At 46.9% G+C, this 461,373-nt stretch carries 364 protein-coding genes, 1 tRNA gene and 2 pseudogenes (2 of these 367 cut by a window edge); 214 read left to right on the top strand and 153 right to left on the bottom strand.

From position 1 onward, the window contains the following. The 5 genes from TSUB_RS24010 to TSUB_RS23990 all read left to right on the top strand — a co-directional run. Positions 1-1,049 carry the 3' portion of an HD-GYP domain-containing protein gene (locus tag TSUB_RS24010; protein ID WP_087016294.1) on the top strand. The gene continues 37 nt to the left of window position 1, outside the view, so only the last 1,049 of its 1,086 coding nucleotides appear in the window; the start codon falls outside the window, past its left edge; it ends in the stop codon at positions 1,047-1,049. A gap of 322 nt (positions 1,050-1,371) precedes the next feature. Next, positions 1,372-2,739: an anaerobic C4-dicarboxylate transporter DcuC gene (gene dcuC / locus TSUB_RS24005; RefSeq protein WP_087022363.1), complete on the top strand. Its 1,368-nt coding sequence runs from the start codon at positions 1,372-1,374 to the stop codon at positions 2,737-2,739. Between the two features lie 202 nt (positions 2,740-2,941). Next, a complete protein-coding gene (locus TSUB_RS24000) occupies positions 2,942-3,280 on the top strand; it encodes a CidA/LrgA family protein (RefSeq protein WP_087022360.1) in 339 nt (112 codons plus the stop codon). Beyond that, entirely contained in the window at positions 3,277-3,945 is a 669-nt protein-coding gene (locus TSUB_RS23995) for a CidB/LrgB family autolysis modulator (RefSeq protein WP_087022357.1), read from the top strand. Before TSUB_RS24000 ends, TSUB_RS23995 begins: the two co-directional genes overlap by 4 nt. 143 nt (positions 3,946-4,088) lie before the next feature. After that, entirely contained in the window at positions 4,089-5,084 is a 996-nt protein-coding gene (locus tag TSUB_RS23990; RefSeq protein ID WP_087022354.1) for a Gfo/Idh/MocA family protein, read from the top strand. A 93-nt stretch (positions 5,085-5,177) separates the two neighbouring features. On the opposite strand, the gene TSUB_RS23985 is transcribed toward TSUB_RS23990, so the two are convergent. The 4 genes from TSUB_RS23985 to TSUB_RS23970 all read right to left on the bottom strand — a co-directional run bounded on the left by TSUB_RS23985 (position 5,178) and on the right by TSUB_RS23970 (position 8,934). Then, positions 5,178-6,143 carry a GGDEF domain-containing protein gene (locus TSUB_RS23985; protein WP_087022352.1) on the bottom strand — a complete coding sequence of 322 codons (966 nt, stop codon included), beginning with the start codon at positions 6,141-6,143 and terminating at the stop codon, positions 5,178-5,180. 192 nt (positions 6,144-6,335) lie between these two features. Further along, a complete protein-coding gene (gene yjjX / locus TSUB_RS23980) occupies positions 6,336-6,875 on the bottom strand; it encodes an inosine/xanthosine triphosphatase (RefSeq protein ID WP_087022349.1) in 540 nt (179 codons plus the stop codon). A gap of 66 nt (positions 6,876-6,941) precedes the next feature. Beyond that, positions 6,942-7,934 carry a 2-hydroxyacid dehydrogenase gene (locus TSUB_RS23975; protein WP_087022346.1) on the bottom strand — a complete coding sequence of 331 codons (993 nt, stop codon included), beginning with the start codon at positions 7,932-7,934 and terminating at the stop codon, positions 6,942-6,944. A 379-nt stretch (positions 7,935-8,313) separates the two neighbouring features. Continuing rightward, complete coding sequence (locus TSUB_RS23970) at positions 8,314-8,934, bottom strand: papain-like cysteine protease family protein (protein WP_087022343.1); 621 nt, start codon at positions 8,932-8,934, stop codon at positions 8,314-8,316. 242 nt (positions 8,935-9,176) lie between these two features. Here TSUB_RS23970 and TSUB_RS23965 point away from each other — a divergent pair, with 242 nt between their 5' ends. Continuing rightward, positions 9,177-9,665, top strand: a complete 489-nt coding sequence (locus TSUB_RS23965; protein WP_087022340.1) for a hypothetical protein — start codon at positions 9,177-9,179, stop codon at positions 9,663-9,665. Between the two features lie 73 nt (positions 9,666-9,738). Here the strand turns inward: TSUB_RS23965 and TSUB_RS23960 are convergent, their stop codons facing one another. Next, entirely contained in the window at positions 9,739-11,103 is a 1,365-nt protein-coding gene (locus TSUB_RS23960) for an MATE family efflux transporter (RefSeq protein ID WP_087022337.1), read from the bottom strand. Between the two features lie 124 nt (positions 11,104-11,227). Here TSUB_RS23960 and TSUB_RS23955 point away from each other — a divergent pair, with 124 nt between their 5' ends. From TSUB_RS23955 to TSUB_RS25230, 4 genes are all read left to right on the top strand, one after another. Then, positions 11,228-12,145, top strand: coding sequence for a LysR family transcriptional regulator (locus tag TSUB_RS23955; RefSeq protein WP_087022334.1), 918 nt, complete (start codon positions 11,228-11,230; stop codon positions 12,143-12,145). 243 nt (positions 12,146-12,388) lie between these two features. Beyond that, positions 12,389-14,527, top strand: coding sequence for an LruC domain-containing protein (locus TSUB_RS23950; protein ID WP_087022331.1), 2,139 nt, complete (start codon positions 12,389-12,391; stop codon positions 14,525-14,527). 10 nt (positions 14,528-14,537) lie between these two features. Next, on the top strand, positions 14,538-15,002 hold the full coding sequence (locus TSUB_RS23945) for a hypothetical protein (protein ID WP_087022328.1): 465 nt from the start codon (positions 14,538-14,540) through the stop codon (positions 15,000-15,002). A gap of 153 nt (positions 15,003-15,155) precedes the next feature. After that, positions 15,156-18,008, top strand: a complete 2,853-nt coding sequence (locus TSUB_RS25230) for an HD domain-containing phosphohydrolase (RefSeq protein WP_087022325.1) — start codon at positions 15,156-15,158, stop codon at positions 18,006-18,008. Between the two features lie 42 nt (positions 18,009-18,050). Here TSUB_RS25230 and TSUB_RS23935 read toward each other — a convergent pair whose 3' ends face one another. After that, positions 18,051-19,598 carry a methyl-accepting chemotaxis protein gene (locus TSUB_RS23935; RefSeq protein ID WP_087022322.1) on the bottom strand — a complete coding sequence of 516 codons (1,548 nt, stop codon included), beginning with the start codon at positions 19,596-19,598 and terminating at the stop codon, positions 18,051-18,053. A gap of 642 nt (positions 19,599-20,240) precedes the next feature. Between TSUB_RS23935 and trmY the strand changes: the two genes are divergently transcribed. Further along, the gene (trmY, locus tag TSUB_RS23930) at positions 20,241-20,840 is read left to right on the top strand and encodes a tRNA (pseudouridine(54)-N(1))-methyltransferase TrmY (protein ID WP_087025830.1); all 600 of its coding nucleotides are present in this window, start codon (positions 20,241-20,243) and stop codon (positions 20,838-20,840) included. Positions 20,841-20,984: 144 nt separating this feature from the next. Here the strand turns inward: trmY and TSUB_RS23925 are convergent, their stop codons facing one another. Then, positions 20,985-21,449, bottom strand: a complete 465-nt coding sequence (locus TSUB_RS23925) for a hypothetical protein (RefSeq protein WP_087025827.1) — start codon at positions 21,447-21,449, stop codon at positions 20,985-20,987. Between the two features lie 447 nt (positions 21,450-21,896). Here TSUB_RS23925 and TSUB_RS23920 point away from each other — a divergent pair, with 447 nt between their 5' ends. Continuing rightward, positions 21,897-23,009 (top strand): HD domain-containing phosphohydrolase, encoded by a 1,113-nt coding sequence (locus tag TSUB_RS23920; RefSeq protein ID WP_087025824.1) that lies wholly within the window; start codon positions 21,897-21,899, stop codon positions 23,007-23,009. Positions 23,010-23,202: 193 nt separating this feature from the next. On the opposite strand, the gene TSUB_RS23915 is transcribed toward TSUB_RS23920, so the two are convergent. Further along, a complete protein-coding gene (locus tag TSUB_RS23915; RefSeq protein ID WP_087025821.1) occupies positions 23,203-23,430 on the bottom strand; it encodes a DUF1127 domain-containing protein in 228 nt (75 codons plus the stop codon). A gap of 255 nt (positions 23,431-23,685) precedes the next feature. On the opposite strand from TSUB_RS23915, the gene TSUB_RS23910 reads away from it, so the two are divergent. After that, positions 23,686-24,207, top strand: coding sequence for a GNAT family N-acetyltransferase (locus tag TSUB_RS23910; protein WP_087025818.1), 522 nt, complete (start codon positions 23,686-23,688; stop codon positions 24,205-24,207). Here the strand turns inward: TSUB_RS23910 and TSUB_RS23905 are convergent. Continuing rightward, entirely contained in the window at positions 24,204-24,557 is a 354-nt protein-coding gene (locus TSUB_RS23905; RefSeq protein ID WP_159065039.1) for a hypothetical protein, read from the bottom strand. The two genes, TSUB_RS23910 and TSUB_RS23905, sit on opposite strands and share 4 nt — an antisense overlap. 478 nt (positions 24,558-25,035) lie before the next feature. Here TSUB_RS23905 and TSUB_RS23900 point away from each other — a divergent pair, with 478 nt between their 5' ends. Further along, entirely contained in the window at positions 25,036-25,989 is a 954-nt protein-coding gene (locus TSUB_RS23900) for an alpha/beta hydrolase family protein (protein WP_159065038.1), read from the top strand. Between the two features lie 204 nt (positions 25,990-26,193). Beyond that, positions 26,194-27,357 (top strand): PleD family two-component system response regulator, encoded by a 1,164-nt coding sequence (locus TSUB_RS23895; RefSeq protein ID WP_087025809.1) that lies wholly within the window; start codon positions 26,194-26,196, stop codon positions 27,355-27,357. 89 nt (positions 27,358-27,446) lie between these two features. On the opposite strand, the gene TSUB_RS23890 is transcribed toward TSUB_RS23895, so the two are convergent. Further along, positions 27,447-27,704: a putative hemolysin gene (locus tag TSUB_RS23890; protein ID WP_087025806.1), complete on the bottom strand. Its 258-nt coding sequence runs from the start codon at positions 27,702-27,704 to the stop codon at positions 27,447-27,449. Between the two features lie 411 nt (positions 27,705-28,115). Here TSUB_RS23890 and TSUB_RS23885 point away from each other — a divergent pair, with 411 nt between their 5' ends. Together TSUB_RS23885 and TSUB_RS23880 are read left to right on the top strand one after the other, a co-directional pair. Continuing rightward, positions 28,116-28,514, top strand: a complete 399-nt coding sequence (locus TSUB_RS23885; protein WP_087025803.1) for a hypothetical protein — start codon at positions 28,116-28,118, stop codon at positions 28,512-28,514. Positions 28,515-28,624: 110 nt separating this feature from the next. Further along, positions 28,625-30,059 (top strand): annotated as a pseudogene (locus TSUB_RS23880) (IS1182 family transposase). A 265-nt stretch (positions 30,060-30,324) separates the two neighbouring features. Here the strand turns inward: TSUB_RS23880 and gnpA are convergent. From gnpA to galE, 4 genes are all read right to left on the bottom strand, one after another. Next, positions 30,325-32,496 carry a 1,3-beta-galactosyl-N-acetylhexosamine phosphorylase gene (gene gnpA / locus TSUB_RS23875; protein WP_087024983.1) on the bottom strand — a complete coding sequence of 724 codons (2,172 nt, stop codon included), beginning with the start codon at positions 32,494-32,496 and terminating at the stop codon, positions 30,325-30,327. 58 nt (positions 32,497-32,554) lie between these two features. After that, complete coding sequence (locus TSUB_RS23870; RefSeq protein WP_087024981.1) at positions 32,555-33,718, bottom strand: glycoside hydrolase family 88 protein; 1,164 nt, start codon at positions 33,716-33,718, stop codon at positions 32,555-32,557. Between the two features lie 92 nt (positions 33,719-33,810). Further along, a complete protein-coding gene (gene galT, locus TSUB_RS23865) occupies positions 33,811-34,854 on the bottom strand; it encodes a galactose-1-phosphate uridylyltransferase (RefSeq protein WP_087024979.1) in 1,044 nt (347 codons plus the stop codon). A 79-nt stretch (positions 34,855-34,933) separates the two neighbouring features. After that, positions 34,934-35,953 carry a UDP-glucose 4-epimerase GalE gene (gene galE / locus TSUB_RS23860; RefSeq protein ID WP_087024985.1) on the bottom strand — a complete coding sequence of 340 codons (1,020 nt, stop codon included), beginning with the start codon at positions 35,951-35,953 and terminating at the stop codon, positions 34,934-34,936. Between the two features lie 589 nt (positions 35,954-36,542). On the opposite strand from galE, the gene TSUB_RS23855 reads away from it, so the two are divergent. The 7 genes from TSUB_RS23855 to TSUB_RS23825 all read left to right on the top strand — a co-directional run bounded on the left by TSUB_RS23855 (position 36,543) and on the right by TSUB_RS23825 (position 45,915). Beyond that, on the top strand, positions 36,543-37,376 hold the full coding sequence (locus TSUB_RS23855) for a MurR/RpiR family transcriptional regulator (protein WP_159065000.1): 834 nt from the start codon (positions 36,543-36,545) through the stop codon (positions 37,374-37,376). A 184-nt stretch (positions 37,377-37,560) separates the two neighbouring features. Continuing rightward, a complete protein-coding gene (locus TSUB_RS23850; RefSeq protein WP_087024800.1) occupies positions 37,561-39,459 on the top strand; it encodes an ABC transporter substrate-binding protein in 1,899 nt (632 codons plus the stop codon). Between the two features lie 47 nt (positions 39,460-39,506). Beyond that, complete coding sequence (locus TSUB_RS23845) at positions 39,507-40,514, top strand: ABC transporter permease (protein WP_087024798.1); 1,008 nt, start codon at positions 39,507-39,509, stop codon at positions 40,512-40,514. 3 nt (positions 40,515-40,517) lie between these two features. Then, the gene (locus TSUB_RS23840; RefSeq protein WP_087024796.1) at positions 40,518-41,675 is read left to right on the top strand and encodes an ABC transporter permease; all 1,158 of its coding nucleotides are present in this window, start codon (positions 40,518-40,520) and stop codon (positions 41,673-41,675) included. Next, on the top strand, positions 41,675-43,342 hold the full coding sequence (locus TSUB_RS23835; RefSeq protein WP_087024794.1) for an ABC transporter ATP-binding protein: 1,668 nt from the start codon (positions 41,675-41,677) through the stop codon (positions 43,340-43,342). Before TSUB_RS23840 ends, TSUB_RS23835 begins: the two co-directional genes overlap by 1 nt. A 147-nt stretch (positions 43,343-43,489) precedes the next feature. Further along, on the top strand, positions 43,490-45,238 hold the full coding sequence (locus TSUB_RS23830; RefSeq protein WP_087024792.1) for a DUF2264 domain-containing protein: 1,749 nt from the start codon (positions 43,490-43,492) through the stop codon (positions 45,236-45,238). A 254-nt stretch (positions 45,239-45,492) separates the two neighbouring features. After that, on the top strand, positions 45,493-45,915 hold the full coding sequence (locus tag TSUB_RS23825; RefSeq protein ID WP_087024790.1) for a hypothetical protein: 423 nt from the start codon (positions 45,493-45,495) through the stop codon (positions 45,913-45,915). 51 nt (positions 45,916-45,966) lie between these two features. Here TSUB_RS23825 and TSUB_RS23820 read toward each other — a convergent pair whose 3' ends face one another. From TSUB_RS23820 to TSUB_RS23810, 3 genes are all read right to left on the bottom strand, one after another. Then, positions 45,967-47,568, bottom strand: a complete 1,602-nt coding sequence (locus tag TSUB_RS23820; RefSeq protein WP_087024787.1) for an ABC transporter ATP-binding protein — start codon at positions 47,566-47,568, stop codon at positions 45,967-45,969. 10 nt (positions 47,569-47,578) lie between these two features. Further along, positions 47,579-48,073: a hypothetical protein gene (locus TSUB_RS23815; RefSeq protein WP_087024785.1), complete on the bottom strand. Its 495-nt coding sequence runs from the start codon at positions 48,071-48,073 to the stop codon at positions 47,579-47,581. A gap of 264 nt (positions 48,074-48,337) precedes the next feature. Continuing rightward, a complete protein-coding gene (locus TSUB_RS23810) occupies positions 48,338-49,807 on the bottom strand; it encodes a sulfatase family protein (RefSeq protein WP_087024783.1) in 1,470 nt (489 codons plus the stop codon). A 443-nt stretch (positions 49,808-50,250) separates the two neighbouring features. Between TSUB_RS23810 and kdgR the strand changes: the two genes are divergently transcribed. After that, positions 50,251-51,045, top strand: a complete 795-nt coding sequence (kdgR, locus tag TSUB_RS23805) for a DNA-binding transcriptional regulator KdgR (protein WP_087024781.1) — start codon at positions 50,251-50,253, stop codon at positions 51,043-51,045. A gap of 151 nt (positions 51,046-51,196) precedes the next feature. Further along, the gene (locus TSUB_RS23800) at positions 51,197-51,673 is read left to right on the top strand and encodes a MarR family winged helix-turn-helix transcriptional regulator (RefSeq protein ID WP_087024779.1); all 477 of its coding nucleotides are present in this window, start codon (positions 51,197-51,199) and stop codon (positions 51,671-51,673) included. A gap of 88 nt (positions 51,674-51,761) precedes the next feature. Here the strand turns inward: TSUB_RS23800 and TSUB_RS23795 are convergent, their stop codons facing one another. The 7 genes from TSUB_RS23795 to TSUB_RS23765 form a co-directional block, all read right to left on the bottom strand. After that, positions 51,762-52,466 (bottom strand): DUF1190 domain-containing protein, encoded by a 705-nt coding sequence (locus tag TSUB_RS23795; protein WP_087024777.1) that lies wholly within the window; start codon positions 52,464-52,466, stop codon positions 51,762-51,764. A gap of 9 nt (positions 52,467-52,475) precedes the next feature. Then, positions 52,476-52,886, bottom strand: coding sequence for a DUF350 domain-containing protein (locus TSUB_RS23790; RefSeq protein WP_414718389.1), 411 nt, complete (start codon positions 52,884-52,886; stop codon positions 52,476-52,478). A gap of 13 nt (positions 52,887-52,899) precedes the next feature. Beyond that, the gene (locus TSUB_RS23785; protein ID WP_087024774.1) at positions 52,900-53,529 is read right to left on the bottom strand and encodes a YjfK family protein; all 630 of its coding nucleotides are present in this window, start codon (positions 53,527-53,529) and stop codon (positions 52,900-52,902) included. 12 nt (positions 53,530-53,541) lie between these two features. Continuing rightward, positions 53,542-54,567 carry an ion channel gene (locus TSUB_RS23780; protein WP_087024772.1) on the bottom strand — a complete coding sequence of 342 codons (1,026 nt, stop codon included), beginning with the start codon at positions 54,565-54,567 and terminating at the stop codon, positions 53,542-53,544. A 2-nt stretch (positions 54,568-54,569) separates the two neighbouring features. After that, positions 54,570-55,256: a PspA/IM30 family protein gene (locus TSUB_RS23775; RefSeq protein WP_087024770.1), complete on the bottom strand. Its 687-nt coding sequence runs from the start codon at positions 55,254-55,256 to the stop codon at positions 54,570-54,572. Positions 55,257-55,266: 10 nt separating this feature from the next. Next, positions 55,267-55,656 carry a DUF2170 family protein gene (locus tag TSUB_RS23770; RefSeq protein ID WP_087024768.1) on the bottom strand — a complete coding sequence of 130 codons (390 nt, stop codon included), beginning with the start codon at positions 55,654-55,656 and terminating at the stop codon, positions 55,267-55,269. 565 nt (positions 55,657-56,221) lie between these two features. Then, entirely contained in the window at positions 56,222-57,163 is a 942-nt protein-coding gene (locus TSUB_RS23765) for an NADP-dependent oxidoreductase (protein WP_087024766.1), read from the bottom strand. Between the two features lie 136 nt (positions 57,164-57,299). Between TSUB_RS23765 and TSUB_RS23760 the strand changes: the two genes are divergently transcribed. The 6 genes from TSUB_RS23760 (at position 57,300) to TSUB_RS23735 (ending at position 64,082) form a co-directional block, all read left to right on the top strand. Then, complete coding sequence (locus TSUB_RS23760; RefSeq protein ID WP_087024764.1) at positions 57,300-58,217, top strand: LysR family transcriptional regulator; 918 nt, start codon at positions 57,300-57,302, stop codon at positions 58,215-58,217. A gap of 384 nt (positions 58,218-58,601) precedes the next feature. Continuing rightward, on the top strand, positions 58,602-59,606 hold the full coding sequence (locus tag TSUB_RS23755) for a helix-turn-helix transcriptional regulator (RefSeq protein ID WP_087024762.1): 1,005 nt from the start codon (positions 58,602-58,604) through the stop codon (positions 59,604-59,606). Positions 59,607-59,733: 127 nt separating this feature from the next. Then, complete coding sequence (locus TSUB_RS23750; protein WP_087024760.1) at positions 59,734-61,758, top strand: oxidoreductase; 2,025 nt, start codon at positions 59,734-59,736, stop codon at positions 61,756-61,758. Positions 61,759-62,087: 329 nt separating this feature from the next. Then, the gene (locus tag TSUB_RS23745) at positions 62,088-62,399 is read left to right on the top strand and encodes a hypothetical protein (RefSeq protein WP_087024758.1); all 312 of its coding nucleotides are present in this window, start codon (positions 62,088-62,090) and stop codon (positions 62,397-62,399) included. Between the two features lie 205 nt (positions 62,400-62,604). Next, the gene (locus TSUB_RS23740) at positions 62,605-62,982 is read left to right on the top strand and encodes a hypothetical protein (RefSeq protein WP_087024756.1); all 378 of its coding nucleotides are present in this window, start codon (positions 62,605-62,607) and stop codon (positions 62,980-62,982) included. 149 nt (positions 62,983-63,131) lie between these two features. Continuing rightward, entirely contained in the window at positions 63,132-64,082 is a 951-nt protein-coding gene (locus tag TSUB_RS23735; RefSeq protein WP_087024754.1) for an aldo/keto reductase, read from the top strand. 27 nt (positions 64,083-64,109) lie between these two features. Here TSUB_RS23735 and TSUB_RS23730 read toward each other — a convergent pair whose 3' ends face one another. Continuing rightward, on the bottom strand, positions 64,110-64,460 hold the full coding sequence (locus tag TSUB_RS23730; protein ID WP_087024752.1) for a MerR family transcriptional regulator: 351 nt from the start codon (positions 64,458-64,460) through the stop codon (positions 64,110-64,112). A gap of 622 nt (positions 64,461-65,082) precedes the next feature. Here TSUB_RS23730 and TSUB_RS23725 point away from each other — a divergent pair. The 3 genes from TSUB_RS23725 to TSUB_RS23715 all read left to right on the top strand — a co-directional run bounded on the left by TSUB_RS23725 (position 65,083) and on the right by TSUB_RS23715 (position 69,717). Next, complete coding sequence (locus tag TSUB_RS23725) at positions 65,083-66,129, top strand: porin (protein WP_159064903.1); 1,047 nt, start codon at positions 65,083-65,085, stop codon at positions 66,127-66,129. 412 nt (positions 66,130-66,541) lie between these two features. Beyond that, entirely contained in the window at positions 66,542-67,975 is a 1,434-nt protein-coding gene (locus tag TSUB_RS23720) for an ABC transporter substrate-binding protein (RefSeq protein ID WP_087020766.1), read from the top strand. Next, positions 67,972-69,717, top strand: coding sequence for a GGDEF domain-containing protein (locus TSUB_RS23715; protein WP_087020763.1), 1,746 nt, complete (start codon positions 67,972-67,974; stop codon positions 69,715-69,717). Before TSUB_RS23720 ends, TSUB_RS23715 begins: the two co-directional genes overlap by 4 nt. Positions 69,718-69,807: 90 nt before the next feature. Here TSUB_RS23715 and trhO read toward each other — a convergent pair whose 3' ends face one another. Then, the gene (trhO, locus tag TSUB_RS23710; RefSeq protein ID WP_087020760.1) at positions 69,808-70,791 is read right to left on the bottom strand and encodes an oxygen-dependent tRNA uridine(34) hydroxylase TrhO; all 984 of its coding nucleotides are present in this window, start codon (positions 70,789-70,791) and stop codon (positions 69,808-69,810) included. A 175-nt stretch (positions 70,792-70,966) separates the two neighbouring features. On the opposite strand from trhO, the gene TSUB_RS23705 reads away from it, so the two are divergent. Together TSUB_RS23705 and TSUB_RS23700 are read left to right on the top strand one after the other, a co-directional pair. Beyond that, the gene (locus tag TSUB_RS23705) at positions 70,967-71,947 is read left to right on the top strand and encodes a helix-turn-helix domain-containing protein (protein WP_087020757.1); all 981 of its coding nucleotides are present in this window, start codon (positions 70,967-70,969) and stop codon (positions 71,945-71,947) included. 188 nt (positions 71,948-72,135) lie between these two features. Further along, positions 72,136-73,203, top strand: a complete 1,068-nt coding sequence (locus tag TSUB_RS23700; protein WP_087020754.1) for a class I SAM-dependent methyltransferase — start codon at positions 72,136-72,138, stop codon at positions 73,201-73,203. A 23-nt stretch (positions 73,204-73,226) separates the two neighbouring features. On the opposite strand, the gene TSUB_RS23695 is transcribed toward TSUB_RS23700, so the two are convergent. From TSUB_RS23695 to TSUB_RS23660, 8 genes are all read right to left on the bottom strand, one after another. Beyond that, entirely contained in the window at positions 73,227-73,967 is a 741-nt protein-coding gene (locus TSUB_RS23695) for a ParA family protein (RefSeq protein ID WP_087020751.1), read from the bottom strand. Beyond that, positions 73,964-75,478, bottom strand: a complete 1,515-nt coding sequence (locus tag TSUB_RS23690; protein ID WP_087020748.1) for a CHAD domain-containing protein — start codon at positions 75,476-75,478, stop codon at positions 73,964-73,966. Before TSUB_RS23690 ends, TSUB_RS23695 begins: the two co-directional genes overlap by 4 nt. Next, positions 75,475-75,627, bottom strand: a complete 153-nt coding sequence (locus tag TSUB_RS23685; protein WP_202819751.1) for a hypothetical protein — start codon at positions 75,625-75,627, stop codon at positions 75,475-75,477. Before TSUB_RS23685 ends, TSUB_RS23690 begins: the two co-directional genes overlap by 4 nt. 265 nt (positions 75,628-75,892) lie before the next feature. Beyond that, positions 75,893-76,612 carry a LytR/AlgR family response regulator transcription factor gene (locus TSUB_RS23680; RefSeq protein ID WP_087020742.1) on the bottom strand — a complete coding sequence of 240 codons (720 nt, stop codon included), beginning with the start codon at positions 76,610-76,612 and terminating at the stop codon, positions 75,893-75,895. Then, positions 76,597-77,649 carry a sensor histidine kinase gene (locus TSUB_RS23675; RefSeq protein ID WP_087020739.1) on the bottom strand — a complete coding sequence of 351 codons (1,053 nt, stop codon included), beginning with the start codon at positions 77,647-77,649 and terminating at the stop codon, positions 76,597-76,599. The genes TSUB_RS23680 and TSUB_RS23675 overlap by 16 nt, the downstream gene beginning before the upstream one ends. A gap of 300 nt (positions 77,650-77,949) precedes the next feature. Beyond that, positions 77,950-79,158, bottom strand: a complete 1,209-nt coding sequence (locus TSUB_RS23670; protein WP_087020736.1) for a quaternary amine ABC transporter ATP-binding protein — start codon at positions 79,156-79,158, stop codon at positions 77,950-77,952. Next, positions 79,151-80,050, bottom strand: coding sequence for an ABC transporter permease (locus tag TSUB_RS23665; protein ID WP_087020733.1), 900 nt, complete (start codon positions 80,048-80,050; stop codon positions 79,151-79,153). The genes TSUB_RS23670 and TSUB_RS23665 overlap by 8 nt, the downstream gene beginning before the upstream one ends. A 100-nt stretch (positions 80,051-80,150) precedes the next feature. Continuing rightward, on the bottom strand, positions 80,151-81,131 hold the full coding sequence (locus tag TSUB_RS23660; RefSeq protein ID WP_087020730.1) for an ABC transporter substrate-binding protein: 981 nt from the start codon (positions 81,129-81,131) through the stop codon (positions 80,151-80,153). A gap of 569 nt (positions 81,132-81,700) precedes the next feature. On the opposite strand from TSUB_RS23660, the gene TSUB_RS23655 reads away from it, so the two are divergent. Continuing rightward, positions 81,701-82,999, top strand: a complete 1,299-nt coding sequence (locus TSUB_RS23655) for a DEAD/DEAH box helicase (protein WP_087020727.1) — start codon at positions 81,701-81,703, stop codon at positions 82,997-82,999. A 69-nt stretch (positions 83,000-83,068) separates the two neighbouring features. On the opposite strand, the gene TSUB_RS23650 is transcribed toward TSUB_RS23655, so the two are convergent. Next, positions 83,069-83,716 carry a glutathione S-transferase family protein gene (locus TSUB_RS23650; protein WP_087020724.1) on the bottom strand — a complete coding sequence of 216 codons (648 nt, stop codon included), beginning with the start codon at positions 83,714-83,716 and terminating at the stop codon, positions 83,069-83,071. A 119-nt stretch (positions 83,717-83,835) separates the two neighbouring features. Here TSUB_RS23650 and TSUB_RS23645 point away from each other — a divergent pair, with 119 nt between their 5' ends. Next, positions 83,836-84,690, top strand: coding sequence for a LysR family transcriptional regulator (locus TSUB_RS23645; protein WP_087020721.1), 855 nt, complete (start codon positions 83,836-83,838; stop codon positions 84,688-84,690). 44 nt (positions 84,691-84,734) lie between these two features. Here the strand turns inward: TSUB_RS23645 and TSUB_RS23640 are convergent, their stop codons facing one another. After that, positions 84,735-85,379, bottom strand: coding sequence for an HD domain-containing protein (locus TSUB_RS23640; protein WP_202819750.1), 645 nt, complete (start codon positions 85,377-85,379; stop codon positions 84,735-84,737). A 19-nt stretch (positions 85,380-85,398) separates the two neighbouring features. Beyond that, positions 85,399-85,938 (bottom strand): GNAT family N-acetyltransferase, encoded by a 540-nt coding sequence (locus tag TSUB_RS23635; RefSeq protein ID WP_159064902.1) that lies wholly within the window; start codon positions 85,936-85,938, stop codon positions 85,399-85,401. 143 nt (positions 85,939-86,081) lie between these two features. On the opposite strand from TSUB_RS23635, the gene TSUB_RS23630 reads away from it, so the two are divergent. Both TSUB_RS23630 and sigZ read left to right on the top strand, forming a co-directional pair. Next, on the top strand, positions 86,082-86,783 hold the full coding sequence (locus TSUB_RS23630) for a glutathione S-transferase family protein (protein WP_087020714.1): 702 nt from the start codon (positions 86,082-86,084) through the stop codon (positions 86,781-86,783). A 93-nt stretch (positions 86,784-86,876) separates the two neighbouring features. After that, the gene (sigZ, locus tag TSUB_RS23625) at positions 86,877-87,461 is read left to right on the top strand and encodes an RNA polymerase sigma factor SigZ (RefSeq protein WP_246616493.1); all 585 of its coding nucleotides are present in this window, start codon (positions 86,877-86,879) and stop codon (positions 87,459-87,461) included. Positions 87,462-87,585: 124 nt separating this feature from the next. Here sigZ and TSUB_RS23620 read toward each other — a convergent pair whose 3' ends face one another. Continuing rightward, positions 87,586-88,302, bottom strand: coding sequence for a UTRA domain-containing protein (locus TSUB_RS23620; protein WP_087020712.1), 717 nt, complete (start codon positions 88,300-88,302; stop codon positions 87,586-87,588). 309 nt (positions 88,303-88,611) lie between these two features. On the opposite strand from TSUB_RS23620, the gene TSUB_RS23615 reads away from it, so the two are divergent. From TSUB_RS23615 to TSUB_RS23590, 6 genes and pseudogenes are all read left to right on the top strand, one after another. Further along, complete coding sequence (locus tag TSUB_RS23615) at positions 88,612-89,661, top strand: ABC transporter substrate-binding protein (RefSeq protein WP_087020709.1); 1,050 nt, start codon at positions 88,612-88,614, stop codon at positions 89,659-89,661. A gap of 10 nt (positions 89,662-89,671) precedes the next feature. After that, positions 89,672-90,478, top strand: coding sequence for an alkaline phosphatase family protein (locus TSUB_RS23610; protein WP_087020706.1), 807 nt, complete (start codon positions 89,672-89,674; stop codon positions 90,476-90,478). A gap of 120 nt (positions 90,479-90,598) precedes the next feature. Further along, positions 90,599-91,408 (top strand): annotated as a pseudogene (locus TSUB_RS23605) (ABC transporter permease); the annotation flags it as partial. After that, the gene (locus TSUB_RS23600) at positions 91,395-92,201 is read left to right on the top strand and encodes an ABC transporter permease (protein WP_087020700.1); all 807 of its coding nucleotides are present in this window, start codon (positions 91,395-91,397) and stop codon (positions 92,199-92,201) included. The pseudogene TSUB_RS23605 and the gene TSUB_RS23600, both read left to right, overlap by 14 nt. Beyond that, positions 92,198-93,217, top strand: a complete 1,020-nt coding sequence (locus TSUB_RS23595) for an ABC transporter ATP-binding protein (RefSeq protein ID WP_087020697.1) — start codon at positions 92,198-92,200, stop codon at positions 93,215-93,217. The genes TSUB_RS23600 and TSUB_RS23595 overlap by 4 nt, the downstream gene beginning before the upstream one ends. 1 nt (position 93,218) lies before the next feature. Beyond that, positions 93,219-93,887, top strand: a complete 669-nt coding sequence (locus tag TSUB_RS23590) for an HAD family hydrolase (protein ID WP_087020694.1) — start codon at positions 93,219-93,221, stop codon at positions 93,885-93,887. 94 nt (positions 93,888-93,981) lie between these two features. Here the strand turns inward: TSUB_RS23590 and TSUB_RS23585 are convergent, their stop codons facing one another. Together TSUB_RS23585 and TSUB_RS23580 are read right to left on the bottom strand one after the other, a co-directional pair. Continuing rightward, on the bottom strand, positions 93,982-96,033 hold the full coding sequence (locus TSUB_RS23585) for a prolyl oligopeptidase family serine peptidase (RefSeq protein WP_087020691.1): 2,052 nt from the start codon (positions 96,031-96,033) through the stop codon (positions 93,982-93,984). A gap of 182 nt (positions 96,034-96,215) precedes the next feature. Continuing rightward, positions 96,216-96,404, bottom strand: coding sequence for a hypothetical protein (locus TSUB_RS23580; RefSeq protein WP_087020689.1), 189 nt, complete (start codon positions 96,402-96,404; stop codon positions 96,216-96,218). A gap of 1,024 nt (positions 96,405-97,428) precedes the next feature. Here TSUB_RS23580 and TSUB_RS23575 point away from each other — a divergent pair. Next, on the top strand, positions 97,429-99,780 hold the full coding sequence (locus TSUB_RS23575; protein ID WP_087024569.1) for a glycosyl hydrolase family 18 protein: 2,352 nt from the start codon (positions 97,429-97,431) through the stop codon (positions 99,778-99,780). A gap of 772 nt (positions 99,781-100,552) precedes the next feature. Here the strand turns inward: TSUB_RS23575 and TSUB_RS23570 are convergent. From TSUB_RS23570 to TSUB_RS23560, 3 genes are all read right to left on the bottom strand, one after another. Continuing rightward, positions 100,553-102,514: a methyl-accepting chemotaxis protein gene (locus TSUB_RS23570; protein ID WP_087024567.1), complete on the bottom strand. Its 1,962-nt coding sequence runs from the start codon at positions 102,512-102,514 to the stop codon at positions 100,553-100,555. A 745-nt stretch (positions 102,515-103,259) separates the two neighbouring features. Beyond that, a complete protein-coding gene (locus tag TSUB_RS23565) occupies positions 103,260-103,943 on the bottom strand; it encodes a response regulator (RefSeq protein ID WP_087024564.1) in 684 nt (227 codons plus the stop codon). Positions 103,944-104,013: 70 nt separating this feature from the next. After that, complete coding sequence (locus TSUB_RS23560) at positions 104,014-105,603, bottom strand: ATP-binding protein (RefSeq protein ID WP_087024571.1); 1,590 nt, start codon at positions 105,601-105,603, stop codon at positions 104,014-104,016. A gap of 221 nt (positions 105,604-105,824) precedes the next feature. Between TSUB_RS23560 and TSUB_RS23555 the strand changes: the two genes are divergently transcribed. The 3 genes from TSUB_RS23555 (at position 105,825) to TSUB_RS23545 (ending at position 108,906) form a co-directional block, all read left to right on the top strand. After that, positions 105,825-106,805 (top strand): tripartite tricarboxylate transporter substrate binding protein, encoded by a 981-nt coding sequence (locus tag TSUB_RS23555; protein ID WP_087024562.1) that lies wholly within the window; start codon positions 105,825-105,827, stop codon positions 106,803-106,805. 62 nt (positions 106,806-106,867) lie between these two features. Further along, positions 106,868-107,341 (top strand): tripartite tricarboxylate transporter TctB family protein, encoded by a 474-nt coding sequence (locus tag TSUB_RS23550; protein ID WP_087024559.1) that lies wholly within the window; start codon positions 106,868-106,870, stop codon positions 107,339-107,341. A gap of 2 nt (positions 107,342-107,343) precedes the next feature. Further along, the gene (locus tag TSUB_RS23545) at positions 107,344-108,906 is read left to right on the top strand and encodes a tripartite tricarboxylate transporter permease (RefSeq protein WP_087024558.1); all 1,563 of its coding nucleotides are present in this window, start codon (positions 107,344-107,346) and stop codon (positions 108,904-108,906) included. A 293-nt stretch (positions 108,907-109,199) separates the two neighbouring features. Here the strand turns inward: TSUB_RS23545 and TSUB_RS23540 are convergent, their stop codons facing one another. Beyond that, a complete protein-coding gene (locus TSUB_RS23540) occupies positions 109,200-110,087 on the bottom strand; it encodes a LysR family transcriptional regulator (protein WP_087024556.1) in 888 nt (295 codons plus the stop codon). 115 nt (positions 110,088-110,202) lie between these two features. Between TSUB_RS23540 and TSUB_RS23535 the strand changes: the two genes are divergently transcribed. Then, positions 110,203-111,114 carry a DMT family transporter gene (locus TSUB_RS23535; RefSeq protein ID WP_087024554.1) on the top strand — a complete coding sequence of 304 codons (912 nt, stop codon included), beginning with the start codon at positions 110,203-110,205 and terminating at the stop codon, positions 111,112-111,114. A 607-nt stretch (positions 111,115-111,721) separates the two neighbouring features. Further along, positions 111,722-112,027: a hypothetical protein gene (locus TSUB_RS23530; RefSeq protein WP_087024552.1), complete on the top strand. Its 306-nt coding sequence runs from the start codon at positions 111,722-111,724 to the stop codon at positions 112,025-112,027. Between the two features lie 772 nt (positions 112,028-112,799). On the opposite strand, the gene TSUB_RS23525 is transcribed toward TSUB_RS23530, so the two are convergent. Further along, positions 112,800-113,261 carry a hypothetical protein gene (locus TSUB_RS23525; protein ID WP_087024876.1) on the bottom strand — a complete coding sequence of 154 codons (462 nt, stop codon included), beginning with the start codon at positions 113,259-113,261 and terminating at the stop codon, positions 112,800-112,802. After that, complete coding sequence (locus TSUB_RS23520; RefSeq protein ID WP_087024878.1) at positions 113,261-113,689, bottom strand: hypothetical protein; 429 nt, start codon at positions 113,687-113,689, stop codon at positions 113,261-113,263. Before TSUB_RS23520 ends, TSUB_RS23525 begins: the two co-directional genes overlap by 1 nt. A gap of 278 nt (positions 113,690-113,967) precedes the next feature. Here TSUB_RS23520 and TSUB_RS23515 point away from each other — a divergent pair, with 278 nt between their 5' ends. The 4 genes from TSUB_RS23515 (at position 113,968) to TSUB_RS23500 (ending at position 118,623) form a co-directional block, all read left to right on the top strand. Continuing rightward, positions 113,968-114,219, top strand: coding sequence for a hypothetical protein (locus TSUB_RS23515; RefSeq protein ID WP_087024880.1), 252 nt, complete (start codon positions 113,968-113,970; stop codon positions 114,217-114,219). A gap of 783 nt (positions 114,220-115,002) precedes the next feature. After that, the gene (locus TSUB_RS23510; protein WP_087024882.1) at positions 115,003-117,735 is read left to right on the top strand and encodes a bifunctional diguanylate cyclase/phosphodiesterase; all 2,733 of its coding nucleotides are present in this window, start codon (positions 115,003-115,005) and stop codon (positions 117,733-117,735) included. A 176-nt stretch (positions 117,736-117,911) separates the two neighbouring features. After that, complete coding sequence (locus TSUB_RS23505) at positions 117,912-118,313, top strand: acyl-CoA thioesterase (protein ID WP_087024884.1); 402 nt, start codon at positions 117,912-117,914, stop codon at positions 118,311-118,313. Between the two features lie 103 nt (positions 118,314-118,416). After that, positions 118,417-118,623, top strand: coding sequence for a hypothetical protein (locus tag TSUB_RS23500; RefSeq protein ID WP_087024886.1), 207 nt, complete (start codon positions 118,417-118,419; stop codon positions 118,621-118,623). 41 nt (positions 118,624-118,664) lie between these two features. Here TSUB_RS23500 and TSUB_RS23495 read toward each other — a convergent pair whose 3' ends face one another. Further along, positions 118,665-119,489: a DUF5718 family protein gene (locus TSUB_RS23495; protein WP_087024888.1), complete on the bottom strand. Its 825-nt coding sequence runs from the start codon at positions 119,487-119,489 to the stop codon at positions 118,665-118,667. A gap of 189 nt (positions 119,490-119,678) precedes the next feature. Between TSUB_RS23495 and TSUB_RS23490 the strand changes: the two genes are divergently transcribed. Further along, positions 119,679-119,885 carry a DUF3283 family protein gene (locus TSUB_RS23490; protein WP_087024890.1) on the top strand — a complete coding sequence of 69 codons (207 nt, stop codon included), beginning with the start codon at positions 119,679-119,681 and terminating at the stop codon, positions 119,883-119,885. Positions 119,886-119,964: 79 nt separating this feature from the next. Here the strand turns inward: TSUB_RS23490 and TSUB_RS23485 are convergent, their stop codons facing one another. Then, a complete protein-coding gene (locus TSUB_RS23485) occupies positions 119,965-120,234 on the bottom strand; it encodes a hypothetical protein (protein ID WP_087024892.1) in 270 nt (89 codons plus the stop codon). A 673-nt stretch (positions 120,235-120,907) separates the two neighbouring features. Here TSUB_RS23485 and proX point away from each other — a divergent pair. After that, positions 120,908-121,915, top strand: a complete 1,008-nt coding sequence (gene proX / locus TSUB_RS23480) for a glycine betaine/L-proline ABC transporter substrate-binding protein ProX (RefSeq protein WP_087024894.1) — start codon at positions 120,908-120,910, stop codon at positions 121,913-121,915. A gap of 101 nt (positions 121,916-122,016) precedes the next feature. Here proX and yegD read toward each other — a convergent pair whose 3' ends face one another. Further along, complete coding sequence (gene yegD, locus TSUB_RS23475; RefSeq protein ID WP_087024897.1) at positions 122,017-123,369, bottom strand: molecular chaperone; 1,353 nt, start codon at positions 123,367-123,369, stop codon at positions 122,017-122,019. A gap of 234 nt (positions 123,370-123,603) precedes the next feature. On the opposite strand from yegD, the gene TSUB_RS23470 reads away from it, so the two are divergent. From TSUB_RS23470 to TSUB_RS23460, 3 genes are read left to right on the top strand one after another with little or no spacing between them, the layout of a single operon-like run. Next, a complete protein-coding gene (locus TSUB_RS23470; protein ID WP_087024899.1) occupies positions 123,604-124,191 on the top strand; it encodes a hypothetical protein in 588 nt (195 codons plus the stop codon). After that, positions 124,175-125,416 (top strand): ABC transporter substrate-binding protein, encoded by a 1,242-nt coding sequence (locus TSUB_RS23465; RefSeq protein WP_246616491.1) that lies wholly within the window; start codon positions 124,175-124,177, stop codon positions 125,414-125,416. Before TSUB_RS23470 ends, TSUB_RS23465 begins: the two co-directional genes overlap by 17 nt. Before the next feature lie 2 nt (positions 125,417-125,418). After that, complete coding sequence (locus tag TSUB_RS23460) at positions 125,419-127,857, top strand: PAS domain-containing hybrid sensor histidine kinase/response regulator (protein WP_087024901.1); 2,439 nt, start codon at positions 125,419-125,421, stop codon at positions 127,855-127,857. A 38-nt stretch (positions 127,858-127,895) separates the two neighbouring features. Here TSUB_RS23460 and TSUB_RS23455 read toward each other — a convergent pair whose 3' ends face one another. Then, positions 127,896-128,435 (bottom strand): hypothetical protein, encoded by a 540-nt coding sequence (locus TSUB_RS23455; protein ID WP_087024903.1) that lies wholly within the window; start codon positions 128,433-128,435, stop codon positions 127,896-127,898. 307 nt (positions 128,436-128,742) lie between these two features. Here TSUB_RS23455 and TSUB_RS23450 point away from each other — a divergent pair, with 307 nt between their 5' ends. Both TSUB_RS23450 and TSUB_RS23445 read left to right on the top strand, forming a co-directional pair. Next, positions 128,743-128,991, top strand: a complete 249-nt coding sequence (locus TSUB_RS23450) for a hypothetical protein (protein WP_087024905.1) — start codon at positions 128,743-128,745, stop codon at positions 128,989-128,991. 174 nt (positions 128,992-129,165) lie between these two features. Then, positions 129,166-129,432 (top strand): hypothetical protein, encoded by a 267-nt coding sequence (locus TSUB_RS23445; protein ID WP_087024907.1) that lies wholly within the window; start codon positions 129,166-129,168, stop codon positions 129,430-129,432. A gap of 77 nt (positions 129,433-129,509) precedes the next feature. On the opposite strand, the gene TSUB_RS23440 is transcribed toward TSUB_RS23445, so the two are convergent. After that, a complete protein-coding gene (locus TSUB_RS23440; protein WP_087024908.1) occupies positions 129,510-130,553 on the bottom strand; it encodes a GMP reductase in 1,044 nt (347 codons plus the stop codon). A 274-nt stretch (positions 130,554-130,827) separates the two neighbouring features. Here TSUB_RS23440 and TSUB_RS23435 point away from each other — a divergent pair, with 274 nt between their 5' ends. From TSUB_RS23435 to TSUB_RS23410, 6 genes are all read left to right on the top strand, one after another. Next, the gene (locus tag TSUB_RS23435; protein ID WP_087024910.1) at positions 130,828-131,112 is read left to right on the top strand and encodes a hypothetical protein; all 285 of its coding nucleotides are present in this window, start codon (positions 130,828-130,830) and stop codon (positions 131,110-131,112) included. Between the two features lie 1,022 nt (positions 131,113-132,134). After that, positions 132,135-132,875, top strand: coding sequence for an SDR family oxidoreductase (locus tag TSUB_RS23430; RefSeq protein ID WP_087024964.1), 741 nt, complete (start codon positions 132,135-132,137; stop codon positions 132,873-132,875). A gap of 21 nt (positions 132,876-132,896) precedes the next feature. Continuing rightward, entirely contained in the window at positions 132,897-134,102 is a 1,206-nt protein-coding gene (locus TSUB_RS23425; protein ID WP_087024966.1) for an acetyl-CoA C-acetyltransferase, read from the top strand. A gap of 45 nt (positions 134,103-134,147) precedes the next feature. Continuing rightward, positions 134,148-134,495 (top strand): phasin family protein, encoded by a 348-nt coding sequence (locus TSUB_RS23420; protein WP_087024967.1) that lies wholly within the window; start codon positions 134,148-134,150, stop codon positions 134,493-134,495. 77 nt (positions 134,496-134,572) lie between these two features. Beyond that, entirely contained in the window at positions 134,573-136,387 is a 1,815-nt protein-coding gene (gene phaC / locus TSUB_RS23415) for a class I poly(R)-hydroxyalkanoic acid synthase (protein ID WP_087024969.1), read from the top strand. 74 nt (positions 136,388-136,461) lie between these two features. Then, positions 136,462-139,254 (top strand): response regulator, encoded by a 2,793-nt coding sequence (locus tag TSUB_RS23410; RefSeq protein WP_087024971.1) that lies wholly within the window; start codon positions 136,462-136,464, stop codon positions 139,252-139,254. 146 nt (positions 139,255-139,400) lie between these two features. On the opposite strand, the gene TSUB_RS23405 is transcribed toward TSUB_RS23410, so the two are convergent. Beyond that, positions 139,401-140,621 carry an L-lactate MFS transporter gene (locus tag TSUB_RS23405; RefSeq protein WP_246616490.1) on the bottom strand — a complete coding sequence of 407 codons (1,221 nt, stop codon included), beginning with the start codon at positions 140,619-140,621 and terminating at the stop codon, positions 139,401-139,403. A gap of 331 nt (positions 140,622-140,952) precedes the next feature. On the opposite strand from TSUB_RS23405, the gene TSUB_RS23400 reads away from it, so the two are divergent. Together TSUB_RS23400 and TSUB_RS23395 are read left to right on the top strand one after the other, a co-directional pair. After that, the gene (locus TSUB_RS23400; protein WP_087024973.1) at positions 140,953-141,258 is read left to right on the top strand and encodes a DUF1496 domain-containing protein; all 306 of its coding nucleotides are present in this window, start codon (positions 140,953-140,955) and stop codon (positions 141,256-141,258) included. 85 nt (positions 141,259-141,343) lie between these two features. Next, positions 141,344-142,576, top strand: coding sequence for a DEAD/DEAH box helicase (locus TSUB_RS23395; RefSeq protein ID WP_221274614.1), 1,233 nt, complete (start codon positions 141,344-141,346; stop codon positions 142,574-142,576). A 73-nt stretch (positions 142,577-142,649) separates the two neighbouring features. Here the strand turns inward: TSUB_RS23395 and TSUB_RS23390 are convergent, their stop codons facing one another. The 4 genes from TSUB_RS23390 to TSUB_RS23375 all read right to left on the bottom strand — a co-directional run bounded on the left by TSUB_RS23390 (position 142,650) and on the right by TSUB_RS23375 (position 145,932). Next, positions 142,650-142,997, bottom strand: coding sequence for a metalloregulator ArsR/SmtB family transcription factor (locus TSUB_RS23390; protein WP_087019533.1), 348 nt, complete (start codon positions 142,995-142,997; stop codon positions 142,650-142,652). 357 nt (positions 142,998-143,354) lie between these two features. Continuing rightward, positions 143,355-144,038, bottom strand: a complete 684-nt coding sequence (locus TSUB_RS23385) for a 3-oxoacid CoA-transferase subunit B (RefSeq protein WP_087019536.1) — start codon at positions 144,036-144,038, stop codon at positions 143,355-143,357. Then, complete coding sequence (locus TSUB_RS23380) at positions 144,035-144,691, bottom strand: CoA transferase subunit A (protein ID WP_087019539.1); 657 nt, start codon at positions 144,689-144,691, stop codon at positions 144,035-144,037. The genes TSUB_RS23385 and TSUB_RS23380 overlap by 4 nt, the downstream gene beginning before the upstream one ends. Then, entirely contained in the window at positions 144,688-145,932 is a 1,245-nt protein-coding gene (locus tag TSUB_RS23375) for an acetyl-CoA C-acetyltransferase (RefSeq protein WP_087019542.1), read from the bottom strand. Before TSUB_RS23375 ends, TSUB_RS23380 begins: the two co-directional genes overlap by 4 nt. A gap of 427 nt (positions 145,933-146,359) precedes the next feature. On the opposite strand from TSUB_RS23375, the gene TSUB_RS23370 reads away from it, so the two are divergent. Next, positions 146,360-146,845: a VOC family protein gene (locus TSUB_RS23370; protein ID WP_087019545.1), complete on the top strand. Its 486-nt coding sequence runs from the start codon at positions 146,360-146,362 to the stop codon at positions 146,843-146,845. A 38-nt stretch (positions 146,846-146,883) separates the two neighbouring features. On the opposite strand, the gene TSUB_RS23365 is transcribed toward TSUB_RS23370, so the two are convergent. Further along, on the bottom strand, positions 146,884-147,441 hold the full coding sequence (locus tag TSUB_RS23365) for a nucleotidyltransferase family protein (protein WP_087019547.1): 558 nt from the start codon (positions 147,439-147,441) through the stop codon (positions 146,884-146,886). 69 nt (positions 147,442-147,510) lie between these two features. Here TSUB_RS23365 and TSUB_RS23360 point away from each other — a divergent pair, with 69 nt between their 5' ends. Next, positions 147,511-147,924 (top strand): GtrA family protein, encoded by a 414-nt coding sequence (locus tag TSUB_RS23360; RefSeq protein WP_246616489.1) that lies wholly within the window; start codon positions 147,511-147,513, stop codon positions 147,922-147,924. A gap of 70 nt (positions 147,925-147,994) precedes the next feature. Here TSUB_RS23360 and TSUB_RS23355 read toward each other — a convergent pair whose 3' ends face one another. The 8 genes from TSUB_RS23355 to TSUB_RS23320 form a co-directional block, all read right to left on the bottom strand. Beyond that, complete coding sequence (locus TSUB_RS23355; protein WP_087019553.1) at positions 147,995-149,266, bottom strand: NRAMP family divalent metal transporter; 1,272 nt, start codon at positions 149,264-149,266, stop codon at positions 147,995-147,997. A 657-nt stretch (positions 149,267-149,923) separates the two neighbouring features. Continuing rightward, positions 149,924-150,190 carry a hypothetical protein gene (locus tag TSUB_RS23350; protein ID WP_087019557.1) on the bottom strand — a complete coding sequence of 89 codons (267 nt, stop codon included), beginning with the start codon at positions 150,188-150,190 and terminating at the stop codon, positions 149,924-149,926. Positions 150,191-150,403: 213 nt separating this feature from the next. Continuing rightward, a complete protein-coding gene (locus tag TSUB_RS23345; RefSeq protein ID WP_087019560.1) occupies positions 150,404-151,606 on the bottom strand; it encodes a BatD family protein in 1,203 nt (400 codons plus the stop codon). Continuing rightward, positions 151,606-153,408 carry a VWA domain-containing protein gene (locus tag TSUB_RS23340; protein WP_087019563.1) on the bottom strand — a complete coding sequence of 601 codons (1,803 nt, stop codon included), beginning with the start codon at positions 153,406-153,408 and terminating at the stop codon, positions 151,606-151,608. Before TSUB_RS23340 ends, TSUB_RS23345 begins: the two co-directional genes overlap by 1 nt. After that, positions 153,401-154,369: a VWA domain-containing protein gene (locus TSUB_RS23335; protein ID WP_087019566.1), complete on the bottom strand. Its 969-nt coding sequence runs from the start codon at positions 154,367-154,369 to the stop codon at positions 153,401-153,403. Before TSUB_RS23335 ends, TSUB_RS23340 begins: the two co-directional genes overlap by 8 nt. Continuing rightward, the gene (locus TSUB_RS23330; protein ID WP_087019568.1) at positions 154,366-154,821 is read right to left on the bottom strand and encodes a DUF4381 domain-containing protein; all 456 of its coding nucleotides are present in this window, start codon (positions 154,819-154,821) and stop codon (positions 154,366-154,368) included. The genes TSUB_RS23335 and TSUB_RS23330 overlap by 4 nt, the downstream gene beginning before the upstream one ends. Beyond that, positions 154,814-155,800: a DUF58 domain-containing protein gene (locus tag TSUB_RS23325; RefSeq protein ID WP_087019571.1), complete on the bottom strand. Its 987-nt coding sequence runs from the start codon at positions 155,798-155,800 to the stop codon at positions 154,814-154,816. The genes TSUB_RS23330 and TSUB_RS23325 overlap by 8 nt, the downstream gene beginning before the upstream one ends. Positions 155,801-155,837: 37 nt before the next feature. After that, positions 155,838-156,806, bottom strand: a complete 969-nt coding sequence (locus TSUB_RS23320) for an AAA family ATPase (RefSeq protein WP_087019573.1) — start codon at positions 156,804-156,806, stop codon at positions 155,838-155,840. A gap of 589 nt (positions 156,807-157,395) precedes the next feature. Between TSUB_RS23320 and TSUB_RS23315 the strand changes: the two genes are divergently transcribed. From TSUB_RS23315 to TSUB_RS23290, 6 genes are all read left to right on the top strand, one after another. Continuing rightward, positions 157,396-159,267, top strand: a complete 1,872-nt coding sequence (locus tag TSUB_RS23315; protein ID WP_087019576.1) for a hypothetical protein — start codon at positions 157,396-157,398, stop codon at positions 159,265-159,267. Beyond that, positions 159,268-159,747, top strand: a complete 480-nt coding sequence (locus TSUB_RS23310; protein ID WP_087019578.1) for a hypothetical protein — start codon at positions 159,268-159,270, stop codon at positions 159,745-159,747. It begins immediately after the preceding gene. Between the two features lie 133 nt (positions 159,748-159,880). After that, entirely contained in the window at positions 159,881-160,258 is a 378-nt protein-coding gene (locus TSUB_RS23305) for a hypothetical protein (protein ID WP_087019581.1), read from the top strand. A 148-nt stretch (positions 160,259-160,406) separates the two neighbouring features. Beyond that, positions 160,407-160,802, top strand: a complete 396-nt coding sequence (locus TSUB_RS23300) for a VOC family protein (RefSeq protein ID WP_087019584.1) — start codon at positions 160,407-160,409, stop codon at positions 160,800-160,802. Positions 160,803-161,139: 337 nt separating this feature from the next. Continuing rightward, complete coding sequence (locus tag TSUB_RS23295) at positions 161,140-161,478, top strand: cytosolic protein (RefSeq protein ID WP_087019588.1); 339 nt, start codon at positions 161,140-161,142, stop codon at positions 161,476-161,478. Positions 161,479-161,545: 67 nt separating this feature from the next. Further along, complete coding sequence (locus TSUB_RS23290; RefSeq protein ID WP_087019591.1) at positions 161,546-162,292, top strand: RluA family pseudouridine synthase; 747 nt, start codon at positions 161,546-161,548, stop codon at positions 162,290-162,292. A 500-nt stretch (positions 162,293-162,792) separates the two neighbouring features. On the opposite strand, the gene TSUB_RS23285 is transcribed toward TSUB_RS23290, so the two are convergent. Continuing rightward, the gene (locus tag TSUB_RS23285) at positions 162,793-163,338 is read right to left on the bottom strand and encodes an NYN domain-containing protein (RefSeq protein ID WP_281422947.1); all 546 of its coding nucleotides are present in this window, start codon (positions 163,336-163,338) and stop codon (positions 162,793-162,795) included. A 35-nt stretch (positions 163,339-163,373) separates the two neighbouring features. Next, a complete protein-coding gene (locus tag TSUB_RS23280; protein WP_087019595.1) occupies positions 163,374-164,906 on the bottom strand; it encodes a helix-turn-helix domain-containing protein in 1,533 nt (510 codons plus the stop codon). 564 nt (positions 164,907-165,470) lie between these two features. Between TSUB_RS23280 and TSUB_RS23275 the strand changes: the two genes are divergently transcribed. The 17 genes from TSUB_RS23275 to TSUB_RS23195 all read left to right on the top strand — a co-directional run bounded on the left by TSUB_RS23275 (position 165,471) and on the right by TSUB_RS23195 (position 192,802). Next, complete coding sequence (locus TSUB_RS23275; RefSeq protein WP_087019598.1) at positions 165,471-166,097, top strand: 3'-5' exonuclease; 627 nt, start codon at positions 165,471-165,473, stop codon at positions 166,095-166,097. Between the two features lie 330 nt (positions 166,098-166,427). After that, on the top strand, positions 166,428-168,812 hold the full coding sequence (gene bglX / locus TSUB_RS23270; RefSeq protein ID WP_087019601.1) for a beta-glucosidase BglX: 2,385 nt from the start codon (positions 166,428-166,430) through the stop codon (positions 168,810-168,812). 51 nt (positions 168,813-168,863) lie between these two features. Beyond that, complete coding sequence (locus tag TSUB_RS23265; RefSeq protein ID WP_087019604.1) at positions 168,864-170,525, top strand: sulfatase family protein; 1,662 nt, start codon at positions 168,864-168,866, stop codon at positions 170,523-170,525. A gap of 110 nt (positions 170,526-170,635) precedes the next feature. Next, positions 170,636-174,046: a carbohydrate binding domain-containing protein gene (locus TSUB_RS23260; protein WP_087019607.1), complete on the top strand. Its 3,411-nt coding sequence runs from the start codon at positions 170,636-170,638 to the stop codon at positions 174,044-174,046. Between the two features lie 421 nt (positions 174,047-174,467). Next, positions 174,468-175,586 (top strand): ABC transporter ATP-binding protein, encoded by a 1,119-nt coding sequence (locus TSUB_RS23255; protein ID WP_087019610.1) that lies wholly within the window; start codon positions 174,468-174,470, stop codon positions 175,584-175,586. Between the two features lie 41 nt (positions 175,587-175,627). Then, on the top strand, positions 175,628-179,008 hold the full coding sequence (locus TSUB_RS23250) for a GH36-type glycosyl hydrolase domain-containing protein (RefSeq protein WP_087019613.1): 3,381 nt from the start codon (positions 175,628-175,630) through the stop codon (positions 179,006-179,008). Positions 179,009-179,211: 203 nt separating this feature from the next. Further along, positions 179,212-180,204, top strand: a complete 993-nt coding sequence (locus TSUB_RS23245; protein WP_087019616.1) for a LacI family DNA-binding transcriptional regulator — start codon at positions 179,212-179,214, stop codon at positions 180,202-180,204. Positions 180,205-180,333: 129 nt separating this feature from the next. Continuing rightward, positions 180,334-181,578 (top strand): extracellular solute-binding protein, encoded by a 1,245-nt coding sequence (locus TSUB_RS23240; protein ID WP_246616487.1) that lies wholly within the window; start codon positions 180,334-180,336, stop codon positions 181,576-181,578. 85 nt (positions 181,579-181,663) lie between these two features. After that, positions 181,664-182,542: a carbohydrate ABC transporter permease gene (locus tag TSUB_RS23235; RefSeq protein WP_087019619.1), complete on the top strand. Its 879-nt coding sequence runs from the start codon at positions 181,664-181,666 to the stop codon at positions 182,540-182,542. After that, entirely contained in the window at positions 182,542-183,363 is an 822-nt protein-coding gene (locus tag TSUB_RS23230) for a carbohydrate ABC transporter permease (RefSeq protein ID WP_087019620.1), read from the top strand. Before TSUB_RS23235 ends, TSUB_RS23230 begins: the two co-directional genes overlap by 1 nt. Further along, positions 183,363-183,842: a hypothetical protein gene (locus TSUB_RS23225; protein ID WP_087019623.1), complete on the top strand. Its 480-nt coding sequence runs from the start codon at positions 183,363-183,365 to the stop codon at positions 183,840-183,842. The genes TSUB_RS23230 and TSUB_RS23225 overlap by 1 nt, the downstream gene beginning before the upstream one ends. 107 nt (positions 183,843-183,949) lie before the next feature. Continuing rightward, positions 183,950-186,127 carry a glycoside hydrolase family 3 N-terminal domain-containing protein gene (locus TSUB_RS23220; protein ID WP_087019626.1) on the top strand — a complete coding sequence of 726 codons (2,178 nt, stop codon included), beginning with the start codon at positions 183,950-183,952 and terminating at the stop codon, positions 186,125-186,127. A gap of 70 nt (positions 186,128-186,197) precedes the next feature. Beyond that, complete coding sequence (locus TSUB_RS23215; protein WP_087019629.1) at positions 186,198-187,853, top strand: sulfatase family protein; 1,656 nt, start codon at positions 186,198-186,200, stop codon at positions 187,851-187,853. A 120-nt stretch (positions 187,854-187,973) separates the two neighbouring features. Further along, complete coding sequence (locus TSUB_RS23210) at positions 187,974-190,592, top strand: glycoside hydrolase family 3 C-terminal domain-containing protein (protein ID WP_159064881.1); 2,619 nt, start codon at positions 187,974-187,976, stop codon at positions 190,590-190,592. Positions 190,593-190,930: 338 nt separating this feature from the next. After that, entirely contained in the window at positions 190,931-191,380 is a 450-nt protein-coding gene (locus TSUB_RS23205; RefSeq protein WP_087019634.1) for an excisionase family DNA-binding protein, read from the top strand. Positions 191,381-191,382: 2 nt separating this feature from the next. After that, positions 191,383-191,949 (top strand): PIN domain-containing protein, encoded by a 567-nt coding sequence (locus TSUB_RS23200; protein ID WP_246616486.1) that lies wholly within the window; start codon positions 191,383-191,385, stop codon positions 191,947-191,949. Between the two features lie 313 nt (positions 191,950-192,262). Next, entirely contained in the window at positions 192,263-192,802 is a 540-nt protein-coding gene (locus TSUB_RS23195; protein ID WP_087019640.1) for a ClbS/DfsB family four-helix bundle protein, read from the top strand. 204 nt (positions 192,803-193,006) lie between these two features. On the opposite strand, the gene TSUB_RS23190 is transcribed toward TSUB_RS23195, so the two are convergent. Beyond that, the gene (locus TSUB_RS23190; RefSeq protein ID WP_087019643.1) at positions 193,007-193,603 is read right to left on the bottom strand and encodes a Fic/DOC family protein; all 597 of its coding nucleotides are present in this window, start codon (positions 193,601-193,603) and stop codon (positions 193,007-193,009) included. Then, positions 193,593-193,751 (bottom strand): hypothetical protein, encoded by a 159-nt coding sequence (locus TSUB_RS23185; protein WP_192867837.1) that lies wholly within the window; start codon positions 193,749-193,751, stop codon positions 193,593-193,595. The genes TSUB_RS23190 and TSUB_RS23185 overlap by 11 nt, the downstream gene beginning before the upstream one ends. Before the next feature lie 402 nt (positions 193,752-194,153). Here TSUB_RS23185 and TSUB_RS23180 point away from each other — a divergent pair, with 402 nt between their 5' ends. The 3 genes from TSUB_RS23180 to TSUB_RS23170 all read left to right on the top strand — a co-directional run bounded on the left by TSUB_RS23180 (position 194,154) and on the right by TSUB_RS23170 (position 196,137). Continuing rightward, positions 194,154-194,378, top strand: coding sequence for a DUF6500 family protein (locus TSUB_RS23180; protein ID WP_087019646.1), 225 nt, complete (start codon positions 194,154-194,156; stop codon positions 194,376-194,378). Between the two features lie 3 nt (positions 194,379-194,381). Beyond that, a complete protein-coding gene (locus tag TSUB_RS23175; protein WP_087019648.1) occupies positions 194,382-195,071 on the top strand; it encodes a hypothetical protein in 690 nt (229 codons plus the stop codon). 184 nt (positions 195,072-195,255) lie between these two features. Beyond that, positions 195,256-196,137 (top strand): NAD(P)-dependent oxidoreductase, encoded by an 882-nt coding sequence (locus TSUB_RS23170; protein WP_087019651.1) that lies wholly within the window; start codon positions 195,256-195,258, stop codon positions 196,135-196,137. Between the two features lie 387 nt (positions 196,138-196,524). On the opposite strand, the gene TSUB_RS23165 is transcribed toward TSUB_RS23170, so the two are convergent. Further along, positions 196,525-197,550, bottom strand: coding sequence for an IS110 family RNA-guided transposase (locus tag TSUB_RS23165; RefSeq protein WP_221274520.1), 1,026 nt, complete (start codon positions 197,548-197,550; stop codon positions 196,525-196,527). A 535-nt stretch (positions 197,551-198,085) separates the two neighbouring features. On the opposite strand from TSUB_RS23165, the gene TSUB_RS23160 reads away from it, so the two are divergent. Further along, complete coding sequence (locus TSUB_RS23160) at positions 198,086-198,877, top strand: metal ABC transporter permease (protein WP_087018330.1); 792 nt, start codon at positions 198,086-198,088, stop codon at positions 198,875-198,877. Between the two features lie 250 nt (positions 198,878-199,127). Beyond that, complete coding sequence (locus TSUB_RS23155; protein WP_087018328.1) at positions 199,128-200,774, top strand: amidohydrolase; 1,647 nt, start codon at positions 199,128-199,130, stop codon at positions 200,772-200,774. Positions 200,775-200,858: 84 nt separating this feature from the next. Here the strand turns inward: TSUB_RS23155 and TSUB_RS25225 are convergent, their stop codons facing one another. After that, entirely contained in the window at positions 200,859-200,984 is a 126-nt protein-coding gene (locus tag TSUB_RS25225; protein ID WP_281422938.1) for a hypothetical protein, read from the bottom strand. A gap of 32 nt (positions 200,985-201,016) precedes the next feature. Here TSUB_RS25225 and TSUB_RS23150 point away from each other — a divergent pair, with 32 nt between their 5' ends. Genes TSUB_RS23150 through TSUB_RS23140 form a run of 3 tightly spaced genes read left to right on the top strand, consistent with a single transcriptional unit; the run spans position 201,017 to position 204,068 of the window. Then, on the top strand, positions 201,017-201,451 hold the full coding sequence (locus TSUB_RS23150; RefSeq protein ID WP_159064839.1) for a hypothetical protein: 435 nt from the start codon (positions 201,017-201,019) through the stop codon (positions 201,449-201,451). A 16-nt stretch (positions 201,452-201,467) separates the two neighbouring features. Continuing rightward, entirely contained in the window at positions 201,468-202,199 is a 732-nt protein-coding gene (locus TSUB_RS23145) for a hypothetical protein (protein WP_087018324.1), read from the top strand. A 9-nt stretch (positions 202,200-202,208) separates the two neighbouring features. Further along, the gene (locus TSUB_RS23140; RefSeq protein ID WP_087018322.1) at positions 202,209-204,068 is read left to right on the top strand and encodes a radical SAM/SPASM domain-containing protein; all 1,860 of its coding nucleotides are present in this window, start codon (positions 202,209-202,211) and stop codon (positions 204,066-204,068) included. 14 nt (positions 204,069-204,082) lie between these two features. On the opposite strand, the gene TSUB_RS23135 is transcribed toward TSUB_RS23140, so the two are convergent. The 11 genes from TSUB_RS23135 to TSUB_RS23085 all read right to left on the bottom strand — a co-directional run bounded on the left by TSUB_RS23135 (position 204,083) and on the right by TSUB_RS23085 (position 220,402). Next, on the bottom strand, positions 204,083-204,697 hold the full coding sequence (locus TSUB_RS23135; protein ID WP_087018320.1) for a DsbA family protein: 615 nt from the start codon (positions 204,695-204,697) through the stop codon (positions 204,083-204,085). A 157-nt stretch (positions 204,698-204,854) separates the two neighbouring features. After that, positions 204,855-206,504 carry a methyl-accepting chemotaxis protein gene (locus TSUB_RS23130; RefSeq protein WP_159064838.1) on the bottom strand — a complete coding sequence of 550 codons (1,650 nt, stop codon included), beginning with the start codon at positions 206,502-206,504 and terminating at the stop codon, positions 204,855-204,857. 28 nt (positions 206,505-206,532) lie between these two features. Continuing rightward, complete coding sequence (locus TSUB_RS23125; protein WP_087018316.1) at positions 206,533-209,661, bottom strand: efflux RND transporter permease subunit; 3,129 nt, start codon at positions 209,659-209,661, stop codon at positions 206,533-206,535. After that, entirely contained in the window at positions 209,661-210,959 is a 1,299-nt protein-coding gene (locus tag TSUB_RS23120; protein ID WP_087018314.1) for an efflux RND transporter periplasmic adaptor subunit, read from the bottom strand. The genes TSUB_RS23125 and TSUB_RS23120 overlap by 1 nt, the downstream gene beginning before the upstream one ends. Positions 210,960-210,989: 30 nt before the next feature. Next, positions 210,990-212,432, bottom strand: coding sequence for an efflux transporter outer membrane subunit (locus tag TSUB_RS23115; RefSeq protein ID WP_159064837.1), 1,443 nt, complete (start codon positions 212,430-212,432; stop codon positions 210,990-210,992). Positions 212,433-212,552: 120 nt separating this feature from the next. Further along, a complete protein-coding gene (locus TSUB_RS23110; protein ID WP_087018310.1) occupies positions 212,553-213,857 on the bottom strand; it encodes an anaerobic sulfatase maturase in 1,305 nt (434 codons plus the stop codon). A gap of 296 nt (positions 213,858-214,153) precedes the next feature. Then, a complete protein-coding gene (locus TSUB_RS23105) occupies positions 214,154-215,626 on the bottom strand; it encodes a sulfatase family protein (RefSeq protein WP_087018308.1) in 1,473 nt (490 codons plus the stop codon). A 69-nt stretch (positions 215,627-215,695) separates the two neighbouring features. Then, a complete protein-coding gene (locus TSUB_RS23100) occupies positions 215,696-217,108 on the bottom strand; it encodes a sulfatase-like hydrolase/transferase (RefSeq protein WP_159064836.1) in 1,413 nt (470 codons plus the stop codon). Between the two features lie 23 nt (positions 217,109-217,131). Then, positions 217,132-218,553 (bottom strand): sulfatase-like hydrolase/transferase, encoded by a 1,422-nt coding sequence (locus tag TSUB_RS23095; protein WP_087018304.1) that lies wholly within the window; start codon positions 218,551-218,553, stop codon positions 217,132-217,134. 58 nt (positions 218,554-218,611) lie between these two features. Next, on the bottom strand, positions 218,612-220,039 hold the full coding sequence (locus TSUB_RS23090) for a putative glycoside hydrolase (protein ID WP_087018302.1): 1,428 nt from the start codon (positions 220,037-220,039) through the stop codon (positions 218,612-218,614). Between the two features lie 21 nt (positions 220,040-220,060). Continuing rightward, positions 220,061-220,402, bottom strand: coding sequence for a hypothetical protein (locus tag TSUB_RS23085; RefSeq protein ID WP_159064835.1), 342 nt, complete (start codon positions 220,400-220,402; stop codon positions 220,061-220,063). A 595-nt stretch (positions 220,403-220,997) separates the two neighbouring features. Between TSUB_RS23085 and TSUB_RS23080 the strand changes: the two genes are divergently transcribed. The 6 genes from TSUB_RS23080 (at position 220,998) to TSUB_RS23055 (ending at position 229,913) form a co-directional block, all read left to right on the top strand. Beyond that, positions 220,998-221,972: a hypothetical protein gene (locus TSUB_RS23080; protein ID WP_087016852.1), complete on the top strand. Its 975-nt coding sequence runs from the start codon at positions 220,998-221,000 to the stop codon at positions 221,970-221,972. Between the two features lie 147 nt (positions 221,973-222,119). Beyond that, the gene (locus TSUB_RS23075; RefSeq protein ID WP_087016850.1) at positions 222,120-223,409 is read left to right on the top strand and encodes a hypothetical protein; all 1,290 of its coding nucleotides are present in this window, start codon (positions 222,120-222,122) and stop codon (positions 223,407-223,409) included. A 330-nt stretch (positions 223,410-223,739) separates the two neighbouring features. After that, complete coding sequence (locus tag TSUB_RS23070; RefSeq protein ID WP_087016848.1) at positions 223,740-225,458, top strand: sulfatase family protein; 1,719 nt, start codon at positions 223,740-223,742, stop codon at positions 225,456-225,458. Between the two features lie 108 nt (positions 225,459-225,566). Then, on the top strand, positions 225,567-226,595 hold the full coding sequence (locus TSUB_RS23065) for a phosphotransferase (protein ID WP_087016846.1): 1,029 nt from the start codon (positions 225,567-225,569) through the stop codon (positions 226,593-226,595). Next, positions 226,582-227,535 (top strand): 3'(2'),5'-bisphosphate nucleotidase CysQ family protein, encoded by a 954-nt coding sequence (locus tag TSUB_RS23060; RefSeq protein ID WP_087016844.1) that lies wholly within the window; start codon positions 226,582-226,584, stop codon positions 227,533-227,535. The genes TSUB_RS23065 and TSUB_RS23060 overlap by 14 nt, the downstream gene beginning before the upstream one ends. 299 nt (positions 227,536-227,834) lie before the next feature. Continuing rightward, a complete protein-coding gene (locus TSUB_RS23055) occupies positions 227,835-229,913 on the top strand; it encodes a DUF4962 domain-containing protein (RefSeq protein WP_087016842.1) in 2,079 nt (692 codons plus the stop codon). A gap of 53 nt (positions 229,914-229,966) precedes the next feature. Here the strand turns inward: TSUB_RS23055 and TSUB_RS23050 are convergent, their stop codons facing one another. Next, a complete protein-coding gene (locus TSUB_RS23050) occupies positions 229,967-230,428 on the bottom strand; it encodes a DUF4279 domain-containing protein (RefSeq protein WP_087016840.1) in 462 nt (153 codons plus the stop codon). Between the two features lie 165 nt (positions 230,429-230,593). Continuing rightward, positions 230,594-230,836 carry a hypothetical protein gene (locus TSUB_RS23045; protein ID WP_087016838.1) on the bottom strand — a complete coding sequence of 81 codons (243 nt, stop codon included), beginning with the start codon at positions 230,834-230,836 and terminating at the stop codon, positions 230,594-230,596. Between the two features lie 217 nt (positions 230,837-231,053). Here TSUB_RS23045 and TSUB_RS23040 point away from each other — a divergent pair, with 217 nt between their 5' ends. The 3 genes from TSUB_RS23040 to TSUB_RS23030 all read left to right on the top strand — a co-directional run bounded on the left by TSUB_RS23040 (position 231,054) and on the right by TSUB_RS23030 (position 235,424). Next, positions 231,054-231,641, top strand: a complete 588-nt coding sequence (locus TSUB_RS23040) for a TetR/AcrR family transcriptional regulator (protein ID WP_087016836.1) — start codon at positions 231,054-231,056, stop codon at positions 231,639-231,641. A 29-nt stretch (positions 231,642-231,670) separates the two neighbouring features. After that, positions 231,671-232,225: a hypothetical protein gene (locus tag TSUB_RS25150; RefSeq protein WP_246616485.1), complete on the top strand. Its 555-nt coding sequence runs from the start codon at positions 231,671-231,673 to the stop codon at positions 232,223-232,225. Between the two features lie 619 nt (positions 232,226-232,844). Next, positions 232,845-235,424 (top strand): family 20 glycosylhydrolase, encoded by a 2,580-nt coding sequence (locus TSUB_RS23030; RefSeq protein WP_087016834.1) that lies wholly within the window; start codon positions 232,845-232,847, stop codon positions 235,422-235,424. 134 nt (positions 235,425-235,558) lie between these two features. Here TSUB_RS23030 and TSUB_RS23025 read toward each other — a convergent pair whose 3' ends face one another. The 3 genes from TSUB_RS23025 to TSUB_RS23015 form a co-directional block, all read right to left on the bottom strand. After that, positions 235,559-237,079 carry a sensor histidine kinase gene (locus TSUB_RS23025; RefSeq protein ID WP_087016832.1) on the bottom strand — a complete coding sequence of 507 codons (1,521 nt, stop codon included), beginning with the start codon at positions 237,077-237,079 and terminating at the stop codon, positions 235,559-235,561. A gap of 2 nt (positions 237,080-237,081) precedes the next feature. Then, on the bottom strand, positions 237,082-238,848 hold the full coding sequence (locus TSUB_RS23020) for an ABC transporter substrate-binding protein (RefSeq protein WP_246616484.1): 1,767 nt from the start codon (positions 238,846-238,848) through the stop codon (positions 237,082-237,084). Positions 238,849-238,989: 141 nt separating this feature from the next. Further along, entirely contained in the window at positions 238,990-240,753 is a 1,764-nt protein-coding gene (locus tag TSUB_RS23015) for an ABC transporter substrate-binding protein (RefSeq protein ID WP_087016830.1), read from the bottom strand. Positions 240,754-241,063: 310 nt separating this feature from the next. Here TSUB_RS23015 and TSUB_RS23010 point away from each other — a divergent pair, with 310 nt between their 5' ends. Next, positions 241,064-243,781, top strand: a complete 2,718-nt coding sequence (locus tag TSUB_RS23010; protein ID WP_087016828.1) for a DUF2339 domain-containing protein — start codon at positions 241,064-241,066, stop codon at positions 243,779-243,781. Between the two features lie 51 nt (positions 243,782-243,832). On the opposite strand, the gene TSUB_RS23005 is transcribed toward TSUB_RS23010, so the two are convergent. Together TSUB_RS23005 and TSUB_RS23000 are read right to left on the bottom strand one after the other, a co-directional pair. Then, entirely contained in the window at positions 243,833-247,069 is a 3,237-nt protein-coding gene (locus TSUB_RS23005; RefSeq protein WP_087016826.1) for a response regulator, read from the bottom strand. A gap of 68 nt (positions 247,070-247,137) precedes the next feature. Next, positions 247,138-247,617: a CreA family protein gene (locus TSUB_RS23000; protein ID WP_087016824.1), complete on the bottom strand. Its 480-nt coding sequence runs from the start codon at positions 247,615-247,617 to the stop codon at positions 247,138-247,140. A 290-nt stretch (positions 247,618-247,907) separates the two neighbouring features. Here TSUB_RS23000 and TSUB_RS22995 point away from each other — a divergent pair, with 290 nt between their 5' ends. Next, entirely contained in the window at positions 247,908-248,087 is a 180-nt protein-coding gene (locus TSUB_RS22995; protein WP_087016822.1) for an ATPase, read from the top strand. Between the two features lie 63 nt (positions 248,088-248,150). On the opposite strand, the gene TSUB_RS22990 is transcribed toward TSUB_RS22995, so the two are convergent. Then, entirely contained in the window at positions 248,151-248,411 is a 261-nt protein-coding gene (locus TSUB_RS22990) for a DUF5062 family protein (RefSeq protein WP_087016820.1), read from the bottom strand. A gap of 342 nt (positions 248,412-248,753) precedes the next feature. Between TSUB_RS22990 and TSUB_RS22985 the strand changes: the two genes are divergently transcribed. Continuing rightward, positions 248,754-250,181 (top strand): transporter substrate-binding domain-containing diguanylate cyclase, encoded by a 1,428-nt coding sequence (locus TSUB_RS22985; protein WP_087016818.1) that lies wholly within the window; start codon positions 248,754-248,756, stop codon positions 250,179-250,181. A 59-nt stretch (positions 250,182-250,240) separates the two neighbouring features. Here TSUB_RS22985 and TSUB_RS22980 read toward each other — a convergent pair whose 3' ends face one another. The 3 genes from TSUB_RS22980 to TSUB_RS22970 all read right to left on the bottom strand — a co-directional run bounded on the left by TSUB_RS22980 (position 250,241) and on the right by TSUB_RS22970 (position 256,717). Then, complete coding sequence (locus TSUB_RS22980) at positions 250,241-253,429, bottom strand: efflux RND transporter permease subunit (protein WP_087016816.1); 3,189 nt, start codon at positions 253,427-253,429, stop codon at positions 250,241-250,243. Beyond that, the gene (locus tag TSUB_RS22975; RefSeq protein ID WP_087016814.1) at positions 253,429-254,523 is read right to left on the bottom strand and encodes an efflux RND transporter periplasmic adaptor subunit; all 1,095 of its coding nucleotides are present in this window, start codon (positions 254,521-254,523) and stop codon (positions 253,429-253,431) included. The genes TSUB_RS22980 and TSUB_RS22975 overlap by 1 nt, the downstream gene beginning before the upstream one ends. A gap of 571 nt (positions 254,524-255,094) precedes the next feature. Further along, positions 255,095-256,717 carry a methyl-accepting chemotaxis protein gene (locus TSUB_RS22970; protein ID WP_159064773.1) on the bottom strand — a complete coding sequence of 541 codons (1,623 nt, stop codon included), beginning with the start codon at positions 256,715-256,717 and terminating at the stop codon, positions 255,095-255,097. Positions 256,718-256,935: 218 nt separating this feature from the next. Here TSUB_RS22970 and TSUB_RS22965 point away from each other — a divergent pair, with 218 nt between their 5' ends. Then, a complete protein-coding gene (locus tag TSUB_RS22965; protein WP_087016810.1) occupies positions 256,936-257,322 on the top strand; it encodes a hypothetical protein in 387 nt (128 codons plus the stop codon). 96 nt (positions 257,323-257,418) lie between these two features. Here TSUB_RS22965 and TSUB_RS22960 read toward each other — a convergent pair whose 3' ends face one another. Further along, entirely contained in the window at positions 257,419-258,414 is a 996-nt protein-coding gene (locus TSUB_RS22960) for a GGDEF domain-containing protein (RefSeq protein ID WP_221274613.1), read from the bottom strand. A gap of 148 nt (positions 258,415-258,562) precedes the next feature. Here TSUB_RS22960 and TSUB_RS22955 point away from each other — a divergent pair, with 148 nt between their 5' ends. After that, the gene (locus TSUB_RS22955; protein ID WP_159064772.1) at positions 258,563-258,838 is read left to right on the top strand and encodes a hypothetical protein; all 276 of its coding nucleotides are present in this window, start codon (positions 258,563-258,565) and stop codon (positions 258,836-258,838) included. Positions 258,839-258,869: 31 nt separating this feature from the next. On the opposite strand, the gene mgtE is transcribed toward TSUB_RS22955, so the two are convergent. After that, a complete protein-coding gene (gene mgtE, locus TSUB_RS22950) occupies positions 258,870-260,195 on the bottom strand; it encodes a magnesium transporter (RefSeq protein ID WP_087016804.1) in 1,326 nt (441 codons plus the stop codon). Positions 260,196-260,709: 514 nt separating this feature from the next. Here mgtE and TSUB_RS22945 point away from each other — a divergent pair. From TSUB_RS22945 to TSUB_RS22915, 7 genes are all read left to right on the top strand, one after another. Then, positions 260,710-261,432: a TetR/AcrR family transcriptional regulator gene (locus tag TSUB_RS22945; RefSeq protein WP_159064771.1), complete on the top strand. Its 723-nt coding sequence runs from the start codon at positions 260,710-260,712 to the stop codon at positions 261,430-261,432. A 156-nt stretch (positions 261,433-261,588) separates the two neighbouring features. Beyond that, positions 261,589-262,641 (top strand): efflux RND transporter periplasmic adaptor subunit, encoded by a 1,053-nt coding sequence (locus tag TSUB_RS22940; protein WP_159064770.1) that lies wholly within the window; start codon positions 261,589-261,591, stop codon positions 262,639-262,641. Positions 262,642-262,643: 2 nt separating this feature from the next. Beyond that, positions 262,644-265,694, top strand: coding sequence for an efflux RND transporter permease subunit (locus tag TSUB_RS22935; protein ID WP_087016798.1), 3,051 nt, complete (start codon positions 262,644-262,646; stop codon positions 265,692-265,694). Positions 265,695-265,974: 280 nt separating this feature from the next. After that, positions 265,975-266,640, top strand: coding sequence for a Bax inhibitor-1 family protein (locus TSUB_RS22930; protein WP_087016796.1), 666 nt, complete (start codon positions 265,975-265,977; stop codon positions 266,638-266,640). Positions 266,641-266,650: 10 nt separating this feature from the next. Beyond that, a complete protein-coding gene (locus TSUB_RS22925) occupies positions 266,651-266,968 on the top strand; it encodes a cupin domain-containing protein (protein ID WP_087016794.1) in 318 nt (105 codons plus the stop codon). A gap of 21 nt (positions 266,969-266,989) precedes the next feature. Continuing rightward, positions 266,990-267,490: an endonuclease V gene (locus TSUB_RS22920; protein WP_087016792.1), complete on the top strand. Its 501-nt coding sequence runs from the start codon at positions 266,990-266,992 to the stop codon at positions 267,488-267,490. Then, positions 267,490-268,176 carry an SDR family oxidoreductase gene (locus TSUB_RS22915; RefSeq protein ID WP_087016790.1) on the top strand — a complete coding sequence of 229 codons (687 nt, stop codon included), beginning with the start codon at positions 267,490-267,492 and terminating at the stop codon, positions 268,174-268,176. Before TSUB_RS22920 ends, TSUB_RS22915 begins: the two co-directional genes overlap by 1 nt. Positions 268,177-268,297: 121 nt before the next feature. Here TSUB_RS22915 and TSUB_RS22910 read toward each other — a convergent pair whose 3' ends face one another. After that, positions 268,298-268,894 (bottom strand): hypothetical protein, encoded by a 597-nt coding sequence (locus TSUB_RS22910; protein WP_087016788.1) that lies wholly within the window; start codon positions 268,892-268,894, stop codon positions 268,298-268,300. A gap of 444 nt (positions 268,895-269,338) precedes the next feature. Further along, positions 269,339-270,235, bottom strand: a complete 897-nt coding sequence (locus tag TSUB_RS22905; RefSeq protein WP_087016786.1) for a LysR family transcriptional regulator — start codon at positions 270,233-270,235, stop codon at positions 269,339-269,341. 109 nt (positions 270,236-270,344) lie between these two features. Here TSUB_RS22905 and TSUB_RS22900 point away from each other — a divergent pair, with 109 nt between their 5' ends. Continuing rightward, a complete protein-coding gene (locus TSUB_RS22900) occupies positions 270,345-270,989 on the top strand; it encodes a LysE family translocator (RefSeq protein WP_087016784.1) in 645 nt (214 codons plus the stop codon). Between the two features lie 67 nt (positions 270,990-271,056). Here TSUB_RS22900 and creD read toward each other — a convergent pair whose 3' ends face one another. From creD to creB, 3 genes are all read right to left on the bottom strand, one after another. Continuing rightward, entirely contained in the window at positions 271,057-272,523 is a 1,467-nt protein-coding gene (gene creD / locus TSUB_RS22895) for a cell envelope integrity protein CreD (protein WP_159064769.1), read from the bottom strand. 63 nt (positions 272,524-272,586) lie between these two features. Next, positions 272,587-274,044 (bottom strand): two-component system sensor histidine kinase CreC, encoded by a 1,458-nt coding sequence (gene creC / locus TSUB_RS22890; protein ID WP_087016780.1) that lies wholly within the window; start codon positions 274,042-274,044, stop codon positions 272,587-272,589. After that, the gene (gene creB, locus TSUB_RS22885; protein ID WP_087016778.1) at positions 274,037-274,762 is read right to left on the bottom strand and encodes a two-component system response regulator CreB; all 726 of its coding nucleotides are present in this window, start codon (positions 274,760-274,762) and stop codon (positions 274,037-274,039) included. The genes creC and creB overlap by 8 nt, the downstream gene beginning before the upstream one ends. A 377-nt stretch (positions 274,763-275,139) precedes the next feature. Between creB and TSUB_RS22880 the strand changes: the two genes are divergently transcribed. From TSUB_RS22880 to TSUB_RS25145, 3 genes are read left to right on the top strand one after another with little or no spacing between them, the layout of a single operon-like run. Further along, on the top strand, positions 275,140-276,687 hold the full coding sequence (locus TSUB_RS22880; RefSeq protein ID WP_087016776.1) for an ethylbenzene dehydrogenase-related protein: 1,548 nt from the start codon (positions 275,140-275,142) through the stop codon (positions 276,685-276,687). After that, positions 276,677-277,387 carry an Lcl domain-containing protein gene (locus TSUB_RS22875; protein WP_159064768.1) on the top strand — a complete coding sequence of 237 codons (711 nt, stop codon included), beginning with the start codon at positions 276,677-276,679 and terminating at the stop codon, positions 277,385-277,387. The genes TSUB_RS22880 and TSUB_RS22875 overlap by 11 nt, the downstream gene beginning before the upstream one ends. A gap of 49 nt (positions 277,388-277,436) precedes the next feature. Then, positions 277,437-279,314: a cellulose-binding domain-containing protein gene (locus TSUB_RS25145; protein ID WP_087016772.1), complete on the top strand. Its 1,878-nt coding sequence runs from the start codon at positions 277,437-277,439 to the stop codon at positions 279,312-279,314. Positions 279,315-279,402: 88 nt separating this feature from the next. Here TSUB_RS25145 and TSUB_RS22865 read toward each other — a convergent pair whose 3' ends face one another. Beyond that, on the bottom strand, positions 279,403-281,403 hold the full coding sequence (locus tag TSUB_RS22865) for a TonB-dependent siderophore receptor (RefSeq protein WP_087016771.1): 2,001 nt from the start codon (positions 281,401-281,403) through the stop codon (positions 279,403-279,405). A gap of 140 nt (positions 281,404-281,543) precedes the next feature. On the opposite strand from TSUB_RS22865, the gene TSUB_RS22860 reads away from it, so the two are divergent. The 15 genes from TSUB_RS22860 to TSUB_RS22790 all read left to right on the top strand — a co-directional run bounded on the left by TSUB_RS22860 (position 281,544) and on the right by TSUB_RS22790 (position 304,292). Further along, positions 281,544-282,539: a helix-turn-helix domain-containing protein gene (locus TSUB_RS22860; protein ID WP_087016769.1), complete on the top strand. Its 996-nt coding sequence runs from the start codon at positions 281,544-281,546 to the stop codon at positions 282,537-282,539. 376 nt (positions 282,540-282,915) lie between these two features. Continuing rightward, positions 282,916-284,100 (top strand): isochorismate synthase, encoded by a 1,185-nt coding sequence (locus TSUB_RS22855; protein WP_087023185.1) that lies wholly within the window; start codon positions 282,916-282,918, stop codon positions 284,098-284,100. A 76-nt stretch (positions 284,101-284,176) separates the two neighbouring features. Further along, positions 284,177-285,841 (top strand): (2,3-dihydroxybenzoyl)adenylate synthase, encoded by a 1,665-nt coding sequence (locus tag TSUB_RS22850; RefSeq protein ID WP_087023186.1) that lies wholly within the window; start codon positions 284,177-284,179, stop codon positions 285,839-285,841. Between the two features lie 15 nt (positions 285,842-285,856). Continuing rightward, entirely contained in the window at positions 285,857-286,777 is a 921-nt protein-coding gene (locus TSUB_RS22845; RefSeq protein ID WP_087023188.1) for an isochorismatase, read from the top strand. Then, entirely contained in the window at positions 286,774-291,333 is a 4,560-nt protein-coding gene (locus TSUB_RS22840) for a non-ribosomal peptide synthetase (RefSeq protein ID WP_159064960.1), read from the top strand. The genes TSUB_RS22845 and TSUB_RS22840 overlap by 4 nt, the downstream gene beginning before the upstream one ends. Then, positions 291,326-292,147, top strand: a complete 822-nt coding sequence (locus TSUB_RS22835; RefSeq protein WP_087023192.1) for a siderophore-interacting protein — start codon at positions 291,326-291,328, stop codon at positions 292,145-292,147. Before TSUB_RS22840 ends, TSUB_RS22835 begins: the two co-directional genes overlap by 8 nt. A 14-nt stretch (positions 292,148-292,161) precedes the next feature. Continuing rightward, positions 292,162-292,932, top strand: coding sequence for a 2,3-dihydro-2,3-dihydroxybenzoate dehydrogenase (gene dhbA, locus TSUB_RS22830; protein ID WP_087023194.1), 771 nt, complete (start codon positions 292,162-292,164; stop codon positions 292,930-292,932). A gap of 103 nt (positions 292,933-293,035) precedes the next feature. Then, positions 293,036-294,307 (top strand): aminotransferase class III-fold pyridoxal phosphate-dependent enzyme, encoded by a 1,272-nt coding sequence (locus TSUB_RS22825; RefSeq protein WP_087023196.1) that lies wholly within the window; start codon positions 293,036-293,038, stop codon positions 294,305-294,307. Positions 294,308-294,310: 3 nt separating this feature from the next. Continuing rightward, positions 294,311-295,720 carry an amidohydrolase family protein gene (locus TSUB_RS22820; protein WP_087023198.1) on the top strand — a complete coding sequence of 470 codons (1,410 nt, stop codon included), beginning with the start codon at positions 294,311-294,313 and terminating at the stop codon, positions 295,718-295,720. Next, on the top strand, positions 295,717-296,922 hold the full coding sequence (locus TSUB_RS22815; RefSeq protein WP_087023200.1) for an MFS transporter: 1,206 nt from the start codon (positions 295,717-295,719) through the stop codon (positions 296,920-296,922). Before TSUB_RS22820 ends, TSUB_RS22815 begins: the two co-directional genes overlap by 4 nt. Positions 296,923-297,445: 523 nt before the next feature. Next, positions 297,446-298,207: a 2-dehydro-3-deoxy-D-gluconate 5-dehydrogenase KduD gene (gene kduD / locus TSUB_RS22810; RefSeq protein ID WP_087017200.1), complete on the top strand. Its 762-nt coding sequence runs from the start codon at positions 297,446-297,448 to the stop codon at positions 298,205-298,207. 19 nt (positions 298,208-298,226) lie between these two features. Beyond that, positions 298,227-298,559 (top strand): cupin domain-containing protein, encoded by a 333-nt coding sequence (locus tag TSUB_RS22805; protein WP_221274612.1) that lies wholly within the window; start codon positions 298,227-298,229, stop codon positions 298,557-298,559. A 267-nt stretch (positions 298,560-298,826) separates the two neighbouring features. Continuing rightward, a complete protein-coding gene (locus TSUB_RS22800; RefSeq protein WP_087017196.1) occupies positions 298,827-300,593 on the top strand; it encodes a sodium:solute symporter family protein in 1,767 nt (588 codons plus the stop codon). A 151-nt stretch (positions 300,594-300,744) separates the two neighbouring features. Next, a complete protein-coding gene (gene uxaC, locus TSUB_RS22795) occupies positions 300,745-302,148 on the top strand; it encodes a glucuronate isomerase (protein ID WP_087017193.1) in 1,404 nt (467 codons plus the stop codon). A 137-nt stretch (positions 302,149-302,285) separates the two neighbouring features. Continuing rightward, entirely contained in the window at positions 302,286-304,292 is a 2,007-nt protein-coding gene (locus tag TSUB_RS22790) for a heparinase II/III domain-containing protein (protein WP_087017190.1), read from the top strand. 209 nt (positions 304,293-304,501) lie between these two features. Here the strand turns inward: TSUB_RS22790 and TSUB_RS22785 are convergent, their stop codons facing one another. The 5 genes from TSUB_RS22785 to TSUB_RS22765 all read right to left on the bottom strand — a co-directional run bounded on the left by TSUB_RS22785 (position 304,502) and on the right by TSUB_RS22765 (position 310,016). Further along, positions 304,502-305,995: a serine hydrolase domain-containing protein gene (locus tag TSUB_RS22785; RefSeq protein WP_087017188.1), complete on the bottom strand. Its 1,494-nt coding sequence runs from the start codon at positions 305,993-305,995 to the stop codon at positions 304,502-304,504. A gap of 524 nt (positions 305,996-306,519) precedes the next feature. Next, positions 306,520-307,125, bottom strand: a complete 606-nt coding sequence (locus tag TSUB_RS22780; protein ID WP_087017186.1) for a DNA-3-methyladenine glycosylase I — start codon at positions 307,123-307,125, stop codon at positions 306,520-306,522. Positions 307,126-307,236: 111 nt separating this feature from the next. Beyond that, a complete protein-coding gene (locus tag TSUB_RS22775) occupies positions 307,237-307,524 on the bottom strand; it encodes a YciI family protein (RefSeq protein WP_087017184.1) in 288 nt (95 codons plus the stop codon). A 277-nt stretch (positions 307,525-307,801) separates the two neighbouring features. Continuing rightward, positions 307,802-308,665 (bottom strand): MurR/RpiR family transcriptional regulator, encoded by an 864-nt coding sequence (locus tag TSUB_RS22770; protein WP_087017182.1) that lies wholly within the window; start codon positions 308,663-308,665, stop codon positions 307,802-307,804. 76 nt (positions 308,666-308,741) lie between these two features. Further along, positions 308,742-310,016 (bottom strand): amino acid deaminase, encoded by a 1,275-nt coding sequence (locus TSUB_RS22765; protein ID WP_087017181.1) that lies wholly within the window; start codon positions 310,014-310,016, stop codon positions 308,742-308,744. A 194-nt stretch (positions 310,017-310,210) separates the two neighbouring features. On the opposite strand from TSUB_RS22765, the gene TSUB_RS22760 reads away from it, so the two are divergent. The 4 genes from TSUB_RS22760 to TSUB_RS22745 all read left to right on the top strand — a co-directional run bounded on the left by TSUB_RS22760 (position 310,211) and on the right by TSUB_RS22745 (position 316,495). Beyond that, a complete protein-coding gene (locus TSUB_RS22760; protein WP_087017178.1) occupies positions 310,211-311,641 on the top strand; it encodes an N-acyl-D-amino-acid deacylase family protein in 1,431 nt (476 codons plus the stop codon). Between the two features lie 46 nt (positions 311,642-311,687). Beyond that, entirely contained in the window at positions 311,688-312,080 is a 393-nt protein-coding gene (locus TSUB_RS22755) for a RidA family protein (protein ID WP_087017176.1), read from the top strand. Between the two features lie 310 nt (positions 312,081-312,390). Then, positions 312,391-313,911, top strand: coding sequence for a sodium:solute symporter family protein (locus tag TSUB_RS22750; RefSeq protein ID WP_087017950.1), 1,521 nt, complete (start codon positions 312,391-312,393; stop codon positions 313,909-313,911). A 133-nt stretch (positions 313,912-314,044) separates the two neighbouring features. Beyond that, positions 314,045-316,495, top strand: a complete 2,451-nt coding sequence (locus TSUB_RS22745) for a family 20 glycosylhydrolase (RefSeq protein WP_087017948.1) — start codon at positions 314,045-314,047, stop codon at positions 316,493-316,495. Positions 316,496-316,589: 94 nt separating this feature from the next. Here TSUB_RS22745 and TSUB_RS22740 read toward each other — a convergent pair whose 3' ends face one another. Together TSUB_RS22740 and TSUB_RS22735 are read right to left on the bottom strand one after the other, a co-directional pair. Further along, positions 316,590-316,940: a hypothetical protein gene (locus TSUB_RS22740; protein ID WP_087017946.1), complete on the bottom strand. Its 351-nt coding sequence runs from the start codon at positions 316,938-316,940 to the stop codon at positions 316,590-316,592. 12 nt (positions 316,941-316,952) lie between these two features. Further along, the gene (locus TSUB_RS22735; protein WP_246616483.1) at positions 316,953-317,270 is read right to left on the bottom strand and encodes a cysteine-rich CWC family protein; all 318 of its coding nucleotides are present in this window, start codon (positions 317,268-317,270) and stop codon (positions 316,953-316,955) included. A gap of 123 nt (positions 317,271-317,393) precedes the next feature. On the opposite strand from TSUB_RS22735, the gene TSUB_RS22730 reads away from it, so the two are divergent. Next, positions 317,394-317,885 (top strand): hypothetical protein, encoded by a 492-nt coding sequence (locus tag TSUB_RS22730; protein WP_087017944.1) that lies wholly within the window; start codon positions 317,394-317,396, stop codon positions 317,883-317,885. Positions 317,886-317,907: 22 nt separating this feature from the next. On the opposite strand, the gene TSUB_RS22725 is transcribed toward TSUB_RS22730, so the two are convergent. The 6 genes from TSUB_RS22725 to TSUB_RS22700 form a co-directional block, all read right to left on the bottom strand. After that, entirely contained in the window at positions 317,908-319,353 is a 1,446-nt protein-coding gene (locus tag TSUB_RS22725) for a family 20 glycosylhydrolase (protein ID WP_087017941.1), read from the bottom strand. A 584-nt stretch (positions 319,354-319,937) separates the two neighbouring features. Beyond that, positions 319,938-320,252 carry a hypothetical protein gene (locus TSUB_RS22720; RefSeq protein WP_087017939.1) on the bottom strand — a complete coding sequence of 105 codons (315 nt, stop codon included), beginning with the start codon at positions 320,250-320,252 and terminating at the stop codon, positions 319,938-319,940. Positions 320,253-320,619: 367 nt separating this feature from the next. Continuing rightward, on the bottom strand, positions 320,620-321,171 hold the full coding sequence (locus TSUB_RS22715) for a GNAT family N-acetyltransferase (protein WP_087017937.1): 552 nt from the start codon (positions 321,169-321,171) through the stop codon (positions 320,620-320,622). A gap of 239 nt (positions 321,172-321,410) precedes the next feature. Next, complete coding sequence (locus tag TSUB_RS22710; protein WP_087017935.1) at positions 321,411-321,833, bottom strand: DUF3859 domain-containing protein; 423 nt, start codon at positions 321,831-321,833, stop codon at positions 321,411-321,413. Positions 321,834-322,917: 1,084 nt separating this feature from the next. Beyond that, entirely contained in the window at positions 322,918-323,235 is a 318-nt protein-coding gene (locus tag TSUB_RS22705; protein WP_159064818.1) for a hypothetical protein, read from the bottom strand. Between the two features lie 128 nt (positions 323,236-323,363). Further along, positions 323,364-324,287: a DMT family transporter gene (locus TSUB_RS22700; RefSeq protein WP_087017931.1), complete on the bottom strand. Its 924-nt coding sequence runs from the start codon at positions 324,285-324,287 to the stop codon at positions 323,364-323,366. Between the two features lie 589 nt (positions 324,288-324,876). Between TSUB_RS22700 and arfB the strand changes: the two genes are divergently transcribed. Beyond that, on the top strand, positions 324,877-325,290 hold the full coding sequence (gene arfB, locus TSUB_RS22695; RefSeq protein WP_087017929.1) for an alternative ribosome rescue aminoacyl-tRNA hydrolase ArfB: 414 nt from the start codon (positions 324,877-324,879) through the stop codon (positions 325,288-325,290). A 116-nt stretch (positions 325,291-325,406) separates the two neighbouring features. Next, positions 325,407-326,504: an alkene reductase gene (locus TSUB_RS22690; RefSeq protein WP_087017954.1), complete on the top strand. Its 1,098-nt coding sequence runs from the start codon at positions 325,407-325,409 to the stop codon at positions 326,502-326,504. On the opposite strand, the gene TSUB_RS22685 is transcribed toward TSUB_RS22690, so the two are convergent. The 6 genes from TSUB_RS22685 to TSUB_RS22660 form a co-directional block, all read right to left on the bottom strand. Beyond that, positions 326,501-327,115, bottom strand: a complete 615-nt coding sequence (locus tag TSUB_RS22685) for a LysE family translocator (RefSeq protein WP_087017927.1) — start codon at positions 327,113-327,115, stop codon at positions 326,501-326,503. The two genes, TSUB_RS22690 and TSUB_RS22685, sit on opposite strands and share 4 nt — an antisense overlap. 97 nt (positions 327,116-327,212) lie before the next feature. Further along, positions 327,213-328,142, bottom strand: coding sequence for a LysR family transcriptional regulator (locus TSUB_RS22680; RefSeq protein WP_087017925.1), 930 nt, complete (start codon positions 328,140-328,142; stop codon positions 327,213-327,215). Positions 328,143-328,256: 114 nt separating this feature from the next. Next, on the bottom strand, positions 328,257-329,015 hold the full coding sequence (locus tag TSUB_RS22675) for an iron ABC transporter ATP-binding protein (RefSeq protein ID WP_087017923.1): 759 nt from the start codon (positions 329,013-329,015) through the stop codon (positions 328,257-328,259). A gap of 10 nt (positions 329,016-329,025) precedes the next feature. Beyond that, positions 329,026-329,976, bottom strand: coding sequence for an iron chelate uptake ABC transporter family permease subunit (locus TSUB_RS22670; RefSeq protein WP_087017921.1), 951 nt, complete (start codon positions 329,974-329,976; stop codon positions 329,026-329,028). Next, entirely contained in the window at positions 329,969-330,910 is a 942-nt protein-coding gene (locus tag TSUB_RS22665; RefSeq protein WP_087017919.1) for an ABC transporter permease, read from the bottom strand. Before TSUB_RS22665 ends, TSUB_RS22670 begins: the two co-directional genes overlap by 8 nt. Positions 330,911-330,970: 60 nt before the next feature. Then, positions 330,971-331,891, bottom strand: coding sequence for a siderophore ABC transporter substrate-binding protein (locus TSUB_RS22660; protein ID WP_087017917.1), 921 nt, complete (start codon positions 331,889-331,891; stop codon positions 330,971-330,973). Positions 331,892-332,457: 566 nt separating this feature from the next. On the opposite strand from TSUB_RS22660, the gene TSUB_RS22655 reads away from it, so the two are divergent. Continuing rightward, entirely contained in the window at positions 332,458-333,243 is a 786-nt protein-coding gene (locus TSUB_RS22655; protein ID WP_087017915.1) for a RelA/SpoT domain-containing protein, read from the top strand. A 172-nt stretch (positions 333,244-333,415) separates the two neighbouring features. Beyond that, positions 333,416-334,039 carry a homoserine/homoserine lactone efflux protein gene (rhtB, locus tag TSUB_RS22650; protein ID WP_087017913.1) on the top strand — a complete coding sequence of 208 codons (624 nt, stop codon included), beginning with the start codon at positions 333,416-333,418 and terminating at the stop codon, positions 334,037-334,039. 88 nt (positions 334,040-334,127) lie between these two features. Here rhtB and TSUB_RS22645 read toward each other — a convergent pair whose 3' ends face one another. Then, positions 334,128-334,751, bottom strand: coding sequence for a TetR/AcrR family transcriptional regulator (locus TSUB_RS22645; protein WP_087017911.1), 624 nt, complete (start codon positions 334,749-334,751; stop codon positions 334,128-334,130). Positions 334,752-334,857: 106 nt separating this feature from the next. Here TSUB_RS22645 and TSUB_RS22640 point away from each other — a divergent pair, with 106 nt between their 5' ends. Continuing rightward, positions 334,858-335,952 (top strand): MBL fold metallo-hydrolase, encoded by a 1,095-nt coding sequence (locus TSUB_RS22640; protein ID WP_202819733.1) that lies wholly within the window; start codon positions 334,858-334,860, stop codon positions 335,950-335,952. Between the two features lie 45 nt (positions 335,953-335,997). Here TSUB_RS22640 and TSUB_RS22635 read toward each other — a convergent pair whose 3' ends face one another. The 3 genes from TSUB_RS22635 to TSUB_RS22625 form a co-directional block, all read right to left on the bottom strand. Then, positions 335,998-336,579: a hypothetical protein gene (locus tag TSUB_RS22635; protein ID WP_087017909.1), complete on the bottom strand. Its 582-nt coding sequence runs from the start codon at positions 336,577-336,579 to the stop codon at positions 335,998-336,000. 288 nt (positions 336,580-336,867) lie between these two features. After that, on the bottom strand, positions 336,868-337,536 hold the full coding sequence (locus tag TSUB_RS22630; RefSeq protein ID WP_087017907.1) for a glutathione S-transferase family protein: 669 nt from the start codon (positions 337,534-337,536) through the stop codon (positions 336,868-336,870). Positions 337,537-337,555: 19 nt separating this feature from the next. Next, on the bottom strand, positions 337,556-338,161 hold the full coding sequence (locus tag TSUB_RS22625) for a glutathione S-transferase family protein (RefSeq protein ID WP_087017905.1): 606 nt from the start codon (positions 338,159-338,161) through the stop codon (positions 337,556-337,558). Between the two features lie 104 nt (positions 338,162-338,265). Between TSUB_RS22625 and TSUB_RS22620 the strand changes: the two genes are divergently transcribed. Further along, positions 338,266-338,853: a TetR/AcrR family transcriptional regulator gene (locus tag TSUB_RS22620; protein WP_087017903.1), complete on the top strand. Its 588-nt coding sequence runs from the start codon at positions 338,266-338,268 to the stop codon at positions 338,851-338,853. Positions 338,854-338,912: 59 nt separating this feature from the next. On the opposite strand, the gene TSUB_RS22615 is transcribed toward TSUB_RS22620, so the two are convergent. Further along, positions 338,913-339,422 (bottom strand): DUF4136 domain-containing protein, encoded by a 510-nt coding sequence (locus tag TSUB_RS22615; protein WP_087017901.1) that lies wholly within the window; start codon positions 339,420-339,422, stop codon positions 338,913-338,915. A 70-nt stretch (positions 339,423-339,492) separates the two neighbouring features. Next, the gene (locus TSUB_RS22610; protein ID WP_087017899.1) at positions 339,493-339,720 is read right to left on the bottom strand and encodes a glutaredoxin family protein; all 228 of its coding nucleotides are present in this window, start codon (positions 339,718-339,720) and stop codon (positions 339,493-339,495) included. A 514-nt stretch (positions 339,721-340,234) separates the two neighbouring features. Between TSUB_RS22610 and TSUB_RS22605 the strand changes: the two genes are divergently transcribed. From TSUB_RS22605 to TSUB_RS22595, 3 genes are all read left to right on the top strand, one after another. Continuing rightward, entirely contained in the window at positions 340,235-342,079 is a 1,845-nt protein-coding gene (locus tag TSUB_RS22605; RefSeq protein ID WP_159064817.1) for a beta-N-acetylhexosaminidase, read from the top strand. 777 nt (positions 342,080-342,856) lie between these two features. Beyond that, positions 342,857-346,318, top strand: a complete 3,462-nt coding sequence (locus TSUB_RS22600; protein ID WP_087017895.1) for an Ig-like domain-containing protein — start codon at positions 342,857-342,859, stop codon at positions 346,316-346,318. 208 nt (positions 346,319-346,526) lie between these two features. Beyond that, a complete protein-coding gene (locus TSUB_RS22595) occupies positions 346,527-346,898 on the top strand; it encodes a VOC family protein (protein WP_087017893.1) in 372 nt (123 codons plus the stop codon). A 28-nt stretch (positions 346,899-346,926) separates the two neighbouring features. Here TSUB_RS22595 and TSUB_RS22590 read toward each other — a convergent pair whose 3' ends face one another. Further along, positions 346,927-347,538 (bottom strand): flavin reductase family protein, encoded by a 612-nt coding sequence (locus tag TSUB_RS22590; RefSeq protein ID WP_087017891.1) that lies wholly within the window; start codon positions 347,536-347,538, stop codon positions 346,927-346,929. A gap of 257 nt (positions 347,539-347,795) precedes the next feature. Between TSUB_RS22590 and TSUB_RS22585 the strand changes: the two genes are divergently transcribed. The 3 genes from TSUB_RS22585 to TSUB_RS22575 all read left to right on the top strand — a co-directional run bounded on the left by TSUB_RS22585 (position 347,796) and on the right by TSUB_RS22575 (position 349,664). Then, positions 347,796-348,434, top strand: coding sequence for a glutathione S-transferase family protein (locus tag TSUB_RS22585; protein ID WP_087017889.1), 639 nt, complete (start codon positions 347,796-347,798; stop codon positions 348,432-348,434). A gap of 99 nt (positions 348,435-348,533) precedes the next feature. Then, positions 348,534-348,734, top strand: coding sequence for a hypothetical protein (locus tag TSUB_RS22580; protein WP_087017887.1), 201 nt, complete (start codon positions 348,534-348,536; stop codon positions 348,732-348,734). A 288-nt stretch (positions 348,735-349,022) separates the two neighbouring features. Next, complete coding sequence (locus TSUB_RS22575; RefSeq protein ID WP_087017886.1) at positions 349,023-349,664, top strand: GNAT family N-acetyltransferase; 642 nt, start codon at positions 349,023-349,025, stop codon at positions 349,662-349,664. 59 nt (positions 349,665-349,723) lie between these two features. On the opposite strand, the gene rtcA is transcribed toward TSUB_RS22575, so the two are convergent. From rtcA to TSUB_RS22555, 4 genes are all read right to left on the bottom strand, one after another. Further along, positions 349,724-350,815, bottom strand: coding sequence for an RNA 3'-terminal phosphate cyclase (gene rtcA / locus TSUB_RS22570; RefSeq protein ID WP_159064816.1), 1,092 nt, complete (start codon positions 350,813-350,815; stop codon positions 349,724-349,726). A 14-nt stretch (positions 350,816-350,829) separates the two neighbouring features. Next, positions 350,830-352,053, bottom strand: coding sequence for an RtcB family protein (locus TSUB_RS22565; protein WP_087017882.1), 1,224 nt, complete (start codon positions 352,051-352,053; stop codon positions 350,830-350,832). A 24-nt stretch (positions 352,054-352,077) separates the two neighbouring features. After that, entirely contained in the window at positions 352,078-353,244 is a 1,167-nt protein-coding gene (locus TSUB_RS22560) for a slipin family protein (RefSeq protein ID WP_087017880.1), read from the bottom strand. 208 nt (positions 353,245-353,452) lie between these two features. Then, positions 353,453-353,525: transfer RNA gene (locus tag TSUB_RS22555), tRNA-Asn, on the bottom strand. Between the two features lie 247 nt (positions 353,526-353,772). Between TSUB_RS22555 and rtcR the strand changes: the two genes are divergently transcribed. After that, positions 353,773-355,383, top strand: a complete 1,611-nt coding sequence (rtcR, locus tag TSUB_RS22550) for an RNA repair transcriptional activator RtcR (RefSeq protein ID WP_246616529.1) — start codon at positions 353,773-353,775, stop codon at positions 355,381-355,383. An 82-nt stretch (positions 355,384-355,465) separates the two neighbouring features. On the opposite strand, the gene TSUB_RS22545 is transcribed toward rtcR, so the two are convergent. Next, on the bottom strand, positions 355,466-355,927 hold the full coding sequence (locus TSUB_RS22545; protein ID WP_087023990.1) for a cupin domain-containing protein: 462 nt from the start codon (positions 355,925-355,927) through the stop codon (positions 355,466-355,468). 86 nt (positions 355,928-356,013) lie between these two features. Here TSUB_RS22545 and TSUB_RS22540 point away from each other — a divergent pair, with 86 nt between their 5' ends. After that, the gene (locus TSUB_RS22540; protein WP_087023989.1) at positions 356,014-356,565 is read left to right on the top strand and encodes a TetR/AcrR family transcriptional regulator; all 552 of its coding nucleotides are present in this window, start codon (positions 356,014-356,016) and stop codon (positions 356,563-356,565) included. 43 nt (positions 356,566-356,608) lie between these two features. Then, a complete protein-coding gene (locus TSUB_RS22535; protein WP_087023987.1) occupies positions 356,609-357,970 on the top strand; it encodes a DUF1176 domain-containing protein in 1,362 nt (453 codons plus the stop codon). Positions 357,971-358,058: 88 nt separating this feature from the next. Here TSUB_RS22535 and TSUB_RS22530 read toward each other — a convergent pair whose 3' ends face one another. The 4 genes from TSUB_RS22530 to TSUB_RS22515 all read right to left on the bottom strand — a co-directional run bounded on the left by TSUB_RS22530 (position 358,059) and on the right by TSUB_RS22515 (position 362,930). Next, entirely contained in the window at positions 358,059-359,129 is a 1,071-nt protein-coding gene (locus tag TSUB_RS22530) for a GGDEF domain-containing protein (RefSeq protein ID WP_087023985.1), read from the bottom strand. Between the two features lie 236 nt (positions 359,130-359,365). Beyond that, entirely contained in the window at positions 359,366-359,803 is a 438-nt protein-coding gene (gene trxC, locus TSUB_RS22525; RefSeq protein WP_087023983.1) for a thioredoxin TrxC, read from the bottom strand. A gap of 137 nt (positions 359,804-359,940) precedes the next feature. Continuing rightward, positions 359,941-361,464: a GGDEF domain-containing protein gene (locus tag TSUB_RS22520; RefSeq protein ID WP_159064977.1), complete on the bottom strand. Its 1,524-nt coding sequence runs from the start codon at positions 361,462-361,464 to the stop codon at positions 359,941-359,943. Then, positions 361,461-362,930, bottom strand: coding sequence for a hypothetical protein (locus TSUB_RS22515; RefSeq protein ID WP_087023979.1), 1,470 nt, complete (start codon positions 362,928-362,930; stop codon positions 361,461-361,463). Before TSUB_RS22515 ends, TSUB_RS22520 begins: the two co-directional genes overlap by 4 nt. Positions 362,931-363,739: 809 nt before the next feature. Here TSUB_RS22515 and fusA point away from each other — a divergent pair. The 5 genes from fusA to TSUB_RS22490 all read left to right on the top strand — a co-directional run bounded on the left by fusA (position 363,740) and on the right by TSUB_RS22490 (position 371,912). Continuing rightward, positions 363,740-365,824 carry an elongation factor G gene (fusA, locus tag TSUB_RS22510; protein ID WP_087023977.1) on the top strand — a complete coding sequence of 695 codons (2,085 nt, stop codon included), beginning with the start codon at positions 363,740-363,742 and terminating at the stop codon, positions 365,822-365,824. A 327-nt stretch (positions 365,825-366,151) separates the two neighbouring features. Continuing rightward, positions 366,152-366,943: a TetR/AcrR family transcriptional regulator gene (locus TSUB_RS22505; protein WP_087023975.1), complete on the top strand. Its 792-nt coding sequence runs from the start codon at positions 366,152-366,154 to the stop codon at positions 366,941-366,943. A gap of 664 nt (positions 366,944-367,607) precedes the next feature. Further along, entirely contained in the window at positions 367,608-369,896 is a 2,289-nt protein-coding gene (locus tag TSUB_RS22500) for an efflux RND transporter permease subunit (protein ID WP_087023994.1), read from the top strand. Between the two features lie 87 nt (positions 369,897-369,983). Beyond that, positions 369,984-370,742, top strand: coding sequence for an outer membrane lipoprotein-sorting protein (locus tag TSUB_RS22495; protein WP_246616528.1), 759 nt, complete (start codon positions 369,984-369,986; stop codon positions 370,740-370,742). A 9-nt stretch (positions 370,743-370,751) separates the two neighbouring features. Further along, positions 370,752-371,912 (top strand): hypothetical protein, encoded by a 1,161-nt coding sequence (locus tag TSUB_RS22490; RefSeq protein WP_087023971.1) that lies wholly within the window; start codon positions 370,752-370,754, stop codon positions 371,910-371,912. An 83-nt stretch (positions 371,913-371,995) separates the two neighbouring features. Here TSUB_RS22490 and TSUB_RS22485 read toward each other — a convergent pair whose 3' ends face one another. From TSUB_RS22485 to TSUB_RS22455, 7 genes are read right to left on the bottom strand one after another with little or no spacing between them, the layout of a single operon-like run. Next, positions 371,996-372,862, bottom strand: a complete 867-nt coding sequence (locus TSUB_RS22485) for a helix-turn-helix domain-containing protein (RefSeq protein WP_087023969.1) — start codon at positions 372,860-372,862, stop codon at positions 371,996-371,998. 3 nt (positions 372,863-372,865) lie between these two features. Next, positions 372,866-373,675, bottom strand: a complete 810-nt coding sequence (locus TSUB_RS22480) for an L-iditol 2-dehydrogenase (RefSeq protein ID WP_087023967.1) — start codon at positions 373,673-373,675, stop codon at positions 372,866-372,868. Then, positions 373,672-375,072: a mannitol dehydrogenase family protein gene (locus TSUB_RS22475; RefSeq protein WP_087023963.1), complete on the bottom strand. Its 1,401-nt coding sequence runs from the start codon at positions 375,070-375,072 to the stop codon at positions 373,672-373,674. The genes TSUB_RS22480 and TSUB_RS22475 overlap by 4 nt, the downstream gene beginning before the upstream one ends. Continuing rightward, positions 375,065-376,171: an ABC transporter ATP-binding protein gene (locus tag TSUB_RS22470; protein ID WP_087023961.1), complete on the bottom strand. Its 1,107-nt coding sequence runs from the start codon at positions 376,169-376,171 to the stop codon at positions 375,065-375,067. The genes TSUB_RS22475 and TSUB_RS22470 overlap by 8 nt, the downstream gene beginning before the upstream one ends. After that, complete coding sequence (locus TSUB_RS22465) at positions 376,168-377,001, bottom strand: carbohydrate ABC transporter permease (protein WP_087023959.1); 834 nt, start codon at positions 376,999-377,001, stop codon at positions 376,168-376,170. Before TSUB_RS22465 ends, TSUB_RS22470 begins: the two co-directional genes overlap by 4 nt. A 9-nt stretch (positions 377,002-377,010) precedes the next feature. Further along, positions 377,011-377,871 (bottom strand): carbohydrate ABC transporter permease, encoded by an 861-nt coding sequence (locus TSUB_RS22460; RefSeq protein ID WP_087023957.1) that lies wholly within the window; start codon positions 377,869-377,871, stop codon positions 377,011-377,013. Positions 377,872-377,927: 56 nt separating this feature from the next. After that, a complete protein-coding gene (locus TSUB_RS22455) occupies positions 377,928-379,244 on the bottom strand; it encodes an ABC transporter substrate-binding protein (RefSeq protein WP_087023955.1) in 1,317 nt (438 codons plus the stop codon). A 342-nt stretch (positions 379,245-379,586) separates the two neighbouring features. On the opposite strand from TSUB_RS22455, the gene TSUB_RS22450 reads away from it, so the two are divergent. The 5 genes from TSUB_RS22450 (at position 379,587) to TSUB_RS22430 (ending at position 384,841) form a co-directional block, all read left to right on the top strand. Further along, on the top strand, positions 379,587-379,928 hold the full coding sequence (locus TSUB_RS22450) for a metalloregulator ArsR/SmtB family transcription factor (protein ID WP_087020882.1): 342 nt from the start codon (positions 379,587-379,589) through the stop codon (positions 379,926-379,928). Positions 379,929-379,959: 31 nt separating this feature from the next. Beyond that, a complete protein-coding gene (locus TSUB_RS22445) occupies positions 379,960-380,958 on the top strand; it encodes an ArsJ-associated glyceraldehyde-3-phosphate dehydrogenase (protein WP_087020885.1) in 999 nt (332 codons plus the stop codon). 12 nt (positions 380,959-380,970) lie between these two features. After that, positions 380,971-381,474 carry a phosphatase domain-containing protein gene (locus tag TSUB_RS22440; RefSeq protein ID WP_087020888.1) on the top strand — a complete coding sequence of 168 codons (504 nt, stop codon included), beginning with the start codon at positions 380,971-380,973 and terminating at the stop codon, positions 381,472-381,474. A gap of 75 nt (positions 381,475-381,549) precedes the next feature. After that, positions 381,550-382,776, top strand: a complete 1,227-nt coding sequence (gene arsJ, locus TSUB_RS22435) for an organoarsenical effux MFS transporter ArsJ (protein ID WP_087020892.1) — start codon at positions 381,550-381,552, stop codon at positions 382,774-382,776. Between the two features lie 676 nt (positions 382,777-383,452). Further along, positions 383,453-384,841 carry an OmpA family protein gene (locus TSUB_RS22430; RefSeq protein ID WP_202819753.1) on the top strand — a complete coding sequence of 463 codons (1,389 nt, stop codon included), beginning with the start codon at positions 383,453-383,455 and terminating at the stop codon, positions 384,839-384,841. A 539-nt stretch (positions 384,842-385,380) separates the two neighbouring features. On the opposite strand, the gene TSUB_RS22425 is transcribed toward TSUB_RS22430, so the two are convergent. Beyond that, positions 385,381-387,420, bottom strand: coding sequence for a serine/threonine-protein kinase (locus TSUB_RS22425; protein WP_087020895.1), 2,040 nt, complete (start codon positions 387,418-387,420; stop codon positions 385,381-385,383). A gap of 263 nt (positions 387,421-387,683) precedes the next feature. Between TSUB_RS22425 and tagH the strand changes: the two genes are divergently transcribed. From tagH to TSUB_RS22255, 34 genes are all read left to right on the top strand, one after another. Next, on the top strand, positions 387,684-389,246 hold the full coding sequence (gene tagH, locus TSUB_RS25135; RefSeq protein WP_087020897.1) for a type VI secretion system-associated FHA domain protein TagH: 1,563 nt from the start codon (positions 387,684-387,686) through the stop codon (positions 389,244-389,246). A gap of 15 nt (positions 389,247-389,261) precedes the next feature. Further along, on the top strand, positions 389,262-389,711 hold the full coding sequence (gene tssJ, locus TSUB_RS22415; RefSeq protein WP_087020900.1) for a type VI secretion system lipoprotein TssJ: 450 nt from the start codon (positions 389,262-389,264) through the stop codon (positions 389,709-389,711). A 24-nt stretch (positions 389,712-389,735) separates the two neighbouring features. Continuing rightward, positions 389,736-391,061, top strand: a complete 1,326-nt coding sequence (tssK, locus tag TSUB_RS22410; protein ID WP_087020903.1) for a type VI secretion system baseplate subunit TssK — start codon at positions 389,736-389,738, stop codon at positions 391,059-391,061. 10 nt (positions 391,062-391,071) lie between these two features. Then, positions 391,072-392,394, top strand: a complete 1,323-nt coding sequence (gene tssL / locus TSUB_RS22405) for a type VI secretion system protein TssL, long form (protein WP_087020906.1) — start codon at positions 391,072-391,074, stop codon at positions 392,392-392,394. Further along, positions 392,394-395,948 (top strand): type VI secretion system membrane subunit TssM, encoded by a 3,555-nt coding sequence (gene tssM / locus TSUB_RS22400; protein WP_087020909.1) that lies wholly within the window; start codon positions 392,394-392,396, stop codon positions 395,946-395,948. The genes tssL and tssM overlap by 1 nt, the downstream gene beginning before the upstream one ends. Continuing rightward, a complete protein-coding gene (tagF, locus tag TSUB_RS22395) occupies positions 395,930-396,628 on the top strand; it encodes a type VI secretion system-associated protein TagF (protein WP_087020912.1) in 699 nt (232 codons plus the stop codon). The genes tssM and tagF overlap by 19 nt, the downstream gene beginning before the upstream one ends. Next, positions 396,625-397,434: a PP2C family protein-serine/threonine phosphatase gene (locus tag TSUB_RS22390; protein ID WP_246616481.1), complete on the top strand. Its 810-nt coding sequence runs from the start codon at positions 396,625-396,627 to the stop codon at positions 397,432-397,434. The genes tagF and TSUB_RS22390 overlap by 4 nt, the downstream gene beginning before the upstream one ends. After that, positions 397,427-398,602, top strand: a complete 1,176-nt coding sequence (gene tssA / locus TSUB_RS22385) for a type VI secretion system protein TssA (protein ID WP_087020917.1) — start codon at positions 397,427-397,429, stop codon at positions 398,600-398,602. The genes TSUB_RS22390 and tssA overlap by 8 nt, the downstream gene beginning before the upstream one ends. A 25-nt stretch (positions 398,603-398,627) precedes the next feature. Next, positions 398,628-399,200: a type VI secretion system contractile sheath small subunit gene (tssB, locus tag TSUB_RS22380; protein ID WP_087020920.1), complete on the top strand. Its 573-nt coding sequence runs from the start codon at positions 398,628-398,630 to the stop codon at positions 399,198-399,200. Further along, positions 399,197-400,687 (top strand): type VI secretion system contractile sheath large subunit, encoded by a 1,491-nt coding sequence (gene tssC / locus TSUB_RS22375; RefSeq protein ID WP_087020923.1) that lies wholly within the window; start codon positions 399,197-399,199, stop codon positions 400,685-400,687. Before tssB ends, tssC (TSUB_RS22375) begins: the two co-directional genes overlap by 4 nt. A gap of 39 nt (positions 400,688-400,726) precedes the next feature. Further along, the gene (gene tssC / locus TSUB_RS22370; RefSeq protein WP_087020926.1) at positions 400,727-402,235 is read left to right on the top strand and encodes a type VI secretion system contractile sheath large subunit; all 1,509 of its coding nucleotides are present in this window, start codon (positions 400,727-400,729) and stop codon (positions 402,233-402,235) included. 5 nt (positions 402,236-402,240) lie between these two features. Beyond that, the gene (locus TSUB_RS22365) at positions 402,241-403,041 is read left to right on the top strand and encodes a type VI secretion system accessory protein TagJ (RefSeq protein WP_087020929.1); all 801 of its coding nucleotides are present in this window, start codon (positions 402,241-402,243) and stop codon (positions 403,039-403,041) included. A gap of 91 nt (positions 403,042-403,132) precedes the next feature. Beyond that, positions 403,133-403,609, top strand: a complete 477-nt coding sequence (gene tssE, locus TSUB_RS22360) for a type VI secretion system baseplate subunit TssE (protein ID WP_159064905.1) — start codon at positions 403,133-403,135, stop codon at positions 403,607-403,609. Further along, positions 403,606-405,420: a type VI secretion system baseplate subunit TssF gene (gene tssF, locus TSUB_RS22355; protein ID WP_087020935.1), complete on the top strand. Its 1,815-nt coding sequence runs from the start codon at positions 403,606-403,608 to the stop codon at positions 405,418-405,420. The genes tssE and tssF overlap by 4 nt, the downstream gene beginning before the upstream one ends. Next, positions 405,417-406,376 carry a type VI secretion system baseplate subunit TssG gene (gene tssG / locus TSUB_RS22350; protein ID WP_087020939.1) on the top strand — a complete coding sequence of 320 codons (960 nt, stop codon included), beginning with the start codon at positions 405,417-405,419 and terminating at the stop codon, positions 406,374-406,376. The genes tssF and tssG overlap by 4 nt, the downstream gene beginning before the upstream one ends. An 18-nt stretch (positions 406,377-406,394) precedes the next feature. Continuing rightward, positions 406,395-408,974, top strand: a complete 2,580-nt coding sequence (tssH, locus tag TSUB_RS22345; protein WP_087020942.1) for a type VI secretion system ATPase TssH — start codon at positions 406,395-406,397, stop codon at positions 408,972-408,974. Positions 408,975-409,188: 214 nt separating this feature from the next. Then, complete coding sequence (locus TSUB_RS22340) at positions 409,189-409,668, top strand: Hcp family type VI secretion system effector (protein ID WP_087020945.1); 480 nt, start codon at positions 409,189-409,191, stop codon at positions 409,666-409,668. A gap of 60 nt (positions 409,669-409,728) precedes the next feature. After that, entirely contained in the window at positions 409,729-411,573 is a 1,845-nt protein-coding gene (gene tssI, locus TSUB_RS22335) for a type VI secretion system tip protein TssI/VgrG (protein ID WP_087020948.1), read from the top strand. A gap of 35 nt (positions 411,574-411,608) precedes the next feature. After that, entirely contained in the window at positions 411,609-412,511 is a 903-nt protein-coding gene (locus TSUB_RS22330) for a hypothetical protein (protein ID WP_159064906.1), read from the top strand. 162 nt (positions 412,512-412,673) lie between these two features. Further along, entirely contained in the window at positions 412,674-413,528 is an 855-nt protein-coding gene (locus TSUB_RS22325) for a PAAR domain-containing protein (protein WP_087020954.1), read from the top strand. Continuing rightward, entirely contained in the window at positions 413,529-414,542 is a 1,014-nt protein-coding gene (locus tag TSUB_RS22320) for a hypothetical protein (protein WP_221274611.1), read from the top strand. A 68-nt stretch (positions 414,543-414,610) separates the two neighbouring features. Next, the gene (locus TSUB_RS22315; protein WP_221274610.1) at positions 414,611-417,295 is read left to right on the top strand and encodes a hypothetical protein; all 2,685 of its coding nucleotides are present in this window, start codon (positions 414,611-414,613) and stop codon (positions 417,293-417,295) included. Between the two features lie 59 nt (positions 417,296-417,354). Then, positions 417,355-418,398, top strand: a complete 1,044-nt coding sequence (locus tag TSUB_RS22310) for a leucine-rich repeat domain-containing protein (protein WP_221274609.1) — start codon at positions 417,355-417,357, stop codon at positions 418,396-418,398. Positions 418,399-418,406: 8 nt separating this feature from the next. Beyond that, entirely contained in the window at positions 418,407-418,598 is a 192-nt protein-coding gene (locus TSUB_RS22305) for a hypothetical protein (protein ID WP_159064873.1), read from the top strand. 506 nt (positions 418,599-419,104) lie between these two features. After that, entirely contained in the window at positions 419,105-420,310 is a 1,206-nt protein-coding gene (locus tag TSUB_RS22300; protein WP_221274608.1) for a leucine-rich repeat domain-containing protein, read from the top strand. An 8-nt stretch (positions 420,311-420,318) separates the two neighbouring features. Next, a complete protein-coding gene (locus TSUB_RS22295; RefSeq protein ID WP_087020778.1) occupies positions 420,319-420,510 on the top strand; it encodes a hypothetical protein in 192 nt (63 codons plus the stop codon). A gap of 374 nt (positions 420,511-420,884) precedes the next feature. After that, positions 420,885-425,810 carry an RHS repeat-associated core domain-containing protein gene (locus tag TSUB_RS22290; protein ID WP_087020781.1) on the top strand — a complete coding sequence of 1,642 codons (4,926 nt, stop codon included), beginning with the start codon at positions 420,885-420,887 and terminating at the stop codon, positions 425,808-425,810. A 9-nt stretch (positions 425,811-425,819) separates the two neighbouring features. Further along, on the top strand, positions 425,820-427,109 hold the full coding sequence (locus TSUB_RS22285) for a hypothetical protein (RefSeq protein ID WP_221274607.1): 1,290 nt from the start codon (positions 425,820-425,822) through the stop codon (positions 427,107-427,109). Next, on the top strand, positions 427,106-429,658 hold the full coding sequence (locus TSUB_RS22280; RefSeq protein ID WP_221274606.1) for an OmpA family protein: 2,553 nt from the start codon (positions 427,106-427,108) through the stop codon (positions 429,656-429,658). The genes TSUB_RS22285 and TSUB_RS22280 overlap by 4 nt, the downstream gene beginning before the upstream one ends. Then, a complete protein-coding gene (locus TSUB_RS22275) occupies positions 429,655-431,844 on the top strand; it encodes a hypothetical protein (protein ID WP_221274605.1) in 2,190 nt (729 codons plus the stop codon). Before TSUB_RS22280 ends, TSUB_RS22275 begins: the two co-directional genes overlap by 4 nt. A 167-nt stretch (positions 431,845-432,011) precedes the next feature. Beyond that, the gene (locus tag TSUB_RS22270; protein WP_087018703.1) at positions 432,012-434,933 is read left to right on the top strand and encodes an alkaline phosphatase family protein; all 2,922 of its coding nucleotides are present in this window, start codon (positions 432,012-432,014) and stop codon (positions 434,931-434,933) included. Between the two features lie 634 nt (positions 434,934-435,567). Next, a complete protein-coding gene (locus TSUB_RS22265) occupies positions 435,568-436,482 on the top strand; it encodes a hypothetical protein (protein WP_221274604.1) in 915 nt (304 codons plus the stop codon). 825 nt (positions 436,483-437,307) lie between these two features. Continuing rightward, entirely contained in the window at positions 437,308-438,450 is a 1,143-nt protein-coding gene (locus TSUB_RS22260) for an iron-containing alcohol dehydrogenase (protein ID WP_087018296.1), read from the top strand. A gap of 100 nt (positions 438,451-438,550) precedes the next feature. Continuing rightward, the gene (locus TSUB_RS22255) at positions 438,551-440,575 is read left to right on the top strand and encodes a methyl-accepting chemotaxis protein (RefSeq protein ID WP_159064834.1); all 2,025 of its coding nucleotides are present in this window, start codon (positions 438,551-438,553) and stop codon (positions 440,573-440,575) included. Between the two features lie 89 nt (positions 440,576-440,664). Here TSUB_RS22255 and TSUB_RS22250 read toward each other — a convergent pair whose 3' ends face one another. Continuing rightward, positions 440,665-441,873: a tetratricopeptide repeat protein gene (locus TSUB_RS22250; RefSeq protein WP_087018292.1), complete on the bottom strand. Its 1,209-nt coding sequence runs from the start codon at positions 441,871-441,873 to the stop codon at positions 440,665-440,667. A gap of 267 nt (positions 441,874-442,140) precedes the next feature. Between TSUB_RS22250 and TSUB_RS22245 the strand changes: the two genes are divergently transcribed. After that, positions 442,141-442,878 carry a substrate-binding periplasmic protein gene (locus TSUB_RS22245; protein ID WP_159064833.1) on the top strand — a complete coding sequence of 246 codons (738 nt, stop codon included), beginning with the start codon at positions 442,141-442,143 and terminating at the stop codon, positions 442,876-442,878. A 59-nt stretch (positions 442,879-442,937) separates the two neighbouring features. Here the strand turns inward: TSUB_RS22245 and TSUB_RS22240 are convergent, their stop codons facing one another. From TSUB_RS22240 to TSUB_RS22220, 5 genes are all read right to left on the bottom strand, one after another. Further along, entirely contained in the window at positions 442,938-445,727 is a 2,790-nt protein-coding gene (locus TSUB_RS22240) for a polysaccharide lyase family 8 super-sandwich domain-containing protein (protein ID WP_087018288.1), read from the bottom strand. A gap of 630 nt (positions 445,728-446,357) precedes the next feature. Further along, a complete protein-coding gene (locus TSUB_RS22235) occupies positions 446,358-446,564 on the bottom strand; it encodes a hypothetical protein (protein WP_087018286.1) in 207 nt (68 codons plus the stop codon). Between the two features lie 218 nt (positions 446,565-446,782). Further along, the gene (locus tag TSUB_RS22230) at positions 446,783-448,852 is read right to left on the bottom strand and encodes a TonB-dependent receptor (RefSeq protein WP_087018284.1); all 2,070 of its coding nucleotides are present in this window, start codon (positions 448,850-448,852) and stop codon (positions 446,783-446,785) included. 510 nt (positions 448,853-449,362) lie between these two features. Continuing rightward, a complete protein-coding gene (locus TSUB_RS22225) occupies positions 449,363-451,309 on the bottom strand; it encodes a RecQ family ATP-dependent DNA helicase (protein ID WP_087018022.1) in 1,947 nt (648 codons plus the stop codon). A 63-nt stretch (positions 451,310-451,372) separates the two neighbouring features. Next, on the bottom strand, positions 451,373-451,927 hold the full coding sequence (locus TSUB_RS22220) for a class I SAM-dependent methyltransferase (protein WP_087017991.1): 555 nt from the start codon (positions 451,925-451,927) through the stop codon (positions 451,373-451,375). Positions 451,928-452,308: 381 nt separating this feature from the next. Here TSUB_RS22220 and TSUB_RS22215 point away from each other — a divergent pair, with 381 nt between their 5' ends. Continuing rightward, positions 452,309-453,373, top strand: coding sequence for a hypothetical protein (locus TSUB_RS22215; RefSeq protein ID WP_087017993.1), 1,065 nt, complete (start codon positions 452,309-452,311; stop codon positions 453,371-453,373). A gap of 90 nt (positions 453,374-453,463) precedes the next feature. Here the strand turns inward: TSUB_RS22215 and TSUB_RS22210 are convergent, their stop codons facing one another. Beyond that, positions 453,464-454,633, bottom strand: coding sequence for an acyltransferase family protein (locus tag TSUB_RS22210; RefSeq protein WP_087017995.1), 1,170 nt, complete (start codon positions 454,631-454,633; stop codon positions 453,464-453,466). A gap of 268 nt (positions 454,634-454,901) precedes the next feature. On the opposite strand from TSUB_RS22210, the gene TSUB_RS22205 reads away from it, so the two are divergent. The 3 genes from TSUB_RS22205 (at position 454,902) to TSUB_RS22195 (ending at position 459,229) form a co-directional block, all read left to right on the top strand. Further along, positions 454,902-457,622 (top strand): AAA domain-containing protein, encoded by a 2,721-nt coding sequence (locus TSUB_RS22205; RefSeq protein WP_087017997.1) that lies wholly within the window; start codon positions 454,902-454,904, stop codon positions 457,620-457,622. A gap of 55 nt (positions 457,623-457,677) precedes the next feature. Further along, a complete protein-coding gene (locus tag TSUB_RS22200) occupies positions 457,678-457,824 on the top strand; it encodes a macro domain-containing protein (protein ID WP_159064825.1) in 147 nt (48 codons plus the stop codon). A gap of 79 nt (positions 457,825-457,903) precedes the next feature. Further along, positions 457,904-459,229 (top strand): RNA polymerase sigma factor, encoded by a 1,326-nt coding sequence (locus TSUB_RS22195; RefSeq protein WP_246616480.1) that lies wholly within the window; start codon positions 457,904-457,906, stop codon positions 459,227-459,229. A gap of 58 nt (positions 459,230-459,287) precedes the next feature. On the opposite strand, the gene TSUB_RS22190 is transcribed toward TSUB_RS22195, so the two are convergent. Then, a complete protein-coding gene (locus tag TSUB_RS22190; RefSeq protein WP_087018001.1) occupies positions 459,288-461,012 on the bottom strand; it encodes a PKD domain-containing protein in 1,725 nt (574 codons plus the stop codon). Between the two features lie 341 nt (positions 461,013-461,353). Further along, a protein-coding gene (locus TSUB_RS22185; RefSeq protein WP_087018003.1) for a hypothetical protein crosses the window boundary here: on the bottom strand, positions 461,354-461,373 show its 3' end. 1,414 nt of this gene lie beyond the right edge of the window; 20 of the gene's 1,434 nt are visible here — the last part of the coding sequence; its start codon lies off the right edge, out of view; its stop codon occupies positions 461,354-461,356.

Below are 461,373 nucleotides of genomic sequence, written 5' to 3'. Positions count from 1 at the left end.
ATGACAGCAGTGAGAATTTGGCGTTTCTAACTCAAGGCTTGAGTGATAGCTATCAGTTAAAAGCGGCCAAATCCGGTGTTGCGGCGCTGAAAATCGTCGAAAAGTTTCCGATTGACCTCGTATTGCTCGATATTGTGATGCCGGAGATGGATGGCTATGAGGTGATTCAGCGCTTAAAAGACCATCCTGACCATGCCGATATTCCAGTCATTTTTTTAACGGGCAAAGACAGTTCTGATGATGAAGAGCGGGGCTTTGCCTTGGGAGCGGTGGACTATATCAACAAGCCTGTCAGCCCTACCTTATTGAAAGCAAGGGTGAAAACTCACCTACAGAACAAAATTTCTCGCGATATTCTTAAAGATCAAAAGCAGTATTTAGAAGAAGAAGTGAAACTGCGCACGCAAGAGCTGACGCGCCTCCAGAATGCCACCGTATTGGCGCTATGTAGTCTTGCTGAAACGCGCGATCAGGAGACGGGCAATCACATTATTCGCACGCAGAACTACGTCAAAATGATCGCAAAAGAGTTGGTAAAAGAAGGTAAGTATGTCGATAGATTGACGAGCAGTTACATTGAGCTGCTTTATATTGCCGCGCCGCTACATGACATTGGAAAAGTCGGCATTCCAGACAACATTTTGTTGAAGCCGGGTAAGCTGTCGCATGATGAATTTGATGTGATGAAGGGCCACACAGGGATGGGACTGAAAGCGCTGGAAGCGGCAGAGGAACACTTGGGAGATGGCATTGGTTTTATCTCGGTAGCGAAAGAGATTGCGGCTTGTCATCATGAAAAGTGGGATGGTTCAGGTTATCCGGAAGGATTACAGGGGCAACAAATCCCATTAAGTGCTCGGTTGATGGCGGTTGCTGATGTTTACGATGCCTTGATCAGCAAGCGAATCTATAAAGATGCGTTCCCCCATCAAAAAGCGATCAACATCATACGTGACGGGCGTGGGAGTCATTTTGACCCTGATATCGTGGATGCATTCTTAGCGATTGAAACAGATTGTCGTCATTTGGCGGAAACGTACAAAGATTAGTTTTTCAGTATGGCTAGCTTATCCGTCATTCGTGCCTTTTTTTACTTTAAGTTCCCGTAAATACCACTCGAAATGCCCTGCCGTATTAAGTAATCAGTATGTTAATAGCGTCGAATACTCACGATCTCTATGTGTTAAATACATAGATCAGTCATTAAACATTCCATTAATGAATTCATGTTTTTGTGTTGTCATATCAATATTTCTTCGAATAGTTGTTTGTTATTAAATCTCTCTTTGGTATTTATCTCTGTGTAAGCAAGGGTTGCGTAACGTGACATTTTGTTTCTGATTGCGTGTTTTTACGTTAAGAGAGGAAGTAATGTTAGAGCTGTTGATTGGATTGGCGGTGACGGTAGCGGTTGGATATTTCATCGTAAAGGGGTATCGACCAGCAGGTGTGCTGTTGACTGCCGGTATCGGATTATTGATTATCACGGGTGTGCTGGGACACACAGTACTCCCCAGTAAGGTTGACCCAACGGGCAATGTACTGACAGATTCATTAGAGTATGTGAAGTATATGCTGCAATACCGAGGCGGTGGCCTTGGGTTACAAATTATGTTGCTGTGTGGCTTCGCGTCTTACATGACACATATTGGTGCAAATAACGTAGTCGTTAAACAGTTCTCTAAACCTCTCTCCTTTATCAAATCGCCCTATGTACTGTTAGTTGCTGCTTACATTGTTGCTTGTTTGATGTCATTGGCCGTGAGTTCAGCGACCGGACTTGGCGTGTTGTTGATGGCGACACTATTCCCAATGATGACGGCGATGGGGATTTCTCGTCCTGCCGCCGTTGCAGTCTGTGCCTCTCCGGCGGCGATAATTTTGTCACCGACGTCAGGTGATGTGGTTATTGCGGCGGAGAAATCAGGGTTAGCACTGGATGTGTTTGCGATTCAAACCGTACTCCCTGTGTCATTCTGTGCTATCGCAGTGATGGCCGCTGCGGCCTTTTTCTGGAATAAATATTTAGACAAGAAAGAGAACACGCCTATGGAGCGTGTCGATGTGTCTGAAATGGAAGTGAATGCGCCTGCTTATTATGCCGTGTTGCCGTTTTTACCGATTATTGGTGTCTTCGTCTTCAATGGGCGTACGATTGATGGTTTGTACTTAGACATCTACACCATTGTAGTGCTTTCTGTGTTCGTCGCGGCCATTGTGGATTTTGTTCGCAAGCGTTTCGATGGCCAGAAGACGTTGGAAGACCTCGAGTCGTGCTATGAAGGGATGGCTGATGCCTTCAAAGGCGTCGTTATGCTGTTAGTTGCGGCAGGTGTGTTTGCCCAAGGGCTGATGTCTATTGGTGCAATTGATAACCTGATTGGATTGGCTGAAGCAGCCGGCGCTGGCGGCGTGGCCTTGATGCTCATTCTGACGGGATTGACTGTCGCGGCTGCGATAGCAACGGGGTCGGGGAACGCGCCTTTCTATGCGTTCGTGGAACTCGCGCCATCCTTGGCAGCAAAAATGGGCTTAAATCCGGCGTTCTTGATTATCCCGATGCTGCAAGCGTCGAACTTGGGCCGCACCATTTCGCCTGTCTCTGGGGTCGTGGTAGCGACATCAGGAATGGGTAAAATTAGCCCATTTGAGGTCGTGAAGCGAACGTCTGTCCCTGTGCTTGCTGGGTTAGTGACGGTGATACTGGGTACACTGGTCTTAGTTCCAATGGCTGCTTAATACGGGATGGCGTGAGGATACTGTGCCTCAATCTATGCCTCGGATAGGCGAGCATCGTGGCGTGTTGGCGATAATGGTCGCCAATATGATCAACTTGCTTTCGTAATTAATTGTTATTTGGGGAGGAAACGGCGCTATACCTATAGCGCCGTTTCTGTTGATTTAGTACACTGCAAAGTGTGATTCATTTCTCATTTTGCCTATGAAGTTATTACGCGCATTCTTAATTATCTTTGCTTTTACCTATCTGGGTAACTTTCTCGCCGATTGGCTCGCCTTGCCTTTTCCGGGCTCGATTGTCGGCATGCTCAGCCTCTTTGCCGCCATGGTTGTAAAAATGATTCCCTCAGAATGGGTGAGGCCGGGTAGTGACCTGATCATGAAACACATGGCGCTATTATTTGTGCCGATCAGTGTCGGTTTGATGGTACAAGGGGATATTATTCGCGAACATGGTCTGACATTGATTGTGAGTAACCTATTGAGTTCATTGGTGGTATTGATACTGATTGGCTGGCTTTGTGAGCGAGGTGTCAGATGATCTGGTTAGTTTTGACACTGGTTGTATTCTATTCATGCCGTTTTCTAGCGCAGCGCGTCAAGCACCCTCTCAGTAACCCATTACTGTTTAGTTTATTGGTGTTGATCCCGACATTGTTGCTGCTAGAAGTGCCTTATGAGACCTATTTTGAGGGTAATCAGGCGATCCACTTAATGCTACAACCTGCCGTCGTTGCACTTGCTTACCCCTTGTATGCCCAATTGCCAGCTATCAAAGCGCAATGGCGCTTGTTACTGAGTGCCTGTCTTGTCGGTAGTTTATTGGCGATGCTCAGTGGCGCGGGGGCTGCCTTACTGTTGGGGGCTGAGTTGGAATTGGTTGCGGCGGTGTTACCGAAATCGGTGACGACGCCGATAGCGATGTCAGTCACCGAAGGGTTAGGTGGAGAAACCACCATTTCAGCCTTGATGGTGCTGGTGGCCGGGCTATTCGGCGCCCTGTTTGGCTATCCCATTCTACGTATGATGGGCATTTCATCACCGATTGCGCGTGGATTGGCCATTGGTTCTGTGTCACATGCATTGGGTACTGCACGTGCCGTCGAAGAACATCACCAAGATGCCGCAATGAGTTCGATGGCCTTGGTACTATGTGGAGTGATCACGTCACTGCTCGCACCCTTGGTGTTTATGGTTTTTTCGTAACTATATGAATTAATGGTAGTTATGTGTCAGCCCTTTTTTTAAAGATGAAGACGGATTTTGACATTTTTTTGAAGCAGACTTTGGTTATTGCGTAAATTATTCGTTAGACTGATGTTTTTGGTACTCTGCAAGGAAGCGATGTGATGTTGAAGTTCGCTATCATCGGCACAAACTGGATAACGGAAAGGTATGTTCAGGCGGCATTGGCAACGGAACAGTGGCAATTGGCCGGGGTCTACTCGCGTTCAATGACCTCTGCTGAACGTTTTGCGAGTCAATTTGTGACGGAGCCTAATACCATCCAATGTTACGATCAGCTTGATGCATTGGCCAAAGCGACGACGATAGACGCTGTCTATATTGCGAGCCCTAACTCCCTTCACCATGATCAAGCCATGCAGATGATGGCCGCGGGTAAGCATGTCATTTGTGAAAAACCGCTTGGCTCAAATCGCCGCGAAGTCGAAGCCCTTTATGCGGCTGCGAAGCAATACAATGTGGTGTTGTTTGAGGCATTTAAGACTGATTACTTGCCAAACATGGCGATTCTCAAAGAGTGCTTGCCTAAGTTGGGGCCGATTCATAAAGCGGTCTTTAACTATTGTCAGTACTCTTCCCGCTATCAAAAATACCTCAATGGTGAGAACCCCAATACCTTTAATCCCGCTTTTTCCAATGGTTCATTGGTCGATATCGGCTTTTACTGTGTCGCAACGGCAGCCTCATTATTCTCAGCGCCGACGTCCGTCACCGCAACAGCGCGCTTATTGGACTCCGGTGTTGATGGTCATGGCACAGTGATGCTTCGCTATCTCGACTTTGATGTGGTTATTCAGCACTCTAAGGTCTCTGATTCCGGTCTTCACAGTGAGATTCAAGGCGAGGAAGGCACACTGATTATCGAGCAGATCTCCGAGTTGGATAAAATCTGGTGGAAACCGCGAGGCGAGCAAGCCCAACTGATTTCGGTTGATCAGTTTGAAAATTCCATGCAGTACGAAGCGGCATTTTTTGCTGAGCAAGTGTTGACGGGGATGGTCGATCGCGAAGCGGTGATGCGCTCGAAACTGACAAGTCGAATCCTCACAGAAGCACGCAGTCAGACGGGGGTCATTTTCCCTGCGGATGAAGTGGTGTAGATGCTGTAAAGCGACCTCTCTATGTATCTTGAGGTGGTTTGAGTCTAAGGCGTTAAGAAGGGGCAAAAAGCCCCTTTTTCTATGCGAGTGTCACTACGCTGTTTTGAATCGCTGTTTGTGCTTATACATGGCTTTGTCAGCTTCTTCTAGCATCGCTTCCAGTGACACATCTTCGTTGGGCTTGGCTGAAGCAATCCCCTCACTAAAGCAGAGATCGTAGCCACGATTAGCCTCTTTATTGAAACTTTTTACACTTTCTCTAAAGCGATTGAGTGCAACCTGAGCGACATTCCTAGACGCGCCCGACATGAAGATGACAAATTCATCGCCACCAATTCGGGCGAAAACATCCGATTCTCTGAAGCTGACGCGCATTAAGTTAGCGAAGGTTTGCAGGGCAAAATCGCCCTCTTGATGACCAAACTTGTCATTGATGGGTTTGAAGTCATTGATATCGAGAAAGGCCACTGAGAAAGGGTATTGAGCCACTTTGCAGTAAGTGATGCTTTTGCTCGCGAGTGCCATAAAGCCACGTCGGTTAGAAATCTGCGTTAACTCATCTAGTGCCGCATTTTTTGACGCTGCCAGCTCTCTCTCGGCCATTTTGGCGAGGTCAATGAGATCTTCAATCTCTTCACAGGAAAGGGTGTGAGGTTCGCTATCAATGATACACAGTGTACCCAGTTTTTCGCCATCTTCGTGAACAAGAGGAATACCCGCATAAAAGCGAATGTGAGGCGGACCTGTTACCAACGGGTTATCGGCGAAGCGTGAATCCTCTCGGGCATCTTCGATGATGAACGGTTTGTTATCTAAAATCGCATGGCCACAGAATGAGATGTCTCTAGGCGTCTCGGTGACGTCAAGCCCAAAGCAAGACTTGAACCATTGGCGGTTTTCATCGACCAAACTGACTAACGCGATCGGGACGTTAAACAAGCGCCTTGCTAATCGTGTAATGCGGTCATAGCGTTCTTCAGGCTCGGTATCTAGCACCTTGAGACCGCGTAGGCTTGCAAGTCGACTTTCTTCATTCTCTGGTTTATCAGGGATTTGCATGGAGGATACTCTGGTGCTTATTAAGAATAAGTATCAGTATAGCAGCGCTTTATTGGGTTGGATTGTTGCCGCTATCCTCAAACAATGCCCGCAAGCCTGATCAGCGTTCGTGTCTTATCATGGTGCTGGTAGGGGATGTTAATATGCAGGCTTGGGAGGAAAGCCTGCCGTCGAGACGATAACTTAGCGTTGTTATGCAGAAAAGCTAAGCGGGTGCATAAAGGGGGCGAGAGCCAAAATCAGCGCTTGGCGATAGGTGGATTCTCGTGTTGCTAGGCCATTGGTGAGTAGCCCCATTGCGCCTTCTTTGTGTTTGATGTTTTGCGTACCAAATTGGGCGTCGATTACATCACTGAGCTCATCTCCAGCGACGAGGCCATCATAGACGGCTTGAGGAAGGGGTAAGGCAGCACTGCGCCCTACTGACGTTCTTTGGTTATCCGCAATTGCCACATAAGCACAGGTGACAGGACCATCTTCCAGCACTTCTAACCCACCTTCAATCGCCGCATAAAAGTCAGCATGATGATGGTTGCGGCAAAAATGCATGCGGTTCAACGCGCCAGCGCGAGTTTCTGCGGCGGTCATGGGTTGATCGGGCACACCGGATGGCGCGTCGACGCCTTGGCACTCGATGTCCGCATCTGGGTAAACGGACTGCAGCGCATTCTTGACGGCGCTCACTTTGACGGGATTTTGCGAACCTACGATAACGGTGAGTATGTTGGACATGGTGTCGTATTCCTAAATAATTGCAGCGCATTCGAGTCCATGCGCTGCAAGTGAGAGTTGCGAATATCAGACGAGCACGGTGTCGCTGCTTTTCCCTTGCGCAAAATCGCTGACATTTTGTAGCGTTGTAGTCGCGATGTTGGCCAATGCATCTTCGGTTAAGAAGGCTTGGTGCCCAGTGAAGACAACATTATGGCAGGCGGAGAGGCGACGGAACGTATCATCGGTAATGACATCATTCGACTTGTCTTCGAAGAACAGCTCTTTCTCTTCCTCGTAAACATCAAGTCCTAGCGCACCAATGCGGCTCGCTTTCAGTGCTTCTATCGCGGCATCTGCATCGAGTAAACCGCCACGGCTAGTGTTGATGATCATGACGCCGTCGCGCATTTTACCAAAGGCATTTGCGTTGAGAAGATGGTAATTATCCGGTGTCATTGGGCAATGTAAAGTGATGACATCGGCTTTAGCGTAGATTTCGTCTAACGAGCTGTATCTTGCGCCCATTTCTAATGCCTGTGGGTTCTCAAATGGGTCAAAGCACAATACGTCCATACCGAGCCCTTTTAAGATCCGCATGGTGGCAATGCCTATCTTTCCTGTGCCGATAACACCGACGGTTTTGCCATAAAAGTTGAAGCCAACTAGACCGTCAAGGGAGAAGTTCGCATCACGAGTACGTTGATAAGCTTTATGAAAACGACGATTAAGCGTCATCATCAAGCCAACGGTATGCTCGGCGACAGCCTCTGGAGAATAGGCAGGTACGCGAGCGACGCGAATTCCCAGTTTTTGGGCAGCAACAAGGTCAACGCGATCATAGCCCGCGCAGCGCATCACAATTAACCGTGTTCCTTGAAGCGCGAGGCGGGTCAAGACGGGTTCGGAAAGATCATCGTTGACGAAGGCGCAGACCACCTCACAGCCATCGGCCATCTTTGCTGTTTTCGTCGATAGACGGAAATCATGGTAATGAAGCTGGTAGTTAAAATCTTGATTAACTTGGTTAAATGACGTTTCGTCGTAACCCTTTGCACTAAAAAAGGCAATGTTGAGCATGGGTTTCTCCTGTGGAGTTTTATTTTAAAATGACTTTGAGATGTATTTGTTGGATTGTTCTCTGTTTAACCGCTTTATACGTAGACTCATCAGGAGGAGGTGGCTTGAGTATAATTAATGCGACAAATCACATATCAAAGGCATTTTCTTTAGCCTATATTTACGCTGTTTAGCGTCACAAATAAACCACTTTATCAATAGGTGTTATTTAACTCGGTAGGTGTTGTTAATTATTTGTTCTATTTGTGGTTATTTTGAACGGGGTATTGTTGTTAATTTAGGATAATTACCGGGATAGATGAAAAATCATCCCAGTTAAAAAGTAAAAATGTTTATACTCAAGCCACCTCAAACTACTCAAAGAGACACGTTAATCGCGTCATAACCGACTGACTCTAATACGTGCAAGTAACTTCGCTTCTTGCCATTCTCTGGCGCTGAGCTGTTTTTTTGCGTTTTGTGGCCAAGGGTCACTGACATTGGCATCAATGATCTGCTGCCGTCCATTGTCAATTTGCCGATAGCGAATGGCGGTCAGTACCATAGCGTGACCAGAAGAGATGATCAGCACCGGCCGGTTCTTACTCAAATCTTCTGCCGCATTTAAGGGCGTATGCGCGAGGGGTTCACAATCTATCCTGAAGCGTTGTCCATTAGTATCGGTCCATTCACGATTGAAACTGCGCAATATTTCATTTTCGGCAAGCGGTTGTTGGTCTATTTTTCCCCACAGCTGTGCCGCTATTTCGGTTTGGGAAAGTTGTAAACCGTAATAGTGCAATATGGTTTCTAAGCTGGCAGCCCAACTCCATTGAATAAAAAAGGTGTGATGTTGAGGAGAAATATGTTTCGCAAATACCGGTGATAAAATGCCCGCTTCACAAAGCTGGACACCAAATTGGTCGTACTTCGAACATGCCATAAAAGCCTGAATTGGATTAGAAAAAATGAAACAGGTTGCGGCGTATGCAGATAACTTCAATAGCTGTCGTCTTTTCATTATTCGCCTCTCTGTACCACACCTACTGATCATCCTAGGTGAATGCGCCGATTCGGGGTGAAAAATAAGCGGTTTTGAAGGTGAATTTTTCAAGACGAAAGGGGTGGATTTTATAAGAGATTGTTATAATCTTGACGCGTGTCGCCCTATTCGAAAGAAATTTGATAAATAGCATGGTTTCTGCGAGGTAGAGGGCATAATGTATCGACGTTACAGTTTTAGAGTTAGAAAGGTTTCAAAATATGTCTGATGTACCAGAGTCCATAGCCAGCACCGCAGAGATCGTATCCCAACTTCCAGAAGAGACAACTTCAATCTGGGTGTGGGTGTTCGGCGTGATTGGTGTGCTGCTAGTTGGTGCTTTCATTGCTTACAAAGTGATGAACCGCCCTACCTTCGTGATTAACATGGTGCGCAAACGCACGATGAAATCGATTAAAGAGCAAGGTGGCGAAAATTCTGAGTTCGTTGCGGACATGGATCGCCTGCTAGATGCCGTGAAGTTTCATGCGGTAGAGAACAAGTTATCGGGTGGCGAAGCAATGAAACTGCTTCAACCTATGAGTGATAAAGATCGAGTGAAGAACTCAGGCGATGTCTATCGCACCATGATCTACATTGCGAAAGAAATTAAAGCGGATGATTTGGTCCGTGATTTGACCTCGAAGTCCAAACAGATGAAATCTGGCTCTGCGTTGATGGCAGGGTTGTTCAAACGTGCTGGTATCTAAGCGCCGCGCGATGTGAAAGAGAGAAAGCCCAGCCATTTGGCTGGGCTTTTTTTGCCGATTATTTGTCATTTGGCTAGGCAATGATGCTATCAGCAGGGACTTGCTGCTTAGAGAGGGACTTCATATCTTTCCAAAGCATAGGGGCAATGACGAGCGTCAGTGCGACATTTGAAAGCGGTACCGCGAGCCACACACCATCAATGCCGAACCATTGAGGTAGCGCGTACAAGAAAGGTATTTGAACAACCATATTGCCTGCCGCGATAACCAAGGCTTTGCCCCCTTTATCGACCGCCATGAAATAGATCGACGCAAGAAACAAGAAACCATCTAAAAAGATCGCGCTTAAGTGTAAGCGCATGCCGTGAGATGCGGCTTCGAGTAGTGCGCTGTCTCCTCGCGAGAATATGTTGATGATGGTGTCTGGGAACACATTTAGTACGGCTAAGGTGAGGAGACCTGCACCCAGAATGACTGAGAACGCGAGCTTGACCGTTTTCTCTATTTTCACGTACTCCTGTGCGCCCAAATAATAGCTGACAGGAGGTTGTAGGCCACCTGCAATGCCTTCTGCGGTCAAATAGTACATCGTCGCGATATAACCTATGATGGCAAAAGCACCCACATGGACCGCTGAACCATAGCTCATGAGTAAACTATTGTGAAAGGCGATGATAAAGCCAAAATAGATAAACATGAGTAGGCTAGAGGCACCAATCGTCACGATGCGCCACGCTTCTTTGATTGAGAAAGGTGCTTGGCGAAGTTTTAATGCTTGGCTTGCTACCAAAAAGTACCCCAATCCAAGGACGACCACGACAACTTGCGATATTAAGGTCGCGATGGCTGCCCCCTTCAGCCCCCACTGAAATACGCCTATAAACAGGTAATCTAAGACAATATTGAGTAAGGCGCTAATGACGGTTAAAGCGGTAGCGATTTTTGGGCTATCGTCATTTCTTACCAACGTGGGAAGCGCACAGGCTGCGATCGAAAACACGGCACCATAAGAAAACACACCAATATAGTCGAGCCCATAAGCTAATGGACGACCTTCACCATTCTGAAGGAGTAGAAAACGCTCACCCCCCATTTGCAAGATCGCCATACTTAACGCACCAAAGAGAATGATGAGCCAAATCGATGTCGATAAGGCGAGTTTTGCCTTATCGAGCGCTTTTTCGCCACGGGCAATCGAGATAAGGGTTCCCCCGCCCATGCCAATCATGATCCCGAAACCCATGATGGCACCGAGTGCAGGCCAAGCCATGTTGATGCCGGCAAGCCCTTCAAAACCAATGTAATGGCCGACGAAGATGCCATCGATGACTTGATAGAGACCGTTGACGATCATTGCTGCCAGTGAGGGGATCGCGAATCGCCAGAAGGTTTTTGCGATGGAGTCAGATTTGTTAACCGCGATGGTGTTGTCTTGCATGAATACACTCTTGACCAAGATTCGATGAATTGCGGGGGATTATATAACTCAAAGAGATGTATGAAAGTTGGTTACCATCCGGAAATCGGATACATTGGCGGGGTTGAGTGAGGAGATAAGTGCGATGAACTGGACATTAGATCAACTTCAATCATTTGTTACCGCGGCCAAGCTAGGTTCCTTTTCTGCCGCAGCACGGCACTTAGGTAAAGCACAATCACGGGTGAGTAGTGCGATTGCCAATCTTGAAGCCGATCTGGGCTTTGAGCTTTTTGACCGTCGCGCCAAGTTACCCGTGCTGACTGACTTAGGAAAAGAGATGCTGACGGATGCAACATCCGTGTTGGCGCAATGTGAGCGCTTGAATTCTCGAGCACTCACTGCTGCTCAGAGTGAGCAGATTTCTTTAGTACTGGCGGGTGATGAGGCCGTGCCGGTCGGCTCCTTTTATCAAGTCTTGGTTGCTCTTGAAGAGCAGTTTCCCGGTATTCGTATGACGTTTATTCACGGTTCACGTGACGATGTTCTTCAAGCGGTCATGGAAGGGCGAGCAGACTTTGGCTTAATGTTCCGACATGGTGATTTACCCGACAATCTGGATTTCCAGTCCGTAGGGCAGTTTGATCAACGATTAATCGTCTCGCCAACACACCCTTTAGCACAGTCTTCAGCGCCAACCGTTGCCGAACTGCAAGCCCATCGTCAGTTGGTCATTTGTGACCGAACAGGGGTGGGTCGCGATAAACCCCTCAGTGCGAACCATTGGCATATTGACAGTTATTTCTTCATTACTGAAATGGTGATTCGCAACTTGGGGTGGGCCTTGGTGCCATCACATGTCTCTGAGTCTGATTGGTTTAAAGACGAAGTGGTAGAGCTTTGTCCGCAGCATATTCAGCAAGCGCTCATCGTGGAAGTCGGGGTTGTGAAGCGGCGCGATGGTGCAACAAGCAAGGTGGCGCATTGGCTGACTGAAGAGTTCCGGCGCATGCTAGAAGCCAGTGATTTACGGTTTTCCTATATTACAAATGAGAGAAACTAGACGTTAACGCTTTGTTTTTATACAAACTGTCGCGCTGTGAGTGGACAAATACACTGCTGTGCCATCGCCAAACTGCTCAAAATTAGAGTAATAGCTCTTTCAAATTGCAAAATCAAAATCGCGATTATGTCCTCAATATTGAGACTGTTTCTTTAAGGGGCTGATTTTATTGGAAACGCAATAAAATTGCTCTTTTGGCATCCCGCTTGCTCTTTGATATGCAACTTTATCAAGGAGCCCGTTATGAAAAAGTCTACTTTCATCCTTGGCACGGTCGCATTAGCGGTAAGTCATACAGCAATAGCTGGTCCGTTCGATTCCTGCCCTAGCAAGGCCTTTCTTTTCCAAGGCGCGCCAGCTTCAGTGTATGGCGTCAATTTACTCTCAGGCAGCAGCAATGTTCTCGCCAGTGATCTCGGCACTAACAGTGGCGTGAATGCCGTAGGGTTTAACTTTACTGACCGCTATATGTATGCCTACGCAACCGATGATCTCCGTGTGGTGCGTCTAGGTGATGACTTTAAAGTGCAATACTTGAACGTGTCAGGATTGCCAGCCAACGATCATTTCTTCGTCGGGGATGTATATGAGCATCACTATTATCTCTACCGCAAGGGCATTGGCTTATACAAAATTCCGTTGGCACCGTTAGACAGTGATCCTGAAGCGCAACTCACTGCGCAACGCATTACCAGTAATGCTTCGGTACAGTTGACCGATTTTGCCATTAACCCGGTTGATAGCCAAATGTACGGTGTTGATAACAAAACAGGCATTTTGCACCAGTTTGATTTGACCACGGGTGAAGCAACCAGTGTGGGTGATACGGGTGTGACAGGCACTTTCGGTGCGGGCTATTTCGATGTGGACGGTAACTATTACATGTCGCGCAACAGTGATGGCTTTATTTTTCGTATCAACCTTGGTGCAGATCGTGACCCGAATGATGTGACTGCGGAGATGTTCGCAGCCGGCCCGTTTTCGACTAAAAATGATGGTGCACGCTGTGCTCAAGCACCAATCATTGACGAAGACTCTGGTTTTGACTTTGGTGATGCGCCGGACTCTTACTCGACAACGCTAAAATCCAATGGCCCTCGTCATGAAATTGATGACGCGATTTGGTTTGGTGTTGCAAAGCCTGATGGCGATTTAGGAACCACAGCGGCCGATAACACGGTGGATCCTGACAATCCCGACGCGCAATTAAAACTCGCGGATGACGATGTCGGTGAGAATGATGAAGGCGGTGCAGCGATTGTCAGTGCGATTGAACCGGGCCTCGATAGTATTATAAATATGTATGCCAATAGCACAGGCTACGTTGTTGCTTGGGTGGATTGGAACCAAGATGGTACTTTCAGCGAGTCTGAACAGGTGTTGTCAGATACGACGGTTTCAGCAGGCAATAATGTTCGCGTGATAGAGGTGCCGATTGATGCGGTAGCCGGGGACACTTGGGCACGTTTTCGTATCTCCAATCAAACAGGCCTCTCTTTTGACGGTGGTGCCAAATCCGGTGAAGTCGAAGATCAAGCGGTTGTGATTGATGATGTCGATACCACAAGACGCTATTTTCCGTCCGAGTCGAGTTTGGTGACACTCGCCTACGAAGATAACTGGCCGTTAGTGGATGACTTTGATCTCAATGATGTCGTGGTTCGTTATGGTGTGACTGAAACCCTTAAAGAAGGCATGGTCGCGAAGACCAAAGTCCATGGAGAGTTGGTGGCGGTGGGTGCCGATTATCACAATGGATTTGCGGTGCGGATTCCCGGCGTTGCGCCAGAGAATATTGATCTGACGCGTACACGCTTGATCATTGATGGCGTACAGCAGACGAGTGCGAACTTAGAGTCTGGTACCTCTGATGCGAGCTTCATTATTTTTGATAACACCAAGACGGCCGTGAATAGCGAGTGTCAGTTCTTCAAAACGCAAGCAAATTGCAATAAGGGCAGCAAGGTCCCATTTGAACTCCATGTCAGCTTTAACAATCCGGTCGATACAGGGACGATTGGTGATATGCCTTATGACCCCTTTATTTTTGCAACGGAAAATCGCTATCACGGCAGCATCTTTAGTGAGCTACCTGGACGCTCGATGGAAGTGCACCTGCCCAATAAAGCACCGACGGAAAAATTCAATACGAGTTACTTTCAGCAAGGGGACGACAGCAGTGACGCCAGTGCTGGTCGTTATTTCTTAACAGCCAACAATCTGCCATGGGCCATCATGGTGTATGACGAATGGCAGTGGCCGCAAGAGCGCGTCGATTTGCTGCAAGCGTATCCAGATTTCGAACAGTACTGTGAGTCGGGCAATAAAGAAAACCTCGATTGGTACATGAACTTCACCAACGGCAAAATTTTTGTAGAGTAAGGAGCCCGTCATGAATATTCAATTACTAGTAAGTACTGCGATGATGTTTACTCTCGTTGGATGTGGTGGTGGAGGCGGCGGTGGCGGTGATATTGGTACCTCTCCGGTTGCACCAGCCCCCGTGGCACCAACGCCATCGGCAGAGGTTATTCAAACACGCGATTTGATCGCACCGGAAGGCACTGACTATGACCCGATCGCCATGTCTACTTTAACGGTTGATATCTCTGCGACCACGACTGAGCGCGCTTACCTGACGGTGTATGAAGCCTACACGGAGGCAGAGAATGGAGACCTTGTCCCTCATTACAACTCAAAGATTGCATCGACGGCATTGAATGAGGGTAAAGCAGAGATCGCGTTAGCATTGTGCGAGGTAGAGATGCGCTACTTAGCTGAAATCTGGTTTTACGATGGCAGTTTGCCGCAACAGGTGGTGTTAAACAGTGCCGATGGCCAATGGGTTATCAATTAAACTTTGCCGAATAACGGGCGGCAAGGGGGAGGAGGCAGCCAAGTGCTGCCTTTTCTTTTGATTGGCGCGGCGTAAACGTAACAGTTTGCATAATGAAAGGGCGCAGAATGGCGGGAATGAACTAGGCTATAAAGTAAGTAGAATCAAGCAGGTATGGATAAAATGCTTAACAGTGCCTTCTCAACATTGAAACAGCAACGCTTCCCGCTTCAGATACATATCGCCACAATCATGATTCTGGTTTTGTGCCTGTCTGGCCTTTCAGTTGCGACTTTCAATTATGTTAAAACCAGCCGAATTGTCGAAAGTAATCAACATGTTTTGTTCGAAACGGTGACTGAAAAAATACAGGTTGAAACACAAGCGTTGTTGAATGGCGCGCTTTCTGCCACCGCTGCGCTGGGGGCATTTGCGCCTTCTATTGAAGAGATCATGCGTCAAGAGCATCGTTGGCTGACCTATTTTCAAGCGGTGCTTGAAAAGCACGATGCCTTGACCGCCATGTATATGGGTGATGGAGCGGGGAACTTCTACCTAGTGCGCGCCTTAAATGACGATGAAGAGCGAGCGCAAGTTGCTGCGCCACCAGAAGCCGCGTTGATGGTTAACACGGTGAATCAAGGGACGGGTGAAATACGCTTTTTTTCCAAGGTGCGCGAGCAGCTCGCGACACCACCTCGTCCGTACCCTTATGATCCCCGCGAACGCACATGGTATCGCATGGCTCGGAGCGAGCAAGGGGTGATTGTGACCCCGCCGTATCGTTTTTTTACCGGCAAAGATATCGGTTTTACCCTCGCCCAAACCAGTGTAGATAAACATCAGGTTGTCGGGGTTGATATCGCCTTATCGCGATTGTCTGCGCAACTCGAGGGGCAGGTGTTTTCGCCAAATACCGAAGTCTTACTCTTTGGCCCGAGACAGTATCTGTTAGCACACAGTGATCCACAGATGCTATTGAATGAAGCAGGCGATGGCCTGCAACGTCTTAGTGAAAGTTCTCACCCTGTCATTCGAGACCTTGCTGGCGTAACCGAAGAAGGGGTACGTCATGTGCAGCAAGAGGGAGTGAGTTGGCGTACCGATCTCAAAACGTTGCATTTGGGGATTGCGGATGTATCGCTAGCGATTGTGACGCCGACCGACGAACTATTAAGTGAGGCAAAAGCAAGCCGCGACGCGACAATTCTTATCTCATTTTTCATTATTGTGTTGTCGATTCCTGTCGCCCTATGGGTTTCTGGCTTTATCTCTCGGCCATTGAACGCGCTTAAACGTCAAAGTGAGGCCATCATGGGTTTTGATTTTGATCGCGCGTCTCGGGTGAATTCCAATGTGCTTGAAGTGTACCAGCTAAGTCATACCACCCATCAGTTGCAGCAAACCATTGAGCAGTTTGCCAACGTTTCCGCGATGGTTGGGAAAGAAGACAACTTCCAGCGATTGATTGGCTTGTATCTAGAAGAGCTTATTTTGATTTCCAAAAAGCCAGCCGCGGCAATCTATCTCAAAGAAGACGATAAAATGACTGTCGTTGCCTCGCGAGGGTCGTGGTTAAAGATGCCGGCTTGCATTGATGATGTCGAACACCCCTTGCAGGCTGCATTGGCATCACTGACGCGTGTTGCGCAAGGTCCATTTACGGTTGAGGGAGAATCGTACTCTTATCTTGCTTGCCCATTGATGAATAAAGAAGGGGAGAGAGTGGGATTGATGGTGTTCCACGATGCTTCCGGTGTCGAAGTTAATCCACAGCAATTATCCTTTTTGGAAGCGCTCAGCGGTGTCATTACCGTCGCGATCGAAAACCGCCAGTTAGTAGAACACCAAAAGGCATTGATGCATGCCTTTATTCGCTTGATAGCGAAGGCGATCGATGCCAAGTCACCCTACACGGGTAAGCATTGTGAACGTGTACCGGCATTAACAAAAATGTTGGCGCAATCAGCACAGCGTCAACGAGGCGGCAAGTTTGAAGACTTTAATCTCAATGAAACACAGTGGGAAGAGCTCTTTGTCGCATCTTGGCTTCACGATTGCGGAAAAGTGACTACCCCCGAGTACATAGTGGATAAAGCAACAAAGTTAGAAACGATTTATGACCGGATTCATGAGATCAGGATGCGGTTTGAAGTCTTAAAACGTGATGCGGAAGTCGCCTATTGGCAGGCATTAGCTAACGGTAAACCTGTGAGTTATCTTGATTTGAAGCAGCGATGGGCTGAGTATGATGAGCAGTTTGCCTTCGTGGCTAAATGCAATGTCGGTGGCGAGTTTATGTCTGACGCAGACATCGCGAGATTGGAGGATATCGGTAAACAAACATGGACAAGAACCCTGAATGACCGATTGGGTGTCGGGCACCTTGCATTGCAGCGTTACACTGCACCGGCACCAGAGCTCCCTACCCAAGAGCCTCTACTCGCGAACAAACCGGAGCACTGTATCACGCATAATAGCGAGGTTGACCAATCGCGCTACGCACGCTTCAATTTAACTCCCCTAGCGTTAATGCAAAATAGTGGCGAGCTCTATAACTTGAGTATTCGGCGTGGCACCTTGAATAACGAAGAGCGGCATAAAATAAATGACCACATTGTTCAAACGATTCTTATGCTTGAAGAACTCCCTTTCCCTCCCCATCTTGCGGCAGTACCAGACATTGCCGGAGGGCATCATGAAAAGATGGATGGCACTGGGTACCCAAGAGGGCTGAGGGGCGAGCAAATGTCATTAACGGCGCGCATGATGGCAATCGCCGATGTGTTTGAAGCGTTGACTGCGTCAGATCGCCCCTATAAGAAAGGGAAAACACTGACTGAGGCGTTACGCATTATGTACTTCATGGTCGAAGAAGAGCACCTTGATAAAGATCTGTTTAGGTTATTTTTGGAAGAAGGTATTTATCAGCAGTATGCAGAGCAATATATGAAGAAATCGCAAATCGATACGGTAGATATTACTGAGTTCTTGCCATCCACCACACAGCCTGCAGCGACGATATAGCAGAGGATTGAAAGGGCGAGAGGGACTCGCCCTTTTTGCACTTTACTGTTCGAACTGATGAATAAGCCGAGAGAGACTTTGCAGCCGTTGCACCAAATGTTCCGTGTTGTTGACAGAAATTTCTGAGAGTTCAACCGTGTTGTCTGTTGTGGCTTTAACGCCATGGAGGTTTTCGGCGATTTCTTGAGTGACAGCGGATTGCTGTAACATCGCAACGGAGATTTGTCCGCTTCGCTCGGTAATTTGCGCCATGTTGGTGACAATCTCTTCGAAAGATTGCGCACTCTGAGTGGCATTGGTGCGGCAGGTTTCAGAGAGTGTTTGTCCTTTCTGCATGATCTCAGTCGCTTGTGTTGTTGTGGCTTGCAAGTTGGAAATCATGGTTTGAATGTCTGTGACAGAGAGTCGCGTTTTTTCCGAGAGATTGCGAACTTCATCGGCGACAACGGCAAAACCACGCCCAGCGTTGCCAGCGCGGGCTGCTTCTATCGCGGCGTTGAGTGCCAACAAGTTTGTTTGTTCCGCTATCCCAGTGATGATCTCCAAAATACCATCGATAGTTTGTGTTTCCTGTAACAGCTGCTCGATGATGTGCTGTGACTGATCAAGGTTTTCGCTGAGATGACCAATCGCACTTTCTGTTGAATGCATGACCTCAAGTCCACGCGTCGCCGTATCATGTGTTTGCGAGGCTTTTTCCGCCGCGGATTCCGCATTGGTTGCCACATCGTTGATCGAGCTAGACAACTCTTCAGTTGCAGCGGCAATGGTCTGAGTATCATCGCTTTGCTTCGCGAGGTTGTGCTGCGTTGATTCGCAGTTGGCTTGTTCTTCTTCCGCTGAGCGAAGAATTTGATCAGTCGTTTCGGATGCACGAGCAGCCACAGCGCGGAGTTCCGCTTTCTTCATCATTAGCGCAAGTTCGATGGCTGAATGGTCGTCAAAATAGCCAGTGTAAGGCTGCTCCATCAGTGGGTTGTGATAAGCCTGTCTAGCTTGCTCAACTAGTGTTTGGTGGCGTTGATGATAAAAGACTAAACCGACACCAATGCCGATGGTCACCAATGCTTGTAAGCCGATAAACGTGCTGAGCAGACTGTCTGAGCCGATAGTCATGCCGAGTAACAATAAGCTTTGAATGAGTAGCAGTGCACCCGCCACTTTGAGCCAAGACATACGCCATTGACGTGGTGAGACATTTTTCTGCAGCCCTTTATAGAGAGTATCAGCGCGCGCTATCTGGTCGTCGTTAGGAAGGTGTCGCACTGACTGATATTCGTGTATCTCGCCTTGAGCGTTATGTATGGGCGTCACGAATGCCGAAACCCAGTAGTGCTGGCTATCCTTACATTGATTCTTAACCAGACCCATCCAACTGTTCCCATTTTGAATGTAAGACCACATCTGTTTGAATGCAGCCTTGGGCATATCCTGATGGCGAATCATGTTATGTGGCTGATCGAGCAACGACTGTTTTTCATATCCCGCCACTTGGCAAAAGTGATCGTTGCAATAAGTGATATGACTTTCTGGGGTTGTTGTGGAGATCAAGTTGATATTGGAGGCGTACGTCTTTCGATTACCGCTCATGTCTCATTTCCCTACCGATAGCTGACTGGTGGTGATGTGCACCCAATTAATATTGATATTTGCAGGGCGCATAAATAACTGACTGAAAATCCGGCACTAATCCGTATTTGTCGTGCATAACTAAATTCTTATGGATCTGGCTATGAGTCTTATTGATATAAGTCATGGCAGGTGATGATTTAATCAGTTGGTTGATGTGTTGCCTATGTGATCTTGGTTCAATAGTGTCTTGTTTGTGAGAATGGTTGCATATTTGGTACTGGAGACTGAATAGTCCTTGAAATTGTGTTGTTCAAATTTATTGAATTAAATAATAAAAATTATTGGATATGTGAAGTAAATGAAGTGCATAGGATTAATTTAACTGATTTAGATGTGTTCAATAAATTTGAACTAGTAAATGTTGTGCATCCATTACTGTGAGGATCGAATTATCAGTCTTATCACTGAAAAAACGCGCACGAGTAGTTACTGAAAGTCACCAAAACACGGCCGCGATCACCTTGGTGTTTGAGTTACATTAACCGTTTTGGCGGCGCAGTGAGCGCCGCCTTTTTTCTACTGTGCAGTAATAGTCGCCGTATGCTGCCGCTTACGGTAAAGTAGCGCCAGTTTAGAATAGGTAATGATAGGAACACAGTGATGCGATCTTTTGTTTTACGCGCGCGCGCGGCATCGACCGATAGTCAGCAGATGCTGGCTGGAGTGGGGGAGGATGCGCACAGTGAGATAATGGCGCACACGCTGATGAACGCGATGTTCGTCGCTCAATCTCATCGTGAAGATGTGATGGTGTATGTGGTGCTTGAGAGCACGAAAGATTTCTCGCGAACAGTGACGTTTGACGTAAACCGCCTTACGGAACTCGGTGGGTTTCATGAGCAAGCGTTACTTAAAAAAGTGGCCTCTGCCCTTGATAAGTCAGTGGGTATGAGTAAAGAGCAGTGTCGAGACGTTGAGCCTGGCTTAACGGTGCGAACGATCAGCTTTGAAAAGCTTGTCGCAGAGCTGTCAGAGGACCATCAACTCTACATGATGGATAAAAAAGGCGAGCCTATGCGTGACGCAGAGATTGCTGCAAATCCTTGCTTCCTATTAACTGACCATATTCCCATGCCGAAGAAATCGTTTAATAGCTTAAAGCGTTTAGGTACAGAAAAGATCAGTTTGGGTCCTAAGATGCTATTTGCCTCGCAATGTGTCACATTGATCCACAATGAGTTGGATATGCGCGGATGGTAAAACCATAGGCGGTGCGACTGCGGCGTGGGGGTGACCTTACGTCGCGATTATGATGCAGACACGGGTTTGAGTGAACTGGCTGTTAAAGAATAAAAAGCACCGCGATTTGCGGTGCTTCTTGCATGTGTGCTGTCTAACGTCGAGTTAGATCGCTTCGTTCTCGAAGAGCATCTTACGGTAGAGCTTGGTAAAGCCTTTCGCTGAGAACAGGGTACGGAAGCTGTCATCGTGTGACTTAATTTCGACGACATTTTTCTTAATGAACTGATCAATAAGATGCTTTCTACCTGCTTCAGATGATGGGAAGAAGTAACGACGGATATCATCGCAATACTGTGACATCTTGACGAGTTGGCCATTGATCAGTAATGGGTTGTGCTCGTAGACATCACCATCTTCGGTGAGGCAGTCTTCGTCGTCAAAGAAGAGATAAACAGAGACCTCATCGCCCTCCGAGATTGACAAAAGTGCATAAAGTGATTCATGCAGTGCTTCTTGTACTAAGTACTCATCACCATTTGAAAGGTACCAAGCCTCTGTTTCTTCTGCTGCGAAGGCAGGGAAAGCAAAGGCCAAGGCAACCAGAGCGGATTTCAAAAAGTTTTTCATAGCGTAGCCTTGTTGTATGTTTAGATTGATACGTTATGTGAATATGTACGCGAAATCAATGTTCTGCGAGTTACTTGCTGACTAGTTGTGAAATATGTATTGCTCATAAACAGTTTTAGCGCAAAAGATGGCCATTCAGTATGAATTATGTCTCATCCCGTTAGCTTGGTAGCATTTTGTAGCGCGTGGATTAAGGAAAATGAGCGTGGGTTCAAATTGATCATCGCGATTTGATGCAAGCGCGTGTGGAAGTCCTTGGCCTTTGTTCTTTGCAAATGTGCCCTTGAGCTCGCTAACAATGCTTCCTAAGCTTATTAATATGAAAGCAATTTAGTTTAAACAGAGTGAACGGCGTAATTAGCCCGCTGAGTAAAGGAAAATGATGCTGAATGAAACTTGGATGTTTGGTTTGAGCTGTGAACCCGTTTAACACTCGAGGGGACGATCATGGACATCGAGCTGTTACTAGACAAAAGGTACCTCTCCAAGCATGACTTTTGCTGTGACTTGATCGACTTCCTTGTGGACGCATCCCACTCCGAGCTGGGTTATATCTATTACTTCGATCAGGTAACCCAAGTATTGGAGCCTAATGTCTGGTCGAAACGCGTCATAGAGCATTGCCCGACAATTTATGAACACGCGAAAGTGCTAGGGGAAGTGGGACACTGGGGAGATTGTATCCGTGAGCAAAAACCTGTCATTCACAATGATTATCAACGGTTAAAATGTGAGAAAGGGCCTTTACCTCAGGGGGCTCCAAAGTTGTACCGACATTTTAATCTGCCTGTCAAAATGGGAAACGTTGTGCGCGCCGTGGTCGGTTTTGGTAATGCTGATTCCAATTACAGTGAACGCCAAGTTGAAGTGCTGTATGACATGGTCAGTACTCTCTGGCCAGCGGTACAAGCCAAAATCGATACGATTGAAAGTGCTTACAATGACCAGATATTCACGTTTAGTTCTAACTCGCCGCACGATATTCTTCTCAACATGCTCGGCGCGATTTCTCGTGCATTAGAAATGAGGGATGAGTACACCTCGTCTCACCAACGTAATGTGGCACATATTTGTGAGCAGATAGCGTTGCAATTAAAACTTACCGAGAACATGCGTGTGGGACTCGTCGTAGGAGCGCTTGTTCATGATATTGGTAAATTGGTCATACCATCTCAAATCTTGAATAAGATAGGGAAGTTACTACCCGCAGAATATGAGTTGCTTAAATGTCATGCTGAAATGGGGGCAAGTATATTTAAAGATGTGAATTTCCCTTGGCCAATTATTCAAATGGTAGAGCAGCACCACGAGCGCTTCGACGGTTCGGGGTATCCGCATGGTTTGAAAGGGGCGGATATTTTGCTGGAAGCGCGGATCATCGCGGTTGCAGACACTTTCGATGCAATGGCCAGCGATAGGCCATACCGAAAATCGTTAGGAAAAGTGGAAGCGCTTAATGTGATTAAAGCTGGGCGAAATCGTCTCTATGATCCGTATGTCGTTGACGCTTTTTTGCAGTGTGTCAGTAAAGATATGAGCTTTGAAGGACGTTATCGCTAGGCCAATATACAGGCTTGCGCGACTCTCACATTTCCCTAGACTCGATGGTCACTCGTGAAGGTGATGGCCTTTACGCGTCAGGAAGAAAGCGATGAGGGTATCTACCATCATCTGGTGTGTTTGCGACGATTAGCATTACAAAAATCACATGAGACCTTGCCTGTAGAAGGCGGTCTCATGTGATGTTAAAACCCTATTCTCGCCAGAAAGGTTTGCGTGTTTCATCTAGAATCGTTTTGTTATCGTAACCAATGTCGTCACGTAGGTGTTGAGGTAGATCGGCAAGGTGTCGACGAGAACGATAGTTATGACGCCATTGGCGCACTTGGGTTAACGCGCTCTTAACTATAAGGCGAAAAGCTTGGCGAAGTGTCTGTTTGCTACGTTGCGTATTTATCAGCGTTTCATGGGATAGATTCATCACTTTACTCCTCATCTCGGGTTTGTAGGGCTACTATCCCTGAAATAAGTGGGGAGTGACAAACGATTGATTTTTTCCTTTGGATAAGTTTTTCTTAACTGAGTGGCCAGCGTTTATATCTGGTTTTTATGCCGATTCTTCGTCCAGTAGAATGCTTCGCATTCTAGCTTAAATCCATTTTTTGTAACTAAATCAAGTTATTGCTTTATTAGTTAGTGTAGTTTTGCCGTACTGACTCAAATTGGATGATAAAAAATGGACGTAAAATATATCCTTGATAGCAACGTTGATAATGAGCTAGACCTTAAATTACGAACGTTGTTAAGCACGTGTTTTGTCGGTGCGCATAATGCGCGGTTTAAGACGCAGCGATATTATAATCAGCTTCCTCAGCATCGGTGGTATATCTTGGGCGACCAAGATGAAGTCGTGGCACATATTGCTTTGCATGAGCGTACCGTTAATGTGAATGACAAAGTCATCGCCATTGGTGGTGTATCAGAAGTCTGTGTGTTGCCCGCCTATCGAGGACAAGGCCTTGTTCATTTGCTATTGAAGCATCTACATGAAAAACAAAAAGCCTTAGGGATGGCGTTTTCAGTGCTCTTTGGGGAGACCGAAGTGTATGGCTCAACAGGCTATCAAAAAGTGGAAAACTTGCACTTGATGGCAGAGAGTGGAGAGTGGGGCATTGGTGACAAAGTGATGGTACTCGCCGTCAATGCGAAAGAAAAATGGCCATCTGGAGAGGTTTACCTAGACGGCGCTTATTTCTAGACTGAATCAGAGCTAATAGGGTTTCTGTAGTCAAAATCAACGGTTAGCTGATCAAAAAAGCGATACCATTTTTTGGTCAGCACCAGCTTGGCATCCAAATCATTGCATAAATGGCTAGCTGATGTTGTGGTTTCAAATTGCGCGTAGTGGTTATCGATCAACCATTCAATGTGTCCCTTGGGTAAGAACTCGCAGCTTTCACGACTAATACATGAGTAGTGAATGCGATTAATTGTTGTGAGTACGCCAAAGGGGGCTTGGTTCCATTGCGCTAGACGTTTGGTATGCAGAAAAATGGAGGCATACATCCAAACTGTAAACGCAAACATACAAACCATAGGTAATACCATAAACACTCACCTGTCTTCATTCCTTCGGCTATGCAAGTTACAGAATAAAAATCGTGGTGACAAGCGAAAAAATATACCCACTAATTTACTGATTTCTATAGATAATTAACCTCAGTCTAGCGGATTATATTGTTGACTTTCCCATCAACTGTGAGTTGGAAATCACTCAAATTTAGGTCATCAATAGTCTGTACCGTTTAGAAACGAAATTATAGATAGTTCGCAAGTCTAGGTTTTATATACAAAAAACCAGCCACATAAGTGTGACTATCATCACTAATTAGTGATGTGTGTTAAATGTGACTATGGTCACACTTGGTTGGGGGTTATGAATAGGATGTTGGCTATAAGTGCTATTTTTTAGCATTTTATGCTAATTATGAGTCGCCAATGATCTGAAGATTTCGCGTTCTGGTCGTACCACTAGCGTAATGATTGGCTATGATTGTATAGGATGAGCTTATTAGAGGTGGCTAGATTGCGCTTTATACAAGGTTTGCGATTGGTACTGATGGTGGCTTGCTTACTCCCCGTTCACGCAGAGCCTGCTGTTATTGATATTACTTCGTTTCCGTTGATGTTACCTGATGCGCCAAGAGCGACCGAAGTGACTGTGCATATGACACCGACGTCGCAACCAAAGCCGGTGATTGTTTTCAGCCATGGCTTAGGAGGCTCTCCTCACCACTTTCGATCGCTATCTCATGCTTGGGCAGCCGCGGGATTTGTGGTTGTGTTGGTTCGGCATAGTGGCAGTGATGACACGCTTTGGTTTGATAAACCCCGTTGGCGATGGCCTCGACATTTTCGTCTAGCCGCATCAGAAAATGAACTTCGTTGGCGTGTGAACGATATTGTGGCGACGTTACATCAGCTCTCTGTTTGGCAAGATGATGAACATAGTCGTTTGTATGGTCAGTTAGATTTAGCCAATATTGGGATAGCTGGACATTCATTTGGGGCGTTGACCGCACAAGTGATGACAGGACAAGGCACCGGGTACGACAAAGCAGCGTATAGCGATAGCCGTTTCAAAGCGGCACTGTTGCTAAGCCCCCACTATGTAAAGCGTGGGCATAGAGAGAACAGTTATACGCAAGTGGATCGCCCGTGGTTAATCATGACAGGATCAGAGGATGACGTGCCTCTGTTTGGTACTCAGGCACATGAACGTCTAAGGCTATTTCCTTTGCTTCAAGGAGAGCACTTCGAGCTGGTGCTAGATGGTGCCCACCATTTTAGTTTTTCAGATTTTACTCCCTCTCACCATACTCTCAAGCGACGTTTAGCCCATCATCAAAACGCCATTGAGAAGATTTCAGTGCAGTATTGGCACGCCTATTTGTCTCATTCCCCAGCTGCCAAACAGCGATTGCGAAGTGAGTCTGTGCGGGAATGGTTGAAAGGGAGTGATCGTTGGCAATGGAAATAGCGCTAAACGTAAACCATCTCAAGATGCTGGATTCAGAAGCGGCTCAGTGCGTCGAGTGCAGGGCAAGCTGTGCAGGAATGGCCTTTCCCTTTCGAGCTGCGCTGAACATTTTCCTCAGTCTTTAAGCGGGTTTTGGCGCCGATGCTACACTTATGCTTATAAGCAATTTGTTGATTAGCTGTTTGCTGAGGGAGGAATAACAAGATGAGTGTGGATCACCGGGTGTTGGCGATTGATTCAAATCGTGCGTTTTTATCAAATATTCAATCCGTACTCGGCGATAAGTATTTCGTTGAGGTTGTCGAAGACTTTGAAGCTTTTTCTGAACAGTTTTTCTCATTCAAACCCGATATTGTTTTGGTTGGCAATTATTTAGATGAAGATTCAACGGTTATTCTTTACCACGAGCTGAAAAAGTTCGAGCAAGATCACCACTTTGAAAAGCTGTTTTTTCTTGAGGTAGACAGTTTAGAGTCTCGTTTGCTGGCCTATGAAGCCGGGGCATCTGATGTGATGCCAAGGGTGTTTCAGCAGTTTGAGCTTGTTGCAAAGTTGCGTATCTTAAGTAACTTCCTTAATGAAAAGCATGGTTTAGTTTCCCAGTACGAAGATGCGCATTTAACCACGCGCGGGTTGATGATTGAAGCGACCCAATATGGCACGATTGTGCAATTTTACCGCGAGTTGTCATGCTGCACGTTTTTAGAGCAACTCAGTTTTACCTTGTTTCAATCCCTTAGTGCACTTGATTTACATGCATCACTGGTTATTCGTGACGATGAAAACCTCTACTTCGATAGTAGTGTCGGAGTGGTGAACCCCATCGAACGCAACGTGTTTGAGATTTTAAAATCCGAAGGGCGCATTTATCAATTTGGTAAGCGGATGCTTTTGCAAGATGGTCATACGGCTTTTCTTATTAAGAACCTGCCCGAGGATCCGCAACGCGTCGGCGTGTTAAGAGACACACTTGCTGTGATGAGCGAAGGGCTAGAAGCAAAATATCTTGATATCAAACGTCAGAACACCTTACTGCAAGTCGTAGAGAACATCGCTTCCTCCATTGAGGATATCGCGAGTAGAACGGATCAGTTTGAAGAATCGTTCAAGTCTTTGTATCGCGAAACGATGGAAGAGCTCAATAGCAGCTTTCATTTTCTCGATATGACGATGGACCAAGAAAACCACTTTACGGATATGTTTGAAAAAGTCTTCCGCTCTATGCTGATGGCGAAGAAAGATATGGCCCATGTTAAAGAGGACTTAGAGGACCTTTCTAAGCATTTGACGTCGTCAGATATTCTATTAGAACCAGAACGTGAGCCACCGAGTGCTTCGTTGAGTGGAGGCGATGTGGAGCTTTTTTAGCCCACTAGACCTTCAAAACAGAGCCTTACTGGCAAGCCTCGAAGTGCTCGCTGAACAAGCACCTTGAGGTGGCTTGAGTTTAAATTCGCTTATTCGGCGGGTTGGGAGCGGTTGTTATAGAGCGCCCATTGTTCTTGTTTATCGCCATCAGGTAGTAAGCAATAGGTCACGCGTTTGTTCGCTTCTGTCACCGTTTCGAGTTGCCCTTCTTTTTCAACACAGTACATCGATGCAGTATTGGTTAATGTGGTTTGTGACTCAACAGGCTCTCTATCTTTAAACATTAAGTTGCAACCCATTAAGGAGATTGTAGATAAAACAATGAGTACCGTACGTGAATGCTGCATAACTTTTCCATTTAATTAACTCGCCCTATTGTTCATTTAACCAAGAGAAGCGAAAAACTGATCTAAGTACAAAAGTATAGTGACTAAATTCACCGTTACGTCAGAGGAATTTCAATTTTTTCTGAGCATAAGGTTGTACGACTAAATTCGTTTTTGGATAGGCTGAGTATAAGAGTGGAATTATGTATGAGATCGACAATTATCATTAGTGAGTGGCACAATATTTGCCGCGAAAAATGTATGGCTAATTGGCGTTACGTAGATCTATCTCGATAAAATTTGTTACATTTTCAATTGATTGCTTAATGTTAACGATTACATGCTCATTATTGTTTTTTGGGGTTAAACAAGCGGTGCGTCTGCTATTACGAGTGTTAGAGTTTGAAGTCTGACCAGTAGATGAGTACCGATATGTATCCAACGGTTTTTTTTGTTTCTCTTATACTTATCGCATTTTTTGGTAGTCAGTTGGTGTTGATGTTAAAACGAAAAGCGACGTATAACGCGTTGATGGCGCCTGAAGTGGCGGGCCCCGAAGTCATGTCTTTTTTACATGCTTATCAACGGGTCGTAGAAAGCAACTGCACCCCTTATGTTGAGGTGAATACGAGCGTAAGTGGTGTTGTTTTGCCAGAGGCAAGTTACCAACGTCGCGCTCTATATATCAATTTATCCGTCGACAATATACACAAGCCTCAATGGCAAGGCAGTCAACTCACTTTCAAAACGCGTTTATCGCAAGGTGCATTCACTGTCACACTACCCATGCAGAGTATTGTAAAAATCTATCCGCTAGAAAAGCTAAGTTGAGTGAGTAAAAAGAAACCGGACGTAACGTCCGGTTCAGACTGCTGACAAAGGTCTAGCTTTCGAGCTAGACCTTTGATCTAATAGGGGTATCGAAATATGGACACTCCGTTATGCTTCAAGAGCCTACTCCGCAACAATACGAACTGGAAATGGTGACGATGGAACAGTTAGTTCCTAAAAACCATTTAGTGCGTAAAATCGATAATGCTATCGACTTCGAATTCATTCGAGATGAAGTCGCTCATCTTTACTGTAAAGATAATGGACGCCCACCTGTTGACCCTGTCCGCCTCTTCAAAATCATCTTACTTGGCTACATCTTTGGCATAAAAAGTGAGCGTCAGCTCGTCAAAGAGATTGAAGTGAATGTCGCTTACCGTTGGTTCTTGCGGATGTCATTAACAGAGAAAGTCATTCACGCTTCTACTCTCAGCCAGAACCGCATTCGTCGCTTTAATGGCACGGATGTATTCGAACGTATTTTTATCAATATCGTAGAGCAAGCCATGTCGAAAGGCTTGGTCGCGGGTCAAGAGCTCTTTACGGACAGTACTCATCTCAAAGCGAACGCCAACAAGAATAAACACACCAATAAAGTCACGGCGGTTCGTGCCAGTACCTATCTTGATATGCTGGATGAAGACGTCGCTTTAGACCGAGAAAAGCAGGTAAGAAGCCACTTAAGGCTCGGGAGTCAGAGCCAAAACAAAGAATACTAAAACCAGCACCACTGACCCAGAGAGTGGCTTCATGACTCGTGATAATAAGCCTCAAGGCTTCTTTTATCTCGACCATCGAACCGTTGATGGTCAACACGGAATTATTCTCGATACCTACACCACCGCGGGTAACATCAATGACTCACAGCCTTACGTTCAACGCTTAGATTACACGCTTGCCACATTCCAATTGAACCCGATAGCTGTTGGACTGGATGCGGGCTACTTTACTGCTCCAGTGGCGGAGTCACTTGAACGTCGAGCTATTCTTGGCGTGTTCGGTTATCGACGTCCATCTAGAACGAAAAATACGTTCAAAAAGAAGCACTTTACTTACGATGCGCAAAGAGACAGCTACCAATGTCCGAATGGTCAGGAGTTGCTTTATAAAACTACCTCACGCGATGCGTATCGAGAATACCACTCAGCCCCCAAAGAATGTGCGTTCTGTCCAATGAGGGATGACTGTACTCAAAGCAGAAATATGAAGAAAGTGATTACACGGCATATCTATAGTGACGCAGTAGAGAGGGCAAACCAAATGCGGCTCTCTTCCTACGGCAAGAAGACTTATAGACGTCGAAGTGAAACAGTAGAACGTAGCTTTGCAGACGCTAAGCAACATCACGGTCATCGTTATGCTCGCTTCCGCGGTCTAGCCAATGTGCAAATGCAATGTTGGTTGGCAGCGGCAGCCCAAAACATCAAGAAGATAGCGCTGGTGATGAACTATCTCCGAAAAATAGGCTTAAACATGGCAGAAATGAGGCAAATACTTGCTTCTGTATGCCTATGTAATGAACGGAAACTTCTGCGCACGACATAGCAAAAAATATCGCGATCGCGACCTACGGTCGCTTCCAAAAAAGAACCCCGCTTAAAAAGCGGGGTTCGTCATCAATCTGAACCGGACGTAACGTCCGGTTTTTTAATGCTTAACTCATCATCAACTGTATCGGGGGAGGATGCAGCGGCCAAGATGATGAGTGGAAACATAAGCGAGTAGTTCAAGTAATTATTTTTTGCCAACTATAATTACGAATGATGTAACTTTTATGAATTCCATCACATTTTGAACGCTCGCGGTCAAATTAGTTCAACCATGTCCATTCAAATGGACTCAATGTCACAGACACCGTCTCAAATTTATTGTTTAGCAGTGTCACTTCTTGCTTTTCGTCACTGCTGTTCACTATCGCGACGTTATCGGTTTTTGGATAATAAGCCACGTCAACATAGGGGTTATCAGATAACCAACAGTGTTGCTTGGTTTCTTCTTGGCTCAACCAAATCAAGATATGCTGGAGTATTCGCGCATTTTCTTGTGAATAAGGCAGGTTCGCAAGATAGCTTGCACGCCCATTGCCATATTCTCGAGCGGTAAGTGCAAGGTGCTGGCCAGCTGCGTGAATCACACTTAAGTCGTCGGCTTGAGGGTAGACATAGCTATTGTTGCCGAAGTCTTCGCGTCCTGAGAGAGCTTTCGATAGGTAGTGCTCTGTATCAAGACTTACAGGCATCGCAACGCGACCCATGGTGAGTGCGGTCTCTTTTTCTAGGCCTAGGATATCGCCAAGTTGGAAGAAACGCCCATTCTGCTGGTGTGCAGAAGGATCCGTCACCCCGAGTAACCCCCCGCCGTTGGCGACAAATTGTCTCAGTGCAACCAGTATATCGCCATCACCCCAGTGCTCACCTCCACTCCACGCCGAGTTCGCATCACCTGTGTTGATGATCACCTTGATATCGTCACTGATACCGTTTTCGCGTACATCATCAAAGCTGATAAACTCGACGTCAAATGGCAGACCAGCAAGGCATTCAAGCAGGTTGTTGCCAACAAATTCCATGACGTCCGGACGTGGCGGTACATAGAAGCGTTGGTCACGGGCTTGATTTTGTAGCCAACTACGTGATTTGCCCCAGGCATTCAATACGGCAATTTTGCCAGGCAGTTTCTGAGATTCTGTGCGCTGGGTTTGGGTGAGGTATTTACCAAACTCATTGGAAATCTCAGTGACATGATCAATGAAATGTGGGAACTGATTGGCAAGCGAAAGGTAGCCGCCATACCCAATTCGATCTAATGGCTTTTGCAACATAGCGCGACGAATTTTCACCCAGTTAGACATGGATTCAATCACAGGGTCGTTGCCTGCTTGGAAAACATCTGGGAAGAAGTAGGGGTAGAAACGTGCTTCGCGGATCTGGTCGCCACCCGAATCAGTCAAACGGCGCAGGGCGACACCATCTTCTACGGCACCAATGTTGATATCGAGGCCAATCTCTTGATAGCTCTTTAGGAAAGGTTCGGTGCCAATCCAGTGGTCACCTTGGAACATGGCGGTTTTCTTACCCGCGTCATGAGCCATTTTGACGAGCTCTGCGGCAAAATCCACGACAAAACGCTGCACGAAGGTCATCCAGTCTTGGTAGCGTTTTGATGGAACTTTATAGGTGCCGTTGTAATAACCCGAATCAACAAAATCTTCAGGAGTTAAGGCGTAACCATACTCGGCTTCAAAGTCTTGTAGCGCGCGTGGGCTAACGGTCTCGCCATACCCTGTCCAATCCCGATAGATGTCTTGGTTTTTGTCACCTGTGTCAATCACAAAAAGGAATGCGAATGTTGTGAAACGCACAACCGAGGTGTTCGGGTGTGTTTCTAGCCAGTGCGCAAAATGCTTGATGAGGTGCTCACGGCAGGCCGGGTGATACGGGTCAAGACTCTTGATGCGTGGTCCTTTCCAGTCATTGGTGAGGGCGTTATACATCGATACGCTATCCCAGACTTGACGAGCCATAAAGGTGACCGTGTATTCATGGTACGGCGTGGTATTGCACACTTCAACCGTGGAGGACTCTGGGTCGAAGTGCCACTCTGCTTTGTCAATCACCGTATTGGTGGTGCGATTGCGCACTTCCCACCATGTGTGTGGGTCACTGTCATCATCGAGTTCATATTTATCCGCGCTGTAGCCCTTCAGTGGCGATAGCGTGACACTCGTGCCCATTGCTGTGACAGGGAATGACATTAAGTATTTACGGTGGAGATATTCAGGGTGTGCATTGGCAAAATCTTGGTCAGCACGTACTAAACACATGACGGAGTAAATATCGCAATCTTGCTGGGCTAACGAGTCTGGCATACTGGTACCATCGCTATCGCGTAGCGCATCCGCTTGCCAGCGTTTGTATAAATCGAGCACGACCTCTTCTTGACCGACTTCTACCGGCAGGGTCATATGTCCTTTTTTTTGCATGTTGGCTCCTTCGCGCGCTCGAAGGGAGCGCGCAAATAAATAGTGATCGGAATAAGAATTACCAGAAGAACTCGGTGTAACCGTTAGCGCGCATTAGCGCTTCGAGGTAGTAGTAGTCGCCGTATGGCAGCATGTTGTCGCACAAGCCAACTTTCACAAATGACGCACCATTAGCAAGTAGGCCATGTGCGGTCGGATCTAAAGTAAGGTCGCACTGTTTCATTAGGCCCTGCAGTAAGAAGAGTCCCCAGTCACGGTATTGACGCGCTTCAGTGACATCATCAATACATTGCGAAATGAGCAAGAGACCTGCGGCGGTAATCGCACCAGCAGAACTGTCTTTATATTGTGTTTCATGCTCGGGTAGCGAGTAATCCCAAACCGGTACACCATCAGGGGTAATTTGCTCTACGGCGTATTTAGCAAGGCGTTTGGCTGTCTCTAAGAAGGTTTCATCCCCCGTGTAGAGGTAGGTTTGAGCAAACCCATGAATAGCCCAAGATTGGCCGCGAGCCCAGCAGGAATCGTCTGCATAGCCTTGGAATGTTTCCCCTTTGATTGGCTCTTGTGTTACAGGGTGGAAGTTGAACGAGTGATAGGTCGAATAATCGTCACGTACAATGTGTTTCGCCATGGTGCGACAGTGACGGGTAGCGGCTTCAGCATAGACTGGCGAGCCGGTCACTTTCGATGCCCAAAAGAGTAGAGCGGTATTTTGTAGCGAGTCAATGATTGACTTACCCTGAGTGATTTCAGGCCCTAATGGGTGGGTGTCATTCCAAGCAACAATGTAGCCACCAATCTTTCGAAAACGGTGAATCAGGTGATCTGCAGCGCGGATTGCCATCATTTTGTATTCTTCATCACCCGTTAGCTTGTGGCCAGCAACACAGCTTAAGCTGTATTGGAAACCCAAGTCGTGATCAAGCCAGAAGGGATCAAGTAGCATGTTGGCAAAGTAACGTTTGCGTAGGTTGGCGCTATTTTTAAAAATAGATTCGCCCGTGATCTGGTAACTTAGCCACAGTTCACCTGTCCAGAAAGAAGAGACCCAATCATATTGGTCGCAGTAGTCCCAGCTGTTATCCGCACGGCCGATACGTGGGTTGCGGTCACCGATATTTGCGATGTTTCGGCGAATGCTTTCAATCACCGTTGGCAGGTGGTCGACAACGCGGCGAGCGTTCAATGTGTCAGGTAAGGGTGGCAGTGTAATAGACATAATATTCCTAGCTTAGGGTGAAACCCAAAAAGTCGTTAGTAAATTGCAACATTCATCGACTGTATCGATGAGTGGTTTTCGCCGTCGTTGGCTTATCGTTGGCGGTAGTGTACATCGCCAGCATCACGTAAGCGTTGTGCAGCTTGCTCAGGTGTTAAGTCACGCTGGCTTTCGCCCAACATTTCATACCCCACCATGAACTTTCGTACCGTTGCCGAGCGTAACAGAGGAGGATAAAACAGCGCGTGGACTTGCCAGTGTGGTTGATCTTCTTCCGTAAAAGGCGCGCCATGCCAGCCCATGGAATAGGGGAAACTGCAGTTAAACAAGTTGTCGTATTTGGTCGTCAGCTGCTTGATGGCGGCAGGGAGGTCCGCTTTTTGCGCTGCACTTAGTTCTGTTAAGCGCTGACAAACGGCTTTGGGTAACAGCATGGTTTCAAATGGCCACGCAGCCCAGTAAGGCACAACCGCTAACCAATGTTCGGTTTCGACAACAATGCGGCTTTTTTCCGCCATTTCACGCTGGGCGTAGTCGACTAACAAGTTCGCGTTGTGTGTGTCCCAGTAATCAAATAACCGGTGGTCTTTCTTATCAACATGAGAAGGAATAAAGCTATTGGCCCAAACTTGGCCATGAGGGTGCGGCATTGAGCACCCCATGGTTTCGCCCTTGTTCTCAAACACTTGCACCCATGGGTAGTGAGCGCCGAGTTCTTGGGTTTGTTCTTGCCATGTCTCTACCACCGCGGCAAGTTCTTGCTCAGAAAGCTCGGGCAGAGTTTTGCTATGGTCGGGAGAAAAGCAGATAACACGTGCTTCCCCGCGAGCGGTTTGTTGCTGAAACAAGTGGTCAGAACTGTCTGGGCAATCTGGTGTATCTGACTGCAACGCGGCAAAGTCATTGGTAAAGACAAACGTACCAGTATATTTAGGATTGACATCACCAGTAATACGCTCGTTGCCAGGGCAAAGATAGCAGGTTTTATCGTAGCTTGGTTTTTCATCAAGCGCGGGGGTTTCTTGTTGACCTTGCCACGGTCTCTTAGCGCGGTGCGGAGAGACCAACACCCACTCTCCGGTAAGCGGATTGAAGCGACGGTGCGGGTGATCAGTTGGATTAAAGAGACTCGTCATGGTTGTACTTACTTATTGATAATTAATATTTTTATTAATGTTGCCGTTAGGGTCATTGCTTGCGTATTAGTGGTTGTTGTTACGCATTGTTGTAGCCGTTTGGATTCTGTGATTGCCAACGCCAGCTGTCGGTTGCCATATCGTTGACACTGCGGGTGGCGCGCCAATTTAATTCACTTTCTGCTTTACTCGGGTCGGCATAACACTGCGCGATGTCGCCGGGGCGGCGTGGCTGGATCTCCGCTGGAATGCATTTACCGACCGCTTCTTCCATCGCACGGTGCATCTCTTTGACGCTGATACCTTGGCCAGTGCCCAAATTGAACGTGTGTAGCCCTGGATATTCGAGGCCATGGCGCAATGCGGAGACGTGGCCGTCAGCGAGATCTTGCACATGGATATAGTCTCGAACCCCCGTACCGTCCGGTGTGGGGTAGTCATCGCCAAAAATCGCTAACTTTTCACGGCGACCTATTGCAACTTGCGTGATGAATGGCATCAGGTTGTTCGGAATGCCGCTGGGATCCTCGCCAATTTGGCCGGAAATATGTGCGCCGACAGGATTGAAATACCGCAGGCGCGTTGCACTGAGTGCAGGGTTGGCGCGACAGATATCTTCGAGCAAGCTTTCAACCACATATTTACTGTAACCATAAGGGTTAGTGGTATTTCCGGTCGGATCACTTTCCTTGATCGGGACAGAGGCGGGGTCACCGTAAACCGTAGCCGATGAACTGAAAATAAACTGCTGTACATTGGCAGCTTCCATCGCTTGCAGCACGTTTAGGCTGCCATGAATGTTGTTGTGATAGTAGCTGAGTGGAATCGCAACGGATTCCCCTACCGCCTTTAATCCAGCGAAGTGCATGACAGCTTGAATATCATGCTCTTGGAAGATGGTATCTAAGGCAGCACGATCACAGATATCCGCCTTGATGACGGGGATCGATGTGTTGCTGAGCTGTTCGACACGCTTTATGGCGAGTGGGGAACTGTTGGAAAAGTTATCCACTACAATCGGAGTAAAACCTTGTTCAATCAGTGCTAAACAAGTGTGTGTGCCTATATAACCTGCACCGCCTGTCACTAGAATTTTCATTTTGATCTCAGATTGTCTGCTCATATATGGCGAATCGAATTTGCCGTGAAAATCGTCGCCTAGATAATTAACTAAAAATGTATGAATCATTTTTATCGCTTGCTTTCTATCATCACTACGTCAACAGAAATAAAAGGCGAGTTGCATATGGTTCTTTTAAAAATCAGAGGTTTAGCTTTACGAACAACACCCATATAGCAATGCCAGTTGTTTCATATTTTAAGTATGAAATAGCGTTTCAATAATTAAGTTCCATTTTTTCATTCAATTTTTCAATGTTTTTAAATTCCTGAATACAACCTTTGTGATCGCAGTCAGATTTATAATGTTCGTGAATGTACAAGTCGTACATTTAATGAAACGATAATGTACATAACGTTTTGGAGAGAAGTTAGTAACACGTTCTGAAACAGCGTTTCTTGGTGTAAATCTCATTAAATCATGAGGTTGTATGTAGACAAGACACGTGAACGCCACGGGATGTGTTAGAAGAGGTAGCCATTTGCTCCCTGAATGTTTAGAGCACACTTGTGTTCAGCAGTGAGTGGAAGGTGCTGAAAAGGACGAAAGGACTGTGATGAGAGATTTGATGACCAAGATAGACGCATTGCGATATGCAGGCGTCGGCAAAGATCAACGCTTAGCGCAGACCTTGGGTGATCTTAACTATGATATCGCGCCCTATAGCGCTGTGAAGTTAGGCAGCATGTGTCAGATGAGTAATGCGACGGTGGTTCGATTTGCACAACGCTTAGGTTTCAACGGTTACGCTGATTTCAAAGTGGCGTTATTAGCCGAGCTTCGCCAACAACCTGCGATGCCCATCTTTCAAGGATTGGAAGCGGAAGATGATACGCAATCCATGATTGCGAAGTCCGCGCAGCTGTTTAGCCAGCATATCGAGAGTTCACTGAAGCTATTAGAGGCGGAAGTGGTCGAGCAAGCAGCGGAAGTTATCACTCGAGCCAACAAAATTGTTTTACTCGGTGTCGGCTCGTCTGCGGTGGTCGCCAATGACATTTTCAATAAACTGTTGCGCCTCAATCTTCCAGTTCAGTTTACTCCCGATGCCCATTTGCAACTGGCATGCAGCAACTTGGTTGCAGAAGGAGATGTGGTGATCGCCGTTTCGGCGCGCGGTGAGACAAAAGAAGTCATCTGTGCGTTGCAAAATAGTCGCCGTAAAGGTGCGGTTTCCATTGGCCTCACCCGTTTTGGGCGCGATACCGTCGGCCAGCTGGTCGATTTACACCTCCCCTTCAGATACAACGAAGATCATAGTCAAATGGGTGTGGTGACATCGCAAGTGATGCAAATGATTACGTTTGATGTGTTGTTTTACAAACTCAATGCACTTTTGAAAGATCATCAAGCCATTGCTAATGGTCAAGAGGCGGTCAATCAATATATTAAGGGTCAATAAACTCATTAGGGTGTAATTATTCGAGTGTAACAGTATCGAATAAATATTCTCAAGGGATTGGGAGGATGGAATCAAGAATAAAATAAACAGTATTAAATAAAATATGGATTGCTTTATAAGACTGTACCTAAAAGTAATTCATACTAATCCAATAACCGATTAATAATGATAATTAGGTAATACCATGAAAAAGAATGTAGTCGCGCTCAGTATCGCGATGTGCCTTGCTACACCTGCGTTAGCTGCTGAATATAGTGAAGCGCCTCAACTCACCAAGCTAGTAGAAGCCGGACAGCTTCCAGAAGTGAGTGACCGCTTACCACAAGAGCCTTTAGTTGTTACCCCATTTGATTCAGTAGGTAAATATGGTGGTACATTAAACCTGTTGGGTCGCGCACCTGATAACGTACACCGCATCCGTATTATTGCATACGACAACTTATTCAATTTCAATGAGAAATATAATGAGGTTGTGCCTAACTTAGCGACTGGCTTTACCGCAAACGAAGAGAATACTGTATTTACCCTTTCGCTACGTAAAGGTGTGAAATGGTCTGATGGTCATCCGTTCACCGCTGACGATATTGTATTCTATATCAATGAAGTCATTGGTGATCCTGACCACGCAGGTAACCGTCCGCTATTTATTAGCAGCCCAGACGCAGCGAAAGCGACAGCGGTTGATGCCCACACAGTCAAGATTGAACTTAAAGAACCAAACGGTTTGTTCATTCGCCAGCTCGCTACGATTGATGGCGCAAGCTTCGCGACCTATCCAAAACACTACTGTTCTCAGTTTTACCCGCAATACAACAAGAATCTAGATGCTGAAGCAGAGGCGGCGGGCTTCTCTACATGGCGTCAATATTCAATGACCAAGTGTCGTTCTGCTTACTTCATTGAGCACTACACCAATGTCGATCGTCCTGTATTGACGGCGTGGAAAGTGAAGACCCCACCAGGGCCAAATACGCCTATCGCAGAATTTGAGCGTAACCCGTTCTACTGGCAAGTGGATACAGAAGGGAATCAGCTTCCTTATCTTGACAGCGTGAGATGGCGTTTCAGCGAAGACAGTGAAGAGATGGTGTTGCGTGCTGCGGCAGGTGAGACGGATTTCCAAGCGCGTCATATTGGTGGCCCATCACACCGTCCAATGTTGATTGCCAATGAAGAAAAGGGTGGTTACACCTATCACTTCCGTCCTACCACACTGATGAACAGCATGGTATTGGGTCTGAACCAAACCACAAGTGACAAAGTGAAAGCGGAACTGTTTGCGCAGAAAGACTTCCGCGTTGCACTGTCACATGGTATCGACCGTGAAGACATCAGCGAGACGGTATATTCAGGTGTTGTTGAACCTTACCAAGCAGCGCCGATTGAATCTTCCGCTTTTTACGATGAAGAGATGGCGAGCCAATACACCGACTACGATGTCGAAACGGCGAACAAGCTACTTGATGGTCTAGGTCTAGAGAAGCGCGATAGCGCGGGTTATCGCTTGATGAAAGACGGCCGTCGTCTTCGTATAGAAGCGTTGACCACCACTGCTGATCTGGGTGGCGTGTCTGACTCGCTTGAACTGGTGAAAAACCAATGGAAAGAGATCGGCGTTTTCCTTGATATCCGTGTTGTCGAGACTAACTACCTCACTTCTCTGCGTATCACCAATGATTTTGAACTGATCCCAATGCCAGGTGATGGCGGTGTGGGCATCATTGATGAGGCGCGCAGCTACCTACCGTATAGCCCTGAGTCGACTTGGGGTCTGGGCTACTACAACTGGGCACAAGATCCGAACCACGAGTATGCGGTTGAGCCACCTGCGCACGTTAAGCGCCAAATTGAACTGTTTGAGAAAGTGCGTAACACCGCTGACCAAGCAGAGCAGCAGCGCTTAATGAAAGAAATCATGGCAATTGCTAAAGAGCAATTCTATGTGATTGGTACTGTGTCATCGTTGGAAGAGGGTGTTGTGATCAATAACAAGATCCGCAACGTGCCTCACGACATGCCTCAGTCCTACACCTTCCCAACTCCGGGACCAATGCGCCTTGGGCAGCTTTGGAAAGAACAGTAAGTAACAAACGCCCCTCACTCAGGTGAGGGGCATTACAAGGAAAAACCATGAACAGTTTTTTTCTCTTTGCGGGAAAACGCTTGTTATCGATGTTGATAACGTTGCTGGCAGTATCGGTTGTTGTCTTTGCCGTTATTGACCTTCCCCCAGGTGATTTCGCGACGTCTCGTATTGCTGAAATGCAATCCATGGGTCAAACCGTAGACCCAGAGCTGATCTTCTCACTCCGCGAAATGTATGGTCTTGATAAGCCTTTGTATGAGCGCTACCTGAGTTGGGTCGGCGGCTTGTTACAAGGTGACCTTGGGATGTCTCTGACAGACAACCAGCCTGTATGGGAGACCATTCAACCCCGAATCGGACCTACAATGGCACTGGCTGGCGCGGTCTTCATCTTTAGCCACCTGATTGCAATTCCAATCGGTATCTTTTCTGCATTGCGTCAATACTCGTGGGGAGATTACGTCGCAACTGTCTTTGGTTTTATTGGTATGGCGACACCTAACTTTGTGTTAGCAATTGTCGCGCTACTCATTGGTTATTTTCACTTCGACACTGTGGTATCCGGTCTCTTTTCGGATCAGTTCCTTAATGAACCCATGTCTTGGGATAAGTTTTGGGACGGTGTCTCTCGCGGTTGGATCTATGTGCTTGTGGTAGGTACTGGTGGCATGGCGGGCATCATTCGCATCATGCGCGCTAACTTACTTGATGAGCTGACTAAGCCTTACGTCAAGACGGCGAGAGCAAAAGGGATGAGTGAAGGTCGCTTGATTCTGAAGTACCCAGTGAGGGTCGCGCTATTACCTATGGTCAGTACCATTGGTTGGATGCTGCCTGCACTGCTAGGTGCTGATGTGATTGTCTCGCAAGTGATGAACGTACCGACACTCGGTCCTTTGCTACTTAACTCATTACGTACTCAAGATATGTATGTTGCCGGAGACATTCTATTGATTATGTCTGGCCTGACTATCATCGGTACCTTGATTTCAGATTTATTGTTGTACTGGGTCGACCCACGCGTGCGCGTTGGCGTTGCCAAGGAGTTTTAAGCTATGTTATCGAGAGCACTATCACTTATTCCTTTCGCGAAGCGAGAGAAGACCCCACTCGATATTTCCGAAGCGACGCAATGGCAGCTAATTGGGATTAAACTGCGTCGACACAAACTCGCTTGGTACAGTATCTGGTTCTTAGCTATCGTCTATTTTGTTGCTATCTTTGCTGAGTTTTTTGCTCCCTTTGATGCAACCCAAAACTGGCGTCGTCATACCTACTCGCCACCACAGTCGGTACATCTATTTGAGAAAACCGATGAGGGTTGGCAGTGGGCGCCGCACCTTGAAATGTATAAGGTGGTAACAGATCGCCGCACATTGCAGCGTCACTATGAAGAAGACGATTCAGAGCGCGCTTATTTCTCTTTCTTTGGCAAAACCGAACCTTATGAGTTGATGGGTTTCATCCCGATGGAGCGTAAGTTTCTTGCACCGCATGATCCGAAGAAGCCTTTTTTCATCTTAGGTTCAGATCGGATGGGGCGTGATGTCTTCTCGCGCTTAATTCATGGTGGGCGTATCTCATTGTCTGTGGGATTGATGGGGGTCTTCTTCACGCTGATCATCGGTATTGTGATTGGCGGTATCTCTGGCTACATGGGTGGCCGAGTGGACAACTTCATTCAGCGCACGATTGAGTTTGTAAAGTCGATTCCAACGTTACCATTGTGGATGGCATTGACGGCTTCACTGCCAGGCGAATGGAGTGCATTGACCCGCTACTTCCTTGTGACCATTATTCTTGGCCTTGTGTCGTGGCCTGATATGGCGCGTGTCGTTCGCAGCCGCTTTATTTCATTGCGTTCGGAAGAGTACATTGCTGCGGCTTGGCTAGATGGCAACAGCTCAGCAGAAATCGTCCGTCGCTATATGGTGCCTAACTTCCTTAGCCACATTATTGCGGTGGTGACGCTGGCTGTTCCAGGGATGATTCTGGGTGAAACCGCGTTGAGTTTCCTTGGGCTTGGTTTGCAAGCGCCGTTAGTTAGCTGGGGTGTCTTGCTCCAAGATGCGCAGAACATTCGCGCGCTAGCAGAAGCAATTTGGTTACTGATCCCTGCAGCGGCGGTTGTAGTGGTGATTCTGGCAATGAACTTTGCCGGCGATGGTCTACGCGATGCTTGTGACCCATACCACGAGCAAGGAGCAAAATAATGTCTGATGTGATTCTGGAAGTTAAAAATCTAAACGTGAGTTTTCCGACGACCATGGAAACATTCCATGCGGTGAAAGACGTGAGTTTTGATATTCGCCGTGGTGAAACATTGTCAGTCATTGGTGAATCGGGTTCGGGTAAATCCGTGACTTCGAATGCAATATTGCAAATCCTCAATAAGCCTGGTCGAATCGACTCGGGTGAGATCATGCTCCATCTCGACGGCAGCAAAGTGGACATCACGAATTATGCCCCGAACAGTATTGAGATGCGCAAAATCCGTTGTTTTAACTTCTCGTTGGTGTCGCAAGAGCCGATGAGTGCGTTAAGCCCAGTGCATACGGTGGGCGACCAGATTAAAGAAACCTTGTTGCTGGTCGACAGTGGCCTCAATAAGGAGACCGCACATCAGCGCGCCATTGAGCTCTTAGAGCAGGTGATGTTGCCGGATCCGAAAAACTTCATCAATAAATACTCGTTTGAACTGTCTGGCGGCCAACGCCAGCGGGTGGTGATTGCGATGGCGATGGCGAGCCGTCCTGACATTTTGATCGCGGATGAGCCGACCACCGCATTGGATGTGACCACACAGGCTGAGATCTTACGTCTGTTTGCCAAGTTACAAGAAGAAACCGGGATGGCAATTTTGTTCATCACCCATGACTTAGGGGTGGTGGCACAAATCTCGGATCGTGTTGTCGTTATGGAAAAAGGTATCGTCGTTGAAAAGGGCGATGTGCGGCAAATTTTCGAAGCGCCAGAACATCCGTACACCATCAAATTAATGGAAGCGACGCAGCGGCTAGAACGCAGTTCTCAGTACAAAAAACCGTTTGATTACGGCACTGCGGGCACTCCTATCTTAGATGTGCAAAACGTCAATAAACAGTTTGATGTGCGCAAAGACTTCTGGAAGAAAAAAGAGATCTTGAAAGCGGTCGATGATGTCAGCTTGACGCTGCATCCCGGCGAATCCTTGGGCATTGTCGGTGAATCGGGGTCAGGTAAGAGTACCCTTGGCCGCGCCGTACTGGGTATGTCACCAGCAACATCAGGCAACATTAAATATACGGATGGCGAAACCGCATTGGAGTTGAGTGATTATAAGCGCCCGCCACGTGACCCGCTGTTTGCCGATCTGCGTTTGATCTTCCAAGACCCATGGTCATCGCTCAACCCGCGCATGACGGTCTTTGAGATTATCGAAGAGCCGCTAACCAAACTACGCACTGAGCTTAGCAATGATGAGCGACGTCAACGCGTGCGTGACATGATGGAATGGGTGGGGCTCCCTGCGAGTTTCTCCAGTCGTTACCCGCATGCCTTCTCTGGTGGTCAGCGTCAACGTATTGTGATTGCGCGTGCTTTGATTACTCGCCCTAAGCTGGTGATTGCGGATGAAGCGACAGCGGCATTGGATGTGTCGTTGCGTGCACAGGTATTGGATCTGCTGATTGAGTTCCAAAATCGTTACGGCACGGCATTTGTGTTGATCACACACGATATTGCGACAGTGAAGTACTTCTGTGATCGCGTGGTTGTGCTTAAACGCGGCCAAATTGTCGAGCAAGGCAGCATTGAGGAAGTGATTGAGAATCCACAACAGCCTTACACGCAAACCTTGATTAACGCCGTACCTAAAGTCGAGCTACCACCCGTGGCTTAACGAATAAGGATTTGCTCGGTGTTATGCCTCTCATCAGGGCAAATCTTTTCTGTTCACTGTGCCATGGAAGGTGCGGTGAGCAGCCTCCAACACGACCCTAACTCAAAGACCGACAGCGCAGATTGTCGTCAACAATAAGAAGAAACTATGGCTTATCGAATTACGGATTTGATCGCACGATTACATCCAGAGATAGAGCAAACCTTGTTTGCTGATTTTGAAACGACCCTAACACCTTTGAAAGAAATCGCGGCACATTTCGTTAATGACCATTGTCAGCAAACGGCCAACCTGACCCCGGCGGCGCATTTTGATGCGAGTGCTCAGAACCTCGAAGGGGTGGCGCGATTAATGTGGGCGGTTGTCCCTGCGGCTGACTCTCTCCCTGACGCCTGTGCAGCGTTACGTGAACGCATTGAAAACGGCGTTAACCCTGTGCATCCAAACTATTGGGGTGTACCGATTGATTTTGATCAGCGCGTTGTCGAGATGACGTCGATTGCCGTGGCGATGATTGATGCGAGGGAGATTTTCTTTGACGCTCTATCACCGGAATCGCAGGCTAACCTACTTAACTGGCTTGGCAGTGTCGCCACGCTCAAACTCCCAGAAAATAATTGGCGCTTTTTCCGTATTCTGATTCTCACGGCGTTGGAGCTGGTGGGCGGCGCAATAGAGCCGATTGATCGCTCGGTGCTGGAGTATGATTTTGCGTTGGTGGAGCGTTCATATACCTCAGAGGGTTGGTATCATGACGGGCCTCGCGAAGTCTATGATTACTACAACCCATTTGCTTTCCATTTTTACGCGCTGACGTATGTGCGTTGGTGTCGTCGCCGCGATCCGCAACGGGCTCAGCTCTATCTACAACGTGCGTTTGAGTTTGCTGAACGCTATCGATTTTGGTTTGCAGATGATGGTGCGCAGCTTGTTTACGGTCGCTCATTAAACTATCGTTTCGCGGCCGCGGCACTATGGGGGCAGTTGGCAGAGATGACGGATCTGCCGCAGAAGATCCAGCACTATCGTGGCCATTGGCAACGCAACATGCAGTGGTGGTCTCAACAACCGATATGGGATGACCGTTTCGGTTTGCAATGTGGTTTTAGCTATCCGAACCTGAATGTTTCGGAGTTTTACACCAGCGCGATGTCGCCGCTTCTGGCATTGAAGGCATTTTCAGTCTTGCGTCTTGGTCCAGATCACCCTTTTTGGCGTTTAAACCCCACCGACGATAAAGAAAAATCGATCATGGTTTTCCAGCATCAGCATCAAGTGATCAAGCGCGATCGCGGGGTGTATATGCTGACGGGCGGCATGGGCAGTGCAGAGCTGCGCCATAGTGCGGATAAGTATCTGAAATTTGCCTACAGCAGTGATCACGGATTCTGTGTTGAAAGCACACAGTGGTTAGAGCAGGGGTTTGTCGGTGATAACTTGTTGGCGTTTCAGCACCCAGAAACTAAGCAATGGTTTAGCCGAAGCGATCTCATTGATCGTCGCTGGTCCGGCGGCTGGCTAGAAACGGTGTGGCAACCTTTTGCAGGCTGTCACGTGACGACGCGACAGCGCTTCTCTCTCGATGGCGAAGTCCGAGAGCACGAGATTAACAGTGATTTTGATCTTCATTTTGTCGCCACTGGATACGCTGTCGACAGTTGGGTTTCGTGCTTAACCGATCCTAACGCGATCAAAGATAACACCTGCCGTATTGGTGGCGCGACAGTGTGGAGTGAACTTGAGATTGAAGATGGTGGTCGTTGCGCGCCGCTGCCTTGTGCACCCAATAGTAATTTACGCTTTACTCAGTGTTCGGTCCCTTCCGCAAGCGGCCAAATACGGAAAGGAAAATCCGTGTTACGGACCATTATTCGAGCAGGTCGGGTACCGGCCTAGCGACATTTCCCTTAATGACAATCTATTTGTTTTTGTTGTTTTTCGCCCGCTATCCGCGGGCTTTTTTATCTATATGAGCCTAAAAACTGGGTGATAAATATTTAGAGTCATCAGACAGTTTTTGTCTCTCGTTTTCAACATTTTTCCTATCGGTGTTGAATGTGCCGAATCTGGGGGCACGAAGCCGTGTTCTTGATTGCAATTGTAAGTATCACGAATAGGCTCAGATGCCATATTTAAGGTAAGGAGTGATTATGCTCAGTTGTGATGTGTGTAAAACAGAGCTTTTAGAAGGCACAGAGGCGGCTTCCCAGATGCGTTGTATTCCATGCGGTGAGGGGCGCTCTATCTCTCGCGACGCAGAGCAGAATATTCGTCGGTTTAAGAAGGTGTTAGATCTCAAGAATACTCGACTAGATCGTTTAATGGATACTGCGACGTTTGCCGACTATGCGATCACCGCGGCGGTATGGGACTTGGATCCGCGCTTTCGCTCGCGACATCTTAATGTAGGCACGAGTACTGGTGTCGTAAGGGTGATAAAAGAGCGTGGCGCAATAGAGGTTGTATACCCTCTCGCATATGATGAGGATGACGTGGTGTTAAAGCGAGCGACACAGGTCATTTTGGCCGCGTTAGAAGGTGGTGCGTTAACAGAGCAGCTCGCCATTTCTTGATTGAATGAAAAGGCGACGATACTCCGTCGCCTTTCGTGCATCTAAATCGTGTTATGCCAGCATACTGTCGTTGATCAGTCGCTGTGTATAAGCAGTTTGTGGCGAGTTAAAGATCGCCTCCGCGCCACCCTCTTCAACGACCTCACCTTTCTGCATCACCATCACGCGGTCTGATAACGCTTTAACAACACTGAGGTCATGACTAATGAATAAAAAGCCAATGTTGTGTTTTTTCTGAATGTCTTTCAGTAAGTCGATGACGGTAAGTTGTACGGAGCGATCCAGTGCGGATGTCGGTTCATCAAGGAGGATGAAAGAGGGCTCTAAGATTAAAGCGCGCGCAATGGCGATACGCTGGCGTTGCCCACCAGAGAACTCATGTGGGTAGCGGTTGATGGCGCTGGCCTCTAACCGTACCTCTTGGAGCGCAACACGAGCGCGAGCAAGGCGTTCTTTTCGCGTCAGATGAGGCTGATGCACGGTCAATCCTTCGGTAATGATATCGCCAACCGTCATACGCGGTGAGAGTGAACCATAAGGATCCTGGAATACCATTTGGATATCTTTCTTGAGTGCAAAACGCGCTTTGGAAGAGAGACGGCTGATATCTTGACCCTTGAAGTGAATTTCGCCAGAAGCACGGAGCAGACCGATGAGGGCGCGGCCTAGGGTCGATTTTCCCGATCCAGACTCACCCACAATCCCTAAGGTTTCGCCTTGCTTTAGCTCCAGTGAAATGCCTTTTACGGCCTCAAAATACTCACTGCGGCTTTGAATGAAGTGTTGTTTAATGAGGAATTTTACGCGAATGTCATCCGCTTTGATGAGAGCTGGCGCATCGTCTTCCACCGGATCTTTACGTCCTTTCGGAATCGCATCGATCAACATCTTGGTGTAATCCTGTGTCGGGCGGTTAAAGATGGTGTCCGTATCGCCTTCTTCAACCACTTCTCCTTTGCACATGACCATGACGCGATCAGCAACGTGTTTTACCACGGTAAGATCGTGAGTGATAAACAGGATCGCCATGCCCATTTTGGCTTGGATCTCTTTGATGAGGTTGAGTACTTCGGCTTGTACGGTGACATCAAGTGCGGTTGTAGGCTCATCGGCGATGAGAATATCCGGTTCATTCATTAATGCCATGGCGATCATAATGCGTTGTAACTGACCACCAGAGAACTCGTGTGGGTATTTGTTGTAGGCTATTTTGGGCTGAGGAAGATGTACGAGGTCAAAGAGCTCAAGGACGCGTGCTTTTGCTTGATGTTTGTCGACGTTGCGATGGCACATTAAGGCTTCAGCCACTTGCTTACCGACACGCATGTAAGGATTGAGGGAAGTCATCGGCTCTTGGAATATCATCCCGATACGGTCACCGCGGATGCCTTGCATCTCTTTTTCTGACAAAGTGTGAAGCGGCTTGTTGTCGAAGCGTATCTCTGCTTCCGAGTTGATGATGGCATTTTGCGGTAGCAGACGCATCACGGCATTGGTCGAGACGGATTTTCCTGATCCAGACTCGCCAACAATGGCGAGGGTTTCGCCCTTCGTTAAAGTGAGGTTAACGTCTTTAACGGCGTGGACAATGCCATCGTTAGTGGTGAAGTCGACCGTCAGGTTGTTAACGGTCAAAAGTGGTGAAACTGACATAGTTAATCCATTAATTCAGTGTGTGTGGTGCGGCTTGATAGCTTGACGCTGACTTTAGGCTAGCGAAATGGTGGTGCGCTTTTTGAAGGGCATCTAATTCGAGCATCCATTTAGCGCTGCGCTGAGCCACACAAAACGCCGCGATGTGACGGAATAGGTTTTCACTGTGTTGCTCGATAAGGTGGTCAATCTTAGCGGTGTTTTCTGTTGGCTCTAAAGCGATAAACTGCAGTTGCGCATAAGTTTGATTCAGGATCTCGTAGGCGTGATCGCATAAATGAATTTTATTGAGTAAGGTGGATTGAGCGACCGCGGCATCTTTGAGGCCACCAATCAAGCAGGCCAGCTGGCAGGGCTTGGTTTGGTCACAGCTGATGGCGTGATCAATGTGTGCCGGTAGGTGCGCTAATACGCCATCAAAAAGCTCTCGTGCCTCGGTCCAGCATCCCTCTGCCATATAGTGCTCTGCTTGCAAGAACTGCGTCCAGCATTGATTCACATCCACGTCTACATTCCTTTTCTTACCCATTCAACGGCATTTCGTTTGACCGACATCGCATGGTGCTTTGCGTGTCTGTCACTTGTGCTTAATTAAAATGAAATTCAATAACAATTGCAAATGATAGTTGTTATCAATTGGTGGTTTGAACGGATTTTACCGTACTTAGGAGGAGATTGGGCGATAATTAGATCAAAAAAGCGCCAACGACGGCTGGCGCAAAGGTGTTGATAGAGTGAAGCAGTGACAGCGAGTGCTTGAGTAAAGATCTTATCGGGTTTTATCTAACCGCATATGGGCTGCAAAACGTGTAGCCAGTTCGTCGACAACATCGGGGTATTGCTCTGCTAAATTATGTTGCTGTCCGACATCTTTGCTTAAGTCATACAGCTGTGGCGCATTGAGGTTGCCTTTTTCGTTGCCGGTATAGCAGCAGATAGCTTCGCCGTCATGCGGTGGGATGTAACCCCAATGACGGTAGCGATATACGTTGCCGCCTTGCATTCCTTCGAGGGCAATCTCCTCTCGGCCTGTTTGCTGTGCATCCGTCAGAGTTGACAGCATGTTATGGCTATCTGGTGCTTCGTCTTCAGCCAACGTTGCCCCAGTGAGGGCGGCGAGTGAGGCATAGAGGTCGACATGACCAAAGATGGTGTTGCTTTCTCCTGGTTGTACATTTGCGGGCCAGCGCAGCAAGAAGGGGACTTTGGTGCCTCCATCAAACAAGCTGTATTTACCGCCTCGCAAAGGGCCTGCCATACGGTGATTGCCATTCTTCTCGATCGCTTGGTCTTTGTAGCCATCATTGAGTACAGGGCCATTGTCGCTAGAGAAGATCACTAAGGTATTTTCTTTAAGTCCCAAGGATTCGAGATGATCGAGTACTTGCCCAATGCACCAATCCATTTCCACTATCACATCGCCTCGTGGCCCATGTGGCGTGACACCTCTAAATTGCGGGGCCGGAATGCGCGGCACATGTGGTTGATGTAAGGCATAGTAAAGGAAAAAAGGCTGTTCAGCATTCTCACTGATAAAGCTCTTGGCTTTGTCAGCAAAGTGCTCCCCCATGGTTTCATCATCCCATACAGCACGCTTACCGCCGCGCATGTGGCCAATACGGCTTACGCCATTGATAATGGTACCGTCATGGCCGTGATCGTACATCATGTCGAGGAGTTCAGGGTTATGGCGACCGGTTGGTACGTCAGGGAAGGCGTTGTCCCATTCATAAGTGACTTCGATGGGATCGTTAGGATCGAGATTCTCAACATGCCGATTGTTGATGTACACACAAGGAACCCGATCATTGGTGGCAGCCATGATATAGGAAGTATCAAAGCCGACATCATTGGGCGTGCCTTGAATTTCAGTATTGAAATCGAGTTCGCCATTCCCTAAGCCCAGGTGCCATTTACCCACAATGCCGGTTCGATAACCTTGAGATTGCAACATTTTAGGTAGGGTTGGTGCATCGGGTGCAATGATCTGTGGCGCATCACCCGGCAGTACTGCGGCATTTGGGTTACGCCAAGGGTAGCTTCCCGTCAGTAAACTGTAGCGTGAGGGTGTGCAGGTCGCGGCAGGAGCATAACCTTGGTGAAACTTGATCCCTTCATCGGCAAGTTTATCTAAATTCGGAGTGGGGATGTCATTAGCGCCGTAGCAGCCAATGTCACCAAAACCGAGATCATCGGCATAGATGACAATGACATTAGGTTGAGAAGTTGATGATTTCAATGGTCGGCCTTTTTATTAAAAATGAATCATTGTTTCATTTAATAGTTTATGGTTTTTCATTCGTACCGTGAAGGTTTCATCTTGGCGAGGTTGTGGTCTTGTGATCCTGTTCTCGTTTTCACCGTTTCGTGCAAAAAAACATCGCTATAGCGCATCTCTTGCGCAGATTTCTTTGGCAGTTATGCCGTTTATTTCAGTGCTTTCAGGCATTTTTGCCAACTGAAATAGGACGAGTGTATGGATTCTGAGACGATTAGGTTTAAAAAAAGTATGGAGAGGCTTTTTTTTATAAGAACATTGTTTTACATTTAATGAACTAGTCAATGATGCCCACAATAGATTAGTTGGGTTTCATATGAGGAAGGTGGAATTAGCCTATACCCAAGCTACCTCATTGAGGTATTTTAGGTATAACAACATATCACGCAGTATTAGGATAAAGAATGACAGCCACAAAACAGCCGGAGTCAGTCTCTTCGGTATTAAAAACATTTGGCATCTTGCAGGCATTAAGTGAGCAAAAGGATATTGGTATTAGTGAACTTGCTCAACGGCTTATGATGTCTAAAAGTACGGTTTACCGCTTCCTACAAACAATGAAAACCTTGGGTTTTGTTTCGCAAGACGGTGACAGCGAAAACTACTCGTTGACATTGAAACTGTTTGAAGTTGGCGCTAATGCGCTTGAGTATGTTGATCTTGTTGAGTTAGCTGATTTCGAGATGCGTCGAATCGGTGATGCAACCTCTGAAGCCTTACACTTGGGCGCCTTAGATGAAGATGCCATTATCTACATCCACAAGATAGATTCGAAATACAACCTACGTATGCAATCTCGTATTGGCCGTCGGAATCCACTTTACAGTACGGCAATTGGTAAAGTGTTGTTGGCAGAGCGCCCAGAAGAAGAAGTACGCCAGATTCTGGCGCCAGTAGAGTTCGTAAAGTCAACAACGCGCACGCACGAAACGATTGACTCTTTGATTGAAGAGTTGAATACCGTCCGTGAAACTGGAGTTGGCGAAGACAATGAAGAGCAGGAAGAAGGGTTACGCTGTATTGCCGTTCCTGTGCTTGATCGTTTTAACAACGTTGTTGCTGGCATGAGTGTTTCGCTGCCAGTGATCCGTTTTAGTGAAGAAAAACGTGCCGACTATATCGATCAATTGCACCAAGCTGCTGCGCGTATTTCAGGCAAGTTAGGGTGTAAACAGTACCCTTACGGCAAGGTTGAATAAGCGCTAACGCGGTCGTACAAAACCCATTAAGGTTCACCTTAGTGGGTTTTTTGCTTTCTGGGTTGTTTTTTCGCACATAGAATGCGTTTTTTTCTTTGTGTTTTGCTGGTCTTGGGGTAATTTCCTTCCATTACGTCGATAAGGGCAAAAAATGGAAAAGCATGATGAAGTGTTGATCGCCTTGCGGCAGATTATTCGCGCCATCGATCTACATTCGAAAAAACTCTCAAAAGAGTCTGGCTTGACGGGACCTCAGCTATTGTTAATGCGTGAGATACGTCAATCGGGCGAGGTGACGATTCGTCAACTTGCTAACAATACCAATATGAGTCAAGCAACTGCGACGACAATTCTTGACCGATTGGAAAAGCGCGATTTGATAGAGAGGCGTCGAAGCTCTCTTGATAAACGACGAGTACATGCTTATCTCACCGAAGAGGGGGAAACATTGCTCAATGGTGCGCCTCAGCCGCTTCAGGAAGGCTTTATCAAGCAGTTCACGGAGTTGGAGGCTTGGGAGCAATCCTTGCTGTTATCGTCATTACAGCGCATTTCAAGCATGATGAATGCAGAGCACCTCGATGTTGCACCCGTCATGTGGACAGGAAGCGTCACAGAACAAGAGTAACCGCACGTTATTCTCTGCAGACAATAAAAAAGCGATGCTGTCTAAGCATCGCTTTTTTGTACTTGGAATCGCCAAGTGAATGAGGCGATTACCCACCCCATCCTGATGAGCGTGATGACGATCGCGACGAACTTGAAGAACGTGACGATGTGCTACTGCGACTCGATGTAGTACTTGTGCTGGTGCGAGAAGAAGTCGTTGAGGCCGTTGTGTTTGAATTTGGCCCATTCCAACTGGCTTTCGCTTTAGCGACAGAGCCGAAACCACCACGTTCGATAGTGCGTGTGACAGTCGGTTTTGGCTTCATATCTTCACGAGTAATGCGATAGTGAGAACGGCTGTTGACCGAACCATAGCGATAGCCATCTGCGGTCGTCCAGTGATCGTAATAGAAACTATCGCGATGACGTGAATAGTACATCGGTTGGGTGTAGTAGCGACGTTCGTCAAAGAGGCGCGCGAACATAAACCCAGCCATCATTGGCATAAACCAATTCTGCTGAGGAGGTTGCATGCACGCATTAACACCAAACTCATTCTCACAATCAGCGACGGTATTGAATTTTGGTGCGACACGTTGTGCATCTAACAAGGCTTCTTGGTATGCGGCTAAACATTCCTGCTTGAAGGATGGGTTGTCACGCGTACAGTCATCGACGGATTTGTAGATGCGTGCTTCTGTTTCAGGCTCGCCACTACAGCCAGTCATAACAGCGCCAGCAACAGGGGCAAGCGCAAACCAGCGCCAATCTTTACGGATACGGCTTTTATTGACTAATTGACTGCGTTTCATGTCACCTCCTTAGTAAGTCATGCAAGCGGAGTTCAGCATGCCCACTGAGATTGACATGGTTGCCATGATAATGGCTGCCGGCAACTCATCATTTTTAATGCGCTCGATGAGTTTTGGCATAAAACCAAAGCGGATGATGGCAAATGCTGCAATTTGTGCGAGTAGCGCAATGACGCCCCAAAGTGCAAAATCGACAAGGTTGACAGAGTTGCTCGCTGCGCCAGCAATTGCAATGGCGTAACCGAGAAATGCACCCGCCAAAGCAACCGCTGCTGAGGTGTTCTTCTCTTCTTTGACTAAATGCCACTCGTCGTGTGGCGTAATACGGGTGTAGATGAACTTAAACACCAACAGGAATACGAGCGATAAGCCAAAGTACATGCCAAATGCTGGCAGTCCTGCTAGATATTGTGAAACCATGATTATTCTATCCTTAGCCTAATAATTTAAAGTCGGTTGGCGTGAGATCAATGCCAGTGCTAAACACGACGCAACGATCGACATGCGTACCGGAAATTTTCTCTTCTGCCGCCACGAGCATAGATTCGTATAAATCTTCACTGCATTGGCGTTCATAGAGCATGATGAACTGGTCTGTGCGTGTCACTTTACCTTCTCGAGACCAAGTATTCTCAGTCATCGCTACAGGGACAACGTTGTCCCAGACTTTGGTAAAGGTTTCACCATCGAGTTCAAACTGGGGTTGAACAATGTTGTTGTTGATCCAATCATCCCACTGCGCACTGGTATCAATGGCGTTGGTATCAAAGAAATAGAAAAGCTTCACTTCGCTGATATCTTCGTCATTCACCCCGTGCTGGAGGACCTGTAAAAACGCATCATCATCGGTGTAATAGCGAACAATCCGCGTGTTTTCATCAAGCTTTACTTCACCGACGGCTTGAATCATATGAGTGCGACTTGCACCCTCGATGGTGAGTTCTGGTTCAATGAGTCTAAACTTCAAGTCATCGAGCTCGAAAGCACCACCAAGACGCAAACCAAGCACTTCAGGTGCCATTGGCACTTCGGGTGCTTTCTTTTTCTTCAGCCAATCAAACATAATGAAAGATCCTTACCATTGAATCGAAGGTATACGCTCATCTGCAATATAGAAAAGTGTCGACCCAGGTGTAATTTGCTGGTTCAAAGAGGGATTTAACTGCATATCACCTTGGGGTGGCATAAGGCCAATAAGGGTTGCGTCGTAATCTTTCTTTAAACGCGTAAAAACCGAATCAACACTACAGGCTGCAAGTGTTTCCGGGTACTCGACAGCGTATTGTGTCATGCCATGATCGGTCGCAAGTAGCTCATGGTGAAGTTGGCTAGAACCAGGATCGATCGCGGCTTTCGCCATCATCTCTACGGCGACGGAAGGAATGCACTCTACATTCGGGCAGTGATGGTGAAGAAGGTCGCTTAGCTTTTCATCATTAAAGTACGCCAACATATGCGCATTGGGGTTCAAGCTTGCACAATAGAGTGCGCTGCTTAAGGTGACATCATCTTCTGGGTTATCAATGAGAATGGTGTCTGCTTTGCTTAAACAGGCTTTTTCCATTGCAATGGCGTCGGTAAAGGTTTCGGTTCGAATGAACTCGACTTCACCCGGCAGCGGGTTTTCCATCTCTGGTCGCACGCAAAGTACGATGGTCTTTTGATGTTTAACTTCATGCTGCAGCATGCGCACGAGGTGAAGGGTACGTTGACCATTCCAACCCAAAATAACAATGTGATTTTCCACACTGAGTCCTCTTTTTCCGGTTACGCTGCGGCGCCAGTAATCCGCCATCGCTGTTGCTAGTCGACCAACAACAATCGCAAACAGACCAAGGCCTGCCGGAATGACAAACAGCAGGGCGAACCATTTCCCCATCGGGGTAACGGGTGACATATCGCCATAACCAACCGTTGACGCTGTCACCACGAGATAATAAATAAAGTCGGTCGCGGTACCATAGATCGCCGTTTCATCGGCGATCCAATACAGCAACCACGATACAGAAATGTAGCCTAAAAACAGCATTAACAAGTTGCGCCCTGTTAGGGATTGAAAATGCTGAAAGACCCATCGGCGTACCGTTAGCCAAATAGGCATGGTTACTTACCTAAGATGCGTGCCAGTTCGTCTTCGGCAGAAGACTGCCCAGGTCCAGAGATGCCTGCTTCAGCAAGTTTCTTATCTAATGCGTCACCTGACTGCATCTCTGCTAACTCAGCGGCTGCTTCTAGCTCTGCAGCACGCTCCGTTTGGCGATTTTTGATACGCTCTAGCGATTCGACTGCGGTATGCATTTTGGCATTAGCACCAACGTTGGTCGCTGAAACCGCGGCTTGTGCTTTTTGCACTTGCTCGTTGGCACGTACAACGTCAACTTGTTGTTCTAGCTGACGTAGCTTATCTTTCGCTTGGCTAATGTTTGCCATCATGGTGCTTTCTGAACTCTTGAACTGGTTTAGGTACGTTTGCTCACCTTCTAGTTCATTACGCAGGTCTGCCACTTTTTTAGCACACTCAAGCGCGAGATCTTGTTGACCCTTTTCCATTGCTGAACGCGCATGTCCTTCATATTCAGCAATACCGTTCTCGATGCCAGCGACTTTTTGCTCAGCGACTTTACGCTTGGCGACGATGCCTACCAGTGCTTTGTCTGAGCGGCGAAGTTCTTCTTTCGCTTCACGGATTTCTTGATCCAAAATACGTAGTGCCTGATTGTCGACAATCGCTTCTGCAGCTTCGTTTGCACCGCCTTTAATAGCAGTGACCAGTTTTTTCCATACGCCCATGCGACGATCCTTATGCTAAATGATCTTGATATAGTTCAATAAATGCTTCTACGTTGCGGAACAGAGTCGCAACTTCGATGACAACACTCTCTTCTTTTGACTGAGATGAAAGTGAACCAAACGCGACATAGTAGCTGTCACCTTGAATCTCATTGATGCCCAATGTTGATAGAGGGAACATCTTGTGCGTGCGCAGAATGTCGTCATTCAATGCTGCCACGTCTTTTACTTCGGATTGAGGGAAGAGTAGTACCTCAACCAAAATTTGCTCACCGGCAACGGCAAGGAAGGCTTCGATGCCGTTTTCATTCGCGAGGACTAATGCGTCTTCAGAGCGAGAGACTGTCCAGCCTTCGTGGCCTGTTAATACGGGTTCTAATTGTTCTAGAGTCCACATCATTGTTTTACCTATCAATGGTTTAATAAAAAGGCATAGCCTGCCAACGCCAAACGATTGTAGGGGATAATGTAAATAAAAGATAACCCCTGACACCGATTTTTGCGACAAAGCCCGATATTGTCTGGCATGTGTTTTGTATGATGTTACATTCACAGCACGCATGCTCATTCATTGAGCGCGACTTCTCGATGATTTTTACACAGTTTAACGAACTGCAAGCGCTGGGCGTGTCCTATTCGTTCAACAGTCGCGCTATTTAGCTTGGCCGCAGTGGCAGCACCTTACATAAAATATGGCGCTGACATCTTTCTAACGACCAAAAATTCCTATCGCTTAATGAAAATGAATAAAGAGGTGGGGATAAGCATAGGCCAGTAAGTCGCGAGCTTGAGAGAGGTTATCAGAGTGAAAAAGGCCCCATCGAAGTGCTGCTGCACTGTTGGCCGACAAATCGGGAAGACCAAATGATGGGGCTAAAGAATGACCGATATCGGTCGCGCTACACAATAATCAGATGAAGTGTTAGGAAGAATGACTCACTTGCCTGTTCTCGCACGACGGTGGGTTAAAGTGTTGCGACAAGTTTGCCTCTCATTGGGGCACGGTTGACGCTACTGTGAACTTGCTTATTGTTTTCATAAGCACTAACCACATCCTCAAAGGGATACGATTTTTCAATATGGACCCGTAACTGATTGCCATCGACCATTTCAGAGATATGGCGAAGTTGCCCTGCATTGGGTTGAACGAAAACGAACTTAGCGTTAACCCCTTTCTCTTTAGCGGCTTGCTCCGTTTCTGGCATTAAACCCGAAAGACTGATCAGTGTACCGCTAGGCTTTATTATCTGAATGGCATCGACTTGGAACTGTCCCCACATCGATTCAAACACCACATCGACGGGATTGTTTTCCAGTTCTTCAATGATGTCTTGCTGTTGATAGTCGATGACCTCGTCAGCACCGAGAGAAAGCACGTAGTCCCGGTTTTTAGCGGACGTTGTGGTAATGACATAAGCGCCAACCGCTTTTGCTAATTGGATTGCGGTTGAGCCGACTCCACCGGCGCCAGCTTGAATAAGCACTCGTTGCTTAACACGCACGTTGGCAGCATCAAATAGGGCTTGCCAGCTCGTCAACGCCACCATAGGTAATGCCGCGGCCTCTGACATTGAGACGCTGCTCGGAGCAAGTGCAATTGAGTCACGTTTTACGGTGCAGTATTCAGATAGCGTGCCGTCTTTACCGATGGATTTCATGCCATAGACTTTGTCGCCTTTGAGATATCCGCCACCCGTTTTGACAACTTCGCCAGCAAAATCCCATCCTAGGGTCATTGGGAGTGGTTGCGCTATTAATTGCGACAACATGCCAGTTGCGATTTTCCAATCAACGGGGTTAATACCCACTGCGGTAACCTTTACCAACACTTCATCAATGCTGGGTTCAGGTATGGCGATGTCTCTGATTTCAATGTTGTTTGTGTCTATGAGTTGAACCGCTTTCATGATTTATCTCCCGTTGTGAGTTCAGGAATGATCTTATTTGTTCTTTTTTTGTTAATAAACGCGTAATTTGAGTTAAGTCTTTTTCCAAAATGGAACAAGTGGTAGGGCTTAATAGATTGTTGATAGAGAGCAATAGATGGACCAATTAAACGCGATGCGTATCTTTGTGCGGGTAAGTGAGACCGGCAATTTTTCGAAAACTGCCGATGAGATGAACACCTCTCCCTCTTACACCAGCAAGCAAATTGCCGGTTTAGAGAAGGTGATAGGGGCACGGTTGTTCCAGCGGACAACGCGGGTATTAACGTTGACGCCGGCAGGAAAATCTTATTTGCACCACTGTCAAAAAATTCTTAATCAACTTGCCATCGCAGAAAGTGACATTGCAGAAATTCAAGGCACGCCTTCCGGCCTGCTTCGGTTAAGTATGCCTAGCATTCTTGGTGAGGCTGCCAGTGCTGCGCTTTGCGCTGCATTTCTTAAGCAATATCCAGATATCGAGTTGGATATCTTAGTAGAAGACCGATTTGTTGACCTCATCGAAGAAGGTTTTGATGTTTGCATTCGCGCCAGCGCTGAGTTTCCTGATTCAAGCCTGATCTACCGGAGAATTGGCGAAATGCCTATCCACTTGATGGCATCAGAAGCGTATATCGCGAAATGGGGAGCGCCTAAGCTGGCTAAAGAACTCGCCAACCACCCGATCATTACACACCGCTACGCTCGAGCAGGGGCGTTTCAGTTTGAGAAGGACGGCAAGGTAGAGAGTGTTAATTTCTCTCGCCGTGTTCGGGTGAATAGCACGGCTTTTGTTCGGCATTTAGTAGAAGAAGGTGAAGGTGTGGGATTTTTACCTGTCTGTATAAGCGGTGCTCAAAATCAGTCGAAGTTGGTTTCATTACTGCCTGACTATCAAGAAGGAAAAATAACGTTCAGCGTTGTTTACCCAGAGAGAACCTATACACCGTTAAAAGTACACAAGTTTATTGAGTTCTTTGAGGAATGGTTTCGGGATACTGTGATGAGAGCCGAAAACGGCGCACAAAAAGTATAGATGTCTATAATCGAAATGAGTTTTACTGTAATTAAACGTATTCCGACAACGGAAAATAAAGGAACGTTACGTTTAGATTACAGTCATCTATGGAGATACCGCCGTGCTGCGGATGGCTCTTTTTCTATTTCTCCCTCTCCTCCTTCCTTTTATACGTACAGTAATACTGGGATTTCCGGTCCATTAATGCTGTATGCAAGCCAAATGGTGGTGAGCCCAATGCCCCTTTCGAGAGGCAACTCAAACCTGCATTTTCAAGTAACCGGATCTATTTGTTTTGGGAGCCATTTAGCAGTGTGTTGCGGCGGGTTTGATCTAAGTCAGGCGCGCTAGAATGCTGCACGGTAAAATTTGTGTGCTCATCACTAAGACTAATGGGAATATATGAACCCAGCTATCCACGAGTTTGATCACGCAAGTCTCTACTATGCGCACCTAGGTTGGTCGAAACTCTATACTAAAGCACTTCCCAAAGACTTATTAAAGCAACGTATCGAAGGTGTGACTGATTTAAGGATACTTCGTGATGCACACTATCAATATATCAAAACCACACCGACCATAGAGTCAATATTTAGCCTCACTCAGCATATTGACCCACTCACCTTTGATAGCTTCTCTCTGGCTTTGTATACCGCTGGAACAGTGAGTGATTTGGTCGAGGCGATCTGTGAATTTGGCGTGGTGCTGGGTATGTCGGTGAAACCCAAGCTTCACTTTAATCTACACGGTGATCTCGAGCTGATTATCTTTCCTCGCGAACCTGATGTTGAAGACTCAGTTACCACCTCGCTCGGTATTCTGTTGTATGTGTTGTCGTTGACCAAGATGATCGCCGATACCCAAATGGGTCAGGTACATCTAGAGTTTAGGACGCCAGCACTGCCGCTTATAGGATCGGATATTGAGGAAGTCACTGCACGCAGTGGATGCGCGCTTTATACGGGGTATCCCGTCAGCAAATTGATCATACCAAGTCGATACGTAGCTGCCCCACTAAGCTCGGCCAATAAAGAAATTCATGCCATCCATCGAGCGCTACTGGTGGAGCAATCTGCACGCTTGAACAGTAATGATATTTGTTTGCAAGTGAGGAGCTATTTGGAGCAGTTGGATTCGTTGGAAGGTGCGTCGGTAGTGAGTATTGCAGATAGTCTATTAATGAGTGTGCGTACCCTCAATCGGCGACTACGTCTGGCAGGAACCTCATGTAAGGCAATGATCGAGCAATTTAAGCATCAAAAGGCGCTTTATTTGCTCGTTGAGAAGCATCAATCCGTAACCAGTGTCGCGTTGCAACTTGGTTTCACCGATGTCAGTAATTTTAATCGCGCGTTTAAGCGTTGGAGTGGGGAGTCTCCATCTAGTTTATTAGGCAGGTGTCGCTGATCACAGATTGTTAGACCTGACGTAAAATGACAGTAGGCTGGCGCGTTTAGCCATGCCTTCAATTTCCATGATTACTTAGAATTACAGACAGTTGAACATTCTTATTTCTATTAGTCTTGGAGAACAAATGAACGCTAACACTGAGCACAGCGTGCTGTTTGAGCCGATGCATATCGGAAAGCTCAAACTAAAAAACCGCTACTCAATGGCCCCTATGGGTGCATTGGGTAGTTGTGATGTTCATGGTGCCTTTACCGATCGTGGCATCGAATACTATGTTGAGCGCGCCCGTGGTGGGGTTGGCCTCATTTTCACTAGCATTCAAATGATTGAAAATGACGTTGAAACCTTGCCGATGCCTTCACTGCCATGCCCAACCATCAACCCAACGGCGTATATTCGCTCTAGTATGGAATTGACTGAGCGTGTTCATGCTTATGGTACTAAGATATTCGCTCAAATTGGCGCAGGCTGGGGACGTTCACTTATCCCTGAGTTTGCTTCTGCGGACAAAGCTGTGGCCGCCTCAGATTGCTCAAATCGTTTCGATCCCTCTTTAAAGCATCGCGCTTTGACGACTGAAGAAGTGCAATATTTCATTCAGAAGTTTGTTCAGTCCGCGGCGATTGCCAAGAAGGCTGGTTACGATGGTGTTGAAGTGCACGCGGTACATGAAGGGTATCTACTCGACCAGTTTGCACTAGAGTTCTTCAATCAACGTACTGATCAGTATGGTGGTAGCTTCGAGAACCGTTACCGCTTTGCCGTCGAGATTGTCAAGGGAATCAAAGCCGTCTGTGGGAAAGACTTCCCGGTCAGCCTACGTTATTCACTTAAGAGTCAGCTTAAAGGCTATGGTCAAGGCATCCTTCCTGAAGAAGATGCTGAAGAACGTGGCCGTGATATCGACGAGGGGGTTAGGGCGGCCAAGCTATTTGAAGAGGCAGGTTATGATGCCTTAAACGTGGATGCTGGTACTTACGATTCATGGTACTGGAACCATCCGCCTAATTATTTCGAGCCTGGCATGTACCGTCCGTTTGGTAAGATTGTCGCCGAGGCCGTAAACATCCCCGTGATTTTGGCAGGTCGTCTTGATGATCCTGACATGGCAGCACGCGCTGTAAAAGAAGGTGCGGCTCACGGTATTTCGCTAGGGCGTCCGCTGTTAGCCGATCCTCAGATCGTTAATAAGATCCGCTGTGGTCGCTTTGACGAGGTGCGTCCGTGTCTATCGTGTCACGTAGGTTGTCTTGGTCGTATGGCCAATGTTGGTAATCTGTCTTGTGCGGTGAATCCATCGTGTATGCGTGAAGCAGACTACCGACTTAAACCTACACATAAAGCGAAGAAGGTGGTTGTGATTGGTGGCGGTGTTGCGGGTATGGAAGTTGCCCGTACTGCGACAGAGCGTGGCCATAACGTGGTGTTGTTTGAAAAAACAGCCCAACTGGGTGGTAATGTGATCCCAGGAAGCCAGCCTCCATTTAAACACGACGATGCTACTCTGATTCGCTGGTATGAAGGCGAGATGGATCGTTACAACATCGACCTGCGCATGGAAACAGCTGCTAGTGTGGAGTTGATCGAAGCTGAACAACCAGACACGGTGGTATTTGCGACAGGTTCTCGACCTACCATCCCTGCGTGGCTACAAGGTGTAGACAAGCCATACGTATTGGTGGCTGAAGATGTGTTGATGAAACCTGAGCTTATCACCGGTGAGACCGCTGTCGTTGTTGGTGGTGGTTTGGTCGGCGCGGAGACTGCGTTGTGGTTAGCTCAAAGGGGCAAGCAAATCACTCTGGTTGAAGCAGCATCTGACATTATTGGGGGGCCACATGGCTCATGTTTTGCCAACTATCAAATGTTGAAAGAGCTACTCATCGCAGAGAAAGTTGAAGTCTTGACAGACAGTCCTTTACGTCAAGTCACCGACAAAGGTGTTCACATTGAGCACAATGGCGATGTAAGAAATGTCGATGCAGAGCATGTCATCATTGCTTTAGGATATAAAGCTGAAAACAGCTTCTATAATGAGGTGGCGAACAGCATTAACGCCGACGAGGTGTTTAATATTGGTGACAGTCAAGAAGCGAGAACTATTATGACTGCAATCTGGGAAGGTTTTGAGGTCGCTCGCCACCTGTAAGTACTAACTTTAGTTGCTGAGTGCCTATTAGAAATCAACTAAACCCTACGCTGAATGGCGTGGGGTTTTCAAAATTAACCCCCGCGTTTCAAGGCAAAGGTCAAAGAGCACTGATTAAGTTTGATCAAGGGTTGAGTGACTTGGGTTTAACTCATCATAATGAAGTAGCCGATAGCTTATGGATCTTTGTCTCTGATCTAGAGGTAATTTAGCCTCATCTAACCGGCACAATAACAAGATATCTAGGCTAACGGAGCATTCGCTTTCTAGGCTAATGGCTAGCTCGTGCATCAGGGTTGCACCTTACTATCAAAAAACAAGGAAAACAGATGAAACGTGTTGAACTCAGCAACATTGATTTCGATAAATGGAATGCCTATTTAGATCAATTTGGGGGCGTTTCATTGATGATATCTGAGAAAGAATGTTCGCAATTTCAAAAAATACAACATTATATTGATAGAGCGCATGAAGGACGGGAACTGGTTTTACGCATCGGTTATGGCTTCTATCTTGGACTGTTTCACCCGAAGGTGATGCTGCTTTCATCGTTTGTATTCTCAGAGACGTTAAAGTGTGAACTGAGTTTTACTACTGAAGCCGAACAAGTGGAGCTTGTCCTACGTCGAGGCGCAACTTAAGCGATGTAACGCAAAGTTGTTGTGTTAAGGTGGCTTGAGCATAACGACTTGATAGGCTGCTTTTATTAAGCTGACCTCCTCTGTCCCCATAAATCCCTTTGACACGACGAGTTGGAAACGGATATCTTTTAAACCTAGACATTCGAAAGCAGTTGCGGCGTTGGCACTGCTCGAAAACCAGTATTGTTCGAGTTAAGGAAAGACCATGAGTTCAAGCACTATTCTCAATGAAGCCCAGATCGTCAGTGGGCGCGATATTCCCCTTAAGGAATTGCTGTTTGCCAAGCGCGTGCTTGATAACTACACCGTGGTAGCGCAAAAGCGTTGTCCTGATGAACTGCTTTCTGAGATGAAAGAGGCGGTTGAGAGCATCGAGTATTTCAAAACTACTAATGACCCTTGTGAAGCGCGAAATGTGATCAGTGGGATGTTGAATGGTGTCGCGGAAGTGGCGTCGTTTGAGGCGTTTATCACTTTCACTCAAATCCCGACCCAAGCGCTACACGAGTTAATCGTTGATCGTGCGGAGCTGATTAAGCAAGAGCGAGAACTACTGGTTGGCTCGGGTTACGAGATTTTCTAAGGCTTTGTTTAATGAGCAAGTTACAGAAGCGGCGTTAACGCCGCTTTTTTTGTGATCAAAATCTGGTTTCTCGCGTTTTCTCATTCCCTTAGAGCGTACTCTAACCTTTAGCGTGTCGACATGTTTTACGGAATGAGAGCGGTAAATTTATGGAAAAGCGTCGTTTAGGTCAGTCGGATCTGGATATTTCGATACTGGGAATGGGCACGTGGGCAATCGGTGGCGATATTGGTGAATGGGGATGGGGAGCTCAGTCCAAGCGCAACTCATTGAAGGCGATACATGCCGCGTTTGATAATGGGATGAACTGGATAGATACCGCGCCAGCTTACGGTTTAGGGAATGCAGAAGAGGTCGTTGGCGAAGCGCTACGTCAAATGCCAGTCAAACCGCTGGTTTTTACCAAATGCGGATTTCGTTGGCAGCAAGGTCAAAGTGAACTTACGGGAAACCTCAGCCGCGCGTCGATTGAAGAAGAAGTCGATGCAAGTTTACAGCGCTTGGGCATTGATTGTATCGACCTATATCAAATCCATATGCCTAGCCCAGAGCATGAGATAGAAACCGCTTGGCAAGTCTTACAGGCGTTGAAAGTCAAAGGTAAGGTACGTCATATTGGTGTCTCTAACTTTAGTGTGGCGCAATTAGAGCGTATCAATAGAATGGGCGAGCTGGTCTCGACTCAGCCGGGGTATTCGCTGGTCAATCGCGAGGTGGAAGAGGCGGTGTTACCGTGGTGCTTGAGCCACAAGGTAGGGACTATTCACCATTCTACGATGTCAAATGGTTTGCTATCGGGGCGGTGGAGCCAAGAGCGATTAGCTGCGTTAGACCCAAGGGATTGGCGCCATAAAAGCCATCAATTTCAAGAGCCCACTTTCAGTCGAAACTTGGCATTTATTGAGTTTTTAAAGGAAATGGCGGCAAGTAAAGCGTGTTCGGTTGCCCAATTGAGTATTGCGTGGACATTGGCAAACCCCGCCAGTACGGCCGCGATTATTGGCGCTAGAACGCCCGTGCAGTTGAAGGGGTTGATCGGTGCAGCAGAGGTTAAATTAACCGCTGACGAGCTGCTAAAAATTGATCATTTTCAGCAGTAAAATGAGTTTTGATAATGTCGGCGTTTTTTAAATCAATTGGGTGTAGTTTTCAATTTTCCAATTAATGTGCTCTAAGCACTCTTCTATAGCGGCTTTTTCTGCATCGAGCTTCATTTTGTGCTCATTTAGAATCTGCAATAAATAAGCATGATCTTGATGATCTGTGGCAACTTTACGGGCATACGCTTGAATATGTTTAAGTGGCATGCCTGTTTTTTTTAAACATTGCACAAAGTTCAGCCAATGGATATCTTGCTGTCGATAAACGCGGTGTCCCGAATTGTCTCTCGCAATAGGATATATCAATCCTTGTTTCTCATAGTAGCGTAACGTATGGCAGGAGAGCCCACTCTTTTCTGCTGCTTCTTGAATTCTCATTGGTTTTTGTTGTCGATAGTATAGGTGAGTGTTTTATATAACTCAGTTACTTGAAATTCAACATTTATGCATCATGTGAATAGCTGTTTTTTGAGTTTACTCTCGAAATGATGAGATTTAGAGGGCGGTGTTATTACGCAATATCGTCAAACTTGTTTTCTTGCAGTGAAATGCTTGTTTAATTCACCAATATGTTGAGATGATATTTCAACATTATTGCTTATTGTGGTTAATGTTACTACTATGTTTATTGGTGTCATGAATAGCTTTTACTTTTATAAATTAAATTGTTATTCAAAAAGAAATAAGTTAGATCGTAGAGAGATTAATAAAAGAGGGTTTTATTGTGCTAGTTATTTGTTTGTTAATTAATCGATTTCTCTGATTTGGTGAATAAATGTGGCTAAAATTGCTGTTATTTAAATTAAGCGCCTAGTTTTCGTGTATCAAAATGTTTCGCCCTTATTGTTGTGATGAATGCTTTGGTTTCTCTTATTGTAGTATTTTTATTATAACACGCTCTTCCTTAACGCTTTCTGAATTGCCGAACAAAAAACTAATTGTTAGCTTTTTTCCCACACATGGAATTGATTCAAATAAGTTTCAAGAAAAGGGAAAACAAATGAATAAAACAGTATTGGCAGTGGCAATGTCTGCCGCATTGGTTTCTGGTGGTGTTTCTGCTGCAGAAGTTTATAGTGGCGAGCTTGGTTCTGTTGAAGTTGGTGGCCATCTTCGTACTCAGTTAATGAAAGAAGGCAAAGACGACGTAAAGCTAAATGCTGGTTCATCGCGCGTATCGATTGGCGCTAACTACAACATGACAGAAACGCTTGATGTATTAGCGTACGTCGAGTTTGGTTTGAGTGGTAATGGTGGAGAGTTGCAAAACCGTCTTCACTATACTGGCATCGCGGGTGATTTTGGTTCGTTAAAGTTCGGTCGTCAATGGACGGTTGCCGATGACTTCGGAAGCGCAGACGTATCATATTTCTATGGCGGTACAGGAAACACCTCGACCCTAACAACAGGTGCACGTCACGACTCATTGGTAAAATATGAAGGAGGAAACGATACGTTTACCTATGCTGCTTCATATGGTTTTTCTGCGAATAGCGGTGATGATGACCAACAAGAAATTGCAGAAGCGTACGTGAACGGTGACTTTGGCTCATTTACGCTTGGTGCCACTGTAGGTACTGCTAAAGATGCGAATGCAGTAGTCGAGAGAGATGCGGCAGACAAAATCGTAGCGACTTACTCAGGTAAGGCAACCTACGGTACATTGCTTGCTACTGTTGGATTCGGTGATTTTACGCTTTTGGGTGGCCTTTCTGCGCAAAGTGTAAATGTTGAACAGGTTGACGTTGATGTTACTGGTTATCAAGTGTCTACTCAATATAAATGGGCGGACAACGCTACTGCCTATCTGGGTTATGAAAAGGCGCGTTATGAAGGGTCTAACACTACTCAGAATGCAAAAGTGAGTGGTTCTACGCTTTACGTTGGAACAGACTATCACTTTAATAAATTTTCGCGTATATACGCTGAAGTCGCGCGTGTAGATGGTTCATCTATCACGGCAAATAAAGCGAGCCGCAATGATTACGTGAGAAGCGATGAAGATGCAGAGACCAAGTTTGGTGTTGGCTTCCGCGTTTATTGGTAAGCCTTAGTTACCTTAGATTATTCACTGCCATCGTATAATCTTTTGAGGTCAGCATTGCTGGCCTCTTTTTTTATGGGGACAAAATCTAATCATCCTCACACTTTCCTTGTATGTGATGTAACCACCTCTCTTTATTGATTAATTTAACACTAATGCTAAATTAGAATATGCATGTCAGCGCTGTATTAAACTTGATAATAGGGTGTCTTGATCGAGACGCTGTACTTAACTTGTTGATATTGAATTGATATTGATATTCGATGTCGCGTATTTTACGCAGCATTAAGTTGCGTACTCTCTTGCTAGTGCGAGATTAGTGGTTGGAAAATGCGCATTGCGAATGAATTTTGCATAGAATAGGGTTATCAATAGTGGTGAAATGTTGTGCATTTTGGCGCCAGGGGGAAGGGGTATGTACAGAGTAGTAGGAGTACTGATTGCGTCTTTGGTTGTCTCAGCACATGCTACCACTCTTGTGGAGCCGCCTGCACCTATTGAGTTGCCAACAATAGACAATAAGACGCCGATAACGCTCGTCGCCGAAGAAGGCTTCTGGACTGATTACCTCAATGAGCACATTGTGCGTGACTTTACCAAAGCGACCGGTGTTGAAGTCACGGTGCACACTGCGTCCTTATCCGACATGTACCAGCTTCAAACGGATTCCATGTTAAATGGGATGGGGAAGTATGATGTTGTGACAATCGAAGCAGGTTGGGCAAAAGAGTGGGCGGCAAACGGCTATACCATTCCAGTAAAAGCGCTTATTGACGAGTATGATCCTCAGTACAGTGCGTCCTTGAGTCAGCTCACCGAGAACTACTATCCTGCTTTATTGAAAATCCTTTCCTATCGGGGGGAGCTGCATAGCTTGCCCTACAACTCTTATGTGATGGGGAACCACTTCCGTCAAGATCTGTTTGAACATGAGGGCGAACAGGAAGACTTTCTCGCCAAGTTTGGATATCCATTGCAGCCGCCGATGTCTTTGATGCAACTGAAAGATGTGGCTGAGTTCTTTACACGCGATGCTGGTAAAGCCCTTGCAGGCAAACGACTAGAAAAGCCCTTTTATGGCGTGGCATTGATGTCAGGCAATCGCCCCCATGTCAATGATGAGCTGTCGTCCATTCTTTGGGGGATGGATGGAAAATGGTTTGTGCCAGAGTTCCGTGGCCAAGAGTTGATTGGATTTCACCTGAGGACAAACACTGCTGCGGCGCTGCACGCAGCCCAATACTACCGAGATTTGACTGCGTTTGCCGTCCCCGCCGACGAGAGTTTTGCTTTTTTGGAAGCCGCGGATGCATTGAGGAATGGTGATACGGCAATGGCGCCCTTTCTTTATAACAATCTTTGGGCGATCACCGGAGAGGTGAATAAAGCAGTAAAAGGCGGCAAACTTGGCATTACTACCGTTGCTGGTGGGCGACCTTACCATGGGGCTTATGCGTTCGCGGTGAGTTACGATAGTAAGAACCCGGAAGCGGCGTATTGGTTGCTAAAGTATGTAAGTAGCTTTGAAAGCCAACTGGCATACGCGAAGGCGGGCGGTAACCCTTGTCGACTTGATGTGGTGAGGTACTTGATTGACTCGCTGCCAAAAGGAGCAGCACAACGACAGGCATTGATTTCGAGTTATCAATCCGATACCAACTGGCAGCGTGATATTCATCTCTATGGGCACTTTACGAGCACGGCGATGGGGACGATTTACCCCATGCTCGTGCGTGCCGCCTATCGAATTGCATCAGGAGAAGATATAGAAGCAACCTTGCACTCACTGAGCGTGCAGATCACCACACTTCAGAACTTGTATGGCGAAGAGGCGATGTTAGCAGAGTGAGACAGGCAAGCTACCGTTCGATTAAAAAACAACTCTATTTTGCGTTATCTGCCATCGCAGTATTAACTCTGCTCACTGTACTCGTCGCCAACTATACCGCCAAGCAACTCAGTGATGCCTACCAGCGTGCTGCCGACCAGTTTGTGCCGTTAATGCAAGCCATCAGTAATTTGCAGTCATCGAGTGCGAACTTGAAGTCAGAGCTTTTTGCGTTGAAGTCAAAGCAAGATGATGGCGATACTATGATCTACATTGAACGGGTTAAAGCCCATTGGCAGCAGATAGAGCAGATTAATAGCCAGATATTGCAATCGGAACTTCTCGATATTCAACGCAATGAACTTGAACAGCGCAATTTGAGGATCCGCCAATACATTGTACATACTGATCATCTTGCCCAGCTTTTTGTGACACGTAATCAAGTTAACAATCATAAGCAGTTGATGACACCACAAGTGCTTGCATTACTGAGAAATACAGAAGAGCAATTGCTACCTAAAATGGGTGTCTTAAGTGAACAACTTGCTGCGTCACTGGGTGGTGAAAACCACAGTCATGCCGAGCATCATGGCCATCACCATGCTGATGCAACGCGCGCATTAAACGAGGTCCGCAACTTTTTCAACATCTACAAACGGGCGCTATTGATGGCCGAATTACTGGTTGAAGCGAACGCCCTCGAAGATAGTCGTGAACTCAATAAAATTAAGCGCAAGGTGCATCAATTAGCCAACAGTATTGAGCAATATGCTGCGTTGGCTGACGATAGTCAGTTAGGCAATGTCGCGTTTATGTGGCTCGATCAAGCACAGCATCTCTACAAAGGGACAATTTCTGTTTTCAATACGCAGCTCAACTACATTCGGACGGAAAAAGTGATTGATTCCTTAATCGCTCAGCAAGTGGATACCGCCGATGAGCTGCTATTGAGTTCAGAAAAAATTCGCGTTTATTTGCAGAGTTTGCTCAGCGAAGAAGCGGATTCAGCAGAACGCAATCTCAAGAACAAGCAAGCGATACTGTGGTTGATTGCCGTTGTTGGCGTGGTGTTTAGTGCCGCCATTGGTTGGTTGTTCATTCATAGGCAAGTCATTGATCGTGTGACTAAGATACGGACTAACATGATCGAGCTCTCCTATGGCAACACCTCGATGGACGTGGTGCGCGAGTACAAAGACGAACTCGGTGATATGGAAGAAGCTTTGGTGCTCTTGCAAGGCTATGTAGAGCAAGTGCAGACGATGGCAACGACAGACCCATTGACACAGCTGTTTAATCGTCGACTCTTTGAAAGTACCTTAAGTAGCGAGATAGCGCGGTGCCAGTCCAGTTTTCAGCCATTGGCATTACTGATTTTGGATATCGATTATTTCAAACAGTACAACGACATTTATGGCCACCCCGTTGGCGATGGGGCCATTGTCGATATTGCCAATATTTTGAAGGCACATTGCCAACACAGTAACAATTTTCTGGCACGTATTGGTGGGGAAGAGTTTGCGGTGATTTTACCGAACGTCGATGTCAAAGAAGCACGTATTATCGCGGACAATATTCAAACGTCTGTCCAATCCCTGTACCGCATTCACAAAGGGTCAGCGATATCTGACTATCTTACCTTGTCCATCGGCATTAAAGTCGTTGGAGGCGAGAACAATATGACCACCGAGCAAGTTTACTCGCTTGCCGATGCCGCCTTGTATCGTGCGAAAGAAGTGCGCAACTGTATAGTGGTCAATTGATCGTTGCGAGTGCGACGTGAGGTTGCCCAATCCATCATCACAAGACAATGGTTTGGGCAAAAGATTGGGCGGTGAGTTTGAGCCGAATTGTTATTTCTTCGCAGCGCGCTGTGCTGCTTTACGGGCAAGTTTATCGGCGCGTCGTTGAGCCATCACTTTTTGTGCGTCTCCGCCTACATGGTTTTCACCACGGTCATTGGCGAGCTGTACTTGCTGCTCACGCTCTCGAAAACGGGCTTTTTGCTCCTCAGTATGTTTGTCATAACATTTAGGGCAGCTTACCCCTTGTTCAAACTGTGACGATTGCTTATCTTCTTCGGTGATCGGCAAACGGCAGGCATTACATAAGCTATACCCGGACTCTTCGAGCTGGTGGTTGACGGCGACGCGGCCGTCAAAGACATAGCAATCACCTTCCCAAAGGCTCTCTTCTTGAGGGACTTCTTCAAGGTATTTCAAAATGCCGCCTTCAAGGTGATAAACCTCTTCAAAGCCTTGCTCTTTCATATACGCGGTCGATTTTTCACAACGAATTCCACCGGTACAGAACATGGCGACTTTCTTGTGCTTATCTTTGTCGAGGTTTTCCTTCACATACTCAGGGAACTCTCGGAAAGTCTCGGTATTAGGGTTAACCGCATGTTTGAATGTACCGATTTCAATTTCGTAATCGTTACGCGTATCGACGACAAGCACATCAGGATCAGCGATAAGATCATTCCAATCTTGTGGTTTAACGTAGGTGCCCACGACATGACGAGGGTCAATCCCTTCGACGCCGAGTGTGACGATCTCTTTTTTCAGTTTGACCTTGGTACGATTAAAAGGCTGTTCGTCGTTATAGGACTCTTTATAAACGGTGTCTGCCAATCTTGGGTCGGCTTTCAGCCAAGCCAGCAGGGTATCAATGCCTTCACGCGTGGCGGCAACAGTACCGTTAATCCCTTCACTGGCGAGTAAAAGGGTACCGCGAATACTGTGTGCTTCCATAAGCGCTTTTAACGGCTCGCGCATTGCTTGGTAATCGTCTAACGCGACGAACTTATAAAGGGCGCAAACTACTATTTTTGCCATTGTGACTTTCCTGCTGACTGTCTGTTGCTCATTTTGGCGCGCAGTATACCCAAGGATGAGGACAACAAATACACAGAACTAATAGGGCTAATTTACATTACACGTGATTAGTATTGAGAAATTTCACCGCCTCCAATAAGATGAGAATGGTTATCAATATCATGGAGTGCCCATTTTGCTTTCTTCTGCTTCACCGTATGTGATTGACGAGGTGTTGCACCGTCAATCTCAGCCTCAAAATGCGACGTGGTACGATGTAGATTTAGACGTGCTAGAGGGGCGTACGCAATTTCGGTGCTTCAAACTGGATGATAGCCTGCAGTTTACGATCAGTGAATGCGCGTTTACGCATCCTTATTACTCGACGATTGAATACCCAACCAAGACGACCTTGCTCGTGTTTGGGCTAAGTGGCAAGAACTACTTTGGCTTTAACCGAGACAATGTTGCCTATTTTGTCCGCCCTGGGGACATATGGCTCATTAACGTTGATCGTCCGTTACATCGTTTTTCGCCATCCTCTACAGATAACCGAATGGCAGTGCTAAAAGTGTCTACGACTCGGCTGCGGCAAGCGTTTCAGCAAGATCTAGAGGCATTCTCGGCCGTTTTTGCTCATCCCATTCATAAAGTGGCCAATCAGCAAGACAACATGAAATGGATTGAGCCCTTGATCAACAATCCACTTATCACGCCAATCGATCGAATTCAGGCGGAAAGTAAAGCCTTAGACTTAGTAGCACGTTGGCTGTTTCCTTTATTGGAAAGTCCGAATGTCGCAGAGTCCTTGTTTAAAAAAAGTGATCCCTTGGATCAAGTACGCGCCACATTAATCGAAAACTTGACCAACCCACCGACATTGGGCGAGCTAGCGAGGTCTGTTGGCATGAGTCATACCAAGTTAAACAGAGAGTTCAAGCAAGTGTTTGGAAAAACGGTGTTTGATTGGTTGCGTCAATACCGTATTGAACTGGCCTCTCGCATGTTGACGCAACCCGGTTCAACGGTGTCAGACATTGCTTATCAATGTGGCTTTAGCAGTGCAAGTCACTTGTCTCAAGGTTTTCGTCACCATTTTGGGGTCACACCGATCGAGTTTCGCCGCGGCAAGCGCAAGCCTCTTTGCCCGTGTTGTCAGGGCCGTATTCATCAATAGCTTCCCAGCCATCAAGATGTTGCGTATCGCTGTGAGCTAGCGCATGGAGTGCAGGGCGAAAGTATTGAAGGCATTGACGGTATAGCCGCGTGCCTTGTTCGCCAGATGCTACTCTTTTGTTCTGCGTCTGATAGTGAATCTCTGCTGGGTTATTTATTGTTGTCTTTCAAATAAGAGGGAGAGATAGCATGGATAGCCGCGCGAAATATCTTTGTGATTTGTTGATTGCCCCTACGCGGTGGCAATTGATTGAGTTTGGCTTAACAGTAAAGCTGTTTGACCATCTACAAGCGCCAGTCGCAGTCAAGGCACTGAGTGCGACCTTGAACATGGATGAGCAGCGCCTAACGATGGTGCTTAATGCGCTGGTCTCGATGGGAATACTGCAAAAACAGCAAGATGTGTATCGTTTGCCAACATTCTATCAAGCCTATTTGGTGAGTACAGATCGACAGTATCTTGGAAAGACGCTGTTGCATCTTGCCAAGACAAAGGCCATCGACAGTCAACGATTACAGTATTTGCTTGCCTCATCTGGTAAGGGGGCACCGCAACTGACTCAAATGAAGAACATGCGAGAAAGTGAATTCTGGCTACGTGCGCTTGATAGCTTAAGTGATTTCCACCGTAGCGTGCGTAACCCTACGATCATGCCATATCTGCGTGCGTTGCCTGTTCTCGAGTCTGCAGCGGGCATGAGTGATGACACCACAGAGTCCGATGAACACAAGATAGAGATGCTCGATCTTGGCGCAGGTGCATGCGACCTTGCTGCTGAACTGGTTGCCGCGTTCCCTTCCTTGTCAGTCACGCTGTTTGATCTACCTCCCTGCTCACAAGCGCAAGCGCATCAACGCGAGACTTACCCAGCTGCGTTGCAAGCACGTATTCACCTGCAGGCGGGGGATATGAATGATGCGGTTTGGCCTGCATTGCACTATGACTTGATATTCGCTTCGATGTCGCTCTATTTCGCCAGCGACTTGCCTCAGTTGCTACAGCGGTTACACCAAGCTATGAAGCCTGATAGCGTGCTTGTGAGTTTTCATGAAGGGTTAACCGGGGAAGGCACGCAGCCTGAGGCACACGTTGTCGGAAGGCTGGGTTTAGAGTTACAAAATGGTGCGATGTCATTTGCTAAGGGTGAGATTGAAGCTGCTCTAGCCGCTGCTGGTTTCGAGCAAGTCACCGTAGAGGAGATTGATTATCCGTTTGGGCCAATGCAGTGGATCTGTGCGAAAAAGCCCCGCGCCTAGCGACAGCGCGGGTGATAGGTCGCTTACAGTGAAGACTCTATCTCTTTCCAGAGTTGCTGGTAGTACATCGCTGATGAGGTAGAACGCCCAAAGTCGGTGACGGGCGCACGGTTGATGCCCATCTTTTCAATGTCTGATGAGAAGGGGATACGCGACTTTAGCATATTGGGGTAAACGTCACTGAGTCGCGTCATGGTTTCGTTATGCAGTTTTTTCGCTTTCTGCACCATGCTGTAGAACGGCAGTAGTGCACTAGCTTGAAAGCCGCGCTCATCAAAGAAAGCATTGAGCTGCTCCAGTGTGCGCTCCGACAGCGTACTAGGAATGACGGGAACAATAATCTTGTCGGCGCATTTGAAGACGGCTTCTGACAACACAGAGATAGTCGGAGGGCAATCGAGTAAGACGATATCGTAGTCACTTTTGGCTGCTTTCAGGGTACGTTTTAGCTGGGAATGGGCCTTTTTCATGTTGGCGAGGAAGATATCAAAATCTCGAAAGTCCATGTTCGCGGGTAAAACATCGAGGTTCTCATAGTCACTGCCTTTGATGGACTTTAACATCTTGTCTTGGTCAGTAAAAAAGCGGTTCTCAGTGAGTTTTTTTGATGGCTTGAGTCGGAAGTAAAAGGAAGAAGCACCTTGCGGATCAAGGTCGCACAGTAATACGCGATAGCCGGACTTTGCCATCAAATGAGCAATGTTCACCGAACTTGCGGTTTTTCCGACGCCACCTTTATTGCTATAGCAGGCGATGATTTTCATTTTTCTCTCCTTGTGGCAAATGTGTTTAACGTGCGATGCAAGGCATCGTCTGTCAGAGTCTCAATCAGTGATTCAATATGTTGCTCTGCGTCGCGACGCGCGCGAGCTTGGCCTTGTTCAGATAAAAAGATCAGGGCACCTATTGTTTGCGCCATAGGTACGGGGACATTGGGCGCAGAAGATAGTTGAGTAAGAAATGTGATTTGTACGCACTGATCGTTAAAGTCACCTAAAATCTGCGTCATTTTTTTCAACAATCGAGTGAAAGGTTGCAGTGAATCATCGGCCATTAAGGGCACAATCAGTTCGGCTAGGTACCGCAGTTTCTTACAGGCAATGCGTAACTCGTGCACGCGTTCATCGGGTGTGGTTGGGGTAATCTGTCGTGCAAAATCGGTGGTAAGTGCGATATGAGAAAGAAGGTGCGTGGCGCCTGTGCTTACCATGGCTTGTTTAGCCAGTGGGCCTTTTTTCATTTTGGCTTGCGTCAACGCCTTTGTAAGTTGCGAAAACTGACGTTGGGTCGACTTTTTTTGCAGCGCTTTACTGACAGTGAGGAAGGCCGCTTCGCGCTGCAAACGCAACTCGTTGAACAGGGTATCCGCGCCAGATTGAAGGGACGAAGGCAGCGCCTTGCGGTATGTTTGCTCTGCCAACAAGTAAACATCAAGGTCGCGAAGGTGACCCGATAAAGCCATCAACTCAGCCAATTCCCCCTTGAGCTGCTTGGTTGTAGGCTTGTCATAGACCCCTTTTAGGAGACTGACGATGGAACGCGATTTGCGCAGATTGACACGGTATTGGTGGAGGAATTCACTGTCGATATCTGCCACCACGCCTGCGATGTTGCTTTGCGCGCAAGCAACGAAATCGTTCAGCCACGCATTCACTTGCCCATAGCTGTCCAAATTATCGTAATGATTCGTTGGCACCTTGGCGATAAACGGGTCACGACTAAGGGTTTTTACCCAGTTGTTTTTCCGAAACTTAAACGCACTGAATAGATGCGAAAGTTGCCCAAACGCGCTATCAAATCCCCGCAGCTCTCTTAAAGCGAGCCCTTGCCATTCGCCTAACTGTTTACTGCTTAAGGTAAGCAACCAGGCGCTAGCATGGGTTTTATCAAGCTCATCGAGGAGAGAGATGTGATCGAGGCGAATATCGGCAGAGGATAGACAGAGAAATGTTCGCAGAGGATCGAATGATGTGAGGTATTTTGTCGCACTCAATGCGGCTGTCAGTGTCTCCAGATGCGCAGGGAAGTACAGTGTGGCAGCGTTGACATCGACGACATCAGAGCCAAACTGAATGGTGGTGCCGTCGTGCTCATAGAAGAGGCACTGTTGCTGTTGGCTTAAGTCGAGGTTTGGATTATCGATGAGGGAGACAGGGCCTTCATATCGGGTTTCAGATTCTAATCTGAGTCTGGCCGCCGGACACTGTGAATTGAATGTTTTCGACAAGCGTTTGATGGAGATGGGGTGGCCTTTGAGCCAGTTTTCAGTACTCATTTCACCTTCTTTTTACGTTGTTGGAGGTACTCTGCAATCAACTTCTCAACAATTGCTTGAACACTCGTGTCTTCTTCAATCGCACAGATTTTTAGCGCTTTGAGCGTCGGTTCATCCAGTCGCAATGAAGTGTTTTTTTTATTGCCCATGCCCATATTACCTATGCCTGTGAAAGTTCAAGCTGCGCTGTTTTTTCGCGACATCACGTATGCCAGAACAACAGTCTTGAACACTGAGTTGCCGACGAATGACACACTCTGCGAGACATCATGCTGTCATGACGTCACACAATAAATCTTAATGTATATACATTGATAATACATTTTCGGGTTTGAAAAATGCGAAGATGTTCGCCTTTTTAGGCAAGAAGGCACCTGATTAAAGTTGGCGTGCCTTTGTATGGGCGGGATGTCATCACAGGGCGAACAGTTGCCTGAACTGAGCTAGTCGACGTCGAGAGACTTCAATCTTTGCACCTGAGACCAACTCAAGTACCAAGTTGCCACTACTACAGTGGGTTGTCTGGGTTATCTGGTTAACTTGGACAATATCACTGCGACTCGCGCGGAAAAAGGCTTTGCTTGGAAGGCGTGATTCAATTTGGGCTAAGGTACGGTATATCAGGGGTTTGTTCCCTGAAAAGTGCACGCGGGTATAATTTCCCATTGCTTCAAATCGCTCAACATCGGCGAGCGCAACCAGCCAGCTTTGTTGTCCATCTTTAAGAAAAAACCGTTCGTCGAGTGCGAGTGGCGGCAACGACGCATCGGTATCTTGATGCTGGTGAATAGGACGCAATCGCTGGCAGGCTTTTTTCAGCCGTTTTGGGGCAATGGGCTTCAAGAGATAATCAACAGCATGCTGTTCGAAAGCACGGACCGCAAACTCACTGAAGGCTGTTGTAAAGATAACTTGCGGAGCAGGTAGCAAGGATTCGAGTAACTCGAATCCGTTGCCATCGGGTAAATCAATATCGAGGAAAACAAGGTCGATACTTTGTTGCGACAATATGCGCCTTGCGCTGTTTAGGCTATCTGCTTCCGCAATCAGTTCAATGTTAGCGACGTCGTTGAGTAGGTTGGCGAGCTCAACGCGCGCCAATCTAGAGTCTTCTACAATCATTGCTCGGTACATGCGATCCCCTGAATGCGCACGGTGGCGGTCACTCGGTCATTGGATTCAGAAAGCGAGAGTGTGGCTCGCTCACCGTATATCAGTGCGAGCCTTGCGGTTAAATTCTTAATACCAATCCCACGTGTTTCTATTTGAGCGCACTGCTCGGGCAGATGTCCGGGGTTAGAGACTTGAATCTGCAGACCTTGATTGTCTTTAATGCTGACGACTATTTTCCCGCCTTTTGGGGTCGTATTGATGCCATGCTTAATGGCATTTTCCAGTAAAAGTTGCAGCAACATACAAGGTACAGGTGTCGCATGATGTTGTGTATCGACTTGCCACTCCACTTTTAATCGGCCTTCATACTGTAGCTGATTTAGGGCGATGAAATCCTCTGATAGGTCAAGTTCTTCACATAAAGGCCAAAGCGTTGTTTGCTCAGTGACTAACAATGATCTTAGCACTTCGGAAAGTTGGGTCAGACTCTCTCTCGCTTTTTGTTGATCTTCGAGTATGAGCGCACGAATGTTGTTGATGGCGTTAAAGATAAAGTGCGGATTAAGCTGACTGAGCAGCAAGTCCATCTTGGCCTGTGACAGTCGTGTCTGAAGTTCATTTTCTTTATCCGCTGCTGCTTTGAGGGCTTTTTGGCGAAGGATCAGCAAGTAAACGCTTGTCCAGATGAACAAGAACAGCCAAAGATTGGGAAAGGCGGCGACGATTTGCAGCAGCACCGTTTGGCTTACAGTGACTTGCGTGGCGAGTAAGACAGGGATGAGCACAGTGCCCAGTACCAGCAAGCCGATGCCCGCTGCAAAGAAACTCGATAGCACCGCTTTTTTAACACTGGAGGTGAGTGTCACCACGCCATTTGACTTTAGCCTGCGGTGAATAAAGCCACTTCCGCCGAGTAGGGCGAGACTTAACGCGAGGCCGTTCCATACCTCCATCATGCTAAAGCCCAAAATTGAGGTGCGGATTAAAAAGTTAAATAAACCGAACCCTCCCCAGATAAGGGTTTGAAGAAGCCAAAATTTCACGTGTTTTTTATCCATTGTTTTTCTCCTCCTCTCGGCCGAGGAGACGGCAGAGAGTATATCAAGTTGGTGATAGGGACTGTTGTCGAGATTGATGCTGTCAATTATTGTTGTGATGCGAGTAGTCTGATGTCAGCGAAACAAGCGGGTTGCTGTGTGCTTTTCATGGTTACCTCCAGTTGGGTTGAAGTAACGATATCGTCAGCAACGGGAGAGAGGATCCGATTTTATAGGAGTGGTATTTTTTCGATGTGAGTGGTTGGGTTTGATAAGCCAGAAAGAGAACAGCCCGCAAATGCGGGCTGTGGTGAGAGGAGATTAGGAGGCTTTTTCCGTCGGTTCTTCGTTGTATTCCGCGAAGATTTCGGCGACCGAATCACGGTTCAACTCGCCTTTTAGATTGCCATCATCATCGACAACGGGTAATGAATACTCGCTAGCGATAGATTCGGTGAGGACGGTTTCAATCGCGGCGTCTGGTGACACAACGGGGACCTCTTCATAAACGTCTTCGCTAAAGCTATCAATATCATCATTTTCAGATGCTTGCTGAAGCCCTGCTTGGGTGACAACGCCTTGAAAGCCCTCTTGCGTGACGTGATAAGCATAATCGGTGTTCTGTTTCTTCATTTGGCTGATTGCTTCATCCAGCGACTGGGCTGTGATGCGACAAGCAGGCGGTTTCATAACGGTTTCTACCGTCAGCGCGCGAGCGCGATTCACATCTTTAACAAAGGCTTCAACGTAGTCATCCGCAGGATGAAGAAGGATCTCATCGGGGGTGCCTTGTTGAACTAAGACGCCGTCTTTCAAAATCGCAATACGATCGCCTAGACGCAGCGCCTCATCGAGATCGTGAGTAATAAAGATGATGGTTTTATGAAGCGTTTCTTGCAACTCAATCAACTGATCTTGCATCTCGCTGCGGATCAAAGGATCAAGCGCGGAAAACGCTTCGTCCATCAGCAAGATTTCGGCATCGGTACACAGGGCACGCGCGAGACCCACACGCTGTTGCTGACCGCCAGAAAGTTGGGCTGGATATTGATCTTCGTAGCCTGCGAGGCCGACAGTCTCCATCCACTGTAACGCTTTCTTGTGGCGTGCTTGTTTGTCGATACCCTGAATCTCTAGGCCGTAAGCAATGTTGTCGAGTACTTTACGATGAGGTAAGAGACCAAATCGTTGAAAGACCATCGACATCTTATGGCGACGAAATTCGATGAGCGCTTTGTTAGACAGCTGCATCACATCGGTGCCTTCCACCAAAATCTTGCCTTCTGTCGGATCAATCAAGCGATTGAAGTGGCGGATCATGGTGGATTTCCCCGATCCTGATAACCCCATAATGACAAAGATTTCGCCGCGGTTGATACTGAGATTGATATCACTCAAGCCCACAGTATGTCCCGTTTCTGTCAAAATAGTATTCTTGCTTTCGCCTTGTTTAACACGAGACATAACCTGTTGCGGCTGCGGACCAAACACTTTGTAGAGCCCGCTGATTTCGATAAGCGGCTTAGTCATGCTTTAGATCTCCCAAGTGTGCTTGAGTACGCTTGGCATAAGCTTGTGAAGCGCGGTCAAACATGATGGCGAGCGCGACAATAGCGAGTCCGTTGAGAAGACCGAGCGTAAAGTATTGATTAGTGATCGATTTCAGGACAGGTTGCCCAAGGCCTTTTACGCCAATCATGGAAGCAATGACGACCATTGAGAGGGCCATCATAATGGTTTGGTTGATACCGGCCATGATGGTGGGCATCGCTAAAGGCAATTGTACACCGAGCAATCGCTGCTTTGGATTTGCGCCAAACGCTGTTGCTGCTTCAAGGACTTCTTTATCGACGAGCCGTATGCCTAAGTTTGTCAGTCGGATAACGGGTGGGATGGCATAAATGACAACCGCGATTAAGCCCGGGATCTTGCCGATACCGAGAAGCATGACAACCGGTATGAGGTAAACAAAGGCGGGCATGGTTTGCATGATATCTAACATCGGCGTGACGATAGCTTGGGCACGATCAGAGCGCGCCATTAAGATGCCGATGGGAATGCCGATGACGATAGCGAGCATGGTACAGACGGTAATAATGCTCAAGGTTCGCATGGTGTCTTCCCACATGCCAAAGTAACCAATCAACAACAGAGCGACAACACAGGAGGCGGCCATCTTCCAAGAACGACTCGCGATGTAGATCAGTGCAGTGCAAATGGCGAGGACAATCCACCATGGTGTGCCGATCAGCAGTTTTTCAAACCAGACGAGAAAAGAGAGTAGTGGGTCGAAGAAGGCTTCGATGGTTTCACCGTATTCACGTGAAAACTCTCGATACGCGCCATCGAGGGACTTACGAATTCCAATCAGATCCTTACGGGACATCTCTGGGAATTCTTGTAACCAATTTGAATCAGACATCTTTTTTCCTTAGTCGCGTGCTGGACAACCTAACGCAACACGCGAAGTTGAACTCAAACGCTGCCAGCATCCGTTCTGGCAGCGGGCACAACCGCTTCTATTACAGCGCCGCTTTCACTTTCTCCGCGACATCATTGGGTACCCACGCTTGCCATGTTCGTGGGAATTCGGTGAGGAAGTGCAACATGGCTTCTTCACCATCGGCTTGGTTATCTTCCATCCAAGCCAGTAGTTGGTTCATTTCTGAGTTAGTAAAACCACGCTCAGTGAAATATTGGTAGGCTTGTGGAGCGCGAGAAGCAAACTCTTCAGTAGTCACGGTATGAACCGGAGAGGGTGGGTACATGGTGACTTTCGGGCTTTCGCACTCTTCGCTGGTGGTACAGTTGAGGAACTCATCTTTGTTCACGCCACTGCCGAAGTCGACTTTCACCATCTCGTATTTTCCAAGAATAGCGGTAGGGGCCCAGTAGTAACCAAACCAGGCATCTTGGCGCTCATATGCTTTGGCAATGGCACCCGATAAGCCCGCACCTGACCCCGGATCTACCACTTCAAAACCGTTCTCCTCGAGGTTAAGCGCGTTGAAGAGGTTACCTGCGCTGATCTGACAGTTCCAACCAGCTGGACAGGTATAGAATGCGGATGCATCGGGATCTTCAGGGTGTTCAAATAGCTTCGCGTGTTGACGTACGCCTTGGATAGTGGCTAGCTCAGGATGCTTGTCGACGAGGTACTTTGGCACCCAGAAGCCTTCTTCACCACCATCAATCAGGGCTTTACCCGCATAACGAAGGCGTTTCTCTTCTACCCCTTTGTCGAGGGCTTCTTTGAGACTGTTGCTCCATAGCTCTGGGGCAACATCCGGCTGGCCTTTTTCAACCATGGATGCACCCGTTGGCATGGTGTCGCCGGGTACCAACTCAGCATCACAGCCGTAGCCATGCTCTAAGATAAAGCGGTCTACATGAGCGATTAAGGTGGCTGAACTCCAGTTCATATCGGCAATGGTGACAGACCCACACTGTTCAGCTTGTGCTGTGCCAGCGAGGAGTAGTAGCGCTAAGGCTTTGAGTTTCATGAGCTTTCCTTTCTCCAGAACGATGCCCGTGGACATCGTGTCGAATGATTGATTTAGCGTTCAAATAATTAGGGCTATATATATCTGTTTTGCCTCATAAGTATAGATGATGCTGTGTGTTACATCCTGTTAACGCATTGATTGTCGTTGTGACTTGGTTGGTGGGATGTCAAAAGTGGAGGTGTTAAGCTTCTTGGTGTGATGACTACTAACTATTTACACTCAGATGTGCTTCTTTCTTGTCTCAGGAAGTGATGATGCGTAATTAATTCATCTTTGGTTCAGCGGTACAGCTAACGCTTATTTAGGTTGCAGGATCAGTAATGAGGCGTGTTCAACGTCTTGGATTGGCTATTTGGCAAGGTCGCTGTTGTCCATTTGCTGAAAGAGGTATGCCTGTTTACGGGTTTCCTCTATAATCCCCCCCTTTAGTTTTTAGCCTTGGCGTTGCAATGTCGCATTGGGCTGTACCTTTCAGCGTTTTTTCTCGCGAGATCGTGGGTTTTCTGCAGCTGGATTTGGGTATAGAGTGAATGTAGGTAACATGTCGCCTGTTTTAGGACCAAAGTATGTCTTTTTCTTCACAAAACTTTTCTCCTGAAATTGTTCGTGCACTGGATGAGTGCGGATATCAGAAGTTAACGCCCGTTCAGCAACAGGCGATTCCGCCCGCGCGTCGAGGACACGACATTTTAGCGAATGCGCAAACAGGCACCGGTAAAACCGCGGCTTTCTCTTTGCCGATCATTCAAAAGATTTTAGATACTCCAAAGGCCCGCAAGCCGAAAGTGGCACGTGCGCTGATGCTTGCGCCAACCCGCGAGCTTGCTGCTCAAATAGCACAGAATATCAAAGACTATACGCGCTACGTTGACGTATCGGTTGCTGCTATCTACGGCGGAAACAAGATGTCATCGCAAGTCAATCAGCTTGAGAAAGGGGTCGATATCTTAGTCGCGACGCCGGGACGTCTTTGTGAGCACTTAGAGCAAGGTAATGTTGCGTTTTCAACGCTTGATTTTTTGGTGTTTGATGAAGCTGACCGTATGTTGGATATGGGCTTCATAGGCGATATTCGTACAATCATGAATAGTTTTCATCACCACCCGCAAACCATGCTATTTTCTGCGACTTTCTCTAGCCAAATGAATGTGCTGGCAAAAGAGATCCTCGTCAAACCTAAGCGTATCTCGGTGGCGATGGAAAACTCGACCGCAGAAACGGTGGCGCATGTGGTTTACCCAGTAGACGAAGATCGCAAGCGTGAGCTGCTGTCAGAGTTAATCGGTAAGAAAAATTGGCAGCAAGTGTTGGTCTTTGTGAACTACAAAGAGAATGCCAACATGCTAGTCAAAGAGTTGAAGCTAGACGGTATTAAAGCGGTGCTTTGTCATGGCGATAAAGGACAAAGTGCTCGTCGACGTGCGCTGGCCGAGTTCAAAGAAGGCAAGGCTCGAGTGATGGTGGCGACGGATGTGGCAGCACGTGGCTTGGATATCCAAGGCTTACCTCACGTCGTAAACTACGATTTACCTTTCCTTGCCGAAGATTATGTGCACCGTATCGGGCGTACAGGGCGAGCTGGACAACGTGGTAATGCGGTGTCATTTGTAAGTCGCGATGAAGAGTTGACGCTTGTTCAGGTGGAAAATGTGATTGGTCAGCGTATCCGTCGCATTGAGTTGGCGGGTTATGAACCTAAGCCGCGTGATGCGTATTTGGATAAGCTAAATACTAAGCCAGCATTCAAGGGGCGCAAAGGGCGTACCAATAACCCAGAGCCAGACCAAGCGGGCGCTGAACGTCGAGCGCGGATGCGCAATATGATTAAAAATCGCAATAAAGCGCCGACGAAGTTGAAAGGCTGATCTTTTAACGAAATGATTGGCGTGTGAGAAGGGAAAGGCGAGTGTTGTGACTCGCCTTTTTTGTGCGTGTTAGACGGGCTCTCCCGCTTCATCCTCTTCCACAATGTCTGTTTCAAGTGACGCTTCGGCGAGCCAACGCTGTATAGCGGCAGAGTTCAGCACTTTTTCCTGATACTGCTTAGCCAATGGCGATAGTTCGACTTGATAGGTTTTAAATCTGAGTGCGACAGGCGCAAACATCGCATCGGCAATGCTCCATTCACCAAATAGCCAGCCATCGGGAAACGCACGCATCTGTTGTTGGAAAATCTCATCGATGCGGGCGATATCTCTTTGCGCATCAACTGATGGTGTGAGATTTCGGATAGCGCGACAGTTCATTGGCATCTCATTGCGTAAAGCGAAAAAGCCAGAGTGCATTTCTGCGGCTAGTGCTCGGGCTTTGGCGCGTTGCGCTCGGTCTGCTGGCCAGCCTTTTCCTTCTAGCACCGTCTCGTTGAGGTACTCTGCAATAGCAAGAGAGTCCCAAACTGCGACATCCCCATCGACAAGCGCAGGCACTTTGGCGGCAGGAGAAACGGAGGAAAGGGTTTGGTAAAATTCGTCAGTAAAGAGGGTTAACTTGATGATATTGGCATCGATATTGTGCTGAGCCAAGCACAACCATGCCCGTAGAGACCAAGTAGAATAGTTTTGGTTAGCGATATAAAGATCCATTTTCTCTCCTTTCCTATCGTATAAGCGCTGCGTATCTTGTATTCAAGAGTAAAAGGTTGAGCTTGGTTACACTAACGGATAATTTAAATAGTAGATATCAACAAAAGCGATGGATAGAGATGGATATTGATGCCTTGCGTGGGTTCTTAGCGTTTGTGGAGACAGGCAGTTTTACGCGCGCCGCGAAGCAGATATGCCGGACTCAATCGGCATTTAGCGCTCAAATGAAGAAGCTAGAAGAGGAAGTTGGCCAACCTTTATTTGAGAAAGAGGGGCGAAACCTGGTATTGAGTGAAGCGGGAAAGCTGCTCAATAATCATGCTCAACGTTTACTCTCACTCCATGATGAGTCTTTGCAACAGTTAAAAGGTTATCAAAATAAACGTTCCCTGCGATTAGGCTGCCCAGAAGATTATAATGACGCTATTTTGCCCGTTATTGTTAATGCCATATCACACCAGTCGCCGCGACTGTCTATTCAAATCATCAGTGAACCAAGTGTTGAGCTGCGAAGACGCCTTGATGAGGGGGACATTGATGCCGCTATTTTAACTCGGGCACCGGATAGTGATGAGGGGTACTGGTTATGTGCGGATCAAGGTGTCTGGATTGCGTCGGCAGATAAAAAAGCCCTTCAAGTGTCGCCATTACCCTTGGCGTTGTTTCAGACCGACTGCAAATATCATGGCGCAGCGATTGATGGTTTAACTAAGCGAGGGACCGCGTTTCAGCTTATCTCCTGCAGTAACACGGCGTCGGCACAGCGTGCCATTGTTCGCCATGGTATTGCGATTGGTGCGATGGGAAGAGTGAGTGTATCGCCTGATCTGGTGATTCTAGAAAACATGCCCCCCTTGCCTGCGGTAGATGTGGTGATGGCGGTGTCTGCCGCCTCGCATCCTCTTCTGACGAAAGAGTTTCTGCAACAGCTGCCTAGTCTCTTTGAAGCAATACCCTTGAAGCGGGTTAAGTAGCCATCGGCTCAGGCATTTAGACGTCACTTGCGTCTGATGCCGAGTTATGTCTCAAGTTTCGTTATTGCCCGCATCAAGTTTTGCCGCGCGCTGGCTTCAAACTGCTGGTGAAAAACGTCATGGTTGTAGATCCGCGCTTGGTCGAGAAACTGTTTTAGGACTTCGATGCGTTTCTGTTTGTAGATAAATAGCGGGACAAATCGATATTCTAGGCGTACATGCTTTTCAAACTGGTCATAGACAGCGCGGGGCGCACCGAGAATGGTCAGATCGATATCGACAATCAGTTTTTCATCATTGTCATGTAAGGTGTGATTGTGCTGTGTTGCCATGATGAGTCGATAGACATGCTCAATGAGCACATCACTGGCGTCATTTTCGGTCAAAAACGTTTTTGACCACACGGCGCTATCTAACTCATTTGTCGATGAGAAGGGATTATAGATAGCGTCATGAAACCAGATGGCGAGCTCGATTGCATTGGGGTCGTCAGCAAGTGCTCTTACGTTATCGAAGTGCTGGAGCATGGCAGCAATGTGTTCGCCATTGTGATAGTGCCGTTTTGGACTCGAGTAGGCTTTTAGCAAGGCATCAAAGCAGGTCTGTGAGGTTGGTAGCGAACACGCCTCCATCAACTCAAGCCAGCGGGCATTGTCCATTCTTGCTTTATCACTGTGTGGCTCAGGCATTCACGAGCTCCTCTTTCTATCAAACGGGGGTTGACGGGATATTGGATACCACGAAGTAGTTGAGATCGTCGCTGTCGTAAAAGTTGAGCTCAACAGACTGCATCCCGAGCTTCTGTAACAAGGTCACCGAGGCATGATTGTCTTTGACCGCTACACCATAGATATGATGCAACCCGCAGCGCTGAAATCCATCTGAAATAATCGCTTTTGCGGCTTCTAATGCATAGCCTTGACGTTGGTATGAGGGCAAAATGGCATAGCGAATATCGCGATGTTGTTCATTCGCATGCTCGATACCTACGTAGCCAATGGCCTCATGTGGCGCAACGTTTCGGTGGATGATGTAGATGCCATAGCCATGGCGCCAATGGGCGATTTTCTGACCAAGATAATCTTGGATATATTCGCGGCTAAAAGGCTTACCGCCTGGTAGGTAGCGGCAAACGTCTTTATCAGTAAACAGTGCCATATAAAGTGGCAGTGCCGCCTCGCTGACTTGGGTAAGCTCAAGGCGTGCAGTGTGTAGCTTTCTCATGTCGGGCTGATGTGATTGCGTCATTGTCATTCTATCCACGGCTTAAATTTCAATACGTTATCACTCATTCGGCGTTTTTATCAAAAAACGCAGGTTTTTTTTCGTCTTTTCATCATCGCTCTCGTCTTACTAAGCAAACAGACCAACCATGTTTGATGAGGTAGAAAATGATCAAAGTAGTAAGCTTCAAAATTTGTCCATTTGTTCAGCGAGTGACCGCAGCGCTTGAAGCCAACGGCGTGCCTTATGCCGTCGAGTACATTAGCTTGAGTGACAAACCACAGTGGTTTTTAGATATTTCGCCAAATGGTCAAGTGCCTGTGCTAGTGACAGAGCAAGGCACGGCATTGTTTGAATCTGATGCGATCGTAGAGTATATCGAAGAGGAGTTTGGTGCCCTTAATGCAGCGCAGAGTAATGAAATGCGGGCGCTGGATCGAGCATGGCGATACCTTGCTACCAAGCATTATCTTACACAATGTGGCGTGATGAGCAGTAAAGATAAGGCAACGTTTGACCAACGAGTGGAAAAGCTCCTCAATGCATTTCAAAAGATGGAAGCCCAGCTTTCGGGTGAATCACGATTTTTTGCTGGGGATACCTTAGGACAAGTCGATATTGCATGGCTTCCGTTACTGCATCGTGCGGCGATTGTGAAGGCGCATTCGGGCTATGATTTCTTATGTGGTCTACCAAAAATGCAAGCGTGGCAAGAACATGTCATGGCATCCGGTATTGCTGAAAAAACAGTATCGGAAGATTTTCTTAGTCGATTTAGTCAGTACTATTTAACCAACACTTACTTGGCCGCCGAGGAAGGCCAAGTTGAGAATACCCATTGTTGTGCAACATCAAGTTGTTGTGATTAACTCTATTTTATCCAGTATGCTCTGGTATAACAGCCTGCACTTAGGTGCAGGCTTTAGAGGTAAGGCTTTTGAGGTTAGACTTTTGAGGTGGGAATGAAAGGTCGTCAGCCATTGATGAACATCGATCATATCTGGGCGCAGTACCGCCGCAGTTTACAAGGCTTCTTGAGCAAAAAAGTCGCCAATCCGGACGATGCGGAAGACTTATTGCAAGAGATCCTAATTAAAAGCTATCAGCAGCTCGATACGATCAAAGACGCCGCCAAGCTAAAAGCATGGTTGTTTCAGATTGCTCACCATACCATTATCGACTTTTATCGTTCCCGTGGTCGCTCATCCCTTGACCAGCTTACCGATGTGGCGATGAGTGAGATTGAAAGTGAGGAATGGGAAGCGGATGTGTATGAAGCATTAACACCCTGTCTGTTGCCGTTTATCGAGGCGCTGCCTGATGAGGAGGCCACGTTGTTGAAAGCGGTTGAGATTGAAGGAAGACCCCAAAAAGTACTCGCAGAGCAACTCGGGCTCAATTACTCCACGTTGAAATCGCGGGTGAAAAGAAGCCGCCAGTCCCTCTATACACTGTTTAATCGTTGTTGTGCGTTCTCATTGGACAAGCATGGCAATCTTGTTGATTATGCGCCGCGAAAGAGAGAAGAGGGGGGTTGCTGCGGGTAGCCTTTGTTTTCTGTTTTCTGTTTTCTGTTTTCTGTTTTCTGTTTTCTGTTTTCTGTTTTCTGTTTTCTGTTTTGGTTTTCGGTTTTGCTTATAGCTGGGCTACAGTTGCGTTGAATAGCCCGACTTAGCCAGCACTATCAATGGTGAGCATGACCGCATCTGGACGCCAGTATTCGAATTCACAGTCCATGATCTCACCGTCTTGTTTGTAATTGACCCTGCATATTTTTAGGACAGGTTGGCCTTCTGTCAGATTTAAGGCCTTCGCGACATGACTTGGTGCGGCGGTAGGAATGACATCAAAGTGAGAACGGTGTGTCTCATAGCCATACTTTTCTTTGTAGAGAGTGGTGAGTGACAGCGTTAGTGTTTCATCAAGAATGCCGTGGAATAACCTCGCCTTTAAACAGTTCTCGACAAATAAGACAGCGCGCCCATCAATATAGCGGAGGCGCTCGATGATATGAATTTGGGTTATTTCAGACAGTTTGAGTGCATGGCTGTATTCTCCCGCGGCCATCTCACTGCGCACTTTCACCAGCTTGGTTTCCGCTATTCGGTTTTGGTCGCGAATCATTTGATGGAAATGGCTTCGAGAAAGTGGGTTATAACGAATTCTCTCAGGGCTCACAAACCAGCCGCGACGCTCTTCTCGATAGATTTTTCCTTCCGTTTCTAGTGCGACAAGTGCTTCTTTGATGGTGATGCGGGTGGTTGAGAACAATTCGCTCAACTCCCGCTCAGACGGCAACTTTTGACGAGTTTGCATCACACCGGATTCAATTTGTTCTTTCAGAGTCTGCTTAATACGTGAGAGTTGAGTAGGCGTCGCTATTTTCATTTCTGGAGTAGTCCAGTTGTTGTCTGAGTTTACGTCACTGTAGTCAGCCTAAGTAACAGAACGATGACAAATGAAGCGCGAACACCGCTTGCACTGGTTTTTCATGTTTAAGCTGTGTGAGGTGATTTGAGTCGATGGATTAGGTACCAAAAAAGAGGGAGATCGCCTGTCTTGTGAAGTCAGAGGGTTAATCTTATTTCTGTCATTAAAGCACTATAAAAGTGTCAAAGTTCTGCATCTAAGTCGTCACATTCTCTCCCTAGGATAAAAATCGAACTCACTGACCTAGTCCAGAAAGGATGGAGACAAATGAAGACTTTGCTAACCCGTGTCACGCTCCTAGCGGCACTTTCATCAACGGCAGGCGCGCAAGCTGCTGATTTAAACGAGCTCATCGAAGCAGCGAAGAAAGAAGGCGCTGTTTATAGTGTGGGAATGCCCGACAGTTGGGCGAACTGGAAAGATACTTGGGCTGATCTTAAAGGCCAATATGGTTTGAAGCATCAAGATACTGACATGAGTTCCGCGCAAGAGATCGCTAAGTTTGAAGCAGAAAAACATAACGCGACAGCAGATATTGGTGATGTGGGCTTCGCGTTTGCACGCGTTGCCGTGGCTAAGGGGGTAACTCAGCCTTATAAACCAACGACGTGGAGTGACATCCCCGATTGGGCAAAGGACGACGATGGCCACTGGGCGCTAGCATACACGGGGACAATTTCATTCATTTCGAACAATAATCTCGTCAAAGAAGCTCCTCAAAGTTGGGATGATCTTTTGCAAGGTGATTATAAAGTGACTGTGGGTGACGTTGGTGTCGCGGCCCAAGCAAATAATGCCATTTTGGCCGCGGCGTTTGCGAAAGGCGGTGATGAAGGTAACTTAAAGCCAGCCATCGACTTTTTTGCTGAGCTCGCCAAGCAAGGCCGTCTCTCGTTTACTAACCCAGGTGTTGCGAACCTAGAGAAAGGGGAAGTGGAAGTGGCGATTTTGTGGGATTTCAATGCTTTGAATTATCGCGATCAGATCGACCGCGACCGTTTTACTGTGACCATTCCGCAAGATGGCTCAGTCATTTCAGGCTACACCACCATCATTAATAAATTTGCCAAAAACCCGAATGCAGCCAAGCTAGCGCGCGAGTACATCTTCAGCGATCAAGGACAAATTAACCTAGCGGAAGGCTATGCGCGTCCCATTCGTAGCAATGTCACGTTACCAGAGTCGGTGGCCGCTAAACTGATTTCGAACGATCAATACACCAATGTTCACCCAGTGACTGATTTCTCAGCTTGGGAAAAATCCGCGCGTACGTTGCCACGTCAATGGCAAGAAAACGTATTGATTCACCAGCAGTAAGGTGCGCTGAATGAATACTAAGGTCATCCTCGTTGTGTTGGACGGCCTGAATTTTCAAGTAGCCCAGGATTGCATGGGCTACTTGCAAGGTTTAGTCGCACTCAATAAGGCAACGCGATACAAACTGCAGAGTGAACTTCCGTCACTCTCAAGACCACTCTATGAATGTTTGCTGACGGGTATAACGCCGATAGAAAGCGGTATTGTGAGCAACCATATTTCTCGCTTATCTCATAATGAATCGATTTTTAGTCTTGCTAGCGCGGAAGGAAAAACGACGGCAGCTGCAGCCTATCACTGGGTCAGTGAACTCTACAATCGTTCGCCTTATGTGGCGGTTCGAGATCGCCATACACATGATGCTGCGCTGCCTATTCAGCACGGCTGCTTTTATGAATGGGATCATTATCCCGATGAAGCCCTGTTTCTGGATGCAGAGCATTTAAGAAAAACCTATAGCCCTGATTTTCTGCTCGTCCATCCAATGAACATTGACGATGCGGGCCATAAATACGGCCTTGATTCTGCTGAGTATCGTAACAGTGCCCGCCATGCTGATGTGGTGCTTTCTCACTTCCTTGGTACGTGGCTGCAGGCGGGGTATCAGGTGATGATCACCAGTGATCACGGTATGAATAACGACAAATCTCACGGTGGTCAATTACCGGAAGAGCGTGACGTACCGCTTTATGTTGTTGGGGAGCGATTCACCCATCAAGAAGCTGAGATAAGCCAGACTGAGGTCTGTGGCATTGTGTGCGAACTCTTGGGCTTATCACATCGTAAGCCCTTCACTCCTGGTGTTGTTTTGTTATGACTTTGCTCTATCTTCAATTAGGGGGTGCTCATGAGTAGTGCGATTCCTCACACGTCAGCTCAGGTTGAAACCTCAACCCAAAAAAAGCCCAAAGCGCGTCGGATTTTTCACTGGCAGGCCGCGCTCTGTCTGGTGCCTTTTGCCTTGCTGTTCTATTTCTTTCAACTAGCACCCATGATTTGGGTCTTGATGAATAGCTTTGTCTACGAAGGTGACGTCGCGATCACTCACTACAGTGATATTCTAGAGTCGACCTTTATGCGTCAGGCATTTAGCAATAGTTTGTGGCTGTCATTTTGGTCAAGTGTGGCGGGGTTGGTGGTGGCTGTGCTCATGGTGTCGTCCTTACGACGTGTGCCGAGTCGGATCCGCAATGCTGTTATCGCCTTTACCAATATGAGTACCAACTTTGCTGGTGTACCGCTCGCGTTTGCGTTCATTATTATTTTGGGTGTGAATGGCGCGTTTACCTTGCTATTGAAGCAATACGGTTTTATTGAAGACTTCAATCTGTATGGTAAATGGGGCTTACTGACGCTTTATATCTATTTTCAGATCCCGCTTGCGGTCCTTTTACTTTATCCCGCTTTTGATGCGCTAGAGGATGACTGGCAGGCTGCGGCAGCCCTATTGGGGGCGAGTACTCGACAATATTGGCAGCGCGTTGCACTCCCGGTGTTATCGCCTGCGCTGTTGGGCACATTCATTATTTTGATTGCCAATGCCGTGGGGGCTTATGCCAGCGTCTATGCCTTAACCAATGGCAATTACAATGTGGTGACGGTGAGGATTGCGAGCTTAGTGTCGGGGGATCTGTTTTTAGAGCCCAACTTGGCTGCGGCTATTTCCGTTTTACTCATGGTGCTATTGGCCATTGTGACAGTGGTTAACCAGTGGTTGGTCGCAAGGAGTTATCATGGCAAAGCCTAATTTTTCACAGACAAACACTCGCGTACATTGGGGACACAAGGTGGTGGTGTATGGCATTGTGACAATCATGCTAGTTCCTATCGTAGCGACGTTGCTCTATTCATTTTCATCGCAGTGGGGCGCAACGATTCTTCCTGAAGGCTTTACGCTGAAGTGGTATGCCAACCTGATAACGGATCAACGCTTCCTCATGGCATTTGGCCGCTCTCTGCTGATCTGTACGATGGCTTTGTTATTGAGTGTGGTGGTGGTATTACCGATGATCTTTGTCGTCTTTTACTATTTCCCCAAGCTCGATAAAGTGATGAATGTTCTCATTCTGTTGCCCTTTGCGGTGCCACCTGTCGTGTCTTCGGTTGGTTTGCTACAAATCTATGCGGATAGCGTAGTGCCTTTGGTCGGCACGCCTTGGATATTGATCGGTACGTATTTCACTATCGCACTGCCGTTTATGTATCGGGCCATTGCGAATAACTTTGCAGCCATTCATTTACGTGATCTGATGGATGCGGCGCATTTATTAGGGGCATCAACACCGCGCGCGTTTTGGTTGGTCATCGTACCAAACTTAAAAAAAGGACTGTTGGCATCTTTGTTCTTGTCTTTCTCATTTCTGCTGGGTGAATTCGTCTTCGCCAACATCTTGGTCGGAACTCGGTTCGAAACCTTGCAGATTTATCTTTACAACATGCGTCAAGTTAGCGGTCACTTTACCTCTGCGTTAGTGATGACTTACTTCTTGTTTGTCTTCGTGATGACTTGGCTGGCAACTCGCTTGGGGGCGAAACAATGAGTTATGTCACTGTCTCTCAACTGTCGAAAAGTTATGGCAGTAATCAAGTTTTTGAAGATATTCAGTTTGAAATTGAAAAAGGTGAGTTCATTACCCTGTTGGGGCCAAGTGGGTGTGGGAAATCGACACTACTGCGAAGCTTAGCGGGATTGGAAGCGGTTGATGGCGGCGAGATTTACGTTGATGGAGAGAACATCACGACGACGGCACCACAGCAGCGCAATATTGGGATGGTTTTTCAGTCTTATGCGCTATTTCCTAATATGACCGTCGAAGACAACATTGCGTTTGGTTTAAAAATGCAGAAGCTACCTGCTCGAGCGATAAAAGAAGCGGTGGCTGAAGTGATTGACTTGGTTGCCCTTGAAGGCAAAGCGCATCAATACCCTAGCCAGCTTTCCGGTGGTCAACGGCAACGTGTCGCGCTGGCAAGAGCCTTGGTCGTGAAACCACGTACTTTGCTCCTCGACGAACCGCTCTCTGCCCTCGATGCAAAAATTCGTAAACACCTTCGCCAACAGATTCGAGACATTCAAAAATCCTTGAACCTGACGACGGTTTTTGTCACGCATGATCAAGAAGAAGCGATGATGATGTCCGACCGGATATTTTTGATGAATCAAGGTGAAATCGTGCAACAAGGTAGCCCTGAATCGATTTATACCCAACCCGTGAATGAGTTTGTTGCCGGATTTATGGGGCACTATAACTTACTGGACGCGGACTTTGCGCAGCGTCAGTTTCAGGTTCAAGCGAATAGCAAAGTGGCGATACGCCCGGAATCTATTTATGTCAGAGAGGTAGGGCGAGATTATCCCAGTCATATTTCAGCGCCTAAGCTCGCGACGATTACGCACTCACAACTGCTCGGTAATGTGATTCGTTATAGTGTGGAGTTGGACAGTGTGCCGCTGACGGTTGATCTGCTTAATCGCTCTTCGGAGCGCCTTTTTGAAGTGGGTAGTCAACTTGAACTGCTCTTTAACCTAAATGAAATTCAACCGGTAAGTGCCTAGTATGAAGAAACCTTTGTATGTATTTGATATGGACGAAACGCTCGTTAATCTCGATTGTGCCAAAGAGTGGAATTGTTTCCTTGTCGACAAAGGTGTCGTAACGACACCCGGCTTCTTAGAGACCGATCAAGCAATGATGGCGCAGTATGCGCGCGGTGAGATGTCGATGACGGCCTACCTCGAGTTCGCTATTCCCCCCTTAATGCATCTCTCGAAAGCGGCGATAACTGCACTTGTGGATGAGTGTGTGGAAACGCGGATCATACCTGCCGTTTTTCCGCAGGCGTTAACTTTGATTGCCCAGTTAAAGGCAGATCGCCTGCCCATGATCATTATCTCTGCCACTGTCACATTTATTGTGGAACGCGTCGCTAAACGTCTCGGTATTGAGCATGCCATTGGTGTTGAACTGGTCGAAAAGGCGGAATGTTATCAACCCATCATTGAGGGTATTGCCAGTTATCGAGAGGGGAAAGTCACGCGGCTTGAAGCGTGGCGAAGTGCTCAGTCAGACGACTATGAAGAGGTGCATTTCTATACGGATTCGATTAATGATTTACCTCTTTGCTTACATGCCGATGTCGTACGCCTCATTAACCCTTGTCCACGTTTAATCGCGTATCGAGATCAGCAGGATCGTCATGATTGGCAAGTACTTAAGTGGGGTTAATGTTCTATTCGTATGCGTATTAAACAAAGCACTAAGGACAGATGTAAAAAAAGCCCACTGCAAGCAGTGGGCAATCATCTCTAGGCAGTAGATTTTAAAGCGACTTGACACCCATGTTGTGGAGTGTAAAGGCATAAAGATCAGCAATTTGATCTAATAACATGCTGACTGGCATACCCGCACCGTGGCCCGCATTCACATCAATGCGGATAAAGGTCGGGTTTTCACCTTGCTGGTGGCGTTGCAGTTCAGCGATAAACTTGTAGCTATGTGCCGGAACAACACGGTCATCGTGGTCGGCCGTTGTGACCATGGTGGCTGGGTACTCAACACCGGGCTTTACATTGTGAACCGGTGAGTAACCCAAGAGATATTGGAACATCTCCGGCGATTGCGCTGACGTACCATAGTCATATGCCCAGCCTTCGCCCGCCGTAAAGGTGTGATAACGCAGCATATCTAGCACCCCGACCGCTGGCAGTGCCACTTTGAATAAGTCTGGACGCTGTGTCAGGCAAGCACCGACGAGGAGACCGCCATTAGACCCGCCGCGAATAGCGAGTTTCTCTTTACTTGTATATCCGGCTTCAATCAAGTATTCGCCCGCAGCGATGAAGTCATCGAACACATTCTGTTTCTGCTGCTGGGTGCCCGCAATATGCCATGCCTTACCATACTCACCGCCACCACGCAGGGCAGGAATCGCATAGACGCCACCGAGCTCAAGCCAAGCGGCAATGTTAGGGCTGAATACAGGCGTTAGACTGACGTTAAAGCCGCCATAACCATAAAGAATGGTTGGTGTGCTGTTATCCAGCGTTAGCCCTTTTTTGTGGCTGATGATCATTGGCACTTGAGTGCCGTCTCTTGATGTGTAGAAAACCTGCTTTGATTCATAGACGTCGCTATCAAACGGAGCAGGTGAGCGGCGGTAGAGATGAGACTCTCCACTCTCTACATTGAATGAGAAAATCGAAGGCGGCGTAATATAGTTCTGGAAGGTGTAGTACAAGGTGACTTCACCCGACTTGCCTGAAAGTCCACTGACACTGCCTTTTGATGGGAAGGCAATCTCTCGGACTTTGTTGCCTGCTTTATCGTATTGAACGACGTCGGAGAAGACATCACGCATGTAGTTGGCAAACAAGTACCCGCCACCTGTCGAGATGTTCAAGGCTTCGTTTTGCTCCGGGATTAAGTCTTCCCAGTTTGCAATACTTGGGTCAGCGGCATTAACGCGTACGACCTTGCTATTGGGCGCTTGATAGTTGGTGTAGATGATGAGCGTATCGCCATCATTGTCGATAACGTAGTTGTCGCTTTCGAGATGATCAACGACGGTGATAAGTGCGGCGTTGTCTTGAGTAAGATCTTGAATGTAAAGACGATTACATGCTGTTGCGACAGCGGCAGTAATGACGAGGAAGCGATCATCTTCTGTGGTGTAGCCACTGACGTAACGGTGGATTTGATCTTCTTTAGCGCCAAAAACGAGCTCATCACTGCTTTGAGGGCGACCGATGGTGTGAAAATAGAGCTTATGTTGCTCTGTTTTTGCTGACAACTCACTGCCATCAGGCAGATCGTAACCACAATAGTAGAAACCTTGGTTACCAAGCCAAGAGATGTCGGTGAACTTGGCATTTTCGATGGGTGCTTCGACTTGCTCACCCGTTTCGGTATCAATGACAAAGATGGTACGCCAGTCGCTACCCGCTTCCGATATCGAGTAAGCACAGAAGCGATTATCTTTGGAAAAGCGCACTGCGTCTAAAGAGGTTGTCCCTTCTTCATTAAAGGTATTCGGGTCAAGAAAGACGTGGGCTGCATCGCTGTCATCTTTATAACGATAAAGCACAGGTTGGTTTTGCAATCCATCATTCTTGTAAAAGTAGGTATAGCCGCCTTGAACAAAAGGTTGTGAGATTCGCTCATAATTTTGCGACTTATCAAGGCGCGCACGAATATCATCTCGGTAGCGGATGTTTGAGAGGTAGTCGAACGTGACGGCGTTTTGTGTCTTTACCCATGCTGCAGTTTCTTCGCTGCGATCGTCTTCTAACCAGCGGTACGGGTCAGCAACAGGGGTATCAAAATAGGTATCGACCGTGTCATCACGGCGCGTTTGCGGATAGGTGAAAGCCATTGTGTATCCTGCAGAGAGTAATGAGAGATAGTCAGGCTATCATGGCAGAAATGGACTTTTCTGTATAAGGGTTGCGCAGAAGGTGAGGGAGATGAGCTTTGAAGAGCTAAATCGCAAACCCAATCTGTTTCTTGACGAGGGTAGAAGAGAGCTAGGTCTGCGATTTAAAATATTGACGAAGATTAATGGATTAAGCCGAGGTCGACAGCCTCTTCATAAGTTAAGCCGCTGTCCTTGATATCGCGCAGTGCCTCAATACGGCGGCGCGCATCTGCACGTTTTTTGCTTTCTGATCGCTTGTCTGTTTCCTCATGGCTCCAGTGGGATGCCACGTTTTTCATTTCTTCACGGTCAATAGAGTTGATAGACATAAGATCCTCCGAAAACAACTCTTTGTAAACACAAGGCAATATTTATCAGAGGTTTTTTGGGCTGGTAAGCCTTTCTTTTTTGAACTGTGATTGAGACGATATTTCCTGAAAATAAGCACGAAAAGGGGGGGACAGCGGTGATAAAAAGGGTACTATCAATAATTCGACCTTAGTTGTTTTACGTTGTTTCCCATCACATTTTCTCATTCCCTTCCTGCCCCCTCGTGAATAGGACCACTGGTTATTTCTGTGACTGCGACGCGTCTACTTGCTCAAAGCAAAGATGAACATTGGACTGACTTAGCATGATATTCAACAGTAAGAGGGAAGTTCGGCGGTTGCGTGGTTTGAACATGATTCTTGTTCAGTTTCAAAGTCAGTAAATTGTTAACTCGCCAAATTAGTTGTTGAGTGATTGAATAATTTGCGCCTCACCTCTCATATGTCAGTGCAATACCTCGTAGTTTCTCCTAGTCACCTTATACGATGTCACGTTGACTTTGTGGTATTTATTCGTACCTCAAACCCAATGTGGTGTTGTCATTTTTTTAATGAGTCTTGATGAAGACAGCGCGTTTCAATTAACTCTAAATCACATTTTTAATGAAACTTATCCTTGAAATTGCAACTCCATTCTACAGTTGTTCGCAACTTTATAACTTATGACGTTGTTATGAATTATTCTGCTATTAGTTGTGCTTATCGCAGTTGTTGATGCCTGTGCGGATTATTTTGTTAGCATTAATTTCCTATCTGACAATTGTGCTATTTATTTTTTAGTGTAAAAAAACGGCTATTTGATAGATTTAACTACTTAATGCTTTATGTTTAGCGTGATGATTTTCATGATGTGTAGCCATTTTTGCCTACAATTTCATCACTTGTTGCATGTTTTTAGTGGCTCAACTTCATAATATTGCATTTATCACTACGCATCGCAAAAAAACTTATTCCAGACTCTTTGCGTACTCGCATGGAAACTTAAGCGGGTTGAATATCTCATATTGACTATCTGGAGAAGATGATGAAATTCGGAATGAAAAGGAAAGCAGTTGCTGCTGCGGTTGCAGTGACTATGGCTGCAGGATTGGCAGCGACTGCGCAGGCAGCGCCAACGCATGACAAGCAAGTGATCGGTTACATCACGCAGTGGGAAGCGTGGAAAGGTGCAGCTGATGGTTTCACTGTCAAAGGTGAAGCGACACACTTGAACGTAGATATGGATGTTTACTCTATCCTGAATTTCTCGTTCTTCGGTGTAGCGAAAGATGGTTCACTTCACTCAGGTGACTTACGTAACAAGTCAATTTATCAACCAAACGCAGTGCAAGAGCCTGGTCCGCTACTTCATCCAGATGTTTATTCAAGCTGGGATTTCCACATTCTTTGGGGTGAGCTCGAGTATGTACACCAATTCCCTGGTACTGAACCTTGGGAAGCGGAAATGCGTGCAAAAGTGGATGCGGCTGGTTTCGTCCAAGACGGTAATGGCTGGAAACACGCGCCAAGTGGCGTGACAGGTCAAATGCCTATTCCGCTACCAAAAGCGGGCGGTGCACCGGGTCTTATCGATCTTGCACATCAGAATGGCGTGAAAGTGATGGCATCAATCGGTGGTTGGTCGATGTCTAAGCACTTCCCTGAAATGGCGGCTGACCCAGTCAAGAAACAACGTTTCCTTGATGATATCGACAAGCTTCTCGCGCTTGGCTTCGATGGTATCGATATTGACTGGGAGTACCCAGGTACTGGCGGTATGAACTTCGGTGGTAATCCAGAAGATTACGCGAACTTTGAACAGTTGATGGAAGATATCCGTGCGAAGATCGGTCCAGACCGTCTACTGACTGCGGCATTCTCTGCATCAACTGCGAAACTAGAAGGCTACAACTGGCCACGTCTGGTTGCGTCTATGGATTACTTCAACATGATGACTTACGACCTTAACGGTGGTTGGTCAAATGTTGCTGGTCACAACGCACCTCTTTACCCGTACCCAGAAGAAGAGTACCCAGATCTAACGCTTGATGACTTGCGTGTATGGATGGCTGCGAAAGGTATTCCTGCCGGTAAAATCAACTTCGGTGCGGCGTTCTACGGCCGTGGTGTTCAAACGACGGAAGCACAGGCTTATGTTGGTGCACCGACCGAAAAACGTGTTGTTAACTTCTCAGTTGATGGGCCTACAGAGTCAGCGGTTGATTTGACTAACTGGGCAAACTTCGAAGGCCAACCAAACTACAACTATATCCTTCAAAAGCAAGGTGCTTGGACGAAAGGATGGGATGTCAATGCCGAAGTGCCTTACCTAACGAATGGTAAGTTCTTCTTGAGCTATGATGACGTTGAGTCAATTGGTAAGAAAGCGCAATACATCGTTGATAACGATCTCGGTGGTGTGATTGTTTGGCAAGTACACGGCGATATCAAATGTGAAGGCACATTTGTGAGCTACGGTACTAAGTTGAAGCAGTGTACTAAGCTGAGCTCTCCGCTTGCGGAAGAGATCGACCGCGTATTCAGTACTAACGTGATTCCAAATGCAGCACCTGTGTTAACTGTACCTGCGGCTCAAGCTGCGGATGCAGGTCAAACCATTTCGTTTGCTGTTTCTGCCACTGATGCGGATGGCGATGCACTCTCGTTCACGGCTGCCAATGCTCAAGTGACTGATAATGGCGATGGTACTGCACTTGTTACTTACACGGCGCCAAACGTGGGTAACGATACGGTTGAAACTGTGACTGTTACGGTTTCTGATGGTCGTAAGTCTGTCTCTGCCGATGTGACTGTGAATGTGAAAGGTAGCGGTATTATTGTTAATACGCCGCCAACATTGACTGCGCCTGCAAGTGTTGATGTTCAAAGTGGCCAAAGTGTGGTTATTTCTGTCACTGGTACAGATGCTGAAGGTGATGCGCTAACTTACACCGCGACACAAGGTACAGTTGCCGCAACAGCGACAGGTGCTGACATTACTTTCAACGCGCCAGTTGTTGACGTGGATACTGCGGTTTCAATCACTGTGACTGTCTCTGATGGCGAGTTTACTGCGGATGCGGTTGTCACTGTTAATGTGAAAGCTGAAGTAGTGGGTAATGCTTGGGATGCATCAAAAGTCTATAACTCAGGTGACACCGTGGTTTATAACGGCATCGAGTACAAGGCGAAATGGTGGACACAAGGTGAAGAACCGGGTGTTGCGGGCGTATGGGCTGAAGTAGAAACTGGTACTGGTGGTCCAACAGGTTGGAGCGCATCGAAAGTTTACACTGGTGGCGACCAAGTTGTTCATGACGGTAACACCTACAAAGCGAAGTGGTGGACACAAGGTGATACTCCTGGAAACCCGAATGGTCCTTGGGAACTGATCTAATTACCACATAGCTAAGCCTTAACCTTAGATTGGCCCTGCACAAGCGGGGCCTTTTTTATGGCGAAAGAAAATATACTCAAGCCACCTCAAGGTGTATGTTCAGCGAGAGTTTCTAGGTTTGCCATCGAGGCACTGCTTTGAAGGTCTAGTGGACTAAATCAAAAAGCAGTAACAAAGGTGGCGAGCCTAGAAAACTCGCCCTTCGGGAAGCAACTAGCGCCCCAATTTCTGCGTTAAAGGTGTTCGAAAGGGGAAAGCCATTCCTTCACACCTTTGCCTTGAACTCGACGCGCTAGTCTGCTTCTGAATCCTGCAGCTTGAGGTGGCTTGAGTATAGATACTCAAGTAGCCTCAAGATGCTTGTTCAGTGAGAAGGTCTAGGCTTGTTAGCAAGTTGCGGTTAAAAGGTAACGGGCTAGATCAAAAGCGAGTTATAAGCCTGATGAGCTCAGATAACATGTCAGAATGGCGCGTCTATAGCGTTTTGATTCTGGGTTAGCAGTGTGAGTCACTCCTTGATACCTTTTCTTTGTGTTTCGAAGCGTTAGCCCGCATCCGAAAGCGCTCTCTTGGGGATTGGCCATGATCTTGATGGCTAGTGTTTGTCAAATAGCCAAGCAAATAGTTGCTAAGAAAGTCGTCAGCGAAGGGGGATATAATAAAGAGAGCCGTTGACATGAAGCTAGAGATGACATGTACGCCACCAGTGGTTGCCACTAGAAAAGAAAACAGCACCCGGAGGTGCTGTTGAGGTTGGATATCCCGAAGCTGTTTAACGAATACGGAACTGACCTAGAATATCATTCACCTCACCACCTAAGCGGCTGAGTGACTGGGCTTGCTCCGTCGTCTCTTCTGATTGCTGCAGTGTCTTCACTGAGATATCAGACATACCGTTGACGTTCTGGCTGACTTCATCGGAAGCAATCGCCTGCTGGTTAGCCGCAGCAGAAATTTGAGTGATGGACGCGTTGATTTGGCCCACAAACTCGGCGATAGAGGTTAGTGCGTGCTCTGCGGATTCTACTTGCTTCATCGTCTCGTCAGCACTCTCGCGACTGCGCTGCATCGCTTGACTCGCCGATTCAGAGCGATCTTGCAAACTTGCAATGATGGTCTGTATTTCCTCGGTTGAATCTTGCGTACGTGAGGCGAGTGAGCGAACTTCGTCCGCAACCACCGCGAATCCACGGCCTTGGTCACCAGCACGGGCTGCCTCGATAGCAGCATTGAGGGCAAGCAAGTTGGTTTGTTCGGCAATACTGCGAATAACATCGAGCACCGAACCAATTTGCTCACTGTCTGCGCGTACCGCTTCTACGGTGTCACTGGCATCGCTAATCTGGCTAGATAAGTTACCCATCGACTGCGTCGCATTTAGTACCGTACGGCTACCTTGCTCCGCCTCTTTAGACGTATTTTGTGCAAGGTCAGCGGCTTGGGTCGCACTCGAACTCACTTCCTGCGCACTCGCGGCCATTTCCGTCATCGCTGATGCAACTAACTGCGCTTGGCCTTGTTGTTCAGTGATATCGCTTTGTGTTGAGTTCGCTTTATCAGACAGATCAGAGGCCGAACTCAAGAGGCTACCTGCGGCGTCGGCAAGTTGGATAATGGAGTTTTGCATTTTCTCGGCAAAGGCATTGTAGTTTTGTGCAAGCTGCGCAAGCTCATCTGTACCAGAGACGGGAATACGTTTAGTCAGATCGCCTTCACCCTGTGCAATATCACTTAGCACGGAATTGGTATCGTTCACTTTGCGTACAATAACACGCGTCGCGATGACAGAGAGCAAGATACCAAAGGCGATAGCAATAAGAGAGCCCAACACAAGCGCATTGATAGCACTGTCCTTGTTGGATTCTGCGGTGGTTGCTGCTTGTTCCATCGAACTTGCGATAGATGCACGAAGGCCGGCGATTTCTGCCGCGATTTGCGGACCGATGGTGTCGAGTTCTTTTATGCCTTTATTGCGTTCGAAAATAAACGTACTGGTTTCGTTAGACTTGCTGATGTAGTCACTAATGAGGGTTTTCGCTTCATTAGTCCACGCACGTCGTTGTGGGTTTTGGAGCTGATCGAGTAACAGGTCGATCTTACTCAACGAGTCGGTCAGTTCTTTGTTGAAGCGATCGACTTGAGATGGCTGATTTTCAACTAAGAACTTGGAGACATAGAGACGGCCTAAAAGGAGCGAACGCAATGACTTACCAGCATGATAGGCTGCTTCAATGTCACCGTCTTTACTGGCTGAGTCCATAACACGGGTTAGCAGCTTTTCTATCTGCGGGCCTTCGGTGTTGAGGTAATCGCGAACATGCCCGTTTCTTAAGCGCTGATTTGTGACCACAGTGTCTCTAAAGATGGTGAAGTACTCCATCTCGTGTTTCTTAATGGTATCAAGCATTTGAACACGTTGAGGATTTTGGATTTCTTGATACGACTGTGTCATAAGTGTTTGGAGATTATCAGCGTGCTCTTCAAAGCGCGTTGCGAACTTGTCATCACCCGTCTGAATATAGTTCTTTACCGTTAAGCGAAGCTGATACATCGCATCTGTCACATTTGCCGCCAGTTCCGTATCGGGAGCGAGATCAAATGAGATGGAGCGAAGGTCTTCTGACATGGAGTTCATCAGCTTGCTGCTGGTGAATACAATAGCCAAGATGATGATGATCAAAATGACTGGAGTAATTGCGAGTTTTTTTGCGATAGAGAAATTGTCTAGATTCATTTTTTACTGTCCAACAAACTTAAGAAAGTTACAGCTTATTTAGAAAATAGCACAGCATATCGAAATAGCGAGGCTTTGGTTTACATTAATGTAACCTCTTTGATGAAAAAATGAACCAATGGTGATAGTTATACAGATATCAATACTGGTGTGTCTTGTAAGTTGTCTAAAGTTAAATGTAAACAAGGGTTTATTCTGACCGAACAATCAGTTTGGGTTGATTATGGGTCGTGATCTTCTCTGGGGCTAGTTGGTTCTGACAGGATTATTATTAAATTTTTGTTATTGTCAAAGCGAGTTCATTCGTCTTTAGGTTATTTTATAACGCGGTCTAATTAATGCCGAAATAATAGGCATGTTATTTTAACTACTCAGAAAGTGTTATTTTTTAAATGATATCCTTTCTCAATTAATAACACTTATCTTGAATTTGTTGGCTTTGAGATGAGAAAGAAGTCCATTTTTAAGTATGCTTAAAGTGAATTTCCATGGTGATTTATCTCGTGGGAATGACACCATCTTGGTGATTACGCCATGGTAAAGCCTATTCTACGTGTATTTATACTCATGCATGCGAGTACATGGCAGGTGATATCTTGGGTTGGATGGACATTAGGGTACCATTAATGCCTCATGAGTATGCTGCTGCTTGGTCGCTGATGCTGTGATTGCAGAGTTGGATGAACCGGGTAAATTCTTTTTAATCAATGGAGACGGAAATTTACTGTCAGCGATGCTGGGCAGTTTAGGTCACTTTGGCGTAGCGTCTTTCTGGCCTTCCAACACTGCCATATGAAACAGCGGCGGTGAGCTCGTCGGTTGATACTAAGTATTCGAGATATCGTCTTGCTGTGGTTCGGCTTGCGCCAATCATTTGCCCAACCTCTTCTGCATTGAGCGCGTCGCTTTGCTGAGAAAACACGTCGCGCACCTTGTCCAGCGTCAGGCCATCAACCCCCTTGGGTAGGCGTTGTTCTTTGGGAAGCTGAGCATCTAAGTCCGTTGGTTTTAACAAGCCGTCGACGTCGCTTTGTAGCAAAGATCCGAGTTGTTGTAGTTTTGCGTAGTGCAGCGCGTAATTTTGGAGAGAAGACTGCAACCGCTCAAACACAACAGGTTTGAGGATGTAATCAAAGATCCCCTGACGCATTGCAGTTTTAAGGGTGTCGACTTCGGTTGCCGCGGTGATCAATATGACATCAGTACTGATGTCGTTTGCCCGCCATTCTTTGAGTAGGTTCAGGCCTGTCCCTGTGGGAAAGTGATTATCAAGTAAGATGAGTTGAGGCTTTAAGACTTCAATGAGGTCTCGTGCTTCTTCAATGCCATGAGCAATGCCGACGACCTCGAAGCCTTCTATTCTTTCGACAAAGCGGCGTTGAATTTCTGCAATCTGTGGGTCATCTTCTGCGATAACAAGTTTGATCATAAGGCCTCTTTATTCGTCTCATTCATCTCTATGCGTTTAAGTGTCATGACTTTGCGTTCAGAACGATTGGCTAATCACTTTCGCAGGGCGCGCTTTTGGGCAGATAGAGCGTAAAGCGACACCCTTCTTGGTTCGATACCGGTGAATCAATGGTGATAAGGCCATGCAGGTGTGCGGTTAAATTTTTAACTAAGTGTAAGCCGATACCATGGCCTTCGGTCTTTTTCGTGGTGTAACCCTGCTCAAATATCTTAGCTTGTTCATGGCTATTGAGCCCGCGGCCTTGATCTTCTATCTCGAAAATCAACTCTTTGCCGAGATCCGTCATGCTAAGTTTCACGGTGCCTCCCATGCCTGTGTGGCTTAAGGTTGCTTCTAGTGCGTTATCGAGCAGATTACCTAAGATACTCACGAGTTGATCATGGGGTAGGGCGGCTGGAATCTCTCGCATTTGGCTTTCTTCTTCTATTTCTAATGTGAGCCCTAGTTCACGAGCGCGATTGTATTTGCCCATCAAACAGCCAGCTAACACACTGTCATTCGTCACACTCATGAGCTGATGAATAAAACTCTGATGGTGCTGAGTCTCATTGCCTATCAAGGCCAGTGCTTTATCATGCGCACCGATTTGTATTAAGCCAGCGATGGTATGGAGTTTGTTATTGTACTCATGCGATTGGCTGCGAAGTCCTTCGGCGTACTGGCGAATACGTGTAAGTTTACGACTGACGAGATCCACTTCGTTTTTTAGCCTGAAGCTAGAGACTACTCCAGTGACAGTGTCACCTTGCGTGAGTGGGATTCGATTGACGATCAAGTTGTGATCTTGAAGCCAGACTTCTTGATCCAATTGAGCTTCGCCGGATTGTAGGACATCAAGCATGCCGCTATCAGGTAATACATCGAGTATATGCAGGCCTTGATAATTGACCGACTGATCAAGCTGCAACGTTTGCATCGCGGCTTTGTTGAAAGTGGTGATGATACCGCGTTGGTTGATTGAGACGATCCCTTCTCTGACGGTCTCTAGCGTGATGTTTCTCTCTTGAAAGAGCCGCGCAATTTCCTCGGGCTCTAGGTCGAAAATGGCTTTTTTGAAATGATTGGCAAACCACATTGCGGTGATCACACTGAAGAGAAAAGAGAGTGCAATGGCCGTTATCATTGATAGTCGGTGCTTACTTACAGTGGCTTCCACAGTATCAAGCATAAAGCCAACCGAAATAATGCCGATGATCTCGCCGTGTTGATCAAACACTGGCGCTTTGCCACGCATGGATGGACCTATGCTGCCATGCGCCTTCGTGATGTAGCTTTCTCCTTGCACTAACACCAGATCGTTTTGATCTTCATCGTCATCCGACATGGAGCGGCCGAGTTTCTCGGGATTAGGATGCGCGAGGCGGAGGCCTTGATGATCACCAATGACCACAAAAGCTGCCTCAGTAGCGTGTGTCACAGCTTGGCTGACAGGAATGAGATAGTGCATGTCGCGGGTTTGAATTGCCGAGATCACGGCTGGATTTGCAGCGATCGTTTGGGCAACACGGACCGCTTGTTGACCGATCTGGTTGTCTAGCGCTTTATCGAGATACCCAATCGCAAATTGTCCTAATACACCTGTTTGTAACAAAGTGATTAGGCCGAGTATCAGTACCATCCTGGGCTTTAAACGCAGGTGGCGGAGGGAGATCAGCTTCTGCATTCGACTCATCATTGCTTGCTATTCGTTGCGGTAATGTTACATGTTTTGGCGGTAACATACTGTGAACATTATGAACAAAATGACGAATAAGTTTCTTATTAACATTATTTTTACAAGCTTTGCGGGGCACAGATTAGCGCATATCTTCTTAGAACAAACAAAAACGAGGACAAGATATGTTCAGCCAATTTTTATCCAAGCAACGTGTAACTCTGGTCGCTGCGTGCATCGCAAGTAGTGTGGCATTTAGTGCTCAGGCGAGTGTCGATGAAATCCACTTTTTAGTGCCTGGTGGTGCTGGCGGTGGTTGGGATAGCACGGCGCGTGGCACGGGTGAAGCGCTGTCTAAATCCAATCTGGTCGAGACAGTTTCTTATGAAAATATGTCAGGCGGCGGTGGCGGTAAAGCGATTGCGTATCTCATTAAGACGGCGGAGCAGTCAGAGGATACCTTGATGGTGAACTCTACCCCGATTGTCATTCGCTCATTGTCTAAAGTCTTTCCACAATCTTTCCGCGACTTAACCCCCGTTGCTGCCACCATTGGTGACTATGCCGCTTTTGTTGTACCCGCAAACTCGCCATACAAAGACTTTAAACAATTAGTGGATGCTTACCTCGACAATCCGCGCTCGGTCACCGTTGCGGGGGGATCTTCTCGAGGAGGTATGGATCACTTGGTCGCGGCACTCGCTTTTAAAGCGGCGGGAGGCAATCCCCGTCAAGTGAAATACCTTGCCTATGACGCAGGCGGAAAGGCAATGGCGGGTTTGCTTTCAGGAGAAACGCAAGTGCTATCAACTGGGTTGAGTGAAGCCTTAGCGCTCGCTGATGCCGGAGAAGTCAGAATTTTGGCGATGACAGGGGATGAGCGTTCTAGTGCTGCACAAGATGTGCCGACGTTGAAAGAACTCGGCTATGACGCGTCCTTTACTAACTGGCGTGGTTTCTTTGCGCCACCAGGTGTCAGTGATGAGAAGGTTCAAGATTATCTTGAAGTACTTGAAAAGATGTATGAAACCGATGCTTGGACCACGGTACGGGATCGTTACGGCTGGGCAGAAATCTACAAGCCGGGTCCAGAGTTCGTGAAATTCTTAGAAGAGCAGGAGAAGCAGGTTGGCAGCTTAATGAAAGAGCTTGGGTTCTTGAATTAAGCAACCACGTCGACCAGTGCAGGCTGGTCGGCGTCTTTTGTTTGTTCGAATAGGAAGACGACATGATCATTACTAAAGACCACATTGGGGGCTTGCTGTTCCTCTGTTTCTCTTTGTTATATGGCTATTATGCTGGTCAAATCACGCTGTTTCCGGGTGATGAGTTCGAGGTATTTCACGCTCGATCGCTACCCAACGCACTTGCCATTATGGGTGCGGGGCTTGCGGTGATTCAAATTGTGACGGCTAGCCGTAAGGCAGAAGATAAACTCTCATTCCACGGTCTCAGCTTCACTCTGATGATCAAATTATTGGTGTTAATGCTGCTGTTCTCCGCGGCACTCGAGTGGATTGGATTTATGCTCTCGACGGCGCTGTTTTTGATTGGTGGTTATTGGATACTCGGTGAGAAACGGGTCAAGGTGCTACTGCTAGCCTCTGTCCCGTTTGCGGTTGTTTTTTGGTTTGTTTTGACTCAGCTACTTGATATCTATCTGGCTCCTGGGCGGATCTTTTCGGTAATGCTGGGAGGCTAATTATGTTTGATGGATTAACTTCTGGGCTTTCAACAGCCATTATGCCCTTTAACATTTTAATGGTTGTTGTGGGCTGTTTTGCCGGTACTTTCATCGGCATGTTACCGGGCTTAGGGCCGATTTCTGCTATTGCTTTGATGGTGCCGATCACTTATGGCTTGGATCCTGCCTCAGGGATTATCTTGATGGCTGGGGTCTATTATGGAGCGATCTTTGGTGGCTCTACGTCATCGATTTTGATCAATGCGCCGGGGTGCGCGAGCACAGTGGTCACTGCGTTTGATGGATATCCAATGGCGCAGAAAAATCAAGCAGGTAAAGCACTGGCGCTAGCGGCTTACTCCTCCTTCACAGGCGGGACTATCGGTGCGTTGATCTTGCTGTTTGCCGCCCCGGCTCTGGCGAAAGTATCACTGAGCTTTCAGTCTGCGGATTACTTCGCGTTGATGGCTTTAGGATTGACGGCCGTGGCAGCATTCTCAGGAAAAGGGCAGGTGATCAAAGCCTTAATGATGACAGTGTTTGGCTTGATGATCTCGACGGTAGGCAATGATGTTATGTCAGGCATTCCCCGTTTCACCTTCGATAACGTCAATTTAATTGATGGCATTAGCTTTTTGCTCTTGGCGATGGCGACGTTTGCGCTGACCGAAGTGGTGATGACCGTGATGCGAGGAGAGCACAAGCTTAAAGATCCCCAAATGGATATGGGGGCGCTGGGCAGTATGAAACTCAATAAAGAAGAAGTAAAAACGGTGGCCCCGACGATTGGGCGCTCTTCCGTATTTGGCTTTCTTGTTGGCGTTTTACCCGGTGCAGGTGCAACGATAGCCTCTTTCCTAAGTTACGGTATGGAGCGGAACTTTGCCTCAAAAGAGGAGAAAGAAAAATTTGGTAAGGGCTCTCTGAGAGGTTTGGCTGCGCCGGAATCCGCGAATAATGCGGCATCAACCGGGTCATTTGTCCCTCTATTAACACTTGGCATCCCGGGGTCAGGGACGACCGCCATCATGCTGGGCGCATTGATTGCTTATGGGATTCAACCGGGGCCACGTTTGTTTGTTGATAATCCGGATGTCTTTTGGTCGGTGATTATCTCTATGTACTTTGGCAACATCGTCTTGTTGATCTTGAACTTGCCTTTGATCCCCTATATCTCGAGATTGTTGGCGATACCACGCCCGATCCTGATCCCGTTGATCTTGTTCTTCTCGATCACTGGTGTGTATTTGGTGAGCTTCAACGCGTTTGATATCCAGTTGATGGTGTTGATCACGATTATTGCGACATTTCTAAAGTTACTGAATTTTCCGATGGCGCCCATGCTGCTGGGCTTTATCTTGGGGGACATTATGGAGAAAAACCTCAGTCGCTCCTTGACCATCTCAGACGGTAGTTTCAGCTTCCTTTACGAACGCCCATTGACGTTAGGAATAATGATTTGTGCGGTGTTAGCGCTTTGCTTACCGATCGTGCAAGGTCTTCGTGCTCGCAAGTTAGCGCAGACGCCGCCGACTGAAATGCCTGGCGCGAAGAAAGCCGACTGGTTCGCTGGACGCGACTAATCGCGTTAGTGCATAGAGAAACAGTATTCTATCCCGCCTGTTCAAGTTGCTGCTGCCGTCTGCCTGAAAGACTCACCTCTACACAGCAGCGCTTGAATACTTACTCACTGGGTATTGGGTTGCACTTTTCCCAGTGAGTCTCTCCCATTGTGTTACATCACCACATTCCCGCCCTGTAAAGGGGCAGGTAGACCCTCTATCTAGTTGATACTCAAGTCACCTCAAGATGCGTGTTCAGCGAGCATTTCTCAGTTTGACGGTAAGGCATCGCGCTGAAGGGCTAGTCGACTCAATCAAAAAGCAGGAATAAACGCTTGCTTTAACCAATGCCGTGTTGCGAGGACATTTTCGTTGTCAGCTCTGTGAGGATTAACGGCGAGGTAGTAGCCAAAATCTTCATTACTTACAGGATCGCCACTGAAAGCCAGTAAGCCTGCTTCTACATCATTTTGAATGAAATGATAGTGTGTGACGAGAATACCCAGCCCGAGTGTGACGGCTTGTAATCCTTGTATTGTGGCATCAAACGTTAATGTGTTGTGTTGCTTGGGTAAGGGGACATGGTGGTGTTTACACCAAGTGCGCCAATCGTTCTGACGTCTTGGGTTGGTAATATAGATAGGCGGTAACGTGTCTAGCAGTTGCTGAACCGATTGACCTGCAACGTCGGGTCGATGAACAAGGACTAAGGTGTCATCGGCCAAAAACTCGATGGTTTCATTCTTCCAGTCTTCGGGTTGTCCATGGATTAGGGCGACATCGATATGCTGCGCGGCAAGGTTTATGTGGCCAGTGAGATTAGAGATACGGACATCTATTTTTGGTAACGCGGTTTGAAAGTTGTCTACGCGTGGTAACCACCAGTGTAAAACCAACGAGTTGACCATATTCAGGGTCAATTGGTGACTAGCATCGCCTGCCATGAGTTCCTCTGTTGCATGGACAATGGTTTCCAATGCAGGTCCCACTTGCTTGTAATACCGCTTCCCTTCGTTACTTAACCTTACACTACGGCCTTCACGAACAAAGAGGTTACAACTCAGCTGGGTTTCCAAGCTCTTTATCGCTTGGCTGATTGCCGAATGGCTAACGCTCAGTGCTTGTGCAGCAGCTGTCATGGAACCCGTTTCCGCAACAGCGACGAATGCATAGAGAGATTTAAGAGGTGGGTGCTTTCTCATCTGTTAGTTATTCTTACAAATAATGTCAATATTACTCGCTTTTTGTTGGTCTGCAACTTTCCTATGATCATGGCGTCTTCAAGCGAAATCGCTGTACTAACAGCAGGACTCTTATATGCACTCATCAAAAGATATCAGTATGGCCGCAGTGGGTTATATGTTGCTTTCAACCTTCAGCTTATCGGTGACCAGTGTGGTGATTAAACTGCTGGGTGAGGTATTGAGCAGTGATGTACTGAATGCGGCGCGTTTTCTGTTTCCTTCGTTGATATTGGTGCCACTCTTTTTTGCTCGTCGAGCCCGTTTTCCTACTTCACGACAGTGGCCCTTCATTCTTCTGCGGGGCGTGAGTTTGATGCTCAGTCAGGTCTGCTTTCTTTACGCGATCACCCATCTGTCGTTCTTTGAGGCGGTGGTGCTGTTCAGCACGGGGCCCCTCTTTATGGCGATATTTGATATGTTGCTGTTTAGGGCAAAACTCTCTGTCATGACAATTAGCGCGATTTTATGTGCGTTTATTGGCGTTATGATTCAAGCAGGGGGTAGCGGGCAAGGGTTTGCATTTAGCATAGCAACACTGATTGGCTTAGGTGCAGGGTTATTCAATTCAGCATCACAGCTTGTCATGCATGGGATGGTCAACAATCGTTTGGGGCCACTAAGCTTGAATGCATGGTCGCTTTTTATTGCACTGCTTTGTGCATTACCTTTCGTCAACATCGCTAATGTCGATGCGGTTATCGTATTGCTCGACTGGCAGGTGACGGGTTTGCTTTTTTTAATGGGCTTCACCATAAGCATGACGCAATTCAATCGCTCAAAGGCATATCAGCTCGCGACATCAAGCAGTTTGCTATCACCGCTGATTTTTACCAACCTCATCTTTGCGTTCTTTTGGCAGCAAGTGTTGTTTGATGAGCCAATGGAAAAGCAAAAGGCACTTGGCTTGAGTGTTGTTGTCGTCGCTTGCTTGATGAGGAGTATGGAGCCTTGGTTAAAAAGTAAAATTAACGAACTTGCTCGATAAGGTGCGTTATTCATTTTTCCTTGGTGAATGACGACAACCGCAAATGCTGCTGCTCTCAATCTTTTAGCCATCTGCTCCGACCTCTTATGAATTTTCATTCACTACATTCGTTATTGCGATCACATTCACTGACATGATTTGTCACAAAGTTTCATAACTTCACTTATTGCTCTGTAGTAAATTAGTACCTCTGAGGTTATTAGTGTGGCATGGGTCACGTTTTCTTCGTAATTAAGATTTTTAACTTCCAGAACATTGGTACTCATTGGGCATGTTTATGCACTTTTTGGTCTGATTGTTATTTATTCAGTGACGGGTAAGGTCTTAATTGTTATAACAAACTCAGATTTGTTTAGGTTATTCATCTATCAGGTGTGTTGCGGAGCAGCAAAAAACGGCGTTGAGAATGTTTGTTTATCTTTCATAAGATAGTGGAATGGAAATTGGAACAAATATGACAGTTTTGGCACAAGTTTGAAGTCAATCTCATTCTGTTGCAGTTAAGTTTGGAAGTTGGTGTTTTTTTTATAAACTACTTGTTGCAAGCAACATTATGGCAGTCTGCAAAGTACAGATTGCTAATACCCAGGAAAAAAGGTCGATAATTATGAAAAATTCCATAGACCTCTCTTCGATAAAAGCTGTTGCGGAAAAGCACTGTATTGAACGAGAGGAGTTTGCTGCTCTAGACTGTGATACTGATTCCTTGCTTCAAGTCCAGCGTGAGGAACTCGCTGAACTTGTTGAGGTTTTACCTCAAGGTGATCAGGTTGAGTTTGTTGAATATTATCAAAAGTTTACATGCGATTTATGTGCTGACGATGGCATGTCTGATGTCTCAGGCTTTCGCAGTTACTTCTATTTATTTGGCTTACTTGTTATCGCATTTTTCGCCTACCTAGCATCACTTTAAGTGAACTGCTGTTGTTTCCCCTACACAGGGCCGTCGTAGGGGAGGCGATTTAAAACGTTATTTCGTATTACCTATCATATAGTTATTAATTTCTTTTTCTACTTGCTTCGTAGTAAAACCGATACACTGAACTTAACGCCATGATTATTAATTGGTTAGTCAATAGGTAACAGTTTTGTCATTAGTTGTTTTTAATGATGTCAAAAATCTTATTACTAAATACGAATTAACTTTACATTTCATTTCTCTTTTATGTAACTGTCTGAAAGTTATTGTCATTCGTATTCCTACGATAGACCACAATGCCGTAAATTAATGCAAAGCGTTAGGCTTTAAGTTCGTAACCCAAAGTCTCCATTCATTCAATCACAAGCCATCGATGCGTATTCATGTTCCATATGCCGTATTTTATGCGGGTTGATGCGTAGTGTATCGCTAGGAATGAAAAAATTTTGGGAGTAGATCGGGGCAGACTTGAACAGTGCGTGATGGCAGTGAAACCACCCTGATTCGGTTTGTGAAACGCATTACAGGTGTTGAGAATGTCGGTTGGTGGCAATAGAAAAGAAGTCGCGTTTTCAGTCTACTTAAAAGACGGGCGCAAGTTTATGGCAATCACGGATGCCAAAGTGTGGCAGAAGATTCAGGCTGCGGCTTTCTAAGGAGATGACCTAAGTGACAAAGTAGTAGGGCATGTCGTGCCCCACTGAAACCATGTTATGTGTCGACATCGTTTACTAACAATGGGGACTTGATTTGATATCCCGCTCTTCTATTTTGACTCAAAAAAGTCTTGTTCTGCTTCATGAGGGCATTTTGCATAGTGTGGGTGCGCTACCGACTCTTCAAGATACTCAAGCCTGATTTCATTGATCTTTGGGCTATCTAATTGTGTATACTGAAAAAACATCGAAATCGGTTTGTTTTGATCTACAAAACCATTCACCGTTAGGCAGCCGTAACCTTTCTCGTACTCTATCCTCTCAAAAACACTTACCGTTTTCTGAATTTCTCGGTGAAACAAAAGGCCGCTAATTTCGAAGTCGTTTGAAAAGTCAGTTTCTTTGAGAGCGTCTTCAGACAGAAAACTCGGGCCCATGTCAGTAACATTGTTAACATTCAATGTCGTGATATATCTTGCATATTCTTTGAGCAAAGAGACTTTGCTATCGCTATGAGGATTTGCGAAGCTTAACATCGGAAATAAGATGAGAGTGAGGACTAGGATCTTCATTACCAGGCTCCTGCTTGTTTCAAATGGTGTTCCATTGCTCTGTCAAGATTTCGACTTCTGCTCGAGTAATAGCAGAGGCGCGTTTGGCATGTGTCAAGAAACTCAACGATATTAAATTTGCCACTCACTGAGGCAGAAAACACGCCAGCAGTTACTTGTCCCTTATAGGATAAGTCTCCGTTACTATTGATGTTGCCGGATACCGACAATGCTTTGAACTTAACACCTAAATTTACGGTGTCACTAAGGCTGACTGTGACGTTGCCAGCTGAGGCAGCAATTGTTGCTTGACCATTTTGATTAACTGCAATCTTGAATGCGCCAGAAGACTTGAATATGGATGTAGTCAGGCCTTTGTCCGATTTATATGAAAGCTCAATGACTTTTAAAAGGGTGAGTTTCACTTCTTGCTCTGTTGAGCGTGACATACAGTTTCTCCGTCAAAGATGAAAGTTCATAGTTTATGGCTGCTACTAAAATAGAGTATTTCAGGCTTACGTTTATTCGGTAAGGTACTTAGAACCGCGTGTTGAGTTACATACATTCTCACTGGCGAATAGAGTGATGTCATGCTATTCGAGTTGGTTAATCAGTGCTCTTAGCTTTTCCGTCCCCAGCCAAACCTTGACGGATTCTTCAGCCCTCTCGCACACTGTTATCATCTAAGGGAGGGCGTGAAATGTTGCAGTAAGCGATTCAAAAAGACATGTTTGAAGAGACGACCGCAGAGCTGTTGGACTTGCTTGAAAACGTCGAGCAAGTCGCCAATGACGATGTGCTTCATCGTTGGCCGTCTACCCTCCAATCTCTTTCTGAACTTCTCCATTTTGAGCTGCAGCGCCAAGGCGTTGGTGAGCCTCATCTCGCAGATAAGCGTGTTATCTGCTTAGGAGATTGCTCGCAACCAGAAGAATATCTCCTGTGTGCGGGAAGGGACCTATATGTAGTGTTCCGTTAATAATGACAAATATGGGAATAGATGGGATCAGGCTGAAATAGGTGGGTGAGACCAGTGTTGATGCGGCTTTAAGTTATTGTCGCTGTTGAACTTATGAGGTCGGGAGAACTGAAAAATTCGTGGAAAATGAGTTAATGGGTACGGGTAGAATGAAAAAACTGCGAATGGAATTTTTCATTTTACCCGTAATATTTTTTCATTTCTCCCGGCGCGCTACAGTAAAGCGTTAGGCTTTAAGTTCGTAACCCAAAATCTACATTCATTCAATCACAAGCTATCGATGCGTATTCATGTTCCATATGCCGTATTTTATGCGGGTTAACCGAGGTGGTAGCAGCACGTAGATCACACCTTGATCTCTGGGGTGATCTGGTGATGTCGTAAGTGACTGTTTTATAGGCACATTACAGTGCTATTTGTTATGCCTCTAGATGCCTACTTCGGAATATTTTACTGCAAAATTTACATTTGTCAGAAAGTTGCAATTATTCTGAAATGATCGGTTGACTGGTATATATGCATGAATTTTAAAGATAAAGTGTTTTTATCCACAGTTTTGGTGCATAAGTTACTAGAACAAAATCGGCTGAGATCAGGAGATCATTCTTACATCACAAAGCTGATTATAAACGAATGAATTGTATACAATTCAATTGCGTAGCGCCGATTTATTCGGCTATGCTTTAACGGTTATGTGACCGTAGTTGCGTAAAGTACGTCGTATGTTGCTTGAGTAGTGTCGCCATTCAGAGGCTTTATCGCCCCAAGAGTGTGGGACTCGTTATGCTAAAACGGTTTATTCTTTTTGTTTTTCTCGCCTTGCTGCCATTGTTGTTGGCAACGGGCTTAAATCTTCGTGCTCAGTATCAAGCCCGCTTAGAGTTACTCAAGGCTGAGGCGGTGGACTTGGCAACACGTTTAGTATCCCAGCAACAGCAGTACATCTACGAAACGCATGCGTTACTGACCGGACTCAGTGAGACCGCCATTGTTCAAGCACCCTCGTCATTGAATTGCAGTCAGTTCCTCTCTGATATTCATGCTATCCATTCAAACTACCTTATCCTTGGTGTTGCGGACCGAGATGGGCAAGTGCTGTGCGACAGCCTCTATCTCTCCCAATCTGGGCAGCTTGATGTATCGGCTACGCGTTTCTTTCATCAAGCGTTACTAAAAGGTGGGTTTACTTTAGCCCCTTATCATTATGATCAAGACCGCCATATTTCCGCCTTTTCAATGGCTTATCCCGTTAGAGTGGTGGGGGAGATGACCGCGGTGGTCTATGCCACTATCTCTTTGTCTTGGTGGCAATCTAAACTTCAGTCGATGGAAATCCCAAGGGGGTCATTATTGGTGGTTGCCGATGAACATGGGCAAGTGATCGCGATTGAAGGGAGTAGTACCTTATCAGAAGGCGAAGTGCTGAATAATATCGATATTAATGCTGCACTACTCGAGAGCGGGGCGTTTGTCTTGGCGGATGAAGAGGGTACCAAGCGCTTGTTTGTGCATCAGCCTCTCTATCCCGATGAGTTTACTCGCTCTCCTCAATTGCTCGTTGGCCTTCCGACACAAAGTGTTTTTGAAGCCGCTAAGACACAGGCATTAGAGCAGATGATGATTAACTTAGCTGCAGTGGGGTTATTTCTCGTCGCGTTGTGGGGGGTATTTAGTCATAGCTTACTTTTTCCGTTCCGTAGACTTGCGCGTGAAAAAAGTATGCCAATGTTACCCATGATCAATGTCATGAATCGTGAAGTCGCACAAGTTAAGGCACATTTTGATGAGGCTGAAAGGCTGCTGTCACAGCAAGCCGCACGTTTGGGAAAAACACAAGCTTGCAATCAGGTGCTATTTGAACACTCACCTTATGGTGTGATCGAATGGCGCGCAGAAACAAAAATTGCGCGTATAAATGCTACGGCATTGGGGATGTTTGCGCAACTCAACCTCAAAGGCATTGAGCAGATGGTAGATAAATCCGTGTCTCTTTGGCCTGAAGAGATGCTGCGGCTATTTGCTCCCGTTTTATATCCGATCGAGAACTACTTTAAACATTGCAAAGAGCAGGATTCACAACGCCTGTGCTTTCAGCGTGTGACAAAAGTGGATTCACCCAGTGGGAGTCGTTTTTATAAGTGGCGCTGTGTTTCTTGGCATGCAACTACCTGCCGTGTCATTAGCTATGTTGAAGATATTACCGCCTCTGTGATGAATGAAGGCCGTATTAAGCAGGAGATGCGTATTGATGAGCTCACTAAGTTGCCTAACCGACATGCGATGCTAATGGAACTTGAATCGCGATGTGAGCAAGAAGAGCCGCTCCATGTGGGGCACTTTTATCTTCATGGTGCTTACGAACGTCATCAAGTGGGTGGTTTAGAGCTCGGCGACCGGTTGATCTGTGAAGCGGGACTGCGGCTTGAAGACTTTGCTGATGAAAAGACGGTGATAGCGCGATTTGCTGACAATGCGTTCTTTATTCTGTTCGCTGAAGAAGTGCAGGAGATTGCGATGACACGTTTTTTACGCATTCGACAAGCACTCCAAGCGCCTTATTATTGCATGAACGAAATTAAGTCATTGGGAGTCACTGCGGGCGTATGCGGTTTTCCTGGTATTGCCAAGACCGCGAGTCAGCTAGTGGAGTACGCGGAGATTGCTCTAGCTGAAGCGATAGCCGAACGCAGTAGCGGTTTGCTTGTTTATGAACCGGATATGAAATCGAAGATTCTAGAGCGGCGGCAGTTAGAGGCAGCGCTTCGCGGTGCGCTTCACAATGAGCAGCTGGAGTTGCACTATCAACCCATCTATTCGGCGTTTGATCGTCGGCCTGTCAGTGTAGAGGCATTGCTGCGCTGGTCTCATCCAGAACTAGGGCGAGTGTCTCCCGCCAAGTTTATTCCGTTGGCTGAGGAGAGTTCATTAATCATTGAACTTGGTTGGTGGGTGTTGGAGACGGCGATAGTGCAGTTTGCTGAGTGGCAACGACAAGGTATTCATTTATCCCATGTCGCAGTGAACTTGTCAGCCAAGCAGTTCAGTGATCCTATGTTGGCGCATCATATTGACCAGCTTTGTAAAAGAGAGAGTGTTTCACCTCAATATCTCACTGTGGAAATGACGGAGTACACCTTGTTTACGGATAGTGAAGAAGCCATTTCACAAATTAATGCGCTTCGGCAGTTGGGCGTGAAAATCGCGCTTGATGACTTCGGAACGGGTTACTCGTCGCTCTCTTATTTGTCACACTTGCAGCTTAATTATCTGAAAATAGACCGCACTTTTGTCCAAGGTGTGGGCAGAGCGAGAGATGAGCAAGTCATTGATTTTATGCTGAGTCTAGCTGCGGGTCTGGATATGACGGTGGTCGCGGAGGGGGTCGAAACAGAAGCGCAGCTAAGTTATCTACGTGAGGGAGGTTGTAACCTCATTCAAGGTTACTACTTTGCAAAGCCCATGAGTGGAAAAGAGGTTGTTGCGCACGTCCAAGCACAGCAACAACTTATCTACTGATCCTGCCAGTTCTCTGAGAGCGAAGTGATATACTCAAGCCACTTCAATATGCTTGCTCAGCAACATCCGATTTTTTTCAAACACCGAAGCTGTTCCGTTTTTTCTTGCTAAATTGTCGCTTGGGTTGGGTATATAAGAATCAGTATGTGGTGGCTTTAATAGGAGAGAATTATCTCATGGAATACGAATTCGTTCTTGATTTTAAAGTGCGTGATTATGAGTGCGATCTACAAGGCATCGTTAATAACAGTGTCTATCAAAACTATCTAGAGCATGCTCGACACGAGTTTTTGCTCGATAAAGGCGTCGACTTCGCGCAGCTTGCTAAAGATGACATTAATTTGGTGGTGACACGCGCAGAGCTGGATTATAAGACGTCATTAACCAGTGGCGATAAGTTCTGGGTCGGCGTACGTGTTGAACGCGTGTCAAAAATTCGTTTTGTTTTTCACCAAGATATCTTCCGTAGTGCTGATGACAAACTGGTTGTTGCTGCACAGATTACGGGAACGTCTTTGAATGGAAAAGGCCGCCCAATCAGTTTAGATAGCTTGTCAGTCTTGTTTGATAACGCTTAATGCGTTGCAACATTAGGGATTTCTAACGAAAAAAAACCGTGATTCACGTTAGTTTCATCTAGTCTTGTTAGAAGAAGAGATAAACAATGAGTTGGAATTTCTTATGAGTGAACAGAAGCGCCGTATTGATGTGAACATTTTGAATGACCTACATGAAGATCTGGCGTGTTTCGCAGAAGCGCATGAAATTGATGTCATCGACTTGATTGTGAGTCTCAAGTTAACACTGGATGATTTGGCTGATAGAGCAGGTGTTGACCTATTGGGGATACACGTCGCGGAATCAGAGCAGACAAGAACATTGCACTAATGGCAAACAAAGGGAAGGGGCGTAATGCCCCTTCACTGTTTTTACTTCACCGTTTGAACAAGCGCTGAGATAGCCGCGTGATTGAGGTCTAGTGTTTTTGCTCGTGCCTTTATCTCTTCAGCGGTAAATGCTTGGCTATCGTACACCACAACCACACTGGTATCGCCCGGTTTTAAGAAATGGGTCTCGCCATAGGGCGTATAACGCGTAGCACCAATGCTGATCAGTGCCTGTTCTGGGTATTCTGCTGTCGCCAACCAGGTTTGAATATTTTCTGTTGGCCCCTGATCTTGCTGGTGGTTCATTCTATCAATGATCCAATCGAGTAAGGTTGTATGGAAATAGCTATAACCGACAACGGGGCTGTCCTCGCCATAAACGTGGCAAACATTATCACGAATGTGAAAGCTGGCAATTCTGAAGCGGTCAATAAGTCCGCCTGGGTTTAAGTTATCTATGTTAAAGAATGTCTGGCTAACTCCTTTGCTGTTCGCTCCCCAGTTTTTCTTTTCGCTGATCTTGTTGGCGTTAGGGCGACGAATGGAGCAATCATTGTATGCGGCAAAGGCGATGGGTGTGAGTCCTGTGACTTTTCCATCACTGTAATGAACTTGGCATTTCAGTACAACTTCAGGTTCAATTTGCAGGTTATCAGCATCGTTAGGCGCGATGATGGTATCGGAGCTTAAAGGATAAGTGTTGAGAAAGTGCCCTTCGCTATTGGGAATGTAAAAGGGAAAAATCGCTTTGGGCTGGGTTGCGCTCTTCACCTCGACAGCTTGAAAATCTTTGTCTTCACCTGCTTGTTCTAAGTGACCTGCGAAATTTCCGGCAACACCAAAACCGATACAGTGCTGAAATGGCATGAGAAATCCTTAAATTTTGTAGGGGGAGACCTTTATACCTAACTTTGCCTGCTAGCTGCAACTGATTGCGAATTAAGGTCATATGCACAGCGTGTTGTCTTGAAGTGGTTTGAGTATATTAACGCATGCAGCTTGGATTCAATCTGACCTCAACGTACACTGTAGCGAGTTAGAATGAAGTAGGATTTGATGATGAATCTGTGCACACTCAGTGTCGATGAGAAATACCGTATTGAACTGGACAAGCAGGCTGCTTATGTTGTTTGGAAGATGAAGCAAGGTAAAGCGGGCAATGAAGCCATTCACGCGGAGCTTGAGAAGATGAAGAACGATGATGAGAAATCATTTTTTAGGCAGTCGATAGAGATGTATCAGATCAAAATGACAACAGCTTAATGCCGTTGTGCGCTTTTATAGGTCAATAACGAGTGAGTCTCTTAGCCGCGGGGTCGGCTGAGAGAGACGATATTGGGTCTCAGCTATTGCTGGCGAGTTCGCGAAGCGCCATGCTATAGAGGGTACTGACAAATTCTACATTGACACTGTATTGCCAAGCTGAGAGCGGTAGAGTGGGTAAACATTTATCTTGCCACAGTGTCCACCTTTCTTGTTGTGCTTCCATCATATGAGGGAACCGTTTTGCCATGGATGCCATGAACTGATTAAAGCTGGCATTTTGGATGTCCTCTTCACAGTTTTTTCTTAGAAACAGCGCTAAATCATCGCTGCCAATGATTACTCTCACTCTCTTTCCTCATTTTATTCGTGTAAATATGGTTAACCGGTTCGTGATGCGGTTATGTGCTCTTACTAACGGGTTACATTATAGCGTTCTATATATGCATTACAATCGATAGTTTGCAGTTATTTTTATGTGGCCTAGGTTGTAATTCTAGGCATGATAATACTTAACTCAAACTTAACATTATGAAAATAGTTATTCTTCGAATGATTATCGGTCAATTAGGGCACTTCTGATACGAGCCTGTAAAGCGTCATTGGTACGGTTAGTTGTCAGGGGTGATTCCTTAGTTTGGTTTGACTTATCGGTGTCGACACTGAATATCGCATGCGCTGAGTCGATGCCGTTTTTTGACGACTAAGCGATCGAGTCTGGCTGCATAGGGAGACTTATTGAAAAATAAGCTTTTTTTTCAATGTCCGTCCTCAGACTTCGTTTTTTGGACTATTGTTAAACGAGTCAACTTAATCTGTGTCAGAGAAAAGATAAATTAATGTTCTACCTCGGCTTTCCTGTCATCTGTGGTGATATATTCCGTATCTGAGCCCCGCATCTTGGGATTGCTTGAGTATTGAGTCGGTCGTGCACGTCATTGATGTCTTCTATGCTCAAGGTTCAGCAGACAGGATAAATGAAGGTAAGCGTTGGTTTGGATGTGAATTGCGAGGAGTTTAAGATGTTCAAGAAGGTGCGACTCTGCTTTGGGGTATCGGCATTGTTATTTTTTCACTCTTCGCCATACGCGGTCTCTTTACCCGGTGAAGGAATCACTGTTCAACCGATCGTCAGCGATTCGGAGCAAGAAATTTTTCAAACCTTAATCGTATCAAAAGCATTTGAAGCCTTAGGTTATACCGTCAAATCTTATCAGGTAGGCAGCTACGATGATGTATATGCTGCGGTGGCGGAAGGAAAAGCCACTTATATGGCGGTGAACTGGGATCCTCTGCACCGTGACAAATACGAGAACGCAGGGGGAAGTGAGCACTTCTTTCGTGGGGGGGAGTTTGTCTCCGGTGCGGCGCAAGGCTACCTAATCGATAAAAAAACTGCGTTAAAGCATGACATCACTAATCTTTCTCAGTTTTCTGATCCAAAGATTGCGGCGCTTTTTGATGTTAATGGTGACGGTCTTGCTGATTTGATGGGATGTGAAGTGGAATGGGGCTGTAACGCTGTCATTGAACATCAGCTCACAGAGTATCAATTGCAAGAGACGGTTGATCACCATGAAGAGAACTACATTCGTCAGATGGAAGAAGCAATCACGCGCCTAAAAAGGGGCTTCCCGATTTTTTACTACACTTGGACACCTTACTGGGTAAGTGGCACCTTAGTTCCCGGTAAAGATGTCATCTGGTTGCAAGTCCCATACTCAGCCTTACCGGGCGCACGATCTGACGTCGATACGACGTTACCCAACAACAAAAATTATGGCTTCGAGTTAAACAGTATGCGTATTGTACTGAATCGGGATTTTGCAAGTGCGAATCCGGCCGCCGCAAAGCTCGCCTCGTTGCTAAGTGTTGATATTAATGACATTAGTGTGCAGAACATGATCATGCGTCGTGGCCAGAATTCACCTTCGGATATCGAAAGACATGTACGCGGCTGGATAGTGGCAAATCAGCAACAGTTTGACCTTTGGGTCGCGGAAGCATTGCAAGTGGAAAGCACAGAGTAATCTCCCCGCTTCTGAATTGACATGAAAAGTTCGCATAAATGATGAGAAAGGCAGGAGTGCGATTAAGCACTCCGAACCGTAGATACAAAATGTCGGGTGATCTATTTAAAGCAGCGTTCAGCCCAACGCGCTAGCCCTGCGGTGACAGACCCGAAGAAATCGCCACCAACGATTTTTGCGTCAGGGAGTTGATTGGCGATCCGTGCTCGTAAGAGAGGGGAGCGAGCGCTACCACCAGTAATGAACACCGTATCTGGCGTGACCGCTGATTGTTTAACGGCTTCCTCAATTAATGCGATGATCTTGTCAATACTGCCATCAATTGCCGCGAGGAACTCGTCCTGAGTGCAAGTTAAACCCAGTTGCTCATCGTTGAAGTGTATTGTCTTTTTAATGGACGGCTCACCACTCAATGCGATTTTCATGAGTTCGGCTTCCCGGACGACGTGATAGCCTAGCCGTTGTTGCTGAAGATTCAGTAGTCGAGGAAGTTCATTATTGTCATCGACATTGCGGATCATGTCGGTGATTGCCCGCGCGTTAGTTCGAGCATAGAAGTCACCTTGAGCAACAACATTATTAATCGCCACTGGGTTCCAAAATTGACTAACAGGTAAGGCTAAACCGCGTTTATCTCGGTGGTTTTTTCCAAATAGAGGCATGATTTTTTGGTACGCGGTAGCAATGTCAAGGTCGTTGCCACCTACGCGGAGCCCTGTATGGGCCAGCAAGCTATCACTTCGTTCGGTTTTATCTCGCCATTTGGGACCCATTTCAATCATCGAGCAGTCGGTCGTTCCTCCGCCAATATCGACGACTAAAACACGTTGGTTGGTTGTCAGTTGATGTTCGAACTCGATGCCAGCGGCAACGGGTTCGTATTGAAAGGCGATCGATTTAAACCCCGCGCGTGTTGCCGCGCTGTTTAAAATAGACTGGGCCTGATGATTCGCTTTCTCGCCACCGATACCTTGGAAATTAACGGGTCGACCTATAACAACATCGCGAATCTCTTTTTGTAAAACCGCTTCGCCTTTTTGCTTTATGTTGGCCATCATCGCGCAGACTAAATCTTCGAAGAGGGCAATTTGGCTCTCTTGCAATCCACTCGCACCTAAAAAGGACTTTGGGCTTTTTACAAAGTAGGTCTCTTCAGGATCTGCGAGATAGTGATTGAGCGCGTTTTCTCCGAACAGTAACGATTGGTGATCAATGTCGATCCCCTCATCGCGATTGAACGTTATTGCACGCCGAAGTAATTGCTCTCCTGCCTTAGATAATGGATTAATGTCATAAAGCCTAAATAGTACTTCACTGACAGACTCTCGATTCGGCGCGGCAAGCGAAGAAGCAATATAGGGTTGTTCATTCTCGATTGGGAGTAATTGAGGTTGCCCATTCATCATTGTCGCGATCGCACAATTCGCGGTGCCATAATCAAATCCAATGTACATTGTTTACTCCTAGGCGAGACAAAAAGGCGGGCTAGTTTACGTAACTCGGGGCCTTTTTCAAGTCGAGAGCGTGAGAAAGTCTATCTCTCATGGTTTTGGACTGCTTACCCGTAAACGGTTGACTGTGTATCAGAGACTAAAGGGGTGTGATGCCGGTGATTGTTAATGGAGAATTCGAAGAAAGGCAACTATATTCATACCATTATGAGATAAGTTAAGCGGTGGTGTGGCTATATGAGAATACTGTTTCTGCTGTTGCTCTTCTTTAGTATCCCGTCGGTGGCTGAAGAACCTATCCGCGATTATCGCGATCATCCTAATTTCAATTCTATCGCTCTGTTTGCGGGCACATCGGATTACAAAGATAGCCTTAATGTCTCTGATCCCAGTTTTGTTGCCGTTGAGGGCTATAGCCATTTGATAGAGCGCTATTACATGACCGTGAATGGTCGCCATAGCTACTTTGATGACACAACAACCCAGTTGACGAGAAACTATCTCAATATTGGCGTGGGCACGTATTACGCATTGGGCTTGAGTACAGACTTGGTTGCTGAAGCTAGCGCGGTGGTCGTTGATGCTAATGTCGGTGACCGAGAGGTGGGCGCGAGCGCGAAAATAGGTGTGTGGGCCGCATTTGGCCCTGAGCTCGATTTAAAAGCAACGCTTGGCGGGGTTTCTGTGGATGACGACACCTATTCTCAAGCGGATGTCACCCTTTTTCGCCATTTTAATCGCACATTTTCGGCGGGGTTTATGGTCAACGTAACGAAAGATTGGCAGTTCTATGGTTTGGGGATGCGATATGATGTTCTGTTCTAGAGGCGTGGACTTGCGCTTAAACGCGGCGTGGTTGATTGGTTTATTGTGTGTTATGGGTGGAGTACAAGCAAAGACGTACACTCTCTATTTAGATGCGGATCGTACTGGTCATAGTGAGTCAGCGTTGGCAATAGAGTATGGGATGCGGGTGGCATTCGATGAGGTCAATAATCAGATAAATGGTGATAAGTTTGAGTTTGTGACCCTCGACCACCGTGGAAACAGTGCGCGCAGCAAGCACCATATGAATTTGTATGATAAAGATAAGAATGCGCTTGCCTATGTGGGCGGACTTCACTCGCCGCCGTTGATTAAGTACCGAGATTTTATCAACCAAGCCGAAATCTTAACCTTAGTGCCTTGGGCGGCAGGTGGACCAATAACACGCTACCCTTCAGAGGAAAATTGGGTATTTCGCCTTTCCGTTGACGATCGAAAAGCGGGTGAGCGTTTGGCGAAAGCCGCGCTGGGCGATGCGCAGTGTAAAAAGCCAGCCTTATTATTGGAAGAGACGCCTTGGGGGCAGTCTAATCAGTTAAATATTTCTAAGGCGTTACTGAGTGCTGGCCATGGTACGCCCGAGGTGGCTTGGTTCAACTGGGGGATCAATGATGCTGCTGCTCGAACACGCGTAAATACACTGTTAGATAAGCAGGCAGATTGCATCATAATGGTGGCGAATGCGATGGAAGGAAGCCGAATTATTAATGCTGTCGCGTCATTACCAGTAGAGAGCCGCGTACCGATCATTAGCCATTGGGGGATCACTGGCGGAGATATGTCAGGTATCGCCCAGACCGTGAACAGTGAGTCGTTAACGCTTCACTTCATACAAACCTGTTTCTCTTTTTTGAGTGAGTCGCAGTCAGCGCTTTCTCGTCAAGTGTATTCACGCGCGGTGACCCTATTTGATGAAGTTACCTCTGACCCCGCATCATTGGATGCACCTACCGGGTTTATTCACGGGTATGATCTTGGCAAAGTCTTCATTTCGGCAGTGGCGCAGGCCGATCTCTCCGGTGATATTGACGTCGATCGTCGACGCGTACGCCTAAGTATGGAGGCGCTGACCGATCCTATAGACGGGCTAATTAAAACCTATCGTACTCCTTTTACTGCTTATTCTGAACAAAACCCCGACGCCCATGAAGCGTTGGGTGTCGACGACCTTTGTATGGCATCGCTGGGTCCCAAGGGTGAAATTCGTTTAATTGAGGATAAATAAGGATGCAATGGCTGAATCGTCTCACAGCCAAGCAGCTATTCTTCGGACTCTTGGTTTTTAATGCGGCTGTATTAATGCTTGTTGGGCTTAATGTTATTCGCTTTCAAAGTGGATTTTCGATTGAAAGGTTCCAAGAAGAGTCGATTGATATGGAAGTCAGCGCCGTTCGCTCATTGATGGAAAGTCATGTGAGTGATAGCCGGGAGTTTGCGAGACTCGTTGCGTCCAGTGATATCTCTGCCAACCTTGTGATGGGGAGTATGGTGGAAGAGCGGCGGGTAAAAGATTTCTTCGATCAATCTTCTGTGTTTGCCCGTCGCCCTGATCTTGCCTACGTGAATGTTGCGGAAGAAATCGTTTTTTCAGAGTATCAGTTGGATCTGTCTGAAGAGGCATTTCTCTCGGAAGTTCAAGCAATACTCGGCCAACAAAAGCGTGAAGCGGCATTACTTTGGGAACAGCAGGGGCGACAGTATCTCTATTTTTTCTATGGCGTCGAATATAACAATTACGTCGAAGGTGTCGTGCTGACCAGACAAGTCTTTGACGCAGAAAGTGTCTTCCGTTTTGTTACTGAGAAGGAAACGCGCTCGGTGGAAGGCGCACCTCAAAACCAATCTGAGTATGCGGTGAGAAGTGATCATCCAGACTGGGATTACCATCAATTGGTGCTTTCAAACGGCAAGGTCACACTGATTTACGGCATTGATAAGGCGGTATTGCAAGCGCAATCCGATGGGCTGATCTCCTCATTAACGTTCGCACTGCTGGTCGCCATCTTGATTTCTGCCGCGATGATTTTTTGGATGGGACAGCGTTGGGTGATCCGCCCATTTGCGGAACTTGCGCGCTCTGAATCGGCACTGTCTGAAACATCAAGTCAACTGGCGTCTCAGGAGGTCGAGTTGACGATGCTAGCCAATGTTGCTCGTCATGCCAAAGATACTGTCATTGTGACGGACAAAGAGGGGCATCTCTCATGGGCAAATGCGTCTTTTGTTAGTTTGACTGGGTATCAGGTTGATGAAGTACTCGGTAAAAAGCCAGGGAGTATTTTACAAGGCCGTGATACTGACTATCGAGAGGTCGATCGAATTCGACAAGCCATTGCTCGTCGTGAATCTATTCGTGCTGAACTGCTTAATTACAGTAAATCTGGCGAGGCGTACTGGATTGAAATTGAAGTCTCTCCTGTGCTGAATGCGGAGGGAGAGCTCGATAGTTTTATCGCGGTGGAGCGAGATATCTCCGCGCAAAAAGAAGTCCAACAACAGCTCGAGGAAGCGTTAGCGAAAGCCAATGAAGCCAGTGAAGCAAAATCAACGTTTCTTGCTGGCATTAGCCATGAAATTCGTACGCCAATGAACGGGGTATTAGGTATTGTCCAATTGCTTAAAACAACATCCCTATCAGACCGTCAAGAGCAGTATGTCGATAACCTCTATGACTCCGTTAACCACATGACATCTGTTTTAAATCAAGTAATTGATTACGCCAAAATTGAAGATGAAAGCCTGAATGTGTTTTTAGAAGAGTTTGCTGCCAGGGAAGTGACTAATTTCATTGAATATAACTTGAACTTGTTGTGTCGACGAAAAGGTTTGAGGGCGCAGTTTGATAGCTATCTACCCCCTGATGCGCATTATGTCTCTGATAAAATTCGGGTTAACCAAGTGGTTTTGAACATCATCAGTAATGCAACCAAGTTTACACAAGATGGCAGTATCTCCGTGGTTGTCGATGAAGTATCAAAGGATGATGGGCATTACCTGCGATTTGTCGTGACGGACACAGGAGAAGGGATGAACAGTTTTTATCTTAACGCCTTAATGAACGACGACGGTGCAGAAAGCTTGGGCGCACAGCAAAAAGACCTTGGCCTAGGTTTAGCGATAGTGAAGGCGTTGACGCGCCTCTTGAAAGGAAATATTCAAGTGAGCTCTGCGCTTGAAGAAGGGACGGTGTTTACCGTGGAACTCGCGGTAGAGCCGGTTGAACCCAAATTAGCGGCTGAGTCCGAGATGAAAGAAGTCAGGGGCTTCAACGCCCAAGGTAAGAGTTTACTGATTGTTGAAAGCGATCGCGTCAATGCGGAAGTGATGGCGGAGTTACTCGAGGCGAGAGGGTTTCGAGCCGTTATTGCCTCTACTGGCGAAGAAGCAATGAACCTCATTTATACCTATCCATTTTCGTTAGTGATTGTCGATAGTCATCTTAGCGATACACAAGGTAAGCGCATTGTAGAACGGATTCGAAAGCTGGATAGCCACATGCGAGACGTATTGATCATCGGATACACATCGGATGCGCAACATAATATGGAGCAGCGTTTGTTGAATGCGGGATGTGAAGCGGTACTTGTGAAACCTTTTCAGACAACCCAAGTCGATGATCTGTTACGTCAATTTGAATCCCAATTGAATCGACATCAAGATGAGTAAAAACGGCTCACTCAACAGTATGAGCCGTTTATTTACACTTACTTCGCCGGTTCAACTTCGCGTTGGCTAGGGGAAACCAGTTTGTAGCTCATGATACCGATGACGATGGCCTTTATAATCATCATCTGTGCGTTGCCATAGTAAGCAAACATGCCGACGAAGCCAGAAATCAGCATCAAGAGACGGTAGCGATCAAGTTGCTTCATGCTAAGCGCTGCGACGATCAAGCCGAGATCCATAAACTGCAAGCCAACCGATAAAGTTGGATTAGCGATGAAATTGCTCACCGCAAAGTAGATGATGTACAAGATGCCGCACCCCATAAGGGCAGCTGTGAAATCAAGTACGCGCTTACTTGTACTGGTGAAGTCTTTGCAGTAGCGGTAAGTATTGATCACGCCAACTGAGAGGTTAAGAATGAGCTTAGGCCACCATCCCATTAAAATGGACCAGACAATATCGTTACCGGCAGAGCCAAAAGAGGCGTAGCGAGTAAAGCGCATAGAGTTGAAGATGGTGATGGAGATGTAAAAGGCGACGGATGTCCAACCAAGGACTTCTTTTATGATTTCTAACAAGGGCTTATCTCAAACTTAACGAATTAAAATGTTGTGTTACGCTTAATAACTGGAATGTTAAATTGCATTTTTTGGTTAGCGCGGCAGATTATATCTCTGCTTTTGGGGCTCGACAAACACAATTGACTTAAATCTTGAAGTTGAATGCGAGTGGGTGGGCTGCATGAAGAGCGTGCGGATAGGGTGCTGAATAAGCATGATGAGAGTGTCTGAGTGGAGAGATGACAAACTTTCAGGTGACGATTGGCTTTTACCGCGTACCAAGCGTATATTCTGCGTCTGAACGCAACAAAATGAGTAAAGTAACATGTTGAATGACGCAGATTTGATTGATTCACTTGAAGCGCTAGAGCACTTTTTACTGGCTGTTGAAAATGGCGGCCTTGGATTAAAAGGTGTGGCGGGTGTCGCACTAGCAACGAGCAATAGTGATGGTCGACGTTTCATCGCCGTATTGGACGATAACCACCAGTTATTGTTGGGTAAATATGTGACAGAAGAGGTGTTTCAGAAAGGGCAAGATATGGTCCGTCATGGTCCACAAACGAAGCACTAGCTATAAGACAGCCCCCCAGAAGGGGCTGTGAGCCATTCTTCGCAACCATTTCGTGCGAGTAAGTATCGAACGTCTGTTTCACTGTCGATTGCGACGCATCTCCAAATCATCTCACTGCCAAATTTTGTAGTGAGGCTTATGATTTATTCAATGGATGAGGAGAGGTGAAAATGAATGCGCATAGTCTTATGGGGTGCACTGATGTTGGCGAGCACAGCGTTTGCAAATCCGGTAGAAGATCAACTGACAGCCAGGCAAGCGCAGCTCGAACGATTGAGCACTGAACTCGAAGAATTGGAGTTTGAAGTAACGCAAGCTAGAAAGCTGCTTGAAGAGCAAAGAAAGCAATCTTTAGCGAGCAAGGAAGAGCTTCAAGCGCTTATTGATACCTACGCTGCGATGCTAAAGGAGCAAAGCGGCGCAGATCTGCCAGCGTTGTAGCTCAGTCTGCGCGGTGTGAAAAAGGCTGTTGTTATCGGCCTCTTGTTTGATTCAGAGAGTTGAATTCAGAGCGAAAGTTACTCGCGACCGTATACGTTGTTTTCTTGCTCTTGTACTCGGATAAACGTCGTGCGCTTGGTGAGCTCTTTAAGCTTTGCTGCGCCGACATAGGTGCAGGTTGAGCGCACGCCTCCCATGATGTCTTGAATGGTATTTTCGACAGGACCACGGTAAGGCAAAAGTACGGTTTTTCCTTCAGCGGCACGGTATTTCGCGACACCTCCGGAATGCTTGTCCATCGCGCTCTGAGATGACATACCATAGAATTGCATGAAGGTTTCACCATTTTTCTCGATAAGCTCGCCGCCACTTTCTTCGTGACCCGCTAACATACCGCCAAGCATCACGAAGTCAGCGCCACCACCGAAAGCTTTGGCAACGTCACCAGCACAAGTGCAGCCACCATCACCAATGATTCGACCGCCCATACCGTGTGCGGCATCTGCACATTCTATAATGGCGGATAGTTGTGGGTAACCAACACCTGTTTTTACCCGAGTCGTGCAAACAGAACCAGGACCAATACCGACTTTGACAATATCTGCACCAGCTAGAATGAGTTCTTCTACCATATCGCCAGTAACAACATTACCAGCACTGATGACTTTATTTGGAAAGGCTGAGCGAACTTTTTGAACGTATTCAACGAGATGCTCAGAGTAACCATTGGCAATATCAATACAGATAAACAATAGCTCGTCGCTGAGCGCCATAATATCTTGTGTCTTTTTGAAATCGGCTTCAGACGTTCCTGTAGACACCATTACATTTCTAAGGGTGTTCGCATCACTGGTTGTGACAAAGTTTGCCCAATCATCAACCGTGTAATGTTTGTGTACAGCAGTGATAACATTGTGACGCGCAAGTGCTTGCGCCATGGCAAAGCTACCGACAGAATCCATATTGGCAGCAATAATGGGTACCCCAGACCATTGACGACCACTGTGCTTGAATGTAAAATCGCGGGTTAATTCAACCTGAGACCGGCTTTTTAAAGTTGAACGTTTTGGACGAAATAGGACATCTTTAAAACCTAGTTTCAGGTCTTGTTCGATACGCATAGTGTTTCCTTATCTTATCGAATGTGCAATTTTTCAACACCTTTGGCAGAAGGCGAGAAATTGCAGGCACAAAAAAACCGGAGCGTTGGCAGACGCTCCGGTTTTCAGCATTATAGGCAGTGAAATATTTTTGGCAAGCAGTAAAACGCGCTTTTATGGCGTATTTCTTAGCTTAAAGGTAATCATTCATCGTGAAACCTCCTCTGGAAACTGGGCTTGTCAGCCTTTCACTCCCTTTTCTCTTCATTCTCCAAGTTTTATGGCGTAGTAAGGCATGCGTAAGAAAGTAAAACGCCTTTTTCCCATCGATTATTATGGACAAGATGGGCGATGGCAGTTTGCAGTGAGGGCAGAAAAGCCTGATGAAGTATTAGACGCAAAGTACTGGCAATCAGAGATCTCGTGTAATCGCGATAAGTACGATCTATTAAGAATTGCAGTTGCGCGATTTACCTACCAAGTTGGGTACCAAGGAGAAGATTCTTATGAAGATCTTCGTGTAAAAATGATGGGGCCGGTTGTTACAGTTGCAAAGCTAAACGCGCTTTATAAGAAGTGATCAACCGCGTCATGTTCGATATGCCTCTCTTGTGGCGTGCTCTCTATGCTTCATGACGCTCGCCACTGACGGTTTCTCCATCCTGTCATCAAACATTCCCGTTTTCTATCTAGACAAAGCTATCAGCCTTTGTGTTATTTCATTGGCTTCTTTCCACTGCGATTTTCTGGCTACCAAGTATGCGATCTCACCCAATTTCGTCGTCATGAGAGTGCGAGGCAGACGATAAAAAGGTTGCAATGATTCAAAATTAATTGAACCTACTTCACAAAAAGCGCACTCGATAAACATTTCCTGTCTGAATCAATTCACAAGTTATAGTGGTGATCTGAATCACTAATATGACTTTTCAAACTTACATCCAATGCCAAGTTTTATTCGACTTTAGTCTAGGGTCGAACGTCTAAAACAAGACATATGGGCTGAAAGTCACATTTATAGCGCCTTCTCACATCCGCATAAAAATGAATCAATTTGCAACCTGCCTTCTGTGATTCAATTACCTTTACTTTTTGTTGGGTTAATTTTGACTCAAAAATTAAATTCAAAAATGCACCAATATTGACCCCTTTTTCACCAAAATAGAGCGCAAAGTATCTTTCATGACGATTATCTTGGCTGAGTGCTTACAGGGTTAGTAAGGCTTTTTGTGAATACTTATTCATTTAAACTGAATCATGTATGGTTTGTTGGTTTTTTTGAGTAGAAGTATTAAATGTTGGCATGACCAATGCTTGATACGGATTAGTCATCATTTTGTTGTGTAATCGATACATTTATTATTAGTCTGTATGTGCTTTTGGTATTGGGGTGACTGTGAATGTAAGCGGGTTGATTAAGATATACATCTATGTTCTTATCACTCTATTGAAACAAATCAGTCATCAAAATGACTTTTTAGTCCTAAAGAATAAATAATTATACAGGGCTGGCTTTTTATGCCTTAACTGAATTAAATTTCATAACAATAATGTCAGTCATATTGGCCTAGGTATTGGACAACAATGGGAAGGAGTCCGGAAATGAAGAAAGTAGCGTTAGTGACAGGTGCAAAAGGTGGTATTGGTTCTGCGATTACAAAAGGCCTCGTAGAAGAAGGTTATCGCGTAGTTGCCGCTTTTTCTCCTGGTAACGAAGCGTGTGCGCAAGACTGGTTTGCTGAAAACAACTATACAGCAGACCAAGTACGTATGCTCGCGCTCGACGTCACTGATACTGAAATGTGCAAGAGTGCTTTGTTGCAACTTACACAAGAAGAAGGTTCGGTAGATGTGCTAGTCAACAATGCGGGTATCACTCGTGATTCAGTGTTTAAGCGCATGGAAGCGAATCAATGGACGGACGTCATTAACACCAACCTCAACAGTCTTTTCAATGTAACCCAGCCTCTCTTTGCTGCAATGTGTGAGAAAGGTAATGGTCGCATCATCAATATCAGCTCGGTAAACGGCGTAAAAGGGCAGTTTGGTCAAGCTAACTATTCAGCCGCTAAAGCAGGAATGATTGGCTTTACTAAAGCACTCGCGTTCGAAGGTGCAAAATCTGGCACGACCGTCAACGCGATTGCGCCGGGTTACACCGCGACACCTATGGTTGAAGCCATTCGCCCTGAGGTGCTCGAGTCGATTAAAGCTGAGATCCCAATGAAACGTCTAGCGACGCCTGAAGAAATTGCTGGTGCTGTGATTTATTTGGCAAGCGATGTGGGTGGTTACATTACAGGTGAAACGCTGTCGCTGAATGGCGGCTTGTACATGCAATAAGTTTTTTAAGGGAAGGAAAAGATGTCCAAAGTTTATATCGTTGCGGCAAAACGCACGCCTTTAGGTAGTTTTAGTGGCGCACTGAAAACAGTGCCTGCTGCCCAACTTGCAGCAACTGCTGTAAAAGCGGCTCTTGCGGCAGGCAACGTACCTAAAGATGCTGTTGATGAACTCATTTTAGGTAATGTTGTTGGCGCGGCACAAGGAATGGGGCCAGGTCGTCAAGCGGCGATTTTCTCAGAGCTACCTGAAGAAGTGCCAGCTTATAGCTTAAACATGGTGTGTGGTAGCGGCATGAAAGCGGTAATGGATGCTGCCGCACATATCAAAGCGGGTGATGCAGACCTTGTCGTTGCCGCAGGCGCTGAGAATATGTCGCAAATTCCATTTGCTGTTCCAGGTTCGATTCGCGATGGTCAAAAAATGGGTTCACTAGAGCTTACTGACTTGCTAATCAACGATGGTTTGACCGACGTATTTAACGAATACCACATGGGTTTGACGGCAGAAAACGTTGTTGCTGAAGTGGGTTTGACCCGCGAGCAGCAAGATGCATTCGCTCTGGCAAGCCAGCAAAAAGCTGTGGCGGCGATTGAAGCTGGTCGTTTCAAAGATGAAATCGAACCAGTGGAAGTGAAGACACGCAAAGGTGTTGTCGTTGTTGATACCGATGAGTACCCCAAAGCGGATGCATCTGCAGAAGGGCTTGCGAAATTGCGCCCGGCCTTTAAAAAGGATGGCAGCGTCACCGCGGGTAACGCGTCAGGCATCAATGATGGGGCCAGCGTTATCATTGTGGCTTCAGAAGCCGCTGTCGAAAAGCACAACTTAAAGCCAATTGCTGAAGTGACAAGTTATGCGCAAGCAGGCTTAGATCCAAAGATCATGGGCTTAGGTCCTGTTCCTGCTGTGACTAAAGCATTGTCAAAAGCAGATCTCTCTATTCAAGACATTGGTCTGTTTGAGCTAAATGAAGCTTTTGCGGGTCAAGCTTTGGGTGTTGCTCATCAACTTTGCGAACAACACGACACAGATCTTGATGCGCTTTTAGAGCGTTCTAATGTCAACGGTGGTGCGATTGCACTAGGACATCCTTTGGGTGCGTCTGGTAACCGTATCATTGTAAGCCTTATCCATGAGATGCGCCGTCGTGGGACGGAATATGGCGTTGCATCTTTATGTGTTGGTGGCGGTATGGGTACCGCTATCGTCCTTAAAGCAGTTTAACGAAACAAAAACCAATATTAATTCAATCCTTATAGGAGTCGCATCATGTACACGGAAATGTTCAAAACACTATCTGACCAAACTGAAAAAACACTAGCACCTTACGTTAAGTTCAACAAACTCTTCACTAAAAACATCGAAGAGATCACTGAGCTTCAACTGTCTGCGCTACGTTCTTACAGTGATCTTGGTCTATCTCAGCTTAAAGCTGCGAGTGAAGTGAAAGATATGCAAACGCTAACTTCTTTCAACGGCTCTCAACTAGAAGCGTTGACTAAGCTTTCTCAGCAAATGATCGATGACAGCAACAAGTTGTCTTCAATCGCTCAAGAGTTCAAAGCTGACGTTGATGCACTAGTCGCTGAAAACGTGAAAGAAGTTACTCCAGCTTAATGGCCTTAACCGCCTGCATTCTCTCTATACAGAGAGAGTTCAGGCGGTTTTTTGTTTATCTCTAAGAGGTCATTGTTATGAACCAGAATTTCTTTGCGGATTACTTTGCCAAACTCCAGGAAGTAAACCAGCAATGGTGGAAGGAACTGGATTCTGGTAAAGCAGCAATTAATTCCCCTCTCAATAAAGCGCTGAATGAACTCAATTTTGATGATACAGCGAAACTGTTTGAGCAAGCTGCAAACCAGCCATCTAGCCTCGTTAAAGTGCAAATGGACTGGTGGGAACGTCAGCTACAAATCTGGCAAAACGTCGCTATTCCCTCTAAGAATAATGAGCCTGTAGTCAAAGAAGAGCGTGGCGATAAGCGCTTTGTCGACGAAGCATGGCAGGAAGAAGCGATCTTCAACTTCATCAAGCAATCGTACTTGCTGTTTGGTGAGACGGTACAAAAAACCATCGATTCAGTTGAAGGCTTGGATGACAAAGCGAAGGAGCGTTTGAGCTTTTTCTCTCGACAAGCGATCAATGCGATGTCACCAAGCAACTTTATCAATACTAACCCTGAACTTTTTAAACTGACCATGGAAAGCAATGGTCAAAACTTAGTGAAGGGTATGGAACTGCTGCAAGAAGACATGCAAGCGAGTTCAGATGTATTGAAAATTCGAATGACCAACAGTAATGCGTTCAAAATTGGTCAGGATATTGCGAATACGGAAGGTAGCGTTGTATTCAAAAATGAACTGTTTGAGCTTATTCAATATAAGGCAAAAACAGACAAAGTGAACAAAACGCCTATCCTTGTAGTGCCTCCATTTATCAATAAATACTACATCTTGGATCTTCGTGAGAAGAACTCGATGATGCGTTGGTTGGTTGAACAGGGTCATACTGTATTCCTAATGTCATGGCGTAATCCCGATCGTTCAATGGCTAAGGTTGACTTCGAAGATTACGTTCTTGATGGCGTTGTAAAAGCGGTTGACGTTGTTGAAGCGGTAACAGGTGAGAAGCAGATGAACGCGGTGGGTTACTGCATTGGCGGTACGCTCCTTGCGACAACAACTGCTTACTACGCCGCACGCCGTATGCGTCAGCGTTTCAAATCAACAACTTATTTCACAACTATTCTTGATTTTGCCCAACCCGGTGAAATTGGAGCATATGTGAATGAGCAGTTGGTTAGCGCAATGGAAGCGCAAAACAACCTGAAAGGCTATCTCGATGGTCGTTCGTTGAGCGTGACTTTCTCCTTGTTGCGTGAAAACAGCCTGTATTGGAACTACTACATCGATAATTACCTGAAAGGTAATAGCCCTGTCGATTTTGATCTCTTGTATTGGAACAGCGACAGTACGAACGTTACTGCGGCATGTCACAACACATTGCTGCGTCGTTTGTACCTAGAAAACTCGCTGGTGCAAAAACAAGGTATCAAAGTGGGTGGTGTTTGGATTGATTTAGAGAAAATTAAGACGCCGTCTTACTTTATTTCAACCAAAGACGACCATATCGCCCTTTGGGAAGGTACCTACCGAGGTGCTCAGAACATTAGTGGCGATACGACGTTTGTGTTGGGTGAATCAGGCCATATAGCTGGTATTGTGAATCACCCTGCAAAGAACAAGTACGGTTATTACATTGCTGACAAGATGGCAGACGATGCGCAAACTTGGCTTGATGGCGCGACTCACCACGAAGGTTCATGGTGGACACACTGGAATGAGTGGTTGGCGAAATTTAGTCCGAAAGAGCAAATCGATGCGTTGGAAGCCGGCTCGGAGGCTTACCCTGTAATAGGTCCTGCACCTGGCGTTTATGTTCAACAAACACTGCCAATCAAAGAATCTGTTGAAGAAGCGGTTGTCGTTGAAAGTGCCGAAGCATAAATTTGTTGAGGCAGAGTAAAAAAAGCTGACTGAGAAGTCAGCTTTTTCTTTTAGTAAAACTGAGTTCGCCGTTTTTGTCTCGCCAGATCCCCTTGGCGGCTTTCCATGAAGTGAGTCGGGTATTTTCTGAACAAAGCCAAGATCTTTGTCTTAATTTCCAGATAGTAGGCTATAACTATAGTTATGTTTCTCTCTTTCTTGACGCCATGGATCTCTTTAACGGCATTACGCTTAAATCAAAGATAAAACTGATGGTTGTGATCCCACTGATCATTAGTGCGGTCACGGTTGGTCGGTTCCTAGAAGAGCAGTATAACGAGCTGCGATCTCTTTTTAACGTTCATCAAAGATACGAGACGTTTAGTCACTATTCATCTTTGCTTGAAGAGCTACGAGCGCTTCGTCTTCGTCTTGCTATCAGTGGTCTTGATGTTGCTCAACAACAATCTGTTGCCACTGACATGCAACGGGTTTTTAGAGACTTTCCTTTAGTCGAGGACAGTGCGTTAAGGGAGCTTAATGCGCTGATGGAGGAGATGCACGCGTGGTTAGATGTCGAGGTGAGTGACGATCTTTATGATCGCCTTGATTGGTTAACTGCAGTCAATGGGTGGATGATTAGCTTCCTGCGCCGTATAGAGCAATTGCCTTTTGAAGTAGATAACGAGCAGTTAAGAGAAGGCATTAGTGCTTATCAACAACTACTTTGGCTACAAGAGTATGCAAGCCAAGAGCATGCCTTTTTAAGCTTCGCGATGCACCCAGATCACGACAGAATGATGTTTCGCGATGACTTGATGAAATCGGTGACGTTGCAGCAAGTCTACGTGGATGATTATGTTCAGCTCTATGCAAGTGAACAACAAACGGAGCGTTTGTTAAACGTCTTTACCCGCCCTGCATTTGTTGAAGGGTTGGCATTGAGAAATGAAGTGCTATTTGGAGATGGCAAAGCAGAGTGGCGGTATTGGCAAAATGATGCCAATCAGCGTATGCAGTTGTTGGCTGGTGTCATTGACTCAGTGAAATTGGATATCACCCACCAAGCACGAACCGCTTATTACGAAGAACGTAGCCGCTTTATCTTCAGCGTATTGTCACTCATTCTGTTATTTGTGTTTATGTCCGCGTTAGGCGTGGCCTTAGCGCGTCGACTGGTCCGTTCCATACATGATGTTGAATCGACAATGAAGTCGATTGAGCACAGCAAAGATTATAGTTTGCGCGTACCGATGACAGGAAAAGATGAGTTTTCTCATTTGGCGCAAACCTTGAACACTTTGATTGAGGAACGGCATATCTCTGAGACTCAGTTAATTTATGCCAAAGAGGATGCCGAGAAAGCCAACAAGGCAAAGAGTATTTTTCTAGCCAACATGTCTCATGAGATCCGTACGCCATTGAATGGGATCATTGGTATGTCTAACATTTTGGTGGATACCGAGCTTAACCCTAATCAGATGGAATACCTTGAAACCATCAAGAGCTCTTCCAACGCCTTGTTATCGATTATCAATGATGTCCTTGAAGTCTCTAAAATTGAAGCGGGTGGCGTTACCATTAACCCGATTGAGTGTCATATAGAAAAGCTCTGCTACGATGTTGCTGCCATTATTGCCACTAAAGCGGCCGAAAAACAGGTAATGTTCGAAGTGGATATTGATGAAACACTGCCTATGTTGCTATTGGCTGATGAACATCGAGTGAAGCAAATTCTCCTTAACTTACTGTCTAATGCCGTCAAATTTACAGAACAGGGACATGTCATGTTGACGGTGAGTGGCGAGCGCACCGAAGTGGGAACCTATAAAGCACGCTTTGCCGTTGAAGACTCAGGTATTGGTATTGATGAAGCCCAAATCACAAATATTTTTAAACCGTTTAAACAAGAAGATGATTCGACAACGCGTCGATTCGGCGGCACGGGGTTAGGGCTGAGTATCTGCCGGCAGCTTGCAGAGTTGATGGATGGGCAAATGCAAGTTGAGAGCATTAAGGGTCAAGGCAGCACCTTTTCATTCTGTGTCGAACTACCGATAAGTCGAGAGCAAAAAGATTTCGTTCCCGCGCATAGTGCGAGTGTGGTCATCGTTGATGACAATGAGCTGAGTGCGAGTTTAACTGAGCGAGAATGTCGGCGTTTGAAGTTACAGGTTCAGCGCTTTCATCAAGTAAAAACAGCACTCGATTTTCTTGGGACATTGCAAGCAGATAATCAACTCGGTGTGATCTTGCTGCGCTATCAAACAGCGCTGTCTCAGGAAATGGTTGAACAGCTAACACAACATGCCCCAGTGGTGTTGCTCACCAATTATAGTGAACAAGTACACCTAAATGGCGGCTATAAAGTTGTTCACACCTTGCCTGTTCGTGGGCCTAAACTTCGTCAGATTATGTCCAGCTTGATTAACGATACCTTTGCAGAGTATTCGGGCGTAAAACGTGAGGAGAAACAAGAACGATTATATAGCGGTGATTTATTGCTTGTAGAAGATAATGTTGTAAATATGAAAGTGGCCAAAACGGTATTATCAAAGGCTGGATTCAACGTGCATACCGCCGAAGATGGCAAACAAGCGATTGATGTCTGGTTGCAGAACAGTATCGACTTGGTGCTGATGGATTGCATGATGCCCATCATGGATGGCTTTGAAGCAACACGTCAAATTCGCGCGATCGAAAACCAGCTCCAGAATGCACGTGTGCCCATTATTGCCTTGACAGCAAGTGTTCTCGATGAAGATATTCGTAGCTGCTACCAAGCAGGAATGGATGGCTATGTGCCAAAGCCTTTTGAGAATCAGCAATTGCTGAGTACCATCGAAAAGCATTTGTCGACACCGGAGGCCGAACAAGAAGAGGCATAGGCAAGAAAACACCGACTTGGCGAACCGCTTCTGAGAGAAAGTCAGTGTTTTAACGGTCAGTGTTGTCATGTAAAGATTGTTGTTTCCGAGACATAAAAAAACACCTTCCATCAGGAAGGTGTTTCAAATTGGATTACTGATTTGAATTATGCAGTCTGTGCAACTAACTCTTCAGAGTTTACTGGCTTAATAACCAATGCAAGCACGACACATACCGCCATCATTGCTGCAGAAATGCTGTAAGCCATGTTGAAGTTACCTGTGGTATCAACAACAATCGCTGCGATGATTGGGCCAATAACGCCACTGATACCCCATGCCGTGTAAAGCACACCGAAGTTTGTGCCGTAGTTCTTCAGGCCGTAGAAGTCAGTGGTTAGCGATGGGAATACAGCAAGCAGTGTACCGTAACCAACGCCTGCTAGCGCGGCACCCACCATCATCATGATGCTTGAGTCGTAAGTGGCAAAAAGCACCATGTTCAAACCTTGCAGTGCGAAAGCGATAAGTAGGGTGCGGATACCACCAATCTTATCTGACAAGATGCCCATGACAACGCGGCCACCTGTGTTGAAGATAGCGAGAATACCAACAAGGTAAGCGGCTTCTTCAATTTGCGCTTGAATGCCAGCAATAGAGGTGATGTTACCAATTACCATCAAACCTGCAGCAGAAGAGAATGCAAACATTACCCACATCATGTAGAACTGAGGTGTTTTCAGCATTTGACGCCATGTCGCATTCGCTACAGGCTTGTTAGCCGCTGCAGCAGTTTGGTTTTTTGGTGCTTCTGGGGTGTAATCCGCTGGTGGGTTAATAATCGTAGAAGCAGCAGGCACTGCGATAAGCAGTACACCGGCACCAAGTACAATAAACGCTGTGCTAATGCTGTAGTCTTCGATTAACCATGACGTGATCGGCGCAAGGTAAAGAGAGGCGAGGCCAAAACCACCAGCGATAAGACCGTTAACGAGGCCTTTCTTCGATGGGTGGAACCACTTCATTGCCGAAGGACTTAGACACGCGTAGCCGAAACCAATACCTGTACCTGTTACGACACCAAAGGTGATGGTCAGTAGCATAACGCTATCGCTTAAACCTGATAGCAACATACCTAGGCCTGTCAACACAGTACCAACTTGTAACACGCGGCGAGGACCAACGCGGTCTTGAAGGACACCAGCAACGAGCAGAGACAGAGCAAAGACTACAATCGCTGTTGTGTAAGGAAGTGATGCATCTGCATTTGACCAACCGTAGTCAATTACCAGTGCTTTTTTCATTACACTCCATGCATAGAGGATACCCATACATAGGTTCACTATGATACCAGCGACAAGAATGCGCATAGCTTTGTCGAATTTCATTAATCTCAATCTCTACAGTCAACGGCAACGCGTGCAGTGCAGGTTGGTGCCTTCAAAATGGAAAAGAACTGCTTCAAATATTCTTAAGAAGATTCAAAACATTTAGTAAAAGTTTGTCTGGGCGCGGATTGTACCAAAAAATTGTAAGAAAAAAAGAAAAGAATTGGGCTTGCTGACTTTTTATTGTACAAACTGATTTACATCAATGGTTTTACTGCTAAGTTGGTGTTGTAACGCCATGAAAGTATAGAGTTTATCTATGAATTTTGACTTTTTTAACTTCGTGTTTACATTCTCGTTTTGGCAAAGTTATTCACAGGAGTAATAGAAAATGCGTACGACTTTGTTACTTAGTTTGTTACTTTTTAGCCATGGCACGTTGGCTGCGGTTCAACTTCCGGAATCGCCGCCACCCAAGCATTTGCCAGAAGTTGAGCAGCCACAATTGTTACCACAGCGAACTCGGCCTGAAATCAGCATTGATGCGCGTAGGCTGGGTGAGCGCGCTTGCTACTATGAGGATAAGCAGTACTCATTGGGCTCCGTACTACAAGTTGGGGATGTTCTACTCGAATGCATCGAGGAAAAGTCGTTTGAGACCAACGGAAAGCTAAGGTGGCAGCGGTTGAGTGAATAATCGATTCACATTTGCTAGACTCAGCGCGCTTTTACGCTAGGGTTTGCCTAGCGACGTTCTTACATCTCGAAGTAGTGGATTATCTATGTTTGATTTCTCGCAGTTACATCCGAGTCTGGCGCAACAATTGAAGACGTTGGGCTATCACACATCAACACCAGTTCAAGCTGAGGCGATACCCGCCGTACTTGAAGGAGGAGATGTGATGGCAGGCGCGCAAACAGGCACAGGTAAGACAGCCGCCTTTGCGCTGCCGTTACTTCATAAACTGCTAACAGAGAGTGTAGAGCAGCCATCGTCGCCTCGCGTGATGGTTGTTGTCCCCACTCGCGAGCTTGCTCAACAGGTTCTCGATAAGATCATTGCTTATGCCGCGCTAACCCCCCTGCGTTGTGTGGCACTATATGGTGGCGTCAGTATTAAACCGCAAGTCGCACGTTTAGCGTCAGGTGTGGACGTGATTGTTGGCACACCGGGAAGGCTATTGGATCACCTCTATAACAAGACCTTCAACCCCGATCAAATCCAGACGTTAGTGATGGATGAAGCAGATCGGATGTTAGATATGGGATTTATGCCAGACATAAAAAAACTGTTAACGCGCCTGCCGCCACAACGCCAAACGCTCTTTTTCTCTGCGACGTATCCCAAGCAAGTGATGAATCTCGCCTATAAGTTGTTATCGTCACCGACCCATATCAATATCGATGCGCCAAATAGTGCGGCGCACACTGTCGAGCAACGCGTACACCCTGTAGATAGACGTAAAAAACGCGAGTTGCTGTCTTTTTTAATTGGCAGTCGAAATTTGCAACAGGTGTTAGTTTTTACAAAAACACGCCAGTCTGCTGAAGCGTTAGTGAAAGAGTTAAAGCTAGATGGTTTGGTCGCTGAAGCGATCCATGGTGAGCGTACCCAAGCAGCCAGAAATCGGGCCCTAGAGGGATTCAAAAATGGCGATGTTCGTGTACTCGTTGCAACCGATGTTGCAGCCCGAGGTATTGATATTCCGCAGCTTGCTTGCGTATTTAATTACGAGCTCCCTCACCAACTGGAAGATTACGTCCATCGCATCGGGCGAACAGGGCGGGCGGGTCAAAATGGCTTGGCGATTTCATTAGTCAGCCTTGAAGAAGAGGGAATGTTACAAGCGATTGAAACCTTGTTGGATAGCCGTATTTCTCAAGAGTGGATTTCTGGATATGAACCAGATCTGACTGCGGAAGTTGAGCACCGTCAAAAGCGAGGTGGTCGTGGTGGCGATAAGCGGCGTTTAAAAAAACAGCTCGCCAAAAAAGCGGGATTTAAACGACGTTGAATATCGACAACCAATAAAATAAAGGATGTGCAAAGCACATCCTTTATTTTTTTGTTGTTAAGTGCGTCGAAAACTAATTACAACAGCTCGCTTCTCGCTCAGGGCGCGCGCCCATTTGATAAAGTTTTTCGAGTGCATCGGTTATCAAGTGTTGGTTTGCTGCACCGGTTGTCGTCAATACAGTACGCGTCCATTCGGGTAAGTTCGGTGACAACTGATAGAAAACCCACTGGCCTTTGCGTTCATCTTGCAATAGGCCACATTGACGAAGTTGAGCGAGGTGACGAGAGATTTTAGGTTGGCTAATTGCAAGCGCCTCAGTGAGTTCGCAAACGCAAAGGGTCTTTTCCGCTTGAATCAATAAAATGCACTTGAGACGCGTTAAATCGCTAAGACATTTGTAGAAAGTCACTGGATCCATAAATCACCATGAGGAAAAATTAAGTGAGCCAAGCATAAGTTATCGGAACGATAAGTCAAGTATGCCTCTTGCGTCAGAAATGCGGGATGAAGACGAACGTTATACTTAATTTCGTATATTCCTATATTAATGACATGCTCAATGTATGCTTTTTTGATTATTTTGTAATTAACTGAGCTCTCAGTTTCCTTAATGCATGTGCATTAAGTATGTTTTTCTCGTGAAAGAGACAATATGCGGCCGCCAATAACTATTCAGTACTGCACCTTGGATTTGTTTTTATGTCGCTCTCGATGGTGACTAAACGATGGGTTGTGTAGGGAAATTGACAAGGCCGCGACTCACGCGGCCTAGCCGTTAGAGATCAGCAGGAATGCACATTTCTGTGAGATGTTTACTGATATGAAGCGGTGCTTCGGTCGCGGCTTGCACTTGTTCAAGGGTACAACCCGGAGCGATTTCTGTCAGAGTCATACCTTGGCGGTTAATCTCAATAACACCCATTTCGGTAATAATCAGGTTGACCTGTCCCGCGGCGGTGAGTGGCAATGTGCAGTGTTCAAGGAGTTTTGCTTTCCCTTTTACAGTGTGCTCCATGGCGACAATCACCTTACGTGCGCCAACAACCAAGTCCATTGCTCCCCCCATCCCCGGCACCATTTTTCCAGGAATGATCCAGTTAGCGAGGTTACCTTGTTCATCAACTTGGAGCGCACCCAGCACGGAAACGTCGACATGACCACCACGAATGATGGTGAATGAATCCGCGCTGTTGAAGTAGCATGCTCCCTCGGTTACGGTTATCGGTTGTCCGCCTGCATTGACCAAATCCGGGTCAAAGGTCGAGTCCGTGGCCATTTCGCCGATACCGATCAAACCGTTTTCAGATTGCAGCAAAATTTCGACCTCATTGCTGACTTCATTCGCCACTAATGAGGGGAGGCCGATGCCTAAGTTGACCACATCACCGTCTTGAAGCTCTTGCGCCACCCGCCAAGCAATCATGCGACGAACTTGCTGCTTATCACGAGTTAGGTTCATGCTGTCTCTCCTTGATAGATGTGATCGATAAACAGGCCGGGTGTGTGGACCGACTCAGGTTGTATCTTACCCACAGGTACCAAGGTTTCTGCTTCAACAATGACGATGTCGGCTGCTGTCGCCATCAACGGATTGAAGTTCTGCGTGGTACGTTTGTAAAAGGTATTCCCTTTGGTATCAACGATAGAACCTCGGATCAGCGCCAGATCAGCTTTAAGTGGTTTCTCCAGCAAGAAGGTTTCACCATCGATATCAAATATTTGCTTGTTTTCTGCGACCAGTGTGCCCAACCCTGTCGGCGTTAATACCCCGCCCAATCCTGCACCCGCAGCACGAATACGCTCCGCGAGTGTGCCTTGAGGGACCAGTTCAACATCCAGTTCGCCTGCGTTCATTTGTGCACCAGTTTCTGGGTTTGTTCCAATGTGAGAAGCGATGAGCTTTTTTACGCGGCGAGCACGAATGAGCCGTCCAGAACCCGTTTCGGGGGTGCCGGTATCAGTAGAGATGAGGGTGATGTCCTTGACGCCAGAAGCCAAGATTTGGTCGATCAAACCCTCAGGTGCGCCGTTAGCCATAAAGCCACCGATCATGATTGTCATGCCATCATGCAGCTTGGCTTGAATGGCATTTGCGGTTATCGCCTTTTTCATGATTGCTCCTTGCTCAGTTCAGCGGTCGAAGTAGTAGGAGGGCGGCGGAGGATCATGGCTGTGCCCATACCGCCACCGATACAGAGAGAGGCGAGGCCATACTCCGCATTATCTCGCTCAAGTTGATATATCAAGGTGGTAAGAATACGGTTGCCTGAAGCGCCAAGCGGGTGGCCTAATGCAATGGCACCCCCGTTGAGGTTGGTGCGTGCCATGAGCCAATCTTGTTCAACAGAATGGGCTTCACATAAGCCTTTCATCACTCCTAATGCTTGCGCGGCAAACGCTTCGTTAAGCTCTAAACGGTCGACATCGGCCAGCGTCATTGCGGCTTTCTTGAGCGCACTTGCAACCGCCGGGACAGGCCCCAGCCCCATCACTTCAGGGCAGACACCTGACTGACTAGAGGCGATCACTTCAGCAATGGGTGTTAGCCCGTGCGTGTCCAATGCGGTTTTTGATACAAGAAGTAGCGCTGACGCGCCATCATTGATACCAGAGGCGTTGCCCGCGGTGACGGTTCCCTCCGGCTTAAAAGCCGGACGTAAACGGGCAAGTTGTTCTAGGCTGGTTTCGGGTTTCGGATATTCATCCAGCTCGACGGTGTATTGTTGACGGCGAAGTGTGACCTCAACAGGCACTATTTCACTCGCAAAGCGGTGGCTGTTTAAGGCGTTTGTAGCGCGGCGCTGACTTTGGAAGGCATACTCATCTTGTGCTTCACGGCTAATCACACTGCGTTCAGCGATGTTTTCGGCGGTGACTCCCATGTGGTAGTCATTGAACACATCCGTGAGACCATCCTTAATGATGCTATCGTCTAAATGAATACTACCCATTTTGACACCATCACGAAGCTTGCTAGCAGAAACAAAGGGTGCTTGAGACATACTCTCCATGCCACACGCAACAACAATATCGGCTTCACCTGCGCGAATATGGCTAACGGCATCCATCACCGTTTTCATCCCAGAGCCACAAATCATGTTCAAGGTATAAGCAGGCACCGACGCTGGTATGCCAGCAAGTAGGGCGGCTTGGCGTCCTGGCCCCATCCCCATGCCAGCACTTAGCACGTTGCCAACAATGACTTCGTCGACAAAATGAGGTGCAATGCCGGCTTGGGCAAGTGTGCCTTTGATGGCAGTCGCGCCAAGTTGAGGCGCAGATACGGGTGCCAATGCACCATTAAAGCTGCCGATAGGGGTTCGCTTGGCAGCAACAATGTAGACGGGTTCCATAGGGTATCCTTACTTGGGTACAAGTGAGTTCTGTCCGCATTGCGTTGAGGAATCTATCAATGCAATGTCTTCTCTCACCAGTGTATGGATTTGGCAAACTGAGTGTTATAGAGATAAATTCAAACCGTCTTTGCATATATGCAAAGCAAAAACAGCCCGATCAATATGACGATAAATCCGCGAACTTTTGCGCAATATGCAATGAGCGTGAACCTAGGATGGTCGCGCTTAGGTTTTGTTCTTAGTGCTGACTCGCAGTATTAAAAAAGGTGAAGAGTTTGCATATGGCAGAGTTCCTTGAATTTATAATAAATATGAATTATCAAAATACTAAAATTTGATAATTTCATGTAATTCATTGCTCGACATATACTCTCTGCATCGAAACAACCCCCCACAAACAGATACGTCAGGGCTGGAGAAAGTTATGAAAATGAATCACGTTGGCATCATGGTTGGCGATATGGATAAAGCGGTAGAGTTCTATACTGAAGTACTCGGCCTGAAAGTCGTGATGGGAAATACAAAAGTCGTTGAAGAGCGTGAATCAGCCATTGGCAGAATGTGTATTGCTGTCTTTGGTGAAGGCTTTAAAGGCTTCAACATTGCGCACCTTGTGACCACTGATGGCATTGGTGTTGAGTTGTTTGAAATGAAAGAGCGCCAAGAGCGCCATGAAGTTGATTTCTCGCGCTTGGGTATCTTCCATTTCTGTCTACAGACTGATGATTTTGAAGGCGTGATGGCGAAAACAGCGCAGTACGGCGGTAAAGTGCGTATGGATATCATGCGTTACCATCCAGAAGACGAGAGCAAGCCAGCACAAATGGTGTATCTAGAAGACCCGTTTGGTAACCTGTTTGAGCTTTACTCGCATACTTATGAAGAGACTTACGCCTCTGATTACGAGTAAACATTCAGTAAAAGGTCAGCGATAAGCTGGCCTTTTTGTCATGCCAATGCAATTTCCCCTTGCAGGCGCAATTTTGGCCACCGTGTTAGCCATTGCTTGTTTTCAACTCGAGATAAAAACACTGCGGCAGGTCGTGCGGGGTTGTAGGTGACGTCCCCCCTGAACAAAGAATCAAATCCCCAGCTAGAAATCCATTCCAGTTCGCCATCATTGGTTAACCTGACAGCCACAGCCGTCTCTTTCTCAGGCCAGAATCTCATGGCATCCACCACAGAGGTGTAGGGGCGATCTTTGTTTCTTTCATGCATTCTTGCTTGGTTACGTACCTGCCAGTTCAACGCGGGCATTGCTACTTTTAGCAGTGCTTCTAGCGATAGGTCCTGTTTTGGATCGCACTGCTCATCGTCAAAGTAGACCACGTCGATGTCATTGAGTGAGGTTGGCTCGGTGTAATCATGCAGCGCATCCCAGACCAAATTTCGCACAAACCCAGCGGCTATCCAACACTGTTCGCCACAGAGCTGATTAACCAGTGTAAGGGCCGTCATTCTGACTGAATCACGCTGAATAAGTGTGTCAAGTTGCGTCGTATGCATTGTTCTAAAGCTCGCAGGATAAAGCGGTGCTATCTTATATCACAAAGGTCAACATTCTTAGGTACTCACTTGTCGCTAAAACAAAAAATAGCTCGATTTGTTGTCGTTGGCGGTGTCGGATTCGTTGTCGACAGTGTGGTCTTTGCACTCTGTTTTTATCTCCTTTCGCTCGCACCTTTGGTTGCACGTGGGGTCGCGTTTCTTCTGGCCGCCTCTGTAACTTGGTATGGTAACCGTCGTTACACGTTTCGGGTGTATGAAGCCCCATTGTCTCAGTGGCGCCGTTTTATGTTTGTAGCGATGGTCTCTTTAATGCCCAATTTTGGGCTGTTCTATTGTTGGATACGTCTGTTTGGCGAATCGGGCTGGCAGCCAATGGCGGCCCTTTGCGCTGGGGTTGCTGGGGGCATGGTAAGTAATTTTTTGCTTAGTCAATACTGGGTCTTTGCTGATAGGTCGCTAGAATCTGATACTCATCGATGACCAAGGCTACACGCTATGCTTTGAGCCCAGCTGAATGCCAATCAGCTGGGCTATCATAAGTAGATGAGGATTACAGTAACCACTTCCACCAAATGAAGAGGGCGAGAAAGCCAAAGAGGTAAATCAGTCCGGCAATGGAGAGTGCCTTCATTTTCTGACTGAGCTTAAGTTCATCGGGCAAGTTTGCCCTCGTCACTAAGATGTAGTTAAGCAGCGCAAAGACTGGCGTCGTCATAAAGGCCATGATCATCGCGAAATTCAACATCGGCATTAACGCCTTGGCAAAGAAAGCGATAATCGAGATAGCCGCCAAACTTGTCACAATCACCCACCCCTGATAAACCCGAGGCTGCTCATCTTCTTGGCGACGAAGTAAACGTTGTGATTCGGCTATCGCACGGGAATAGCCATCAATGACCGTAATCGTACTACCAAAGATACAGAAGAAAGCGATCACGGCGATCAAGTATCGAGACCATTCACCAATCGTGCTGGCATACATGCTAACCAGTTGATGCGAAAATCCGACACCAGAGGCGGCAAGCTCGGCTCCATTACCATGCAATACCAATGCACCAAGCGCGATAAATACCAGTGCGAGTAGGGCAGTGCCGACATAGCCAACGTTGAAATCAAACAGCGCGGATTGAGCGGTAACGGTTTGTTTTTTACGCTGACTCTTTAACCACATTGAGGTCAAACACGAAATTTCAATCGGTGCGGGCATCCAGCCCATTGTCACCACAATGAAGCCAATGGCCGCAAGGGTCCAAGGTGAGGGTGCTTGGAATTCGGCAGGCGCGACAGCGCCTTTGCCCGCAGCAATGATCACCGCAGAAATGGTGGCGACGGTCAGTACAGCCATAATGATCTTAGACAGCGAATCTAGGGCACGATAGTGACCAGCAAAGAGAATGGCTATACAGGTAGTAAGCACTAACCCGCAGAGGGCAATGGATGACAGCTCAAAAGGGAAAAAGTAACCCAATAGGCTAGCGCTGAATAGCAGTAAAGCCGCAGTGTTGATAATGCCACTGATCACGGTGAGGACAGTAAAAATCCAAAGGTAGCCACGGCCAAGTGAGGCATAACCCTGAATCAGGCTATCCCCTGTGCCCATGGTGTACTGCACACCGGCGCGGAAAAAAGGGTATTTGAAAAGGTTGACCAACAGAATCAGCGCTGCCAATTGCCAGCCGTAGATTGCGCCCGCTTTTGTTGATGCCACTAAGTGAGACCCACCAACCGCGGCGGCAGCCATCATAATACCGGGTCCTAGAGAGCGAATAAGTTGCGATATACCGCTTTTAGCGGAAGTATCCATTGAGGAGGTGTTTGCCATAGACGAAGTCCATTTTTGATAATTGTGATTGCAATTCGTTTCTTTTGATTTGTTGTTTTTATTTTGTACATTTTGATTTACACGGTGTAAACGAAATGTGCTCGTCTATTTCTACAGGTTTTACAACTATTTGCAAGTGTGTTAAAGCGTACTCGCGCCTCAAAGTGAGGGTAATTTTCAGTAAAATCGCCTCACCCTTGTCTCTCCCTTTTCATATTTAGATTCCTATTTCACGGTAAGGCAGCGTCATCCCTGTTTGCTAAATAAGCATATTGTCAGTGAGATTGATTGTGATCGCTTTGTCATTTTCAACGGCTTAACTTGTATATATGACTAAAAGGTATCTATAGTGTATATACGTAAGATATACATGATAGCGGTGTGAAGGAAGGTAAGAGATGAATGAAACAAGAAAAATAAAACCAGAAAGTATGGGTATCATCAGTGCAGTTTGTTACGTCGCCACCTTGGCGATGATGTTGGGTTTGGTGATCATTTATAGTTAACTGTTCGTTGAATCATCGAACGCCATACGAGGCTCGCGACTAAAGAGCTGTGGTTGGAAGACCTGTGGCGGAAAGGCGAGTATTTTCGCAAGGTGTAGCGTTATAGCAAGGTGTAGCGGAATGAAGACGAGAGGCGAGCTGTCTCATTGACTTAGTCTTTGCGACATAGTTGATCGCATGTTAGGTGCAGGCTGTTGGAGATGAGCTCTCCATCGTGATCCCGCGTCGCTGGAAGGTCAATACAAGCTTGGTGATAGTCATCATCAAAGTAGGCAATTTTAAGTTCCCCCTGGCATGCACTGAGTAACTGTTGCTGCGCGAGCTTGGGGCAATGTGCAAACCAGTCGGGATCAATGTCGACAAGTGTGACGCTATCGCCTTCCGCTAAAGTCCGACCGTGCTGGTCTTGATAGTCCATCTTCTTTCTCCCTAAGAATACAGCCAGCATCTTAAGGTGGTTTGCGTAGCATACTGTAAGGATATGTAGGCCTTCGAGAGGCATCTCAAAATAGATAAGCGCAAGCTTGTCGAATCTACCAATACAGGGCTAACAGAAGATCGAAACTACGCACGGTGTGCGCACAGTGTGTCCTCATCTCCCCACATCATTTTTACGCTATTCGCGCTAGACCTAAAGCGGGTCAAAATCGGGCAATAGACGCGGTTTGTCTGTGGTGACGTTAAGCTGCTCTAACAACGCTTGTTTGCTTTTTTCTTTCTCAGAGTCGCTTCTCTCTGACTGATACCGTACTTGCAGGTAGCGAGATAAGGCGGCTTGGCAGCGTTGTCGAGTGTCTGCTGGCATCTGCTGCCAATAGAGTTGGACTTGTAATGGTTGGTCTGCCACTAGCGCCAGCTTGAGTTGATGAGTTGGCGACGTTGCGTTCCGGCGTCGAGAGCAGCGGACGAGCAACGCCAATCCACACAACACACAGAGTCCGCTGATGGTGCCGATGAGCATCCAAGCAACGTTCTCCCTGAAACGCCAAATCTGTGGCTCGGTGACCTTGGTAGCGCTCTGTTTCGCAGCGCTTGGGTTAAGGGTTCGGCCATTGACAGAGGCGATAGCCGTTTGATGCTGCGTTAAGTTAAACCACGGAATGACAATTGGATCTAGCACGATTTCAGCGTCCTCTCGCACTATCAAGCTTTGGTGCAAAGTAAGTGTCGTGCCCGCTTGGGTTTGCGTAAACTTGGGTGTTTCGTTGAGCAGGGTGATCGCGTCTGGATAGGTGACTTGCAACGCTGGAAAGTCATCAATCTGGCGACCTGCAATGAATAAGTGAACATGCCGCTCCAACGTTTCTCCCGCTTTAATTGTGTTGGCTTCGGATGACCATTGTTGCGACAGCGTGACTTTTTCAGCAGGTAGCCATAGCCCGGGATAGGTGTCTGGGATAGGTAAACGCTCTATCATTATTGGCTCTGCATTCAGTTGGATGCGTTCTCTTGAGCCGTCTGGGTTGAGTTCTACAAAGGTCAGAGTCGGGCTCGCTAGCGGTTGTGTGCCCATAGCATCGGTGGCGACCCTATATTGATAGGTCGAAATGCGGTATTCATCTGTGCCTTCGAAATAGTAATCATGATGCTGACCGATTCTTCGCGCACGTACGTCTTTGCCTGTCGGCAGTGAAATGCTGGAAAAGTGCACGCGCTCAGGTGATTCTACCGTCAGGGTATAGGTTGCTTCTGTGTCAGGATAAAGACGAGGGTCATCAAGCTCGACGGTTAAGGTGATATCTGTTGTCTGCGCGTTGGCGCCCGCAATGGTATTCATTGGCAGCAGGCTGGCGACCAAGATGTAAACAGGGAAGAGATAAGCCAAACGGGTCATTAGGGTGTTTCCTTGTTCGAAGAGGGGGCTTGTTCAATGCGCTTTTGTTGATCTTGTTGAATGAGCAAGTTGCGCAGTAATTGACTCGGATCTGATTCCACTTGGGTCAAGCGATTGAGTACCGGATCGCCTTCAGTGATGTCGGCGATTTCAGCGAGTTGTTGACGGATGGCTTCCAACTCTTCATCAGACGGCGTCCCTATCTCTTCATCAAAAGCACTTTCGCCAAACTGATCAGCGTCGTAGTCACCGGTACGCAGTTGCCGTTCGCCATCGCCACCTTGTTCACCTTGCCCAAAGTCATCACTTCCCGCTTCACTGCTGCCTGTTGGATTGCCATCACTACCGTGATCAGCACTGCCCGGATCTTGTTGCGGATCTTCACTTTCGATGTCATCGCCATCACCGCTCTCATCTTGCTGTCGGGTATCTGGCGTTCCCGTCTCGTCGCCTTCTTCCTTGCCTTCCTCGTTGTCTGAGTCTTGATTGGCGTCATCCTGTGTTTCTTCACTGTCTGAAGGCGGCGGGGTGTGTTGCTGAGCGAGTAGATCTTCCACCAATGCAAGGTTGTTTCTCGCCCATTGATGTTGCGGCTCGCGCGCAATGACGGCGTGATACAGCTCAGCTGCTTGGGTGAGTTGACCTGCTTTGGCATAGGCATTGGCAAGGTTATAGTCAGCACTGCCATCGGCAACGTTTGAAAACGCGGCAATGGCATTCTGGTAGTCGCCTAACTCATAGTAAGCCGCCCCTTGCCAATGTGGGTCCTCAAAGAGTTCGGCAGCATCACTGTAGACGCGGTCTTGAAAATGCTGATGGGCCAGTTTATCGCGGTTTTTGAACCAGTCTGTCAGGCTGCTTGCTTCGCTCGGTGGCAAGACAAAGAGCAATGCAATGCCCCAAACTGCGCCGCGGCGAAAGGCAAATAGCAGGCCAAAGGCTAGCGGCCACACTAGCCAATACCCATCGTTAATGGGTTGAGCGGTATTTTGTGCTGGGTTTAAAGATGCAGTGATCGCGCTGCTATCAAGATCGATTAAGGCTTGGATATCTGAAAAGTCTGGCTGAGAGTTCAGCGCCAGTCCATGGGTTGATTGAGCAACTGTCGCTATTGGCAGAGAGTCAGGGAGAGAGAGGGGGTCACCTAAGCGATCAGCATTGATCATTAGCACAGACAAACGGTGGGTGCTGCCGTCAAGCAGTGCGGCTATCGCTTGAGACTCATCGTTATCGATATCACTCGCAATCAATAGGATGTCCGTTTGCGCAAACTCAGCACTGGCTAACAGCGTGAGTGCCTCTTCAATCCCTTTGGCTGCATTGTGGCCCTGTCGAGGCATGATCTCTGGGGATAAGTGAGCCATTTGTGTTAGCACGGTTTGGGTGTCATGGGTGAGTGGACTAATGGTATAGCCCTCCGCACTGTAGGCAACCAATGCCGTGTAACCCTCATCAAGGCGGTGGAGGTAATCGACCGTTTTGTAGAAAGCCTGTTGAAATCGATTCGGCAGCAAATCGTCGCGTTGCATCCGTTCATTCACTTCCATAACCACAACACGGGCGCGATTTGCTTGCGACAAAGGGACGTCTTGGGTACGCCAGTGAGGGCCGGCTAGCGCAACCATGATGAGCGACCAAGCAAGACAAAGAACGATGCCATGGCGTTTAGGCCGTGTAGCTTGTGTGTGGCGTTGTAAGTGTGGCGCCACCAAGTGTTGCGCTTGCGCTTGACGCTGCTTCCAAAAGAATAGCGGTGTGATGAGCAAGCCAAGTAACCAAGCAGGGGCTAAGAAATTAATCATCACGTCTCCGGTATTCGAGTAAACCCATCACAAGTAAGACAGAGAGAAGCAAAGGGTAGGCGAATAAGTCATGCCGTGGCTGCCAAGTTTGTTCGCTTTCCGATATGGGTTCTAAGTTATCAATGACGGCATAGATCTCGGCAAGCTCCGCGGGATTGCGCGCGCGAAAATAGCGCCCGCCCGTCAGTTCAGCAACCTCGGTGAGCAGGGCTTCGTCTAGGTCGTGGGAAGGGTTGGTTTCATACGCTTCGCCAAACACGGTTTTGGCCATCATGGTTTCTGCGCCAAGGCCAATGGAATAAATCGTGACATCGCTCTGTTGTGCCAGACGCGCCGCGTCTCTTGGGTCGATGACACCTGCGGTATTACTTCCATCACTGAGCAGAAGCATCACACGTTGTGGGGCATCGCTGTCAATGAAGGTTTTGGTCGCCATTGCCAACCCTTCACCGATGGCGGTCATGTATCCGACCAGCCCAAGCTCAAGGTGGGCAATTTGCTGCGACAGGTTGTTGATATCGAGGCTGAGAGGGGTGTGCAAGTAGCCATGATCAGCAAAGAGCACCATACCTAATCTGTCGCCTTGGCGGCGGGCGACGAAATCGGTCAGTACACTTTTCATTGCCGTCATCCGACTGATGTTTTCACCACTGGTGGTGGTCATATCTTCAATGTCCATGGACGAAGAGAGATCCAGTACCAACATGACATCGCGATGGGCATTGGGAATAGAGACGGGATCACCGAGCCAAACAGGGCGAGCGAGCGCGATGACAAGTGCTAACCACGCGCCGCTAAGGAGCAACATGGGTGTTTTGCTGATATGGCGCAGTTTACGCAGCGATGGCGGCAGTTGACTAAGTCTAAGTGCAATCGAAGGGCGAGCTGGGGATAAGCAATGCCTTGCCACAAGGGGAAGCGGCAGCAGCAAAAACGCTGCCCACAGGTCAAATGCTATCATGCCTGTTCCTCATAAAGGGTGTTGATCCACGCTTCACTGGCATGAATGCATTGATGCCAGTCTTGCGAGCTGGGTTGTTGATCTTGATAGAGGCCGGCGAGCCAAACCGCTTTGAGCGGCATGAACCTTGGCTCGGGCAGCGTTTTATCAAGCCAGCGAAGCCAAGCCTCGCCGCTCATGGGGGCGACGGTGTGTCTAGGAAAGTGGGTTAAGGCGATTCGGCGCAATAAGCGATGCAGTGAGGCGGTATCCCGATGCGCGCCCACTCGGCTAAGTTCGAGCAAGGCTTTGCGGTGCAAGTAAGACTTTGAGGCTTGATAGCGGCGAAGCGCAAGCAACAGCAAGGTACTGATGACTGCGGCAGCGATGATGATCCATACATGACTAGGCAGAGGCCAATAGCTGGGTTCAGGCGGTAGGATAAGTGGGTCTAGGCTGAGTAATTTATCCATGTTGCCCCCCTAATTGCGCCAGTAAACTGCGCCCGGCTGAGACGTGATACAAAGGGGCGCGCAGTTGGTGAGAGAGTGTAGTGAGCTTCTCGCTATGTGCGTCAAATTGGGCTCGCAAGGCGTGTTTGGTTGATTGACGACCAAAGCTGACTTGAAAACTACTTGTTAGATCGGCAAGCCAAGATCGGCCGGAATAGGCTGTATCTCCCTGCTCAATCGGATCGAAGATGTTCACCAACCGCAACTGATTATGTTGAACCAACTGGCGCATCGACGTGATAGCCGCAGGTGATAACTGATTGAAATCGCTGATGATGACGATGTCACTCCCCTTTGGACAGAGGCGATAAAGTTGTTGTAGTGCCATCGCAAATGGGTTGTGGATGCTGTCGGTAGGTACGTGTTGAGACAAGTGCGCCGCAGCGGTGTCATTGAGTGCGTTGGCTTGCAAACGGCGCAACTCACCTAAAATGTGCAGCGGGCCTTGTAAACGTGCGGTTGGAGCGCAATCAATGACCTGCGTATCAGTGATGATCTGCGCACCAATACGATCTTTTTGCGCCACGGTAAGCCAGCAAATCAAACTCGCCATATGGGCGGCTTGCACCGATTTGTAGAGGAGGCGAGTGCCCATCTGCATGGTCGCACTGAGGTCGGTCACCACCATGACCGGACATTCGCTCTCTTCTGTAAACAGCTTGGTGTGGGGTTTGCCCGTGCGCGCGGTGACGCGCCAATCAATGGCGCGAATGTCATCCCCTTGTTGATAGGGTCTGACTTCGGCAAAGTCCATGCCTCGCCCTTGGCGTCGACTCGCATGCTGACCATTTAGGTATGACCAAATACTGCGTGCAGGTGGCAGCCAACGCACGGATTGTTTCTGATAATGCAGCAACTCTGGCAGCGAGAGCTGAATACCATCGCTGTGTTTAGGCAGCGCAAGTGAACTGGCATTGTGAGTCGATCGATAAGTTGTCATAGGTTTTGATGTCGCTTTGTCGTCTCTGCAAAAGGGGCTAAGCGCTAGTGACCAGATTGAGAAGCTTATCGATGATGTTGTCGTTACTGATCCCTTCAGCTTGCGCTTCATAACTGCGCAGTAAGCGATGACGTAAGACGGGATAGGCCATGGTCATCACGTCATCAGGCGTGACAAAATCTCTGCCATCAAGCCAAGCATGGGCACGCGCGCAGCGATCTAAGGCCAAGGTCGCGCGAGGGCTAACACCCATCTGCAACCATGCATCCAGTTCATCGCTGTAACGTTTCGGCGAGCGTGTCGCCATCACCAAACGGATGATGTATTGCTCGACGTCTTCCGCCATGTGCAGAGAAAGCACTTCATTACGCGCAGTAAAAATCGCCTCTTGCGAGAGATGGACGGCATCTTGCCCACAGTGGCCGAGCGCTTCCCCACGGTTAAGACGCAAGATGGCGAGCTCGCTGTCACTATCGGGATAAACCACTTGCAGCTGTAATAGAAAACGATCGAGCTGCGCTTCTGGCAGTGGGTATGTTCCTTCTTGTTCGATCGGGTTCTGTGTTGCCATTACCAGAAAGAGTGCCGGTAACGGATAGGTTGTTTTACCCACGGTAATTTGCTTTTCGGCCATGGCTTCCAGCATGGCAGATTGCACTTTTGCAGGGGCGCGGTTGATCTCATCGGCAAGAATGAGTGAGTTAAAGACCGGCCCTTTTTGGAAATCAAACTGCCCTGTTTCTGGACGATAGATATCGGTGCCCGTTAAGTCCGCAGGGAGCAGATCTGGGGTGAACTGTAAGCGGTGAAAGTCCCCTTCGATGCAATCAGCCAAGGTTTTTACTGCCCGTGTCTTCGCGAGGCCCGGAGGCCCCTCTACCAAGATATGGCCATCGGCTAACAGCGCGATTAAAAGCTGTTTAACGAGATCATGCTGACCAATAACTTGTGATTGAAGGTAGTGATTAAGCGACTGAAATGTCGTGACCAAAGGATTGTTCTGCATGTTGGGCCTCAATATCTTGCGGTTTCGATAGTGCATCGACAGCGAATTGAAAATTGATCGAAACGTTTTTATTGCGGCGAGAATAGCAAGTTTTAGGCATGGATTGATCGAGTGAAAGGCGTTTCTGTGAATACCTTCTCACTCTCATTGCTTGGGTTAATGATGCTGTGAATGGATGACTTTAAGAGATTTCCTGTCTTAATGAATAAGCATTGCAGGGTGCGCGAATGGAGGGTAATTGGAAAGGAAATGGGGGGGAACATGGCGTGGTATTGAACACATTGGGGCAATGAGTCGTTCCTCGCGAGATTACACTTTCTTATTCTCACCTACATTTTCTTGCAAATGTCATTGATAAGCTGACACCGTTTAATTGAGTTCGCAGTCATAATCGTTGCCGTTTGAGCTTCATTAAAGCGTGCTGCATACCAGACAGCGCGTGGCATTGAACTCAGCGGCGACCGTCTAAACATAACAATCATTAAAACGGCGACGTGATAACCCTTAAACACAATCTAATAAACAAAGGGAATGCCAGGGTTTTTGGCTTTAAAAAGTTCATCACTAATTACAGCGAAAGGATATTCGGATGTTTACTAAACAGTTATTGGCGTTTTCAGTCGCAGCGGCCCTTGTTGGTTGTGGCAGCGGCTCTGACAGTGGCACAACAGCGCCAACACTAGCACCTAAAGCGAAAAAAGTGACCGCGGTATTGGTTGATGCCGCGACAGTAGAAGGCGTCAACTATCAGTGTAGCGGCGCGGACGGAAAAGGCGTCACCAATGCCAAAGGCGAGTTTACCGTTGATGATGGCGCATCGTGTACCTTTGACCTCGATGGCTTTACGTTGGGTCAAGTGGATGCGGTCACTCAACAAAACAGTGTTATCAATACCCAAGCGCTGAAGCCAGTGTCGGCGACCAAATCGTTGACACGTTCATCGAGCGCTGATGCCAGTTATACCGCTCGGCTAAGTGCGTTATTGCAATCGGTGGATGCCGATGGTGATTTTAAAAATGGGATCGACGTATCTCAAACTGATGGCGAGACCATTCAGGACGACTTGTTAACGCTGAATGACCAAGCGTATCGCGAAGCGCTTAAGAAAGTCGCCGATCTCCAAGGAGAGTTACTAGACGATGCGCGAATAGTGACGCCACAAGAGGCCGTCGAGTTGCTTACTAAGCAATACGATAGCGATGCGGTTAAGGACGTTATCACGCTCTTGTCCGATATGGATGCTGGAATTCTGGCTGACTATGATTTGGAGTCCGAACTGGGGGCGATCCGTAACGATCTAGAACGAAACGATGGCAGTAACGGCTATCACCGTCAGACGCTGCTTGCGCTACTGGATGTAATCGAAATCGTCAACACTCCAGCGATTGCTAACCACATTGACGTGGAAGGCACCCATTTCGAATACAGTAGCACCCTGCCAAAGTTACTCGATAGTACATTTAACCCGAACGCCACCTTCGATTTTACCGCGATTAATGGCACCAGTGATGAGCTGGCAGCCCTGCTTCATGAAGCGGCCAAAATGCTCATTGACGCCTCTGCGCGTTTAGGGGCGGCAATGCCAAATGACAGTTACACACTACCGTATGAGCTGTTAGGAGGCTTCGATTATCAAGCGTCATTGATGGTGCGTGCAACGGCACTGCAGCTAGCCAATCAATTGAGTGTGATGGCGGCCTATAATTTTGATGACGAAGAATACGTATTGCCACAAACCATCACCTTAAATGCGTTACCTGTGTTGGGTGTGTGGGCAGACCGTCATCTCAATCTAATCCAAGCCAGCCAGACCATCGGCTATGAAGGGGAATACACCCTTGCCAGCGCCGATCCTGTTAGCATGATAAATAACACGCAGCTGTTTAAGCTACGAACCGATCCTAAGTATCTCGCTACCGCCAAAGAAGCAGTAGTCCAGAGCGTGTCGATTTTGGAAGCGATCAATTGGGATGAAAACGTGGACACTGTTGCGGAGATCAATGACATGAACCAGTTTGTGGTGAACTTGAAACGTCACCTCAACGCCACTGACGGTAACGCGGTGCCATTGATCATTGAGGCTGATAACACCAAGCGCTATGTCAATCTGCATGCGTTTTATGATGTGAACAAAGGCATTGATCGCCGCGTTTGGAACCTGAACGTTGATGGCTATGTTTGTGAAGTGGGCGCATACAGCGCTGAGCTTTCAAAAGTGATGAATATGCCAGTCTGTGGCCATGACTTAGATTGGGTTCAGAATGGTATGCGAACAGAGAATCCTGAGCATTTTCAGTACATAGGTAACTACTACAAAGAAAATGAGGATGCCTTCGTGAGCCAATTTTTGCAGGCTTCTCCGGCAGCCCCGAATGGCGAGATGACCCTGAATGAAGCCCGCCTCAATCAAGTTGTGTGGTGTGGTTATGCGGAGGGTGCCAAGGTGACTTGCGAGCTGTAAATGACAACGCCATCTTGGCCACTGAGTGTGTGGCTTGTTGTCATGTTAATGATTGCCTGCCGAGTGGATGCTCGGCAGGTGTCTGTTGTTGTGGAAGGGGTGAGACAGACCAAATATGTCTTGCGGGATGACAACCAGTATCAACCCCATTTTCAAATCGTGGCAGAGCGATATGAAGAAGAGCTTGGCGCAGCCAAGCAGCTTCAAGCGCTGCTGTTTGCGAACAAAAGTGCCAAGCATTACCACAAAGGCGCGTTGAGTTTAGCCAATGCCGCCATCACCTTTGAGCGTGCCACGTTCCAACGCGGAAAAATAACCTTGCACCAATGCCAAGGTGAGCTGTTTTCTCGCGCCTTTATTGCTGAAACGGTGACGGTACATCTCGCTTCAGATACCTTAACGAGCCCCAGAATTAACTTCTCTTCCGCTGAAAATATTACCTCTCATCGACACTATAAAGTCTCCCTTGCCTCATTTTGAAATGTCTCGAATGCGTGAGTTAAAAATCCCCAATAAGCAACCTTGTGCCTATTGAGTTGCTGTGGTAAACCACAGTATTAGCATATGCGAGGACAAAAAAGACTTTTAGAACAATTAGATGGTAAGGATAACTATGAATAATGTGAGCAAAGCATCCAATAAGAAATATCAATTTGAAGATATCATTCTAGAAAATGAAGGCAGTGAGTTTTCTGTTGGACCCAATGAAGATGGCGTTGATGTACTGACATTTCATTTCGACCAATTTGAAGGCAGCATTCGTTTCGAATGTGATCTTACTGGCCAGCCTCAACACATCGTATTAAATGCCGACAACTATGTCGCAGAGAAAAAGCCCTGCCTTGCGGATGACTACGAAGAAATTCATTGCGCGGCCAGCGAAAAACCACAAGTTTCTGTGGCGTTTCAATCCTCTCGATGGTTTGCAGGTTTTGTCGACGACCAGCAAAAATATAAGAAAGGCATCTCTTTTCGCATTAAAGCGCAATAGTGTGAGATAGCGGCCGTGTTGGCACTTGTGCATTAACGCGCCAAAGCGTTTCTGATCAGCGTGTTGCTTAAACAAATGGCGGAGTTTGAGCAACACGGGTTTGAGCAACACGCCTTGAATATCAGGTCTTGAACAAAGGAATCCCACAATGAAAACCAATCACTTATCGACTTGCTTTTGCACCAGTGAAGTTGATGCTTGTCGTGACTTTTATATTCAGCATTTTGCCGCAAAAGCTGTATTTGACTGCGGTTGGTACGTGGTATTAAAAATTGATGGCGACGGCCCTGAGGTGTGTTTTATCCAGCCTCAAGGTAACATGGCGACCTTCAGCGGTACGGGCGTGATGCTCAACTTTGAAGTCGACGATGTTGATGCAGAATATATGCGCTTGACGGAGGCTGGATTACCGATCGCGATGCCACTTGAAGATCACCCGTGGGGCGATCGTGGATTCTCTGTACTTGACCCGATTGGCAATGCCGTTTACATCTACTCGAATCGAGAGGTATCAGAGGAATTTAAGCCTTTCGTGAACGCGTAACAGACGTAGCCTGAGCTGCTTTCGTCAATGCTCAAAAAGAGAGAGCATGGGCAATTGGACATTCTTGTGCCTGCTTGTTTTGCACTGAACCGGCGCTGGGCAGAGACCCCTTCTTGCTATGAGCAACGCGCGATGCCATGTTAGGGGCGCGTCTATTGCTGGATTAGGGCGTATTCTCGCCTAGTCTTGCGTGAGTTTACGGTTGAGTCGTTAGCAATAAGCGCCATGCTGCACACGCTTAGCAGGCTCGCGGTATGGCAACGTTAACCACGAATTCTCTACTGCGTTTTCCCCTGATAGTGATAAAATCGCCACTTCCGCATTACCGAGATACCCTATGTTTATCCATCATGTTAACGGCATCGACTGGTTAGTGATCACCGCATTCGAAGAACTGAAAACGCTATTTATCGAAGAAGCTGGTACCATCCCCGCGTGTTTTTCTACTACCAGCGAATTGAGCCTGATTGATCAAGCCAGACGCACCTTTGGAGTTTTACCCTCTCTCAGCGGCGTCATCACCGATGTCGGCACGTTTCAACGTGAGGACCATGATGAAGATTTGCCGCCACTGTTAGCCTGTCTAGTAGAAGGTCGTGGTCGGGTGTTTATCTATCATGATGGGTTTGTGGCGTTTGTGGATGATGAGCAAACCTTTATTACCCGAATGGGCTGAATGAGGGTTTAAGGCAACACCTTGTGGCTAACTTAGCCGTCTTTCTTTTTTGTATCAGGCTTCCTAAATGTCTCAATCTGACGCGTCGACGAGTGACATCATTGATAATTTTGTGGCACCAGTGTGTCAGGCGAGGGTAGAGATCCTTTATCAAGACGATGATATTTTATTGATTAATAAGCCGAGTGGTTTGTTGAGTTTATCGGGTAAAAACCCGCTGAACTGGGATTCGGTGCATTACCGTTTGGTTAATGGTCAAGGTGCGACTCAATCGACTAAAGCGACACCTGCTTTTGTTGAGGCAAAGCTGCCACATCGGCTCGATCTCTGGACGTCTGGTGTGATGGTGGTGGGACTACATAGCGACGCTTCTAAGCATCTGAATAAACAGTTTCAAGCGCGGAAAGTACAAAAGCGATACCTCGCGATGTTAGCCGGGTGGGTTGAGACTGACAGTGGCCAAATATCTGCGCCTATTGCGAAAGATCGCGCCTTGTTCCCCCGCGTAAAGATTTGCCACACAACGGGGAAAAGTGCCATCAGTGAGTATCAGGTCATCCGCCGTTTGGATAACCCACTGAGAACGCTAGTCCAATACACCCCCATTACCGGCCGAACCCATCAACTGCGAATCCATAGCCTTGAATTCGGCCATCCTATTGTGGGTTGCGATCTCTATAACAACCCAGAACTAAACAATAGCCTTGGCGTAAACAATGCCTCACAGCACTTAATGCTCCATGCCAGCGATATTTACTTTACGCACCCCACCACAGGCGCGCCCATCCATGGTCATAGCCCAAATCCATTTTAAGGGATAGGGTGAGTCGCTTGGTTGAGGGAGGTGGGGTACGTGTTTCTGTGATTTTGGACATTTCCGTGTTACGACGAGATAAAGCCCCTTCTCTTTCAGATAGTTTTTCTATTCCAAATCACGCGAGTTGCCTACAAATAGCACACCAAATTCACTAACCCTTTACCGTTAGCATTCCCATCATCTAGGAGGGAAACACGACACTTGTCAGTTTTTTAGTCATGTGCAGGTAGAATGTAAGATTTACCAGAATCTTATATGCTGTAAAAATGGTCACAAAATAAGGCCTCAAAGCTTGAGCTAATGGCTTTTAGAGCCTCGTAATCTAATGGCCAGCCTGGATCTATGCATACTGACCTTAACATTTGTAACAGTCGGCGACTTCCCTTGCTGGCGCAAGGTTCTGTTAAAAGTTACTTCGGTCCCTTCTGTAATTTTGTCCCACCAATTTGCGTTGGTGAGGTCACTTTTAGTGAAGTAAAATTCTTGCCCCTTTTGAATCAGAAAAGCGAAATTGCTCCTAAGTCACCAAGGTAAACACTGCTTTCATCTCCACACAATTGCCCAAAAGCTTTGAGCAGCAGTTCATCTAATGCCGAGTCTTCATATCCGTCGTTGAAACTCTCCTCACTGTTATCCTGAGCGAGGTTTTCCACATAAATAAAATCATGGCAGGCATTTCTGAAGTGAACAGGGGTATTTGAGCGACCGATAGCCATAACATGCAAACCTTTCTCGCGAATTCGATGAGCAAGCCCAGCAAACCCTCCATCGCTACTCACTATACAGAAGGCGTTAATCCGGTCGTTGGTGCAAATAAGCTCTATGGCATCCATAATCAGTGCATGATCAGCTGCATCTTTGGCAATGTGAAACTGCTGCTTGGGAGCAGACCCCGTTTCCAACATGATCTCTTTCCAGCCTTTATGATTCGGCAATGTCCAATTGGCATAAACCCATTTGATTGCAATGCTACCTTTACTGCTCACTTCATTGAGCACCTCATCGTACTTTTTAGGGTGTGCGTTTTCTCCGTCAACGAGAATCGCGAAATTCAGATTTTTGTCGATGCTCTAATCCTTTAGTAAATCATGCGCACAGTGTTTAATGTGTAGCCCATTTTCATTAACTCTGTGGTCCACTCTTCCACTGCCGACTTGTCAATTTTCGGCTCTAAATGTGCTATGAGATCATCTAGGTGAGTAAAGTGAGTTAGCTTATAGAAGCATCTTTCATTGTGGCGGTCGAATCTCCCTTCGACTAAAGCAAGTTTGTTTGAGTGCAAACGGAATAAATCAAATGTTGAACCAAAATCTTTATGCTCACCAGAGGCACAAATCGGCTGGTGCTCCCCCTGAGAAAATTCGCATAAATTTTCATTATTAGGGACTTTCCGATGATTAAATAAGAATTTCCCGCAAACCTGAACCCTTTCTTCAACATAGCTAAATTTAAGGTCTTTCGCATATTGGCTAAATAATTCAGTAAAGCTGGCATCGACACTTCTTGTCTTAAGTTCACTTCCCCAGTAATTCGAGTTTCTAACGGGTATAGAGAACTGATAACAATGCTTTTGTTCGAATAGGCGAGAGCTTAAGCTTTCTATTTCATCCACGCCAACGGTAAAGTCGAGAACGTCCTTTGATATAATCAGAGAATTTTCATCATGCTGGTACTTATTAAGCGGGCTTTTTTCCTTAAGGGTATCAGCTTCTTTTTGTTTGGCTTCTTGTTGAAATAACTCTAGCTCTTTAGTTTTTTCGTTCCGTTTCTGCCTCAAATCGTCTATTGATATCTCGATTTGATCTTGAACAAAAAATGATGATACCTGTCTATTTAACCGTGCGAGATGTTTACTGTATCTATTCGTCAGCTTCACCGGCTCCAGTTGGCGTTCAAATAGAATCTGCTTGCTATCTTCATCTAGTGCAGCGTATTCAGGCTTACTGGTGAGCAGTGTCTCAACATCAGACGCGTACCGCTCTTCTTCGCGTTGGTTTTCTTCTGCCTCTTGTTCTACCCGTGGGGTTAGAGTTTCTAGCTCTGATATAAAGCCATTGATCTGTTCGAGCTGCCCTTTTATCTCTTGATCTCTTTGCTCAAACTCTTCTCTAACCTTTTGTTGAATGTTTTCCCATAGATGCTGCTTTAACTGACTGGCGTCTATCCTCAAATTTTTAGCCAGCATTTTAATTTCCCAATCTTCACAAAGAACGTGCTCAGCGGAACTCGCTATGTCGAAGACATAAAACTCATTGCCCGGAGCCCTTGCAGAGAGTCTTCGAGTTAGCTTCTCAATATGATCATGGGATACTCTACCCTCCCCATTTTTCCAGCCAGAGACAATCGGTTGGGAAACACCACATAGTTCAGCTATCTGAGACTGTTTAAACCCGTACTCATCTGCAAGTAACATAACCTCCTGTGTAAAAGGGTGTCTGCAATCCTGCAACATTAGAGGAAACAACATACCCTCTAATCCATAGGTATTCAGCGTCTGGTTAAGCGCTTGTTTAAGGGCTAACTTATTAATTTTTCTAACATTTTTATCTATGTCGCCTATCTTCTTTTCAACTGCATTGGCTTTATTCTTTAACTGTTCTTTGTTTGTCATAATCCACACCATTGTAACGTCTTGTTTTATTTAGACTTTTACATAAGAAGCAAATTACTTCAAGCTTTAGTAAAGATATAATTAACTTATAAAAAGCTTATAAATAGGCTATTTTAAATAAAATTAATTTGTGTGATTTAGGTTGTTTTCTAGCTTAAAAAACGGAGAAATTTCACCAGAGGCAAGCAAAGTTCCCTAGAACGTGGCTCCAAGATTATTATAGGATTGTAGATATACGTAAAACTGTAACTGTTAGTTATGAAGAGCCTATAAATAGCTTATTTTGATCATAAGGAACAAATGGCTGGGTCCAAGTCTTACCTTTTGCTACTCATTACTTTTTGCATGTCAAAGGTAACTGAAAATTTATGTTCGTATTTTGGTTCACAACACGTTGCGGGGCATGAATGATTTAGCTTTGACAAACCAAACCTACCCGCAAACCATCTTCCCAGATTCGCAATAGGCGTTATCGCACAAATCCGTTACACTCCTTGCTCTGCAATTAACTCGGTTCGGGTGGGCGCTTGCGTGGCTATCTGAACACTTCAATGGGAAACCACTGTGCTACACACTCATCCAGCTGACTCTGTTATTGTCCTCGACTTCGAAACCACTGGGCTTTCGCCAAACCAAGGGGATAGGGCGATCGAAATTGGTGCGGTGAAGTTGCAAGGCGGTGAGGTGGTTGATCGCTTTCAACGTTTGATGAATCCCGGGTTTCGTGTCAGCAGTTTTATTGAAGGGTATACAGGTATCACCAATGCCATGCTGGTGGATGCGGAGCCGTGCGCGGTTGTGATGGATGCATTTGCAGACTTCATTCAAGGCAGTAATTTGGTGGCGCACAATGCCTCGTTTGATCAACGTTTCCTTGATGCAGAGCTCGCGGCGGTGGGGCGTGATTATACGGGGGAGTTTGCATGTTCGCTGCTCGTTTCTCGTCGTTTGACTCAAGAAGTCTCGTCACACAAGTTGGGTGATCTGGTGCGGTATCATCATATTGAAAACGATGGCGTGTTTCACCGCGCGTTAGCTGATGCCGAAGTGACGGCCTCTTTGTGGCTCGTGCATCTGCAAAAACTGGCTACAGAGCATGGTATTCAAAATCCTGACTTCGCTTTGATGAAGAAGATAGCCAAAACCCCGAAAGCCAAAGTGGCCGTGATGTTGGCGAGCATCAACAAATAACCCCTACTTCAGGTCTGCATTGCTTTTGCGGTTTTTTAAATGGCTTCTGCGGTTTCGAAAAGGCGGCGTAGGTTTTGAAATGGCGGTGTGGTTTTCAATTGCCATTTAAAACGATTCACATCTTTAAGGTATGAGTAGGTCAATTATTCATACCTCATTTCTATACATCATCACATATCTCTCCCAATAGCGGTTTTTTCGACGATTTAAATTGCCATTTAGTGATCTTGGTTTGTCGAATTGTTTCGACAAAATGCTGGTGTTGGATAAATAATACCTCCAGCTCGAAAGGGCTCGGTCATTCGCAAAACTGAAGGGCGGTTTTCTCCGATGAATAAAAAGCTTCTGCCAAGCGCCATCGCGTTGGGCATTTCCTTATCACTACCAGCAACGGCAGCAACTATGTTCCGAGATACGATAAATGTTGAGCGCACACCTGCGCCAGTATCGCAAACCCATTGGCAAGACAATAAAGCAGAGATGGACGCGTTCATTGATGGCTTAATCGCCAAGATGACGCTGAAAGAGAAGATTGGTCAACTCGATTTACAGAGTGGTTTTCGCAATGTGACGGGGCCTTTCATTAATGATGAATATGAAGCGCAGATCCGCAGCGGTCAGGTTGGGGCTATCTTCAACGCGTATGGTGCAGATTTTGGTCGTGCACTACAGAAATTAGCCGTCGAAGAGACCCGACTGGGGATTCCTTTGATTGTGGGTCATGACATTATTCATGGTCATAAAACCATCTTCCCGCAATCCATCGGTGAAGCAGCAACCTGGGATCTGGAAGCGGCTAAACTCAGTGCGCAAGTTGCCGCAAAAGAGGCAGCGGCCGATGGCATTATGTGGACATTCGCGCCGATGGCGGATTTAGTGCGTGACCCGCGTTGGGGGCGTGTGTCTGAATCGGCGGGGGAAGATGTGTTCTTATCTACCGCGATGGCAGTGGCCCGTGTGGAAGGTTTCCAAGGTGATGATCTGGCTGCGACTGATACCGTGATGGCGACCGCAAAGCACTTTGTCGGCTATGGCTTGGCGCAAGCCGGACGTGATTACCACACGACGGATGTCTCGGAGCACGAACTGTGGACAACACAAATGCCTCCGTTTAAAGCCATGGTTGATGCGGGTGTGGCCACTTTCATGACAGCTTTCAATGACTTGAATGGTGTGCCTGCGACAGGCAGTCAGTTCCTACTGACGGATGTGTTGCGTGATCAGTGGGGCTTTGAAGGCTTCGTGGTGACGGATTACACCGCGATCAATGAGTTGGTGCCGCATGGCTATGCTCGCGACGATAAACATGCCGCTGAAATCGCCTTCAATGCAGGGGCGGACATGGACATGGTCGGGCAGCTCTACACGGGGTATCTGGCAGAACTTGTTGCGGAAGGTAAAGTCAGCGAAGAAAAGATCGATCAGTCAGTTCGCACCATTTTGGAAATGAAGTGGCGTCTTGGCTTGTTTGAAGACCCTTATCGATACAATGATGAAGCGCGTGCGGCTCGCGAGATCTTGAATGCGGACAATCTCGAAGCGGCACGCGATGTTGCGCGTAAGTCATTCGTACTACTGAAAAACGATAATCAAACCCTGCCGTTAAAACAGGATGAGATTGATAGCATTGCCTTGATTGGTCCATTGGCTGATAGCAAGTTTGACATGATTGGCAACTGGGCGGCGGCGGGCGATCGTAAAGATCAACCTGTCACTGTGCTTGAAGGGTTGAAAGCGCGCTTTGGCCGTGATGTGAAAATCAACTATGCCCAAGGGGCAACGTACGCGTATATCAATGACAAGGCGACCATCGAAGCGTCGCAAGGCATTGGTGTGCCAAGGATTGAAGAAGGGCACCGTTCATTGGCCCGTGACATGAAGCGGGCGATTTCAGCGGCGAAAAAGTCCGATGTGATTGTGATGGTCATGGGTGAAGAGCAGCGCATGTCAGGCGAAGCATCGAGCCGTGTTGAACTGACTTTGCCGGGCAACCAACAAGCGGTGATGGAAGAGCTTAAGAAGCTTGGTAAGCCAATGGTATTGGTAGTGATGAGTGGTCGCCCTAACGATCTGCGTTGGGCGGATGAAAACGTCGATGCCATTTTGCACGCTTGGTATCCGGGCACCATGGGCGGTCACGCGATTGCCGATGTGCTTTCTGGTGACTACTCGCCATCGGGCAAGCTTCCGATGACCTTCCCACGCTCAGTGGGTCAGGTGCCAATTTTCTACAACCAGAAAAATACCGGTCGCCCGTTTGATGCGAATAACCCGAATCAGCGCCAAGAGCACTATAAGTCGCGTTATGATGATTCACCGAACACGCCACTGTATGCCTTTGGGCATGGGCTGAGCTACACCGAGTTCCATTATGGTGAGTTAACGCTGAGCAGCGAGACATTAACACCAGACGGCGAACTTCACGTCAGTGTCAATGTCAGCAATGTGGGCGATTACGCCGGAGAAGAAGTGATTCAGCTCTACACCCGCCAACATGTGGGGTCGATAACACGTCCAGTGAAAGAGTTGAAAGGTTTCCAGAAAGTGCACTTTGAATCGGGAGAGTCGAAGACAATTAGCTTCACCTTAACCCCAGAAGACTTAGCGTTTTACCGCGCGGGGATGCGTTGGGGAACCGAAGCAGGCGAGTTTGATCTCTTTATCGGCACCGCGTCCGATCAGGTGCAAAAAGCCACCTTCACGCTCATCGATTAATCCTTTCTACAGCCCGCTTTAATAGCGGGCTTTGCCGTTTAAGGAAACACCATGAAACCAACGTTTTTAGCCCGTGTATTGAGTGGCTTAGTTCTGACTTCTGGCTTTGTTCACGCCGAGGCGACGCAACCGAACATTCTTTACATCATGTCTGATGATCACGCCGTGCAAGCGCTGAGTGCCTATGGTCATCCTATCTCTCAACTCGCGCCGACACCGAACATCGACCGCATCGCCCAAAATGGTGCGCTGTTTACTCGCTCTTATGTCACGAATTCACTCTGTGGCCCGAGCCGCGCGGCGATGCTAACGGGTAAATTTGGTCATGAGAATGGCTTTATGTTCAATGGCCAAGTCTTTGATGGTACACAGCCAAACTGGCCGAATACGTTACAACGCAATGGCTATACCACCGCGATGATCGGGAAATGGCACATTAACCGTATCCCGAATGGGTTTGAGTTCGATCACTGGGATATTTTGAATGATCAAGGTGAGTACTATAACCCTGACTTTATCACGCCCGATGGGGTGACGATGGAGATGGGGTATACCACGGATCTGATCACCGAGAAGACCTTAACTTGGTTAGACGAGACCCGCGACAAATCGAAACCCTTTGCGCTGCTGATGCACCATAAAGCGCCGCATCGCAATTGGATGCCTGCGCCACGTCATACCCAATTGTTCGAAGAGGTAGTCTTCCCACTTCCCGACAATTTCCACGACAGCTATGCGGGGCGAAAAGCCGCCGCCAATCAGTCGATGACTATCGCCCATCACACCCAAGAAGGGCACGATCTAAAAATGACGGTGGCGAAAGGCGAAGACGAATGGCGCGAAGACATCTGGCCGCATCTATTGGCGCGTCTTACTGACGAGCAGCGTGAGGCATGGGATGCGGCCTATCGTGATCGCAATGACTATATGAATGCCAATGAAGCGGCGTGGAGCGATGTGGAGATGGCAGAGTGGAAGTACCAACGCTACATGCAAGATTATCTCGCGACCATAGTGGCGGTGGATGAAAGTGTCGGTGCCGTGTTGGATTATCTTGAAGAGGCGGATCTGCTGGAAAACACCTTGGTGGTTTATACCTCGGACCAAGGGTTCTTCTTGGGGGAGCATGGCTTTTATGACAAACGCTTCATGTATGAAGAGTCTTTCTCCACCCCGCTAGTGATGCAGCTACCGGGTGTCATTGCGCCGGGTACCGAGGTGGATGCCTTGGTGCAAAATATCGATTACGCCCCAACTTTCTTACAGTTGGCGGGTATGGCAGTGCCAGAGGCGATACATGGTCGCTCTCTTTTACCATTGCTAACCGAAGCGGAACCACATGACGCCTCAATAGAAGGGAAAGCCGCGTCGACAGACGGTTGGCGAGATGCCCTTTACTACCACTACTACGAGTATCCGGGTTTCCACGATGTGGCGCGACATTATGGTGTGTTTGATGGTCGTTATAAACTGATCCACTTCTACAACCCGGGCGATGACTGGGAGTTTTATGATTTGGAGACCGATCCCTCTGAAATGCATAATGCGATCAACGATCCCCAGTATCACCAAGAGGTGGCAAGGCTCAGAGCGCGCTTAGCCGCATTACAACAAGAATACCGAGTCGCCCCGATTGAAACATGGCGAGACGCGCCGTTAGAGCGTGTGCCTAACCCCTCTTTGGAATCGCTGTTTCCCGAGAGTTTTCAATAAATATGTTGAGTGATTACCGTGCTTCTTATCGCGTGATCACTTGAGTATATATGAGCAGCGCCTTTGCCGTTTTATCCAATAAAATCTGTCCGTTAAGAGGTCTGAAACAGATGCAATTACCCCTACAACATTTCTCAATAAAAAAGTGTCTCCTTGCGACTGCGATCACCACGGTATTCCTCGCGGGATGTGGTTCCAGTGGCAGTGGCGATGGTGCGCCACCGCCTTCTGGCGATTGGCCAAAAGCGGATGTCACACTCAGTGATTGGCAAACGAACCTTGGCGAGGTGTCGCGTGTTGCAAGCGCTAAGTTAGCAGGCAGCTACGCACTGGCGGATACCCAGCAGTTAGACATTGAAATTCGCGACATTCGCCAAACACTGCAACATAAGATCAGTGGCAGTGACATCGTGGCTTTGCTTCCTGATATGGCACTCAACCATGAGCATGCCCTTTGTGCGATGACCTTTACCCCATCTGGCCGCTTCCTCTATTTGGCGGTGTGTGATGGGGAAAGCGGTGATGATGCGATTTTGGCGTATAACACCAATACGGAAACCCTCAGCGTCTTTGATCGTCTATCGCTTGGTGATGGCAAGCTCGGGATGCACTACTACAAATCGCAGCTCTATGTCGGCGCACAAGATGGTGTTTATCGCATTGAGGCAGATAGAAATGCGGTTTATGCGCAAAACGACAACGTGAGTAAGACGCGCATTGCCCTCCCTGAACAGGTGGTCGATATCGCCCTAGATACGGAGGCGGAAACCTTCTATTTCGCTACCGAATCGGGCATCTATCGCCATCGCGTCGGTACCAATAATGCCAGCCGTGTTTATAGCGCAACGGGGATAGAAGGGGTGGCATTTAGCCGCATTTATGGTCAACAAAGTGCCGCAGGTCTGTATATCGCCCAAGCGGTAGAAGGCAACACAGGTCTGTCTCATGTGGCGGTCGATAAGTTACGCCAAAATGGCAACCTTACGCCTCAGCGCTATAGCTTGGCAGAGGGCGAATGGCAGAGCTTTTCACTGACGGCTGATGGCAGCTTGTTGTTCAGTGATGGTGCGCCGTATCAAATGCGCGAGAATGGCGATCAACGCTTAGGGTTTGAGGCGTGGATGGCGCAAGAGCTGTCTCACTATGTGAAGGCGATTAAGGGGTTAATTGCCTCTGACATCACCGGAAACAGTGATGCCCCTGAAGGGTTTTTGATCCGTAAGTTGCAAAACAACAATCCCAATACGCTGCCTATCGCCGATAATGTCGGCTGGGCAATGTACCTGTTGATGATTGCCGACCAAGTGAATCCCGACCCTGAAATCGAGCCCTTGATTGAGTTGCTGATGCAGCGTCATGCGGGGTTGCACCCAGATGGATTAGGTGGCGTGAAAAGTGTCGATGGGCACTTTGTGCGTAACTATGAAGGGGGCGGATCTGGAATGCCAAACCTAAGTAGTCCGCAAATGCAGGTCTACATCAGTATGAAGTTCTTGCCTGCGGCGTATAAGGCCGCCGAGATGTACCCAGACAACGCCAATATTCAGCAATATCTTAGCTACTTACAGCAAGTGATTCAGCGCTCGGGAGACGTAGTTCGTGCCGAGCAGCGGATTACATGGGAGTCGGATGATTTTGGCCCTAAACGTATGAATCATCTAATGACGAACGAGACTTGGCTATTCGGTGAACTGGCTGCGGCACAAGACCCGAATGCCACCTCGAACTATGCCAACTTTACCTATCATCGCGAAGACTTTCGTTACGACGATTACCTTAACGGCGAGCCGGTGATTCGTGCTGACAACGCCGCCTTTATCGTCATGGGTGCGCCGTTAATCTTGGATCATCACTTCTCAGATTCAGGCTGGTCAACGATGAGCCACAACTACTATGCGTTGACGCAGTCTGTGACGGATGATGAAGGTTTCCCGTATCTTGCCGCGTTCTCTGCTGGCAATAACCCCTTCAATCCGGATTCAAACGGCAATTACTACAATGATGGACCGTCAGACCACCCTGGTAATTTTATCCATTTCCCTGCGGTATTGGGTTTCGGGCAACTGGGTAAGCTGGATGCGGTTGTTGGGGGGTATCACGCGTATCGCGATGGTCGCCGTCAGTTGATGCAAAGTAATGGCTACAAAGACATTGAGATGTTATCGCGCTGGTCGATGGATCACCCTGAGTATGAGATTGATGGAATAGGTATTGCTGATTTTTGGTTCGGCGGTGTAGGACTTGCAGAGTCGATTCAGCCCGGTGTGACACAGCAGTTTCGAAATGCGTTTTACCTCCCTGACGTGATGGTGGCACAGAACACACAGGGTCATCAGGTGGTCACTTTCTCGGCGATAACGCCCCGTTTAGTTACCGGGATCCGTGCGGATGGTGAACGTGATGTCTTCGGCTATCAGCTTTCGCCTTACACCTTGCCAACCGACACACAGTTCAGTGAGTTTGAGATTAGCGATCCAACGGATGAATGGGTATGGCTCGATGATGTGGTTGGTTTACTCGAAAACGGCAGCGGGCGATTTGAAAATCCCAATTTCATAACCGATACCCGAGGTTGGGTGGAATCAGACGTTGAAGTAAGCATGGTATCAGGACTGAAGGGACAAGCAGCACGCTTATCGCCAAACGGTGCCGAAGGCAGCTTACATCAAGCGGTGAAATTGGATGTCGATGCCGACGGGACAGAGTTCATCGTTGGCGGCTATGTGCGGCCTGAATCGGCGGGCGCTGGCTATTTGCGGGTGAGTTGGTCTGCGAATGGACAGCGAGGTCCAGAGACGCTGAGTCGTCATTTCCAGAGCAGTGATACCGCGGTCAGTGACTATCATGACCGTGTTGGCGAAGGTCGATATCTGTCTGTGCGAACGCAGAAACCAGCGGGTAAGGACTATCTGCACATAGAGTATGTGGTCGAGGGTGATACATCGACCCGTGTGGTAGTGGATAACACCAGCTTACAGCGTATTGGCGCGTCACAGCATGTCGTGAACGGTGATTTTGAAAGTGGTGAGAGTCATTGGCAGTTGAGTGGCGGTGCGATGATTACGTCGGCAGTGGATGAGGTTATTGAAGGCATGCAATCGCTGAAAATGACCACCTCTGGCGGTGAATCTCAGGCCGAAGCCCGCTATGACTTTGATATCGCGGATGATCCTGATGGCACCCGTTACATCTTCAAGATGCGAGTGGGTGACAGAGCCTTGGCTGGGGCAAAGTTTGCGGTGCATTTTATCTATGGCGAGGATACCTACCATCACACTTGCCGCACAGGCAACAGTTTTCAAGACTGGTGTGACGTGACCTTTATTGATGATCAATCACCGGACGAAATCACCTTTACGATGCGAAAGCGCCCTGGAGAGAGCCGTTTCCGTTTGTGGCTGTTGATGGATCAGCTGTCTGGCGACATTGCGCCTCAGTATGTCGTGTTGGATGATGTGCGTTTGTATAAGCAACAACTGTTCGATATCAATCATTGCGATGGCGGTATTACGGGCTGTTAGCGCCGGGTACGACCGTGATGTTGAATGTTAAAGAGCCGCCACGTGCGGCTCTTTTTCGTTGTGTCAGATAGCGCGACAAAATCGCGCTATTTCAATCAGTTACTCGATTGGTTAAAGAAACGTTTCTATTTGGTTTTACTGTCGAGGTGGAAATGCTACAAATCTGCTATATCAAAGGGTTGGGCACTATTCTGGGGTGCCTTTCGCGTGATTTCGACGTGAAAGATGGACAAATAACGCGGCATCTGCACTGAAATTCGATAATAGATAGTGGATTTAGCTCACACCTTAGTGGAATGTATGCCTAAAAAGTGTGACCAAAGTACATAAACAGATATGCTCGGTTGACGAATATGGGGTTGATTCTTACTATGCGTAGAAACGTTTCAATAAGCACATATTTTAGCGAAGAGTACGGTGTATGGCTCAGGTCAAGCTGCAAAATATCAATAAAGTCTACAAGAATGGTTTCCATGCTGTCCGTGATTTCTGTCTGGACATCAAGGAAGGTGAGTTCATGGTGCTGGTTGGCCCATCGGGCTGTGCCAAGTCTACTACGCTACGCATGATTGCCGGGCTAGAAAGTATTTCAAGTGGTGAACTGCACATTGGTGACAAACTCTGTAATGACGCGGCACCCAAAGATCGCGGTATCGCGATGGTGTTTCAGAACTACGCCCTTTACCCACATATGACGGTGCGCCAAAACTTGGCATTTGGTCTTGAAACGCGCAAGAAACCCAAAGATGTCATTGAGCGTCGTGTCAACGAAGCCGCCGAGCTCCTTGAGATTACCGATTTGCTCGATCGCAAGCCGGGTCAAATGTCGGGCGGTCAGTGCCAGCGTGTCGCGCTTGGCCGTGCCATGGTCCGCAAACCTGAAGTGTTTCTTTTCGATGAGCCGCTATCAAACCTTGATGCCAAGCTACGTGTGTCGATGCGTATGCGTATTAGCCGTCTTCATGAGCAGCTTAAAGCCGATGGCCGTCCTGCCACTATGGTGTATGTCACCCATGATCAAGTGGAAGCCATGACGATGGGAGACCGTATCTGTGTGATGAACAAAGGTGAAATCATGCAGGTCGATACGCCGCTGAATCTGTACCACAAACCCGCCAATCGTTTTGTTGCCGAGTTTATTGGTTCGCCAAACATGAACATCATGGAAGGCATGTTAAGCCAAAACGATAACGGTGAACTGGCGGTGGTACTGGGTAAGCATCGCGTCGCATTGCCGGCGAGCATGCAGGCGGGTTTGGTCAACTATGTAGGTAAGCCGATTGCATTTGGTCTGCGCCCAGAACATATCGATATTCTTGATGAGCAAACGGGTCTCGATGCCACCATTACTGAGGTGGAAGAGATGGGACCCGAAGCCTTTGTTCATCTCAACTTCCACGGTTACTCGCTGATCTGTAAGCGGGTTAATCCTGAATCGCCACTGCGTCGAAACAGTGAGCATCAAATCAGTTTCAATATGGATAAATGCCATATCTTTGACAAGGAAACGGGACTCAATATTTCGCTTCCTACTTGCTAATACGTTCATATTTTAGAATTTTAACAGGTTGTATTTTTAACATGATTCACTCTATTTCCGATTCATATCATCACGTGTCCAACGGTCACTTGACGCTGGCATTTTCTGAAAACAACGTATTACAGAGCATCCGCGCAAACTCTGTAATGGTGAACCTCTACGAGCCAAGTGAGTTTGAATATGCATTGTCAAACGTCTACTTGCGTACCAAGAGTAGTGAAGGTATCGCATTTACTCCGCTAATCTCTTTTAACGACAACTTGCGCACTTTCCGCAATGAAGCGGGTCAGGTTGGTTGGGTGACAGAAACCCACGCATTCCGTGCAACGGTGATGATCAGCCTAGCGGCAGATCTGAATGCCGTTTACTACACCACTAAAGTTGAAAACCTGATCGACAACGACTTCAGTTATGACCTCGTGTTTGGTCAAGACCTTGCCCTTGCGGATGAAGGTGGCGTGAAGAGTAACGAGTGCTACGTCAGCCAGTATCTTGATCATCAAGTTTTCAACACGGAAGAAACGGGCTATGTCGTCTGCTCTCGTCAAAACTTGCCGCAAAGCACGGGTAACCCATGTACTCAGGTGGGTACTTTAACGGACAAAGTGGTGGGCTTCTCTACCGATGGCTACCAGTTCTTTGGCAAAGATTTCCGATTTGACCCAACGCCAGCGGTATTGTCGCAACCTAACCTAGCCAATGAGCGTTTCCAATTCGAGATGGGTTATGTTGCCCTACAAACTGAAACGCAAACGTTGACCGCAGGCCAAAGCTCAGATGCTGTTTTCTACATTCACTTTGCGGATAACTTAGCGGGTTCAAACGTCACAGAAGCCGCGGATAATGCGCCACTTCAAGCCGCTTATGTCGCCCCTGAGATGGCAATCGCGAGCGAGCAACGCCTTCCCGCGTTTTTCTTGAACGCCGAGAATGTATTGCTAGGTGAGAGCCTGAGCGATGACGATGTCACTGCGCTGTTTGGTGAAACACGCCGCTTTGCAGAAAAAGACGGTGAGCAACTGCTTTCTTTCTTCTACGGAGAAGAGAACTCAGATAGCCGCTACGTGACCTTGGCAGAGAAAGAGCGTTTACTGGAGCGTTCAACGGGACACATGATCTCATCGGGCAATAACCAGAACTTTGTGAATGGTGTGATGAGCTCAACCCACGGCATGTATGGCGTGTTCAACTCGCACGTTGTGGTTGGCAATACCTCGTTCAACAAGCTTCTGGGTGTTGATCGCACGTCTCTGAACCTGTTCCGTTTTAGTGGTCAGCGCATTTGGGTGAAAGAGGGCGATGATTTCCGCGTTCTAACCATGCCTTCTGCTTTTGAAACGGGGCTGAACTTCTCGCGTTGGTTCTACAAATACAACGGCGGCATGATCAAGGTAACCAGCTTCAGTGCCAACGATGTTGCCACCGTTCAGTTGGATATCGAAACCGAAAATCTGCCAACACTGGACGTCGTGGTGACAAACCAACTGCTGATGGGCAACAACGAGCGTGATGCGCTGGTGTCTGTTGAGCGTGATGGTGAACACCTGACCGTGCGTGGTGATTTCTCACTCATGACGGAGTCTTACCCAACACTGCATTACTCGCTACTGGCAGATAGCGCGCTAGCTGAAGTGTCTATGGTACAGGCGGGAGATAAGCCACGTTACCTGATGTTTACGGGTTCGATTGCCAAGAAAGCCAGCCTCACCATGACAGGTGTCATTGACGAAACTGTGGCTCAAAAAGCGCAGAAAATTGATTTTGACACAGAAGTAAACCTCTACCACAAAGGGCAAAGTGCGCTTACAAATCACTTCAATGTGAGTTTTGAAAACGACGCTTACAACGCACAGAAGCTGAACGAAACCATGCAATGGTTCACGCATAACGCCTTAGTGCACTATGCCACGCCACATGGCCTAGAGCAGTACTCTGGTGCCGCATGGGGGACGCGTGATGTGTCGCAAGGTCCATTTGAACTCTTTATGTCGATGCAGCGTTATGATCGTGTGGTGGATCTCCTGAAAACCATCTATAGCCACCAGCACATTGAAACCGGTACGTGGCCGCAGTGGTTCATGTTCGATAAGTACGCAAAAATCCAGCAAGAAGACTGCCACGGCGACATCGTTGTTTGGCCATTGAAAGCGATTGCGGATTACTTGACGGCAACGGGCGATCTGAGCGTATTGGATATTGAAGTCCCTTACACCAGCATTGAAGATGGCTTCGCGTTCACGTCAGAGAGCTATACCGTATTTGCGCACGTTGAACGCCAGATCAAGCACATCATCGATAACCTGATTCCGGGGACGTCGCTCTCTTGCTATGGCGATGGTGACTGGGATGACACGCTACAGCCTGCAAACCAAGCCCTGCGTGAGAACATGGTGAGTGGTTGGACAATCCCGCTGACCCTGCAATCGCTGAAAACCATGGCGAATGCCCTTCAAGGTGAGCCTCGTTTTGCGCCTTTTGTTTCGCAAATCACCGAGCTTGCGACCAATATGGAAGCGGATTACCACAAGTTACTGATTAAAGATGGTGTCATTGCTGGTTTCATTCACTTAGCGAACAAAGATGTTGAGCAGGTTGAATACCTTCTGCACCCATCCGATGAAAAAACCGGCATTAAATACCGTTTACTGCCAGCCTCTCGCTCTATCATCTCCGAAACGTTTAACAAAGAGATGGCAGAGAGCCACATGGCGATCATTGAGGAGAACTTGGTTCACCCTGATGGCGTGCGATTGATGGAAAAAATGGCCGAATACAATGGCGGTAAGCAAAGCTACTTCAAGCGTGCTGAGCTGGCTGCCAACCTCGGTCGTGAAGTCGGTCTGCAATATTGCCACGCTCATATCCGCTTCATTGAAGCGCTTTGTAAGATGGGTAAAGCGGATCAAGTACTTGAAAACTTGTACAAAATCGTCCCACTTGGCATTCAGGAATGTGTACCGAATGCAGAGATTCGCCAATCGAACGCCTACTTCTCAAGTTCGGATGGCAAGTTCAACGATCGCTATGAAGCGTACCGTGACTTCGACAAGTTGAAGCAAGGTGAGGTAGCCGTGAAAGGTGGCTGGCGTATCTACTCGAGTGGCCCTGGCATCTACATTAACCAAGTGATCAGCAGTGTGTTTGGCTTGCGTTTTGATAACGAAGCGCTGGTTGTGGACCCAGTACTGGCAACATCGCTGGGTACGTCAACACTCGATTTTGCGGTTCACGGTAAACCATGCCGTTTTGAGATTCGTCCTGAGCAGGGTGCACATACACCTAAGCGTATGACGATTAACGGAAATGAGGTTGAGTTTGCAGTGACTGAGAATGCATATCGTACTGGTGGCGCACTGGTCGAGAAAGCGGTATTGGATGCAAACTTGGTTGCAGAATCTAACCACATTGTTGTCTGGCTGTAAGTAACTCTGCACGCTTGTGAACATCGCAAGCGTGCAGTCTTCCGGCAAGTGGCGTGATTTGTGGGGTCTGTCAGATTCTTGTCTGACGATGAGATAGAAACGTTTTACCTAATCCTCTATACTGACCCGCAATGATTTCCTGTTTTTACGTAATTGCAGGGAATGCAGTGGAATTAATAAGAAATTGAGGGATATGTAGTTTCATGAGGCCTACTATCAAAGATGTTGCAAGGGAAGCCAATGTGTCGATTTCGACCGTCTCCTATGCAATCAACAATAGCGACCGCATCAGCGAGAAAACGCGTAAGCATGTTCTCGAAGTTGCCAAGCGGCTGAACTATTCAGCCAACAGTAACGCAAAGCGTCTACGTCAGAAAAACGTGGGTGCAATTGGTATCTTCTTCAACTCTTGGTTTGGTCCTATCTACAGTGAGTTGGTGCAAGGTATTGAGCGTAAAGTTCACGAAATGGGTTATGACTTGATCGCATGCAGTTTGTTTGGTGGGGCAGATTCTACCGCACACCGCTACATGAAAGATCAGATGATTGATGGGGCAATCATCTTGAGTAACGCCTTTGACGATGAGTTTTTGCGTACTGTGGCATCGAGTGATGTCCCTATTGTGGTGCTTGACCGCGAGATTAAGGCCGACAACATTTACAACATTCTCATTGATAACTTCGGCGGCGCATTTGCGGCGACCAAGAAGTTGATTGGCATGGGGTGTGAAGAGGTTTACTTCTTCGGTGGTCCGGAAGACTCTTACGACAACCAGAAACGTCTGGAAGGTTATATCGCCGCACTTGGCTTCTACAATGTGAAATTTAACAATGACTTAATTGTCCGTTCTGATTTCACAGAAGACGATGCGTACCAGAAAATGAAGACGATGATCGCGGCAGGTAACGTACCAAACGCGATATTCTCAGCAAACGATGAAATGGCGCTTGGTATTCTACGCGCGGCATTAGAAAACAATATTAAAGTGCCTGAGCAGTTAAAAGTGATTGGCTTCGATAATATTCGCGAATCTGAAAGAACGATTCCACCATTAAGTACTGTGACCCACCAGAAATTTGAAATGGGTGCAAAAGCAGTCGAAATATTGTTTAACGCAATGAATGGTGAATCTAAAACTGAGATTGAACCTGTTACCATTTTGCCAACGCATTTGGTAGAGCGCGAGAGTTTTTAAAACGCGACATTAATTCGTTTTCTGACCATCTCTTATTTTTGCCACATCGAAAGGTGTGGCTAATTATCCCAATACATGAGTAGTTAATGTATTTGGCTTCGTGCCCTGGCTTATTTCAAGGATAACGAGATGATATTGAAGTGGATTGTATTATTCTTGGTTGCCGTTAGTTCAACAGCAATTGCAAAAGATAAACTTGAGTTTATGGTTTCATCCGGCGATCAGATGGCGTTTGCCAATGAATGGATAAAACCAGAGTTTGAACGTCGCTATCCCGATGTGGAACTGGTCGTCACCAATGACGGCAACCTAGAAACCCGCATGGCCGCAGGTGACTATCCGAACGTGTATGCCGGTATTTTTGGCTATATGGTGCCGCGTTACGCCAGACTCGGACGCCTTTCTTATTTGGATGACTTTGAGGGCTTTGAGGCGCTGCAAGAAAAGATTGCGCCGCAGTTTATGGCACAAAACTTTGGTCGTCATTACTTCATCCCTTGGCTCGCAACAACACAGATGATGATCTACAACAAAGCGCTGTTTGAAGAAGCAGGGTTAGATCCGAATACGCCGCCTGAAACGTGGGATGAGTTGTTGGTAGCCGCAGAGAAAATCAGCGCATTGCCTGCCCGTAGCAATGGCTCACGCGTCCATGGTATCGCACTATGGAACGATGCCTTGGCCACAGGGGGTTGGTATTGGAACATGCTAGCGCCGCTATACTACAACTTTAATGATGGCGAATATCAACTGCTGAATCGCTGGGGCACGCATCCCGTCTTTGATCAAGAAGAAGCGGGCATGGTGGCGTTCTTTGATACCATGAAGCAAGTGCAACGCTTTGCGCCGCTGACCATGGAGCAGAATTTCTTCTCTCGTACTATTGGTATGTGGCCACAATACGGTGTGTCTTGGAACGCGAACCTACAAGATGCCGCCGATCGTCCTATGGTGATTGGTGAAGATGTTGGCATTGCACCACTGCCTGTGCGTGAGAAGGGGGATATCGCCTACTCAAACCTCGATGGTCGCGCGCTGATGGTCTTTAAAAACACCCGTCATATCGAGCAACGTAGTTGGCAACTGATAGAAATGTTAATGGAGGAGTCGTTCAACTTAAAGGCGTTGAAAGCGTTGCAAAGCTTACCGACATTGGTCTCTTTGCAAGCCCATGAATACTTTCAACAACCTGAGATTCGCCCTTTTGTTAAGCAACTTGAACATGCGGTGATGAATGAGTCGTCGGCGGCGGTCGGTGAAGTGTCATCCATCATTCTTAGTTACTACTCCCAAGCGGTTGTAATGGGAAGAATGACACCTCAAGAGGCGGTGAATGCTGCCGCTGAGGAAGCGAAACAAATCATGAGAAATTAAAACAACACCCGATTTTATGTGCGGTATACGCCTCTTTACTGCCTATACCGCCATGACAAATTTCAAGTTTTAGTGGAACAACACAATGAATATAAGACGTTATTGGGTATCGTACCTATTTATGTTGCCATGGGTGGCATACTTTCTCATCTTTATGCTTTACCCATTCTTTTTATCGTTACAAAATAGTTTTCTCGATATTAATATTTTGAATCCAGAGAATACCCGTTTTGTTGGATTAACTAACTGGATTAATGGGGTTGCAGATCCTTATTTTTGGCGTTCTATCTTTAACGTCTTTTACAACCAGTTAATTTTTATTAGCTTGAGTTTTGTTTGTGCGCTGCTTGCTGCATTAATGTTAAACGAAATAACATTTCTTTCGAGTCTCTTCCGTACGGTCCTATTTATTCCTGTTGTGACGTCCGTGACTGTTGCCATGATTATTTTTGATTTTGTGGCAGCCCCAACCGGTCCTATTCAATCGGCGATGATGAGTATGGACATGTTGGAAGCCCCCATTTTCTGGAAGTTTGAGCAGTGGCTACCTATGCCAGTGCTCGCGGTGTTCAGTGCGTGGAAATGGTTCGGTGTACAGATGATCATCTTCTTAGGTGGTATTGCGAGTATTAACCGCTCATTGCTTGAAGCGGCAGATATCGATGGTGCGGGCTGGTGGCGTAAAGTCACGAAGATCATTTTGCCGCTGATCAAGCCGCAGATTGTTTTTGTCTTGACCATCAACGTTATTAACGGCTTGCAGATGTTTACTGAAGTCTTCATGAACTTCGATTTGAAAGGTGGCCCGCACAATGCGGCGTTAACGCCTGTGCTTCACCTTTACCAAACGGGTTTTGAACAGATGCGTATGGGCGAAGCGTCAACCATTGGCCTACTGCTGGCGATTCTGATCTTTATTCTCACCATGTTGCAGCTCAAATTGACCAAAGGTAAGGAAGACTGATGAACAAGTTTAATAAAGGCAAAGCGCTGATCTACTTCGGTCTTTTGATGGCCAGTGCGATCGTGTTGTATCCCTTCTTTTTCATGATCATTAACTCATTTAAGCCGGGTGCAGAAATCATGCACTCGCCAAACTCGCTTCCTAGCGTGTGGTCGGCGAAAGGCTACATTGAGGTTTTTGATAGCATTAACCTCGGTCGTATCTTCTTCAATACGATTTTCGTTTCTCTCTCTGTCACCTTCTTGAACTGCATTTTGTCTGCCATGGTGGCGTTTGCGATTGCAAAAACCAAGATGCCGGGCCGTCAGGTTTGGTTGCGTTTGATCCTGTCTTCCATGATGGTGCCAGCGATCCTGTTTACCATTCCGGTCTACATGATGATGTACGAATGGGGCTGGGTGAACACCTATCGTGTGCTCATCATTCCGGGTGCAATCAGTGCCTATAACATCTTCTTGCTGTACCAATTTATGACCCAAGTCGATGAAGCTTACCTTGAAGCTGCGCGCATCGATGGTGCCAGTGAGATCCGTATCTTCTTTAAAGTGGTATTGCCTATGATGCGCCCAGCGATGGCGACGGTGGGTATCCTGACCTTTATGGGGGCATGGAATGACTTTATGGGGCCACTGCTATATATCCGTGATGACTCGATGCTGACACTGCAAATGGCGTTGTTTAAGTTCCAGCAAGATATTCCCGCTGGTAACTTGGAGCAAGTGTGGGCGATGACAACCATGATCGCCGTGCCTGTGGTGTTTGTGTTCTTCTTCATGCAGAAGAACTTTATTAAAGCCTTTACCGGTGTGGGAGTGAAGTGATGAGCAATGTTAAAAAAATCGCCTTACTGCTATTGGTCGTGGTAATTGCTTATTGGAGCGCATGGGGCAAAACCTATTTTCTTACTAAGAGCTATTTTGACTATGCGGTCGCTCAAGAAGCGCAAGGTGCTTATGTCGAAGCGCTAAAAGGCATGAATAAACTGGAGCTTCGTATTGAGGAGCCCTACTTAGGTGGCTATCAGCAAGTAATTGAAGCTTGGGATAATACGGCGTTTGGCGTCCGACCGCGCTTCTATTACGAGGCGATGGATGCTCCTGAGCGTTTGTTACCTCAGTTAGATGCAGACACCTTGTATGAGTTTATTGATGTCTATGTGCAGTTGGATGTGCGATATGTACCAGAAGTGGCGCATCTATTAATGAATAAAGCGGCTGAGCAAGGCGATACGGCAGTGGAAGAAGAGATGCGAGATTTTCTCGTCCATGCGTTTCCAGACCATAAACTTGCCCAGTTGTAACCGAGTTGTTTTACCACTTTTAGCCGTCATTCTTGCTTTCGGCGGCGTTTTTTCTTCAGCCTTTACGCCCAGAGATGGGCGTAAAGATCGACTCTTAGGAGCGACGAATGAAACCTATCTATAAAGATGCGACCCAATCTCCCGACATCCGCGTTGCCGACTTACTGAGCCAAATGACGCTCAGCGAAAAAGTAGGCCAGCTTTGCCAAAGTCCAATGTTGGAGTATGGGGTTCACCGTGATAACTATCTCAATGCTGTGCGCGAAGGTCGCTTGGGATCGCGTATCTTAGCCGATACCGCATGGGCGGGTAATGCGCCCGGTGAAACCGTGTCACCTAAGCAGCTCAATGAGATTCAGCGTGCTGCCGTGGAAGAGAGCCGTTTGGGGATCCCGGTGATTGTTGCTCGCGATGTAATTTATGGGCAGCAGACAGTGTTACCCATTCCATTAGCGCAAGCGGCGTCTTTCAACCCAGCGCAAATTGAGAAGGCGTATCGATGCGTGGCTAAAGAAGCGGCGTCGTTAGGGATTCACTGGACGTTTGCACCTATGTTGGATGTGGTGCGCGATCCGCGTTGGGGTCGCGTGATTGAGAGTGGTGGCGAAGATCCCTTGGTTTTAAGTGAGATGGCCAAAGCGGTGGTCAAAGGCTTCCAAGGCGACGATATGGGGAATGCCGACACGCTGGTTGCTTGTGCGAAGCACTTTGTCGGCTACGGCGCCTCTGAAGGGGGACGCGATTACGATACCACGGAAATTTCTGAAAACAGCTTACACAATGTCTATCTGCCGCCCTTTAAAGCGGCGGTGGAAGCAGGTGTGGGGACCTTGATGTCAGGCTTTAATGATTTAGGCGGCACACCTGTATCGGGCAGCCAAGCATTGATCAAAGACTGGCTGAAAACTCAGCACGGTTTTGATGGCATGGTCGTGAGTGATTGGGGCTCCATTTCCGATTTGGCCTATTTCGGTGTGGCAGCCGATGCGAAAGGGGCAGCCAAGCGAGCGATTGAAGCAGGCGTTGATATGGCGATGACCAATGAGGCCTATGAGGGGCACCTTGAAGCCTTAATCGCGGAAGGTGCGTTAGATCAGGCGGTGCTCGATGAGGCGGTGTCACGTGTATTGCTTACCAAGTTCCGAGCTGGACTGTTTGAACGTCCGTATGTCGATGAAGAGGCGCACCTTTCTGTGATGCGTCAGGCCTCGCATTTGGACGAAGCCCGCACGTTGGCTGAGCAAAGTATGGTGCTGCTCAAAAACGACCATCTACTGCCTATTAAAACGACCGAGCAGCCGATGACGATTGCCGTCATTGGCCCGCACGCGCACTCCCAGCGTCAGCACCTTGGGTCATGGTGCCTTGATGGCAAAACCGAAGATGTCACGAGTCTGTATGCAGGGATTCAAGCGTATGTGGAGGCAAATGAGATCAATGTCACGGTGATCACTGAAGAGGCCGCGTTTGCCGATGAAATGGTGGAGTGTGCGCATCGCGCTGACCTCGTTATCTTCTGTAGTGGTGAGAGCCACCGTCGTACGGGTGAGGCGCGGAATGTTGCCGAACTGACACTGCCTGCAGGTCAAGAAGCCATGATTGAGGCAGTCGCTGAGACGGGTAAACCACTGGTCGTGGTGCAGTGTACCGGGCGTCCTTTGCCATCGCCTGCCACAGAGCGTTATGCCAATGCGCTGCTTTATGCGTGGCAGTCAGGCACGGAAACAGGGCATGCCGCAGCACGGTTGCTGTTTGGTGCGGTATCTCCGTCTGGCAAGTTGCCGATAAGCGTTCCGCGCTCCACTGGACAAGTGCCTATTTACTATGCGCGTAAGCCACTCGGTAAGATGCGGGATTTCCAAGATTATCAACCTTATAAAGATCAACGTGATACACCGCTTTATCCGTTTGGTTTTGGCTTGAGCTATGGCGCTTTCGACTATCAAGATCTCAAGCTCGATCGGACGACATTGCAAAGCGATGAGACCTTGTGGGTTGAGGTGACGCTCACCAATAACGGCGAGCAAGCAGCGACAGAAGTGGTGCAGTGTTACAGCCGTCAGCACGTCGCGTCAACGACCCGCCCCCAGCGTGAGTTACGTGCGTTCCAGCGTGTCCATTTAGCGGCGGGCGAGTCTCGTCACGTGTCACTAGAGATTCCGGCGCAGCAGTTTGCCTTCTTTGGCGCTGAAAAAACGGTCGCGTTGGAGAGCTCAGAAATCACAGTGTTCGTGGGTGGCGATAGCAACGCATCACTGAACGCCCGGTTCTTCCTAAACGCTTAAGTGCCTTTGTTTAACGCCTTAACGGCTTATTCATCGGTTTAACAACCTAACGCGCTCTGCGGTGACAACAATGACGTCGCAGAGCGATAGCTTACTTTCCTTTCGATTCCCGCTTCGAGATTTGGCTATGCCACAACAACATTCGACTGTTAAGGGGACTAAACGCCCCAATATTATCTACATCATGTCTGATGATCACGCCGTGCGTGCCGTCAGTGCTTATCAAAGCGATATTGCCCATTTAGCCCCCACACCCAACATTGACCGTATTGCAAAAAATGGGGCGCGCTTTGATCAATCTTTTGTCACTAATTCATTGTGCGGCCCTTCGCGCGCGGCGATGTTGACTGGCAAGTTTGGCCACAAGAATGGCTTCAATCACAATGGTCAGTTGTTTAACGGACATCAAACCACTTGGCCGCGCCTGTTAAAGCAGCATGGTTATGCGACGGCTTGTATCGGTAAATGGCACATCAATTTGACCCCAGATGGAATTGACTTTGACCATTGGGAAATTCTCAACGACCAAGGTGAGTACTACAATCCTGATTTCATTACCGCCGACGGTGTAAAGCGTGAGCACGGCTACACCACAGAGTTGATCACCGAAAAGTCATTGCGTTGGCTCGACACATGCAAAGAGCGCGACCAGCCGTTTGCGTTGTTGCTACACCATAAAGCCCCGCATCGAAATTGGATGCCAGCTCCACAGCACACCCGCAAGTTTGAAGACGTCACCTTCCCCGTGCCGGACAATTATTTCGATACTTATGAAGGGCGTGCGGCGGCCGCGATGCAGACCATGAACATCTATCGTGATGCGCAAGAAGGCCATGACCTGAAAATGACAACCGGGGTGGGCGAACAGACTTGGCGTGAGGATATCTGGCCATTTTTGCTAGCCCGACTGACGCCTGAACAGCGCAAGGCGTGGGATCTCGCTTACCAAGAGCGGAATGATTGGTTTAATGCCCATGAGGCCTCGATGAGCGATGAAGAGATCGCCATCTGGAAATATCAACGCTACGTGCAAGATTACTTGGCGACCATCATTTCCGTTGATGAAAGTGTCGGGGCGGTGCTGGACTATTTGGAAGCCAATGGCTTAGCCGAAGATACCATCGTGGTGTACACCTCAGACCAAGGCTTTTACATGGGCGAGCATGGTTGGTTTGATAAGCGGTTTATGTATGAAGAGTCTTTCCGTGCTCCGCTTCTCATGCAGTATCCCGCGCAGATCAAGCCGGGTACTGTCATCGAACACCTAGTGCAGAACATCGATTACGCGCCGACCTTCCTTGAGTTCGCGGGCATTGAGGTGCCTGACGAGATGCAAGGAGAATCCATGGTGCCGTTACTGCGTGGTAAATCTCTGGCTCAGTGGCGACAGTCGCTTTACTACCATTTCTACGAATATCCGGCGATGCATGATGTCACCCGCCATTATGGTACCCGCGATCGTCGCTATAAGTTGATGCACTTCTACTACGACATGGATGAGTGGGAGTTCTACGACATCGACGAAGATCCGACAGAAATGTATAACGCGATCAACGATCCGCGTTATCAAGCCGAAATCGCTCGATTAAAGCAAGAGATCACGCGATTAGAGCACAAGTACGATGTGCCACCCCGTGAAGAGTGGGTGAGCTTACCTCTGGAATATACGCCCGCTCCGACACTTGCTGAGCTGTTTCCAGAGAGTTTCAAAGTGGCAGAACAATAACGCTATATCCTCAAGCCTCGACGCGTTCGAGGCTTTTTATTTGCTGCTCTTCTCAACCATTTACTCTGGCGACTCCAAATGGGGTTTCGCGAGAGTAATACCCTATTCACAAGGAAACCTATGAAACGATCGATGATATTTTCACTCAGTGTCTGTTTCGCGACTCTGTGTCATGCGGGCCACAATGACGACTACATCGCTTTTTTTGACCATACTTTGCCGATTGAAGCGCGCCTCGATGACATCAGCGAGCGACTGACTGATGAAGAAAAAGGCCACATGATCTCTTTTTGGAACAAAGGGGTTCCACGCTATGGATTAACGTCATTCATGCCAGGCGAAGCGCTGCATGGCTTATCCTCACCGCGCAAAAATCCGTCGACCGTGTTCCCACAATCGATTGGACTCGCCGCAATGTGGGATCCCGACGCGATGAAGCGTATGGGTGACGCAGTGTCAGATGAAGCCCGTGCACAGTATCATCATGGGCCAGTGATTCGAGATGGCAAGCGAGGTCCCTTGATGTTTTGGTCTCCGGTGATCAACATCGCCAGAGATCCTCGTTGGGGGCGCACCCAAGAAGCTTACGGTGAAGATCCGCTCATCAATGGCAGCATGGTTTCAGCTTATGTCTCGGGTTTACAAGGCGATCACCCTACCTATTTAAAAACCGCAGCAGGTGCAAAGCATTTTGTGGCCAACAACGAAGAGCACAATCGCTTTCACGCCAATGCGGATATCTCTGAAAAGCAACTTCGCGAATACTACTTTCCCGCTTATAAACAAGTGGTTGAAGAAGCCAATGCGCAAGTCGTGATGACCGCTTACAACGCATTAAATGGCGAGCCAGCCGTGACCAATACGTGGTTGATACGTGATGTGTTACGGGGCGAGTGGGGCTTCGATGGTTTAGTGTTGGGGGATTACGGCTCAATTTTGATGACCACCAAAGGTTGGTCTGGGCGCGGTTTCCACGGACATGAAATCTATGAAAGCTATGTTGATGCGGCCGCGGCAGTACTGAATGCCGAAACCTTAGACATGGATAACACACGGATCTTTCGCCAAGAGGCAATCGAAGCGATTAGAACCAGAAAAACGACCTCAGCGCAGCTCGATCGTGCGTTTCGAAATACGATGCGCGTCGGTTTACGCTTAGGCATGTTTGACCCAGAAGCGTTATCGCCGTGGAAAGATCTGCCGTTTGAGATTATGACAACGTTTAAACCACTCGCACTTGAGCTGGCAGAAAAGAGCATGGTGCTGCTTCAGAATGCGCCAGTGGAAGGTGTGCCATTGCTGCCGCTGGATAAAGATCGCATTGATTCCGTCGCTGTCATTGGGCCTAACGCCAACGTGCTCAATCTAGGCACGTACTCGGGAGCACCGCGCGACCCAGTTAATCCGCTGCAAGGTATTCGAGACTATGTTGGTGACGATGTCGAGGTGTTGTATGTCCCATGGCAACACAATGCTGGTGAACTCTCAGCGATCGCCATGGATAACATCACCCTGCTTGATGACCAAGGCATGGGCGTCTGGGAAGCGCGTTACTTTGACAATCGCGCAGCAGCAGGGGAGGCGATTGCCACAGATCAGGTCGCAGAGGTCCGTTTTGATTGGACGGAGGTGCGCCCTCATGAGGCCATCAGTCATGACAATTATGCGGTGAGCTACCGTACAACTCTTGTTCCACCACAATCCGGCCTTTATACCTTAGGCTTTGATACCTTGGGGGCAAACGCGACCTTGAATATCAATGGGTCGACGATGTTGCGCAATCATGGAAACAGCCGAGAAGTCGAACAAGCCCGTATCGAGATGGAACTGGATGGTGAGCAAACCTACGAGTTTGAACTGATTACGATGCGAAAGCCGAATCATCAAGCCCATTCGCTTTCATTCGGCTGGCAGTTACCCAATGCAGATAATGCATTTGAAGGTAAAGAAGTGGATGTGGCGGCGCAAGCCGATGTGGTGATTGCCGTGATGGGATTGTCGGTTGAGTATGAGCGAGAATCGATCGACCGTACGGCGGAAGGATTACCGACGGAGCAAACCCGCATGCTTGAACAAGTTTTGGCAGTCAATCCCAACACCGTGGTGGTGTTGCAATCAGGCTCTTCGATTGAAAGTCCTTGGCTTAAAGAGAATGTCCCCGCGATTTTACAATCTTGGTATCCCGGAGAGCAGGGCGGCGTCGCCATCGCTAACACACTTTTTGGCGACAATAACCCCGGCGGTAAGTTACCACTCACTTTTGTACAAAGCTGGGATGATCTGCCGCCATTCGGGGATTACGATATCACCAAAGGTCGCACTTACTGGTATGCAGACAAAACCCCGTTGTGGGCCTTTGGTCATGGTTTAAGCTATACCCAATTTGCGATGACGGAGATGTCCCTTGCTGCCTCAACAGTGAAACCTACCGATGAGATTTCGGTATCGGTCACACTGAAAAATGAGGGCGATGTAGACGGCGATGAAGTCATTCAGCTTTATGTAGCCGATCTCTTCGATCGCACAGACAAACCACATCAACGATTGAAGGCGTTTGAGCGTGTCCAATTAGCGAAAGGTGAATCGAAGCGCGTCACCTTGTCATTCCCGGTGAAAGACTTGGCGTATTGGGATGAAGAAAGCCGGGATTGGGCCTTGGGGGATCGCTATCAAATTCGTGTTGGCAATGCGTCAGATAGCATTCATCTCACCGACACCCTGAGAGTCGCGGCGGAATAGGTCGTCTTCAGAACGAAGTAAAAGGTGAAATTGAGAGGAGAGCGTCGGCTCTCCTTTCTTTTGAGTGAAGTCGGCTGACGATAGGGTCGGATCGTTGTCGGCAATGTCAGAGGATAGGGGGGAAGGTAAAGTGTTTATGGCCCCTAATGCTATAGTTCTCGTGATCATTAGTAAGTCAGTGCTTTCCCTTTGGCTTACTTACCCTAACCTTAGTTCGATTAAGGGTACGAGCATGGCACTACTCAGTTTCAAGTGCTGTTATTCGTTTTTTTGAGTACTTGACTAATTTCGAATATTTCGAATAATTGAGTATAAATAGCAGTAAGAGAGATACCACTATGATCACCACAACGTTGCCTAGTGCAGAAGAAATGGCTTTGGCAAGACTCAGCAGCCAAGAACTGTCTGCGGTTATTGAGAGTAGCGGCGCCGCTCAACAGATCAGCGTCGTTGATAAATCGGGGAAAATTCACGAGGTTACTTTGCCTGCCAGTGCATTGAAGATGATGCTGGAAGTGTTAACGCAATTGGGAAACGGTAATTCGGTTAATATTACCCCCATCCATGCAGAGCTGACGACTCAGGAAGGCGCAGACTTGCTGAACATGTCTCGTCCAACGTTCATCAAGTTGCTTGACACTGGAACGATCCCTTACAGCCGGATTGGCAATCGGCGTAAAGTTCAGTTTGCTGCCGTCATGGCTTACAAGCAGCAACTAGAAGTCCAACGACTTAAAACGTTGGATGAGCTGTCTGCATTAGATCAAGAGCTGGATATGGGATACTAAGCGTGGCGTATACTGTAATACTGGATGCATGCGTTATGTATCCGGCACCTCTTCGCAGTTACCTGATGTACCTTGCCAATACTGGTTTGTTCAAAGCTCGCTGGACTGACCGAATCCACGATGAATGGATGCGTAACCTTGTTGCCAACAACCCAAGCATCGATCCACAAAAACTTGAGCGGACTCGACAGCTAATGAATGCAAACGTACCATACTGCTTGGTTGAAGGATATGAACCATTGATTGAAGGCTTAACGCTGCCTGATCAAGACGATAGACATGTTGTAGCGGCAGCTCTCAAAGGGCAAGCAGAGGCTATTATTACGTTCAATCTAAAGGATTTTCCTACGACTCAGCTTGATGCGCTTGGTCTATCTGCTATTCATCCTGATGAATTTTTGAGTGATATGTTTGAACTCAAACCAAGTGCTTGTATTACGGCGGCGCACCAACAGCGACAAGGACTTAAACGCCCACCATTGTCTGCCGCTGAGTTTTTAGAATGTCTGCAAAAACAACGCCTGCCCAGTTTTGTCTCGCGGTTAAAGCAGTTTGAGATGATGCTTTGATAACTTCACTCATCCCACTATAAAAGCTAACGACGGAAACTATTGTTCAGCTCAGAATAGCCCCCACCTTGCTTGGTATTCCCCAAACTTAGCCTCGTCACTTACTCATTGAGAAGGCGGTCTGCGATTCACTACGAGTCAGGGGGAGCGACGTTGCAAGCGGTGACATTGCCTAGATAGGATACCGTCAAGGTAAACTTTGCCCCAAAGTAAGTTACTCGATTTAACCCCTCATTTTGCAAAATAGCTATTTGACTTGCATTTCCTCATGTGAATATGGTTGTCGGAGCCGCAGCAAATGGAGTCATCGACGATGGCAAGAGCTAAAACAAAGGAAGAGCTTATCTCGCAAGCCAGTGAAGGCTTCTCAAAACTGTTTCTATATATCGAGGCAATGTCTGAAATTGAGCTGAAGACCGAATTTGATTTCTCGGGTGAGGTTAGCAAAAAGGAAGCTCATTGGAGTCGTGACCGAAACTTGAGAGATGTTCTAGTGCATTTATATGAGTGGCATCAATTGTTACTGAATTGGGTCAATTCTAATATGGAAGGCCAAAAGAGCAGTTTTCTACCAGAGCCATATAACTGGAAAACCTATGGCCAAATGAACATCGAGTTCTTCGAAAAACATCAAGGAACGGAACTTTTTATGGCAAAAGAGTTGGTTAGAGAAAGCCATGAAGCAGCCCTTAAGTTGACCCAAAAGTTTACCAATGAAGAGCTTTTCACTAAGAAGTATTTTGACTGGACTGGGACGACGACCCTAGGCAGCTATTGCATCTCGGCCATGCCAAGTCACTATGATTGGGCACTTAAAAAGCTCAAAGCGCATGCGAAAAGGTTGTCAAAATAACTACTTAATAGAGGCATTTGGCGCAGGGAGAATTGTTCCCAATTACAAGTTATATTGTGCTAGCGCAAAAGTGACCCTTTGTGAGTCAGCTCGGTACTGAACCTGATTTCAATCCTCGGAGTTTGACTTACTTTTCGTCATGCTTAGAGATTCTAATCTACGTGGTCAAATTTGCTAATCCACTACATACTCAAAATTATATTTTTATAAACTACATTGGATCGCTTGATCAAAAATATCTTTGAGTCCTTTGACATCGCCATTAAAACCTTTAATGTTTGCTACTATCCAATCTTCTTTGGAGATGGAAGGCCAAACTATTTCATAGCCTGCAACGAATAGTAACTCTTCAAAAAAGAATCGCGTTGAGCGGCCATTACCTTCGCGGAAAGGGTGAATTGCATTTATCTCGCAGAAAACATCCGCACTCAATGTAACAACAGCATCCCTATCCATACAGTCACGCAGTGCAGGGAGTCGCTTTAACTGCCTAGTCAACTCGGTTGAGATAAATTGACAAGAACAAAATCTAGTGCCACCTTTCGAAATGTCAACGTCACGCGGTTGACCAGCCCAAGGGTATACATCTTGAAAAAGTACCTGATGCAAGAACAAAAAGTGCGCCATAGTGAAGTCTTCCAGGGCATTTACTTCACTAACATAATCCATGTATCTTAGGCGTACAAACTCTACCTCGGCCTCTGCAAGCAAATCGGCATCTCGGATATTGAGGTGGTTTATAAGTACATCGGAATCAGGGTAGCAATGTGGGTCTTGGTTGACGCCGTACTTATCGCGCATACTGGCGTCTTAAAACTTCCAACGTTTTACCTTGCTTTGCCTTCAAGCTAAGCCCTTCATAAGACATGCTGACCTGTAAATTTTTCAATTGTGGTGAGAACTTACGGGAAGCTAGTTGTGTTTGGTTTTCGGCTTCAGATTTTTTCATGTTGACCAGCCTATTAATTTAACTCCTATTATTTTACCGCATTTCTGAGCTCAGAGCCAAGCCAGTGACACTTAAGCTGACATAGTGTGTTGGTGAATCTATCATGCTCAATAGAGGCAAGTCCCGTTATTTAGGGTAGAAAAACTAATCCTAAAGAATCTGTACTTAACACGGAGCTGTCCAAAACTACGTTAGAAACTACCCAAACGACCAAGCAAACCGCCAAAATCGATCACGCTTCACTTTCCTCAGACCGCTGCTTTGCTATCACTGTCAAGTTTGCGAGCGAGATCATCGCTTGGGCTGTTAAGTTTCGTGGTGGCCGTTATGATGGCTCTACCTCGGCAATGAATCGTTGCTTGGGGGGATTGAGTATCGTTGTATTTAATAGAAAGGAAGTCCATGCGTCATTCATTGAGAGAAAAAATCATCACGGTGTGTAATAAGAAGATTGCCCAAAAAGGCGAGGGCGTTGGTGTCTCTTTTTACGCCTTTTTCGCCAACAAGAATGACGATCCTCAACTGCTGATGGAAGCGGCGACTTGGTGGATTCAAACACATGAGCTCGATCATTTTGAAAAAGCGCAGAAGATCATTGCAATGGTTGAATCAGAGGGAAATAGCTAGGCGATGATGAGCCGACGCGAATACACCTTGCTTTTAGGGCTTTGTCTCGGCCTTCCTGTCGTTCTGATCTGGTGGCTATTCGCGAGATCATCGTCGTTGGTTAACGAATCATTGGAGCTGGTGGCATTACTGAGTAATGTGGCGACGACGGGGTGGCTTTGTGGGTTTGCGTGTCGGCAACAAAAGTCTGTCGTGTTGAGCCGGGTGTTTGCCGTCGTGCTCGCGAGCTGTGCCATCCTTACGGTTCAGTTCTTGGTAGTGAAAAGCGGTTTGGCAAGTGAAACGATCGCAAAGGCGCTGTTGTACTTATCTCACCTTAGCGCTGCGCTGATTGTCATCAGTCTATTTGTTGCGTTGGGTGCAGGGCTAGCCCCTGTGCTGCGCCGTCATGGGTGGATAGCGGTGATCAGTGCAGGCGTCATGATAGCCACAGGGTACGTCATTAGTGTTGATCGCGTTTGGCACGTGTTTTACCAAGCTTTATTCACCTTTTACCTCCCTCCTGATAATTGGTATGAACCTTATGCAGTGTTGATGCTGCTTGCCATGATGCTGGCAGGGTTTTTGTTTGTGCTTTGGTCAGGCTTAAGACTCGTGGGCGAGTCACGTCGATGGCCATTTGTCATACCGTTAGCCTTAGCCATCAATGGTGGCTTTGGGTGGGTTTCTTTATTCGCACTCTATTTTCGTTAGGGTGCCGTGCTGCTGTTAATGTCCTGTTACGTCTTTGATGGCAAACGTTGCGCCTTGGTCATTCATCACAAAAATCATACTAATTCATAATTTCGGCTCATTCTTTTGTTGCGTAAAATCAGACTCAGGTATATGCTTACACCCAAGTCATATAATCATACAATATTGCATTTAGGAGTTCGTTATGACAAAACCAGTTATTGGTTTCATCGGTCTTGGTCTTATGGGTGGCAACATGGTTGAGAACCTACAAAACCGTGGCTACGAAGTTAACGTAATGGATCTCAACAAAGATGCAGTTGCGGCAGTACTTGCACGCGGCAATGCATCTGAAGCAGCTACTGGTAAAGAACTAGCTGAAAAAAGTGACATCGTTATGCTTTGTCTAACAACGTCTGAAGTTGTTGAAAAAGTAGTATACGGCGACACCGGCATTCTAGCGGGCATGTCTGAAGGCAAGACGCTAATCGACTTCGGTACTTCTATCCCAGCTTCAACTAAGAAAATTGGCGCTGACCTTGCTGCTATCGGCGCAGGCATGATCGACGCACCACTAGGTCGTACTCCAGCTCACGCGAAAGATGGTCTTCTAAACATCATGGCGGCAGGCGACATCGACACGTTCAACAAAGTGAAGCCAGTGCTAGATGAGCAAGGCGAAAACGTTTTCCACCTAGGTGCACTAGGTTCAGGTCACGTGACTAAGCTTGTTAACAACTTCATGGGTATGACCACCGTTGCGACTATGTCTCAAGCTTTTGCGGTTGCTAAGCTTGCTGGCGTTGATGGTCAACAGCTATTTGACATCATGTCTGCTGGTCCTTCTAACTCACCATTCATGCAGTTCTGTAAGTTCTACGCAGTAGACGGTGAAGAAAAACTCGGCTTCTCTGTTGCTAACGCAAACAAAGACCTTGGTTACTTCCTAGCACTTTGTGAAGAGTTAGGTACAGAGTCACTGATCGCACAAGGTACTTCTACTAGCCTACAAGCGGCAGTGGATGCTGGCCTAGGTCAGAACGACGTGCCAGTTATCTTTGATTACTTCACTGGTCTTAAGAAGTAAGTCATATAACGCACTAGCGTATTGCTAGCCAGTTTAAACCCCGCGAGAGTGCATTGCTCTCGCGGGGTTTTTTCGTTTTGTGATTAGGGGTTCTAGTAGGTAATGGAACTAGCATGACGGGTATATACTCATATATGGTCTTCCCTCTATTGGCAAGATACCAATGTCGATAAAAGGGACAGGTTGCTTTCATATATCCGGCCTATGCGTGAAGCTCGTGTGGCTTCTGGCCTTGATGACACTTCGCGCATATAGCCCTTATCAAATTAACGGTTTTGGTAAACCTTTGAGTATATCAGGGTCCCTATATGCTGGTCTTACCTGTTTTTCATCTAAACTGCTATCTACGCAATATCTGGTGTGTGACGCTTTAGTTAAATCTTTCTGTTAAACCGCCGCTGGCGCTTTATAGCTTTCTCCTCGACAGATAATGACCCACGCGATACGGATTATCTTATTCGCCAGCGCCACCACAGCCTTGTTAAAACCTCGCCTTTCAACCAGCCGCAATATCCATTGACTAAGCCTGTCTGTTTTGCCATCGGCTCGACTCACAACCGCTCTTGCACCATGAACCACGAATGACCTTAACTGCTGATTCCCTCGCTTTGTAATGCCAAGCAATACCTCTCGACCTCCCGTGCTAAATTGCTTGGGCACTAAACCTAAGGCTGCTGACGCATCACGCCCTCGTTTAAATTGCTCACCACTTCCCATCCAGGCTCTTAAGGAAAAACTCACCACGGGACCAATACCTGGCACTTTTATCAAACGCTGACAAACGTCTTTTTGCTTCACTTTTTCGGCCAACCTTTCGTCGTACCACTGTAGCTCTTCGTCAAGCCTTTCGAGTTGTGTGTATTGCCTGAATAAAAGCGCTCGAAATTCGTCGGTTAAGCCGTTCTCAACATCTTCTAGAATAAAAGGCAGCGATTTACGCAATACCTGACTTCCTCTCGCCAGCACTACCCCATACTCCGCCAGCAACCCTCTCACATGATTGATTAAGCGCTTTCTGTCACTACTCACGTGTTGACGCATGAGCAAAAAAGTTTGGTCGTCTTGCTGCGCTAGGGATTTGACCGCAACGGGGCGAATCGCACCGTGCTGACACGCTTCTGCGATGGCCTTTGCATCGTTATAGTCATTCTTTTGGCCTCGTAAATAGCCTTTCACATGCTGAGCGGGAAGTAATACAACAGAGTGCCCTAGCTGGCCTATTTTTCGTCCCCAGTAATGCGCTGTACCGCATGCTTCCATCGCAATGACACAAGTCTCTAGCTTCGAGAGATAGCCAATGAGCTGTTGTCGATTTAATTTCTTTCTCTCAACTTGCTTACCCTGTTTGTCCAACATGATGAAGTAAAAAGTATTCTTTGCTAAATCGATACCAATGGTTTTACACTTATTCATGGTCTTCCCTCGTTTTTAGATAGGCGATTTATCAACGCTATCTTGGCACATTGCGATGCCGATTAGTGCGAGGGAAGACCATTACATCAAACCACCTCAAGATGCTTGTTCAGCGAGAGTTTCTAGGCTTGTCAACAAGACACTGTTTTGAAGATCTAGTGGACTAAATCAAAAAACAGTAACGACGGTGGCGAGCCTAGAAAACTCGCCCTTCGGGAAGCGACTAGCGCCCCGATTTCTGCGTTAAAGGTGTTTGAAAAGGGGAAGCCATTCCCTCACACCTTTGCCTTGGTATCTTTACCTTGACTTCGACGCGCTAGGCCGCTTCTGAATCCTGCATCTTGAGGTGGTTTGAGTATATAAAGCAGATTTCCAACTTCGACTGGCCAAATTGAAATGGAATGTCACCTTTCAATATCAATGCTGAGCACTAACCGGGTATAATGTGTGATGTTATAACAATGCGCATGTTGATGAGACTGTGCGGTTTCAGTTTACGTAGGTGTTAGAGGTATACGTTGTCGTGTTGGCATTGATGAATGAATACAGTTGGTTATGGCCGGCTGTGCTGTGTGGGTTGATCGCTTTGGTGGGGAATGTCGTGCTTGGTCATCAAGTACTGAAGCGACAGGTAATTTTTATCGATCTGGCGGTGGCTCAGGTCGCGGCGCTTGGGGCGGCGGTGAGTCAATACTGGTTTATCAATGTGCCTTGGCTACACGAAAGTGTGTTCGGAGAAATGCTTGGTCCGTGGATCTTGTCCTTGGGCTTTTGTGGTGTCATCGCGTTGCTAGAAGACAAGATTCGCCACTTACTTGAGCCGCTGATTGGCTGCTTGTTTGCGGTGTCTGCTTCATTGGCGGTCATCGTTGTCAGTAAAGATCCCCATGGTGCCGAGTTCATTCAGCGCATTCTCAACGGTCAATTGCTGTGGGCGACGTGGGACGATGTTGCCTTGATTGGTGGGGTCACTGTGGTGATGCTGACATTAATCGCCATGAAGCCGCAACTGATGTCTGGGCGAGCGTTTTATGCGGTGTTTGCGATTTTAATGCCCGTTACGGTCAAGTTGACTGGGGTCTATCTTGAATTTGCGCTGCTTGTCGTACCGACTTTGTTTACCGTGATGTTAGCACCTAAAACCGCGCTGATCGCCAGTTTAGTCATTGGTGTCGTAGGTATCTTGTCCGGCATTGTGGTCTCAACCTTGTGGGATTTACCGAGTGGGGCAGCGATGGTGATTACATTGTTCATCAGTGGGCTGGTGTTTTTTCCTTTTTTACAGTTTTTCTTCCGTCCTCAATATCGGCAAACGTCCGAAGCCTAACGCCTCCTCAAAACTGCGTATAGACACTCTACATAGGCACTAATCATAGAGTGTCTATGCGCAATGCACCTCAAAAAATGTCTCCAGCAAGAATATCTCGGCCTGTTGGTTGAACGGTAGAGATGGCCTATTCAATCTTGCTAAGTTTCAGTAACTTGACACTTATCTCGATGATAAAACGATTAATAACGCTATACTAATCCTGTTAATTATTCTTATTGGGAATGTTGTGGTGTTTAAAAATTCCTTCATGTCGTTGGCGTTATTGCCAATGTCACTGCTGTCGAGTAGCGCCTTGGCGGCGACGACGCTTTACATCAATGCTGATATTTACAGTCATGCCGATGCGCAAGCGATCGTTATTGAAGAGGGCAAATTTAAAGCCTTCGTTTCAAACGCGGATGCCCTGACTTATAAAACGGAAAACAGTGAAGTGATCGATTTAGGCGGGGCTTTCGTGTTGCCCGGGTTCATCGATAATCACAATCATGTTTTTGAGGCGCGCGGAGACATTGGAAGCGAATGCATCTTAAATCCCGGCGGCACATTAAAAGACCATGTTGATGAGCTGGTAGCGTGCCGTGATGAGGTGTCTGATCATGAATGGGTGATTGGTTATGGGTTCTCCATTAATGCCTTGTTAGACGCGATGGGGCGAGTTTCGCCGCTAGAGGTGTTGGACAAAGTGTTTCCTCATCAACCTGCGGTGATCATGGAGGAGACTTCCCATTCCGTCTGGGCCAACTCGTTGGCGCTGCGTGCAGGTGGTGTAACCTCTGATATGCCAGTGCCTGTTGGTGGTCGTTTGCTCTATATGGACAATGGCGAGTTCAGCGGTATTTTGCTCGACAATGCTGGCGATGAGTTGCTTGAACTGGCGTGGAATAGCAGTAGTGACAAGTTTAACCGCAGCTACAACGGTTTGATGATGGGGCTGGAAGACGTTGCCGCAAACGGGATTACGACGATAGGTGATGGCCGCATGTACTGGCGGCGTGGTTGGTTTGATGTCTGGCAAGCGGCGGAAAAAAATGGCGATCTCACCGCGCGTGTTGCTTTGCGACCGTGGATCTACCCAGATCTGCCAATGAACGAGCAGCTTCGGTTTCTCACCACCGCTTACTCTGCGGATCCTGATCGCCTGCTGCGTGTTGATCAAGTGAAGATGTACAGTGATGGCATTATTATCAACAGTACTGCCAAGCTGTTAGCGCCTTATATGGAGACGTATCTAGAGGATGACCTCTATGGGATTAACTATATTAGCCAGGCAGCGATGGAGACGTGGTTAAAAGCACTCATGCCGTTGGGTTATGGCGCGCATATTCACGCGATTGGCGATGGCGCGGTACGCGAATCATTGACGGCGATCTCAGCGGCTCGCCGCGCGGGGTCTGAATTGGATTACACCTTGACTCATGTCGAGTTGGTTAACAAGCTCGATGTCCCTCGGTTTGCGCAGCTTGGTGTCAGTGCTGATTTCCAAGTTAGCCCTCACTATGTCACCGACCGTAACCACGAATGGGCGGAGTTGTTAATAGGTGCTCGACGCGCGCGCACCATGGTGAACTTGCATGAGATGTTTAAGGTAGGCACAAATGTCACCTTGAGCAGTGATTGGAATGTGTTGGAGCTTAATCCGTTACTCGGCATTGCCGCGAGTGTGGAGCTGAAAACGAAAGGCTTACCCAACATTGATGAAGCGATTAAGGCGTACACTATCAATGCGGCCAAAAGCTTAGGGATCGACGAGATCACAGGTTCGTTAACCGTAGGGAAGTTTGCCGACATGGTGGTGTTGAGTGATGACATCACCAAGCTTCCCCTCAAGCAAGTGCCTGAAACAGAAGTATTAATGACAGTATTGGCAGGCGAGATCGTTTTTGATGCGCAATAGCGGATAAGATTGTAAGTCACTTTACTCCAACAATGCCGACGCAATGTCGGCATTGACATGCCGGGGCGCTTACTTAAGTGAGCCTCAATGAACCCTATCTTCGAGATTTAAACCAAAGACGCGTAACCGCTTTTTCAATGCCGCAATGGGATGCGCCTTTCTAATGAATGCGCAGAGTAAGTCACTGTAAGGGCTTGCTATTTTCATCATCTGGAGCTGCTTCACAAATAGCAGAAGTCGGAATGAATAAAATAGCCTCAAAAATGATATGGAAAAGCCTAATGAGTGTCGATAGAGCAACAATTGAAACTTTTTTGTCGCGTGCAGAGCTGACAAAGTACAACGTGACGTTACTACCCAAACTGAGTCGTTTTTTTAGTGAAAACATTCAGCAACGGCATGTCTTAGTCAAAGGAGCCATTGTCTACTTCTTTGAGAATAATGCTGTGAAAGAAACCATCCCTTGCTTAAATGCTGAAAATCATCAAGTCATGTTTACTTTTGACGGTGAAAAAATAAGCCGTATTGAACCAGAATATTACATCGGTGAAGCCGCGAGTAATGGTGTCGCTGGAATAGCCGCTGCCGGTGTAACGCTAGCAGGGTTAGAGTTAATGACGAACAACAATAATAACAATAACAACAATAATAATAACAACAACAATAATAATGGCTAAGGAAGGGTAGCAGATCGTGTCTATAGAATTTGTTCCGGGAATTATCGTGTTTATCATCATGCTATGTATGATCTTTAGCAGCATGAATACCTTATCAGAAAGGCGAAAAACCCTATCGGTGCTCGAAGAGGCTGAGCCTTTGTCTGAAGAGGCGCAAGAAGGTGACTACGTGCGTTTTGAGGGTGTGCCTTCCGGTAAGGTCTCGACCTCACCTTATGGTCAAGTAGACTCCCTGTATTGGCGAATGCATGTGAAAGCGCTGTTTAGGTCTAAGCGCCCGGCCCCGCAAAAAGGCTATATGGATCATGCACCAGTGATCATAAAAGAAGAGTCAGAACCGACCCCCGTTTTGCTTTCAGACGATCAGCAAACCGTTTTTATCGCCTCACCGAAGGCTTCATGTGGTGTGGTGGATCTCTTGACCGAGACCTTTACCAGCAAACGGTTTCCGTTAAAAGAGCAAACACACTTGGCACAGTCTAAATATACGAGCTACGAGGTTGTGGAGTACTACCTGACCCCGGATATGCCCGTGTCTGTGTGGGGACACGTTGTCGCTAAAAACAGCAACTGCATTACGATTGGCTATAAGGCGAATGATCCCGGTCTATATTTTGCGTCGCTTAGCGGGCTTTCCAAGGTCACTGATGGCATTGCCGCGGCTAAAAATAGCTTACAGACGAGAATGATCTTGATTCTTCCTGTCACACTGATTGTTCAGGTACTTGTTTCCGGTTTCTTTAGGTAATTGTGCGCAATGAATAGTCATGATTCGAAATTCATTCACTTGCTTTATGCGCCAACAAACTATTGCAACATGGGGTGTCAGTACTGTTATTTGGGGGACGGAACAAATGGCACGCCGCAAACGAAAGATTTGAGTGAAACGCTGCGTTATACGGTAGGGAAACTGCTAGAAGCCGATATTGTTCCGTTTAACATCTCATTGCATGGTGGTGAGCCAACTGCGATCCCGAAGCCGCAACTAGAAGCGCTCTTTAGGTATTGCTCTCATTACTATGCTGTGCATCGCGAACGTATTCATCAAGCCGGGTTCGCGGTTAATCCTCTTCATATTAAAACGAACCTTTATAACTTTGATCGGATTCAAGATATTTGCGAAGCGTATAAAGTATCGATCAGTGGCAGTGTTGATTTGCCATTGTCACTGCATGCGCAATATCGGACAGACAAAAAGGGCCGTTCGACGTTAGACAAAACGTTAGCCAATCTCAAGCTGCTCGCTAAGTATCCACATAATAGAAAGATATCTTGCGTCGTGACTAAAGCACATATGGCGCATATTGATCAGTTTATTGACGATATCTGGTTTATTCATCGTGATATCGGATTAGATATGACGAAGTTTAATGTGATGTTTTCGTTTGATAGTGTGAAGAATCAAGAAAAGTTTCCTATCGACGTACCTGAAATGCTAACGCAGCAAGAGCAGGTGCGATTTTATCATCGAATAAAAGAAGCGTTTGTGGGCACAGAGTTAGAAGCTGGCTTAAACACCCATTGGTTTAAAGAGTTTACGCCAGAATACTGTTGTAGTGCAGTAAACTGCGGCGACAAGTTTTTCATGCTGCAAGAAAATGGGGATGTTTATGCTTGCCCTCGGGGGCAATCATCGCGCGATTTTTTCTATGGCAATGTCTTTGAGTCCCCGGTAAAAGACATTATCGCAAACGGCTCTCTCGTCATTGAAGCGAACGAAAACCAGCTGGTTGCCGATACGGCGTGTTTTGAATGTGAATATTTGCCTTATTGCAACCAAGGGTGCGTATTTGTTCGTCATCAAACCTTGTTGACTAAAAGTTATACCTGTTTGCTGCAAAAAACACTCTATCGAGATAACCCTGAGCGCTATCCCCCTTATGATGCCGACTACATTAGTCAGTATGCGACGGCCTATAAATTTCGAAACAATATTCAGAGTTTTTCGGAAAACCAGGTGCGGCCAACACGTCAGCAGGTCATTACGCCGGAACTGTATCAAGCGGAGAACCACTTAGCGGCGATAATCGCCGAAGATAAAATGCTGCAAAATGTCTATCACGATCAGCTTTTTTATCTGTCGGTTGATGGGATGCGATATGCGTTAGTGAGTCCGGTACTCAATACGGTTAACGACCTAGCGAACTTGAATATCAGTAAGAAAGTTTGTCTACACGTGCGCAAAGATGCACTGGCTTTGAATAGTAAAGATCCGGTTAACAATGCCGTCTACTTGATGTTGCTCAGAAATACCATGGTCTCTTATGGTGATGAAGGACGCACCAAACAAGAGCATCTGACTGACTACACGATTTACGATCGTAGCTTGCAAGCAATGTCAGAAGAGGGTGGGGAGTATTGGGTCTTTGACCTTACTGCCTTTTTCCAGTCTCATGCCGCTCTGTTTCTCAAAGATGTACGTAACAACTTGTTTGTGACTACCAAAGCACTGCGTGAATATCATTACAGCAAGCAAAAGAACAATGCTTTCTATCATATACAAGCGATTAATTTGCCTTTTCCTTTTATCGAGTTCTATTGGGATGAAAAGGTTACCCCAATGCAAGATCAGAATAGTGAAAGTAATCAGCTCGATGTTGAGGTGGTTTTTGACTAAGGTTCAGGCTCTTATTACAGACGCTGAATGTGTGTTAAACGCGCCTCAAGATCCGTGGTTTGGCAATACCCTAAGGTCAATGGGTGAGCACGGTTTTCGTTGTCGATGTAGATCAGTGCGGGAAAGCCACTAATTTGTAACTGATAGACAATGCCAAGGTGCTGCTGAAAATGTTGTTCTGTTTCTTGTGAGTGCAGTTCAGTCAGAAACGGATGCGCATCTAAGCCGATAGAAGACGCGCAGTCGATCAGCGTGTTTTCTAGCGACGGGTTTTGCGCGTTTAAATAATAGGCGGACTGAATCGCTTGTGCCATTTTTGGGGCGCTACCTTGGTGGAGTCTTTCCGCAGCGATAACCGCGCGGCAAGCGGGATAGGTTGAGCGATATGGCGTGTTAGTGTGCCAGTAGTCGTGATTAAACGTCACTTGGGTTTTGTCTTCTATCTGGTGCCAATAGGCAGCAATAGTGCGCTTGAGGGCGTCATCCATAGGGACATCGGTATCTGGCGCGAGGCCGCCCATGACCCATTCCACTTCAGCGGAAGGATGATTCGCGAGGAAACTTTCTAGTTCTGGCTTAAATCCGAAACACCAAGCACACATTGGATCCATGATATATAAGAGTCGCATCGTAACCTTCCTTATGATGAATGTGTCAATCTGTCTCGACGGAATCGGAATGTCGTGGTTTCCAGAACGCCTTTTCCGCGTCGAGTGGGGTAATGTCTCCTTCCCAACCTGTGATGAAAGAGACTCAAGCAACCGGACGTTACTTGAGTCTACGCGATTATACCGCGAAAGCCGCTACTTCTTTCGTGAGTGCAGTTGCAAGCTCCGAGATCGACTTTGACGTGTCGAGGCTCTTCTTGGCATCTACAGAGGTGGAATCCGAAAGTAGGCTGATGGACGCGACGGTCTGATTGACATCATCGGTGACAATCGCTTGTTGCTCTGCGGCCGTCGCGATTTGCGTGTTCATTGCTGCTATCGTCGCGACGGCTTCCACTATCGATGCGAGCGACGTGCCTGCTTGCTGGGTTTTTTCACTACTTTGACGGGCAAAGTTATCACCAGTATTCATTTTGTCGATGGCGCTATCGCAGCCCTGTTGCAAGTCAGCAATCATTGCCTGTATATCATGTGTCGCTTGATGCGTGCGTTGAGCCAATGATCTCACTTCTTCAGCAACTACCGCAAAACCTCTGCCGTATCCACCCGCGCGTGCGGCTTCGATGGCGGCATTGAGGGCGAGCAAGTTGGTTTGTTCTGAAATATCTCGAATCGTGTCAGATACCACGCTGATGTGTTTTGACTGCTGTCCAAGGGCGACAATGGTCTCTTTCGCTTCCTCTATCGTGCTTGCCAGTTCGACTGAACGCGTGATGGCTTCATCGACGATAGTTTGACCATGGTTGGCGTGACAATCTGACGTTTGTGAGGCGTCAGCCGCTGAGATGGCACTTTCGGCAACCTCTCGTACTGTGGTGGCGAGCTCTTCCGTCGCGGCGGCGATGGCTTGGATTTGTTGCTGCTGTGACTCAACATTCGCAGTTGTGCTTTGTGCCAGTTGGGTGTTTTCAGACACCGCATTTGCCAGCGCGTCGGCGCTACAGCGAATGAGGGAGACGGTTTGCTGATATCGTTCCGCGATGTGATTGACGGCATTGGCGACCTCACTAAACTCATCTTGACCGCCAATATCGACACGGGCAATTAAATTGCCATTGGCAACGGAACTTGCGGTCTTTTGGAGACCAGAAAGCGCGAACGCGATGCGTTTAACGGTGAAGAAAGCCATCAGTCCTAGCACGAGCGAACTTGCAATCAGGACAACGATGACGCCTGTGAATAAGCGGCTGGCCGTTTGCTGAGAGAGGGCATAGGTTGCCCTCGCTTCTTCCATACTGTAGGCGGTAAGCTGGCGCAGTTGTGCTTGTAAGCTATCCAGTTGCGTCACTACGGTGTCATTGAGACGTGTGCGCGCTGCAGCGTAATCGTTCATTTCGATGTCATCGATAACCGGGTTTAGCCCTTGCGTAAACAAGGTCTGTATGGCTTGCTCTGTCGTCACCAAGGTGCGGAGAAACGCTGCGGAAAGTTGGAGATTTCTCAAGTTATCCATGCTCTGCATGGTAAGGGCGTGGTGGTGATTCACTGCCTCGGTATGCGCCATAATCACGTCATAATCTTCAAGCTCGACGGAGGCATCAAGGGCGAGCATAGTGCGTGTACGCGCTTGATCTACGTGGTACTGCATGTCAGAAGTCTGAGTAATCTGTGCCATATTATCTTCAACGAGAACCGCGATTTCATCGTTAAGCCGACTCAGCCCCATCAAGCCTTCGTAAGCGATGGTTGCAATGGCAATGAATGAGACCAGTATGACGATGATCAGTTTACTGGTGATTTTTCTACTCCAGTTGAGTATGGCAAGCATTGGGTCGTACTCCTGTGTGAAAATAGTGTTATTGGTATTGTTGTGTTTGCGGTGCTTGAGTTTGGGAAGCGTCGCTATGACCAAATAGCAATTTGATGTCCTCGAGAACCGCATATAAGCAAGGCAGTAAAACTAAGGTGATTAAAGTGGCAAAAAGAATGCCGAAACCCAGTGAAATCGCCATTGGGATCATCAGTTGGGCTTGATTTGAGGTTTCCAGAATCATCGGTGCGAGGCCACCAAACGTGGTCAGCGTGGTGAGGATGATTGGGCGGAATCGGCGTGCGCTGCCGTTGATGATGGCATCAAATAACGGCACCCCGTTGTCACGGTTGCGATTGACTTCAGTGACAAGAATCAAACTGTCGTTGATCACCACGCCGCTAAGGGCGAGGATACCCAACAAGCTAACGATACTGAGCACATAACCTAAGGCGAGGTGGCCGAGTACCGCACCAATTAGACCGAATGGAATAATGGTCATAATGATGAGGGGCTGGGTATAGCTTTTAAAAGGAATGGCAAGCAAGCAATACAGCGCTAACATCACCAATGCACCATTCACAGCGAGGCTCTCTAGGCTCTCTTTTTGCTCAGCCTGATCGCCGCGAAAACCGATATCCAAGCCGGGATACTTTTCTTCTAGCAAAGGCAGAACATCACGACGTAAGTTTTGCGTGAGGTTCATTGCCTCAGAGGACGGTGTGATATCAGCACTGACTTCGATGCGACGTTGACCATCTCGGCGATGGATAGCCGAAGCAGAGTATTCTCGGTGAACGTCAGCAATTTGCGCCAGCGGAATAAAGTCATTACCCACTTTAATGGGCAACTGCTCTAAGTGATATACACTGGCCCGCTGCCAATCGGGGAGCTGCACTTTAACATCGACTTCGTCACTGCCACGTTGTTGTCGAATCGCGCGGACACCATTGAAGGCGTGACGGATTTGACCAATGAGCGCCTGCTCAGTGAGTCCCATCGATTTGCCTTCGGGCCTTAGCGTCAGGCGTATCTGTTGGCTACCGGACATAAAGCTGTTTTCGATATCTACAATGCCAGCAAAGTTGGTGAGAATATCGCTGAGTTCTTCACTGGCGGCACGTAACGCCTGATTATTGCGGTGAGTGAGTTCCAATGTGACACCTGCGACATCTGCCCCCGGTCCATTGCCAGTCGCTGAAAAGCGCACCGCATTGGCGACAGGCACGTCGCCTGTTAATGCGCGCCATTGTGCTGAGACTTGCCGCGTACTCATCTCCCTTTGGTCGGATGGATGAAGGAAGATGCGGGTCATCACGACATACTCACCATCGCGACTCCAAATCCGGCTAGAGATACCTTTCGCAAGCTCATCGCCGCCGTTGTCGGCGAGGACTTGTTTAGCGGCGGTCTCAAGCTGGTGGCGCACCATGTCCGCTTCTTCCGCTGAACTTCCGACAGGCATAAACGCGCGCGCAACAGAGAATTCAGCTTCGACTCTGGGCATGGTGGTAAAGCCCATGTGGCCGCCAGAGATGTAGGCGATGGCGGTGACCAGCATGGCAAAGCCGGTGGTAATCACGATGTAACGCCCAGCAAGCAGATGACGCAAGCTGGGGATATAAGCCCGCTGGATAAGCCACTGTAGTACGGCGTCAACGGCCCGTTGGACGCGGTTAAACGGCCGAGTCCATCTGGGTGGCTGCCGGTAATCGATGTGCGCTAAGTGAGCTGGGAGAATGAAAAGGGCTTCTACCCAAGAAATGATGAACACAGCGGCCACCACAATGGGCACCACCTTGAAGGTTAACCCCAGTGTGCCGGGCAGGAACCAGATCGGAATAAAGGCGACGATATTGGTCAAGATACTGAATGTCAGCGGGACGGCGATATCTTTGGCCCCTTCGACCGCTGCTTCAGTGAACCGCATACCTTGACTCATTTTGTCGTGAATATTCTCTCCCGCGATAATGGCATCATCGACCACGATGCCGAGGGCAATAATGAACGCGAACATGGAGATCATATTGATAGACACGTCCATGCTCGGTAAGAAGAGCAGTGCGCCTAAGAAGGCGGTCGGGATACCGACAGTGACCCAAAACGCGAGACGTACATCAAGGAACAAGGCCAAGACGAACAACACCAGCAGTAAGCCGCTGAAGGCATTCTTAAGCAGCAATGACATGCGTTGCTGGTAGATAACGGCATCATCTTCAACAACTTCAATGGCCATGCCGGGTTGTAATGCTGCGTCGATATCTGCCATTAAGGCATAGACGGATTCCGAAATCGAAACCGGGGTTTGATCGGCGATGCGGTAGATACGAATACTGGCGGAAGGGTAGCCGTTATAAAAGTTGCGGTTATGACGATTGGCGAAACCATCTTGGATGGTCGCGATATCCTCTAAATAGAGGCGGCTGCCGTTGGCTGACTGCATCACAACAATATCACTGAAGTCTTCTGCCCAACCGCGACTTTCGTCGATTTGGATGAGGATATCGCCCCCTTCCGTTTCTAAGCGTCCGCCGGACTGGTTTATCGCATGGCGACTCACGCTGTTAGCGACGTCGGAGAGACCTAAACCGTATTGCTGTAAGGTGTGCGTGTCGACCTGAATCTGTACCTCGTATTTCGAAAAGCCACCGACTTCGATTTGGGTCAGTCCGGGAGAACTGAGTAAGATATTGCGGATTTCGGTACTGGTTTCTTTGAGTGCAATGGGGTCTACATCGCCATAGAGAACGAGCTCAAAGGATTGGTCGCGGGTTTCATTGCGGAAGATCCTTGGCTTTTCTGCACCCGCGGGCAGGGGGGCGCGATTGACCGCGCTTTCGACTTCACGCAGCACGCGCTCTGGGTCGACACCATTGATCAGCTCGGCGGTAATGTTAGTACCAGCGGAGTTGGCCCAACCATGGATCTCTTTGATCCCTTCGATACCATTGATGGCATTCTCTATCGGCAGGGTGACACCTTGCTCCATCTCTAGTGGCGTCGAGCCGGGATAATGGACCCAAATTCGAATCGAGTTGTGTTGATAATTGGGGTAGACCTCTTTTTTAATCTGCCAAGCCATTAAGAGCCCGCCAAGGATAAAAAACAGCATCAACAAATTGGGGGTTACGCCGTTGTTGGCCATCCAAGCAATGGCACCGCGTCGTTTATCCATTAGCTGTTCTCTTCTTGTAAGGTGGCGATATCACTCACATTGGGTGTCTTATTGGCGGCGAAAGGTGTGTCAAATTCCGCGGTGGACTGCCGCTCTTCGAGTCGGATGCCTTCAACCGCGCCCGGTAGTGGGGTGGTGATCAAGCGATCGCCTTCAGTCAGGCCGTCATCAACCAAAACATACTCTTGAGCGCGAAAAGCAATCGAGACAGGCTGAGCGACCAAGGTATCGTCCTCAGACATAAGCCAAACAAATTCACCTTGTTGAAGGTGACGACGTGAAACACGGGCGACGTTTTCGAACGGATTAGTGTCTATTTCGGCTTGCAAGAAGGCGTTGAGGAGCACTTTGGGTTGCCCTGCATTGTCTGGCTGCATTGCCAGCGGATCATCAATTTCAATTAGGAGTGAAGCAAGTTTTACCCGGCTGTCCAGATTGGGTAAGAGGCTGACTACACAGCCTTGGCGTGCTGCCCGAGCCCCCCATTCATGCGGGTTTCGTACCGTGACAGACGACCCTATGCATTGACCATCACTATCGGTGGCACGGCCATTCTCTGGGAAGGTGATCCATTGGAGCTGGTGGGCTGGGACACTGACTCGTAACCAAAACGTATCGGTGGCAACGAGGTCAACAATGGGGGAGTTATCTCGCAGCAAGCTGCCTTCCGCGACATCAAGCGTCGCAATTTGTGCATCAAAAGGGGCGGTGATTTGGGTACGCTCATAATTGAGTTTCGCACGCTCTAGGGAGGCTTGGCTGCGAGCGATATCGGCTTCAATCTGCGCTAACTGCGGTTGGCGCAATACGAGGGCGAGATCGTCATCAGACAAGGTTTGCCCCGAGAGCTGGTACTCCATTTCTGCTGCACGTCGGCGACCAAATTCGACTTGGTACAGGGCTTTGTGGCGGGCCAGTGTCGCTTCCGCTTCCTTAACCGCGAGGGCGTGATCGCGAGGATCAATATTGAGTAGCGTATTGCCCTGCTTAACGAAGCCGCCGAGTACCAGCTCGTCAGACATTTTCGTCACTAAGCCGCGCAACTGCGAGCGCAAGTTAATGGTGCGTTTAGCTTCGACCTCGCCTTGCACCACAATTTGCGGAATGTCTTGGCCTAGCGATATTTGCTCGATATCGACGGTTCGACTCGGCGGCTGCCCCGGACGAGATGGGCGTGGTGGTTTTCCTTGAAGGAAATGATGACTTGCATAGACACCCGCCGCCAAAATGAGACAGGGTAAGCCCCATTTAAATAGACTGACTATTGCCTTGCGTGGCGTTGAAGAGGGTGTTGCCATGGATATCTCTCCTTGCTTTAAAGTGATTGGCTAAAGGGATGCGTGACTGTAGGCATCCCAGTTACCGCCAATCGACTGGCGTAATGCGATGTGACGAACAAACAGCTGACGCTGAGCACTAACGACTTGTTTTTGTAGGTTGTAGAGGCGTTCTTGCGCGTTAAGGACATCGAGATAGCTCTGCATGCCGCGTGAGTAACGCATAGATTCGAGTTCTAAGATCTGTTCTGCTTGTTGGCGCTGTGTTTTCAAACTTTGGAAATGATGACGCTGACTTTCAATTTCGAGCAGATTCACCTCGACCTCTTTTATCGCGTTGAGCACCGTGTCGGTATATTGCTCAAAGGCGATGTTTTCTTGCGCTTCTGCACGCGCATGTTGCGCTTTCATGCGCCCGGCATTGAATAAGGGGACGTTGAGTCGCAGCCCGAGGTCCATCTTCCAGAAACTAAACAGGTCATCGAGCTCGCCACTCTGCATGTTGCCATTGAGGGTAATATCAGGCAGGCGGGCGGCTTGCGCTGAACCTGTTAGGGTGCGGCGAGACTGGTACTGATACCAGCGCTGTTGGACATCGGGGCGCTGATACAAGATTTGTGCATTGATGCCAGATAGCTGCACGTTTGGGGTGTCAGGAAACTCAGGGTACTGCCAATCAATCGCGGTATTGGCATTGCGTCCTAATAGGGCGTTCATCTGTTTTTCGTGAATCTGTTGACGGTAACTCGCCCTTTGGTGTTGTGAGATTAACCCTTCCAAGAGCTGCTCTTGTCGCCAAACAGCACTGATACTTTCCTGTGCGTAGCGGTATCTGTGCTCGGAGATTTCAGTGATGACTTTGGTGTTTGCGATCTGTTTTTCCAGAATCGTCAATGTGTGCTGTTGCTCTAACAGTTGAAACCATAATCTTGCAACATCAGCCGCAAGTGTATGCGCGACGTTATCCAACTGCGCTTGAGTAACCAATACTTCAAACTGTGCCGCTTGGCTATCAAAGCGGCGTTTACCCCAGAAGTCTAGCTCCCAACTTGCACGTAAATTTGCTTGATTGGTTTGACTGTTCTGGATACCCGCCGCGCGATCTTGTCTCTCGTAATCCTGTGTTAGGCTGCCGGTCACTGTTGGGTAGCGATGGCTACTGTCAATAGACGAGATTGCCGTTGCTCGTGCAATGGTGGCTTCGGCTTGGGCGATGGTGGGGCTTTCACTTAAGGCGATATTGATTAACTGCATCAGTTGCTCATCGTGAAAGTGCTGCCACCAAGGTGAGGCAGGAATCGAATAGTGTGTGTCTTGAGCAGAATCGTCGATGGGATTGAGCGCGCTGTCTTGAGCTGATGCGTTGTTGTCGGTGAAGTAGGTACGTGATAGTCCAGCCTCATCGAGTGTGTCAATATCGCGAGTTTCGTTCAGTGAAACGCACCCTGAGATAAGTAACGAAGTAAAAATTACCGAATAGGTTGAAGCTTTCATGTGCGGTCTTTCCATCCGACAAGCGTGACAATGACTAACGCAGCCTTGCGTCATCGAAAGTGATCTACAAAATGTGGTTGTGGCTCCGCCGTAGGAAAGTGCTAGGCAGAGCCTCGTTGATTACGCTGCGCAGCAACGTTTGTATTTTTTCCCGCTGCCACATGGGCAAGGAGAGTTGCGGCCCACACTAAATTGTGTGGCAGTCATTTGCTGTTGAAGCTGCAAATAGATGATGTCTGAAGCCGGGCGACCACGTTGAAGTAAGTCGCGCATCTGTTGCATTTTCGCTGCGGTGTGTGCAAAAAAGGCTTTGTATCCGGCGCAGAAGTAACTGTGGCCGGGCTCGCCGGTTGACGCGACATTGAAGCGATGTTTAGGACAACCACCATGGCAAGCGAAGCGGAACTCGCAGCTTTGGCACTGTTTCGTGAGCGACGTTTTCTTTGCCATCCCAAATTCAGTCGCCGCTTCGAGCTGGTTCATTTCACGGATTGTGGTGTCATGAAGATTGCCTAATCGGTGTTCTGGATAGACGAAGTGGTCGCAGTTGTAGAGGTCACCATTCGATTCCAGCGCAAACGCACGACCACAGGTTTCTGACTGCACACAGATACCCGGCGCTTCATTGCACCACGCGGCTAGCGTGGCATCGAAGGTATTGACAAAGATACGGCCGACATCTTTTTGAACCCAGCGGTCAAAGACGCGATTAAGAAACTCGCCGTAGGCCGCCGCTGGAACAGACCATTTGGTGACTTTCGCGGTTTGGTCGTGTTCTGGGCTAATCAGATATAAACCGTCTTCCGTTGCTTCCTGCGCGCAGCGCTCAACAATAGGAATGAACTGCAAAAACTGTGAACCAATGCCGACAAGAAAGTCATAGACCTCTTCAGGGTGTTGGACGTTTTCGTTGTTAAGCACGGTTAGCGTATTGAACTCAACGCCATGTTTTTTCATGAGCGATATTGCCGCCATGACTTTTTCATGACTGGTTGCCCCCGAACGAGAGACGCGGTAGTGGTCATGGAACTTAGCGGGGCCGTCGATCGAAATGCCGATCAAAAATTGATGTTGTTTGAAAAATTCACACCAGGCGTCATCGATGAGTAACCCATTGGTTTGAAACGCATTGCGAATGGTTTTCGTGCCTTTGTATTTTTCTTGTAAGGCAACCGCTTGGCGGAAGAAATCGAGCCCCATTAGCGTTGGCTCACCCCCTTGCCAAGCAAACTCCACCTCTTGCGTGTCATGCGCTTCAATGTACTGTTTCACATAAAGCTCGAGGGTTTCATCGGACATTTTCCAGCGGGTTTTTCGCTCTGGATACAGGTTCTCTTTTTCTAAATAAAAACAGTAATCACAACTGAGGTTACATACCGCACTAGAGGGTTTGGCCATGACATGGCATTGCGTAAAAGTCGACATGGTTTTCCTTCAAATCTTGATGGGCACGCGCTTGCTTACCTCAGTTCGTGTCCGTATGAAACAGGACAGCAAATCGCGACTGATTTTTAATCTATTGTATAAACGTTTCTACTGATGAAGGTACCGAATAGAAGTGGGATTTTCAATGAGGAAAGGTCGAATTCTTCGTCTGAGGAGTAATTTTATTATTAGATTGTGAGCACTGTCAGGGTGGGGTTGAAGCAGGGAGAAGATGAGTAAAATTGTCTAAGCCAGCCTTGATGGTGATGTTGCAAAAAAGCTGGCCAGTGTGGTGGTTAGTGCGATTTTGTCACTGTTTCGTTAAAACGTTTAACATTGACTTGGTGGCCTTTGTCGAAATCCTGATTTCTATTGGTGGGTTTCTCACTGAGTTTGTTGATGGGTAGTGTGGCTTCCCATGCATCAAATTGATCTTTGAGGTTTTGCGCGATCTCTGAATGGGTATTGGCGAGATCGTTGTCTTCGAAGGGGTCATTGGCCATGTTAAACAGTTGGATGGTTTGTGGGCCGTTGGCGTCATTCCATGTCAGCTTCCAATCACCATCTCGAATAGCATAATCTTCATCGCGTCGCCAATAGAGTGTCGTGTGGGGCTTTGAAGTGCTGTTTGCCTCGTCAACGAGGAAAGGGAGGAGATCGACGCCATCAAAATTGAAATCTGCATCGAGTGAATAGTTAAATCGTGCCGCAATCGTGGGCATGATATCGAGCGCCGAGACCATGTGGGGGTAAACTTGCCCTGCTGGAATTTGGGCCGGGTAATGAATAATAAAAGGTACGCGAATCCCGCCTTCATAGGTATCCCCTTTGAAGCCGTTAAAAGGACCGGGACTTGACATGGTTGTTTCGCCGCGTTGTTTTCGGCGCGGTTCTTCGAAACCTTGTCCTTGAGGTGTACCGTTGTCACTCATGAAGAAAATCAGGGTGTTGTCTGTCAGGTTGTGCTTATCGAGTGTTGCCATTAATGCCCCCACGCCATCATCTAAGACCAGACTCTGAGCGGCAAAAAATCGACGTTCTTCATGATGTACTTCGAGGTGATCTAATCGCTCAATGTAGCCATCAGGCACTTGCCAAGGATGATGCACGGCAAAGTGAGCGAGATGAAGAAAGAAGGGTTGATCAACATGACGTTCAATGAAGCCGACCGCTTCGTCAGTAAATAACTCAGTGAGATAGCCGTTGCTTTCTTGAATTGGTGGCTCAGGCGTGGTGTTTCGATAGAGTGGTGATAGCCATGGCTTTCCGCCTTCTTCTGCATCAGAGAGTAAGTAATTGTGGGAGCCGCCATGAAAACCATAAAAGAAGTCAGCACCTCGTTCATTGGGCTTACCCGTGGGCTCCCCCATATGCCACTTACCAACGACGCCGGTTTTATAGCCAAGCGATTGCATCATTTCCATCATTAGAGGCTGAGAGCGGGGAATATGGTTCTGAGCAAAGTTGCCGTAGATACCCATGCGTTGTTGATAGACACCAGTTAGCATGCCTGCACGTGATGGCGCGCAAACAGAGGCTGATACATAGGCTTGAGTGAAATACGTTCCCCCTGCGGCAAGGGCATCTATGTGGGGGGTATGTATATCATCGAAACCGTGGTAGCCCACGTCGCCCCAGCCTTGGTCGTCGGTGTAGATGACGATGACATTGGGTTTTGTTTCCAAATCAGCTCTCGGATGTATGGCGGCAAGAGCAGCACCGCTTGTTAATATTGCCGTTGCGGTGAAGGCAAGTTTACAGACAGACATGTGAGTGTCCTCGATTAAAAAAGGGGCGCAGCGCGCCCCAAAATCAGTGAGTGATGTTGCGTTTTATTATTAGAGTGAGTTGAGGTTGCGCCAGTTGGTTTCGACTGGGAACATGTTGCGGTTCCAGCCCCACTTCGCATCTTCATTTTCGGCATCCCATGCGTGCCAAGCATTCAATAAACGCTCAACTTGCTCAGGGTGTTGTTTAGAAAGCTCATTCGATTCCGAAATATCTTCGCTGATCTTAAATAATTGATAGCGTGGACGCTGTGCGGTGATATTTGGAATGACTAGCTTCCAGTCTTCATCTCGGATTGCGCCAGCGCGGCTGGTATTCCAGTAGATAAAGCGGTTTTCAAGCTTGTCCGTATCACCTTTTAGAAGCGGCATGATGTCGACGCCATCTAACTGCCAATCCGCTTGGATTTCGATCCCCGCTGCGTTGGCAATCGTCGGCAAGATATCCAATGAAATGATTGGGTCGTCGATGGTTTGACCTGCTGGGATCTGTCCCGGCCAAGAGACGGTGAATGGAATGCGGATACCGCCATCCCATACTGTGCCTTTTTCCGCGCGCAGTGGGTGGTTGTATGACGCGTTGCCTTTTGGTTTACCACCGTTATCAGAAAGGTAGATAACAATGGTGTTGTCAGTTAGCCCATTCTCGTCGAGCGAGTCCATGATACGGCCAATGTTCTTGTCGAGGTTATAGTTCATCGCGACAAGCTTACGACGTTTTTCATCTTCGATGTGCTCATAGCGAGCCAGATCTTCGTCGGTAGCTTGCAATGGCCCGTGAATACCATTGAAAGGGACATACAGTAAGAATGGGTTGTCTTTGTGTCGCTCAATGAAACTGATCGCTTCTGTGCCGAATCGGTCTGTCAGGTACTCATCGAAGTTTTCATCCACTTCATCATTACGATACATGACAGAGAAAGGTTTACGTGCCGCTTCTTCTTGGTTTTTGGGGCCAACGAAATAGTTAGCGGCGCCATTGTTGAAACCATAGAATTCATCGAAACCACGATGATGCGGCCAGAACTTGCGTTGCTTACCGTCATGGTGCTTACCTACCATGCCTGTGGTGTAGCCGTTTTGCTGGAAGTAGTAGCCGAAGTTGTTGTTGAGCATATCTTCAGGCATACCTTGGACGATACCTTCTTCACGTACGAATGGCCCGGTGTTGTTGTGAAAACCAAAGCGTTGTTGGTAGCGGCCAGTCATCATACCTGCGCGTGATGGGCCACAGACAGGCGCGGTGACATATCCGGCCGTTAGGATAGCGCCGCGTGCGGCCAAACGGTCAAGGTTTGGGGTTTCGACATCTTGACTGATATTGTGGTAACCCGCATCGGCGTAGCCCATGTCATCGGCGAAGAGAATCACCACATTCGGTTGTGTCACTTCTGATGCCACTGCATAGCTAACAGGAGCACAGAAAGTGGTGAGTATTGCTGCACTGAGTAATGTTTTTTTCATCGTTATTGTCTTATTTTTAGTGATTAGTCTCGACCACGCCAGCCATTGGCGTACGGGAACATGTTGCGGTTCCAGCCCCATTTTGGCGCTTCGTTTTGGGCTTCCCATTTTTTGAACTCGCGCATCAAACGTGCTAGTTGCTCGGGCTCTTTCTCAGCAAGATCGTGGCTTTCGCTGATATCTTGACTGATATGGTAAAGCTCAGCTTTAGGGTGATCGGCGAGGGTGTAAGGAATGACCATTTTCCAATCATTATCGCGGATGGCGACTTTGGTGTTCATCGCCCAATAGAGAAAACGTTCATCAAGCTGATCCGTTTCACCAAGGAGCCTTGGTAAGAGATTAACGCCATCCAGTTGCCAGTCGTCTTTGATATCGACGCCCGCGGCGGCTAAGGTGGTGGGCAAAATATCAAGAGAAATCACTGGGTCGTCGATGCGTTGATTCGCTGGAATCGTGCCACGCCAAGTTACGGTGAATGGCACGCGAATACCGCCTTCCCAGAAACTGTTCTTATCACCACGCAGTGGCGTGTTGTATGAACCATTCCCCTTTGGTTTTCCGCCATTATCCGAGATGAAGATCAGCAGGGTGTTCTCCATCAAGTCGTTCTCTTCGAGAGCATCAACGATGCGACCGATGTTGAGGTCCATGTTGTAGGTCATGGCGACAAACTTGCGGCGCAGCTCTTCAGTAATGTGACTGAATTTTTCAAGGTCCTCCGCTTTGGCTTGCATTGGCCCATGAGACGCATTGAAAGGGACATACAGGAAGAATGGGTTCTCTTTGTGGCGTTCAATGAACTCAACGGCTTCGTTACCAAAAATGTCAGTCAGATAACCGTCGAAGTTATCTTGTAGCTCATCGTTGCGATGGATCGATGAATAGGCATGTTGCTTGGCATTTTGAACATTGCGACCCGAAACAAAGTAGTCGGCAGCCCCGTTGTTAAAGCCGTAGTATTCGTCGAAGCCACGGTTGTGCGGCCAGAATTTCGGATCTTCGCCGTCGTGGGATTTACCAATGAAGCCTGTCACATAGCCGGCATCTTGGAAGTAGTTACCCAAGGTAGAGAGCGTCAGTGGTAAGCCTTGTTCGATATCGGGTGCGCTGACAAAGGGCCCGATGTTATCGTGGTAGCCAAAGCGTTGTTGATATCGCCCCGTCAGCAAGCCGGCTCGAGAGGGACCACAGACGGCTGCGGTCACATAACCGGCAGAGAACACCGCACCTTCAGCCGCGAGTTGATCCATATGTGGGGTGACCACATCTTGGCTTTGATGTTGGAAGCCCATGTCAGCGTAACCAATATCATCAACAAAGAAAAACACCACATTAGGTTGTTCAGCGGAACTGCGATCGGTTTCAGCGAGAGCAGGCGCGGTGCACAATACGCTGCCAACGGCCAAACTGAGAAGAGACTTATTAATCGAATGAGATTTCATAGATTAAGCCTTAGTAAACGAAAAAGTGGCTGTTTCCAGCCACTTTGGTAAGCGTGTTTTATTGCGCGGCTTCTGGGTTCATAACTAGCTTGATGTCGGCTAGACCATATCGGAAACCTTCAAGATCGTTGAAATGGATATCGCCATTGTCATTGACCTGTTGGATATGCGTTTCGATTTTCTCAATGTATTGAAGGGTATTGAACTTCACGGCGCCGTTTGGTGAGGTAAACAAATCACGTACTGGAATTGAAATATCCAGAGGCGTGCCTGGCTCCATGTTGGCTTCTGTTAAGTTGAAGGCGATCGCAATACTATTCTCATAGCCATTTTCAACCATACCTGTTGTGTTGTTACCCGGCGTGTACATCTGAACGACAAGTTCTAGTTCACCGTCTGCAGGCATAGTGCTCGCTTGAGGGGAGATGTATGTCATCTGCAGTTCGCCGTTCTGCATATAGTGACTGATGTCCAGACGAGGGTATGCCATGTCGCCGAGTTCGCTAGAGGCTTCAATGGCATAGGTCAGAATGCTTCGGCGATTTTTATCAAAGTTGCCTTCGTTATATTCAATGCCTCTTGCGCGAACTGCACCTTCAGCAGTTCCTTCAAAGGTAATGTTGGCTGATTTACCGCGCACATACCGAACGTTTTGAGCTTCACCATCAAGTGTCCAGCTGCCATCTACCATTTGGTCACGATTGAGATGAGCGGTTTCAGTCGTGAGTACTTTACTACCCTCATTCTTGAAACAGCCTTGCAGGTGATTGCTAGATGGTGTCATGGTGGTCGAATTACTTGCCATTCTTACTTGGCTAATATCGTAGCTGAGCGCTCCTTCACTTTGGATAGCTAATCCAAGGTCAACTTTGGCCAGATCTAATCCTTCGTCAATGAAGCAGTTTAGTGGCACACGGATAAGTTGCGCTGGGTTGTTCGCATTGGCAGAGGCGACCATTGCGCCTGTAATGTCGTAGGAGTAGATGTCTTCACCACTCCCCATAGAGAGATAAACGCGATTAGGGTTCTGAGGATCGCCAATCTCATAGCTATGCGTGTTGACAAGGAGCTGCACTGTACCACCAAAGTGCTGTTCGTTGTCAGCGTTATAATTATTGGCATTGTTGACGTCGAACAAATCATTCGCTTCAAAAATGATCTTAGCGCTGTCTTCTGACACTGTGACGGTGAGTGGTTCGAGTTCAATGAAATCACCCGTTACTTGGATGTTTTCAAGCGCGGCATTTGGCTCGCCATCAACATCGGCAACAAAATCAGTGCTGTCTACAGCCTTAAAGACATACGGGTTAGGGTGGTTTGCATCATTGTTGAAACGGTAGTACATCGGAACTTGAGAGTTGAGCTGGTTGTCATCACCGCCTGGGTTTCCGCCCCCTGGTTTAGGGCCATGGTTATCACTTAAACATCCCGTTAAACCAACAGAAGCGGCAATCAAAAGGGCAAGGTAAGATTTGTTATGTTTCATTGTAGGGTAATCCTTTGGTGCTTATTGGCTTTTCTTTTGGTTATATTCTTTGAGCTGATCACGCGTAATCACGCTGAAGAGTTCTTGCTGGTAATTGCGCCAGTGCGGGCGACGGGCTTCTTTGAACTCATCGGTTCCGCGACCGTGTTGGGCAACAAGCTGTTGGGTAATTTTCATCATGTCTGCTTTTGCTTGCTTGATACGATCTGCATCCGCGTCGCTCAGTTTTAGGATGACTTGCATCTCGTGCACTTCATTGGTTAGACGGCGTTGATCGCTTGGTTTCAGTTCGTCAAATGCATGTGCACCCGCAGACATCATGAGCAGCAGAGCCGTTGCCGAGGTAAGGATTGCCTTTTTCATATCAGAAGCCCCTTTTAGAGTAGGAATGTTTTGTTTAAACGTTTCTATGTTTTGGCCGGACATTACAAAAACTACCCTCCCTGTTCAACGATAATCGTCCTGTAAAGTGACTGGAACGCGATTTTTTTGTCTAAATGTGTGACCAGTCTCTCTGAAGTACTAGGTATTGGATGCCTGTAAATGTCGACTCGCCATATTTTGTCACTTCCACGATGTTTAAACGTATTAACAACCATGATCATGACTTAAAACAACTATAACTAGCTATATACGCTTGTTTCTGAATGTAAACTGGATAAAACACTAGATATCGATGAGGTTACTGTGATGGTCTTCATAGAATTGGTATTTAGTTGGCGAGTGTTTAATGCGAATTTTTACTAAAATAATATTAAAAATTAATAGTTTATATGTATGTGTGTGATCCCCGTCAACCGATTGACATCTCAATCGAAACGTTTATCTTTTGCCGAAGAAAGGACATCGAGCTGTCAAAAAGTTTGGTTATTTAGGCGAATTTGCGTGTTTGACCAGAGCTGAAAAGCACGGCAGCAACGACCAGATACCCATTTACTCAGAACGTGGAACACAAAAAATGAAAAAGAAAATTGCATTGGGTGTGAGCGCAGCACTGTTATCGGGAGCAGCATTTGCAAACAGTGGTTCGAACCAAATTGATATGGATGGTGACATCGATACGATTCAGGTTCAGCAAGACAGTGGTGCCAGTCAACGCCGCACCAACTTCTTTACTGGACTTGTCTACAACGAGTCAGTTTCAGAATATGCGCCAAAAAGAAAATCTTACCGATTTGTCTACTTAGATGGTTCAACTCGCATTAATGAAAACTTCCGCTTTCGCCACGTACTGTCGGAATCATGGCTGAAAGAGAGTCCTGATCACACAACTCAGCATGGCCGTGTCAACTTCACGCTTGCGCCACGTTACGAGCAGTGGGTGAGCCCTAGCTTTAGTTGGTTTGCTGAACCTGTACTGATTCGTCAAACAGAAGCGCAAGGCAATACAAACTACGAGCTAAAATTGAAACCAGGCGCGCAGTTCACGTTTGGTAACCACTTTATCTCTGCAACTGGTGATTATCAGTTCAAATGGCGCGAGCGTTACAACAGCACCGCAAGCGCTAACGGCAATCGTGACAACGACCGATGGAATGCCTACTCATTCGATATTAACTATGTTAACCGCTATAGCCGAACCGTTAACTTTGGTATTAGCGGTACTTACGCTGGGACGCCAGATAATTCAGACTATGATAATCGCCGTCGCAACTACAATGTGAAGCCATTTGTTCGTGTGCGCCATTTCCACGATATTACCACTGAATTGAACATGTTGATTGGTCATGAAGAGAGTGGTCGCTACTGGAATGGCTACGACTATTGGGCAATCAACTTTAACAACAACAAGAGGTTGACGCGCAATATTCGCGGGGTGGCGAATGTTCAGTACCGTGATAACACACGTGACTTTAAAGACGGCCCTCAGGATTATAGTAATGGCGACCGTCAAGAGCTTCAGTTCCGTGTTGGTTTGAATATCACCATCTAAGTTCTGTCATGATTCTGGCAGCTTGGATGCATACAGGCGAAAACGCTGCCAGATTGAAATCGAAACGTTTTAAAAAATTGTTAGCGCAATTGATCCATTTTGTCGGAGTTTTTCTCAGACGATTTTGCAATTTCTCAAGGTAGTATCATGAATAAAAAGCTGATTTCACTGTTATTAGGGGCCGCGTTATTGCCAGCCACCGCAATGGCAACAACAGAGAAAAGTGACGAGGAGATCATCCAATCGCTCTATCGTGGCGGCTATGCCTATTGGCAGCAACTGCGTAATGACAACGGTTCGTATGAGGACAAGTTGTTTTTAGATGGTCAGCATGACAGTCGCGGTTCCATTGCTAACTCCGGCATGGGACTGATTGCTTTGACAATTGGCCACGCTAACGGGTGGGAGCCAGAAGCTGAAGCGATGGCGTTGCAGACCTTACGTAAACTGGCGGGCCAAGATCCTGAGATCACTGTCGCGCAGAATGCCACCAATACCTTTATTCATTTCTACAACACCGAAACGGGCGAAGCGATTGGCGATGATTGGAGCCCTGTTGATAGTGCGATCATGATTTGTGGTGCGCTATTTGCCAAAAACTACTTTGCTGACAATGAAGAAATTGCCGCGTTAGCGGACTTCTTGTATCAGAATACGGATCTTACCCAATATATTGCTGATGTGCGTACTGGGCGAATCTACCTAGCACAGCACACCGATGGCTCGTTTAAACCTCACCGTACCAAAGCGTTCAATGAGTATATGTTGGTGGCTTCGATTGCCAATCAACAAGCGAAAGACTTTGAAAACGCGCTTAATGGTGAGAATGCCCGAAAATTCTGGGATATTTGGTATGCAAATACCCGTTATCTACCCGTTGCAAAATATAATGACATTCCAGTCCTTTCTGAAGGTGAGCGCTGGTTTACGTCTCAATTCAATTTCTTATTTAATAACTATTTGCTACATGATTTTTCAAATAATCCGCAATTTGTTGAAGCGTTGGAAAATTCAGCAAAAGCAGACTTTGCATTTTGGCGAGATTTAGAGATTGAAGGGTTACAGGAATATGAATGGGGTAGTGGTGCAGGTGCGTGCCCTGACGGTTATTGTGTAGACCGATTCCATTTCGATGGTGATCGACAGTTTAACCATAATTTAGTGGTTTCGCCTCATATCTTAGCTGGCTATATTCCCTACAATGATCGTGCGCTAAATGATCTAATTGCGACTTACCGCGATGATTCTATTAATGCACGCCATGAATTGGAAGGAGGCTACGAGATATTATGGCGTTATAGCTATGATGAGCCGAATTGGAAAGCGAATTACATAGAAGGTGTTGATTTTTCGACGTTTTTATTTGGTATTGCTGCGATGCCTGAACACTTGGGTGTCGAGTTCTTTAACACACATAATAACTACTTCGGTCATTAATGATGATTGTTGTTTAAATGTGAGAAATATAAGTAAGTATTTAAAAGGTTGTATTTTAAAATACAGCCTTTTTTAATTGTCGAAATGGAATATTGCACGGGTCACAGTTTTAGAACCCTTTTTTGATCTTGGTGGTCGAAACGTTTATATTTCATTTCGAGGTTATGGTTGGTTTGTCGAAACTGGCTAAGTAATATTACTGCTAATACTAAAGCTAATTTCTACCTGTTGGTCCAGGTGTTTCAAACTTATCAGAATGTTTACACATTTTGAATGCCAGCATTCATGCTGCAAGATTAAATCTGTCTCGTTTATTCAGGCAAGGATATTATGAAAATAAAACGTTCCACACTTTCACTCGGGATTGGTGCTCTGTTAACGGCTTCTGCATTTTCTGGTGCCGCCGCGGCGCAGAGTGAGCAACCCAATATTCTTTTCATCTTCTCGGATGATCACTCCAACCGTGCTATCAGTGCTTATGACCCTACGCTGGGTCACACACCTAACATTGACCGTATCGCCAATGAAGGGGCAATTTTCGAAAATACCTTTGTAGTTAACTCTATCTGTCAACCTAGCCGCGCCTCAGTGATGACAGGTAAGCACTCACATAAAAATGGTGTGATTGATAACACGTCACGTTGGAACCCGAATCAAACCATCTTCCCTAAGATTCTTGAAGAGAACGGATACGATACGGCATTGATTGGTAAATGGCATATGAAGCCAACACCGGTTAACGAGTTTGGTTACTCTTTGGTTTTGAATGGCTCAGGTGGACAAGGAACGTATTACAACCCAGAGTTTATCGATCAACAGGGTAAAACGCAGGAAATCGAAGGCTATTCAACCGATCTTATCACTGATATGTCTTTAGAGTGGCTAGAAGAGTCTTGGGATGAAGACAAACCTTTCCTGCTTAAAGTACAGTACAAAGCGCCGCATACCCCGCGTCGTCCACCTGCGCGTAACATGACCAAGTTTATTGATCATAACTTCCCAGTCCCAGCGACGTTGTTCGATGATTACAATACGCGCGGTGAACATGCTGCCAATGCGTGGATGCAGCTTTACGGTATGACGCCAGTCGGTATCAACGCCTTCCCACCTGCGCCAACGACCCCTGAAAAAGCGCGTGTGCGTGAAGAGTGGTTAGCAAGTATGGATGGGGATCAACGCTGGCATCTAGATCAGTGGATGAACCGCTTAACAGAAGAGCAGCGTGCTGCGTTCCATGATGCTTACGATGATGCGAACGTTGAGTACTGGGAAAAAATGAAAGATCCTATGTACAAGCGCCGCTGGGGTGATGTGCCTCGTGAACTTAAAATTCCTCGCCTAGAGTACATGTACCAACGCTTTATGCGTGACTACATGGCGACCGTGGTTACTATCGACGAAAACGTGGGTCGAATCCTAGATTACCTAGACGAATCTGGTTTGGCTGAAAACACCATTGTGGTTTACAGCTCAGACCAAAGCTTCTTTATCGGTGAGCATGGTTGGGCGGAAAAACGCTACATGTATGAAGAAGGCATGAAGATGCCATTCATGATTCGCTGGCCAGAGAAAATCGCCCCTGAGCAACGTCCGCAAGCCATGATTCAAAACATTGATTTTGGCCCAACTTTCCTAGAAGCTGCGGGTTACGAAGCGCCAAAAGAGATGCAAGGTCGTTCGTTCTTGGATGTGCTGACAGGCGAAAGAACAGATGCTGAGTGGCATGATGAGCGCGGTGTTGTGTACTACCACTACTACATGCATGGTGCGCACAATGTCCCTCGTCATGACGGTGTGCGAACTGAGCGTTACAAGCTGATCGACTTCTACTCGGAAAACAAGGGTGAAGGTTGGTTCGAGCTGTTCGATTTAGAGATGGATCCGACAGAAGTGAACAACGTTTACGAATCGGAAGAGTATAAAGAAGTGCGTGAAATGATGCATAAAGAGTTGGACGACGCGCGTAAGCGTTACGAAGTGCCTGCGGATGTATTCAAAGCACCTTACCCATTCATGACACGTAAAGAGCGTAACGAATTAGGTTTGTAATCTAATGCAATTGCTCGTGACTAAGCGCTACCTTCGGGTGGCGCTTTTCTTTGCCGCTAAGGTCCGTGATACTATCGAGCTTCCTCTGTCTGAGAAGCTTTTTTATCGATGAAGATGCCCGTTAACATACTTGATAACTTTGTTCGCCACTTCGATGCAAGTTGCGTCTCCAAGGTTGAGTCCATACAAACTCTGTGGAGTGGCTACGGAGAACTGGTTCGCGTCTATTTGGAGGGCGGTCAAGTTCCTTCCGTCATTGTTAAGTACATTTCCCTCCCCCGTGATCAACGAGAATCGTCAGAACATCCCCGCGGTTGGAAAACATCCCGCTCTCATCAACGAAAGTGCGATTCGTATCAAGTGGAAGTGAACTGGTATCAGCATTACGCCAATCAGTGTGCTGCAAAAGTTCCCGAGTGCCTGTTGGTGGAGCAAACCGGCAATGACATTGTGCTAGTGCTCGAAGATTTAACGGTGGCTGGGTACAGTGAAACGCATCAGCAAGTTGAAGCGCCTTCAGTGCTGGCATGTTTAGAGTGGCTCGCACACTTTCACGCGCAGTATATGGGTAAAGGTCATGAATGTGAAAAGCACGGCCTTTGGCCGATGGGCACTTATTGGCATCTGGCCACGCGCCCAGATGAGCTGGCGGCTTTGGCTGATCATAGGCTAAAAAACGCCGCGAAACCATTAGATGCGTTGCTACGACAGTGTGAATATCAAACGTTGGTTCATGGTGACGCCAAGTTAGCCAACTTCTGTTTTACCCCTGATGGTTCAAAGGCTGCGGCTGTAGACTTTCAATATGTTGGCGGAGGCTGTGGCATGAAGGATGTATGCCTTTTTCTCAGCAGCGTGTTGAATTTTGAGCAAAGTGTTGAATCAAATAAGCAACTCGTCGCGCGTTACCTTGCTCATTACTTTAGTACTTTGAGAACGGCGTTATCGCAATGTCATTCAGACATTGATGGAGATGAGGTGGAGCGACATTGGCGTCCGCTATTTTGTGTGGCTTGGGCTGATTTTCAACGTTTTGTAAAAGGTTGGTCGCCTGAGCATTGGAAGATAAATGCTTACACAGAGACGCTAACAGACCACGCCATGACTTGGTTGAGGGATCGTGATGAGATTAAGTGATTGCCAACTTCACCGTTTGCTGACATGTGCCACTGACGCGGCTATTGAAGCAGGGCGTTTAATCGCGACAGTCGATAGGCAAACCTTACAGGTCAAAGATAAGGTGGCTGGCGATACCCTTAGTTCCCAAGTCGTGACGCAGGTGGATGTTGATAGTCAAGCGTTGATCGTGAGTAAGTTAGCCTCTTCTTTGGATGAATATGGCATTGTGATACTGGCAGAAGAAGGCGCTGACGAAGTGTCAGCGAGTCGTCACTCACGCCATGATGCCGATTACTTCTGGTCGATTGATCCTTTGGATGGGACCTTGCCTTTTATTGAAGGCACTGCGGGTTTTGCCGTTTCAATTGCCTTGGTTAGACAAGATGGCTCACCGGTTTTGGGGGTGGTGATGAATCCCGCTACAGGAGATTACTATCAAGCCCTATTAGGAAATACAGTCACCCTATTACACAAGAACGGTATGCACTGGCAACCCATAGGGGAAAAGGGTGCAACGTCTGTTTTTGATCTCTTTATCGATCGTAGCTTTCTCAATGAGCAACGTTTTAACGATTTCTTGGACAAGCTTGAATCCACCGTGCGTGACGATGGGTTTTCTGAAGTCAGAGTTCATCACACCTCGGGCGCTGTGATGAATGCCATCAAGGTGATGGAGACGCCTAACGCCGCCTATCTGAAGTTACCCAAAAAACGTAAAGGCGGTGGAAGCTTGTGGGATTTTAGTGCAACCGCGGCGATTGCTGAGGCTGCGCGTCAGGTTTGGGATAACGATGTGTGGGTCAGTGATTGCCATGGCGCCCCATTAGATTTAAACCGCCCAGATTCGCATTTCATGAATCACAAGGGGGTGGTCTATCTTCACCATCGCGGTAGCGACGGCGCACCCTCCGATTTATATGAGAGAGTTATCCAACTTTGTCGGCTTATACACGCGTAACTGCAGGATGGGTGATCAGTGAGAATGTCTAAGTTTTTCAGCAAGCCTTTCCTTCACGCCTTTGCCTTGAGTTCGATGCGCTAGCCTGTTTCTGAATCCAGCACCTTGAGGTAGCTTGAGTCTATTAGTCTTACAAATTTTAACGATTGAATCACTGTTTGATATATGCGTTCTTAGGCTAGGTGTGACCTCATCGCAATTTTTCGGATATTTTTTTACTTCCTCATCTTAATTGTATTACAATAGCATCAATCTTTTTGGGGTAACCCATCACCGTTCAATGATATAAGTGAGTTAGTATGAGCAACCAAAAATCTCTTGATGCCATCAGGAAGATGAAGCTGGAAAACGATACTTCAGCAGGTAATCTTGTCGACCTACTCCCAATCGAAGTTCAAAAGCGCGACTTTGACCTGTCTTTCCTCGATAACCTCAGTGAAGCGCGTCCACGCCTTCTGGTTCAGGCAGAAGATCTAGAGGCATTCAAAGCGGCGGTACGTGCAGATGAATCTCACTGCATGTTTGATGACTTCTACAATAACTCGACGGTTAAGTTCCTTGAGACTGAACCTTACGCAGAGCCGCAGCCTTATCCGGAAGAGACGGTAGGTAAAGCGTCGCTTTGGCGTCCTTACTGGCGTCAAATGTACGTTGATTGCCAAATGGCCCTTAACGCGACACGTAACCTTGCCATTGCAGGTATCGTAAAAGAAGACGAAGAGTTAATCGCAAAAGCAAAAGCTTGGACGCTAAAACTATCGACTTACGATCCAGAAGGCGTAACGTCTCGTGGCTACAACGATGAAGCGGCATTTCGTGTTATCGCAGCTATGGCTTGGGGCTACGACTGGCTACACGCTCACTTCACAGATGAAGAGCGCCAGCAAGTTCAAGATGCATTGATTGAGCGTCTAGACGAAATCATGCACCACCTGAAAGTAACGGTTGATCTACTGAACAACCCACTGAACAGCCACGGTGTTCGTTCTATCTCTTCTGCTATTATCCCAACGTGTATCGCGCTTTACCACGATCACCCGAAAGCAGGCGAGTACATTGCATACGCACTAGAGTACTACGCGGTACACTACCCACCATGGGGCGGTGAAGACGGCGGTTGGGCTGAAGGTCCTGACTATTGGAACACACAAACTGCGTTCCTAGGCGAAGCATTCGACTTATTGAAAGCCTACTGTGGCGTAGACATGTTCAACAAGACATTCTACGAAAACACAGGTGACTTCCCACTATACTGTATGCCTGTTCACTCTAAGCGTGCGAGCTTCTGTGACCAGTCATCAATCGGTGATTTCCCAGGTCTAAAACTGGCTTACAACATCAAGCACTACGCGGGTGTTAACCAGAAGCCTGAGTACGTTTGGTACTACAACCAGCTCAAAGGTCGTGATACTGAAGCGCATACGAAATTCTACAACTTTGGTTGGTGGGACTTCGGCTACGACGATCTACGCTTCAACATCCTTTGGGACGCACCAGAAGAGAAAGCACCGTCAAATGACCCACTGTTGAAAGTATTCCCAATCACAGGTTGGGCGGCATTCCACAACAAGATGACTGAGCGTGATAACCACATCCACATGGTATTCAAGTGTTCACCATTTGGTTCTATCTCTCACTCACACGGTGACCAAAACGCGTTCACTCTACACGCATTTGGCGAAACGCTAGCGGCAATCACGGGTTACTACGGTGGCTTCGGTGTGGACATGCACACTAAGTGGCGTCGTCAGACCTTCTCGAAGAATCTGCCTCTATTCGGTGGTAAAGGTCAGTACGGCGAGAACAAGAACACAGGTTATGAAAACCACCAAGATCGCTTCTGTATTGAAGCGGGCGGTCAGATCACTGACTACGATACAGAGTCTGATGTGAAGATGGTGGAAGGTGATGCAACAGCATCTTACAAGTACTTCGTACCTGAAATCGAATCTTACAAGCGTAAGATCTGGTTTGTGAAAGGCAAAGTATTCGTAATGCAAGACAAGGCTGCGCTTTCTGAAGAGAAAGACATGACTTGGCTGATGCACACCACATTCACAAACGAAGTGGCTGATAAATCGTTCACTATCCGTGGCGAAGTGGCTCACCTTGACGTGAACTTCATCAACGAGTCTGCAGACAACATTGAATCTGTTAAGAACGTTGAAGGCTTCGGCGACGTTGACCCATACGAGTACCAAGATCTTGAAATCCACCGCCACGTGGAAGTGGAGTTTGGCGCTGCGAAAGAGCACAACATCCTAACGTTACTTGTTCCAAATAAGAACAACGGCGAGCAAGTTGAAGTGTCTCACAAGCTAGTCGGCAACGCGCTAGAGCTAACGGTTGACGGCGAAACGGTAACGATTGAGCTGTAAGTCACGCTAAATCTTAAGCAATCAAAAAGCCCCGAATGTGAATTCGGGGCTTTTTATTGTGCTTCTGCTATGGCTTGGTTTGCCTCTACGTCTTGTGCCTCTGAGGGTATCCATTGCCACGTAATGTCCAAATCTAACCGGACGAGTTTTCGCATTTGGGTTGGGCTCAGTTTAGGTTGGGCGCGAGATGGGTTGCCGAGCCATGTCAGAGAGACAAAAACACGATTGGCAAGTGTCGTGATTTGTCGAAGCTCATCCTCTTTTTTAATTAAAGCGTCTAGCAACCAATCGACGTGGCACCTCGCATCATGACTCTGTACATGATGAAGTGTGGTGAGATACCAAGCGTTATAAGGTGCTTTATTGCGCCTACCATTTGGCACTTTTCCCTTGTGGTGTAAGAGCGAAGGCTGAAAAGATAAGAAATGACCAACAAATTCGGGCGCCATCTCACCAGTTTCAACCACTAGTGTTGCATAAGTGCCGCAGTGAACAGCAGGATTATCAAGTCGCATTGCTACCTGTTGGATGGATGGCTATTGGTGGCTTTATCCTAGTATTTTCAATGACCTCATGGGTAGCGATGGGGGGGATAAGTGAATAACTTTGCGCGTGAAATCTCAAACTACCAGCTTGAGTTAGGCGCTTGCTTTTAGCCGCGTTTTCTAGGCCCGTCATCGTTACTCTTGCTTTCTAGCGATGAGGATGATGTTTTCAGTGAGTAAAGACTCTTCTGTGTAGTGTACGAGCCCTGCAAAGCTGGTCTCTACTAGGATGCCATCTGATAGGTAATCCCAGCTTTGTTCTGCATAATGCTCTGAGTAAGTCTTAAGAGAAAGGTTCGCAACAACGGTGCCCGAGTGTTTGGAAGCAATGGTGATCTGATCACCTAGCTGTGGCGTGCGTCCATCAGTGTATTTCATGGTTTATCTCCTTATTGGCTTCGTTGACGTCGTTATTTTGGTGGCCAATTGATCATTTGTCGCGTTCTGTACTCTTAGTGCACGAGTATATGCACTATCTTTGTTTACTCAATGATTGTTGTTTTCCAAATGTGTTGAATGCTTGATGGGGATTCAGGGTTGACAATATATATTAAATTCAAATATAAACCCTGCATCGATAAGTCAAGGAACTACTATGAGCGCTAAATCTCGCACTGAAATGATGGAAGCAACACGCTTGAAATTGCTTGCGACGGGCCGTCGACAGTTCGGTTCGATAGGGTATGCGAATACAGCGATGGATGCCCTCACAGGAAAAGTGGGGTTGACGCGAGGCGCACTTTATCACCATTTCGGTGATAAGAAAGGGCTGTTTTGGGCGGTATACCAGCAATTAGATAGCGAGTTGAATGCGCGTCTTAGCGCGGTGTCGGCGCGTGCAGAATTTAATTGGCAAGCATTAGAGATGTGCTGCAATGCCTTTTTAGAGTTCGCACTAGAAGAAGAGATTGTGCGAATTTATCTGAGTGATGCGGCAGGAATATTGGATGCTGAACAGCTCGCGCGTTCAGAATTGGCTTGCCTGCACCAGTTTGCAAAGATGCTTAATGTATTGATGGCGGAAGATATCATTGGCGTCAGTTCACCTGAGGTCAGTGCACGTTTACTGCATGGCGGCCTATGTGAAACCGCACTTTGGATAGCACAAAGTCAAGATAAGCAAAAAGCATTAAAAGAAGGACAGCGTACGTTGAGTGTATGGCTGACAAGTTTGAGAATATAGTGTAAGGCAATCGTTCCAAGGAGAGGAAAATGAAGAGAAAACGCATCTTAATGGTGGTCTTTCTTAGCGGGTGTACATCGGTTACTCAACAAATTACGAAGACAGACACGGCAGAATGTGTTGGTACGACAGCGTTACCACTCGCAATGACAGAGCAGTTTACTCCATTATCCGACCCGACACTGCTTGGTAAGGCGCTAGGGGAGGCAGGAAAAGGGGGGCTTTGTGAAGGTCAGGTTTATCGAAACCACAATCAAGTAACCTTGTATCGAGCTTGGAATAGCACCTATCAGGACAGTGCGATGGGGAGTTGGTGGGCTTGGGAGAAGCCTGCAGGCTCGGTCTCGCAATATCGTGAGGACTATGAAATCTGTTACCAATGGTCGCCACTTGACCGTTTAGTGGTATGTGATCTCAAACCGGGTAGTAAGGTTGTCGTTGGGCCCGGCCAAAGTGCGCAGTGTTCTGAATATTTGACTTACCCACAATCGAACAAGCAACAAGTCTACATAGAGAATGCGGCAACCGTTATGGAAAACTGTCGCTATTATGGCGACGCATTTAATTGGCTACGTATAGAGTAATTCGTTAGTCGCGAATCTCTGTTTTTATTTTTACCGTGAAAGAAAGAGGGCGGTAAATTAGAACCTTATCGCACTATTTTCGCAAAAGGTCTTGCTGTGTTCAGTTATCGCGTGGCTCAGAGAGGGTGTTGACGAGGGGGGGTAAAACCAAGACAGAGTACGTTTTTATCCTTAAATTACTCTGTTTATCAATAGGTAACGGCATTTTCAATGCGTTAGTAGCCATTTGCCTCTTGGAGAAAATGACGGTAAATAAGCGTTACTAACCACTGCCTCAATTTAAGTTGTTGTTTCTTAATTCATTATTATTTCCTCAGTCGGCTTTATCTCACTTCAAAATTCTATCCATTTCCATTCCATTAACTGATCAGCGTGAATACGACGCTGGAAACTCTTGTCAGTTATTCCGTTCTTTGTCTGTTTAAAGCTTGTGTTTAATTTATTTTTAGCTGCGAAAAAATGAGAGGGTCTGCCATGTTTTTTTGTAATGAATAATTTTGTCACTGAATAATTGGTTGCTCTCAATCCCTATTGTGCAATTTGTCGTTGGTCACGATTTCTTTTTAAGCATAAAAAAAGACCAGTGGTATCACTTTTGTCTATTTACGGGAGAACACAAATGAAATGGAAAACGTCTTTGCTTGCTTTGGCTGTTGGCTCGCTATGCGCCTCATCAGCCTATGCGCTCAACCAGCAAGCGCTGAATGAGCTGGGAGAAAGCGTCAACTTGCAGTACACGGTGTTAGACAATACCTTTAACGACTACAACACTTTCCTCGCTGAGCTCTCACTGACCAATGAAGGGTCAAAAGTGATCACCGGTGCGGATTGGGAAATTTGGTTTAGCCATATCCGTCAGATCCCGGTGGTCAATAGTGACCAAGTGGTCATCTCTCATGTCAATGGCGATATTTTTAAACTGACGCCAACAGCAAATTTCCAGCCATTGCAACCGGGTGAAAACTTAACCTTTACGTTTGAAGGGGCTGCATGGCAAGTTGCAAAAACCGATATCATGCCTAACTGGTATCTTGTGAGTGAGGATAAGGGCACCACTGTAACCGCGTTGATTCAAAGCACCAGCAACCAAGTGGATGGTGTCGTTCCGGTCAAACCGGATGAAGAACTGAGCTTTGTGGGTGAGTTTACTTCCTCTAAACAGTGGAAACGTTATGACTCGGCAGCGCTCGTGGACCAATATAACCCGTATACTGCAGAGCAACGTTTTGAACGTAATGCGGATCTCTCACTGACGCCCGCATCGGGTGTTATACCCACGCCTGCCAATATGACCATTGGCACGGGGCATTTGGTGATTGATAACAGTTGGCAAGTTGTTTACGACGCGGGCTATGAATCAGAAGCCGCTTATCTAGCAGCACAGTTGGGTATCACTGCTACTGCTTGGTCACCGAATGTGGAAAAAGTAATTCGTGTTGGTTGGGAGCAGGTGAATCTGGATGGTCACCCTCGCTGGACAGAGGCTTATAATCTGGATGTTGATACTGCCAGCAATGCAGTGAAGATTGGCGCAGTCGATGCAGCGGGCGCTTTTTATGCTGCGCAAACTTTATTGCAGTTGCTTGATGGTGAAGCGCTGCCTCAAGCGTCAGTCACTGATGCTCCTCGGTTTGGTTATCGAGGTTTTTCTCTCGATACGTCACGTAACTTCCGCAGTGTGGCGATGGTGAAGCGTCTACTCGACCAAATGGCCAAATTTAAATTGAACAAACTTCACCTTCGTTTGGCTGATGATGAAGGTTGGCGCATTGAAGTCGAATCATTACCCGAGTTGACCGAGGTTGGTGCGAAGCGCTGTCATGATCCTGACGAGCGCCGTTGTATGTTGCCATTCTTGGGCGCTGGTCCTGACGGCAATAACGAGGGCTCTGGTTTTTATACCGCGCAAGAGTATCGTGACCTCCTCGCGTATGCGAATGCACTCAACATCGAAGTGATTCCAGAGCTAGATATGCCAGGCCATGCGCACGCCGCGATTAAAGCGATGGAGGCGCGTTATCATCGTTTAATGGCAGAGAACAAGCCAGCAGAAGCGAGTGAGTACCTACTGACAGACTTCGATGATCAATCTGATTACCTCTCAGTCCAGATGTTTACTGACAATGCGATGAACGTCTGTATGGAGTCGACATTTACTTTCGTCGATAAGGTCGTTGCCGAGTTAGTTGCCTTGCACCAAGGCGTGCAGTCGTTGAAGACATTCCACTTTGGTGGTGATGAGATAGCTGGGGCATGGAAAGCATCGCCTGTTTGTGAAGCCTTCTTTGCCAACAACGACAAGGGCATCACTTCACCAGATCAACTCAGTCAGTACTTCGTTGAACGTGTTGCGGCGATTACAGCGAACTATGGTTTGGATTTAGGTGGTTGGGAAGATGGCCTCATGCATGGCACTGTCTATCCAAGGGCCGCGATGGCAAATACCCACGTGACTGGCAATGCATGGCAGAATATTTGGGAGTGGGGTGTTGCTGACCGCGGATACAACCTTGCAAACAATGGCTATAAGGTGATCTACAATCACGCGTCGCACTTTTACTTTGACCATCCTTATGAGCCGGATCCAAGCGAACGTGGCTATTACTGGGCGCCACGCCATACTGATACCCGTAAAACCTTTGGTTATATGCCAGACGATGTGTTTGCCAATGCAGACTTTACGCGTGCCGGAGCGCCTATCACGAAAGAGGATGTCCTCGCGGTGGCGGGTGTGAAATCACTGCAGCGCCCTGAGAACATCGCAGGATTGCAAGGTTCGTTATGGGCCGAGACGGTTCGAACTGGAGAACAAGCTGAAGGGATGATCTTCCCACGTTTGATCGCATTGGCCGAACGTGCATGGCACAGTGCGGCTTGGGAAGCCGATGACGCAACGGGCCAAGTGGTCGATGAGGCTGCGCGTACTGCAAGCTATAACGCGTTTGCCAACCTGCTCGGTCAGCGTGTGTTGCCGCAACTGGAAGCGGATGGTGTTGCATTTAACTTGCCAGTGCCAGGCGCGAGGATTGTTGCAGGTAAACTGGAAGCGAACACCCCATTCCCGGGACTGACTATTGAGTTCTCGGAAGATGATGGTGCGAGCTGGCAGGTGTATACGTTACCAGTGGCCGTTTCAACCGCTGTTAAGGTGCGTACTGTTTCTGGTCAGCGCTCAAGCCGTGTGACACAAGTCAATTAATGACAGCGTGTTTTCACCCTGCCGGCTCAAGCACCGTGAAGTAGCTTGAGTACAATTTACAATGTAAAGCGAGCTGCATTTGTCAGCTCGCTTTTTGATTGTAAGGAGGTAAGCGCTAGGTAGTTTGAGTCTATTTAACGGCCACTCGCACGCTTGGGTGGCAAAATGTTGGCTTCACAAGGAATCTCAGTGATGAACAAGGTGCCGTTCCCTTCTTCGCTGTCACAGATGATCTTACCTTGCACATGGCTGAGGGTGTTGTAAACAATAGAGAGCCCAAGTCCTGTTCCCCCGCGCTTTTTGTTGGTGGTAAAGAAAGGGTCGAAGATTTTTGCTTGATTCTCCATGCTAATGCCTTTGCCGTTATCCTTGACGGACATCTGAATACGATTTTCTTCCACCAAGGCGAGTCCTATGATGACTTTGGGCTGATTGGTGAACTCAAAGGCGTGATTTTTGGCATTCATGAGCAGATTAGAGATGATGTGATACACCACGCTGGGATCTAGTTTGACTTCCAGTTCTTCTTCCGCCTCAATGTAAACATGAATACCGCGCATATTTGGGCTCAAAGTATGAACGATATCGCGTAACTGATCATTGAGGTTAAACCAACTGATTTCTGATTGAACGTTGTCTGTTGATAGGCGTTTAAAACGGGTAACAATCTCATCGGCACGTTTCAGGTTTGCCGTCATTATTTTGCTAGATTCTTGATGTTCTTGAATAAATTGGTCTACCTCATCGGACTCAATTTCAGAGACTTTACTCTTTTCAGCGAGTTCACTGGAGATGTGCTCTTGATGGGATGCAGTGGTGAGCCCTACACTGATTGGGGTACTGAGTTCATGTGCAACACCTGCAACGAGTTTTGACAGCGAGGCATGTTTTTCAGATTCGATCAATTGGCCCTGCATGGTTTTCAGTTCGTTGTAAGAGTCTTGGAGTTCTTCATTTTTAGTTTCTAACTGGTCGGCATGTTTTTGTTTGTTATCTAGGTATTTTTTAACAATATTAAGCACATAAAGCAGGATTACTTTTAGGATTATGGCTTCTGTGACCGTGGTTATGACCACGGCCCAAAAGGCCAGTTTGGAGCTCTCTTGCGCTTGAATGTAAATGGTTTCTGAGATTTGCACTTGGTGGTTGTTGTAAGCACCGATATTGGCAATGAACTCGTCGTAGGCCACTTTACTGTCTGTGGTGATATGAATGAACTCAGCAACGCGGATGCCCGAGTCTGAATAGTTTATCGACTTTATGACGGTATCGCTGTACTTACGCCATGAGCTGAGCAGTTTGCCGACGAGTAAATTGAGCTCATCGCTATCTTGATAGTTCTGCTGCGCTTCCCTCAAGCGGGCATCAATGAGACTTAGGTCTTCTTCAATCGAGGCCTTTAGTGTTTCGCGTGTCTCTTGGTTTGGCGCCATCACCAAGTTCATCGTCTTTTGCCTCAGCTCTGAGACAGGTTTCGCAATGAGTTGATTGTTGGTGTTAACACGCGTTACTGACTCGTGTACTTGACTGATGGACTCGGTCACATCGTCAATGGATAAGATATTGTAGATACCTTGAAGGATCAGTACCGAGGTCGTACAGAGAAACAGTATCAGTATTTTTTTCGATAGCGCCGCTTCTGGATCTTGCTTCATGGTTATTTCCTTTCGTCAGGGGCCTCAATGGCGATGGGGACGAGTTTTTCTGTTGGGTATTCTCCGTCTCTGACAGACCAATGGAGGTCACTGACTTCAATCTCCCAAAGTGGATAAAAGGCGGAGGAGCGAGGTTGATAGACGACCTCTTTATTGACCGCAAATGTGGCAAAGGGGCTGGGTAAAAACAGCACATAATTCTGGCTGTGAAGGTGCTGTGTGAGCCCTGCCAAGGTATCGACATAGTCTTCGGCATAGGAAGGCGTCGCAAAAAAGCGGTTCACATGATAATCCAACATGTCATCAGTGCCGGGTTCGAACGTCGACCACCCTGTCTCGGAGTGGTAAATGAAGAAAGTACCCCAGGGGTTTTTTATCCAGTCAAAATTGGGCCAAACGACAATGTCAAAATCGATTTCGTTTTCATGGCGAATTGCTGACAGGTTGTTTTTGAACATTTCAGACTCGTCTTTGACGATGTGTAAGTGGACATCGATGTTGACGCGCTCAAGAAAGAATTTGATGTCTTTCAGAATGTAAAGAAGGCTTTCTTGCGCCATGATGGTTAAAGGGATACGTGCATCCTCGTCATAGCCATATTTCGTCTTATAGGAGTCTAAAGTTGCGATGATGTCGGTGCGAACCGCTTCGTCATAGATAGACTCTACTGGAGAGGCAGGCAGTAAGGCCATCGACTCTTTCACACCATAAAAGCCTTCTGAAAGTGAAATTAAAGTGGGCACACCCTCACCATTCATTGAAAGGGCGGTTAAGGCGTGCTGATCGATGGCGCGGTTGATGGCCTTTCTGACTTCAGGTTCTTTGAAGATAGGGTTGCCAGTAAAGAGGTTGAAGCGAGCTAAATAGTTGTTGTTCGCTTTTTTGCGCATCAGCTTGGCATAAGGTGAGAAAACGGTTTCCATCTCATCGGCAAACGCAATAGGTGCGATATCAATGTTGCCCTCCGTGTTGAGTGCGAGGGCTTTTGCTTCTTCAGGGGACGTGTCCATGACGATGGTGATACGTTCTACCTTGGGTGAACGTTTATCCCAATAGTAAGGGTTACGGACCAGTTCCGCTGTTGGTGTGCGTCTGTCGCCTTCTATATACCCATCTACAAGCATGTACGGCCCTAATCCATAAGGGCCTGCTTCGGCAATATTGGGACAGAAGGGCTTCCCATTCCAGCCAAATTTCTCTAAGTAAGCGGGGGAGTAAAATAGCAACCAAAGTGCATCGTAGAGCAACAAACCATACGCTTCGTTAAGGTGAAAACGTACCGTGTAGTCGTCTATCTTTTCTGCGCGCTCTAAGACTAAGTGGATCTTTGTGAAGGTATAGGGATCCCTTTTAAAATACTCGATGTTCATGACAACGGAGTCAGCGGTAAACGGTGTGCCATCATGAAAACGAACCCCTTCACGTAATGTAAACTCATACAAAGTGGGTGAGATGACACGATGCGAGGTCGCCATGTCATACTCCCAGCCTTTTTCGTTCTCTGCCGGTCTCACTAAGGCACCATTGACCGCATGAGCCGCAGCGATATAGGGCAAATTGGGCATGTAAACTTTAACATGCGAGCCTGCGCGAGGCTGGTGGGTGATGGTTTCAAGACTCGAGTCTTGGCGAAATTCAACCGTCTCGAACTGAAAGGTGTCAGCTTGGACAGATATACCCGTGGTGAGTATCACGACGAAAAAGATGACCAACGGATTGTTTGCAACGGCAATGTGGTGATTCATCACTGCGAACAAAGACTGCATCATGCTTTCATTCAGTTTGGTTAAATACATTGATAATGGATCAAGTATTGTTTATCTGTACGAAAGCGCAATGCACACCAATGCTTAATTAGTATTTTTTACTTTTAAGGTAACTTTTGTTTCTAAGGTCACGATGTCTTGTGTTTAGGGTAACGGTGGCGAAAGGGCGGCGCTCTCTAGTTTTGGTCCGTGGTCTACCTCACGTGGATCTTGGATCGCAATAGGCACGAGATGTTCACTTGGATACTCTCCTTGCCTGACTGACCAATGCAAATCGCTGACTTGAATATCCCAGAGAGGGTAAATCGCAGAGACACTGGGGGTAAAGACGACTTCTTTATTGAGTGCAAACGTGGCATGCGGCGTCGGAAGGTGCAGGACATAGTTTTGTTGATAAATATGATAAGACAGATCGGCCAACACTTGGATATAGTGAGGATCTGAACTAGAGGTCGCAAAAAAGCGCTTGATGTGCTGATCCATTACATCATCAGAACCCGGCTCAAAAGTGGACCAGCCAGTCTCTGAATGGAAGATGAAAAAAGAGCTCCATGGGTGTCGTATCCAATCGAAGTTTGGCCATAAAACGATATCGAACGCGCGTGCATTTTCTCCTCTGATTGCGGCGAGGTTGTTGGCAAACATTTCAGACTCATCACTCACGACCTCTAGCGTGACGTCGATGTTAACTTGCTCAAGAAAATACTTAATATCTTTGAGCAAAAACAGCGGGCTTTCTTGGGCAAGAATAATGAGCGGGACTTGTTCTTCTTCTTCAAATCCATACTTAGGTTTGTATTTGTCAATGACCGCAATAATCTCTGCCTGAACTTGCTTGTTTAGTGATGATTCCTTTCTTGGTGCTGGCAGGCGCGCCATCGACTCTTTTACGCCATAAAAACGTTCAGAAAGAGAAACATAGGTGGGCTTGCCTTCTCCGTTCATGGACAGCGCCGCAAGGAGCTGCTGATCGATAGCCCGATTGATTGCTGCTCTGACTTCAACCTCGCGAAAGATTGGATGGCCAGTGAAGAGGTTAAAGCGTGCGAGATAATTATTGTTGGAGGCACGACGCATCAGTTTGCCGTAAGGCGAGAAGATGGTGCCCATGACATCACCAAAGGCGATCGGCGTGATATCGATATTGCCCTCTGTGTTTAAGGTGAGCTCGGTGGCTTCTGCAGAGGAGATATCCATGATGATGGTGATGCGATCGACTTTCGGGCTATTTGGATCCCAATAGTAGGGGTTGCGAACAAGCTCTGCAGTCGGCGTGCGGCGATCGCCTTCAATGTAGCCCTCTTTTAGAATGTAAGGACCAAGGCCATAGGGGCCGGCTTCCGCTAGGTTGGGGCAAAAAGGTTTGCCATTCCAGCCAAATTTCTCTAGATAGGCGGGTGAGTAGAACAGCAACCAAATCGCGTCGTACATCATTAATCCATACTCTTCTTTCAGGTGAAAACGCACGGTGTAATCGTCAATCTTTTCAGCCCGATCTAGGACGATATGCATCCTAGAGAAGGTGTAAGGTTGCTTTTGATAGTGCTCGATATTGAGTACCACAGAATCAGCATTGAAGGGGGTACCATCTTGAAAGCGGACACCTTGACGCAGCGAAAATTCATACAGGGTCGGTGTGATTTGCTTGTGCGATGTTGCCATGTAGTATTCCCAGCCTCGTTCATTATCAGCGGGACGCACGAGAGAGCCGTTTATCGCATGAGCCGATGCGATATAGGGCAAGTTTGGCATATGGATCTTGACATGTGAGCCGGCTATGCGCGTGTTAGTGACTGACTTTAAACTGGTATCTTCTCGAAACTCTACGGTGTCGAACTCAAACGCTGAGCTCAGTGCCGAGCCGGGAAAAAGGAGCAGTAGCCAAATTGAAGGTAAAAGAAACTTCATAGAGGTTTGTCATCCCTTTGTGGTGAACCGTGAGAGCGGAGTGAAACTGGGGCTTAGATCCAAGTATTATTCAAGCGGTGGAATCTGCAATGTCAAAACGGGCATAATTCGATGAAACCCTCTGCCTTGAACTCGACGGGCTAGTCTGCTTCTGAATCCTGCATCTTGAGGTGGCTTGGGTATAATGCGTGTTCGTCGGCTTAGTATGAGAATGTGATTGCATTTTGTACAGTGATGGTTATTATAATTGAACGGTGTACATTTATGCTGTGTTTGATAAAGCAGGGTGGTTTTGCATAAGGGATGAAATATGGAAGGGTTACTCGGAATACTGGGCGTATTGATAGCGGTGGGTGGCGTTTCTATTCCCATTATCGCGATACTTGCCTTTTTAGAAGTGCGCAGACTCAAGGATGAAGTCAAACACCTTAAGTCTGAAATGATGCTCTCACAGCGGGCATTGTTACAGTTAAAAGCCCGCATCGACGGTGATGTGATCGATGATTATGAGCTTGCTCCATCGGTTTCCTCGTCGGAAGTCGCATTAAGCACAGACGTTCCCCACTCAGAAAACGCGCCTGTGACGCCAACCTCTCCTCCTCAAAAAGCATCCTCAAGGCACAGCCACGCAGATCCTAAGATTTCTGAGAGTCAACAAGACGCATGGGACGGCAGCGATGAGGCCACACCTTTTCAAATCCTGCTTTCGCATGTGACTGCACACTTAAAACGCAACTGGTTGATTTGGTCAGGTGGTGTTGCCTTGGTGTTCGGTATGGGTTACTTGATGCAGTTCGTCGGTAGTAGGGTGACAGTGTCACCGGAGGTGCGCATTGCGTCAGCACTCAGTTTATCGGTGTTAGTGGTTATGCTGTCGGAATGGCTACATCGTCAAGTGCAAGCTGGACGCTGGGCGCTCGATCGTGTTGTCGGAAAGCAGTACATTCCGGCGACATTCTCGTCCGCAGGGATGACAGGCATCTATACATCGGTCGTGTTCGGTACGGTGAGTTATGATCTTTTTTCGCCTACTTTGGCATTAGCGCTGATTGCATTGACCGCGCTTTTTAGTCTTGGAATGAGCTTACGTTATGGCAGCTTGATGGCGGTGCTGGGCTTGATTGGTGGTTATACAGCGCCCATCTGGGTTGGCGAAGGGCAGCCCAACTATTGGGTATTGATGGGGTACATTAGTGCTATCACGGCGGTGGCTATTTATGTTCAACATCGGTTACGAGAAGATTGGTTACCGCCGCTTGTTGTTCTGGCTCACCTATTTTGGCTTGCGATGTGTAGCGTGGACCGCTCTGCCAACGCTTTTGCAGTTTGGAGTATGGTTTACTACCCACTCTCACTCTACTTACTGGCGATTGTTCCTCAACAAGGCTGGCGCATTGCGGCTGTGTATCGACAGCGAGAGTTAGGTTGGTATAACCCCGGATTTGTTTCTGTACTCATTTTAGCGCTGTTTGTGACGCTTAACTGGATAGACCCTGCCGATGTTCGGTTCTTACCCGCATTGATGGTTACGCCTCTGATCTGCCTACTGCTACCTAAAATACGCAAGGGATATTGCGATCATCGCGCGCAATGGCATGCCTTATCTGCAGCTATTGGTGGCGCCTTGTTACAAGGCCAGTATCTCATCGACGGCTATGGTGATGCCGCGGTGTTGTCTCTGCCTGTCACAATAGGTATCGCCTTGTGGCTCATTGTGATGACATTCAGTCATTACCTTCAGTATCGCGCTAGCTATCGCTCTGTTGTGAGTTATTGGTGGTTGGTGACGTCGACGCCACTCACTATGATTGCTTGGTTGCTTTATGTCGATAGTAACGTCTCATCTGGTTTGATGGTAATGACAGTTGTGACTTTCGTTGTCAGTCTTGGCTTCGTGTTTTTAGCATGGCGTGATCAGCGACTGCGTGGGGATATGACGATGATGTTGCATCTCACGGTGTTAGTCCTGAACTGGCTGTGGTTTGATAATGCGTTGTTTACGAGTTTGCTCGTATTGCAGCTGTTAGTCATGAGTATGCAATTGTGGCTTTCTTCGTTGCTTATCCGTGCGCTTACCGTGAAAGTTGCGCTCACTTTACTGATTGCCCGTTTGACTTTGCTGCCCTTTGTCGCTGACTGGCATGTTAGCTGGCTGCCGGACTCTGCAACGGCGATAGCGAATGGGGTGCCAGCCTTTTTGGTGCTGAGTTATCTCATGGTCCGATTACGTCGTCATCAACACCAACTTGCTGACTGGTTTGAAGCGGCTGCCGTGCATGTGTTGGCGCTCATCGTGCTGATGCAAATCCATTACTGGTGGACGGGCTCGACATTGATTTATAAAGCCGTTGATTTCACTAGTGTGAGTTTTTGGTTGATTCAGTCTTTGACGCTGATTGCTGTCTATGGGCATCGAGCAAAATCGGCAACTTCAATGATCATCTTCTATCGATGCTATCGTTACGGGCTAATGCTGGTTTCGGCGTATTCTATGATGGCGTTGCATACCACTTACCTGCCGTTGACTGAGGAAACAGTGTCTGCGGCGGCTTGGCCGTTGTTTAACGGCCTGAGTATGGGGTGGTTACTGCCGGGCATCCTCATGGTCATTATTGGTAGAAAGCGTCTTCAACCACCGCCGTTTGAAGCGGCATGGATTACTTGGAGTGGTATCGCCTTGATCGCGGCTTGGGTCGGCCTCTCCATTCGTCAGTTTTGGCAAGTTGACACGTTGCATTATCTAGCCGATACGTCAATGGCTGAGTGGCTGACCTATTCCGGTGCGCTGATTTTGAGCGGCGCGACATGGACTTATTGGGCGGTTTCGCAGCACCAAGTGCGCCATCAAACGCTTGGGCTTGCCGTGATGGGCGCAGCGATATTGAAGGTCTTTTTACTTGATGCCAGCTATCTCGATGGCATTTGGCGAGCGGTGAGCTTTTTAGGGTTAGGCCTGGCTCTCATCGGCTTGGGGTGGCTGTTTCAGACGTTGAAGCGTCGCCAGCAGACAGTCAATGATGTGCAGTAAAGAGGCCCTTGGGCTGCTCTCCCCTTTGGATTGCAGCCCATTTTTGACAGGTTAACTGCGCGCTTTATCGACGAGCCTTAAGCAGATGCTTTTTGCTGTCAGATAGTCATGACGTTTTAAAGCGACGGCGAGGGTTTGGCTCTCTTCAGGAAAGTACTGCGCCAGATCTTCACTTAACTCTTGGTAGGTTGTTTTGGCCTTGTCACTGTGTTCACTGATGAGTTGCTCTAAACATTGCAGTTCAAGTGCAAGGTCTATTTTTGAACGTTTAACACTGTGTGATGTTGAACTTTCTGATTTCCAGTCAGTAATGATATTTTCTACGACGTCGCGGTAATGGCTCACCTGTTGGCCGAGTTCATGTAAATCGGAACCCGACATACTGACTTCCCCTGTCTTACGAAATTGGGACTCGTGCAGCTTTGCTAGTTCGGCTAAGTGATTGATACCAATCGTTGCTGCCATCCCTTTTAATGTATGCAAAGCGCGGCCTGCGGTTTCATGATCATTCTGTTGTAAGGCATCGATCACGGTTTCAACCTGAACCGTGCTATCGGTGAGGAAAGTGGTCATCACTTTGGTGAAGATTTCGGTGTTGCCACCCAATCGTGTCAATGCCGATTCGAGTTCAATTTGATTTTGTCGCCCTAATAGTAGGACATTGGTGGGAACGAGGCTGTCATTGGCAGCAGGGCGATGTGTGGCTTGTGAAACCTGTTGAGGTTTGGGCTGGGTCGCCTTAGACGTATTGACTTTTTTCTCGGGTGTATGGGTCAAGATGGTATTGACGAGATGGCCAATCTCAAAAGGTTTGCCGACATGGTCGTTCATGCCAACGTTGAGGCAGGCTTGTCGATCTTGGGGGAGTGCGTTAGCTGTCATCGCCACGATGGGTAAGTCTGAAAAGCCTAACTCCAATCGAATGCGCTCTGTCGCTGAATATCCATCCATGACGGGCATTTGAAGATCCATCAGGACGATGTCGGGACGTTCGTTTGCTCGGAGATAATCGAGCGCTTCAAGTCCGTTTTCAGCTAGGTCGATGCTGGCCCCTTCTTCTTTTAACAACTCGGTAGCAACGGCTTGGTTGGTCGGATTATCTTCAACCAAGAGAATATGAATACCGGTTAACTGCTTGCTGGCTTGCTCGACAGGTGGCGGAGATGCAGCGATCTGCTCACTGACTAGCGCGTTCACTAGCTGCATGGGAGTGATAGGTTTAGTTAAAAAACCATCAATCGTCTCATGGCCGCCATGCTCACGAATTTCAGAAGCGAGTTGCGGATAATGAGACGACGTTAGGAGTATCGTTTTAATTGCACTGCTGTTTTCTTTGATTAACTTACACAGGGCAATACCATTCATTTCTGGCATCGAATAGTCGACCAATACTGCATCGAAGCGGTCGCTGCCCAGACTTTTGAGTGCGTCTTTTGCAGAGTTAGTGACTGTCGTTTGCCAGCCTAAACCGTCACACATGTTTTGCGTGAGTTGCCTTGCAGTAGGGTAATCATCAACGATCAGCACTTTCATTGATGGAACTTGAACGTTATCGATCGTGCTTTCAATCACGCCAAACGACATGGAAAAGAAAAACTCGCTCCCTTTGCCTTCTTCACTGCTGAGAGAGATATGTCCTCCCATTTTAGTTAAGAGGTGCTGGCAAATGGCAAGGCCTAATCCATAGCCACTATTTGCCAGCGGTTCGGCACCATTGGCTTGCTGGAATATATTAAAAATCTTGGTCTGCTGTTCTTTCGGGATACCTGACCCCGTGTCGCAAACGCTACCAGCAATAGTGCAATGTTGCGTGTTTTGCTCAATGACCGCGAGGTTGAGAATGATTTCCCCTTTGCTCGTGTACTGAAGGGCATTGTTGAGTAAGTTGAGTAAAACTTGTTTTACTCGAAGCGCATCGCCGTGCATCTGTAACGGAATATTAGGGTCAATATTAAACAGTAGCTCTACGTTCGCGTTTTCAGTCTGCGCGATCACCATGGAGGCTACTTCTTGCAGGAGCTCATCCATGTTAAATGGGGCTGGTGAAAGTACGATCTTGCCTGCTTCAATGGAGCTAAGGTCAGAGATATCGCGGAGCATCAACAGTAAGTTCTGTGCTGAGGAGATAACTTGATTGTTTAGGCGTTTTTGTTCTTGCTCTGTTAGGGTGCGCTGTAGCAATTCAGAGAGGCCCAAAATGCTATTCATCGGGGTACGAATTTCATGGCCTAGACTTGCTAAGAAGCTATTTTTGTCGTCATTGGCTTGCTCTGCGACTTCCTTGGCTTCAAGTAATGCTTCTTCGTAGCGCTTTCGATTACTCATATCCAGTGCAATCAGTAATAAACTCTGTAACTGACCGTGCTCGCCCAGTAGTGGGCTAACCGACATCAGCACAGGCAACTCGTCACCTTGCTTGCTTCTAAAATGCCACTCTTTGCCCGGGTGGGGTTCGCCATTGTCGGGTTGTTTCTCTTTTAGGATGCGTTCGACATACTCTCGAAATCCTGCCGATTCAGCGGTAATTAGTAGTTCTGCCGGTTGGCGATTGATAACGTCTTCAGCGGAGTAACCAAGCAATTGCTCAGCGGCGGGATTGAAGGTTTGAATACGGCCAAAATGGTCAGTAATGATGATGGTGAAGTTGGCATGGTTGATCACGGTTTTAAGTAGCTGTTTGTGCTTCTTTAGCGCCAAACTCTGCTCTTGGAGATCAGAACTCATTTGCAGCTCATTTTTGGAGATCCGCTGGTGGAGAGCTTCGATAAAAATGATTTCGATGTGGTAGACCAGCCTTTCTCGATATTCGATTAACTGCGCTTTTACGATACCATGGATAACGTGTTCGTTGCGTTTTACGGGGAGTAGCTGCTCGGTTTGTTGGCCTGAAATGGTCAGCTGGTCCATGGCGTCAGTTAAGACTTTACTGGTATGGCTATCGAAAAGCTGTTTTAGCGGGGCAAAGGAGAGTGACACGTCATCACTTTGAACCAAGCTTGCCATCGCACGATTTTTCCATAGTGTTTGGCCGTCATAGCTTAAGAACAAGCGAGGGTTTTCGACTTCCTCAGTTTCATCACTAATTGATGTGCGGCCGATACCACAAATGCCTGCGTAGTAGGCGGCGGCAGAGCCGAAGAGAGTGGTCAGGATGATCGCTGAGGCGGCAATCAGGTCAGGGTTGTCGGTGTGTAGTAAATATTGCTGGCCAGCCAGTAAAACTGAACTGGCCAAAGCGAGTCCGACGGTCAGCGTGGTTCCTAGGGTGATGATAGCCCGTTTTGCCATGATTTCTCTTATGCTCCGAGATCAATCTTCTATTGAGCATAGGAGAAACATGACAATTGAGCTAATGATTAAGAATCAGGTTGTTGCCACGCTTCTGTGCCATAAAGTGGCACCGTTGACATTGAGTGTTTGTAGCTGCCTTCTAGCTCTTTCGTTGAGTAGCTGAGATAAATAAGCGTTTGGGCAGATGCATCGTAAATACGGCGAATTTTGAGTGTCTTGAAAAGAATGCTCTTTGACGCTTTAAACACGACTTCACCACTTTTAGAGCGATCAATGTCTGCGATCTCTTCTGCTGATATTGGCCCAGTTTGACGACAAGAAATGCCCATATCTGAAGGATCAGCGAGGCTGAGGTCGGCTTTTACATGACTGATGTGACAGGTGACGCCTGGAATCTTAGGGTCTTCAAATGTTTGAATTTTTATGTCTTTTGTTGTTAGTAGCCCGAGGCTAACGTCTCCAACATTATCACCACTGCACGCGGCTAAGGTGAGGGAGAGGGTAGCAACGGCGAAGAGGGATTTTACTCCTTGTATCATTGGCATCTTTCTATCCTGTTCGATGTATATAAATGAGGCGTACTCTCCAAACGATATCGCCAGATCTTGGCAATTTGTTGGGGGCGACGATACGTTTGGTCTTAAAAGACTTGAATAACTTTGTGTACTCAAGTCACCTCAAGGTGTTTGTTCTGTGAGAATGTCTAGGTTTGCCATCGAGGCACTGCTTTGAAGGTCTAGTGGACTCAATCAAAAAGCAGTATGACACATGCATCTTGAGGTTACTTGGCTATAAGGTATACTGCGGCGAAGAGAGTTACAACTAGGATACTATAATGATCGATAGCTTAAATTTGGTCGATGAGATCGAAGTCGAAAAAGAGCCGGAACTTCCTATTCCATCGTTGGAAGATCAAGCGAAAATCGTTGCGGAGTTGAAAAAGTTAGAAGAAGCGGGTGAGTTGACGCCAGAGTTGTTACACGCTTACATGACAGGTGAAAAAAAGCCTGAGTAGTTGACGCGAAAAGCAACCATGACATGAAAGACGAGGCCAAGTGCCTCGTCTTTTTGATTGTGGTTATCGTAGCCACTCATGGCCTGGTGGTAACATCTTGCTTACCCAGATCACCAGCTTGTGTTTCATGTTTGGGCCGTCTTCTCTGTCTATGGGCAGCGCGGTAATCTGTTTGTCTTGGACAAGGAGTCGGTAAACGACTTCAATCTTAACGGGCTGTGGGGTACCAGGCTGAAGTTCTTCATATCCTCTTTTTTTTGCATAAGTCAGTCCGACTTCGAGGGCTTTTTTAATCAGCTGAGCTTCGTGTTTGAACTTCTTCATTGTATCTCCGCCATCTTGAGAGTATTGGGGCTCTGACGCATTTAATTTGCTGACAAAGTGGTTTCAGAATATCGCTAAATGCCTGAAAAGGTAGTCTTTGCGACGAAAAGTGAGAGCTGTACCCATTCTGATACGAGTGATACCTCTATTCGAGAAGCCGTGATCCGAGAAGGCGGGATACAGGGAAAGATTGCTTATCAGATTGGAACATATGCAACTAAGTTGAAATGAGCCATTTTTGACCTTTTTGAAGTCAATGAAAAAGGTAAAGTTTGACTCAAAATCAATTGCTGGAAATATATTTTGTACGGATTAAATTTGGGTGCAAACTGATGATTAACAATGTTGTTACATATCATCATGATGAAAAAAAGACTGTCAACATTCCTCCTCTTAACAGCTTGCGTCGCCTCTGCGGCGCTGGTCTATTTGTTTACAACCATTCCTGTCCGTGCAGAATCACCTCATCCACTATTAATAAGTAATTCAAAGGCTTGGAAGCCATTCTCTTATGTTGATAGCAGTGGCGAGCCGAAAGGCATTCTGATTGATCTTTGGCGAGAGTACAGTGAGATTACTGGCACACCTGTTGAATTCTTATTGACAGATTGGCAGCCATCGATCACCCACGTGGTTAATGATGATGCGCAGGTACATGCGGGGCTTTTATGGTCCGCTGAACGAGATGCATATTTAGAGTATGGCCAATTCACGCTCGTTGATTTGGAGACACAGCTTTTTTTCTCAAATCGAATTGCGGGTACCAATATCGATTACTTTATGGCAAATGGCGGTGCCATCGGTGTCGTTGAAGGTGGCTATGAGCAAAGCTATGCCAGTCAGCATTTTCCCGATGCTGAGCTCGTCCTTTACCGTAACAACGAAAAACTGGTTAACGCGGCATTTCGTGGACGGGTTGATGCCTTCATTGCGGATTTACAGGTCGCGAATTTTTATCTCTATACGTCGGCGAATCCCACGGCATTTATTCCGGTTAAACACCTTTACTCGGGAAAAATTCGCTATGCCGTGAATGAACAAAATCAACAATTACTTACTCAACTCGATGCTGGATTTTCTGCTTTAGACAACGCCCGTCACCAGCAATTACTCAACAAGTGGCGTCATGTTGAAGTGGTGTATCCCAAATATCTCCTCCCCATAGCGGTAGCCTTCATGTTGAGCTTGGCGTCACTGTATATCTTCCAGCTCAGAAGAACTGTCTCTTACCGAACAGCCGCTTTAGAGAACGCAAATAAAGAGTTATTGAGTATGTCGCAGACCGATGCCATGACGGGGATTTACAACCGGAGTTACTTTATGACGCGCTTGGCAGAACTGAAATGCGCCGAGTTTGGTTTGATTCTGTTTGATATCGATGATTTCAAAGCGGTTAATGATAGCTATGGTCATGTGGCTGGAGACAAGGTTATCTTGCATGTAACCACGGCAGTGCAGCTCGCATTGGCAGATAAGCATGTCTTTTCTCGGATTGGTGGAGAGGAGTTTGCCATACTCTGCGAACAGACAGACTCTGCGGAATGGCAGCGTCTTGCAGATAGAATTTGTCAGGAAGTGAATAAAGCGAGAGTCTCTATCGGCACGAGTGAGCTTTCCGTTTCAGTCAGTGTGGGCGCCGTCTTTTATCAAGGTATTGAGAAAAACACCCAAGTCACCTTACATGATGTTGATCATCTTATGTACGATGCAAAAAAAGCGGGCAAAAACTGTGTCTGTTATGCCCGTCTTTCTGATGTAAATAGTTACTAATTTGAGTCTAGATAAAGTATGGCTATGGCCCTTTAGAATGAGATGCCATAGCCAATGCCTTAATCAATGGCTTCCAAGACCGGAGGTTTAGCAACAGCATCGTGTGATGCCGACTGCGGCTCAGGTTTGGTGGTTTGTCCCTTTTCGGATTCGCTGGAACGCGGCGCCGTTTTATCTTCTCTTCCCAACATCAACAAGCAAGGTGTTAACACTAACGTCAGAATGGTGGCAAACGCCAAGCCTCCTGACACTGCGGTGGCAAGCTGTGACCACCACTGGGTGCTTGGTGCGCCAAACTCAATTTTGCGGTTAACGAGATCGATGTTCATCTCCAACACCATAGGCAGTAGGCCCAGTATTGTTGTGACTGTGGTTAGCATAACGGGACGCAAACGTTGAGCGCCTGTATGCATCACTGCATTGACTTTATCCATCCCTTTAGCCCGCATCTTGTTGTAAGTATCGATAAGAACGATATTGTTGTTTACGACGATACCGGCCAGTGAGATAACTCCGATCCCTGACATAATAATGCCGAATGGACGTTGGAATATCAGCAGACCCAAGAATACCCCGACGGTAGAGAAGAGAACTGCGCTGAGGATCAGTCCTGCTTGATAGAAGCTGTTGAACTGGGTGATCAGAATCAGCGCCATCGCAGCAAGGGCAATCAGAAATGCTTTTTGCAGGAAAGCGGAAGAGTTCTGCTGATCTTCGTTTTGACCACGAATCTTCACATCAAGCGCACCATCAAACTGCATATCAGCAATGGCTTTTTCCACTTCGGGTAGCAACAGGCTGAGGTTGTAGCCTTCGGCCATGTCGGCTTTCAGCTCCAGTACTCGACGGCTGTCAGTGCGATAGATGGTGTTTTGCTTCGGTGAAGGGACTACTTCTGCAAAGTTAGTCACTGGCACCATACCGAGTGCCGTTTTCACTCTAAGTTCATCAAAACGACCGATATCGCGATCTTCTTGTGGGTAGCGTACTAAGATATCCACTTCTTCGTCTGTGTCATCGGGACGATACTCACCGACTTTAAGGCCGTTAGTCACAAACTGAATGGTATTACCCACTAAGGTGGCATCGGCACCAAAACGCGCGGCGTCGTCACGCTTGATCTTGATTTCCCAATCAATACCGGGCTTGTTTCCTGTGTCATTGATGTTAGTAAACGCTGGGTTACCTTCCAACCATTGACGAAGACGCTTGAGCGCATCAGGCATGAGCGTTGTGTCTCGAGAACTGATTTCGATAACGAGATCATTTTCGCTTGGTGGACCGGCTTCAGGGAACTTGAACTCGAGCTCTACACCCGCGATATCTGCTGTCTTTTCTCGTAGCTCAGCAATGATGTCTTTGACGGGCGCACGGTATTGCCAATCAAGTGGATTGAACTGTAGATAGCCAATTTCCTCTTTACCACCCACACGCGTGAAGACACTGTCAATCCCTTCCGTTTCAAGCACACGATCTTCAATTTGACGCATTAGTGCATCTTGCTCGTGAATAGAAAGGTCGCCGTGTGAACGGACCTTCAGCGTGAAGAAGGGAGGATCAACATCAGGGAAGAACACGACACCTAAACCTGCTTTACCGTATGCCATCATGACGGCAACAGCAATGAGGATGGATGCCATTAAGACTTTCCATGGGTGTTTAATCGCCACCGAAAGCGTAGCGAGGTACGCGCGCACAACACCTGTTGTCTGCTTAAAGTTACCCGTTTCAATTGCATGCATTTCTGCCTGTTTTGCCGGGCTGACATACTGCGGGCGACCTATTACTGATCCCAAAACGGGGACAAAGAGCAATGCCATGACCAAAGAGGCCGATAGGGTGGCTATCAACGTCAATGGGAGATAGCGCATAAACTCACCCGTCATGTCAGGCCAGAATAGCAGTGGTGCAAAGGCGGCTAAGGTCGTTGCCGTTGAGGCAGTGATTGGCCAAGCCATGCGTTTAGCGGCTTCGCGGTAAGCTTGTTTACGTGGTACTTGCTCTTGCATACGACGATCAGCGTATTCGGTCACCACAATAGCTCCGTCAACGAGCATACCAACGGCCATAATGAGCGAAAACAGAACAACAATATTGATGGTAATTCCGCTCACCGCTAAAACGAGTAAGCCTGTTAGGAAAGATCCGGGAATGGATATGCCCACCAAGAGTGCTGTTCTTGCACCTAGGATCGCCAGAATGACGACAACGACAAGGATGATCGCAGACAAGATGTTGTTCTGGAGATCATTGAGCATTGTTTTGACGTCTTTGGACTGATCGTAGGTATATTCGATCAGTAGATTCGGCGGCCACTCTTCCATCTTTTGTGCTTCTGCCAACACCGCTTTCACGATATCGACCGTCTCGATGATGTTCTCACCAGCGCGCTTCTTGACATTGAGTACGACCGCAGGTTGACCGTTTAGACGCGCAAAGCTCTCAGGATCACGAAAAGAGCGGCGGACGGTAGCAATATCACCAAACGTGACAACTTGTTTGCCATCGACTTTAACAGGCAGCTCCATGATGTCTTGTAGCGCTTCAAAAACAGAAGGCACTTTCACCGAGAAGCGGCCATAGCCGGTGTCGATGAAACCCGCCGCAACAACACGGTTGTTACGTGAAATCAGGTTAAACACATCATTTTGGTCTAGGCCATAGCTTTCCATCAGCAGTGGCTCAACGAGGATCTCAAGAATATCTTCTCGATCTCCTGCGATGTCGACTTCAAGAATCTGCTTATAGCTTTCGAGTGCATCTTGCAGGTCACGCGCCACTTTGATGATGGTGCGCTCAGGCACGGTTCCGTAGAGTGCCACGTTTAGTGCAGGCTCTTCACTCGCAAGGGTGATTTCGTGAATGGAGGGCTCATCGGTACCATCAGGCAGTTGCGGTTTCGCATCATCGACCGCTTCACGCACATCTTTGAGCGCTTCCTTTAAGTCGGTGCCGACATTGAACTCAATGGTGACAGCGGCATGACCTTCTGTCGCCACTGCCGTCATTTCCTTAATGCCTTCAATTGAGCGCAGCTCAGTTTCGACTGGACGCACCAGTAAGCGCTCAGCGTCGATAGGGCTGATGCCTTGGTGACCGATAGAAACGTACACTACTGGAATAGTGATATCCGGGTTCGCCTCTTTCGGAATTGTGATATAGGTGACGATACCTGCGATGAGTATCAATAGCAGCATCGTCAGCATCGTCCTCGACCGGGACAATGCTGCTTCAATCATACTGTACATTACTTCGTCCTCGTTACGATCACTTGGTCACCTTCACGGACAAAACCTTGCCCAACGGTGATGATATCTGCTTGATCGCCAAGACCCGCTAGCCACACACCATCGGGTTCTACTTTGACAACGTCAATGACAGTAAAAGAGACATAATGCTGTGATTCGTTGTCGATTTGCTTCTCAGTGATGGTTTTTACTCCGAGGTCGCCGAGCTCATTCAATGCCAGCATTGATGGCGCAAGCTTCATTGCGGTACGAGATTCAAGGTTAAGTTCCACTTCCGCGCTGATACCCGCCGCCAATTGCATTTCTGGGTTAGGCAGTGAGAGTTCGAGGGCAAAGGTGTTGGTTTGCTCTGAAGATACCGCGGATTGGTAGCGGAGCGTTGCGTCATACGTCTTGCCATCGATTAAACGAACAGAGGCGCTTTGACCTTCGTTAATGCGATGGATATGGCGCTCGCTAACATCGGCATAAATGACCAGCGGATCGAGATCAACGATTAAGGCGACAGGATCACCCACGCCGAGAAAGTCACCTTTTTGGACATGCATGGTTTGAACAATGCCATCGAATGGCGCTTTGATAACGGTGTTCTCAAGCGCTAACGTGACATTGCGTAAGCTGGCTTTTGCTTCAATGAGATTCGCCTCTGCTTGGCTCAGTGCCACTTCGCCTTGAAGGCCACGAGAACGTAGCGATTTGGCAGCGTTGTACTCTTTCTGGCGTACCTCTACTAACGCTTGCGCGCGACGAAGTTGAATTTCGCGGTCAGCTTTGTCGAGTTGTACGAGGGGTTGGCCTGCTTTGACCGCTTCTCCCTTACGTACAAGGCGCGATTCAACGCGTCCTGAGACTTCTGCCCCAAGTGTTGCAGAACGATCAGGGGCAGTACGCCCGTAGAGGGCAACGGTACGAGTGACGGGTTGTGAAGTAAAGGTCTCAACTTTTACGTTAGCGAGCGGCACGTCAAGTTGGCTTGGTTGTTGGGTTTCCGTCTCTGCTTGGTTAGGCGCGCTAAACAGCCACAAGCAAAGTGCAGAAAAAATGATTACGGAGAAGATCCATGGTCGTTGCGATATTCGTTGCCATAAAGACATTATTTGTCATTCCTTGCCATATACGTTTTCTTATCACAAAGCCAAAGTGGGGGGACTTTGCGTCAATACAACAGATTATCAATAGTAATATTTACGTCTGTTCGTATTCGTACAGAAAATGTGTGTTTTTGTTATATTAAGAGTGCATCAAGAAGACGAATGAGGCATTCGTCACATTTGATTATTTCTTATCTCCGAGATGTATACAATCTCACTAACTGTTTACGATCATGTGTCTTGTTATTTACATGATTTTTTGTGATGTTTCTCGCTAGAAGACAAATCGTCTAGTCAACGGTTGGCAAAGAAGCGGGGCTAATTTAACGCATCTTGTTGCATTCAAGTAAAGGTAGTTGGCGGTTTTATACAATTAAACAACATCTTGTGTTGTCGTGGTCGGGGAAAGTCGGCGTGCCACTTCGCAGTGCGAGACTTAAGTGTTTTATGTTGCGTGGATAGGGATAACAAGACTTATTTTCTGCGCTCATCTTTTCTACGCTCATAGCGCAAACCAACAGCAAGGTGTGCGTGTTGCACACCTTGAAGCAAGCTAAGCGTCAGCGTGTCGACATTAGCGGCTGAACTGACTAATTTTCGTTGTCAATTCATCTGCGAGAGTCGCGAGTGAGTGGCTGACTTCCTGACCAGCGATAGATTGCTTTTGCTGCTCTTCGGCGGATTCATGCAAACCTGAGATTATTCTTGCGATATCACTGGTGACGGTTGACTGCTCTGTGGCAGCTGTCGCCACTTCCGCATTTTGGTCGCGCACTTGCGTAATATCGTTTGCGAGGATGCCCCAGCGTTCGGCCAAGTTGTCGATATGAGTGACAACCTCATCGGTTCGGCTACTGCCTTGGCTCATCGTTGCCACACTGGATTCACTGCCTTGTTTCACCGCAGCCAGTATCTCTTCAATTTCCTCTGTGGACGATTGGGTTTTTTGCGCCAGCGCGCGTACTTCGTCAGCCACAACAGCAAAGCCTCTGCCATGTTCGCCAGCGCGGGCAGCCTCAATAGCAGCGTTTAAGGCGAGCAAGTTGGTTTGTTCTGCGATACTGCGTATTACCGTCATGACTTCATTGACCCGAGCGGCTTGGTCTGAGAGTTCAGTGACCGCAGCACCGGCATCAGCCATGTCACTCTTTAAGTGATGAATCAAGGTAGATACTTGTTGCATCTGGGTGAGGCCTTGGCTTGCACTTGAACGCGTATTCTCAGTTGCTGTGGCGGTGAGCTCGGCGCTGTTAGAGACTAAACCTGCTGAATATGCCATCTCTTCAACAGCGGCAGCGGCTTGTTCAGAATGCTCTTTCTGGGTTAGCGAGACATCCGCTTGTTGGCTCGCGTGCTCTGCCATCGTTTGCGCGGTAGATTGCAAGTTAGAAGCGGTTTGGCTCATGGTGCCCATCAGCACTGTCAGTTGCTTGCTGAGTGCCGCAATAGACTGGTTGAGCGAGCCAATTTCACCTTGCGCCTTGTCGTCAACATTGACGTCGAAGTTACCATGAGACAACTGATCGATTTGCTCTGCGGTTTTGATGAGCGGATCGATGATAACGCGTGACATGATAGCAGCAGCACCGAGTAAGATAAGAATGCCAATGCCGACTAGGATCATCATGGTGATCTTGAGGAGTTGTGCTGAACCCGTAGACAGTTGGCTGCTGTTCTCTATCGCTAGTTGGCTGATGGCGTCACTGGTCTCTTCTAAGAGTTGTGAGGGTTCACGATCAATACCTTTAACGGCTTTGTCGCCAACCGTATGGGAAAAGTCGGCATCAACGAAAGCTTGAAAGCCTATCCGGTAAGCTTGTCCCATCTCCTGATGGGCTGCGACAAAGCGTTGCACCTGCTGTTGCAGACTGGGCTGTTGGTCTAGTAGCGGAATGGTATCTGCTGCGAGTGATTGAATGACGTTTTCTTGTTTAAGAAACCGATTCCAGTATTTATCTCGTTGTTCTTTATCGTGACCTCGGAGTAGCACATTTTTCCATTCTTGAACTTGGCGTTTGAACTCTACGTTGATCCTCTCAACAGATCGCTCAGCGCGAATCTCGTTGTCTAGCAATAGAGAGAACTGATCGAGATTCCTGTTCAGGGTAAACAAAGTAAAACTGGCGGTAATGCTGACTGCAACCACGGCGATGGCGAGGATGGATAAAATCACCGTTTTGATACTACGACTCTTCATGAGTACTCCAAACTTTTTCGACGACATTTACCGAACGATAAATCGATGTTGGTGATGATGTTGCCGGAGGTATTAATAACATCAATAGTGACGACTTATTTTACTTCCGTGTGTTAAGGATAGTTCAGTTACCATGATAATCGATTTAAATATTGACGAAACTCCTTTTTTGGACTGATGTTTATTAATGGGAAAAGTCTCAGGTTTGAGAGGTTGTCATGACAGCCCAACAGCGCTATCAGCAGTTGTCATATATTACGTTCATCGTCATTGGAACGGTGGGAGTCGTTCATCTCATCGTATTACCTAAGCTATTGACGGCAATATTATTAACGGCATGGATGAATTTCCCCTATTGTATTGTCATGGCGATGTTGCTGCATTTCGTCACCAACCCCACCAGCCCAATGTTACTTCATTATGCGTTGCTAATCTTCTGGGGTGTGTCAGTGCTGGTGGCCTTTTATTGTTTGATTTCTATCGTTTTTCATCCGGATCGTATAGTGTCCGTCAGCACGATGGCGCCGTTGGCCATGCTAACGATAGCCACGCCTGCAAGCGTAGGAACACTCATTTTTTTCTCACTTAGAAAACAGTCTCGATAATTGATGGTAATGGGAGAGAGGTTTTAATTCGTAAGGAATATACAAAGATGATCTTTGTTAAGTTAATTTTAGATAAAAATAATGAGTGCGAAATATTTAAAATAACTCAAAGTCGCTATCACTGTCATCCTCAACTAGCGTTCCGTCGTTGAGTAACTCTTCATAGCAATAAAACCGGTTCCTTCCTTTGTTTTTTGCATGATAAAGAGCTTTGTCAGCGTTATCTAGAATGATGGGCAAGTAATCTTTTGTCGATATTTTTGCAAAGCCGCAGCTTACCGTAATTCGTTCGACTTGAGGGAAGGTGAAACTTTCAATGTGTTTACGAAACTCATTGATTTTCATTGCCGCTTCTTCACAGGTCGAAGGAGAAAGGATCACTAAAAACTCTTCACCGCCGAATCGAAATATTTTGTCGTCAGCGGTGAAGTGAAGTTTGAGTTGTTGCGAAAAAATCAATAGCACTTCATCGCCGATGAGGTGCCCAAAGTTATCGTTAACACGTTTAAAGTGGTCAATATCTAAAATGACGAGCCAACAAGATTGGAGATCATTGATCCTTCCATCAGCTTCGTAACGAATGAAGTCGTCTTGCAGTTTATCCTCGATTGTTTTGCGGTTGTAGAGCCCCGTTAACTTATCGCGTTCACTTTCATCGAGTATGCGCAGGTAGTTCTCGTAGATTTTCGCAAAACCTTCGATCAACATGGTAAACGGCTCTGTGGGCTCACACAGATGTAGGTAGAGCATGGCAAAATGCTCGTTATCCAACGGGATTGGATAAAAGTAGTGGAAAGAGGTTGCGGAATGGCGAATTAGCTTCGGGACGTTAGACAGCTTACTGATGGTGAGCTCTTCTATATAGTCGTAGTACTGAGGTTCATGGTGCCATGTCTGTCTTCGACGACCAAGGTGATCTTCGCTTATCGATAAGCTTATAGATTGGAGATAATGTGTACCATCAAAGCGATAGAGTGTTATCGCGGATACTGGAAGCATTTCTGCTAAGGTCGCGACAACACAATAACCAAGGGAGTCAGAGCTACGCTGCTCTGTGATTTCGATGATGGAACGTATGACTTTATCGTCCATTCTTTCTCCGCATATTTTTCTTCCTGTCTCTCAGTGTAGTAGAAACCCTCGTTTTGTTAGTTTTTTGTCAGGCTTTTGACTCGATATAGAGACAGGGCAGTTGAAGTGGTTAAATAAGCCGCATAGTTAGGGCTAACAGAAATGTAAAATGATGGAATTTCATGACTTATCGATTATGAGTGATGTCGAATCAGAAATTGCGGCATTAAAGAGTCAGATGAAACAACGCGAAGCGCAACTCGCCATTGATACTGAAAATGTCACGTTACGTCGATTACTTGACGCTGATATTCGCGAGTTGGCGGCGTTAAAGCAGGAGCAGGCTGAGTATCGGCATGTCATTACGAACTATCGTTCGGGCAGAAACGGTTGGTTGAAGCAACAATCGCTGCCTGATGAAAGCTTAGCTACCCAACAGCCGTAATTGGTATTGGGTAGCGAAAAAAGTACTATTTCTAGAGGCTTAGCATGCTTGAAGCAATGGCGAAATAGATGAGTACACCACTGATATCGGCGATAGAGGTAATCATGGGCGCGCTGGCCGAAGCAGGGTCTAGCTTCAGGTGATGGAGAACAAAGGGTAGCATGGTACCCACCAAGCTTCCGACCATCACAATGGCAATCATACTGACACCGACCACAAGGGCAATCTCTGGGCCCCCGCGATAGAAGCCGAGAGAGTAAACTGCCGCAGCCATACTTAAGCCTAGCCCCATGGAGACAAAGACTTCTCTGCCAAGCATTTTACTCCAGTCTTTGAGTTCTACCTCGCCTGTTGCGAGTGCGCGCACCATGAGTGTTGCAGACTGTGATCCCGCATTACCGCCACTATCAATCAATAGCGGTAAGAAAAAGACCAATGCCACATACGAAGTGATGACATCTTCAAAATGTGCGATGCCTGCGCCAGAAAAAATGTTCCCGAAAACCAGTAATACCAGCCAAACCACGCGCTTTTTATAGAGAAGCGCTGCGGACGCATCTTTTAAGCTTGTGGTTAACTTACCGATATTTGCCGCTTTGTGCATATCCTCGGTGGCTTCTTCCTGAACGACATCAAGGATGTCATCGTGGGTAATAATACCCAATAATTGCTGCTCTTGATTGGTGACAGGGACGGCCATGAGATCGTAGTGAGCAACAATTTGGCTGACTTTCTCTTTATCGGTATCGCAAGTGACTGAAATGACGTCTGTCACCATCAGTTGACGAAGTGTTTGGCTCGGGGCGGCGAGAATAAGATCGCGCAGCGAAACCGTACCGATGAGCTTACGCGTTTCATCGACGATATAGGCGTGATAAACCGTTTCGGCATCCGGCGCGATACGCCTGAGTGTGTTAATGGCTTCCATCGGGCTTAAATCTGGGGCAAGAAAGGCATAGTCCGATGTCATGATTGAGCCAGCAGTCCCTTCAGCGTAGGAAGAGAGTAAGCGAATATCCTCGCGCTCGGCATAGGCAAGCGCAGGTAAGAGTTGCTGTTGCGCATCTTCTGGCATGCGATTGAAGAAGTCAGCACGATCATCCGAGTCCATCGCAGAAACGATTGACGCAAGACGATAACGTGGCAAACGAGTTGCTAAAGCGATTTGATTGCGCTCGGATAGATGACTCACAACTTCGACTTGGTATTTAATCGAAAGCTGAGTGAAGAGCTCAATCACATCGTTACGTGACATCTGATTGAAGCGATTGGCAATATCCGCAGGCTGGCTAGCCATATAAACTTGCTCATCATCGGTGACGATGAGGCGAGGGTCATTATGTAAAATTTCCATCATACATCTCCAGGTCTGAAGATGCAGGGATCTTCAAACCCGTTATAAGTGAACTATTTTAAACCGCCAACTAGGAGGTTCCTGAGAGTTTGAGTTCATGGTTGATTCCTTATGAAAACCACGGGGTGACCAATGATATGGTCGGGCAGGTAGGACTGCTTAGAAAAGAGATATCTTACGCTGCCTCACTCTGGTGAGGCGGACAGGCAACGACCAGAGGGAATTAATAACTGCAATAATGACAACTATCGGGTTCCACGGGTTGCGCTCCTTGTCGATGAAAGATGGCGCGAACGATACAGAAAATTTGTCGAAGCTACCATTACATGATGTAACAAGATATTTGTTAATAATCATCGCTTTAGGTTATCGTTCGCTGTTTGAATTATGGGTGATAATTTTAAAGTGAATGTAGGTAAATTGTTCTGATTAAGAAAATTGATTAATAATCAGGGTTGTACTCCGAATGAAATCCGAATAATATTCGGAATGTTGAGTTTTGGTAAAGATGAAAGATATGAGCCGACAGCAAAAGCGCTTACAACGAGAAAGAGAGATCGTCCACGCCACGATGAAATTGTTAAATGATCAAGGGTTTCTTGATCTCAAAATGGCCGACGTTGCCAAGGTCAGTGAATGCTCAATGGGGGTTGTGTATTCACATTTCGCGAGTAAAGAAGATTTACTGCTGGGTTGTGCGATTGATTTAGTGTCGAAAAAACAGCGCTTTTTGGTTCATCTAAACCAAATGGATGTCAGTGCTGATATGTATATTGCTCTGTTGCCCGTATTGATTTGGGAGTACAACGAACTGCACCCTGGGCAATATGAAATTATGCCGATGGCGTGCATGCCTTCTGTTTGGAAGAGAGCAGCGTCTGCGCGCGTAGACGCGCTGGCAAAGATTGGCGCAGATACGGAAGCGATGGTATTGCCGCGACTAGAGCAAATTTTCACTGAGAGGGGCCACCTTAATGTCAACTGTGCCTATTTCACGACGGGCTTGATGGGGTTGACCATGGGAATTTATGACATTGAAAACTCAGGTTTTGGCTTGATTGATGTGTCGGAAAGTGAAAGTTGTCAGACCCAGCCGATGTTTATCAACCTTTTGAATTTTCTAAAAGGGTGGGGGATTGAGCTCGCGTTAAGCGAGCAGGATTGGCAGTTGGTAAAGGTGATTGCTAACGATCTCATCGCCGAAGTCGATCGTGAATGGGAAGCGGCTTTAGAAAGCTAAATGGCGTATCGCCAACTAATACTATAAGAGCAGCGCTGACTGCTCATTTTTTGGATTTGTTAACGAATAATATTCGGATTTTATTCGAAGAGAAATAGATGGAGACGCGTGATGCCTCTTAACAAGTATAAAACTGCAATATTGGGAGTTGCGATTGTGGCAGCTCTAACGGGATGCCAAGATGAAGAGGCCGAAACTGTCGTCGCTGCTGAGGTCATTCGTCCGGTTAAGCTATTTACAGTACCCGACTCTGCGGAGACCAACTTGCGCCGCTTTCCGGCAAACGTTTTAGCAAGTGAAGAGGCAGTAGTCTCTTTCCGCGTACCCGGTGAAATTGTCTCTTTCCCTGTCAAACCTGCTGATGCGGTTGAAGAGGGCCAGTTGCTGGCGAGGTTGGATGATCGCGACTTTAAAACGGAGTTAATGCTACGTCGGACAGACTACGAGTTAGCATTACGTGACTTTGATCGGGTTAAGAAGCTGCGCGAGAAGCAAGTGCTCTCTCAATCTGACTACGATAACGCCCAAGCCCGGGTCAAGTCGGCAAAAGCGGCATTGAAACTTGCCCAAGATCGTTTGGCCGATACTGTGTTAGTGGCACCCTTCTCGGGACGCATCGCGCAAACGGCGGTAGAGAATTTTCAATACATTCAGCCACAACAGACCATTCTCGTGTTGCAAGACAACAACACGCTGGACATTAGCATTCAATTGCCTGAATCGATTCTTAACCAAGTTGATCAAACCAAAGTTGACCAAGCATACCGCCCACTGGTGACATTTGCGGGTAACGAGACGAGTTATCCCGTGACTTACAAGCAGCATACCACCCAAGCGACACCCGGTACGCAAGCCTATGAAGTTGTCTTCTCGCTCGATGTACCTGATGACGGCCAGACCATCTATCCAGGCATGGGTGCGACGCTGCACATGGATATGCATAAGATTTTGCCGCATCTTGTGGATGAAGAAACTTACCTGCTACCTGTAACGGCGGTATTAGTGAATGATGCCACGGGGACTGCGCAAGTTTGGGTCTATCGCGATGGGGCAGTCACGCCAGTTGATGTGAGTAAACAAGGTGTAAGTGCGGATGGGATCTCGGTATCTGGTGCGTTGCAGCCAGGCGATCAGCTAGTGATGGCAGGACTAAATCAACTCCGCCCGGGCATGAAAGTGAAACCGCTAGAACGTGAGCGAGGATTGTAAGCATGACAATCGCGGCGTATTCAATCAAAAATAGAGTCATTAGCTGGGTGCTGTTTTTATTGCTACTCATTGGTGGTTCTATTTCATTTACTGGTTTAGGGCAGTTAGAGTTTCCTGAGTTTCCTATTCCTCAAGCGATGATTAACACCGTCTATCCGGGGGCCTCGCCGGAGCAAGTCGAGGAAGAAGTTACTTTGCCGATTGAGCGTGCCATCTTGGAATTAGAGTATGTGAAGCATATTGATTCCAATACCACAGCAGGCATGTCACAAATCATGGTGGAGCTTCATGAACGTTATCCTGGCGATGCGCAACCGCAAATCTGGGATGAGCTAAGACGTAAGGTCAATGATGTCCAAGCGGAGTTGCCGCCGGGTGTTTACCCTTCGCAAGTGATCGATGATTTTAGTGATGTTTACGGCATTCTTTTTAACCTCAGTAGCGATGATTACAGCTTCCGTGAGATGGAAAACTACGCTGATTTCCTGCAACGCGAGTTACTTGCTGTTGAGGGCGTTAAAAAGGTCAATATCGCTGGCACCGTGACTGAGCAAGTGGTGATTGAGGTTTCTCAGCAAGATATGCATGCACTTGGCATTGATCCGAGCTGGATACTGAACATTATCTCTAGTCAAAATGTTGTCTCGAATGCGGGTTCGCTTTACGTGCAAGGGCAATCGATCCGTATTCATCCCACCGGTGAGTTTAATGACATCGACGATCTGGCGTCGCTGATCATTAGCCCGCCCGGCAGCAATCAGTTGATTCGTCTTGGTGATATTGCTGATATTCGTCGTCAGTTTGATGAGACACCGACAAACCTCTATCGAAGCAATGGTAAACCTGCGCTATCTCTGGGTATCTCCTTTGCCAAAGGTGTCAATGTGGTTGATGTCGGGATCGCCGTTGACGCGAAACTCGCAGAACTGGAATCTGCACGCCCGATCGGCATGGAAATGAACAAAGTTTACGACCAACCGACCATCGTTGATCACTCTGTGGAAGACTTCCTGATCAGCCTTGCGCAAGCGGTGGGTATTGTTATCGTTGTGCTGTTGTTCGCGATGGGATTGCGTTCCGGTATCCTGATGGGCGGCATCTTACTTTTAACAATCCTCGGTACCTTCATTGGTATGAATGTGCTGTCGATAGAGATCCAGATTATTTCGCTTGGCGCGCTGATTATTGCACTGGGTATGCTGGTTGATAACGCGATTGTTATTACCGAGGGTGTCCTTGTTGGTTTGAAGCGAGGGATGACCAAACTCGATGCGATTAATCTTGTTGTGAAACAGAACCAATGGCCTTTACTCGGGGCGACAGTGATCGCGATTATCGCTTTTGCGCCAATTGGCTTGTCGCCAGATTCTACTGGGGATTTTCTGGGGTCGCTCTTCCAAGTCTTGCTCATCTCTCTGCTGCTAAGTTGGATTGTTGCACTCACATTAACGCCATTCTTCTGTGAACTGATGTTTAAAGAAGAGATTAATGAAGGTGGAGAAGCAGAAGATCCGTACCGTGGTCTGTTCTTTAGCCTTTATCGTGGTTTCTTGACCGTTGCGCTTCGTCACCGTGTCGCAGTGACATTACTGACGCTAGCCATGCTTGTTGCTTCTGTTATTGGTTTTGGCTCTGTACGTCAGGCATTCTTCCCGCCTTCTAATACGCCCATGTTCTACGTGGATGTGTGGATGCAACAAGGGACGGATATTCGTCAAAACCAAGCGACCATGGTGGATCTTGAAGGTTTAGCGAGTGAATTTGAAGGGGTTGAGAACGTCACAACGGTGATGGGGATGGGTGCACAACGCTTCATTTTGACCTATGCGCCGGAAAAAGTGTATCCAAGCTTTGCTCAATTGATCATTGAGGCAACGGATGTTGAAAGCATTGAAAACATGCTACCTGGCATGCAAACCGCGTTCTCAAAAGCGTATCCGGATATTGAGTTTAAGTTTAAGTTGATGGATTTAGGCCCAGCACCGGCGGCTAAAGTTGAAGCACGGTTTTACGGGCCAGATCCAGAGGTCTTGCGTCAATTGGCATCGCAAGCGGTAGAAATTATGGAAAACGAACCGCAAGCGACAGCGATTCGCCATTCATGGCGTGAGAAAACCAATGTCATTCGCCCGACGTTAGATGAGGCCGCAGCCCGTAGAGCGGGGATCAGCAAACAAGCGCTTGATAATACCTTGTTGGTCAACTTCACTGGTCAGCAAGTGGGTGTGTTCCGTGATGGTAGCCATATCTTACCTATGGTGATGCGAGCCCCAGATGCAGAGCGCTTAGATGCGAATAGAATCAATGAGTTGCAGATTTGGTCTCAAGAGCGAAATGCGTGGATACCGCTGGAACAAGTTGTCACAGGGTTTGATGTTGAAAGTGAAAACTCGCTCATTGTTCGTCGTGATTTTAAACGCGTTATCTCTGTGATGTCTGACGTGCGCCCATTCAGCGATGATACGTCTGATTCACTTCGAAATGCGATAAAAGATGAGATTGAGGCGATTACGTTGCCTGATGGCTACAGCTTTGAATGGGGTGGAGAGTACGAGACGCAGCAATCAGCGACAGCAAGCTTGTTCACGTTTTTGCCGATGGGCTATTTAGCTATGTTCCTGATCACGGTTTTCTTGTTCAACACCATACGTCAACCACTCGCGATATGGTTTACAGTGCCATTGGCGATCATTGGTGTCACTGCTGGGTTGCTATTGCTGAACATTCCATTCTCTTTCACTGCATTACTTGGCTTACTCAGCTTGTCAGGCATGATAGTGAAAAATGGCATTGTTCTGGTTGAGCAGATTAATGTGGAAATCGATGAAGGGCAGAGTATTCACGATGCCATTGTCTTAGCCAGTGTGAGTCGTGTTCGACCGGTTTGTATGGCGGCATTGACGACCATGTTGGGTATGATTCCGTTGGTCTTTGATGCTTTCTTCCAGTCGATGGCCGTGACCATCATATTTGGCCTTGGCTTTGCTACGGTATTAACCTTGATTGTACTGCCTGTGGTTTACTCATTATTGTACCGAGTCAGTTACAAATAGGCTGAAGTATAAAGCGGATGAAAAGGGTGACATGAAAATGTCACCCTTTTCATTTTTCTGGGAAACAGTTCACTTTTAATCATTTATTTGCCTTACGCCCTGCAAGGGGACAAAGGCTTTTGCGAGGGTTTGAATATAAATCCTTGTTATCGTTCTTAAAGTTGATTATTTTGTCAATCATGCGAGTGATTTGTAAAGTCGTCGTGCCGCCAGTAATTATGGCGTTGTTAAGTCGCAAAGAGCGAGAATCAATGTTAAACGTTAGTAAGGAATAATAACGATGTTTGAGTCAGATGTATTTGAACGCACAGAGTTAGAAGGAAGAGAAATAAGTGCTAATTTGTACAATTTCACTATTGGTTTAGTGCTTTGTTGGGGTTTTTTTGTCAATTACCTCATGGTGGGGTTTGTACCCGTAGAGCTAATTTATAACATTCCTACCGTCGCGTTTTTCATTGGTTACTTTATAAGTTGCTTTATTGGTATTTGGTTGTTTAGCGCATCAGACAATCCGATCGTGAGTTTTATAGGCTATAACTTTGTTGTTGTCCCATTTGGTTTCATCATCAACATGGTTGTCGCCGTTTATGACCCTGCGCTCGTGATGCAAGCTATTCAGTTGACGGGCATGGTAACAGGGCTAATGATGATTTTAGGTACCCTTTTCCCTGCATTTTTCACTCGCATTGTTGGCGCGTTAACGATCGCGCTTCTTTGCATTATTGTGGTCGAACTGGTGCAACGTTTTGTCTTTGGTATCAGTTCGATTTGGACTGACTGGGCCGTGGCTCTCATTTTCTGTGGTTACATTGGCTATGACTGGGGACGCGCCAATCAAATACCGAAAACCTTGGATAATGCTGTTGACAGTGCGGCTGCCCTTTATATGGATATTATTAACCTATTCTTGCGTATCCTACGTATCTTAGCATCGCGCAATAACTAGTGGATTTAGCATGACAAGTTTTTTTAAAGATTTGCCCAAGGACAAGACTGTTGAGCATTTTGAAGATCTTTTAACGGCTGACAATGTAAGAATTGAACGTATTGTGTCTTATGGTCAAACGTCGCCTGAGGAAGGTTGGTATGACCAAGAAGAGAATGAGTGGGTGATGGTACTAAGCGGCTTTGGTACCTTGCAGTATGAAGATGGTCGCCACCAACATTTAGAAGCTGGAGAATACGCTTTCATCCCGGCAGGGAAAAAACATAAAGTCGTGGCCACCGCGCCAGCCATTGCGACCATCTGGTTGGCCGTTTTTTTTAAAGATTAATATTCACTCGAGGTAGTAACAGTGATTTTGGCAATTGACGTGCAATACGGTGAGGATAGCGCCGTCGCAGCGGGGGTAGTCTTTGAGCGTTGGGACAGTACTGCGGTGACCAAGGAAGTAACGACGCCGATTGATACCGTCGCGCCCTATGAACCGGGGGCGTTTTATAAGCGCGAGCTACCCTGTATCTTGGCGGTGATGGAGGCTGTGAAACTGCCGATTTCGATGGTTATCGTTGATGGCTTTGTAAACCTTGGTGAAGAAGAGAAACCCGGTCTCGGCCAACACCTGTATTCCTATTTAGAGGGGAAAATGCCTGTTGTCGGGGTTGCTAAAAAGCCTTTCGCCGGAACGCCTTCGAAATGTGAAGTGTTAAGAGGCCAAAGCAGCAAACCGCTTTATGTGACCGCTGTAGGGCTATCGTTAGCAGAAGCGAAAAAAGGGGTGCTGACGATGGAGGGTAAGCATCGATTACCTACAATGTTAAAACGAGTGGATCAACTTTGCCGAGGACTTAATTAATGGAAACAGTATTGATTACGGGGGGATCTCGAGGAATTGGTCTCGCGCTAGTTCGACAATTTCTAATCCGCGGCTATCGCGTGGTCGCGACGTTTCGTGGTGAGCATGCCCCAGAAGCACTGAAAACGTTAAAAAACGAAGATCAGTTAGTGTTAAAGCGCTTAGAAGTCACAGACGAGGCGTCTATCAATAAGCTGGCGGCATCGCTGAAATCGTTGCCTATCGATATTTTGATAAATAATGCTGGAATTCTCGGGCCCGTTGCTCAGACGTTGAAGGATACCGATAAACGCGGCTGGCTAGAGACGCTCGAAATCAATACTGTTGCCCCTTTGCTAGTCTGTGAGGCATTGCTATCGAATGTTAGGTTGTCAGAACATGGCCGTATTATTACGATCTCCAGTCAAATGGGGGCACTCAGTCGTCATAGTACGGGGATGTATGCTTACCGTAGTTCTAAGGCCGCGGTAAACAAGGTAATGCAAGTGCTGGCATTAGAGTTGAAAGATGAAAATATTGCTGTTTGTCCTGTGCATCCGGGTTGGGTGAAGACGGAAATGGGCGGTGAGGAAGCGGATATTACCCCTGAAGAGAGCGCAGAAGGGATTGCTAACTTCGCAGTGAAGATGAATATGAGCCATTCCGGTAAGTTCTACACGTGGGACGGTTTTATTCACGAGTGGTAATGTGTCCCTGCAAAGAAACAAAGAAACATAGAAACAAAGAAACAAAGAAACAAAGAAACAAAGAAGCGGAGATGTGATATCTCCGCTATTTTTTTCGCGAATATTATTGATGACGCAAGCGTTATGACTCAGGGCAAATATATGGGCCGATTTTGTCCCAAGGCTGATAATTAGTAGTGTAATCGTTAGGCGCTTTGTTTGCGTTGTAGCTGTGAGCGACATATTCAATGCCCATATGCACGATGTGTTGACCTGCAGAGTATTCACGAGTCGAATCCCATCGAGCTACGCCAAGATCTTCTGGTGTATAGATCAACCATTCCCAAGACCTTGCTGGTTTAATTGAGCCCCATACACCGCTGTTTCTCGGGGTATAGAGTAGTCCTTTATAGCTGACCACTTCCCCACGCTTGTAAAAACCATGACGCTTCTTCCACTCAGGATATTGTGCAGATTGAGCGGCTTCGTCTAAGCAAGAAAGATGATCATTGAGTTTGGATTCGAAGTAAGCCCAACCATCGTCGCTACATGCCCATAGTCGGCCAGAGGCGGGATCAAAAAACGTCTTACCGCGATGTTTGTAAAGCTGGCAAAGTTCAGGATCAGGCATGCCTTTTAGTGTTTTAAAGGCTTCAGATTTCTCCATATCATATGCAGAAACTTGTGTTGCGGAAGAAATTAAAGATACTGCAAATACCGTTCTTATTACGTTTTTCATCTGGCAATCCTTATCTATGGCGAAATTATGTGACACGCATTCAAAAAGCGGCGGGATGATATAGAGGGTCTATTTCTTCGTCTAGTCTAGGTTTGTTTCATTAATGAGACGTAATTTGACAATTAATGTTAATGGTGACGTCGGGCAGGAAAATAAAGTTTGATGTGCTTTGAATGTGTCAAAGTGGGAATGAATTTTTGGAACTAAGGTGTGATGATGTCAGTCAATTTGATCTTCTTTGCCGTTATTACTAGCGTTCGTTATGGGTCGTTTTCAATATATTGTCTGCTTTTTGATCTAGTCGACTAGACCTTCAAAGCAGTGCCGCGATGGCAAACCTAGAAACTCTCGCTGAACAAGCATCTTAAGGTGGCTTGAGTATAAAAGTGAGCACCACAGGCTTCTTTCTCATTTGTTTACCTGAGTATTGTGATAGTTGTGAATTTAGTGATGGCTTAATGTACTCGCTGGTATTAATGACTGAAACTCATTCTGTAGCCAAGTCGCAAACAGTGCAGATGCAGAAGGTGGCTCGATGGCGTCCAAGCTAAGCAGAACATATTGAAAGCCAGAACGATAAAAGCCGAATGGCGCAATTAGGTTTCCCCGTTCAATATCGTCAGCAACCAGAGGGAAGGACCCGATTGCCGCACCTAACCCATCAACGGCTGCCTGCAAACAGAAATAGAAGTGAGCAAATGTCTGCTGTTCAGCATCAAATAACAGTGGCGATGAATGGTGTTCAGAATGACTTCGTTGCCAATCTCGCCATGCATATTGGCGTGTATCACTGTGTAACCGCTTCATTTTTCTAGGGTCTTGCAGGATGCGTTGCCAGTAGCTTGGTGACAGAACAGGCCCCACCCACTCATCGACGAGCGGTTGCTGAACGTAGTGTTGAGGAATAGAAAAGTCATTGCGCCTAATCGCAAGATCATGACCTTGCGCCCCCAGCACGACGGGCCCGCCTGCTGTGGACAAGCGTACTTCGGTTTCGCCTAAGTTGTGGAAATTGGATAGTCTCGGCATGAGCCAACGCATCGTCAATGTGGGTTCACATGAGAGATCGATAACATGCGTTTGCTGCTGCTTTACTTTATCTAAACCAATGGATAGGTCGGCGAACGCACGTTGAGTGTGTTGAAGTAATACTTGCCCGGCCAAAGTGAGAGTGAGTTTTCTCCCCGCTTTTCTAAACAAGGCTTGCCCTAACTCTTCTTCTAGACGCTTTATTTGCTTACTGACCGCGCCATGGGTGATGTGCAATTTAGTTGCCGCTTCTGTCAATGTTTGTGATTGGGCGGCGATATGAAAAGTATGCAAACTTTTAAGATTGCGCATGTGTGAATTTTTCTCACAAGTAGACGGTCGATTAATCGATTATAGAAAGCGAACATTATCATTACAATCCGAATTATCAATAACACTTATTGCAAGAAAGAGATTAAGAATGGAAGTCGTGAGTTTGGTTTTTCTCGGGGTGCTAATGGTAATAAGTCCAGGAGCTGACTTTGTTTTAGTGGTGAGAAATAGCCTAGCACAGGGGCGAAAATGTGGGGTATGGACAGGGTTAGGGATTGGGTCTGCCATCTCTATCCATGTCATTTACTCTTTGCTTGGATTAGGTTACTTAATTTCACAGTATACGGTGATGTTTGATTTACTGCGTTATCTTGGTGCAGGCTATCTGTTCTATTTGGGTGTATCGAGTTTCCGTTCAGGGATGCAAGGACAGACGCAGGCGGTGCAAGTAGAGAGATTGGATCAAGTAGAGATATTGGATAAAGAGGCGTCGATACATTCAGCGTTAAACGCCTATCAACAAGGCTTTCTTTGCAATATGCTGAACCCGAAGACCATGCTGTTTTTTATTAGTATTTTTAGTCAGATTGTGGTCTCTGAGCAAGCGCTGTTACAAGGGGTATTGTATGGGGTCTACTTGGCAATATTGCATGCGGCATGGTTTGCCTCATTGGCTTGCCTACTTACCATTCCCGCCTTTCTCCAGCGGTTTTCACTGTTGAAACCGACAATAGAGAAGTGCTGTGGTGTGGGTTTGATCGGGTTTGGCGCTGCGGTGGTAGTGAATACGTAGCGCTTGGTTAGGTGTGAGAGCGGCCCGCGCTTGGCGGGCCTAGATTCAAGCGATTTAAAACTGGCATCTATCGGGGTAGGTTGTCCGGGTTCGACTGCTTTTCGATGTCTTCCTTAGTGTTAGGGGTCTTTTCGTCATCGGTCATCCACTCTTCTATCGTTTCCTCATGTTCCTCTTCTTGGGCTTTATAAAGTTGTGCTTTCGCTTTTTCCGTCGCCCAGTCGCTGATGCCGTACCAATCGAGATGGCGTGTCGCGATCATCACTATGGTCAGGGTGGCAAAGACGAGGGTCGCTCCCAACATTAAGGCATGATCTTCAGAGCTGAGAATGAGGTAAAGCAAGCCATAAAGGAAGGTGAGTAATCCACCAAATCCGACGCCCCAGCGATAGTTCTTCAATATTGATGCAATATAGAAGGCTAGCAGTGAGACACAGGCGAGGGTTGCTAAGCTATACGCACCTAAAAATCCGACATGCTCAGAGAGTGCAATCAGTAATAAATAGAATACCGACAGTGAGAGTGCGACCAGTGTGTACTGAATTGGGTGGATTCTAAGTTGTTTAAGTACTTCAAATACAAAGAAGCTCACAAAGGTCAGTCCAACAAACAGTAAACCATATTTAGTGCTGCGAATGGATTGAGAGTAAATCTCGATCGGTGACGCCAAGGTGACGCCAAAGCGGTTATAGGCGAGCGCACTGCATTCTCCCTCAATACACTCGTTGAGTTGCTGCATGATGTTGCTGCTAAACTCAGAAACTTGCCATTTCGCATCAAACTTGTCGGTGCCAATATGGCGTTCTGTTGGGAGAAACTGTCCAACAAAACTCGGATGTGGCCAAGCCGCAGACATGGTCACTTGCGTGTCCTTTGCTGTTGGGGTGAACCAAAAACTATCCATACCCCGCAAACTGAGGTGATAACTGAACTCGCCATTACCAACGCTGAGATTGGGCATAGGGACATGTAGTCCTTGCGGATTAAAGCGCATTTGGCTACCCGATTCAAAGTCAATCTGCTTACCTTGCCAAGCGAGCACAGGTTTATTATTGATACCGCGCATATCAGATACGGGCACGGACAAATAAGGATGGTAGATGTTGACAACATCGTCACGATCATAAAGCGCTTGGAGAGGGGAGAGATCGAATTTACCCGCCACATCGAGTTGGGTGGTGTAAACAGGGAAAGAGAAAATACCCCGAGACCGCTCTTGCGTAGACATCGTGGCATTGATGTGCATTTTTTCTGGGATTAAGTAGATCTGCGCTTCTTTTTTCACTGGTTTATCAATGTAGCTTTCGCTCTCTTTGTTCCACGTGGGCGTCAATACCTGATATTGATATTGGATAACAAGAAAGGGACCGAGAAGTTGTTGTTGATCGCTCCAACTGTTGGCAACGCTTTGCTTCGCCTCGCTCTGATAGTAAAGGCGCTCATGAATAAGGTTGGTGATCGCGCCAAGCGCGAAGATGGCAACAAAGCCACTTAGCACCAGAAAGAGGACTTTTTTTGCGAGTTGATATTTCATAAACCTGCTCCGTAGCATCATTTGCCATCAGTTTGCACAGGCTATGTGGGGGTATTATGTGGTTTATGTGTGTTTTTGGTTGGCTTTTGTTGGTAAGTTCAGCGTCGCAATGGCACCTTGACGGCCATTTTTTATGTCGCAGCGTCCCTGATGTAGGAAGCAGATCTGTTTGACAAAACTGAGTCCAAGGCCTGAACTTTTTTTCCCTGTTAAAGGCCGCGGAAGCGAATAGAAGCGTTCAAAAATTCTATCTTTCGCATAGTCTGGAATACCGGGACCTTGGTCTGTGACTTGTACGCTAACTTGGCCTTGATGCTGAAGTATGTTCACCGTAATTTCACCTTCGATAGGACTAAACTCGATGGCGTTGGTGAGCAGGTTTTCAATGGCTTGAGAGAGGAGAAATGGATCCGCGTTTATGATCGCGTCGCCGGCCACCGTGAATTGGAGTTTCTTCTGGTTGAGAGGGATCGAAAGGTGCTTGGTCAGTTGATGCACCAAGTGACTGAGTTTGATCGTTTTACGTTTACCGAGGCTTTGCTTATTTTCTAGTGCGGCCAACGCGAGCAGTTGGTTGATTAAGGTTTCGAGTCTTGCGCTTTCATTTTGGATATTAGTGATGAAGTGTTGTCGATCTTGCTCGGGGATGGGGTGCTCGAGGATTTCAGATGCGCCTTTTATCGCAGCAACCGGACTTTTCATCTCATGCGTCAGACTGTGTATATAATTTTCAACGTAGTGTTTTCCTTCGAGTTCCTCTCGCATTGTCGCCATCGCTTTGGCGAGGTTATCCAACTCAATATCGCTGAACTCGGGCAACGCGACAGCGCTTTCGCCACGACTCACGGTCGTTGCATAGTGGCTAAGTTGTCGTATCGAGCGCGTAAGCCAAAAGCTTAAAATTGCACCTAAGAGGAGCGCAACGATAATTAAACCAATACCAAAGCGTTTTACATTGTATTGGGATACATCGAGGAAAGGCTGTAGTGATAAGTTAGGTTTAATTAAGGTGAGCACCCCGATGACGTTGTCACCAACTTGAATGGGCGCGGCCACATACATCTCAGTAGATGTAGGATCCGCCGGATCGGCGAGGGTGGATCGTGCACCATATTCGCCGTTGAGGGTCCAATACACGTCATTCCAGCGTGAATAGTCTTTTCCTAATTCGCTAGGATCTGTGTGGTAAACCACGATGCCTTGGTCGTTGGTGATGTAGAGTCGTAACAGGCTTTCCGTTTTTTCTTTTGACCAAATTTGCGCGTTGATCTGTCGCTGTTGAAAACGTCGAAAAGCGTGATGAAAATTGCCATTTTCAAGCTCACCGTTGACGAAATCTCGGGTAGCAATTTCAGCAAGCAGGTTGGCTGAGTCAACAAGGGTTTCTTCTGTCGCTTGCCGTAGGCCGGGTTTTAACTCATTCATCAATGTATTGAGCTGGAGCGTTAGCCCGATACCGATCAATAGGAAGAAAAAGAGGCAAAGTCGCAACCCAAAGCTGATTTTTAGCCGTTTAGTCATGAGTGATACTCAGGCTGTAGCCTAGGCCACGGTGGGTCTTAATCGGATCGAAGTCAGGCTCGATTTGCTTCAGCTTAGCGCGTAGCCCTTTGATGTGCGTATCGACTGCGCGATCAAAACTGCCACAATTGTCACTCCAAACGGCTGTCATGAGTTGCTCTCGACTAAAGACACGCTCTGGCTGAGACAGCAGGGTTTTCAGTAAGCCATATTCATAGCGTGTCAGGTTCAGTAAGGTACCTTGATAATGAATCTGCTTTTTAGCGTCATCGCTTAGGAAAAGCGAGGTATTTGCGGGTGGCTGGCTTTGCGTGTTGATATGGGGGACAGGATGGCCGAGTGTCTTATCAATTATGGGTTTATGGACGCGTTTGAGTATCACTTTGACCCGCGCCACCAGCTCTCTTGGGCTAAAGGGTTTGGTGACATAGTCATCACCGCCAATTTCAAGTCCAACCACTCGGTCTATTTCATGATCACGCGCAGTAAGAAAGATAATGGGGACATCACTAAACTCTCGAATGGCCTTGCAGACTTCAAAACCATTCATGTCAGGTAGTCCAACATCAAGAATGACGAGGTCCATTGGGGTGGACTTGAGCATCGCGATGGCAGCCTCGCCGAGTAAGCAGTGCGTAGGCGAAAAGCCATCTAATTTGAGGGCATAGACGATATTGTCAGCAATACTTTGCTCATCTTCAACGATTAAGATCTGCATCAAACTAACCTAAAATTTGAGAGAATAGTCAGTACTGGAACGACCATGGCATCGAAATACGTTCTTATAGAGGCTTTATACGCACTTTCGTCGCCGCTTCGTGACGAGGTTTGAGTATATACCGTTTGAATACAAATGATTAGCCCAATAGTCATGGTGCTGATCTTCGGTCACTGAACATTGATAACCGCGTCACTCTCCGAAGAAGATCTCATTTAAACGCATTAACTTTTTTGTCACTTGCAATTCTGTGGCACAGAAAACCCCTTACTTAACATCCACTCAAGAAAAAATGTGTACTGAGCGCAGGCTGTAAGAAAGCTTGTCTATAGTTGCCTTCAATTTTGGCTTTTTATGTATAGAGGGTTTTACAGGACATGGCGTTGTTTCGCTACTTGCGTAGTTTACATGTTGTCGCGGTAATACTGGCTTTAACAAGCCTAGTAACAGGTTTACGCATCTCGATTGTCAGCCATACAACTTGGCAATGGCTGTCACCTTTGTTACCGCAAGGCAATGTGCATCAATGGCATTTTGCCGCGGGTGCGCCTCTGCTTGTGTTGATTCTCATTTATATGGGGTATCGCGTCTATGTTGGCTTACTGCGGTCATCGAGTAAAAAAGGGACGAAAGGGTACCACAGGTGGGTGAAATGGCTCGGGTATATGGCGCTTTGTTTACTGGCGACGAGTGGCCTGTTGCTCTGGTTTGATACTTGGATAGATGTTGCACGTCCTCTTCATTTTTACGCTGCCTCACTTTTCATGCTCTATCTGTTGCTACATGGCTGGATTTACTTATTGCAGAAAGGTAAAGGCGTCTTGGTTTGGTTAGTGCCTTCCTTTTCTAAGGCGACGTTGCTAACTGTTTTTAGTCTGGGGACTTTGGGGTGGTTTCTCTTTGCGTTCGGGCAGCAAGGCGAGACGGTAGGTCGCGTACTTTCCGTAAAAACGATCACAACTGATACTTTGTGGGCGGTCGATGGCAAAGCAGATGAAGCCTTTTGGGATCAAGTACCGCGCCATACCATTGAAACTAGCGCGGGTGCAAACTTTGTTAATGGCCAAACCAAGATCCATGTCCGCGCGGTGGACAACGGCATAGAGACCTTGTTCTTGATCGAGTGGCAAGATGAAACGGAAAGCCTCACCCATTTACCGCTGTTGAAAACGCAAGGACGCTGGGTGGTTCAGCAGCAGGGCTTTTCGCATTTCAATGAAACGCGCTACTACGAAGATAAGTTTGCCGTGATGTTATCAAGCGAGTGTGCAGTTGGTGCGGATAATACCCTGCATCTTGGCCCTAAGCCGCTGCAAGGGAAACCGGCAAATTGGCATGGGAAAGGTTATCACGCTGCGCTAGATGGTCGGACACGGGACTTGTGGCATTGGAAAGCGGTACGTACCAATCCGATGTATCAGGCAGATGATAACTTGTTTACGGCGGCGCAGTTGCCTTTAGATGGGGAAAGACGTTACAAGGCTGGGTACATGACCGACCCGAAAGAAAGTGGCGGGTACGTGATGAACTGGCAATGGTTTAAAACGGCATCCGTGACCCCTAAACGACTGCCTCTTGAGCAAGTCGATCCTCTGGCTGCAAGGGCACATCTTGATTGGTATGGCTCCGCGCCGTACGAACAGCAAAATGATACGTATCTTGAAGGTCAACAATTGCCCTCCGTACTTTATCGCTCAAATCAGTTTGAAGGGGATCGGGGAGACGTTAGAGCACATGGTGTTTGGAAGCAGGGAAAGTGGACACTTGAACTTGCTCGGTTAAGAGATACTGAATCCGATTATGACGTTGTACTCGAAAACGGTGTTTGCTTGTGGTTCGCAGCCTTTGATGCGGCGCAGATTGGGCATACTCGCCATCAAATGCCCCTGAGATTGCAATATGAAGGGGCTATGCATGGGCGCTAATTACTCGCGAAAAGTCCGGCGTCGGGTTGTGGCATCCTTGCTGGTATTGGCAGTGGTGACCGTTATTGGGTTTAGCCGTCCGCATTCGTTACCAACAGAACCAGCCGAGACGCGATTTCAAAAACTGTCTGTTGAGGGGCACACCTTGGCGAGTTGGAGCGGCCCTTGGGCCTGTGTTCATGACCGCGACAGTGGTTTGGTCTGGGAGGTGAAAACCGATGATGGCGGCGTTCATGATGGTGAGTGGAGTTACTCTTGGTATCAGTCGCAGAGCGTTAGCCTGCCATCAACATCAACATCAACATCAACATCAACATCGGCTTTCGGTGTGGCTGGACGAGGGGATTGTGGTTTTAAATCGCGCGGGTGTGATACTCAAGATCTCATCTCTATTTCAAACCAGATGCAGCATTGTGGGTTTAGCAACTGGCGCTTACCCACACTCGCTGAGTGGCAATCCATTTTCTTACCGCCTATTTCTGATGGCTATCCAAAACTGCGTCGCGATCTCTTTTTGAACGTAAAAGCCGGCGATTATTGGAGTGCGAATCAAACCAAGAAACTGCCTACCGCTTACGCACACCTTGGCGAAGGCGCTATTTCCGTCAATGTTTTTTCTTTGCAGCAGTTGCGGTTGCCATACCGCAATGCGGCATTCGTGATGCTAGTGGCGGATGTGCCACCAGCAAGCACACCTTAACACGGCGAAGTCATCGCCAATAAAGCGTAATTGAAAAGGACTTAGGTAAATGAAAAAGCAGATTAGTGCAGCCTTGTTAAGTGCCTTGGCATTAACAGGCGCAGCAGAGGCTGGCTCTCTCTATCATCGCGTTGTGTGGGATGCAAATCCCTCGTCGCAGGCGACTATCGGTTTTACCCCTAATGGGGGGACTGGCCATTATGTGATGTGGGGACACACCACGGATGAAACCCAATGGCAGCAAGCCGCAGTGACAAGCTCAGAAACGTTTGGCGGAAGCCTGACAAGCGAGTTTGTGCGCCTAACAGGACTCTGGGCCAATAATGCCGTGTATTATCGTGTTTGTGATAGCACTGGGTGCGGTGATAGATACTGGTTTCAAACCGCCTCCAATGGCAGTGAACCCTTTGTCGCTGTAGCGGGAGGAGATACCCGAACGGGGTGGACAACACGCCGCAAAGGGAATGCCTTGATTGCTAAAATACGGCCGCTTTTCGTGATGCATGGTGGCGACTTTACTAACGCCAACAGCGTGAGTGAGATGAAAGAGTATCTATCAGATTGGCAACTGACGTTTTCTGATGATGTGATCAACGGCATTAACTATCAACGCATTTATCCTTTCATTCCGACGCATGGTAACCATGAAGATGGCAACTATAAAACCTTGTGTCAGGTCTTTGGTGTCGACTATAACCAGAATGGCCAGTGTGACTACAACGATACTTATGGTGCGTTTAACATCTCTCCCCTAATGCGTGTCTATACCCTCAATAGCCAATTTAAGAATAGTGGCTGGTCATCTTATGCCTCGGCCATGAATACGTGGTTGGCACAAGATATGGCGGCGAAGGGGCCGCAGGTTGTCTGGCGGGTTGCGCAATACCATAAACCCATGTTTCCTCACTATACGGGTAAGTCTGAAAACACGGTGTTGTTTGGCTGGTGGGCGTCGACATTCTTTAACAACGATATGAACTTAGTCGTCGAGTCAGATACCCATATCAATAAAATGACCTATCCGATTAAGCCATCGGGGAGCACGTTCTCAGCAACAACCACTGGTGGTACCGTGTATGTCGGAGAGGGGAGTTGGGGAGCACCCGCGCGGTCGGCAAACGATCCCAAGAGTTGGACCATTGATCTCGCGAGTATTCAGCAGTTTAAGGTGTTGAATGTCTCAGCAGAGACGTTAGAAGTGCGCACGGCCCAATTTGACAGTGGTGCTGCAACACTGAGCCGCGAAGCACGTTTAGCCGATAGTTTAGCCTTGCCAGCGGGGGTGAACTGGTGGCAAGCGGCAGGTATTGGGGAGGTATTAACCATAAAACGTGCTGCGAATGGACTCAGTGTTATTGATGATGGAACACCTGTTGAGCCGCCGGTTGAAACACCCATTACCTTGGGAGAAACGATCAGTAACCTAAGTGGCGGCGCCAATGAAGAGGTACATTACATGCTGACACTTGATCAAGCGGTATCGTCTTTGACTGTCGCCATGTCAGGAGGGACAGGAGATGCTGACTTATACGTGCGTTTGGGGAGCAAACCGACGACGGCTTATTACAGTTGTCGACCTTACAAAAATGGCAACAACGAAACGTGTGATTTGGGCAGTGTCGCTGCGGGTAAGGTGTACATTATGGCAAGAGGCTACACGAGTTTCAGTGGTGTAAGCCTTTTTACTAGTGCACAGGCGACAGGAGGTGGATCGGGTGATACTGGCGGCGGTAACAGCGGGAGTTGCAATACGACCGATATCCCTGTTTACCCTAATTGGCCGCAGACAGATTGGAGTGGCGCGCCGAGTCATGCGACTGGCGGTGATCAAATGGTATACGAGGGCAAAGTTTACCAAGCCAACTACTGGACGCAGTCGGTGCCGGGCAGCGATGGCAGTTGGACATTAGTATGCCCGCAATCTTAACGTTGGGCTTAGTTGTGCAGTGAGTTGTTCCGATATAATGCGCACCTTTTGAGGTGCGCATTTTCGAAATTAGTGCATCATTTCGTGGCTAGAATTGATACGCAACAGAGAGTTTAATGTTGCGACCGGGTTCGAAATCATCGGCTTCTCGATTGTCTCGGCTGCTAGGATATCCATACTTAGAGGCGTGCGAGTAGTACGCTTCGTCGAAGAGGTTATCAACACCGAGTGTAACTTGAAGGCCATCGACTTGATGTGGAAGCCATTGCGCATAAATGTTGTGGACATTGTATGACTCTTTTTCTTTGGCGCCTTCAACGACATTGTCCTCTTTCAATACGAACTGTGACGTCCAACCAAACGTCAACCCATAGTCGAACAAATCATAGTTAACGTTTAAGCCGATTGCGTCACCGATGTCAGTAGAACCGCCGTTCGCAACAATGGGGCCGCCATCTGTTTTATGCCTGTTATCTGAACGAGAGTAAGACAAGCGTGTGCTCAAGTCTTTGTAACCCCAGTGGAAAGCGGCTTCAAATCCTTTGTACTCTACGTCACCGTCATTTTGGGTGACGTAACCACCCACATCGCGATCCCACTCATCAATCAGATAATCTTCAAGCTCGGTGTTGAACACGGTTAGGCTAGAAGAAAGCTGGTGGTCGCCGCTATCATGTTGAAAACGTACCCCAATTTGGTCATTGCGACCCGTCTGGGCAACCGTACCGGGTTTTAAAATCGAAACATCTTGATAAGCGATGAAGGTTTCAATGAGTTGCGGTGCTTTAAACAGGCTACGCGTACTAGCAAAGAGCGTGACTTTTTCATTAACATGCCAGTCCGCGGCTAGTCCCCAAGTGATGTCGTTGAACGAGTCAGAGCCCGTGGCGGCTTGACGGTCAAAATGATCAAAACGGACGCCTGGTGTAATGCTAAAGACATCATTGAAGTTGATTTTGTTTTCTAAGAAAAATGCCGTGGTATAGGCCTTTTCTGTTTGAGCGTATGTACCAAATTGATTGCTACTTTTTTGTCGATTGTAATCAATGCCGTAGGTGAGCGTATGGTGAGTACTTCCCAGACGGGCTTTGGATACGGCTTTTGCGGTTAAGCCTGAGTTGACGTTTTGACCATAGACCACGGCTTTACGGTTGCCTGGCCAGGCATCGAGATGGGTTTCATCACGAGTCATTTTGACAAGGTTATAGTAAATCGACGTTTTTAGGAATATGGCATCTCCACCGTCGTAAGTATGGGAAAGTGTGGTCGTGTCGCGATCATATTCGGTAGGAACAAGTTGCTTACCAGTTCGGCCGTCATTGGCGTCACTGTTCCAGTCCGCACGCGGGCGGTAGTCACCTTCATCACGATAAACGTCATAGCTAAGTTGAAGACGAGATGTATCTGTGAGTTGCCAGCCCAGTTTCGCCAGTAAGTTACCAACATCACCTTCATTGCCTAGTGATTCATCACCGTTACCATCTTCAAAGTTGTTTCGGTCTACTAAAGAGTAATAGACTAATGCGTCTACACTGTCTGTCAGTAAACCATACGAAGTGACAGAGCCTTTGAGATAGTCATTCGTTGCAAAGCCGCCATACGCGCGAGTTCCCCAACGTTGGTCGCCATAAAGCATGTCGCGGGCATCTTTAGTCTCGAAGTAAACGGCACCACCGATACCGTTGCTAGCGACAGAGTTGGCTCCTACTTGGATATCGACGGCTTTGATGATGTCGGGGTTTAATGTCAGGTTGCCAACGTGGTGGAACATTCTCGCGTATTGTGATGCGCCATCAAGACGAATATCAAGGTCGTTTTCACGAAGTCCACGAATTGCGATACGTTGATTGATAGAGTGGGTACCACCCACGTCAACGCCTGGCACATCACGAAGTAGGTCAGACATATGGTCAGCTTGCTTGATGGAGATATCGTCGTTGTCTAGAAATTCTGAACTACTTGATACCTTGGCACCCCAGACTTGAACTGTCTCGGCATCTTCTGCAAATGCAACAGGTTGGGTCAAGACACCTGCGATGAGCAAAGCGAGCGGTGAGCGACGGAAAACGGTGTAAGTCCCTGTTTTCATTTTAATTCCTTTTAGCCTTTATCAGTATTTTCAATGCAATAAAATGAGATTGGTTATCATTTATATTATCGTTGTGATATAAGGTTGGAAACGCACGAGGTTGTGCTAAATCGTCAGAGTTATTTGCAGAATCGTCAAAAATGAAGATATCAAATACAGTGTTGTCTGATAACTCAGAGGTTAATACCCGATTAGTTAACAGTTTTAATCGCCAGAAAATAGTAACTTACGGCAATAAGACACTTTCAGAAGGCCTTTTTTATTCTTTGCGTTCGTCGTCCGGTATGTTGGTTCGGGTCAGTGATAGCGTCGAACAGATGGACACGAAAGTGCTCTATCCAGTAGAGCCCAGCATCCAGCTCGCTTTGGTGTTAGAGGGAAGTTTGAACTTCAGCTTGGATGACCACCAGTTTGAAATTACAGGAAGCGTTGATAAACCGGCGCTGTCGGTGATTCGCGTCGACAAACCTTGCGTATCACGTCGTTATCTTTCTAAATCTTCACCCCGTTTGAGAAAAGTCAATGTCCTGTTGACCGAGAGTTGGATGAGCCATCATCCGCAAATGGCGAAAGAATGGTTTAGCGGCTTAAATGGCAGGGGGATTGAGCATCTTGAATGTCTAAAAGTGCCGTGTGATGGAGAGTTAAACCTGTTGGGGGAGGAGATTCAGCATCTCGCTAGTCGTCTTCATGGCTCTGTCAGCGAGAAGGAGTTAGGCATTGAAATGCGCGTAATGCGTTTGATGTTGCATTGTTTCCAGCACTTGAAAACCAGCTCGCTTGGACCAGTTCGCCAAATGACAAGCCAAAAGTCGGATAAACTGTCCCGAATTATGGCGTATATCGAGGCACATTTGGTTGCGCCCCCAACCCTTTCAGTATTGGCAAAACAACATGCAATGAGTGTAAGTCAGTTGCAGCGACTGTTTAAATCCGAAGCGAATACCACTGCGATTGAATATATTCGCCTTCGCCGATTAGAAAGGGTCAGAGATGCGTTGATAGATGAGAAAATAACCATTTCTGAAGCCGCTTATCAGGCGGGATATAGTCACTACTCGAACTTCAATACCGCGTTTAAACGCGCCTTCGGCGTTACACCAAAGACCTACATTAAAAATAACACGACAAATTAAAGTCATTTTTCTTTCAGTGAAATAAAGGTTTTTGAATGATTTATCAACGTTCATCATTAAACCTTTTTCCTTATCTTATTTCTTTATTGTTCATATGATTTTGTCAAATATCTATGCATATTCATGGCGCCCCCAGATATTCCTTATAAGAATTAATGGTATTTAACCTATCTTTATCAGTGGCTTATTGTCTTCCTTTGTTCAGGGAGATTGTGAAAATGACAGAAAATCAAGTCATTCAAGTGTGACTCTGATCACGCTAATGCAAATAAAAACGATAATTATTATTATTTGTGTTGAAGTTTTTGAGCGCTAAGTTTAAGCTTCGCCAAATCAAAAAGATATTTTTGTCTCATTGCTTAACGAGGGAACCGTTATGAAACGCAATGTCATTGGCTATTCTTTAATGGCAGATAACATCATTAATAATGAGTTGTCTGGTGCAAGCTTCTTTTTTGCGTCACCGCAATCAACCATGATGGGGTTGGGTAAACAATCCGTCTTTTTCGAGCCTATTTCGTTCAAACGTTTGGCGGAAAAGTCGAGGCAAATGCTATCTGGCGCTAAGTTAAATACTGACGATAACCCAGTGTTATTTGGTGTGATTCCTTTTGACGAAAAAACACCGACAAGACTTGTGATTCCCGAGCAACTCTATGTGTCGAGTAGTACCCGCGCGACAACGGAACGTGCTGCATCGGTGGCTAAAAGTGCACGTGTGATTTCGGCAGCGTCAGGGATGGGATACAAGCAAGGCGTCGAAGAAGCTCTCCACCGTTTCTCTACCTCAGAGCTGTCAAAAGTCGTCTTGTCGCGTGCCTTGGAGGTGGCCACGGAAGATGACATTGAAGAGAGTGGTCTATTAAAAAACCTTTTGAAAATCAACTCTAAAGGTTACACCTTTGCCGTAGATATCGGTGATTGCAGTAAGCTGATGGGGGCGAGCCCCGAACTACTCGTGGCAAAGCGAGGCAGTTATCTTACTTCTAATCCATTAGCAGGCTCGCGGCCAAGGCAAAATTCAGAGCAAGAGAACGAAAAGTCTCGCTTGTCGCTACTTAACACAGCTAAAGATCTCCACGAGCATGGATTGGTGGTCGAAGAGGTAGAGCGCGTCTTAAGCCGTCACTGCCGAAATCTTTACACCCCCATGGTGCCTTCCGTCATCGAAACCAACACCATGCTGCACCTATCTACCCTGCTGGAAGGTCAAGCGAGCAACCCAGATATCAATGTGCTCGAAGTTGCGGCCGAATTACATCCAACGCCGGCGGTGTGCGGCTTTCCGCGACACCAAGCTTACCGTGCAATCCAAGATATTGAGCAATTTGATCGCGGCTATTTCACTGGCATGGTTGGCTGGTGTGATGCGAGGGGGAATGGTGAGTGGGTAGTCACTATTCGTTGTGCCGAAGTGCAAAAACGACTGATGCGCGTGTTTGCCGGTGCTGGCATTGTCAGTGAATCTCACCCTCAGTCTGAATTGGATGAGACGGGTGCCAAAATGAAAACCATGTTATCCGCTGCCGGTATCCAACTCGATGAAAGCGCCCATGCGTGACGCCCTGAATTTTTTGAAATTTTCACTGAACAAGCATTTTTAGGTTGCTTGAGTATGTAACGAGTGGGGGATTGAAATGCCTGTCAATTATACACCTTGGCCATTAGAGGACGCGCGCGCGTACAAGCAACGTGGCCTATGGATAGATAAACCGCTGAGCGACATATTGGATCGTCAAATCCAGGTCGCGCCTGACCAGATCGCCATTGTAACGGAGACAGAAACCATCACCTATCGCACACTTGATCGGTATGTCAATTGCTTGGTGCGCCGTCTTATTGCTTTAGGGATTAAATCGGGAGACACGGCACTGGTTCAACTGCCCAATGATTACCCTTTTTATGTGGTTTTCTTCGCGCTACAGCGGCTCGGTGTTGTGCCAGTGAATGCTTTGTTTAATCACAACCGAGAAGAATTACGCCATTACGCGGCACAGATTCAACCGGCGTTGGTGATTGGCGCTCTAGAACAACCGCTCTTTCAAGATGATTCTTTGATTACCGATTTAAGAACGACGTTAGGTAAGTCTTTGGTTTGCTTAATTGATGATGAGTGTCGCGTAGGAGAGACATCCTATAAAGCCTTTGCTCAGCCGTTGCGTTGCTGGCTGAGTGCTGACCAGATGATATCTGGCATTGACCTAGATATTAATGCCGACAATGTCGCTTTTTTCCAGCTCTCAGGCGGCAGTACGGGCACGCCCAAACTGATTACTCGCACCCACAATGACTATTACTACAGTATTCGGCAAAGCGTCGCTGTCTGCGAATGGGATTCACAAACCCGGTATTTATGCGCGTTGCCAGCGGCACACAATTTTTCGTTAAGTTCGCCCGGCGCTCTGGGGGTCTTTTACGCAGGTGGAACACTGGTTATCGCCCGTGACCCCTCGGCTGCCACTTGCTTTCCACTGATTAAAGCTCATGAGGTGACATGGACGGCGCTCGTGCCGCCAGCGGCGATCTTGTGGTTAAACAGTCACGAAGATAAAGCTGATTTACAGACATTACGGTATCTACAGGTGGGCGGCGCCAAGTTGAGCGCAACAGTCGCGAAAGCGTTGGAACAACAGATGGATATTACCTTACAGCAAGTATTCGGTATGGCGGAAGGGTTAGTGAACTATACCCGCTTGGATGATGATGAATGGACTCGCCACCACACTCAAGGCCGACCTATGAGTGATGACGATATCGTTCGTGTCGTTGATGAATACAACTGCCCAGTGCCATGCGGTGAAGAGGGACTGTTGACAACAAAGGGCCCTTACACTTTTCGAGGCTACTATCAAGCCGAGTCACATAATCAAAAGTCGTTCACCGATGCGGGGTTTTATCGCAGCGGCGATCGAGTTGTGCAGACCGCATCTGGGCATTTAATGGTGGTTGGCCGTGATAAAGATCAGATCAACAAAGGTGGAGAAAAAATCGCGGCAGAAGAGATCGAAAACTACTTGTTAGCACACAGCGATGTTCATGATGCTGCGGTTGTTGCGATGCCGGATCCTTATCTTGGCGAGCGTATCTGCGCCTTCGTTGTGACTAAGCCGACTAAGGCCTTAAAAGCCAATCAGCTCAATGCTTTTATTCGAACCAAGCAACTGGCCGATTTTAAGTATCCCGATCGTTATGAGTTCATTGACACCTTGCCTAAAACCAATGTCGGCAAGGTGGATAAAAAAGCATTACGAACCCACATTGCAGAGAAAATCGCAGCGAGGATGCCTGCGACCACAGCCTAATTTAAGGAAGAAGAGATGGCGATTCCAAAACTTGATAGTTATACGTTGCCGCAAAGCAGCGTTTTTCCATCCAATAAGACGGATTGGAAAATTGATACAAACAAAGCCGTGTTGCTAGTGCACGACATGCAAGATTACTTCTTAAATTTTTATGACGTTGCCGCGGCGCCAATTCCTCAGTTGGTTGACAACATCGTAACGCTTAAAACCGCTTGCCACGATGCAGGTGTGCCTGTGATCTACACCGCGCAGCCAGCGAATCAAGACCCTGAGGAGCGAGCGCTGTTGACGGATTTTTGGGGCCCCGGATTAAAAGACAGTACGCCAATCGTGTCAGCGCTGAAACCATGCGATGGTGATATCCAATATGTGAAATGGCGATACAGTGCATTTAAGAAAACGCCGTTGTTAGATTTTATGCGTGACACAGGTAAAACCCAGCTGATCATTTGTGGTATTTACGGTCATATTGGGGTTCTTTCGACGGCGTTGGATGCATTTATGTACGATATTCAGCCGTTTTTAATCGGTGATGCCATTGCGGACTTCAGTGAAGAAGACCATCACCAAACCCTCAAGTATGTCGCCAGCCGAGCGGGTCATGTAGCGTCACTCCAACGTGCATTGCAGCAGCTTAATCAAGCGTCGGGGAGCGCAACGCTCTCCCTAGAACAGATGCGCGAAGAGATTGCTGAGTTATTAATGCTTGCTCCACAGGACATTGGGGATGATGACAACCTGATTCACTTAGGACTCGATTCAATTCGAGCCATGATGTTACTCGATGGTTGGCGGGCGAAAGGTGCCAGTGTGACGTTTGCCGCCTTAGCCGAGAAAGTGACCTTAGGCGAATGGTGGCAAATTGTCGCGAGGACTCAAACCGGGTCGCAAATGAACGCGTCTTCCACCGCTGCATTGAAAGGAATGCCTGCATGAAGCCGAATATTGGCGAGGGCATAGCTCCGAATCAACCGATACCACTGCCGTTAACACAGGCGCAGCTTGGCATTTGGTTGGGACAAGCGATTAACCCGGAAAGTACCCAGTACAACGCTGCCGAGTACTTGCAGTTTGATGGTCAATTGGAGGACGATGCTTTTGCTAGCGCGGCAGAATCTGTTTTACAGCAGACGATGTCGTTGAACATGGCTTATCACCTCGACGCGGATAGGCCTGTGCATCGTCATATTGGCAAAGTCGCAGAGCAAGTGGCGATTGAACGCATTGATTTGAGCGAAGAGGCAGACCCGATGGCGGCGGCGATTCGCTGGATGCACGTTACTTATCCGCAGCCGCTCAAACTCAGTGTAGGGGAACTCTATCGCCACGCCTTGATTAAAGTCAGCGATACTTGCCATCTTTGGTTTCTCTCCATCCACCATATCGCTGCTGACGGGTATAGCTTTTCGCTGCTGGCGGATGCTGTGGTGAATCGCTATCGCACATCGGTGGAACCCGGCACTGAAGGCATGCCGATACCCTTTGGTGACTACCGCCAGTTAAGTGAAGAAGATGCCAATTATCGGCATTCTAGTGACTTCGAGCAAGACAAGCGGTATTGGCAGCAACGTTTAGCGCCTTTTGCTGCAGCAACGAGCTTTTCATCATGGCCCGAACGCCAACATACTGAGATTGTTGATGCTGAAATAGACGGTCAGCAGTCAGCCGTGACTATCAGTCTGTCAACGTCGATCTCCAAGGCGACAATGCAGTCACTGACGGATGTCGCCTTGCAGCATCGGCTCAGTTGGAGCGACTTGCTGGTGGCGCTGGTGGCGAAACAACTCTACCAGTATAAAGGCGTCAAAGAGACGGTATTGGGTTTACCGGTTGCAGGGCGGATGGGGACGAAAGCGGCATCGATTCCGTGTATGTACATGAATATTGTCCCCTTGCCTGTCGCATTAGAGGGTGACATGAGACTGGTAACGCTCGCAAGGTCAATCAGCAAGCAGATCATGTCGAGTCGACGCCATCATCGTTATCGTTATGAAGACCTAAAACAAGACTTAATACGGCATCGACCGGAAGCGCCACTATTTGGTGCCGTCGTGAATGTGATGCCTTTTGAACGCCGTTTTGCGCTTCAGCAATGCTCTGTATCAGCGCAAACGCTGAGCGCGGGCCCCGTGGAAGATATTTCGTTCAATTTTGTCAAGCAGCCCGATGGCCGCTTGAGCTTTAACCTCGATGCCAATCCCGAGCGATATGATGCTGAGCTAGTGGCGCAGTTGCATCGTGGTGTGATAGCGGACCTTTTTTGCCTCAATACCTTAATGGATGAACCTTTTCAGGTTGATTATTCAGGCCTATCTATCGTCACGACACCTCGTCTCCGTCATCGCTTTCCTGCCCACGAAGAGAAGAGTCTGCTACATCGTATTTGGCTGCGCAGCCAAACAGAGCCAGATCGCCCCGCGTTATCTCAATTGGATTCATTAGCGGGAACACGGAATGCAATCGTGAGTTATGCCGAACTCGTGGCAAAGGTCGATAAACTCGCCGGACAATTGTGTGCATTGAACATTGCCAAGCAGCAAACGATAGCCATCGCGATGGGACGGAGCCAAGAGGCGATCATTGCGATGTTGGCTTCGTTAGTGTGTGGTCATCGCTTTGTTGCCATTGACCCTACCGCCCCCGTTGCCCGTACTGAGGTGATGCTTGGCGATGTAGCGCCTGCCGTGATACTGCATAATGCCGAGCTGCCCGAAGTGTTGGACTCCCTGTTTTCAGACTATGCCACGTTTTGTCCTTCTAAAGCGCCACCACAATGTGTCGGACGTGAAAGCCATAACACCTTTTTCGACGACACGCATTCTTCCCAGACTGGGTACGGTGATTGGCGCAATGAACACGTATTGCAGCAGCAAGACGCGTATCTCATCTATACCTCTGGCTCTACGGGCAAGCCCAAAGGGGTCATGATTGATTACCCTGCTTTGGATCGTTTTACCCTCGCAGCCACTGAGGCATACGGCATTGCTGACAATGATCGTGTTTTACAGTTTGCACCATTGCATTTTGATACGTGTATTGAGGAAATTTTTGTCACGCTCTCGGCGGGTGGGGAAGTCGTTGTGCGTGACGAAAACATGTTGGAGAGTTTTGATTGTTTCATGCAAGCGTGCAAGGACGCGGAGATCAGCGTACTCGACTTACCTACGGCCTATTGGCATGAAATGGCCCTCGCGATCGAAACACAACCTCTCTCCCTGCCTAGCAGCGTAAGGACAGTCATTATTGGCGGAGAGGCGGCAAAGGCAGCACGAGTGAGTGCTTGGAAATCTCATGTTGATCCTAACGTAAAACTGCTAAACACCTATGGCCCAAGTGAAGCTACGGTCGTCACTACATACTGTAATTTGGTCGACTCAGCGTCTAATAACAGTATTGGCCGGCCGCTATTAGGACGCCACGTCGCGATTGTCGATAAGCATGGTTGCCCGGTGCCTATCGGTGTTGAAGGTGAGTTGGTGCTAATGGGGGATAGTCTTAGCCAAGGCTATTTGGGTTTACCTCTGCAAACGGCACAGCAATTCATTCCGTTTAAAGCGCCGGGACACAGCTTAGATGGTGCTAGGGCCTATCGTAGTGGCGATCGGGTTTGGCTTGATGTGCAAGGCAACTTGCATTTTATCGGCCGGATTGATGAGCAGATCAAGATCAGTGGATGTCGCATCGAGCCGGGTGATGTTGAGCAAGCATTGTTGTCACTATCAGGTATTCAAGCCGCCGCGATTACTGTCGCTGAGCGACAAGGCCAAAAACATCTGCAAGCGCATCTGACGGGGCAGGAAATGGAGTGGTCGATAGCCGAAATTCGCGCTGCTTTATTAGCACTCTTGCCCGCCCCTATGTTGCCCAGTGACGCGATTTGGTATGACGCCTTGCCGTTAACCTCTTCTGGAAAAGTGGATAAAAAAGCACTCTCTGAGCGTGCGAGTAAACGTGCTCAACGCAAAGAAGCGCAACCAGCGAGTTCGGAACTCAACCCCCTTGATGATGCGAGCTCGCTGGTCCTTAAAATAGCCGCGATTTGGCAAGACGTGTTAGGCGTACAACAGGTGCAACCTAGCGATGACTTTTTCTTGATTGGTGGGCAATCGTTGCAGAGCATTCAGATTGCGGCACGACTCAGTGCGGTGTTAGGGCGCTCGGTGCCGGTCTCAATACTGTTTGATAAGCCAGTGTTATCGGATCTTGCGGCGAGTTTAGACCCTGATTCATTGACTGCTAGCGCTTCACGTCTGAGTTCTGAACAGTTGATGGCGGCTGACCTTGAGGCATTTTCACGCCAGTTACCCAGTCAATGTGTGTGTACGAAAAAGCGAGCCATACGCACAGTGCTGCTGACGGGCGCGACAGGGTTTGTGGGTGCTCAGTTGTTGCATCAACTGCTCGCGCATAAAGGCTTGCGCATCGTCTGTCCAGTGCGCGCGGACAGTGTGGCCGCAGGCGAGCAACGGTTACTTACATCACTGAGTCAGCAGGGGTTGATTACATCAGAGCACACAGAGGCTGACGCTGTTCTGAAGCGTGTTTCTGTGGTGATAGAAGATATCACCAAGGCACAATTGGGTTTTTCGCGCGAAGCGTATTGTCGACTGGGCGACGAAGTGGATTTGGTTATCCATAATGCGGCGCAAACCAGCGTGCTACGTGATTATCATAGTTTGCGGCAAGCGAATGTTGACGCCACTGCGCAACTTATCTCGTTTGCGGCTGCGTTTGGTTTACCCTTCACCCATGTTTCCACCATAGCCGTCGCACCTAAATCCATGCAGGTTTTGCCAGAAACTTATGTGCCGCAACACCTTGGGTTAGCGACGGGTGCGTATGCGGATGGCTATCAGCAATCTAAGTTTGTCGCCGAGGCTATGGTTGAAATCGCGCAGCAGCGCGGACTAGTGACGAAAGTGTATCGCCTTGCTCGGGTCAGCGGTGATCAGCAACTGGGTTACGCGAACCCTAATGACTTGGTGTGGAGCATCCTGCGCACCGGCATGCGCCACGCTGTGCTGCCTCAAATTTCTGTCGCGGAGCCATGGACCCCCGTCGATGATGTCGCACAATTTGTCGTCAAACACAGTTTACTGACATCAGATACCGGGGTGTTCAATGTGACGCCCGATCGCCCTGTGCAATTATCAGCATTGTTTGAATGGACGAAGGCCTTTGGCTTTTGTTTTGACTGGCTTGCACTACCTCAGTGGTGCGCAGGGATAGCGGAGAAAGGGTCTGAGCAAGATAAAACCTTGTTGAGTTTCTTCGATAAGTCGGCCAATGCCTCCACAGCGGTGCACATTGCGACGTGTGACAACCAAGAAGCGCAACGCGCTCAACAGATGTTGGGGTTGTCATTAACGCCAATATCGCAATCACTCTTTAACCACTATCTCAGGTATGCCCTTTCACATGGCATTCTTGATCGCGCTAACTTCTCGCCCAATGGCAACTGTGAAAAGCAAAAGGAATTTGCTGATGAGTAATATCACCCCCAAAGCGCCACCACTTGTCCCGCCGCGTATGTTGACATGTGTAAGAAAAGAAACCATCTCGGAAAATTTGTTGCGAGTGACGTTAACAGGCGACGACTTAATCGGCTTTCCAACCGATAAAAAAGGCGCACATATCAAACTGTTTTTTGCAAATGCTCGCTCGGGGAATTTGATACTGCCGACATTGCATGAAGGCAAAATTGTTTGGCCAGATCAGAGACCAATTACTCGCACTTACACCGTTAGAGATTATCGCCAAAAGGCGAACGAGATTGATGTCGATTTTGTACTACATGGGTCGAAGAGTCCCGCATCAGGGTGGGCAGCCTCGGCGAAAGTCGGCGACAAAATTGGATTAGCCGGTCCTGGTGGGCCTGACCCGCTGCTAGCACCCGCAGATTGGCATATTTTAGCAGGCGATTTGACCGCTATTCCGGCCATTAGTGCCCTATTGGAAACCCTGCCAGAGACAGCGAAAGGGTATGCATTTTTGGAAGTCGATTCAGTGAAAGATCGCCATTGTATCACTCACCCACCCGGCATCAGGGTGACTTGGTTAACTCGAGACGTGACGACCAAAGCGGGCTCAATTCCGGCGGCGATTGACCAACTGGTGCCATTGGAAGGTGAGCTTTCGGCCTTCATTGGTGGTGAAAACAGTGCAGTCTTGGCCTGTCGAAAACAGTTGATTGCGGATTACCAACTGAGCAAAGCCAACTTATATGCGATCCCGTATTGGCGCAGAGGGCAAAAAGAAGAGGCTTACCATCAAGAGCGCCACAAAATCATGGATGAAGTTTACTGATAAGGAGGGACGTCATGGAGAGATCGTTTCGAGATGCCGTGGTCGTGGTGACGGGTGCGGCCCAAGGAATAGGAGAAGCCGTGGTTGATGCGCTCTCAGCGCATAGCGCAACCGTGATTGCTTTGGATATCGCGTTCGAAGCATCAAGGCTAACACAGGTTAAAGAGGGCGTGTGGCGGGCGAAGCTCGATGTGTCGAACAAGGGGGATGTCGAGCATGTGATCAAGCAAGTGCTCGAGCAGTTTGGGCACATAGATGGAGTGGTGAGTGTGGCGGGCATTCTTCATATGCACCGTTTACTTGAACACCCATCTGAAGATTGGCTGCAGACATTTGCTGTTAACTGTCATGGCCCGTTTTATCTTTGCCAGATGGCGGCTCGCGCGATGGTGAAGCGAAAGAGAGGTGCAATCGTTGCAGTCGGGTCGAATGCTGCCAAGACACCGCGGTTAGATATGGGGAGTTACTGTGCTTCGAAAGCTGCATTGGCGGCATTGATTAAGAATCTTGGGCTTGAGCTGGCGGAATATGGCATTCGCTGCAATTTAGTCTCACCGGGCTCAACGGATACACCCATGCAACGTCAACTTTGGATGGATGATTCAGGGCGTGAGCGCGCGATTGCGGGCAACCTCGCCACGCATCGACTCGGCATTCCACTCCAACGCATTGCATCACCACAAGAGATAGCCGAGGTGGTGTTGTTTCTGCTTTCCGACAAAGCCAAACATATCACGATGGAAAGCGTGGTCATCGATGGTGGTGCAACGCTGGGGCAAGCCTAGCTAATCGCACGTGCCAATCGCTAAAGATGTTATTTCAATTGAGTGATCTTCAATCACTCGTGATAGCCGGAATATCCGGACAGAACCAGAAAGGAAGAAAACCATGACAGAGACAAAGGATTTGAATCTCAGCCAATCATTCGCATTCCGCGCCGAAGGTGAACAAGTGATCGCGGGGTTTACTCAGTCAATGATGAAAAAACCAGAGCAGTTTGCTGACGGACGCTTTCCTGTTTATCTCGCTTCAGGGCAGGGTGCAAGAGTCAAAGATGTTGATGGTAATGAGTACGTTGATTTCATCTGTGGCCTTGCGGCCAACACGCTAGGGCATAATCATGCTGCGGTACGTTACGCCATCGAGTCCAACTTGAGCAACGGCTTGATTCACTCGCTTCCGGCGCCAGTCGAGATCAAAACGGCGAAGAATTTGATCAGTGTGATTCCCAATGCGGAGAAGGTACGCTTTTTTAAAACAGGCGCAGATGCAAACTCAGCAGCAGTGCGCTTAGCGCGCCATATTACGGGGCGCGAAGAGATCGTTACGATTGGCTACAACGGCTGGCATGATCAGTATCAGTTTGATACGCCGGGAGTTCCAGCAAAGATCCAAGATTACACCCATCGTATGCCCCTATTTACTCCCAATGATGAGCCGGAAATTCTGGCACTGCTTGAGTCACATAAAGCGACATTGGCGGCGGTGCTTTTATCGGTGCCATACAATCGCGTATTGACACCAGAATTTTTATTGAAGGTGCGTCAAGCCTGCACTGAGCATGGGATCTTCCTGATCTTTGATGAGGTCGTGACAGGGTTCCGCTTGGCATTAGGCGGTGCACAGGAGTACTTCGGTGTCGATGCCGACATGGTGACGCTCTCAAAAGGGATTGCCGCCGGCATGCCACTTTCTGCGGTAGCCGGGCCGGACAAGTGGTTGTCGCAAATGGAAGCGCTTCAGGTGTCGACGACATTTGGCGGGGAAATGCTGTCTCTTGAGGTCTGTGATGCTGTCATCAATGAGTATAAGACCACTGACTATATTCAGCGAATTGCGAGACTTGGCAAGCTGCTTAAGAACGAAGTGAACGCGATTTCAAGGCAACTGGGTACGCCGCTGGAGGTTGTTGGCTATGATCCGATCCCGATGTTTCTATTCGCGCGCAATCCGCAAGAGCATGTGAAATATGCAGAACCCTTTGTCGCGGAAATGGCAAAGCGTGGCGTACTGTTAAGGCGTGAAGTTAACTTCATCAGTGGTGCGCATACAACCGAAGATATCAATGTTGCCATCAGCGCTGTTCGAGGTGCGTTAGAGGCCATGATAGCGCAAGGGATCTTTTCCCCAACGCAGGTTGAAGAGATGTCGGGTGCATAGGCGATGAGTGTATTGATAACAAATGCGTTTATTTACGCATCGGATGAAGCAAACACGGTTATTGAAAGCGGCTGGATCGCGATAGAAGGTAACGCAATTACAGGCCTAGGGCCAATGAGCGAACTGCCTGATACCGTGAAAGCGCGAGCGAGCCAGCACATGGATGCCAAGGGTAAGCTCGTCTTGCCCGGATTTGTTAATCCGCATTGGCATGAGAGCTTTGTTGCCCCTAATCATGAGAAACCCGACGATAGCGATCTCGTGCCTACGCCGTATTCAAATGGAGGAGATGTGGCGGCACTCGGTTCCATGTTTGGTTTTATATCCACCGTGGGCGACAAGTTGTCATTAGAGGAAGGTGTTGCCATTGCGCGGTGGAGCATGTGGACGCAGTTACGATCAGGCAGCACTGCGCTGGGTGATCTAGGTTCTGCGAACTTGCCTGACGCGATGGCAACGGCAGCGATTGATCTAGGCATGCGTTTAAGGGTGAGTCGCTGGGGTTCAGACATAATGATCCCCCGCGGTGCGAGTCATTTTGAGGTTATCGCCGATACTCAAAAACAGACAGATGATTGGGTGCAGCTATTTGAAACATGGCATGGTCATCCTTCCGGGCTGGTGGATGGCATGCCTTCGGTGACAGGGGCTTTTGGCAGCTCTGATGCGCAGTTACTGGCGATGAAAGAGATCGCCGACAAGTATCATGCGCCTTATGCGACACACCTTGCGCCACTTAAGTGTGAGCGAGCAGCAATGGTGCGGGTGTTTGGTTGCTCGCCGATTGAACGTTTTGACCGACTGGGTTTGTTGACCGACAGGTTATTAGCGGTGCATACCGCTTACGCGTCCGAAGAAGAATATCAACGCTTACGAGATACTGGGGTGAACATTTGTCACTCGCCAGCGCACTACGGCATGTTAGGAGAATCGACGATCAGTGAGACAGGTCAGATTGGTCGTTTCTTAAAAGAGGGCGCTTGGGTTTCCACATCGTCCGATGGTGATGTGTCCTTTACTGGCGGTATGTGTGAAGCGATGCGTGCGACTCATTTAGGTCACAATGAAGCGCACAATTGTAATACGACCTGTCCGCCGACACTGGCACTAAAAACGGGCACCTTGTATGCGGCCAATGCACTAGGCTGGCGTGATCGCATTGGCTCACTCGAAGTCGGAAAACAGGCTGACTTAGTCGTGATTGATATTGAAGACTATCGATTTAAACTCAGCAATCACCCTTTACGTACGTTCTTGGTGACGGGATCCAGTAAAGATATTGAGAGCGTAATGGTCGGTGGAGAATGGGTTGTTGTTGAAGGCAAGAGTCCACGCTTTGATGAAGCGCAACTCTATCAAGATTATCTGTCAGCTATCTCGTCTGCACGCCAACGTATCGGGAGGCCATCATGAGTCACACGCTATCGACGTCTGAACGCTCTGGCCGTCAAAGGCTGAGAACACTCTTCTTGCTGCTGGCAAGCACGATGACCGTAATGGCGGGAGCAACATTGGCGCCCGCATTGCCGGGAATGGCGAACGCATTTTCACACTTACCTCAAGCGGAATTTTTCGTCAAATTGGCGATGACCTTACCCGGGTTAGCGATCGCGATATGTGCGCCGTTAGTTGGACGATTGTTGGATAGAAGCAACAAAAAACCTGTCTTGGTCTCGGCACTTCTCATTTACGCTTTAAGCGGCGTGGCCGGTTATTTTTGGCAGGAGAGCATGACGGCTATATTGTTTAGCCGCGTGTGTTTGGGGGTAGCCGTTGCGGCGATCATGGTCGGCTGTACTACATTGGCAAGCGACTACTTCGCCGGGCCTAAACTTGGCCAGTATATGGGATTGCAAGCAGCATTTGGCGGACTGGGAGGCGTCGTTTTTCTTGCGCTTGCGGGCATGATAGCGGAACAACACTGGTCGAGTGTTTTCTTTATTTACTTGCTTGCTGCGCTGGTTTTACCTGGGGTAATGGTATGGATTGACGAGCCGACAAAATCGGACACGGACAAGCAGGCGATCGACAGTGCGCCCCAAATTAATCGTCGAGGTATTTTGCTCTGCTATACATTGGCGTCGGCGGAGATCTTCGTATTGTATAGCTTGACGCTGCAGTTGCCGTTTATGTTGCCAGAAATGCTATCTGTGCAGGGCGATATCAGTGCCACTGAGAGCGGGCTATGGCTGGCGGGATTCCTACTGGTCATGTCACTTGTCTCAATGGGTTATGGTCGATTAAGCCAATGGTTAACAATCCAGAGATTACATTTGCTAGGCTGGACTGTTATCGGCGTCGGCATCGCACTATTGAGTACCGCGTCAGGTTACATTGTCACGTCATTATCGCTCGGGCTCGCCGCCATGGGTCTTGGTATGGTTCGACCTAACCTAATAGTGTGGTTGTTTAGTTTTACCCCTCCGTCCCGGCGAGGGGAGGTCATTGGCGGGATCACGACATGCTTTTTTGCGGGTCAATTTGCGACTCCGTTTATCAGTGAACCTATCATTTCATTCACGAACAGCTATAGCGCGTTTATTGGAGGCTTAGGTATCTTGTTAATAACGGTGTGCGTGACGGTAACGTTGTTGCATGTATTCAGGTCGCGCTAGTTATATACTCAAGCCTCCTCAAGATGCTTGTTCAGCGAGAGTTTCTAGGTTTGCCATCGAGGCACTGCTTTGAAGGTCTAGTAGACTAAATCAAAAAGCAGTAACAAAGGTGGCGAGCCTAGAAAACTCGCCCTTCGGGAAGCGACTAGCGCCCCGATTTCTGCGTTAAAGGCGCTCGAAAGGGGAAAGCCATTCCTTCACACCTTTGCCTTGAGCTCGAACCGCTAGTCTGCTTCTGAATCCTGCATTTTGAGGTGGCTTGAGTATATTCAAGCACCTTGGGGTGACTGAGTATATAATCAGTCATTTACTGTGTTGATTGTACTCTCAGTTGCTATTTGTTGTGATTATCTTTATTTAATTATTACTAACAAGTGCATTTCTCACTCATTGATCTAGATCTCTTCTTTGGAATATTTTACCTATTAAAATGAAAGGCTGTTTTGTTTTTATAGTCTTTATTGGTAATGTTTACTTATCGAAAGGTCATGCCGCTTTGGGCAATCTCATAGAGGAATAGACAATGATTCTTGATACATTCAGTTTAAAAGGCAAGGTCGCTATTGTCACCGGTTGTGATACCGGTCTTGGTCAAGGAATGGCATTAGGGTTAGCGAATGCGGGTTGTAGCATCGTTGGTGTTAATATTATTGAGCCAACAGAAACGATTGAAAAGATGAAATCGATGGGGCAAGCGTTTCTTGATATACGAGCAAACTTAATGAGCCTTGATGATATTCCAAGTATTGTAGATAAAGCGGTAACCGCATTTGGTAAAGTCGATATATTGGTCAACAATGCGGGTATCATTCGTCGTAATGATGCGATTGAATTTTCTGAGCAAGATTGGGACGATGTGATGAATATCAATATTAAGTCTCTTTTCTTTATGTCTCAAGCGGTCGCGAAACAATTTATTTCACAAGGTCATGGCGGAAAAATCATTAATATCGCTTCGATGCTTTCTTATCAAGGCGGTATTCGAGTGCCTTCCTATACCGCGTCGAAAAGCGGTGTCATGGGTGTGACCCGTTTAATGGCTAACGAGTGGGCAAAAGAGGGTATTAACGTTAATGCGATAGCGCCAGGTTACATGGCAACAAACAATACAGCGCAATTGCGAGCGGATGATCAGAGAAACCAAGCGATCCTTGAACGCATTCCTGCCGCACGGTGGGGAGAGCCAGCTGATCTCGCTGGGCCTTGTGTTTTCCTCGCTTCTTCTGCATCGGATTACGTGAATGGTTACACGCTCGCAGTCGATGGCGGTTGGCTAGCACGATAACAATCAAAAAGAGTTAACTATGTTTGTACATAATGCATTAATTCCAATGGAAGACTTGGGAGACGGTATTCGCCGTAAGGTGTTGGCGCACAGCGATAATATGATGTCGGTTGAAGTCTATTTTGAGAAGGGGGCTATTGGTGCAATGCACTCCCACCCTCATGAGCAGCTTACTTATGTATTATCTGGTGTGTTTGAATTTACTATTGGGAACGAAAAACGTGTTGTGAAAGCGGGCGACACTATGTATAAAGAACCCGAAATCGAGCATGGTTGTGTTTGTATTGATGAGGGTGTGTTAATTGACACCTTTACGCCTATGCGTAGAGATTTTTGTAAATACCCTATCTAAATTATAAAAATAGTGATGATTTTATTTTGCCCTGAACTTTCAGGGCTTTTTATGAGTAAATGATTCATTATTCCTTTCATTCATCTCTCGTATTGATTGTTAATAGTTAATTCATTGTGTTTATTCTATTGTTTTTATTTGTATTATTAATTGATCCTCTTCACACTTATTAAATTAATGAACCATTGTTTTGAAATTGCTATTGATAATTGTGGGTAATTAGAAATAAGATTAAATCTGAATTTGAAACGGTGTTTTGGTGAATCTATGACATATGATTACATAGTGATTGCGGGCTATTTTGTATTGATGGTAGCGATTAGTGTGCTGTTTAAAAAGATGGCAAGCAAGAGTACAAGTGATTACTTCCGCGGGGGCGGTAAGATGCTCTGGTGGATGGTTGGCTCCACTGCGTTTATGTGCCAGTTCTCAGCATGGACCTTTACCGGTGCAGCGGGTAAAGCCTTTACCGATGGTATGACCATCATGTCAGTTTTTTTGGCAAACTGTGTCGCTTACCTTTGTGCACATTTCTTCTTCGCTCGTCGCTATCGTCAAATGCGCGTTGATACACCGACAGAAGGCATTAAACGTCGCTTCGGTGACGGCAATGAGCAGTTTTTTACCTGGGCAATTATCCCACTCAGTATCCTTAGTGGCGGTGTTTGGCTGAATGGATTAGGCGTCTTTGCTTCCGCAGTATTCGAAGCCGATGTTAATACCACCATCTTTGTCACAGGTGCGGCGGTTCTGGTGATTTCACTGTTGTCTGGTGCTTGGGGCGTGGTGGCTTCAGATTTCGTGCAAACACTGGTTATTGCTGTCGTATCGATTGCTTGTGCGATTGTGGCCTTGGTTGCTGTCGGTGGTCCAAGTACGATTGTGACTGAGTTCCCATCAGGCTTCGTGACCGGCCCAGATATGAACTACCCACTGCTTTTGGTCTGTACCTTCATATTCTTTATCGTCAAACAGGTACAAAACCTCAATAACATGCAGGACGCCTATCGTTTCCTCAGTGCGCGAGATTCCAAGCACGCGAATAAAGCGGCATTAATGGGTTTCTTCTTAATGCTAGCAGGTTCTTTCATCTGGTTTATTCCACCTTGGGCAACGGCCATTTTAAACCCAGATGCAGCCCAGGCTTACCCAGAGTTAGGCGCAAAAGCAGCCGATGCGGTATTCCTCGTCTTCGCTCGTGAGTGGATGCCTGTGGGGACAATTGGATTGCTGATGGCAGGTCTATTCGCTGCGACTATGTCTTCAATGGATTCAGCATTAAACCGCAACTCAGGCATTTTTGTGCGCAGCTTCTATTCAACCATTGTCCGTAAAGGTCAAGCGTCAGATAAAGAGCTACTTCGTGCGGGACAACTGGCTTGTGTGGTGAATGGTGGTTTGGTTATTTTGATGGCGCAATTCTTTAACTCTTTGAAAGAGATGAGCTTATTTGACCTGATGATGAGTGTCTCAACACTGGTGACGACCCCGATCCTTGTACCGCTTTTCCTTGCCATCATTGTGAAGAAAACGCCGAAATGGGCACCTTGGGCAACCGTCGTGTTCGGCATGTTTGTTTCTTGGCTGTGCATGAATGTTCTCACACCGCAGTGGTTCGCAGAGCTAACGGGCATGGGTGAAATCACAGGCCGTGAAGCGTCAGAGCTCCGTAACATCATTACCATTGCAGCACACCTATTCTTGACTGCTGGATTCTTTGTGGCGAGCAAGCTCTTCTATAAAGAACCAAGTGCCGAAGATATCGCGCGAGAAGAGGCTTTCTTTGCCGATATTGAGCGCCCGGTAATTGCTGACAGCGAGCAAGATGAATATGACCGTATGCAACGCATGAAACTCGGTACTTTGGTGACTTATATGGGCTTAGGTTTAGTCGCTATGGTCTTGATTCCCAACCCACTCTGGGGACGCTTGGTGTTCGTAGGGTGTTCAGGCGCCATGCTGCTTATCGGATACCTATTGAAGAAAAGTGCAGAAGCGGAAGCCAGCATTGGCGATGCAGTGACACAATCGTAGCTTTCCCCCTCAGCCGCCTAAGTGGCGGCTGTAACTCTCAAACTGAGTGTCGGCATGGTAGTTGGCTTTAGCGCATCTCATCAGTAACCGTGCCTCTGAATTTAAATACTATCCTTGCGCAGCAGGCAGCTGTGAAGGAGGAGGAGACCCCATGAAATCTTTTATTTGTGATGATTTTCAGTTAAACAACGAAACGGCGAAACGCTTATATCACAGCTACGCGAAAACGTTGCCAATCATTGACTACCATAATCACCTCAGCGCCCAAGAAATCTTTGAAGACATCACGTTTGATAATATTGCTCAGGCTTGGCTAGGCCACGATCATTACAAGTGGCGTGCTATGCGCAGCAATGCGATTGATGAGTCTTTCATTACTGGCAGTGGCAGTGACCGCGATAAATTTGAGCACTGGTGTGCAACAGTGCCGCAGTTAATTGGTAATCCTCTTTATCAATGGACCCATTTAGAACTACGTCGCTATTTTGGTATTGATGCCATCATTAACGCCAACAATAGTGCACAAATTTGGGAAGAAGCCAACGCAAAGATTAGTCAGGCTGATTATTCTGCTCGCAACATGATTCGAATGATGAATGTGGAGTCACTGTGTACAACTGATGACCCGTTGGATGATCTCCGTTATCACAAAGGGTTAGCGGACGCCGGTTTTGAGGTGAAAGTGTTGCCAACCTTTCGTGCCGATGCACTTTACAACATCGATCGCGCTGAGGCGTTTTTGAAATGGGTCGGTCGCTTGTCTGAGGTGGTTGAGTTTGCGATTGACGACATTCATGCATTGTTTGAAGGGGTAAGTGCGCGATTTGACTACTTCCACCAAGCAGGGTGCCGCCTCTCAGACATGGGGTTGGCGGAAGTTGATTTCGAGGAGTGTACCCTTGATGACGCCGACCAAGTGTTCAAGAAAGTGTTGGCAGGTAGCGCGATTTCGCCTCAAGAAGCCGCGCAGTTTAAAACTCAGATATTCAAGTTCATTGGTCAGAAAAATCATGCCTTGGGTTGGACCTTCCAGCTTCACATCGGTGTGCTTCAAGACCCCAATAAGCGCCGCTTTGCCGAAGTAGGCCCAGTTGCCGGGTTCAGTGCGATAAACGATACTTGTTTTGCTAAGAACTTAAGCCTGTTGTTGAACGCATTAGATTTTTCTCGCCAACTGCCTCAAACCATCCTTTATTGCTTGAATCCGCGAGATAACTATGTGCTTGCGGGCTTGATTGGTGCATTCCAAGACAGCGACGCGGCACCCGGTAAAGTGCAGTTTGGTTCGGCTTGGTGGTTCAATGACCAGAAAGACGGCATGTTAGAGCAACTCAAAGCGCTCGCTAATTTAGGGTTGTTAGGTCGATTTGTGGGTATGCTGACAGACTCTCGCAGCCTGCTGTCTTTCCCTCGACATGAGTACTTCCGTCGTATCGTTTGTAACTTGCTTGGGGAGTGGGTGGAGCAGGGCGAGTTGCCGGATGATGAAGCCTTACTGAAAGATACCGTTGAAGCCATCTGCTATCGCAATGCGAAACGCTACTTCGCGTTATAACCACTCCGTTATAACCCTTCGTTGATTGGCTGTTAGTTAGCCTAGCTGACAGCCACATTTCCTAAATTTTTGGTGGCATTGCACGTAATGATGTTCTGATCTTTCTACGTGCACTGCACTTGCAAAGAGACTTCATTATGTTGCAGTTTACCGAACAAGAGATGGCGCGAATTAAAGCGCGCTGTGATCAAGGTACGATTGATGCGTTGATAAAGAACAATCATGTTGTTCTCAACTCAGAGACCTTGGTACCGCCAGATGCACGTGCAACGTGGAACCATTACTACTTCTGCCCAGACCATGGCGTCCGCTTAGAGTGGGATAGAGATAACAGCAAAGAACATCGATGTCCGGTCGATGGCAAAGTCTTTACCGGAGAACCGTTTGATGGTGCTTGGTGGCGTTGGCTTAATGGGCTAAATGCCAAAGCCTGTAATGATTTAGGGCTGCTTTGGCATTTGACGGGCGATCGCGTTTACCTTGAGAAGGTCAAAGAGATTCTCATTGGCTACGCTGATGTCTATCCCGATTATGAGGAGCATGGCGGTATTCCTTATAATAATCCGGGTAAGGCGAACTCTCAGACTTTATGCGAGGCTAACTGCCATATCGACTTCGCACGAGGCTATGACTTTGTTAAGTCGTCATTGTCAGTAGCAGAGCAGCAGCATATTGAACAGAACCTTCTGCGAGAAGGTGCCGAGTTCATGATGCAGTATCGGACACCGCAGCTACATAATCACGAAATGAAGATCGGCTCGACCATTGGTGTCATTGGCTTGCTGCTTGATGACCCAGCTTTAATAGAGTTTGCGGTGGAAGCCGAGTATGGCTTACGTTATCAAATGGAACATGGTTTGATTGGTGAAGGGCTCTGGTTTGAAGGCTCTGTCCACTATCACTACTATGCGCTGCAGGCTCTGATGGGGTTTGAACTCATGGCGCGTCGCTCGCCCTATTCGTTGAAGTCGCATCCCAATTTCTACAAATTGCTCTCTTATCCGCTTAATCTGATCATGCTAGATGGCCACTTCCCGCTCATCAATGATTGCGTTGCAGGGCAAGAGGTATTGAACCAATCCTACTTGTTTGAATATGCCTATGCAGAGTTTAACGATCCGTTATTTGGTCGCGCGCTTAAAAATATCTATCAGAATATCAGTCGTAACAACTTGGATGCGCTCTTATATGGTGTGGATACCTTACCTGACGATCTTGAGCCTCTGCGGGCAACAGAGCTGCATGCGCCCGGTGTCGGAATAACAAAACTGATCGACGAGTCTTTGGGCAATATGATGTTGCTCAAGCACGCACCATTTGGTGGAGAGCATGACCATTACGATCGACTCGGCTTAATTTTGTACCGCCATGGGCAGCAAATTTTGCCTGATCTGGGCACCTGCGGTTACGGTGCGGACCTGCATTATAGTTACTATAAAAACTCGGCCACGCACAATACGTTAACGGTCAATCAGCAAAACCAACCGCCTGCGGTACCTAGCGTACTGAGTTATCAACAGTATGAGGGGATGACGGTGGTGGATACCCTGGTTGATTGGTCCAAAACGCACCCAGGTGTTGATAGCCACACCATTGTGCAATGGGATGATGCTGCTTATCGCGGCGTGCAGTTCCGTCGCAGTATGGTGTGGTTGGGTGATATTGCGATTCAAGTTGATCAGGTCGAGAACCCTGAAGGTCAAGCCCTCGATTTGGTTTGGCACTATCGGGCGAGTTATATAAAAAACAGTGCGAATGTCGACTGTCAAAACCCGATTGCAGAGGGGCCATTGCGTCGCTTAACGGATTGCCAGCAGCGCGTAATTGATGGAGTTGCTCGTGAGAGGTTCTCTGTAGAAGGTCAAAGCAACGACTATCAGTGCTTTATTGCGGCGAATGGTTCGCTTCTGTTTGGGCAGGGGCCAGATAATCCAGCCACAAAAATGCTCTCTTACATGTTATGCCGAAGCCAAGAGCAGCAGCTGCGCTCTGTCGTTGTCCATGACTTGTCGTTAACGGATCCATTGCAAGATGTCTTGGTTGAGTGGCAAGGAGATGTATTATCCATTGTGTTAGTGAAAGCGGATGGGACGAAACAAGCGTTGATGCTCGAGTTCAAGCCGGATGGCCTAGCAGTGAGCTAATTACGCTAGCGAGTCGCGCACCTTTTATATTCAAACCACCTCAAGGTGCAGGCTTCAGAAGCGGCCTAGCGCATCGAGGTCAAGGCAAAGGTGTGAAGGAATGGCTCTCCCTTTCAAACACGTATACAACATTAAAAAGAGAAGCCCGCATTTAGCGGGCTTGTTTGGCTTTAAGGTGGCGCACTGAATACGCCAACTTATTGCGTCGCTTACTGCTTCGTCGCATCATACCAGTCGCCATTCAATGAACTTTGCAAACCGACTATTTTTCCCGTGTTGTCCTTCTTGAACACATAGTTGGAGTTGTCTTGAATGTGGATAAAGGCGTCATCGCCGTTTGGATAGACAGGGTAGCGTTGATGTTCACTACGATTCACATAGAGCACCCCGTCTAACTCAGACACTGTCATGGTCTCGCCGTTTTGGTATTGGTAGTGACCCGCATAGGTGCGAAGCTTTTCTGCGGCAACACGGTCGACTTCGAGCTGCTGGATGTTGAAACTTGGCCATTCATACTCTTCGGCAATCGAATGAAGAATTTCCAGCGCAAGGATATGTCCTTGATTCCCGTTGGTGAGGACAACCGCGCCTTTACCGAGCTTCTCGTAGCCTGCAAAGTAGGACTCCATGCCGTAATTGATACCGCCATGATGGAAAAACTTACGTTTGCCACTGTGTTGAACCATCACACCATGGCCCGCAAAGAGGTTCACTTTGCGAAGGAGCTGCAGTGCCATTTGTCGAGAAAGAAAGGCGTCGTTCTCACCCGCAGCCGATTGCTGGACTGCGATGATAAATTTGGCATAGTCACTGGCGGTCGTCCAAAGCCCTGCTGCGGCGAGCTCTGGAAAAGCGTGCCAGCCCCCTTGCGCTTCTTCACCATTGATATGAGCGTGGGCTAGATTTTCAAACTCAGTAGCAACACGTCGCTGGTTAAAGGTTGAATCTTTCATCTTGAGCGGAGTGAGTAAGTTCTCTTGTGCAAGCTCTGCAAATCCCTTTTGCGTTTTCTCCTCCAACACGTGTTGAAGTACGGTGTAACCCGCCCCAGAGTATTCCCAGTTGCCTTGTTTCCGATCGTCGATATGGACAGGGGCAGAGATGCCTTCGCCTTTTAGGCTGCCCATCAGGTCTGGCATATGTCCAAGCGGGTCGTCACCTTGTTGAGGCGCGTAGCCAAGGTATTCTGGGTTGCCGTAACCTGCCGTATGGGAAATAAGGTTCGCGATATTTACCTGATCGTTAAGGGTGTTTCGGCCCCAATAGGTGATGATTTGATCGGCGGAATCATACAGGTCTAACTCAGTGCGTTCGACTTGTTGAAGGGCAATCACCGCGGCAAGTGGTTTACTCAGTGAAGCGGCTTGGAAAAGGGTATCGATGTCGACAGGCTCTTGGCTTTCGACACTCTTGACTCCGTACCCTTTCGCAAACACCAGCTCGCCATTGTCGATAATTGCTATGCTGACGCCCGGCACTTTGTGATGAGCCATGCGCGCTTCGATGTTAAATATTGGGGTCTCTTCGCCTTTGTAGTGAACCAGTGGCTGAATGTTAGTTTCGACCCGTTGAATCGGTGTTAGCTCGATAGGCGTTTCACTGATTGCTTCTTCGACGACAGGCAGTGAAGTTTCAGCGGCTTGTTCAGCGGAAGTATTGAAAACGATGAAAGTAAGGCAACAAGCGAGAATGGTTTTTTTCATGACTCACCCTTTTCATTGAGAACCAACTTTTAATCTATCGCAAAGTGTGGTTTGAGTTGGGCTAGTCGTTTAACTAAGTCTCTGTTTTACGATCATTCCGACACTGATACGCAGTATCGTTTGCAGGGTTATCAGAAATACCGTGTGGTTGATCATCCTATGTATATTTCTGTTTTATAGACGAAAGTCTAACACTGGGTTTCTTCGTAGTAGAAAATAAGCCCACGGTGACAGGTGGGCTATATACTCAAGCCACCTCAAGATGCGAGATTCAGAAGCAGACTAGCGCGTCGAGTTCAAGGCAAAGGTGTGAAGGAATGGCTTTCCCCTGTCAAACACCTTTAACGCAGAAATCGGGGCGCTAGTCGCTTCCCGAAGGGCGAGTTTTCTAGGCTCGCCACCTTTGTTACTGCTTTTTGATTTAGTTCACTAGATCTTCAAAGCAGTGCCTCGATGGCAAGCCTAGAAACTCTCGCTGAACACGCATCTTGAGGTGGCTTGAGTATAAGCGGTGTTGGTTACGTTTATTCCGGCTTCTCAAACGACAACCTTGCTTGCGTTGCTTTTTCGCGCATCGCGCACCCTTCGGAATGATCATTGACCAAACCCATCGCTTGCATAAAGGCATAAGCGGTGGTTGGCCCGACAAACTTCCAACCGCGTTTTTTAAGTGCTTTTGAGAGTGCGACCGACTCAGGGGATGTGGCTCTCACTTCGGTGGCGTTAGGTGCTTCTTCGGCTTCAAAACGCCAGAAGAAAACGGCGAGCGACCCTTCTTGCTCGACCATTTCAATGGCGCGTTTGGCATTGTTGATCACGGCTTCGATTTTGCCACGATGACGCACGATACCTTCATCTTGCAATAAACGTTCGACATCTTGCTCAGTAAACTCGGCCATTTGATAAAAATCGAACTGTTTAAAGGCTTTTCGAAAGTTGTCGCGCTTGGTCAAAATGGTTCGCCAACTTAAGCCAGATTGAAAACTTTCTAGACAGATCTTTTCGAACAAGCGTTGGTCATCTTTAACGGGGTAGCCCCATTCATTGTCGTGATAGGCGATGTAGTCTGATGTCGCACTGCACCAACCACAACGCGCGATTCCATCATCGGCAATATGAAGTTCAGCCATGGCTAGGTTTCCTTTCTCTGTGTAAAACGGTCAGAAAAAGCCTCTAGGTAAGCCAGTGTGTATCGTGGTAGAAAAATGCTAGCGAGTGGTCACCTAGATGGCTGCTGAGTTTTATGATTTTAAGAACGCTAGCCGCGGATCTAAATGGTTTGCTGATACGGAGATGATTTCAGCGCTGACAATATCGCGCTCAACGAAAGGGTCTTGTTTTACGCGAGCAACCAAGGCATCACGTTCAATATCATGGGCCAAAATGGTGCCACCACTGCCGTCAGTGATACTGCCTACAACAAGAAAAACGCCGTCATCAATGCCTTGTTGAATCCAGTTTTTATGGGCATCCATAAATTGAGAGGCGAGAATTTTGTTTTCAGCGAACTTAAGCAATACTACGTGCATTGTACGATTCCTTAATGTCTGTTAATCGGATCAAAAGTCATTTTAAACTCAAGTACCTTGAGTTTACTTGAGTATAATTATTTATATTTCAAGTGGTTATTGGTCGGTAGTAAAGGTAGGGACCTGTGCTGCCGTGTCTATTATGGAAACTATTATTAGGATATTTAGCGGAAGGGGTCAAGTGGTGTTATTGGTGGTGTGAATATCATTGAGTCGATGTGGCAAAAACGCGAAGTCACCCGAAAAGCGGTGACTTCGACGTGGATTCAGGTATTCGTTAATCCCCTAAGGGTTGCCTATCGCCACCGCCTCGATGGGCATCCAAGGCGACTTTGAGGCGGCGTAGTTTGTCCCTCGAGCGGTTTTTGTGATTCACGGCAAGTGCCATGGCTAACACATCGACCAACGCAAGCATGGCGTAGCGAGAAGCTGATGGTTTGTAGATAAAGTCTGTCTCTTGATGCTGAATGGGTAAGTTGATATCAGCGATATTGGCCAATGGTGTTTGGCTCGGCGTAATGGCGATTACTTTCAAACCATACTGTTTGGCAAGCTCGGCGGTTTCCGTGATCAGCGGGGTGTAGCCTGTCGCAGACATCATGATAAGAATGTCATTGGTATCCGCGGTTGAGGCGACCATGCGTGAGAGCAAGCCATCGTTATACGCCACAATGGGGTAGCCTAACCGGAAGAGACGGTGCTGGAGTTCTTGCGACGCGATCGTCGAGCCGCCACCGACACCAATCGCGATGATCTGGCGTGATTGGTGCAGCCATTCAGCCGCTTTATCAATGTCTTTCTCGTTGATTAGGCTGCGGTTGAGATCTAACGATTGCTTAATGGATTCGTAAATACCTTGATAGCCGGTTTGAGCGACGGGCTCTAAGATAAATCGTTGCCCAACGTTGAGCGTTTGCGCGAGTTTGATCTTCATGTCTCGCACGTTCTTACAACCGACGGCCTTAGCAAAGCGGGTTATGGTTGCTTCGCTGACCTGTGCTCCCTCTGCAAGCTCAGTGATACTGGCATTAGCGGCAAAATGGATATCATCCATGATCAACTTGGCGACTTTCTTTTCTGCGTCTCGCAGTGCAGCAAATCGTTCAGTGATCTGCGAAATAATATCGACATCTAAACTCAAATTGGGCTCCTTATTGCTCCCGGAAAAGGCCACGGCTTAACAGAGAACCGTGGCCAGATAACAGTGGTATTGTGCCTTAGAAGCAGGTTTCAACCCAATGCCTTACCACATAGTTGTCATCACACATAGCGATATACCGCCACTTGTCGAAAGTTAAGCAGGGGTGAGAGGTAGAGAAAGCGATAACATCACCAACGTCAATGCCGCTTTCTTCGCTGACGGTGATGAAGGTATGTTGATCCATAACCGCTGTGGCGGTCAGTCCTTGTACTGAGATTGGCTTTCCGTTTCGGTAGCCTCGTTCTGCGATAGGCAGACCGGCATCAAACGCGACATCGCGTTTGCCCATGCCAACGACCAGTTTATTGGGCTCGGGGCGTGAGATGACATACGCCCACACTTCTAGCGCTGAATGAAGATCGCCACCGAGATCGCAGGCTTTACCTTGATGCTCGCGCCCTTTATTGGTGTGCGCGCGAGCCATGACTTTGTTCTGGGCATCAAAATAAATACCGGTATCGTGAATGGCATAGCAGCCGGGGCGAATGACGGCGATACAGCGATCAAGAAAAGCGAAAGTCTCTGCAACGACATCGTACCAAGCAGAGCCTGCACCCGTCACGATAGGTTTACCTTCGATGAGTCCATCCATAGCGAGTGATACTGTCATATCAAGCGTCTCGGTGAGGAAATGTCGAATGTGTTGCTCAGCATTATCACCATGAATGACACCTTCATAGACTTCAATGCCACGTAAAGTGAGTGCGGGCATGCCTTGTATGGCGTCAGCCAGCTCTAACATCGCTTCTGCAGTGCGACAGCCGCATCGGCCGCCTTCAACACCGTATTCGAGTAGGACATTGAGGTTAACTGATTGCTGCTGAAAGAAAGTATCCAGTTGATCCAGATTGGAAAGTGAGTCTGCACAGCAGAAAAACTCGATGTCGTGTTCACGAATAAGGTTTGCGATGATGGCCATGTTCGTGCGGCCAACCAGTTGATTCGCCATGATGATGCGTTGGGCGCCAGCGAGCGCCGCCACCTCTGCCTGTGCCGGTGTTGCGACAGTGATGCCCCAAGCGCCGTGATCCAGTTGCTGTTGAAAAAAGTCCGGGGTCATGGTGGTTTTACCATGCGGGCAGAGATGAACCCCATGCTGCTGAGCAAAACGTTGCATCCAATCGAGGTTGTTGCGTAATGCGGACTGTTTAATTACCGCTGCAGGGAGAGAAATGTCTTCGAGGGGTAAGGAGTATTGATGACTCGCATTAAGTGCTGCAACGCGACCTTTTTGGCCTGGTTGGTTAAGTATGAAACTATCTTTATGGTAGTTTATATCACGATTTGTCATGGTTATTGATCTCGCTAGCGGTAAGGTAACACAATTTAAGTTGTTGTTTATTAGCGTTTAAATTCTATTTTATGGGTTTTTGTGTTAGAAACTATCAAACAATCTAATCCCTTTTGTGTGTTTTGTCACTGAAAAAAGTGTGGGTAAATTTACTATAGGTGCCATTGAACGGAGTGATTGAGTAAGGGGACTGTGTGTTTGATACGATAATAAAAAATGTCACCATTATTGATGGCACTGGTGCAGCGCCATTCACCGCCGATATTGCTATCACGGGTCAGAAAATTGCGCGTATTGGCGCCATTGATACAGCAGAAGCGATGCAGTGGGTTGAAGGCGAAGGATTAGCCTTAGCACCTGGATTTATCGATATTCACACGCATGACGATACCAATGTGATTCGTTTCCCAGAGTGTTTACCGAAAGTGAGCCAAGGTGTGACGACCGTGATTGTCGGTAACTGCGGTATAAGTGCTTCTCCGGCTGTGCTGGCGGGTGATCCGCCGGATCCGATGAACTTGCTCGGTGAAAGAAAAGACTTTGTCTATCCAACCTTGGCCTCGTATATCGAGGCGGTGAATGATGCGCAACCTGCCGTGAACGTGGGTGCCTTGATTGGCCATACGACCCTGCGTAATCAGGTGATGGATGATCTGCTTCGTACTGCCACGCCTCATGAAATTATCGCAATGCAAGCGCTTTTGGATAGAGCCATGTCAGAAGGCGCGCTCGGATTGAGTTCGGGGCTAGCCTATGCCAGTGCAAAGCAAGCTAATGCTGAAGAAGTCATGCAACTTGCGGAGGTATTGGCAGCGCATAACGGCATTTATACCACCCATATGCGTACAGAGTTTGATGCCATTTTAGAGGCAATGGAAGAAGCGTTTGCGACAGGGCGACACGCTAAAGTCCCTGTGGTCATTTCCCATCTCAAGTGCGCTGGAGCAGGCAACTGGGGTCGCACGGTGGAAGTACTTGATGCGATGGAAACCGCTAACCAGCACCAAGATGTCTCTTGCGACTGCTACCCTTATTCAGCCAGCTCATCCACATTGGATCTCAGTCAAGTGACTGATGAAATCGACATTTTTATTACCTGGTCAAAAGCGAAACCCGAGTTTGCCGGACAGCTATTGGCGGATATTGCTGATCAAATGGGTATCCCTTTAATGGAGGCGGCGAAGGCGTTACAGCCCGCAGGTGCTGTCTATCATTGCATGGATGAAGAAGACGTGAAGCGAGTACTAACCTACCGGCGTACCATGGTGGGCTCGGATGGTCTGCCGAATGACACGCATCCACATCCGCGCCTCTGGGGGACATTTCCGAAAGTCCTTGGTCATTATTGTCGTGATCACGCTTTGTTTAGCTTATCTGAGGCGGTACATAAAATGACGGGTATGTCTGCAAAGCGATTTAATTTATTGGGACGGGGTGAAATCAAAGAAGGGGCTTTTGCAGATTTAGTATTATTTAACCCCGACACGATTAAAGATACCGCAACATTTGAAAATCCTATTTCCTTAGCTGAAGGTATTGAACAAGTTTATGTCAATGGTCAGCTAACGTATCAACAAGGTTCGGTGAGTGAGAAACGCTCAGGTATATTTCTAAAACGCCAATAACCGAATTATTAATTGCAACAAATAGTAAAACAACTGGAGTATTAACATGACGATTAAACGATATGGTGTAGAAGGTGGTGTTGGAACAGGTGGTCAGCATTTGCCTTTTGCTCGTGCGACGGAAGCCGGTGGCTTCTTGTATGTTTCTGGTCAAACACCCATGACAGACGGTGAAGTCGTAGAAGGCGGTATTGTTGATCAGTCTCGTTTGGCGATTCAAAACTGTGTCGATATCATGACGGAAGCGGGTTACACCCTCGCCGATGTGGTGCATGTGAAGGTGGTGCTGACGGACTCTCGTTATTTCCAATCCTTTAACAAAGTCTTTAAAGAGTTCTTTGGTGAGCATCCACCAGCGCGGATTTGTATGGTGTGTGATTTGGTTGTCGATGTAAAAGTCGAAGTGGATGTGACGTGTTACCGCGAAGACCGTCGATAAAATAGGAATGAAGAAACGTATTTATTCTAGGGAAGGTGATGTGATCTTAATTCAATAAATCTTGATGGAAATAATGACTCATCAAAGATAAATGACTTGCATCAAAGAATAAATAGACAAACGCAGAGTGTATTAAGTTGAAAGAAAGCTTAATACACTCGCCCTACGCCTACTCATTAAGATGAATAAAATAAATACATGTCTGAGTGAGTATATATAAAAATAAAATAGATTAAATAAATAGAAAACGTTTATTTAAATCCCAATCGGGGTCTAGGAAGCGGATCCCTATCTCAAAGTGAGGTGTTCAATGAATAGTACACTGTTTTTGACCAGTTTCGCGGCTTATGTAGTCTTTCTCATTTGGCTAGGTTGGTTTGTTTCACGTAACCAAAAATCTGGCGAAGACTTTTTACTCGGTGGTCGTGGTTTACCCATGTTCCTCGTGCTAGGGACAACCGTGGCAACCATGGTGGGCACAGGCTCGAGTATGGGCGCAGTCGGATTTGGTTATAGCAACGGCTGGGCCGGTGCCTTGTATGGTATCGGCGGTGCATTGGGCATCTTACTGCTTGCACTTTGGTTTGCGCCCGTTCGCAAGCTTAACTTTATGACGATGAGTGAAGAGCTTGCGTATTATGTGGGCGCAAACCGAATCGTTAAAAATGTCGTTGGCTTACTTATTTTCATCGCGTCGATCGGTTGGCTAGGCGCGCATATTCTAGGTGGCGGCATGTATTTGGCTTGGATCGCTGATATTGATCTTGGCTTAGCGAAGGTCATTATCGCGGCGGCGTTCACTATCTATGTGGTTATCGGTGGATACACAGCGGTGGTGTGGACGGATACGATTCAGGCCATCATTTTATTTGTCGGCTTCATTCTGATGGCGGTGATGTCGGTGAACTACATCGGTGGTTTCGAAAACCTATACGCATCCATGGAACCGTCAACCACAAGCTTTTTAGCGATTGAAAAGCTCGGTATTGTGCCTGCTCTCTCTTTAGCGGTAGTGATAGGTGTCGGTGTATTGGCGACGCCCTCTTTCCGTCAGCGCATCTATTCCGGCAAAGATGTGTCTACGATTCGCCGTTCGTTTGTCGCATCGGGTGTGTTGTATCTGTTCTTCTCTATCATTCCCGCGGTGATTGGTATGGCCGCTCATGCGATGAATCCGTCACTGGATAATCCTAACTTCTCGTTCCCTTTTGTCGCCGCGACCATGCTACCTGTGGGGATTGGATTGATAGTGCTTATCGCGGGCCTTTCCGCAACGATGTCGAGTGCGAGCTCAGATGCGATTGCGGGTGTGTCAATTCTTCTTCGTGATGTCTATGTGATGTTCACCGGTAAAGTGCCGCCCAAAGAGCGCATGATGAAGTACTCGCGTTTGGCGTTGGTGATTGTGATTGGTCTAGCACTGCTGTTTGCACTGACTTCTGATGACATTATCGGCTACATCACCAAGATGATTTCAACCGTGATGTCCGGCATGTTTGTGTGCGGCATGATGGGGCGATTCTGGTCTCGCTATAACTGGCAAGGTGCGCTGGCCACACTGGCAGGGGCGTCATTGGCATCGTTTGGTGTGATGATGAATAGCGACTTACTCACTTTCTGGGGCAATCCGGTGATCCCTTCTTGTCTGGTGGCCTTAGTTGCGGGTGTTGCAGTGAGTTTGATGACACGTCCGAATGAGATTAGTGCAGAAATGGCACGTGCCATTTTGGATGATGAGCGTGCCTTGATGGAGATGGCGATGTCTGACACTGGGTATCTGGATGAAGATAAATCACTGGAAAATCGCCCGCCACTGCAATCGCAACGTTAGCTTAAGCAATAGGTTTGGTTTTGCGATTGCTTTCTACTGACCCTAATCGCAGAGCCCTCACAAAAATTCAAACACATCAGTCGATTAGATTGTAAACGCTGATGTGAACAAAGCAGTATGTTAAGGAAACACAATGAAAAAAAATCTTGTCTCGTTAGTTGTCGCAGGTGTAATCATGAGCGCAAATGCTATGGCAATGTCGCCAAACACAGATTTGAATTTAATGCCTTATCCGCGAGACGTCGCGATGAAAGAGGGGCAGGTGAAGATAGATGGCAATTTTAAGGTCTTTATTCAGGGGTTTAACTCAGACCGTGTGGAATACACCGCCAAGCGTTTCATTGATCGCTTGGAGCGTCAAACCGGTGTGCCTACGTTAAACTGGCGCGTTGATAATGCCAAAGATGCCAACTTGATTATTGATGTAGCTGACGCGCCTCAGCATCCGGTGCAGAACCTCGATGCGAATGAAGCATATACGATTGACGTCGTTGATCAGCAGATTACGCTGAGCTCACCTTCGCCTTACGGTGCGATTCGCGGCATTGAAACCTTGCTGCAGTTGGTTGAATCTACGGCGACGGGTTACCACATTCCTGCGGTAAAAATCGTCGATGAACCCCGTTTCCGTTGGCGTGGCGTCTCATTTGATACCTCGCGTCATTTCATCGAGTTTGATGTGTTACTACGTCAAATTGATGCGATGGCGTCAGCGAAGATGAATGTCTTCCATTGGCACTTCTGGGATGATCAAGGTATTCGAATTCAAACGGATAGCTGGACGCGCCTGTGGTCTGAAACATCAGATGGCAACTATTACACCAAAGATCAGGTAAGACACTTGGTTGAATACGCGCGTCAACGTGGTATTCGAGTGATCCCTGAAGTGTCTCTGCCGGGTCATGCATCGGCGGTTGCTCATGCTTACCCGCATTTAATGTCCGGTGGTGAAGGGCAGAGCTATGAGCAGGAGCGTGAATGGGGTGTATTTGAACCCTTGATGGATCCTCTGAATCCTGAACTGTATGAGATGTTGGGTGATGTGTTTGATGAAATGATTGAACTCTTCCCTGATGAGTACTTCCATATTGGCGGCGATGAGCCAAACTACTCGCAGTGGATTAACAGCGAAAAGCATCAAGCCTTTATCAAAGAGAATAACATTGATGGCGAACGCGGCCTGCAATCTTACTTGAACGTCAAAATTGAAAAAATGCTCCAAGAGCGTGGTAAGAAAATGACGGGCTGGGATGAAATCTGGCATAAAGATCTGCCGACTTCTATCGTTATCCAGAGCTGGCAAGGCCATGACAGTGTGGGCCGAGCAGCAAAAGAAGGTTACACGGGTATTCTTTCTACGGGTTACTATTTAGATCAGCCTCAACCAACCAGCTACCACTACCGTAATGATCCCATCCCAACCGGTTTGACGGTGGACGATCAGCTACATGAAGGCGAGAAGTTTGCGACGTATGACTGGGTTAAACCGCGTACGAAAGGTGGCCCACGTCGCGGCAATCTCACCATTATTGAAGATAAAGAAGGCAACTTCCGCGCATTCTCTGACTACAATGGCAAATCGCGTGAAGAGATTTTCATCATCGAGTATGTACCGGGCGAAAAATTTGTTGGTCACTTTGATAACTTCATGTCGTACACCGAGTTTAATTTAAGCTTCGACGAGAAAGGGATTACAGAGGGTAGCTACCAACTGATTGGTAACGTACGTTGGCCGACGACGGGCGAGCTAATCGCCGCTACTGAGATTGAAGGCAGTGTGATCCCTGAGCCGAATGGTGGCTATCCTGCAGAGCTGACTGAAGCAGAAGAAGCACTTATTCTCGGTGGTGAGATTACCATCTGGTTAGAGAACAAAGATACTCACACGGTTGAACAGTACTTGTGGCCTCGAAGCTACGCGATTGCGGAACGCTTATGGTCAGATCAAACATTGACGGATGAGCGCAGCATGTATGAGCGTATGCAAGTGATGGATACTTGGTCTGAAGTCTCAGTGGGCCTGCGTCATCATGCCAATGCAGACATGTTGTTTAAGCGCTTGGCGAAAGGCCAACATATTTTGCCTCTTCAGCAGTTAGCGAAATACGTTGAGCCTGCTCAGTACTATGCACGGAACTGGGAAAAATGGATTTCAACCGAACCGCACGGTCAGCTCTACAACCAGCATGAACGTTTGAACCGTTTTGTTGATGGACTCGTCGTAGAAAGCTATGCCGTGTATGAAATGGAAGATCTGGTTGCGCAGTTCGCGAAAGGCGACAAAGAAGCGCTTGTAGCGCTTAACGATCACTACCGTATGGCAAAGTCATCGGCACAGGCGGCAAAACCCATCTTCGCCGACCATGTCGCTGCGGTTGATACCGTGGTGGTTGCCGAGCAGACTATCATTGTTGCTGAGTTAGGATTAGCGCTGATTGAAAAAGCGCGCGCAGGGGCGGCCTTGCCAGAATCCGATGTGGTTGCGTACCAGGCGGCTATCGATAATGCGGCGATTATCTATGATGAAGCGATTGTAGCGATTGTGCGTCCGACAGAGCAACTGTTGCACCAGCTAAGTCAGTAAAGGTATAAATTCACACCGTAAGACAAAGCCACACTAATGACTGTGTGGCTTTTTTTGTTGTGCAGATTCAATGAAACGTGTAAAGGAGGAGCAACTAATCGTTCTTGCTTTTTCCGAAACGGAAATTTAAACCCCCACGACCGAAGTAGTTAACCTCACCATCGCGAAACGCGTGCCCAGCAGTTTTTGATTCATCTTCGGCATAATGTACTAAAGCGTCATTGGCGGCACAGAAACTATGGCTGTTACCATAGACTTCTCGTGCGTGGTCAATGGCACGCTCAGCGTGTCTTCTGACTTTTGGCTCTAAGGCACGATCACTGAAAATCCGCTGTTGGTTTAACATGTTTTGGGTAAAGCGATCTTCGCAAACACGTTCATTTTCAGGCAATTTCGCCTGTACTACACCGCTCAATAGCAGTGCCAATATCCATACAAATCTCATAAAGTGTGTTGATTACTCTTGATTGACCATAGTCGTCAAACAGTGACGGCAATAGCATTGTGATGTGTCGGTAACAGGTTCCGGTGTATCACATTTGGGTAAGTCAAAACACCAACACGTCTCTTTTCCTGCTGCGATATCACACTGAGTGGGCTGTTGGCATCCCGGACAGGTATGGGTGCTTATCATGCGACGCACGCTTTTAATTTTGTAGTCTCGCTGCGCGTCGGTCAGTTGTACCCAACCGACAATTTCATTGATGGTGCGCAGACAGCCTGTGCAAAGCCCATTTTCTGGCTTACATTTTGCGACGCAAGGTGAAGCGATCATTCTAAACTCTACTTAGTGGCTTGGTATATCGGCGCAAAGCATATACCTAACGGACTTGATGATGCAAGAAACTGTGTGAACGCAAATGATGTGTCACACCGTTTTATAGGGAGCAGACGTGGTATGACAATCCCAACTTGGTTTGTTGTCGCTGTGGGGCTACTTTTCAATATTGCCGCAGCACTGCTGACGCATTTAAAGGTTGATCACCTGAGTATTGAGGCAGGGGTTATAGAGCAAAAGCGTCAAGAAAATCGGTTGCTGATTGACCAAGTATGGCAGCAGATTGAAACGCTTGAGCGAAAAAAAGAGTGGTTAGTATTGTATGACGTTCAAGCAGAAAAGGGGCCGCTGGACGCACACCTTATTGTAGTGCTTGAGCCTTGGATCAAAATGGATCCTAGAGGGAGTTTGAGCGACATGTTGGCGCAGCTTGATGGTAAACAGACGGTTTTGCGCAACAGCATTGATGGTCGGTACTTTGATAACATTCAATATGGGGAGTCGTACCAGAGGTTAATGCGAGATATGTCGATGTATCGTAACCTAGCGCTATTTTTGCAGATCATCGGTTTAGCGCTTATTTTGGCACGAGACTTACGTCGTAACGAGTAAGTCTCGTTGATTGTGGTTGAGTTTAGTCCTCGAGTGCTAAGACAACATGGGTATGGGTAAGGTGGAGATAGAGGATTTCAATCGCATAGGCAGATGAGACGATGAGTTCATCGTGTACTTTGGTTGATTTTCTCAATATTTGATGACCTTGTTGTTTGATTGCCGCCGACAGTGGCTCGCCTGACTCGATATGGTCAAGGAGTGATAAACCCAGTGTAGAAATATCATCAACCTGTTTAATTAGAGGTGCGAGATTATGCAAGTCACGGTTTTCATCTATGATGGGTAACACGGCATCAGTATTGGCTTGCCAGCGGGAGAGGAGCGAACGTACGGCTTCGATTTCGCTTAAGTCACCCTGAACAATGTCAACGACGGCGTGTTTGAGCTCGCGGATTTGCTTACTCTCTGCGGCAATCGCGTCTGAAAAGGTCAAATTATCACGCAGTTTAGGCGGCGATTTTCGACTCTCCTTACGTTGATAGGTGTGTACCTGCTCAATGGCTTCAGAGAGCACTTCAAGCGGCTCAGTGTCATGGTTACGACTCAGCTTAATCAAGTTTTGCTTTGCGTTTTGGTGATGCTGTAAACCGACAGAAAGCGTGGACCACAAATCGATCGCTTCAAGTCGCTGGTACATGGCATCAACATCCGTAAGATTTTCCGCCGACCACAGGCGTTCAGCAATCGCATAAGTGCGAGGCCACAACTTGATTTCCATGGTATCAGCATGAACATGCTGTGCCCAGATAGTGACTTCTCCGCCCATAATGAGCCGCGACTGCTCGGCGGTAAGGGTTAAGGGAGGATTGTTTGCTGGTGGCTGCGTGTTTGGCATCGTGCTCCCGCCAATCTGCATTCCTGTCATCGCATAGGGCAAGTTGCCGATCAATAGCTGTCCTGTCAGCATACCATCACGTAGGGTAACAACCGGACGGGTTTCCCCCCTCCAGGTGTCTAGCCAGAACGAAGTCACACCATGATAGTGGGTGAGATCAAAGATATCTTGGCGAGGTTCGCCTTCAAAGTCGATAAAACCGCGTTGGCGATTGAGATTATCGGTGATGAGAGTAAATACGCCAAAGCTTGTATTGGCTATCAGTTTTGCATTCTTAGAGGTGATTTTAAGCGTATAGCTTTCATCTTCTACCACTGACTGGAAGGTGGAAGTTGGCACAGTGTCGACTTCAATACTCAGCACTGCATTGTGATTGAGGGGGGTGAAGGTAATACCCGTTTGACGACTTAATCTATCCATCAGGCGTTGCGTGGCTTTTTCCAAACGCTCAGAAGATGCACCTGTGAGCGCGACGGAGAAAGTGCTATCGATGAGTAAGTGATCCGCATTGTGCAAGGTGACCACTTGCGGATAGGGCATTAAGGGAAGATCTGTATTCGGCTTGTTGCCCAATACATAGGTGCTGAAAAGGCAAAAAAATGAGCAAATAAAAGCAAAGCGTTTTTTCATAAAATCCTTGAAGTGCAAGACTTTGTTCTTAGCATGGAGCCGTCTTTGTATTGTCTGTGTGTTTTTAACCCGAATCGTTGAGTTGCTTAGCTATTATTAAGTATCATTTACTTAAGAAAATAACTATGAGCTGTGATTAATATCTTGTACCCAAGGCGTAAATTGTGAGGTTCAGCCAAAGAAAGATAAAGTATTGACGACGAATATAATAGGCTGATCTGAGTTTGGCGCAACAAATAATTTAAATCGTTCAATATTGACACAATATAAAGACAGAGAAGGGGGAAATCCTTCTCTGTTATGTATTAAAAATAGGAATATACTCAAACCACCTCAAGATGCAGGATTCAGAAGCGGCCTAGCGCGTCGAGTTCAAGGCAAAGGTGTGAAGGAATGCTTTCCCCTTTCAAACACCTTTAACGCAGAAATTGGGGCGCTAGTCGCTTTCCGAAAGGCGAGTTTTCTAGGCTCGCCACCGTCGTTACTGTTTTTTGATTTAGTCCACTAGATCTTCAAAACAGTGTCTTGTTGACAAGCCTAGAAATTCTCGCTGAACAAGCATCTTGAGGAGGTTTGAGTATATGCTAATCACTGGCGCTGTGATGAAAAGCGAGTTCCTCTTTAGTGAGTCCGTTTCCTGATACTGCTTCAATGCGTATTGAGCGCGATCGTTCAAGTGTGATAGGGATAAACACTCGCCCGTTTTCATTGGTGGTGTAAACTTCCCGGTCTTGAGGAACATTTGTAAACTTAACCATAGCGCCAGCTTGTGGCATTCCGTTCATATCACGTACGGTTACCCATGCGCCATTCTCGGTGTCAATAATTTTTATATCTGCCAGTGCCGAGCTAGAAGCGAATATAAGTGCAGCAAGTGTCGATGCTTTAATACCTAACATAATTGTATCCTCGTATTTATATCGAGAGGGGCAATCTAGCGCGCTAAGTAATATATCAATCAATAAGACCTGTTAATCCAAAAGTGCTTTCAAAAAAACGCAGGATTGATTAAAAAATGCGCTTGAATGACTTGAGATATTGAGCTGGCTTGAGCAATAAACTCTAACCACTTCAAGAGGATGGGTGCAAAAGCGGGTTCGCGCGTCGAGATCGAGGTAAACGCGTGAAGGAATGGCGTTATACCGTGCGGCATTTGAATAAATTGTTATGCCTTATTGGGTCTGCAGTGCAGATTACAGATGCAATTTGCCTTGGTACATAGCCAATGGCATGATCGCCATTGGCAAAAAGCAGTACTTAACATGGCTAGATTGCCATTTTTTGGTGATGTAACCGTTCAATTTCATAGTATTCAACGTCTTCACTGACGTGTTCAATACGTACTGCGTCACGCTTGGTGGAGACATGGCGCATCCCGATCTTTTCTAAGACTTTGCCGGGGCGGGTATCCTTACTTAAGTGCTGAGCATAGATACAATCGAGATTGAATTGTTCAAAACCAAAGTTAATTGCTGCTTTTGCTGCTTCTGTACCATAGCCTTTGTTCCAGTGCGCTTCTGCAACCCAGTATCCAAGCTGTGCACGCGAAAAACTGATATTTTGCAAAGAGACACAACCAATCAGTTGGGTGGACGATTTCTCGACGATAGCGAAGTGGGCGGCTTCTCGCTTTTGCCACAATGCTGAATGAGAACCTATCCACAGTCCAGCCATACCATCTTCGTAGGGATAAGGAATATTGGCAGAACTCATCGCGATATGAGCATTGCCAGCAAACTTTTGAACTTTGTTGGTATCGGAAAGTTCAAAGGGACGCAGTATTAATCGAGGGGTTAGAACATTGGGCTGCTTGAACATAGTTCACTCCTAACTGTCTATGTCAACGCATCATCAAGTATGCGAAGTCTCAACGGCATAGCGTACGGCTTAAACTCGCTATCCTTAGTTGTCTAAATCAGCGCTACCACAGAATCCATGTTGTGGCGCGCTCACTGATTATCGGCGTCATTCTTATTGGGTGTTATTTTCGCCTATGCAACAATGCGCTTTCCAGTATGACTCTAGATAGTAAAAATGATCATATGATGTCACAACGGTTAATAGCCGCGACGTTTCCAAAATTGGCTTTCACCCGCAGAGTAGAGATTAAAGGTCTTCTCAGCAATGAGAATCCCATCAATTTCCATGGTCATTCGCCAGTCCCCAAGCTTGTTCTCTATCGGCGCCCAGATAGTGTCACCGAGATAAAAGTCCCAGTCATTGTTGCGAATATGGACGTCACCTTCAAACGGGGCCATGATTTCGCCTTGAGCATCGGTAATGTTGGGATGGTAAATGCAGTACTGTAGCACTTTCCCTTTGCCTCTTTTGATGTTGACGGTAAAGCCAAACTCGACGTCTATCTCGGCGGGAACGTCCGTTGTGAAGGTTTGAATCTTGGGTAGTTGTTTAGATTTTCCATCCCACTTGGTATAGATGCCGTAGCTGACAATGTCGACGAGGTATTTAGATTTTGCCATTGAAAATTGTGCTTATTTTAATGATTAATAGGTAATTATACTCAAACCACCTCAAGATACTTGTTCAGCGAGAATTTCTAGGCTTGTCAACAAGGCACTGTTTTGAAGATCTAGTGGACTAAATCAAAAAACAGTAACGACGGTGACGAGCCTAGAAAACTCGCCCTTCGGGAAACGACTAGCGCCCCGATTTCTGCGTTAAAGGTGTTTGAAAGGGAAAGCCATTCCTTCACACCTTTGCCTTGAACTCGACGCGCTAGGCCGCTTCTGAATCCTGCATCTTGAGGTGGCTGGAGTATAATTGCTGGGGTCAATTAATGATGATTTTACCGTAATTAAAAAAGGATGCTGTGTTTACCTTAAGGCCCAATATGGATGGAATTAGAAGCGATGTTTATTGTTTGTTTGTGACTTGTTAACGGTTGTTTCATGGTTGTAATCCTGAATGTAGCCTGACGCTAAGTTTCGAATTTATAAGGAATTATCAAGGGTTTTGGGGCTGGTCAAAAAATGAGAATGAGCACGCAAAAATGACTGTGATTTTGTGCCACAACATATTGCAATTAGGTGTAACGGTGATATATTGACCTTATCGATGGTTAGTTAAAGTCTAAGAATGGAGAACAAAAGTAGATATTGCTGTTAGCGCTGTTCCCTTCCTCTTTAACGACTATCCCTTGAATGCATGATGCAGCTCGCTTATAGCGTCCTTTTTGTGACATATTCCACAAATAGACATCATGATGCGCATCTTGTGTCATATTTTGTTCATTATTACTGACATAAGATAGCTCAATGCGTTGAGCATAATGGCAATACATCATTGCTAGATAATAATTAGAAAAGGAGTTAACAATGAAAAACCGAGCTAGAAGACTTTGGTACTATCATCTGACTCAAGGTACTAAATCGAAGCCACTTTCGTTTAAAAACTAAGTAAAATGACCTGAGTACAGTGATCCGACTCAGGTCCATCAAATTTAGAAAGCCAGAATCATTGATTCTGGCTTTTGTCGTTATTAGGCGTGAGTATTTCTCTGTTGGTTATCGTGTTGATGAGCGAATACTGGGTGTTGGCTAAACGTTAACTCTCCACTTCACCAAATTGATGAGCGAAGCCATTTGGCGCGATGTCGTAGAGGGAAACGAGCACAGTGAATGTGTCTTCAGCGGTATTCTCCGCAATTTCATCAATCACATAGACAGCGGAAGACTTGTCTTCGAGCTGCTTATCGACAAGTTGCAGCAAGCTATCTTGGATATCCCCCTGAATTTGTACTTGCTCGATAAACTCGTAGTCTCCGTAGGCAATTTCAGCCTGCGCGACGAGAGACGGTGCGGCGATAGCTGGAGCACATAGTAGAGAGGCAATAAGAAGCGTTGAGCGTAGCGATTTTCTCATGGTCATAACCTAAAACGTCTTTTTGATACCTTGTGGAGATTATCGCTTTGCTAGGGTTGAGATGTCAGGGAATTGTCAGGGAAAACCGCCAATCTTGGCTCCGTGATCCGAAGCCAAGGGCGGATGCTTTATTGGGAGGAGAGTTTGTTCGAAAGATACACGGAATAGATGACCAAAATCATGCCAATGGCATGCCAAAGGGTAAAGACTTCGCCCAATACAGTGACTGCCAGTGCTGCCGTGATTGCGGGGCCTGCATTTGAGGTTAAACTCAGAACGGCCGGAGAGAGTCTGGCCATCGCGGCAGCAATAAGATATGACGGCAACACGGTGCAGACGATACCAATCAAAAAGCCCAACTGAAGGGTTTCCATTGAAAACTCGCTCAATGGGCGAGTCGCTGGCGTGGTGAGCAGGAGTAAGGTTGCTGTCGCACCGCCCATGGCGACACAGGTAAACCACGTACTGCCTACTTTCTGGATTTGTTTTTTACTTAAGATCAGGTAAATCGCAAAACATAGCGCAGAGAGTGCCAATATAGCGCTACCGATTAAGACATCGTTGCCCATGGATGACATATCATGAGCAACAATCAAGCCGATGCCTACATACCCAATGACTAAAGTGAACAACATCAGTTTTGACGGTTTAATTCCCATAAAGCCCCAGTTGATGAATACCACCAGTGATGGGAATAAGAAGATGATTAAGCGCTCCAGTTGCGCAGTGACATAGGTTAGCCCTTCCAAGTCTAAATATGAGGCCATGACGTAACCCAGAAAACCAATACCTAACGTTGGTAGCAGTTGTGTTTTTAACAAAGCGCGATTTTTTTGACTTCTCAGTAGCAGAAGGAAAGTGACCACATAAATAGGAACGGAGAAAAGGGCGCGAAGAAACATCACTTCCATCACTGTGGCGTCATGTAAAAACAAAAGTTTGACGAAAACGGGTTTGACAGAAAAGAGTACGCACCCGGTAAGCGCGAGAATAAACCCTAATTGTCTATGTCGGTTAGATTGGGGGGTTAGCTTCGTTGAGACACTTTGCATTATTGCTTCCTTGTATTGTGTTAAGGCTAGCGGGTCAATGCAGAGGAGGGGGATGTGGCGGTTATTCTCTCCAGCTGCATTGCCTGCAGCCGGATGTCAAGAATCCTACCGGCCGTCAGGCAGCATGAGTAGGAGCCAAAAGAGAGAAATCAAAAATCTGTTCATACAAAAACAATGCAACAAATAGCATCAATATGCAACGGCTTTATTTTTGCGGATTTAAGGTTGGTACTTTCTCAGGTAAAATAGTCACTCAGGTAAAATAGACTGATATACTCAAGCCGCCTCAAGATGCAGGATTCAGAAGCCGACTAGCGCGTCGAGTTCAAGGCAAAGGTGTCAAGAAATGGCTTTCCCCTTTCAAACACCTTTAACGCAGAAATCGGGGCGCTAGTCGCTTCCCGAAGGGCGAGTTTTCTAGGCTCGCCACCTTTGTTACTGCTTTTTGATTTAGTTGACTAGACCTTCAAAGCAGTGCCTCGATGGCAAACCTAGAAATTCTCGCTGAACAAGCATCTTGAGGTGGCTTGAGTATATATAGTAACAGTCCAAGCGAGTTGGGCTTCTTAACGGAATGGTTTACGAGTAAATGCTAGAAATATCCAACAACGTCACCCTGGCGCCTTGGGAAATCGAAATGACAGCGATTCGTGCGCAAGGCGCGGGCGGCCAGAATGTGAATAAAGTATCAAGTGCCATTCATCTTCGTTTTGACATCAAGCGCTCGACATTGCCTGCGGTTTACAAAGAGCGGTTGTTGGCGCTTTCGGACTCGCGCGTGACCACCGACGGTGTGATCATTATTAAAGCGCAACAATTTCGCACCCAAGAGCAGAATCGTGAAGATGCGCTAGCGAGGCTGCAAAGCTTGATTCGCTCTGTAATGGTTGAACGAAAAAAGCGTCGAGAAACGAAACCAACGCGCGCTTCACAACGGCGTCGTATGGACAAAAAATCCCAGCGTGGCCAAACGAAGTCACTACGTGGCAAGGTCACATACTAACGCGTTTGAAACACTTTGCATTAATTGCAAAAGTCATTTGCAAAATCGTGGCTACCTGCCTGTCTAAGTCATTGTTAGACTTGCCTGAAATCAAAGTTCAAGATCAGGAGCCACTGATGACTACTTCACTGTTTTCGCCTATCGATTTAGGCGAGCTTTCACTGCAAAATCGGGTTGTCATGCCGCCGATGACGCGCTCTCGCGCAACTCAGCCCGGAGATATCGCAAACTCGCTTATGGCGACCTATTATGCTCAGCGAGCGTCAGCGGGTCTGATCGTCGCAGAGGGTACTCAAATTAGCCCAATGGGCAAAGGATATGCGTGGACTCCCGGCATCTATTCACAAGCACAGATTGCCGGATGGCGCGAGGTCACCGATGCAGTGCACCAAGCTGGTGGTAAAATTTTCGCACAACTTTGGCATGTGGGGCGGGTGACGCATCCCGACAACATCAAAGGCAATCAACCCATCTCTTCTTCCTCACTCGCGGCACAAAATGTGAAAGTGTTCATTGATAATGGTACCGATGCACCGGGTTTTGTCGATGTGGTTGAGCCCCGCGAAATGAGTAAAGCGGATATTCAAGGTGTCATTGCGGAGTATCGTCAAGCTGCACTGAATGCGATTGAGGCCGGATTCGATGGCATTGAACTCCACGCTGCAAATGGATATTTGGTAAACCAGTTTATTGATTCAGAATCAAATCAGCGCACCGATGAATATGGTGGCAGTTTAGAAAACCGCCTGCGATTCCTCGATGAAGTGGTAACCGCACTGGTGGATGCGATTGGTGAATCGCGTGTAGGCGTTCGTTTGGCACCACTGACGACATTGAATGGGACAGTCGATGCCAGTCCCATCGAAACCTATACTGCGGCCGCATCGCTCCTAAATCAGCACAAGATAGTGTATCTGCACATTGCAGAGGTGGATTGGGATGATGCCCCTGATACACCACTGTCGTTTAAGAAAGCATTACGAGAAGCCTATCAAGGCGTACTGATCTATGCGGGGCGCTATGATCGCGAAAAAGCGGAGCAAGCAATTCAAGCGGGGTTAGCGGATATGATTGGCTTTGGCCGTCCCTTCGTGGCTAACCCGGATCTGCCCGAGAGACTAGAGAAAGGTTACCCATTAGCAAAACATGATCCAGATACCCTGTTTGGTGGAGCTGCGAAGGGATTGACTGACTACCCGCTATATTCTCGCTAAATCGTCCATACCACGCGCAGCGCAAGCAGTATAAGTACGGCGCCAGACACTTGATCGATGAGCTTTGCCTTGCTTTTTAGCTTATCGATCAGTGTTGGGCTTGAGAGCATGAAAGTGATAAAGGTGTACCAAAGGCCATCCACAAGAAGGGGAGTCGCGACAATGAGCACTTTGCCCGATGGCGCGTCGCCTGCCGCCACAAACTGGCTGAACAAGGCAGTAAAGAAGAGGGCGATCTTCGGGCTGAGCAAAGAGATAAGAAAGCCCTCTTTAGCGGATTGGGTAATAGTTACCGCTTCTCCAGACTCTAGCCTATCGACCAGGCCGCCTTTAGAGCGCAACGCGTTATACCCCAGCCAGACTAGATAGGCCGCACCAGCCAAACTGATCGCTTTAAAAAGTAGGGGGAGTTGTTCGAGTAAGATCGCTAACCCTAACACCGTTATGAGTGCATAAATGCCAATGCCTAAGGCGTGCGCCCATGCCGTGGCAAGGCCGTGTTTACGGCCGCCCGCCAAGCTGTGTTTTGCAACGATCGCTAAGCTTGGCCCTGGTGACATAGCACCGAGTAAACAAATCGTGAAGAGTGAAATCCAGATGCTAAGTTCCATGACATTCCTGATAGTGTGCTAATAATCTGCGCATAAAACTACCAAGAATAGGCAATGAAATGAAATCAGTTATTGTTATAGGTGATATGACTTAAAATCATACCGAAGAACGACAGCTTACTGAATACATAGAGTCCCGCATGATACTCAGTGCTTGCTCTCTCAGCCAAACATGTGCCGGATCGTGTTCATATTTGGGATGCCAGAGTAGCCAGTAACGATGAGTGGGTACTTCAAAAGGCATCGGCTTGAAAGTGAGTTGGCAGGTGGATTTCAAATTGTGAGCAATGTGATGGGGTATTGTCAGCAAGTACTGCTCATGGGCAAGCAGGGTGAATGCCGATGAGAAAAAAGGCACGGTGGCCGCGATATGACGTGAGCGCTGCAGTCCTTGCAGGTGTCTATCGACAAAACTGTCCTTATCGCCACCGCCTGAAATCCGTATGTGGGGATAGTGGAGAAAATTCTCTAGCGATAGATTATCCAAGTGAGCGAGTGGATGGCGCTCATGCATCACACAGACAGCTTTATCTTCACCAATTAATGCTGATGAGAGGTGGGTTGGCGCCTCCTGTAGCATGGTGGAAGCGAGCTGAATTTGCTTGTCACCAAGCTTATCCAGGTACTCTTGATGCCATAAGGTATAGGAAAAACGTCCCTCAGGCGCTTGCTTTCGAATCGCGCTAACGATGTCAGGGAAGATGTACTGTGCCACATAGTCTGATGATGAAAAAACACACTCACCTTGCCAGCGCGCCGGAATGAACTGGGTTTGCTCAACGATTTTTCCGACATCGTTAAAAAGGGTGTTGAGTTGCTGGTGTAGCGTGTCTGCTTTCGGGGTCGTTACCAGTTGGTTGCCGTTGCGGACAAATAAGGGGTCTTGAAAATGGTCTCTTAGCTGCGCCAACTGTCGACTGACTGCCGATTGCGTGAGATGAAGGCGGGCAGCGCAGCGACTCACATGACGCTCTTCCAATAGAATAAGTAGGGTGTGTAACAGATTGAGATTAATTCGCTCGGGCATGGCCACTCCGACTTGCTTGCGAGATAGCTCATTATTATCGATAAAATACCGAATTAGCGAGAAAGATGATCGAAAAATAAAAACGCATTTTCGATCATCTCTATTCAGAGGCTATCAACCATAGTAGAGACAGATGCGGTTGCCGTCGATCTCTTTAACATCAAACGTGATGCCGTAGATATCTTCCATGATGGGTTTTTGAATTACGTCGGCGACTTTGCCACTGCTTACCACTTCGCCGCGTCGCAATGCGACGATATTGTCGGAATAGCAGGAAGCAAAGTTAATATCGTGGATGACAATGACAACCGCCTTGTTTAACTCGTGCGCTAGAACCCGTAGGTTCCGCATAATCTGTACCGAGTGTTTGATATCGAGGTTGTTGAGAGGCTCGTCGAGGAAGACATAATCGGTATCTTGCGCAACCACCATGGCAATAAATGCCATCTGGCGTTGCCCACCGCTGAGTTGGTCGATGTACTTATCTTGAATGTAGGTGATATCAAGGTGTGCAAGCGCTTGGTCTACAATCCGGTTATCTTCCTCGTTCAAGCGACCTTGTGAATGCGGAAAGCGGCCAAAGGCAACTAATTCACGTACCGTAAACCGCATGTTAATGTTGTTCGATTGTCGTAACACCGCAAGGCGTTTAGCAAGTGCTTTGCTATCCCATTCACTGAGTGGCTTATCGGCGATAAAAACGTTACCCGCATCGCTTTCGGTCAAGCGACTTGCCATTGAAAGTAAGGTGCTTTTACCCGCGCCATTTGGGCCAATAATCGCGGTGATTTCGCCTTTTGGAAAAAGTGCATCAGCGTCTTTAACCACAAAGGTGTCGCCATATTTTTTTGTGAGTCCAGAAATTTTAATCATCGCTGATGCCTTAATTCAACTTGTTACGCAGTAGTAGGAACAAGAAATAGATCCCACCAAAGAAATTAATAATCACGCTAATCGTGGTTTGGAATCCCAGTAGGTTTTCGACTACCCACTGCCCTCCGAGCAGCATAACCACCGCCAATAAACTGGTGGCCGTCACCAATACACTGTGTTGATAGCTGCTAAAGAGTTGTCGAGTGAGGGCGACAACGATCAGACCAAAGAAGAGTACAGGCCCGATCAACGCGGTAGATATGGAGATAAGCAGGGCGATCACAAACATCATTTTGCGTACGACCTTGTCGGTATTTATGCCTAAGCTGGTCGCATTGTCTTTGCCAAGCCAAAATACATCGAGTGTTGAAGCCACTTTGAACAGATAAATGAGGATCAGTGCGAGTGGAAACATGCTCCAGTAAACAAGCTCGCCGTTTACATTATTAAAGCTCGCAAACATGCTGTCTTGCACATTCATGAACTCATTGGGATCCATCACCATCATCAGAAACTGAGCGATACTGTCAAAGAGCGAGCCACAAACGACCCCAACAAGGAGAAGTGAGAAGATATTCGCGCCTTTCTTACGGAAGTAGAGGCCAAATAAAATGGTCGAAAACAACATCATCAAGGTCGTTGAAGCGAGAAAATTGAGCTTCGCATCAATGAACAAGCTACTCATACCACCGAACAGGGAGACAATGAGTACCTGCGTAAGGAGATATAAAGAGTCAAACCCCATGATGGAGGGAGTCAGTATACGGTTATTGGTAATGGTTTGGAAAATCAGAGAAGAAACCGCAATCGCGATACTCGCAAAAATGATCGCCAGTACTTTAGGCGAACGGCGAGAAAGGAAAAATTGATAGTTATCAGCATTTAATCCTTTACCCAAGAAAACAGCTGTAATCACAATGGCTGCGACCGCCAGAATAATCAGTTTATAGCGATCACGCATTGCTCTTGTCTCGCATTACTAGGTAAATGAAGACCACGCCACCGACGATAGAGATGATCATGGAGATGGGGACTTCATAAGGGAAGATGACAACACGGCCAAGCACGTCACAACAAAGTACTAAGACTGCGCCCCAATAAGCAGTGAAAGGTAGATTCTTACGCATGTTGTCGCCTTTAAACAGCGAGACAACATTGGGGACAATCAAACCGAGGAATGGAATCATACCGACGATCATCACGACAGAAGAGGACAGCACCGCAACGATCACGACACCAATAAACACCACTTTCTTGTAATCTAGGCCGATATTTTTCGCAAAGCTCTCCCCCATACTCGCGGCACTAAATCGACTGGCATAAAGGTAAGCGAGTATTGACGCGGGGATAGCGACATAGAGGAGTTCGAAGTTTCCGCGCAATACCGACGAAAAGTTCGCCACTGTCCAAGCGGAGAGGCTCTGAACAAGGTCGTATTTGTAGGCGATAAAGGTGGTGAGTGACCCAACTATATTGCCATACATAATACCGATCAACGGCACGAGAATGACATTTTTGAACTTTAAGCGCTGCAAGAACTGAACAAAGAGTAGGGTGCCGAGAATAGAGAACGTAAATATCGACAGCATGGTCACCGTCGAGTTGCTGTTGGAAGCAAAAACCAATGCAAATACGTAACCTAGCATTGCACAATCTATGGTGCCCGTTGTGGACGGTGAGGCAAAGCGGTTTTGACACACTTGCTGCATAACAAGGCCTGCAACACTTAAACCCGCCCCCGCTAAACAGATGGCAATCAGGCGCGGAACACGGCTGACAAAAAAGATGGTAAGTGCGTCGGTGTCACCGGCTAGAATGGCCTGAAGCTGCATATCTGCAGCGCCAATAAAAAGCGAAGAAAGGCCGAGGATAATGATCCCCAGCCCCATTAACATTACTTTCACGATAATCCTGCTAACACGAGTTGTTGGGCAACGCGTTGCTGCCTGAACCCATTATTCTTGATCTAATACAGAACGAATGTCATCAATCATGACTTGTGTTGCGTCCATGCCACCTGCTGTGAGGTACCAAGCATTACCGTCCATGATAGTAATATGGTTGTTTTTGGCCGCTTTAGTGCCATTGACAAGGTCATTATCGAGGAGTGCCTTACCGGCACTGTCACCGCGGCCAAGCGCTTGGTCGCGATCTAAAACAAACATAACGCTTGGGTTTGCTGATGCGACGTATTCAAATGAAATCAGATTACCATGCGTCGATTCAACAATGCCGCTCTGTGCTTCTTTAAATCCGAAGTCTTTGTAAATACTTGAGAAACGGCTCTGCTCGCCAAACGCAGACAGATTGCCACCATTTGTCATTACTGTTAGAGCATCGATTTCACCCGCTTCAACAAATTGGCGAATGTCATCGATCTGAGTTTGGTACTGTGTGATGTACTCTTCGATTTCTTTCTCTTTTTCAAAGATCTTGCCAATCATGCGCCAGTTTTGCTGAGTGCTTTCCCAATAACCTGCGCTATCAACTTGGAATACAACGGTTGGCGCAATCTTAGATAACTCTTCAGCAAGCGGCGCGGTGCGCGGACTTGCAATGATCAGATCAGGCTTCAAAGTGAAAATGGTCTCGAAGTCTGGTTCGAACATAGAGCCCACGTTTTTAAACTCGTCCGCTTGGTATTTTTCTAGGTATGAAGGCAGATAGGTTTTAACCATCCCTACAGGCTCAATACCTAACGTATCTAGCACATCAAGGCTGCCTAGGCCCATTACCACAACGCGTTGTGGATTGGTGTCGAGCGTGGTTTCGCCAGCGACGTGCTGAACAGTAATCGTGTCAGCAAGAGCAAAGCCAGAAAATGTCAGTGAGGTAGCGAGAGCAAGGGGGGTAAAGAGGGTTTTCAGCGCCTTCATTATTTCGTATTCCGTAATGTTAATAATTCGCGTTAGCACCGTTTATATCACTAGAGCTTCAACGGCGCAATGGATATGAGAACTATTTTTGTTTAGGTTTTAGTTTGTTGTATTTGAAGTGAAAAAGGTGTGCTGAGCCGGTGGCAGCAATGTTGTTAGAAGTGGTCGCGCGTTATGTTTTGATAAGAGGTATTGCTGTGGGAGATGGATAGCTGAGGTGATAGCGATGCGCGTTTCGAAGCGGCTAGTTACCTGCCTTTTTTGTTCAAACTTGCCAAGCAACAGTGAATCTTAGATGGCAAATTGGGGCAAAGGTTTGTGCTTTCAAGTTAAGGTTTGTAAGAATCTTCAATTAGTAAGTAGTGATCACAAATTCTAGACAGCAGTGATAATTTTATAGCTAGTCTGGACACTGTTCATGTTAGGTTAAACTTACTGCTTGTACTCTTGGGTCCAAGCTTTCACTGAGCTCTCATTCTTGTATAGCAAACGGATTTGTCCTTTTGTATATACCCTTTTTTATCAGTGATTTAGCCTGAATGGTACAGGCATGTAAAGGAGTCTGAATGACACATCTTTTACGGACAATTTTTGTCATCGCGTTGGTACTTGGACGTACGCCAGTCGCGGCGGCCGCCTTCGTCGGCAACTCTGCCAATACGCAAACTAAGCAAGCCCAAGCGCCTGTTTCCCAAGCGAGTAAGCGTGTTTTTAAACACTCACTTAGCGGCTTATACGCTATCGATAACCTGTATCCCGAAAATCTTCAACAACCGCATGCCGAGTTCAGCGCATTGTATGCGTTAGCGCAGCCTGCTCAGCAAGAGCTCTCTAATTTGCTCAATGAAATAGCGATGCTCAGTGATGCACAGCCGATTATTCCCGCCGTTAAATCTGCGGAACGAGCAGAATACAAAATTGCCACAGAGCTTGAAGGGCAGACTGAAAAAATTACTGACCTAGCCCGCGGTACTTTGGTTGCCGATGATATTGCTGGCGTCGTGACTGCTTTTGAATATTTAGGTAAAGAAGCTGAAATCGTCCGTGTTAAGAACCGTTTCAAGCACCCAGCCGCATCAGGCTATCGTGATTTAAGCGTGCTTGTGCGTTTGCCTGAAACCAAGATGATTGCGGAGGTGCAAGTACACTTGCGTGATATCGCAACCATCAAAAGTGGTGAAGAGCATGACATCTATGAAGAGATTCAGCAGATGGAACGCCATGCTGTTGCTCAAGCCCGAGTGTTAAATGATATCGAAGTGGCAAAAATTGCCCGCTTACGTCAACGTTCTCAAGATCTGTATCAAGAGGCGTGGCAAAAGTACCTCCAGCCTTCAGTGTTGGCGGTGTAAGTTTTCTACCAAGCTCGTACTCGGACATCTATTCTGAGACGAGCTCTCTTCAAAGGCGGCATGATTATACTCATATATGCGGCCTTTTTTGTTGTGTTTTTCAGATTGTCCCTATTGATAGTTAGGTATAATATCTTTCTGCTCTCTTCATTGCTGTTAAAGGCGGATTGTTATGGTTATCTCGGTTTGGTTGGCATTTGTTGCGGCTTGTGTTGTATTCAGCTTCTCGCCGGGAGCAGGTATGGTTGCGACGGTCAGTAATACACTCAATGGCGGCATTCGTATTGCCTTTAAGAATATCATCGGCCTTCAGTTGGCATTGTGTGTACACCTCCTGGTGGTCTCGTTAGGCCTTGGTGCATTGCTTGCTTCCTCAGCGGTGGCTTTTACGATTTTGAAGTATTGTGGTGCAGCGTATTTGATCTACCTCGGGGTGATGAAGTTTCGCAGCAAAGCCTCGCTTACCGCGGATGAAAATACTCAATTGACTGCTCAGTCTACTGCCAAGATCATCCGACAAGGCTTTCTGATCAATATGATGAATCCAAAATCTATAATTTTTCTGGCTGCATTTTTGCCACAGTTCATCTCGCCAGAAGCGCCAATGGCGCCTCAATATTTGATTTTGGGGTTAACTGTGCTGGTTGTTGATACTGTGGTGATGGTGACTTATGCATCACTTGCTCGCTCCGTACAGCGCTTTTTCCGAAGCAGTGCTGCAGCTTTATGGCAAAACCGAGTGTTTGGTTCAATGTTTATTGCGATGGGTGGCATGCTTGCCGCAGCGGAGCGATAAGGTTATCTGAGCCGTATCGTGATCATCCCATCGAGGCACAGGTAGGGCGTTTTTGCCTGAGTCTCGAAGGAAAATCGGGCGCTGATGTCTAGTCTGGGCTTTTCGCTTGATAATGACTGAGGAAGAAGGCTGCCGTTTGCGTTGCAAGTGTATCAATTTCACTTGCTGTGAGAATAGGGCGCATTGACAACAATTGCGGCCAAAAACAGCGGCCTTTAATCAAACTATGCAGTTGCTCGTTGCCGACTTCAATATCTTCAAGCATGACTTTACCATCTGCGACCGCAGCTTCTAACCAGCGATGAATCGTTGTTTCTTGTTTCGCAAATCGACTGAGTTGTGCTTCGAGTTGTTCTGGGGCATAGAAGAGATGGCCAAACGCGACCCGAGAGAGGTCTAAGTACTCCGCTGACGCAATAAGGTTGATTTCTAACTTTAGTAACGCAGCTAATTGAGTGTGCAGCGATGTTTCGGGCTTATACTCAAAGTCTATTTCTACCAGCGCTTTTGTCCAGAGCTCTGAGACCAGCTCCATGACCAGCACCTCTTTGGTCGCGAAGTGATTGTAAACGGTGCGCTTTGATACTTGTGCCAGTTGCGCCAGTTTATCCATACTTGTTGACTGCACGCCATCCGCTTTAAAAGCGGTTTTAGCAGCAGCAAGAATCGCCTCTCTTTTCAATTGGCTACGTGTCTTTTTCGCACTATTCATGGTGTATTTTCGAGATTTAGTTTGAACCCATTTTACACTGAGTGGTTTACTTTTCAATTTTTCATCAATACACTACACCGTGTAGTTTACTTTTGTGAGTGGTGAGATGCGTAGAACAAGCAAAGTTGCTATCGCGGTAATGTGTCTAATAACGCTGTTAGCGGGGACGATGATGAAAGGTGACCAAATGAAATTTACCAATACTGATACCGTTTATAAAACTGACGCCTCTAACCTATGGGAGATAGCGAAAGCTTATTGGAATGCTGACCGACAAGCAGCAATGCCGGACAGTGAAGTGCCCTTGAGTCCGATTTCTACCGAGGATCTGCTTAACGGTGGTGATGCCATTTACCGTTTAGGGCATTCAAGTTTGTTAATTAAATTGGGTGATCGTTTTGTGTTAACCGATCCTGTATTTAGTCAACGCGCATCGCCGGTGCAGTGGGCTGGGCCAAAGCGTTTTCATGAAGCGCCAATTCAGATAGAGGCATTGCCACCCATCGATGCCGTGGTAATTAGCCACAATCATTATGACCACTTGGATAAACATGCTGTCCTCGCTTTGCAAGATAAAGTGACCCAGTTTGTTACACCATTAAAAGTGGGCGAACAGGTGATAAAGTGGGGCGTTGATGCGAACAAGATTACAGAATTGGACTGGTGGCAATCTACAACGGTGGCGGGTATTGAACTTGTCGCCACGCCAGCGCAGCACTTTTCAGGTCGTGGTCTTCGTGATCGTGACCAGACATTGTGGGCAAGTTGGGTGATTCGAAGCAACCAGCGTAATCTGTTCTTCAGCGGTGATACCGGATACTTTTCGGGATTTGCAGAAATTGGTGAAAAGTATGGCCCGTTTGATGTCACCATGATGGAAACGGGCGCTTATAATCCGCTATGGCGTGATATTCATATGATGCCAGAAGATACCATGCAGGCACATTTAGATCTTGGCGGGGACTACTTGATTCCTATCCACAACGGTACTTTCGATCTGTCACTTCATGATTGGTATGAACCCTTCGAGCGCATTCTTGCACTTGGGGAGACGGAAGGCGTCAATATCTTAACGCCTCAATTTGGCGAGCCAATTTGGTTAGATAATATCACCGTATCAACCCGATGGTGGCGTAGCATGTTACCTGAGACTGCGGAACAAAGTCAGATAGCCTACGATGCGGATATCATTCACAACTAAGGGTAAGGCTGGTGATAACGCGGTTGAAGCTGATAGCCTCTTTCGTTAGAGGGTAAAGCCAAGCTGCCAAAAGACCACTGGGTTTTCCAAGCGGTAAGAACGCGAGCCATCAGCGACATTGATGCGCTCGCGAAACTGGGGATAGACGGTAAACAAGGTAAAGAAGTCTTTAGTGCCGAGCCTTGCGTAAGGCATGATGAGAGGCAGCGTGCGGCGGCTAAACCCAGTGAACTCACCATTGTGATCATTCATTATTGAGCGAGATTGCACACCCACCGACGTACCGAGCGCAAAAGTCCAGTCGGTAAACTCAAAATCGATTGGCCGATCAAACGTGATGCTGGCTGCATAGAGATGATCATCCCAAGAGTCCTTCATGTAGTTAAGCGAGAATTGGATATGCCAGTTTCCCCAGCGGTATAGCCCGACATCAACCCCCAATCCTAAGTGGTTTTCATTGTAGGTTGGGGCATTCTCGACAACTTCGTCTTCAAGATGATAGGACCAACCACCAAACCGAACGGCGCTATTCACATTTTCAGCGAATCCCCAAACGGGCGTCGCGAAGGCCACCACATTTAGCAAGCTGATTAATAACACAAGTCGAAAACCATTTCTTAAACACATAACAACCCCATACATATGCTTTAATAGTATTTAAAGTATATGCAACTAGGGTGTTTTTACTAATAGCAAGACAAAGTTATCTTGAAGAGTATTTTTAAATAACTAAATGGAATGTTGAGGTTTTTGTCATTATCGGTTGAGTAACGCGATCTCGAAAGGGAGCTTTTTGCCCCCTTTAAGAGTAAATATACTCAAACCACCTCAAGATGCTTGTTCAGCGAGAGTTTCTAGGCTTGTCAACAAGGCACTGTTTTGAAGATCGAGTGGACTAAATCAAAAAACTATAGCCTATTGCGTCACCATTTTCTGAATTTGCTTGGCGCGTTCCTCGTCAGACAAGGTGGAAGGGGGTGGTATTTGAATACCTTTTTGGCAAGCCGGCCGGCTTGCAATGAGATCCATCCAGCGCTGAAGATTGGGTAACGCTTCGATGCGTATACCGCTCCACTCATGGATTCTTACCCAAGGCCAAGTCGCGATGTCAGCGATGGAGTAAGCATTGCCAGCCAAGTATTCGGTGTCCTTCAGTTGGCTATCCATAACTTCAAATAAACGTCGCCCTTCATTTTGGTAACGTTCAATCGCGGCTGGAATTTTTTCGGGGAAATAACGATGGAAGACATTGGCTTGTCCCATCATAGGTCCGACACCCCCCATTTGAAACATTAACCACTGTATTACCTTTGACCGATTTTTGGGATCAGAAGGTAGAAGTTGTCCTGTTTTCTCAGCGAGATAAACAAGAATTGCCCCTGATTCAAATACCGCAAAATCATCGTTGTCGCGGTCAATGATAGCGGGGATACGGCCATTCGGGTTGATGTTCGTAAACCAAGTCTGTTTTTGCTCTTTGCTCATCAGATCGAGTCCGTGAGCGCGATACTCCAAGCCGAGTTCTTCAAGTGCGATAGATATTTTATGGCCATTCGGGGTGGCCGCCGTGTAAAGATCAATCATCGATATTCCTTAATGATCATTATTGGAATGCCGGCCGCGCTGAGACAAGGTCCAGCCAACGCTCAATATGGCTGTACGTTGAGGCGTCAATCTCGAGGTTTTTAATGAACTGGCATGTGATGTATGCCGTGATATCAGCCACACTGAAACGCTCACCAGCCACATAGGTTGTGCTAGCCAATCGTTCATCTAGTTGCGGCAGAAACTGTTTAATGCGATTTTTGGATTCAACCCCCCAAGCTTCAATACAGGTTTCACGATCTTTGTAGATCCCTGTGAGATTTCGAAATGCTTGAAATGCGGTATACAACCCTTGAAATTCACAGATGCGATTCCACATCTCAACCTGTGCTTGCTCGGTGGGTGTATTACCAAAGAGGTGTTTTTCGTCGGGGTGTGAGGCTTCAAAGTAACGACAGATCGCCATCGATTCACAAATTGAGGTGCCATCTTCGAGAACTAAAACGGGAATTCTGCCATTGGGTGAAAGGGCTTTGAATTCGGGTTTGAGATTTTCACCACCGCGAATATCGACATCGATACGCTCAACATCAATCCCTTTCTCTTTGAGAAAAAGTGAGACACGCTGTGCGCTAGGCGCGGGACTTTTTTCATAGATTTTCATCATACTTCCTTTTTCAGAACGATCGTTTAGATTACACTGTAGGCAATTTCAGAACGATGAGTCAAGTATTGTTTTTGACTTGTCTTAGCTAAGCGAAAATAAGTATGGCAAGAACAAAGAGTTTTGATCGGGCGGATAAACTCCGCGAGGCGATGGAGTTGTTTTGGCGTAAAGGGTACGCAAATACCTCGATCTCGGATTTGGTTTCACATCTTGGCATAAATCGTTTCAGCCTTTACAACGCATTTGTCGATAAAGACACGCTCTACAAGGAGGCACTTTCTCGCTATCTCGATGAAGTGACGTTGCCTTCCTTGCATGACGGTGTACCGAGTTCAGCAACCTTAAACAATGTGATTGAACATTTGGAGAGCTTTGCAGCAATTCAACGCACCCAAACAATGGGATGTTTTATGCAAAACGCGATTTTAGAACGGGCGATGGAAGATGACGGTGTATTGTCAGAAGGAAACCGTCTCTATACAAGGATGCTGACCGCATTTGAGCAGGCGTTTGAAAATGCTAAGCAAGTTGGCGAACTTCCTAGTGATTTTGCGTCAAACGCGATGTCAGCATGGGTGCTGATGCAGATGCAAGGGATTCGTGTACTAGGAAAGGCGCGACAATATGAAGCGATGGAGAAAGGCTTGCAGGTGACTTTGCAGGTACTTCGACGTCAACGTCTAAGTTAAGCAGTAAAAAATACCCCAGCGGTTACGCCAGGGTATCGAAAATGTGAGCGAGGCCTGCGCTAGTAGGGAGGAAAGAGTGCGAGCATTTCGCGAATTTCCCTCTCAAAGAAGGCCTCTCGTCTTTGAGGTGACATTGACTCTGTCAAACGGCGGGTTGATACCGCTTGCCATACCACTTGGTTGGATTGGGTATCGACAAACTCGAGAACGAGACGACCGAATTTCACCTCTCGATAGCGCTCTGGTGTGCTCATACCGATACCCATGTTGCGGCTGTGATAACCGAAACCTACGGTAGTGCCAAAGGATTGCAGTTCTCTTTCATCCTCAATGCGATATATAACCATCAACGGCGCTTCGTCAGTATGAGAAAGCGTGATCCCTTTTTCCGGTAACTGGCTGTTCAGTGCGGTTTCAATCCGTTTAGCATCAATAGAACGTGGTGCTGTGGAATCTTCAAACTGGTAGGTGTCGAACTGCGAGTAATCGACATTTGCACTGAAGTCTGTTCTTGGGGCCATACTACAGCCAGTTAGAAAGAGTGCCATCAGGGCAATACGATAAATCATTATTTCTCCTCAATCGAAGGACGGATGGATGCCCTTCAGATAATTGCTGGCTTGATACTCAAGCGCCAAATTATTTAGAAAGTGCTTTCGACATTGCTTTGGGCTGGAAACCACGTATCACTGTGTCTCCAATTTTCACCACGGGTACGCCTCGCGCCCCCATTGCCATCAGCTCTTTACGGCCTCTTGGGCTGGCAGCATCACAGATGCGATAAGTGACACCTTTGTCATCCAAAAACTGTTTGGCGGACTCACAGTGGGGGCATCGTGATGCGGTATATAGAACGACTCGTTTCATTGCTTAGTTCAATAGAGACTGGATTATAAAGAAAGTTCCTGAATCTAACATGTATAGGCAGGCGACCTCAAGAAACAGACTTCAGACGCAGGCTAGTGTAGCGAACCTCAGGTACAAGTGTGAAAAATGTGCCCCCCTTTTAAACACCTTCATTGACAAGTTGAGGTGCTAGAGATTTGTCGATTTGACAAGCGTCGCCCCGCCACCTCAACGCTCAAATGTTCTTATCGCCAATGTGGCATTTGTTGATGGAAATGGGATGCGCTATTTTGCAGCACGTTAAGCGTGCATTACGCTGATTCTATTGTGAGTTACTTCGCAGATTGTCTTTCATGCTGTCATAATGAAGCGCAAATCGCGCGCTGATTTTAGTCGGAGTGATACCATCTACACAGTACGTATTTCTTAGCGTTGCTTTGGTTAGGAAAAGTGAAGACATCATAATGACGACAGGGGATCTTTAGTGGCTGGTTTATTGTTACATTTTTATATTCTTGAGAATCAAGATAAAACGATGAAGTTCAATCTGGAGTTAGAAAACCGGACGGATGAAACGTTAACGGACTTCACTCTCTGCTTCGACACTCCACGCTTTATGGAGAAAGAGACAATTGAAGGCGCTACTTTTGTTAAACAAGCGGGTAGCCATATTGAAATTGCACCTCTTGTTCCACTCGCCCCTCACTCTCGTTGGGTAACAACCCTGGAAACTCATACGAGTGCGCTGTTTAATTTGATGGAGCAACCGATTGGTCCTTATTTGAAGCGGGCAGGTGAGTATATCCCGGTAGCGCTGGGTATGAATGACATGCAGCAGCCTGACAATCTTGAATTATCACCCTTAACTTTGCCTGAAGCCGCGCCCGGCATCATCCCGCAGCCATTAAAAGTAACGGCTACACAGGGCCAGTTTGTATTGCCCATCTCGCCATCTTGGTCAGGAGATACTGAGCACACGGCAAATGCGGTGAACTGGTTACAAACGAAACTGAATGTGGCGTGTGCCTTAGTGACTGACAGCCCGAGTACCGTGCATTTTGAGCTGGATACCACCTTTGAGGATGAAGCCTATCGACTCGATCTTACCGAAGAGCAGGCGGTAATTCGTGCTTCGGGTTCAGCCGGTTTCTTCTATGCTGCCGTTTCATTAGTACAGCTGTTAAAAACATCGGGTGGTCGTGTCGCTTGTTGCCTAATTGAAGATGCACCACGTTTTCATTATCGTGGTCAATTCTTAGATTGTGCACGTTCATTCCATGGTATCGATACGGTGAAAGCCGTGATTGACCGGATGGCGAGTCTTAAAATGAATCACTTCCATTGGCACCTGACGGATGATGAGGGTTGGCGTCTCGAAATTGATGCGTATCCCCAACTGACAGAGAAAGGCGCGTGGCGTGGTGAGGAGGAGGTCCTTGAACCGCAGTTTGGTTCTGGGCCACACCGCTATGGCGGTTTCTTTACCAAACAACAGGTGCGTGAAGTGCTGGCATATGCCCAAGCCCGTGAAGTGACCGTCATTCCTGAGATTGATATCCCAGGGCATACGCGTGCATTGATTAAGTGCCTGCCTGAGCTGCTAGTTGAGCCCGAAGATACATCGGATTTTGTGTCGATTCAGCAATATCAAGACAACGTATTGAACCCTGCATTACCGGGTACTTACACGGTGCTTGAAACCATTCTTGATGAAGTGTGCGAGTTGTTCCCTTCGCCGATCGTTCACATGGGGGGTGACGAGGTACCTCATCATGTTTGGGAAGGCTCACCCGCTTGCGCGGCGAAAGCGCAGGCGTTGGGCTATGCCAATGTTCGTGAACTTGAAGGGCATTTGATTCGTCACTTACAGCAATACCTGAAGCAAAAAGGGAAGAAACTGGCTGTCTGGGAAGAAGCATCATATGGCCAAAAAATTGATAGTGATGCCATTGTTTGCGCTTGGACAAACCGTGAGAAAGGGATAGCTGCCGCGCAAGAAGGCTATCAAGTCATCATGTGCCCTGCTCAATATACATATCTTGATATGGCATGGAATCGCGATGTTCACGAGTTTGGTGTGCTTTGGGCCAGCGACATCGATTTGGAGCGAGCTTACAAATTCGAAATCTCGGAAGGGGTGTGTGAAAGTAATATCATCGGCACGCAGGCACTGGTGTGGACAGAGTTTGTTAACACGCAAGAGAAGTTAGAATTCTTACATTATCCGCGTCTATTCGCCATCGCAGAGAATGCATGGACAGCGGCGGACAATAAGTCTTGGGACGGTTTCTTGCCTCGCGTGGCCGCGCATGTTGATTTACTTCGAGCACAAGGCATTAATTACCGATCTGCAGAGAATGAAAATGTCGCCTCTGAGTAAATCCTAGCGCATCTTCAGAAGCTTGATGACAAGCTTCTTGAGGTGAATTGAATATAGAGCCCAATAAAGCCAGCTTTACGCTGGCTTTTTTCATGCGCCTAGCTTAGCCATCGTGCATTTGATCGCGAATAACATAAGCTGACTTCTCTCTGGGCGCGTTTTCTAGGTCCGTCATCTGTGTTACTGCTTTTCGAATTGGTCCACTAGACTTTCAAAGCTGTGCTTTGCAGACAAACCTAGAAAGTCTCGCTGAGCAAGTATCTTGAGGTTGCCTGAGCGTGGCGGCTGTTGGATATCAAGGTAACTTTCTATTTTTTTCATGAACAATATGTGAATGATCGCAATTTTATATAAAAGGTATGAATACCAATTAGACAATTGAGTTTTTGATTGTTAACCATTGCCTGAAGATGTCTCGCACCTAAATGTAATTGATAGTGATATGACTTTTATAATCGCCGATCATTTTTCTAATGTTGAAGTTATTAAGGTCATGATTTTTATGCAAAACCTATTTTCGTGTCAGTTTTGACACTCCGGGATAAACATATGTTTAATTGCTATTTATATACATTTTTATGATTTTTAATGGGCGGATTAATTTCTTGACTTAATTTTACCTAATGAATATTTTCGAGCGTGAAATTAGAGTGTGGTTTTTCTGAAGAAATAATCATACCTTTTTTAAAATTAAGAACCTGTATTTACAGCGGTGCATGATCATCCGTTGTTAGTTTGGTTTTTTAGGCTTTATTGAATTAATCTTAAGGAGAAGGAATGTATAGGCCTATTTTAATGAGTATTCCCCTCATTACTGTGCTTACAGCTTGTGGTAGTAGTTCAGAGTCACCAGAAAGCCCAGTCGGGCAGAATAAAATTAACTTCCAAGGGATCGTATATGATGGTCCTATGGCTAATACGGATGTTTCGATCTTTGCTGGTACAACGCTGCTTGGTACTGGTAAGACAAACACAGACGGTGAATATTCAGTAGATGCCTTCATTTCTGATGATCAACTGACAAAAATTCAAGACCAACCTATCACTTATCGCGCGCAAAGAGAAAACATCATTCTCTTCCAATATGGTGGTTCGACGCTGCTTGAAGCGCTTGATAATGAATCAAATAATGCGCTAATTACTAACTTTTCTACCGTTGAGTATGTTCTTGCTGATATTGACAAAAACAATTTTGTTAGTAAGGAAGAGTGGGCAACGTATCTAACGAGAGATCGCGCTGTTATCGAGCCAAATGTTATTCGTTATGGCGTGGGACTGAAGGCGATTATTGATTATTCAGCAACGTTGGCTGGTTTTGAAAATAGTACCGTTTGGTTACGTGCATTACTTAATGATACTTCTTGGGAAGAATGGTACCGCTTAAATATTACGTCGTATCAAGAAGCGTGGCAGACATTATTTAATGACGCATGGTTCCTAGAACAAGAAAGTGCACGTTTCTCTGATATTTACGTATGGGAAGGTCGATACGATAACATTGTGACATCTGAGCCCGTAGAAGCGGTTCTTGAGAACATTCTACTCGTTGGTTTTCCGCAAAAAGTCAGTCTTGGAGATAGCTTACGACCATCGGTACTTGCGTTGTGGTCAGACTTTAGCTCAACAGACATTTCTGACACTGCGAGCTACAGCGTTTACCCTGAAGGCGCTTTAGTTAAGAATGGTGAGTACTGGCAGGTGGCTGCGACAGGTACGATTACGCTAACCGCTGAATATCAGTCGGCGTCGGCCCAGGTCAGTTTTGTGGCAGATGTTCTTGAAACCACATTGGAAAATATCGTGGTAACTGATGTAGACCAAAAAGTCACCGTTGGAGACAAACTCGATCCGAGAGTGGCAGCATTATGGTCTAACGAAAGTTCGACAGAAGTGACGTCACTTGTTGAGTGGTCATTTAGCCCAGCGAACGCCATGGCTTGGAACGGAAATCAACTTCAGGTTGTTCAACCTGGCGAAGTGACACTAACGGCAAAATATCAGGGGGCGACAGCCACTGTTAGCTTAAACGCAGACCAAGCCGTGTTAGATTCTCTTCGATTAAATTATGATCAGCGTGAGCAATATCTGCAAGATGAATTCCAAGTACAGGCTTTAGGTGTCCATCTCAATGATTACTTAGTCGACTTCAGTGATCAAGCAGAGTGGGTCTCGTCTGACCCTGAGATATTGGAGTCTCTAGGCAATGGCCAGTTCCGAGCTAAGAAAGTGGGTACTGCAACGGTAACGGCAACATTTAACGATCTGCAAGCCGAGCAGGCGTTTGATGTGGTTCCGAAGCTGACAGATATTAGCTTGAACCTGCCAAATCACACCATTTCTCGCGCTGAAACGCTGCAGATGTCGCTCAACGGTTCGTTCAATGACGGCAGTGTGTCTGTTATCACCGAAGGTGTCGCTTGGACGAGCAGCAATGCAGAGATTTTAGCAATTGATGCCGATGGCGTTGCAACTGGTGTGGCTGAAGGTCAAGTCGAGGTTACTGCTACTTATAAAGGTTTTACGCTTAAGGAAACGGTGACAGTCATTCAGCCGAAAATCATTGCTTATACACCTGAGTTTGTTGATGGTGTGCTAACGATGAAAGAAGGCGATTCCTTCGAGTATGGCTTTAAGTTTACTCGCTCAAATGGCGTAGAACACGTATTCACAGCTGCTGATGATGGTCTAGATTTCGCGTCGTATGGCTTTATGGGTAAGGTGGATAGCTCAGGTATCGGCATTGCTGAAATCGACGAAGACAATAGCCGAATGCGAGCGGTTCGTTCTGGCGAAGATAAGTTACAGATTGACAATGTCCCTGTTGCACTGCAGCAAATCTTTGTTGAGTTAGGTGCGATTTCTTCTGCGAATGACTACCCAAGCAAGGTCGTCCTCAATGTCAACGTACTTGATAATTTGGATGTTTATCAGTGGAATGCGATTGCAGGCGAGGCGCCAGCCGATGGCACCGCGAACTTGGTGCAAGCTATCCAAAACGATGACACTTTGTATCGATTCTGGCAAGTATCAGGAGCTGAACAAGATGGCATCTATCTTTCTACACTGACGTCAGAAGGCGAGTCAGCATCGACTCTGGTTGTTGCCGATACACAAGATGGGCATAAGTTACTGAATAATGGCATTATCGATGGCAGTAATGGCTACGTATTGCTGCTGACAGACAATGGCAATCCAGCGTCAGGTCAACAGCAGGTTAACTACCGCTTCAACTTGAGCGATGGCAGTTTAACAGCAATAGACATGTCAGGCTTCCGTGACGGTAAGTTCAATCTCACCTATGACAGCTTTGCCTTTAACTCAACGGGCAGCTTAATCGTTTCCCGCAGCGATAGTGGCGTTACGCCTTATGTGTTTGACTTTGCAGCCGGCACATGGGAGGAAAAAGCGCTAATGGCAGGCGTGAGGATCCAAACACCTGCTAACAAAACGCACATTGCTACGTTAGACGCTGAGAACATGAACTTTGGCTCTTATCAGCCGCCGTTACTCAGTATGTTGAACTTGGAAACACTTGAAATTACCACACAAGAGTTCGTCATGCCGGGTGATGCGGAGCATTTCTGTCGTAGCGTTGAAACCTTAGGTATTGCAGTTGAAGCTGCTTTGCGTGACTCAGGTGCTGGTTGCTTGGTATCTCAGAAAGGAAGTTATGACGGCATTGGTTATTGGCTATGGGACTCTATTGCAGACTTGCCGAAACTTCACCTGTTTGCAGATGGTTACGTCCAATCAACAACTGACGTTTATGCTGTTGCCTCTCGCAAGCTAGATGGTCATGTTCTATTCGGTGCAGCACGAATAAAAGATGCAAATGGAAATGATGCCCATGAAGTTGCGGAAATTGTTGACGTCGAAGTCGATGGTACTATCGAGCAGCAAATTCGTCATCAGCGTTTTGCCAAACAGGGTGAAGTGTTAAACGGCGAATATAGCAAAAACACGCGATTGCTAGACGGTACACAGTTTGTACTCGATAACGTCAATGTACCGAATGAAGTCTTTGCGGTATTCAACCAAGGTGTAGCTGTTCGCAATCAAGATGGAGTATGGACTAGCGATAAGTATATGTATCAATTGCCGGTTAAAGTGGATACTTCTTGGAAGCTGTACAACCTTGGTAATACGTTAGTATTAAGCCAAGAAGACAGCACAGATCCAAAATACTGGTTGCTTCAAATGCGCGAACCACAACCTGAACTATTTGATGATTCTCTTTAAGGTTGCTTTTAAGAATCCGTGTTTAAATAGTTTAATATAGGTAAACACTAAACAATAAGGGCTACAGTAGTAGCCCTTATATTGTTGATACCGACCTTTATTCTCAATCATAAGCCAGCCTCCGGGCTGGCTTTTTGTTTGGTATTTTTCTACTGACGTTATCTGACAAGTTGATTCACTATGATCGATTAACTGGAGAAGGAGAAATATGATGCGATTAGAAGCGACAATTTTGTATGTAGAAAAGATCGATGTGAGTAGCCAATTTTATGCCTCGCTCTTCTATCAACCAGCACAGGTTCTTTCGCCCACCTTCCACAGTTTTTCGTTAGGACCTGTGAGTGTTGAGTTAAAGCAGCGCGAAGCTGTAAAACCTGAGGCAATATTGACGGGAGGAGGGATGGAATTATCTTTTGAAGTCGCCGATCAGGCAGCGTTGCTATCCCTCTATGACCGCTGGATAGCGTTGGACGTGCCTATGGCTCAAGAGCCGGAAAAGCTTGTGTTTGGTTGGACCTTCGTTGCAGAAGATCCCGATAAGCACCGTATTCGCGTTTTTGCTCCAAGCCCTGCCTCTTGAGGTGATTGCGTAGATTGTTGAGATGCCTTTATTTGGGGCGTTGAACCGAGAATGGTTCGCCTATTGCTGCATACTGGGCGCCCCCAAGGCGAGATAGCGGGTTGAGCGCTTTCGCGTTTATTGTCAGGCGTTCATCGTCCTCAGAGCAGATTGAGTCATCAACATAAACCTGCTCTACTTTTGCAAACACAAGGGATTGTGGTGTTTCGCCCATTTCTTGTACCTCGTACAAACTACACCCAAAAGCGATAGCACAATCCTTGACTCTAGGAAGTTCGAAGCCTTCAAAGGGGACAAGTGCTATGTTGTTTGCAGTTACTTCAGATTCACCATGCTCAAGTGTCGCAGCAGAGTCAGTGACAAGTTTTGCATGCTCTGTAGAGGCGATATGGATGACTAATTTTTCTGTTGCTTTTGCATTTTTTATTGTGTCTTTTATTTCGCCGTTTGGCTTTTTGCCCACAGAGAACATCATAACAGGTGGGTTACTGGCGATAGGGGTGAAATAGGAAAAGGGCGCAAGATTGTAGTTCTCTAAGCCAGAATCTGTTAGTACCCAAGCGACTGGTCGCGGCGTGACTGTTTGCGTAAAGAGATGATAAATCTGATTTGTTTCAAGTTCATTCAATACAATATTCATATCACATCCTTGTTTTGAGAGAAGGGTTTAGTCTATCTGCAATTAATTTATTTCTCTACTTGTACATGAACGGGATTTATTTCACCTTAAGCGATGTGTTCAGCGTGCATTTCTGGCCGCTTTGGTGAGAGTTGCAATAACACAGATGCTTTTGCTTTATATCTGGACACTTTCTTACTTTCAGCTCTTACTTTCGATGATAAAATGAGGTCCCGCGGCAAAGGTTGCTGTGGTGTGGCTATTGAAAGGAGCATCTCTTGTATACATTGTACTATTATCCGCGTAATGCCAATCTTGCCCCTCACTATCTATTGCGGTATATGGACTTAGATTACCAGTTGGAACTGGTTGACAGAAAATCGAATGCACAAAAATCCGCAGCCTATATGAAGCTGAATCCATCTGGCCGTATTCCTACCCTCGTAGATGATGATTTGGTGCTTTTTGAAAGTCCTGCCATCTGTATTTACCTTTGCGAACAGCACCCTGAGCATGGACTTATTCCACCTATCGGTGATAAACAGCGTCCGCTGTTCTTTCAATGGCTGGCTTACCTTAACAATACGCTGCAAACAGAGTTGCTGTTGTTTCATTACCCGCAGCGCCATACAACGGATAGTCAAGGTGCTGACTCGATCGTCGCTGCGCAGCACACGCGCCTTGCTGATATTTTAGCAGTCATCGACGATCAACTCGGAATGAATGCCTACTTGATTGGCGATAAAATTACCGCCTGTGATTTTTTCTTATTTATGCTTGTCGGCTGGGCGATGCCGATGAATAAATCGCCTTTGGCGTTTTCGCATTTAGCTGACTATTTACAACGCATCGCTCAAATCCCATCAGTGCGTGAAGTGGCAGAGATTGAAGGTGTCGATCTGAGCGCTTTCGATTAAGACGTTTAAACGGCGGTTGGAGTATAAAACCGTCGTTTTTCGTTGTTTGTATCTTGCCTCTGAAGCTATTCAAGTGAAGCTAACAAGGAGTGTTTAACCATGGAACTGCTGTTTTTGATTGCCGCAATTTTAGCCGCTTTAAATTTGCTCCATGCTGTCGTATACAAAACCATTTTCTTTGCGGGGGGATGGATTAACTACTATGAAAATCGCTCGCACTTTTGGGCAGGTTTTATGGCGTTTTTGATGTTCCTGTTTTTCTATGGCGGTTTTTACTTTTTTATTTTTCCAGCGGTCTAATCTTTCTTATCAAACAGGGAGAGAAAAAGTCCGTTTATGTTTCTCGATTGATCATTTCTTAACATTTTCACCGTTGCATTCACCTTGATTAGAGACGTATTGTTTCCACTCAGGCCACTAGTCGCTTCCCGAAGGGCGAGTTTTCTAGGCTCACTACCTTTGTGACTGCTTTCATTTTAGTCGACTTGAACTGTAAAGCAGTGCCTCGATGGCAGACTTAGAAATTCTCGCTGAATAAGCATCTTGAGGTGGCTGGGTATAAAAAAGAAAAGGAATTTGGATCTCTTTATGTTGAGCTCAAGCAAGGTGTTATACCGTTCATATCGTCCAGAAGATTACGCAGCATGCGAAAGGTTGGTCAATCAAGCATGGCAGTTCGACAAGCATTTTTCGCCAGCCTCTCTATCGACCTTGATGAAGCAGTTTTATACCGCTGATGTCCCTTTGATGAGTAACTTTAATTTGATAGCGGAAGTTGAGGGTGAAGTTGCGGGGTTTATTTTTGGCCATAACAATCTTAGGCCCAAAAAGCGTTTACCGTTCAGTTACAACCTAAAAGGGTTGTTCAAGCTGATTAAGTTTTGGGGGCTTTCAGACGTGTCCTTTGGCCAGAAAAAAGCGCTGATGTCCATGCTGTCTTGCCATGCTCGGAATCGCGCTTCACTTTTAGAGGAGTGGGGGAGTGAAATAACGCTTTTCGTGATCGATGCACGTTTCCAAGGTATGGGTATTGGCTCGCAGATGACGGAGGCTTTTTTCTCTGATTGTCGGGACAGTGGTGAACATGTCATTAACGTAGAAGCGAATGTCGTGGAAGCGGGGGCTTTTTATCAAAAGGTTGGCTTTGTGTATGTCAATGAGTTCTCTTCTCCTTTGCATGGCTTATGTTCGAGAAGTGACAGAGCGGGTCTATACGCCTACCAACTATGAACGCGTTTTTAGGTATAAAAATACAAGGCTTCGACCAGCGACAGTTGTCGCTGGTCAATTCATCGACGGACTTTCTGTGTTGTACTGATATGCCATTGGGTGCCATTTAGTGCTTGAATGGTGATCTCGCACCCAGTCAGTTGTTTGATAATTTTGGCGTTCGTTTCAGTATGCAGGCTAGGTTTTGTCGTCGTGAAGTGCGAATCGCCCGCTAATGCCAATGGCAGTAGCAATTGATCAGCGAGATAGTGTTCCACCGTAACATCACTGCGTAAAAATTGCTTTGCTCTACCTGCGGCTCTCTTTGCGACTTGTTGCGCTGGGCGACCATATGCACCGAAAAACTCAAATAAATGAGTATGGCTGCTAGTTGGAATATGTATCTGCAAGCTGTTTCCGGGGCCCGTAGCCTGTACATGTGCTACCTCTTCCGCAGCATGCTTCCAACGACGACTTTCACGGACAGCTGCAATCTCGGCTGCAGCCACATCGGGTGAGAGTCCGTTCACTAATACCTTGATCTTAAAATGGCTGTCGGGGGTTTGGCTCGGCATCATTTGAATCGGTGCTTTGCCTTCTTCGGTTTCAACGGGTAACAAAGGCGTATCCAAATTCAAAGGCATCAACTGTTGTGTTGGCAGAATATCGAGCGTCCACTTGCCTCCTCCTGAAGGATTGAAACCGACTAACTCGCGCTGTATCTCTGTGGTGACTCCCATACGAGTGAGTAAAGGTAGATAACTGTGTTGCAAGAAACAGAGCGAGGGTGACAAATCATTGTGAGTCCCGCCTTCAAAGTAGATACGCGATGGCGCATCTGCGAGTGCAAGTGCCGGCAATAACGTTTGCGCAAGCAATACTGTACTTCCTGCCGTTGCGATACGAAAACGATACTCCCCGGCGTTGATTTTTCCGGGGGTAAAGCGAAATTGTTGGCTACCCAACTCTGCGCCTTGCAAGTTACCGCCGCATATTTCAGCGGCGGCAAGTGCACAAGCTAGGTGTTGTCGTAATAGACCTGGCTTTTTTCGCTTGGCTCTTACGTTGACGATTTCAATCGGTTTGCCAAGCAACATAGCTAGGGTGAGAGAGGTGCGGACAATTTGTCCGCCACCTTCGCCTTGTGATCCATCAATGACAACGGTTTCCATCGTTTTCTCCATACTTATCCCTTAACACACACCACTTGCTTAAGCGTGTATACCACCTCGACCAAATCACTTTGTGCTGCCATCACTTTATCTATATCTTTGTAAGCGTGAGGAATTTCATCGATAACCCCTTCATCTTTTCGGCATTCTACACCTTCTGTGGCCGCGACTTGGTCTGCGATGGTGTAAACCTTTTTCGCTTTGGTCCGTGACATCACGCGACCCGCACCGTGGCTACAACTGTTGAAACTTTCAGCGTTACCAAGGCCGCGGACAATAAAAGAGCGTTGCCCCATGCTGCTAGGTATAATTCCCATTTCGCCTTTCTCGGCGCGTACTGCCCCTTTTCGGGTGACATAACAGGTTTTGCCAAAGTGTTGCTCGCGAGAGATATAGTTGTGATGACAGTTTACGGCAAGCTCGGCCGTTTCAAATGGAACAGGAATTTGCTTTCGCAGTGCTTTAATCGCATTTATCATCATAATTTCACGATTCTTTTTCGCAAAGTCCTGAGCCCACTCTACCGCTTCTACATAATCATCAAAATACTCACTGCCTTCTTTAAGGTAAGCGAGGTTGACATCTGGAAGGTGTATCTGGTGGCGCTGCATCTCCTTTTTTGCCAGTTCAATAAAGTAAGTTCCTATTCGGTTGCCTACACCCCGGCTGCCAGAGTGAAGCATGATCCAAACGGCATCATGCTCATCAATACATAGCTCTAAGAAGTGGTTTCCGGTTCCCATTGTGCCAAGATGGTTAACGTTGTTAGACTTCTTAATCGCTGGATGCTTATCGCAAATACGCTCAAAGCGTGCCTCGAGCTTTTTCCACTCGATAGCCACTTCATCAGGCACATTTCCCCATGCTCCTCGGTCTCGTTTACCTCGTCCTACCGTGCGCCCATGAGGGACTGCTGCTTCAAACGCATGACGTATGGCGGTCAAGTTGTCCGGCAGTTGGCTCGCAGTTAGGGTTGTTTTGGTGGCAACCATTCCGCAGCCAATATCAACGCCTACGGCCGCTGGAATAACGGCATCGACCGACGGGATGACACTGCCAATGGTTGCGCCTTTTCCAAGGTGTACGTCTGGCATGACGGCGATATGCGAATGGATAAACGGCATTTTCGCTATGTTGTTGACCTGCTCTTGCGCTTCTGGCTCAAATGGGACCCCTTTCGTCCACGCTTTTACCGTGGCAGCGCCTTCCGTTTTAATTTCATTAAATTGTTTACACATGGTGTTCGTCCTTCATTTTTGATTCTAATTCGTTGGAACATCGAGCTTGATTGTGCCTTGCATTAATCCATCGAGACCGCCGTAAATCGTCAGGTTGTCGATTTTTTCTGCGACTTTTTCCAGCGCCTCTAACTCTTTAAGTCGCAGTAGGGTTGGATTGTTTTCCATCACTTTGGCAGTATTGTGCAAGCTACGTGTGGCTGAGGTTTCTTCTCGCCGCTTAATCACATTCGCTTCCGCGGTTTTTTGTGCTTCAACCACTTGGTTTAAAATGGCCTTCATCTCGCCTGGCAAAATAATGTCTTTTACGCCGACATTTTTAAGCGTTACGCCGACGTCATCTAAAACGGGGACAACGAGCTCTTTCACCGTCTCATTAACGTAAAGTTTATCCAACAGGATATCGTCTAACGTTTTAGTACCCACGGCTTCGCGCAGTGCCAACTGTAGGTGCTTATAGATGAAGTCATTGACATCATTGACACGATTAGCAACTTTGATGGGGTCAGTAATAATGACGTTTGCATTGAGGTTGATGCGCAGCGTGACGCGATCTTTACTCAATATTTCTTGACCCGAGATATCAATTAACTGTGCTCGTGTGTCGTATGTCTTTACATTGATATGGTGATCAAACTGCCAAAATCCATGTAGACCTGGCGCAAGTGTATCAATGAGTTCACCATCCCGATAAACCAAACCGATATGTTGATGCTGCACGGTGACGTCCGCAATGGGTTTGACTACTGCCGTCTCTAGGCTGGCAATTAATTTTGTCGCATTGTTTACGCCAGCACGCTGAATCTTGGTGAGTAGCTGACTATCGACGCGTATATCTGATTGGATATTAACGGTTTCTAGTCTCGCCGTTGCGGCATCTTTCCAAATGAAAATCTGTTCGCCCGGGGCAACGATACCGCGCAATTTTTCATTGACGTACAAGAGACCAGCTTCATCTATGCCAAGCTGCCAATGTTGGAGATGTGCGTGTAGCACTGTGTTTTGGCGATACAATCGAGCGGCATTGGCTTCTGCAAAATAGAGGTCGTTGATATCAAAAGTTAAAAATGTTCTCTTTTGTCCGCCCCAAAATGTGTGCTTGCCTGGGGTGAGTACTTTCTCTAACTGCTCGTCTTTAAAAACAAATACGCGCTGATTCTCTGCAACATATTTTCTTGTTCTGATTTTCATTGTCTTTCCTTATCTTGGTTGGCTTAGTACCAACGCCGAGCTGAGTAACTTGGTAGGGAGAAGATGCTTTAGCGGCTTCGGCCAAAGGGGGAGTTACTCAAGCTTTGCTCCCTGCGAGCTTGAGTGACTTAGCCTTTGGCAGAAAGGGCTCAGAGGCTCCCTCGCTGACCAAGGTGTTGCTGTTGTTAAATGTGCCGTAAAGGGCTGTCTTTTAAGGTGGGAATCGAACCCACTACCAATGAATTAATTGTTCACTGCTCTACCAAATGAGCTACTTAAAGTAAGTGTCTTAAGGAATACGCGGCCACAGTGTGTTGCGCACCGAGGTGAACTCAGAGTCACGCTCTGTTGCTAAGACGCTTTTACTGTTTCAAGTGGCGTGCCAAAGTTAATTTTGGTTAGTGATTTTATTTTAAGTAATTGTTTTATAGTTGGTTATTTATATTCTTTGATGTGTTCTTTCGCTGGGGTCTTTATTGTGTTTCTTGGATGAAATACTATTGTGGATAGCATGTTATCTATATGGATATGAATGAAGTGCAGACTAAGCGAACGGTAGGATTGAGTTTATTGGGTACTCAACTGGATTTTGTCGGAAAGCGCATTGATCGATGGAGTCGTTGGCGTCCTAATGTTGGATTATGTAGTCAACCTGATCTTGTTTTTGACGAACTACATCTTTTGCACGGGGCGCGAAACTATCGATTGGCGAATACTGTTGCTAGCGATATTGGTTTAGTGTCGCCAGAAACAGAGGTTGTACTTCATGAAGTAGACTTCAACAACCCTTGGGATTTCGAAGAAGTGTATGCCAAGTTGTTCGACTGGTGCCGTTCAAAGTCCTTTGATGCGGAGCAGGAGGACTATTTGTTTCATATTACAACGGGGACACACGTCGCTCAGATTTGTGCATATCTATTGACCGAAAGCCGACACTTTCCGGGGCGATTGATCCAGAGCGCGCCTGATAATAGAGCAGAGAGCCGATCGGTCGGGAACGTGCAGATCATAGATCTCGACCTATCAAAGTATGACCAGATAGCGACGCGTTTTGATGAAGAGCACCAAGAAGGGAGCACGTTTTTGAAGGGTGGCATCGTCACTCAAAATAAACAGTTCAACCAGTTAATATCGCAAATTGAAAAAGTGGCTATTCGTTCAACTGAGCCCGTCTTGCTTACTGGACCCACTGGCGCAGGTAAGAGCCAACTGGCGACTCGAATTTACCAACTGAAAAAACGTCGTGCAGCCGTCAATGGTGAGCTGGTGTCGGTAAACTGTGCCACCTTAAAAGGGGATAGTGCGATGGCGGCGTTATTTGGACATACAAAAGGGGCTTATACTGGCGCTTTGCAAGCGAGAGACGGTTTTCTACGCACGGCGCATGAAGGTGTGTTGTTTCTTGATGAAATCGGTGAGTTAGGTTTAAAAGAGCAAGCCATGTTGCTCCATGCCATTGAATATAAGCGTTTTCATCCGGTAGGCAGCGACAAGACAGTCGAGAGTGACTTTCAATTTATTGCAGGCACAAATCGTGACTTAAAAAAGGAGATCGCTGCTGGCCGTTTTCGAGAAGATCTCTTTGCTCGAATTAATCTTTGGACTTATCGGTTGCCGGGTTTAAAAGAACGTCGAGAGGATATTCCTGCTAATTTAGATTATGAGTTGGAACGATATACGGCGAAATCGGGTAATCGGGTGAGATTTAATCGAGAAGCCAGAACAGCATTCCTTCAGTTTGCGATGTCATCTCAAGCTAGCTGGCTGGGAAATTTCCGAGATCTTGGGGCGGCGGTAACACGGATGTGCACCCTCGCTGATTCTTCAAGAATATCAGTCACGGATGTAGATGAAGAAATCGTACGACTTCGTCAACTTTGGTGCCAAGCTGATTCATCAATAGGTGAAAGTGCACTGACTCACTATTTTGATAGTGCTCAGATTCGAGAACTTGACCAGTTCGATCAACACCAATTGAACTACGTGTTGTCTGTTTGCTCACAGCATAGAAATATGGCAGCTGCGGGGCGTACACTTTTTGATGTGAGCCGCACACGAAAAGTAAAGCAAAATGACTCAAGCCGCTTGCAGAAATATCTTGCAAAGTTTGGGCTGAAATGGGGAGACATTGTTGGCTGAGAGGGGAAAACCCCTCCCAGTTGTTAGTTACGCTTACTCTAGCGAAACGACGATCTAGAGGTTGCTTGGATACAGAAACAAATCACGTCCATTCCACTGCTTTAGGGACGAGTAGACCATCTTCAATGGTTTGTTCGCCGTCAAACACGCCTTCTGGTGCTTGAATCACGAAATAGCACAGGGGTTCATCACTGATATTTCGCCAACAACGCACTGCTTGTGGGGCTACGCGAATCGCAGTGCCTTCTGCAATAGGAAAAATAGCCTCATCAATCTGGAATTCGCCTTGTCCACGGGTGAAGAGATACAGTTCTTCGTTGCGTTGATGTTTGTGATGAAAAGGCATGCTGGTATGCGGCGCTAAGCTGGTGGCGGAGATGATGCACCCGGTGCAGCTGAGTATCTTGCTCAGGAACAATTTGGCATCGGTTTTAATCCCTGTGGCCTCATGGTGGAATGGGTAATCTTCAAGCTGACTAAAGTTCTCTAAATGAACCATCGAATAGCCGCTTCCCTGAGTAATGTCACATTGTGTCTTTTGCATGGTTATACCCTATTGATGAAAAAACGATATTCGTTAAAGTAATCTTTGTCACTATATGTTCAAGATCATATTTTAAAGAGGTTGTTATGGCTTGGCCTTCAGCACAGAAAGAAAGAAGTCGTTTACAAATACTGCAAAGTGCCGGGGAACTGTTCACTGCAAAGGGATTTGATAGTGTTTCGATTGCCGATGTTATGACACACGCGGGAATGACCCATGGCGCGTTTTATGCCCATTTTAAATCAAAAAAAGCACTCTACGTTGAAGCGTTGCCGTTCGCTGCACAGCGTAGCTTTAGCAACCATCAGCGAGACGAGCAGCGCACACAGCAAGCTTTGGCGAGTTATCTTAGTGAGGCGCACGTCGAAGGACGCAGTCCCGCTTGTCCCTTGGCTTTTCTGGTGACAGATGTGGCAGCAAAAGAGCCGGATGTGAAGCAAGCATACACCGCCGCGTTTAAGGGCTTTTTGAAGGCGATTGAGCACGGTGATACCTCGATAGACTCGCAACATTCACTAGTTTTATCTGCGATGATGATTGGAGGAGTAGCGGTCGCGCGGTCATTGTCTGATCCCGAGCTGAAAGCCGCTATGTTAGCAGCGTGCTTGCAGCATGGTGAGCAGTTGCTCGGCAGTTAAATGTTGTACTGAGTGAGAAGAAAGAGAGAAGAGACAGATAATCATGAAATTAGAACACTTTGCTGAGCTTAGACCACTCACTAACGCGTTGCTTTTAGCAGCAGTGACCTTGGCATCGCCAGCGCTCGCTTTTGAAGGGATGCGTTTTTCTCATGGCGATTGGGAGCTAGCGTGTGATAACACAGGCACATGTCGTGCTGCAGGGTATCAGTTTGATGATGGTGCCCCTGTTTCTGTATTGCTAGAGAGAACTGCTGGAGCGGAGCAACCAGTGCGCGGTTGGGTAAAGTTAGGTATTTATTGGGGGGAAACGACCGATGTTGACATCGAAGATATGCGTTTTTTCATCAATGATGCTGATTTGGGCGCAATGGCAAGCTACGAGGGTACGCAAGGGAGCATGCTTTCTCCGTCGCAAGTTGATGCTTTGCTGTTAGCACTGCGCGGGACCAGTAAGATTGAATGGCGTATAGATGACAGGGTAATCCGACTTTCGGATAAGGGCTCTACAGCGGTCTTATTGAAAATGGATGAGTTTCAGCAGCGTTTGAACACCACGGGCGCGCTTGTTCGAATTGGGAGCAACGATGAAAGCCAAGTGCTACAACCCGTTTCCAAACCAGCGATCACTGTTGCAACTTTGATAGAGACGAAAGCCGAGGATAGAGCGCTGGCAAATGAAGCGGATTTTGTTGCGTCATTGCCTGATATCGATGAAGTGTGTGATGACGCGAGAGAAGGGGAAGCACCGAATGTGAGTCGGCTGAGTGACCGACATCTACTCGTAAGTAGAAGCTGTTGGATGGCGGCATATAACTACGGCCAGGCCGTTTGGGTTATTGACGAAAAAGGCGAACAGCCCCCGCAGTTTGTCACTGATTCTGCAACGAGCGCAGAAGATGGTTGGGTTGAAGAGGTCCACAAAGGCCGCGGAGTGGGAGACTGTTTTAGTTATCGCTCTCATGTTTGGGACGGTACTGCTTTTCAGCCAGTTTCGGCGTACTTGACCGGCGCTTGCCGAGGTATAGAGCCGGGTGGCCCTTGGGTGCTTTCAACGCTCGATAATCTGCCTATTTTAGGCGAAGATCCTGCAAAAGAAATCAACTGCGAAGCGGCGATCAGTACACCAGATATGGTGGCATGCATTGGGCGTGATATTGCGCACTTAGAGTACCAGATGGATGTAAAAATTCGTGAAGAGCAAAGAGCCCATGCAGCCGATGACGAGTTACTCGCGGCAATGGCAACGTCTCAAAAAGCCTGGTTAAACTACCGCGAAGCCGAGTGTAGCGCGGTATACACAGCGTTTCGAGAGGGAACGATTCGCAGCCCTATGTATGCAGGGTGCGAGTATAGAATGACCAAGGAACGCTTGGAGTACTTGAGTGACCGCTTCTCACCATAGAGAGTGACATCGCCAGCTTAAATGAAAAGAGCCCGTGATGACTGTGTTATTTCGGGCTTTGTGTTATCTGTGAATAAATGTGAGTAGGCTAGTTATTCGCAGCTTGTAGTTGATTTTTACCATTGTGTTTTGCTCGATAGAGAGCGATATCCGCTTCATTGATCAGTTCGACTAAGTCGGGTTGATCTTGGTAGGCCGCGAAACCAATGCTCACGGTTAGCGATATCGGATTGTCTTTGTAAATAAATGGCGTGTTGGCAATTTTTTTGCAGACTCTTTGGGACAAACTGTGAGCACCTCTAGCGTCGAGCCCAGCGATGAGAATGACAAACTCTTCGCCTCCCCAGCGGCAAACAAGGTCCGTTTTACGTGTGGTGTCCATGATGAGATTAGCGACATGGCGAATGGCATTGTCTCCAGCAAGGTGGCCGTAGGTGTCGTTGAGACGCTTGAAATCATCAATGTCTATCATGGCGACACAGACATCGGGGAGAGAAGAAAACCAACGCTTCTCTGCGACTTCTGAAAAACTCTGTCGGTTTAGTGTGCGCGTTAATCCATCCAAAGAGGCTTGAGAGAGAAGTTGCTCGTAGAGAGAAAATTGTTGCAGGGCAGCTTGACGCAATCGAAAACAGCCTGCAGCGGAAAACAGCATTAACGGCAGAAGATGAACATTGATGCTGTACCAAGCTTCCCCATAGATTGCCAATTCGCCGTACGTGAGAAGAATAACGTTGACAGAGATCCAAGTCGTTGAATAAACGGCGATCATACGTCGGATACTCATGAATGGCGCTAACACCAGCACAGAAACGCAATAGTAGGCCAATGCTGAGACAAGGTAAGGCATGATGCGTTCCGAGGAGCAGTATGAGACGGTGATGAAACAAATGCTGATAACGGAGAGAAGAAGTAAGTAATTGGTAAAGTGTGCTTCGTTTTTGGGGTTTATAAAGAGCACGAGTGAAGAGACCAGTAGACCCGATGCGATGGTGCGTAGGATGACAGAACGAGGGAAGGCGTTAGGGTCAATATACACTTCCCAAAAAGAGAACAGAGAGACAATGGCTGCGCCCAACATGATGATGCGCCTAAGTGTTGGCTTGATTCGACCAAACTGATACCAAAAATAGCGATCATCAACGGAAGTATACGGCATAGCACTTCTTGCATTGGTTTATTCTTAATAAGTATATTGCGGTAATGGCAACTTCTCGCCAACTTTTATCCGAAATTTTGGAAGTGGAGAGTGTGATGTCAACGAAGCTGGTGGTGGGTGATTGATTAGTTGAACAAAACGGGTGGCTGTCGAGCGGGGGAGTGAGCGTTAGGATGTTGTGTCCAGCGGCTACGCTAGTCGCTGGACTGGTGTGTTCTGCTAACCGTTGATCACAATTAGGCCTTGGCAACCGCGCTAGTTAACCATTGGTTAAACTGGCTTTTTGGCATGGCACCGTTGATGGTATCCAGCAGCTTACCGTTCTTAAACACCATAATTGATGGGATGCTTCTAATACGGTATTGAGATGCCAGTGCCTGCTGTTCCTCAGTGTTGACTTTTACAAAGCGGATTTGTTGGTCTTTTTCAGCGGCGACATCTTCAAAAACAGGGGCAAATCCAACACAAGGGTTACACCAAGGTGCCCAGAAATCGATAACGACGGGGGTGTCGCTGTCAAGGAGTGGCTGAAGGTTCTCTGCCGTCCCTTCAATCGGTTTTCCTGAGAGAAGTGGCGATTTACATTTACCGCAGACAGGGTGGCTTTCTATGCGCTCATTGGGTAAGCGATTTTTTGCAGTGCAGTGGGGGCAACGAGTGGTGATAGTGCTCATCAGGCTTCCTTCTTATACTTGTGCTGAGAAGCATAGTATGACGAAATAGTCGCGAGATTGCGCCTATCAATATGATAGGTGCAAGCTATCTCAGTGAGGTGTCACCATTATTTTTTTGGTCGAGTACCGAAGTGCGTTCACAATCCCGAATAACTCTCAGAAACGACTTCGCCATCAACTTTTATCTGGTTTCGTCCACTTTGTTTCGCTTGATACAACGCGAGGTCTGAACGTCTTACCAGAGACATGAGTGACTCGTTGCTGTGGCGCATTGCGATTCCACCACTAATGGTGATCTCAGATTGGCTGACGATATGTTGCCATGGCGCTTGCTCAATCGCGAGTCGACATTGCTCTGCCAAGTTTAGCAAGTGGTCTAAATTGTTATCTTCGGCGACGATCAGGAACTCTTCTCCGCCATAACGACAACACGCGTAAGGCTCGAACTGATGTCTAATAATCGAAGCAACTTGCCTCAATACATTGTCACCCGTAAGGTGTGAGAAGTTATCGTTGATCAGCTTGAAGTGGTCAATATCAATAAGAATGATGCTAACGGCAGGCGATTGGGCGAGGCGCTCAAATTCTTCTGTCAGCCATCGTCGGTTATACAAGCTGGTGAGAGGATCGATTAGCGTCTCTCTTTTTAACTCATTGAGGCGGTTCCGTTGCGCTAGGGATTGCTCAAGAAGTTTGGCGTTTTGCTGCTCTGAAAGTGAGAGCTTTATCTGAATTTCGCAGCGATGTAAGCGGCGCAAACAGTAACCACCCAAGTCACCAATTGGAATTTTAGTAATAATTTGCATTTCTAAAGGATGTATATGCTTCTCTACATCCAATGCTGCACGATAGTTACCGCTTGCTTCTTGAGCACGGCTTAACGTGGTCAGCATGCGGCGCAGGGTATTTCGGTTTCCATACCAGTTAGCGTATTTAATGCATTGCAGCATGACGACTTGTGCAAGTTCTGCGCGCCCTTCTTCGATCAAACAGTTGGCCACCTCGCGCTTGGCTTCTAAGTAGAGCCATATCGACTCGAAGTACGAGGCTTTTTTGGCAATCTGACTCAGTGATATCAGCGCTTGTTGCTTTTCGCCATCTAAGCGCGACAGGATGGCTTCATAGTAAAGTAAGCTATTGAAATAGATCGGCCGCGAGCAGTCTTTAGTCAAGGTTTGGCAGTGCTCAAGCTGGCGTTTTGCGTTACGAATTTTATTGAGGGCTATGTTACAACTGAGTATGTGCAGGTTGTTTTTTAGTGCGATAGATTGGTCAGTTAGGTTGCTTTCGAGATCGCGAATACGGCCGTAGAACTTCAGGGCTTTTTCAGGAGCACCATAAATTTCGCAAAGATTTCCCATTCCAATTACAGCAGTGGCGTAGTAATCAATGCGGCCGTATTGTGCGGCGATGTCGATAATGTTATTGAGGATCTCCAGCGCGTGGCTGTAAAAGCTGTGATCGCAGTAATGATGATAGATCTTAATGTAGCTATTACAGGCGACATCGATATCGCGTGGAAAAGAACAACGTTGACTAAAAGTACTCAGCGCTTGCTCAGACTGATGCAATAACCCTTTTTCGGCACTATCAATGGCTTGACTTAAAAGCATCTCTGACGTCACGTTGTTATCTGGATTCTCTGTCGTGTCTTTTTTCATGAAGGGCTGACCTCCTGAGTATCGAGGCTTTGAAGCGCTGAACCAAGCCACCATTGGGTGAAGCTTTGCAAGTCACGAGGTTCGATGGTTGGGATGCCATATTCTTTGTTATCCCATTGATAAAATTCAATAAAATGGCTGAGCAAGGTGATGGTGTTCTCGCGGTTAGTTTCTTTGACTAGCAAGGCTATCGTGGTGCGATCAAGTACAGTAATGGATTCATTTTCATGGCAGACACTGTGCGCGATTCCCATAAGCGTCGAGAGCTGTTCTTTGAGGCTGGCATGGATTAAGAGAATAACGTAGTCGTCGCCAGAGTCAGACTTGAACAACTTGTCCGCCACGCTTAACCAATCACGTTGTTCGCGATAGTGTTTAAAGGTCGATGTACGTGCATTCTCTATTGACGTCGTCAATCGGCGAATGTTCTTATTGGCTCGGTGATTGAGTGCGCGCCGTGAAGCTTGGGCTTTGTCTTTTCCTTGATTTTGAGACTGATCTTGGAGCAAGTCTGCCGAGTAGCGCCTAAACTCGCGGAAATATTGTAGGGCTGTTTTGTAATCCTTCGCTCTTTCAGCATTTTCAGAGAGCAACTGACATATCTGCGAGAGAAGGTCGCCACGGTCAAAATACTGAGCAGCGTGTAAGGCACTCTCAAGCAAATTCTTTGCAAGGGCATGCTCTTGATTTGTGAAAGCGATTCGCGCATGAGTAATGGAAGAGTGCGCGACCATCCATGTGAGGTCGTTTTCTGTCGCGATTTTAATGGCTTCTTGGCTGGCAACAGCGGCTTCATCGAGTCGATTTAGCCCCAAATAGGCAAGGGCGTGGAAGTCTGAGATCTCAGCATGCCATGTCGGACTAGGGAAGGCTTTTAACATACGTTTGGCCGTCGATAACGTGTCTAGCATGCCTTTATAGTCGTGTAACAAATAGCGGTCCCAGGCGAGCAAAATTGCGGCCTTCCCGGCTAGCCAGTGAATGCCCTTGTTTTCAGAAAGCTCTAATGCGATTTGGTGGGTTTCTTCTGCGGAGTCATAGCTATTCGTAATACGCCATACATTACCGAGCCCAATGAGCGCTTCAATTTCATACTCTGCTTGGCTGTTCAGTGTTGCGTGTTCAAGTGAGTCGATCCAATAGCTCTGGGCTGTATAGTATTTAGCTTGTCCCCAATAGTGCAGCGCAAACAAATGGCTGATCATGGCGTTTTTTTCGTCGGTATCGAGCTGAGTCGCGTATTTGGCGGCTTGTCGAACGGCTTTAATCCCTTCGATATAGTCCATTAGGTGCCAGTAGGCGAGGGAAGTGAGCGAATGCGCTTCTACAAGACCAAAAATGTAGTGTATTTGCTCACAGGCTTCACATAAACGAAGCGACTCTTCGAGCGCAGAGGTTGGCTCGAGTTCAATTTTTTTTCTAACCGCTGCGAGGTCTTTATCTATCTGAAATTGCGTAGGATTCACTTTTTGCTCACATTGACCGACTCACTTTCTTATCTCATACCAAGCTTTTGAGAGTATAAAGCAGTTCACCTTGAAAAGCCGATCGGACGCACAAATTTGCTCGACATTCGCACATTTATCGGTCTTTGAAAGTGATGTGTGATGTGTTGCATATCTATTTGTAACTAGGAATTGGCTTTTATAAGTACAAATCACAGCACGGTGCTTTTTGCTATCGATAGGGAGAGAAGCGGGGTTACAAGGTTTGATCACGATCACAGGCTTACAATCGATGCAGCGACACCAAAAGACTGAATGAAGTGATAAATCGAGGTTGTTGACGAAGAGTTGTTACTCTGTTTGTTTATGGCAGCCGTGGCGCGCCTTCGAAGCGAGTCCCTAGTGCGTGCGAAAAGAAATAACGCGACAAAAATGTTTAAACTCTTCAATGGGTTTTGTTAAAAGCTGCCTATATGTCTCTTGCCCTTTTAACTCTATTGTCAGTGGGTGTTAAACCCGTACTTGTGCGGGTTTTTGAGCGTGTTGAGATTCGTATTTGCGACGATTTCTAATGCGCTCTATGCTTATCGGTACTGAGAATCTCCATTTAGTTTACAGGAAAGACTCGCAATTTGACTGTGACTTAGCGTAGAATCGTCGGCTAAGTCTACTAAGCTGTTGGTTTTTTAAGCATGGAGCAAGCCAGATGCTTGCAAATTGCCCGTTCGATAAGGCAGGAACCAACAAATTACAGCAGATCACTAACGCGATGGAATTTATCGCGTTATAATTCACACCCTAATAGTGACCGTAATTGTTAGAGTAAAACAATGACTGATTTATCAAAATACAGAAACATTGGTATTTTCGCGCACGTTGATGCGGGTAAAACCACTACTACTGAGCGTATTCTTAAGCTTACTGGCCAAATCCACAAAACTGGTGAAGTTCACGACGGCGAATCAACGACTGACTTCATGGAGCAGGAAGCTGAGCGTGGTATTACAATCCAATCGGCAGCAGTTAGCTGTTTCTGGAACAACCACCGCCTAAACGTTATCGATACTCCTGGACACGTTGACTTCACCGTTGAAGTATACCGTTCTCTTAAAGTTCTTGACGGCGGTATCGGTGTATTCTGTGGTTCTGGTGGTGTTGAGCCTCAGTCTGAAACTAACTGGCGTTACGCGAACGAATCAGAAGTATCTCGTCTGATCTTCGTTAACAAACTAGACCGTATGGGCGCAGACTTCTTCAACGTTGTTGATCAAGTTAAGAACGTTTTGGGTGCAAACCCACTTGTTATGGTTCTACCAATCGGTCGTGAAGACGAGTTCGTTGGTGTTGTTGACCTACTAAACCGTCAAGCATACGTTTGGGATGACACTGGTCTTCCTGAAAACTACGAAATCAAAGAAATCCCTGCGGATATGGTTGATGACGTAGAGCAGTACCGTGAAGAGCTAATCGAAACAGCGGTAGAGCAAGATGACGACCTAATGGAAGCGTACATGGAAGGTGAAGAGCCTTCTATCGAAGACATTAAGCGTTGTATCCGTAAAGGTACTCGTGACCTAGCGTTCTTCCCAACGTTCTGTGGTTCTGCATTCAAAAACAAAGGTATGCAGCTAATCCTTGACGCAGTTGTAGATTACCTACCAGCGCCAACAGAAGTTGATCCACAGCCGCTAACTGACAAAGAAACGGGTGAGCCAACTGGTGAAGTTGCAACTGTTTCTGCAGATGAGCCTCTACGTGCTCTTGCGTTTAAGATCATGGACGACCGCTTCGGTGCCCTAACCTTTATCCGCATCTACTCAGGTGTGATGAACAAAGGTGACACGATTCTTAACGCTGCAACAGGTAAAACTGAGCGTATCGGCCGTATGGTTGAGATGCAAGCGGATGAGCGTAACGAACTGACTACAGCACAAGCGGGTGACATCATCGCGGTTGTAGGTATGAAGAACGTTCAAACTGGTCACACGTTATGTGATGTTAAGCACGAGTGTACGCTTGAGCCAATGATCTTCCCTGAGCCAGTAATCTCTATCGCTGTATCTCCAAAAGATAAAGGCGGTTCTGAGAAAATGGGTATCGCGATCGGTAAGATGGTTGCAGAAGATCCATCTTTCCAAGTTGAGACTGACGAAGACTCAGGCGAAACTATCCTTAAAGGTATGGGTGAGCTTCACCTAGACATCAAAGTTGACATCCTTAAGCGTACTTACGGTGTAGACCTTGTTGTTGGTCAACCTCAGGTTGCTTACCGTGAAACTATCACTCAAGCGATTGAAGATAGCTACACGCATAAGAAGCAGTCTGGTGGTTCAGGTCAGTTCGGTAAGATCGACTACCGCATCAAGCCAGGTGAGCCAAACTCAGGCTTCACGTTCTCTTCAACAGTTGTTGGTGGTAACGTACCTAAAGAATTCTGGCCTGCAATCGAGAAAGGTTTTGCTGGCATGATGGACACTGGTGTTCTAGCTGGTTTCCCTGTTCTTGACGTTGAAGTTGAACTATTCGACGGTGGCTTCCACGCAGTTGACTCATCTGCAGTAGCATTTGAAATCGCAGCGAAAGGCGCATTCCGTCAGTCTATGCCTAAAGCAGGCGCTCAGCTTCTTGAGCCAATCATGCACGTTGACGTGTTCACTCCAGAAGATCACGTTGGTGACGTAATCGGTGACCTTAACCGTCGTCGTGGTATGATCAAAGACCAACAAGCTGGTACTACTGGCGTACGTATCAAGGGTGATGTACCGCTATCAGAAATGTTCGGTTACATCGGTACTCTACGTACTATGACTTCTGGTCGTGGTCAGTTCTCTATGGAGTTCTCTCACTACGCACCATGTCCAGCGAACGTTGCGGAAGCAGTCATCGCTGAGCAAAAAGAGAAAAACGGTAAGTAATTTCTCTTTACCTTGATAAACAAACCTCGGCTTAGGCCGGGGTTTTTTTTACTTTTTCCTGTATTTTTGCGGTACTAAAGCACACATTCTCGAAAAAAAACGTAAATCCTTCCCAGTTATATTGACGCATCGTCATAAAATGTCTAGTTTGCCCTTATGGTGTCTGTCTAGATTCATTAATCACAGTACGCTTGAGTGAATACTGTGCCTCTCCCCTTCGGCAAAACAGATCACAGAATTTTGCTATCTCGACAGATTTGCCGCAGAATACGCGGTTGTTTACTAAACCCTATGTGCATGAGGTTTAGGATTGATAGAGTAGGAATCATGAGTAAAATTTCAGAGTTCTTCAGTAGTGAGTGTTGTCCTCTCTCAGCGAAAGCAAAGACACGAAAGCAGCAAGCAATCGCTGATCGAGAACTAGAACTCCTTGCCATCGCAAAGCAAATGTTTACCAAAGAAGGGTTCTCTAACTTAACGATGGATCGTGTAGCGGCAGCGAGCTCATACTCAAAAGGTACTGTATATAATCATTTTTGCAGTAAAGAAGATCTAGTTAGTGCGTTAGGCTCTCAAGCGATGCGCCATGAACTGACTCTGTTTCGTCGTGCGGTAACGTATGATGGGAATAGCCGTGAGCGCTTGCTGGCGTTACATGTGGCCTACTACCTCTATTCGCGAATGGAGCCTGTCATGTCGATGTGCGTGATTAATACACGTACACCCTGGGTCATCGAAAAAACATCCCAAGCGCGGCTGGAAGAGATGCAGGTGCTGGAGCTTGAGATGATGGGGCTGTTTGACGCGCTGGTGCAAGAGGCAATTGAAGAAAAGTCTATCAGTCTCTCTGCCGGACAAAGTATTGATAGTATTATTTTTTCAAACTGGGCGATGGCGTTTGGATCCAATGCGTTAATGAACAAACAGGCGGTGTCATCCCAGCTTGTAGACCGCATGTTGGCTCGAAATTCAGTATTGACGAATACTAATGTCGTGCTTGATGGCTTAGGGTGGCTGCCGTTATCCGCTGAGTGGGATTACAACCGCAGTTGGGTTAACATCGAGCAAACACTGTTTTCTGCAGAGATGGCGCACTTAGAATCGTCTTTGATTGCTTAACACGTATACTTAAATCACCTCAAGAAGTTTGTTCAGCGAGAATTTCTAGGCTTGTCAACAAGACACTGTTTTGAAGATCTAGTGGACTAAATCAAAAAACATAGACCTTTTCCGAAGGTGTCTCTTTTGCACCTTCGTTTCCCTATTATTCCTTCATTATCCCGTGAAAACTGGCCTTACCGGGCGTGTTTTACACGCTGGCTGCGGCGTTGAGCCAAATCTTGACGATTCGGTCATTTACGCTTGTTTTTCTTGCACTCGCGACGCCTAAAAGAATATCACGCCATTTTTCTTTGCCTTTTGCTATCTGGTCTGTCCACTTTGTTTTTACTTTAATCATTTGTTTTAAATAAAGTTTTTTCAGGGTGTGTTCAGGATTGTGAATGTTTTTTACTTTTTCCTATTGATTTGGTGATGAATTGAACTATTATGACGAAGTGTCAAAAATGACGAATCGTCATGAAACGGTTGAGATGTCTGATCAACGAGATTGACACAGTTATTACCCTAGTTTGTAAAGGGTTTCTGCAAATCGGTGAGAGAAATAGACCCCAGATGGGGTTTTTTAATAAACACAAATGACGAATCGTCAACTAAGGAGAGTAAGGTGAATAGATCTTGGCAGGCGTTAACCGTTAATCGCCCCTATCTGGTCATCGTAGGCATGATTTTGTTACTCGTTGCGGCTATCGCGGGTACACAGAATCTTTACTACCGTGGTGATTACAAAATCTTTTTTAATGAAGAGAACAAGATGCTCGCGGCATTCGATGAAATTGAAGCGACATTTAACAAAACAGACAACCTATCCATTATTGTTGCGCCTAAAAATGGCGATATCTTTGAAGCGCGTTACTTGGATTTAATTCGCCAAATTACCGAAGAGGCTTGGCAGACACCTTATTCGAGCCGCGTCGACTCGATAGCCAATTATCAGCACACCGAAGCCGTTGAAGATGACCTCTTAGTTGAAGATTTAATTGGCCGCTACAATGCGCTATCAGCAAGTGATATCAGTGACATAAAGCGTGTTGCACTTAACGAGCCACGACTTGTGAACGCGTCTGTTTCCGAAAACGGCGATGTTGCTGTTGTGAATATCACGGTGCAAATTCAAGAGCTTGATAAAACTGCCGCTGAGCTCGAAATTAAGGCATTCAGCGATGCATTGGTTGATAAATTCGCGGCAGATTACACCGATGTCGATTTCCATCAGACAGGTATTGTTGCGTTAAATGGTGCCTTCAACGATGCCGCCCAGCAGGATGCTAGTACGTTAGTACCGACTATGTTTCTCGTCATTCTCATCTTTCTTGCTGTTATGCTTCGTTCCGTCGTTGCTGTAGTAACCACACTGATTGTCATCATTGGCACTATTGGGGCGACACTGGGCTTAGCAGGTTGGAACGGCATGTTCTTGAGTATTGGTACGGTGAATGTACCTACCTTGGTAATGACACTCGCTGTTGCCGATTGTGTCCATGTGTTTGCCACCATTAAACAGCAAATGCAGTTAGGTAAAGACAAGCAATCTGCGATCTTACAAAGTCTGAAGCTCAATACGCGTCCAGTGATTATTACATCGGTAACTACAGCTATTGGCTTCTTTATGATGAACGCCTCTGATTCACCGGTGCTCCGAGACATGGGTAATGTTTCTGCTGTTGGTGTGATGGTTGCGTGTGTCTTGTCTTTGACTTTGCTACCAGCACTCGTTCGTGTTCTGCCGGTGCGAGTGAAAGAAAAACCAGCATCAGAGCAAGGGACCTTCCTCAGTCAGCTAGCTGATACTGTGATTAAGTATCACACACAGATCTTTGTCAGCATGTTTGCTCTGACTATCGTGGCAGGCTTTTTAGTAACACAAAACCGAGTCAATGATGAGTCAAATAAGTACTTTGATACCAGCAGTGAATTCCGTCAAGCCGTTGACTTTATGGAAGAAAAGATAAGCGGTAACTCTTCTATCAGCTTGATGATTAAAACGAATGAATCGCAAGGTATTAGCGAGCCAAGTTTCATCGCCACGATTGGAGAGCTGACCGATTGGTTGCGTGATCAACCGGATGTAGACCATGTCTCTGCGCTGTCTGATACCTATCGACGCCTTAACAAAAACATGCACGCCGACAACGAAGCATACTTTGTTTTACCCACAGATCGTGAATTGGCATCACAGTACTTGTTGCTCTATGAGATGTCATTGCCATATGGCTTAGATTTAAACAACGAAGTCAACATCGATAAGTCATCGCTGAAACTACAAATTACAGTCGCTAACTTGGGCAGTAAAGAGATGGTTGCGCTGGAAGAGCGAATCTATGCATGGTTTGCAGCGAATGCGCCGACTTATGACATTCAGGCATCTAGTCCGACGTTAATGTTTGCTCACATTGGCGAAACCAACATGAAGAGTATGCTGACTTCATTGCCAATTGCGTTGCTGATGATCTCTGCATTATTGATTTTCGCGCTTCGTTCATGGCGTTTAGGTTTGATCAGTCTTATTCCGAACATGATCCCTGCCATTTTTGGTTTTGGTCTGTGGGCGCTGATTTCAGGCGAAATCAATCTCGGACTGTCGGTCGTGGTGTCTTTAACTTTGGGTATTGTTGTTGATGATTCAGTGCATTTCTTAAGCAAATACCAACATGCCCGTGTACGAGGTATGACAACCGAACAGGCTATCCACTATGCATTTAACACCGTTGGCCGCGCACTATGGATAACGACCGTGGTGTTGGTCGCTGGCTTCCTGGTATTAGCAAGCTCTAACTTCCGATTGAATGGTGACATGGGGCAGTTGAGCGCGCTGGTTATCTTCTTAGCGCTCGTGATTGACTTCTTGTTGTTACCTGCGGCGTTGTTGAAGTTTGATCGTCGCGAAATGACGGAGCTCGCCGATGCGAAACAGCCAAAAGAGAAAGCACTCGCGCTTAATCCTCAAAACTAATTTCACTCAATGAGTAAAACGATAAGGAAATACCCAATGAAAGCACGATTTGACATCAAAAAGTGGGCAACCCTAGCTTTGATTGCTATGCCATTAGTGACTGCAAGTTCGATAAGTTACGCGCAAGATGCCGCAGCACGCGGTTTGGAGATTGCACAAGAGCGTAAGGCGAGAGATACAGGTTGGGGTGACTCTCAATCAACGCTAACTATGTTGCTACAAAATGCACAAGGTGAAAGCAGTGTGCGTAAGCTGCGTATTAGTAGCCTTGAAGTAGAAGATGACGGCGATAAAGGCCTGACGGTATTTGATGAGCCAAGAGATGTGAAAGGGAGTGCTTTCTTAAATCACTCGCACATCACGGATGCAGATGACCAATGGTTATATTTGCCAGCACTTAAACGCGTTAAGCGTATCGCTTCTCGCAATAAAAGTGGCCCTTTTATGGGCAGTGAGTTCGCCTATGAAGATTTGAGTTCATTCGAGCTGGAGAAATATGAGTTTACCTACCTTGGCGACGAGACATTCGAAGGTGAAGCGACGTATGTTTTGGAACAAGTCCCGACAGATGAGTTTTCAGGCTATACCCGTCAGAAAGTTTGGTTGGATCAGGCACATTATCGCCCGCTAAAAGTGGAGTTTTATGATCGCAAAGACCAACTGCTGAAAACGCTTGATTTTAATGCGTATCAACAATATCTCGGGCAGTTCTGGCGCGCCCATGAAATGGTGATGACAAATCATCAAACAGGCAAGATGACCACACTTACGACCCATGAGATGCAGTTCCAAACTGGGCTAGAAGATCGAGACTTCCGCAAAGATAACTTAAAGCGTATTCGTTAAGGAGAAACAATGAGCAGGTTGACACTTGTCGCCTGCTCCCTGGCAGCTGTATTCGCCGTGAACGCAGCTGATTTTCAGGGGCAGGTTAACTTTGAACATAGGCAGTTTTTTTCTGAAGGTCAGCAAGGGCAGGATAAAGCCCAAAGTAGCGTCGTATTGATGCCGGAAATTTATCACGCGTGGGATGATTATAGTGTGACGTTTGAGCTATTTGCACGTCTTGATAGCCTTGATAGCGAGCGCTCACACTGGGATGTCAGAGAGCTGATGGTGCAGTACTACGCCAATGATGTTGAGTTGAATATCGGGATCGGAAAAGTCTTTTGGGGGGTCACTGAGTCTCAACATCTCGTTGATGTGATTAACCAAACAGACTGGGTGGAATCGGTGGACGGAGAGCAAAAACTGGGTCAGCCGATGATAAATCTTAATTGGTTTACTGATTGCGGTAATTTTCAAGCCTACGTGTTGCCGGGGTTTAGAGAGCGTACATTTGCTGGCCGGGATGGCCGTTTAGGGCCGTATGGAATCAACACCGATAACGCGAAGTATGAAGCCTCAAACGAAGATCAGCATGTCGACGTTGCATTTCGCTACACACAGATGCTCGGCGATTGGGATATTGGTCTATCCATCTTTCATGGTACCAACCGCGACCCTTACCTGCAGATTGAAAATAGTGAGCTAGTGCCTTATTACGCTCAAATGACGCAAATTGGCGCCGATCTTCAAGGTATTTATGGGGATTGGATCTATAAATTGGAAGCGATACATCGAGACAGTAATGATGAGACGTTTCGTGCCATGACTGCGGGCTTCGAGTACACACAAGTCGGTATCTTTGACTCTCAGTATGATCTCGGTTGGTTGGCAGAGTACCTCTATGATAGCCGTGATGAAGAGGCGCCAGTGAGCGGGCAGAATGATATTTTTGCCGGCTGGCGGTTAGCATTAAATGATGCTGACAGCTCTGAAATTTTGTTTGGAATCAGTCAAGACCTCGATTTTAGTAGATCTAGAAGTGCGCGATTAGAGGCGACGAGTCGCCTATCTAACAATTGGAAATGGCGTGTGAATGCATGGCTGTTTGAGAGTGATGATGCTGCGGATTCACTTTATGGGTTCCGGGATGAAGACTTTGTTGAACTAGCGTTGGATTACTATTTCTAGTAGAGCGTTTAGCGATTCATGTCAGGAATCGTTTTGTGTGATGATTTGTGGTGAACTTTGCCTCTACTTCGGTAGAGGCCTTTTTATTTTGTTTCGTGTTTTTTCCGATAAGCCAGCGGACTGATGCCTTTGATTCGGCGAAAGTGGCGACTAAAGTTGGTTAGGTTTTGAAACCCGACTTTGAGGCTTATTTCTGCGATGGTTGTATCACTTTCCGTGAGTAAAACACAGGCGCGCTGAACGCGAACACGGTTGACGAAATCAGTAAATCGGTGCCCTGACGACTGATGAAAAAAGCGAGAAAAGTAAGACTCTGTCATGCCGAGTTGATCGGCAATCGTTTTGAGTTTAATCGGGGCTTGATAATGCTCCATGACATAGTTAATGACTTCACTAATCCGATGTTGTGTTGTACTAGCATCTTTCATTTCAGATGCGGGCATATTCGATAAGATGCGCGTATTGTGTTGATGGAGGTACTCCATCAAAGAGAGAAAGTGAATAATCCGTGTGACACCGGACGATTCTTTGACTTGCCTAAAACCTTGCTCCGCTACCTCTAGCGGTACATCGAGAAATTCAACGCCCATTTTGGCTTGTTCTATGAGGGGAATGAACTTTTGTAGTTCAGGAAAGGTTCTCGAAGCGGCATTAAAAAGGTCCGGCATAAACTGGATCACCATATCACGCAGTGGATAGTGTTCATCGGGCTGCAACTGGCTTTCCCAGTTATGAGGAAGCCAAGGGCCGACTAATGTGAGATGGCCTGGAGAAAAGGGGCCCAGATGGTTGCCGATCATCACTTTGCCACTGGTTTTTGTGATCAGGTGCAGTTCATATTGTTCGTGTACATGCCAGTGAATACGTTGATGGGGGACTCCGTGCTCGAGATAGAGAACAGATTCATCAAGTTGGCTGAATTCCCAAACGGGATCTTTGGCTACGGACATACACTAACTCATGACGTTACCGCCATCGACATTGAGGGTCTGGGCGGTGATGTAATCAGATAAAGAGGACGCCAGAAAGAGCGCTGCACCAGTAATATCTTCAGGTGTGCCCATTCGTCCTAACGGGACATCCTGACCAACTTGCCGCTTCTTCTCGCCTGGCGGAAGGTTTTCGTAGTGGGCAAATAGAGCATCAACCTGATCCCACATTGGTGTATCAATGACGCCGGGAGCAATGCTGTTCACGTTGATACCATGTTTGGCGAGAGCAAGCGCTGTTGATTGGGTATAGCTGATGGCCGTCGCTTTCGTCGCACAGTAGTGGGCAACCAATGCTTCGCCGCGACGACCCGCCTGAGAGGCAATATTGATGATCTTGCCCCCTCGTCCTGCATCTACCATGATTTGTGCTGCGCCTTGCATGAGAAAGAACATCCCTTCAACGTTCACGTTAAACAATTGACGAAACTCTTCTTCCGTACTGGTTAATATTGGCCCCATGTTAAATATCGCTGCGTTGTTGAAGAGAATATCGAGTTGACCAAAATGCGAAACTGTTTTCGCTAAGAGCCCTTGTCGCTGAGTTGCTGATGTGACATCACAGTTACAGTAGATGGCTTTCCCTTTATATTCTTCGAGTAAATGTTGCAATGGTTCTGAAGGTTGTGGCGCAATATCCGCGATCACACATTGTGCTCCGCTCGCTAGATAAGTCGCTGCGACGCTTAAACCGATCCCACCATTCGCACCGCTTAGCAAAGCGACCCGATTCTGTAATAGGGGCTGGTCATTGAGATGGAGAGTGTGGCTCATGGGTATTGCTCCCCATAGCTGTTGAATGTTGAAACGAGCGCAGTATAAAGGCGTTCACGAAATTCGGGATATTGCGTTGTGGTCTCTGACCAGATGGCTTTTTCATCGAGAAAAGCGATAGCGGGATCGGGTTGATCAAGCCACTGCTTAACAAGAGGAAAATAGGCGTCTTGATAGTTAAATTGGAGGCGTCCGGATGCCACTAAAACCAGGAAGCAGTACCAGTGAGCGAGTAGTCTTATAGCGGCTGTTGGCATGTGCCCCATCGCTAAACTGCGCGCAAGGGTAGGTAAAATAAATTGTGGAAACTTGCTGATGCTGTCCGCGGTTATTCGGGCAACCGAATCAGCGATATGGGGGTTACTGAATCGCGAGACGATGGTTTGACGGTATGCTTCTATATCAAAAGGGGTGTTTGGCAGTGTTGGGAACACTTCGTCGCAATGATATTGCTTAAGCCATTGTTGTAACTCTGCATCTTGGATTGCTTGGTGAAAATATTCATAGCCTCGCAGCGCTGCCACATAACAGAGCAGAAAATGCCCTCCGTTCAACACGCGTATTTTTGCTTCTTCGTAGATATAAACATCATCAGTAATGATTACGCCTACTTTTTCAAGCGGGGGAAATGGATGTGTCAGATTGTTTTCAATCACCCATTGTTGAAAATCCTCACCAAGTACGGGGCAATAGTCTGTTTCTTTCAGTTGTGTTTGGATTTCTTCAATGAGAGAGTCTGGCGGAATAGGGGTTATTCGATCGACCATGGAGCATGGGAAACGGACATTTTCACTTGTCCACTGCTTGAGTGAATCGAGATTGGCATGAATTAAAAACTGTTCAAAAGCACGCTTCAGTTTTTGCCCGTTATCGCGCAAGTTATCACAACTTAAAACCGTTATAGGACCCGCGTTGGCATGATACCGGGCCAGCAAGCCAGCCGCGAGGAAGCCATAGAGGGTGAGAGGGGCATTGGCGGCGTTTTTTGTCGCGGCCAAATCATGTTTAATTTCCGCGTGGTCAAGATTTAGATTGTCATCTTCTGTGAGATAGTAGCCCCCTTCTGTCACTGTAATGGTGGCTGCTTTCGTTTGCCGTTCAGCAAACAACTGGGCAATGACAGCCGGTCTTTCTGATGCATCTTCAATACGATCAATCGCTTCAATTTTCAGGTATGTTGTGTCGCCATTTGGCGCGATTCGCTTCAAGTGATACTGGCCTGACTGCTGTTTAAGCTGTGCTGGCATCGCTTGAGTCTCTTTTCTTAAGTTGATGCTGGTGTAAAACCAGCGTTCAGACTCGGGCAACTGCTGATTCAGTAGGTGCAGATAGTACGCTTGATGACCACGATGAAATGCGCCAATACCGAGGTGCAACAGGCGGTTGTTGCTACTCATAACTCACCTCGGCGTAATTGTTTACGGTATTTCCCGCTTCATCAAAGAGATAGACGTGTTGAGAAGGCAGATTAACCCCGACTGTTGTTCGGATTGTAGGTACTTGATCTGGGGCTGCGCGAACAACAATGGACGCGCCTGAGAGTGTACGAATGTAAACTAAAGCTTCGGAACCCAACTGTTCAATGACTTCCACATCACCGGTTAAAAGCCCTGCGTCTGGCGAGCAGAAAGAGAGTGCCTCTGGGCGAAAACCGATCGTTTTCGCACGACTAATTTGATCATTAAACTGCATTTTGGCGAGTTTAGTGACAGCGTGATGACCATAAGTTACGTGATACTCTTGGCCAACGTCTGTAAGGTCATCGATGGGTAATAGGTTCATCTTTGGGGTGCCGATAAACGAGGCTACAAACAGATTCGCGGGTTGATGATATAGCGTGAGTGGTGCGCCAATTTGCGCAACCTCGCCTTGATTCATGATGACGACTTTATCTGCGAGGGTCATGGCTTCAACTTGATCGTGGGTCACATAGACCATGGTGCTGCCCAGCTCTTGATGAAGGCGGGAGAGTTCAATGCGCATTTCTACGCGTAGTGCCGCATCGAGGTTTGAGAGCGGTTCGTCAAACAGAAACACTTTTGGATTGCGTACAATAGCGCGCCCGATAGCGACACGTTGCCTTTGTCCGCCAGAAAGGGCTTTGGGCTTTCGTTCGAGTAGCATGTCTAGTTTAAGGGCCTTCGCCACGCTCGCGACCTTATCGGTGATCTCTTTTTCAGGTCGCTTTGCGAGTTTAAGCGCGAAAGACATATTGTCTTTGACAGACATATGGGGATAGAGCGCATAGCTTTGGAAGACCATGGCGACATCCCGCTTGGAAGGATGAATCTGGGTGATTGCGTTGCCATCCAGACGGATTTCACCATCGGATGCCGACTCCAACCCAGCAATGGTCCGCAATAGGGTTGATTTGCCGCAACCGGATGGGCCGACAAAGACCACGAACTCACCGCGTTCGATACTAAAATCGATGTTCTTCAAGGCTAAAGTTTCGCCGTACTTCTTGAAAAGGTTTTGCACTTGTAGATAACTCATTTCACTGCTCCAAAGGTCAGTCCTTGTACCAATTGCTTTTGACAAAACCAGCCCAATACGACGATAGGCGCACAGGCCATGGTCGATGCGGCGGATAGTTTCGCCCAGAAAAGTCCTTCAGGGCTGGAATAGGTCGAGATCATGGTTGCAAGCGTGCCCGCATCTGCCGATGTGAGGTTGATCGCCCAAAAGGCTTCATTCCAGCTCAGTACGATGGATAGCAGTGCGGTGGAGGCAATACCGCCGAGTGATAGTGGTAGTAATACATGGCGTATTTCACCTAATGTGTCTGCGCCATCTAATCTGACCGCTTCAAGTATCTCTTTGGGGATATCCTTGAAATAAGAGAAAAGCATCCACACCACGATAGGCAAGTTAATCAGGGTGTAGATAATGGTCAGCGCAAAGGTTGTATCTAGGAGTCCTGTGCGTTGGCACAGTATGTAGATGGGCACGAGTACACCGACCGCAGGCAACATCTTGGTAGATAACATCCACAGTAACAAGTTTTTGGTACTCTTACGTGGGTAAAAAGCCATGGAGTAAGCGCCAGGAATAGCGATCAGTAAGGCTAACAGGGTAGAGCCAAATGCGGTGATGACCGAATTAATCGCAAACTTTAGGTAATCACTGCGCTCTTGGACAATGCCGAAGTTTTCTGTGGTTGGCGTAAACAATAAACTAGGGGGCACTTCAATCGCTTGTTGTTCAGTTTTAAACGCGGTAATGATGATCATGAGAATTGGGAAGAACACCAACAACGCGACAAACCAACACAATAACGGTCTCAGCCAACCCGTTTGATCAATCAAGGAAACATCTTTTGACATAACTCCTCCCTAGGCGACTAAGTTTTTGCCAATCGCGCGAATTAAAAAGAAAGCGACGATATTGGCGAGTATGACGGCGATTAAACCACCCGCAGATGCAACGCCAACGTCAAACTGCATGAGCGCTTGGGCAAAAATGAGAAACGCGAGGTTAGTAGATTCGTAACCGGGGCCACCACCCGTTGTGACAAAGATCTCTGCGAATACCGAGAGCATAAATATGGTTTCTATCATCATCACCACCGCAATTGGGCGAGCGAGGTGGGGTAAGGTGAGATACCGAAAAACTTGCCAGCCAGAGGCGCCATCGAGTAAAGCAGCCTCTTTTTGCTCGTGATCCATGGATTGTAGAGAAGTGATAAAAATGAGCAGAGCAAAGGGCATCCATTGCCAGCTCAACATTATGATGATCGAACCAAGTGGGTATTGGGCTAGCCAATCAACGGGCTCTAGCCCAAAGCCGGTCCATATCGCAGCGAGCACCCCATAAACTGGGTGCATCATCATATTCTTCCAGATGAGCGCATTGACTGTCGGCATAATGAAAAAGGGTGAAATTAAAAGGACTCTCGCAATACTACGACCACGAAAGGGCTTGTCGAGCGCAACTGCAATGAAAATAGCACTGACAACAGTCAGTAGTAACACCAAACCAACCAACGTCAGGGTATTAAAGAGTGCTGGCCAAAATGCGTCGTCAGTGTAGAAAAACTCAAAGTTCATTCCACCAACGAAATTGTTTTCGCCTGGGTATAGCAAGTTATAGCGGATGGTTGAAAAATAGATTGTCATCGAGAGTGGGACAATCATCCACAATAACAGGCTGATAAATGATGGCATGACAAGCAGCCGAGGTAACCATTTTTGCATAGTCTGTAACCTAAGAAGTGCGAATGGCCGGGCGTTGATTGCCCGGCTAGAGTAGGCTATTTGTAATAGCCAGATTTACGCATTTCGCGATCCGCAGACTTGTTGGCATTTTCTAACGCCTTCTCTACGCTGGTTTTTCCTGCAAGCGCAGAGGACACTTGTTGCCCTGCAACAACACCAATTGCCTGAAATTCAGGAATAGCCGCAAACTGAACGCCAACATAAGGTGTCGGGTTCAGTGTACTGTTATTGGGGTCGGCAGATTCGATCGCGGCGAGTTCGGCCTCTGCAAATACCGCAGCGGCTTTAAACTCGTCAGAGGCATAGGTTGATTGGCGTGTGCCAGTTGGAACATTTGCCCATCCATTATGTTTGGCGACAAGTTGGATGTAGTCTTTAGATGTTGCCCATTTCACGAATTTTTCTGCCGCCTCAGCATTTTTTGTTGCAGAAGGAACGGCAAGAGCCCAAGCCCATAGCCAGTTCGAGCCACGGTCAGTAACGGCAATAGGCGCTTGGGCAAAAGCGACTTTATCCGCTACCTTGCTTTGCTTTGGATCGGTAATGAAAGAAGCAGCAATGGTTGCGTCTATCCACATGCCACACTTTCCTTCATTAAACAGAGCGAGTATCTCGTTGAAGCTATTGGAGCTTGAACCCGGAGGGCCATACTGGGTGAGCAAATCGACATAGAAACTGACGGCATGTTGCCATTCTGGTGAGGTCAGTTGGGGTTTCCATTCACTATCGAACCACTGTGCACCGAACGAGTTGGCCATGGTTGTCAGGAAGGCCATGTTATCTCCCCAGCCGGGTTTGCCTCGTAAGCAAATACCATACACGCCGTTGTCTGGGTCATGAATGGCTGCAGCAACATCACGAATGTGCCCCCAAGACGCGCGGTCTGGCAGGGTCATACCTGCATCTGAAACCAGATCTTTACGGTACATCACCATCGAGCTTTCACCATAAAACGGCACAGCAAACAGTTTGTCATCAACAGATAAACCCGCTCGAATGGCAGGCAGTATGTCGTTAGCATCATAGGCAGCGTCGGTCTTGATTTCGTTTAGCCAACCTTTACTTCCCCAAATTGGGGCTTCATACATGCCAATTGTCATGACATCAAACTGACCGCCTTTAGTCGCAATGTCGGTAGTGACACGTTGGCGTAATACACCTTCCTCTAAGGTGACCCAATTGAGAGTGATATCAGGGTTTTGTTTTTCAAACTCCTTGCTAAGCTTTTGCATTTCTATCATATGGCCATTGTTGACCGTGGCAATCGTCAGCTCTGTCGCAGCGAAGGCACTAAGCGATAGGGTGCCGCTACAGATAACGCTGGCGGCGATGAATGTCCGAATGAATGGCATGTTTGCGTTCCTCATTGTTGTTAGTCAGTGCAATGTACTCGTTTACACTTTGATAACAATTGAAGTGCAAAAAAGGTCAAAAAGTAAACTTTGGTGTGAAAAATAGTACTTTCATGAAGTGATTTTGACTTTTTTTGTCATTGTGGGTGACGGACGGAGAAAATTTTAGGTGTGCGCTTGTTTATGCAACTGTATCTATTGGGTTGGGAAGGCCGAAATGGTCGATGGCGAGGTGCGGATAGTTTGTCATAAAATCTTCATGATAAATTTGAATATACGTATTTACATATGTATTTTTTCTGTAGCATATATGGATATGTGAATGTGTTGAGAAAAAATATTATGCTACCTCATCGCTTTTTTAAAATGCTTTCTGACGAAACTCGAGTGCGATGTTTACTCTTGATAGCTCGTCATGAGCGAAGTTGTGTATGCGATATAATGACTGCTCTTGATGAATCACAGCCAAAAATCTCCCGCCACCTTGCTCAGCTGCGTCAATCTGATGTGTTAATTGATGAGCGTCAAGGCCAATGGGTTTACTACAGTCTGTCACCAAACTTACCCGGATGGGCACGTAAAATTATTGATGGTCTCGGTGAATCAAACTGCTTGCTATCTCAATATCAGCAAGACAACGACAACTTTCTATCTCAGCAGAGCGAAGACAGCTCGGTTTGCTGATTGATTCTTTATTTAATACAGGAATATCGTTATGACAATTAAAGTAGGTATTAACGGATTTGGTCGCATCGGTCGCTTGGCATTGCGCGCCTCTTTTGATTGGCCAGAGTTTGAGTTTGTACAAATCAATGATGTTGCTGGTGATACCGCAACACTGGCACACCTGCTAGAGTTTGATTCCGTGCAAGGCCGCTGGCACCATGGCGTCACGGCTGAAGATAACGTGATGGTGATTGATGGTAAACGTGTTTTAACAACACAAGAGCGCGACATTGATGCGGTAGATTGGTCAGGCTGTGACATTGTCATTGAAGCGACGGGTGTGCATCGTAAAGGCGAATTTCTGAACAAATATCTGGCGCAAGGTGTTAAACGTGTGGTTGTTTCTGCGCCCGTCAAAGAAGAAGGCGTGGCCAACATCGTTTATGGTGTTAACCATGATATCTATGATCCTGAAGTACATCGTATCGTGACGGCAGCGTCTTGTACGACTAACTGTATTGCGCCAGTGGTGAAGGTGATTCATGAGAAGCTGGGCATTGAGCAATCTTCATTCACCACTATCCATGACCTCACTAATACCCAAACGATTTTGGATGCGCCACACAAAGATCTCCGTCGCGCACGCGCTTGTGGTATGAGCTTGATTCCGACAACCACGGGATCTGCTAAAGCGATTGTGGAAATTTTCCCTGAGCTTGAGGGCAAGATTAACGGCCATGCTGTGCGTGTACCACTCGCCAATGCGTCTCTGACCGACATTATCTTTGACGTGAAGCGCGACACCACGGCTGAAGAAGTGAATGCCATGCTGCAAGAAGCCTCTGAAGGTGAACTGAAGGGGATTCTTGGCTTTGAAGCTCGCCCGCTGGTATCGATTGACTACAAAGGTGATCAACGTTCGACGATTGTCGATGCGCTATCGACCATGGTGGTTGGCTCTCGCATGGTGAAGATCTATGCGTGGTATGACAATGAAATGGGGTATGCCACTCGCACGGCAGAGCTAGTCCGTTACGTTGGCCAATAAGGAGTAGAAGACATGACTCATCCAGTTTGGGAACTCCCAATTTCAAATGAAGGTGCGGCACTTATTTTAACGCCATGCCCGGGTACAAAAGGTGAATCATTGGTTGCTTCTGTAGAGCAACTAAAGCGAGCTGGTGTAACAACCGTTGTTACCGCTCTCAATAATGAAGAGATGGACAAAGCTGGCGTCGCTGCATTGCCTGCGGAAGTGCAAACCGCAGCGATGAATTGGGTACATTTGCCTATTGAAGATGATCAAGCGCCAGACGCCGCGTTCGCCGAACAATGGAAGCAACAAGCGACTTCGCTGAGAGATCGTGTTCTAGCGGGCGAAAAAATTGCGATGCACTGTATGGGGGGCTCGGGCCGCACTGGTTTGCTCGCAGCGCATCTGTTGCTCGATCTCGGTTGGGATATCAGCACAATAAAATCCAAAGTACAGGCGCTTCGCCCAGGTGCTTTTACCAAGCCTGTTCAGATTGCATACATCGATCAAGTTGCTGAGCAATATAAATAGTCACTTCTAATACTGCCTTGCTTGTCGCGTCTAGATAAGCATGGGCAGTGTGTTGAACGCGTTAAGGACACCTTTATGTTGTCATCTCTGAGTAAAAGTGTTCGCCAATACATGTTGGTGACCTTCAACTACTGGAACTTTACGATAACGGATGGGGCGCTGCGTATGCTTGTCGTGCTCTATTTCCATGACTTGGGTTACGGTACGCTAGCCATCGCCTCATTGTTCCTCTTCTATGAGTTTTTTGGTGTGGTAACTAACCTTGTTGGTGGTTGGCTGGGTGCGCGACTTGGCTTAAATCGGACCATGAATATTGGCCTGCTTATGCAGATTATCGCCTTGATGATGTTGGCGGTTCCCAATGTCTGGTTGACGATCCCTTGGGTGATGGCAGCACAAGCTTTGTCAGGTATAGCCAAAGACCTCAATAAGATGAGCGCAAAAAGTGCCATCAAGACCTTAGTGCCGGATGAGCAGCAGGGGGCACTGTACAAGTGGGTGGCCATTTTAACTGGTTCCAAAAATGCGTTGAAAGGACTCGGTTTCTTTGTAGGCGGTCTTCTTTTAACGCTTATTGGCTTTCAAGGTGCTGTTATCGCGATGGCGAGCGTACTGGCAGTTGTATTGGTTTGCAGTTTAGTGTGGCTAGACAGTGGTATGGGTAAGGCGAAGAGCAAGCCCAAATTCAGTCAGATATTTTCAAAATCTGAACGAATCAACGTTCTTTCATTGGCGCGTATGTTCTTGTTTGGCGCGCGTGATGTGTGGTTTGTCGTCGCTTTGCCGATATACCTTGGTACAGTGTTTGGCTGGGATCACTCCTTAGTTGGTGGCTTTCTGGCGTTGTGGGTGGTTGCTTATGGCTTAGTGCAAGGCATTGCACCACGCATAACAGGAAAAGCGGATGGTAAAGTGCCAGACAGTATGGCTGCTTTTCGTTGGGCGATACTGCTTACGGGGATTACTGCTGTCATCGCTTACTGTGTGCATATCGAATGGCAACCGCAAGCGGTGATCGTTATTGGTTTGATGTTATTCGGCGCCATCTTTGCGATTAACTCCTCACTGCATTCTTATTTGATTGTCAGTTTTGCTAAAGGGGATGGCGTCTCTATGGATGTGGGCTTTTACTATATGGCCAACGCGATGGGACGGTTGATTGGCACTATATTATCTGGCTGGGTTTTCCAGCTGTATGGTTTGTCGGCTTGTCTATGGGTTTCAGCGGCTTTCTTGTTGCTCGCCTCTCTGGTTTCTTGTCGCCTTCCCGCTGCAAATCGCGCGGTCGTGAACGAAAGCTAATCTTAAGGTGGCGTGGCTATAGTGTCTAAAGGCATGCTGACAGCATGCCTTTTTTAATGCGGGTAGCTTCAGATTGTACACATCTCGTCTTTTATGCATCGCATCCGCGCCATCCTACGTTTTCTTTGAATGTTGTGCCTTTGAGTAAAGGGTATGAAGTCGATTTCTCATCGTTATTTTGTAATGAGAACAAGAAATTGACCGGAAATATATAACGCGGATGTGTAATGCCTAAGAATTATTTCACCGAGAACTGTACCGAAAGTCACAAATCTGTCATAGGTTGTGCCGTCTCCCGAGAATCATGTAACGTTTACATCATGATGCAAAAAAAGCAAATATGCGCTGGAAGAAATCGGTACTTCTGTTGACTCTACTTCACATGGCGGATAAAAACGTCCGATATACACCCGGACGAATATGTGGTCTTGGTTGGGAATTTTTCAGTTAGGATCTTTCTCCATCATGATTCCATAGCGGAAGAGAGTCACACTTTTAGGTATTTTCTTCATTCGCACTAACGAAACGAGTCATTTACTGGCTGTGTGAACGTTGAGTGCAATCTCATATCGGGTATCCCGCAGCAGTGGCAAACCCGCCGATAGTCGGTGGTGATGACTGTTGTGACTTTCTTAATTGTTAGGATAAAACCAGAAACTATGGAGAGACCAATCCAGTGAAAACGGCAAAACAAGTAAGTCGCAGATTACCCCTATCTTTGGCGATTTTAAGTATTTTAGGTGTCGCAGGGTGTTCTTCTACGGACAATCAGATTGTCGATATCTGTAAAGTAGAAGTATTCGATACCGCTGATGCGAACGCAATGGCGAAGGAAGCAAAGAACGTCCTTCAATTGTGTGGCGCTGGTTTTTATCTTGATCACCGTGAAAAGCAAATTGCGGACCTTGCTAAGTTGTCTCAATACCAAGCGCGTTTTGAGCGCGTTTCGGAAGATAGAAGCGGTGCCGTATTTAGCCGTAATGCCGATCGTGATGTATTGGCTTCACAAGTTTCATTGATTGCCCAAACACCGATGTTTGGTTCTGGTGATAGTGAGATCAAAGACGCCAAGCAGTTAGCAAACTTACGTACCTTCCTGAAAGGTTATATTGCGACACTGGATGCAGGCTCGAGCATCTATGTTGTTGGTCATACAGACAGTCAAGGTGCCGCTCAGTACAACCAATCGCTTTCAGAGCGTCGTGCGAGGTTTATTGCGGATGAACTTGTTAAGTTGGGCTTTGATAAGTCACGTCTCTACTATGAAGGTGTAGGGGAGTCACAGCCGATTGCCAATAACAGCACTGATATCGGCCGAGCGGCAAACCGTCGTTTTGAGTTGCTTGATGTGTTTGAAGACAAAAACAGCACCCCTGAAGCAAGCGTTGCACGTATCTCTGCGGCGAAGAAGCAGCGTATTGAAAATGTCTTAAACATGGCACCAATTGCTGAGCGTCCTAAGGTGCCGCGTAACAAGCCAGCAGATGGTCGTTTAGCACTTGGTGGTATTCCTGCCGCGAGTTCTACGGTTGATTTTGATGCGATTCTCGCCTCGCGCAGCACCAATGGTCTCAATCTCTTTTCACAGCAAGACGGGGACATCGTTGCAACTTGTCTAGAAGTAGAGCCAGTTTATCCATCAGTACTGAAAGCCTACTTAGGTGGAAAAGTTGTTAAATCGCCAAGTGATATCGCGAGTGTGCGCAACCTAGTGAACTCCACATGGGAAGGCAAATCGGGTAGTACGACAGTTAACGTTGGTCCAGTCGATGTGAAGCAATCAACACTGGAAGTTGGCTCTAAACCTATCTTCTCATTCTTTGTTAACCATGATGGTAGCAAGAAAGGTGCTGACTATAGCTACAGCATGAATGTTGAAACCTATAAAGGGAACAATGCGGTATTACTACGTATGTACCCTGAGCAGCGTAATGCGTTGATGACTTGTTCAGATGTTATCTTCTCTACCAATGGCGATTCAGTGACCAAATCTGCGGGAATTTTCTATCAAGGAAACCGTAAGAGTGCGCAGTTAATGACTGAGTTAGATCTCAAACTTAAGTAGGGTACATCGCTGATATGAAGAAGGGAGCATCGCAATGCTCCCTTTTTTATTGCTGATTATTTTGAGTGTCTGATACTGGTTGCCTATTAAGTTATACAGGTGCCTTCAGTGGTACGATCGCCGGAAATATGTCTGAGTTGATGTATCAATGAGTGTGGAGGGAGTCTTTATTGGCAGTTGTCCACGGCGCTATAGGCTGTATTTGTGATTACGATCTAACTAATGACATCTAGTTAACGAGGTGGTAACAAGTTGACGTGTATCAGGCAGGTAAGCTAGGTAATATAGACATATCGTTTATCTGGCTATCTAAGCGATTATTGAAGATGTCTGATTGACTTGCGACTAACGTATCCGCAGGCACATCATTCGAACCCAGTTTTCAAGGCAACGTACTTTTTAGCACAAATAAGTGATCAGAAAGTCAAAGACTGCAATTTGATTTTTGGCTTGAGAATAAAAACAGCGTTAAGTGGTCTAGGCGAAAGCGCCGCTAGTTAATAGCGGCGCTTTCCTTTTTCCTTTGACTCGAGCTATCTCTAGCTGCGTCGGTTAGGATTTGCAAGCGCTAACTGGTTATTCACTTTTCGAATGACCTTGTTGGCTGCTCTGTCTTTCCTAGCATCAATGAGTGCATCAGCGATTTTCTGATACTCACCAGCGACATTCATACGCAGATCGACTAAGGGTTGGAAGTCTTGAGGTACAATTTCGGCAAAGGCATCAACTTTGGTTACGAGTTCATCAATACTACGTTCGTTCTTACTCTCTTTCAGCAACTCATTTAAGTCATTGTAAGTCGAAGCGTAGAATATTTCGGCTGCGGCATAAGGGAAGGTTGCTTGGTTCCCTTTATCAAGCTCATTTTCGTATTGGCTAAGTTCTGTAATCGAAGAACTGAGTCGATTCCCGTAGGCAATGAGCTCTTTCAAATCCTCATCTTTCGCAAAGAAAACATCCCCTGCAGCGATGAGATCGGTCAACGCACGTGTATCCATGGCTTCAATCGCGTTGTTGTAATTCTCAACGAAGACTTGTGTGGCTTGTGTAGTAGGCTTGAACTCATAGTCTCGCCTTACTTTCTTCAAGTCATCGATAATGGCATAGATGTTATCTTCTTCGTTTTCCGTATTGTATCGGCTCTTCTCAAGATGCACATTGATCCTTTGCGCTAAAACATCAACAGTACTCTGCCAACTTGAGTTAATGTCTTGAGCGAGCGCTTCTAAGGTCCGAGAATCAGGGTAGACTAAGAAGGCTTCTTTGATGACTTCTTCCACAGAATAGTAATCTGGGAAACGATTTTCTCGGCTGTTGTTCAAGATAGAGTCGACACGTTTTTCAAAGATAGCCAAAATCTCTGTCTGGTTCTTTCTCAACAGTCCTTCCCTGAGCACCAATTTATTGGAAGGCAAGCTCTGGTACTGCGTCAGTACTTCTTCTGGGGCAAGAGACTCCCAATTTCGATCTCTATCTTCTAAAGACTGCATTTGGGCCAGCTCGGTGGCCAGTGCTTGGTATTTGATTTGCTCCAAGTGATAGCCATATCCAATTCCGGCAGCGATCGCTAGCACGGCAGCAACCCCCGTGATTTTAGGCCACGGGTTCTTCTCGAATTGGGCGATAGTCTCTGCTGCACTGAGTGGTTTGGCCTCATCCTCCAACGATAGCCCTTGCTTAACGACACGCCATTTACTGCCAGCGAGCTTCGCGGGCTTTTCTAATCCATAGTTCTCGGCCTTGGCAATGTTGGAAGGCTTGCGGCCAAACGGATGACGGCTAGAGAGTAATTCGTACGCAATACAGCTAAACGCAAACATGTCGTCAGCTTCACACGCTTCGTTGCCTTCAAGTAGATTCAGTGAGGCATAATTTGGTGTGTACCCGCTTAGTCCTGCTTCTTCGTTTGGATTTTGCACCGCGTACTCATCGGTGTCTTTATTGAAGACTTTTGATACGCCAAAATCGAAGATTTTCACCTCGCCATTCCGATTGAGCATGATGTTTCCAGGCTTCAAATCGGCATGAACGATATGTTGTTGATGGGCATAATCGAGTGCAGTTAACACCTGGCGCAAGATCTTATACGCACTATCAAACGCCAAGCCATTGGGTCTTGAACGTTGAATGACCTCTTCGAGTGTTTCACCATCAAGGTACTCCATAACTAAGAAGTACACCTGTTTATCAATACCAAAATCGTAAATACGAATAATATTGTGATGACTCAATTTTTGTGTTGTTTGAGCTTCTCTAAACAGAAGTTTGATGGTCTCGGGCTGATCAGTAAACTCGCGTTGCAATACTTTAAGGGCAACGAAAGGGGAGTCGACCCCTGCCTTTTCAAGTAACCTGTCCGTCGCACGATATACATCGCACATCCCACCATGACCAATCAGGTTTTCAATCCGATAGCGGCCTTTGATGATGGTACCAACCAGGCTTTCTGAAGACTTCTGATTTTCGCCGTCGCTATCCGCGCTGCTCGTTGCGCTTGATGATGAGGCATTACTATGAACGATGTGTGTTTTGTCGCCGTCATCATCTGTGCTTGGCGGCGTTGTCGGATTTTCAGACATGTTTGGCTACTCCTTAAGCATTAACAGCCGCATCTTTGTGTAGTCTGCGCAATGTCACAATTGAATGGGATGCTTTTCGCGAGATGTCTTGCAAAATAGTTAATTAACAACATTCATATTTACATAGAAGTCATGATTTGCGCTCAAGAATAAAAGACGATGGTGTTGGGACACGTTGATAAGTTTTTTTGGTTGTAGATAGTAGGCTCACATATTTAATTTTGCGCAGCTAAAAATCTATATTCTTGCCTTCAGGGGAAACTATGATATTAACTTTATCGATCGTGAGTTATCACCGATTTACATCCGAAATAAAGTCAACAATGCGTGTTGATGCGAATGATGGTGGATCGGCAATTTCTTTTGGACGAGCAGGTGGCTGTGATTGGATTTTACCGGATCCAGACAGAGTAGTGTCTGGTACGCATGGCCAAGTCGTATTCGACAACGGACAGTTTTACTTATTAGATTGCTCGACAAATGGTGTGTTTTTAAACCGAAACGTGGCTGCAATTGGTAAACAAAATAGAGAGAAACTCTCTGATGGTGATTTAATCACATTTGGTGATTATGAAATAGAAGTTAGTCTTCAAGTTCAAACTGAACAGGTTTCGACACCAACAGTAACCAGCCCCGAGGTTTCGCCTGTTTCTGTAGAGCAATCAACACCTCAACAGCCAGCGATACCGACGCCTTCGCCAGCGCAACCAGTTTCAAATAGTACACCAACTCCAGCTAAACCAGCGCCACAATCTGAGCCGCCAAAGAGTGATTTTATTGGCGAACTCGAAGACAATTTTAGTTTTGAAACGCAAGAAGATTTCAGTGCAATTCCAGATGACTGGGATATTTTTGGATCTACTGCAACCGAGCAGCCAGCTGTCAACAATAACTCTCAGCCGATGGTGAACGATGAACCAGTTGCTGCATCGATTCCGCACATGCCAGTAGAAGCACCATCGCAAACGCCTGTTGATTTTCAACCAGCTGTGAACTCAGCGCCAGCAAAGAAAGATGCGTTCGCGATGGAAGAGAGTGTGCAAAGTTCGGTGGCAGAAACTGCGGTCGCGATGCCTTCGCCAGGAAGAAAAGCCCAGCCGGAGCCAGCATCTGTCGTAGAACAGCCAGCCTACACTGCACCTGCAACGCAGAAACCCGTGCAGGCCGCACCTGCTTATGCACCTGTAGAGCAACCGCAGTTTACCCCACAAGCAACAGCCGTACCGGCGCAGGCTAGTGCTCCAATGGATGATCATGCTTTGTCAGCATTTCTTCAAGGATTTGGAATTAATCCTGAGATGGTACCAAGTGAAAACCAAGCTCAATGGTGGTACACGGTGGGTCATTCCATGCAACTCTTGATGAATGGTTTAATGGATACCCTGCATAATCGAGCTTCATTTAAGCAGTCAAATCGGCTAAACCATACGGCGTTTCAACGTCAAGAGAACAACCCACTAAAGTTCTCCGCTAATCTCGAAGATGCGATACATAACTTGTTTAATCGTGCATCGGTGAGTTTTCTTTCACCTGAACGCGCTATTTCTGAAGCATTTGATGATATCGAGAAACATGAAAATGCCATGATGAATGGTGTTGAAGGGGCCGTACATGGAATGATGAAGCTTCTGCATCCTGATAATACCCTCACACCAATGGAGGCGTCAGGACTTCTAAATAAAATGAACCCGTCAAGAATAAAAGCGAAACAGTGGGAAATTTATCAGAAGAGATATTTTGAGTTAGAGAATGAAATGACCTCTACCAATAAACCATTTTATTTAGAAGACTTTGTCAAAGCTTATGAGCAAAGTCTAAAGCAATAAACCAAGGGGACGAAAATGCTGAAAAGGTTGTTTGTGTTAATCGTGTTGTTTATTCAGGGCTGTGGTGCATTTAACTATATCGTGCCTGCATACGCGACATTGAATTTCAAAGTGAGTGAAGATATTAACCCTGACATGAATGGTCGAGCATCTCCACTCGTTGTGAAGGTGTATGAGCTTTCATCGAGGACTGTTTTTGATAATCAAGACTTCTTTGCGTTGTATGAATCACCAGAAAAAGCGCTAGGTGGAGACCTTGTGATGCGTGATGAGTATTCGTTTTCACCCGGTGCAGATGCTTCTTATGAAGTGAGTATGCAAGCATCAACACGCTATGTTGGCATTGTTGCGGCATACCGTGATATCGACAATGCGCACTGGCGCGAGGTGATTGAGATTGACCCAACGGGCTACAACACATTTAACGTCAATCTAGAGAAACTACGAATTTCGGTTTCCCAGTAGTGATTGCCGAGACAAGGAAGAGTTATGAGTGAGTTCGATCGCGTTGCTTGGAGCGAAGGTATGTTCCTTCGACCGCAGCATTTTCAGCAACAAGAGCGATTTATCAAGCGGGAGTCCGCATTGCTGCACGAAAACCTACGTCAATACTCGTGGGGTGTGGCTAGCTTAGAGTTAGATGCGAGTCTGCTAAAAATTGGTCAGTTTGCAATCACGGAATGTGTTGCGGTTTTACCAGATAGGTCAATCATCAATATACCAGAGCGCGATCTTGCCCCTCAGCCAATTAGTGTTGATAAAAGCATTAATGGGATGCTGGTTTACTTGCTTATCCCACACAATAAAACGCGTGAGCTTAACGTGGCGGATGAGGAATCGAATGCGATTACGCGTTATCGTTTCCACGACCATAACTTGGTGGATGAGACGGACGGTCAAGATGAAGAGACTGTGCAGCTCGCGAAACTGAATTGTTCATTAAAGCTGACCAATGAACCTGTCTCGGGCTTTCACTCCATTCCAGTAGCAAGGGTCAACTCAGTGACAGGGGAAGGTGAAATTGTCCTTGATGCGACGTTTGTTCCCCCAAGCATCAGCGTGTCAGGGAATCCGGTATTAGCGAAGTACTTGAAGGATGTCATTGCGATGTTGCAACTGCGTGCAGATGCGATTGCGAGCCGTATGTCTCAAGGAAAAGGAAACGCGACGTCCGCTGCAGATTTTATGATGCTTCAGGTGCTCAATCGATACGAGTCGACTTTAAAACTATTGGCCCAGTCTGAAGGAGTCCACCCTTTTGACCTTTGTGTGCAGTTTTATGGATTGATTGGTGAGCTCTCCGCATTTACGGCGAAAAACAAACGTCCACCGGAGTTACCTGCCTACAACCATCAGGAACTGCCGCAAATGTTCTCGGCCGCCTTTAACGTACTCAACCATTGCTTGAGTGTTGTACTTGAGCAAACGGCAACACGTCTACCAATGGAAGAAACCCAGTTTGGTATCCGGGTATCGCCAATTGCCGATAAGAAAATGTTGGCTTCTGGACAGTTCGTATTGGCAGTCAAAGCCGATATCGATACGGAAGAGATCCGCCGTCGATTACCTGCGCAAATCAAGATTGGTCCAGTCGAACATATACGCGATCTGGTTAATAACCAGCTGCAAGGGATCGGAGTGTCACCTTTACCGGTCGCGCCTCGCCAAATTCCATATCACGCTGGTTTCCAGTATTTCGAACTAGATAAAACGAACGACTATTGGTCACGCCTCAGTGCCAGTGGGGGTATCGCACTTCACTTATCTGGTCAGTATCCATCACTAGAGATTGAACTCTGGTCGATCAACCAGTAATGAGGCATGCATGGCAGAATCTACGCTAATTAAACCAAGGCCGGGTGGCCGTGCTCGCTCTGGCGATGTGGCAACGCCGCCACCTGCGCAAAGTGGTGATAGCACTGTTCTTTTAACCAAAATCGCACCGACATCTGCAACAGTCACTCACCGTCTTCCTTCACTTGGAGACAATGCGGTGGTCGACGAAGCCAGTGTATTGCTTTCTCTTGTGGGACAAATCCGCTCTACCAGTAATCACGGTGACGTTGCGTCTTTGCGACAAGCGTGTATCGATAAGGTACGTGATTACGAAAGTCGTCTGCGCCAGCAAGGCGTGAATAACGAAACGATTGAGTCAGCGCGCTACTGCGTGTGTTGCTTGATTGACGAAACCGTACTTAACACAGTTTGGGGTGAGCAGTCGGTTTGGACGAGAGAAAGTTTGCTTTCAACATTTTATGCCGACACTTGGGGGGGAGAGCATTTCTACAATCTGCTCGATGCCAGCTTGAAGCAGCCGGGTTCGTTTGCTGAACTCCTTGAGCTCCAATACCTCTGCTTGACCTTGGGCTTTATTGGCAAGCTTCGTATAGAAGAGCAAGGGCGAGAGAAGCACGAAGACTATCGACACCGCGCGTATAAAGCGCTTAAAGATTTAAAGGGTGCGACCCCGGAACCGATCAACACAGATCTTGAAAAATGGGTCGTTCTTCAAGATGAGCATAAAGAAAGTATGCCGGCATGGGTCACCATGTCTTTGTTCGCGATGATCACGCTTGCGGTGTACATGTTCTTTAATTACCGCATCAACGAACAATCCAATGGTGCGTTTGTTGAGCTCTCAACGCTAGTACCTTTAACACCCAGCGAAGTGGTTGAAGAAGAGTTTGTTGAAGATCCTTCACGAAACCAGATTCGTCAATTGCTTCAAACCGAAGTCGATCGTGGCCTGATTGAGTTTATCGATATGACCGATCGCCTCCGAATTATTATCAAATCAAGCGAGCTCTTTAACTCTGGCAGTGCAGATGTTGAAGCGCACATGCACCCCTTGCTTTCAAAAGTTGGTCGGTCTTTGGAAACGACTACCGGGCGGATCATGGTTGTTGGACATACCGATGATCGACCGATATTCACCAGTAAATTCCCATCTAACTGGCACTTATCATTGGCGCGCGCTACCTCCGTTGCCAACCTACTTGCGATGGGGAATCAACTCAGCGGTCGACTCTGGCCAGAGGGGATGGGAGAAACGTCACCACGTTTTCCGAATGATAGCGATGAGAATCGGGCTCGAAATCGTCGTGTCGAAATAGACATCATGTTTGATCAACGAAGAGCGGGGCTGTAATGGGATTTTTTAGACGAATAGCCTCGGGCATTGGATACCTGTTTAGTCAAAAATGGCTAACGACTTTAATTGGTTGTTTAGCTGTCGCTTTCCTAATTTGGTTTGGTGGGCCGTTATTAGCTATCGCGGGTAAAGAGCCGTTTAAAAGCGAAATGGTTCGGATGTACTGCTTGATTGGTATTGCAGTACTTTGGGGAATCATCAATATCCGCCATTTGTCGAAGGCGAAAAAACAAGACAAAGAGACAGTAGAAAAACTGCTGGATACCTCTGAAGAAGAGGATGATCTGCAAAGTGAAGCGACAACACATGAAATTAATACCATCCGTGAGCGTATTCAAACCGCAACACAGCTGTTAAACAAGACGAAAAAGCGAGGTCGTAAGAGTGTTTACTCTCTGCCTTGGTACGTGATGATCGGGCCGCCAGGAACGGGTAAGACAACGACGTTAGCCAATTCTGGCTTGGAGTTTCCTCTTCAAGAATCTCTCGGCGATCAACCTTTAGCGGGGATTGGTGGTACACGCCATTGTGATTGGTGGTTTACCAATAAGGCGGTTTTGATTGATACCGCGGGGCGTTACACCACTCAGGATAGCCAAGCAAATGCTGACAGCAAAGCCTGGTTTGGATTCCTAGGTTTGCTAAAGCAGTATCGTACCAAGCGGCCGATTAATGGCGCGATTGTCACCATCAGTCTTGTGAGTCTGATGACGCAAACCAAGACAGAGCGTAATTTGCACGCACGTGCGATCAAAATGCGTATTCAAGAGCTGCGTAATCAACTCGGCATGCACTTCCCGGTGTATGTGGTTTTGACCAAGGCGGACCTTGTCGCTGGATTCAGTGAGTTCTTTGCTGAAATGGAGCCTGAAAAGCGCGATCAGCCATGGGGAATGATGTTCCCATTGGAGTGTGATCATGAAAAAGGGGTCGTCAGCCTATTCAATAAAGAGTTCCACCGCCTCCTTACCGAGTTGTTGTCTCACATGCCAGTGCGTTTGCAAGGTGAGCGTGATATGGACAACCGCTCATTGGTTTATGAGTTTCCAAAGCAACTACGCATGCTGCAATCGCAAATTGATGATTTCTTGAAAGAAGTTTTTGCGGCCAATGCGTTTGAAGCGCCACCTATGCTGCGTGGTGTGTTTATCGTCAGTGCCGCGCAAGAAGGTAAGCCGATTGACCGCGTAATGGCTGAAACATCAGGTGGATTAGGGTTATCTCAAATTCCGTTACGTTCAGCTTCAGGTAGCCAAGAGGGCTTCTTTATTCGGGATCTGTTCGAGAAGATTATCTTTCCAGAGCAATACCTGGGTAGCGTTAACCAACACCATGCCAAGCAAAACCGATGGATTCATCGTGCAGCGCTGTTTGGTGGGTTGCTTGTTGCGGGGGGGATGTCTGCGGCTTGGTATTACAGTTTCGATTGGAATAAAGGACTCGTCCACGCGGCGGAACTCGCTGTTGATGACTATCAAGCGACCTTGGGTGGGCAGCCGCTTAGTGGTGACCTTGATGCTGTCACCTTGGTTCGTGCATTAGACCAACTGCGTGGTTTACCTGCGGGTTATGATAAGACATACCTCGATACAAGTGGCATCAAGAAAATTGGCCTTTATCAAGGCGATAAGATAGGTCAGTCAGCCTCACAGGCATACAGCAACGGTTTAAAAACCGCGATGTCATCATTTGCGAATGACGCGTTGACGAGCGAAATGGCCACGCACCGAGAGCACCGCGAGTACCTCTACGAAACACTCAAAACCTATTTGATGCTCTTTGACCCAACCCATTACGACAGTACGCAGGTGCTGACATGGTTTGAAGCCTATTTTGAGCGTACTTATCCCGGCGAGATCAATATTGAGCTGCGTGAATCGTTGATGTCGCATATCGAAAATATGCTGACAACCAACAATGTCGGTATTCAGCCAGACACAAAAGCTATTGAGATGGCCCGCGGTGAGCTAACCAAGATGCCCATTGATGAGCGTGCTTATCAGCGGATGAAGCTGGAGTTTATGGATAGCCATATTCCATCTTTCAGAGTGACAGACGTCTTAGGTTCACGGAGCTTGAATGAGTTTGAACGCCTAAGTGGTAAACCTCTGAGTATGGGCATTCCTGGTTTCTATACCTACAACGGGTTCCATGGTTTATTCCAGTTAGAAATCAACCGTATGGTACGCCGTTTAATGGAAGACAACTGGGTTTACGGTGATGAGATTGACCTAAGTCGCCAAGATGCGAGTGATGTTGTTGAAGCTGTGCGCCAACGCTATTTCCGAGACTACAATCACGAGTGGGATCAGCTCGTCAGTGATCTCGTGTTAAAACGCGCGAAAGGGCTGGATGCTTCGCTTGCTCAAGCCAAGATCCTTGCCGGACCGGAACAGCCAATACAAAACTTGATTCGCGCTTATCAACGTCAACTGCGCTTGACGCAAATTGAGGTGAGTAAGAACGTTGAGATAGCGGGTGAGGTTGCCTCTAACGTTGCTGACGTAGCACTTCATAGTCAAAAGACGCGCTATGGGCGTCTGCTGCCGAGTGAATCGCCTGAACTCAATCTCAACCTGGCAGGTAAAGAAGTGGAGTACGCCTTCCACGAACTACTTGCGATTAGTGATATCGAGCTCAATCATCTTACGGCCACGTTCTCTGCCTATCACAACTATCTCGTCGATCTATCGAGCGCCTCTAGCTCTGACCGAGTGGCCTACAAGTCGATGTTAGATGGCAAAACGCACCGTGCACTAAGTGGGTCTTTCCGCAAAGCTGACAACATGCTGCCTATGCCTTTCCGTTCATGGGTAAGCAATATGTCAGTGGAGTCAGATCGCGTCGCGCAACAAGGGGCGAGTGTCCATCTCAATCAAATTTGGCAGAACACGGTTTACGCGGAGTACCAAAAGACCATTGCAAACCGATATCCGTTTAATCCGTCTGCAAAAGAGGAAGTGAAGCTCAGCGACTTTCAGGCTTTCTTTGGATACGGCGGCACCATGGATAAGTTCTTTAAACAGTATCTCGATCCTGTTGTTGATACCTCGAAAGGCACGTGGCGCTTTGAAAAGAGCATTGGTGTGAGTAATCAGTCACTCGCTTTCTTTGAACGCGCTCACCGTATTCGACGTGCATTCTTTGAACCAGGCAGTAATAACATTCGCGTTGAGTTTGGTTTAAAACCGCAGTACCTCGACCAGCATGTTCGTTCAATCAAGATCGAGCTAGGTAACCAATCGATGAACTATGGCCATGGCCCTACACGTCGCCATAACTTTGTTTGGCCTGATCGTAATCCACGTACTCGAGTTGTCTTTACGCCATTTGAATCGGGGAGTGATATTACGCGCACCTATGGTAGTCAGTGGGGGTTGTTCCGCTTACTTGACCAAGCACTTGCAGCACGTCCGCAAGCGCGCAAAGACAACGTCATCGTGATCGATATTCGAGGCACGAAATCTAAATTGGAATTGATTCCAGGCAGTGCGGTTAATCCGTTCTGGTCGCGAGAAATGGAGCGCTTTGTATGTCCGAAAACGCTGTAATCGCACCGTGGGGATACGTCGGAAAAATTCCGGCCAAAGGGGACTTTGTGCAAGATGGTTTGCCCATTGATTTCATTAATCAGTGGCGAGAGTGGCAGCAAGCGGTACTAGCAGTAAGCCGCGAGCAAATGGGCGGAAATTGGCAAGAACACTATTTGACCGCCCCTATCTGGCACTTTGCCTTGTCGCCAAATGTTTGTGGTGAGTCACCCATGATAGGGACCTTCATTCCCAGTGTGGATAGCGTAGGGCGCCATTTCTTCTTTACGCTGGCAACGGAAGTACCGCTTGGTCCTGCTTACTATTGGTGTAAACCAGACTGGAGCGACGCTATCGAGCCTTTCATCCTCGATGTGTTGGATGAGCATATCAACCTCGGTCAATGGGCTGCGCAATTGAAAACGCCATTTTGGGCCGAGCAACTGCCCGCGCCGGATGAGGCGACACCTTATTCGCCAGTGAGATATCCGCAAATAGAGTTGATCAACCATCAATCACCACTGTCGCCAACGACCTTGTTGGATAGGCAGTTTCGCCAAGCCCGCACTCACTACTGTTTGTGGTGGACAGCGGGCTCAGATTCAGTCGCCGCATGCAGCTTGGTCACGGATGGCCTGCCAAGCATCAGTCAATACGCGGCAATGTTAGACGGCCAATGGGATAAGTGGTGTGCGCAATGAGTATGGATAACTGGCAGCTTTTTAGTTTTGTTAAAACCCACCCGGGAAAAGTGCGCCCCTATAACGAAGATGCTTGTGCTGAGATGCTGGCGAAGCGTGTTTGGGTGGTGGCTGACGGTATGGGTGGGCATAAAGCCGGTGATATTGCCAGCCAAATGCTGGTTGATACGGTTCAACAGCGTGTGAACGAAGCCCACGAGGTGACGATTGATCTCCTCAAGCGCGCAGTGACAGAAGCGAACAATGCCATTTTCCGTTATGCCGCTGAGTATCTCGAAGGGAGCACAATGGGCACGACGGCGGTGGTGCTGTTTTTAGACAACAACCAATACCATTGCTTATGGGTTGGTGATAGCCGGTTTTATCGTCTCCGCAACGGCCGCTTTATGTTGAAAAGTCGTGACCATAGCCAGGTGATGGACATGGTCGAACAGGGGTTGATCGCAGAAAGTGAAGCGGAAAGCCACCCGATGGCAAACGTGATTACACGCGCAGTGGGCGTGGCCCCTGATGTCGTCGTAGATCAAGTCTCCGGCGAGTTATGTCACGACGACCAGTTTGTGTTGTGCTCTGACGGCCTAACCAAAGAGTTGAGTGATAACGAAATCGCTTTCTGTTTAGAAGCAAAAACAGTTAGCCAATCTGGCCTTGCCTTGATGCACTCAGCACTCGTCAAGGGTGCGTCTGACAACGTGACCTGTGCTGTGGTTAAAGCGAGCTATCTTGGAAAACTGGTCGAGCAGCAAGCAAACAGTGATGTCACTGTCCCTGTGTTCAATGGGTTAAGAGGGCAGAGACATGGCTGATACTGACACTGTCGACGCTGCAGATAAGAGCGCACTTGCCCCTCAGTTTAAGCCGTTTTCTGCCTTGCTGGACATCGAACGTTTGGTACAACCCATTAGTGATGATGCGCCCTGTGGCAGTGATTTGCGACAAGATATTGGGCCAACTTCGGCTTACTACCGCCTGAAGGATGTCCGTTCTCAAGCACGTTCAGCAGAGCGCGATGCGTTAATTGATGGTGATCCCTTATTGAGCTTATCTCATATGTGGCGCCCGATAGCAGAAGAGCTGCCAGATATCATAGCGACGCAAAGTAAAGATCTTGAGTTACTTGCTTGGCTAATTGAAGCCTATACCCGCATTCACGGTTTTGCTGGGCTCGCAATGGGCTATGCATTGACAGCCAAGTTAGTGAATGACTACTGGGGTGATATTCATCCTTTGCCTGATGAAGATGATGACGAAGAGGATCGGATCTCTGCATTAGTGGGTCTGAATGGCGTTGATGGGGAAGGTACTTTGCTGTTACCGATCAGCTGTATCTCCTTAACGGAAGAGCTTGGTGATGCGCCATTTTCGTTTTGGGAGTACCAACAAGCCAACGACATTAGCCGCATGGAGTCAGACAAGCGTCAGCAGAAGCTTGACTCTGGCGGGATCAATATTGAAGACCTCGAAGCGGCGGTAAAAGACTCGAGTACCGATTTCTATGTGGGTCTGGTCGCGGAGATAGAAGCGGCACAACTTGGCTACAGCGATGCGGTTGCGGCAATGGATGGTGCCTGTAGTGCAGGGGTGCAGAGTAGCAACATCTCGAAACGTTTGCAGGATGTGCATGACGCAGTTGCCTTCCTTGCCGAAGACAAGCTTCGAAGAGCTGCCCCGTTAGTTAACGATGTAGACAGTGTGACAGAGGCAGAAGCAGACGTAGGTGCTGAAGCAGTCGCGCTGAATCCGCTGACCAGTAACGTGATGCAACGAGAGCAAGCCATTGCTCAGTTAATCAAGATTGCAGAATTTTTCAAAGAAACAGAACCGCATTCACCAGTTTCATACTCCATTGAACAGATTGTTCGATGGTGTGACATGAGCTTGCCTGAGCTGTTGGCCGAATTGATCGACAGCGGTGAAGCACGACAAGGCTACTTTCGCTTGGTCGGGATAGCCAATGATGACACTACGTCATGAATACTAAGGAAATAAGGGAGAAAAGATGAACAGTATCCATGGAAAGCTATCGCGGGTGAGAAAGCCACGAGTGCATATCACCTATGAAGTTGAGACAGAAGATACCAGCGTCCAGAAAGAGTTACCGTTCGTGGTGGGTGTCATGGGTGATTTTGCAGGCCAAAACACAGATGGCCTCAAAGCGCTAAAAGATCGCCGTTTCATCCAAATCGACAACGAGAACTTCGATGATGTTCTGAAAAAGATGAACCCAGGCCTATCGTTCCGCGTCAACAACACCTTGGACAAAGACGGTTCACGATTCGACGTTAATTTGAGCTTTAACTCAATGAAAGACTTTGAGCCAGCGGCGGTAGTGAACCAAGTTGAACCACTGAAGAAGTTGATGGATACCCGTAATCAGCTTCGCGACTTGATGACTAAGATTGACCGCTCGGAGCAGTTGGAAGATGTCCTTGAAGCGGTTCTCAATAACACTGACAACTTAACGAAGTTGGCAGCTGAGCTGAACTTAGAAGATAAGCCACGCGTTGATACGTCAGGTGATGATGCAACGGATGCACCAAGCGAAGACGCAACTGAAGAGGAAAACGTATGAACACCGAAGCGCTGAGTCAGTTAGACTCATCCGTTAACGCGGACAATACTTCGTTTTTAGACATGGCATTGTCTGCAACCAAACAGACAGAAACAACCCGTGCGCAAGAATTGATCACCACGCTGACCGAAGAAGCGATGAAAGGGACAGTGACGTGGAATAAAAACCTCACGGTTACCTTCCGTGAAGCCATTGCGAAGCTTGATGAAACCATTTCAGAGCAGCTATCTGAAATTATGCACCACGATAAATTTCAGAAACTCGAAGGGAGTTGGCGCGGTCTGCAGTACCTGGTCTTGAACTCAAATACATGCTCAACGCTGAAAATCCGCATGATGAGCATGAGTAAGAAAGAACTGCATAAAGACTTGAGCAAAGCAGTAGAGTTCGATCAAAGCCAGATATTCAAGAAAGTGTATGAGTCAGAGTTTGGCTCTGCAGGTGGTGAGCCCTATGGCGCGTTAATTGGTGACTATGAGTTTACTAACCACCCAGAAGATATTGAAACATTGAGCTTGATGTCAAACATCTCCGCGGCGGGCTTCGCACCCTTCCTCTCGGCGGCATCACCGAACCTCTTTGGATTTGATAAGTGGGATGAACTCTCCAAGCCTCGCGATCTAGAGAAAGTCTTTGAGTCGTTGGAGTACACCCAGTGGCGCTCATTCCGTGAAAGCCCAGATTCTCGTTTCGTTTCATTGACTATGCCACGCGTACTCGCACGCTTGCCTTATGGTTACATGTCGCAACGAGTCGAAGACTTTGGCTATGAAGAGTTTGAGATAGATGAAGAAACCAATCTATCAAAGACAGCAGATCATGATCATTACTGCTGGATGAACTCCGCTTATGTGATGGGCACCAAGATGACGGAAGCTTTCTCGAAGTACGGCTTCTGTACCGCGATTCGAGGTGCAGAAGGTGGTGGTCGAGTCGATGATCTACCTGCACACACCTTCATTAGCCATGAAGGTGACCCGGATGTGAAATGTCCGACAGAGATTGCGATCACCGACCGTCGTGAAGCAGAGCTCAGTAAGCTAGGGTTCCTTCCGCTTTGTCACTATAAGAATACTAACTACGCGGTGTTCTTTGGTGGTCAAACTTGTCAGAAACCAGAGATTTATAACAACCCAGACGCGACAGCGAATGCGGCAATCTCTGCGCGTTTACCTTACATCATGGCGACATCTCGCTTCGCTCACTATTTGAAAGTGATGGCGCGTGACAAGATCGGTAGCTTCATGGAAGCGCAAGATGTTGAAGCGTGGCTAAACCGTTGGATTCTTTCTTATGTGAATGCGTCTGAAGGTGGTGGTCAAGATATCCGCGCTAAGTTCCCGCTTGCAGATGCCAAAGTCAGCGTGAAGGAAATTCCAGGTAACCCGGGTGCATATAACGCGGTCGCTTGGCTGAAACCTTGGCTACAGATGGAAGAGCTAACCACGTCGCTGCGCCTTGTAGCGAAGATCCCAAATAACGGTTAATAGGGGCCAGCGAGACGTGTCTCGCTGGCAATGTGAGCGATGCGACCAGAATTTATCTCTGTTGAGTTACTAGAAGCGGAATCCGAAATAACTCAGTCAGTTGATTTGAATGCTATCTGGATGGATCGCTTCATTGATATTGATGACCCGATATTTGCAATTCGTTATTGGCTTGACTTCCAGCAACTGAACTTCGATTCCATTGATGCGCTTCAGCGTCACTTTGGCGAAGTGATTGGTTTATTGGATGAGGTGATTAACGAACAACTTAACGAGATCATTCACCACAAGGCATTTCAACAACTTGAGGCGAGCTGGCGCGGACTCAAATACACGGTTCGTGAAGTCGCAGAGCTGCGTGGCGAAGATCAAGTTAAGGTCAAAGTGCTGAACTACCCATGGCACTGGTTAGTGAAGGACTGCAATAAAGCGATTGAGTTTGACCAAAGTGAGTTGTTTCGGCTTATTTACCAAAACGAATACTCCATGCCGGGTGGTGAGCCATTTGGTGTGTTGATAGGTGACTATCGCATTCAGCATGGTGACAAACGACGAGTCCATCAGGATGTCGACGTTTTGCGCAAAGTGACTCAAACCGCGGCGGCGGCATTTTGCCCTTTTATTACCTCTGCCGATCCAACGCTACTTGGCGTGGATGAGTTTGCGGATCTAGCCACAGTGGCAGATATCAGTGCGCAATTTCGTCAACCTGAGTACATCAGCTGGACGAGTTTACGGAGCATGGAAGACTCACGTTTTCTTGCTATTACATTGCCCGATGTATTGATGCGAGAGGTCTATCGGCCAGATGGCTCCCGAGCAGAAGACTTTGCATTCATTGAACATTGCCGTGTTGCGAAACGAGACATGCTGTGGGGAAGCGCCGCATACAGTTTTGCCTTGGTTGTGGCGCGCGCCTTCATTGAATCAGGCTGGTTTGGTCAGATTCGTGGCCACCAGCGAGGCCAATATAAAAAAGGCATCGTTGTGAATACCCCGTCGGCAAAACAGCACTTTCCTGGTGGCTTGTATCGAGAGAAACCCTCGGTGAGTTTGCGGGTAGGTGACCGCTTAGAGCAGGCATTGGCAGACTGTGGTTTTATTCCGATATCTGCTGTTCCAGATACACCGTTGCTAACTTTTTACAGCAATGCATCGTTGCATGAACCTGCGGCCTATGAGTCGGTCGGGGCGAGTATCAACGCCAAATTGTCGTCGATGATGCAGTACATATTATGTGTTTCCCGTTTTGCTCACTACATCAAAGTAATGGGTCGTGACAAGATCGGTAGCTATGAAAATGCGCAAAGTATCGAAAGCGAGTTTCAACGTTGGTTGCATCAATATACCGCTGCGTCAGATGAGTCGACGGAAGAGGTCCGTGCAAAATTCCCGCTGAGTGAAGCGAGGATTAAGGTCAAAGAGCAACTGGGTAAACCGGGGCGATTTTTTTCTGTGGTGCACCTGCAACCACATTTTCAATTGGATCAGATGGTATCGAGCATACGTCTCATCACCGAGCTGACCCCTAAAGTACATAACGGATAAAGAACATGAGTGAATGGAAGAAACTGATCCAAAAGGCGGATTTGGCAGGTGCAATTGCCAACCTAATGGAACACCTAAAACAGAAAGCGACAGATGTACAAGCGCGCAGTCAACTGGTGGAGCTACTGAGTATTGATGGCCAATATGAGCGTGCTGAAAGCCAGTTGCTTATTCTGTTAAAACAAGATCCGGACTGTTTACCGGGAGGGACTCAACTGCGTCATTTACTGCATGCAGCGCAAGCACGTGTTGACTTCTACCAAGGCGCGGCGACGGTAAAATTTCTAGGGCAAGGCTTTGATGAACAGAATGAGTTGCTTGTTAAAAACATCTTAGCGATGACGCGTGAAAACGACGATGTTGATGACATCGCCAATGAACAAGAGAGTCGCCGTCGTCAGCCTGTTGTCACGTTAGATGGCCGTGAATTTAGTGACTTGCGAGATCTCGATGATCAAATTGCTGGTTACCTAGAGTGTTTCGGTTCTGATGGTGAGTTCTACTTGGTCCCATTTGCGGCGATCAATTCCCTGACGATTCAGCCAGCGCAAAACCTAATTGAAAGCGTGTGGCGTCGTATTGAGCTGGATGTGATCGACGGACAAACGGGTGAGCTCTTTATGCCAATCACTTACGTGAACTCGCAAACTGATGCACACAAACTTGCGCGTGAAACCGATTGGCTAACCTCAGACAAGCACAGTCTTGTACTGGGGGCGGGACACAAAATGTTGTTAGCTGATGAAGAGCCAGTCGTACTCGGGATGTCCGAAGGCTGGACTCAGAAAGTTGCAGAGCCTGCATAAGCCAACATTATCGCTGGCGCCAACATGGCACCAGCGTTTTATGACGATGCCATTCGTCGCATTTCATTTTAGCTGACACAGGATGCGCTCAGTGAGTGACAAAGTTGCCCATATTTCCTTTTTGGACAAACTAATTGATTTATCGCCAGAAAATAGTCTGGATCGTCACGAGTATCGCCAACCCAGTATCAGTTTGGCGAACCTGCGTCGTGATATAGAAAACTTGCTCAATGCACGCATTGGTTGGAATCAATGGCAAAGCCAGTTTGAAGAAATTGATGTGTCGATTCTTAACTACGGCTTACCTGACTTTTCATCAATGCCTTTTAGTAGCCAGAGTGGCAAGAATCATCTTTGTAGCATTGTAGAAGAAACACTGGGTCGATTTGAGCCCAGACTCTTCGATGTTGAGGTATCAGTGAAAGAAGGTGAAGACGAAGTCGACAGAACCTTACGACTCCGTATACAGGCGGTGGTGGTTCAGTCAGGTGTCAGTGAAGAAATTGTGTTTGATTCTGAAGTAGAGCCAGTCAATTTAGGCTTTAAAGTCAGTGAGGGTGGACGATGAACGATGAGTTTTTGAAGTATTATCAGCGCGAACTCTCTTGGTTACGACACAAAGGGGGTGAGTTTGCTGATCGCCACCCTAAAATTGCTTCGCGTCTGAAAATGACTGATGAGCATATTGAAGATCCACACGTGTCGCGTCTGTTGGAAGGGATGGCGTTTATCTCGGCTCAGATTAGGCAGAGCTTGGATGACAGTTTTCCTCAGCTCACGGAGTCATTGATTGGTGAGCTGTTCCCAGATTTTCATGCACCGATTCCATCCATGAGCATCGTGCACCATAAGCCAAGTATTTATACCGACAACTGTAATCACTTACCTGTTGGGACCAAGGTCGACATTTTCGCACCGGGTTATCAGACTTGCCATTATAGAACGACATCTGCGGTTGATATCTGGCCGTTTGAAGTGGTTGATGCGAAGTACATGAATGCGCCCTTTACTGCACCAGAACGTAAGTTCAAGACGGATTCAGCGGCTGTACTGAAGCTAGAAGTCAAATGTCATGAAGGGTGCTCTGGCTTTGATGAGTTGGACATCAGTGCTCTCAATTTTTATCTCAATGGCCAGCCTCAAACAAGCCATGGCCTTTATCAATTGCTATTTCGCTCCTTGCAGGGCGTCAGCATAGCTCTTGAAGATGGGTCGGTGACACAGCTTCCGGCTTCCAAACTGACCAGCAAGGATGTCGATCCTTTGGTGCCATATAGTCCGCAAATGTTTAGCGGGTATCGGCAGTTGGTCGAATACTTTTTGGTGCCAGAGAAGTTTCTTTTCGTCAACTTAGAAGGATTGAACACGGAAATGTTCGGTCCTGGAAAATCGGTAGAAATTTTCTTTTACCTCTCAGACTCTGTACCGCTGCTCGCCAAGCAAGTCACTGCAGACAACGTGTTGCTAGGCTGCGGGCCAGTGATTAATTTGTTCGAGACTACATTGGAACCCGTGCGTTTAGCTGCGACTGAATATGAGTACGAGCTTCGCCCTGCCAATCGCAAAGCCGAATCGCAAGAAGTGATCAGTATTGATGATGTAAAACTGTCTTCGAGCAAACTCGATCATGATTTGGATGTTCAGCCCTACTATAGCGGCGAGCATCCGAACTACGCCAACGCGAATGAATACTACTGGAGTATTCGCCGTGAAGATGCGGCATGGGCGGGAGGCTTTGATGAGCCCGGACGCCATATCTTTTTGAGTTTGATTAACCAAGACCATTCACCAGAAATTGCGGAGCGTTTTGATCATGCCAACTTGCATATCAAAGCACAGGTCAGTAACCGAAACATCCCTAATCGCTTACCGTATGGAGGGGGGCAGCCTGAAGTATCAGTCACCAAAAATGCTGACGCAAAAGGGAGCCGTTGCCTTTTACCGCTCAGTACCACGGTTCGGCCGAGAATGAACGCACACACGCGCTGGCAGTTTGCCAAGCTTATCACCCTAAATACCTTTAGTGATGAGGGGGGGCTTCGTAACCTGAAAGAGATGCTAAAACTGTTTGATTTTCGTGGGTCGCCAAGCACCAAAGTACTGACCGATGCGATTGAAGCTTTGCATGTGAATCAAACGACGGCACGTGTGAATCAGCGAGGTCGCGTTGGTTTCTGTCATGGTTCAGAGATCACCTTAGACATCGTTGAATCTCGCGTCGACAACGACCAGTTGTTCTTGTTTGGTCAAGTGATGTCAGACTTCTTTGCCCAATATGCCGAGGTTAACAGCTTTACGCAGCTGCGTATTAAGTTACTCCCCGCTAAGCGCTTTTACCATGTTTGGCCGGCAATGGCTGGTGGGAAGGCGTTGTTATGAATCGCGAAAAGTTCATTGATACGCTGGTTGAAAAACCGATGTTCTCTTCGATGCATCTCGTCGAAAGCTACCTGTTGCAAATGGAAGAGACCTTGGGTACGGACACCTTGCCCGGCAATGAAAATATGGTAATCGATGTGGCTCAGCATCTTGGCTTTGCCATCAATGATATGGAAGCCATGTTTGAACGGGCTGATGGCAAAATCAGAATAGACAGTAATGTTATTGGCTTGACGGGTGCAAATGGCGTCATGCCTCAGCATTACACGGAACTGGTCTTACAGAGACTCAAAGCTAAAGACCGCGGATTAGCCAGCTTTTACAACATCTTTAATCACCGATTACTCTCACTTTATTTTCGAACGTGGAAGAAGTTTCAACGTCCGGTCGCACTTCGCCAGCAAGCTTTCGGTAAAGAGAGCGATTTTCAACGCATCGTAGATGCGCTGACAGGCAGGCAGGACAACCGTCATTGGGCCGGGTTTCATCTCCGTTCGATTCGCTCTCGTGAAGCCATGCGAGCTGTGTTTGCCATGGTGGCAGGGACAGATGTTGAAATCAAAGAGCTGCGTGGCGCGTGGATGTCATTAAAACCGAATGAACAGACAAGCTTGGGCACGAAACAGAATAAGCAAGGTCAGCATGCACAGTTAGGAAAAAGTGCCACTCTAGGTAAACGCGTGTGGAATGTGAATGCTGGGGTCGAAGTGATTTGCCATGTGACTGATCCAGAACTCGTGCCTTCACTAATGCCCGGAGGGGCAAGGCTTGAGGGACTCAAGAAACAAGCTGCTGCCTTTATGCCGCCTTCACTGTCAGTGAAATGGACGGTAGAAGCAGAACAATCCGATCTCCCTGTTGTTAAGCTATCGCCGGGTCAAGGCATGCTTGGTCGGGGGGGAATTTTAATGCCAAAGAAAAAACGTACCGGAAACCGCATCACTATCTCGGTGTGATGTTACAAGGAAGAGTCAATGAGTACCTTACCCTTAAAAGCAATTGTTGAGAAACTCACGCCACAAGCGCGGTTGAGTCTCGAAAAAGCCGCGGCTTGCGCAAGCAGTCGCAGTCATTTCAGTGTCGATGTTGGGCACTGGTTGTTTGAACTCTCAAATAGTCACAGCACGGACTTTATTTCTATTGCGCGTCTTTTCAATATTGATGAAGGGGCATGGTGCAGTGATTTAACCCGTTATTTGGAGCGCCAAAAAACAGGTAGCAGCGAAGTCCCTGGCTTATCAGCGAACATTGTTGATTTGCTCAGTAACGCTTGGATGAGCGCAACCATCGCATTCAACGAAACCCAAATCGATGTCGTGCATGTGCTATTTACACTCGTCAATGATGATGGCGGATTATTGATTCCAAGCCAGTACACTGCCGAGCTGAATAAGATTGATCCGCAGGCCTTACAGCAACGTTGGCAGGAAGGTTTGGGTGAGGGTGTGCAAACGGGGGCACCTGCGCCGCAAAGCAAACATACGCCCGCACTCGATCAATATACGATTGATCTCACGGAACAAGCGCGTAACGGCAAACTCGATCCTGTGGTTGGGCGGGATAATGAAATCCGTCTGATGATCGATATCTTGATGCGCCGACGTCAAAACAACCCTATTTTGACAGGTGAAGCCGGTGTCGGTAAAACGGCGGTCGTGGAAGGCTTGGCATTAAAAATTGCTACTGGCGATGTGCCTGATTCGCTAAAAGGGGTAGCGATCAAGAGTCTTGACTTGGCCTTACTGCAGGCGGGCGCAGGCGTTAAAGGTGAGTTTGAAAATCGCCTTAAATCTGTAGTGAGTGAAGTCAAAGCATCAGCAACACCCATCATTATTTTCATCGATGAAGCACACGGCTTAATTGGTAATGGCAATGATGCGGGAGATGCGGCGAACATCTTGAAGCCCGCTTTAGCACGTGGAGAACTGCGTACCATTGCCGCGACGACGTGGGCAGAATACAAAAAACACATTGAAAAGGATGCAGCACTAACACGGCGTTTTCAGCTCGTCCAGATTGATGAGCCAAACGTTGAAGGTGCCATCGATATGCTTCGTGGCCTTGTCAACATGATGGAAGCGCACCATGGTGTGAGAGTCACGGCGAAAGCGCTAGAAGCTGCCGTTAAGCTTTCTGACCGTTACATCCATGGTCGTCAACTGCCCGACAAAGCGGTTTCTCTGCTTGATACTGCATGTTCACGCGTAGCGTTAAGCCAATCAGTGATCCCCGCGCGTCTCGATATGCTCGATAAGAAGATGGATGCATTTCGCGCAGCGCAAGATCAACTGATGCGTGATGCGCAGCTAGGTGAGGAGAATCAACAAGCCTTAGCAGAGATTGAAGCAAAACTCGCTGAGTTGGGTGATGAACGCGCGACATTGCAGCAGCAATGGGACAGTGAGTCAGAGTCGGTAGAGTCTGTATTGTCATTGCAAAAGCAGTTGCTCACCGATGATGAGTCGCTTGATCGCGATGCATTAAAGGGGCAGTTAGCGGAAGCGAAGACAGGGCTTGAAGCGGCTGAGCAGCCAATGATCTTCACCTGTGTGAATGAAAACCTCGTTGCTGAGATCATTTCGGACTGGACGGGGATTCCTGTTGGTCGAATGCAAACCGATGAGATAGCAGGTTTGTTACAATTGCAAAGCCGGCTGTGTGAACGTGTCATTGGTCAAGACCATGGATTGAAGATTATCGCCGAAGTTGTTCAGACTGCGCGCGCGGGCCTAAACGATGAGAAGAAGCCAAATGGTGTGTTCTTCCTGACTGGCCCAAGTGGTGTGGGTAAAACCGAGTCTGCGCTCGCGCTAGCTGAAGAGGTGTATGGCAGCGAAGACAATATTACTGTGATCAACATGTCTGAGTTTAAAGAGGAGCATAAAGTCAGCCTGCTACTCGGTTCACCTCCGGGTTATATCGGCTATGGGGAAGGCGGTGTGTTGACAGAGGCTGTGCGTCGTAAGCCGTATAGCGTTATCCTACTTGATGAAATGGAGAAGGCACATCCAGGTGTACAAGATGTGTTTTATCAAGTGTTTGATAAAGGGACGATTAAAGATGGCGAAGGCAGGGATATCGACTTCCGTAACACCATTATTATCATGACCTCTAATGCGGGGACTGACACGACGATGGAGCTTTGCGCGGACCCTGATTTGATGCCTACGCCAGAAGCCTTGAGAGAGGCGCTGCGGGATGACCTATTACAAAGCTTTAAGCCTGCCTTTTTAGGCCGGTTGAACATTATCCCTTATTTACCTCTCAATGATGATGTTCTGTCCAGCATTATTGATTTGCAGATTGCCCGAGTGGAAAAACGCCTGAAGTCGAATTATAGTGCCGCACTTAATTTAACATCTTCAGTCAAGGAATATATTCTGTCACGTTGTAACGAGACAGATAGTGGTGCAAGGGTAATTCAGAACTTACTTCAAAATGAGATCTTGCCCCAAATTTCAGAGAAGGTCCTTTCTGCCATGGCAGAACGTATTTCTTTCACTGAAGTTTTACTCGAAATTGAAAATGATATTTGTCAGGTGAAATTAAAGTAAGCGAATAATTCTTGCGAAAAAAAATGCGAGATGCCTCACGAGAAATTACGGCCAAGATTTTAGTCGTTTATTTCTCGTGGAATTATTCACAGGCCAAAATTAGTCATTAATGTGCTAATTATCAATTCCCTTTCTTTCTCGCTCTGGATAAGTGAAGGGATTTAAACCGCTCATATAATTGAGTTATTTGTCATAAATGCTAAAGGAGATTAGCATGCAATCTAATACGTACCTTAAATATTCCAGTATTAAGGGTGAGGCTACTGCAGAAGCTTATAAAGACATGATTACACTTCTGTCAGTTGATTGGAGTGTAGGTCGTGAAATCACGTCTTTCACAGGTACTGCGCAAGACCGTGAAGCGAGCTCTACTCGTCTATACGACATGACTATCACTAAACTACAAGATAAAGCATCTCCGGATCTTTTCCGCGAAGCGACTATCGGTAAAGGTGAAAAAGCTGAGTTCTTCATCACTAAGCAGGGTGAAAAAGTTGAAGAGATCATGAAAATTGATCTAACTGACGCAATGATTTCAAGCTACTCTGTGTCAATTCAAGACGACCGTCCTGTTGAGACTATCGTTATTTCTTACACAGAAATGCTAATGAAAGTTACACCTACCGATGACAAGAACAACGTTCAAGCGCCATTGGTATACGGCTACAGCGGCGTCAAAGGCCAGCCAATTTAATACCCCTAGCTGCAGAGGGTTGGCCTCTGCAGCTATCTTTTCACTGATGTAGATTCGAGTATGAAAAAAGCAAGCCAAGATAATAACGTTATTGCGATTTTTACCCCAATGGGTAAGGACAAGTTAATTCTTGATAATGTGGAATATCAGGAAGGCATTTCACAGCTTTTCTCTATTGTTGCGTCGGTGCATGTCAATGGCACAATTGCAGATGCAAATAAACTTGTAGGGCAACCCGCCATTGTCTCTATGAAACTTCAGGATGTTTTTGGTGGTTACCGTTTTTTAAATGGTGTGGTTACGCGCGTAAGGAGTGCTGGTACACGTGTTGCGGAAAATGCGCAAGGTGAGCTTTACCGTAATTACAAAATTATCATTGAGCCAAAAATGGCGTTTGCTGCGCACAAAGTCAATTGCCGTGTTTTCCAAAACATGAGCGTTGATGAAATTGTTATTAAGCTGTTTGGTGAAAACGGTATTGATTTTGAAAATAAACTTGAAGAGACATACCCAAAGTTTATTTATAAAGTCCAATATAACGAAAGCGATCTCGATTTTCTGCTAAGAATAATGGCAGAAGAAGGTATCGCGTTTGTTTTCGAACACAGCAAATCAAAGCACACATTAGTGCTACATGATAGCGAGAGTTACTATCAGGATGCACCTGAGGCGGTTGTCGAATACCACAGTGGTAGTATTTCTGGTCAACACGTCAGCTTCTGGGAAGAAGAAACCGGATCAACACCAATGGGGTCAGCAGTCTCAGGTTACAACTTGCAGGCACCATCCGCATTACCACAATCGAGTTTTTCGGCACCGCATGGAGGATTCCAGCCCCCGGGTAGTGAACACTACGTGTATCAAGGTGAGTCGGAGTTCAATAGCCGCGTTGCTAGTATTGCGCCAAAGCGCCTTGAAGCGCTACAGCGAGATGGCTGCCGTTACTTTGCAAAATCTGACTGCCGTACCATGGGGGTGGGTAAAACATTCGCCTTCGCAAAACACGTCAACCCTAACTATGTTGGCCCAGCTTACTTAATCACACAATGTACGATCTATGGCAGTGTGAACAACCAAGTGGGTTTATCGAATGCAACAGGTGACGGCATCAAAACAAACTTTACCTGTGTAGAGCGTGCGGGTGTTTATCGCCCGCCGGTGAAATACAACAAGCCAATGATCTACGGCGCGCAAACGGCCACGGTGGCGGCTAGTAGTCCGTCGGAACAACCCGGTGATATCAGCGTCGATAACCTTGGCCGAGTGAAGGTTTATTTTCATTGGGACAGAGAAGGTCAATCTGAACAGATGCCATCTTGCTGGATCCGCGTCGCCCAATCGAGTGCGGGTAACCAGTGGGGCAGCGCATTCTTGCCGCGCGTTGGCCAAGAAGTGGTGGTCGAGTTCTTAAATGGCGACCCTGATCAGCCGTTAATCACAGGGTGTCTATATAACGGTGAGCAGTCGCCTCCGTACGCACTGCCTGGACGTAGAAATGAATCGGGGATTAAAAGCCGTACAGTAAAAAGTGAATCAGATAAATACAGTGAGATTCGTTTTGATGATACGCCGGGCGCAGAGCTGCTGGCATTGCGTGGAGAAAGAGATTATTTACGTCAAATTCTAAACGATGAAAGTATCGAGATTGGTAACAACAGCTTAACGCAAGTTCAAGAAAATCAGGAAGTTCGTGTAGGAAAAAATCTCACAGTTAAAGTTGCTGAAAACGAAAGTAAAGAGGTCGGTGCTGTTTATGACCTGAAAGCAAATGACAAGCTCACACTAACCTGTGGTGCTTCCAAAATCACACTGACGAGTGGCGGAGAAATATCTATCGAAGGTAATGCGATTAAAGTGAATGGGTCTACAATTGATGTAAAAGCTGGAAAAATAGCACTTAACTAAATTAATGATAAACAACGTAACTATCAGAGTTGGGTATGGGACCAGTATGGTTTTCAATGAAGGGGATGCAGCTAGGTAAGAACGTAGCGCAACTAGAATTCCCATATTTTAGGGGGCTCGCTTCTGATCAAGTTGAGTCAGAGCATTGTACCGATGAAGAGCTAAGCATTGGAATAACGACGACCGATGCAAATGAGAGAATAGAAGCATTGCTAGATCTTGCTTTCAATAATCTTCGAGTTGATTGGGGACAAGCGCCGGTAGTTGTTTTGATGCCGAGACATCTAAGTAAAATCAAAACAAACGTGATATCTCATTTGAAGGACTACATTCCAAGTCTCAGTGAGGCATTACCTCACAAAATAGTTGCATTGGGGCGGGTTTCTTTTTTCTGGTCAATCAAACATATCGAAGCCTGTTTAGAGAGCTACCCGTTGGTTTGGGTGGTAGGCATTGACACCAATGAATTTTTCTTAACCGGAAAAGTGAGTTGCTCCTCTAGGCCAACTGAATCGATTCTCGTCGTCAAAATAGAAAAGTCGCCAAATGGTGTAAGTATTGATTGGACGCACAATGATATTGCGACAAATAAAGAACAGCACCCGATAGTCGCGAAGCGACTTATAGATACTGCGGCTAGCCGATTCAAGCCGAATGACGTGTTAAGAGCCATTTATCATCCTTATTTCGTTGGTCCGAAAACCTTTTCTCTTTGGGGGGCAGGTATGAGTTCTATTTCGCCCTATGTTTCGCTCAGTACAAGCTACCTTAGCTTAGAGCATGACTTTGGTGATTTGGGGCCGAATCTGCCGCTGATGGAACTACTCGACTTACAACGAAATTTCCTCTCTTTGAAGTACCACTCTCATCACAACGTTATGTTGTTCAACGGAACTGAAGATGGTTTTGCAAGTTGTATGAACGTTTCATATAAGTGAATTAATGTGATTGTCAGTGAGGGATCCATTCCAAAGGTGCTGCAAGTTTCGCGCTCCTTCATGCACAACAATGAACTTGTTCGAAATCTAACAATAGTGTTTTTATTGCTCGAGAGAGAAATCATAAATTGATCGTCACGGTATCGACTTAAGGAGCGAGAAATGGGTAAACCTGCTGCAAATGTAGGGAGTGGTCATAGCTGTCCGGCAAAGACGGGTAAAATTCCGCATGTCGGTGGCCCTGTCGCCACAGGCTCTGGAAATGTGTTTGTAGAAGGAAAGCCTGCTTCAAAAGTTGGTGATATGTGTGTGTGTTGTGGACCGCCTGATTCAATCGCCGCTGGGTCAGGCTCAGTGTTTATAAATGGCCAGCCCGCTGCACGAATGGGAGACGGCACAGCTCACGGTGGTAGCGTAATCTCGGGTGCAGCTACTGTCACCATAGGGGATGCTGGAATTGCATTTAGTCCACAGACGGTGAATGTGGAAAAGGTGGTTGTGTCTTTACAGCGTTCAGGAGATAGCTGCGCTGAATCTGCATCGCCAGCGGTGGAAACGCAATCAAATTCAGTTGCGCCTATAGAAGATGAGCCAATAAAAGTGCCTTCAGTAAAGCTAATCGATCAGCATGGGAACCCATATGCTGGATATCAATATGTGATTAATAAGGGTGGGAATGAGTTGAAACGTGAAGTTCCCAGTGATGGTATCATTACACTCGAAGAATACGAAAATGACAGTGAAGTTAGTATCGAATTTTGGCAAGCTGATAATGAATACACGGTGTTCTCAAGGAAAGTAAAACTTAAGTCGTTAGAAGACCAAAGTTCGGGGAAAGGAGTTCAGCAACGTTTAAGAAATCTAAGTGTATTAACGAGCAAAGTTGACGGTAACATCGCAGAAGTAACAAAGCGAAATATATCCTATATACAGTATGTGAATGGTGAAAAAGTAGACGGAGCGGTATCCAAAAATCTGTTGATCTTGATCAGAAATACAAAGTTAGAGAGTAAGTAGATGTATAATTGGGAAGAGAGTTTTCAAATTGATGGTGATTTCCTAATTGAAAGTGGGGAGGAGATGAGAAGGTATGCCGATCTCTTAGAAAAAGAATTAGAAAATGAAAACATTTCTGAGATCGAGAAATTAAAACTTCCTCAAGACATTCAATCATTAAGAGAAACTGCTCAATTTTTTGATGAACAGTTTCGAGATCTAATTGAAAGGCATAAGCAAGAAAACCACTATGAGAACTATTTACAAGATTTAGAAAGAAATATCGAGACTCTGGAAAAACGGCGTCAAGAGTATCAGCAAAGATTTTCACTCGTAGAGTTTGTCAAACATGACGCGCAAGGCAATTTATTGCCAGCTATGGACTGGAATCTAGAAGATATTGAGCCACTTCCTCCCTATACTCCAATGGTCACAAGAACCGCAGATACTCACCCAGAAGAAGACGGTGCGTATCAGACGACGGATATTGTTGAACCAACACCATACAACTATAGTAATGCAACATTCAGATATGCCGACAATCATGAAGTGATTAAAGATCGCTTCTTTATAGCCACAGAAGTGTATAAAACCGACGACGGAGAAGAGTATAGGGAATCAGAGGTTAAAATGGTTTATGTTGACATGAATGGTAAAGCCGTACATATCAAAACATATGGACATATTAACGACAGTGGGGGGTTTACATATCATTTGAATTGGCGTAGGGATAGATCTCCCTATTCTAGCTATTTCGGAAGAAGAAATGTAAATGAAAATATTTCCACATCACAATTAAAATTTTATGACTCACCTAAAGGTGGGATATTTCTATATCCATTAGATGAAGAAAATTTTACAACTGTAAACCTAGATAAGCTATCTGAAATAAGCGCGCCTGCTGGATTCAGTGGTGTTGCATCATTGATGGATAACAAAGTCGTTTATCCCATCAGAGACGAAGATCCAAAAATAAAAATATACATTTATACTGTACGCTACCGGAATGGAAGTATCGTATTGATAAGGCGCTGAATGATTTAGAGATAGCAAATACAGAATATCTACTTTTGTCGTTCCCTCATCAAAAAAAGGTCACTAACTTGATGATGATGGAAAAGTTTCTCGGAAACCACATTAACTTTCCTTATCAATCTTCAAAGGAATATACGAGAAACTTAAATCCAGACATCTGCCGTTCTTTATTCGACTGCGGCGCAGTCGGTGGTGATGATCATCTAGATGATGAGTTAAAGCGAAGAGAGGATTTGCTTGTTGAAGTGGTCTCGTTAAGAGATAAAGTGACGGATTACATCGAAAGACCACCATTAGGTACAGACTTATACCTACCAAAGCGGGCTGTGCTATCGAGTGCAAAAAAAGTTTATGAGTTAATTACTTCGCCAGCATTTATAGCTGAACTTGAACACTATATAGAGCACTATAAAGAGAATATTTCCGGAGAGAGTGATGGCGTGATTCCTCCCGGGCCCTACATGGTGAAAGAAGATAACTGGGAAGATATCTTCAAATCATTAGCAAAATGCTACGCAGAGTTGTCTAAGGTTCAAGAATATTGCGATCAAATTTGGAACAATGATCTTAAGTATGGGTTAGATGAACTTTTAGCGCATGATTTGCCAGATGAATTTACTCGAGAGTTTATAAGATTAGTTCAAGGAGACGTGTACGACTTCATTCAAGAGCAAAAAGATACTCTGAGTGATAGTTCAACTACCGGAGTTCCCAAGACAACTTCGAGTACAATATTCAAGCATTACGATGACCTCATAAAACCAATGTTAGGGCAGTTGATTCCGGGGGCTGGTGCACCGGGTCTATTGCAGGTCGTTCTCGCATGCTACCAAGGCCAGATAACAAATAAAATTTATAATGAATTAAGATTCAAACCATTGAGCCATATAAAGCTATTTTTCATATCGCTTAAAGTTATCAACGGGGCTTTGGTAGATGGATATCAGCAAGCGGTAAATGAGTTGGCTCGAAGCCTATCACTGACAGGAAATAGTAAGATAGATAACCGAGTCTTTGGCGAATCGAAAGGAACGTTTGGTAAATTTGTAAGGAACTTTCACCTTGACCTTGAGAGAAAGTTAAGTAACGGTGCTAACAAGAGTGTATTCGATAAATTCGATTGGGATACCAGTGACCGTATTCAGACTGAGCGAACGTCCTTACGGACGGGATCCGCAATTATCCGAGGCTTATATGCGAGTTATAATTTTGTTTACTCAGCACAAACCCTAATGGCTGCTTGGGAAAAGGCAGAAAAAGAGGGTTGGGATGATCACAAAACCTATTGGGAAGTAGTAAACGCTCTATCCGGTGTGTTTATTTCTGCGACTTCTGTATTTAACTCATCAATGAGTGTCTGGGGTTACTTTAGTGCGACGAGGTTTAATAAACTGAATCGTGGCTTAATGAGCACGTTAGCGAGCAATGCGGATCGTTTAAGTATGTACATTGGTTTTGCTGCTGGTGCTGTGGCTATTTATGATATGGTCGATCATTATCGCAACAATGATATGCTAGCCGCCGCGAGGTCAGGTGTTGAAGCGATGGGTAGTCTTGCATCAGCAGTAGGCTTGTTTATAGTCAGGCAAAAAGTAGTATCGTCAGCTTCTGCTGCGGGTTCTGCAATGCCAGTACTTGGCTTTGCGATGATTATTGTCGGCACAGCGATAAACGTATTTTGGTTAGCGTATGATTTGATTCCAGTCATACGAAGCTACTTTAAATCAAGTGAACAGCTAAGGCTAGAAGGGATTTGGAGCGCATTTGAAGAGAAAATAGAGCCGCCTCAAAAGCTGCTCGAAGAGTATGGGTACTGGTCAAAATGCTTGGTTGAGAAAAATAGTCTGAGTATAACAAGCCGGCTTTTGTCGCAAGAGGATATGTCGTTAGTTATCGATCTTAACCCTTTCAAAGGGTACAAAAGTAACACCCGATTAAACTGTAAAAATCATATAGAGTTGATAGAAAAAGTGTATGAGTATAGTGAAGTACTTAGCAGACGCCCTTCTATCGATACCGAAGACGTTATTCCTACCGTTGCGATTAGTCGTACATCCATCCGTCTCCAACAGCTTTCTTGGCGAGCTGTAGTGCCTTTGTATGTTGAGTTAGAAAGTGCGACGTCACTCTATGACTCTGTGGAGGAAATAGCAAAAGCCGTCACCATGCCTGAAGATGACCTGCATAGACGAAAATTCTCTATTACTCATAATTTTGGCTCCCAGTCGCAGTATGACACGCATTACGTTAGAGATGTGGTTACTTACTACCCTGCCTACTTTAATACCAAGGATAACCTGGATGATAGTGCCAGTTATTGGGGCTTTTCATCGCCTAAGTATGTTAATAATCTCATACAAATATATGAATTTAGAAAAGATAAATATACGGAGTTTTCAGCACTTATGGAAAGTGGCCAGTTAACCGTTGATAAGAATCATTTAATGCCACTGAGAAGTGATCTAGACTCTTTACATTACTATTTTAATCCAGTAAAAGTGGAGATACTGATGCATAGTATTCTAGTTTTATTTCTATTCATTATATCATTTAGTGTACTTTCAGCCGACATCAAGAGACCTGAAGACCTCCCTACTTTATCAAATGAGGTTAGTTATATAGAGTCATATTATGAGGGCTTAGATCGAACTGCTTACTATTTAATAGTCGGCGAGGATGTTTCTTTTAAAAAATTGGAAGCTCCATTTGAGTCACATAATTTCAATAAAAAGTATATGACTTTTGCTTTTTGAAGGAAAAGCCTGGAAGGCACTATAATATAAATATGTCAGGAGATACTCATGATATCTATATGGTTGATAAAAATGGTAGTGTTATAGCGGCTGGGATTAATCCTATAAATCTTGATACACTCCCTGATTTTTCACAACTCTCTAATATGAAATTCTTAGAGATTATCGGTTTGACATCAAGTGTTGATAATTTAGACTTAAAATTAAATTCTAATCTACAAGAATTGAAAGTAATGGTACACTCTATAAGTGACATACTTCTCCCAAATGATAGCTCACTGAGTCGAATACATGTTTCTACTTCAGTTAGAAGTGATATGGATAACATTGGCAATCTCGGTAGTTTAAAGTATCTACATTTGCAAGGAGACATTAAATTTGGGGGGGATCTACCGAATAGTTTGGAGTTTTTGAGTTTGAACTTCTATAGAGGGAATTTAGAGGATAGGCACTGTGGTCTAGATAATCTTATTTTTCTTTCGTTGCCACGAGAAGGGGTTTTAAAAAATTGTGACTATTCAGTAAATACTAAACTTAAGTATTTTTATATGAACAAGGTAAATAGTGTAATCGATATTAAATTACCTAAATCTCTAGTTACACTTCAAATGTCTGACATTAAATCAAATGATATTGACTTTCTCAGTAAAAATATAGCACTAGAAAATCTATACTTACTGGACACAGAAGTTAAAAGTTTAAAAGGGGCCGAATATCTTACTAATTTGTCTAGATTGGAAGTGAGAGAGTCGAAAATAGACAACTTAAAACCGCTTTCAAGACTACAGTATCTTCGTGTTATCAATATTCAAGACTCTAACGTTTCAACACTCAATGACCTATCTGAATTAGTCAATTTGGAAGAGCTATACCTTGATGGTGCGAATATTACGCATCTTTCTGGTATTCCCAAGCTAGTTCATCTCAAAAAATTGAGGCTATATGATAACCCGATAAGAGAGATAGATGTATCGACGCTGGAACAACTGAAGTTTTGTTACGTTAGTATGGATACTAATACACAAGCACTAAAAAAGTATCCTAACTTAGACGAAGCATTGTACCAACTCTCATCCAGAGGGACCTTACCACCTCTTCAATAGGACTTACAATGAATATAATGAGGACTGCGTGCAGTTTATCTATCTTGATTTCGTTTGGTTTTTTTTGCTATGAGCATTTAAGTAAAGATGATTGGGGTATACATGCTTATGTCGCAATTTCAGGCATTGCTTTAGCCGTGATCATGTTTGCTCACGCAATATTGACTTACGAGGAAGATGACTCGGAAAACGATGAATAGCGCGAGTGCTACTTTTAACTAATTGATGAATATACCAGCGAAGACGTTACTTTAGTTTCGACGTTGTCTTGCTCTGCTAAAGTAACTATCGAAGGACCTTGATCTCACTTTCCCAGCCGTTGCAATTAGCCATACTTCTATCTATCTCCAACAACTTTGTTGGCGACAGCTGCAGTACCTTTGTATGTTGCGTTGGAGAGTGCAACACTCTGTGACTTAAGCAAAGAAAGTGCTCGAAGGTTTTCAGTACTCGTTGAAAGTGGTCAACTTACGCTTGATGCAGATAGCCCAATGCCGAAAAGATACCTTTTTGATTCAATTCATTATTACTTCAATCCAGTAAATATTGGAGGTGACAATGCGTAGTTTTTGTTTTTCACTTTTTACTAATATCAGTCGAGGCGTTTTCTTTTAATTTTAAAACGTCTGAAGAACTACCATTTTCTTCTGAGGAAATAGAATACATTGAGATGTATTATAAAGGGTTGGATAGGTCGGTTTACTATTTGATTAATGAAGAAGACATTTTTCTCAGGAGGCTCGATGAAACATCGGAAAAAAATGACTTGGAAAGTAGCAGTGCAACGTATGCATTTTTGAGCGAAACGGACAATAAAAACTATAAAATAAACATGGCAGGAAATAGTCATGATGTGTATGTGGTGAATAGAAGAGGAGAAGTGATAGTGGCTGGTATTAACCCTCAAGGAACTAATTCTCTACCTGATTTCTCCAAATTTCGCAATATGGAATTTCTAGATGTTTCTGGTCTGACATCAGAAGTGGGATCTTTAGATTTAAGGTTAAATAATAAACTACAGGACTTGAGGGTCTTAGTACGCAAAATAGACGAAATATATCTACCAATTGAAGGCTTACTTAATCGTATTCTTGTGGCAAGTGAAAATAGAAAAAATAGAGCTAGAATTTATAATCTTTATCAGTCTTCAAATTTGAAATATTTGCGTTTACGGGGAGGTATTAAAATAGATGGTATCCCGAATGAGAATCTTGAGGTCTTAAATTTGGCAAATTATAGAGGTGAGCTCAAGGATGAGCATTGTGGCATAAACAATTTGATCTTTCTTTCACTACCAAGTATAAAAGGGCTAACAAACTGTGACTACTCTATAAATACTAAACTTGAGTATTTATATATGAATAAGGTAGATAGTGTAATCGGGATTAAGCTGCCTAATGAACTAGTTACACTTCTACTTTCCGGCGTTAAATCGGATGATCTTGGCTTTCTTAGCGAAAATATTGCATTAGAAAACTTATACTTATTGGACACGGAAATTAAAAGTTTAAATGGAATTGAATCTCTTACTAATTTGACAAGATTAGAAGTGAGAGAATCTGAGATAGATAGTTTGAAGCCAATTTCGGGTCTGAAGAATCTTCGCGAGGTTAATATTTTTGGTTCTAACGTTTCAACACTGAGTGAACTATCGAAACTCGTTAATTTAGAAGAGTTGTACCTTGATGATGCGAAAATAACGAGTATTTCTGGTATTTCTAACTTAACGAATCTAAAAGAGCTCTCCTTATATAACAATCCAATTCAAGAGATTGATGTATCTACTCTAAGCAATCTGAAATACTGTACTGTCTATCTAAATACAAATACCCCTGCACTAAAAAAGTACACTAATTTAGATAATGCGCTATATCAACTCTCATCCAAAGGGACGTTACCACCCTTACAATAGGAATTGCAATGAATACAATGAGGCTAGTGTGCAGCTTATCTATCATCCTCACGTTTGGATTTGCTGCTTATGAACATCTAAGCAAAGATGAGTGGGGCCTTCATGCCTACGTTTATCTATTGAGTATTGTCGTCTTCGTGATCATTACTCTCCACGCGATATTGACTTACGAGGAAGATGACTCAGAAAACGATGAATAGCGCGAGTGCTACTTTTAACTAATTGATGAATATACCAGCGAGGACGTTACTTTAGTTTCGACGTTGTCTTAGTCGGCTAGAGCAACCATCGTGAATATGGTCTGAATTTCTCTGTCTCTATTGTTGTTTAAGTCAATAATGGTTTCCTATTTGATGTTGATCGCATTTATTTGGCACTTTTAGTACTGGCCTACATTTTCATGCGTCATACCTCCATTTTACTTTCGACGATGAAACAGAATGGATTTTGTCCTTGGTGAAGGTCATTAGAATCTCTTGTTTAGACAATTTTTAACTTTTAAGCATACAAAATTATCCGCTCTGATAGAGGGTATCAGAGCGGTGCGTTATTTGGATGGGAGGCGGCATAAGCCATGTCACTCAATGTTATCGACGTAGCAGATAAAAAAGGCGAGCGATATCGCTTTACAGATAGCTATAGTGTCGATCATAAGACCTTCAAAGATTACTTTGAGGCGAAAGAGTTCATTGATCAACTGGTCGATAGTGAACGTGATCTAGAGAATATCGCGGCGTGGATCGATGAAGAGAAGCTGCTTGATGTGCCGTTTGTCAGTTCGTTAGCAACGGATGACTTGGTTGCCCATGGGCTGCTCAATCAGCAACTCTATGCCAGTTACTTACCTAAGGTAGTGATTCAATCGGCGGTGGGTGAAAACTCGACGGTAGAAATGCCACCTCGGCCACCTTTACCTGCTCGGCAACAAAGTAGCGGTAAAAGCGGCGGGCGAGGGGGAAATAGCGTCTCGAATGATGGGAATAGCTTTAATACCGACAATGCGGCGACTGGGGGCGACCCTGTTGCCATGTTCAATGGTGAAGAGTTATTAACCTGTGACGATGTGTTGATCCCAGGCACGGACCTCTATTGGCAGCGACGCTATCGCTCATCGCGCTGCAGCGATGACACAGGTATGGGGCGTGGCTGGCGACATGGTTTTGATTATCGCCTTGAGGAAAAACGCAACGATAAAGAAGAGATCACCCATTGGATTTTTACCGATAATCAAGGTAATCCGATGGAGTTTGAAGCGGTTGATCCGGGTGCGGTTAGCTATCAACGTCGTGCCGGTGCCAGTATGCATCACCATGTTGGCGGACACTGGTTGATCACATTACGCGATGGGCGGCAGCTTAAGTTTGCGCATATTCATAAAAGCTGGTGCTGTATTCAGCTTCGTTTCCCGCAAGCGGTACAACTCGACTTTAAATACTCCTTGGCGGCGAAGCTAATAGCCGTAATCCAAAATGGTGCCGAGCAACTTTGGGTAAAATATAATCGTGATGGCGAGTTGGTTAAAATTCTTCGTCCTGCACCTTCATTACAACATGCGCCAACGCTGGTCGAATACGAGTACGATAGTGATGGTCACCTGATCTCGGCGGTTAATGGCCGAGGTGAAAAAGAGCGCTACAGCTACCGCGACGATCATTTGATTATGCTGCGTCAACGTGCCAGTGGATTAAACCACCACTTTGTTTGGGAAGGGGATGCCGAGCAAGCGAAATGTGTACGCCAGCACAGTGATGATGGCTATTACGATTATCGCTTTAGCTTTAATGGCAAAGAGTCAAACTACCGCGATGCACAAGATCATTTATGGCAGTTTGTACATGACGACGAAGGTAACTTAAGCCAGTTACTCACGCCGGAAGGAAACGTCTGGTATTACGAATATAATGAGTTTCAGCAAAAAACCGTTGAGCGCGACCCGTGCGGCAACCAAACCCTCTATCAATACAATCGCTATGGCCAGCTTGTTTCTGAAATCCGCCCAGATAATCATGTTTATGAGTTTGCGTACAATGCCTTAGGGCAGTGTGTAGCATTAACCAACCCGGCAAAACAGACATGGCGCAATCACTATAACTCTTTGGGCTTGCTGACTCACAGTGCAGAGCCTGATGGGCGGGTGACTTACTATCATTACGATCCCAAAGGCCGGGTGAAAGAGGTGAGTTACCCAACGGGTAACAAAGCACATTGGTGGTGGAACAGTGCAGGCCAACCTGTCGCGTTTCGGAAAGACAACGTATTACAGCGTTATCATTACAACGCGCGCGGTCAATTGGATGCCATCGCCTATGCCGATGGCAGTATCGCGGAAATGGGCCACAATGACGTTGGCCAATTGGTGAAATACACCCTGCGTCATGAAGATATGGGCGACGTGATGCGTTGCCACGAGTATCGTTATGACAGTGCAGGGCGGGTCAGTGGTTTCGTTTTGGATGGCCAACGTGGATGTCAATTGGTGTGGGGTGAATTTGCCCAGCCAGAAATCATTGCTCGCCCTGATGATAGTGAGCTGCATTTCTCTTATGACAAATCACGGCAGATGGTCAGTATTGAGCGCAGTGATGGTCATGGTTTTGCGTTCAGCTGGACACCGGAAGGGCGAGTCGCAGAGCAAAAAGACAAATCGGGTAGCTTTACCCGCTATGAGTACGATCCTTGCGGTCGTCCTGTGCAGATTTATCAAGCAGAGCAGCAAATCAAGCTCGAGTACAATGCGAATGGCCGTGTCACGCAAGTGCGTGCGAGCAATGCGAATGCTTATGTTGAGCAACAGTATCGCTATGATGTCGCTGGTCGTCTATCTACTGCCACCAATGCGCATCAAACCGTTGTGGTCAGTTATCACCGTAATGGTATGCCTGAAAATGTCTGGCAGCATGGCCGTCACATTCAATATGAATATGATGAACGTGGTTTATGTTCCGTGCAGCGTTTTCCTGATGGCCAGCAGTGCCATCTTGCCTATAACGACGTTGGGCAACTCATCGCCATCACTCTCGATAACGAACAACAAGTCAATTTGGGTTACGACGAACTGGGCAGGGTGAATGAGATTTCCACGTTGCATGGTCGTAATACCCACAATACCGAGCAACGTATCTTTGATGGTTTAAGCCGCCTTGTCGCTCAGCAGTGGCCGCAACATGCCAGAAGTTATGAGTTTGATGCGCAGCACCGACTTAGCCATGTAGAAGACAGTGTCCATGGCAGCGCGGAATATCACTATGACAATGTCGGACAGATCTGCCGTGAGTTAGCGGGCGACAACGAGATCACTTACCCCTTGAACAGCTATGGCAATCGCAAAGACGCTGAGTACCAAGGAGATCGCCTAACGGCATGGGCAGACTACCGCTTTGCCTACGATGGACATGGTAATCAATGTTATCAAAGCTCCCCGAAAGGCGAGCAACACCGCATATTCAATGCCCTTAACCAACTGATTAGCCTCAATAACAACCGCTCGCTGACCGAGTACCAGTATGATGCACTCGGCCGTCGTTCGCGCAAAATCAGTGAGCACGGCACGATAGACTATTTCTGGGAAGGAAATCACCTCATTGGTGAACAACGTGATGGCCGTTACCGTTGGTATGTGTACTTGCCCGGAACCTTTATTCCGCTGCTTCTCATCGAAGATGACCAATTATATCTTTATCGCTGTAACCAAGTGGGTGCGCCGATCGCGCTGGTGGATACCAAGGGCAAAGAAGTGTGGCGTGCGCGGTATACCACTTGGGGTGAAGTTACTGTAGAACTCGAGACCATTTACAACCCATTGCGCTTTCAAGGTCAGTACTTTGATGAAGAGAGTGGGCTGCATTACAACTTAACCCGCTATTACGACCCTTTGTGTGGACGCTTTATTCAGCCTGATCCGATTGGTGTCAAAGGGGGGGTAAATCTCTATCAGTATGCACCTAACCCCGTGCAATGGATTGACCCACTCGGGATGAGCTGTAGCCGTGAAGATGGCACCAATGTGAATGGGGGCAACTTCAATGGCGACAATCATAACAATGTCGAGCGTGATGCAATGGGCAACGAGCTCGGCGGTGACAGCTGGCTCGATAACGCGTGTTGGATGCCCGATTTACCCGAGCCCGATTACAGCAAAGCCAAGCTCAAGAAGCCTGCATTTAAAGTGGTGGTGGAAGTGGCGGGTAAGCCTGCCCCCCATTCAGAACATTTGACTTTAGAGGCAACCAGCGCCCAAGAAGAGCAAAAATCGCGCCCAATCATCGATCAAACGGCGACGCACCGCAGCCTTAATACCTTTGAATGTGTGGAGAATGAGCCGAAAGATCTGTATCTCACCATTCCATTTGAAGCGCATGGTGAGCCGATGAAGTTGAAACTGGCGGAAGGCATTACACCAGTGGATGAAGGCGAAGAGCAAGAGGAGTGGCCCACCGTCATGGTGCCAGTGCGACTCCTAGCCTATCGCGACAAAGACAAAACTAAAGACAACGCGGCGGATTTACGCGGTGGTTATGTCTATCTGTTTTGGAAAGAGGAGTTATGGCGCGAGCTTGCCGTCGATAAGTTTGGCTGCTACCGCGATATCAACATAGTGAAATATCGCGAAGAGCAAGGCGGGGGATCTGAAGGATCAGAAAGCACGCCAAGCGACAGCGCCGAAGCTGAACAAGCAGAGAACGCGCAGCAAAGTGATGCCGAAGGTGATGAAAACAGTGATTTAAACACAGATCACCTCGGTAAACCTATCCTTCGCCAAGCGCACGGTTTTGGTCAAGAGCAGTTTTGGGTGCCTTACAAAATTGAGGGTGAAGCGCAGACCGGAGAGAACGGCTTCCGGGTGCTGTTTACGCCCGATCAGTTGACCTTTGATCAAATTAGTAAGTTCGAAGGCGACCAAGAGTTGCTCTACAAGAAATCGGTCCCGCTGGATGAAATCGCCCAATACAGCGGTGAGAAAGGCTTCAGTGAAGGTGAGCACATTCATACCGCGCAATCCAAAGTGCTACCCATCTCTGATGGCGATGACATGCCGTGGTTAACCGACATAGAAGAGATCCTCGACCATGTCGATGATACCAACACCGTTTATGGCTATGTGGATGGGCACAATGCGGGATTGCGAGTTCAAGTTGAAATTGGCGCCTCGGTTGAGTGGGATGAAGATGTACCTCGTAATCAAGTGGCTTTGTTGGTAGATAAAAACAGTGAATGGCGAAAAGCGATTCATCTGTATCAAAGCACAAGAAAACCGCTTTATTTGGAAGGGCGGTTTATTGGGATTCCAGACGATGGCTTATTTAGCCTTTATCTCATTAACGGTAACTCATTTGAAGATAGGGAATTGCTTTTTACAGATAAAACGTACAGTGAGATGACTGAAGATCAACAAGCAACGGAAGTTGAACCAGAAACGACTGCCGGTGCAGTCACACAAGAAGACATAGATGCATATCAAGATCGTAAAAATCAAGCATTCAATCATTTATTCGGTGGGTAGGGATAAAAAATGAAAAAAACTGAGTGGGTTGGTGGTGGAGTTATTGCTTTACTGGTTTTGATTGCGGCGTTTATGCAGGACGATACACTCCAGGCTGAAAACAATACACTAACAGAAGAAATTGATGTACTTGAAGCTAACGCTGAAGCTGTGCAAGAGGATGTGACAAGCGTATCCTCGCTAAGAGTCATTCTCGGAGGAAGGGAAGATCCTGAATATGAGAGTTATCTAGAGTGGATTGTAAGAAGAGATCTTAAGGGATGGTCGATTGATATTGATACGGTATCCCCAGCAGAGCCTGAAATGGCCGCTTGGGATGACGAATATACAATGCCACAAATGATGTTCTACCATGATGGCCACTATTGGACTGCTAACCTCGATGGCTCTGATATGAAAATCCTGATTCACAAGGATGAAGCGGATATATACTTTAACGGTACAATATCGCGTTCACCAGATGGAAGCCATATATTAATTTCTACGACTGAGCATGGAGGAGTGATTGGTGGCGATTGTCAGATGATGAATCTGAAAACACGAGAAAAAATAATACTCTCTCGCAGATTGGGTTGTGGTGTGCAGTGGACGAAAGATAGTAAACGTGCCTACATTGTTGGAACGGATGTTATCGGCTACTTTGACGTTGCTCTAGGCCGGTTGGTACGTTCTCATGAACTTAATGGAGTGGAGGGTCTGCATGGTCAATCAGGCGGTTATCTTTCGCCAGATGAAAATCATTTTATAATGTACTTCACAGAAGAATACGCCAAAACGCGGCCATTTCTCGATCCTTCAAAAGGTCGCTATGCGATATTTGATGCAACTACATTTGAGCTGGTAAAAATAGATGATTACTATCCTGATGGATGCAAGCGTGAACTTTATTATACTATAGACAAAAAATATTTTACTTGTGAGAAAGGTTATGATCATGTGAGTCACGACTATGAAGACCAACTGGGTGACATTTTCCTCTATGAAAATATATTGCCATTTGAGAAAGTTAGCCGAGTTAATTCACTGCGGCCAATTCTAGTTAACAAAAACAATCGCTTTATTATTCGATCATCAACATCTCTTATTCGTCATCGTGCAAACAATGAGTCATCCCCACTTAAATATCAAATAGTTAGAATTGAATTTGATGGGAAAACGGTAGGTCGACGAATGTATTGGCTGCCGCCGAATCTATCGGATAGCGTTGACGAACTAGATTTTAATATAGCATTCCCTTCTTTGCCTACTTATGAAGAACTTGAGCAAGCAAAATTGCGGTTGATGGGGAAGGAGGAATGATGACGAAGTTTGATGGCGTTTATTTGATGAACGCGCCTGTCAATCATAAAGGCGAGTACATAGGTGGATTTTTACAGCCGTTGGCTGATTATACTTTGTTGTTGAAATTAGAAGATAATGAGGATGAACAAAAGAGTGGCGAGATAGAAGGACAGGGCGATAGTGATGCACTTGAATCAGGCAACAGTGAGTCCAAATATCAGATAGCTTACACAGACAGCAATGGTATGTTGCACCGTATTAGTCGTGTCGGCAGTAGCAATAACGCGGATGATGATACTAATAACTTGCAACCAGACTTAATGCGTGGCAGCGAAGTTGCAGCTTCTCGCTTTTACGAGAGCAATGAAACGGTGAAAGGGCATTTTTTTCCTGCGGCAATCATACCGTTTGCAGTTGCAACAGATAAGGAACAATGGCTAGATAATGTCAGCCAAGTAGTTGGAAAGCATGCGGCGGATCCCTCGCATGACTTCCCTCTGAAAGTAGAGCAAGTTCATATTGATAGCCTACTTAACCCAGATGAGGTGAGCGCAGAAGAGGTTGTTGCAAAGAGTAACGAGCACAACGGCTTAGCTTACTGGCAACATTACAAAACGAGTTACCGAGAATGGAAAGAGGCAGGAAAAATTACGTTTGATGTGGTTAAAGTTCCTTATGCGAGTGTTGTTGTGCTGAATTTTTCTTCAGACATATTCGAAGGGGCGAAAGTCACTGTATCGGATTTACCAACAGAAGTGTCTTTAATAGGGATTCCTGAAGAGGGTGAGTCTAAGTCAAACATAAGTGTTGTAGAGAAGAAGTCCTTTAAAGCACCGGGAGACAAGTCAGACGACTATGAAGACACTCAGTTGGAGATGTTCCACGCCTCTTTTTTTCTTGATACGCCTCTTCCTTTTGCCTTTCCAACTAAATCGCAGTATGTACGATTTACTGTGGAACTTGATGAGGAAAATCGTTTAGCAAGTAGTTTTTTAAATAAAGGCGGGCCAGCATCATATACCTTTGTAGAACAAGTATTGCACTTTCCTATCTGCACACCTATCGGTCGCTTCTCTCTAGTTAATGGGGATCCTGTTAGTGCTGAAGAGGTATTATTAAATAGTTATCCGCAGATGTTTAAGCATGTCATTGCTGAGGCAAAAAAGCGAAAGACACCTAGTTTAATGACGTTGGAGTCAAAAACACCAGCCGCAGTATTGCACCCGATTATTACGGAAGATGCGATTTATAAATCAACAGTCTTAGTGAGCTCACGAGGTATTGGTCGAGTATCATTAACGGGCCTTGCGAATATTGCATTAAATAAGTTCCCCCAGTGGGAAGATGGAAATACAACAGATTTAGTGCTGGGTGTAATTGGCATACGTAATAATGTGGGTAAGTATCTACAGGATCTAGATGACATGGTAGGTCTTGGATTGACCCTTGAAAACGGGATCGACAATGTACTGGGTCTCGCGTTATCCGGTGGTAACAAGGTCAAGGATACGATTGGCGAGACACGAGCTTATCAATATATGTCCCGCATGTTCCAAGAGATGGGCAATGATATCAATGGTATGGTGATCACGGGTAAAGCGCGCGCTTTTATGGATCAAATTGGCCGATTTAATCAGTTTATCGGTACCCATGCGGGTACTGTCGATACTCTTATTGATGCCGGTGAAGCTATTTATCATTTTGCGCGATATGCTAAAGCTCAGGATAAAGCGAGTGAAATAAATACCACTTATAATGAACTGGTTGCGGACTATAGCTATAACGTTCAGACCATAGGATACGATCCCGATTTATTGAACGAGGACATGCTAAAAATTGGCCGTGCTAAGAGTGATTTAGCAGCGGCACTCTCTTTGTCTATCGCTGAGGAAATGATAGAACAAAACTCAACATCTGAGAAAGGGTTGATAGAGCTCTGTGTGCCGGTCTACTTTGAATTAGATAAGCCTGATCTAGGATGGGGAAATCAACAGTATTTATCTCAACTGGTGGACTTACTTGAATCGTTAGGACCGATTCCGATTAAGGTAGAGGGTTTTGCTTGTGACTGGGGTGAAAGCGGTTACAACATTGAACTGTCGCGTAAAAGAGCTGCTGCCGTATCAAATATGCTGATAGAAAAATTGTCTGATTCTTCATGGCAGCACTATATGATGGAGACAGGTTGGGGCCATGGAAGACAAAAGTATCCCCACTCTGAACGCGAGAAAAATCGAAGAGTAGATGTAATATTTAATCTAGGAACATATTTTCAGTTCCCGCCATGTCGTTCAGGCATCTATTCCATGCAAGAAAAGTATGCACAGTTGTTGACGTGTGAAATTACGCAAAATGAAGCGCTTATCTCTGGTTCAAAGAGCCTTTTGAGTTTATTTGCTGCGAGTCACCCACTATTATTTACAGCTTATAGTCTAGTGACTATAGGGGATATGATCGTATCCGGTGCAGAAGTCTTTGAACAGTACGATGATCCTAGTGGATTGGCTGATAAGAAAACAGTTAAAGAATTTTCCGAAAAAGTGTTGCTGCTCAAGGGTTGTATTTGAGCAATGAGTACTTTACGCGTGATTCGTTGTTTATAAAGAAAGCTTATATAAAACGTAATGTTGCTTTAATTGGTTTAGTAAGGCTAATTCATCGAAAAAAGATCGGACAGGATGGTTTCTTATACTCTTATGATTACTCAGGCACTGGCTATGTACCTGAGGTAACGCAAACAAAAGTCGATCTGGATTTTGATATCTTAGGTTACATAAGATACTACCTTTTAAATGATCAGTGGGATATCAGTAACAACTATTATGCTGTCCATTTGGATCAAGCATGGTTGGAAATGAAGAATTCGCTTAATCGAGGTGGTGTTGAAGGTTTAACGAGTGTGACTGCCGATATTTATGGCTCAGAGTTAACGTTACACCAACTAAAAATGTATGATGAAACGAAAAGTCATATTGAGAAAGGAAATCGTTTTAGGCAATTTTTTCCAGTACATTATTCTATTGCTGAACAGCAAGGAGAAGAAGTACTTGAGAATATGTTTGTAGATAATTTGCCAACGTTTGTTGACACTAACTCCAGAATACCTGTTTTTCTTCATAAAGAGATCTCGGTCAGGCCTAGAGGCTCAAGTGATGACAGTGCATGGCAACCACTAGCTAAGTATCTCGAGAGACCGGATAGGCAAGGTGTATTGTCGCCGTTTGATCAGGTACGTATCTTAGTGGTAGTAAATAAAGAAAGGCCTGAGATTGCGCAATGCATCAAGAAAGACTTAGCGTTAACACTGCCTATTTCCGCGAGAGCAGTGAGAGAGACAACGTTTGGTAGTTACGAGGCGAATCCCACTACAGAGTATGTTTATAAGTTAGATAGAAGCAAACTCACTGCGAGTGAAAAGGAAGCTGTCAATCGACGATTTGATCAAAATACCAGTATATTTGGAACTATTATTTACCCTGCTTATAGTTTTGGCCGAAATGTCTTCCGTGGAACTCGACCGATGGCCAAGCTAACGGATGGCCTCGTGGATATGTTCGAAGATTCGAGTTCTGGATCTAAGTCTCCTCGTGAAATAATGCGATACTATTATGAAGTTTTTCCTACCACGGCTAAGACAATAAAGTCTAAGGTAACTTATGATATGGAGTCGAATTATAATCCATATTATGATGTCCATATAGAACTCCCTGTCTATACCTTCCAGCTATCATTAGACCCAAATAGAAACTATCCAATAGACGATAAGAGCAATATTGTTTTTGATGATGGGCTGTTTATAGAAAAGAGCTTTTTGGAGAATGCTAATTTTACAAGCAAAAGTTCACCTGAATATGTTGAAGATCCTAATATTGCATTTTTGTTAAAGCAAAGTGGCAGCGATCTTAATACAGGATCACAGGCAGATAACCACAGAAACTTTGCTACTTCTATAGCTGGCTGGCAAACTGGAAAGCTAAGCTTAGAAAATAGCGGCCTGATTAATGTAGAGGGGTTAGATTGGCAAAAACCAGTAAGTGCGATGGTGATTGTTGCATCTAAGCACTCTGAAGGTAGGGATAAAGCGATTGAGAATGTAGGCTTTGATCCTAACTGGATGACGATTAAGTCAAAGATTAAGAGCTCGGTTGGTAATGAATATACTCTCGATAACTTGAATCAGCTTGTAAAGATAGGAACTATCGAGAAATCGGGATCTGACTATAAGTTTACCGAAAACACGAAGATAAGTGCTTCTTGGCAGGAAATCAAAGATGCCATATCTAATGAAGATGGTCTCTTTATGTCTTACCTGATGAAGGGATCCAAGAAAAAGCGAGATATTTTTGTCGCGATTGCTGACCTTGAATTTAGAAATGTGTGCGGAAGTAAATCTCAAGGCTTTAGACCACTTCATAGCGCACACTGGGATAGAGCTGGTGGTTCTAACACTTTTGTTACACCGGGAGTGAATGCACTAAGCAATATTGTATTTAGTATAGCTTCAGTCGAAGGTAGCGGGTTAAATAAAGGTAAGTCATTGACGATTAGACTAAACCCCTACTCGAGTTCGACACCAGCAGCTAACTGGGTTTCTTATAGTGACGACGATAAACTGAGGTTAGATGCGCTACCGGAGAATTCGGTTAAAGATAGTCGATTAGAGTATCTAAATCGTTGGCTAGAGGCGGTTGAATCCAACGATACTCAAAAACAAGCACAGGTCATTAATCGGTGGATAAGCGCTAGAGACTAATTTGAAGGATAGTTGGTCTTTAGGACTAACTATCGTTTGACTACAATGGAAACGGAACCGAGATCAAAAACAGCTCAAAACGCTTTTCGTTCTTTTCTGCTAGCTCTATCATTGCGCGTTTTTAATCAACATCTTACACTGCCTTAAATTCATTGGATGAGTCGATTATGAAGAGGCAGTTTCGTTGTTGCGTATTGGCAACCCTTGTGGGTGTTTCACTGTTTTCTAATCCGGTGCAGGCAGAGCAATCTGTCCGTTCTACGCCAGTAGTGGGTGGAATTGTCAATACCACTGACTTGTTACATCGTCATATATTTGAAGGTTTGACACTTTCCACAAAAACAACCCGTGATGCGAGCCTTTTTACGATTGCCGGGTTATCTCTCGATGCCTATATCTTAACGCTGCCTTTGGATGCGGCGACAAAGGCACGGGTTGTGGCTCAGTTATCCAATCCTAATTATTCAATCCCGTTGGGTTATTTTCTCTATACCTTCTATGACCGTTATGGTGGTATTGAGCAAAGTGATGCGTTTAAATCGCATTTACTAGAGAAGTATCCGGTGTCAGATCTTCGGGAATGGCAACACACGCTATTTCGACTCGCCACCAAGACCACATTAACCACTCAACCGCTGGCGGATGAAAGCCATCATCATGGTGGGATCAACGTCAACCGAGAGTTTATTGCCTCTTTGGTCGTGGTTTACGATGCCCTCGTCGAGATTGATGCGTGGCGAAAGCACGATCAGTTACCAAATCAGTACACCTATTTGGCCGATACGCCGCAAGATTGGGCGCTTATTCGAAAGATACAGCCCATCGTAGTTGGTTTTTTAACCCAACTTGAATCGGGTATGGCACCGGGGGATATGCGCAGTACCGTTTCTGCTATCGTCGCTGATGGGCAACCTGAACGCGCGGGGATCGTGAATAATAAAGCGGAAGCGTTGACCATTACACTCATCGACTTTGTACGTTTAAATGTACTAAAGAGTTATCGGCAGTTTGTGCTGCATGAAGCGCGAGTGGAGCGACTTGCGTCATGGATGGCGGAGCAGCTTGATGATGATCCGCTCGGTTTAGCGGACTACTTAGCCCAGCAAAGCACGCGTCCGCTCGCGGTGCAAATCGTGGTAGATGGCTTGCAGCAGGGTCTGTTGGAAGGGTTGGTTTCTGCACAGCATCCATTTTGGTCTGCGGTATACCAAGATCATCTCGATGGCCTATCTCTTCAAGCAAGGTTTCCTGAGTACGCAACACCGAAAGGGTTTCAATTAAGGCAGACGCTAGAAGCCTTTGCTAATCAAGACGAGCTTCACCACGCATGGTTGAAAGATTCGCGATACTTGCCTTTCTTTAAGTTCCTCTACCAAGATTATCGTCACGCCATTGCGCCAGTAGGTATTGCAAGTACACCCACTATTTCGGTGCGTAATTTGCCGATTGCCAAAACGGGGGCATCGGTGGCTGGTGAGGAAGGGACGGGGATCCCAAATTTTCATTTTGTATCGCGACCTGAAGATCGCGCCTATTACTTTTTTGGGAATGATGCCCTAGCGTTAGATAGGTTACTTGCCCAAAACCGTGTTCCTACCATGTTTGAGCGCCTTGACCACCTCAATACACTTAACTGCAATGCGCAATATGATTGGCATGCCCACACCAGCTATGATGCGCTAGTAAACCTAGGTGCAGGCGAAGCGCAGCGTGATTTTGGCGAAATGCGTTGCTTGCGAGAGTTGCAATGGCGAAGTGATGCAGAGAAAAAAGCACAGGCACTGAGAGATAAATTACAAGTTGCGATAGCAGAGTATGAACAAACGAGCGCTTGGTTGTTCCTCACTAAGTCGAGCCAAAAGCAACTGATCAAAGAGGATTTAAACCAGCTTGCCGAACTGTCGATCAAAGGCATGCCGGATTACACCTTGATCTATAATCCTTGGCCTGATCACTTTGCCCACTTTACAGGGCCATTTGCCGATGAAATTATCGCGCCAACGGGTGAGCTAAATCGCTTGGATTATTGGCTCAGCGAGGTGACAAATGTGTATCAGCAGGCCGGCGTCTATCCGCAAACATTGTGGGGCATGGCCGGGGATCATGGCTTAGCCCCTGTGTATGTTACTTTGAACCCAGAAAAATCGGTATTTGAACACTTAGAGCAGACTTACGGCTACCCTATCGTCGTCAAGAAAATATCGTCAGATGAGGGAGAAGGGCCAAAGATCACCCATGCCTTGAATCCACCGAGTATGCAAAACATTGATGTGGTGGTGGCTTCTACGGCAGGTGGTAATTTGATGTTTGATTTCTTTAATGCAGATGATGGATGGGAGACGCAACCGGTTTATCACGAGCTTACTCGTTGGCGACCAATCAGTGCGACAAATAAAAGTCAGGCCATTGACCTGATAGCAGAAATTAGCCAACAGTTGCAGGATACCTTAGATTACCTTGTGGTGAGAGAAAGTGCTTGTACATCGTCATATTGTGAGGTGCGTTTGGTAGGATATCGCGGTGAAAAGCTTCATCATGAGTTAGTGACACAACTAGGCGATCGCGTGCACTATCGCTCAGTATCGCATCCGAATGAATCGCCCGTATTGCTAGAAATACAACAGGCCAATCGTTACCTAATGGCGCCGACCGAAGAAAGTGCAACCGAAAATCGGCGTCGAATCGCGCAATGTATGGCGGCAGAGCAAGATAAGGTGACGACTTGGTGTCATCGTGATGAATGGCAAGCGCTTACCCGCTGGAGTGCAAAACCTGATGCGATCAATCAAATTGTTGCGCTCTACCATGAAGAACGCGCTGGCACCGTTAACCTCTTTCCAAAGCAAGGCGTCGGCTTTAATACGAAGGTGCCGGGCCGTCATGCCGGGGAGCATTATCTTGAAAAGGATGCCTTCATTGGTTTTTGGGGGGCGCCTGTTATGGATGCACAAGGGACACTGTCAATTTCTGCTAACGGTTCACTTGCACCTACGCTTTATGAATACTTAACGGGTGAGGCGGTGAAGGTAGGCGAAAACTATTGGGGATATCCGTCTTTGTTGAACACTCTCTTAGAAAGTGAAGAATAGGAGAGAAGGTAGAAGCCGCGCGATTGCGCGGCTCTTTACATTTTAGAATTGATAAAAACGCATAAAAAGTTTCAGACGGGAATTCTTAATTAAGCTTAACAGGTTCGAATATTTTTCCGGTGCAGCCGTTCGATTAATCCATGTTTTATTGTGAAAGAATGATTTTGAGGTTTTGAGGTTGGACGCAATTTGAAGGAAATTACCAGTAGGTCAGTTAAATGCTTTTCAGGTTGTAGTATATTAATGAACATTAACGTGTATTGTTCAATCGCTTCAATACCATAACACCAATATATAGAGGTTTAATCATGATAAGTATTAAGAGAGGAGTGATGCTTGCGTTATTGGCAATGACTTCGTTTCAGGCATTCTCTACAGAAATACCAGGGGCTGAATTCGTCTATAGTGGCTACAATAAAGTTACAGGAAGTCATGTTTCCTCCTTGTGTTATAATAACATGGATTTGGAAGTGGTGGCTGGTAATGTGTCGAGTAAAAAAGTCATTGTTGGTCAGCTTAATAAATTCTCTCACCTTAAAAAATCTTTGATGGTAAGCTTAATGTTTATATTGATAAAAATGCCTCATATTATCAACATCGCTTCGAAGCCTTTAAGGACTATCAAGAGCTTGGCATGCCACCAGCGATCTTCTTTGATGTTACGATAGCTGAACATGAAACTCGACCTATCGATCTTCCTATATATTCAGATACGGCTGCAGAGCTCATTGCAGACGGTAATCTCGCTGGCTTTCGAAAGTTATGTGGAGATGAGGTAACAGATACTGTCACTATGGGGAGAGCAGCTTTTTTTGCAGTTTATCTTACATCGGACTCAGTCAGCCATAGTGATCGAAATGCACTGACTGGTACTTTACAAAAGGGTGTGATTGAAGATAATCCAACGGTATTGGATGAACTCGTCGCCCAAAACCCGGATGTAAATTTTATTATTAAAGCCTATACATTGGGAAACACTCCACTTCCCGAAGATCTAACCCTGAGCAACTTAAAAAGCAAAGTCGTTGAGTTTGAAGTAGCTCATGAACAAGGGCAGAGTGTATTTAAAGTAGTTACACATCCTCATCTGTTAGTAGAATCGGAAGAATTAACACTTCTCGATTACCAACCAGCAAGATCGGTTTATCAGTCGTGGCTCAACTTTATCGATCAAAATTGGTTCGTTCGTTGTCCTGCCGAGCCAGGCAGTGATCACGATGTAGCTTGTGATTTGACGTATAAGAAGTATGAGTCAATGGCGGCTATCTGTCGTGATCATTCGACATGGAATGACTGCTATGAACCGAGCGATAAAGCTTGTACGTTAGAAGATGGGAGTTACTGTAATGTACTTCTCAATTATGAGGTCAAAGACCTACCTGAATGTATCGGGGATTGTGAACCTGAGTTACCCGTTGAGTGCGAAGGGGAGTGTGATGATGCAGGGGCGGCGTTGACCGATGACATAGTGGGTTCTGGGGGAAGTATTGGTTTCATTACTTTACTGACTTTGCTTGCTGGTGGGTTGCTGCGCAGAAGAAGCGCTTGACGTTAGAGGTTAAGGTTTTAAGACATGCCCTCACGCTACCTTAGAGGGCATGTTCAGAGAGCTTTATATACTCAAGCCACCTCAAGATGCAGGATTCAGAAGCAGACTAGCGCGTTGAGTTCAAGGCAAAGGTGCGAAGGAATGGCTTTCCCCTTTCGAACACCTTTAACGCAGAAATCGGGGCGCTAGTCGCTTCCCGAAGGGCGAGTTTTCTAGGCTCACCACCTTTGTTACTGCTTTTTGATGTAGTTGACTAGACCTTCAAAGCAGTGCCTCGATGGCAAACCTAGAAATTCTCGCTGAACAAGCATCTTGATGTGGCTTGAGTATATTGTTAATTTATTGTTCCTATCTTGTTTGATCATTGTTTTGGTGTGAGTTTTTCCTGATAATATTATTTTCAAGATTGATCGAATGACTATCCTGATATTCTAGTGATGAGTTTAACAATTGCTCTCTTAGTGTAAAACAAGCTATTTAAAAGTTCATTTTTTTCTAATGTGAAATAAGTCCCAAAATCTCATTTCTTGCAAACAATAAAGCTCTTATCGTCTAAAGATCAAGTTTATTCCATTTGAATTGCTGTCGACATCGTGTAACGTACTGCCCATAAATTCAGTCAGTGGTGTTGTTTTTGATTATTCTAAAAGGTGAGCTCTCTTTCTCAGAGACTATTTCTGAGCGTGTTCTCTAGGCCCGGTGGAATATATTCATGCATATAGAGATAGCGTGAGTGTATATAGCACGTTATTTATGTTCTATATATTAACCCTGATTTGGATCCAGACTTTTGGTTTGAAATTTTAACTATTTTTTGGAGTGATAATGAATAAGTTCAAAATCCCAAATAATATCGCATTTGGCGAGAACGCGTTGCAAGAGCTTGCAAATATTCAGGGTAGTAAAGCAGTTATCGTGACCGGCGGTAGCTCAATGAAGAAATTTGGCTTTATCGATCAAGTACAACAGATGCTTGCGAAAGCGGATATCGAATCTTGTGTCTTTGATGGGGTAGAGCCGAACCCATCAGTGGAAACTGTTGTGAAAGGCGCTGAGATGATGCAAGCGTTTCAGCCGGATTGGGTTGTGGCGATTGGTGGTGGCTCTGCGCTGGACGCGGCAAAAATCATGTGGTGTTTCTATGAACATCCTGAGCTGACGTTCCAAGACATTATTCCCGTTGGCGCGATGCCTGCACTGCGTAACAAAGCGAAGTTCATTGCCATTCCTTCAACCAGTGGTACCGCGTCTGAAATCACTGCATTTTCAGTGATTACTGATGTGGCTGAACACGTTAAATACCCTATCGTATCGGAGCACATCGTGCCAGATATTGCGATTGTGGACCCAGCATTGCCTGCGAAAATGCCGCCACATATCACAGCGAACACAGGGATGGATGTCATGGCCCATGCGCTAGAAGCGTTCGCATCGATTGCTGCAAATGATTACTCTGATCCATTGGCTATGCGCGCGACCAAGCTGGTGTTTGAAAATCTCGCGAATGCATTCGAGAACGGTGACGATATGGTAGCGCGTGATAACATGCACAATGCGTCTACACTCGCGGGTATGGCATTCTCAAATGTTTCGCTAGGCTTAGTGCACTCTTTGGCACACAAGATTGGTGGCGAGTTTGGTGTTACCCATGGATTGGCGAATGCTATCTTGCTGCCATACATCATCAAGTACAATAAGCAGTCGACAGACAAGTATGCAGAGATGGAGCAGTATTTGGGCCTTTCTTCATTGGAAGATGCGATTCTTACTCTTAACCATAAATTGAATATTCCCACTGCATTTAAAGATATCGACGAAGTTGAGATCACGGAAGCACAGTTCTTAGCGGTATTGGATCGCATGAGTGAAAATGCATTTAACGATCCGTGCACATTAACGAATCCAGGTACGCCAACCGCTGAATGTGTTAAAGAAATTTATAAGCAAGCCTATTACGGACAATTATAAGTCGCCTTGTCGTTGAGGTTACTTGAGAATAAGCAAAGTTCATCATGAACTTTGCTTTTTTCGTTTTACCCTACCGAGCAATGTCATAATGGAACTCTCTATGTTTAATTTTACTAAACGTGTAGGCAAAAAGGGGAATTCGTTAGTCGATGAGCCTTATAGCAAAACACTACAGTGTAATAGTCAACGTATATCTAGAAACGCGTTGGAAGAATTAGTCTTTAAGCATCATAAAACGAAGTTAGTTATCGCCTATATTTCCCCACATCTAAATTTTTCTGCTCTTACTCGACGAATTAAGGAGTCATTACCTGAAGTAGAGCAAGTGATTACTGTTATGACAGCCGGTGAGCTAAGTCATTGCCAATCTGCGTTGTACCACAGCGCTGAGGGACAGTGGGATAATATTGTTTTACAAAGTTACTCCGCCGGGATGGTAGAAGCGATCTACACCACATCAATCAACCTAAGCTTTGCGCAAGGTATGGCATCAGGCAGTCCGGTCGCGGCAAGGGTGGATGAAATCGCGAAGCAGTTAAGTAACGTCTCTGTGCCATTTGACATTAATGCGAAAGACACCTTGGCATTGACACTATTTGATGGCCTCAGCGGTGCAGAAAACTTTTTTATGCAGGCGCTATATCAGAACAATCGCTTTCCGTGTTACTTCGTGGGTGGCTCAGCTGGCGGTAAACTCGATTTTACTCAAGCTCAAGTTGCGTTAAACGGGCAGATTGTTGCGAATAGTGCCTGTCTAGCATTTATCAAGCTGCGCAAGGGGATACGCTACGGCGTCCTCAAATCGCACAACTTCACGGCTGAAGCGATGTCGTTCACTGTGGCTGATGCAGACCCGGTTCAACGTGTGGTGAAGAGTGTTATCGATGATGCGATGCATCTTGTGACGCCCGTTGACCTGCTTTGTAAGCACTTTAATTGTGCGGCTCCTGAGTTAGAACAACGTTTGGCCAGTTACTCATTTGGGGTAAAGATTGGCAACGAAATGTTTATTCGTTCAATTTCTGGTATTGATATCGAGAAGGGCACCATCAGTTTCTTTTGCGATCTTAACTTTGGTGAACGGCTTTACTTAATGCGAGCGTCTGATTTTGAAGCGTCATTAAATCGAGATTATCGCGCATTTTCTGCTAACAAGGGCGTAAAACCCTTTGCGATGATTGCTAATGATTGCATTTTAAGGCGCTTGAAAAACAGTGCTGCGTTGCCTAAAGCGCGGGCTTTTGAAGGCGTTCCATCCGTCGCAGGGTTTAGTACCTTTGGGGAATTGCTGGGTGTCCATCAAAATGAGACTCTGACAGCATTGTTTTTCTACCAAGTCGAAGATAGCAGCCAGTTTACTGATGAATATGCGGATAACTTTGCTGCCTACTACAGCCATTTCAGTGCGTACTACACGCGAGCTGAACTTAACAGTTATAAAGAAGTGGTGCTGTTACAACAGCGCGCTATTGAAAGCCTCGTCAACTATAAAAGCTTGATGGCACAGCTGTTAGAAAACTTTGGTTGTATTGCTTCTTATACCGATAACACCACGTCCGTGCTTAACACAATGCGAGATCAGTTAACGCAGTTTTCTGAAGATGCACAAAATCAAGCCACGCAACAGGCCGCGCTGTGTGGCAGCGTTGAGCAGTTGAAGCTCAACTCAAACACGATCGAGAAAATTCTCAATGTTGTTAACAACTTGGCAGAGCAAACCAATTTATTGGCATTGAATGCGGCGATTGAAGCGGCCAGAGCAGGTGAATATGGACGTGGCTTTTCCGTTGTGGCCGATGAGGTAAGAAGCCTGTCGTTGAATACTCAGAACAGCCTCAGCGAAACGGGACGCACGGTAACAGAGGTTTTTGTGTCTATTTCGGACATTGAATCCGCGATATCAGAGATGATGGCGGTGATGAATATCGTCAATGACTCATCGCAGTCGTTGAGCAAGGATATGCTGTCCCTGATTACGACATCAAATCAAGCATCAACCGCCATCGCATCGAGCATCGTGGATATAGAAGCTGTACAGGAAGAGATGGTTCGCATTGACAAAGAGGTGGATACCTTAAACCAAATAATCAGCTTTTCGACAAATCAAGTCCGTAAAGCATCTTGAGGTGAGTATATTCGCCGCGCTACATTGTGCTGTGGAGCGCGGCGGTATATGTAGCCTGTGTCATTAACCAAGCGTCTAAAGGTTGCTAGCTAACGCGGCGTCGATGATAACTCGTTTAAGCAACGAACAAGGGCACAATAGGCTGCGCGAGTCAGACGAGCAAAGAGGGGGACGCTTTGGAACTCGTATCCGTACTCGATCGCTTTTTCTCTAAGATACTGAGACTTTTCAGTGTCACGGTTTACATAGATGCCTTCTTCGTAATATGTGCTGAGTAGTCCAAGCGCTCGAGGGTGTCGATTTTCAGCGGCTTTAATTAGCCAAAAGATAGCTTTCTCTGTATCTCTTTCAATGATTCTTCCCGCGACATAGTTGGCTGCAAGGTAGAACTGAGTGTCTGGATTATTCCCCTTTTCTGCGAAAATGGTTGCCCATCGAATTCCTTCGCGGAAATCGGGCTGCCAAGGCGGGGTGGCATCAGGGTATGAGGAGGTTTTCATATGACCCAACCAATAAGCGGCGTGGTATTCACCACTTTCATAAGATTGGCGAAATAAGTCATAAGCCTTGTAATGATCGATGTTAACGCCGATGCCATAGAGGTAAAACTGGCCCAGATGAAGAGTGGCTATGTTATCGTTACGCGACATGCCGATGTTTAAATACGTTAAAGCTTCGGTAATCTCGTCATCGGTGCGCTCTTCTGGCTGTTTTGTTAAAATCGCATCAGCCAAGACATAGCCAATCGATCGACAGCCAAGTTCTACCGATTTATGCCGCCAATCTTTGGCTTTAATTGGATCAATATCAGCGCCGTACTGGCCTTTCCCATAGGCATGGCTTAACTCGTAGGTAGCGCCGTAATTTTCTTTCGCGGCAGCAAGGTGAAGATACTCGAGGGCGAGTGCTTTGTCTTCTGCGATATACTCCCCGGTATTATAGTGTTCAGCCATTCTTACCAAGGCATCTGGGATACCTTGTTCGGCCGCTTTTTTGTACCAGGTAATAGATTCTGACCAAGGGGTATCGTCATACGTCAATCCTTCCTCGATGAGGCTGGCTAAGGTACTTTGTGCGTCACCAAGCCCGCTGGTTGCGGCTCGCCGAATCCAAATCGCTGCGCTGGCATCACATTGTGCAATACCATTGCCCTCTTTAAACATCATGCCAAGTGCATATTGCGCTTCCGTTTCTCCTTGTCTGGCTTCAGTTAACAGCAAAGGGAAAGCGTCGTGATAGCGCTTGTTATGGTAGGCATCTAGTCCGGCTGAGCGAGTGAGAGTTGAGTCGATAGTCAAAGCGTCTTTCCAAAATCCGTTTAGTTTAACGTCAAGGTGCCAAAGCAACCCTTAAAGTGAGCGATAAGATAACAAGATGTCGTTGGGGTGATCAATTACTGAAGGGGATAATTGGTAGCTATACTCAACAAAAGAGGAAGTGAATTTAGTTGCTTATATCTAGCTTACTGTGATCTCAAAACTCAATACAGATTGCAGTGCATACTGTTTGCCTGAATGGAGAGTGGCATCTGGAAACAGTCGGCATCTGGGAGGTCGTTTGACGCTATGAAAAATCGTTTCTTGGTGGGGCTATTGGGCTTGTTTGTCTGCGAGGTAGTTGCAGAGACAGAACTGGCATTGATCACCGAGGATTACCGTCCATTTCAATACGTGGGTAAGCAAGGGCAGCTAGAAGGTTTTGGTGTTGAGCTCGTGGAGGCGATGTTTTTGCGTGCTGGAGTGAGTATCAAAGATGGCAGTATACAAATGCTGCCATGGGCGAGGGGGTATAACTATACCATCCACAAAGCTAACAGCGCGTTATTCATGACCGTACGTAATGAAGCGCGAGAAAATTTGTTTAAGTGGGTTGGGCCGCTTGCGCCCAGAACAATGTGGCTTTACAAACTTCGCGCTCGTCGTGATATTCAGCTAGAGACCTTGGAAGATGCTCATGGCTATCGCATTGGTGGATATAATCAATCGGCAGACACGCTGTACATGGAATCATTAGGGTTTCAAATTGACAAAACCCCCCATCAACATGTCCTCACACGATACTTGCTGCGTGGGCGCGTCGATCTTATCTCTTCACTTGAAATGACCATGTCAGAACGGCTAAAAGAGTTGGGTGAATCAAAAGACGTTGTAGAGAAAGTGATGATGTTAGATAAGCGCTACAGTTACTACTTGGCACTGAACAAAGCGACGCCGGATGAGGTAGTGGAGAAGTTGCAACACGCGCTAGATGGGTTAAAGCAAGACGGGACGTATGCGCAGCTTTGGGCCGAGTATAGTGAGTGAAAAGTATAGAGAATGAAAAAAGCCGACGAGACCGTCGGCTTTGACACCTTAAACTCGATTTATTTCAGTGTGTACTCCATGCGCGGCGCATACTTTCCGCCTTGATACTGGTTTGTCGCAAGGCTGACATAACTCACTCGGTCAGATTGGTCAGGTAAGTGCAAAACAAAGTCAAGACGTTGTTGATCGAGGTTGGCATTGACTATCTCTGTGATATCTAAGCTATGCCATTGCTCTTTACCTTCTGCCGTGACGGAGATTGGCGTTGCACTTGGCTGGCCTTCAAACGCGGGCATGTTATTAAAGGTAATGCTGCGCTCGTCCCAGTTCCCTGGTTGGGCTAAGGTTGCCGTTAAGTCACCAGAAGGACGTGTTTTTGTGTCGATATTGCGTGCAAATACCTTCAATGACGCACTATTCACCGCTTTGCCTTCGAGAGCAGAAATATCCAGTGAGACAACACCCATTCTCCAGAACCCGGCACCACCGTTACGGATTGGCATGTAGCTTGAGTTGCCAAAGTTTTTGTTGGCGTTACCACCATTAATGACATGGCTGTCTTGGAAGACTTTGATCTCTTTTGGAAGTAGCTTATATTCTGCCAGCTCTTGAAGAAGCTCAGGGTTGTTTTGCCCTTTGAAGAACGCAAAGCGCACCGAGTTACCGGTTTGGCTCTCTTTACCCGGCGTTACCACATAGGCGGTTGAGCGCGTATGAGCCATTGATGAGCTAAGGGTCACATTCACTTCAGCATAGCGTTTGCCCGGTGTTGAAAGCGTGATCATTGGGTTGTCGAGACTGCCCTCTAGCATCACGACACTAGGTTCATCGACGGAGAGCGTCAGATCATTATTCAGAGCGAGATCGCCTGCGGTATGGAAGACAATGCTGGTAATACCTAGGCCATTATGGCGCACGGCTTGAATCTCTGCAGTGTTCGATAGCACATCCACTGGCAAGGCTTGCGCATAAGCGAGTGTATCATCGGCACTTTGCTCAAAGGCAATGATGTACTCGTACTCGCCGTTGTTAGGTTGGGTTCCATGAGGAATACGCAGTGTAAACACGTCTTTCTCTACAAGTGCATCAGATTGGCCATTGTTGATGCGCTTCCATGTCCCCGATTGCGTCTTGTTAGAAACGAAACGTGCCCCATTGTTTGGAAAAACGTAGCCAACATTGTCGTGGTGAACCCAAGATGCACTGTTAATGTCATGGTCACCCTTTGCTAAACCATTACCATCAACGGTGACGGTGCCATTCAGCAAGGTTTGGTTAATGGTTGTATTGACGTTTGCTTCATGTGTCGAGCTAATCCCTGCACCGAGGGCAACGACTTCATCTTTAAAGCTAAACCAAGATTTTTTCGCTTGAGTATTAAAGGGATTACCTTGCTCTGGAGCGGTATCAAGGTTCATATCCATGGTGGTCACACCATAGCGTCCATTACTTGCGCCGCCGACAAAACTCACGCCGCGTTGCTCAATGCGGCCCCAGTCCGCAGGTAAGCCTTCGAACTCTGGTGCGGTGACACCTGGGATGAGTTTCCAGTCCCATACAGGGAAAATGTTAAGGTACTCATCACCACGCTGCATCAGTGTTGTGCTGCCGAAACCAAGCCAGTAGCCCAGCAGGTTTTCGCCATTACCACTCTCTGTCGGTTTGGTACGTTGGGAGTTCATTTTAATGCCAAAGAAGTGGCCATCCGCGGCTTTCACGGAGTAGTCACTGCGCCAGTAATGCTTGAAGCCATTGATACCCGATGGACCGCCGTGAACATGGGCTTTAAATGCCATGGCTTCTGCGGCATGGCTTGGCGATAACTTTGCGATCACATCCATATCAGTGTTGTTGCTGATCAGCTGAGGTGTGGTTGCAGGCTCAGATACCTTGACTTCGCGCGTGAGTGAACGGCCTTTTACGTTGTAATCAAGGTGTTTGCCGCGGGTCATCCAGCGTGTGCCTTCGAGATAGAAGTCGGCAAGAATATCCAGCTTCTCTTGACTGAATTTCCACTGCAAGTCATTGACGAAGTCTGCCCACTTCACCACGGAACTAAAGAAGACTTCACCGTAACCACCAACATAAAGCTGTGGTCCGTGTTGTTGGTATGAGTAGTCGTGTTGGATACCTTCGCCAGTCGTGACTTCAATGGTCGCTTCAATGTCTTTTAAGCCAGCACCCACGAGTTCTGCTTTGTTATCCAGTAAGCCATGATAGATGACTGCCAGTGCGATATCTGTGCGGTTTGCACCTGTGATTTTTAACTGCGGTAGGTTCGGCGCAAAAGCGACTTTAGTGGGTAAAATGGCAACAGCCTCTTGGCGTAAGTTATCTGGTAACGCGTCGCCAAGCAAGACAGAGACACGACCTAATGCTTGTGGCTTACCGATATCTTCCCACCACCAGTGTGCGGTTGGTTTGACACTATACCAGTGGTTTAGCGCATTAATGGTAGCATCGAGATAGATTGCTGATTGAGAGTCTTGGTAAGCCGCAGCAATCACGCGCATACGAGCAAGGTGTTTTGCTGGTGGCCAGTTCGTCGGGCTTTGGCTTGTGTAGTCTAGATCAGGCCAGCTTCCGTCTGCCGCGAGCGTTGCTAAATGTTGATCTGCATAGGCCTGAAGCGATAAGCCTTTCTTTTTCGAGTTGCTGACTTCGCGTTCTATTAGGTCAGGTAACAGCCTTTCTTGTAGTACGACGAAGTGGTCACCAGGGTGAACATCGGGAGCAGTGACAGGAGGGTTTGCATTGGGGGCTGGTGTGGTATCAGCCTTGCCCTCAATCGAGCAACCAAAGGTGAGTGCAATAGAAGTAGCGAGTAGAGAGTATCGAAGTATTTTCACGGGCAGTCCTTTTATGAAACTTTATGTTTTTAATATTGAAATATTGTTTCGATAAATTAATGGTACTGATGTGATTGTTTATTGAAAAGTCATTAGTCTTGTGAATGTGACGGCGCTCAGTGTTTTACTTGGCGAATGCTCAATAGGTTGAATAATGAATAAGAGGGGTGTGCATTCGAGGTCATATTGAGTATACGAGACGGGATGCGAATTGATTAAGAAGGGGCTCCCGAGCCCCGCCCTTTGCAATGGATGAGACAACCGGGGAGGGAGCATTACTACATTGTCTATCTGCACCTTTGGAAGTATTTTCCTGAGATGAAATAGCAATCGCTATTAATATCAGCACACTATTGCGTCAATGTGAATAGCTGAGACCGGGGTTTGTTTCATTAGTGAGAGGTTGAGGCCGAGTACGAATTCTAAAGTTAAGCTAGGTTTGAAAGACACTTAACTTATCGAGATGATTTATTTCTGGGTTGCATCAAACTGAGTGGCGAGTTTGCTTAGCTCGCCACCGTCGTTAAAGTTGTTTGGTTTAGCCCACTAGAACCTTAAAACAAAGTCTTGCTGACAAGCCTAGAAGTTCTCGCTGGACAAGTATCTCGAGGTGGTTTGAGAATAAAGTGGTTAGCGATTGAAGAGATCGATGACCATGGGTACGATAACTTGCCAAACGTAATAGGCGCCACCAGCAAACACTAACAGCCAAAATAGTCGGCCTAACCACGCATTACGCGTATGATAGCGCGCTGGATCGGGCTCACCGCAGTGAGGGCAATTGTGGGCGCGTTTCGACACGTCTTTTTCACAAACAGGGCAGGCAACGAGAGGCATTCCTGATACTCCATAACTCCATGTAAACTGAGGGCTTAAGATACTATGGTTGCATAAAGAGGTCTACTGCAAACTAAGGGTAAACCTCACTTTCCACCGAGTTTTTCGTGGAATAAAACCCGCCCCCGGTGAGATGTTTTTTAACTTTTTTAGTCAAAACAGAAAAGCGTTTCCTGTCATTAACAGGAAACGCTACCGTTAACCGTTGCGGCGAAGGCCTAAAAGTCTAGTTGAACCGATGCGCCAATGGTGCGTGGACGCACTTTCAATGGGGTCGCCGCACTGCCGTTGAAAATCATTGTGTTGTCATCAGCATCAAAGACATTTTCGACGAACAAGACGGCACGACCCTGATCGAACTGGTAGGCTAACTGGGTGTTAGCAACCCAATACCCACTAATTTTATGTTCGGGGTTATTGGCATGACCAGAGTAGTAACTACTGGTGTAGCGTGCATTCGCAGAGAAATCAAAATCGTCTAAGAAGTTGATGCGCGTGCCAAAGGTCGCTGAAGCTTCCGGTGCTCGGGCAAATTTGTTTCCTTCGATGTCGGGATCATTAAACTTCTTAATTTCAGTTCTAAGCAAGGCTAAGTTTCCAAAGAACTCAAGGTGATAGCTTGGCATCCATTGCGCGCCAAACTCTGCACCATAAGTGGTGGCTTTCTCGGCATTTCGAATAATGACGTCTCGAGGACCGAGTTGTTGCGTTAGCTGCATGTCATCATAGTCGTTGTAGAAGATATTCGAAGTTAACTGCAGTTTCCCATCATCGAGGCGATGACGAGAATAAAGCTCGTAGTTTAATACCGTCTCTTCTTCAAATTTGTAGGGGACAAAACCGATCAGAGAAATCCCCGCACCACCAGCGTTGTAGCCTTTACCGACTTTGAATCCTAGCGTATGACCAAACTCAGGTTTCCATGCGATATCGAGCTTAGGCAAGAAGGCACTGAAGCTTTCATCATAATCGACGTTGATGAATAGCAGTCCATTGCGACCTTTCATTGAAGCATCAACGAGGCGGCGACGGTCTTCACGTTCATATCGTGCTGCGACTGTGATATCGATAGTGGGAGAGGCGGCGTAGGTCACTTCGAAGAAAGCGGACTTCGTTTCTGTCTCATCCTTCATCGGGTGTTTACCAATGGCGTTCAAGTAAGCTTCATCCTGCTCTGATTCGTAATACCTAAGGCCAGCCAAACTTTGAATGCGATCGTCGTCACTGCGATAGCGGATCAGTGGTTCAAGATGGTATTCATCTCCATCCGCATCAAAATCAGCGAGTCGTGGGCCTGGTCGAGTCATCCGGTTGAAGCTTAAATCGGAGTAAGTCATGTTGTTTTCAAACGTGACGTTATCATTAAACTCCCAGCTAAGATCCCAACTTGTGCTCAGTGAATCGGTTGTATAAATAGGTCGGTACTCATCCATTTGAGCACCGGGTCTTCCGTTAGGATCGAGCTCGTACTCTCCTTGTGGGGAGCGGGTATCCATATAACTAATCGTGAATTCAGTGCGAAGCTGTGGGACGGCGGTCGGCTCGATAAGCAGTTTGGCGCGGGCGGTGGTCATCTCGATCTCACCGGAATTACCCACAGGCTCATACGTTGCTAGGTCGACGTGACTCTCTCGTTTTTGCTGATCAACGGCGAGACGAAAAGCGACTTGCTCTTCGACAATAGGGGCAGAAATCATTGCCGCTGTTTGAGAGTAATCATGCTCTCCCAATGCCCCTTTCACGCTACTTTCCCAATGATAGGTAGGATCTTTGGACTTCATGACGATGGCACCGGCAATGGCATTTCGCCCTTGGACATAGCTTTGTGGTCCAACATAGATCTCTGCTTGCTCTATATCCCACAGCGATCTCGGACCAAAGGCAATCTCGGAGTAGTTGAGTGATCGCCCATCAATAGAGAGGTTTAAGCGTGGGCTAATACCAGCAAAAGTCGCAAGCCCGCCAATGGAGGGGCCTGAACTGTCTATGCCTCGAATTGCCGGTAAGTGGTTACCCGTGCCTACATCGACGATGGCGGGATTCAGTCGCATTAGGTCGGCAATTTCAGTCGCGTTTGGGGTGTTGGCGATGGTATCAGCGTCGAAAACATTGACACTGGCGCTGGTATCATAAATAGAGCGGGTGGTTTTCTCGCCGTAAACAGTGACAACGGGAATTTCCGCGGTGTTTTCGGCCACCACAATGGGCGCAAATGCACTGAGCATAGCCGCACTCATATAGGTAGCGAGAGGCGTTAATCGAAAAGGGGTCGAGCTTTTAACTGCCATGTAAACGAATCCTCTTTATAATAGCGAGCGAGTTTTCTTGCAGTAAAAAACAAAGATATTGAAGTGAATAGTAAGAGGGCGAAATAGGGGTAAAGATTCTCTTAATATTTTTACAATAATCTAAAGCTGTTTTTTAGGCAAGGTTAATCACTGCGATATTATGGTTATTAATAAATTATTCATTATGTGAATTGTTCGCACACTCTATATAAGCAGTGTGTAGATGTAAAGAGTTATCATTTACAAAATGGTGGTTTTATTTTACTCTTAAAAATCAATAATTTAATGAAATTCTTCATTGAGCATTTAGAATAGGAAAATGACCTTTTCGCATAATTAGTCTGATGCTGTTTTAATGGGTTAGCGAAATTGTGGTTATTTCATTTCGATCTTTGTTAAGTCTTTTATAGCTTTTTTGAAGCGGGTCGATATTAATCTGACGATATCGCATAATTTTTTGAATTGAACGCATAGGCAAAGCCCGCGAATTAATTGCGGGCTTGAGTATATTTAGTTAATGGTAGCGTTGGATAAGATTGAAGATGACTCAATGAGTGCGAGGCATTGACGAAAAGGCATTGCACTCAATTGACCAAACCCCACCATTTGCCGCGCTTTAAGTCGGGTGAAAAACGGCGTCGTTAACCCGCACAAAAAACGGCAAAGCAGCGTCTCTGTCACTGTGATTTCGTGTTTTGAGGCTGCGGCAATCAGTGGCTGACACCAATCAATCACTTGGGTGGCACTAGCCAATGTCGTGTTTTCTGGTTGGTTCAGCACGGCAGGTTGACCAAGACAAACACTACAGTGTCCACACCCCGTGGGTTGGCGAGGTGATTGAGTGTCACCAAAATAGTCCGCTAAGCGGTAAGATAGACAACGTTCGCTACTGAAAAACTGGACCATTTCGTCAATACGTTCGATTGCAGCCTGCTCTTTAGTTTGTGTCAGTGCAGTGAGTGTCGACGCTACCATGTCTCGGTCAAAATGCGGTTGACGAACATGATAGACATCAGTCATCTGCTTGGTTTCGAGTTGAATTAGACCTAATTCCTCAAAATAGTTAAGCGCGCGGATGGCGCGTTTACGCTCACCACGACTTTCATGCCACAAGCGATCAAAATCGACTTGATGCCAAGTACGTGCTTTGGGAGAGGCACGGAAGATTTGCTCGACGAATTGTTGTCGCTCCCCTTGAAACTTCGCCAAAATCGCTTCAACGGGTTGTAGGGTCTTGAAGCGATACTCAGCAAAATAGCTAAAGCCCATTTCTATAATGCCTTCCATTTCGAGGTAGACGAGCAAGGTTTTGAGAACGAGTTGACGAATATTGGTTTCATTCGAGAGAGAATGTAGCTTAACGTGCCAATCTGCCTCTGGTATTTGTGCAAGTAGTGCGTCGATCGCACTGCGTTCAGGGGTATCCCCAAACACGAAGTTCTCAAGCACCGTGATACCGCTGAGATCGGCGAAAACGGTACAGGTTGAGCTGAGACCATCTCGTCCGGCTCGACCAATTTCTTGGCTATAGTTTTCAATCGATTTAGGGAGATCAAAGTGGAAAACGCGCCGGATGTTGGCTTTGTCTACGCCCATTCCGAAAGCGATAGTCGCGACCACACAATCGATACGGTTTGCCATGAACGCATCTTGGATATGTTCGCGTTGGGTGCTCTCTAAACCTGCGTGGTAGGCTGCGGCATTGATACCTTGCTGAATCAGGTGCGAAGCCACCGCTTCGGCAGTCTGTTGCAGTGTAACGTATATGATGGTGGGTGACTGGGGCTCATGAAGAACATGATCTGTTAACTGCGCCAGCTTGTTTGATTCTGCCGCGATAACATTTAACGCGAGGTTAGGGCGATAAAAACCAGTAAGAACGACATCGTCCTCAGCAATGGTAAATTTATCACGCATGTCGCGAATAACGGCTGGGGTTGCCGTGGCAGTCAAAAGCAGCACTTGCGGGATGTTAAATTGCGCACGATAAGTCGGCAGCATTAAATAGTCAGGTCTGAAGTTGTGTCCCCACTCAGAAATACAGTGTGCTTCGTCGACAACGAGCATTGAGATGGGGACATTTTTGATCATTTCTCTGAATCTTTCATTCTTCAATCGCTCTACAGAGACCATGAGAATGCGTATCTCGCCTTGTGTCACGCCTCTGATAACGGCTTGCGCTTCGTCGGGTGTTTGCGTCGAATCTAACGTTGCAGCCGCGATCCCTTTACTTTGAAGAAAAGCGAGTTGGTCCTTCATCAAGGCCAGCAGGGGAGAGATTACCAAGGTAAGGTGCGGTAGATGTAGCGCTGGCAACTGATAGCACAGAGATTTGCCCGAACCTGTAGGGAAGATGGCGGCACAAGACTTGTGCTGTAGCACTTTATCGATCGTTGCCTTTTGACCATCGCGCAGTGCAGTAAAACCAAATACGTTCTGTAGTGTCGTCTCAATCATGGCGTCATAGCGAAGTAGCGGATTATGACGCCAGTGTAGCATTGGGATATATCCCGCTAGAATCTATTGTTGCTTGAAAACAAGAATGTAATGATCGGGACAACTGTCAGTATCATATAGTTCCACCTCAAACCCTGCTGCCTCAACTTCTTGAATGACCGTTTGTGGTGAGACCCGCGCCGCGTCGGTTTTTAGATCAACAAACATGACACGTGTTTCCGAGCTTATTTGCTGGTGGAGATTACGAAGGAACTGATCTCTTTCGATGATAAAGCGATAAGTATTGGCGATAAACACCTTATCCAATCCCTGAGGAAGGCAAGGGTCTGCGGGTAAACTTTGATGAATACTCACTTGTGGGAAAGCCTTGGTGTCGAAGCGAGTCTGCATGAACGCCACCATATTCGGCTCGCAATCAATCGCATGCACTTGCCCTGCTTGGACTACCTGCGCAAAGAGATTGGAGAAATAGCCGGTGCCAGCGCCAACATCAGCAATTTTGCTTGTAGGCGAGAGGTCCAAACGTTCAAGGATCTTTGAGCTGCGTTGCCACTCTTCTCGATGTTCAGCATCAAAAATGAGTGTGAGTCGTTCGGGTTCTGAAAAGCTGATGCCCATAAAATGCCCTTTATATAATCGTATGAACCGCTATTTTGCCCGCAAGATAAAACAAAGCAGCATGACGATGATCAAGTGTCCGCAGTCTGACGCCATCCCCGCTATCAGCGAGTAATAGCCTGACTGCGCCATTGATTTAGGTTTTGGAGCATTTGCGTCGTTAAAAAGGAGAAATGCGATCGAGTAAGGCTCTTTACTGCAGTGTTGCGCAAGGGATGTGAGGATTCCTCCAACTGTTTCTCACATTAATGTTCGCTCGATAGCGAGCACGGCATTGCGCAGGTTAGAGTCTTCGAATGAGTGAAATAGACCTAGTCATGACGGCATCAACCGCTGTTTTGATATAGGAAGAGCGGAACAATCTTAGGAAATAAAGAAGTTATGGACACAGCTGTGCAACGTTTAGGGTTATTGATTGATCAAAATGGGTTTCAGTACTTACTGGCTTTTGCCGCCTTGGTACTGAGTTTATTGCTGACGAGTATGATTAAACGAACGTTAAAGCGCGCAAATTTTGACCGCTTGGTGTTGCCAGTACTTCCTGACAACAAGAAAGTGTCTGAGCTACCGACACGTTTGGTGGGATGGGCTATCATAGCCTCTTCAATAGTGCCTATTTTTCAGCTGCTTAATTATGAAGCTAATTTGAATGTGTTTACACGCAGTGATTACGTGTTGCTCGGGCGTTTTTGGTTGTCTGCGGCGACGTTTGCTTTCTTCATGGGAATTGGGGCTTGGTGCTTTAGAGCCTTACAACGCTTTAGTGATTCTGATGAGCTCGCGGGTTTACAAAAAGTGGTGGGTAAAGGCGACCTAGTGAAAAATGTGGCACGGATAGCATGCAGTTTTCTTTCTCACACTATTTATGTTCTCGCGTTGTTGATTGCATTTTATGTTGTTATCCCATCTGACGGCGCAGCACTGTTTTCATTCTTCGGCAGTGAGGTCTTTTCTTTGTTAAGTACGATCATCTTGATCGCGGTTATTGTCTTAGTAGGCGGCATTGCCTTTAGTGCAACGCGACTTAATGAACAGCAGTTGTCAGAGGAGGATAGAGCATCTCGAAGAGTCTTGGGACGGGTCATTCTTGCGGTTACTGTTTTTATGTTGTTGACAACGCTACTAACCGCCTCTCAGGTGACAGGTTTCCTCATCATGTTTTGTTTGATCGCCATGTTAGGCATCAAGCGTGTGCGTGATGCCGTATTGAATCTACTGGCCGCAGGTTTTCTTTTTGCTGACCGTCGTGAAGCGATTGCTTTCCCTGATGGTGATGCAACCATCGTCGCGGTTGGTCTAAGTAACACCACCGTTGAACGAGAGGGTAAACATTTTGAGATTGAGAACGCGACCTTGTATGCGATGTGGCGAGAGCCGCTCGATGAAGAGGCACTAAAGGCGTTGGAGGTGTCAAAAGATAAAGCGGTATTGAATACGAGTTATTAGCGGCGAGTGACTCAGTCAGTAACGATGCACACATACCAAGGGGCCGAGGATGGCCCCTTTTGTTTTGCAGTCTCCGCTTGTTTTTAATCTCTATTGAGAAACGCTGCGTAAAGAGGTCTGTTTTAGCCGCCTTAGCAGTTTGAGTGCCGGGCGTTCGATGCTGTGGTAGCTCAGCGCCGATATTATAAGCGTCATGGCGATGAACACACTTGCACCCAAAACCCCTGACAGTGTGTCGGTGCGAGAAAACCATGCCGCTACCGTTTCGGGGAAGAGGTAGTGGGATAGCTCCACACCGGCGAGTACGATCACAACATGCCACAAGTAGATCGAATAGGAGATATCGCCAAGATAGCGCGTCGCACGGTTATCCAGTACAGAGAATACAATGGTTCGACGGGGTGTCTGATGCGCGCCAATTAAGACGACAAGCGCAAAACTGAGTAAGGTGAACAGGATACTGGATTGCGTCAGTGGTGTATGAAGAATCACTAGCGGTATTGTACAGACAATAGCGAGGCTGATGTCGTTATCAATAGCTTTTTTAAGCGGGGTTGATAGGCGAATTTGATACAGCCAGCATCCCAGCACAAACCCGCAAAGGCCACGCATAAACGCATTGATACCTGCAGTGAGATCTAAAGTCCCTGTCAGATCAATGATGCTGTAGTAAAGCACGAAGATTAAAACAGGGATCCACATTGTCGATTTGGCGGGCTTTAGTAGTGCCGGTAGAGAAAGTGGAAAAAGTAAATAGACGAGCCATTCGACGCTGAGAGACCACGAGGCAATGTTCCAGCTTAAAGAGTGGGTACTGACCGCTTGAATCAGTAACAAGTTATCGACAATGGCATCACTGCGATTAAACGGCCCTTGAAAGGCTGTCATCCCCGTGACGCCCCATGCATCCATCAACGGACCGCCGTAGAAGCCTAATCCGTGAGAGGATTTAAAACTCTCCCATAGAAACAAGGCGAGAAAGCTGACGAAAAAAAGTGGATAAATGCGCGTAAACCTTAGCCATACGAACCCACGCCACGACAACCCATGACCGAGTTGTTTCCGGTATACATGCATCATCACGAAACCGCTAAGCATAAAAAAGAGATCAACCCAGATATAACCATTTTCGAGAAAAGCGCTATGGTCGGCAATGCTTCCTTTCCATTGTGGAAAAAGTACCAGCCGTGCATGGTAGAAAGCGACGATGATTGCTGCAAATCCGCGCATTGGAGTGAGCAAAGGGAGAGCTCGGGCCATGAGATATCCTTATTGGTCAGGTGCAAGGAGCCGAGTGATGACCTTATAACGGCGCGCTAAGGAAGCCTAATTAACTTTCAGTCCATTGAATTAAAAATTGTTAATCTATCCAACTGACAGCTCAAGCATCCTGTGGTGGCTAGAGTAAAAAGTGCGTGTTCTACGAGATACGGTGGCAGATTTTGTGGTGTAGACGGGTACATTCAGCGTATTTATGTATAGAATACAGCGAGGTAGCTTGAGTATATCAGCAAGATAAGGCGTATCTATGTATCAAAGCTGTTTGGATTATCTTCGTCGCTGTTATCGCGAAGACTGCAGTGAACTCTCTTTAAGCAATGTCTCGCGAATCAGGGAAGATCGTCGTTATCAAGTTACTAACGAAGAGCTATTGCTGACGGGGAAACTGCCTTATCTGCCCGTACCAAGTGCGACGGTACTCCAGTCGCAAACGGATACTTATCGTCGTGAGCGTCGCTTGGTCTATACCAGTCTGATGGTCAAAGGCACCTTAAAACAGTCAACGGGTCTCGCGACTCAGCGCAAGATTGAAGGGCCTTTGTTGTTCTGCTCCGCGCATTTCACCCGAGATGACACCCAAACGCTGTGTATTGAACTCGATCTACAAGAACTTAGAGTCAACGAAGCACTGTTGAGGCAGTTGCTAAAGCCAGATAAAGAGAGTGATTGTATCGCATCATTCCCGATGATCACGGTGCCTGTTTCTGTAGCAACAATCGGATTGATCAGTCAGTGGTTGAGTGAGTACACGGTCATCGATGACTTAGAGCAACTCGCCTATTGGCCGCGCCTTCCCGATGAGGAAGCATCTTCTGCTCCGTCATCAAGGCGAAAATCGGCAATGCGCTTAACGTGTGAAAGCCGGATTGTGTTGGCGGAAAGAGGGCGTGGCGCACGAGGTATCTTGCATGAGATGCGACAACTTTGTGATGGTCGGGCGCTATCTGCGCCTATTCATGCTCTTCTCGACAAAAAACTCCACGATGAAACCCGGTTAGTTTCACCTCAGAATACGCAGACGTGCGTGACGCGCGGTGAGCAGTTGCCGTACGCCCTGAGTGAAGCGCAACGTAATGCACTCAGTCGTGCTGCAACAGAAACCTTGAGTATGATCTCTGGCCCGCCGGGGACGGGGAAAAGTTTCACCATTGCTGCGATGGCGATTGACCGTATGCTGCAAGGGGAGTCAGTGTTGATCGTAACCAAGACCGAGCAGGCAATTGATGTGATCGGCAGTAAACTACGCCGCGACTTTGATCTTCACAATGGCTTTGTACACGCTAGTGCAACTGGCATGAACAAAACGTTGCGCGCCTATCTCAAAGATTTGCTGTTCCATGGTATGGGGGAATCTGGGAGTGTCGACGATGCGTTTCAGTCACTGACGAAAGGCTATCAGGGATTACAGCAAAGGGCACGGCGTTTTGAAAAATCACTTTGGGCCGCGCGTTTTGTGAGTAAAGAGAGCGCGGGACGGTGGCATCAGCGCTGGCGGGCGCGTTGGTATCGCTATTTAAAAGGCGAACAGCATCTTTGGCAAGCACAACATCAATTAAATGAAGCAACCAAGGCTTACCAAACCAGTGCGCGTCGTTACATCAATCGAAAACGTGGGCAACAGTTACACGCGGTATTATCGTCTCATCGCGCGGTGCTAAGTCAGTTTGCCGATGCGCTCAAAGCGCGCCATTCTAAATCGCAGGAGGAGCGATTAGCGGCAACTGATTTTCAGGTATTGCTGTCTGCACTGCCGATCTGGTTGGCGACCAGTGATGAGTTAAGCGAGGGGCTACCACTGCAAAAAGGGCTATTTGATCTGGTAATCTTTGATGAGGCAACCCAATCAGACATCACGAGCGCCATGCCGGCATTGTATCGTGCTAAGCGTGCCGTGGTGGTTGGAGACAGCAAGCAGCTTCGCCATGTTTCATTTCTCTCCCGGCGTAAGCAGCAACACTTTTGGCAACATTGTGGGTTGCCAGCTTCATTGTACGATGGTTGTGACTATCGAGAGAATGCCTTGCTTGATTGGGTTTCATCTGCGATTACCTCGCAGCAATCTGTCACTTTTTTAGATGAGCATTACCGAAGTCGAGCCAGTTTGATCGAATTTAGTAATCTCGCATTTTACGGCAGCCAGTTGAAGATCATGCAGGCTCGACCTCATCCCGAGAAAGTGAATGGCTTACAGTTCCACTTCATCAAGGAGGGAAAACGAACGCAGAGAGGACAAAATAGCGCAGAGTGCGAGGCGATTGTGCGGGCGATTTCAGCCCACGTTGACAAGTATTCGGATGCCCCTTATCAGCCAACGCTTGGCGTCGTCTCCCCGTTCCGGGATCAAGCGGAGTACTTGCAAAGAGTACTACATAAGCAGTTTTCTCCTGCTGTGATGGATGGGTTTGAAATACGTGTCGCTACGCCGTATGGATTTCAAGGTGAAGAGCGTGATGTCATGTTGATTTCAATGGCCATTGACAGTGATTCTGGTCGAGCAGCTGCTTATCTCAATCGGGAAGATATGTTCAATGTCATGATTACACGCGCGAAAGAGCAGCAACATGTCTATCATTCGCTTCCCGCAGAGGCGTTGCCTAATAACAATTTGTTTCGGCGTTATTTAGACTCACATGCGAGCCATCAGGATATCGCTGCTGTGCAAGAGGCCTCGGAGCAAGTTTGCGCGTTTACGCGCGCGGTGCAGAGTGAACTCAATACGCTTAACATTCCCAATTGGGTCGGGTTCAATATTGCCGGGCAGACCGTGGACATTGTTTGTCAGTATCAAGAGAAAGTGCTGGGTATCGATTTGATTGGTTACGACGGCGAGTTTGAATCCCATTTTGATATTGAATCTTACCGGGCTCTAGAAAGAGCGGGGATAGACCTGTTACTGGTTCCTTACCGCCTTTGGCAAACCGACCGCAGAGTCATTCTCGACAGAGTTGCTGAAATATTAGACATTTAAGGGCGCGCTTTAATACACTGCCAGCATGACTTGTATATAAACAGGGAGAGTTGAAGTGCAGTACCACTCCATCGCCTTACCTTTGATTGGTTCAGGCTCGGGGAATCGCGGCAAGCAATGGTCGCTGAACATCATCAAACAGACCCTAGAAGCAATGGACAGTGATATAGAAGTAATCATCGTGACTTACTCTCGTCAGTAGGTGACGCGTCTCTTTTTCGAGTCACCTGCCTACTCGTGCTGATTATATACTCAGTGTGTCTATGATTGAGGAGCACTGTGTGTCAGCAAACCAGCAAAGGGCTATCACTGTCGCGGAATTTAGCGAACAGGTTTACCGCGAGGATGCGTCGCGCATCATGGCATCGTTACTGCGTATCTTTGGCCACCACAATATCGATTTGGCAGAAGATATTATGCAGGATGCGTTTCATAAAGCCCTAATACATTGGGAAAAAGAAGGTATTCCTGACAATCCAAGAGCTTGGTTGATTCAAACAGCAAAACGTAAAGCGATAGATCGACTTCGTGCTCAAAAAACACACATTACGTTAGCAGAACAACACGCCGAATTGTTGAAGAGCGAATGGAGTATGGCGCACACGGTTGAACTTGCGTTTACCGATGAGCACTTCATTCAAGACGAGCAACTCAGAATGATTTTTGCGTGTTGTGACCCGAATATTCGACCACAAAATCAAATCCCCTTCATTCTCCGCGTGCTGTGCGGTCTTTCTCTTCGCGCGATTGCGAGTGCGTTGATGTTGCCGGAAGAGACGGTGAAGAAACGCATTGCTCGTACGAAGCAGGCTTTTAAAACGTCTAGCCAGACACTGCCAGATGCAGAGCACTTTCAGCAAGGCTTACAGAGCGTACATACCGTGCTATACCTGTTGTTCAATGAAGGCTATTACAGTAGCGAGGAGACCGCGACAATAAAGCTGGTCATGTGTCGAGAAGCCATTTCGCTACTTCAAACGACCATAGAGGTGGCGGGTTCGATGAAGGCAAATAAAGATATTGTCTCTGCCGAGTCAATGTCGCTGTTGGCCTTGATGCATTTTCATTTGTCGCGTGCGGATGCCCGCTTTGATACGCAAGGCCGCTTGATTCCCTTAAACTTACAAAACAGGCAACGCTGGCAGCAAGAGAAAGTGTTGCAAGGAATGGTTTGGCTACGACGTGCCGAGCAGCAACCCAAAGAGCGGCGGGGGCGTTTCTTTTATGAAGCAAGAATTGCTGAGCATCATTGCACCGCTGCGGAGTTTGCGGATACTGACTGGTCAGCCATCGCGATCTGTTATCGATACCTCATTGAGATAACAGACTCAGATTTGGTGCGCTTACATTACGCCATTGCATTGGGATATCGAGGTGATGTGCTGCTTGCCTTGGAGCAAGTCAACGCATTGATGACTTCACCATTGTTAAAACATTCCCATTTATTGGATGCGACACTCGCGCACCTTTACGCAATGCAAGGTGAGCGCAGTGAAGCGCTGTTTCATGCCGAGCGATCCACGGAAAAAGGCGGATCTGATCAAGAGCAGACCGTCATGTACCAGCAAATAGAGCGCTTGTTGGTTGCGCATCGTGCTGGCGCATAATCATCATCTAGAGCGCACCCCGTGCGGTGCGCTCTGGTCTTTAGTGGCTAGATGCTATCTATTGGCAAACGCCTTTATCAATCCAAACTGCCCACTCGCTACTGTTGTCTAGCGGGTTATCGCCCTGTGTCCACCATTTCGCTTCGTAAAGGTGGCCGGTGTAACTGACTTGGTCACCCTTGAGGTAAACTGCTGAGCTGTTCCATGCGGTGGCGTTGCAACTGCCTGCGTTGCCAGTGCTCACGGTGATGGATTGGGTTTGGCTTCTTGATGCACCTTCATTATCGGTTACCGTTAGGGTGACGTTGTAACTCCCCTCGGTGACATAAATATGAGAAGCATTGAGCCCTGATGCGGTACTGCCGTTGCCGAACTGCCAGCTGTAAGCCGTGATAGTGCCATCGTTGTCATAGCTGGACGATGCATCAAAGTCACACTGGGTCGCATTACAACGGTATGTGAAATCCGCGATAGGCGACAGGTTTGTGCTGCCTCCCCCCGAACCTATGCTGCCATCGGGAATACCTGCGGGGAAAAAGCTGCTAATTTGAGGCCAGATTTTATCAATGAGCACACCGCGGTTTTCACACCCACCTAGGTGGTGAAGAGCGATCACTTTATTGCTCGATGCGGCAAGCACCGGAGAGCCAGATGATCCGCCTTCCGTATCACAGAGATATCCGGTATCCGTGTTGTAACCTTTCCCGTTGGTGACTGGTGAGTCGATTTGGCACAATGAGGTACCCGTTTGATCGGTTGTTATACCGAGTTCTTTATGGCGACCGCCGGGATGTTGCGGAATGAAAATGCGCTCCTTGGCGACTGGCGTACGCACATCTAACCCTAACGCACCAAAGGCAGCAATCTGCGAGAAGTTCTTGACGTTAAACAAGGTGTAATCGAGGGTGATATTGGTCTTCAATAATTGGTCGGCTTGTACCTTTACCGTGGTTTCTCGGCTACCGCCACAAGCGGCGAGTTGATAGTTGAACCACACTTCTGTCGATGCTGCTTCCGCCGCGGATTCGATACAATGGTTGTTTGTCATCATCAAGTTATCGGGACCAACACGCCAAGCGGTGCATAGGCTGCGACCATTGATCAACAATCTTGCGACAGGGTCTGCGTGTTTCACTTCAGTAGGGTAACTATCAGCAAAGCAGGCCACTGCACGTTTTTGGTCGGTACCGCAGATAGATTCCGTGATGTAACCATCGCTATCCATTTGGGTGTTGTTCTGCATTAAGGTATCAAGTTCGGCTTGCGGCTTACCAAACTGGACAAAATCGATCACCACACTGGGTGCCGTTTGTTGATTGTTTGCTTGACCAACAAGGCGTATTTCCACTGTATCACCAGCGATGGACATCGCCGAAAAACGCTCAACCCCATCATCACCGCGTGCAGTGTCCTGAGTTTTAGGTGTGTTGAGTGACGCGCCATAGTGGAGTTTTTCGTTGGTGTCTGGATTAAGGAGTTCAATCGCCATGCCATCGGGTAGCGTTAGCTGGGCAAAGTGGATTTTGACGAAAGAGGCTTGTGGTTGATGGATCACCCAAATGGTTTCACCGTTTTGGGTTGTTTTTTGTGTCAGGTTGGTATGACTACTTTCATACGGTTGGGCACTGGTAACATTGATATTTATCTCAGCGCGATCAGCGATAACCATCTTTTCGCTACTGGCAGCATAGCTTGCCAAAGGCAGCAGCGACGCGGCGAGTAAAGAGAGGGAGAATAAGCGACGAGCGGTTCCTTTTTTCTGATTTAATGATTGATTAGTCATTACTTTTTCCTTGAGTCTTTTTTAAATGGGATGCTGATTTTCAGCACGAAAAAAGACTAGTGCAGCCGACAAAATACGCATTAAGGTATAAAAACTTTGACATAATTCTTTCATGAAATTTCGGCTCTGCGACATCTTCATTTGAGAAATCGATTACATCGTCATGTGAATGTTGATATCGCTCAAGAGAATGATGCTGGGTAATACGATGGCAATATAGAAAGAGTGTGGCGATTATCTCTGCAGTTTTACCGATGAGTAGCAGAGATTATTGCTTTGGCAACAAGAGTGAGGGATTCGTACATCCCACTCTTGTTGGTTTAGATTGGCAGCTGTCGAGATTACTTTACACTGCGTGTCG

This window comes from Thaumasiovibrio subtropicus (genome assembly GCF_019703835.1).
In the GTDB taxonomy this organism is placed as follows: domain Bacteria; phylum Pseudomonadota; class Gammaproteobacteria; order Enterobacterales; family Vibrionaceae; genus Thaumasiovibrio; species Thaumasiovibrio subtropicus.
This window is presented reverse-complemented; position numbering and strand designations above follow the sequence as displayed.

Coding starts and splice junctions, on each gene's coding strand:
- TSUB_RS23615 (WP_087020709.1), top strand. CDS start 88,612: ATGAAGACTTTGCTAACCCGTGTCACGCTCCTAGCGGCACTTTCATCA.
- TSUB_RS23675 (WP_087020739.1), bottom strand. CDS start 77,649: ATGGATAAAAAACACGTGAAATTTTGGCTTCTTCAAACCCTTATCTGG.
- TSUB_RS22910 (WP_087016788.1), bottom strand. CDS start 268,894: ATGAAAAACGTAATAAGAACGGTATTTGCAGTATCTTTAATTTCTTCC.
- TSUB_RS22925 (WP_087016794.1), top strand. CDS start 266,651: ATGACAAGTTTTTTTAAAGATTTGCCCAAGGACAAGACTGTTGAGCAT.
- TSUB_RS23150 (WP_159064839.1), top strand. CDS start 201,017: ATGAATAAAATAGCCTCAAAAATGATATGGAAAAGCCTAATGAGTGTC.
- TSUB_RS22445 (WP_087020885.1), top strand. CDS start 379,960: ATGACAATTAAAGTAGGTATTAACGGATTTGGTCGCATCGGTCGCTTG.
- TSUB_RS22220 (WP_087017991.1), bottom strand. CDS start 451,927: ATGGGCATCAGCTTTTCAGAACCCGAACGACTCACACTCATTTTTGAT.
- TSUB_RS23090 (WP_087018302.1), bottom strand. CDS start 220,039: ATGAAACATAACAAATCTTACCTTGCCCTTTTGATTGCCGCTTCTGTT.
- TSUB_RS23210 (WP_159064881.1), top strand. CDS start 187,974: ATGAAACGATCGATGATATTTTCACTCAGTGTCTGTTTCGCGACTCTG.
- TSUB_RS23165 (WP_221274520.1), bottom strand. CDS start 197,550: ATGAATAAGTGTAAAACCATTGGTATCGATTTAGCAAAGAATACTTTT.
- TSUB_RS23525 (WP_087024876.1), bottom strand. CDS start 113,261: ATGAAGATCCTAGTCCTCACTCTCATCTTATTTCCGATGTTAAGCTTC.
- TSUB_RS23995 (WP_087022357.1), top strand. CDS start 3,277: ATGATCTGGTTAGTTTTGACACTGGTTGTATTCTATTCATGCCGTTTT.
- TSUB_RS22440 (WP_087020888.1), top strand. CDS start 380,971: ATGACTCATCCAGTTTGGGAACTCCCAATTTCAAATGAAGGTGCGGCA.
- TSUB_RS22960 (WP_221274613.1), bottom strand. CDS start 258,414: ATGGACGATAAAGTCATACGTTCCATCATCGAAATCACAGAGCAGCGT.
- proX (WP_087024894.1), top strand. CDS start 120,908: ATGTTCAAGAAGGTGCGACTCTGCTTTGGGGTATCGGCATTGTTATTT.
- TSUB_RS23655 (WP_087020727.1), top strand. CDS start 81,701: ATGTCTTTTTCTTCACAAAACTTTTCTCCTGAAATTGTTCGTGCACTG.
- TSUB_RS23070 (WP_087016848.1), top strand. CDS start 223,740: ATGAAAATAAAACGTTCCACACTTTCACTCGGGATTGGTGCTCTGTTA.
- TSUB_RS23765 (WP_087024766.1), bottom strand. CDS start 57,163: ATGAAAGCGGTTCAACTCATAGACACAAACAACATTGAAATCAGAGAC.
- TSUB_RS23780 (WP_087024772.1), bottom strand. CDS start 54,567: ATGCCTATTTGGCTAACGGTACGCCGATGGGTCTTTCAGCATTTTCAA.
- TSUB_RS22505 (WP_087023975.1), top strand. CDS start 366,152: ATGAGTAAAATTTCAGAGTTCTTCAGTAGTGAGTGTTGTCCTCTCTCA.
- TSUB_RS22875 (WP_159064768.1), top strand. CDS start 276,677: ATGGGCGCTAATTACTCGCGAAAAGTCCGGCGTCGGGTTGTGGCATCC.
- galE (WP_087024985.1), bottom strand. CDS start 35,953: ATGAAAATTCTAGTGACAGGCGGTGCAGGTTATATAGGCACACACACT.
- TSUB_RS23560 (WP_087024571.1), bottom strand. CDS start 105,603: ATGGTACTGATACTCGGCCTAATCACTTTGTTACAAACAGGTGTATTA.
- TSUB_RS23700 (WP_087020754.1), top strand. CDS start 72,136: ATGGATAGCCGCGCGAAATATCTTTGTGATTTGTTGATTGCCCCTACG.
- TSUB_RS23180 (WP_087019646.1), top strand. CDS start 194,154: ATGCGTCATTCATTGAGAGAAAAAATCATCACGGTGTGTAATAAGAAG.
- TSUB_RS22475 (WP_087023963.1), bottom strand. CDS start 375,072: ATGAGTAGCAACAACCGCCTGTTGCACCTCGGTATTGGCGCATTTCAT.
- TSUB_RS23610 (WP_087020706.1), top strand. CDS start 89,672: ATGAATACTAAGGTCATCCTCGTTGTGTTGGACGGCCTGAATTTTCAA.
- tssG (WP_087020939.1), top strand. CDS start 405,417: ATGAATCGCGAAAAGTTCATTGATACGCTGGTTGAAAAACCGATGTTC.
- TSUB_RS22425 (WP_087020895.1), bottom strand. CDS start 387,420: ATGTCTGAAAATCCGACAACGCCGCCAAGCACAGATGATGACGGCGAC.
- tssB (WP_087020920.1), top strand. CDS start 398,628: ATGAACAGTATCCATGGAAAGCTATCGCGGGTGAGAAAGCCACGAGTG.
- TSUB_RS23905 (WP_159065039.1), bottom strand. CDS start 24,557: ATGGTATTACCTATGGTTTGTATGTTTGCGTTTACAGTTTGGATGTAT.
- TSUB_RS23020 (WP_246616484.1), bottom strand. CDS start 238,848: ATGATGCAGTCTTTGTTCGCAGTGATGAATCACCACATTGCCGTTGCA.
- TSUB_RS23045 (WP_087016838.1), bottom strand. CDS start 230,836: ATGAAATACACTGATGGACGCACGCCACAGCTAGGTGATCAGATCACC.
- TSUB_RS23230 (WP_087019620.1), top strand. CDS start 182,542: ATGAACAAGTTTAATAAAGGCAAAGCGCTGATCTACTTCGGTCTTTTG.
- TSUB_RS23620 (WP_087020712.1), bottom strand. CDS start 88,302: ATGAAAATAGCGACGCCTACTCAACTCTCACGTATTAAGCAGACTCTG.
- TSUB_RS22470 (WP_087023961.1), bottom strand. CDS start 376,171: ATGAGTTATCTACAAGTGCAAAACCTTTTCAAGAAGTACGGCGAAACT.
- creB (WP_087016778.1), bottom strand. CDS start 274,762: ATGCAGATCTTAATCGTTGAAGATGAGCAAAGTATTGCTGACAATATC.
- TSUB_RS22735 (WP_246616483.1), bottom strand. CDS start 317,270: ATGATCGCTTCACCTTGCGTCGCAAAATGTAAGCCAGAAAATGGGCTT.
- TSUB_RS23315 (WP_087019576.1), top strand. CDS start 157,396: ATGTTTACTAAACAGTTATTGGCGTTTTCAGTCGCAGCGGCCCTTGTT.
- TSUB_RS22490 (WP_087023971.1), top strand. CDS start 370,752: ATGAGCAGGTTGACACTTGTCGCCTGCTCCCTGGCAGCTGTATTCGCC.
- tssL (WP_087020906.1), top strand. CDS start 391,072: ATGGCAGAATCTACGCTAATTAAACCAAGGCCGGGTGGCCGTGCTCGC.
- TSUB_RS23370 (WP_087019545.1), top strand. CDS start 146,360: ATGAAAATGAATCACGTTGGCATCATGGTTGGCGATATGGATAAAGCG.
- TSUB_RS22535 (WP_087023987.1), top strand. CDS start 356,609: ATGAAATTAGAACACTTTGCTGAGCTTAGACCACTCACTAACGCGTTG.
- TSUB_RS23040 (WP_087016836.1), top strand. CDS start 231,054: ATGAGCGCTAAATCTCGCACTGAAATGATGGAAGCAACACGCTTGAAA.
- TSUB_RS23025 (WP_087016832.1), bottom strand. CDS start 237,079: ATGAAGCAAGATCCAGAAGCGGCGCTATCGAAAAAAATACTGATACTG.
- TSUB_RS22340 (WP_087020945.1), top strand. CDS start 409,189: ATGCAATCTAATACGTACCTTAAATATTCCAGTATTAAGGGTGAGGCT.
- TSUB_RS23960 (WP_087022337.1), bottom strand. CDS start 11,103: ATGCAAGACAACACCATCGCGGTTAACAAATCTGACTCCATCGCAAAA.
- TSUB_RS22825 (WP_087023196.1), top strand. CDS start 293,036: ATGACAGAGACAAAGGATTTGAATCTCAGCCAATCATTCGCATTCCGC.
- arsJ (WP_087020892.1), top strand. CDS start 381,550: ATGTTGTCATCTCTGAGTAAAAGTGTTCGCCAATACATGTTGGTGACC.
- TSUB_RS23520 (WP_087024878.1), bottom strand. CDS start 113,689: ATGTCACGCTCAACAGAGCAAGAAGTGAAACTCACCCTTTTAAAAGTC.
- TSUB_RS22670 (WP_087017921.1), bottom strand. CDS start 329,976: ATGCGTGATCGCTATAAACTGATTATTCTGGCGGTCGCAGCCATTGTG.
- TSUB_RS23990 (WP_087022354.1), top strand. CDS start 4,089: ATGTTGAAGTTCGCTATCATCGGCACAAACTGGATAACGGAAAGGTAT.
- TSUB_RS22975 (WP_087016814.1), bottom strand. CDS start 254,523: ATGTCTTTATGGCAACGAATATCGCAACGACCATGGATCTTCTCCGTA.
- uxaC (WP_087017193.1), top strand. CDS start 300,745: ATGAAATCTTTTATTTGTGATGATTTTCAGTTAAACAACGAAACGGCG.
- TSUB_RS23390 (WP_087019533.1), bottom strand. CDS start 142,997: ATGGATCCAGTGACTTTCTACAAATGTCTTAGCGATTTAACGCGTCTC.
- TSUB_RS23435 (WP_087024910.1), top strand. CDS start 130,828: ATGCGTAAGAAAGTAAAACGCCTTTTTCCCATCGATTATTATGGACAA.
- TSUB_RS23840 (WP_087024796.1), top strand. CDS start 40,518: ATGTTATCGAGAGCACTATCACTTATTCCTTTCGCGAAGCGAGAGAAG.
- TSUB_RS22260 (WP_087018296.1), top strand. CDS start 437,308: ATGAATAAGTTCAAAATCCCAAATAATATCGCATTTGGCGAGAACGCG.
- TSUB_RS22230 (WP_087018284.1), bottom strand. CDS start 448,852: ATGGCAGTTAAAAGCTCGACCCCTTTTCGATTAACGCCTCTCGCTACC.
- TSUB_RS23170 (WP_087019651.1), top strand. CDS start 195,256: ATGACAAAACCAGTTATTGGTTTCATCGGTCTTGGTCTTATGGGTGGC.
- TSUB_RS23225 (WP_087019623.1), top strand. CDS start 183,363: ATGAGCAATGTTAAAAAAATCGCCTTACTGCTATTGGTCGTGGTAATT.
- TSUB_RS23495 (WP_087024888.1), bottom strand. CDS start 119,489: ATGCCATTTCAGCACTGTATCGGTTTTGGTGTTGCCGGAAATTTCGCA.
- TSUB_RS23250 (WP_087019613.1), top strand. CDS start 175,628: ATGATTCACTCTATTTCCGATTCATATCATCACGTGTCCAACGGTCAC.
- TSUB_RS23330 (WP_087019568.1), bottom strand. CDS start 154,821: ATGGATAAATTACTCAGCCTAGACCCACTTATCCTACCGCCTGAACCC.
- TSUB_RS22495 (WP_246616528.1), top strand. CDS start 369,984: ATGCCATTAGTGACTGCAAGTTCGATAAGTTACGCGCAAGATGCCGCA.
- TSUB_RS23385 (WP_087019536.1), bottom strand. CDS start 144,038: ATGAACCTAACTCGTGATAAGCAGCAAGTTCGTCGCATGATTGCTTGG.
- TSUB_RS22845 (WP_087023188.1), top strand. CDS start 285,857: ATGGCGATTCCAAAACTTGATAGTTATACGTTGCCGCAAAGCAGCGTT.
- TSUB_RS22655 (WP_087017915.1), top strand. CDS start 332,458: ATGACACATCTTTTACGGACAATTTTTGTCATCGCGTTGGTACTTGGA.
- TSUB_RS23665 (WP_087020733.1), bottom strand. CDS start 80,050: ATGTCTGATTCAAATTGGTTACAAGAATTCCCAGAGATGTCCCGTAAG.
- TSUB_RS23195 (WP_087019640.1), top strand. CDS start 192,263: ATGGCAAGAGCTAAAACAAAGGAAGAGCTTATCTCGCAAGCCAGTGAA.
- TSUB_RS23080 (WP_087016852.1), top strand. CDS start 220,998: ATGAAAAAGAAAATTGCATTGGGTGTGAGCGCAGCACTGTTATCGGGA.
- TSUB_RS23590 (WP_087020694.1), top strand. CDS start 93,219: ATGAAGAAACCTTTGTATGTATTTGATATGGACGAAACGCTCGTTAAT.
- fusA (WP_087023977.1), top strand. CDS start 363,740: ATGACTGATTTATCAAAATACAGAAACATTGGTATTTTCGCGCACGTT.
- TSUB_RS22725 (WP_087017941.1), bottom strand. CDS start 319,353: ATGAAAAAACGCTTTGCTTTTATTTGCTCATTTTTTTGCCTTTTCAGC.
- TSUB_RS22600 (WP_087017895.1), top strand. CDS start 342,857: ATGTATAGGCCTATTTTAATGAGTATTCCCCTCATTACTGTGCTTACA.
- TSUB_RS23885 (WP_087025803.1), top strand. CDS start 28,116: ATGTATCCAACGGTTTTTTTTGTTTCTCTTATACTTATCGCATTTTTT.
- TSUB_RS23135 (WP_087018320.1), bottom strand. CDS start 204,697: ATGCGACTCTTATATATCATGGATCCAATGTGTGCTTGGTGTTTCGGA.
- TSUB_RS22270 (WP_087018703.1), top strand. CDS start 432,012: ATGAAGAGGCAGTTTCGTTGTTGCGTATTGGCAACCCTTGTGGGTGTT.
- TSUB_RS22905 (WP_087016786.1), bottom strand. CDS start 270,235: ATGCGCAATCTTAAAAGTTTGCATACTTTTCATATCGCCGCCCAATCA.
- TSUB_RS23260 (WP_087019607.1), top strand. CDS start 170,636: ATGCAATTACCCCTACAACATTTCTCAATAAAAAAGTGTCTCCTTGCG.
- TSUB_RS22215 (WP_087017993.1), top strand. CDS start 452,309: ATGGACACAGCTGTGCAACGTTTAGGGTTATTGATTGATCAAAATGGG.
- TSUB_RS22685 (WP_087017927.1), bottom strand. CDS start 327,115: ATGGAACTTAGCATCTGGATTTCACTCTTCACGATTTGTTTACTCGGT.
- TSUB_RS23140 (WP_087018322.1), top strand. CDS start 202,209: ATGAATAGTCATGATTCGAAATTCATTCACTTGCTTTATGCGCCAACA.
- TSUB_RS23130 (WP_159064838.1), bottom strand. CDS start 206,504: ATGCTTGCCATACTCAACTGGAGTAGAAAAATCACCAGTAAACTGATC.
- TSUB_RS22330 (WP_159064906.1), top strand. CDS start 411,609: ATGGGACCAGTATGGTTTTCAATGAAGGGGATGCAGCTAGGTAAGAAC.
- TSUB_RS22310 (WP_221274609.1), top strand. CDS start 417,355: ATGGTTGATAAAAATGGTAGTGTTATAGCGGCTGGGATTAATCCTATA.
- TSUB_RS22295 (WP_087020778.1), top strand. CDS start 420,319: ATGAATACAATGAGGCTAGTGTGCAGCTTATCTATCATCCTCACGTTT.
- TSUB_RS23505 (WP_087024884.1), top strand. CDS start 117,912: ATGGAATACGAATTCGTTCTTGATTTTAAAGTGCGTGATTATGAGTGC.
- TSUB_RS22675 (WP_087017923.1), bottom strand. CDS start 329,015: ATGATTAAAATTTCTGGACTCACAAAAAAATATGGCGACACCTTTGTG.
- TSUB_RS23205 (WP_087019634.1), top strand. CDS start 190,931: ATGATCACCACAACGTTGCCTAGTGCAGAAGAAATGGCTTTGGCAAGA.
- TSUB_RS22765 (WP_087017181.1), bottom strand. CDS start 310,016: ATGACAAATCGTGATATAAACTACCATAAAGATAGTTTCATACTTAAC.
- TSUB_RS22700 (WP_087017931.1), bottom strand. CDS start 324,287: ATGCAAAGTGTCTCAACGAAGCTAACCCCCCAATCTAACCGACATAGA.
- TSUB_RS22595 (WP_087017893.1), top strand. CDS start 346,527: ATGATGCGATTAGAAGCGACAATTTTGTATGTAGAAAAGATCGATGTG.
- TSUB_RS22390 (WP_246616481.1), top strand. CDS start 396,625: ATGAGTATGGATAACTGGCAGCTTTTTAGTTTTGTTAAAACCCACCCG.
- TSUB_RS22500 (WP_087023994.1), top strand. CDS start 367,608: ATGATTTTGTTACTCGTTGCGGCTATCGCGGGTACACAGAATCTTTAC.
- TSUB_RS23830 (WP_087024792.1), top strand. CDS start 43,490: ATGGCTTATCGAATTACGGATTTGATCGCACGATTACATCCAGAGATA.
- TSUB_RS22665 (WP_087017919.1), bottom strand. CDS start 330,910: ATGTTAATGGGGCTGGGGATCATTATCCTCGGCCTTTCTTCGCTTTTT.
- sigZ (WP_246616493.1), top strand. CDS start 86,877: ATGAAAGGTCGTCAGCCATTGATGAACATCGATCATATCTGGGCGCAG.
- TSUB_RS22190 (WP_087018001.1), bottom strand. CDS start 461,012: ATGACTAATCAATCATTAAATCAGAAAAAAGGAACCGCTCGTCGCTTA.
- TSUB_RS23545 (WP_087024558.1), top strand. CDS start 107,344: ATGTTTGATGGATTAACTTCTGGGCTTTCAACAGCCATTATGCCCTTT.
- TSUB_RS23915 (WP_087025821.1), bottom strand. CDS start 23,430: ATGAATCTATCCCATGAAACGCTGATAAATACGCAACGTAGCAAACAG.
- TSUB_RS23310 (WP_087019578.1), top strand. CDS start 159,268: ATGACAACGCCATCTTGGCCACTGAGTGTGTGGCTTGTTGTCATGTTA.
- TSUB_RS23950 (WP_087022331.1), top strand. CDS start 12,389: ATGAAAAAGTCTACTTTCATCCTTGGCACGGTCGCATTAGCGGTAAGT.
- TSUB_RS23975 (WP_087022346.1), bottom strand. CDS start 7,934: ATGCTCAACATTGCCTTTTTTAGTGCAAAGGGTTACGACGAAACGTCA.
- TSUB_RS22935 (WP_087016798.1), top strand. CDS start 262,644: ATGACAATCGCGGCGTATTCAATCAAAAATAGAGTCATTAGCTGGGTG.
- TSUB_RS23445 (WP_087024907.1), top strand. CDS start 129,166: ATGCGCATAGTCTTATGGGGTGCACTGATGTTGGCGAGCACAGCGTTT.
- TSUB_RS22750 (WP_087017950.1), top strand. CDS start 312,391: ATGAATAGTACACTGTTTTTGACCAGTTTCGCGGCTTATGTAGTCTTT.
- TSUB_RS22630 (WP_087017907.1), bottom strand. CDS start 337,536: ATGATTGATCTTTACACGGCGGCCACCCCGAATGGCCATAAAATATCT.
- TSUB_RS24000 (WP_087022360.1), top strand. CDS start 2,942: ATGAAGTTATTACGCGCATTCTTAATTATCTTTGCTTTTACCTATCTG.
- TSUB_RS23895 (WP_087025809.1), top strand. CDS start 26,194: ATGAGTGTGGATCACCGGGTGTTGGCGATTGATTCAAATCGTGCGTTT.
- TSUB_RS23965 (WP_087022340.1), top strand. CDS start 9,177: ATGTCTGATGTACCAGAGTCCATAGCCAGCACCGCAGAGATCGTATCC.
- TSUB_RS22780 (WP_087017186.1), bottom strand. CDS start 307,125: ATGGCTGAACTTCATATTGCCGATGATGGAATCGCGCGTTGTGGTTGG.
- TSUB_RS22755 (WP_087017176.1), top strand. CDS start 311,688: ATGACGATTAAACGATATGGTGTAGAAGGTGGTGTTGGAACAGGTGGT.
- TSUB_RS23350 (WP_087019557.1), bottom strand. CDS start 150,190: ATGGACTATCAAGACCAGCACGGTCGGACTTTAGCGGAAGGCGATAGC.
- TSUB_RS23790 (WP_414718389.1), bottom strand. CDS start 52,886: ATGGTTTCACAATATCTAGCAGGACTGCCAGCATTTGGCATGTACTTT.
- yegD (WP_087024897.1), bottom strand. CDS start 123,369: ATGTACATTGGATTTGATTATGGCACCGCGAATTGTGCGATCGCGACA.
- TSUB_RS22790 (WP_087017190.1), top strand. CDS start 302,286: ATGTTGCAGTTTACCGAACAAGAGATGGCGCGAATTAAAGCGCGCTGT.
- TSUB_RS22590 (WP_087017891.1), bottom strand. CDS start 347,538: ATGAATATTGTATTGAATGAACTTGAAACAAATCAGATTTATCATCTC.
- TSUB_RS22915 (WP_087016790.1), top strand. CDS start 267,490: ATGGAAACAGTATTGATTACGGGGGGATCTCGAGGAATTGGTCTCGCG.
- TSUB_RS23595 (WP_087020697.1), top strand. CDS start 92,198: ATGAGTTATGTCACTGTCTCTCAACTGTCGAAAAGTTATGGCAGTAAT.
- TSUB_RS22305 (WP_159064873.1), top strand. CDS start 418,407: ATGAATATAATGAGGACTGCGTGCAGTTTATCTATCTTGATTTCGTTT.
- TSUB_RS23105 (WP_087018308.1), bottom strand. CDS start 215,626: ATGTCTGTCTGTAAACTTGCCTTCACCGCAACGGCAATATTAACAAGC.
- TSUB_RS22235 (WP_087018286.1), bottom strand. CDS start 446,564: ATGCCTCTCGTTGCCTGCCCTGTTTGTGAAAAAGACGTGTCGAAACGC.
- TSUB_RS23635 (WP_159064902.1), bottom strand. CDS start 85,938: ATGACGCAATCACATCAGCCCGACATGAGAAAGCTACACACTGCACGC.
- creD (WP_159064769.1), bottom strand. CDS start 272,523: ATGAAATATCAACTCGCAAAAAAAGTCCTCTTTCTGGTGCTAAGTGGC.
- TSUB_RS23320 (WP_087019573.1), bottom strand. CDS start 156,806: ATGCAGAACAATCCTTTGGTCACGACATTTCAGTCGCTTAATCACTAC.
- TSUB_RS23935 (WP_087022322.1), bottom strand. CDS start 19,598: ATGAGCGGTAATCGAAAGACGTACGCCTCCAATATCAACTTGATCTCC.
- TSUB_RS22620 (WP_087017903.1), top strand. CDS start 338,266: ATGGCAAGAACAAAGAGTTTTGATCGGGCGGATAAACTCCGCGAGGCG.
- TSUB_RS23220 (WP_087019626.1), top strand. CDS start 183,950: ATGAAACCTATCTATAAAGATGCGACCCAATCTCCCGACATCCGCGTT.
- TSUB_RS23540 (WP_087024556.1), bottom strand. CDS start 110,087: ATGAGAAAGCACCCACCTCTTAAATCTCTCTATGCATTCGTCGCTGTT.
- TSUB_RS23855 (WP_159065000.1), top strand. CDS start 36,543: ATGACCAAGATAGACGCATTGCGATATGCAGGCGTCGGCAAAGATCAA.
- phaC (WP_087024969.1), top strand. CDS start 134,573: ATGAACCAGAATTTCTTTGCGGATTACTTTGCCAAACTCCAGGAAGTA.
- TSUB_RS23645 (WP_087020721.1), top strand. CDS start 83,836: ATGGATATTGATGCCTTGCGTGGGTTCTTAGCGTTTGTGGAGACAGGC.
- TSUB_RS25150 (WP_246616485.1), top strand. CDS start 231,671: ATGAAGAGAAAACGCATCTTAATGGTGGTCTTTCTTAGCGGGTGTACA.
- TSUB_RS22365 (WP_087020929.1), top strand. CDS start 402,241: ATGAGTGAATGGAAGAAACTGATCCAAAAGGCGGATTTGGCAGGTGCA.
- TSUB_RS23945 (WP_087022328.1), top strand. CDS start 14,538: ATGAATATTCAATTACTAGTAAGTACTGCGATGATGTTTACTCTCGTT.
- TSUB_RS23340 (WP_087019563.1), bottom strand. CDS start 153,408: ATGATTAATTTCTTAGCCCCTGCTTGGTTACTTGGCTTGCTCATCACA.
- TSUB_RS22520 (WP_159064977.1), bottom strand. CDS start 361,464: ATGAAAAAAGACACGACAGAGAATCCAGATAACAACGTGACGTCAGAG.
- TSUB_RS22625 (WP_087017905.1), bottom strand. CDS start 338,161: ATGAAAATCTATGAAAAAAGTCCCGCGCCTAGCGCACAGCGTGTCTCA.
- TSUB_RS23405 (WP_246616490.1), bottom strand. CDS start 140,621: ATGAAATTCGACAAAGCTATGCGCATTCTTGTCGCTGGTATCATAGTG.
- tssC (WP_087020923.1), top strand. CDS start 399,197: ATGAACACCGAAGCGCTGAGTCAGTTAGACTCATCCGTTAACGCGGAC.
- TSUB_RS23400 (WP_087024973.1), top strand. CDS start 140,953: ATGCGTACGACTTTGTTACTTAGTTTGTTACTTTTTAGCCATGGCACG.
- TSUB_RS23825 (WP_087024790.1), top strand. CDS start 45,493: ATGCTCAGTTGTGATGTGTGTAAAACAGAGCTTTTAGAAGGCACAGAG.
- TSUB_RS22280 (WP_221274606.1), top strand. CDS start 427,106: ATGATGACGAAGTTTGATGGCGTTTATTTGATGAACGCGCCTGTCAAT.
- rtcA (WP_159064816.1), bottom strand. CDS start 350,815: ATGGAAACCGTTGTCATTGATGGATCACAAGGCGAAGGTGGCGGACAA.
- TSUB_RS22995 (WP_087016822.1), top strand. CDS start 247,908: ATGATCGATAGCTTAAATTTGGTCGATGAGATCGAAGTCGAAAAAGAG.
- TSUB_RS22325 (WP_087020954.1), top strand. CDS start 412,674: ATGGGTAAACCTGCTGCAAATGTAGGGAGTGGTCATAGCTGTCCGGCA.
- TSUB_RS22880 (WP_087016776.1), top strand. CDS start 275,140: ATGGCGTTGTTTCGCTACTTGCGTAGTTTACATGTTGTCGCGGTAATA.
- TSUB_RS23430 (WP_087024964.1), top strand. CDS start 132,135: ATGAAGAAAGTAGCGTTAGTGACAGGTGCAAAAGGTGGTATTGGTTCT.
- rhtB (WP_087017913.1), top strand. CDS start 333,416: ATGGTTATCTCGGTTTGGTTGGCATTTGTTGCGGCTTGTGTTGTATTC.
- TSUB_RS23450 (WP_087024905.1), top strand. CDS start 128,743: ATGTTGAATGACGCAGATTTGATTGATTCACTTGAAGCGCTAGAGCAC.
- TSUB_RS23565 (WP_087024564.1), bottom strand. CDS start 103,943: ATGATCAAACTTGTTATCGCAGAAGATGACCCACAGATTGCAGAAATT.
- TSUB_RS23920 (WP_087025824.1), top strand. CDS start 21,897: ATGGACATCGAGCTGTTACTAGACAAAAGGTACCTCTCCAAGCATGAC.
- TSUB_RS23460 (WP_087024901.1), top strand. CDS start 125,419: ATGCAATGGCTGAATCGTCTCACAGCCAAGCAGCTATTCTTCGGACTC.
- TSUB_RS22285 (WP_221274607.1), top strand. CDS start 425,820: ATGAAAAAAACTGAGTGGGTTGGTGGTGGAGTTATTGCTTTACTGGTT.
- TSUB_RS23065 (WP_087016846.1), top strand. CDS start 225,567: ATGAAGATGCCCGTTAACATACTTGATAACTTTGTTCGCCACTTCGAT.
- trhO (WP_087020760.1), bottom strand. CDS start 70,791: ATGGCAAAAATAGTAGTTTGCGCCCTTTATAAGTTCGTCGCGTTAGAC.
- galT (WP_087024979.1), bottom strand. CDS start 34,854: ATGACGAGTCTCTTTAATCCAACTGATCACCCGCACCGTCGCTTCAAT.
- TSUB_RS23005 (WP_087016826.1), bottom strand. CDS start 247,069: ATGGCAAAACGGGCTATCATCACCCTAGGAACCACGCTGACCGTCGGA.
- TSUB_RS22245 (WP_159064833.1), top strand. CDS start 442,141: ATGAAAAATCGTTTCTTGGTGGGGCTATTGGGCTTGTTTGTCTGCGAG.
- TSUB_RS22990 (WP_087016820.1), bottom strand. CDS start 248,411: ATGAAGAAGTTCAAACACGAAGCTCAGCTGATTAAAAAAGCCCTCGAA.
- TSUB_RS23600 (WP_087020700.1), top strand. CDS start 91,395: ATGGCAAAGCCTAATTTTTCACAGACAAACACTCGCGTACATTGGGGA.
- TSUB_RS22800 (WP_087017196.1), top strand. CDS start 298,827: ATGACATATGATTACATAGTGATTGCGGGCTATTTTGTATTGATGGTA.
- TSUB_RS23125 (WP_087018316.1), bottom strand. CDS start 209,661: ATGGATAAACGACGCGGTGCCATTGCTTGGATGGCCAACAACGGCGTA.
- TSUB_RS23015 (WP_087016830.1), bottom strand. CDS start 240,753: ATGAAGTTTCTTTTACCTTCAATTTGGCTACTGCTCCTTTTTCCCGGC.
- TSUB_RS23755 (WP_087024762.1), top strand. CDS start 58,602: ATGAACCCAGCTATCCACGAGTTTGATCACGCAAGTCTCTACTATGCG.
- TSUB_RS22805 (WP_221274612.1), top strand. CDS start 298,227: ATGTTTGTACATAATGCATTAATTCCAATGGAAGACTTGGGAGACGGT.
- TSUB_RS23190 (WP_087019643.1), bottom strand. CDS start 193,603: ATGCGCGATAAGTACGGCGTCAACCAAGACCCACATTGCTACCCTGAT.
- TSUB_RS23585 (WP_087020691.1), bottom strand. CDS start 96,033: ATGGCTTTCACCTATCCGCAAACGCGCCGTGATGACACGGTCGATACC.
- TSUB_RS22965 (WP_087016810.1), top strand. CDS start 256,936: ATGACAGCCCAACAGCGCTATCAGCAGTTGTCATATATTACGTTCATC.
- TSUB_RS25225 (WP_281422938.1), bottom strand. CDS start 200,984: ATGATGAAAATAGCAAGCCCTTACAGTGACTTACTCTGCGCATTCATT.
- TSUB_RS23640 (WP_202819750.1), bottom strand. CDS start 85,379: ATGCCTGAGCCACACAGTGATAAAGCAAGAATGGACAATGCCCGCTGG.
- TSUB_RS23570 (WP_087024567.1), bottom strand. CDS start 102,514: ATGAATCTAGACAATTTCTCTATCGCAAAAAAACTCGCAATTACTCCA.
- TSUB_RS23530 (WP_087024552.1), top strand. CDS start 111,722: ATGAAAAATTCCATAGACCTCTCTTCGATAAAAGCTGTTGCGGAAAAG.
- TSUB_RS23850 (WP_087024800.1), top strand. CDS start 37,561: ATGAAAAAGAATGTAGTCGCGCTCAGTATCGCGATGTGCCTTGCTACA.
- TSUB_RS23290 (WP_087019591.1), top strand. CDS start 161,546: ATGTCTCAATCTGACGCGTCGACGAGTGACATCATTGATAATTTTGTG.
- TSUB_RS23490 (WP_087024890.1), top strand. CDS start 119,679: ATGATGAATCTGTGCACACTCAGTGTCGATGAGAAATACCGTATTGAA.
- TSUB_RS22775 (WP_087017184.1), bottom strand. CDS start 307,524: ATGCACGTAGTATTGCTTAAGTTCGCTGAAAACAAAATTCTCGCCTCT.
- tssC (WP_087020926.1), top strand. CDS start 400,727: ATGCGACCAGAATTTATCTCTGTTGAGTTACTAGAAGCGGAATCCGAA.
- TSUB_RS23775 (WP_087024770.1), bottom strand. CDS start 55,256: ATGGGCGTATGGAAAAAACTGGTCACTGCTATTAAAGGCGGTGCAAAC.
- TSUB_RS23215 (WP_087019629.1), top strand. CDS start 186,198: ATGACGTCGCAGAGCGATAGCTTACTTTCCTTTCGATTCCCGCTTCGA.
- TSUB_RS22205 (WP_087017997.1), top strand. CDS start 454,902: ATGTATCAAAGCTGTTTGGATTATCTTCGTCGCTGTTATCGCGAAGAC.
- TSUB_RS23060 (WP_087016844.1), top strand. CDS start 226,582: ATGAGATTAAGTGATTGCCAACTTCACCGTTTGCTGACATGTGCCACT.
- TSUB_RS23325 (WP_087019571.1), bottom strand. CDS start 155,800: ATGACAACTTATCGATCGACTCACAATGCCAGTTCACTTGCGCTGCCT.
- tssH (WP_087020942.1), top strand. CDS start 406,395: ATGAGTACCTTACCCTTAAAAGCAATTGTTGAGAAACTCACGCCACAA.
- TSUB_RS22820 (WP_087023198.1), top strand. CDS start 294,311: ATGAGTGTATTGATAACAAATGCGTTTATTTACGCATCGGATGAAGCA.
- TSUB_RS22545 (WP_087023990.1), bottom strand. CDS start 355,927: ATGCAAAAGACACAATGTGACATTACTCAGGGAAGCGGCTATTCGATG.
- TSUB_RS23375 (WP_087019542.1), bottom strand. CDS start 145,932: ATGGAACCCGTCTACATTGTTGCTGCCAAGCGAACCCCTATCGGCAGC.
- TSUB_RS22860 (WP_087016769.1), top strand. CDS start 281,544: ATGAAGATATCAAATACAGTGTTGTCTGATAACTCAGAGGTTAATACC.
- arfB (WP_087017929.1), top strand. CDS start 324,877: ATGCTAGAAATATCCAACAACGTCACCCTGGCGCCTTGGGAAATCGAA.
- TSUB_RS23575 (WP_087024569.1), top strand. CDS start 97,429: ATGAAATTCGGAATGAAAAGGAAAGCAGTTGCTGCTGCGGTTGCAGTG.
- TSUB_RS22865 (WP_087016771.1), bottom strand. CDS start 281,403: ATGAAAACAGGGACTTACACCGTTTTCCGTCGCTCACCGCTCGCTTTG.
- TSUB_RS23660 (WP_087020730.1), bottom strand. CDS start 81,131: ATGAAACTCAAAGCCTTAGCGCTACTACTCCTCGCTGGCACAGCACAA.
- TSUB_RS22290 (WP_087020781.1), top strand. CDS start 420,885: ATGTCACTCAATGTTATCGACGTAGCAGATAAAAAAGGCGAGCGATAT.
- TSUB_RS22640 (WP_202819733.1), top strand. CDS start 334,858: ATGCGTAGAACAAGCAAAGTTGCTATCGCGGTAATGTGTCTAATAACG.
- tssI (WP_087020948.1), top strand. CDS start 409,729: ATGAAAAAAGCAAGCCAAGATAATAACGTTATTGCGATTTTTACCCCA.
- TSUB_RS23075 (WP_087016850.1), top strand. CDS start 222,120: ATGAATAAAAAGCTGATTTCACTGTTATTAGGGGCCGCGTTATTGCCA.
- kduD (WP_087017200.1), top strand. CDS start 297,446: ATGATTCTTGATACATTCAGTTTAAAAGGCAAGGTCGCTATTGTCACC.
- TSUB_RS22980 (WP_087016816.1), bottom strand. CDS start 253,429: ATGTACAGTATGATTGAAGCAGCATTGTCCCGGTCGAGGACGATGCTG.
- TSUB_RS22785 (WP_087017188.1), bottom strand. CDS start 305,995: ATGAAAAAAACCATTCTCGCTTGTTGCCTTACTTTCATCGTTTTCAAT.
- TSUB_RS22560 (WP_087017880.1), bottom strand. CDS start 353,244: ATGAAAATCAGAACAAGAAAATATGTTGCAGAGAATCAGCGCGTATTT.
- TSUB_RS23050 (WP_087016840.1), bottom strand. CDS start 230,428: ATGCGACTTGATAATCCTGCTGTTCACTGCGGCACTTATGCAACACTA.
- TSUB_RS23235 (WP_087019619.1), top strand. CDS start 181,664: ATGAATATAAGACGTTATTGGGTATCGTACCTATTTATGTTGCCATGG.
- TSUB_RS23355 (WP_087019553.1), bottom strand. CDS start 149,266: ATGGCAAACACCTCCTCAATGGATACTTCCGCTAAAAGCGGTATATCG.
- TSUB_RS23345 (WP_087019560.1), bottom strand. CDS start 151,606: ATGACCCGTTTGGCTTATCTCTTCCCTGTTTACATCTTGGTCGCCAGC.
- TSUB_RS23735 (WP_087024754.1), top strand. CDS start 63,132: ATGGAAAAGCGTCGTTTAGGTCAGTCGGATCTGGATATTTCGATACTG.
- TSUB_RS23800 (WP_087024779.1), top strand. CDS start 51,197: ATGGAAAAGCATGATGAAGTGTTGATCGCCTTGCGGCAGATTATTCGC.
- TSUB_RS23690 (WP_087020748.1), bottom strand. CDS start 75,478: ATGAGTACTGAAAACTGGCTCAAAGGCCACCCCATCTCCATCAAACGC.
- TSUB_RS23155 (WP_087018328.1), top strand. CDS start 199,128: ATGTCGTTGGCGTTATTGCCAATGTCACTGCTGTCGAGTAGCGCCTTG.
- TSUB_RS22605 (WP_159064817.1), top strand. CDS start 340,235: ATGAAGTTCAATCTGGAGTTAGAAAACCGGACGGATGAAACGTTAACG.
- TSUB_RS23630 (WP_087020714.1), top strand. CDS start 86,082: ATGATCAAAGTAGTAAGCTTCAAAATTTGTCCATTTGTTCAGCGAGTG.
- mgtE (WP_087016804.1), bottom strand. CDS start 260,195: ATGATGGAAATTTTACATAATGACCCTCGCCTCATCGTCACCGATGAT.
- TSUB_RS23925 (WP_087025827.1), bottom strand. CDS start 21,449: ATGAAAAACTTTTTGAAATCCGCTCTGGTTGCCTTGGCCTTTGCTTTC.
- TSUB_RS22530 (WP_087023985.1), bottom strand. CDS start 359,129: ATGCCGTATACTTCCGTTGATGATCGCTATTTTTGGTATCAGTTTGGT.
- TSUB_RS22485 (WP_087023969.1), bottom strand. CDS start 372,862: ATGTCCGTAGCCAAAGATCCCGTTTGGGAATTCAGCCAACTTGATGAA.
- TSUB_RS22690 (WP_087017954.1), top strand. CDS start 325,407: ATGACTACTTCACTGTTTTCGCCTATCGATTTAGGCGAGCTTTCACTG.
- TSUB_RS22480 (WP_087023967.1), bottom strand. CDS start 373,675: ATGAGCCACACTCTCCATCTCAATGACCAGCCCCTATTACAGAATCGG.
- TSUB_RS23970 (WP_087022343.1), bottom strand. CDS start 8,934: ATGAAAAGACGACAGCTATTGAAGTTATCTGCATACGCCGCAACCTGT.
- TSUB_RS22465 (WP_087023959.1), bottom strand. CDS start 377,001: ATGTCAAAAGATGTTTCCTTGATTGATCAAACGGGTTGGCTGAGACCG.
- tssF (WP_087020935.1), top strand. CDS start 403,606: ATGAACGATGAGTTTTTGAAGTATTATCAGCGCGAACTCTCTTGGTTA.
- TSUB_RS22320 (WP_221274611.1), top strand. CDS start 413,529: ATGTATAATTGGGAAGAGAGTTTTCAAATTGATGGTGATTTCCTAATT.
- TSUB_RS22575 (WP_087017886.1), top strand. CDS start 349,023: ATGTTGAGCTCAAGCAAGGTGTTATACCGTTCATATCGTCCAGAAGAT.
- TSUB_RS22815 (WP_087023200.1), top strand. CDS start 295,717: ATGAGTCACACGCTATCGACGTCTGAACGCTCTGGCCGTCAAAGGCTG.
- TSUB_RS23510 (WP_087024882.1), top strand. CDS start 115,003: ATGCTAAAACGGTTTATTCTTTTTGTTTTTCTCGCCTTGCTGCCATTG.
- TSUB_RS22255 (WP_159064834.1), top strand. CDS start 438,551: ATGTTTAATTTTACTAAACGTGTAGGCAAAAAGGGGAATTCGTTAGTC.
- TSUB_RS23280 (WP_087019595.1), bottom strand. CDS start 164,906: ATGACAAACAAAGAACAGTTAAAGAATAAAGCCAATGCAGTTGAAAAG.
- TSUB_RS22580 (WP_087017887.1), top strand. CDS start 348,534: ATGGAACTGCTGTTTTTGATTGCCGCAATTTTAGCCGCTTTAAATTTG.
- tagF (WP_087020912.1), top strand. CDS start 395,930: ATGTCCGAAAACGCTGTAATCGCACCGTGGGGATACGTCGGAAAAATT.
- TSUB_RS23440 (WP_087024908.1), bottom strand. CDS start 130,553: ATGCGTATCGAACAAGACCTGAAACTAGGTTTTAAAGATGTCCTATTT.
- TSUB_RS23680 (WP_087020742.1), bottom strand. CDS start 76,612: ATGTACCGAGCAATGATTGTAGAAGACTCTAGATTGGCGCGCGTTGAG.
- TSUB_RS23110 (WP_087018310.1), bottom strand. CDS start 213,857: ATGTCGACTTTTACGCAATGCCATGTCATGGCCAAACCCTCTAGTGCG.
- TSUB_RS22970 (WP_159064773.1), bottom strand. CDS start 256,717: ATGAAGAGTCGTAGTATCAAAACGGTGATTTTATCCATCCTCGCCATC.
- TSUB_RS23535 (WP_087024554.1), top strand. CDS start 110,203: ATGCACTCATCAAAAGATATCAGTATGGCCGCAGTGGGTTATATGTTG.
- TSUB_RS23985 (WP_087022352.1), bottom strand. CDS start 6,143: ATGCAAATCCCTGATAAACCAGAGAATGAAGAAAGTCGACTTGCAAGC.
- TSUB_RS23240 (WP_246616487.1), top strand. CDS start 180,334: ATGATATTGAAGTGGATTGTATTATTCTTGGTTGCCGTTAGTTCAACA.
- trmY (WP_087025830.1), top strand. CDS start 20,241: ATGCGATCTTTTGTTTTACGCGCGCGCGCGGCATCGACCGATAGTCAG.
- TSUB_RS23365 (WP_087019547.1), bottom strand. CDS start 147,441: ATGCATACGACGCAACTTGACACACTTATTCAGCGTGATTCAGTCAGA.
- dcuC (WP_087022363.1), top strand. CDS start 1,372: ATGTTAGAGCTGTTGATTGGATTGGCGGTGACGGTAGCGGTTGGATAT.
- TSUB_RS23845 (WP_087024798.1), top strand. CDS start 39,507: ATGAACAGTTTTTTTCTCTTTGCGGGAAAACGCTTGTTATCGATGTTG.
- TSUB_RS23175 (WP_087019648.1), top strand. CDS start 194,382: ATGATGAGCCGACGCGAATACACCTTGCTTTTAGGGCTTTGTCTCGGC.
- dhbA (WP_087023194.1), top strand. CDS start 292,162: ATGGAGAGATCGTTTCGAGATGCCGTGGTCGTGGTGACGGGTGCGGCC.
- yjjX (WP_087022349.1), bottom strand. CDS start 6,875: ATGTCCAACATACTCACCGTTATCGTAGGTTCGCAAAATCCCGTCAAA.
- TSUB_RS22635 (WP_087017909.1), bottom strand. CDS start 336,579: ATGTGTTTAAGAAATGGTTTTCGACTTGTGTTATTAATCAGCTTGCTA.
- TSUB_RS23010 (WP_087016828.1), top strand. CDS start 241,064: ATGGAAGGGTTACTCGGAATACTGGGCGTATTGATAGCGGTGGGTGGC.
- TSUB_RS22210 (WP_087017995.1), bottom strand. CDS start 454,633: ATGGCCCGAGCTCTCCCTTTGCTCACTCCAATGCGCGGATTTGCAGCA.
- TSUB_RS22840 (WP_159064960.1), top strand. CDS start 286,774: ATGAAGCCGAATATTGGCGAGGGCATAGCTCCGAATCAACCGATACCA.
- TSUB_RS23500 (WP_087024886.1), top strand. CDS start 118,417: ATGAGTGAACAGAAGCGCCGTATTGATGTGAACATTTTGAATGACCTA.
- TSUB_RS23030 (WP_087016834.1), top strand. CDS start 232,845: ATGAAATGGAAAACGTCTTTGCTTGCTTTGGCTGTTGGCTCGCTATGC.
- TSUB_RS23770 (WP_087024768.1), bottom strand. CDS start 55,656: ATGATGTGGACTCTAGAACAATTAGAACCCGTATTAACAGGCCACGAA.
- TSUB_RS23760 (WP_087024764.1), top strand. CDS start 57,300: ATGGACCAATTAAACGCGATGCGTATCTTTGTGCGGGTAAGTGAGACC.
- TSUB_RS23295 (WP_087019588.1), top strand. CDS start 161,140: ATGTTTATCCATCATGTTAACGGCATCGACTGGTTAGTGATCACCGCA.
- TSUB_RS22900 (WP_087016784.1), top strand. CDS start 270,345: ATGGAAGTCGTGAGTTTGGTTTTTCTCGGGGTGCTAATGGTAATAAGT.
- TSUB_RS22955 (WP_159064772.1), top strand. CDS start 258,563: ATGATGGAATTTCATGACTTATCGATTATGAGTGATGTCGAATCAGAA.
- TSUB_RS23100 (WP_159064836.1), bottom strand. CDS start 217,108: ATGAAAAAAACATTACTCAGTGCAGCAATACTCACCACTTTCTGTGCT.
- TSUB_RS25145 (WP_087016772.1), top strand. CDS start 277,437: ATGAAAAAGCAGATTAGTGCAGCCTTGTTAAGTGCCTTGGCATTAACA.
- TSUB_RS23785 (WP_087024774.1), bottom strand. CDS start 53,529: ATGTTTGATTGGCTGAAGAAAAAGAAAGCACCCGAAGTGCCAATGGCA.
- TSUB_RS23890 (WP_087025806.1), bottom strand. CDS start 27,704: ATGCAGCATTCACGTACGGTACTCATTGTTTTATCTACAATCTCCTTA.
- TSUB_RS22680 (WP_087017925.1), bottom strand. CDS start 328,142: ATGCCCGAGCGAATTAATCTCAATCTGTTACACACCCTACTTATTCTA.
- TSUB_RS22945 (WP_159064771.1), top strand. CDS start 260,710: ATGAGCCGACAGCAAAAGCGCTTACAACGAGAAAGAGAGATCGTCCAC.
- TSUB_RS22930 (WP_087016796.1), top strand. CDS start 265,975: ATGTTTGAGTCAGATGTATTTGAACGCACAGAGTTAGAAGGAAGAGAA.
- TSUB_RS23695 (WP_087020751.1), bottom strand. CDS start 73,967: ATGAAAATCATCGCCTGCTATAGCAATAAAGGTGGCGTCGGAAAAACC.
- TSUB_RS23300 (WP_087019584.1), top strand. CDS start 160,407: ATGAAAACCAATCACTTATCGACTTGCTTTTGCACCAGTGAAGTTGAT.
- TSUB_RS22855 (WP_087023185.1), top strand. CDS start 282,916: ATGAAACGCAATGTCATTGGCTATTCTTTAATGGCAGATAACATCATT.
- TSUB_RS22720 (WP_087017939.1), bottom strand. CDS start 320,252: ATGTTAGGTATTAAAGCATCGACACTTGCTGCACTTATATTCGCTTCT.
- TSUB_RS23185 (WP_192867837.1), bottom strand. CDS start 193,751: ATGAAAAAATCTGAAGCCGAAAACCAAACACAACTAGCTTCCCGTAAG.
- TSUB_RS23245 (WP_087019616.1), top strand. CDS start 179,212: ATGAGGCCTACTATCAAAGATGTTGCAAGGGAAGCCAATGTGTCGATT.
- TSUB_RS22460 (WP_087023957.1), bottom strand. CDS start 377,871: ATGCAAAAATGGTTACCTCGGCTGCTTGTCATGCCATCATTTATCAGC.
- TSUB_RS23265 (WP_087019604.1), top strand. CDS start 168,864: ATGAAACCAACGTTTTTAGCCCGTGTATTGAGTGGCTTAGTTCTGACT.
- TSUB_RS22710 (WP_087017935.1), bottom strand. CDS start 321,833: ATGGCAAAATCTAAATACCTCGTCGACATTGTCAGCTACGGCATCTAT.
- TSUB_RS23870 (WP_087024981.1), bottom strand. CDS start 33,718: ATGTCTATTACACTGCCACCCTTACCTGACACATTGAACGCTCGCCGC.
- TSUB_RS22705 (WP_159064818.1), bottom strand. CDS start 323,235: ATGAGAAAATCGCTACGCTCAACGCTTCTTATTGCCTCTCTACTATGT.
- TSUB_RS23425 (WP_087024966.1), top strand. CDS start 132,897: ATGTCCAAAGTTTATATCGTTGCGGCAAAACGCACGCCTTTAGGTAGT.
- TSUB_RS22985 (WP_087016818.1), top strand. CDS start 248,754: ATGTTGTTACATATCATCATGATGAAAAAAAGACTGTCAACATTCCTC.
- TSUB_RS23730 (WP_087024752.1), bottom strand. CDS start 64,460: ATGAGAATTCAAGAAGCAGCAGAAAAGAGTGGGCTCTCCTGCCATACG.
- TSUB_RS22225 (WP_087018022.1), bottom strand. CDS start 451,309: ATGATTGAGACGACACTACAGAACGTATTTGGTTTTACTGCACTGCGC.
- rtcR (WP_246616529.1), top strand. CDS start 353,773: ATGAATGAAGTGCAGACTAAGCGAACGGTAGGATTGAGTTTATTGGGT.
- TSUB_RS23160 (WP_087018330.1), top strand. CDS start 198,086: ATGAATGAATACAGTTGGTTATGGCCGGCTGTGCTGTGTGGGTTGATC.
- TSUB_RS23380 (WP_087019539.1), bottom strand. CDS start 144,691: ATGAAAAAGGCGATAACCGCAAATGCCATTCAAGCCAAGCTGCATGAT.
- TSUB_RS23305 (WP_087019581.1), top strand. CDS start 159,881: ATGAATAATGTGAGCAAAGCATCCAATAAGAAATATCAATTTGAAGAT.
- TSUB_RS23095 (WP_087018304.1), bottom strand. CDS start 218,553: ATGAAATCTCATTCGATTAATAAGTCTCTTCTCAGTTTGGCCGTTGGC.
- tagH (WP_087020897.1), top strand. CDS start 387,684: ATGATATTAACTTTATCGATCGTGAGTTATCACCGATTTACATCCGAA.
- TSUB_RS23650 (WP_087020724.1), bottom strand. CDS start 83,716: ATGGATCTTTATATCGCTAACCAAAACTATTCTACTTGGTCTCTACGG.
- trxC (WP_087023983.1), bottom strand. CDS start 359,803: ATGAGCACTATCACCACTCGTTGCCCCCACTGCACTGCAAAAAATCGC.
- TSUB_RS22610 (WP_087017899.1), bottom strand. CDS start 339,720: ATGAAACGAGTCGTTCTATATACCGCATCACGATGCCCCCACTGTGAG.
- TSUB_RS22645 (WP_087017911.1), bottom strand. CDS start 334,751: ATGAATAGTGCGAAAAAGACACGTAGCCAATTGAAAAGAGAGGCGATT.
- TSUB_RS23795 (WP_087024777.1), bottom strand. CDS start 52,466: ATGAAACGCAGTCAATTAGTCAATAAAAGCCGTATCCGTAAAGATTGG.
- TSUB_RS23670 (WP_087020736.1), bottom strand. CDS start 79,158: ATGACTAAGCCGCTTATCGAAATCAGCGGGCTCTACAAAGTGTTTGGT.
- TSUB_RS23120 (WP_087018314.1), bottom strand. CDS start 210,959: ATGGCAACACCCTCTTCAACGCCACGCAAGGCAATAGTCAGTCTATTT.
- TSUB_RS22715 (WP_087017937.1), bottom strand. CDS start 321,171: ATGTTCAAGCAGCCCAATGTTCTAACCCCTCGATTAATACTGCGTCCC.
- TSUB_RS23550 (WP_087024559.1), top strand. CDS start 106,868: ATGATCATTACTAAAGACCACATTGGGGGCTTGCTGTTCCTCTGTTTC.
- TSUB_RS23745 (WP_087024758.1), top strand. CDS start 62,088: ATGAAACGTGTTGAACTCAGCAACATTGATTTCGATAAATGGAATGCC.
- gnpA (WP_087024983.1), bottom strand. CDS start 32,496: ATGCAAAAAAAAGGACATATGACCCTGCCGGTAGAAGTCGGTCAAGAA.
- TSUB_RS23055 (WP_087016842.1), top strand. CDS start 227,835: ATGAGCAACCAAAAATCTCTTGATGCCATCAGGAAGATGAAGCTGGAA.
- TSUB_RS23725 (WP_159064903.1), top strand. CDS start 65,083: ATGAATAAAACAGTATTGGCAGTGGCAATGTCTGCCGCATTGGTTTCT.
- TSUB_RS23580 (WP_087020689.1), bottom strand. CDS start 96,404: ATGTCTATCAACTCTATTGACCGTGAAGAAATGAAAAACGTGGCATCC.
- creC (WP_087016780.1), bottom strand. CDS start 274,044: ATGACTAAACGGCTAAAAATCAGCTTTGGGTTGCGACTTTGCCTCTTT.
- TSUB_RS23835 (WP_087024794.1), top strand. CDS start 41,675: ATGTCTGATGTGATTCTGGAAGTTAAAAATCTAAACGTGAGTTTTCCG.
- TSUB_RS23395 (WP_221274614.1), top strand. CDS start 141,344: ATGTTTGATTTCTCGCAGTTACATCCGAGTCTGGCGCAACAATTGAAG.
- TSUB_RS23465 (WP_246616491.1), top strand. CDS start 124,175: ATGATGTTCTGTTCTAGAGGCGTGGACTTGCGCTTAAACGCGGCGTGG.
- TSUB_RS23085 (WP_159064835.1), bottom strand. CDS start 220,402: ATGAAAAAGGCAATCCTTACCTCGGCAACGGCTCTGCTGCTCATGATG.
- TSUB_RS22850 (WP_087023186.1), top strand. CDS start 284,177: ATGCCTGTCAATTATACACCTTGGCCATTAGAGGACGCGCGCGCGTAC.
- TSUB_RS22740 (WP_087017946.1), bottom strand. CDS start 316,940: ATGAGATTTGTATGGATATTGGCACTGCTATTGAGCGGTGTAGTACAG.
- TSUB_RS23555 (WP_087024562.1), top strand. CDS start 105,825: ATGTTCAGCCAATTTTTATCCAAGCAACGTGTAACTCTGGTCGCTGCG.
- TSUB_RS22265 (WP_221274604.1), top strand. CDS start 435,568: ATGCCACCAGCGATCTTCTTTGATGTTACGATAGCTGAACATGAAACT.
- tssA (WP_087020917.1), top strand. CDS start 397,427: ATGGCTGATACTGACACTGTCGACGCTGCAGATAAGAGCGCACTTGCC.
- bglX (WP_087019601.1), top strand. CDS start 166,428: ATGAATAAAAAGCTTCTGCCAAGCGCCATCGCGTTGGGCATTTCCTTA.
- TSUB_RS23255 (WP_087019610.1), top strand. CDS start 174,468: ATGGCTCAGGTCAAGCTGCAAAATATCAATAAAGTCTACAAGAATGGT.
- TSUB_RS23955 (WP_087022334.1), top strand. CDS start 11,228: ATGAACTGGACATTAGATCAACTTCAATCATTTGTTACCGCGGCCAAG.
- TSUB_RS22450 (WP_087020882.1), top strand. CDS start 379,587: ATGCTACCTCATCGCTTTTTTAAAATGCTTTCTGACGAAACTCGAGTG.
- TSUB_RS23750 (WP_087024760.1), top strand. CDS start 59,734: ATGAACGCTAACACTGAGCACAGCGTGCTGTTTGAGCCGATGCATATC.
- tssJ (WP_087020900.1), top strand. CDS start 389,262: ATGCTGAAAAGGTTGTTTGTGTTAATCGTGTTGTTTATTCAGGGCTGT.
- TSUB_RS25230 (WP_087022325.1), top strand. CDS start 15,156: ATGGATAAAATGCTTAACAGTGCCTTCTCAACATTGAAACAGCAACGC.
- TSUB_RS22730 (WP_087017944.1), top strand. CDS start 317,394: ATGACAATCCCAACTTGGTTTGTTGTCGCTGTGGGGCTACTTTTCAAT.
- TSUB_RS23515 (WP_087024880.1), top strand. CDS start 113,968: ATGTTTGAAGAGACGACCGCAGAGCTGTTGGACTTGCTTGAAAACGTC.
- kdgR (WP_087024781.1), top strand. CDS start 50,251: ATGACAGCCACAAAACAGCCGGAGTCAGTCTCTTCGGTATTAAAAACA.
- TSUB_RS23910 (WP_087025818.1), top strand. CDS start 23,686: ATGGACGTAAAATATATCCTTGATAGCAACGTTGATAATGAGCTAGAC.
- TSUB_RS22745 (WP_087017948.1), top strand. CDS start 314,045: ATGAAAAAAAATCTTGTCTCGTTAGTTGTCGCAGGTGTAATCATGAGC.
- TSUB_RS23115 (WP_159064837.1), bottom strand. CDS start 212,432: ATGAAAGCTTCAACCTATTCGGTAATTTTTACTTCGTTACTTATCTCA.
- TSUB_RS22540 (WP_087023989.1), top strand. CDS start 356,014: ATGGCTTGGCCTTCAGCACAGAAAGAAAGAAGTCGTTTACAAATACTG.
- TSUB_RS22615 (WP_087017901.1), bottom strand. CDS start 339,422: ATGATTTATCGTATTGCCCTGATGGCACTCTTTCTAACTGGCTGTAGT.
- TSUB_RS23720 (WP_087020766.1), top strand. CDS start 66,542: ATGTACAGAGTAGTAGGAGTACTGATTGCGTCTTTGGTTGTCTCAGCA.
- TSUB_RS22455 (WP_087023955.1), bottom strand. CDS start 379,244: ATGCCATTCATTCGGACATTCATCGCCGCCAGCGTTATCTGTAGCGGC.
- TSUB_RS23740 (WP_087024756.1), top strand. CDS start 62,605: ATGAGTTCAAGCACTATTCTCAATGAAGCCCAGATCGTCAGTGGGCGC.
- TSUB_RS23470 (WP_087024899.1), top strand. CDS start 123,604: ATGAGAATACTGTTTCTGCTGTTGCTCTTCTTTAGTATCCCGTCGGTG.
- TSUB_RS23685 (WP_202819751.1), bottom strand. CDS start 75,627: ATGGGCAATAAAAAAAACACTTCATTGCGACTGGATGAACCGACGCTC.
- TSUB_RS22835 (WP_087023192.1), top strand. CDS start 291,326: ATGAGTAATATCACCCCCAAAGCGCCACCACTTGTCCCGCCGCGTATG.
- TSUB_RS22660 (WP_087017917.1), bottom strand. CDS start 331,891: ATGAAGGCGCTGAAAACCCTCTTTACCCCCCTTGCTCTCGCTACCTCA.
- tssM (WP_087020909.1), top strand. CDS start 392,394: ATGGGATTTTTTAGACGAATAGCCTCGGGCATTGGATACCTGTTTAGT.
- TSUB_RS22565 (WP_087017882.1), bottom strand. CDS start 352,053: ATGTGTAAACAATTTAATGAAATTAAAACGGAAGGCGCTGCCACGGTA.
- TSUB_RS23420 (WP_087024967.1), top strand. CDS start 134,148: ATGTACACGGAAATGTTCAAAACACTATCTGACCAAACTGAAAAAACA.
- TSUB_RS23000 (WP_087016824.1), bottom strand. CDS start 247,617: ATGCCAATGATACAAGGAGTAAAATCCCTCTTCGCCGTTGCTACCCTC.
- TSUB_RS23335 (WP_087019566.1), bottom strand. CDS start 154,369: ATGATAGCATTTGACCTGTGGGCAGCGTTTTTGCTGCTGCCGCTTCCC.
- tssK (WP_087020903.1), top strand. CDS start 389,736: ATGAGTGAGTTCGATCGCGTTGCTTGGAGCGAAGGTATGTTCCTTCGA.
- TSUB_RS23820 (WP_087024787.1), bottom strand. CDS start 47,568: ATGTCAGTTTCACCACTTTTGACCGTTAACAACCTGACGGTCGACTTC.